General features: G+C 69.6%; 369 protein-coding genes, 4 tRNA genes, 12 pseudogenes and 2 riboswitches (1 of these 387 cut by a window edge). Of the genes and pseudogenes, 175 read left to right on the top strand and 210 right to left on the bottom strand.

Translation table 11 applies throughout. The features are described 5' to 3' along the window. Positions 1 to 109, bottom strand: partial view of a TetR/AcrR family transcriptional regulator gene (locus tag MTAB308_RS11885; RefSeq protein WP_077099602.1) — the beginning only. The gene continues 542 nt to the left of window position 1, outside the view; the window shows 109 of its 651 coding nt (coding positions 1-109); it begins with the start codon at positions 107 to 109; the stop codon falls past the left edge of the window. A gap of 149 nt (positions 110 to 258) precedes the next feature. Here MTAB308_RS11885 and MTAB308_RS11890 point away from each other — a divergent pair, with 149 nt between their 5' ends. Both MTAB308_RS11890 and MTAB308_RS11895 read left to right on the top strand, forming a co-directional pair. Then, entirely contained in the window at positions 259 to 624 is a 366-nt protein-coding gene (locus tag MTAB308_RS11890) for a DUF3060 domain-containing protein (RefSeq protein WP_077099603.1), read from the top strand. Positions 625 to 651: 27 nt separating this feature from the next. Beyond that, positions 652 to 1,134 carry a DUF3060 domain-containing protein gene (locus MTAB308_RS11895; RefSeq protein ID WP_077099604.1) on the top strand — a complete coding sequence of 161 codons (483 nt, stop codon included), beginning with the start codon at positions 652 to 654 and terminating at the stop codon, positions 1,132 to 1,134. Here the strand turns inward: MTAB308_RS11895 and MTAB308_RS11900 are convergent. From MTAB308_RS11900 to MTAB308_RS11950, 12 genes and pseudogenes are all read right to left on the bottom strand, one after another. After that, positions 1,131 to 1,898 carry a crotonase/enoyl-CoA hydratase family protein gene (locus tag MTAB308_RS11900; RefSeq protein ID WP_077099605.1) on the bottom strand — a complete coding sequence of 256 codons (768 nt, stop codon included), beginning with the start codon at positions 1,896 to 1,898 and terminating at the stop codon, positions 1,131 to 1,133. The two genes, MTAB308_RS11895 and MTAB308_RS11900, sit on opposite strands and share 4 nt — an antisense overlap. Continuing rightward, a complete protein-coding gene (locus tag MTAB308_RS11905; protein WP_077099606.1) occupies positions 1,895 to 2,614 on the bottom strand; it encodes a PaaX family transcriptional regulator C-terminal domain-containing protein in 720 nt (239 codons plus the stop codon). Before MTAB308_RS11905 ends, MTAB308_RS11900 begins: the two co-directional genes overlap by 4 nt. 4 nt (positions 2,615 to 2,618) lie before the next feature. After that, entirely contained in the window at positions 2,619 to 3,557 is a 939-nt protein-coding gene (locus MTAB308_RS11910) for a crotonase/enoyl-CoA hydratase family protein (protein ID WP_077099607.1), read from the bottom strand. Between the two features lie 4 nt (positions 3,558 to 3,561). Further along, positions 3,562 to 3,657: pseudogene (locus MTAB308_RS30585) on the bottom strand (hypothetical protein); the annotation flags it as partial. Positions 3,658 to 3,675: 18 nt separating this feature from the next. Beyond that, positions 3,676 to 5,304 carry an acyl-CoA dehydrogenase family protein gene (locus MTAB308_RS11915; RefSeq protein WP_077099608.1) on the bottom strand — a complete coding sequence of 543 codons (1,629 nt, stop codon included), beginning with the start codon at positions 5,302 to 5,304 and terminating at the stop codon, positions 3,676 to 3,678. 47 nt (positions 5,305 to 5,351) lie between these two features. Beyond that, positions 5,352 to 6,188 (bottom strand): extracellular catalytic domain type 1 short-chain-length polyhydroxyalkanoate depolymerase, encoded by an 837-nt coding sequence (locus MTAB308_RS11920; RefSeq protein ID WP_077099609.1) that lies wholly within the window; start codon positions 6,186 to 6,188, stop codon positions 5,352 to 5,354. Between the two features lie 11 nt (positions 6,189 to 6,199). After that, positions 6,200 to 6,955 carry a deoxyribonuclease IV gene (locus MTAB308_RS11925; protein ID WP_077100148.1) on the bottom strand — a complete coding sequence of 252 codons (756 nt, stop codon included), beginning with the start codon at positions 6,953 to 6,955 and terminating at the stop codon, positions 6,200 to 6,202. A gap of 39 nt (positions 6,956 to 6,994) precedes the next feature. Then, the gene (locus MTAB308_RS11930; RefSeq protein ID WP_077099610.1) at positions 6,995 to 9,367 is read right to left on the bottom strand and encodes a winged helix-turn-helix domain-containing protein; all 2,373 of its coding nucleotides are present in this window, start codon (positions 9,365 to 9,367) and stop codon (positions 6,995 to 6,997) included. 263 nt (positions 9,368 to 9,630) lie between these two features. Then, entirely contained in the window at positions 9,631 to 13,581 is a 3,951-nt protein-coding gene (locus MTAB308_RS11935) for a DNA-directed RNA polymerase subunit beta' (RefSeq protein ID WP_077099611.1), read from the bottom strand. A 40-nt stretch (positions 13,582 to 13,621) separates the two neighbouring features. Then, complete coding sequence (rpoB, locus tag MTAB308_RS11940; RefSeq protein ID WP_108637276.1) at positions 13,622 to 17,119, bottom strand: DNA-directed RNA polymerase subunit beta; 3,498 nt, start codon at positions 17,117 to 17,119, stop codon at positions 13,622 to 13,624. Between the two features lie 431 nt (positions 17,120 to 17,550). Next, the gene (locus tag MTAB308_RS11945) at positions 17,551 to 18,561 is read right to left on the bottom strand and encodes an ABC transporter ATP-binding protein (protein WP_066907248.1); all 1,011 of its coding nucleotides are present in this window, start codon (positions 18,559 to 18,561) and stop codon (positions 17,551 to 17,553) included. Positions 18,562 to 18,730: 169 nt separating this feature from the next. After that, positions 18,731 to 20,211, bottom strand: a pseudogene (locus MTAB308_RS11950) (carotenoid oxygenase family protein). Between the two features lie 71 nt (positions 20,212 to 20,282). Here MTAB308_RS11950 and MTAB308_RS11955 point away from each other — a divergent pair. After that, entirely contained in the window at positions 20,283 to 20,969 is a 687-nt protein-coding gene (locus tag MTAB308_RS11955) for a TetR/AcrR family transcriptional regulator (RefSeq protein ID WP_077099613.1), read from the top strand. 49 nt (positions 20,970 to 21,018) lie between these two features. Here MTAB308_RS11955 and rplL read toward each other — a convergent pair whose 3' ends face one another. The 5 genes from rplL to MTAB308_RS11980 form a co-directional block, all read right to left on the bottom strand. Beyond that, entirely contained in the window at positions 21,019 to 21,414 is a 396-nt protein-coding gene (gene rplL / locus MTAB308_RS11960; RefSeq protein WP_068230652.1) for a 50S ribosomal protein L7/L12, read from the bottom strand. 34 nt (positions 21,415 to 21,448) lie between these two features. Next, entirely contained in the window at positions 21,449 to 22,084 is a 636-nt protein-coding gene (gene rplJ, locus MTAB308_RS11965; RefSeq protein WP_077099614.1) for a 50S ribosomal protein L10, read from the bottom strand. Positions 22,085 to 22,328: 244 nt separating this feature from the next. Continuing rightward, a complete protein-coding gene (locus MTAB308_RS11970) occupies positions 22,329 to 23,243 on the bottom strand; it encodes an ROK family protein (RefSeq protein WP_077099615.1) in 915 nt (304 codons plus the stop codon). Next, on the bottom strand, positions 23,243 to 23,860 hold the full coding sequence (locus MTAB308_RS11975; RefSeq protein ID WP_077099616.1) for a DUF7158 domain-containing protein: 618 nt from the start codon (positions 23,858 to 23,860) through the stop codon (positions 23,243 to 23,245). The genes MTAB308_RS11970 and MTAB308_RS11975 overlap by 1 nt, the downstream gene beginning before the upstream one ends. Beyond that, positions 23,857 to 28,032 carry a glycoside hydrolase family 38 N-terminal domain-containing protein gene (locus MTAB308_RS11980; RefSeq protein ID WP_077099617.1) on the bottom strand — a complete coding sequence of 1,392 codons (4,176 nt, stop codon included), beginning with the start codon at positions 28,030 to 28,032 and terminating at the stop codon, positions 23,857 to 23,859. The genes MTAB308_RS11975 and MTAB308_RS11980 overlap by 4 nt, the downstream gene beginning before the upstream one ends. Before the next feature lie 58 nt (positions 28,033 to 28,090). On the opposite strand from MTAB308_RS11980, the gene MTAB308_RS11985 reads away from it, so the two are divergent. The 10 genes from MTAB308_RS11985 (at position 28,091) to MTAB308_RS12030 (ending at position 37,763) form a co-directional block, all read left to right on the top strand. Continuing rightward, positions 28,091 to 28,681, top strand: a complete 591-nt coding sequence (locus MTAB308_RS11985; RefSeq protein ID WP_077099618.1) for a DinB family protein — start codon at positions 28,091 to 28,093, stop codon at positions 28,679 to 28,681. Continuing rightward, entirely contained in the window at positions 28,657 to 29,604 is a 948-nt protein-coding gene (locus tag MTAB308_RS11990) for an alpha/beta fold hydrolase (protein WP_077099619.1), read from the top strand. Before MTAB308_RS11985 ends, MTAB308_RS11990 begins: the two co-directional genes overlap by 25 nt. A 52-nt stretch (positions 29,605 to 29,656) precedes the next feature. Further along, a complete protein-coding gene (locus tag MTAB308_RS11995) occupies positions 29,657 to 31,003 on the top strand; it encodes an ABC1 kinase family protein (RefSeq protein WP_077099620.1) in 1,347 nt (448 codons plus the stop codon). A 10-nt stretch (positions 31,004 to 31,013) separates the two neighbouring features. Further along, on the top strand, positions 31,014 to 31,931 hold the full coding sequence (locus MTAB308_RS12000; RefSeq protein ID WP_077099621.1) for an alpha/beta fold hydrolase: 918 nt from the start codon (positions 31,014 to 31,016) through the stop codon (positions 31,929 to 31,931). A 91-nt stretch (positions 31,932 to 32,022) separates the two neighbouring features. Further along, on the top strand, positions 32,023 to 32,883 hold the full coding sequence (locus MTAB308_RS12005; RefSeq protein WP_077099622.1) for a cyclopropane mycolic acid synthase family methyltransferase: 861 nt from the start codon (positions 32,023 to 32,025) through the stop codon (positions 32,881 to 32,883). An 8-nt stretch (positions 32,884 to 32,891) separates the two neighbouring features. After that, on the top strand, positions 32,892 to 33,755 hold the full coding sequence (mmaA2, locus tag MTAB308_RS12010; RefSeq protein ID WP_077099623.1) for a cyclopropane mycolic acid synthase MmaA2: 864 nt from the start codon (positions 32,892 to 32,894) through the stop codon (positions 33,753 to 33,755). Positions 33,756 to 33,899: 144 nt separating this feature from the next. Beyond that, a complete protein-coding gene (locus MTAB308_RS12015) occupies positions 33,900 to 34,781 on the top strand; it encodes a cyclopropane mycolic acid synthase family methyltransferase (RefSeq protein WP_077100149.1) in 882 nt (293 codons plus the stop codon). Between the two features lie 87 nt (positions 34,782 to 34,868). Next, positions 34,869 to 35,762, top strand: coding sequence for a hydroxymycolate synthase MmaA4 (gene mmaA4 / locus MTAB308_RS12020; protein WP_077099624.1), 894 nt, complete (start codon positions 34,869 to 34,871; stop codon positions 35,760 to 35,762). A gap of 81 nt (positions 35,763 to 35,843) precedes the next feature. Further along, positions 35,844 to 36,542 (top strand): YciI family protein, encoded by a 699-nt coding sequence (locus tag MTAB308_RS12025; protein WP_077100150.1) that lies wholly within the window; start codon positions 35,844 to 35,846, stop codon positions 36,540 to 36,542. Positions 36,543 to 36,545: 3 nt separating this feature from the next. After that, positions 36,546 to 37,763 carry an RNA polymerase sigma factor gene (locus tag MTAB308_RS12030; protein ID WP_077099625.1) on the top strand — a complete coding sequence of 406 codons (1,218 nt, stop codon included), beginning with the start codon at positions 36,546 to 36,548 and terminating at the stop codon, positions 37,761 to 37,763. Between the two features lie 73 nt (positions 37,764 to 37,836). Here the strand turns inward: MTAB308_RS12030 and rplA are convergent, their stop codons facing one another. The 12 genes from rplA to MTAB308_RS12090 all read right to left on the bottom strand — a co-directional run bounded on the left by rplA (position 37,837) and on the right by MTAB308_RS12090 (position 42,951). Beyond that, a complete protein-coding gene (rplA, locus tag MTAB308_RS12035) occupies positions 37,837 to 38,544 on the bottom strand; it encodes a 50S ribosomal protein L1 (RefSeq protein ID WP_066907207.1) in 708 nt (235 codons plus the stop codon). Between the two features lie 68 nt (positions 38,545 to 38,612). Continuing rightward, on the bottom strand, positions 38,613 to 39,041 hold the full coding sequence (gene rplK, locus MTAB308_RS12040; protein WP_066907205.1) for a 50S ribosomal protein L11: 429 nt from the start codon (positions 39,039 to 39,041) through the stop codon (positions 38,613 to 38,615). Between the two features lie 23 nt (positions 39,042 to 39,064). Beyond that, positions 39,065 to 39,871, bottom strand: coding sequence for a transcription termination/antitermination protein NusG (gene nusG / locus MTAB308_RS12045; protein ID WP_077099626.1), 807 nt, complete (start codon positions 39,869 to 39,871; stop codon positions 39,065 to 39,067). Between the two features lie 31 nt (positions 39,872 to 39,902). Beyond that, a complete protein-coding gene (secE, locus tag MTAB308_RS12050) occupies positions 39,903 to 40,373 on the bottom strand; it encodes a preprotein translocase subunit SecE (RefSeq protein ID WP_077099627.1) in 471 nt (156 codons plus the stop codon). Between the two features lie 201 nt (positions 40,374 to 40,574). Then, positions 40,575 to 40,647 (bottom strand) — tRNA-Trp (locus MTAB308_RS12055). Positions 40,648 to 40,791: 144 nt separating this feature from the next. Then, on the bottom strand, positions 40,792 to 41,292 hold the full coding sequence (hadC, locus tag MTAB308_RS12060; protein ID WP_077099628.1) for a (3R)-hydroxyacyl-ACP dehydratase subunit HadC: 501 nt from the start codon (positions 41,290 to 41,292) through the stop codon (positions 40,792 to 40,794). Between the two features lie 3 nt (positions 41,293 to 41,295). After that, positions 41,296 to 41,724 (bottom strand): (3R)-hydroxyacyl-ACP dehydratase subunit HadB, encoded by a 429-nt coding sequence (hadB, locus tag MTAB308_RS12065; protein ID WP_077099629.1) that lies wholly within the window; start codon positions 41,722 to 41,724, stop codon positions 41,296 to 41,298. Continuing rightward, positions 41,711 to 42,190: a (3R)-hydroxyacyl-ACP dehydratase subunit HadA gene (hadA, locus tag MTAB308_RS12070; protein WP_077099630.1), complete on the bottom strand. Its 480-nt coding sequence runs from the start codon at positions 42,188 to 42,190 to the stop codon at positions 41,711 to 41,713. Before hadA ends, hadB begins: the two co-directional genes overlap by 14 nt. A gap of 49 nt (positions 42,191 to 42,239) precedes the next feature. Continuing rightward, a complete protein-coding gene (gene rpmG, locus MTAB308_RS12075) occupies positions 42,240 to 42,407 on the bottom strand; it encodes a 50S ribosomal protein L33 (RefSeq protein ID WP_066907182.1) in 168 nt (55 codons plus the stop codon). 43 nt (positions 42,408 to 42,450) lie between these two features. Next, a tRNA-Met gene (locus tag MTAB308_RS12080) sits at positions 42,451 to 42,524 on the bottom strand. A gap of 52 nt (positions 42,525 to 42,576) precedes the next feature. After that, positions 42,577 to 42,649: transfer RNA gene (locus MTAB308_RS12085), tRNA-Thr, on the bottom strand. A gap of 98 nt (positions 42,650 to 42,747) precedes the next feature. After that, positions 42,748 to 42,951, bottom strand: coding sequence for a type II toxin-antitoxin system VapB family antitoxin (locus MTAB308_RS12090; protein WP_077099631.1), 204 nt, complete (start codon positions 42,949 to 42,951; stop codon positions 42,748 to 42,750). A gap of 117 nt (positions 42,952 to 43,068) precedes the next feature. Here MTAB308_RS12090 and MTAB308_RS12095 point away from each other — a divergent pair, with 117 nt between their 5' ends. From MTAB308_RS12095 to MTAB308_RS12105, 3 genes are all read left to right on the top strand, one after another. Next, complete coding sequence (locus MTAB308_RS12095) at positions 43,069 to 43,782, top strand: MBL fold metallo-hydrolase (protein WP_077099632.1); 714 nt, start codon at positions 43,069 to 43,071, stop codon at positions 43,780 to 43,782. A gap of 99 nt (positions 43,783 to 43,881) precedes the next feature. Further along, complete coding sequence (locus MTAB308_RS12100) at positions 43,882 to 44,715, top strand: hypothetical protein (RefSeq protein ID WP_077099633.1); 834 nt, start codon at positions 43,882 to 43,884, stop codon at positions 44,713 to 44,715. A gap of 21 nt (positions 44,716 to 44,736) precedes the next feature. Further along, positions 44,737 to 45,432: a crotonase/enoyl-CoA hydratase family protein gene (locus MTAB308_RS12105; RefSeq protein ID WP_077099634.1), complete on the top strand. Its 696-nt coding sequence runs from the start codon at positions 44,737 to 44,739 to the stop codon at positions 45,430 to 45,432. A 108-nt stretch (positions 45,433 to 45,540) separates the two neighbouring features. On the opposite strand, the gene cynS is transcribed toward MTAB308_RS12105, so the two are convergent. From cynS to MTAB308_RS12120, 3 genes are all read right to left on the bottom strand, one after another. Next, positions 45,541 to 45,996, bottom strand: coding sequence for a cyanase (gene cynS / locus MTAB308_RS12110; RefSeq protein ID WP_077099635.1), 456 nt, complete (start codon positions 45,994 to 45,996; stop codon positions 45,541 to 45,543). 99 nt (positions 45,997 to 46,095) lie between these two features. Further along, positions 46,096 to 46,791: a class I SAM-dependent methyltransferase gene (locus tag MTAB308_RS12115; protein ID WP_077100151.1), complete on the bottom strand. Its 696-nt coding sequence runs from the start codon at positions 46,789 to 46,791 to the stop codon at positions 46,096 to 46,098. 5 nt (positions 46,792 to 46,796) lie between these two features. After that, complete coding sequence (locus MTAB308_RS12120; protein WP_077099636.1) at positions 46,797 to 47,312, bottom strand: nitroreductase family protein; 516 nt, start codon at positions 47,310 to 47,312, stop codon at positions 46,797 to 46,799. Between the two features lie 103 nt (positions 47,313 to 47,415). Between MTAB308_RS12120 and recC the strand changes: the two genes are divergently transcribed. Genes recC through recD form a run of 3 tightly spaced genes read left to right on the top strand, consistent with a single transcriptional unit; the run spans position 47,416 to position 55,766 of the window. After that, on the top strand, positions 47,416 to 50,697 hold the full coding sequence (gene recC / locus MTAB308_RS12125; RefSeq protein ID WP_077099637.1) for an exodeoxyribonuclease V subunit gamma: 3,282 nt from the start codon (positions 47,416 to 47,418) through the stop codon (positions 50,695 to 50,697). Next, positions 50,698 to 54,036: an exodeoxyribonuclease V subunit beta gene (gene recB / locus MTAB308_RS12130; RefSeq protein ID WP_077099638.1), complete on the top strand. Its 3,339-nt coding sequence runs from the start codon at positions 50,698 to 50,700 to the stop codon at positions 54,034 to 54,036. After that, complete coding sequence (recD, locus tag MTAB308_RS12135) at positions 54,033 to 55,766, top strand: exodeoxyribonuclease V subunit alpha (protein WP_077099639.1); 1,734 nt, start codon at positions 54,033 to 54,035, stop codon at positions 55,764 to 55,766. The genes recB and recD overlap by 4 nt, the downstream gene beginning before the upstream one ends. Positions 55,767 to 55,810: 44 nt before the next feature. Here the strand turns inward: recD and MTAB308_RS12140 are convergent, their stop codons facing one another. Next, positions 55,811 to 56,212 (bottom strand): TA system VapC family ribonuclease toxin, encoded by a 402-nt coding sequence (locus tag MTAB308_RS12140; protein WP_077099640.1) that lies wholly within the window; start codon positions 56,210 to 56,212, stop codon positions 55,811 to 55,813. Further along, positions 56,209 to 56,436, bottom strand: a complete 228-nt coding sequence (locus tag MTAB308_RS12145; protein ID WP_077099641.1) for an antitoxin — start codon at positions 56,434 to 56,436, stop codon at positions 56,209 to 56,211. The genes MTAB308_RS12140 and MTAB308_RS12145 overlap by 4 nt, the downstream gene beginning before the upstream one ends. Positions 56,437 to 56,517: 81 nt before the next feature. On the opposite strand from MTAB308_RS12145, the gene MTAB308_RS12150 reads away from it, so the two are divergent. Beyond that, on the top strand, positions 56,518 to 57,213 hold the full coding sequence (locus MTAB308_RS12150; protein WP_077099642.1) for a TVP38/TMEM64 family protein: 696 nt from the start codon (positions 56,518 to 56,520) through the stop codon (positions 57,211 to 57,213). An 82-nt stretch (positions 57,214 to 57,295) separates the two neighbouring features. Here the strand turns inward: MTAB308_RS12150 and MTAB308_RS12155 are convergent, their stop codons facing one another. Together MTAB308_RS12155 and MTAB308_RS12160 are read right to left on the bottom strand one after the other, a co-directional pair. Continuing rightward, positions 57,296 to 58,243 carry a class I SAM-dependent methyltransferase gene (locus MTAB308_RS12155; protein ID WP_077100152.1) on the bottom strand — a complete coding sequence of 316 codons (948 nt, stop codon included), beginning with the start codon at positions 58,241 to 58,243 and terminating at the stop codon, positions 57,296 to 57,298. 2 nt (positions 58,244 to 58,245) lie between these two features. Further along, positions 58,246 to 59,187: a class I SAM-dependent methyltransferase gene (locus MTAB308_RS12160; protein WP_077099643.1), complete on the bottom strand. Its 942-nt coding sequence runs from the start codon at positions 59,185 to 59,187 to the stop codon at positions 58,246 to 58,248. Between the two features lie 119 nt (positions 59,188 to 59,306). On the opposite strand from MTAB308_RS12160, the gene MTAB308_RS12165 reads away from it, so the two are divergent. Next, a complete protein-coding gene (locus MTAB308_RS12165; RefSeq protein ID WP_077099644.1) occupies positions 59,307 to 61,694 on the top strand; it encodes a lysylphosphatidylglycerol synthase transmembrane domain-containing protein in 2,388 nt (795 codons plus the stop codon). Positions 61,695 to 61,700: 6 nt separating this feature from the next. Here the strand turns inward: MTAB308_RS12165 and MTAB308_RS12170 are convergent, their stop codons facing one another. After that, the gene (locus MTAB308_RS12170) at positions 61,701 to 64,343 is read right to left on the bottom strand and encodes a GH92 family glycosyl hydrolase (RefSeq protein WP_077099645.1); all 2,643 of its coding nucleotides are present in this window, start codon (positions 64,341 to 64,343) and stop codon (positions 61,701 to 61,703) included. A gap of 155 nt (positions 64,344 to 64,498) precedes the next feature. On the opposite strand from MTAB308_RS12170, the gene lpqN reads away from it, so the two are divergent. Both lpqN and MTAB308_RS12180 read left to right on the top strand, forming a co-directional pair. Next, the gene (lpqN, locus tag MTAB308_RS12175; protein WP_077099646.1) at positions 64,499 to 65,167 is read left to right on the top strand and encodes an envelope biogenesis lipoprotein LpqN; all 669 of its coding nucleotides are present in this window, start codon (positions 64,499 to 64,501) and stop codon (positions 65,165 to 65,167) included. A gap of 75 nt (positions 65,168 to 65,242) precedes the next feature. Beyond that, positions 65,243 to 65,728, top strand: coding sequence for a hypothetical protein (locus tag MTAB308_RS12180; RefSeq protein ID WP_077099647.1), 486 nt, complete (start codon positions 65,243 to 65,245; stop codon positions 65,726 to 65,728). Between the two features lie 61 nt (positions 65,729 to 65,789). On the opposite strand, the gene MTAB308_RS12185 is transcribed toward MTAB308_RS12180, so the two are convergent. Then, positions 65,790 to 66,878 carry a galactokinase gene (locus MTAB308_RS12185; protein ID WP_077099648.1) on the bottom strand — a complete coding sequence of 363 codons (1,089 nt, stop codon included), beginning with the start codon at positions 66,876 to 66,878 and terminating at the stop codon, positions 65,790 to 65,792. Further along, positions 66,878 to 67,957, bottom strand: coding sequence for a galactose-1-phosphate uridylyltransferase (galT, locus tag MTAB308_RS12190; protein ID WP_425436251.1), 1,080 nt, complete (start codon positions 67,955 to 67,957; stop codon positions 66,878 to 66,880). Before galT ends, MTAB308_RS12185 begins: the two co-directional genes overlap by 1 nt. A gap of 145 nt (positions 67,958 to 68,102) precedes the next feature. Between galT and MTAB308_RS12195 the strand changes: the two genes are divergently transcribed. Then, positions 68,103 to 70,250, top strand: a complete 2,148-nt coding sequence (locus MTAB308_RS12195; protein WP_077099650.1) for an FUSC family protein — start codon at positions 68,103 to 68,105, stop codon at positions 70,248 to 70,250. Between the two features lie 3 nt (positions 70,251 to 70,253). On the opposite strand, the gene MTAB308_RS12200 is transcribed toward MTAB308_RS12195, so the two are convergent. Next, positions 70,254 to 70,598, bottom strand: a complete 345-nt coding sequence (locus MTAB308_RS12200) for a hypothetical protein (RefSeq protein WP_077099651.1) — start codon at positions 70,596 to 70,598, stop codon at positions 70,254 to 70,256. 63 nt (positions 70,599 to 70,661) lie between these two features. Beyond that, positions 70,662 to 71,033: a hypothetical protein gene (locus MTAB308_RS12205; protein WP_157900943.1), complete on the bottom strand. Its 372-nt coding sequence runs from the start codon at positions 71,031 to 71,033 to the stop codon at positions 70,662 to 70,664. A gap of 109 nt (positions 71,034 to 71,142) precedes the next feature. Here MTAB308_RS12205 and MTAB308_RS12210 point away from each other — a divergent pair, with 109 nt between their 5' ends. The 4 genes from MTAB308_RS12210 (at position 71,143) to MTAB308_RS12225 (ending at position 75,889) form a co-directional block, all read left to right on the top strand. Then, positions 71,143 to 72,393, top strand: coding sequence for a cytochrome P450 (locus MTAB308_RS12210; protein ID WP_077099653.1), 1,251 nt, complete (start codon positions 71,143 to 71,145; stop codon positions 72,391 to 72,393). Between the two features lie 145 nt (positions 72,394 to 72,538). Next, positions 72,539 to 73,717: an FAD-binding domain gene (locus MTAB308_RS12215; RefSeq protein WP_077099654.1), complete on the top strand. Its 1,179-nt coding sequence runs from the start codon at positions 72,539 to 72,541 to the stop codon at positions 73,715 to 73,717. Between the two features lie 46 nt (positions 73,718 to 73,763). Further along, the gene (locus MTAB308_RS12220; RefSeq protein WP_077099655.1) at positions 73,764 to 74,663 is read left to right on the top strand and encodes an NYN domain-containing protein; all 900 of its coding nucleotides are present in this window, start codon (positions 73,764 to 73,766) and stop codon (positions 74,661 to 74,663) included. 23 nt (positions 74,664 to 74,686) lie between these two features. Further along, positions 74,687 to 75,889: an MFS transporter gene (locus tag MTAB308_RS12225; protein ID WP_077099656.1), complete on the top strand. Its 1,203-nt coding sequence runs from the start codon at positions 74,687 to 74,689 to the stop codon at positions 75,887 to 75,889. On the opposite strand, the gene MTAB308_RS12230 is transcribed toward MTAB308_RS12225, so the two are convergent. Further along, a complete protein-coding gene (locus MTAB308_RS12230) occupies positions 75,886 to 77,190 on the bottom strand; it encodes a cytochrome P450 (RefSeq protein ID WP_083746512.1) in 1,305 nt (434 codons plus the stop codon). The two genes, MTAB308_RS12225 and MTAB308_RS12230, sit on opposite strands and share 4 nt — an antisense overlap. A gap of 277 nt (positions 77,191 to 77,467) precedes the next feature. On the opposite strand from MTAB308_RS12230, the gene MTAB308_RS12235 reads away from it, so the two are divergent. From MTAB308_RS12235 to murQ, 3 genes and pseudogenes are all read left to right on the top strand, one after another. Further along, entirely contained in the window at positions 77,468 to 78,697 is a 1,230-nt protein-coding gene (locus tag MTAB308_RS12235) for a cytochrome P450 (RefSeq protein WP_077099658.1), read from the top strand. Positions 78,698 to 78,715: 18 nt separating this feature from the next. After that, a pseudogene (locus MTAB308_RS30590) lies at positions 78,716 to 79,459 on the top strand (BadF/BadG/BcrA/BcrD ATPase family protein); the annotation flags it as partial. 90 nt (positions 79,460 to 79,549) lie between these two features. Beyond that, positions 79,550 to 80,464 carry an N-acetylmuramic acid 6-phosphate etherase gene (murQ, locus tag MTAB308_RS30595; RefSeq protein ID WP_077100153.1) on the top strand — a complete coding sequence of 305 codons (915 nt, stop codon included), beginning with the start codon at positions 79,550 to 79,552 and terminating at the stop codon, positions 80,462 to 80,464. Here murQ and MTAB308_RS12245 read toward each other — a convergent pair. Further along, positions 80,446 to 81,888 (bottom strand): amidase, encoded by a 1,443-nt coding sequence (locus tag MTAB308_RS12245; RefSeq protein WP_077099659.1) that lies wholly within the window; start codon positions 81,886 to 81,888, stop codon positions 80,446 to 80,448. The two genes, murQ and MTAB308_RS12245, sit on opposite strands and share 19 nt — an antisense overlap. 105 nt (positions 81,889 to 81,993) lie before the next feature. Between MTAB308_RS12245 and MTAB308_RS12250 the strand changes: the two genes are divergently transcribed. Further along, entirely contained in the window at positions 81,994 to 83,313 is a 1,320-nt protein-coding gene (locus tag MTAB308_RS12250; RefSeq protein ID WP_425436254.1) for a hypothetical protein, read from the top strand. A 47-nt stretch (positions 83,314 to 83,360) separates the two neighbouring features. Here MTAB308_RS12250 and MTAB308_RS12255 read toward each other — a convergent pair whose 3' ends face one another. Next, on the bottom strand, positions 83,361 to 83,627 hold the full coding sequence (locus tag MTAB308_RS12255; protein ID WP_066907069.1) for an SHOCT domain-containing protein: 267 nt from the start codon (positions 83,625 to 83,627) through the stop codon (positions 83,361 to 83,363). Positions 83,628 to 84,169: 542 nt separating this feature from the next. Between MTAB308_RS12255 and MTAB308_RS12260 the strand changes: the two genes are divergently transcribed. Both MTAB308_RS12260 and MTAB308_RS12270 read left to right on the top strand, forming a co-directional pair. Further along, complete coding sequence (locus MTAB308_RS12260) at positions 84,170 to 84,400, top strand: DUF5134 domain-containing protein (RefSeq protein ID WP_108637277.1); 231 nt, start codon at positions 84,170 to 84,172, stop codon at positions 84,398 to 84,400. A 270-nt stretch (positions 84,401 to 84,670) separates the two neighbouring features. Further along, positions 84,671 to 85,675: a cation diffusion facilitator family transporter gene (locus MTAB308_RS12270; RefSeq protein ID WP_077099662.1), complete on the top strand. Its 1,005-nt coding sequence runs from the start codon at positions 84,671 to 84,673 to the stop codon at positions 85,673 to 85,675. Here MTAB308_RS12270 and MTAB308_RS12275 read toward each other — a convergent pair. Then, positions 85,672 to 86,964 (bottom strand): NRAMP family divalent metal transporter, encoded by a 1,293-nt coding sequence (locus tag MTAB308_RS12275; protein WP_077099663.1) that lies wholly within the window; start codon positions 86,962 to 86,964, stop codon positions 85,672 to 85,674. The two genes, MTAB308_RS12270 and MTAB308_RS12275, sit on opposite strands and share 4 nt — an antisense overlap. A gap of 256 nt (positions 86,965 to 87,220) precedes the next feature. Here MTAB308_RS12275 and MTAB308_RS12280 point away from each other — a divergent pair, with 256 nt between their 5' ends. The 9 genes from MTAB308_RS12280 to MTAB308_RS29785 all read left to right on the top strand — a co-directional run bounded on the left by MTAB308_RS12280 (position 87,221) and on the right by MTAB308_RS29785 (position 98,793). Further along, positions 87,221 to 91,519: an AAA family ATPase gene (locus tag MTAB308_RS12280; protein WP_173842154.1), complete on the top strand. Its 4,299-nt coding sequence runs from the start codon at positions 87,221 to 87,223 to the stop codon at positions 91,517 to 91,519. A gap of 92 nt (positions 91,520 to 91,611) precedes the next feature. Continuing rightward, positions 91,612 to 92,421 (top strand): hypothetical protein, encoded by an 810-nt coding sequence (locus tag MTAB308_RS12285; protein ID WP_245831379.1) that lies wholly within the window; start codon positions 91,612 to 91,614, stop codon positions 92,419 to 92,421. Beyond that, positions 92,390 to 93,595, top strand: coding sequence for a polyprenyl synthetase family protein (locus MTAB308_RS12290; RefSeq protein WP_077099665.1), 1,206 nt, complete (start codon positions 92,390 to 92,392; stop codon positions 93,593 to 93,595). The genes MTAB308_RS12285 and MTAB308_RS12290 overlap by 32 nt, the downstream gene beginning before the upstream one ends. Continuing rightward, entirely contained in the window at positions 93,592 to 94,050 is a 459-nt protein-coding gene (locus tag MTAB308_RS12295) for a hypothetical protein (RefSeq protein ID WP_077099666.1), read from the top strand. Before MTAB308_RS12290 ends, MTAB308_RS12295 begins: the two co-directional genes overlap by 4 nt. After that, positions 94,047 to 94,322 (top strand): hypothetical protein, encoded by a 276-nt coding sequence (locus tag MTAB308_RS12300; RefSeq protein ID WP_077099667.1) that lies wholly within the window; start codon positions 94,047 to 94,049, stop codon positions 94,320 to 94,322. Before MTAB308_RS12295 ends, MTAB308_RS12300 begins: the two co-directional genes overlap by 4 nt. After that, positions 94,319 to 95,341, top strand: a complete 1,023-nt coding sequence (locus MTAB308_RS12305; RefSeq protein WP_077100155.1) for a hypothetical protein — start codon at positions 94,319 to 94,321, stop codon at positions 95,339 to 95,341. Before MTAB308_RS12300 ends, MTAB308_RS12305 begins: the two co-directional genes overlap by 4 nt. Then, positions 95,334 to 95,735, top strand: coding sequence for an SCP-2 sterol transfer family protein (locus MTAB308_RS12310; RefSeq protein ID WP_077099668.1), 402 nt, complete (start codon positions 95,334 to 95,336; stop codon positions 95,733 to 95,735). The genes MTAB308_RS12305 and MTAB308_RS12310 overlap by 8 nt, the downstream gene beginning before the upstream one ends. Continuing rightward, complete coding sequence (locus MTAB308_RS12315; RefSeq protein WP_245831380.1) at positions 95,732 to 97,972, top strand: NAD(P)-binding protein; 2,241 nt, start codon at positions 95,732 to 95,734, stop codon at positions 97,970 to 97,972. Before MTAB308_RS12310 ends, MTAB308_RS12315 begins: the two co-directional genes overlap by 4 nt. Continuing rightward, positions 97,972 to 98,793: a hypothetical protein gene (locus MTAB308_RS29785; protein ID WP_245831381.1), complete on the top strand. Its 822-nt coding sequence runs from the start codon at positions 97,972 to 97,974 to the stop codon at positions 98,791 to 98,793. Before MTAB308_RS12315 ends, MTAB308_RS29785 begins: the two co-directional genes overlap by 1 nt. A gap of 25 nt (positions 98,794 to 98,818) precedes the next feature. Here MTAB308_RS29785 and MTAB308_RS12320 read toward each other — a convergent pair whose 3' ends face one another. The 3 genes from MTAB308_RS12320 to MTAB308_RS12330 form a co-directional block, all read right to left on the bottom strand. Next, entirely contained in the window at positions 98,819 to 99,166 is a 348-nt protein-coding gene (locus MTAB308_RS12320) for a DUF732 domain-containing protein (RefSeq protein ID WP_077099669.1), read from the bottom strand. Positions 99,167 to 99,299: 133 nt separating this feature from the next. Further along, on the bottom strand, positions 99,300 to 99,596 hold the full coding sequence (locus MTAB308_RS12325; RefSeq protein WP_077099670.1) for a hypothetical protein: 297 nt from the start codon (positions 99,594 to 99,596) through the stop codon (positions 99,300 to 99,302). Positions 99,597 to 99,720: 124 nt separating this feature from the next. Next, positions 99,721 to 99,806, bottom strand: a tRNA-Tyr gene (locus tag MTAB308_RS12330). Between the two features lie 69 nt (positions 99,807 to 99,875). Between MTAB308_RS12330 and MTAB308_RS12335 the strand changes: the two genes are divergently transcribed. Together MTAB308_RS12335 and MTAB308_RS12340 are read left to right on the top strand one after the other, a co-directional pair. Beyond that, on the top strand, positions 99,876 to 100,367 hold the full coding sequence (locus MTAB308_RS12335; protein WP_077099671.1) for a YajQ family cyclic di-GMP-binding protein: 492 nt from the start codon (positions 99,876 to 99,878) through the stop codon (positions 100,365 to 100,367). 19 nt (positions 100,368 to 100,386) lie between these two features. Continuing rightward, complete coding sequence (locus MTAB308_RS12340; RefSeq protein WP_077099672.1) at positions 100,387 to 101,874, top strand: flavin-containing monooxygenase; 1,488 nt, start codon at positions 100,387 to 100,389, stop codon at positions 101,872 to 101,874. Here the strand turns inward: MTAB308_RS12340 and MTAB308_RS12345 are convergent. Continuing rightward, positions 101,871 to 103,343, bottom strand: coding sequence for a trypsin-like peptidase domain-containing protein (locus MTAB308_RS12345; protein WP_077099673.1), 1,473 nt, complete (start codon positions 103,341 to 103,343; stop codon positions 101,871 to 101,873). The two genes, MTAB308_RS12340 and MTAB308_RS12345, sit on opposite strands and share 4 nt — an antisense overlap. A gap of 149 nt (positions 103,344 to 103,492) precedes the next feature. Between MTAB308_RS12345 and MTAB308_RS12350 the strand changes: the two genes are divergently transcribed. Next, positions 103,493 to 104,518, top strand: a complete 1,026-nt coding sequence (locus tag MTAB308_RS12350) for an NAD(P)H-dependent glycerol-3-phosphate dehydrogenase (protein ID WP_077099674.1) — start codon at positions 103,493 to 103,495, stop codon at positions 104,516 to 104,518. A gap of 205 nt (positions 104,519 to 104,723) precedes the next feature. After that, positions 104,724 to 106,268, top strand: a complete 1,545-nt coding sequence (locus MTAB308_RS12355; RefSeq protein ID WP_077099675.1) for a SulP family inorganic anion transporter — start codon at positions 104,724 to 104,726, stop codon at positions 106,266 to 106,268. On the opposite strand, the pseudogene MTAB308_RS12360 reads toward MTAB308_RS12355, so the two are convergent. From MTAB308_RS12360 to grcC1, 3 genes and pseudogenes are all read right to left on the bottom strand, one after another. Beyond that, positions 106,265 to 106,620, bottom strand: a pseudogene (locus MTAB308_RS12360) (type II toxin-antitoxin system HicB family antitoxin). The gene MTAB308_RS12355 and the pseudogene MTAB308_RS12360 sit on opposite strands and share 4 nt — an antisense overlap. Before the next feature lie 152 nt (positions 106,621 to 106,772). Beyond that, positions 106,773 to 107,627, bottom strand: a complete 855-nt coding sequence (htpX, locus tag MTAB308_RS12365; protein ID WP_077099676.1) for a zinc metalloprotease HtpX — start codon at positions 107,625 to 107,627, stop codon at positions 106,773 to 106,775. An 82-nt stretch (positions 107,628 to 107,709) separates the two neighbouring features. Continuing rightward, positions 107,710 to 108,726 carry a nonaprenyl/(2E,6E)-farnesyl/geranylgeranyl diphosphat synthase gene (gene grcC1, locus MTAB308_RS12370; protein ID WP_077099677.1) on the bottom strand — a complete coding sequence of 339 codons (1,017 nt, stop codon included), beginning with the start codon at positions 108,724 to 108,726 and terminating at the stop codon, positions 107,710 to 107,712. A 22-nt stretch (positions 108,727 to 108,748) separates the two neighbouring features. Here grcC1 and menJ point away from each other — a divergent pair, with 22 nt between their 5' ends. From menJ to MTAB308_RS12385, 3 genes are all read left to right on the top strand, one after another. Further along, positions 108,749 to 109,978 (top strand): menaquinone reductase, encoded by a 1,230-nt coding sequence (gene menJ, locus MTAB308_RS12375; protein ID WP_077100156.1) that lies wholly within the window; start codon positions 108,749 to 108,751, stop codon positions 109,976 to 109,978. Positions 109,979 to 110,063: 85 nt separating this feature from the next. Further along, positions 110,064 to 110,741 (top strand): class I SAM-dependent methyltransferase, encoded by a 678-nt coding sequence (locus MTAB308_RS12380; RefSeq protein ID WP_077099678.1) that lies wholly within the window; start codon positions 110,064 to 110,066, stop codon positions 110,739 to 110,741. A gap of 25 nt (positions 110,742 to 110,766) precedes the next feature. Next, positions 110,767 to 111,102, top strand: coding sequence for a DUF732 domain-containing protein (locus MTAB308_RS12385; protein WP_077099679.1), 336 nt, complete (start codon positions 110,767 to 110,769; stop codon positions 111,100 to 111,102). Positions 111,103 to 111,118: 16 nt separating this feature from the next. Here MTAB308_RS12385 and MTAB308_RS12390 read toward each other — a convergent pair whose 3' ends face one another. From MTAB308_RS12390 to MTAB308_RS12400, 3 genes are read right to left on the bottom strand one after another with little or no spacing between them, the layout of a single operon-like run. Beyond that, positions 111,119 to 111,808 (bottom strand): demethylmenaquinone methyltransferase, encoded by a 690-nt coding sequence (locus MTAB308_RS12390; RefSeq protein WP_077099680.1) that lies wholly within the window; start codon positions 111,806 to 111,808, stop codon positions 111,119 to 111,121. Between the two features lie 28 nt (positions 111,809 to 111,836). Next, positions 111,837 to 113,141, bottom strand: coding sequence for a DUF1214 domain-containing protein (locus MTAB308_RS12395; protein WP_077099681.1), 1,305 nt, complete (start codon positions 113,139 to 113,141; stop codon positions 111,837 to 111,839). Next, on the bottom strand, positions 113,131 to 114,288 hold the full coding sequence (locus MTAB308_RS12400) for a sulfotransferase family protein (protein WP_077099682.1): 1,158 nt from the start codon (positions 114,286 to 114,288) through the stop codon (positions 113,131 to 113,133). Before MTAB308_RS12400 ends, MTAB308_RS12395 begins: the two co-directional genes overlap by 11 nt. 84 nt (positions 114,289 to 114,372) lie before the next feature. On the opposite strand from MTAB308_RS12400, the gene MTAB308_RS12405 reads away from it, so the two are divergent. Then, complete coding sequence (locus tag MTAB308_RS12405; RefSeq protein ID WP_245831382.1) at positions 114,373 to 114,843, top strand: MarR family winged helix-turn-helix transcriptional regulator; 471 nt, start codon at positions 114,373 to 114,375, stop codon at positions 114,841 to 114,843. A gap of 9 nt (positions 114,844 to 114,852) precedes the next feature. On the opposite strand, the gene MTAB308_RS12410 is transcribed toward MTAB308_RS12405, so the two are convergent. From MTAB308_RS12410 to menD, 3 genes are read right to left on the bottom strand one after another with little or no spacing between them, the layout of a single operon-like run. Next, a complete protein-coding gene (locus MTAB308_RS12410; RefSeq protein ID WP_077099684.1) occupies positions 114,853 to 116,007 on the bottom strand; it encodes a glycosyltransferase family 4 protein in 1,155 nt (384 codons plus the stop codon). Between the two features lie 38 nt (positions 116,008 to 116,045). Continuing rightward, the gene (locus tag MTAB308_RS12415; RefSeq protein ID WP_077099685.1) at positions 116,046 to 116,579 is read right to left on the bottom strand and encodes a DUF3592 domain-containing protein; all 534 of its coding nucleotides are present in this window, start codon (positions 116,577 to 116,579) and stop codon (positions 116,046 to 116,048) included. Between the two features lie 13 nt (positions 116,580 to 116,592). After that, positions 116,593 to 118,230 carry a 2-succinyl-5-enolpyruvyl-6-hydroxy-3-cyclohexene-1-carboxylic-acid synthase gene (gene menD, locus MTAB308_RS12420; protein ID WP_077100157.1) on the bottom strand — a complete coding sequence of 546 codons (1,638 nt, stop codon included), beginning with the start codon at positions 118,228 to 118,230 and terminating at the stop codon, positions 116,593 to 116,595. Positions 118,231 to 118,342: 112 nt separating this feature from the next. Between menD and MTAB308_RS12425 the strand changes: the two genes are divergently transcribed. After that, positions 118,343 to 119,611, top strand: coding sequence for an IS30 family transposase (locus tag MTAB308_RS12425; protein ID WP_077099686.1), 1,269 nt, complete (start codon positions 118,343 to 118,345; stop codon positions 119,609 to 119,611). Positions 119,612 to 119,653: 42 nt separating this feature from the next. Here the strand turns inward: MTAB308_RS12425 and MTAB308_RS12430 are convergent, their stop codons facing one another. The 3 genes from MTAB308_RS12430 to MTAB308_RS12440 are packed head-to-tail and all read right to left on the bottom strand — an operon-like array spanning position 119,654 to position 123,005. After that, positions 119,654 to 120,436, bottom strand: a complete 783-nt coding sequence (locus MTAB308_RS12430) for an alpha/beta fold hydrolase (RefSeq protein WP_077099687.1) — start codon at positions 120,434 to 120,436, stop codon at positions 119,654 to 119,656. Beyond that, positions 120,433 to 121,350 carry an o-succinylbenzoate synthase gene (locus MTAB308_RS12435; RefSeq protein ID WP_245831411.1) on the bottom strand — a complete coding sequence of 306 codons (918 nt, stop codon included), beginning with the start codon at positions 121,348 to 121,350 and terminating at the stop codon, positions 120,433 to 120,435. The genes MTAB308_RS12430 and MTAB308_RS12435 overlap by 4 nt, the downstream gene beginning before the upstream one ends. Positions 121,351 to 121,400: 50 nt before the next feature. Beyond that, positions 121,401 to 123,005: an amidohydrolase gene (locus MTAB308_RS12440; protein ID WP_077099689.1), complete on the bottom strand. Its 1,605-nt coding sequence runs from the start codon at positions 123,003 to 123,005 to the stop codon at positions 121,401 to 121,403. 66 nt (positions 123,006 to 123,071) lie between these two features. On the opposite strand from MTAB308_RS12440, the gene fadD8 reads away from it, so the two are divergent. Next, positions 123,072 to 124,673: a fatty-acid--CoA ligase FadD8 gene (gene fadD8 / locus MTAB308_RS12445; protein ID WP_077099690.1), complete on the top strand. Its 1,602-nt coding sequence runs from the start codon at positions 123,072 to 123,074 to the stop codon at positions 124,671 to 124,673. A gap of 55 nt (positions 124,674 to 124,728) precedes the next feature. Here the strand turns inward: fadD8 and MTAB308_RS12450 are convergent, their stop codons facing one another. Next, positions 124,729 to 125,283, bottom strand: a complete 555-nt coding sequence (locus tag MTAB308_RS12450) for a TetR/AcrR family transcriptional regulator (RefSeq protein WP_077099691.1) — start codon at positions 125,281 to 125,283, stop codon at positions 124,729 to 124,731. 83 nt (positions 125,284 to 125,366) lie between these two features. Here MTAB308_RS12450 and MTAB308_RS12455 point away from each other — a divergent pair, with 83 nt between their 5' ends. The 11 genes from MTAB308_RS12455 to MTAB308_RS12505 all read left to right on the top strand — a co-directional run bounded on the left by MTAB308_RS12455 (position 125,367) and on the right by MTAB308_RS12505 (position 134,197). Continuing rightward, positions 125,367 to 126,254 carry an aldo/keto reductase gene (locus MTAB308_RS12455; RefSeq protein WP_077099692.1) on the top strand — a complete coding sequence of 296 codons (888 nt, stop codon included), beginning with the start codon at positions 125,367 to 125,369 and terminating at the stop codon, positions 126,252 to 126,254. After that, positions 126,229 to 126,720, top strand: a complete 492-nt coding sequence (locus tag MTAB308_RS12460) for a nitroreductase family deazaflavin-dependent oxidoreductase (RefSeq protein WP_077099693.1) — start codon at positions 126,229 to 126,231, stop codon at positions 126,718 to 126,720. Before MTAB308_RS12455 ends, MTAB308_RS12460 begins: the two co-directional genes overlap by 26 nt. Positions 126,721 to 126,740: 20 nt before the next feature. Further along, positions 126,741 to 127,418: a hypothetical protein gene (locus MTAB308_RS12465; protein WP_245831383.1), complete on the top strand. Its 678-nt coding sequence runs from the start codon at positions 126,741 to 126,743 to the stop codon at positions 127,416 to 127,418. Continuing rightward, positions 127,415 to 128,317, top strand: coding sequence for a 1,4-dihydroxy-2-naphthoyl-CoA synthase (locus MTAB308_RS12470; protein WP_077099694.1), 903 nt, complete (start codon positions 127,415 to 127,417; stop codon positions 128,315 to 128,317). The genes MTAB308_RS12465 and MTAB308_RS12470 overlap by 4 nt, the downstream gene beginning before the upstream one ends. Before the next feature lie 32 nt (positions 128,318 to 128,349). After that, positions 128,350 to 129,246 (top strand): SDR family oxidoreductase, encoded by an 897-nt coding sequence (locus tag MTAB308_RS12475; protein ID WP_077099695.1) that lies wholly within the window; start codon positions 128,350 to 128,352, stop codon positions 129,244 to 129,246. Positions 129,247 to 129,282: 36 nt separating this feature from the next. Next, the gene (locus tag MTAB308_RS12480; protein WP_077099696.1) at positions 129,283 to 129,672 is read left to right on the top strand and encodes a VOC family protein; all 390 of its coding nucleotides are present in this window, start codon (positions 129,283 to 129,285) and stop codon (positions 129,670 to 129,672) included. A 113-nt stretch (positions 129,673 to 129,785) separates the two neighbouring features. After that, positions 129,786 to 131,030: an inorganic phosphate transporter gene (locus MTAB308_RS12485; RefSeq protein ID WP_077099697.1), complete on the top strand. Its 1,245-nt coding sequence runs from the start codon at positions 129,786 to 129,788 to the stop codon at positions 131,028 to 131,030. Further along, a complete protein-coding gene (locus tag MTAB308_RS12490; protein ID WP_077099698.1) occupies positions 131,027 to 131,332 on the top strand; it encodes a hypothetical protein in 306 nt (101 codons plus the stop codon). Before MTAB308_RS12485 ends, MTAB308_RS12490 begins: the two co-directional genes overlap by 4 nt. 47 nt (positions 131,333 to 131,379) lie before the next feature. Next, entirely contained in the window at positions 131,380 to 131,682 is a 303-nt protein-coding gene (locus MTAB308_RS12495; RefSeq protein ID WP_077099699.1) for a DUF3349 domain-containing protein, read from the top strand. Between the two features lie 68 nt (positions 131,683 to 131,750). Next, positions 131,751 to 132,833 carry an o-succinylbenzoate--CoA ligase gene (gene menE, locus MTAB308_RS12500; protein WP_245831412.1) on the top strand — a complete coding sequence of 361 codons (1,083 nt, stop codon included), beginning with the start codon at positions 131,751 to 131,753 and terminating at the stop codon, positions 132,831 to 132,833. A gap of 11 nt (positions 132,834 to 132,844) precedes the next feature. Next, the gene (locus tag MTAB308_RS12505) at positions 132,845 to 134,197 is read left to right on the top strand and encodes a hypothetical protein (protein ID WP_077099701.1); all 1,353 of its coding nucleotides are present in this window, start codon (positions 132,845 to 132,847) and stop codon (positions 134,195 to 134,197) included. Positions 134,198 to 134,321: 124 nt separating this feature from the next. Here MTAB308_RS12505 and MTAB308_RS12510 read toward each other — a convergent pair whose 3' ends face one another. Genes MTAB308_RS12510 through MTAB308_RS12520 form a run of 3 tightly spaced genes read right to left on the bottom strand, consistent with a single transcriptional unit; the run spans position 134,322 to position 137,311 of the window. Further along, complete coding sequence (locus tag MTAB308_RS12510; protein WP_077099702.1) at positions 134,322 to 134,993, bottom strand: TIGR04282 family arsenosugar biosynthesis glycosyltransferase; 672 nt, start codon at positions 134,991 to 134,993, stop codon at positions 134,322 to 134,324. Further along, positions 134,990 to 135,646 (bottom strand): glycosyltransferase family 2 protein, encoded by a 657-nt coding sequence (locus MTAB308_RS12515; protein WP_077099703.1) that lies wholly within the window; start codon positions 135,644 to 135,646, stop codon positions 134,990 to 134,992. The genes MTAB308_RS12510 and MTAB308_RS12515 overlap by 4 nt, the downstream gene beginning before the upstream one ends. 15 nt (positions 135,647 to 135,661) lie before the next feature. Beyond that, positions 135,662 to 137,311 carry a DUF7159 family protein gene (locus MTAB308_RS12520; protein WP_077099704.1) on the bottom strand — a complete coding sequence of 550 codons (1,650 nt, stop codon included), beginning with the start codon at positions 137,309 to 137,311 and terminating at the stop codon, positions 135,662 to 135,664. Between the two features lie 330 nt (positions 137,312 to 137,641). Between MTAB308_RS12520 and MTAB308_RS12525 the strand changes: the two genes are divergently transcribed. Further along, positions 137,642 to 139,279: a DUF7937 domain-containing protein gene (locus MTAB308_RS12525; RefSeq protein WP_245831413.1), complete on the top strand. Its 1,638-nt coding sequence runs from the start codon at positions 137,642 to 137,644 to the stop codon at positions 139,277 to 139,279. Between the two features lie 24 nt (positions 139,280 to 139,303). Here the strand turns inward: MTAB308_RS12525 and MTAB308_RS12530 are convergent, their stop codons facing one another. Next, positions 139,304 to 140,344, bottom strand: a complete 1,041-nt coding sequence (locus MTAB308_RS12530; RefSeq protein ID WP_077099706.1) for an NAD-dependent epimerase/dehydratase family protein — start codon at positions 140,342 to 140,344, stop codon at positions 139,304 to 139,306. Between the two features lie 8 nt (positions 140,345 to 140,352). Next, entirely contained in the window at positions 140,353 to 141,147 is a 795-nt protein-coding gene (locus MTAB308_RS12535; RefSeq protein ID WP_077099707.1) for an S-methyl-5'-thioadenosine phosphorylase, read from the bottom strand. Between the two features lie 16 nt (positions 141,148 to 141,163). Between MTAB308_RS12535 and MTAB308_RS12540 the strand changes: the two genes are divergently transcribed. Continuing rightward, positions 141,164 to 142,036 (top strand): 1,4-dihydroxy-2-naphthoate polyprenyltransferase, encoded by an 873-nt coding sequence (locus MTAB308_RS12540; RefSeq protein ID WP_077099708.1) that lies wholly within the window; start codon positions 141,164 to 141,166, stop codon positions 142,034 to 142,036. 135 nt (positions 142,037 to 142,171) lie between these two features. Here MTAB308_RS12540 and MTAB308_RS12545 read toward each other — a convergent pair whose 3' ends face one another. Continuing rightward, a complete protein-coding gene (locus MTAB308_RS12545) occupies positions 142,172 to 142,537 on the bottom strand; it encodes a DUF4229 domain-containing protein (RefSeq protein ID WP_077099709.1) in 366 nt (121 codons plus the stop codon). A gap of 46 nt (positions 142,538 to 142,583) precedes the next feature. Here MTAB308_RS12545 and MTAB308_RS12550 point away from each other — a divergent pair, with 46 nt between their 5' ends. Continuing rightward, positions 142,584 to 142,742: a hypothetical protein gene (locus MTAB308_RS12550; protein ID WP_108637278.1), complete on the top strand. Its 159-nt coding sequence runs from the start codon at positions 142,584 to 142,586 to the stop codon at positions 142,740 to 142,742. A gap of 9 nt (positions 142,743 to 142,751) precedes the next feature. Here the strand turns inward: MTAB308_RS12550 and MTAB308_RS12555 are convergent, their stop codons facing one another. From MTAB308_RS12555 to MTAB308_RS12590, 8 genes are all read right to left on the bottom strand, one after another. Next, the gene (locus tag MTAB308_RS12555) at positions 142,752 to 144,056 is read right to left on the bottom strand and encodes a MinD/ParA family ATP-binding protein (protein WP_077099710.1); all 1,305 of its coding nucleotides are present in this window, start codon (positions 144,054 to 144,056) and stop codon (positions 142,752 to 142,754) included. 45 nt (positions 144,057 to 144,101) lie between these two features. Continuing rightward, positions 144,102 to 145,073 carry a c-type cytochrome biogenesis protein CcsB gene (gene ccsB, locus MTAB308_RS12560; RefSeq protein WP_077099711.1) on the bottom strand — a complete coding sequence of 324 codons (972 nt, stop codon included), beginning with the start codon at positions 145,071 to 145,073 and terminating at the stop codon, positions 144,102 to 144,104. Beyond that, positions 145,070 to 146,629 (bottom strand): cytochrome c biogenesis protein ResB, encoded by a 1,560-nt coding sequence (locus MTAB308_RS12565; protein WP_077100159.1) that lies wholly within the window; start codon positions 146,627 to 146,629, stop codon positions 145,070 to 145,072. The genes ccsB and MTAB308_RS12565 overlap by 4 nt, the downstream gene beginning before the upstream one ends. A gap of 68 nt (positions 146,630 to 146,697) precedes the next feature. After that, positions 146,698 to 147,489 (bottom strand): cytochrome c biogenesis CcdA family protein, encoded by a 792-nt coding sequence (locus MTAB308_RS12570; RefSeq protein WP_077099712.1) that lies wholly within the window; start codon positions 147,487 to 147,489, stop codon positions 146,698 to 146,700. Further along, positions 147,486 to 148,064: a TlpA disulfide reductase family protein gene (locus MTAB308_RS12575; protein WP_425436269.1), complete on the bottom strand. Its 579-nt coding sequence runs from the start codon at positions 148,062 to 148,064 to the stop codon at positions 147,486 to 147,488. The genes MTAB308_RS12570 and MTAB308_RS12575 overlap by 4 nt, the downstream gene beginning before the upstream one ends. 2 nt (positions 148,065 to 148,066) lie before the next feature. Then, positions 148,067 to 148,672, bottom strand: a complete 606-nt coding sequence (locus MTAB308_RS12580; RefSeq protein ID WP_077099714.1) for a histidine phosphatase family protein — start codon at positions 148,670 to 148,672, stop codon at positions 148,067 to 148,069. Continuing rightward, positions 148,672 to 150,021 (bottom strand): glutamate-1-semialdehyde 2,1-aminomutase, encoded by a 1,350-nt coding sequence (hemL, locus tag MTAB308_RS12585; protein ID WP_077099715.1) that lies wholly within the window; start codon positions 150,019 to 150,021, stop codon positions 148,672 to 148,674. The genes MTAB308_RS12580 and hemL overlap by 1 nt, the downstream gene beginning before the upstream one ends. A 60-nt stretch (positions 150,022 to 150,081) precedes the next feature. Continuing rightward, positions 150,082 to 150,423 carry a hypothetical protein gene (locus MTAB308_RS12590; RefSeq protein WP_077099716.1) on the bottom strand — a complete coding sequence of 114 codons (342 nt, stop codon included), beginning with the start codon at positions 150,421 to 150,423 and terminating at the stop codon, positions 150,082 to 150,084. 23 nt (positions 150,424 to 150,446) lie between these two features. On the opposite strand from MTAB308_RS12590, the gene MTAB308_RS12595 reads away from it, so the two are divergent. Together MTAB308_RS12595 and MTAB308_RS12600 are read left to right on the top strand one after the other, a co-directional pair. After that, positions 150,447 to 151,322 carry a hypothetical protein gene (locus MTAB308_RS12595; protein ID WP_077099717.1) on the top strand — a complete coding sequence of 292 codons (876 nt, stop codon included), beginning with the start codon at positions 150,447 to 150,449 and terminating at the stop codon, positions 151,320 to 151,322. Between the two features lie 33 nt (positions 151,323 to 151,355). Continuing rightward, positions 151,356 to 151,751 carry a nitroreductase family deazaflavin-dependent oxidoreductase gene (locus tag MTAB308_RS12600; RefSeq protein WP_077099718.1) on the top strand — a complete coding sequence of 132 codons (396 nt, stop codon included), beginning with the start codon at positions 151,356 to 151,358 and terminating at the stop codon, positions 151,749 to 151,751. Here the strand turns inward: MTAB308_RS12600 and MTAB308_RS12605 are convergent. The 3 genes from MTAB308_RS12605 to MTAB308_RS12615 form a co-directional block, all read right to left on the bottom strand. Next, entirely contained in the window at positions 151,735 to 153,087 is a 1,353-nt protein-coding gene (locus MTAB308_RS12605; protein WP_077099719.1) for an amino acid permease, read from the bottom strand. The two genes, MTAB308_RS12600 and MTAB308_RS12605, sit on opposite strands and share 17 nt — an antisense overlap. A 32-nt stretch (positions 153,088 to 153,119) precedes the next feature. Continuing rightward, entirely contained in the window at positions 153,120 to 153,860 is a 741-nt protein-coding gene (locus MTAB308_RS12610; protein ID WP_083746514.1) for a class I SAM-dependent methyltransferase, read from the bottom strand. 74 nt (positions 153,861 to 153,934) lie between these two features. After that, complete coding sequence (locus MTAB308_RS12615; RefSeq protein ID WP_077099720.1) at positions 153,935 to 155,080, bottom strand: LLM class flavin-dependent oxidoreductase; 1,146 nt, start codon at positions 155,078 to 155,080, stop codon at positions 153,935 to 153,937. Positions 155,081 to 155,279: 199 nt separating this feature from the next. Here MTAB308_RS12615 and MTAB308_RS12620 point away from each other — a divergent pair, with 199 nt between their 5' ends. Further along, positions 155,280 to 156,152, top strand: coding sequence for an alpha/beta hydrolase (locus MTAB308_RS12620; protein WP_245831415.1), 873 nt, complete (start codon positions 155,280 to 155,282; stop codon positions 156,150 to 156,152). Between the two features lie 50 nt (positions 156,153 to 156,202). After that, positions 156,203 to 158,321, top strand: a pseudogene (locus MTAB308_RS12625) (acyltransferase family protein). Positions 158,322 to 158,536: 215 nt separating this feature from the next. Here MTAB308_RS12625 and MTAB308_RS12630 read toward each other — a convergent pair. Both MTAB308_RS12630 and MTAB308_RS12635 read right to left on the bottom strand, forming a co-directional pair. Further along, a complete protein-coding gene (locus MTAB308_RS12630) occupies positions 158,537 to 159,241 on the bottom strand; it encodes an Rv0518 family GDSL lipase (protein WP_077100161.1) in 705 nt (234 codons plus the stop codon). 160 nt (positions 159,242 to 159,401) lie between these two features. Next, positions 159,402 to 160,646 (bottom strand): acyltransferase family protein, encoded by a 1,245-nt coding sequence (locus MTAB308_RS12635; RefSeq protein ID WP_077099722.1) that lies wholly within the window; start codon positions 160,644 to 160,646, stop codon positions 159,402 to 159,404. Between the two features lie 287 nt (positions 160,647 to 160,933). Here MTAB308_RS12635 and MTAB308_RS12640 point away from each other — a divergent pair, with 287 nt between their 5' ends. After that, on the top strand, positions 160,934 to 161,365 hold the full coding sequence (locus MTAB308_RS12640; RefSeq protein ID WP_077099723.1) for an STAS domain-containing protein: 432 nt from the start codon (positions 160,934 to 160,936) through the stop codon (positions 161,363 to 161,365). Here the strand turns inward: MTAB308_RS12640 and MTAB308_RS12645 are convergent. The 7 genes from MTAB308_RS12645 to MTAB308_RS12675 all read right to left on the bottom strand — a co-directional run bounded on the left by MTAB308_RS12645 (position 161,349) and on the right by MTAB308_RS12675 (position 167,637). Continuing rightward, entirely contained in the window at positions 161,349 to 161,615 is a 267-nt protein-coding gene (locus MTAB308_RS12645; RefSeq protein ID WP_077099724.1) for a hypothetical protein, read from the bottom strand. The genes MTAB308_RS12640 and MTAB308_RS12645 overlap by 17 nt on opposite strands. Further along, a complete protein-coding gene (locus tag MTAB308_RS12650) occupies positions 161,612 to 162,124 on the bottom strand; it encodes a DUF3093 family protein (protein ID WP_077100162.1) in 513 nt (170 codons plus the stop codon). The genes MTAB308_RS12645 and MTAB308_RS12650 overlap by 4 nt, the downstream gene beginning before the upstream one ends. Positions 162,125 to 162,141: 17 nt before the next feature. Beyond that, positions 162,142 to 163,122, bottom strand: coding sequence for a porphobilinogen synthase (gene hemB / locus MTAB308_RS12655; RefSeq protein ID WP_077099725.1), 981 nt, complete (start codon positions 163,120 to 163,122; stop codon positions 162,142 to 162,144). 113 nt (positions 163,123 to 163,235) lie between these two features. Then, positions 163,236 to 164,909, bottom strand: coding sequence for a bifunctional uroporphyrinogen-III C-methyltransferase/uroporphyrinogen-III synthase (locus MTAB308_RS12660; protein WP_077099726.1), 1,674 nt, complete (start codon positions 164,907 to 164,909; stop codon positions 163,236 to 163,238). 22 nt (positions 164,910 to 164,931) lie between these two features. Then, entirely contained in the window at positions 164,932 to 165,876 is a 945-nt protein-coding gene (hemC, locus tag MTAB308_RS12665; RefSeq protein ID WP_077100163.1) for a hydroxymethylbilane synthase, read from the bottom strand. Between the two features lie 13 nt (positions 165,877 to 165,889). Next, entirely contained in the window at positions 165,890 to 167,269 is a 1,380-nt protein-coding gene (locus MTAB308_RS12670) for a glutamyl-tRNA reductase (protein WP_077099727.1), read from the bottom strand. 98 nt (positions 167,270 to 167,367) lie between these two features. Continuing rightward, a complete protein-coding gene (locus tag MTAB308_RS12675; RefSeq protein ID WP_077099728.1) occupies positions 167,368 to 167,637 on the bottom strand; it encodes a glutaredoxin family protein in 270 nt (89 codons plus the stop codon). Positions 167,638 to 167,697: 60 nt separating this feature from the next. Here MTAB308_RS12675 and MTAB308_RS12680 point away from each other — a divergent pair, with 60 nt between their 5' ends. From MTAB308_RS12680 to MTAB308_RS12700, 5 genes are all read left to right on the top strand, one after another. Further along, entirely contained in the window at positions 167,698 to 168,009 is a 312-nt protein-coding gene (locus MTAB308_RS12680; RefSeq protein WP_077099729.1) for a WXG100 family type VII secretion target, read from the top strand. Next, positions 168,002 to 168,292 carry a WXG100 family type VII secretion target gene (locus MTAB308_RS12685; RefSeq protein WP_077099730.1) on the top strand — a complete coding sequence of 97 codons (291 nt, stop codon included), beginning with the start codon at positions 168,002 to 168,004 and terminating at the stop codon, positions 168,290 to 168,292. The genes MTAB308_RS12680 and MTAB308_RS12685 overlap by 8 nt, the downstream gene beginning before the upstream one ends. Before the next feature lie 105 nt (positions 168,293 to 168,397). Next, complete coding sequence (locus MTAB308_RS12690; RefSeq protein ID WP_077099731.1) at positions 168,398 to 169,315, top strand: HAD family hydrolase; 918 nt, start codon at positions 168,398 to 168,400, stop codon at positions 169,313 to 169,315. 44 nt (positions 169,316 to 169,359) lie between these two features. Continuing rightward, positions 169,360 to 169,872, top strand: a complete 513-nt coding sequence (locus MTAB308_RS12695; RefSeq protein ID WP_077099732.1) for an FAS1-like dehydratase domain-containing protein — start codon at positions 169,360 to 169,362, stop codon at positions 169,870 to 169,872. 11 nt (positions 169,873 to 169,883) lie between these two features. Next, positions 169,884 to 170,810, top strand: a complete 927-nt coding sequence (locus MTAB308_RS12700) for a cyclopropane mycolic acid synthase family methyltransferase (RefSeq protein WP_077099733.1) — start codon at positions 169,884 to 169,886, stop codon at positions 170,808 to 170,810. A gap of 8 nt (positions 170,811 to 170,818) precedes the next feature. On the opposite strand, the gene MTAB308_RS12705 is transcribed toward MTAB308_RS12700, so the two are convergent. From MTAB308_RS12705 to MTAB308_RS12745, 9 genes are all read right to left on the bottom strand, one after another. Beyond that, on the bottom strand, positions 170,819 to 171,910 hold the full coding sequence (locus tag MTAB308_RS12705; RefSeq protein WP_108637282.1) for a lysophospholipid acyltransferase family protein: 1,092 nt from the start codon (positions 171,908 to 171,910) through the stop codon (positions 170,819 to 170,821). Beyond that, the gene (locus tag MTAB308_RS12710) at positions 171,892 to 173,004 is read right to left on the bottom strand and encodes an SDR family oxidoreductase (RefSeq protein WP_077099734.1); all 1,113 of its coding nucleotides are present in this window, start codon (positions 173,002 to 173,004) and stop codon (positions 171,892 to 171,894) included. The genes MTAB308_RS12705 and MTAB308_RS12710 overlap by 19 nt, the downstream gene beginning before the upstream one ends. Positions 173,005 to 173,076: 72 nt before the next feature. After that, the gene (locus MTAB308_RS12715; protein ID WP_003402602.1) at positions 173,077 to 173,178 is read right to left on the bottom strand and encodes a 30S ribosomal protein bS22; all 102 of its coding nucleotides are present in this window, start codon (positions 173,176 to 173,178) and stop codon (positions 173,077 to 173,079) included. A gap of 97 nt (positions 173,179 to 173,275) precedes the next feature. Then, on the bottom strand, positions 173,276 to 173,533 hold the full coding sequence (locus tag MTAB308_RS12720) for a cell division/environmental response transcriptional regulator (protein ID WP_066966433.1): 258 nt from the start codon (positions 173,531 to 173,533) through the stop codon (positions 173,276 to 173,278). 140 nt (positions 173,534 to 173,673) lie between these two features. Next, complete coding sequence (gene proC / locus MTAB308_RS12725) at positions 173,674 to 174,546, bottom strand: pyrroline-5-carboxylate reductase (protein WP_173842156.1); 873 nt, start codon at positions 174,544 to 174,546, stop codon at positions 173,674 to 173,676. A gap of 27 nt (positions 174,547 to 174,573) precedes the next feature. Beyond that, complete coding sequence (locus MTAB308_RS12730; RefSeq protein WP_077099736.1) at positions 174,574 to 175,425, bottom strand: thioesterase family protein; 852 nt, start codon at positions 175,423 to 175,425, stop codon at positions 174,574 to 174,576. A 33-nt stretch (positions 175,426 to 175,458) separates the two neighbouring features. Further along, positions 175,459 to 176,301 carry a sugar phosphate isomerase/epimerase family protein gene (locus tag MTAB308_RS12735; protein ID WP_077099737.1) on the bottom strand — a complete coding sequence of 281 codons (843 nt, stop codon included), beginning with the start codon at positions 176,299 to 176,301 and terminating at the stop codon, positions 175,459 to 175,461. Positions 176,302 to 176,331: 30 nt separating this feature from the next. Then, positions 176,332 to 177,291, bottom strand: a complete 960-nt coding sequence (locus tag MTAB308_RS12740; RefSeq protein WP_077099738.1) for a hypothetical protein — start codon at positions 177,289 to 177,291, stop codon at positions 176,332 to 176,334. Then, the gene (locus MTAB308_RS12745) at positions 177,288 to 178,304 is read right to left on the bottom strand and encodes a Ppx/GppA family phosphatase (protein ID WP_077099739.1); all 1,017 of its coding nucleotides are present in this window, start codon (positions 178,302 to 178,304) and stop codon (positions 177,288 to 177,290) included. The genes MTAB308_RS12740 and MTAB308_RS12745 overlap by 4 nt, the downstream gene beginning before the upstream one ends. Positions 178,305 to 178,435: 131 nt before the next feature. On the opposite strand from MTAB308_RS12745, the gene MTAB308_RS12750 reads away from it, so the two are divergent. Beyond that, a complete protein-coding gene (locus MTAB308_RS12750; protein ID WP_077099740.1) occupies positions 178,436 to 179,221 on the top strand; it encodes a DUF3109 family protein in 786 nt (261 codons plus the stop codon). A gap of 3 nt (positions 179,222 to 179,224) precedes the next feature. On the opposite strand, the gene MTAB308_RS12755 is transcribed toward MTAB308_RS12750, so the two are convergent. Then, complete coding sequence (locus MTAB308_RS12755) at positions 179,225 to 179,947, bottom strand: FadR/GntR family transcriptional regulator (RefSeq protein ID WP_077099741.1); 723 nt, start codon at positions 179,945 to 179,947, stop codon at positions 179,225 to 179,227. 73 nt (positions 179,948 to 180,020) lie between these two features. Here MTAB308_RS12755 and MTAB308_RS12760 point away from each other — a divergent pair, with 73 nt between their 5' ends. From MTAB308_RS12760 to MTAB308_RS12775, 4 genes are all read left to right on the top strand, one after another. After that, the gene (locus MTAB308_RS12760; RefSeq protein WP_077099742.1) at positions 180,021 to 180,977 is read left to right on the top strand and encodes a hypothetical protein; all 957 of its coding nucleotides are present in this window, start codon (positions 180,021 to 180,023) and stop codon (positions 180,975 to 180,977) included. Then, complete coding sequence (locus MTAB308_RS12765; RefSeq protein ID WP_077099743.1) at positions 180,974 to 181,303, top strand: hypothetical protein; 330 nt, start codon at positions 180,974 to 180,976, stop codon at positions 181,301 to 181,303. Before MTAB308_RS12760 ends, MTAB308_RS12765 begins: the two co-directional genes overlap by 4 nt. Next, positions 181,300 to 183,159 (top strand): GMC family oxidoreductase, encoded by a 1,860-nt coding sequence (locus MTAB308_RS12770; RefSeq protein ID WP_077099744.1) that lies wholly within the window; start codon positions 181,300 to 181,302, stop codon positions 183,157 to 183,159. Before MTAB308_RS12765 ends, MTAB308_RS12770 begins: the two co-directional genes overlap by 4 nt. 97 nt (positions 183,160 to 183,256) lie before the next feature. Beyond that, the gene (locus MTAB308_RS12775; protein ID WP_077099745.1) at positions 183,257 to 183,730 is read left to right on the top strand and encodes an NUDIX hydrolase; all 474 of its coding nucleotides are present in this window, start codon (positions 183,257 to 183,259) and stop codon (positions 183,728 to 183,730) included. Here the strand turns inward: MTAB308_RS12775 and regX are convergent. From regX to MTAB308_RS12805, 6 genes are all read right to left on the bottom strand, one after another. Further along, positions 183,727 to 184,410: a two-component sensory transduction protein RegX gene (gene regX / locus MTAB308_RS12780; RefSeq protein WP_066917713.1), complete on the bottom strand. Its 684-nt coding sequence runs from the start codon at positions 184,408 to 184,410 to the stop codon at positions 183,727 to 183,729. The genes MTAB308_RS12775 and regX overlap by 4 nt on opposite strands. Before the next feature lie 49 nt (positions 184,411 to 184,459). Then, entirely contained in the window at positions 184,460 to 185,674 is a 1,215-nt protein-coding gene (locus MTAB308_RS12785) for a sensor histidine kinase (protein WP_096866241.1), read from the bottom strand. Positions 185,675 to 185,825: 151 nt separating this feature from the next. Next, complete coding sequence (locus MTAB308_RS12790; RefSeq protein ID WP_077099746.1) at positions 185,826 to 186,575, bottom strand: phosphoglyceromutase; 750 nt, start codon at positions 186,573 to 186,575, stop codon at positions 185,826 to 185,828. A 10-nt stretch (positions 186,576 to 186,585) separates the two neighbouring features. Continuing rightward, a complete protein-coding gene (locus MTAB308_RS12795; protein ID WP_077099747.1) occupies positions 186,586 to 187,095 on the bottom strand; it encodes a type III secretion system chaperone family protein in 510 nt (169 codons plus the stop codon). After that, positions 187,092 to 188,432 (bottom strand): D-inositol-3-phosphate glycosyltransferase, encoded by a 1,341-nt coding sequence (gene mshA / locus MTAB308_RS12800; RefSeq protein ID WP_077099748.1) that lies wholly within the window; start codon positions 188,430 to 188,432, stop codon positions 187,092 to 187,094. The genes MTAB308_RS12795 and mshA overlap by 4 nt, the downstream gene beginning before the upstream one ends. A 52-nt stretch (positions 188,433 to 188,484) precedes the next feature. Beyond that, positions 188,485 to 189,795: an ROK family transcriptional regulator gene (locus MTAB308_RS12805; RefSeq protein ID WP_077099749.1), complete on the bottom strand. Its 1,311-nt coding sequence runs from the start codon at positions 189,793 to 189,795 to the stop codon at positions 188,485 to 188,487. 175 nt (positions 189,796 to 189,970) lie between these two features. Here MTAB308_RS12805 and MTAB308_RS12810 point away from each other — a divergent pair, with 175 nt between their 5' ends. Further along, on the top strand, positions 189,971 to 190,720 hold the full coding sequence (locus MTAB308_RS12810) for an SDR family NAD(P)-dependent oxidoreductase (RefSeq protein WP_077099750.1): 750 nt from the start codon (positions 189,971 to 189,973) through the stop codon (positions 190,718 to 190,720). Here MTAB308_RS12810 and MTAB308_RS12815 read toward each other — a convergent pair. Next, positions 190,704 to 192,080 carry a L,D-transpeptidase gene (locus MTAB308_RS12815; protein WP_077099751.1) on the bottom strand — a complete coding sequence of 459 codons (1,377 nt, stop codon included), beginning with the start codon at positions 192,078 to 192,080 and terminating at the stop codon, positions 190,704 to 190,706. The two genes, MTAB308_RS12810 and MTAB308_RS12815, sit on opposite strands and share 17 nt — an antisense overlap. Positions 192,081 to 192,120: 40 nt before the next feature. Beyond that, positions 192,121 to 193,230, bottom strand: a complete 1,110-nt coding sequence (locus MTAB308_RS12820; protein WP_077099752.1) for a UDP-N-acetylmuramate dehydrogenase — start codon at positions 193,228 to 193,230, stop codon at positions 192,121 to 192,123. Positions 193,231 to 193,256: 26 nt separating this feature from the next. Between MTAB308_RS12820 and MTAB308_RS12825 the strand changes: the two genes are divergently transcribed. From MTAB308_RS12825 to MTAB308_RS12835, 3 genes and pseudogenes are all read left to right on the top strand, one after another. Further along, positions 193,257 to 193,781, top strand: a complete 525-nt coding sequence (locus tag MTAB308_RS12825) for a DUF2505 domain-containing protein (RefSeq protein WP_077099753.1) — start codon at positions 193,257 to 193,259, stop codon at positions 193,779 to 193,781. Between the two features lie 10 nt (positions 193,782 to 193,791). Further along, positions 193,792 to 194,634: a carbon-nitrogen hydrolase family protein gene (locus MTAB308_RS12830; protein ID WP_077099754.1), complete on the top strand. Its 843-nt coding sequence runs from the start codon at positions 193,792 to 193,794 to the stop codon at positions 194,632 to 194,634. After that, a pseudogene (locus tag MTAB308_RS12835) lies at positions 194,631 to 195,667 on the top strand (LmeA family phospholipid-binding protein). Before MTAB308_RS12830 ends, MTAB308_RS12835 begins: the two are co-directional and overlap by 4 nt. Before the next feature lie 13 nt (positions 195,668 to 195,680). On the opposite strand, the gene deoC reads toward MTAB308_RS12835, so the two are convergent. The 6 genes and pseudogenes from deoC to MTAB308_RS12865 all read right to left on the bottom strand — a co-directional run bounded on the left by deoC (position 195,681) and on the right by MTAB308_RS12865 (position 199,934). Further along, complete coding sequence (gene deoC / locus MTAB308_RS12840; protein WP_077099755.1) at positions 195,681 to 196,376, bottom strand: deoxyribose-phosphate aldolase; 696 nt, start codon at positions 196,374 to 196,376, stop codon at positions 195,681 to 195,683. After that, entirely contained in the window at positions 196,376 to 196,792 is a 417-nt protein-coding gene (locus MTAB308_RS12845; protein ID WP_077099756.1) for a DUF2599 domain-containing protein, read from the bottom strand. The genes deoC and MTAB308_RS12845 overlap by 1 nt, the downstream gene beginning before the upstream one ends. A 4-nt stretch (positions 196,793 to 196,796) precedes the next feature. Beyond that, on the bottom strand, positions 196,797 to 197,060 hold the full coding sequence (locus MTAB308_RS12850) for a DUF2516 family protein (protein ID WP_082958525.1): 264 nt from the start codon (positions 197,058 to 197,060) through the stop codon (positions 196,797 to 196,799). A 127-nt stretch (positions 197,061 to 197,187) separates the two neighbouring features. Then, on the bottom strand, positions 197,188 to 197,778 hold the full coding sequence (gene hbhA / locus MTAB308_RS12855) for a heparin-binding hemagglutinin HbhA (RefSeq protein ID WP_077100166.1): 591 nt from the start codon (positions 197,776 to 197,778) through the stop codon (positions 197,188 to 197,190). A gap of 290 nt (positions 197,779 to 198,068) precedes the next feature. Continuing rightward, positions 198,069 to 198,507: pseudogene (locus tag MTAB308_RS12860) on the bottom strand (helix-turn-helix domain-containing protein). Between the two features lie 83 nt (positions 198,508 to 198,590). Then, positions 198,591 to 199,934 carry a DUF445 domain-containing protein gene (locus tag MTAB308_RS12865; RefSeq protein ID WP_077099758.1) on the bottom strand — a complete coding sequence of 448 codons (1,344 nt, stop codon included), beginning with the start codon at positions 199,932 to 199,934 and terminating at the stop codon, positions 198,591 to 198,593. Positions 199,935 to 200,067: 133 nt separating this feature from the next. Here MTAB308_RS12865 and MTAB308_RS12870 point away from each other — a divergent pair, with 133 nt between their 5' ends. The 3 genes from MTAB308_RS12870 (at position 200,068) to pcaA (ending at position 202,797) form a co-directional block, all read left to right on the top strand. After that, positions 200,068 to 200,769 (top strand): TetR/AcrR family transcriptional regulator, encoded by a 702-nt coding sequence (locus MTAB308_RS12870; RefSeq protein WP_077099759.1) that lies wholly within the window; start codon positions 200,068 to 200,070, stop codon positions 200,767 to 200,769. A gap of 12 nt (positions 200,770 to 200,781) precedes the next feature. After that, entirely contained in the window at positions 200,782 to 201,792 is a 1,011-nt protein-coding gene (locus MTAB308_RS12875) for a prenyltransferase (RefSeq protein ID WP_077099760.1), read from the top strand. A gap of 141 nt (positions 201,793 to 201,933) precedes the next feature. Continuing rightward, entirely contained in the window at positions 201,934 to 202,797 is an 864-nt protein-coding gene (pcaA, locus tag MTAB308_RS12880; protein ID WP_077099761.1) for a cyclopropane mycolic acid synthase PcaA, read from the top strand. Positions 202,798 to 202,811: 14 nt separating this feature from the next. Here pcaA and MTAB308_RS12885 read toward each other — a convergent pair whose 3' ends face one another. The 4 genes from MTAB308_RS12885 to MTAB308_RS12900 form a co-directional block, all read right to left on the bottom strand. Beyond that, positions 202,812 to 203,672, bottom strand: a complete 861-nt coding sequence (locus MTAB308_RS12885; protein WP_077099762.1) for a cyclopropane mycolic acid synthase family methyltransferase — start codon at positions 203,670 to 203,672, stop codon at positions 202,812 to 202,814. A 79-nt stretch (positions 203,673 to 203,751) separates the two neighbouring features. Further along, a complete protein-coding gene (locus MTAB308_RS12890; protein WP_077099763.1) occupies positions 203,752 to 204,615 on the bottom strand; it encodes a 3-hydroxybutyryl-CoA dehydrogenase in 864 nt (287 codons plus the stop codon). 144 nt (positions 204,616 to 204,759) lie between these two features. After that, entirely contained in the window at positions 204,760 to 206,046 is a 1,287-nt protein-coding gene (gene aceA / locus MTAB308_RS12895; protein WP_077099764.1) for an isocitrate lyase, read from the bottom strand. A 277-nt stretch (positions 206,047 to 206,323) separates the two neighbouring features. Beyond that, a complete protein-coding gene (locus MTAB308_RS12900) occupies positions 206,324 to 207,118 on the bottom strand; it encodes an acyl-[acyl-carrier-protein] thioesterase (protein ID WP_077099765.1) in 795 nt (264 codons plus the stop codon). A gap of 160 nt (positions 207,119 to 207,278) precedes the next feature. Here MTAB308_RS12900 and ramB point away from each other — a divergent pair, with 160 nt between their 5' ends. Both ramB and MTAB308_RS12910 read left to right on the top strand, forming a co-directional pair. After that, positions 207,279 to 208,694, top strand: coding sequence for an acetate metabolism transcriptional regulator RamB (gene ramB / locus MTAB308_RS12905; RefSeq protein ID WP_077099766.1), 1,416 nt, complete (start codon positions 207,279 to 207,281; stop codon positions 208,692 to 208,694). Next, positions 208,691 to 209,251, top strand: a complete 561-nt coding sequence (locus MTAB308_RS12910) for a carboxymuconolactone decarboxylase family protein (RefSeq protein ID WP_077099767.1) — start codon at positions 208,691 to 208,693, stop codon at positions 209,249 to 209,251. Before ramB ends, MTAB308_RS12910 begins: the two co-directional genes overlap by 4 nt. Here the strand turns inward: MTAB308_RS12910 and MTAB308_RS12915 are convergent. From MTAB308_RS12915 to exaC, 6 genes are all read right to left on the bottom strand, one after another. Beyond that, positions 209,248 to 209,523, bottom strand: coding sequence for a hypothetical protein (locus tag MTAB308_RS12915; protein WP_077099768.1), 276 nt, complete (start codon positions 209,521 to 209,523; stop codon positions 209,248 to 209,250). The two genes, MTAB308_RS12910 and MTAB308_RS12915, sit on opposite strands and share 4 nt — an antisense overlap. Before the next feature lie 5 nt (positions 209,524 to 209,528). After that, positions 209,529 to 210,923 carry a dihydrolipoyl dehydrogenase gene (gene lpdA, locus MTAB308_RS12920; RefSeq protein ID WP_077099769.1) on the bottom strand — a complete coding sequence of 465 codons (1,395 nt, stop codon included), beginning with the start codon at positions 210,921 to 210,923 and terminating at the stop codon, positions 209,529 to 209,531. A gap of 109 nt (positions 210,924 to 211,032) precedes the next feature. Then, a complete protein-coding gene (locus MTAB308_RS12925; RefSeq protein WP_077099770.1) occupies positions 211,033 to 211,590 on the bottom strand; it encodes a hypothetical protein in 558 nt (185 codons plus the stop codon). Next, on the bottom strand, positions 211,583 to 211,861 hold the full coding sequence (locus MTAB308_RS12930; RefSeq protein ID WP_077099771.1) for a putative holin: 279 nt from the start codon (positions 211,859 to 211,861) through the stop codon (positions 211,583 to 211,585). Before MTAB308_RS12930 ends, MTAB308_RS12925 begins: the two co-directional genes overlap by 8 nt. 19 nt (positions 211,862 to 211,880) lie before the next feature. Continuing rightward, the gene (locus MTAB308_RS12935; protein ID WP_077099772.1) at positions 211,881 to 212,411 is read right to left on the bottom strand and encodes a DUF779 domain-containing protein; all 531 of its coding nucleotides are present in this window, start codon (positions 212,409 to 212,411) and stop codon (positions 211,881 to 211,883) included. Further along, positions 212,411 to 213,934: an acetaldehyde dehydrogenase ExaC gene (exaC, locus tag MTAB308_RS12940; RefSeq protein WP_077099773.1), complete on the bottom strand. Its 1,524-nt coding sequence runs from the start codon at positions 213,932 to 213,934 to the stop codon at positions 212,411 to 212,413. The genes MTAB308_RS12935 and exaC overlap by 1 nt, the downstream gene beginning before the upstream one ends. Positions 213,935 to 213,993: 59 nt before the next feature. Here exaC and MTAB308_RS12945 point away from each other — a divergent pair, with 59 nt between their 5' ends. Both MTAB308_RS12945 and MTAB308_RS12950 read left to right on the top strand, forming a co-directional pair. Then, positions 213,994 to 216,069, top strand: a complete 2,076-nt coding sequence (locus MTAB308_RS12945) for a prolyl oligopeptidase family serine peptidase (protein ID WP_077099774.1) — start codon at positions 213,994 to 213,996, stop codon at positions 216,067 to 216,069. Between the two features lie 44 nt (positions 216,070 to 216,113). Beyond that, the gene (locus MTAB308_RS12950; RefSeq protein WP_077100167.1) at positions 216,114 to 216,353 is read left to right on the top strand and encodes a hypothetical protein; all 240 of its coding nucleotides are present in this window, start codon (positions 216,114 to 216,116) and stop codon (positions 216,351 to 216,353) included. On the opposite strand, the gene MTAB308_RS12955 is transcribed toward MTAB308_RS12950, so the two are convergent. Next, positions 216,340 to 217,380 (bottom strand): hypothetical protein, encoded by a 1,041-nt coding sequence (locus MTAB308_RS12955; protein ID WP_245831385.1) that lies wholly within the window; start codon positions 217,378 to 217,380, stop codon positions 216,340 to 216,342. The genes MTAB308_RS12950 and MTAB308_RS12955 overlap by 14 nt on opposite strands. A 320-nt stretch (positions 217,381 to 217,700) precedes the next feature. On the opposite strand from MTAB308_RS12955, the gene MTAB308_RS12960 reads away from it, so the two are divergent. The 4 genes from MTAB308_RS12960 (at position 217,701) to MTAB308_RS12975 (ending at position 219,983) form a co-directional block, all read left to right on the top strand. Then, positions 217,701 to 218,012, top strand: coding sequence for a hypothetical protein (locus MTAB308_RS12960; RefSeq protein ID WP_077100168.1), 312 nt, complete (start codon positions 217,701 to 217,703; stop codon positions 218,010 to 218,012). 7 nt (positions 218,013 to 218,019) lie between these two features. Then, entirely contained in the window at positions 218,020 to 218,934 is a 915-nt protein-coding gene (locus tag MTAB308_RS12965) for a crotonase/enoyl-CoA hydratase family protein (RefSeq protein ID WP_077099775.1), read from the top strand. Positions 218,935 to 218,999: 65 nt separating this feature from the next. After that, the gene (locus MTAB308_RS12970; RefSeq protein WP_077099776.1) at positions 219,000 to 219,458 is read left to right on the top strand and encodes a DUF5078 domain-containing protein; all 459 of its coding nucleotides are present in this window, start codon (positions 219,000 to 219,002) and stop codon (positions 219,456 to 219,458) included. Between the two features lie 195 nt (positions 219,459 to 219,653). Further along, the gene (locus MTAB308_RS12975; protein WP_077099777.1) at positions 219,654 to 219,983 is read left to right on the top strand and encodes a hypothetical protein; all 330 of its coding nucleotides are present in this window, start codon (positions 219,654 to 219,656) and stop codon (positions 219,981 to 219,983) included. Positions 219,984 to 219,990: 7 nt separating this feature from the next. Here the strand turns inward: MTAB308_RS12975 and MTAB308_RS12980 are convergent, their stop codons facing one another. The 3 genes from MTAB308_RS12980 to MTAB308_RS12990 all read right to left on the bottom strand — a co-directional run bounded on the left by MTAB308_RS12980 (position 219,991) and on the right by MTAB308_RS12990 (position 224,245). Further along, positions 219,991 to 222,918 carry an MMPL/RND family transporter gene (locus MTAB308_RS12980; RefSeq protein ID WP_077099778.1) on the bottom strand — a complete coding sequence of 976 codons (2,928 nt, stop codon included), beginning with the start codon at positions 222,916 to 222,918 and terminating at the stop codon, positions 219,991 to 219,993. Further along, positions 222,915 to 223,361, bottom strand: coding sequence for an MmpS family transport accessory protein (locus MTAB308_RS12985; protein WP_077100169.1), 447 nt, complete (start codon positions 223,359 to 223,361; stop codon positions 222,915 to 222,917). The genes MTAB308_RS12980 and MTAB308_RS12985 overlap by 4 nt, the downstream gene beginning before the upstream one ends. Before the next feature lie 179 nt (positions 223,362 to 223,540). Then, a complete protein-coding gene (locus tag MTAB308_RS12990; RefSeq protein WP_077099779.1) occupies positions 223,541 to 224,245 on the bottom strand; it encodes a TetR/AcrR family transcriptional regulator in 705 nt (234 codons plus the stop codon). Positions 224,246 to 224,514: 269 nt separating this feature from the next. Between MTAB308_RS12990 and MTAB308_RS12995 the strand changes: the two genes are divergently transcribed. The 6 genes and pseudogenes from MTAB308_RS12995 (at position 224,515) to MTAB308_RS13020 (ending at position 231,664) form a co-directional block, all read left to right on the top strand. Beyond that, positions 224,515 to 224,937 (top strand): MmpS family transport accessory protein, encoded by a 423-nt coding sequence (locus MTAB308_RS12995; protein ID WP_077099780.1) that lies wholly within the window; start codon positions 224,515 to 224,517, stop codon positions 224,935 to 224,937. A 59-nt stretch (positions 224,938 to 224,996) separates the two neighbouring features. Continuing rightward, positions 224,997 to 227,822 carry an MMPL/RND family transporter gene (locus tag MTAB308_RS13000; protein ID WP_077100170.1) on the top strand — a complete coding sequence of 942 codons (2,826 nt, stop codon included), beginning with the start codon at positions 224,997 to 224,999 and terminating at the stop codon, positions 227,820 to 227,822. A gap of 31 nt (positions 227,823 to 227,853) precedes the next feature. Then, on the top strand, positions 227,854 to 229,554 hold the full coding sequence (locus MTAB308_RS13005; protein ID WP_077099781.1) for a cytochrome c biogenesis protein DipZ: 1,701 nt from the start codon (positions 227,854 to 227,856) through the stop codon (positions 229,552 to 229,554). A 45-nt stretch (positions 229,555 to 229,599) separates the two neighbouring features. Further along, entirely contained in the window at positions 229,600 to 230,391 is a 792-nt protein-coding gene (locus MTAB308_RS13010; RefSeq protein ID WP_077099782.1) for a DUF1295 domain-containing protein, read from the top strand. Positions 230,392 to 230,412: 21 nt separating this feature from the next. Beyond that, positions 230,413 to 230,969 (top strand): annotated as a pseudogene (gene sigK, locus MTAB308_RS13015) (ECF RNA polymerase sigma factor SigK). Next, a complete protein-coding gene (locus tag MTAB308_RS13020; protein WP_077099783.1) occupies positions 230,966 to 231,664 on the top strand; it encodes an anti-sigma factor in 699 nt (232 codons plus the stop codon). The pseudogene sigK and the gene MTAB308_RS13020 overlap by 4 nt, the downstream one beginning before the upstream one ends. Here MTAB308_RS13020 and MTAB308_RS13025 read toward each other — a convergent pair. Genes MTAB308_RS13025 through MTAB308_RS13035 form a run of 3 tightly spaced genes read right to left on the bottom strand, consistent with a single transcriptional unit; the run spans position 231,661 to position 233,420 of the window. Further along, complete coding sequence (locus tag MTAB308_RS13025) at positions 231,661 to 232,515, bottom strand: hypothetical protein (RefSeq protein ID WP_077099784.1); 855 nt, start codon at positions 232,513 to 232,515, stop codon at positions 231,661 to 231,663. The two genes, MTAB308_RS13020 and MTAB308_RS13025, sit on opposite strands and share 4 nt — an antisense overlap. Positions 232,516 to 232,525: 10 nt before the next feature. Continuing rightward, on the bottom strand, positions 232,526 to 233,038 hold the full coding sequence (locus MTAB308_RS13030) for a mycothiol transferase (protein ID WP_077099785.1): 513 nt from the start codon (positions 233,036 to 233,038) through the stop codon (positions 232,526 to 232,528). 10 nt (positions 233,039 to 233,048) lie between these two features. Further along, positions 233,049 to 233,420 (bottom strand): VOC family protein, encoded by a 372-nt coding sequence (locus MTAB308_RS13035; RefSeq protein ID WP_077099786.1) that lies wholly within the window; start codon positions 233,418 to 233,420, stop codon positions 233,049 to 233,051. A 47-nt stretch (positions 233,421 to 233,467) separates the two neighbouring features. On the opposite strand from MTAB308_RS13035, the gene MTAB308_RS13040 reads away from it, so the two are divergent. From MTAB308_RS13040 to MTAB308_RS13065, 4 genes are all read left to right on the top strand, one after another. Next, a complete protein-coding gene (locus tag MTAB308_RS13040; protein WP_077099787.1) occupies positions 233,468 to 235,198 on the top strand; it encodes an N-acyl-D-amino-acid deacylase family protein in 1,731 nt (576 codons plus the stop codon). 38 nt (positions 235,199 to 235,236) lie between these two features. Continuing rightward, positions 235,237 to 236,637: a PPE family protein gene (locus MTAB308_RS13045; RefSeq protein WP_077099788.1), complete on the top strand. Its 1,401-nt coding sequence runs from the start codon at positions 235,237 to 235,239 to the stop codon at positions 236,635 to 236,637. Positions 236,638 to 236,984: 347 nt separating this feature from the next. Beyond that, positions 236,985 to 237,374, top strand: a complete 390-nt coding sequence (locus tag MTAB308_RS13060) for a pyridoxamine 5'-phosphate oxidase family protein (protein ID WP_077099790.1) — start codon at positions 236,985 to 236,987, stop codon at positions 237,372 to 237,374. Continuing rightward, entirely contained in the window at positions 237,371 to 237,946 is a 576-nt protein-coding gene (locus MTAB308_RS13065; RefSeq protein WP_077099791.1) for a carboxymuconolactone decarboxylase family protein, read from the top strand. Before MTAB308_RS13060 ends, MTAB308_RS13065 begins: the two co-directional genes overlap by 4 nt. On the opposite strand, the gene MTAB308_RS13070 is transcribed toward MTAB308_RS13065, so the two are convergent. From MTAB308_RS13070 to MTAB308_RS13080, 3 genes are all read right to left on the bottom strand, one after another. Next, positions 237,920 to 238,756, bottom strand: a complete 837-nt coding sequence (locus tag MTAB308_RS13070; RefSeq protein WP_077099792.1) for an SDR family NAD(P)-dependent oxidoreductase — start codon at positions 238,754 to 238,756, stop codon at positions 237,920 to 237,922. The genes MTAB308_RS13065 and MTAB308_RS13070 overlap by 27 nt on opposite strands. Positions 238,757 to 238,895: 139 nt before the next feature. Beyond that, positions 238,896 to 240,521, bottom strand: coding sequence for a chaperonin GroEL (groL, locus tag MTAB308_RS13075; protein ID WP_077099793.1), 1,626 nt, complete (start codon positions 240,519 to 240,521; stop codon positions 238,896 to 238,898). A gap of 190 nt (positions 240,522 to 240,711) precedes the next feature. Next, a complete protein-coding gene (locus MTAB308_RS13080; protein WP_077099794.1) occupies positions 240,712 to 241,278 on the bottom strand; it encodes a TetR/AcrR family transcriptional regulator in 567 nt (188 codons plus the stop codon). A gap of 103 nt (positions 241,279 to 241,381) precedes the next feature. Here MTAB308_RS13080 and MTAB308_RS13085 point away from each other — a divergent pair, with 103 nt between their 5' ends. Then, on the top strand, positions 241,382 to 242,293 hold the full coding sequence (locus MTAB308_RS13085) for an SDR family NAD(P)-dependent oxidoreductase (RefSeq protein ID WP_077099795.1): 912 nt from the start codon (positions 241,382 to 241,384) through the stop codon (positions 242,291 to 242,293). An 18-nt stretch (positions 242,294 to 242,311) separates the two neighbouring features. Further along, positions 242,312 to 242,806 carry a cupin domain-containing protein gene (locus MTAB308_RS13090; RefSeq protein WP_077099796.1) on the top strand — a complete coding sequence of 165 codons (495 nt, stop codon included), beginning with the start codon at positions 242,312 to 242,314 and terminating at the stop codon, positions 242,804 to 242,806. Between the two features lie 244 nt (positions 242,807 to 243,050). On the opposite strand, the gene MTAB308_RS13095 is transcribed toward MTAB308_RS13090, so the two are convergent. Then, entirely contained in the window at positions 243,051 to 244,493 is a 1,443-nt protein-coding gene (locus tag MTAB308_RS13095; RefSeq protein ID WP_077099797.1) for a flavin-containing monooxygenase, read from the bottom strand. Further along, positions 244,493 to 244,972, bottom strand: coding sequence for a VOC family protein (locus tag MTAB308_RS13100; RefSeq protein WP_077099798.1), 480 nt, complete (start codon positions 244,970 to 244,972; stop codon positions 244,493 to 244,495). The genes MTAB308_RS13095 and MTAB308_RS13100 overlap by 1 nt, the downstream gene beginning before the upstream one ends. Positions 244,973 to 245,025: 53 nt before the next feature. Between MTAB308_RS13100 and moeA the strand changes: the two genes are divergently transcribed. From moeA to MTAB308_RS13120, 4 genes are all read left to right on the top strand, one after another. Continuing rightward, positions 245,026 to 246,240 carry a molybdopterin molybdotransferase MoeA gene (gene moeA, locus MTAB308_RS13105; RefSeq protein WP_077099799.1) on the top strand — a complete coding sequence of 405 codons (1,215 nt, stop codon included), beginning with the start codon at positions 245,026 to 245,028 and terminating at the stop codon, positions 246,238 to 246,240. A gap of 109 nt (positions 246,241 to 246,349) precedes the next feature. Continuing rightward, positions 246,350 to 247,072, top strand: a complete 723-nt coding sequence (locus MTAB308_RS13110) for a phosphatidylserine decarboxylase (RefSeq protein ID WP_077099800.1) — start codon at positions 246,350 to 246,352, stop codon at positions 247,070 to 247,072. After that, positions 247,069 to 247,932: a CDP-diacylglycerol--serine O-phosphatidyltransferase gene (gene pssA / locus MTAB308_RS13115; RefSeq protein ID WP_077099801.1), complete on the top strand. Its 864-nt coding sequence runs from the start codon at positions 247,069 to 247,071 to the stop codon at positions 247,930 to 247,932. Before MTAB308_RS13110 ends, pssA begins: the two co-directional genes overlap by 4 nt. Next, positions 247,929 to 250,103, top strand: a complete 2,175-nt coding sequence (locus MTAB308_RS13120; RefSeq protein ID WP_077099802.1) for an AAA family ATPase — start codon at positions 247,929 to 247,931, stop codon at positions 250,101 to 250,103. The genes pssA and MTAB308_RS13120 overlap by 4 nt, the downstream gene beginning before the upstream one ends. On the opposite strand, the gene MTAB308_RS13125 is transcribed toward MTAB308_RS13120, so the two are convergent. Continuing rightward, positions 250,077 to 250,673: a TetR/AcrR family transcriptional regulator gene (locus MTAB308_RS13125; protein ID WP_077099803.1), complete on the bottom strand. Its 597-nt coding sequence runs from the start codon at positions 250,671 to 250,673 to the stop codon at positions 250,077 to 250,079. The two genes, MTAB308_RS13120 and MTAB308_RS13125, sit on opposite strands and share 27 nt — an antisense overlap. 21 nt (positions 250,674 to 250,694) lie before the next feature. Here MTAB308_RS13125 and MTAB308_RS13130 point away from each other — a divergent pair, with 21 nt between their 5' ends. From MTAB308_RS13130 to MTAB308_RS13140, 3 genes are all read left to right on the top strand, one after another. Beyond that, positions 250,695 to 251,471 (top strand): DUF2867 domain-containing protein, encoded by a 777-nt coding sequence (locus tag MTAB308_RS13130; protein WP_077099804.1) that lies wholly within the window; start codon positions 250,695 to 250,697, stop codon positions 251,469 to 251,471. 93 nt (positions 251,472 to 251,564) lie between these two features. Next, positions 251,565 to 252,968 (top strand): MFS transporter, encoded by a 1,404-nt coding sequence (locus MTAB308_RS13135; protein WP_077099805.1) that lies wholly within the window; start codon positions 251,565 to 251,567, stop codon positions 252,966 to 252,968. Between the two features lie 17 nt (positions 252,969 to 252,985). Further along, positions 252,986 to 253,894: an SDR family NAD(P)-dependent oxidoreductase gene (locus MTAB308_RS13140; protein WP_077099806.1), complete on the top strand. Its 909-nt coding sequence runs from the start codon at positions 252,986 to 252,988 to the stop codon at positions 253,892 to 253,894. A gap of 112 nt (positions 253,895 to 254,006) precedes the next feature. Here MTAB308_RS13140 and MTAB308_RS13145 read toward each other — a convergent pair whose 3' ends face one another. The 6 genes from MTAB308_RS13145 to napA are packed head-to-tail and all read right to left on the bottom strand — an operon-like array spanning position 254,007 to position 258,138. Continuing rightward, a complete protein-coding gene (locus MTAB308_RS13145) occupies positions 254,007 to 254,825 on the bottom strand; it encodes an enoyl-CoA hydratase-related protein (protein WP_077099807.1) in 819 nt (272 codons plus the stop codon). 11 nt (positions 254,826 to 254,836) lie between these two features. Further along, the gene (locus tag MTAB308_RS13150) at positions 254,837 to 255,478 is read right to left on the bottom strand and encodes an LON peptidase substrate-binding domain-containing protein (protein ID WP_077099808.1); all 642 of its coding nucleotides are present in this window, start codon (positions 255,476 to 255,478) and stop codon (positions 254,837 to 254,839) included. Then, positions 255,478 to 256,617, bottom strand: coding sequence for a glutamate--cysteine ligase (locus MTAB308_RS13155; RefSeq protein WP_077099809.1), 1,140 nt, complete (start codon positions 256,615 to 256,617; stop codon positions 255,478 to 255,480). Before MTAB308_RS13155 ends, MTAB308_RS13150 begins: the two co-directional genes overlap by 1 nt. Then, complete coding sequence (gene sodC, locus MTAB308_RS13160) at positions 256,598 to 257,290, bottom strand: superoxide dismutase[Cu-Zn] (protein ID WP_077099810.1); 693 nt, start codon at positions 257,288 to 257,290, stop codon at positions 256,598 to 256,600. The genes MTAB308_RS13155 and sodC overlap by 20 nt, the downstream gene beginning before the upstream one ends. Positions 257,291 to 257,337: 47 nt before the next feature. Then, positions 257,338 to 257,811, bottom strand: a complete 474-nt coding sequence (locus MTAB308_RS13165; protein WP_077099811.1) for a LytR C-terminal domain-containing protein — start codon at positions 257,809 to 257,811, stop codon at positions 257,338 to 257,340. 18 nt (positions 257,812 to 257,829) lie between these two features. Beyond that, positions 257,830 to 258,138, bottom strand: a complete 309-nt coding sequence (gene napA / locus MTAB308_RS13170) for a nucleoid-associated protein NapA (protein ID WP_066917645.1) — start codon at positions 258,136 to 258,138, stop codon at positions 257,830 to 257,832. A gap of 265 nt (positions 258,139 to 258,403) precedes the next feature. Between napA and MTAB308_RS13175 the strand changes: the two genes are divergently transcribed. The 5 genes and pseudogenes from MTAB308_RS13175 to MTAB308_RS29790 form a co-directional block, all read left to right on the top strand. Then, positions 258,404 to 258,997, top strand: a complete 594-nt coding sequence (locus MTAB308_RS13175; protein WP_077099812.1) for a peptide deformylase — start codon at positions 258,404 to 258,406, stop codon at positions 258,995 to 258,997. Continuing rightward, positions 258,997 to 259,746 carry a GNAT family N-acetyltransferase, cg3035/Rv0428c family gene (locus tag MTAB308_RS13180; protein ID WP_077099813.1) on the top strand — a complete coding sequence of 250 codons (750 nt, stop codon included), beginning with the start codon at positions 258,997 to 258,999 and terminating at the stop codon, positions 259,744 to 259,746. Before MTAB308_RS13175 ends, MTAB308_RS13180 begins: the two co-directional genes overlap by 1 nt. Positions 259,747 to 259,748: 2 nt before the next feature. Then, positions 259,749 to 260,621 (top strand): exodeoxyribonuclease III, encoded by an 873-nt coding sequence (locus tag MTAB308_RS13185; RefSeq protein ID WP_083746517.1) that lies wholly within the window; start codon positions 259,749 to 259,751, stop codon positions 260,619 to 260,621. Between the two features lie 155 nt (positions 260,622 to 260,776). Further along, positions 260,777 to 261,220, top strand: coding sequence for a hypothetical protein (locus MTAB308_RS13190; RefSeq protein ID WP_077100172.1), 444 nt, complete (start codon positions 260,777 to 260,779; stop codon positions 261,218 to 261,220). A gap of 1,818 nt (positions 261,221 to 263,038) precedes the next feature. Beyond that, a pseudogene (locus MTAB308_RS29790) lies at positions 263,039 to 265,417 on the top strand (cation-translocating P-type ATPase); the annotation flags it as partial. Here the strand turns inward: MTAB308_RS29790 and MTAB308_RS29795 are convergent. Next, the gene (locus tag MTAB308_RS29795) at positions 265,383 to 265,697 is read right to left on the bottom strand and encodes an Rv1535 domain-containing protein (RefSeq protein WP_342744155.1); all 315 of its coding nucleotides are present in this window, start codon (positions 265,695 to 265,697) and stop codon (positions 265,383 to 265,385) included. The pseudogene MTAB308_RS29790 and the gene MTAB308_RS29795 overlap by 35 nt on opposite strands. Before the next feature lie 63 nt (positions 265,698 to 265,760). Here MTAB308_RS29795 and MTAB308_RS13200 point away from each other — a divergent pair, with 63 nt between their 5' ends. Next, the gene (locus MTAB308_RS13200) at positions 265,761 to 266,036 is read left to right on the top strand and encodes a hypothetical protein (protein WP_108637317.1); all 276 of its coding nucleotides are present in this window, start codon (positions 265,761 to 265,763) and stop codon (positions 266,034 to 266,036) included. A 51-nt stretch (positions 266,037 to 266,087) separates the two neighbouring features. Here MTAB308_RS13200 and MTAB308_RS13205 read toward each other — a convergent pair whose 3' ends face one another. From MTAB308_RS13205 to MTAB308_RS13215, 3 genes are read right to left on the bottom strand one after another with little or no spacing between them, the layout of a single operon-like run. Then, positions 266,088 to 269,846 carry an ATP-binding protein gene (locus MTAB308_RS13205; protein ID WP_245831387.1) on the bottom strand — a complete coding sequence of 1,253 codons (3,759 nt, stop codon included), beginning with the start codon at positions 269,844 to 269,846 and terminating at the stop codon, positions 266,088 to 266,090. Positions 269,847 to 269,896: 50 nt separating this feature from the next. Next, complete coding sequence (locus MTAB308_RS13210) at positions 269,897 to 270,259, bottom strand: STAS domain-containing protein (protein WP_077099817.1); 363 nt, start codon at positions 270,257 to 270,259, stop codon at positions 269,897 to 269,899. Between the two features lie 38 nt (positions 270,260 to 270,297). Continuing rightward, entirely contained in the window at positions 270,298 to 270,978 is a 681-nt protein-coding gene (locus tag MTAB308_RS13215) for a PAS and ANTAR domain-containing protein (RefSeq protein WP_077099818.1), read from the bottom strand. Positions 270,979 to 271,046: 68 nt separating this feature from the next. Then, positions 271,047 to 271,156: riboswitch (TPP riboswitch) on the top strand. Between MTAB308_RS13215 and thiC the strand changes: the two genes are divergently transcribed. From thiC to MTAB308_RS13245, 6 genes are all read left to right on the top strand, one after another. Next, a complete protein-coding gene (gene thiC / locus MTAB308_RS13220) occupies positions 271,150 to 272,784 on the top strand; it encodes a phosphomethylpyrimidine synthase ThiC (protein ID WP_077100173.1) in 1,635 nt (544 codons plus the stop codon). Its footprint overlaps the riboswitch before it by 7 nt. An 11-nt stretch (positions 272,785 to 272,795) precedes the next feature. Further along, positions 272,796 to 273,620 (top strand): bifunctional hydroxymethylpyrimidine kinase/phosphomethylpyrimidine kinase, encoded by an 825-nt coding sequence (gene thiD / locus MTAB308_RS13225; protein WP_077100174.1) that lies wholly within the window; start codon positions 272,796 to 272,798, stop codon positions 273,618 to 273,620. Further along, on the top strand, positions 273,617 to 274,234 hold the full coding sequence (locus MTAB308_RS13230; protein ID WP_077099819.1) for an alpha/beta hydrolase family protein: 618 nt from the start codon (positions 273,617 to 273,619) through the stop codon (positions 274,232 to 274,234). The genes thiD and MTAB308_RS13230 overlap by 4 nt, the downstream gene beginning before the upstream one ends. 11 nt (positions 274,235 to 274,245) lie before the next feature. Continuing rightward, positions 274,246 to 274,470, top strand: coding sequence for a hypothetical protein (locus MTAB308_RS13235; protein ID WP_077099820.1), 225 nt, complete (start codon positions 274,246 to 274,248; stop codon positions 274,468 to 274,470). A 49-nt stretch (positions 274,471 to 274,519) separates the two neighbouring features. Continuing rightward, positions 274,520 to 274,957, top strand: coding sequence for a MarR family winged helix-turn-helix transcriptional regulator (locus MTAB308_RS13240; protein ID WP_077099821.1), 438 nt, complete (start codon positions 274,520 to 274,522; stop codon positions 274,955 to 274,957). A 16-nt stretch (positions 274,958 to 274,973) separates the two neighbouring features. Further along, positions 274,974 to 275,843 (top strand): LLM class F420-dependent oxidoreductase, encoded by an 870-nt coding sequence (locus MTAB308_RS13245; protein ID WP_077099822.1) that lies wholly within the window; start codon positions 274,974 to 274,976, stop codon positions 275,841 to 275,843. A gap of 2 nt (positions 275,844 to 275,845) precedes the next feature. On the opposite strand, the gene MTAB308_RS13250 is transcribed toward MTAB308_RS13245, so the two are convergent. The 6 genes from MTAB308_RS13250 to MTAB308_RS13275 all read right to left on the bottom strand — a co-directional run bounded on the left by MTAB308_RS13250 (position 275,846) and on the right by MTAB308_RS13275 (position 282,682). Further along, the gene (locus MTAB308_RS13250; RefSeq protein ID WP_425436270.1) at positions 275,846 to 277,315 is read right to left on the bottom strand and encodes a neutral zinc metallopeptidase; all 1,470 of its coding nucleotides are present in this window, start codon (positions 277,313 to 277,315) and stop codon (positions 275,846 to 275,848) included. A 139-nt stretch (positions 277,316 to 277,454) separates the two neighbouring features. Continuing rightward, positions 277,455 to 278,903, bottom strand: coding sequence for an HNH endonuclease signature motif containing protein (locus MTAB308_RS13255; protein WP_077099823.1), 1,449 nt, complete (start codon positions 278,901 to 278,903; stop codon positions 277,455 to 277,457). 34 nt (positions 278,904 to 278,937) lie between these two features. Continuing rightward, entirely contained in the window at positions 278,938 to 280,407 is a 1,470-nt protein-coding gene (locus MTAB308_RS13260; protein ID WP_077099824.1) for a M28 family peptidase, read from the bottom strand. Continuing rightward, positions 280,404 to 281,903 (bottom strand): M28 family metallopeptidase, encoded by a 1,500-nt coding sequence (locus tag MTAB308_RS13265; protein ID WP_077100176.1) that lies wholly within the window; start codon positions 281,901 to 281,903, stop codon positions 280,404 to 280,406. The genes MTAB308_RS13260 and MTAB308_RS13265 overlap by 4 nt, the downstream gene beginning before the upstream one ends. Before the next feature lie 11 nt (positions 281,904 to 281,914). After that, positions 281,915 to 282,340, bottom strand: coding sequence for a DUF2752 domain-containing protein (locus MTAB308_RS13270; RefSeq protein ID WP_077099825.1), 426 nt, complete (start codon positions 282,338 to 282,340; stop codon positions 281,915 to 281,917). A gap of 12 nt (positions 282,341 to 282,352) precedes the next feature. Beyond that, positions 282,353 to 282,682 carry a CD225/dispanin family protein gene (locus MTAB308_RS13275; RefSeq protein WP_077099826.1) on the bottom strand — a complete coding sequence of 110 codons (330 nt, stop codon included), beginning with the start codon at positions 282,680 to 282,682 and terminating at the stop codon, positions 282,353 to 282,355. Positions 282,683 to 282,996: 314 nt separating this feature from the next. Here MTAB308_RS13275 and MTAB308_RS13280 point away from each other — a divergent pair, with 314 nt between their 5' ends. The 3 genes from MTAB308_RS13280 to MTAB308_RS13290 all read left to right on the top strand — a co-directional run bounded on the left by MTAB308_RS13280 (position 282,997) and on the right by MTAB308_RS13290 (position 284,678). Further along, positions 282,997 to 283,524, top strand: coding sequence for a serine/threonine protein kinase (locus tag MTAB308_RS13280; RefSeq protein ID WP_077099827.1), 528 nt, complete (start codon positions 282,997 to 282,999; stop codon positions 283,522 to 283,524). Positions 283,525 to 283,614: 90 nt separating this feature from the next. After that, a complete protein-coding gene (locus MTAB308_RS13285; RefSeq protein WP_077100177.1) occupies positions 283,615 to 284,139 on the top strand; it encodes a serine/threonine protein kinase in 525 nt (174 codons plus the stop codon). Between the two features lie 11 nt (positions 284,140 to 284,150). Beyond that, positions 284,151 to 284,678, top strand: coding sequence for a serine/threonine protein kinase (locus MTAB308_RS13290; RefSeq protein WP_077100178.1), 528 nt, complete (start codon positions 284,151 to 284,153; stop codon positions 284,676 to 284,678). A gap of 1 nt (position 284,679) precedes the next feature. Here the strand turns inward: MTAB308_RS13290 and MTAB308_RS13295 are convergent, their stop codons facing one another. From MTAB308_RS13295 to thiO, 4 genes are all read right to left on the bottom strand, one after another. Next, positions 284,680 to 285,447, bottom strand: coding sequence for an SGNH/GDSL hydrolase family protein (locus MTAB308_RS13295; RefSeq protein WP_077099828.1), 768 nt, complete (start codon positions 285,445 to 285,447; stop codon positions 284,680 to 284,682). Continuing rightward, complete coding sequence (thiG, locus tag MTAB308_RS13300; protein WP_077099829.1) at positions 285,444 to 286,202, bottom strand: thiazole synthase; 759 nt, start codon at positions 286,200 to 286,202, stop codon at positions 285,444 to 285,446. The genes MTAB308_RS13295 and thiG overlap by 4 nt, the downstream gene beginning before the upstream one ends. After that, a complete protein-coding gene (thiS, locus tag MTAB308_RS13305) occupies positions 286,195 to 286,392 on the bottom strand; it encodes a sulfur carrier protein ThiS (RefSeq protein WP_077099830.1) in 198 nt (65 codons plus the stop codon). The genes thiG and thiS overlap by 8 nt, the downstream gene beginning before the upstream one ends. After that, positions 286,389 to 287,396, bottom strand: a complete 1,008-nt coding sequence (gene thiO, locus MTAB308_RS13310) for a glycine oxidase ThiO (protein WP_077100179.1) — start codon at positions 287,394 to 287,396, stop codon at positions 286,389 to 286,391. The genes thiS and thiO overlap by 4 nt, the downstream gene beginning before the upstream one ends. Further along, positions 287,387 to 287,515, bottom strand: a riboswitch (TPP riboswitch). It overlaps the preceding gene by 10 nt. Before the next feature lie 28 nt (positions 287,516 to 287,543). Between thiO and thiE the strand changes: the two genes are divergently transcribed. Continuing rightward, the gene (gene thiE / locus MTAB308_RS13315; protein WP_077099831.1) at positions 287,544 to 288,215 is read left to right on the top strand and encodes a thiamine phosphate synthase; all 672 of its coding nucleotides are present in this window, start codon (positions 287,544 to 287,546) and stop codon (positions 288,213 to 288,215) included. Here thiE and MTAB308_RS13320 read toward each other — a convergent pair. Then, positions 288,187 to 288,819, bottom strand: coding sequence for an NUDIX hydrolase (locus tag MTAB308_RS13320; protein ID WP_077099832.1), 633 nt, complete (start codon positions 288,817 to 288,819; stop codon positions 288,187 to 288,189). The two genes, thiE and MTAB308_RS13320, sit on opposite strands and share 29 nt — an antisense overlap. Before the next feature lie 134 nt (positions 288,820 to 288,953). On the opposite strand from MTAB308_RS13320, the gene glnX reads away from it, so the two are divergent. The 3 genes from glnX to MTAB308_RS13335 are packed head-to-tail and all read left to right on the top strand — an operon-like array spanning position 288,954 to position 293,505. Then, a complete protein-coding gene (gene glnX / locus MTAB308_RS13325) occupies positions 288,954 to 290,273 on the top strand; it encodes a protein kinase G-activating protein GlnX (protein ID WP_077099833.1) in 1,320 nt (439 codons plus the stop codon). Continuing rightward, positions 290,270 to 291,241, top strand: coding sequence for a glutamate ABC transporter substrate-binding protein (locus MTAB308_RS13330; protein WP_083746519.1), 972 nt, complete (start codon positions 290,270 to 290,272; stop codon positions 291,239 to 291,241). Before glnX ends, MTAB308_RS13330 begins: the two co-directional genes overlap by 4 nt. Then, a complete protein-coding gene (locus tag MTAB308_RS13335) occupies positions 291,241 to 293,505 on the top strand; it encodes a serine/threonine-protein kinase PknG (RefSeq protein WP_077099835.1) in 2,265 nt (754 codons plus the stop codon). The genes MTAB308_RS13330 and MTAB308_RS13335 overlap by 1 nt, the downstream gene beginning before the upstream one ends. A 94-nt stretch (positions 293,506 to 293,599) precedes the next feature. Here MTAB308_RS13335 and MTAB308_RS13340 read toward each other — a convergent pair whose 3' ends face one another. Continuing rightward, positions 293,600 to 294,466, bottom strand: coding sequence for a DUF559 domain-containing protein (locus MTAB308_RS13340; protein WP_077099836.1), 867 nt, complete (start codon positions 294,464 to 294,466; stop codon positions 293,600 to 293,602). A 187-nt stretch (positions 294,467 to 294,653) separates the two neighbouring features. Here MTAB308_RS13340 and MTAB308_RS13345 point away from each other — a divergent pair, with 187 nt between their 5' ends. Together MTAB308_RS13345 and MTAB308_RS13350 are read left to right on the top strand one after the other, a co-directional pair. Beyond that, positions 294,654 to 295,979 (top strand): DUF1800 domain-containing protein, encoded by a 1,326-nt coding sequence (locus tag MTAB308_RS13345; RefSeq protein WP_077099837.1) that lies wholly within the window; start codon positions 294,654 to 294,656, stop codon positions 295,977 to 295,979. A 10-nt stretch (positions 295,980 to 295,989) separates the two neighbouring features. After that, complete coding sequence (locus MTAB308_RS13350) at positions 295,990 to 297,159, top strand: DUF1501 domain-containing protein (protein WP_077099838.1); 1,170 nt, start codon at positions 295,990 to 295,992, stop codon at positions 297,157 to 297,159. On the opposite strand, the gene MTAB308_RS13355 is transcribed toward MTAB308_RS13350, so the two are convergent. From MTAB308_RS13355 to fgd, 3 genes are read right to left on the bottom strand one after another with little or no spacing between them, the layout of a single operon-like run. Then, on the bottom strand, positions 297,148 to 298,302 hold the full coding sequence (locus tag MTAB308_RS13355; protein WP_077099839.1) for an acetate kinase: 1,155 nt from the start codon (positions 298,300 to 298,302) through the stop codon (positions 297,148 to 297,150). The two genes, MTAB308_RS13350 and MTAB308_RS13355, sit on opposite strands and share 12 nt — an antisense overlap. Next, positions 298,292 to 300,388: a phosphate acetyltransferase gene (gene pta, locus MTAB308_RS13360; RefSeq protein ID WP_077099840.1), complete on the bottom strand. Its 2,097-nt coding sequence runs from the start codon at positions 300,386 to 300,388 to the stop codon at positions 298,292 to 298,294. The genes MTAB308_RS13355 and pta overlap by 11 nt, the downstream gene beginning before the upstream one ends. After that, positions 300,381 to 301,391 (bottom strand): glucose-6-phosphate dehydrogenase (coenzyme-F420), encoded by a 1,011-nt coding sequence (gene fgd / locus MTAB308_RS13365; protein WP_077099841.1) that lies wholly within the window; start codon positions 301,389 to 301,391, stop codon positions 300,381 to 300,383. The genes pta and fgd overlap by 8 nt, the downstream gene beginning before the upstream one ends. A 108-nt stretch (positions 301,392 to 301,499) precedes the next feature. Between fgd and MTAB308_RS13370 the strand changes: the two genes are divergently transcribed. Both MTAB308_RS13370 and MTAB308_RS13375 read left to right on the top strand, forming a co-directional pair. After that, positions 301,500 to 302,246: an MBL fold metallo-hydrolase gene (locus MTAB308_RS13370; protein ID WP_245831388.1), complete on the top strand. Its 747-nt coding sequence runs from the start codon at positions 301,500 to 301,502 to the stop codon at positions 302,244 to 302,246. Next, a complete protein-coding gene (locus tag MTAB308_RS13375; protein ID WP_077099843.1) occupies positions 302,243 to 302,719 on the top strand; it encodes an SRPBCC domain-containing protein in 477 nt (158 codons plus the stop codon). Before MTAB308_RS13370 ends, MTAB308_RS13375 begins: the two co-directional genes overlap by 4 nt. On the opposite strand, the gene MTAB308_RS13380 is transcribed toward MTAB308_RS13375, so the two are convergent. Continuing rightward, positions 302,716 to 303,906, bottom strand: a complete 1,191-nt coding sequence (locus MTAB308_RS13380) for an FAD-binding domain (protein ID WP_077099844.1) — start codon at positions 303,904 to 303,906, stop codon at positions 302,716 to 302,718. The genes MTAB308_RS13375 and MTAB308_RS13380 overlap by 4 nt on opposite strands. 111 nt (positions 303,907 to 304,017) lie before the next feature. Between MTAB308_RS13380 and MTAB308_RS13385 the strand changes: the two genes are divergently transcribed. After that, entirely contained in the window at positions 304,018 to 304,458 is a 441-nt protein-coding gene (locus tag MTAB308_RS13385; protein WP_245831389.1) for a SpoIIAA family protein, read from the top strand. Here the strand turns inward: MTAB308_RS13385 and MTAB308_RS13390 are convergent. From MTAB308_RS13390 to MTAB308_RS13420, 7 genes are all read right to left on the bottom strand, one after another. Continuing rightward, positions 304,455 to 305,801, bottom strand: a complete 1,347-nt coding sequence (locus MTAB308_RS13390) for an NtaA/DmoA family FMN-dependent monooxygenase (RefSeq protein ID WP_077099846.1) — start codon at positions 305,799 to 305,801, stop codon at positions 304,455 to 304,457. The two genes, MTAB308_RS13385 and MTAB308_RS13390, sit on opposite strands and share 4 nt — an antisense overlap. After that, complete coding sequence (locus MTAB308_RS13395; protein WP_077099847.1) at positions 305,798 to 306,919, bottom strand: LLM class flavin-dependent oxidoreductase; 1,122 nt, start codon at positions 306,917 to 306,919, stop codon at positions 305,798 to 305,800. Before MTAB308_RS13395 ends, MTAB308_RS13390 begins: the two co-directional genes overlap by 4 nt. Beyond that, entirely contained in the window at positions 306,916 to 308,013 is a 1,098-nt protein-coding gene (locus tag MTAB308_RS13400; RefSeq protein WP_077099848.1) for an LLM class flavin-dependent oxidoreductase, read from the bottom strand. The genes MTAB308_RS13395 and MTAB308_RS13400 overlap by 4 nt, the downstream gene beginning before the upstream one ends. After that, entirely contained in the window at positions 308,010 to 308,498 is a 489-nt protein-coding gene (locus tag MTAB308_RS13405; protein WP_077099849.1) for a GNAT family N-acetyltransferase, read from the bottom strand. The genes MTAB308_RS13400 and MTAB308_RS13405 overlap by 4 nt, the downstream gene beginning before the upstream one ends. A gap of 54 nt (positions 308,499 to 308,552) precedes the next feature. Beyond that, the gene (locus tag MTAB308_RS13410; RefSeq protein ID WP_077099850.1) at positions 308,553 to 309,146 is read right to left on the bottom strand and encodes a fasciclin domain-containing protein; all 594 of its coding nucleotides are present in this window, start codon (positions 309,144 to 309,146) and stop codon (positions 308,553 to 308,555) included. Between the two features lie 142 nt (positions 309,147 to 309,288). Further along, a complete protein-coding gene (locus tag MTAB308_RS13415) occupies positions 309,289 to 310,185 on the bottom strand; it encodes a class I SAM-dependent methyltransferase (RefSeq protein WP_077099851.1) in 897 nt (298 codons plus the stop codon). Between the two features lie 17 nt (positions 310,186 to 310,202). Then, entirely contained in the window at positions 310,203 to 310,583 is a 381-nt protein-coding gene (locus MTAB308_RS13420; RefSeq protein ID WP_077099852.1) for a DUF3054 domain-containing protein, read from the bottom strand. Positions 310,584 to 310,652: 69 nt separating this feature from the next. Between MTAB308_RS13420 and MTAB308_RS13425 the strand changes: the two genes are divergently transcribed. Genes MTAB308_RS13425 through MTAB308_RS13435 form a run of 3 tightly spaced genes read left to right on the top strand, consistent with a single transcriptional unit; the run spans position 310,653 to position 313,227 of the window. Next, positions 310,653 to 311,393, top strand: coding sequence for an SDR family NAD(P)-dependent oxidoreductase (locus MTAB308_RS13425; RefSeq protein ID WP_077099853.1), 741 nt, complete (start codon positions 310,653 to 310,655; stop codon positions 311,391 to 311,393). A 5-nt stretch (positions 311,394 to 311,398) separates the two neighbouring features. Continuing rightward, positions 311,399 to 312,583 carry an acyl-CoA dehydrogenase gene (locus MTAB308_RS13430; protein WP_077099854.1) on the top strand — a complete coding sequence of 395 codons (1,185 nt, stop codon included), beginning with the start codon at positions 311,399 to 311,401 and terminating at the stop codon, positions 312,581 to 312,583. A 32-nt stretch (positions 312,584 to 312,615) separates the two neighbouring features. Beyond that, complete coding sequence (locus MTAB308_RS13435) at positions 312,616 to 313,227, top strand: hypothetical protein (protein ID WP_077099855.1); 612 nt, start codon at positions 312,616 to 312,618, stop codon at positions 313,225 to 313,227. On the opposite strand, the gene MTAB308_RS29280 is transcribed toward MTAB308_RS13435, so the two are convergent. Continuing rightward, the gene (locus MTAB308_RS29280; protein WP_245831390.1) at positions 313,224 to 313,649 is read right to left on the bottom strand and encodes a DUF4190 domain-containing protein; all 426 of its coding nucleotides are present in this window, start codon (positions 313,647 to 313,649) and stop codon (positions 313,224 to 313,226) included. The genes MTAB308_RS13435 and MTAB308_RS29280 overlap by 4 nt on opposite strands. A 90-nt stretch (positions 313,650 to 313,739) precedes the next feature. Next, positions 313,740 to 314,030, bottom strand: coding sequence for a CDGP domain-containing protein (locus MTAB308_RS13445; protein WP_077099857.1), 291 nt, complete (start codon positions 314,028 to 314,030; stop codon positions 313,740 to 313,742). A gap of 91 nt (positions 314,031 to 314,121) precedes the next feature. Between MTAB308_RS13445 and MTAB308_RS13450 the strand changes: the two genes are divergently transcribed. Then, positions 314,122 to 314,373, top strand: coding sequence for a hypothetical protein (locus MTAB308_RS13450; RefSeq protein ID WP_077099858.1), 252 nt, complete (start codon positions 314,122 to 314,124; stop codon positions 314,371 to 314,373). A gap of 83 nt (positions 314,374 to 314,456) precedes the next feature. Further along, positions 314,457 to 315,836, top strand: coding sequence for an NAD(P)/FAD-dependent oxidoreductase (locus MTAB308_RS13455; RefSeq protein ID WP_077099859.1), 1,380 nt, complete (start codon positions 314,457 to 314,459; stop codon positions 315,834 to 315,836). On the opposite strand, the gene MTAB308_RS13460 is transcribed toward MTAB308_RS13455, so the two are convergent. From MTAB308_RS13460 to MTAB308_RS13480, 5 genes are read right to left on the bottom strand one after another with little or no spacing between them, the layout of a single operon-like run. Then, the gene (locus tag MTAB308_RS13460; protein WP_077099860.1) at positions 315,833 to 317,047 is read right to left on the bottom strand and encodes an O-succinylhomoserine sulfhydrylase; all 1,215 of its coding nucleotides are present in this window, start codon (positions 317,045 to 317,047) and stop codon (positions 315,833 to 315,835) included. The genes MTAB308_RS13455 and MTAB308_RS13460 overlap by 4 nt on opposite strands. After that, positions 317,044 to 317,466 (bottom strand): rhodanese-like domain-containing protein, encoded by a 423-nt coding sequence (locus tag MTAB308_RS13465; RefSeq protein ID WP_077099861.1) that lies wholly within the window; start codon positions 317,464 to 317,466, stop codon positions 317,044 to 317,046. Before MTAB308_RS13465 ends, MTAB308_RS13460 begins: the two co-directional genes overlap by 4 nt. Continuing rightward, a complete protein-coding gene (gene purT, locus MTAB308_RS13470) occupies positions 317,463 to 318,656 on the bottom strand; it encodes a formate-dependent phosphoribosylglycinamide formyltransferase (protein WP_077099862.1) in 1,194 nt (397 codons plus the stop codon). Before purT ends, MTAB308_RS13465 begins: the two co-directional genes overlap by 4 nt. Before the next feature lie 29 nt (positions 318,657 to 318,685). Then, positions 318,686 to 319,324: a PaaI family thioesterase gene (locus MTAB308_RS13475; RefSeq protein ID WP_077099863.1), complete on the bottom strand. Its 639-nt coding sequence runs from the start codon at positions 319,322 to 319,324 to the stop codon at positions 318,686 to 318,688. Further along, positions 319,321 to 320,619, bottom strand: a complete 1,299-nt coding sequence (locus MTAB308_RS13480; protein WP_077099864.1) for an adenylosuccinate synthase — start codon at positions 320,617 to 320,619, stop codon at positions 319,321 to 319,323. The genes MTAB308_RS13475 and MTAB308_RS13480 overlap by 4 nt, the downstream gene beginning before the upstream one ends. A gap of 147 nt (positions 320,620 to 320,766) precedes the next feature. Here MTAB308_RS13480 and MTAB308_RS13485 point away from each other — a divergent pair, with 147 nt between their 5' ends. Genes MTAB308_RS13485 through MTAB308_RS13495 form a run of 3 tightly spaced genes read left to right on the top strand, consistent with a single transcriptional unit; the run spans position 320,767 to position 323,108 of the window. Continuing rightward, positions 320,767 to 321,384, top strand: coding sequence for a peptidase M50 (locus MTAB308_RS13485; protein ID WP_083746520.1), 618 nt, complete (start codon positions 320,767 to 320,769; stop codon positions 321,382 to 321,384). A gap of 9 nt (positions 321,385 to 321,393) precedes the next feature. Beyond that, positions 321,394 to 322,170 carry a site-2 protease family protein gene (locus MTAB308_RS13490; protein ID WP_077099866.1) on the top strand — a complete coding sequence of 259 codons (777 nt, stop codon included), beginning with the start codon at positions 321,394 to 321,396 and terminating at the stop codon, positions 322,168 to 322,170. 41 nt (positions 322,171 to 322,211) lie between these two features. After that, positions 322,212 to 323,108, top strand: a complete 897-nt coding sequence (locus MTAB308_RS13495) for a cation diffusion facilitator family transporter (protein ID WP_077099867.1) — start codon at positions 322,212 to 322,214, stop codon at positions 323,106 to 323,108. On the opposite strand, the gene MTAB308_RS13500 is transcribed toward MTAB308_RS13495, so the two are convergent. Continuing rightward, positions 323,102 to 323,518: a DUF3151 domain-containing protein gene (locus MTAB308_RS13500; RefSeq protein WP_077099868.1), complete on the bottom strand. Its 417-nt coding sequence runs from the start codon at positions 323,516 to 323,518 to the stop codon at positions 323,102 to 323,104. The genes MTAB308_RS13495 and MTAB308_RS13500 overlap by 7 nt on opposite strands. A gap of 47 nt (positions 323,519 to 323,565) precedes the next feature. On the opposite strand from MTAB308_RS13500, the gene MTAB308_RS13505 reads away from it, so the two are divergent. Then, the gene (locus tag MTAB308_RS13505; protein ID WP_077099869.1) at positions 323,566 to 324,420 is read left to right on the top strand and encodes an Rv0361 family membrane protein; all 855 of its coding nucleotides are present in this window, start codon (positions 323,566 to 323,568) and stop codon (positions 324,418 to 324,420) included. A gap of 7 nt (positions 324,421 to 324,427) precedes the next feature. Here MTAB308_RS13505 and fbaA read toward each other — a convergent pair whose 3' ends face one another. Continuing rightward, the gene (fbaA, locus tag MTAB308_RS13510; RefSeq protein ID WP_077099870.1) at positions 324,428 to 325,459 is read right to left on the bottom strand and encodes a class II fructose-bisphosphate aldolase; all 1,032 of its coding nucleotides are present in this window, start codon (positions 325,457 to 325,459) and stop codon (positions 324,428 to 324,430) included. 58 nt (positions 325,460 to 325,517) lie between these two features. Here fbaA and MTAB308_RS13515 point away from each other — a divergent pair, with 58 nt between their 5' ends. Next, on the top strand, positions 325,518 to 326,222 hold the full coding sequence (locus tag MTAB308_RS13515) for a DedA family protein (RefSeq protein ID WP_077099871.1): 705 nt from the start codon (positions 325,518 to 325,520) through the stop codon (positions 326,220 to 326,222). Here MTAB308_RS13515 and MTAB308_RS13520 read toward each other — a convergent pair. Further along, positions 326,181 to 328,133 (bottom strand): acetoacetate--CoA ligase, encoded by a 1,953-nt coding sequence (locus MTAB308_RS13520; RefSeq protein WP_077099872.1) that lies wholly within the window; start codon positions 328,131 to 328,133, stop codon positions 326,181 to 326,183. The genes MTAB308_RS13515 and MTAB308_RS13520 overlap by 42 nt on opposite strands. After that, positions 328,130 to 329,251, bottom strand: a complete 1,122-nt coding sequence (locus tag MTAB308_RS13525; RefSeq protein ID WP_077099873.1) for a glycoside hydrolase family 76 protein — start codon at positions 329,249 to 329,251, stop codon at positions 328,130 to 328,132. Before MTAB308_RS13525 ends, MTAB308_RS13520 begins: the two co-directional genes overlap by 4 nt. Before the next feature lie 150 nt (positions 329,252 to 329,401). On the opposite strand from MTAB308_RS13525, the gene MTAB308_RS13530 reads away from it, so the two are divergent. Then, positions 329,402 to 329,875: a (2Fe-2S)-binding protein gene (locus MTAB308_RS13530; RefSeq protein ID WP_077099874.1), complete on the top strand. Its 474-nt coding sequence runs from the start codon at positions 329,402 to 329,404 to the stop codon at positions 329,873 to 329,875. After that, positions 329,868 to 331,979 (top strand): xanthine dehydrogenase family protein molybdopterin-binding subunit, encoded by a 2,112-nt coding sequence (locus MTAB308_RS13535; RefSeq protein ID WP_077099875.1) that lies wholly within the window; start codon positions 329,868 to 329,870, stop codon positions 331,977 to 331,979. The genes MTAB308_RS13530 and MTAB308_RS13535 overlap by 8 nt, the downstream gene beginning before the upstream one ends. On the opposite strand, the gene MTAB308_RS13540 is transcribed toward MTAB308_RS13535, so the two are convergent. From MTAB308_RS13540 to MTAB308_RS13580, 9 genes and pseudogenes are all read right to left on the bottom strand, one after another. After that, positions 331,960 to 333,168, bottom strand: a complete 1,209-nt coding sequence (locus tag MTAB308_RS13540; protein WP_077099876.1) for a vWA domain-containing protein — start codon at positions 333,166 to 333,168, stop codon at positions 331,960 to 331,962. The two genes, MTAB308_RS13535 and MTAB308_RS13540, sit on opposite strands and share 20 nt — an antisense overlap. A gap of 5 nt (positions 333,169 to 333,173) precedes the next feature. Next, on the bottom strand, positions 333,174 to 333,821 hold the full coding sequence (locus tag MTAB308_RS13545) for an SRPBCC family protein (protein WP_077099877.1): 648 nt from the start codon (positions 333,819 to 333,821) through the stop codon (positions 333,174 to 333,176). Between the two features lie 13 nt (positions 333,822 to 333,834). Then, positions 333,835 to 334,716: an AAA family ATPase gene (locus MTAB308_RS13550; protein ID WP_077099878.1), complete on the bottom strand. Its 882-nt coding sequence runs from the start codon at positions 334,714 to 334,716 to the stop codon at positions 333,835 to 333,837. After that, positions 334,713 to 335,288: a nucleotidyltransferase family protein gene (locus tag MTAB308_RS13555; protein ID WP_077099879.1), complete on the bottom strand. Its 576-nt coding sequence runs from the start codon at positions 335,286 to 335,288 to the stop codon at positions 334,713 to 334,715. The genes MTAB308_RS13550 and MTAB308_RS13555 overlap by 4 nt, the downstream gene beginning before the upstream one ends. Before the next feature lie 128 nt (positions 335,289 to 335,416). After that, positions 335,417 to 336,172: pseudogene (locus MTAB308_RS13560) on the bottom strand (XdhC family protein); the annotation flags it as partial. Positions 336,173 to 336,177: 5 nt separating this feature from the next. After that, a complete protein-coding gene (locus MTAB308_RS13565) occupies positions 336,178 to 338,577 on the bottom strand; it encodes an aerobic carbon-monoxide dehydrogenase large subunit (RefSeq protein ID WP_077099880.1) in 2,400 nt (799 codons plus the stop codon). Next, positions 338,574 to 339,053, bottom strand: a complete 480-nt coding sequence (locus tag MTAB308_RS13570) for a (2Fe-2S)-binding protein (RefSeq protein WP_077099881.1) — start codon at positions 339,051 to 339,053, stop codon at positions 338,574 to 338,576. Before MTAB308_RS13570 ends, MTAB308_RS13565 begins: the two co-directional genes overlap by 4 nt. Positions 339,054 to 339,073: 20 nt before the next feature. Then, the gene (locus tag MTAB308_RS13575) at positions 339,074 to 339,949 is read right to left on the bottom strand and encodes an FAD binding domain-containing protein (protein ID WP_077099882.1); all 876 of its coding nucleotides are present in this window, start codon (positions 339,947 to 339,949) and stop codon (positions 339,074 to 339,076) included. Positions 339,950 to 339,980: 31 nt separating this feature from the next. Then, positions 339,981 to 341,150, bottom strand: a complete 1,170-nt coding sequence (locus MTAB308_RS13580; RefSeq protein ID WP_077099883.1) for an XdhC family protein — start codon at positions 341,148 to 341,150, stop codon at positions 339,981 to 339,983. 22 nt (positions 341,151 to 341,172) lie between these two features. On the opposite strand from MTAB308_RS13580, the gene MTAB308_RS13585 reads away from it, so the two are divergent. After that, the gene (locus MTAB308_RS13585; RefSeq protein WP_077099884.1) at positions 341,173 to 342,135 is read left to right on the top strand and encodes a LysR family transcriptional regulator; all 963 of its coding nucleotides are present in this window, start codon (positions 341,173 to 341,175) and stop codon (positions 342,133 to 342,135) included. A gap of 104 nt (positions 342,136 to 342,239) precedes the next feature. Next, on the top strand, positions 342,240 to 342,668 hold the full coding sequence (locus tag MTAB308_RS13590; RefSeq protein WP_077099885.1) for a hypothetical protein: 429 nt from the start codon (positions 342,240 to 342,242) through the stop codon (positions 342,666 to 342,668). Between the two features lie 22 nt (positions 342,669 to 342,690). On the opposite strand, the pseudogene MTAB308_RS13595 reads toward MTAB308_RS13590, so the two are convergent. From MTAB308_RS13595 to ttfA, 5 genes and pseudogenes are all read right to left on the bottom strand, one after another. Further along, positions 342,691 to 343,334: pseudogene (locus MTAB308_RS13595) on the bottom strand (TrmH family RNA methyltransferase). Beyond that, complete coding sequence (locus tag MTAB308_RS13600) at positions 343,331 to 344,227, bottom strand: hypothetical protein (RefSeq protein WP_077099886.1); 897 nt, start codon at positions 344,225 to 344,227, stop codon at positions 343,331 to 343,333. Before MTAB308_RS13600 ends, MTAB308_RS13595 begins: the two are co-directional and overlap by 4 nt. A 12-nt stretch (positions 344,228 to 344,239) precedes the next feature. Continuing rightward, on the bottom strand, positions 344,240 to 344,782 hold the full coding sequence (gene pyrE / locus MTAB308_RS13605; RefSeq protein WP_077099887.1) for an orotate phosphoribosyltransferase: 543 nt from the start codon (positions 344,780 to 344,782) through the stop codon (positions 344,240 to 344,242). Beyond that, the gene (locus tag MTAB308_RS13610; protein ID WP_077099888.1) at positions 344,769 to 345,542 is read right to left on the bottom strand and encodes an SDR family NAD(P)-dependent oxidoreductase; all 774 of its coding nucleotides are present in this window, start codon (positions 345,540 to 345,542) and stop codon (positions 344,769 to 344,771) included. The genes pyrE and MTAB308_RS13610 overlap by 14 nt, the downstream gene beginning before the upstream one ends. A gap of 65 nt (positions 345,543 to 345,607) precedes the next feature. After that, a complete protein-coding gene (ttfA, locus tag MTAB308_RS13615; protein ID WP_077099889.1) occupies positions 345,608 to 346,465 on the bottom strand; it encodes a trehalose monomycolate transport factor TtfA in 858 nt (285 codons plus the stop codon). Positions 346,466 to 346,806: 341 nt separating this feature from the next. On the opposite strand from ttfA, the gene MTAB308_RS13625 reads away from it, so the two are divergent. Continuing rightward, entirely contained in the window at positions 346,807 to 348,075 is a 1,269-nt protein-coding gene (locus MTAB308_RS13625) for an IS30 family transposase (protein WP_077099686.1), read from the top strand. Positions 348,076 to 348,141: 66 nt separating this feature from the next. On the opposite strand, the gene clpB is transcribed toward MTAB308_RS13625, so the two are convergent. Further along, a complete protein-coding gene (gene clpB, locus MTAB308_RS13630; RefSeq protein ID WP_077099890.1) occupies positions 348,142 to 350,688 on the bottom strand; it encodes an ATP-dependent chaperone ClpB in 2,547 nt (848 codons plus the stop codon). A 214-nt stretch (positions 350,689 to 350,902) separates the two neighbouring features. Here clpB and MTAB308_RS13635 point away from each other — a divergent pair, with 214 nt between their 5' ends. Both MTAB308_RS13635 and MTAB308_RS13640 read left to right on the top strand, forming a co-directional pair. After that, positions 350,903 to 352,081 (top strand): FAD-binding oxidoreductase, encoded by a 1,179-nt coding sequence (locus MTAB308_RS13635; RefSeq protein ID WP_077099891.1) that lies wholly within the window; start codon positions 350,903 to 350,905, stop codon positions 352,079 to 352,081. 13 nt (positions 352,082 to 352,094) lie between these two features. Further along, the gene (locus tag MTAB308_RS13640) at positions 352,095 to 352,985 is read left to right on the top strand and encodes an aldose 1-epimerase (RefSeq protein WP_077099892.1); all 891 of its coding nucleotides are present in this window, start codon (positions 352,095 to 352,097) and stop codon (positions 352,983 to 352,985) included. Here MTAB308_RS13640 and MTAB308_RS13645 read toward each other — a convergent pair whose 3' ends face one another. The 5 genes from MTAB308_RS13645 to MTAB308_RS13665 all read right to left on the bottom strand — a co-directional run bounded on the left by MTAB308_RS13645 (position 352,986) and on the right by MTAB308_RS13665 (position 358,314). Continuing rightward, positions 352,986 to 353,387, bottom strand: a complete 402-nt coding sequence (locus MTAB308_RS13645) for a heat shock protein transcriptional repressor HspR (protein WP_077099893.1) — start codon at positions 353,385 to 353,387, stop codon at positions 352,986 to 352,988. Further along, a complete protein-coding gene (gene dnaJ / locus MTAB308_RS13650) occupies positions 353,387 to 354,565 on the bottom strand; it encodes a molecular chaperone DnaJ (protein ID WP_077099894.1) in 1,179 nt (392 codons plus the stop codon). Before dnaJ ends, MTAB308_RS13645 begins: the two co-directional genes overlap by 1 nt. A gap of 56 nt (positions 354,566 to 354,621) precedes the next feature. Continuing rightward, entirely contained in the window at positions 354,622 to 355,272 is a 651-nt protein-coding gene (grpE, locus tag MTAB308_RS13655; RefSeq protein ID WP_077099895.1) for a nucleotide exchange factor GrpE, read from the bottom strand. Further along, entirely contained in the window at positions 355,269 to 357,134 is a 1,866-nt protein-coding gene (gene dnaK / locus MTAB308_RS13660) for a molecular chaperone DnaK (RefSeq protein WP_077099896.1), read from the bottom strand. The genes grpE and dnaK overlap by 4 nt, the downstream gene beginning before the upstream one ends. Before the next feature lie 265 nt (positions 357,135 to 357,399). Next, on the bottom strand, positions 357,400 to 358,314 hold the full coding sequence (locus MTAB308_RS13665) for a LysR family transcriptional regulator (protein ID WP_077100181.1): 915 nt from the start codon (positions 358,312 to 358,314) through the stop codon (positions 357,400 to 357,402). A gap of 126 nt (positions 358,315 to 358,440) precedes the next feature. Between MTAB308_RS13665 and MTAB308_RS13670 the strand changes: the two genes are divergently transcribed. The 3 genes from MTAB308_RS13670 (at position 358,441) to MTAB308_RS13680 (ending at position 362,414) form a co-directional block, all read left to right on the top strand. After that, on the top strand, positions 358,441 to 359,931 hold the full coding sequence (locus MTAB308_RS13670) for an aldehyde dehydrogenase family protein (RefSeq protein WP_077099897.1): 1,491 nt from the start codon (positions 358,441 to 358,443) through the stop codon (positions 359,929 to 359,931). Next, complete coding sequence (locus tag MTAB308_RS13675) at positions 359,931 to 360,881, top strand: amidohydrolase family protein (protein WP_077099898.1); 951 nt, start codon at positions 359,931 to 359,933, stop codon at positions 360,879 to 360,881. Before MTAB308_RS13670 ends, MTAB308_RS13675 begins: the two co-directional genes overlap by 1 nt. An 81-nt stretch (positions 360,882 to 360,962) precedes the next feature. Next, positions 360,963 to 362,414, top strand: a complete 1,452-nt coding sequence (locus MTAB308_RS13680; protein ID WP_077099899.1) for an amino acid permease — start codon at positions 360,963 to 360,965, stop codon at positions 362,412 to 362,414. Here the strand turns inward: MTAB308_RS13680 and MTAB308_RS13685 are convergent. Next, entirely contained in the window at positions 362,393 to 362,941 is a 549-nt protein-coding gene (locus MTAB308_RS13685) for a nucleotidyltransferase family protein (protein WP_077099900.1), read from the bottom strand. The genes MTAB308_RS13680 and MTAB308_RS13685 overlap by 22 nt on opposite strands. Before the next feature lie 52 nt (positions 362,942 to 362,993). Between MTAB308_RS13685 and MTAB308_RS13690 the strand changes: the two genes are divergently transcribed. From MTAB308_RS13690 to MTAB308_RS13705, 4 genes are all read left to right on the top strand, one after another. Then, positions 362,994 to 365,336 (top strand): xanthine dehydrogenase family protein molybdopterin-binding subunit, encoded by a 2,343-nt coding sequence (locus MTAB308_RS13690; RefSeq protein WP_077099901.1) that lies wholly within the window; start codon positions 362,994 to 362,996, stop codon positions 365,334 to 365,336. Further along, entirely contained in the window at positions 365,333 to 366,232 is a 900-nt protein-coding gene (locus MTAB308_RS13695; RefSeq protein WP_077099902.1) for an FAD binding domain-containing protein, read from the top strand. The genes MTAB308_RS13690 and MTAB308_RS13695 overlap by 4 nt, the downstream gene beginning before the upstream one ends. Next, complete coding sequence (locus MTAB308_RS13700) at positions 366,225 to 366,710, top strand: (2Fe-2S)-binding protein (protein ID WP_077099903.1); 486 nt, start codon at positions 366,225 to 366,227, stop codon at positions 366,708 to 366,710. Before MTAB308_RS13695 ends, MTAB308_RS13700 begins: the two co-directional genes overlap by 8 nt. Positions 366,711 to 366,813: 103 nt before the next feature. Next, positions 366,814 to 367,413 carry a hypothetical protein gene (locus tag MTAB308_RS13705; RefSeq protein WP_077099904.1) on the top strand — a complete coding sequence of 200 codons (600 nt, stop codon included), beginning with the start codon at positions 366,814 to 366,816 and terminating at the stop codon, positions 367,411 to 367,413. A 56-nt stretch (positions 367,414 to 367,469) separates the two neighbouring features. Here MTAB308_RS13705 and MTAB308_RS13710 read toward each other — a convergent pair whose 3' ends face one another. Then, positions 367,470 to 367,949: a CAP domain-containing protein gene (locus MTAB308_RS13710; RefSeq protein ID WP_077099905.1), complete on the bottom strand. Its 480-nt coding sequence runs from the start codon at positions 367,947 to 367,949 to the stop codon at positions 367,470 to 367,472. Positions 367,950 to 368,288: 339 nt separating this feature from the next. Here MTAB308_RS13710 and lipY point away from each other — a divergent pair, with 339 nt between their 5' ends. Then, positions 368,289 to 369,887 (top strand): triacylglycerol lipase LipY, encoded by a 1,599-nt coding sequence (gene lipY, locus MTAB308_RS13715; protein ID WP_173842159.1) that lies wholly within the window; start codon positions 368,289 to 368,291, stop codon positions 369,885 to 369,887. Here lipY and MTAB308_RS13720 read toward each other — a convergent pair. Beyond that, a complete protein-coding gene (locus MTAB308_RS13720; RefSeq protein WP_281253100.1) occupies positions 369,884 to 370,210 on the bottom strand; it encodes a WhiB family transcriptional regulator in 327 nt (108 codons plus the stop codon). The genes lipY and MTAB308_RS13720 overlap by 4 nt on opposite strands. 150 nt (positions 370,211 to 370,360) lie before the next feature. On the opposite strand from MTAB308_RS13720, the gene MTAB308_RS13725 reads away from it, so the two are divergent. The 4 genes from MTAB308_RS13725 (at position 370,361) to MTAB308_RS13740 (ending at position 374,639) form a co-directional block, all read left to right on the top strand. Continuing rightward, on the top strand, positions 370,361 to 371,014 hold the full coding sequence (locus MTAB308_RS13725) for a response regulator (protein WP_077099906.1): 654 nt from the start codon (positions 370,361 to 370,363) through the stop codon (positions 371,012 to 371,014). 1 nt (position 371,015) lies between these two features. Beyond that, positions 371,016 to 372,203 carry a sensor histidine kinase gene (locus tag MTAB308_RS13730; RefSeq protein WP_077099907.1) on the top strand — a complete coding sequence of 396 codons (1,188 nt, stop codon included), beginning with the start codon at positions 371,016 to 371,018 and terminating at the stop codon, positions 372,201 to 372,203. Positions 372,204 to 372,259: 56 nt separating this feature from the next. Beyond that, positions 372,260 to 372,832 carry a hypothetical protein gene (locus MTAB308_RS13735; RefSeq protein ID WP_077099908.1) on the top strand — a complete coding sequence of 191 codons (573 nt, stop codon included), beginning with the start codon at positions 372,260 to 372,262 and terminating at the stop codon, positions 372,830 to 372,832. A gap of 154 nt (positions 372,833 to 372,986) precedes the next feature. Further along, positions 372,987 to 374,639, top strand: a complete 1,653-nt coding sequence (locus MTAB308_RS13740; RefSeq protein WP_077099909.1) for an Hsp70 family protein — start codon at positions 372,987 to 372,989, stop codon at positions 374,637 to 374,639. Here the strand turns inward: MTAB308_RS13740 and iniC are convergent. From iniC to MTAB308_RS13755, 3 genes are all read right to left on the bottom strand, one after another. Further along, complete coding sequence (iniC, locus tag MTAB308_RS13745; RefSeq protein ID WP_077099910.1) at positions 374,636 to 376,150, bottom strand: isoniazid-induced dynamin-like GTPase IniC; 1,515 nt, start codon at positions 376,148 to 376,150, stop codon at positions 374,636 to 374,638. The two genes, MTAB308_RS13740 and iniC, sit on opposite strands and share 4 nt — an antisense overlap. Beyond that, entirely contained in the window at positions 376,147 to 377,988 is a 1,842-nt protein-coding gene (locus MTAB308_RS13750) for a dynamin-like GTPase family protein (protein WP_077099911.1), read from the bottom strand. The genes iniC and MTAB308_RS13750 overlap by 4 nt, the downstream gene beginning before the upstream one ends. Before the next feature lie 99 nt (positions 377,989 to 378,087). Continuing rightward, positions 378,088 to 378,609 carry a hypothetical protein gene (locus MTAB308_RS13755; RefSeq protein ID WP_157900944.1) on the bottom strand — a complete coding sequence of 174 codons (522 nt, stop codon included), beginning with the start codon at positions 378,607 to 378,609 and terminating at the stop codon, positions 378,088 to 378,090. Between MTAB308_RS13755 and MTAB308_RS30290 the strand changes: the two genes are divergently transcribed. Beyond that, on the top strand, positions 378,580 to 380,193 hold the full coding sequence (locus MTAB308_RS30290) for a hypothetical protein (RefSeq protein WP_157900945.1): 1,614 nt from the start codon (positions 378,580 to 378,582) through the stop codon (positions 380,191 to 380,193). The genes MTAB308_RS13755 and MTAB308_RS30290 overlap by 30 nt on opposite strands. A gap of 1,245 nt (positions 380,194 to 381,438) precedes the next feature. On the opposite strand, the gene MTAB308_RS13770 is transcribed toward MTAB308_RS30290, so the two are convergent. After that, positions 381,439 to 381,978, bottom strand: coding sequence for an Rv0340 family IniB-related protein (locus MTAB308_RS13770; RefSeq protein ID WP_077100185.1), 540 nt, complete (start codon positions 381,976 to 381,978; stop codon positions 381,439 to 381,441). A 186-nt stretch (positions 381,979 to 382,164) separates the two neighbouring features. Here MTAB308_RS13770 and iniR point away from each other — a divergent pair, with 186 nt between their 5' ends. From iniR to MTAB308_RS13790, 4 genes are all read left to right on the top strand, one after another. After that, positions 382,165 to 384,603 (top strand): isoniazid response ATPase/transcriptional regulator IniR, encoded by a 2,439-nt coding sequence (gene iniR, locus MTAB308_RS13775; RefSeq protein WP_077099912.1) that lies wholly within the window; start codon positions 382,165 to 382,167, stop codon positions 384,601 to 384,603. 100 nt (positions 384,604 to 384,703) lie between these two features. Continuing rightward, positions 384,704 to 387,625 (top strand): heterodisulfide reductase-related iron-sulfur binding cluster, encoded by a 2,922-nt coding sequence (locus MTAB308_RS13780; protein WP_077099913.1) that lies wholly within the window; start codon positions 384,704 to 384,706, stop codon positions 387,623 to 387,625. A 29-nt stretch (positions 387,626 to 387,654) separates the two neighbouring features. Next, positions 387,655 to 388,944, top strand: coding sequence for a pyridoxal phosphate-dependent aminotransferase (locus MTAB308_RS13785; RefSeq protein WP_077099914.1), 1,290 nt, complete (start codon positions 387,655 to 387,657; stop codon positions 388,942 to 388,944). Positions 388,945 to 388,979: 35 nt separating this feature from the next. Beyond that, the gene (locus tag MTAB308_RS13790) at positions 388,980 to 390,260 is read left to right on the top strand and encodes a YibE/F family protein (RefSeq protein WP_077099915.1); all 1,281 of its coding nucleotides are present in this window, start codon (positions 388,980 to 388,982) and stop codon (positions 390,258 to 390,260) included. Here MTAB308_RS13790 and rfbA read toward each other — a convergent pair. The 3 genes and pseudogenes from rfbA to MTAB308_RS13805 all read right to left on the bottom strand — a co-directional run. Beyond that, positions 390,208 to 391,077 carry a glucose-1-phosphate thymidylyltransferase RfbA gene (rfbA, locus tag MTAB308_RS13795; RefSeq protein ID WP_077099916.1) on the bottom strand — a complete coding sequence of 290 codons (870 nt, stop codon included), beginning with the start codon at positions 391,075 to 391,077 and terminating at the stop codon, positions 390,208 to 390,210. The two genes, MTAB308_RS13790 and rfbA, sit on opposite strands and share 53 nt — an antisense overlap. 22 nt (positions 391,078 to 391,099) lie before the next feature. After that, on the bottom strand, positions 391,100 to 391,468 hold the full coding sequence (locus tag MTAB308_RS13800) for a nuclear transport factor 2 family protein (RefSeq protein ID WP_077100186.1): 369 nt from the start codon (positions 391,466 to 391,468) through the stop codon (positions 391,100 to 391,102). A gap of 28 nt (positions 391,469 to 391,496) precedes the next feature. Further along, positions 391,497 to 392,249, bottom strand: a pseudogene (locus MTAB308_RS13805) (maleylpyruvate isomerase family mycothiol-dependent enzyme); the annotation flags it as partial. A 102-nt stretch (positions 392,250 to 392,351) separates the two neighbouring features. On the opposite strand from MTAB308_RS13805, the gene MTAB308_RS13810 reads away from it, so the two are divergent. Beyond that, positions 392,352 to 393,704 (top strand): PE family protein (locus MTAB308_RS13810; RefSeq protein WP_077099917.1); only part of this gene is annotated, 1,353 nt, incomplete at its 3' end.

Consider the following 393,704-nt stretch of genomic DNA (forward strand, 5'->3'; position numbering starts at 1 on the left):
ACGTCAGGGCGCCGTCGACGATGCCTTCGCGGCTCAGCTTGGCCGGCCGGGAGCCCGACTTCCCGGCGCGCTGGCGCCCCGCCGCCGGCGGCGGTTCTGGAGCTGCCATGGCGATCGCCCTTCGAGTGATGCGGGTGGGTTAACTAATGACTCTAGTTGACGATGGGCGGGAAAATGGTGAGCCGATAACCCTGCCGCCGGGCGGGCGGATACACGTAATCTCTTTCCAGGCCGACTCGACGCCGAAGGGGGCTCGCCGTGAAGTGGACAACCGCCGCGGGGCCGCTGGTCACCTGCGCCCTCGTCGTCCTCGCCCCCACGCCGGCCGCGCCGGCCAAGAACGGCGACACCCACGTCATCGGGCAGGGCCTCGAGCAGACGCTGGACTGCAACGATGCGACCCTGATCGTCAACGGCAGCTCGAACGTCGTCAACGCGAAGGGCAACTGCTGGGCTGTGACGGTCATGGGATCGGGCAACACCGTCATCGCCGACTCGGTCACCCACGACATCACGGTGTACGGCTACAACGAGACCGTGTTCTATCACGGCGGCGACCCGATCCTCTGGGACCGCGGGCGCGAACTGGGCATGACCAACCGGCTCCAGCAGGTGCCGGGCTGAGCACCGAATCGAGAGAATCGAGGATCGATGCGCGACCACATCACCGACCGCCCGTCCAGGCTCGCGGCGCTCGCCTTGGCACCGGCGGCCGCGGCGTTAGTGCTGGCTGGTTGCAGTTCCACCGCCAACCCGCCCGGTGGCTCGACCACGACGACGACGAAAAGCAGCACGACGACCACGAGCGCCGCGGCGGGGCCGACGAGCACGGGCGGGGCGAGCACCACGGCGTCCGTCGAGATCGGCAACACGCTGAACTACGGCTCGATGGGAACCACGGCCACCCTCGATTGCGCCGACGGCAAGTCGCTGAACGTGGGCGGCTCCAACAACACGCTGACCGTGACGGGCACCTGCGAGACGGTGACCATCGGCGGCGCGAACAACAAGATCACCCTCGACAAGGTCAACACGCGCATCACCGTGGTGGGACTGAGCAACACCGTCACCTATAAAGACGGTGATCCCAAGGTCGACAACCTCGGCTCGAGCAACTCGATCAGCAAGGGCTAATTCGCCGGCGTGCCATGGCGGCCGGCACCCGCGGCGAACCGCCCGGCCCCTTCCGCGGCCTCCGCGGCGACGCGCGAGATGCTGGCGAATTCGAAGTCGATGGCGTCGGATTCGGCAGTGCCCCACTGGTGCAGCGCCGAGCGCCGGTCCGATCGCAGGCACTGCTGCGGCAGCGCCGCGAGCTGGGCCGCCAGTTCCTCCGCCGCTTGGCGCGCTTGGCCTTTCGGCACGACGCGATTGGCCAGCCCCATCGCCAGCGCCTCGTCGGCCTTGACCCCGCGGCCGGTGAGGATCATGTCCATTGCGCGGCTCTGCCCGATCAGCCGGGGCAGCCGCACGGTGCCGCCGTCGATGAGCGGCACGCCCCAGCGCCGGCAGAACACCCCGAATACGGCGTCCTCCTCGGCAACCCGCAGATCACACCAAACGGCCAACTCCAGGCCCCCGGCGACGGCGTAGCCGCTGACCGCTGCGATTACGGGTTTGGACAGCACCATCCGGGTGGGCCCCATCGGGCCGGGGCCCGTGCGGTGCACGGCGTTGGCGTCGGGCGTGCCGAAGGACTTCAAATCGGCTCCGGCGCAGAACGTTCCGTTGTCGCCCCAGAGCACGGCCACCGACGCGGTGTCGTCGCGGTCGAACTCGTCGAACGCCGCGTAGAGCGCGGCGGCCGTCGGGCCGTTGACGGCATTGCGCGCGCCCGGCCGGTCGAGGATCACCGTCGTCACGGCGCCGTTGCGCTCTACGCGCACTGGATCACTCATGTCACCTCCAACAGGGATGGGTCACGCCGCCGCGCCAGCTCGGTGGCGAAGTCGTGGTAAGCCTCGCGCAGCCGGTCGCCGGGCCAATCGGCGGGCAGCAGTTCGGCGGGCAGCATGGGGTCGGTGAGCACGTGGCGCACGATGCCCGTGGCCGCCACGAAACGGCCGGGAATATCGGAAGCGCCGGCCATCTCGCCGAGCAGCCGGTGTCCGGTTCGGGCCCACCCCGGCAGGTCCCACAGCTCGCCGGCCAGCTCCGCCGGCGCGTCGTCGCGGGCCTTGAGCACGCGCACCCGCCCCGCGACATCGGGATCCAGGTCCAGCCGCAAGTTGTCGGGCCGCATCCACACCCCCTCGCGGAGTTCGCCAAAACGCTTGTCGTGCATGCCTGCTCGCAGCGCCGCCCGGGTGCGCGCATCGCCGCCCACGCTGGTCACGATCAGCACCGACCAGTCGCCCCGCCACGGGCGGGTGCGGGGGTGCATGGCGTCGTCCTGCCGGCGCTGGCGGGCCAGCAATCGATCCGAGAGCCGGTAGCCGTCGGCGGACCGGATCAGATCGCCGGCCCCGACCATCCGGGTCAGCGCCACCCGCAGCGCGGTCTCCTTGATGCCGAAATCGGCTGTCAGCCTGATCAATTCGCCGGCGCTGGCGCACGCCGGGTGCGCGCCGAGCAGCACGCTGAGCACCACCGAGCGGGCGGTCATGTGGGGCAACGGATCACACCCCCGAGGCTTTGCGGCCGTGGTCGCCGAACGGCTCGTCGCGATGCCGCACCGCCTCCCGAAAGCCGTGCTCGACCGCGTCGGCCACGAAGGCGTGCCCCTCGGGCGTGTGCCGCGCGACGCCGTCGAAGACCGTGCTGACCATCCTGCTGGTGGCCACACCCTGTTGCAGCAGGGCCGAATTGAGCGCCAGCTTGACCATGATCAGCTGGTTGACGGGCACCGCCGCGATCCGCTCCACCAGCCGCTCGGTGCGTTCGTCGAGGTCCTGCGGCTCAGGCGCCTCGACGGCCAGGCCCCACTCGGCGGCCTGCGCGCCGGTGATGCAATCGCCGGTGAGCAGCAGGCGTTTGGCGCGCTGATCGCCGAGCCGGTGTGCCCACAGGCCCGCCGCCGGGACGCCCCACACCCGGGTCGGCGGGTAGCCGATCTTGGCGTCGGCCGCGGCGATCACCTGATCGGCGTGCAGCGCGATGTCGGTGCCGCCGGCCACGCAGTAGCCGTGGATCTTCACCACCGTCGGCTTGTCGGCGTGCATCAGGCTGGAGAACCCGCGCACGAAGCGGCTCATCATCTGGTAGTCGACCATCGGGTCCCACGGCTGGTCCGGCAGGTGGTTGGCCGCCTGGGTCTTGCCGTCCAGCACGGTGCCCTGGTACGCGCCCGTCCCGCCGGCCGAGCCGGTGCGATCGGCGTAGGCGCTCAGGTCGAAGCCCGCGCAGAAGCCCTCGCCGCGACCCGACACCAGGATGACGTGCACACCGGGGTCGAGGTCGGCGCGCTCGACCAACGCCGAGAGCTCCAGCGGGGTGTCCGCGACGATCGCGTTGCCCTTCTCGGGCCGGTTGAAGGTGATGCGCGCAACCCGGTCGGTGACCTCGTAGGTCATCGTCTTCAGGTTGTCGAAGTCGACCGGCCTGATCGCGTGAGTCACGCGCGCCGCTCTCCCCCGCAAGCGGGAGGTGCCCCCACCTCATCGCTACGTCCCCCTCGGCGCTCCGCGCCTGGGGGCGCCCCCACTGCATCGTCGCTGGCGTGAGTCATGTTGCGGCTCAGCCCTTTACCAGGGCCCGCTCCAGGATCGGCGCGAGGTCCAGCCCGGTCGGCATGGTGCCGAAGGCCCCGCCCCACCGGCCGTCGAGCCGCGTGGCCAGGAAGGCCTCGGCGACGGCGGGGTGCCCATGCCGCACCAGCAGCGAACCCTGCAGCGCCAGGCAGATGTCCTCGGCGACCTTGCGGGCCCGGTAGGCGATGTTGTCCGGCTCGCCCAGATCCTGGCGCAACCGCTCCACGTGCCCGCCCAGCCGCGGGTCCTGACCGGCCGACTGGGCCAGCTCCGCGAACAGCACCTCGACGCATTCGGGGCGAGTTGCCATGGCGCGCAACGTGTCCAGCGCACCGACGTTGCCGGAGCCCTCCCAGATGCCCATCAGCGGCGCCTCACGGTAGAGGCGCGGCATCCCGGAATCCTCGACGTAGCCGTTGCCGCCCAGGCATTCCAGCGCTTCGGCGGCGTGCGGGGTGGCGCGCTTGCACACCCAGTACTTGCTGGCCGCCAGGCCGATCCGGCGCAGCAGCGCCTCCGTGGCATCACCGCGCACCGCCTTGTCGGTGGCGCCGGCCATCCGCATCGCCACGATCGTGGCCGCCTCGGCCTCCACGGCCAGGTCCGCGAGCACGTTGCGCATCAGGGGCTGATCGATCAGGTAGGCGCCGAACGCCTTTCGGTGCTGCGCGTGGTGGATGGCGCGGGTCAGGCCGGTGCGCATGCTGGTCGCGCTGCCCAGCGTGCAGTCCAGCCGGGTCAGGTTGACCATCTCGATGATGGTCGGCACGCCGCGGCCCTCCTCGCCCACCAACCAGGCGACGGCGCCGTCGTACTCGACCTCGCTGGAGGCGTTGGCGTGGTTGCCGAGCTTGTCCTTGAGCCGCTGCAGGAACATCCGGTTGCGGGTGCCGTCGGGCAGCACCCGCGGCAGCAGGAAGCAGGACAGCCCGCCGGGCGCCTGCGCCAGCACCAGGAAGAGGTCGCACATCGGCGCGGACGTGAACCACTTGTGGCCGGTCAGGCTGTACGTGCCGTCGCCGTTGGGGGTGGCCTGGGTGGTGCCGGCGCGCACGTCGGAGCCGCCCTGCTTCTCGGTCATCGACATGCCGGCGGTGACGCCGGCCTTGGTGGTCGCCAGTTTCAGCTCGGGGTCGTACACGCGACTGGTCAGCAGCGGCTCGTACACCGCGGCAAGTTCGGGGTTGAAGCGCAGCGCCGGAACGACGGCATAGGTCATCGAGATCGGACAGGTGTGTCCGGGCTCGACGTTCCAGACCGACATCTTGGCGGCGCGCACCACGTGCGCGCCCGGCCGCTCGTCGGCCCACGGGGCCGCGTGGACACCGTGGGCGATCGCCGCGCGCATCAGCTCGTGGTAGGCCGGGTCGTACTCCACCTCGTCCACGCGGTGCCCGTACTGGTCGTGGGTGTGCAGCACGGGCCGGTTGCGATCGGCGAGCTCGCCCCACCGCTGGGCTTCGCGGGTGCCGGCGAGCGCCCCGAGCTCGGTCACCTCGTCGACGCCCCACTGCCCGCCCTCGCGGATCAGGGCCTCGACGAGCACGGCGGACGTCGCGGGGTTGTGGTTGTCCAGGGTCGGGACCTGGTTGGTGACGACATGGGTGTCTGGCATGCCACTCATGTTACATTTCTTCGACAGTCGCACAAGAGCTGTAATGGTCAGCGGGCGTGGGCCGCGAAGAATTGCCACAGCGCCTGGCTGGCGAACGGCGGCCACTCGTGTCCGCCCCCGTCGACGGTGACCAGCACGACGGCGCGGCCCCCGGCGCATCCGGCCGTCGACGTCGTCACCGGGCCGCTGGCGGTGGCGGTGGGGGCGCCGCACTGATCGACGTTGCGCCAGAACGCATTCACGTCCGGCACCGACGGGCCGTTGATGACGCTGAAGCCCTGCCCGCCGCCGTACGGCACGAGCCGATCGGTGGTGCCGTGAATCTGCATGACCGACGTCGGGCGCGGGGCCCGGCACGCGTTCAGCTGCGTGCCGGCAACCGGGCCGATCGCGGCGAAAATGTCGGTGGTGCACGCCAGCGTGAAGGACATGATGGCGCCGTTGCTCATGCCGGTGGCATAGACCCTGGCGGGGTCGACGCCCAGGTTCTTGGCGATGTCGGCGACGGCCGCGCGGATGAAGCCGACGTCATCGACGCCGTCCCGTCCGGAACGGCCGCAGCAGGTTTCCCCGTCGACGTTCCACGCCCGGCCGAGGCCATCCGGGTAGGCGACGAGGAACTTGCCCCAATCGGCCAGACCGTCCCATTGGTAATCCCTTTCGACCTGCCTGCCGCTGCCGGAGTAGCCGTGCATCACGACCACCAGCGGAGCCGAGGCGGGCAGGCCGACGGGCTTGTACAACCGGTAGCTGCGGTCGAGGCCCCCGACCTTGAGGTGGTGCAGGCTGGTGCCGTTCACGAAGCCCGCCGGCGGATCGGACCACGACGAGCAACCCGCGACCAGCAGAACCACTGCGACGAGCGCCGCGAGCCGACCGAGCACGGGACGGGAGATCAGCTGCCGGTCTTTTCCCGCAGGAACGCGATGTCGTCCTTGCGGCCCTCGTCGGCGGTTTCGCAGATGACGGGGGCCCCCGCGGCCTTGACGACCGCGGCGAGTAGCTCGGGGTCGATCTGGCCGGTGCCGAAGTTGGCGTGCCGGTCGGCGCCCGAGCCCGCCGCGTCGCGCGAGTCGTTGCAGTGCACCAGGTCGATGCGGCCGGTCAGCGCCTTGATCCGGTCGACCGCGTCGATCAGCTCCTCCCCCGCGGCCCACGCGTGGCAGGTGTCCAGGCAAAAGCCAATGCCCTTGTCCCCGATGCGATCCCACAGCCTGCCGATGGTGTCGAAATAGCGGGCCATCGCGTGGTCGCCGCCGGCGGTGTTCTCCAGGTACACCTGCACATCGGTTTCTAGGTAGTCCAGCGCCTTGACCCAGCGCTCGAAGCCGGCCTCCATGTCGTTGTCGTCGGCGTGACCGCCGTGCACGATCACCGCCGTCGCGTTGATCTCCGAGGCCGCGTCGCAGGTGTCCTGCAGGATCTTGCGCGACGGGATGCGAATGCGGTTGTTCGCCGAGGCCACGTTGATGAGGTACGGCGCGTGGACGTACAGCGGGATGGTCGACGCCTTGAGCGCCTCGGCGTCGTCGCGGGGCTTGGGCTTCTTCCAGCTCTGCGGGTTGCCGAGGAAGAACTGCACCGCGTCGGCGCCGTCGGCCTGCGCGGCGGCCAGGGGGTCGTCCTGGTGGACGTGCGAACCGATGAGCACGGTGGCCATTGTAGTGAGCCGTGCCGACGGGGCCGCCCGCTAACCGAGCCCGGCGTCGACGAGCAGCTGCGGTAGCCCGTGTTGGGCGCACAGGGCGCGGACGGCCGCGATGTGGTCTCGCGCGTCGTGCGCCAGCCCGGCGGCGGTGAGGGTCTCGGCCAACAGCAGGCGCGCGTGCAGGGCCGCCAGCGGCCGGGCGGTCGGGTCGATCCCGCCGAGCAGGGCGCCGGCGCGCCGGCACGCCCGGTCGCGGTCGTCGCCGGCGCGGCTTCGCGAGAGCAGGCGGATGCCGGAGGCCTCGTCCAGCTCGGCGGTGACGGTGGCGATGCCGTTGGAACCATGAAAGACCCGACGCACGGCCCGAAGCCGATCGGCCTCCGGCGAGGTGATCGGCAGCGCCAACCGGACCCGTTCGTGGTTGATGGCGGCCGCCAGCCGCGGCAACCGCAACTTCTCGGCCACCGTCATACCGGCGTCGAGGCGACCGGCCGCCGCATCGCGATGCCCCTGGGCGGCTTTGATTCTGGCGCTGACGGCGTATTGCGCCGCCAGGTAGTCGACGGCGCCGGCTTCGGGTCCGAGCCGGTAGCTCTCCTCGAGAAGATCCGCCGCCTCGGCGAATTCGCCCATCTCGTAGAGCAATTCGCCGAGAAGCGCCCCAGCGTGCCGCGCCGCTTGCGACTCCCGCCCCGCCGCCGCGCCGATTTCGAATGCTTTCCGGAAGCTGCTCAGCGCCCGCGGGATGTCGAGCTGGTGTCGAGCGGCGATCCCCGCCCAGCAGCTGTGGTACCCGGCGGCGACCCCCTCGTCGTAGGGCGCCGCCCACTCCAGGGCCCGATGCGCCGCCTCGAAGTCGAAGCGGTAGATGCCCGCGAACGCCGCGACGGTTGCCGCCGCCTGGGGCAGCACCGGGCGCAGGGTCTTCGGCCTCGATATCACCCGGGCCACCAGATGGGCCAGGCCTTCGACCCGGTCGGCGTTCATTTGGGCCACCGCCCGCAACACGTCGGCCTCCAGGGTCAGATCCGCCCGCGTCGCCTCGGGCAGGTCTGCCGCGGATATGGCGCCGGCGACGCGGTCGAGGGCAGCCTCGATGGCGACGGGGCGCTGCAGCAGAATATTGGCCGCCACCACGGAAAGGTTCAGCCGTGGCCGCGAATTCACCAGTTGCGGGGGCAGCTTGTCGATGATGCCGAGAAAGGTCGTCATGCGCGATCGGTTGACCGATCCAATCGTCCTGTCCCGCTCGACGAGGTCGACCGCCCGCATGGCCTCCCCCGCGGCCAGTGCGTGATCGACGGCGTAACTGAGGTAGCCGTGCTCGGCGAACCAGTCCGAGGCGGTGCGGTGCAGGCGTTTCAGGCGATCGGGATCGTCTCGCTCAAGCCGGCGCCGCAGGAATTCGGCGAACATCTGGTGGTAGCGAAACCACGGTGGGTCATCGTCTATGCGCCGCAGGAACAGGCCGCGTCGCTCGACGTCCTCGAGTACGTCCTGCCCGCCGCGGACCCCGGCCAACGCCGACGCGAGCTCCCCGCAGGTCCGTTCGGTGATCGACGTCGCAAAGAGAAACTCGAGCAATTCGGGCTCCAGCGTGTTGAGGACGTTTTCGGCGAGAAGTTCACCGATCACCTCGTTGTCCCCCGACATTCGGCGCAGCAGGCCGGCGGCGTCCCCATCGCCACGCAGCGACAGCCTCGCCAACTGCAGGGCGGCGGCCCACCCGTCCGTCGAGGCGGTCAAGGCCGCCACGTCGCTATCCGCCAACTGCAGCCCGGCAATGTCCTTCAGCAGCGCTTGCGCCTCGTCGGCATCGAAACGCAGTTTCTCACAATCGATTTCGACCAGTTCGTCACGAAGTCGCAACTTACTCAACGGCAACCGGGCGCGCGACCAGCTGTTCACGATGAATTGCAGGTGATGAGAACCATGGTGGATCAGGAAACGCAGAGCCTCGGTGGTCGCGCTGTGCGATACCCGCTGCCAGTCGTCGATCACCAGCGTGACCGGGGTACCGATCTGGTCGATCTCATCGATCAGCGACGTCAAGACGTAGCGCACCGCCTCCTCCCCGCGGTCTTCAAGGGCCTGCCCCAACGACGCGGCCACGGCGGGATGGACCCGTCGGATCGCCTCGAGCACATGCGCGAGAAACCACACCACGTTGTTGTCATCGTCGTCGACGGTCAACCAGGCCACCGCCACACCGGAGCTGCTCAGTTCCCCTCGCCACTGCTCCACCAGCGTGGTCTTGCCGAACCCCGAGGGCGCATAAACCAGGACCAGGCGTCGACGCCCGGCCGCGCGCAGAACGGCCATCAACTTGTGGCGAGTGACCAACGAGCGCACCGCGACCGGGGGGCGAAATTTCGTCGCCGGTGCCGGCGGCGCCTGTGAAGACAAGTCGCCCATCGATTCTCACCGTCCTTGACGACAGTAAATTCGGTGCGCCTGGAATTGACATGCCACGATACCGCGAATGACCCTGGGCCATCGTGCGATCGGGGCAACGAAAAAGCCCCGGGCCTGCGAAGGGGCCCGGGGCTGTTTCGTGACTAGCCGACTAGCGCCGATTGTCCGACTCCTCAGCGGCGCATAACGCGCCGCATCGTCGTCGAACTAGCGCCGATTGTCCGACTCCTCAGCGGCGCATAACGCGCCGCATCGTCGTCGAACTAGCGGTAGTCGGAGTACCCGTAGTCGTCCAGCGGGACCGCGGCACCGGTGGCCTGGCCGAAGTCCGGGCTGTAGTAGTGATCCTCGTAGGACGGGATCGTGTACGCCGCGGCGCGGGCCTCCTCGGTGGGCTGCACCTGGATGTTGCGGTACCGGTTGATGCCGGTACCGGCCGGGATCAGCTTTCCGATGATCACGTTCTCCTTCAGACCGTTGAGCTTGTCGCTGCGGCAGTTGATCGCCGCATCGGTCAGCACTCGCGTGGTCTCCTGGAACGACGCCGCACTCAGCCACGAGTCGGTGGCGAGGCTCGCCTTGGTGATACCCATCAGCACCGGACGCCCGGCGGCGGGCTCGCCGCCCTCGGCCACCACCCGGCGGTTCTCCGCCTCGAACTCCGCGCGGTCGATCAGCGAGCCGGGCAGGAACTCCGTCGCGCCCGAGTCGATGATGGTGACACGGCGCAGCATCTGGCGAACGATCACCTCGATGTGCTTGTCGTGGATCGACACACCCTGGGCGCGGTAGACCTCCTGGACCTCGCGGACCAGGTGGATCTGCACCTCGCGGGGGCCCTGCACGCGCAGCACCTCGTGCGGGTCGGCCGAGCCTTCCATCAGCTGCTGGCCCACCTCGACGTGGTCGCCGTCGGACAGCACCCGCTCGGAGCCGTCCTCGTGCTTGAACACACGAAGCCGCTGCCGCTTGGAGAGCTTGTCGTAGACGACCTCCTCGCCGCCGTCGTCGGGAACGATGGTGATCTTGTAGAAGCGCTCACCGTCCTCGAGGTGCACCCGCCCGGTGACGTCGGCGATCGGCGCCTTGCCACGCGGCACGCGGGCCTCGAACAGCTCCTGAACCCGGGGCAGACCGCCGGTGATGTCCTCACCGACACCACCCTGGTGGAACGTCCGCATGGTCAGCTGCGTGCCCGGCTCACCGATGGACTGGGCCGCGACGATGCCGACGGCCTCGCCGATGTCGACCAGCTTGCCGGTGGCCATGGAGCGCCCGTAGCAGGTCGCGCACACGCCGGTCCCGGTGGTGCACGTCAGCACCGAGCGCACCTTGACCGACGTGATGCCCGCCGCGAGCAGCGCGTCGATCTCCGGGTCACCCAGGTCCTCGCCGCGCGCCACGACGACGTTGCCGGCCTCGTCGGCCGCGTCGGTGCCCAAAGTCCGCGCGTACGCCGAGGTTTCGATGTACGGGTCGCGGATCAGCGTGCCGTCCGGCTGGCGCTCGGCCAGCTCGACGACGATGCCGCGCTCGGTCTGGCAGTCGTGCTCGCGGACGATGACGTCCTGGCTCACGTCCACCAGACGGCGGGTCAGGTAACCCGAGTCGGCGGTGCGCAACGCTGTGTCCGCCAAGCCCTTTCGGGCGCCGTGGGTGTTGATGAAGTACTCCAGCACGGTCAGGCCCTCACGGAAGGACGACTTGACCGGACGCGGGATGAACTCACCCTTCGGGTTGGTCACCAGACCCTTCATGCCGGCCAGCGTTCGCGTCTGGGTGAAGTTACCCGTGGCGCCCGAGTCGACGATCGTGATGATCGGGTTGTCGGCGGGGTAGTGCTCGCGGAGCGCCTGACCCACCTCGTCGGTGGCTTCCTTCCAGATCTCGACGAGTGCCTCGTTGCGCTCGTCGTGGTTCAAAGCACCACGCTGGAACTGCTTTTCGACCTTGTCCGCGCGCTCCTCGTACTGGTCGAGGATCTCCTTCTTGCGCGGCGGGACCAACACGTCGGCCATCGAGACCGTGACGCCGCTGCGGGTCGCCCAGTAGAAACCGGCGTCCTTGAGCTTGTCGACGGTCTGCGCGACCACGATCATCGGGTAGCGCTCGGCCAGGTCGTTGATGATGGCGGCCTGCACCTTCTTGTGCATCTGCTTGTTCACGAACGGGTAGCCCACCGGCAGCAGCTCGTTGAACAGCACCCGGCCCAGCGTGGTCTCGGCCATCCAGGCATTCCCCGGCTGCCAGCCGTTGGCGCCGAACAGCTCGGCCTCGATCTCGGTCGGCGGACGCAGCTGGGTCAGCCGCACCTTGATCTTGGCGCGCACCGAGAGCAGCCCGCGGTCCGACGCCATGATCGCCTCGGCCGGCGAGGAGTACACGCCGACCTCCGGCTGGTCCTTGGCGGCCGGCGAGTATTCGCCCTTGTCGCCGTCGACCTCGGTGGTCAGGTAGTACAGGCCGGTCACCATGTCCAGTCGCGGCATGGCCAGCGGGCGGCCGGACGCCGGCGACAGGATGTTGTTGGAGGACAGCATCAGGATGCGGGCCTCGGCTTGCGCCTCGGCGCTCAACGGCAGGTGCACGGCCATCTGGTCACCGTCGAAGTCGGCGTTGAAGGCCTCACACACCAGCGGGTGCAGCTGAATCGCCTTGCCCTCCACCAGCATCGGCTCGAAGGCCTGGATGCCCAGCCGGTGCAGGGTGGGTGCGCGGTTCAGCAGCACCGGGTGCTCGGCGATGACCTCCTCGAGCACGTCCCACACCTGGGGACGCTGACGCTCGACCATCCGCTTGGCGCTCTTGATGTTCTGCGCGTGGTTGAGGTCGACGAGCCGCTTCATCACGAACGGCTTGAACAGCTCCAGCGCCATCAGCTTGGGCAGGCCGCACTGGTGCAGCTTGAGCTGCGGGCCGACCACGATGACCGAACGCCCGGAGTAGTCGACGCGCTTACCGAGCAGGTTCTGCCGGAACCGGCCCTGCTTGCCCTTGAGCAGATCCGACAGCGACTTCAGCGGACGGTTGCCCGGCCCGGTGACCGGACGCCCGCGGCGGCCGTTGTCGAACAGCGCGTCCACGGACTCCTGCAGCATCCGCTTCTCGTTGTTGACGATGATCTCGGGCGCGCCGAGGTCGATCAGCCTCTTGAGCCGGTTGTTGCGGTTGATCACGCGGCGGTACAGGTCGTTGAGGTCGCTGGTGGCGAACCGGCCACCGTCGAGCTGCACCATCGGGCGCAGCTCCGGCGGGATGACCGGGACGGCGTCGAGCACCATGCCCATCGGCGAGTTGCCCGACTGCTGGAAGGCAGCGACCACCTTGAGGCGCTTCAGCGCGCGAAGCTTCTTCTGCCCCTTGCCGCTTCGGATCACCTCGCGCAGGTTCTCGGCCTCGGCGTCGATGTCGAAGTTCTCGATCAGCTTCTGGATCGACTCCGCACCCATGGCGCCGGTGAAGTACTCGCCGTAGCGGTCGACGATCTCGCGGTACAGGTTCTCGTCGACGATCAGCTGCTTGGGGGCCAGCTTGGTGAAGGTGTTCCAGATGTCCTCCAGCCGGTCCAGCTCGCGCTGGGCGCGGTCGCGGATCTGGCGCATCTCGCGCTCGCCGCCGTCCCGAACCTTGCGCCGGGCATCGGCCTTGGCGCCCTCGGCCTCCAGCTCGGCCAGGTCGGCCTCCAGCTTCTGTGCCCGGGCCTCCAGCTCGGCGTCGCGCTGGTCCTCAACGCCCTTGCGCTCCACCATCATTTCGGCCTCGAGCGTGGACAGCTCGTTGTGCCGCATCTCGTCGTCGACCGACGTGATCACGTACGCCGCGAAGTAGATGATCTTCTCGAGATCCTTCGGGGCGAGGTCGAGCAGGTACCCCAGCCGCGACGGCACACCCTTGAAGTACCAGATGTGCGTCACCGGAGCGGCCAGCTCGATGTGTCCCATCCGCTCGCGGCGCACCTTGGCGCGGGTCACCTCGACGCCGCAGCGCTCACAGATGATGCCCTTGAAGCGGACGCGCTTGTACTTGCCGCAGTAGCACTCCCAGTCGCGAGTGGGTCCGAAGATCTTCTCGCAGAACAGGCCGTCCTTTTCCGGCTTCAGCGTGCGGTAGTTGATTGTTTCCGGCTTCTTGACCTCGCCATAAGACCATTGCCGGATGTCCTCCGCGGTGGCCAAGCCGATGCGGAGTTCATCGAAGAAGTTGACGTCGAGCACGTAACTCCCTTTCCCCTTGCGGGTTTAGTAACTAAGTTGGTTAAGCCAGGTCCTCAACGGACGCGGATTCGTTGCGGGACAAGTTGATTCCCAAGTTGGCCGCGGCCCGCTCGAGATCCTCGTCCTCGCCCTCGCGCAGCTCGATCGCCGCGCCGTCGCTCGACAGCACCTCGACGTTGAGGCACAGCGACTGCAGCTCCTTGAGCAGCACCTTGAACGACTCGGGGATGCCCGGTTCGGGGATGTTCTCGCCCTTGACGATCGCCTCGTACACCTTGACCCGGCCGACGGTGTCGTCGGACTTGATGGTCAACAGCTCCTGCAGCGTGTACGCGGCCCCGTAGGCCTGCATGGCCCAGCACTCCATCTCCCCGAACCGCTGGCCACCGAACTGCGCCTTACCGCCCAGCGGCTGCTGGGTGATCATCGAGTACGGGCCGGTGGAGCGGGCGTGGATCTTGTCGTCCACCAGGTGGTGAAGCTTCATGATGTACATGAAGCCGACGGTCACCGGGTATGGGAACGGCTCGCCGCTGCGGCCGTCGAACAGCACCGCCTTGCCGTCGCCGTTGACCAGCACCTCGCCGTCGCGGTTGGGCAACGTGGCCGACAGCAGCCCCTGCAGCTCGGCCTCCTGCGCGCCGTCGAACACCGGTGTCGACACGATGGCGTTGGGCTCCGCGTGCAGCAGGTCCTCCGGCAGGTTGGCGGCCCAGTCCGGGACCCCCTTGCCGGTGTCGACCTTCCAGCCGCTGTGCGCGCACCAGCCGAGGTGCGTTTCCAGGATCTGGCCGATGTTCATCCGTCGCGGCACACCGTGGGTGTTCAGGATGATGTCCACCGGCGTGCCGTCCGGCAGGAACGGCATGTCCTCCTGCGCGAGGATCTTGCCGATGACGCCCTTGTTGCCGTGCCGGCCCGCCAGCTTGTCGCCGTCGGAGATCTTGCGCTTCTGGGCCACGTACACCCGGACCAGCTCGTTGACGCCGGCCGGCAGTTCGTCGTCGTCCTCGCGGGAGAACACCCGGATGCCGATGACCTTGCCGGACTCGCCGTGCGGCACCTTCAGCGAGGTGTCGCGGACCTCGCGGGCCTTCTCGCCGAAGATCGCCCGCAGCAGCCGCTCCTCCGGGGTCAGCTCGGTCTCACCCTTCGGGGTGACCTTGCCGACCAGGATGTCGCCGTCGCGGACCTCGGCGCCGATCCGCACGATGCCCCGCTCGTCCAGGTCGGCCAGCACCTCGTCGGAGACGTTCGGGATGTCCCGGGTGATCTCCTCGGCGCCCAGCTTGGTGTCGCGGGCATCGATCTCGTGCTCCTCGATGTGGATCGAGGTGAGCACGTCCTCTTCGACCAGCCGGTTGGAGAGGATGATCGCGTCCTCGTAGTTGTGGCCCTCCCACGGCATGATCGCCACGAGCAGGTTCTTGCCCAACGCCATCTCGCCGTTCTCGGTGCAGGGACCGTCGGCGATGACCTGGCCGGCCTCGACGCGGTCGCCCGCGTCGACGATCGGCGACTGGTTGGCGCACGTGCCGTGGTTGGACCGGGCGAACTTGCGCATCCGGTAGGTGTGCCGGGTGCCGTCGTCGGCCATCACGGTGATGTAGTCGGCGGAGACCTCCTCGATCACCCCGGACTTCTCCGCGACGACGACGTCGCCGGCGTCGATCGCCGCGCGCAGCTCCATCCCGGTGCCCACCAGCGGCGCCTCGCTGCGCACCAGCGGAACCGCCTGGCGCTGCATGTTGGCGCCCATCAGGGCACGGTTGGCGTCGTCGTGCTCGAGGAACGGGATCATGGCCGTGGCCACCGACACCATCTGGCGCGGCGACACGTCCATGTAGTCCACCTCGGACGAGGGCACGTACTCGACCTCGCCCGCCTTGCGGCGAACCAGGACGCGGCCCTCGACGAACCGGCCGTCGGCGTCGATCGGCGAGTTGGCCTGCGCCACCACGTGGCGGTCCTCCTCGTCGGCGGTCAGGTAGACGATCTCGTCGCTGACCACACCGTCGACCACCTTGCGGTACGGCGTCTCGATGAACCCGAACGGGTTGACCCTCGCGTACACCGACAGCGAGCCGATCAGACCGATGTTCGGACCCTCCGGGGTCTCGATCGGGCACATGCGGCCGTAGTGCGACGGGTGCACGTCGCGGACCTCGAGGCCGGCGCGCTCACGGGACAGACCGCCCGGGCCCAGCGCCGACAGGCGGCGCTTGTGGGTCAGGCCCGACAGAGGGTTGTTCTGGTCCATGAACTGCGACAGCTGGCTGGTGCCGAAGAACTCCTTGATCGCGGCGACGACCGGCCGGATGTTGATCAGCGTCTGCGGCGTGATCGCCTCGACGTCCTGCGTGGTCATCCGCTCCCGGACGACGCGCTCCATCCGCGACATGCCGACCCGGATCTGGTTCTGGATCAGCTCGCCGACCGTGCGCAACCGGCGGTTGCCGAAGTGGTCGATGTCGTCGGTCTCCACCGGCACCTCGACGCCGCCGGGGACGGTCATCGTGGCCTGCCCCTCGTGGAGGCGGACCAGGTACTCGATGGTGGCGACGACGTCCTCTTCGGTCAGCGTCGTGGCCGTGATCGGGTCCTTGGTGTTCAGGCCCAGTTTCTTGTTGACCTTGTACCGGCCCACCCGCGCCAGGTCGTAGCGCTTCTCCTTGAAGAACAGGTTCTCCAGCAGGGTCTGCGCGGACTCCTTGGTCGGCGGCTCACCCGGACGCAGCTTGCGGTAGATGTCCAGCAGCGCCTCGTCGGTGCCGGCGGTGTTGTCCTTCTCCAGCGTCGACATCATGATCTCGGAGAACCCGAACCGCTCGGTGATCCGCTCGGCGGTCCAGCCCAGCGCCTTGAGCAGCACGGTGACCGGCTGGCGGCGCTTGCGGTCGATGCGTACGCCGACGGTGTCGCGCTTGTCGACGTCGAACTCCAGCCAGGCGCCCCGGCTCGGGATCACCTTGACGCTGTGCAGCGTCTTCTCGGTGGACTTGTCGATGGTCTCGTCGAAGTACACGCCGGGCGAACGCACCAGCTGGCTGACGACGACGCGCTCGGTCCCGTTGATGATGAAGGTGCCCTTCTCGGTCATCATCGGGAAGTCGCCCATGAACACCGTCTGGCTCTTGATCTCGCCGGTGTTGTTGTTGATGAACTCGGCCGTGACGAACAGCGGGGCCGCGTAGGTCATGTCCTTGTCTTTGCACTCGTCGACCGGCGCCTTGACCTCGTCAAAGCGGGGGTCGGAGAAAGACAGCGACATCGAACCCGAGAAGTCCTCGATCGGCGACAGCTCGTAGAGGACCTCTTCGAGGCCACCCACCGGGCTGGCTTCCCCGCGGCTCGCGGCGGCCTCGCGCCAGTGCGGCGAGCCGATCAACCACTCGAAGGAGTCGGTCTGCACGTCAAGAAGCCCCGGAACCTCGAGCGGTTCGCGGAGCTTGGCGAAGGAAACTCGGTTGGGCGCCCCGGGCACGGAGCCATTCGTGGAACTTTGTTGGCGACGCTTGCTCTGGCGGGAATCTGCCAAGATGCATCCTTCCAGCACCTCGTGCGACTCACGGGAACCGGGAACACCGGCTGCGTTCGCCGCATCAATTTTGTCGGTATGGCCGGCGAACGATCTGCCCAGATCTCACGCGCACAACTAAATAGCTAAGCCGCGGGTGGGGGCTCAGGCTAAGACCACAGTGTCAGGTGGCGGGTGAGGTGGGCAGGAAGTAGCCAGCGCAACGTCCAACAATAGCGCAGGCGCGCGCATTCCTCAACTACCCATGACCATCTGCCCAGGGACATCGGCGCTGGCTGGCAAATCGACTTTCCCGTAGGCACATGCTGCCCAACAGACTGACCCGTTTACGTCCCGTCGTCAAGAGGGCGGAGCGGCAAGTTGCGCCAAGTTATCGCAAATTTCTCAGATGGGTACCGCCGGGTCAGGCCGCCGGGTTTGCGCGCGGCGGGCTAGCCGCCGAACTCGTTCGCCCGGTACTTGTGGGTGCCCTCCAGGTCGTCGAGGATCGCGGCCTGGGCCTTCTTGGGCAGCGTGTGCAGGATTTCGCGCACCCGGGCCTGGCGCCGAGCGACGGCCTTGCGCTCGGGCATCCCCGGCGTCGCGACGATCTGTGGCGGCACGCCCTCGATTTCCTCGACGCCGCCGTCGCGGTGGCCCGCATCGAGCAGCGCCTGCTCTTCGGCCATGGTCGCCTCGTCCTTCTCCTCGGACATGCCGATCGGCCCGATGCGCCGGCCGTTGAGGAACTGCCGCACCACCGGCTCGTCGCTGGTCAGCAGCACCTCCCGCGGGCCGAACATGACCAGCTTGCGGCGGAACAACATGCCCATGTTGTCCGGCACGGTGCGAGCGATGTTGATGTTGTGCGTCACGATCAGGACGGTGGCGTCGATCTGAGCGTTGATGTCGAGAATCAGCTGGCTCAGGTAGGCCGTGCGGACCGGGTCCAGACCCGAGTCGGGCTCGTCGCACAGGATGATCTGCGGGTCCATCACCAGCGCCCGGGCCAGGCTGGCGCGCTTGCGCATACCGCCGGAGATCTCGCCGGGAAACTTCTTCTCGTCGCCGCCCAGGCCCACCAGGGAAAGCTTCTCCATGACGATGTCACGGATCTCGCCTTCCTTCTTCTTGGTGTGCTCGCGCAACGGGAAGGCCGCGTTGTCGAACAGGTTCATCGAGCCGAACAGCGCGCCGTCCTGGAACATCACGCCGAACAGGGTGCGGATCTCGTAGAGCTCCTTGGCCGAGCACTCGAGGATGTCCGTGCCGTCGATCATGATCGAGCCGCGCTCGGGCCGCAGGAGGCCGATGAGGGACTTCAGGAAAACCGATTTGCCGGTACCCGACGGCCCCAGCAGGACGCTGACCTCGCCGCTGGGGATATCCAACGACACGTCTTCCCAAATCCTCGAGGGACCGAAGGACTTGGTCAGTCCCCTCACCTCGATAGCGACGCCCATGGGAAATCCTTCCGTCGACGCTTGTGCCCGCCACCTGCCCTTTTCTGTGGCATGAGTCACTGTAGCGCACGCTCGTGGGACCGCATCAGGGTTGGACAGCACCGCCGGCAAAAATTGGCCGACCTGATATCGGAGCCCGCGTCGCCGGTGGGCGTTATTGACGCGGGTGTTAGCCAGCCGGCGCCCAGTTGCCGTGGAAACCCATCGGCACCCGCTGGGGCAGATGCACGGTAGCCACCGATTCGAGGGTCTGCGCGTCCAGCAGCACCAGCTGGCCTTCGTCGCGGTCGCGGTGGTAGGCGTAGCCCATCAGGATGCCGTCGTCTTCGGCCCGGCCCGCCGGGTTCGGCACGAATGACATCTCGCCGAGCGAAAGGGCGGGATCGAGCGCCGCGACCTGCCGCGACCCGGTCGCGTAGTCGTGCTTGTACAGCCCCGGCTGGGCGCCCTGGAAGGACGCACCGATGGTGTAGCCGTAGCGGTGCCGCCCGCCCAGCACGGCCTCGTTGATCCGCGGGAATTCCTGGGGCCGGTCGTCGCGGCATTCGGTGGTGACGGCGCCGGTCGCCAGGTTGACGGTCCAGCGGTCCAGCATGGGCGGGGCCTCGCCGGGGCCGCGCCGGTCGCGGTCGAACATCCGCGCGTAGCGCACCACGTCGAGCACCAAAACCTCTGCGCCGTCCCGCATTTCGGAATAGGCGTTGAGCGGGTGGTAGACGTAGCAGGGTTCGATGTCGAACCAGCGGATGTCCTTGTTGTCGCCCTCGCGCGGCATCACCCCGATGCGCGCCGGGTAGTTCGGGTTCCAGGCGTACGGCATCCGGTCGGAGTGCTTCGGGTCGCGGTTCATCCTCGCGTTGATCGGGCCCGGCACCCGGACGCGTCCGACCAGCGACTGCATCACCAGCCGCGCCGGCGCCGACAGCCAGCGCGGCATGTTCACCGGCAGCGCCTGCGCGGCGTCGAACGTCACCGGCAGGTCGTAGATGACCACATATTTGTCGGTCAGCGAGAAGTCGTGCATCATCGGCGACCCGGACACCTCGATGTCGACGGTGCGGCGGGCCCGCCCCCGGGTGTCGATCACCGAGTACTGCACGGTGCGCCCGCGGGCGAACGAGTAGGACACCGCGTGCAGCTCGCCGGTGCGCGGGTCGCGGTGCGGTGAGCGGTGTAGCCACCGGCCAGGGTCCCGTCGAAGTCGCACGTTCCGACGGTGTCGAGCTCCTCGGTCAGCTCGTAGTTGGCGACGCCGCCCTCGACGAGCGCCAGGGTCCGTCCGGCGTGCGTCAGCACGTTGGTGTTGGCTCCCAGCGAGAGCATGCCCGCCCGCGGGTCGAGCCGGGCCGGGGTCGGCTCGCCGAGGCCGGCGCACACCGACAGGCTGCGCACCCAGCGATTGCGGTACCAGTTGGCCTTGCCGTCGCGCAGCGCCACCCCGTGCACCATGCCGTCGCCGCTGAACCAGTGATAGGTGGCCGGGTCGACTTCCTCGGCCGGGTTCGGTCCGTTGCGCAGATACCGCCCGTCGAGGTGCTCCGGGATGTGCCCGGTGACCTCCAGATCGGTCGCGGTCACCTCGGCGCCCACCGGCGCCAGGAAGCCCTCGAGATACGGATTCCGGGATGGGGCGGTTTGCACGGATGTCACTGCTAAGCTCCTATAACATTGTTATTTCGCTGTTATGAGAACAGTACGCCGGTGATGGGAAGATGACAAGGATGACTTCGGAGACCCAGCGCAGCGTGCGTGACGAGATGCTGCACGCCGCCGTCGGCCTGCTCGACGAGCACGGGCCGGACGCGCTGCAGACGCGCAGGGTGGCCGGCGCCGCGGGAACCTCGACGATGGCGCTGTACACCCACTTCGGCGGGATGCGGGGCCTGATCGCCGGGGTCGCCGAGGAGGGCCTGCGGCAGTTCGACGCCGCGCTGACGGTCCCCCAGACCGACGACCCGGTCGCCGACCTGTTCGCCGTCGGCGCCGCCTACCGGCGCTACGCCATCGAGCGTCCGCACATGTACCGGCTGATGTTCGGCAGCACCAGCGCGCACGGCATCAACGCGCCCGCGGGCAACGTCCTGACGCTGACGGTCGCCGAGATCGAGCAGCGCATCCCCAGCTTCGCGCACGTGGTGCGCGCGGTGCAGCGGTCCATCCGCGCGGGACGCATCACCGTCGGCTTCGCCGCCGACGGTGCGACCGACGAAGCGATAGTGGCCACAGCCGCCCAGTTCTGGGCGTTGGTGCACGGGTTCGTGATGCTCGAACTGGCCGGTTTCTACGGCGAGGACGGCGCGGCCGTCGCGCCGGTGCTTGGCTCGCTGACTTCGAATTTCCTTGTGGCTCTGGGGGATTCACTCGAGCGCGTGCGAGCCTCGCAGCGCGCGGCCTTCGGCCTCCGTTGAGCGCACGAAACCCCCGGAAGGGCGCTTCCGGGGGTTTCGCGAAGTAGTGCTACTTGACGGTGACGGTGGCGCCGGCGGCCTCGAGCTTGGCCTTGGCGTCGTCGGCCGCCTCCTTGGCAACCTTCTCCAGCAGCGGCTTGGGCGCGCCGTCGACCAGGTCCTTGGCCTCCTTGAGGCCCAGGCCGGAGACGATCTCGCGGACCACCTTGATGACGCCGATCTTCTTGTCACCGGCGGCCTCGAGAATGACGTCGAACTCCGACTGCTCCTCGGCGGCCTCGGCGGGCGCGCCACCGGCGGCCGGACCACCGGCGGCGGCGACGGCGACCGGCGCGGCCGCGGTGACCTCGAAGGTCTCCTCGAACTTCTTGACGAAGTCCGAGAGCTCCAACAGGGTCATTTCCTTGAAAGCGTCGAGCAGGTCGTCGGCAGTCATCTTTGCCATGGGTATTGGGTCCTTCCTGGTTTCGGGTTGGGGGTTATTCGGCTGAAGCCGGTGTCTGCGACGATTCCGTCGTTTCAGCCGGTGCCTCGGGGGTTTCTTCGGCGGGTGCCACCGGTGCTTCTGCGACCGGAGCGGCGGGCTCCGGCGCCGAAGCCTCGGCGGGCTTCTTCTCCTGCAGGGCGGCCAAGAGGCGGGCCATCTGCGAGGTCGGGGCGGCGAACAGGCCGGCCGCCTTGGCGAGGTTGCCCTTCATCGCGCCGGCCAGCTTGGCCAGCAGCACCTCGCGGGACTCCAGGTCCGCGATGCGCTCGACCTCGGAGACCGTCAGCGGGTGGCCATCCATGTAGCCGCCCTTGATGACCAGGGCCTTGTTGTCCTTGGCGAAGGTCTTGATGGCCTTGGCGGCGTCGACCGGCTCGCCGCTGACGAACGCGATGGCCGTCGGGCCGGCGAACAGCTCGTCGAGACCCTCGATGCCGGCGTCGGCGGCCGCCCGCTTGATCAGGGTGTTCTTGGCCACCGTGTAGGTGGCCGATCCCGCCAGCGACCGGCGCAGCTCGGCGAGGTTCGCCACCGTCAGACCTCGGTACTCGGTGATCAGGGTGGCCGTCGAGTCCTTGAACTGCTCCGCGATGTCTGCGACGGCGGTGGCCTTGTCAGCCCTGGCCATGCATACCTCCTGTCAGTGAAAGTCTTCCGCGATTCACCGGAGGAACGCCTAAGAACGAAGTACGCCCCGGCGCAGGAAGCGGCCGGGGCGTGAAAACGCGCCGGCGTGCGCCGGCGTGCGCCTCGTCCTCCTGCGTGGGCCGCCGGGATGTTCCCGGACCTTCAACCGATTGCTCGGTGACCGACGGTCTTCGGTGGATCGCCACCACAATAGCGTGACCCGCCGCGGGCAGCCAAAACGCGGCCTAGCCGAGACCCGCCAGCCGGGCCGCGCCGACCAGGCCGGCCTCGCCACCCAGCGCGGCGGGAACCACCCGCAGCGTGGCCAGGAAGTCCAGCCCGGCGTAATCGGCCAGCGCGGCGCGCAACGGGTCGAAGAGCACGCCGCCGGACTTGGCGACGCCGCCGCCGATGACGACGAGGTCGAGGTCGCACACCGCCCCGACCGACGCGATCATCGCCGCCAGCGCGGTGGCGCCGCGGCGAAAAGCCCGCACCGCCGGCGCGTCCCCGGCCGCCGCCGCGGCGGCCAGTTCCCGGGCGCCGGCGCCCGCCGGTGCCGACCAGCCGTTGTCGCGCGCCCAGCGCACCATCCACGGTCCGGACGCGACGGTCTCGACGCAGCCGCGCCCCCCGCACGCGCAGGGCCGGCCGTCCTGCTCGACCACCACGTGGCCGACGTGGCCGGCGTTGCCGGTGCGCCCGGTATACGGGACGCCGCCGAGGATCAATCCCCCGCCCACGCCGGTGGACACCACCATGCCGAGCATGAAGCGCGCGCCGCGGCCCGCGCCGAGCCAATGCTCACCCAGCGCCATGCAGACGCCGTCGCCGCCGAGCCGGACCGGCACGCCCGGCACCTCGGCCGCGACCCGGTCGCGCAGCGGGAAGCCGCGCCAGGACCGGATGTTGACGGGGCTGACGCTCCCGCCGGGCAGGTCGATCGGGCCGGCCGAAGCGATGCCCACCGCCGTGACGGGGCCGTCGGCGACGCGCACGGCGTCGGCGATGGTCGCGGCGACCGCGGCCCAGACCCCCTCCGCGTCGCCGCCGGCGGGGGTGGGCCGGATGGCGGTGTGGACCAGCCCACCGCCGGGATCGGCCAGGCCGGCGGCGATCTTGGTGCCGCCGATGTCGAGGCAGAGCGTGAGCGCGGCCATCAGTGGCGATGGGTGTTGTCGGGCTGGCGCGGGTCGCCCGGGTGTTCGTAGCCGGGCGCGAGCCGCACCAGCGCGGCCCGGCGCGCGTCCAGCCACACCCGGAAGCCGCGCCGCCGCGCGGCGCCCCGCAGGTGGTCGGCGATCGCCGGGCGCACCTGGGCCAGCGGCGGGCCGGTGCGCGGGGGCGCCCGCCAGCCGTCGGGGCCGGGGCGCGGCGCGGCGAAGCGCAGCGGGTTGCGGGCGTGGTAGTCCGCCACGTCGTCGTCGCCGATCCGCACCGCGGCGGTGACGTCGGCGAACAGCGCCCGCGCCCGCGGATCCGCCAGCACCGCGGCGGCCACGCTGCCGATCTCCAGCCGGGCGGTCGTATCGGGCAGCAGCTCGGCCTGGGCCGGCGCGTCCCGCGCGGTCAGGCCGCGCGCGGCCGCCTCGACGGCGACCACGCGCTCGGTCACGATCACCTGGGTGAGCCAGCGCCGCAGCTGCCGGCCCTCGGCGGTGCCGGCGGCCGGCAGCGCCGCCGCGCGCCGTCCGCGCCGCAGCCGCGCCTCGGCCGCGTCGACCTCGTCGACGGACACCGGGTAACCGGCCACGCTCGCCACCAGCCCCTCGCTCATGTCACGGTCACCCGGACCGCAGGCGTATAGACCAGCCGGCCCGCGCAGCCGACCCGGACCAGGGCCCACCACTGGCCGGGGTCCTGCCACGGCGGCGGCGCCAGGTCGAAGCCGAGCTCGACCGTGCCGCAGGCGGGCAGCGCCGCGCCGAGCGCGCCGGGGCCGATCCACTCCCAGGTGCCCCACGGGCTGATCAGGTGCGCCTCGAGCGCCAGCTCGGCACGGGCGTGGGTGCCCACCCTCACGGCCAGCCGGGCCGTCCCACCCGCCGCGACCTCGACGTCGGCCGGACCGTCGACGAGGTAGAGCAACTCGGAGCTACCGCACGCGCCGACCTCCACCGCGCACACGTCCTCGACCACCTGGCACCAGGCCGCCGGGACGCCGTCGCCCGCGAGGCGGAGCTGGGCGCGGACCGGGTACAGCCCGGGCCGCGCCCCCGCCGGGATCGACACCACCACCTCGGCCTCGCGGTGATCGCCGGCGCACAGGCCAAATGGCAGCTCGGCCGGTGCGGCCGACCAGCCGTCGGGACACACCACCGTCACCGCGCCGTCCAGCGCGGCATCGCTGCAATCGCTGACCACGCTGAGCCGCAACGCCACCTCGCCACCCGGCGCGGCCGGCACCCGCTGCGGGTGCAGGTGCGCGACGGCGGGCAGCCCCCCGAGCGGCGCGGGACCGCGGTTGTGCAGCCAGTAACGCGCGTATAGCGGCTGCGCGGCCTCGGCGTCCGGGGCCAGCCGCGCGGACCCCGCCAAAACCCCTGACGTGGAGGGCATTTCGAGGCGGGCCAGCACGGTGGCGACCTGATAGCCGTGCAGGTCGATCGACCCCGCGCGCCCGTGCGGCCGTTCCAGCAGGTCGGCGAACCGCAGCCCGCGCACCGCGCCGAGCCCGGACCCGATGGCGACGCGGGCGCGGTTTCCGGTGGTTTCCACCAACCGCAGCGCCACCGTGGCGGGGTCGACGGGCCGGGCGCTGCCGGCGGTCAGTGGGTTGCCGGCCGCCTTGAGCGCCGTCAGCTGCGCCGCGCCGGCGGGCTCGACGTGCAGCAGCGACCCGGAGCTGGCCAGCTCGCCGCGCCGACCCGCCGGGGCCACGGCGAGCAGCGGGTGACCGAATTGGGCTGCGCGGGTTGGGATCTCGGCCTCGCGCCAGTCGCCGTCGCCGGCGATGAGCGCGTAGTCGAAGGCGTGGGTCCAGTGCTGGAGTTGAAAGTTGGATCCGTCGGGCGCGGTGCGGCGCGGCTCGTCGATCCAGGTGCCCGACGGCCAGCCGGTGCAGGAGCGCATCAAGGCGGTGTGCAGGGTGCCGTCGGGTTCGACGGCGAAGCTGGGCACCCCGCGGTTGAGCAGCGCGACGGTGCGGGATTCGAAGCGGCCCATGCCCGACGGCGCCCGCTGCTGGACCACGATCTCGGCGTCCGCCAGCTCCTCGATCACCGACCCGATCGCCGCGGTCAGGCCGTGCTGGTCGCGGCCGTCGATCACCAGGACCGGCAGCGCCCGCGGCGCCCGCAGGTCCGCGTCGGGCACCCACGCGGCCTCCAACGGGGCCTCGGCCGGCACCCAGACGCGGGCCCGGCCGGTCTCCGCCAGCTGGCGCTCGAGTTCGGCGGTGTACTCCGGATCCGCTTGCGCCAGAACGGCTTTGGCAAAGGAGTTGCGGGCCGGCCCGCCGAGCGCGATCCGGACGTCGGGCAGGTTGGAGTCGACGCCGAGGCAGCCGTAGCGCGGCTTGTCGGCGCCGCTGCAGGTGGCCGTGACGCCGGCGCGGACCAGGGCGACCATCAGCTCGCGCGCCAACGGCCCCGACGCCGCGTCGGCCGGCGTCACCACCTCGGCCACCGACACGGCCCGCGCTGTGTTATCCGCGGCGCCACCGGCGCAAACCCGGACCGCCGACGACAGGCCGAACCAGCCATACGCCGGGTTGTCCAGCGTCCACGGGTGTTGTGCGGTGTCCACGGAGCGGGACCCGTCGTGCAGCAGCGCGAAGCCCCGCCCGACGACGGCGTCGCCGACCTCGCTGACCGGCATGGCGCCCGGCACCGGGCACGGCCAGCGCAGCCGCAACAGCCGGTCCTCCCCGGTGAATTCGTCGATGGCGGTCCGGCAGTCCAGCCGCGCCACCCCGTGCCACAGGGTCAGCGTCTGGGTGTAGCGCAGCAGGCCGCCGAGGCGCCCGTGCACGACCAGCCGCTGACCGAGCGGACCGCGATAGGCCCGCACCCGCGCCGGCGATTCCGACGAGCAGAGCACCGGCCCGCTGGGCAGCAGGTGCCACGGCCCCTCCCCCTGCTGCGGGTGCGACGGGTATTCCTCGTAGAGCGCGAGCTCGTTGCCCACCCGGCCGTCGGCGATCAGCTGCCGGTCGTCGCGCACCAGGGACGCGACTCCCCCGCCGCGTCGCGGGTCGGCCTCCAGCCGGTAGTGCTCGTTGGCGATCGCCGCGCCGGGCATCGGTTCCCAGCCGCTCGCCGCCGCAGCCTCGGCGGCCGGGACCAGCCGGTAGGCCCGCCAGCCCAGCGAGGGCACGTCGGGCGCCAGCCAGGTGACCGAGCGCCCGTCGTGCTCGACGTGCGCGGGCAGCTCGGTGCCGTCGGGATCGAGCACCCGCACCCCGGCGCCCGGCGGCGCGTCGAGGCGGGCGGTCACGATATCGGTGCGCCGGTGCGCCAGCGGATTCCACACGACCACGTCGCCCCCGATCGCGCCGGACAGCAGCGCCAGCGACGTGTCGCGGGCGGCGCGGCCCAGCTCCCACGCGTCGCGCCAGCCGGTCAGCAGGTCCAGGTAGACCTGGTCGGACTCCGAGCCGGTGATGGCGTCGTGGTGCGCGCCGTAGGCCAGCTGCACCCACGCCTTGGCGAGGGCGGCCTGCGGGTACTCGGCGCCGGTCAGCAGCGCGGCGAACACGGCGAAACGCTCGGCCTGCAGCACGGCGTTCTCGGCGGCCCGGTTGGCCTGCTTGGTGTCGATGTACGACACGTCCTTGCCGGTGTAGATCGGGTTCATGTCGCGGGTCTGCGGCGACGGCTCGCGACCGCGCTGCGCCAGTTCCGCGCGCACTGCAGCGAAAAACTCCCGCGGCAGCGCGCACACGAAGCGCGGCCAGGTGTACCGCGCGCCCCAGTCGCGGTGGATCGCGGTCACCCATTGGTTCGGCGGCGTGTAATCGGTCCCGACGGGCAGCAGCACGTTGCGGGTCAGGGCCACCTTCTTGAGCCGTTGGAAGAGCGCATAGGTGGCGCCCTCGGCCTCGGCGAGCGACGCCGAGGAGTCCATCCCCCAGCCCGCCCCGTAGTGCGCGGGCATGTAGTGGGTGAGCAGGCCGCGGCCCGACGGCGCGATCCACTCGAACTCGCTGCAGAACTGCATGCGGTCCACGTCGCCGCCCGGACCCCACTGGTGGTGCGGGCCGCGGGCCCACGAGCTCGACGTCAGGCCCGCGTCGGCGGCGAACCCCGGGAATTGCGGGTCGTGGCCGAACACGTCCAGCTGCCACGCGGTGGCCGGGTCGGCACCGAGCACGTGGCGCTGAAAGCCGTTGCCGTGCACCAGGTTTCGGATGGTCGTCTCCGGGCCGGTGAGGTTGGTGTTCGGTTCGTTGTAGGTGCCGCCCATCACCTCGACGCGGCCCTCGGCGAGGAACCGGCGCAGGTCGGCGCGGTCCTCGGGGTGGGTGTCCCAGTACGGCTTGAGGTAGTCGACCTCCGCCAGCACGAACTTGTATTCGGGCTCGCGGCGGGCCAGCTCCAGGTGGGCGTGGACCAGTTCGAAGGCGTTGGTCTGGCGCCCGGGCGGGTCCTCGGCCCACTCGCTGGTGTAGGCGCCCTGGGTGTTCCACCAGACCGGGTCGTAGTGGAAGTGACTGACCATGAACATGGTCCACCCGGGCTCGGCGATGGTGAACTCGAATTCGGTGGTGGCGCCACCGGCGTGCACCCGCGCCGCCCGGCGCTGCCCGACGGCCGGGCCGACGACCGTGACCGGCACCTCGACGGCACCCGCTCCGGGCTGGGCCGTCGCCGCGCCGCTCAGGCCGTCGCCGTCGATGCGGATCGAGGTCGGCGCGACGCAGCCCGTCAGGCCGACGCGCGCGAGCTGCAGCGGCGCGTCCGGCGGCCCGGCGAAAAGCTCGGTCGAGTCCGCCGAAATCACCTGCATCCCCGCACCTTACGGCGCGAGGCGCCGCGGTGGAGGCATCTGGACCTAGGATCTGGTCATGCCCGCCCTCGCCCCGCCCGTCGCCGACGAGCGCCACGCCCTGCGTGAATTCATGGCGTTCCACCAAAGCGCATATTTCGCCGTCTCTTACGGCCTCACCGACGAACAGGCCCGGTCGACGCCGTCGGTCAGCGCGCTGTCGGTCGGCGGGCTGATCAAGCACGCCACCGCCATGCAACGCAACTGGATGGCACGCGTCGCGGCCGCGCCGGACCTGCCCCCCAAGGACCCCCGGCCCTTCGACGAGATCGCCAAGGAGTTCGGCGACCAACACGTGATGCGGCCCGGCGAGACGTTGGCCGGCCTGCTGAAAGCCTTCGAGACCCAAAACGCCGAATCGCTGCGCTTGGTCGACACCGCCGACCTCGACGCCGCGGTGCCCGTTCCGCAGGACATCCCCTGGTTCCCCAAGAACCAGAAGGCCTGGTCGGTGCGCTGGGTCATCCTGCACGTCATCAACGAGCTGGCCCGCCACGCCGGACACGCCGACATCGTCCGGGAAACCATCGACGGCGCCACCATGTACGAGTTGATCGCCGCGCTGGAGAACTGGCAGATCGAAGGATGGGTCCAGCCCTGGAAGAAATAGCGCAGATCCGCAGCGGGATCGCGCGCCGCGAGACCCCGCACGGCCCCGTCGAGCTCTACTACGAGGACCTCGGCGACCCGGCCGCGCCGCCCGCGCTGCTCATCATGGGGCTGGGCGCCCAGCTGCCCATGTGGCCCGACGGGTTCTGCGCGCGCCTCGTCGACGCCGGGTACCGCGTCATCCGGTTCGACCACCGCGACACCGGGCTGTCGGCCAAGATGCACGGGCTGCGGGCCCGGGGCCCGGTGTATCGGCGGGTCGGGCGCTATCTGCTGGGCAGGCCCAGTCGCGTGCCCTACACCCTGGTCGACATGACCGGGGACGTGGTGGCGTTGCTGGACCGCCTGGGCATCGACCGGGCCCACGTGGTCGGCGCGTCGCTGGGCGGCATGATCGCGCAGATCCTGGCCGCCACCGCGCCGCACCGGGTGGCGTCGCTGGGCGTGATCATGTCGACCACCGGCAAGCCGTTCTCCGCGCTGCCGGCCTGGCGCGTCATCAGGCTGGCGTTCGATCCGCCGGCTTCCGACGCCTCCGCCGAGGAGAAACTGGACTTCGAGGTGCGCAACGTCGCGGTGTTCAACGGCCCGAATTTCCTGCCGCCCGACGACGAGCTGCGGGCGCGGGTGCGCCGGCTCGCGGACCGGTGCAGCTACCCGCCGGGCATGCTGCGCCAGTTCGACGCGGTGCTGGGCACCGGCAGCCTGCTCGGGTACGCCAAGGCGATCACCGCCCCGACCGTGGTGCTGCACGGTTCGGCCGACCCGATGGTCCGCCCGCGCAACGGGCGCGCCGTCGCCGCCGCCATCCCCGGCGCGCGATTCGTCGTGGTGGACGGGATGGGACACGATCTTCCGGAACCCGTCTGGCGGCCGATCGTCGAGACCCTCACCGAGCACTTCGCGCTCGCCCGGGCCCGGTGAGCGCGCTCACGGCAATTGGGACTTGACAGCCCCGATTTGGCAGACTGCTGGGATGACTACTACCAAACACCGCGAGGTGGCCAAGCTCGACCGGGTGCCGCTGCCGGTCGAAGCGGCCCGGGTAGCAGCCACCGGTTGGCAGGTCACCCGCGCCGCCGCCCGCATCATCAGCAAGCTGCCCGGCAAGGGGCCGTGGCAGCAGAAGGCGATCAAGGAGCTCCCGAACACGTTCGCCGACCTGGGCCCGACCTACGTGAAGTTCGGGCAGATCATCGCGTCCAGCCCCGGCGCGTTCGGCGAATCGCTGTCCCGCGAATTCCGCGGGCTGCTCGACCGGGTGCCGCCCGCCGACCCCAAAGAGGTGCACAAGCTCCTCGTCGAGGACCTCGGCGGCGACCCCGCCGACCTGTTCGCCGAGTGGGACGAGACGCCCTTCGCTTCGGCGTCCATCGCGCAGGTGCACTACGCCACCCTGCACACCGGCGAGGAGGTCGTCGTCAAGATCCAGCGTCCCGGCATCCGGCGCCGGGTCGCCGCCGACCTGCAGATCCTCAAGCGCTTCGCCCAGGCCGTCGAGCTGGCCAAGCTGGGCCGCCGCCTGTCGGCGCAGGACGTGGTCGCCGACTTCTCCGACAACCTGGCCGAGGAGCTGGACTTCCGCCTCGAGGCGCAGTCGATGGACGCGTGGGTCTCGCACCTGCACGCGTCCCCGCTCGGCAAGAACATCCGGGTGCCGCAGGTGCACTGGGACTTCACCTCCGAGCGCGTGCTGACCATGGAGCGGGTGCACGGCATCCGCATCGATGACGTCAAGGCCATCCGCCAGGCCGGCTTCGACGGCACCGAGCTGGTCAAGGCGCTGCTGTTCTCGCTGTTCGAGGGCGGGCTGCGGCACGGGCTGTTCCACGGCGACCTGCACGCCGGCAACCTCTACGTCGACGACGCGGGGCGCATCGTCTTCTTCGACTTCGGCATCATGGGCCGCATCGACCCGCGCACCCGCTGGCTGCTGCGCGAGCTGGTGTACGCGCTGCTGGTCAAGAAGGACCACGCCTCGGCCGGCAAGATCGTGGTCCTGATGGGCGCCGTCGGCACCATGAAGCCCGAGGCGCAGGCCGCCAAGGACCTGGAGCGCTTCGCCACCCCGCTGACCATGCAGACGCTCGGCGACATGTCCTACGCGGACATCGGGCGCCAGCTGTCGGCGCTCGCCGACGCCTACGACGTCAAGCTGCCCCGCGAGCTGGTGCTGATCGGCAAGCAGTTCCTCTATGTCGAGCGGTACATGAAGCTGCTGGCGCCGAAGTGGCAGATGATGTCCGACCCGCAGCTGACGGGGTACTTCGCCAACTTCATGGTCGAGGTCAGCCGCGAGCATCAGAGCGACGTGGAGGTCTAGGGGCGGCCCGATGGAAATCCGCACCGGCTTTGCCAACTCGAGAGCCATATCGGGCGAGGTGAAGCTGTATTACGAGGACATGGGCGAGGTAGGGCACCCGCCCGTCCTGCTGATCATGGGGCTGGGCGCCCAGCTGCTGCTGTGGCGGACGGCGTTCTGCGAGAAGCTCGTCGCCCAGGGCCTGCGCGTCATCCGCTACGACAATCGCGATGTCGGCCTGTCCAGCAAGACGCCGAGGGCGGGCGCCGGCCAACCCCTGATCCCGCGGCTGCTCCGGTTCTGGTTCGGGCTGCGCAGCGAGGCGGCCTACGCGCTGGAAGACCTGGCCGACGACGCCGCGGCCGTGCTGGATCAGCTGGGCATCGAGCGCGCCCACATCGTCGGGGCATCGATGGGCGGCATGATCGCGCAGGTCTTCGCGGCCCGATTCGCCGAGCGGACCAAGAGCCTGGCGGTCATCTTCTCCAGCAACAATCGCCCGTTCCTGCCGCCCCCCGCCCCGCGGGCCCTGCTGGCGGTCCTCAAAGGCCCGCCGCCCGGTTCTCCCCGCGAGGCGATCGTCGACAACGTGGTGCGCGTCACCAGGATCACCGGCAGCCCGCGCTACCAGCCGCCGGAGGAGCAGGTCCGGGCCGAGGCGATCGAGGGTTACGAACGCAGCTACTATCCCTGGGGTGTCGCGCGGCACTTCAGCGCGATCATGGCCAGCGGCAGCCTGCTCGGCTACAACCGGCGGACTGTCGCACCGACCGTCGTGCTGCACGGCCGGGCCGACAAACTGATGCGTCCATCGGGCGGACGCGCGGTCGCACGCGCCATCGACGGCGCTCGACTATTCTTGTTCGACGGCATGGGCCACGACCTGCCTCAGCAACTATGGGACCGGTTGATCAGCGTGCTGACTAGCAACTTCGCCGAGGCCAGCTGAGGGCAGCGTCGGACGGCTTTCGGCACTGTCCAGTGAATTTCACGGACACCATTACTGCGTTGTACGGTTGGCGTTGGGAGGATCTCGAACAATGGCGGAACTGAAACCGTATTACGAAGAGTCGCAGTCGACATACGACATCTCCGACGACTTCTTCGGCTTGTTCCTGGACCCCAACATGGTCTACACGTGCGCCTACTTCGAGCGCGACGACATGACGCTGGAAGAGGCACAACTCGCCAAGGTGGATCTGGCGCTGGACAAGCTGAACCTCCAACCGGGAATGACGGTGCTCGACGTCGGCTGCGGATGGGGCGGGGCGCTGGTGCGCGCCGTCGAGCAGTACGACGTCAACGTCATCGGAATCACCCTGAGCCGCAACCACTATGAGCGCAGCAAGGCCAGGCTTGCCGCGATCCCGACCACTCGGCAGGCCGAGGCTCGGCTGCAGGGCTGGGAAGAATTCGACGAGAAGGTGGATCGCATCGTCACCTTCGAGGCGTTCGACGCCTTCAAAAAGGAGCGCTGGCCCCTCTTCTTCGAACGCGCCTACGACATACTGCCCGCCGACGGCCGGATGCTCTTGCACAGCATATTCACCTATCCGCAGACGTACTGGCGGGACCACGGCATCACGGTGACGATGAGTGATCTGCGGTTCTTTCGCTTTCTCGGAACGGAAATCTTCCCCGGCGGCTCGATGTGCGGCGAAGCCGATATCGTCGACAATTCGAAGGCGGCCGGGTTCTCGCTCGAGAAGGTCCAATACCTGCAGCAGCATTACGTCCGCACTCTGGACATGTGGGCGGCCAACCTGCAGGCCAATCGCGACCGCGCCATCGCCATCCAATCCGAAGAGGTCTACGACCGCTACATGCGCTATCTGACCGGCTGCGCGAACCTCTTCCGGAAGGGCATCTCCAACGTCGCCCAGTACACCCTCACCAAGTGAGGTGATCCATGGCCAAGGACCTGACGCCGCACTTCGAGGACGTGCAAGCGCACTACGACCTGTCCGACGACTTCTTCCGGTTGTTCCTGGACCCCACGCAGACCTACAGCTGCGCCTACTTCGAGCGCGACGACATGACGCTGGAAGAGGCGCAGCTCGCCAAGATCGACCTGGCGCTGGGCAAGTTGGGCTTGCGGCCCGGCATGACGCTGCTCGACGTCGGCTGCGGCTGGGGTGCCACGATGCGGCGGGCGGTTGAAACCTACGACGTCAACGTCGTCGGCCTGACGCTGTCGAAGAACCAGGCCGCCCACGTGCAGAAGGCGTTCGACGAGATGGAAAGCCCGCGCGGCAAGCGGGTGCTGCTGGCCGGCTGGGAAGAGTTCGACGAGCCCGTCGACCGCATCGTCTCGATCGGCGCGTTCGAGCACTTCGGCCACGATCGCTATGACGACTTCTTCGCGCTGGCCCACCGAATACTGCCCGCTGACGGCGTGATGCTGCTGCACACGATCACCGGGCTGACGGGACCGCAGTGCATCGAGCGGGGCATCCCGCTGACATTCGAGATGGCCCGCTTCATCAAGTTCATCGTCACCGAGATCTTCCCGGGCGGCCGGTTGCCGTCGATCGAGATGGTGCAGGAACGTTCGGCGAACGCGGGTTTCAGACTGAGCCGCCGGCAGTCGCTGCAGCCGCACTACGCCCGGACCCTTGACCTGTGGGCGGAGGCCCTGCAGGCGCACCGGGACGAGGCCATCGCGATCCAATCCGACGAGGTCTACGAGCGGTACATGAAGTACCTGACCGGCTGCGCGAACGCGTTCCGGACCGGCTATATCGACGTCAATCAGTTCACCCTGGAGAAATAGCCGTGGTGCGCGTCACACTGGGAAAACGAACCGATCGAGAAACCCTGGGGCGCGCGAGTTCAAACACGGGGGATGGGGCCGGCGCGGTGTAGGGTGCCGGGCAACGGCATCGAGCCAAGGTGCTGTCCCAGCGGGGAGGACATGATGCTCGAGAACCGGGTGGGGGCCACGCTCAAGCGGTCCAACCTCGACAATGTCCAGGCGCACTACGACCTGTCGAACGAATTCTTCGCGTTGTTCGTGGACCCGACGCGCACCTACAGCTGCGCGTACTTCCCGCACGAGGGCATGACGTTGCACGAGGCGCAGCTCGCCAAGCTCGACCTGTCGCTGGACAAGCTGGGGCTGCGGCCGGGGATGACCTTGCTCGACGTGGGCTGCGGGTGGGGCTCGATGATGAGGCGCGCCGTCGAGCGCTACGACGTGAATGTCGTCGGGCTGACCCTGTCGAAGAATCAGCACGCCTACTGCCAGCAGGTGCTCGACGGGATCGACAGCGACCGCTCGCGGCGGGTGCTGCTGCGCGACTGGGCCGAGTTCGACGAGCAGGTGGACCGCATCATCGTCATCGAGGCTTTGGAGCACTTCGGTTTTCACCGCTACGACGATTTCTTCAAATTCACCTACAACGCCCTGCCTGACGACGGCGTCATGATGCTGCACTCGATCACCGGGCTGCACGTCAGCCAGGTGCTGGAGCGCGGCCTCCCGATGACGATGGAGCTGGCGAAATTCATGAGGTTCATCGTCACCGACATCTTCCCCGGCGGCCGGCTGCCGACCATCGAGACCGTCGAGGAGCAGTCGGCGAAGGTCGGTTTCAAGGTGACCCGCCGCCAGTCGCTGCAGCAGGACTTCGCCAAGACCCTGGACTTCTGGGTCGAGGCCCTCGAGGCGCGCAGGGACCAGGCCGTCGCCATCCAGTCCGAAGAGATCTACGAGATGTACATGAAGTACCTGACCGGTTGCGCGAAGGTGTTCCGCACGGGTTACGTCGACTGCAACCAGTTCACGCTGGAGAAATGACCTTCGGTATCGTTGCGCGTCAGATGACGCCACTGCGCATACCTGCGTGACCGGCGGTGAACCTCATTCCAGGAGATCAAGGCGAGAATGGCTGAGCAACCGACCGGCCCGACCAAGACGCGGACCCGCTCCGAAGACATCCAGGCCCACTACGACGTCTCGGACGACTTCTTCGCCCTGTTCCAGGACCCGACTCGCATCTACAGCTGCGCCTACTTCGAGCCGCCGGACATCACGCTCGAGGAAGCCCAGATCGCCAAGGTCGACCTGAACCTCGACAAACTGGATCTCAAGCCTGGGATGACGCTGCTGGACATCGGCTGCGGCTGGGGCTCCACCATGAAGCGCGCCGTCGAGCGCTACGACGTCAACGTCATCGGGTTGACCCTGTCCAAAAACCAGTACGCCCGCTGTGAGCAGGTCCTGGGCGAGCTCGCCACCAACCGCTGCCGTGAGGTGCGCCTGCAGGGCTGGGAGGATTTCAACGAGCCCGTCGACCGGATCGTGTCGATCGAGGCCTTCGAGCACTTCGGCCACGAGAACTACGACGACTTCTTCAAGCGGTGTTTCGACATCATGCCCGACGACGGCCGGATGACCATTCAGAGCAGCGTCAGCTATCACCCTTACAACATGGCCGCCCGCGGCAAGAAACTGACCTTCGAGACGGTCCGCTTCATCAAGTTCATCATCACCGAAATCTTCCCGGGGGGTCGCCTGCCGTCCACCGAGATGATGATCGAACACGGCGAGAAGGCGGGTTTTGTCGTGCCCGAACCGCTTTCGCTGCGGCCGCACTACATCAAGACGCTGCACATCTGGGGCGACACCCTGCAGTCCAACAAGGAGAAGGCCATCGAGGTCACCTCCGAAGAGGTCTACGAGCGGTACATGAAATACCTGCGGGGCTGCGAGCACTACTTCGCCGACGAGATGCTCGACTGCAGCCTGGTGACCTACCTCAAGCCCGGCGCCGTCTAACCGTCGGATCGGGGCTGCGCCGTTCGTCGAGTAGGTAGAGAGTGGAACACAGGGTTTCGCTCACAACCGGAGGTGACGAACATGCAGTACTTCGCGCTGTTGATCAGTCAAGAGCAAGACCGCACGCCCGATGACGCCGCCGCCGCGATGGCGGAATGGGAGAGGTTCCACGCCAAGGCCGGCTCCGCGATCAAATCCGGAGATGCGCTGGCTCCAGCCGCCGCCGCGGTGGTCATCACCGGCGGCCCGGACGCGCCGATGGTCACCGACGGGCCCTTCGCCGAGTCCGCCGAGGTGGCCTGCGGCTACTACGTGTTCGAAGCGGAAAACCTCGACGAGGCGCTGGCACTGGCCCGCGACGTCCCGCTTGCCGCGTTCGGGGCCGTGGAAGTGTGGCCCACCGTCCACTCGGTCGAGCTGTCCCGCAAGCTCACCGGTGACGACTGGCTCGCGCTGCTGCTGGAACCGGCCGACTCCGCACACACACCCGGCACACCGGAGTGGGAGGCGGTGGCGGCGAAGCACGCTGATCTCCGCGCAGCCGCGGGCGACCACATCATCGGCGGTGCTGCGTTGCACGACAGGTCCACGGCGACGACGGTGCGGGTGCGCAACGGCGAGGTGCTGATCACCGACGGGCCCTACGTCGAGGGCGCCGAAATTGCCACGGGGATCTACCTGCTCAGCGCCGCCGACCGCGACGAGGCCGTCAAGATCGCATCGATGATCCCCGCCTCGACGGTGCAGGTGCGGCAACTGGCAGGGGTCTCGGCCCGGTAGCGCATGACCAACCTGGACGGCGTCTTCCGCAGGGAATGGGGACCCGCCGTCGCCGCGCTCGCGCGATGGTCGGGTGACCTCACGATCGCGGAGGACGCCGTCCAGGAAGCCTGCGCCGAGGCGCTGCGCGCCTGGCCGCGCGACGGGGTGCCGGACAGCCCCGGCGGTTGGCTGGTCACCGTGGCGCGCAACCGCGCCCGCGATCGGCTGCGCCGCGAATCGGTGCGTCCCGGGAAGGAATTGGCGGCGGTGATGGACGACATTGTGGCGCGCACCGACGGCACCGACCCGCATCCGGTTCGCGACGACGAGCTGCGGATGATGTTCACCTGCGCGCACCCTGCGCTGGACCGGCAGTCGCAACTGGCGCTCACGCTGCGGTTGGTGTCGGGGCTGACCGTCGGCGAGATCGCCCGCGCGTTGCTGCAGAGCGAGGCGGCCATCGGTCAGCGAATCACGCGCGCCAAGAACAAGGTTCGGCACGCGAACATCCCGCTGCGGGTGCCGCCCGCGGAGTTGCTCGCCGAGCGCACGCCGCACGTGCTCGGTTGCATCTATTCGGTGTTCACCGAGGGGTATTGGTCGACGGCAGGCCCGTCGGCGATACGGGACGAACTGTGCGACGAGGGGGTCCGGTTGGCCGGGGAGTTGTGCTCGCTGATGCCGCAGGAGCGGGAGGCGCACGCGTTGGCCGCCCTTGTGCTGCTGCACGATTCGCGACGAGCGACCCGGGTCGACGCCGCCGGGGCGCTGGTGCCCCTCGACGAGCAGGACCGTCGCCGGTGGGACCGCGGGCGCATTGCCCGCGGGCTGGACCGATTGCGGCAGGCCCAGGGATCGACGGGCCCGTACCTGCCGCAGGCGGTGATCGCCGCACTGCACGCGACGGCGCAGTCCTGGGAGCAGACGGACTGGGTCAGCATCTGCGCGGCCTACGACCGGCTGCTGCAGATCACCGACTCGCCGGTGGTGCGCGCCAACCGCGCGCTTGCGGTCGGTTTCCGCGACGGGCCCGAAGCCGGTCTGGCCGCCCTGGACCGGGCCGCGGATGACCCGCGGCTGGGCCATTCGAATCTCGTCGCGACGGTGCGCGCCGATCTGCTCCGGCGCGCCGGGCGGTACGCCGAAGCCGCGCGATGGTACCGAACGGCGTTGCAGGGCAACGGCTCCGAGCCGGGCCGCGACTTCTTGCGGCGGCGCATCGCCGAGTGCGGCGGATGACGCAACGGCCGAGCGTCGACTTGTTGCGGCGATTACCCGGGATCACCAAAAGTCGACGTTCGACGTTCGACGCTCAGGCCTCGGCGAAGTTGCGGGTGACGGCCGGGTCCACCGGGATGCCGGGGCCCGTGGTCGTCGACACGGTGATCTTCTTCAGGTAGCGGCCCTTCGACGACGACGGCTTGAGCCGCAGCACCTCGTCGATCGCGGCGCCATAGTTCTCCGCCAGGCTCTTCTCGTCGAACGACGCCTTGCCAATGACGAAGTGCAGGTTGGCCTGCTTGTCCACGCGGAAGTTGATCTTGCCGCCCTTGATGTCGGACACGGCCTTGGCGACGTCGGGGGTGACGGTGCCGGTCTTGGGGTTCGGCATCAGGCCGCGCGGGCCCAGGATGCGGGCGATGCGACCGACCTTGGCCATCTGGTCGGGGGTGGCGATCGCCGCATCGAAGTCCAGGAACCCGCCCTGGATCTTCTCGATCAGGTCGTCGCTGCCGACGATGTCGGCGCCGGCGGCCTGCGCCTGCTCGGCCTTGTCACCCACGGCGAACACCGCGACCCGGGCCGTCTTACCGGTGCCGTGCGGCAGGTTGACCGTGCCGCGGACCATCTGGTCGGCCTTCCGCGGGTCGACGCCGAGCCGGATCGCCACCTCGACGGTCGCGTCCTGCTTGGACGACGACGTCTCCTTGGCGAGCTTGGCCGCCTGCAGCGGGGTGTACAGGTTGCTGCGGTCCACCTTCTCGGCGGCCGCGCGGTATACCTTGCTGTTCTTGCTCATTGATTCATCCAATCCGATGTTGGGTCGTGGTTGGCGGGCCGAAGCTGGCCCTCCCACGGCTTGACTTGCTACTCGACGGTGATGCCCATCGACCGGGCGGTCCCGGCGATGATCTTGGCGGCGGCGTCGATGTCGTTGGCGTTGAGGTCGGCCTTCTTGGTCTCGGCGATCTCCTTGACCTGATCCCAGCTGACCTTGGCGACCTTGGTCTTGTGCGGCTCCGCCGAGCCCTTGCCGACGCCGGCCGCCTTGAGGAGCAGCTTGGCGGCGGGCGGCGTCTTGAGCGCGAAGGTGAAGCTGCGGTCCTCGTAGACCGTGATCTCCACCGGGATGACGTTGCCACGCTGGTTCTCCGTGGCGGCGTTGTACGCCTTGCAGAACTCCATGATGTTGACGCCGTGCTGGCCGAGCGCCGGCCCAACCGGCGGGGCGGGGTTGGCCTGCCCGGCCTGGATCTGGAGCTTGATCAGCCCAACGACTTTCTTCTTCGGGGCCATGAGATGTTGCGGTTCCTTCCTTGCTAAATCTTGGAGACTTGGCTAAACGTCAGCTCGACGGGCGTTTCGCGGCCGAAGATCGACACCAGCACCTTGAGCTTCTGCTGTTCGGCGTTGACCTCGTTGATGGTGGCCGGCAACGTCGCGAACGGCCCATCCATGACGGTGACCGATTCGCCGACCTCGTAATCGACCTCGATGACGGGACGTTCCAGGCCGCCCGCCTCGGCGACGGCAGCGGTGCTGGCCGCGCCCTTCGCGGCCTTCTTCGCCGCGCCCCGCGGCAGCAGGAACTTCACCACGTCGTCGAGCGCCAGGGCCGAGGGGCGGGAGGTCGCGCCGACGAACCCGGTGACTCCCGGGGTGTTGCGCACCGCGGCCCACGAGTCGTCGGTGAGGTCCATGCGCACCAGGATGTAGCCGGGCAGCACCTTGCGGTTGACCTGCTTGCGCTGGCCGTTCTTGATCTCGGTGACCTCTTCGGTGGGCACCTCGACCTGGAAGATGTAGTCGCCGACGTCCAGGTTCTGCACGCGCGTTTCCAGGTTGGCTTTCACCTTGTTCTCGTATCCCGCGTACGAGTGGATGACGTACCAGTCCCCGGGCTTGCTGCGCAGCTCCGCCTTGAGCGCGGCGGCGGGGTCGACCTCCTCGGCCGGCTCGGCCGGTTCCGCCTGCTCAGGGTTCTCGTTGGCCTCTGCGGTCTCGGCGGAGGCTTCAGTGGCTTCGGTCGCGTCAGTGGCCTCAGTGTTCTCTGGGGTCTCTGGGGTCTCGGCGACCTGCACGTCGACCGCGTCACCCGCAGACGTGTCGCCGTCGAAGGTAGTCACGGTTTTCAGTCCTCTCTGTCAATCTCAGGGCTCAGCCGAACACCAGCAGCACGAGCTTGGCCAGGCCGAAATCCGCCAGGCCGACCAGCGCCACCATGAAGGCGAGAAACGCCAACACCACCGAGGTGTAGGTGAGCATTTGCTTGCGGTTCGGCCAGATCACCTTCCGCATCTCCGCAACGACCTGCTTGAGGTAGTTGTAGACGAACACGAACGGATTGGCCGAACGGTCGCCGGGCCTCCGCGGCTGCTTCGAGGCCTTCGCCTTCTTGGCCGTCCGGCGCTTCTTGGCCTTGTCTTCCTTGGAGTCCTCGACTTCGTCCGTCGACACGTCGACGTCGTCGGCGTCGGTCGCGCGCTGCCGCGACCGCTTGCCGGTCGGCCGTTGCGGCCGCGCCGCAGCCTTGGTCACCAGGGCCGTCCGACCGCCGCTGTCGCGGCTCTCCTCGGTGTCGCCGCCGTCGCGTGCGGCGTCGTTGGCAGCGTCGCCCTCGTCGCTCACCGCATGCTCCTTTGTTTGCTATATCCCGCGGGCCGTCCCACGTGATGGGGCACCTTGTTCCAGTGTCCACCATGGCACGGCCTCGCCGTCATGTCCGACTCCTCCTCAGGCCGTTCCGGCCTGCATCGTCGTCGGACGGCCGTCATGTCCGACTCCTCCTCAGGCCGTTCCGGCCTGCATCGTGGTCGGACCGGCCGTCAGCAGGGGCGACAGGACTTGAACCTGCAACCTGCGGTTTTGGAGACCGCTGCTCTGCCAGTTGAGCTACGCCCCTTCGCGGTTGGCAGGCCAACCTGCGCTTACCTGCCGGGGCTTACATGACACGCGCGCTCCCCGAATGCTCGAATCCCGGAAAGCGCGCTGATGCTGGGAAAACCCCGAGGTCCGAGTGTACATCGGTGCGGGAGCCAGATACTAATTACGCGGTTCTGACGACCTGTCCGGTTTCCTTGTCCCATCTGAGCTGGATGGAATCGTCACCCTCGTGGCCCATCAGGGTGGTGTAGGCCTCCAACAAGACCTCGCCACGCTCGTTGGTGCAGGTGTTCTTGGTGACGACGATGTCGGCGCCAAAACGCTCGTTCACAGATTCGATGTCCATACGGCCGAAGAGCTTGTCGCCGACCAGCACCGGTTTGATGTAGTGAAACTGCTGGTCGACCTGGACGATCTGCATGGTTTCCATGCCCACGTCGACATTTCGGAAGAAATCGTCCTGGATGATCTTCGCGAAGATCGACACGAACGTTAGCGGCGCAATGAGGCTGTCGTAGCCCAATTCGGCGGCGGCTAACTCGTCGAAGCAGGCCGGATCGTCGCACTTGATCGCCCGCGCGAAGGCGCGAACCTGCTCGCGGCCAACCTCGAAGTAGTCCGGGTACTTCCAGCTCATCCCGCGGACGTCGGTTTTGAGCGCCATCAGCTACGCCAGCTTGGCCGAGGCGATGGCCCGACCGAAGATCTTCTTGCCGCCGGTGGTCGCCGTAAGAGCGATCGTCACCGACTTGCTCTCCGGGTCGACCGACTTCACCCGGCCGCTGAACACCAGCTCCGCGCCCTTGCCGTCGTTGGGCACCGGCACCACGGCGGTGAATCGCACGTTGTACTCGGTCACAGCGCCCGGGTCGCCGACCCACGAGGTGACGTAGCCGCCGCCCAGCCCCATGGTCAGCATGCCGTGGGCGATCGCGGTGTCCAGCCCGACGATCTTGGCGATCTCGTCGTCCCAGTGGATCGGGTTCAAGTCGCCGGAGACCCCCGCGTAGTTCACCAGATCCTGACGGGTCAGGGGGTAGACCTTCTCCGGCAGCCTGTCTCCCACCTTGACCGAACTGAACTCACGCAGTGGCATCTGAAAATCCCTTTCCGCCATCCTCACCGGCACGGCCCGCCAGGGTCGTGTAGGTCTCCTGCACGACGTCACCGGCCTCGTCGGTGATGATGTTCTTCGTCACGATGATCTGGGTGCCGTGCGACTCGCGCATCGAATCCAGCCACACGTCGCAGTACAGCTTGTCTCCCGCGACGATCGGCTTGGTGAACTTCAGCACCTGGTCGACCTGGACGATCTTCGCGTCCTCCACGGCGATGTTGGCGTGCTTGAAGAACGCCGACTGCGCCCGGTAACCGAACACGCAGATGAACGTCAGCGGGGCCGGCAGGCCCTTGTAGCCCAGCTCGGCCGCGGCGTCCTCCTCGAAAAACCAGGTGTCGTCGTTTTGCACCGCCACCGCGTATTCGCGGATCTTCTCCCGCTCCACCTCGTAATGATCGGGATAGCGGTAGTGCATCCCGACGATATTCGCGCTCAACGACACGGCTGTAGAACCTACCTAGTCACTCTCAATAGACGCTGACCGACGGCGCCTAGCGTGTCTCGCGGTGTGGCTGGTGCTTGCCGCAGTTCGGGCAGAACTTCTTCAGCTCCATCCGGTCGGGGTCGTTGCGGCGGTTCTTCTTGGTGATGTAGTTACGGTGCTTGCACACCTCACATGCCAAGGTGATCTTTGGCCGCACGTCGGTACTGGAAGCCATGTCCGTTCTCTCTGCTCTGTAGAAAAGTCACAATGTTCTGTTGTAGCGATGGCCGGACTCGAACCGGCGACCTAACGATTATGAGTCGTTCGCTCTAACCGACTGAGCTACATCGCCTCTGGGCCACCCCGTTGAGGGTATTCCGCCGCTGCCAGCTCGGCATCCGCCGAGCCCCCTAACGGAATCGAACCGTTGACCTTTTCCTTACCATGGAAACGCTCTACCGACTGAGCTAAGGGGGCCGTTCACCCAAGCGGCAGTCGTGCCGCGGGCCTAAAAGAGGTTACAGCCTGGCGCGCAACGTCACCAAACCACGGACCGGTGCGGGGCGGCTCCTCGGCTAGCTTCCGTCGTGGCGCAGTTGCCACGCGCTGAGATCGCTGAACTCGTCGTACTCGTCGTCTTGCTCATCCCCCGGGTCCGACTCACCGAGCAACGTGCGCAACGCGAGATGGACGGCCTCGCGCGTATCAGCCAGATGGAACCGACGAATCGCCTCTTGGACCAGATCGTCGTCGATTTCGATCTCGACCCTCTTCTTCATGCGCCAACAATACCCATTAGGCAGGGGCTCAATCGCCGGCGACGAGCGCGTGCCGGCAAAGCCTCTTCGACGGGTAGCCCCCAGCGACGAGCCTCCGGCAAGCCCTAGTCTGGTCGGGTGTCAGAGGACCGGCTGTACTTCCGTCAACTCCTATCTGGTCGCGATTTCGCCGCGGGCGACATGTTCGCGACGCAGATGCGCAACTTCGCCTACCTGATCGGGGACCGGCAGACCGGGGACTGCCTGGTGGTCGACCCCGCCTACGCCGCCGGCGATCTGCTCGACGCGCTCGAGAGCGACGGCATGCACCTGTCCGGGGTCCTGGTGACCCACCACCACCCCGACCACGTGGGCGGTTCGATGATGGGCTTCCAGCTCAAGGGCCTGGCCGAGCTGCTGGAGCGGGCACCCGTTCCCGTGCACGTGAACACGCATGAGGCCCTTTGGGTTTCGCGGGTCACCGGGATCGGCCTCGGGGACCTCACCGCGCACGAGGGCCACGACAAGGTCAGCGTCGGGGACATCGAGATCGAGCTGCTGCACACCCCGGGGCACACGCCCGGCAGCCAGTGCTTCCTGCTCGGGGACCGCCTGGTCGCCGGTGACACGCTGTTTCTCGACGGCTGCGGACGCACCGACTTTCCCGGCGGCGACTCCGATGAGATGTATCGCAGCCTGCAGCGGCTCGCCACCCTGCCGGGTGACCCGACGGTGTTTCCCGGGCACTGGTATTCGGCCGAGCCCAGCGCGTCGTTGTCGGAGGTCAAGCGCTCGAACTACGTGTACCGCGCGGCAAATCTCGATCAGTGGCGAATGTTGATGGGCGGCTGAGCCGGCCATTGCGGATTGAGTGCGCCGATCGGTTCCCGGATCGGCACTGCCCGCCGGACGCCTTTACTATCGGTCCAGCGAAAGAAAGGGTGGGTCGAAATGGGGTGGATCCAGGGCGCCTGGCAGGGGGTCACCCGGGTGGGGTCCGGCACCTGGTTGGCGTGGGCGGCATGGGCGGCGATTTTGCTGGGTGTCGTCGCGCTGGTCTTCATCAGCCGGCAGCTCAAACTCAACCGCCGGTTGGCCGCCGAGCGGACGCGGCCCCAGGTGGCGATGTTCATGGAACCCCATCCCGCCGACTGGCACGTGATCGAACTCGTCGTCCGGAATTTCGGTCAGACGGCCGCGTATGACATCCGGTTCGCCTTTCCCAGCCCTCTGACCGTGGCCGAATACGAAAACGCCGCCGACGGCTATGCCGACGTCGTCGAGCTGCAGCTGCCCCGCGAATTGCCGGTGCTCGCGCCCGGCCAGGAATGGCGCATGGTGTGGGATTCGGCGCTCGACCGCGCCGAGATCGGAACGGGCATCGCGTCGCGCTTCGCCGGCTCGGTGATCTATTACGACCGGCCCGACAAGCCGCGCGGCTGGCGGTTCTGGGAGGCCGAGCGGCCGATGCTGCAGACCAGCGTGGTGCTGGACTGGGACGCGCTGCCGCCGGTTCAGCGCATCGAGTTGATGACCACCCACGACCTGGCGAAGCGGGAAAAGCAGAAGCTCGAGCTGCTGCGTGGGCTGCTGACCTACTTCCACTACGCGAGCAAGGAAACGCGTCCCGACGTGTTCCGCAGCGAGATCGAACGCATCAACGGCGCGGTGCAGGAGACGCAGGAGCGCTGGCGCACGCGACTGCTCGACCAGCCCACCGACGTCAGCCTGCGCTGGGGCAACGCGGAAGCCGATCTGGCCAAGCACCGCAGCCAGCACGTCTGACCCAGGTCTAAGGAGCAACCCATGAGCGGTCCGGTGCAGTACAGCCAGAAGGACTCCATCGCGGTCATCCGGATGGACGACGGCAAGGTCAACGCGCTAGGCCCGGCGATGCAGCAGGCCCTGGGCGAGGCGATTGACCGGGCCGACAGCGACAACGCCGGGGCGCTGGTGATCACCGGCAACGAGCGGGTGTTCAGCGGCGGGGTCGACCTGAAGATCCTGACGTCCGGCGAGGCGCAGCCGGCGATCGACATGCTCAGGGGCGGCTTCGAGCTGGCGTATCGGCTGTTGTCGCATCCCAAGCCGGTGGTGATGGCCTGCACCGGCCACGCCATCGCGATGGGCGCGTTTTTGTTGTCGTCCGGCGACCACCGGGTGGCCGCCCACGCCTACAACATTCAGGCCAACGAGGTGGCGATCGGCATGGTCATCCCGTACGCGGCCCTCGAGATCATGAAGCTGCGCCTGACGCAGTCGGCCTACCAGCAGGCCGTCGGGCTGGCCAAGACGTTCTTCGGTGAAACCGCGCTGGCCGCAGGCTTTGTCGACGAGATCGTGTTGCCCGAGATGGTGGTCGACCGCGCCGAAGAGGCCGCGCGCGAATTCGCCGGCCTGCACCGGCACGCCCACGCCGCAACCAAGCTGCGCGCCCGGGCCGACGCGCTGAAGGCCATCCGCGCCGGAATCGACGGCCTGGAGGCCGAGTTCGGGCTCTGACAGCGCGAACGCGGTGACCGGGAAAACACCTGGCCACCGCGTTGCTCGCCTCCTCGCGGCCAGTGTGGCACGGACGCGGCGCGCCGTCACTTCACCTTTGCGGGGTGATCACCCGTCTGCCGAGACCCATTGGTAGGGCAGGAACTTCCCGTCGAACGTCACCACGACCCGGTCGCCCGACGAATGCGGCTTCTTCTGCAGGTCGACGCTGAAGTTGATCGCGCTCATGATGCCGTCGCCGAACTGCTCGTGGATCACTTCCTTGATGGCACCGCCGTACACCTGCAGCGCCTCGTAGAAGCGGTAGATGGTCGGGTCGGTCGGCACCGCGGTGGGCAGGCCGCCGCGCATCGGCGGCGCCGCCAGCACGGGCACCGCCGACTCGTCGAGGCCGAGCATCCGCACGAGAACCTTGCCGAGGTCGGCGGGTATGGGGTGCTGGCCGAGCAAGGCCGACGTGGTCCACAGCACCGGCCTGTCGATCGCGTCGGCCAGCTCCTGCCAGGTCAGCCCCTTCGCCAGCCGCGCGACGACGATCCGTTCGGTGAGTTCGTTTCTCGACATGTCATCAGCATCGCACCGCTGAACGGTGGCCGCAGGGCGTGGCCGTCACCCCGGTTTCGCCGCGGTGACCAGGCGCGTCGAAATCCACGGTCCGCCGTATCACATGCGCCATCCGAGGTTGCGGCGCTTGACGTTTCGCCATCCCAACTCGCGCAGCCGCGCGGCGTGCTGACGGGTCTCCCAGAGGTCGGCGATGGCGAGCCGACCGCCCGGGCGCAACACGCGAACCGCTTCGTCCAGCGCCTGGCGGCGGCCGGCGCGGGTCGGGATGTTGTGGATCGCCAGGTTGCTGACGACGACGTCCACGCTTTCGTCGGGCAGCGGCAGGGCCGTCATGTCGGCGGTGCGCACCTCGACGCGGTCCGCGACGCCCTCCAGCGCCGCATTGGCCAACGTGGCCTCCCGCGAGTTGTCGGTCTGGTCCGCATGCCACAGGTCGACGCCCGTCGCGCGACCCCTGGGCAGCCGCTTGGCGGCCGCGAGCAACACCGCACCGCGCCCACAGCCGAGGTCGAGCACCGTTTCGTCGCCGCGCAGCCGCAGCCCGTCGAGCACCCGGTCCCACACCACGAACTTGCCCGACCGCGTCGCGTAGACGTAGGACGCCAGCGCCGCGAGCAGGGCGACGGCCCAGCCCCCGGTCACCGCCGCCGTCACCCTGCGGCCGCGCGCCCGGCTGATGCCCGCCCACACCGCCAGGCCGACGGCCTGGGCCACGACGCCGATCGCCTGCCCGCGCGCCGAGATGGTCTTGAACGAGCCGTCGATTCCGTAGTCGCCGCGGTGATCGTGCACGCCGCTCACCACCGCCCGCGGTGCACGACCTCGGCATAAGGCCGTCGATCCGGCTTGCGGATCGGCACGAGCGGACGGTCGGCGGGATAGCCGATGCCCAGCAGGAACGCCACCTGGTGATCCTCGGGCACACCGAGGATGGCGCGCGCCTTGTCCTGATCCCCCACCGACGAGTGGCCGGTGCCGATGCCCAGGTCGGTGGCGGCGATCATCATCGCCATCGTGGCCTGCCCGACGTCGTAGTTGTCGGTGACCAGCCTGCGCTCGTCCGGTGGCACCGGCACCACGATCGCGATCGCTGCGGCGGCCGTGGCGATGTGCCCGGCGCCCCGCCAGACCGTGGACAACTCCTGCAGCTGGGCCGGATCGGTGACGATCACGAAGTCCCACGGCTGCCGGTTTTTCGCCGACGGCGCCCGCCAGCCCGCCTCGGCGATGCGGTCCAGGTCGGATTCCGGCACCGGCTCCGGCTTGTATTGCCGCACATTGCGCCGCGCGCAGATCGCGTCCCAAGCTTCCATCCCGATTCCTCTCGTTCCTGCCTCATGCTGCCACCACCGACGAACGGCATGTCGGCGCACAATCATCCCGCCCGTCGGTGCGGCGTTCTATGGTGGCAGCGCAATGGCCCTCCATCTCCACCGTGCCGAACGCACCGACTCACTCGCCGACGGTCTCGGCGCCCTGTTGGCCGACCCGCCGGCCGACCCGTTGGCCGAGGAGCTGGTGCTGGTCCCGGCGCGCGGCGTGGAACGCTGGCTCAGCCAGCGGCTGTCGCACGCGCTGGGGTGCCGGCCCGGCGCCGGGGACGGGGTGTGCGCGGGGGTCGCGTTCCGCAGCCCGGCCTCGCTGATCGCCGAGATCACCGGCACCCTCGATGACGATCCGTGGTCACCCGAGGCGATGACGTGGCCGCTGTTGGAGGCCATCGACGCCAGTCTGGACGAACCGTGGTGCCGAACGCTCGCAACGCATTTGGGCCACTTCGACACGGGCGAGGAGGCGGAGCTGCGCCGGGCCCGGCGGTATGCCACCGCACGCCGGCTGGCGGGCCTGTTCGCCTCCTACGCGCGCCAGCGTCCGCAACTGCTCAGCGACTGGTTGGCCGGCGATGCCGGAGACCTCGACCCCGACCTGCGCTGGCAGCCGGAGCTGTGGCGGGCGCTCGTCGAGCGGGTCGACGCCGACCCCCCGCACGTCCGCCACGACAAGACGGTCGCGCGGTTGCGGCAGGGGCCCAGCGACCTGCCGGCGCGGCTGTCGCTGTTCGGGCACACCCGGCTGGCCTCCACCGACGTGCAGCTGCTCGGCGCGCTGGCCAGCCACCACGATCTGCACCTGTGGCTGCCGCACCCCAGCGACGAGCTCTGGCACGCGCTGGCCGGCGCCCACGGCACCATCCCCCGCCGAAGGGACGTCAGCCACCGGGACGTCTTCCACCCGTTGCTGGCGACGCTGGGAAGGGACCTTCGCGAGCTGCAGCGCAGCCTCCCCACGGATCCGCGAACCGACGAGTATCTTCCCGGCCGGACGCGCCCCGACACGCTGCTCGGCTGGCTGCAATCCGACATCGCCGCCAATGCCGTTCGGCCACAAGGGCGCAACCTCGCCGCGGATGACCGTTCCGTCCAGATACACAGCTGCCACGGCCCGGCCCGGCAGGTCGATGTGCTGCGCGAGGTGCTGCTCGGCCTCCTGCAGGACGACCCGACGCTTCAGCCGCGCGACATCCTGGTGATGTGTCCGGACATCGAGACCTATGCCCCGCTGATCGTCGCGGATTTCGGGCTCGGCGACGTGGTGCACGGCGCGCACCCCGCGCACCGGCTGAGGGTGCGCCTCGCGGACCGGTCGCCGACCCAGACCAATCCCCTGCTCGGCCTGGGCGCGCAGTTGCTGGCGCTGGCCGGCGGCAGGGTGAGGGCCAGCGAGGTGCTCAACCTCGCCGAGGCCGCGCCGGTGCGCGCCCGCTTCGGCTTCACCGACGACGACCTGGAGGCCATCACCCGTTGGGTCCGGCAGGCGAACATCCGGTGGGGTTTCGACCAGGAGCATCGGCGGCCGTACCACGTCGACTTCGTGCACAACACTTGGCGTTTCGGCATCGACCGCGTGCTGGCCGGAGTCGCGATGTCCGAGGATTCGCATGCCTGGATCGAGTCCACACTGCCGCTCGACGACGTCAGCAGCAACCGCGTCCAGTTGGCGGGCCAGTTCGCCGAATTCGTCGACCGGCTGCAGCGCGTGGTCGACTCGCTCAGCGGGGCGCGGCCGCTGCGGCGGTGGCTGGCGGCCCTGACCGACGGCATCGCCCTGCTGGCGCACGTCGACGATGCGGACCTGTGGCAAACCAGCCAGCTGCACCGCGAATGCGCGCGGGTATTGGCCGACGCCGGCCCGCGGGCCGACACCTCGCTGCAGCTGCCCGACATCCGGGCGCTGCTCGACCGGCACCTCGCCGGGCGCCCGACGCGGGCCAACTTCCGCACCGGCACGCTGACCGTGTGCACCATGGTGCCGATGCGTTCGGTGCCGCACCGGGTGGTCTGCCTCGTCGGGCTGGACGACGGCGTGTTTCCGCGCCTGGGTGTCGTGGACGGTGACGACGCGCTGGCCCGGGACCCGATGACCGGTGAACGCGATATCCGTTCCGAGGACCGGCAATTGCTGCTGGACGCCATCGGCGCGGCCACCGAGCACCTGGTGATCACCTACACCGGCGCCAACGAGTATTCCGGCCAGCCGCGCCCGCCCGCCGTGCCGCTGGCCGAACTGCTCGACACCCTCGAGATGACCGTGCCGAGCGAAAGGCGGGGCCAGATCCGCGAGCGCGTCGTCGTCCAGCATCCGTTGCAGCCGTTCGACATTCGCAACGTCATCCCCGGACGGCTGGTGCCGGAGGTTCCGTTCACCTTCGACCCCACGGCGCTGCGGGCGGCGCGGGCCGCGACGGGTAAACGCGGCGAGGCGGCCCCGTTCATCTCCGGACCGCTGCCGCCACCGCGCGCCGACGACGTGATCCTCGCCGACCTCGTCGGCTTCTTCAAGGACCCGGTGAAGGGCTTCTTCCGTGCGCTGGACTTCACGCTGCCGCGGGACGTCGACGGCGTGCAGGACGCCATGCCGGTCGACATCAACAGCCTGGAGGAGCGGACGGTCGGCGACCGCATGCTCGGCGACATCCTGCTCGGGATGACGCCGGACGACGCGCGGCAGGCCGAGTGGCGCCGGGGCACGCTGCCGCCGGGCCAACTGGGCTGGCGCAAGGCGGCCGAGGTTCGCGACCAGGCCGCGCTGCTGGCGGCCGCCGCCCAGCAGCACCGGCGGGCGGAGGCCCGGGCGTACGACGTCGACATCGATCTGGGCTCCGGTCGACGGCTCGCGGGTACGGTGTCGCCGGTGTACGGGGAGCGGCTGGTGTCGGTGACCTATTCCAAGCTGGATGGCAAGCACCTGCTCGAGTCGTGGATTCCGTTGCTGGCGTTGATCGCTCACGACCCGGCCGGCGACTGGTCGGCGGTGTGCATCGGCCGCCGCAAGCGGGGCACCGGCCCGCGGGTGGAGGGGCTGGGGCGGCCAAGCGATGACGCCGCCGGGATATTGCGCGATCTGGTGGCGATCTACGACGCGGGGCGCCGGGAGCCGATTCCGTTGCCCATCAGGACGTCCTACGCCTGGGCGGCCGCACGCCACTGCGGCGACGACCCGGAGCGCGAGGCGGAATATCGGTGGAAGTGGGAGGACGAGGAGCCGGCGCACGTGCGGGCCTGGGGCAGGAAGGCGCGACTGGCCGACCTCATGCAGCCGCTGCGACCGGGCGAGGAATGCGACGGCGAGGACCACCGGCTCGGCGCCTACGCCGCCCGGCTGTGGCTGCCGATGCTGCGCGCCGAGCGGAGGCCCTAGATGAGCCCGGTGACCGAGCGCTTCGACCTGCTGGGTGCGCTGCCCGCCCGGCGTTCCACCACCGTGCTGGAGGCCAGCGCCGGCACGGGCAAGACGTTCGCGCTCGCCGGCCTCGTGACCCGCTACCTCGCCGAGGGCGAGGCGACGCTCGACCAGATGCTGCTCATCACGTTCGGCCGGGCCGCCAGCCAGGAGCTGCGGGAGCGCGTCCGCTGCCAAATCGTCGAGGCGGTTGCCGCTTTCAATGATTTCTCGGATTCCGCGGACCCTTCGGCGGCCGGCGACAACGAGCTGGTGGCCTACCTGCTGGACGCCGACGAGCAGGAGCGCGACCTGCGCAAGCAGCGGCTCCGCGATGCGCTGGCCGGTTTCGACGCGGCGACGATCGCCACCACCCACCAGTTCTGCCAACTGGTGTTGCGCTCGCTCGGCGTGGCCGGCGACACGGCGGGCGGTGTCACGCTGCTGGAGAGCCTCGATGAGTTGGTCGTGGAGATCGTCGATGACCTGTACCTCGCCCACTTCGGACAGGAACGCGAAGACCCGGTGTTGGTGTATCGCGACGCGCTGCGGCTGGCGCGCGAGGTGGCCAACAACCCCTCCGCGCAGCTGCGCCCCCGCGACCCCGAACCCGGTTCGCGGGCCGCGGTCTGCGTCGGCTTCGCGGAAGAGGTTCTCGCCGAGCTGAATACGCGCAAGCGCCGGCTGGGCGTCCTGGGCTACGACGACCTGCTGATCCGGCTCGCCGACGCGCTGGCCACCGACGAATCCCCGGCCCGGATCCGAATGCACCGGCGCTGGCCCATCGTGATGGTCGACGAGTTCCAAGACACCGACCCGGTGCAATGGAAGGTCATCGACCGCGCGTTCAGCGGGCGCTCCACCGTCGTCCTGATCGGCGATCCGAAGCAGGCGATCTACGCGTTCCGCGGCGGCGACATCGTGACGTATCTGCAGGCGGCCCAGGCGGCGGGTGAGAAGAAGACGTTGGGCATCAACTGGCGCAGCGATTCCGCGCTCGTCGAGCGGCTGCAGGAGGTCTTGCGCGGTGCGCAGCTCGGCGACCCCACGATCGTGGTCAACGACGTCGACGCCTACCACCGGGGGCATCGGCTGGCCGGCGCGCCGCGAAACGATCCCTTCCGGTTGCGCGTGGTGCCGCGAAAGGCCTTGGGGCGCAGGGGTCTGGCGAACATGCCGATCGACGAGTTGCGCGAGCACATCGGCGCCGACCTGGCCGCCGACATCCGCGCACTGCTGGCCAGCGGCGCGACGTTCGGCGGCGAGCCGCTGCGGGCCCGCGACGTCGCCGTCATCGTGGAGAGGCACGAGGATGCCGCCGCTTGCTTCAGGGCGCTCTGCGACGCCGGCGTCCCGGCGGTCTACACCGGCAACACCGACGTGTTCGCCTCGGAGGCCGCCGCGGACTGGCTTTGTCTGCTGGAGGCGTTCGACCAACCACACCGTCCGGGCATGGTGCGCGCCGCGGCGGCGACCATGTTCTTCGGTGAGACCGCGGCATCGCTGGCCGCCGGCGGCGATACGCTGACCGACCGGGTCGCGGAAACGTTGCGGGAATGGGCGGGCCACGCGCGGGAACGGGGGGTTGCCGCCATCTTGGAGGCCGCGCAATTGCGGGGCATGGGCGACCGCCTGCTCTCCACCCAGGGCGGCGAGCGGCACATGACCGACCTGGCGCACGTCACGCAGTTGCTGCAGGACGTCGCGCACCGCGACCGGTACGGTCTGCCGGCACTTCGCGACTGGCTGCGCAGGCAACGCGACGAGCGCAGCGGCGCACCCGAACGCAACCGGCGACTGGACAGCGACGCGGCCGCCGTGCAGATCATGACGGTCTACGTGAGCAAGGGCCTGCAGTACCCGATCGTGTATCTGCCGTTCGCATTCAACCGCAGCGTCCAGAAACGCGACATCGTGCTGTTCCATGACGGCCAGGTGCGCTGCCTGCACGTCGGCGGCAACGACAGCCCCGACTTCCCCACGGTTGAAACGCTGGGCCGCAGGGAGGATGCCGGCGACGCCAGCCGGTTGACGTATGTCGCGCTGACGAGGGCGCAGACGCAGGTGGTGGCGTGGTGGTCGCCGGCCTACTACGAGCCCAACGGCGGCCTGTCCCGGTTGCTGCGCGGCCGTCGGCCCGGCGAGTCCCTGGTACCCGACGAATGCGAACCGGCCAGGATCTCCGACGAGGACGCGATGGCCCGGTTCCGCGAGTGGGAGGCGTTGGGCGGCCCGGTGATCGAGGAGTCGGTGGTGGTCGCGGCCCCCGCGCTGGGGCCGGCGCCGGTGCCGACGGGGATCGGCAGCCGCCATTTTCACCGCGGCATCGACACCGGCTGGCGGCGCACCTCCTATTCCGGTCTCATCCGGGCGGCGGAGACCTCCGCGGCCACCGGGGTGAGCAGCGAGCCCGAGGTCACCGAGCTCGACGACGAGGCCGGCGATATCGCGTTGAGCCAGGCCGCATCCGGGCCGGACGTGCCATCCCCGATGGCGGACCTGCCCATGGGCGCGAAGTTCGGCACGCTGGTGCACGCCGTGCTGGAGACCGCCGACCCCTTGGCGTCCGACCTGGCCGCCGAGCTTGCGGCACAGATCCGGAAGCACTCGGTATGGTGGCCGGTCGCCGTGGCGCCGGAGGTGCTGGCGGAGGCCATGGTGCCGCTGCACGACACCCCGCTGGGCCCGCTGGCCGACGGTTTGACGCTGCGACAGATCGGGCTGCCGGATCGGCTGCGGGAACTCGACTTTGAGTTCCCCCTGGCCGGCGGCGATCGTCGCTCCGCCGCGCCCGAGCTTCGGCTGGCGGACGTGGGGACGCTGCTGCGCCGGCACCTGCCGACCGATGACGCGCTGGCGCCGTATGCCGATCGGCTGGCGGGCCACGCGCTCGGCGGGCAGCCGTTGCGCGGATACCTCACCGGCTCGGTCGATGCCGTCCTGCGCGTCCCCGACGGTGCGGGGCGTCGCTATCTGGTGGTGGATTACAAGACCAACTGGCTCGGCGATCCCGAGCGGCCCCTGACGTCCGCCGACTACGACCGGGGGCGGCTGGCCGAGGCGATGCTGCATTCGGATTATCCGCTGCAGGCGCTGCTGTATTGCGTTGTGCTGCATCGGTTCTTGCGGTGGCGGGTCCCAGGCTACGACCCGGCCCGGCACCTCGGCGGTGTCCTCTACCTGTTCGTGCGCGGGATGTGCGGCGCCGAGACACCGGTGATCGACGGGCACCCGTCGGGGGTGTTCAGCTGGCGGCCGCCCGCGTCGCTGGTTGCGGCGTTGTCGGACCTGCTCGATGACCCGAGGGCCGTCGCGTGACGGTCGAGGCGATCGGCGCCGCGGGGAGGCTGCGGGAATTCGGCGCCGCCGGCATCTTCGAGGCGGCGGACGTCCATGTGGCGCAGCGGCTTACGGCGCTCGCCGGCGAGCCGGATGAGCGGGTGGCGCTGGCGATCGCCCTGGCGGTGCGCGCGCTGCGCGGCGGCTCGGTGTGCGTGGACCTGCGGATGGTGGGGGCTCAGATCGGCATCGCCGGCCTGCCGTGGCCCGAGGCCGAGGAATGGATGGCCGCGGTGCGGGCGAGTCGGTTGCTCGGGTCACCGCCGGTGCTGCGGCTGTTCGGTGACCTGTTGTACCTGGACCGGTACTGGCTCGAGGAAGAGCAGGTGTGCGCGGACCTGCTCGCGCTGTCCGTGCCGGCGGCGACGGGTCGGACGCCGCCGTTGCAGCGCCTTTTCCCGCCGGGCTATGAAGAACAGCGCGCTGCCGCCGAAATCGCGCTGTCGCAAGCGGTTACGGTGCTCACCGGTGGACCCGGCACCGGCAAGACCACCACGGTGGCGCGGCTGCTGGGGCTGCTGGCCGAGCGGGCCGAGCTCAGCGGCGCTCAGCGGCCGCAGATCGCCCTGGCCGCACCGACCGGCAAGGCCGCGGCGCGGCTGGCCGAGGCCGTCGCCGCCGAGGTCGGGAACCTGGACGCGGTGGACCGGGCGCGGCTGGCCGGCCTGCAAGCGACGACGCTGCACCGGCTGCTGGGCTCCAGGCCGGATACCTCCGTGCGGTTCAGACACAATCGCGGCAATCGGCTGCCGCACGACGTCATCGTCGTCGACGAGACGTCGATGGTGTCGCTGACGATGATGGCGCGGCTGCTGGAGGCGGTGCGGCCGGACACCCGGCTGATCCTGGTGGGCGACCCCGACCAGCTGGCCTCGGTGGAAGCCGGCGCCGTGCTGGCGGATTTGGTCGAAGGGTTGACCGCTCGTCACGACGTGCGGGTCGCCGCCCTGCGCACGCCGCACCGGTTCGGCGAATCGATTGGCGCACTGGCCGAAGCGATCCGCATCGGCGACGCGGACCGCGTGCTGGCCCTGCTGCGCGCCGGCGGTGAGCATATCGAGTGGGTGGACTCCGACGGACCCACCGACCGGCTGCGTGGGGTGTTGACCGGGCACGCGTTGCGGGTGCGGGAGGCCGCGGTGCTCGGCGCGGCCGAGGTGGCCTTGGCGACGCTCGACGAGCACCGCCTGCTGTGCGCGCACCGGCGCGGGCCGTACGGGGTGTCGCAGTGGAACCGGCAGGTGGAGCGCTGGCTCTCCGAGGAGACGGGTCAGCCGGTGTTCTCTGATTGGTACGTCGGTCGGCCGCTGCTGGTGACGGCCAACGACTACGGGCTCAAGGTCTACAACGGTGACACCGGGGTCGTCGTCGCCGGCCCGGACGGATCACAAGACGCCTTGCGGGCGGTGATCGCCGGCGCCACGGAAACCCTGGATTTCGCGACGAGCCGCCTCAGCGATATCGAGACGATGCACGCGATGACGATCCACAAGAGCCAGGGCAGCCAGGCGGCCGAGGTGACGGTCCTTATGCCGCCGGAGGATTCGCGGTTGCTGACCCGCGAGCTGTTCTACACCGCGGTGACCCGGGCCAAGGTGAAGGTGCGGGTGGTCGGCGCGGAGGCGTCGGTGCGCGCCGCGATCGAGCGGCGGGCGGTGCGGGCGAGCGGGCTGCGGCAGCGGTTGCAGCCCGCAGTGGCCGCAACGTGAGTGCGCAACGCCGATCGCACACCGGCCAATGCGGCCACCGGACGTCAGGTTCTCGTGGGAACGAGGATGGCGACATCGCGGTGTAGGTGCGCCAAGCCGCCTTCGAACGTAGCCAACTGCCCGTTGTGACCTCGCGCGAGCTGGGCAAGGTAGGCATCCGTCACCTGTCGGTGACCGACCACGCCATTAAGGTCCACACCGGCGAAAGACACGCTATCGGGCCAAAACTCGTGGCGGTCGGCCTCCGCGACGGCGCTGACCACCGCCCGGGCCAAGGCCGCGGATTGCCCCATCCGCACCAGAAATCGGACAAGGCTTCCCTGGGTGATCGGGCACGTCGCAAATTTGGCCTCCGATGCCGACAGCCACCCCACCGCGCAGTCATGGTGCACATGCTCGGCGACGACCAGTGCGATGAGCATGTTCGCGTCGAGCAGCGCCGTCACTCCTCATCCTCCAACGATCGGACGTCCTCCGATGTGACGACCGTCCCGACACGCACCAGCGGCAACCCGGTCCTGCGGTCTCTGGAGATCGGGGCGGTGCTACCCGCGCCAAGACCGCGTCGCATGAGGTCGGCTACCGTCTCGCTCAGCGTCCGGTGGGTGTCCCGTGCGATCGCGGACGCCTGTTTATGCAGGTCGTCGGGGAGATCGATGGTGGTGCGCACACCCCATCCTATCATCGGTGCATCATGATGCATTGATGCGCCGGCGGCGGTCACGACGGGTACGGAAGAATCGCGGTCACCATGACCGACGGCGACGGCTCGGCACCGACCTCCCGGCGGCGCCACATCGCGCGGCTCGCGGTGTTCGCCGCCTTCCTGGCCGCGATGTTCTACCTGGTGGCCGTCGCACGGGTGATCGACATCGAGGTGGTGCGGCGCGCGGTCGCGGCGACCGGTCCGGCGGCGCCGCTGACGTACGTCGTGGTGTCGGCCGTCCTGGGCGCGCTGTTCGTGCCCGGCTCGATCCTGGCCGCCGGCAGCGGAATGCTGTTCGGTCCCCTGCTGGGCGTGTTCGTGACGCTGGGTGCGACGGTCGGCACCGCTATGGTTGCCAGCCGCGTCGGGCGCCGCGCCGGCCGGGACAGCGGGCGGGCCCTGCTGGGGACGCAACGCGCCGACCGCATCGACGGGCTGGTCCAACAGCGCGGACTGTGGGCGGTCGTGGGGCAGCGGTTCGTCCCCGGCATCTCCGATGCGCTGGCCTCCTATACGTTTGGGGCATTCGGAGTCCCGTTGTGGCAGATGGCCATTGGCTCCCTCATCGGTTCGGCGCCGCGGGCGTTCGCCTACACGGCGCTCGGCGCCTCGATCGGGCATCTGTCGTCGCCGCTGGCGTATGCCGCGATCGCGGTGTGGTGCGTGAGCGCCATCGTCGGCGCGTTCGCGGCGCGGCGCGGATACCGACATTGGCGCGGGCACGCCAGCGGCAGGCGCTGAGGGTTCAGCCCGGTCGTATGCCTAGCGGTTGCGAGCTTTCAAGCCGTTTCTCGAGGCAGCCGCGCGCTCGGTGCAGACGCGGCTAGCTCCCGCTGCGCTGCGCGGCCACGAACAGGTTCCCCGGGACCTGGTCCTCGACCTCTTTCGGCGCCCCGCGGCCGTAGCCGGCCATCAGCTCGTCGGACGGCGTCACCGTCACGTCCCAGCCGTGGCGGCGAAACCAGGCGCCGACGTCCTCGCGCTCCTCGAAGTACCACAACTCGTCGGTGCGCGGGATCTCGCGGCCGGGGTCCACCTTGGCCGTCAGTGCGCGAATGCGCTCCATCCGCTCGCGCCGCCTGGCGCGAAACCCGGGGTCGAGGAACTTCGGACCCAGCGCCTCCACTGCGACCCGGCTGCCGGGCGCGGTGAGCTCCTGGACGCGTTCGAACAGTAGCTCCTGGGCCACGGCAGGCAGATAGGGCATCAGCCCCTCCGCCGACCAGACGCTGGGCGCCGACGGGTCAAATCCCGCCCGCCGCAACGCCTCCGGCCAGTCCTGCCGCAGGTCGACCGCGACCGCGACCCGGTTGCAGGCGGGCTGGGCGCCGTGCTCGGTCAGCGTCGACAGCTTGAACTCCAGCACCCTGGGCTGGTCCAGCTCGTAGACCGTGGTGCCGTCGGGCCAGGGCAGCCGCCAGGATCGCGCGTCCAGCCCCGCCGCCAGAATCACCGCCTGGCGGATGCCGGCCTTTGTCGCGTCGAGGAAGAACTGGTCGAAAAACGCCGTCCGCGAAGCCATGTAGCCGACCATCGCCCTCATCTGCAGCGGCAGCGAGGGTTCGGCCTCGATCAGCTCGGGCGGCAGCGCAGGAGCCGAGTGCCAGTTCCACACCCCGTCGCCGACCGCGTCGAGGAAGACCTGGGCGAACGGGTCGGAGATCAACGGGTTCTCGCTGCGGGTTTCGGCCGCCCGCGCCGAGGCGACGCCCAACGCCGTGGCGCCCACGCTTTCGGTGATCTCCCAAGTGTCGTTGTCGGTTCGGGCCACGGTCACTCCTTCTCGGCGGCCACGAAAAGCGTCTTGGGGGCGGCGTCCTCGACGCCCTGCGGGGGCTTGCGGTCGTAACTGGCCATCAACTCCTCGGCCGGCGTCACCGTGACGTCCCACCCGTGCCGGGCCAACCAATCCCCGACGTCCTCGCGCTCCTCGAAGTACCACAGGTCGTGGACGTCGGGGATGTCGCGATCCGGCTGGAGCTTGGCCATCAGGTCGCGCACCCGCTGCATGTCCGCACGCCGCTTTTCGATGGCGGCCTCGTCGAGGAAGTCGGGGCCGGGGGCCTCCACCGCGATCCGGCTGCCCGCGGCGCCGAGCGCATCGACGCGCTCGAACAGCAACTCCTGGGCGGCCGCCGGCAGGAACGGCAGCAGACCCTCGGCCGACCAGGCGCTCGGCAGCGAGGCGTCAAAACCGGCCTCGCGCAACGCGGCCGGCCAGTCGTGGCGCAGGTCGATCGGGACGTGCACCAGGTTGCACGTCGGCAGCGCGCCGTTGTCCCGCAGCGTCGAGGACTTGAATTCCAGCACCCGAGGTTGGTCGAGTTCGTACACCGTCGTGCCGTCGGGCCAGGGCAGCCGCCACGCCCGCGAGTCCAGGCCGGCCGCCAGGATCACCACCTGCGACGCGCCCGCGCGCGTCGCGTCGAGAAAGAACCGATCGAAAAACGACGTCCGGGCGGCCATGTAGTCGACCATTCCCTGCATCCGCGGCTTGAGGTCGGGTTCGGCCTCGGCGATCTCGGCGGGCAGGTCCGGCGCCGCGAACCAGTTCCACATGCCCTCGCCCGCGGCGTCGAGGAAGACCCGCGCGAAAGGATCGCTGATCAGCGGATTTTCGCTCTCGGTCTCCGCCGCCCGGGCCGCGGCGACGCCCAGTGCCGTGGCGCCCACGCTCTCGGTGATCTCCCAGGTGTCGTTGTCGGTTCTGGCCACCTCATGTCCTCCAATTCGCTAGCACGACTACCTACCCGACCGTACGCGCGCCGGATGTGAGGACGCTGTCCGCCGAGTTCATCCACCCTGGCCCGGAAGTATCCGGTTAAGGTCTCGACATGCGAGTTGACGGGCGCGACATCAGCGTTTCGGGCAACTTGCTGCAACCGCTGACCCGGCGGACCAACGACATCCTGCGACTCGCCGCGTCGGTGGTCTTCTTCGCGATCGTGATCGCGGGTTCGCTGATCACCCGGCCGCAGTGGCTCGCGCTGGAGCGGTCGATATCGGAGATCGTCGGCGTGTTGACCCCCACCCAGTCGGATCTCGTGTACCTGGTGTACGGCATCGCGATCCTGGCGCTGCCGTTCGCCATCCTCATCGGTCTGGTCGCCGGGCGGCAATGGAAGCTGCTCGGCGCCTATGCGGCCGCCGGTCTCATCGCGGTCCTTTCGCTCTCCATCGGCGGCAACGGCATCTCGGCACCCCGCTGGCATTTCGACCTGACGGACCGGCCGCAGACCGCGCTGGCGCAGATCCTCGACGACCCACGGTGGATCGCGATGCTCGCCGCGGTCCTGACCGTGTCGGGTCCCTGGCTGCCCGCGCGCTGGCGGCACTGGTGGTGGACGCTGCTGCTGGCCTTCGTGCCGATCCACCTCTTCGTCAGTGCGATCGTCCCGGCGCGCTCCCTGTTGGGGCTGGCGGTCGGCTGGTTCGTCGGCGCGCTGGTGGTCCTGGTGGTCGGCACTCCGGCCCTCGAGGTGCCGCTGGAAGGCACGGTGCGCGCGCTGGCCAAGCGGGGATGCGTGGTCTCGCGACTGCAAGTCGTGCAGCCCGCCGGACCCGGCCCGCTGGTCCTGTCTGCCGCGTGCGAGGACTCCGGTGCGGACCCCGAATCGGCCCTGATCGAGTTGTACGGCCCGCATCAGCGCAGCGGCGGCGCCCTGCTTCAGGTTTGGCGGAAACTGCGGCTGCGGGCCAGGGAAACCGCGCCGCTGGTGGCGTCGATGCGCCGCGCCGTCGAGCACCGGGCGCTGCTGGCCATCGCCGTCAGCGACGTGGGCCTCGCCAACACGTCGACGATCGCCGTCGCCAGCCTCGACCGGGGCTGGATGCTGTACGCGCACAAGCCCGTTCGAGGGATTCCGCTCGACCAATGCGCGAAGACGACCCCCGTTGACCGGGCCTGGAAGTCGCTGCGAGAGCTCAACGACCACCAGATCTCCCACGGTGACCTGCGTGCCCGGGAGATCACGGTCGACGGCGGCACCGTGCTGTTCGGCGGGTTCGGCAACGCCGAGTACGGGGCCACCGAAACCCAGCTCCAATCCGATATCGCCCAACTGCTGGTGACGACGTCGGCGCTGTACGACGCGAAGTCCGCGGTGGCCGCCGCGATCGACGCATTTGGCGAGGACACCGTGCTGAGCGCTTCGCGCCGGCTCACCAAATCGGCGGTGCCCAAAAACATCCGGCGGTCGGTCACCGGCTCTGGCGCCGTGATCTCCGGCGCCCGTGCTGAGGTGAAACGGCAGACCGGTGCGGACCAGATCAAAACCGAGACGATCACCCGGTTCACCCGACGGCAGGTCATTCAGTTGGTGCTGCTCGTCGCGCTGGTCTATGTCGCCTACCCGTTCATCAGCACCGTGCCGACGTTCGTTTCCCAAGTGAGCAAGGCGAACTGGTGGTGGGCGTTGCTGGGCTTGGCGGTATCGGCACTGACATACGTGGGCGCGGCGGCCGCGTTGTGGGCGAGCGCCGACGAGTCGGTGGTCTTCTGGAAGCTGTCAATCGCTCAGGTGGCCAACACCTTTGCCGCAACCACGACGCCCGCCGGCGTCGGAGGACTGGCGCTCAGTACGCGGTACCTGCAGAAGGGTGGAGGGCTGTCCCCCGTGCGCGCCACCACCGCGGTGGCGCTGCAGCAGGTGGTGCAGGTGATCATGCACCTGGTGTTGCTGATCTTGTTCAGCACGGTCGCGGGTGCGTCGATGGACCTCTCGCACTACGTTCCCAGCGCCACGGTGCTGTACCTGATCGCGGGCGTGGCGCTGGGCATCGTCGGTACCTTCCTGCTGGTGCCGAGGCTGCGGCGCTGGCTGGCGACGGATCTGCGCCCGCGGCTCAAGGAGGTGATCGGCGACCTCGCCGAGGTTGCCCGCGAACCGAAACGATTGGGGCTGATCGTACTCGGTTGCGCCGGAACGACTCTCGGTGCCGCACTCGCGCTGTGGACCAGCGTGGAAGCCTTCGGCGGGGGTGCGACGTTTGTCACGTGCACCGTGGTGACGATGGTCGGCGGGACGCTGGCGTCGGCGGCCCCGACGCCCGGCGGTGTGGGCGCGGTGGAGGCGGCGCTGATCGGTGGCCTGGCCGCCTTCGGCGTACCCGCGGCCACCGGCGTGCCGTCGGTGCTGCTGTATCGCGTGCTCACCTGCTGGCTACCGGTATTCGTCGGCTGGCCGGTGATGCGATGGTTGACCGAGAACGAGATGATCTGACCGCGGTCACGGTTCCTCGGGCTCGGCCCTAACGACGACGAAAACGACTGACTTCCTGGCGGTTTCGCCGACCGTGGTGGTGAGGAACACCGCGTAATACTCCTCGGGCACCGACTGCGCCACCGTGATCGCGACGTCGACCGAGGCCGATCCGTCGGCGCCGAATTGTCCCGACGCCGGCGCCACGGTGATCCCGGGATCGGAGGAACTACCGATGATGCCGTAGCCGCCGGCGCCGTCGATCATCCGTTGCGCGTCGAATTTCACGGTTCCGGTGTGCCCCGGTTGGAGCCGCAGGATGGGTTGCGGCGCGTTGACGGTCACCGCCGAACTTCCCGCACCGAACGACGGCGGCGCGGAGGACTCGGCGGTGCCCCAGACCTTGTTGGGGTAGGCGGCGAGGGAGAACGCGACCTCGCCGCCGGCGCGGATGATCGACTCCGGCAGCCAGGTGCGATCGGTGGCCCGCCCGTCGACGCTCAGACCGCCGACGTATTTCAGGTGGCGGGGCCCCGACGCGCCCGGGGCGGACATCCGAATGAATTTCCCGCCGGGAAGGGCGATGACGATCCGATCGAACAGCGGCGCGGACACCGTCAGGATCGGCGTTGCCGGCGTGCTCGGGTACAGGCCCAGGGCGGCCCAGACGTACCAGCTGGACATCGCCCCGAGGTCGTCGTTGCCCGGCTCGCCGTCGGGCTTCGGCCCGAACAGCCCGCGCACCCGGTCGACGGTGAGCTGGGTCTTCCACGGTTGGCCGACGTAGTTGTACAGCCAGGGCACCCCGAATCCCGGCTCGTTGCCGGCCCACAGGTAGGGCGCGTCCGGGCCGACGTTGAGCTTCGTGGTGAAACGGTCGAGCCGGTCGGCCACCGCCGCGCGGCCGCCGAGCGCGGTCACCAGGCCGGCGACGTTATGCGGCACCCACCACACGTATTGCTCGGCGTTTCCCTCGTCGTATCCGTCCTGGCCGAAAAGCGAAGGGGACAAGAAGAACCCGGGTCCCTCGCGGAAGAATCCCATCGCGCCGCGGGGCGCGACGAAATCGGTGCTGGGATTGAACAGGTTCTGCCAATACTGCGCCCGGGTCTGGAATCTGGCCGCGGTCGCGGCGTCGCCGAGCGCGTCGGCGAAGCGGGAAATCGCGAAGTCGTCGACCGACCACTCCAGCGTGATGGACGCGTCGACGATCTTGTCGCCGCTTCGGAAGTCCGGCGTGTGCGGCGCGTACCCCAGCGCCAGGTAGGTGGCGATGCCGGGCCGCTCCACGTAGCCGCCCCGGCCGACCCCACCCTTGGTCGCCCCGTCGACCATGTAGCGCAGCGCGGTCTGGACGTCAAAGTCCTTGCCCCCGTAGGCGTAGAGGTTCACGATGAGCGGGACCACGCTATCGCCGCTCATCTCGCCGGTCGCCGAATTGGCCAGCGCCCAACGGGGAAACGAGCCGCTCTGCTCGGCGTCGTTCACCAGCGACTGCGCCATGTCGCCGGCCCGCTTGGGAAAGAGCAGTCCCTGCAGGGCGGCCAGGCTCCGGTAGGTGTCCCAGTCCGAGAAGTTCGCGTACTGAGTGCGCCCGTTTTCCACCCGGTGGATCACGCTGTCGAATCCGATGTAGCGCCCGTCGGCGTCGTTGAAGGTGTTGGGGTGCAACAGGGAGTGGTACAGCGACGTGTAGAAGGTATCCACGCTGCCGACGTTGCGGCCCGCCACCTCGATACACGACAACGTGGCGTTCCACTCGGCTGCCGCGGCGGCGCGCACGGCGTCGAAACTCCTCCCGCCCTCGGCCTCCAGGTTCGCGCGCGCCCCGTCGATGCCGACGTAGGAGATCGCCGTGCGCACCTCGACCGCCGAGCCGGCGGGGAACTCCACGTACCCCCCGCTGTAGGGCGACGCCGCACCGCGGGCGCCGGGGTACACCGAATAGCCGTCCCAGGAGCCGTAGGACGTGAACGGCCGGCTGAACTTCATCGCGAAGTACACCGTGTAGGTGTTCGGTTTATCGCAAAATCCTCCGCTGGTCGCCCATCCGGTGATCGTGGTGTTGTCCTCGATCTGGATGCTCGCGCGCGAATTTCCCGCCAGCGAAGCGCCGGAACGGACGTGTAGCAGGGCGGGCCGACCGTTGTGCGGGTAACGGAACCGGCCGACGCCGGTGCGCGTGGTCGCGGTCAGTTCCGCGGTCACGCCGGTGTGTGGGAACCGCACGGTGTAAAAGCCCGGCGCTCCTTGCTCGCTGTCGTCGTGCGCGATCTCTTCCCAGGCGTTCCATGGCTGCCCGCCGATCGGCGTGGTGGTCGGCAGCATCGAGATGTCACCGAACGCGGCGCAGCCCACCGAGGCGTGGGTCATGCTGAAGCCGGTCGAGCGCGGGTTGTCGTAGTTGTAGCCGGCGTAGTTGCCGACGGTGTCCGGCGAGTACTGCACCATCCCGAACGGCACCGTGGCGCCGGGGAAGTTGTTGATCTCCCCCACCGTCTCGCCGCCCGTCCCGGTCCCGATGAGCGTGTCGACGTGGGCGACGGGGTTGGTGACCAGCTGCGGCTCTCCGTCGTAGGCAATCGGCGGGGCCGCCGCGATGAAGGTCAGCAAGACGGCAGTCGCAGCGAGCAACGCGATGAGGGCCCTGCGGGGGGCACGTGATCGCATAGCTGTCTCTTACTGCATCACCGCCTCGTTGCGGTGCGTTTCGCGCGTGCCGGTAGGTCTCAATTTTGGCTAGCAACTTTTGGGCCCCGACTTCGGCTAGTCTCATTCAGCGTGGCTGGCGCTGGTGTCGGCCCAAAATTCGGGAGATTTGATCGATGAAACAGTTGACCGCAGCAACCATTACCGTCGCGCTGAGTGTCGCGCTCGTGGCATGCGGCTCCAGCAACAAGTCATCGCCGTCGACATCGACATCGACATCCACGTCGACCTCGACCACAACTTCGAAAACCTCCGCGACGCCGAGCGCGCAGGGCGGCCCGACGATCGCCGACTACGTCCGCGACAACCACATCACGGAGACTCCCATCCACCACGGCGATCCCGGCCCCAACGTCGATCTGCCGGTGCCCGCGGGTTGGCAGATCAACCAGAACTCGGGCACGTCCTACGGCGGCATAGTGCTGTCGCAGCCGGCGAACCCGTCCGATCCACCCACCGTCTCGGCGCTCTACTCGAAACTCACCGGTGACGTCGACCCGGCGAAGATCATCCAGTACGCCCCCAACGAGCTGATCGGCCTCCCCGGCTACCAGGGCAGCGGTAACGGCAAGGCCTCCACGCTCGCCGGATTCCAGGCCTGGCAGCTGGGCGGCACCTACCAACGGGACGGCAAGACGCGCGCCGTCGCCCAGAAGACGGTGGTGATTCCCAGCCAGGGTGCGGTGTACGTGCTGCAGCTCAACGCCGACTCGCTGGAAAGCGACCAGGGTCCGTTGATGGACGCCACCAACATCATCGACGACCAGACGACCATCACCCCCTGACCACTGACCGCCTTTCGGGGCGTCGCGGCCGCGAATCGTTGCGCCGCGGCGCCCCGTTGGCCTTACGGTGTTGACATGGCAGAACAGTCGCATGCGATAGACGCCGGGCACCCCCCGTCGGCACTACTGCGTCTCGTCAACCCCGTCCTGGGTTTCCTGCTGCGCACCCCGCTTGCCGGGCCCGCGCGCAAGCAGCTGATGGTGTTGAGCTTCACCGGCCGAAAGACGGGGCGGCCGTACACGATTCCCTTGAGCGCTCACCTGATCGACGGCGAGCTTTATGCGCTGACGGGCGCCTCGTGGAAGCAGAACTTCCGCAACGGCGCGCCGGCGCAGGTGGTCTACGACGGCAAGACGACGGCCATGCGCGGTGAGCTCATCCGCGACCGCGAAATCGTCTCCGGCCTGTACCACCGCTGCGCCGAGTCCTATGGACTGCAGCGCGCACAGCGGATGATCGGATTGAAATTTCGCGACCCGCGCATACCGTCCCGCGAGGAGTTCGCGGAGGCCGTCGACCGGATGCACCTTGCGGCGGTCCGGTTGACTCCGGGTGGCTAGCGCCCCGGCGCGCGCACGCGTGCGCTGAGCAACGCGCCGGCGGCCTGGGGAAATTGCCGACTCATCCGGGGCCGGCGCCGGCGGCGGCACGGGTTCGGGTGACGACCGGCCGCGGATGTCCCGCGCTCAGCAGCGTCCGTCGCAGCGTCTGCGCGACGGCGTCCGCCCGGGTGTCGGGCACGAGCGCGATGACACAGCCGCCGAATCCGCCGCCGGTCATCCGGGCGCCGAAAGCCCCCGCCCGCACCGCGGTGTCGGCGATCAGGTCGATATGTTCGGTGGTGATATCGAAGTCGTCGCGCATGGAGACATGCGAGGCGGTCAAGATGCGGCCGGCTTCAACGAAGTCCGAATCACCGATTGCCGCAACGAAATCCAAAACCCTGCCGTTCTCGTTGAGCACGTGGCGGGCACGGCGGGCATCGATCGGGTTGTGGATCGCGTCCAACTCCGCGCGCCCGCGATCCCAGACGTCACGCAACGATGACGCCCCCAGGGCGGCGGCGGCTCGCTCGCACGACGCGCGCCGGGCCGCATACTCGCCGCCGACGTGGCGGTGGGGCGCCCGGGAGTCGATCAACAGCAGCACCACACCGTGCCCGTCGGGATCGAAGGTCACCGGGGCGACGGTGAGGTCGCGAAAGTCGATCAGCAGCGCGTTCGACGGCTGCCCGAAAAGCGAGGCCAGCTGGTCAAGCAAACCCGTTGGGGCGCCGACATACTCGTTCTCGGCGCGCTGGGCCAGCCGCGCCTGCTCGATGCGGTCCATCTCGACGCCCGCGGCCGAGGCGATCGCACCCAGCACCGCGCACTGAAGCGCCGCCGAGGACGACAGCCCGGACCCCATTTCCACGTCGCTGGTGATCGACATCGCGCCGCCCGGCACCGGGTGACCCGCCTGGCGCAGCGCCCACACCACCCCGGCCACGTAGGCGGCCCAGTCGGTCACCTGCCCGGGAGCGGTGGCCAGTGGAAACCGCACCGCGCCGTCCGCGCGCAGGCTGCCCACCGTGATGGTGTCGCCCCCGTCGGGGGTGAAGGTCACCACGGTGCGCTGCGGCAGCGCGATCGGCAACGCGAACCCGAGGTTGTAGTCGGTGTGCTCACCGATCAGGTTGACCCGCCCGGGAGCGGCGTAGCGGACCGTCATCAAAGCTCCCGCAACCGCTGCGCCACGGCTTCGGGGGTGACGTCGCTGATGAACGCGTCCATCGCCGATTCGGAGGCCGCCAGGTACTTGAGCTTGGTCGCGCTGCGCCGGATCGACATCAACTCGATGTGGAAGTAGCCGTCGTCCTGGGCTGGCGTGTCGGCGAACTGGTGCAGCGCCGAAATATACGGCAGCGGGCAAGGATACATCCGGTCGAACCGCCCCAGCACGTCGAGGTAGACCCGCACCAACCCGTCGCGCTCGTCGTCGTCGAGTTCGACAAGGTTGTGCACGAACCTGTTCGGGTAGATGTGCACCTCGACCGGCCAGCGCGCCGCGAACGGCACGAACGCCGTGAACAGCTCGGTGCGCGCGACGATGCGAGCGCCGTCGGCGGCCTCGCGCGCCAGCAGGTCGGCAAAGAGGTTGGCGCCGTGGCACCTGCGGTGTTCGCGGGCCTGCGCCAGCATGGTCGCCGTGCGCGGCGTCAGGAACGGATAGCCGTAGATCTGACCGTGCGGATGGGTCAGCGTCACCCCGATCTCCTCGCCGCGGTTTTCGAAGCAGAACACCTGCTCGACGCCCGGGGTGGCCATCAGCTCGGCGGTGCGGTGCCGCCACGCCTCGACGACCAGCCGGGCATGCGCCTGTTGCAACGCCGCGAACGACCCGGTGTGGTCGCTGGAAAAACAGATCACCTCGCAGCGGCCACGCGCGGGAGCGGACACGAACCCGGCATCGGGGGGCAGCGACACCGGCTGTCCGGCGCCCGAGAGGCTGGGGAACCGGTTTTCGAACACGACGACGTCGTAGTCCGGGGCCGGCACCTCACTGGTCAGTCCGGTCGGGCCGGGACACAGCGGGCACTGGTCGGCGGGGGGCTTGTAGGTGCGGTCCTGGCGCAGCGCAGCGACGATCACCCACTGCCCCGTCGACCGGTCGAAACGCAACTGCGACCGGTCCGGGTCACGCGGCGGCAGCGGCCTGCGGTCTTCGACCGGCGCCGGGCGGTGGCCCGGCAGCGCGAAAAACAGGAGGTCACGGCCGTCGGCCAGCTTTGCCCGCGTCGGCGCTGTCACGACGTCGAACACTAGCTTGGCCGGTGCGGCGCCGTTCGGGTAACCATGGGGTGTCCCGCAGACGAGAGGTCAGGAGATCACCGTTCTCTACGAAAGAGCCCGAAACTGGTGGATCGGGTCGGATCCCGGCCTGCTGCGGCTCCGGATGGCGACGCGGACGACGGCCGCGCTGGGCTGTTCGCTGCTGATCATGTACCTGGTGACCAGGGCGGCGGGGCAGCCCCTGACGGTCGCCCTGCTCGGCGTCGTCATCACCATGGTCGCGTCGCGATCCGTCAACGAGCCCGACCTCCGCCAACAACGCATCACTATGGCGCTGCTGCCGCTGCCCGCCGCGCTGTCCATCACCGCCGCCGCGCTGCTCGCCCCGTACGCTATCCCCAGCGACGTCGTCTTCGTCGCCATCGTCTTCACCGCGGTGTACATCCGCCGCTTCGGCGCCCGCGGCAGGGCGCTGGGCATGGTCGCGTTCATGTCGTATTTCTTCACTTTGTATCTGCGAGCGCGGATTTCGGAGTTGCCCTGGTTGATCGGGGCCGTGGTGGTCGGAACGCTGTGCACGTACGTGATGAGTACCTACGTTTTGCCCGACCGGCCCGAACGCGTGCTGCGGGCCACCGTTCGGGCGCTGCGGGCCCGGATGGCCATCGTCGTCGACACCACCGCCGAGGCGGTGGGTACCGGCCGCCTCGACGAACGGCGTCGCCGCCGCATGCGCGCCCGCACCATCCGGCTCAACGAGACCGCCCTGATGGTGCAGGGTCAGATCGAGGACAAGGCCGACCCCGCCATGCTGTGGCCCGGGGTCAGCAGCGAACAGCTGGCCCCCTGGCTGTTCGACGCCGAGCTGGCCATCGAATGGGTCGCCACCGCGGGCCGGCGGGCGGCCGCGCTGTCCGCCGACTTGCCGCCGGCCACCCGCGCCGAACTGGTCGCGGCGCTCACCCAGCTCGCGCGGGCGATGCGCACGGCGGAGGCCGGCGGCCTGCGTCGGGCGGCGGACCGGGCGCAACGGATCCTCGACCGGCAGAGCCCCACGGCCGCGCGGGACGACGACCCGGGCGAGGCCGCCGTACGCCGCCTCGCCCTGGCGATCGTCAACGCCGCGTCGGCGACCGCGGAGGTCCGGGCGATCGTCGAAGGCGCCGCCGCCGGGAAAGCCGGCGCCCTGCGGGACGACGAGAGCGTGCCGCCGCCCGCGCCGGAAGCCCCGGCCCCGGACGCCGCCGAGGAGGGGCTACGGCCGACTACCCGCCAAGCCATCCAGGTGAGCGTCGCCGCATCGCTGGCCATCGTCGCCGGTGAGCTGGTGTCGCCGGCGCGCTGGTATTGGGCCGTGATTGCGGCGTTCGTGATCTTCGCGGGCACGAACTCCTGGGGCGAAACCCTGACCAAGGGTTGGCAGCGGCTGCTGGGCACCATCCTGGGCGTGCCCTGCGGCGTGCTGGTGGCCACGCTGTTCGCCGGGGACACGAGGGCCGCGCTGGTCGCGATCTTCGTGTGCCTGTTCTGCGCCTTCTACTTCATGACCGTCACCTACAGCCTGATGACGTTCTGGATCACCACGATGCTGGCGCTGCTGTACGGGCTGCTGGGCCAATTCTCGTTCGGCGTGCTGATGCTGCGCATCGAAGAAACCGCGATCGGTGCCGTCATCGGTGTGACCGTGGCAATCCTGGTGCTGCCCACCAACACTCGGACCACCATCCGGAACGACACCCGCACCTTCCTGACGGCATTGTCGGCGCTGATCGAGATCTCCACGGCCACCATGTTCGGCGAGGAGCAGACCGCGAGCCCGACCGAGCAGGCACGCCAGCTCGACCGGGCGCTGCAGCAGTTCCGGATCAGCGCCAAGCCGCTGTTGGCCGGGGTCGCCGGGTTCGCCGGGCGGCGAAGCATCCGGCGCGGCCTGCGGATATTCGCCGCGTGCGATCGTTACGGGCGAAGCTTGGCGCGCAGCGCCGAGCAGTACCAGGACGCGGCCGGCTCCTCGCCGGAGCTGGCCGACGCGTTCATGGCGGCCGCCGCGCAGACGCAGCGGAACATCGAGGCGCTGGTTGCGGCCATCGGCGGTGCACACGCGCCGACGATCGTGTCGGTGACCGACGACCTCGACACCGCCGAGACCCTGGCCCGGCAGCAGGACGGCGAGGGCGCACCGCGCCCCGACACCCGGCGGTTCCTCACCGCGGTGCACGCGCTTCGCCAGATCGAGCGGGCCATCACCACTGCGGCCACCGACCTTGGCGCCCGCGACAACCCGAACGTGCCCAGCCCGGTCGCGAGTTGAACCTCACGACGCCGCCCGCATTTTCCCGAGGATGTCGGCCAGCCTGATGACCGCCAGCGTCAGCATCCCTTGCACCTCGGGCTTTTGCTCGGGAGGAAGGTCGTTGACCTCACCTTGCACCCTGGTGGCCTGCTGCTGCAGTGCCGCTAGCCGCTCGTTTCGCTGCGCCGGGTTGAGACCGTTCCACTGGTCGTCCAGCTCGGAGGTCTGCCGTAGCAGCTCCTGCACGTCCGACTTGGCGTCGGAGGGCGGGGCGGCCGGTGGCTGCAGCGGGTGGAAGTGGCCCGGCGCGGGCTGCGCGGTCACCTCGGCGTGGGCGGGGGTCCCCGCCAGGATCGCGACGCCCAACAGGCCTGCCCCAATGATCGCCGCGATTCTCCTCGGAACGCATCGCATTTGGTGTTCTCCGTGCTAGGGCGCGAACGCGCAGATGAACCCGAGCACCCGCTCGCACTCCTCCCGGGTGCGGAAGACGGGCGGTGGCGGCGGCGGCGGGGGTCCCTCGACGATGTTGTCGGGGCAACCGCCGTAATACCCGGGCGGGCACTGCTCGTGGTAGACGTGGCACACGTTCAAGTCCCACCCCGTAGCCCTCAACCCTGGCCACACGTAATCGCCCGGGCACCAGCGCATCCCGGGGCCGTGGTAGCACCCCGTCCGTGACGAACAGTGGTCATCGTCTGCGTGGGCGGTCGCGGTGACCGGCCCCGCACCGGCCGCCGCAACCCCGCCCGCGAGCACGGCACCCGCGACAACCCACCTGAGGGCGTCGGTGGTGTACATGCACTCACGTTGCCGCACAACGCTTGGCGGATTTTCGCCGATTTCTTGCGAAATTCTTGCGTTCGCCGGATAACCGTGACGTCGGTGCGCGCGCGGCTACCATCTCCGCATGGGCACTCCGAACCTCCCGCCGGGGTTCGACTTCACCGACCCCGACATCTACGCCGACCGGCTTCCGGTGCAGGAGTTGGCCGAGCTGCGCGCGAGGGCCCCGATCTGGTGGAACGAGCAGCCGCCCGGTCAGGGCGGGTTCGGCGACGGCGGCTATTGGGTGGTGACCAAGCACCGCGACATCCGCGAGGTTTCGCTGCGCAGCGACGTCTTCTCGTCGGCCGCGAAGTCGGTCGTGCCGCGCTACCGGGAAGACGTGGCGGCCGGGCAGATCGAGGCGGGCCGCGCGTCGATGATCATGATGGACGATCCCGAACACAGCCGGCTGCGCAAGATCGTCTCGCGCGCCTTCACGCCGCGCGCGATCGAGCGGCTGCGCGCCGACCTCAGCGAGCGCGCGGGGCGCATCGCCGCCGAGGCCGCGGCGGCCGGATCGGGCGACTTCGTCCGCCAGGTGGCCTGCGAGCTGCCCCTGCAGGCCATCGCACGCCTGCTCGGGGTGCCGGAGGAGGACCACGAGAAGCTGTTCGACTGGTCCAACAAGATGATCGGCGGCGACGACCCGGAGTTCGCCGAATACGATTCCCTGACGGCCGCGGGCGAGTTGATGTGGTACGCAATGCAATTGGCGGCCCGCAAGGCCGAAGCTCCGGGGGACGACATCGTCACCACGCTCGTCCAGGCCGACGCCGACGGCCAGCGCCTGTCCGACGCCGAGTTCGGCATGTTCGTGGTCACGCTGGGCATCGCGGGCAACGAGACGACGCGCAACTCCATCACGCAGGGGATGATCGCCTTCGCCGATCACCCGGAGCAATGGGAGCTGTTCAAGGCGCGCCGACCCAAGACCGCGGCCGACGAGATCATCCGCTGGGCCACCCCGATCACCGCGTTTCAGCGCACCGCGCTGGAGGACACCGAGCTCGGCGGTGTGCGAATTCGGGAGGGCCAGCGGTTGGTGCTGTTCTACCGCTTGGCCAATTTCGACGAAGAGGTCTTCGACCTGCCGTACACGTTCGACATCTTGCGCTGCCCCAACCCGCACCTCGGTTTTGGCGGCACGGGCGCGCATTACTGCATCGGCGCCAACCTGGCGCGCATGACGATCGACCTGATGTTCAACGCGATCGCCGACCACCTGCCCGATTTGGCCGCGACCGGTGAGCCGGAGCGGCTGCGATCGTCGTTCATCAACGGCATCAAGCACTGGCAGGTCGACTACCAAGGCGGCTGCCAGGTACCGCATTAGCCCGCGCCGGCCGCGCAGGCACGCGCCCGGCCAACCCATGCCGGCCGGAGAGCCGCACATATGCATCGTGCATCTACCCAAGTGCCGAAAAGGACCGCGAAGGGCTGGACGCCGCATGGCAGTGGGTGCCAACGTAGAAGCCGCCATGAGGATTGCCATCAGCGGTGCCGGCGTGGCGGGGGCCGCGCTTGCCCACTGGCTGCATCGCACGGGCCACACTCCGACGGTGATCGAGCAGGCGCCCAGATTCCGCACCGGCGGCTACATGATCGACTTCTGGGGCGTCGGCTACCAGGTGGCCAAACGCATGGGCATCGAAGACCGGGTCCGCGCCGCCGGATACGAGATCCAGCGGCTGCACTCCGTCGGCTCCCGGGGCGAGGTCAAGGCGGAGGTGGACACCGAGGTCTTTCGCCGCATGGCCGGTGACGAGTTCACCAGCCTGCCGCGCGGCGACCTGGCCGCCGCGATCTACGCCACGATCGAGGACAAGGTCGAAACGATCTTCGGTGACAGCATCGCCGCCCTCGACGAGCACGACGACGGTGTCCGGCTCGCCTTCGACAAGGGCGCGCCGCGCGATTTCGACTTGGTCATCGGCGCCGACGGGCTGCACTCCAACGTGCGCCGGCTCGCCTTCGGGCCGGAGCGGGATTACGAGCACTACCTCGGCTGCAAGGTCGCGGCCTGCGTGGTCGACGGCTACCGGCCCCGCGACGAGTTGGTCTACGTCATGTACGCCACCCCGGGGCGCCAACTGGCACGTTGCGCCCTGCGCGACGACCGCACCATGTTCCTGTTCATCTTTCGCGCGCCGAACGACCGCACCGCCGAGTCGCCAAAGGACCAGCTGCGCAACGAGTTCCGTGACGTCGGATGGGAAGCCCGGGAGATCCTGGCCACGCTCGACGACGGCCCGTCCGGTGTCCAAGACCTGTACTTCGACGTCGTCAGCCAGATCCGCATGGAGCGCTGGTCACGTGGCCGGACGCTGCTGATCGGCGATGCGGCCGCGTGCATTTCGCTGCTGGGCGGCGAGGGCACCGGTCTGGCGATGACCGAGGCCTACGTGCTGGCCGGCGAACTGGCGCGGGCCGGCGGCGACCACCGCCGGGCCTTCGATGCCTACGAGGCGCGCCTGCGTCCCTTCATCAAGGCCAAGCAATCCGGTGCGGAGAAAAACATTCCGTTCTTCGCGACGAGGACCCGCTTGGGCCTGTGGTTCCGGATCGTGGCGCTGCGCACCATGAACTTCGGTCCCCTGGCAAGGCTTTTCGCCCGCACCGTAATCGACGACTTCGAGCTCCCCGACTACGGCATATAGCCGGGGCGCTGTTCTTTGCATCCCGGCGTCGGACAAGATTGAGGGCATGACCGAACCAGGCGCTGCCCGTGTGGCGGTCTACCTCGACTTCGACAACATCGTGATCTCGCGGTACGACCAGGTGAATGGGCGTAACTCGTTCCAGCGGGACAAGGCCATCGGACTCGAGAAGCATCCCGAACGGCGGGCCCGCGCCACCGTCGACGTCGGGGCGATCATCGACTTCGCATCCTCGTTCGGGACGCTGGTGCTCACCCGCGCCTACGCGGACTGGTCGGCGGACGTCAATGCGGGGTATCGCGGACAGCTGGTCGCCCGCGCGGTCGACCTGGTGCAACTGTTCCCGGCGGCGGCCTACGGCAAGAACGGCGCCGACATCCGCCTGGCCGTCGACGCGGTCGAGGACATGTTCCGGCTGCCCGATCTCACCCACGTGGTGGTCGTGGCGGGCGACTCCGACTACATCCCGCTGGCGCAGCGCTGTAAGCGGCTCGGCCGGTACGTGGTGGGCATCGGGGTGGCCGGCTCGTCGAGCCGGGCGCTGGCGGCCGCCTGCGACGACTTCGTCATCTACGATGCGCTGCCGGGAGTCCCGGTGCTCGAGTCCGCACCGCCGACGGCCGACGCCGACGCCGACGCCGAGCCGAGGCGGCGGGCCGGGCGCACCAAGCCGGACAAGCGCGAGGAGCCGGAGGAGGCACCCGACCCCCAGGTCACCGCGACTGCGCTGCTGACGCGCGCGCTGCAGATCGGTCTCGAGAAGGACGACGTCGACTGGCTGCACAACTCGGCGGTGAAGGCGCAGATGAAGCGGATGGACCCGTCCTTCAGCGAGAAGTCGTTGGGTTTCAAGTCATTCAGCGATTTCCTGCGGTCGCGGTCGGACGTCGTCGAATTGGACGAGAGCTCGACGACCCGGATGGTGCGGCTGCGCGCAGCGGACTGAGCGTCTCCCCTACGCTGACGACCGTGACACAGGAAGTCCTCCGGCCGGGGCGCTCGTGGCCCCCTTGGCTCACCCGCAACGTTCGGGTGCTCTCCGGGGTCTCGTTCCTGCAGGACACCGCCAGTGAGCTGTTGTATCCGCTGTTGCCGATCTACCTCACGGCCGTGCTGGGCGCGCCCGCGTCCGTGGTGGGAGCGGTCGAGGGGGTGGCCGAGGGCGCGGCCTCGCTGACCAAGCTCGCCTCGGGCCCGCTGGGTGACAGATTCCAGCGGCGCCCGCTGATCGCCGCCGGTTACGGCATGGCGGCGCTCGGCAAGGTGATCATCGCGGTGGCCGCGGCGTGGCCGGGCGTGCTGGCGGGGCGCGTCGTGGACCGGCTCGGCAAGGGCATCCGGGGCGCGCCGCGCGACGCGCTGCTGGTCGACGATGTGGACGAGGCTTTGCGCGGCCGGGCTTTCGGCTTCCACCGCGCGATGGACACGTTGGGCGCCGTCGTTGGTCCGCTGCTCGGGCTGGCGGGCTACGAGCTGCTCGACCACCGAATCCCGCCGCTGCTGTATGTCGCGATCGTGCCGGCAGTGCTGAGCGTGGCACTGGTTTTTTTGGTGCGCGAGCGCGGCCGTCACGGCCCGCGGCCGCAGCGGCAGTCCCTGTGGGCCGGCGCGCGCGCGTTGCCGCGGCCGTACTGGCGGGTGACCGCACTGCTCGTGGCCTTCAGCGTGGTGAATTTTCCCGACGCGCTGTTGCTGTTGCGGCTCAACGAGATTGGCTTCTCGGTCGCTCAGGTGATTCTCGCGTACGTCGGATACAACGCGGTGTACGCCCTGTCCAGCTACCCGGCCGGGTCGCTCGCCGACCGCGTCGGCCGACCGGCCTTGTTCGGGATCGGCCTGGCGTTCTTCGCGATCGGCTACACCGGGCTGGGGCTGACCACCGACATCGTGACGGCCTGGCTGCTGATCGGCGCGTACGGTTTGTTCACCGGGTGCACCGACGGCGTCGGGAAGGCTTGGATTTCCGGGCTGGTCGGCCGGGAGCATCAGGCCAGCGCGCAGGGCGTTTTCCAGGCCGGCACCGGCCTGGCCGTCCTGGTGGCGGGGTTGTGGGCGGGCTTCCTGTGGGGTCCGAACGGCCAACTGCCGCTGCTCATTTCGGGAATTGCGGGCGGCGTGTTCGCGGTCTTGCTGATCGGCTCACTGCTGGTCCGTGGTGCTCGACACGGCTAACCGCCCGCGGCCGCCCGGTGGCTCGTGGTCGCCGTTGCGACGTCTCGCGTCGCCGCCACGGTGATGCGCGCGCCGCGGCGCGGCACCAGGATGACGTGCTTGAGCTTCTGCCGTTCGCCGGTCGCGGTGGTGGTGCTCAGCTCGACCCGGCGCAGGATCTCGCGCAACACCACGCGCATCTCGACCATGGCGAACCCGGCCCCGAGGCAGCGTCGGTTGCCGCCGCCGAACGGAAACCACGTCGCCGGGCCCAGCGTGGCGCCCACCATCCGATCCGGGTCGAACCGGTCGGCATCGGGATACACGGCGTCGCTGCCGTGCACGAGCACCATGCCGGGCGCCACCAAGACCCCGGCCGGCAGGCGGTAGCCGGCCAACTCGACGGGCTCGGTGAGCACGCGGCCCACGTCGAACACCGGCGGCCGGACCCGCAACGTCTCCTTCGCCACCGCGTCGAGATACTCGTCGCCGGCCGGGTCGCCCGCCGCACTGGTTTCGGCCGCCCGCACCGCCTTGGCCAACACGTCCGGGTGGCGGGTCAGCCGTTCCAGCGCCCAGGACAGTCCGGTGGCGGTGGTGTCGTGCCCGGCCACCAACAGCGTGATGAGCTGATCGCGCAGTTCGCGGTCGGACATTTCGCCGTCGCGCACCAGCATCGCCAGCACGGCGGTGCTGGTGGCCAGATTTGGGTCGGCACGACGGTCGGCGATTTCCGCGTAGAGCAGGCGGTCGGCCGCCGCGATTCGACGCCGCAGTCCCCGCCACGGCCAGTGGCGCAGCAGCTTCGGGTTCACCAGCGCGGCCGTCGCCCACGGACCGACCTTGAGCAATCGCGGCATGACCTCACGCAGCGCGGCGAGCCGGGCCGGGTCCGTGGCGCCGATGACCGTCCGCAGAATCACCTCGAGCGTGATCTCGGACATCTTGGGCAGCGCCGCGAAGCGTCTGCCCACCGGCCACCCGGCGATGTTCTCCGCGGCGATCTCGGCCATCAGCCCGGCTTGGCGCGCGACCGCCTCTCGATGGAAGGGCGCCGACATCAGGCGACGCCGCTCGGCATGCGCGCGGTCGTCGATCACCAATATCGAGGTGTCGCCGAGCAACCCGCTCAATAGCGAATTCGCTTCGCCGGCATGGAAGACGCGCGGGTCACCGGCGAACACCGTCTTGATATCGGCGGGATCGGCCAAATACACCAGGGTGCCGATCGACGCGATCCGGAGCGTGAAAATGCTGCCGTAGCGGCGTGCACAGGCGGCCACAAACCGCGGACCCCCGCGCAAGCTCAACGCCGCCTGCATCCACCCGGGAAGCCGGGGCCCGGGCGGAAGCGCGGTGGGCGTGGCTGTGGCCTGCAAACGTTCGATGCCCCAATTCTACGGCCGGACGCGGTCGCGGCGAATCCCGCGCGCGTTGGTCGATGCGATCGCCGCGGCAATGAGTCGCCCGCAAGGCCGTCGCCCGAGTGGCTGAACATTTTTGCGTATATGTATGGCGAGAATGCGTAGCGAGCCCGACATCGTTGACAGTCACCGAGCCTGGCCATACGGTGTGTGAAAGTTGTCGCGAGGAGAGGTCATGACCGTCGGTGCCGCTCCCACAAGCGTTTTCGATGCCGATCTGCCGACGCTGGAGTACGCCGCCGAGGAAACCCCCGCCGCGGTCTATCCCCGGCTGCAAGCGGCGCAACGGCAGGCTCCCGTCGCGATGGGGCCGTTCGGCCCCGAGGTGCTGTCCTACCGCCTGGTGCGTTCCGTGCTGCGCGACCCCCGGTTCCAGATCCCGCCCGGACTGAACATGCTCAGCCAGGGCATCAGTTCGGGCCCGCTGTGGGACAAGGTGGTCAACAGCCTGTTGTGCATGGAGGGCGACACCCACCAGCGGGTGCGCGGCCTGGCCTCGAAGGCGTTCACGCCGCGGGCGACGCTGCGCCTGCACGACACCATGGTCGCCGTGATGAACGAACTGGTCGATCAGATCGCGGCCGCGGGCCGCTGCGACGTCGTCACCGACCTGGCCCGCCCCTACCCGGTCCCGATCATCTGCGCGTTGCTGGGCGCGCCACGCGAGGATTGGCAACGGTTTTCCGCGTGGGCGGACGACGTCTTCAAGGCCTTCAGCTTCACCGTCGACCTCCGCGACGTCGAGCCGGTCGTGATGCACGCCTGGGGCGAACTCGACGACTACGTCGACGACATGATCGCCCGGCGCCGCCACAGCCTCACCGACGACCTGCTGTCCGACCTGATTCGCGCCGAGGACGACGGCGATCGGCTCAGCGCCTCCGAACTGCGCATGATGGCGGGCGGCCTGCTGCTGGCCGGCACGGACACCACCCGCAACCAGGTGGCCGCGTCGGTGCATGTCCTCTGCGAGCACCCGGAGCAATGGGGATTGCTCAAGGAGCAGCCCGAGCTGGCGATGCGCGCCGTCGAGGAGACCATGCGCCACTCGCCGATCGCGTGCGGGACCCTTCGCCTGCTGGCCGAGGACGCCGAACTCGACGGCTACCTTTTCCCCGCCGGCACGACCGTCTTGGTGAATACCGCCGCGGCCAACCGTGATCCGTCGGTCTACGACGACCCCGACCGCGTCGACATCACGCGCGACGGGGCGCCCCCGATCCTGACCTTCGGCGGCGGCGTGCACTACTGCCTGGGCGCCAACCTCGCCCGGCGCGAGATCGCCGAAGCGCTGAACGTCATCGCGAGCCGGCTGTTGAATCCGCGCACCGCCGGACCGGTTCCGTGGAAGCCGATGGTGAGCCTGAGCGGCCCGACGAGCCTGCCCATCGAGTTCGACACGTAGCCGCCCACGCGGCGGGTGATGAAGGATGGTGCGGTGATCCTCGCCGTCGACCTCGGCAAGACGTCCTGCCGGGCCGCGGCGGGCGGCCGGCGGGCCGAGGGGCCGGGCGCGCCGGGGCTGACGACGCCCGGCGGCGTGCGCGCCGCGGAGGCGGCGATCCTGGCCGCGGCTGGCGAATTGACGCGCGAGCTGGGCCCGGTCGATGAGGTGATCGTTGGCGCCGCCGGGGCGCTGGCGGCGCCGGACGCGGCGCGCGAGCTGGGCAATGCTCTGCTGGCCGCGCTGCGCGCCGAGCGCGTCGCGGTGACCAGCGACGCCGTTACCGCGCATGCGGGCGCGCTGGGCGGGCGGCCGGGGATCGTGCTGATCGCGGGCACCGGCGTCGTCGCGCTCGCCCTCGGCGCGGACGGCGCGCTGCGGACCGCCGACGGCTGGGGCCCGTGGCTCGGCGACGAGGGCGGCGGTGCGTGGATCGGCGCCGCGGGGTTGCGTGCGGCGCTGCGCGCCCGCGACGGCCGCGGCCCGTCCACCACGCTGCTCGACGCCGCCCGCGCGCGCTTCGGCGCGCCGGCCACCTGGCCCGCGCAACTCAACTCCGCCGCCGCGCTCGCATCCTTCGCGCCCGACGTGCTCGCCGCGACCGGCGACGCCGCGGCCCGGGCGATCGTGGACGCCGCCGCCGCCGCGCTCGCCGCGACCGCTCGCGCGGCCGGGGACGGCCCGGTGGCGATGGTCGGCGGGCTGGCCGGAGTCGAGGCGCTGCGCGAGCGGCTCGACCTCGTCCCGGCCGCCGGCGATGCGCTGGACGGCGCGCTGCGGCTGGGGGCGATCCACGAGCCGCACGTGATCCGCGTGCGCGCCGGCCCGCAAGCCCTTGCCCCGCACGGCCTCGACGCGCTAGCCACCGAGGCCTCCCGACCGGACCTGGACGATCTGGACGCGCGGCCGATCGGCGAGGTGGTCGCGCTGCTCGTCGCCGCCGAGGGCGAGGCGCACCGCGCGGTGGTCGCGGCGGTTCCGCGGATCGCGGCGGCGGCCGAGGCGATCGCCGCGCGGCTCGAGCGGGGCGGCCGCCTGTTCTACGCCGGCGCCGGCACGCCCGGGCGCCTCGGCGTTCTCGACGCGGCCGAGTGTGCGCCGACGTTCGGCACCGACCGCGTGCGCGGCGTGATCGCCGGCGGCGCGGCGGCGCTGACCGAGGCCATCGAGGGGGCCGAAGACCGGTTCGACCCAACCGATCTCGCCGACCTGGCCGCCGCGGACGCGCTCGTCGGGATCACGGCGTCGGGCCGCACACCGTACGTGCTCGGCGCGCTCCAGCACGCCCGGGCGGTGGGCGCGCTGACCGTCGCGATCGTCAACAACCCGGGCAGCGAGGCGTCTGCCGACGTGGTGATCGAGTTGCTGACCGGGCCGGAGGTGCTCGCCGGCTCCACCCGGCTGACGGCCGGGACCGCCCAGAAGGTCGTGCTCAACGCGCTCTCGACGAGCGCGATGATCGCGCTCGGCCGGGCCTACGGGCCGCGCATGGTCGACGTGCGCGCGACCAACGCGAAGCTGCGCCGCCGCGCGGTGCGGATCGTCCGCGACGCGGCCGGCGTCGACGAACAGGCCGCGGCCGGCGCGCTGGCCGCCGCGGGCGGTCACGCCAAGACCGCCATCGTCGCGCTGCTCGCGGGCGTCGACGCGGCCGAGGCCGCCGTGCGGCTCGACCGGGCGCGCGGACACGTGCGGGCCGCGCTGCGGCCTCAGCGCAGCGGGGGCTGAACCGACGACCACGGATGGGCCGATTCCAGTTGCGCGGCAACGCGAATGAGCACGTCCTCGCGCCCGTACGCGGCGACGAGCTGAACCCCGATGGGCAGACCGTCGGCGCTGCGGTGCAGGGGCAGGCTGATCGCCGGCTGCCCACTCATGTTGAACGGCGGGGTGAACACGGCGAACCGCCCGGCGCGGCGCATCGGCGCGTTCGGGTCGCCGGGATCGTTCTCGAATTCCGTGAGCGGCAGCGGCGGTTCGGCCAGGGTCGGCGTGAGCAGCAAATCCCAGCCGTCGGCCCACCACCCCTGCAGCTCCCGGCGGAAGGCCCATCCCGCCGCCTGGGCCGCCGCGTAGTCGAGGGCCGCCAGCCGCTTCGCGTGCCGGACGAGCGCCCAGTTCACCGGCTCGAGGTCGTCCTCCGTCAGCTCCCGTCCGAGCGTCTCGCCGAACCCGCGGGCCGCCATCGCCGTCTGCGTCGCCCACATCGCCATGAACCTGGGGGTCAGCGACGTGTCGGCGAGGCACGCCGGCCAGGCCGGCTCGACGGCATGGCCGAGCCCCTCCAGCATCGAGGCCGCGGCGCGCGCCGCCGCGGCGCAGTCGCCGTGCAGGAAGTCGCCGCGCGGGTGCACGTCGAGCAGCCCGATGCGCAACCGGCCAGGATCGGCGCCGACCTCCTCGGTGTAGGGCCGCCGCGGCGCCGGCGCGATGACGGAGTCGCCGACACCGGGGCCGCGGACGGCGTCGAGCAGTCGTGCCGTGTCGCGCACCGTGCGGCTGACGCCCAGTTCGACCCCCAGCCCGGACTCGGAGCGGGCCGGGCCGACCGTGATCCTGCCCTGGCTGGGCTTGAGCCCCACCAGCCCGCAGCACGACGCCGGGATCCTGATGCTGCCGCCGCCGTCCGAGGCGTTGGCGAACGGGACCATGCCGGCGGCGACCGCGGCGGCGGCGCCGCCGCTGGACCCGCCCGGCGTGCGATCGAGCGCCCACGGGTTGCGGGTGGCTCCCCAGGCCACCGGTTGGGTGGTGGGCAGGGTGCCCAGCTCGGGGCTGTTGGTCCGCCCGGCGATCACCAGGCCGGCCGCCTTGAATCGAGCGACCAGCGTCGTGTCGGCGGTGTCGCGGATGGCCGCCTGTTTCAGCGCGACGTTGCCGTTGGACAGGGTCTGACCGGCGAAGCTCGTATAGAGGTCCTTGAGCAGGAACGGGACGCCGCGAAACGGGCCGTCGGGCAGGTCGGGGCCGGCCGCCACGGATCGGGCGTGGTCGAACCACTCGATGACGACCGCGTTCAGCGCCGGGTTGGACCGCTCGATCCGCTCGATCGCCGCCTCGAGCAGTTCACCGGGTGTGACCTCGCCCTTGGCCACCAGCTCCGCCTGGTCGGTGGCGTCCATCCAGCGGATCTCTTCGGCAAGGCTGCTCATGGCTGATGTGTACCACGTGTGACCAATACCCCTGGACACAAGTCGCGGTCGGCCCCGGCCCCCCCTACGCTCGTTGGTTACACGAACTTAACGGGGGTTTTGTCGATGGGTGGGTGGACGGGGCTGACTGTGTCCACACTCAGGTTTGCCCTGATCGCGCCGGCCGTCTGCGTCGTCGTCGCATCCTGTTCGGAAACCGTGGGTCCACCCGCCGCCACCCCGACAACCACGATGTCCACCGCCAGGACGACCGCCCCGTCGGCCGCCGCGCCGCCCCCGGTGACCGGGCCCCTGGAGAAGGACTGGAAAAGCTACGGCGGAACGGCGTTCTTCGGTTGTCCCGAGAAGTTCTCCCAGAGCAAATCCGTGTTGGAGGACATCCGGCCCAAGGTTTTCGATACGAAGACCGGGCAGTACGTGGCGCCCGGCGCCCCGGCGCTCCCCGCCGGCGAGGACGTCACCGGCGGCATCTGCGCGCTCGCGGGGACGGCCGACGACATGAGGGTCGTCTATGTGCTGACCACCGCCGCCAAGACCACCGCCTACCTCTTCGATCTGAAGACCAGTCAACCGCTGGTGTCCAAAGAGCTGCAGCCGCCGACCCCCGAGCTGAAGCTGACCGCGCCGAACGAATGGGGCCTGGCCGCGACGGCCTCCGGCGTGGCGTGGGTGAACGCCTTCACCGACGGCCACGGCGCCGCGTCGCCACCGCGGACCGTCATCCTTTCCGCCGCCGACCTTTCGATGATGTGGAACGACCCGCAGCCGGGCCGCGTGTGGCAGGACGTGCTGGCGTTTCAACGCAACACCGATCCCGCCAAGGCGTCGGGGGCCGAACTGCGCCGACCGAGCGGTGAACCGATCTACCAGGACAACGACATTTCGTCCGTCGACGGCGAATTGTCCGATGGGCCGGACAAATTGGTGAAGATCACGCACCAGGATTCGTCCAACCCCCCCGTGGTCTCGACGATGTTCTATGACCTGAACGCCAAGGCCCTCATCAAAGTCGGTGATATCGACCGGATTTCGGGCGGCGGGCTGGCCGCCACCCTGTCGGACGGGAAGTTGTTCGTCGATGGCCGCAACTCGGGCAATTCGCAGTTCGGGTTCGGGGTATGGAACCTGCGAACGCAGCAGTGGGACCTGCTGAAGACGCGCGAGGACGCGACGAAGATGTCGATCGCCAAATTGGCTTTCTTCGAAAACCACCTCTACATCACCAATGTCGGCAATACGTTCGCCGTCCTCGCCCTGCCCGGCACCGAACCGATCTCGACGATGTGGTCCGTCCGTCCGTTCGCGCGGATATCGGGCTGGACGCTGGTCTGCCGCGGCGAGAATGCCGCGAACTTGAACGGGGACTGTAAGGACATCGTCATGGTGCAGGACCAGGACGGCCACTTTCCCGGCCCCTGGTTCTGAACTTCGAGGCCGACGCGGGTCCCGTAAAGAAACCGGACGCACAGACCCTACGGGCGTGCGTGATCGCGCAGCACCGCCAACCGGTGGCGATATTCCGTCTCGTCGATCTCACCCCGGGCGAAGCGTGCGGCGAGCACCTGCTCCGGCGTGACGGACGGCGTTGCGGCCGGGGGAATTCGGTAACCGCGGCGATCCCCCGTCGTGTACACGACGAGCGCAACGATGCCGGCGATCAACAGCACCCAGAACAGCACCATGCCGATGCCCATCCCCCATCCCCACCAACCCATGTTGTGGCCGTACCAGAACATCATCGCGTGTACCTCCCATAGGATCCGAACGCTATTCGTTGACTGCTAATTTCACGCGTTACCGGACGCGCAGTCAGGGGCCGATCGGCACGCGCGTCGGGGACCTTCGACCCTCGATCCCAGGTTCCCAATCGCCGGCGGACCCGCGGCATCCTCAACCGCCAGACGGTTGCCGTTAGTACCCTACGGGGGTATGGTTCCATGCATGAATGATACTCACATCCGCCATTGCAAGTCCACCAGCTGTGGCTGCGGCGACTCCGGATGCATCCAAGCAGCCGGCTGCGCGTGCGGTCACCCCGATTGCACGTGCAACGACTGATCGCCCTCTCGGCCGGGGCCTCGACACGAGCGTCGAGGCCTCGGCCGATTTCATGGACTCACCGCGCCACTAAGCATTACTTCCAACAGAGGTGACGCCGCCCCGAAATGTTCAGCGTTTGAGGGCATTACGCGAAAGCCTGTACGGATGATCAGTCGATCGAACCAAAAGGCGCCATGTGTCGTCCGCCGCACTGGCCACGGATACGCTTGGGACGTAAACGATGCCGGCACACGAGATGTCGGCAACTGGATCCGGAACGGAGTGGATCACCGCGGTGAACTGGATCGCGACCCTCGGATTCGGACTCGTGGCCCTGTGCTGGGCCTGCCTTTACGTCGCCGAGCGCCGAATCAACGCCGTGCCGCAAACCGGGCAGCTCGCGCGCCTGTTACCGCTCTATCAGATGTGCACCGCCGCCGGTACGGCCGTGATGTTCGGCGCGGTGCTGTAGCGTGCGCCGCGGACCTGGCCGCGAAGTCAGCGCTCGGTGTCGCTATTGCTCTTGTCGCCGTTGGGTTGGCCGCGACCGCCGGCGCCGACCCCAACGCATTCGGTGTCCTCAGCTGTTCCTGCCGGCCGCTCCCAGGCATCAGTCCTGGCGGCCACGACCCGATCGACGAGGGAATCCGGGAGGGCGTCGGTGATGTGCTATCGCGCTCGCGTGGGCCGGACAAGTAACCTATTATCTGCGTATGCACGCAGATAAGCCAGTAGCGTCGGGATGAGTGCGGATAGCGGGCATGGTCACGTTCACGAACATCCACACGGGATTCGCGGCGTCCTGACGCACCTGCTGGTCCCGCACAGCCACGATGCCGCCGACAGCGTCGACACCGCTCTGGAATCCAACGCCATCGGCATCCGGGCGGTCAAGGTCAGCCTCGTCGGGCTGGGCGCAACCGCGGCCGTACAGGTCGTGATCGCCGTCGTCTCGGGATCGATCGCCCTGGCCGCCGACACCATCCACAACTTCTCGGACGCCCTGACCGCGGTCCCGCTGTGGATCGCGTTCGCGGTGGGCAACCGCCCGGCGACCCGGCGCTACACCTACGGCTACGGGCGCGCCGAAGACATCGCCGGCCTGTTCGTCATCGCCATGATCGCGCTGTCGGCGATCATCGCGAGCTACGAAGCCGTCGTGCGGCTGATCCACCCCGTCACCATCGAGCATGTCGGCTGGGTCGCCGGCGCCGGTGTGATCGGCTTTTTGGGCAACGAACTCGTCGCGGCCTACCGGATCCGCATCGGCCGCCGCATCGGATCGGCCGCCCTGGTCGCCGATGGTCTGCACGCCCGCACCGACGGATTCACCTCACTGGCAGTGCTTTTCGGAGCCATCGGCGTCGCTTTCGGCTATCCGTTGGCCGACCCCATCGTCGGCCTGGTCATCACGGTGGCGATCATGGCGGTGCTGGGCCGCGCCGTGCGCGACATCTTCCGCCGGCTGATGGACGCGGTGGACCCCGGACTCGTCGACGTCGCCGAAGCGGCGCTGGCCGCCAGGCCCGGCGTCCGCAGCGTGCGCAGCGTGCGGATGCGCTGGATCGGTCACCGCCTGCACGCCGACGCCGAACTCGACATCGATCCCGCCACCAGCCTCGAGGACGCCCACCGCATCGCTCACGACGCCGAACACCAACTCACTCACGCGGTGCCGAGGCTCGACAGCGCGCTCGTCCACGCCTATCCGGCGCACAGCGGTGCGCCGCCGGGAGATCCCGCCTAGGTCCAGCCGAGTGCCTGCGGCACCATGTAGAGCCCGAAGCCCATCACCACGAGGCAGAGCGCCCGGGCGACGTATTTGCGAAGTCCGCACATGCGCCACTCCTCGGGCAGCGCGCGCGCTTCCAGGGCCAGCAGCAGGCCCAGCACGATGGGCAGCAGCAGCGCGTTCATCACCTCGACGTCGACGGCGAGGTTGACCAGGTCGACGCTCGCCAGCACGAGCACGGCGCCGATCACGTGTGCTAGCCCGTAGGTGATGTAGAACTTGGCGGTGGCCCGGTTGGGCCGCTCGTTGAGGGTGTGCTTCCACCCGAAAACCTCCGAGAGTCCCCACGCCCCGGCCAGCGACGACACGATCGCGGCGACCAGCGCCGCGCCGAGCATGCCCAGCCCGAACAGGACGGTGCCGCCGACCCGGCCCAGGTACGGCGTCAGCGCGTTGGCGATGTCGCCGACGGTGTTCAGCGCGCCCTCGCCGCCGTGGGCTCCGATGGTCGAGGCCACGGTGACGACGACCGAGATCATGATCAGCTGGGTCAGCACGGCGCCGGCGGCGGTGTCGTGCCGGGCCTCGCGGATGGTGGCGACCGACAAATGCTTGTCGACGACGGCGCCCTGTTGGTAGAAGACCATCCAGGGCATGATGACCGCGCCGACGTTGGCCGCGACCAGCAACAGATACGACGAATTGCCCAGCGGCATCGACTTAAGGCCCTCCACAAGGGCTTTCGGCTCGGGACGCGCCATCAACATGGCGACCAGGAAGGCCAGTTCGGCCGAACCGATGACCAGGCCGATCCGTTCCACGCGCCGGTAGCTGCCGGTCAGCGCCAGCGCCAGCAACGCGGCCGTCGCCACCGGAATGCTCACCCACCGCGAGACGCCGAACAGGTCGCCCACCCCGGCGACGCCGGCGAACTCGGTGAGCAACGCACCGATCGCCGAGGCGAACAGTGTGAACGCCGAGATCCACGCCCAGAAGCGGCCGAACTGTTCCCGGATTAGCGCGCCGTGCCCCTTCTTGGTGACGATGCCCAGCCGCACCGTCATCTCCTGCACGACATACAGGATCGGCATCAAGATCAACTGCGGTAGCACCATCCGGTAGCCCCACTGCGCGCCGGACTGCGACGCGGTGATCAGCGAGCCCGCGTCGGTATCGGCCAACATCACCACCAGGCCGGGGCCCCACACGGTCAGCAGGCCCCACCGCAGCCACCGACCGCGACGGGACGCCGATACGGACGACTCGTCCGACGCGTCCGCGACCGGTGCGGTTGTTTCGGTCACGCTCGACAGGCTCCTTCGTGCGACAGCGGTGGACAACAAACTAAGCCTCGCCTAACTAGCGGTCGTCACCGACCCCGGCTTTCCTCGCGGGAACTCACTTGTCCCGGAGTTCCGTACTTTTTTGTAGACAACCTCCGACAACACGCCGACGGGATCAGCAAAGAGTTTTGCGGCGGGCGGCCCGGTCACTACTATGATTCGACAACCCCAGCAAAGGGACACCGAGGATGCAGATGAGCTCCACGTGACCGCACCGGTGCTCGACATCGACGGCCGCATGGTCGACCGACAGCCGGAACTCACTGAACTCCGCGCCGCGGTGGACACCGCGGGACGCACCGGCGGCGGGTGTGTCCTGCTCAGCGGGGTGCCGGGAGTTGGCAAGTCGACGCTCGTCCAGGCCTTCGGCGCCGAGGTGTCCGCGCGCGACTGCGTGTTTGCCTTCGGACGGTGCCGCGACGGCGCGCCCGCGCCCTACTCGGCGGTGGGAGATGCGCTCGGCTCGCTCGTCCGCACCATGGAGGCCACCGGGCCGGCCGAACGTGACCAGTGGCGCGCCGACATCGTCGGCGGGATGTCTTCGATCGCCGGCATCCTCGGGGAGCTCGTGCCCGACCTGGCTCGACTGCTCGGCACGTCCTCGCAGGTGCAAGAACTCGATGCGGCGGATTCTCGCCGGCGCCTGCACCGCGCCGTCGTCCGGCTGCTGTCCGATACCGCGACCTATCGGCCCGTGGTGCTGGCGATCGACGACCTGCAATGGGCCGATCGCGACACGCTGCTGCTGATGTCGGAAATCTTGACGGTGTCGCTCCGCAACGTCTTGGTACTGGGCGCTCATCGGGCGGGTGAATTCGACGCGGGCTCAGCGGGTTTCACCGCCGCGAGCCCGCGCAGCATCGAACTCAAACCGCTATCCCTGGACGATGTCGAGGAGCTCCTCGCCGCGGTAGCCGGTCAGGGTGTGGAGCTGGGCGACGTGGCCGCCGAATTCCAGCATCGGACCGGGGGCAATCCCCTCCAGGTTCGTCAGCTGCTGTACCGCGCGCAACGCGAAGGGGCGCTCACCCCGGTCGGCGCCGGCGGGCGTCCCAGTTGGGACCTGCGGGTCCTGGCGTCGATGGAGGTCACCGCCACGGCCGCCGAGTTCCTCGGCCGCTATCTCGAGCAGCTGCGCCCGAGCGATCGCGCGGTGCTGCGCTCGCTGTCGTGCATGGGCGGCGAGTTCGACCTCGACGACGCCACGGCGGCGGCCGCGCAGCCGCCCGACGTGGTGGCCCAGGCGCTCTGGGCCTGCCTTGAGCTTCGTCTGCTCGAGGCCATTGACAGCAGCGGCAGGCGGATCACGAACGCGATCAGTCGCGACGCCCGCTACCGCTTCAGCCACGACCGGGTGGTTGAGGTGGCCCGGGACGGCTTGTCCGAGGACGCCAAACGCGAGGCACACCTGCGGATCGGACGGCGGCTAATCGACCAGGGGGACGAACGGTTATTTGACGCCGCGCGCCACGTCGGCATCGGCGGACGGGGGCTCGCCGACGACGCCGAGCGCGTCCGGTTCGTCGAGGTGCTGCGGCGCGCCGCGCGAAAGGCGAAGGCGCAGGCCTCTTTCCCGTTGGCGCTCGAGTATTGCCGGAACGCTTTGGATCTGCTCGGCCCCCAGCGTTGGTCCACTCACGGTGCCATGACCCGCGAGCTTCAGCTCGACGCCGCGGAAGCCGCGCTGCTGGTCGGTGACGTGGCGGCGCTACATGCGCTGCTCGACGAGGCCGAGCAGGTGCCCCACGAGCCATCCGATCATGCCCGGCTCGCGTACCTCCGAGTCAAGGGGCGGGTCGCGGAAAACCGTCTGCAGGAGGCGCTCGAGATCGGGCTGCGGGCGCTCGACGAACTGGGTGAACCGCTGCCGGCGGACGCGGGCAAGCCTCGAATGGCAAAAGCGCTCGTCCGGATGCGGCTGACAATGCGCCGCTGGAACAACGAGCGGCTGCTTGCGCTGCCGCAGTGCGATGACCAGCGCGTCATCGCACTGCACCGGATTCTTGCCGAGCTATGCAATATGGCGGTCCGAGTCCGGCCCAACCTCTTGCCCTTGCTCGTGCGAAAGCAGCTCGATCTCACGCTGGCCCACGGCCACACACCGTCCTCGCCGCTGGTCATCGCCGGTTACGGGATCGTCCTGGTCCTGCTCGGTGACCATGAGGGCGGCCAGCGCTTCGGCGAGGTGGCCATGCTGCTTGCGGAGCGCCCGGAATTCCGCGAGGCCCGGCCACAGACGGTGTTCATGCACCTGGACTACATCCACCACTGGCGCCACCCGCTGCGCAACGGCCTGGGCGAGCTTCGCGACGCCGTCGAGGAGGCACTCGACCAAGGCGACCAGGAAAACGCCGGGCTTCTGGTCGCGGTCCTGCTTTCCCAGTCATTCTGGGCCGGCCGTCCGCTCCCTGAGATCGACGCCCTCGCCAGCTCCCTGATCCCCCACATCCGTTCCCAGCCGGTTCCCGGCGCCCTTTGCCAGGCAATGCAGCAGCTTTGCCTTAATCTGATGGGCCGCAGCGCCGATCCCTTCCTCCTCGCCGGCGAGAGCGGCTACGACGAGCGAGAAGTCCTGCCGGCGGCCCGCAGCGAGGGCGACGAGGTAGCCCTGGGCGCGGCCGCGACCATGAAGCAAGGCCTGCACTTCTGGTGCGGCGACTATGCGGGCACGGTCGCCGCCACGCCGGAGGCAATCGAGCACATCGGCGGCATGGCCGGCACCGCGGTCTCACAACTCATCTACCTGATCGGCGCTCTTAGCATGATCCGACAGGCGCCGCGAGACCGCTCGACCGTCCGGTTCGTGCGCCAGACTCTCGCATCGCATCGCAAGTGGGCCGCCGACGCGCCGGAGAATTACGCGGCGTCGCACGCGCTGCTCCAGGGGGCATGGGCGCGAGCGCGCGGGCAGCAGGCCAAAGCGGAACGCTACCTGCACGAGGCGATCGAACTCGCCGAGCAAAGCCAGCTGCCGATGATCACCGCGTACGCCCACGAGGAGGCCGCGGCCCTGTATGGCGACACCGGGCGGGCGCGGCTCCGGGAACACATGCTGCGGTCGGCGTACCAGCGCTGGCTGACTTTGGGTTTCGCGGTACGTACCGACTGGCTCGCGCGCGAGCACCCCTGGCTGCTGAGGCGCGATCTTACGAAAGGTTCGGCAGGGATCGACCCGGTCGGCGCCCACCAACTTCTGCGCGCGCTGTCGGGGGCGCGGACCTCGGATGCCCTGGCCAACATCATTTTGGGCTCCGTCGCCGACACGACCGGTGCGGGCCGCGTCCTGTTCCTCACCGGCGACACGGAGAACCTGGCCGTCCGGGCCATCCACGATCACGGCGACATATCGATCGTGGACGGGCCATGGACCGAGGTGGCCTATGACAGGGACATCGTGCGCCGCGCCATCGACGGCGGCTCCCCGGTCATCGCCGCCGCCGACCGTCGGGCAGCGACTCCGACGCTGCTAGTCGTTCCGATCACGTTGCACGACACAGCAATCGGCGTGATTTACGCCGAGCGGGACGAGCCGGACGGCAACTTCGGCGCCGACCACGAGGATGCCGTCGCGTTCCTATGCGCCCAGGCGGCCGCGCCCCTGTGGAGCTTCCAGCTCGAGGAGCGACTGCGGGCCGCCGACGAATATCGACAGTCCCTCATGGACGTGCAATCGAGATTCGTGCCGAACGAACTGCTGCGCATCCTCGACATCGACGACCTCCGCCGCGTCCGCAGCGGCTACCGCGTCGAACGCGAGATGACCGTGCTCATCAGCGATATCCGCGGCTACACCACCATGCTCGAGGACATGAACGTCACCGAGGCGAGCAACTTGGCGATGGGCTTTCTGCGAGCCGTCGAGCTCCCGATCGTCAGCTACAACGGCATGATCCAAGACGTGCGCGGCGACGAGATCGTCGCCGTCTTCGACTCGGAGGCCGATGCGGTCCGGGCAGGGTTGGGAATGCTGCGCTCCTTGACCGAGCATAACCGGGAGCGCAGGGCGCTCGGCTCCGAGGAGCTACGGGCGGGCATCGGCATCAACACCGGCGCGGTGGGAGTCGGGCTCGTCGGCGGCGTGAACCGCATGGTGCTCACCATTATTGGCGATGCGGTGAACCTGGCCGCCCGCGTCGAAAGCACCAACAAGCGCTACGGCTCCGCTTTGCTCATCTCCGATCGCACGTATAAGCGCCTCGCCCATTCGGAGCAGTTCGACGTCCGTCGCATGGAACGCGTGATGGTGGTCAACCGCCGGCGACCGGTGACGATTTATGAGGTCTACGACGAGGATTCGGCTGAACTTCGCGCCGCGAAGCGCGCGGCGCAGCCCGCGTACGACGAGGCCTTCGCGCTGTTCGACGCGGGCGATGTCGACGGAGCGCGGACCGCCTTCGAACGATGCCGCGACTTGCTGCCCGAGGACCCCGTTGCACCGTTGCATATAGCGCACTGCGACGCAATGGCGCGCGGTGAGATGTCCCCCGGCCAGGAAATAGCCCTGCTGAATAAGTAACGCACTACTCGACTTTAAAAAACCGCATAAAAGTGCTGTTCGATTACCGGTGTTGTCTGCCATGATTTGCTCGACACAGGAGGGTCACACCCATGGTGTACTTCAGCGCTGAGCACTTGGCCCTAGCCAACCAGGCCCTTCGCGAGACATTCGGGCAGTGCAGCATTGCCTGGCAGGCCATTCCGCATTGGGACACCGGCGACCCCGGTCAGATCAATGTCGCCAATGGCCTGATGGGTGCGTCGGCAGGCTTTCTATCCCTCGCACCGCCTCCGTCTCCGCCTCCGCCGCCCACGGCCCTGCTGACCGTCGCGGAGGCGATTGCGCCGACCCCCGATGCGTTGCTAACCGGAGTGATGGCAGCGACCGAGACCCTGGCCAACAACTTTGACACCGATGTCCTCAATGCCTGCTATAAGGCCCCGACAGCCCCAAATCTCGTCCCCATCCCGGCCAGCGCCGGTACTAACCCCCAAGACCTGCAAAAGGCGCTGATCAACTCCCGGGTGCTCGTCGAAAACACCGGGTACCGGGCGCCGTCCTGTCTGATCACCAACACAGTGGGGCTCTTGTACCTCAACCAGTTAGCCAACGGCTATTACAACATCCTTCAGCAGACGCTCGCTGCGGCAAACATCAACTCGCTCTACCGATTCGATATCGACGGCGGTAGCACGCAGAAGAAGGCCCGGATGGTCCTCATCGGCCGTCGCCGGCGGATCGCTCAAGGCGCGGCGCCGGAGGCATCACCCGGTGAGGAGCCGGTAGACCTAGCATGCAGTGTCCTCCCCAGCCTGGAGGTCGACGGAGAAACCAGCTCGGGCGGGATCCAGCTCTCCCCCCGGATCCGTTACGCGACAAGGATCACCGATGCTACAGGCCTCGTCGCCCTCAAAGAGTGAGTCGCGCGACGGCGGTACGAACCCGATAGCCTGTAACCCGCTCGACGACTACCTCGCCCTGTGCAAAGACGCCTGCGACGGCGAGATAGACCGGCTGTACGGCGCGGATGCGCGCGGGTCCAACGGCCTCTACGACCTGATCCTCGACTACCCGATGCGCGGCGGGAAGGCGCTTCGGCCGGCGCTGAGCATCGCCACCTGCCTCGGTCTCGGCGGCCATCTTGAGGCGATACTGCCGACTGCCGCGACACTCGAGCTCTACCACAACGCGTTCCTCATCCACGACGACATCGAAGACGAATCCTGGTGGCGGCGCGGCAAACCCACGCTGCACATCGACCACGGCGTACCGATCGCCGTCAACGTCGGCGACGCCATGCTGTCGCTCTCGCTACAGCCGCTGCTGGACAACGTCGAGCGCGTCGGGCTCGGGCCCGCCCTGCGGATCCTGCGCGCCGTCGCCAAGATGACCCGCCTGACCGTCGACGGCCAGGCGCTGGAGCTCGAGTGGGTCCGGTCCAACACCTGGTGGCTCGGTGATGCCGACTACCTCAAGATGGTGGAACTCAAGACCAGCTGGTACTCGTTCATCACACCCCTGCAGGCCGGCGCGATCGCGGCCGGCGCCGGACCCGAACGGTTGGCGCCATTGGAGGCGCTCGGCCGGCACCTGGGAGCGGCCTTCCAGATCACCGACGACCTGCTGAACTTGCGGGCAGACCCCGAGGAGTACGGCAAGGAGATCGGTGGCGACCTCTGGGAGGGCAAGCGAACCCTGATGCTGTTGCACACCTTGCGGAGTGCCGATCCGACGGACCGCGATCGCGCCGTGCAGCTTCTCGCCAAGCGCCGCCCGAGCACGGACGGCGAGTTAGGGCTGACCCAGCTGCTGGACCGGCTTACCGCCCACGGTCAGTTGTCCCAACCCGGTAGGGCCGAGATCGAGGCTCGGCTAAAGGGACACCACCCCTCGGAATCCAAGACGCTCAACGACATTCGATGGCTCTACGAATTGATGCACCGTGTCGGCTCGCTGAAGCACGCGCGGGAGATCGCAGCGCAGCAGGCCCGCGAGGCGGCCATCGTGCTTGCCGGGCTCGACTGGCTGCCGTGCAGCCGGCACCGCGACGCGCTGGCCGCCCTCGTGGACTATGTACACGGGCGGACCCGATGAACCCCGAAAGCCTGCTCGGGATGCTGGCCGAGCTCGAGCGGATCCGCGAGCTCACTCTCGACCTCGTCGAACAACAGGCCCCGCGGTTGCAGCCGCCCCCGCCGGACGAGGCCGGCGAGATGGAGCGCACGGTGTTCGACCTGCTCCTTGGGGCGCGCCGTGCGGTCCTCGGCAATCCCGCGGCCGCCCGACGGCTGCACGATTTACTCGTCGCCGAGGGCCGCCGCTACGCAGACACACCCCGCGGGGCGCGGCTGCGCGACGCGTTGGCGGCCTCGGAAGCGGTGGAGAACCTCCGCCGCGTCTGGGAGATGGTGAGCCTCAACGTTCTCGGCGGTCCGGCCGGGCCCGACGCCGTCCCCGATGCCTGGGCGGATCTAATGGCCGACGCCGTCATCGGTCGCGGCCTCGACGATTCCATTCTGGATCGCCTACGCCCCGAGGGGTTCGCATGACGCTCACCGATCCTCGCGAAGCGCTCGCAGACCAGAGCGATTTCATCGGCTATCTGGTTGGCCTTACCGGCGTCGCCCGGGTCGTGCGCGGCCTGGCCGCAGACAGCGAGGACCGGGCTGCGCACCCCCGCGACGCAGACGACTTCGTGCATCTCCTGCTCGGGTTTGCCAGCCTCGGTGCCGCGATCGAGCGATTCGCCGGTTCGACCGTTGCCCAGCAGAATTCGACTGCCGCGCCGCCCGCGGGCCCGACCACGCGGTGGCTCCGATGAGCGCGCTCCTCGCCCGCAGCGACTTCTTCCGCGCCCCGGTGCTGGCCACCGCCCGGCCCGCGGGTTTCAAGGAGTGGCAGCACTTCGTGGTGCAGGGGCTTGGCGTGCGGCTCTTGATCAACTTCAGCCTCAACAATGAAGTGCTTGCAGGGGACGAAGTCCGGCTTGCGCCACGCGTCATCGTGATCGCTCACGACGAGAACTGGACCGGTGCCATCGAGCGGTTCGACGGGCGCGCTCTGAACGTCTCGGCCGATCTGGGCGAACTGACCATCGGCGGCAACCGGATGACCATCACGCCCGACGGCTATCGCGTAGCAATCGACCTGCCCGACAACGGCATTCGGGGCGAATTGCACTTCACCTCGGCAAGCCGGCCATTCGTGGTCCGCAACGAACCGGCGGGTGCAGGCCGCGTCAGTTGGCTGTTCGTACCGAGGCTGCGTGCCGACGGATGGCTACGCATCGGCGACCGAGAGCACCGGGTGGATAACGACCTGGCCTATCACGACCACAACTGGGGCCGGTTCCGGTGGGGCGACGACTTTGGTTGGACGTGGGGCACCATTTTGCCGACCAGACCAGGGGACCCGTGGTCGATGGTATCCGTGCACATTACCGACCGGAGGCGACTGCGCTCTCTGTCCCGATCGCTCTACGTGTGGCACCACGATGAGCCCGCCGCGATATTCCGGCATGCGGCAGTGCAGGCGCGCACGCACGGCCTGCTCGACCGCGCGGCCGACTGCACCTTGCCGCCCCCGATGCGGCTGCTGCTGGGCGGCGAGGTACCGGGGGTGCCCGAGCGGATCGAGATCACCGCGACGCGAGCGGGCGACAAGGTGCACGCCGAGTTCCGCTCGCGTTCTTATGCCCGTCTGGCCCAACCGAGCGAGGTACGCCTCGACCGATCGACCGTGCTCTGTGAAGCCGACGGTGCCGTCCGGGCGAGCGGCACGGTGAATGGCGAGGACTTCGACTTCGTCGGCACCGGTGTATTCGAGTTCCTTCATGGCTGAACGGGTTTCGTCGCTATTGCGGCGTTCGGTCGAGCACCTGGAGGACGAGGTGCCCGAAAGTTACCGATTACTGGTCGCCGAGATCGGGCCGATGGTGGCCCAACTCGACGTCGACGGCGAGGTGTTTTCGCTGCGCGGCGGTGAGCGACTCCAGGTGTCCGACGGTGCGGCGCAGACCCCCTCCGTCCGGATCGTCACCTCGCGAACCGGCATTCTCGATCTCCTCGATGCCAGGGTGGGGCTTGACGAGGCCGTGGAGGCGGGCACGGTTTCGGTTCAAGGGTCCCTCGATGACGTCCAGCGTGCGCATGACTCGCTGATGGCGTACGTGCACGCCACAGTCCGGGCGTCCACGCAGCCCGGGCTGCTGTCCGCACTGCGGGAGGGCGCATGAGCGAGCAGATCTGCGCGCCGGCATCCTGCGCACGACGTCCCACCGTGGCCGTCCTCGGGGCGGGCATCGCGGGCCTCACCGCCGCGCAGGAACTGGTGGAACGCGGTTTCGCGGTCACGGTGTACGAGGCGCGGCAGGACGAGCGCAACGGCTTGGGACCCGAGCCGGCCGGCACCTACCCGCCGGTGAAGCTCGGCGGCCTCGCCGCGTCTCAGTATTCGACGGTGGGCGCGGAGGGCGGAAGCCAAGCAGAGCTGCGCCCCTTCCCCGGCCGTCGCGGCCGGCCACTCGCCCCCGGACGAGCGGTTGCGGGCGAACATGGCTTCCGCTTCTTTCCGGCGTACTACTTACATACCTGGGACATGTTCCAGCGCATCCCGGTCTACCAACACAACGGGAAGGCCGGCTGGACACCAACTTCTCGCACCGTTTACGACAACGTCCGGCGGGTGATCACCCAGGGCATGACGGTTGCCGGCAAGCCCTCACTCGTCTTTCCCCGCGAACTCCCCCGCAGTCCTGCCGAGTTTCTCGGCATCCTCAGTCAGATAGCCGGATTGGGCTTCACCGCCGGGGATCTCGCAACCTTCCAAAGCCGGGTGCTCCGCTACCTCGTGACCAGCCCCTTGCGACGCGCTAGGGAATTGGAGAACCTGTCCGCCTACGACTTCTTCGTCGGGTACGACAGCGCGACCGGGAGCAGGCAATTCTCCTATTCGCCGGATTTCGACGCGCTCCTGCGCAAGATGCCGCGGGTCCTGGCCGCTTTCGACTCGCGTTGGGGGGACGCACGGACCAACATCACCACTTATCTTCAGCTGTACCTCAACATGGACCGCCACGACGACAAGGCCGACGGCGTGCTCAACGGTCCCACCACCGAGGCGTGGTTCGACAACTGGTACCACCACCTCGTCGCGCTTGGTGTACATTTCGTGCGCGGTGCGGCGAGTCGCCTCGATCCTTTGCCCTTCGACCCGAGCCAGCCGCCCCATCTCCGACCCCGGGTGCAGATCACGTTCGCCGACAGTACGCGCGTGACTCCGGATTACACCGTCGTCGCCGTCGACGCCCCCGCAGCCGAATACATCACCTCCCCGCTGCGCGCGGCGGGCACCGGCGGCACCGTGGGCAGGCTCGACGGATTCACTACGCTTGCTCCCCCACCTGACGGTCCGCTGCAACCCATCTCGACCCGTAGCCAGCAGCGACGGAATCCCTACGACATGGATGAGCTCGGACGGGTGCCCTGGGATCGGTTCCAAACGCTGTGCGGCATCCAGTACTACTTCGACACGGAATTCCAGCTCCTCCGAGGACACATGCTCTACGCCGGCACCGACTGGGCGCTGTCTTCGATCAATCAGCATGGATTCTGGGAGAAGCAACCGATTCTGGACCGCGACGGGCACGTCGCGGTGCTCTCCGTCGACGTCGGGGATTTCAATAATCCCTCCCGGCACCTGGGCAAGGCCGCCCGCGACTGCAGTCCTGATGAAATCGCCGCGGAAGTGTGGCGGCAGATCGTCGCCGCCCTCACGGGCAACGACGAATCCCTTGCGGCGGAAACCATGCCGTGGCCCGCGTGGTACGCGCTCGATCGCGGCCTCAAGATGGCCGCCGGACCCGGCCAGGGCCAGGGCCGCATGGTGCAAAACGAAACGCCCTACCTCGTTCCCGTCGTCGGGGACTGGACCAACAGGCCCAGCAGCGACCCGTGGAACCCGCACGGGACGTCCTGGAGTAGCGCACCACCCGAGGATTGGTGGCTCGAAGACCTCGAGCTGCGGAACGTCTGGCAAGCCCGCCACGGCGGCTACCAGGTGCATAACAATTCCGTGGTCTTCGCCGGCACCTGGAATAAGACGTTCACCCGGATGACGTCGATGGAGGCCGCGTGCGAGTCGGCCCGGCACGCCGTCAACGCCATCCTCGACCATTACATCTGGGTGGCATCAGGCGGCCTCGACCGCCGGCAGAAGACCACGCTGGACTGGGAGTTTCCTTTCGGCTTCCTCGACCAGGGGCTGTCGAGCCCGATTCGTATGCCGACGCCGGCCGGTGACTACTGCTACGTGTTCGACATCGAAAACCGCGAGCCGGCCGACACCCGTTTACTGCGTATGTTGGACTCGAAATTTTGTGAGCAGTCGCTGCCCCATCCCCTGGACGCCCCGGCCGCGCTTGCACTCGGCGCCCTCAACTCACTTGTCCCCCCACCCGCTGGAGGTAGGTAATGTTCACGCCCGCAATGGATTACAACCAGCAGTTGCTCGCCTATTTGCAGACGTTGCGACAGCTTCTGGACCAGTGGATGGCCGCGATGCCCCCGCCGCCGTTCATGGCGCCGGGAGGTCAGTTCATGCCGCCCACGCCGCCCGCGCCCCCGTCCACCGCGTCCGCGCCACCGACGCCGCCTGCGCCGGCCGGTTACGCCCAACAGCTGTTCGGCTATCTCCAGGCGTGGCGGCAGTACCTCGAGCAGATGGCGGGCACCGGGCCGCAGGCACCGCAGCCGTCGACCGGTGCGACGGACCACCGCCGCGGCAACGACGGTGGGACCGGTCCGCTCGGCAACGGCCCGGGGGGCGGCAACGGCCCGGGAAGCGGCAACGCCCCGCGGAGCGGTGCGAGCCGGGGATCCGACGCCACCCCGCCGCCACCACTGGTGCTGAACTTGCCGCCCAGCAACGCGGGCGGCACCCAGCTCACCGGCACAACGCCCGGCCAGACCATCCCATCGCTGGTCGACTTACCGCCGACCACCTATACCGTGAGCCAAATCTCAGGCCCGGGCTTCGACCGCGGGGGGACCTTCGGCCACACGCCAACCGAACCGGAGGTGCTGCATGCGCCGGGCAACTATTTCGGGACCGAAGCCGCCCTGCCCCCGCGTGCGCCGGCGCGACTACCCGCTCCGCAGCCCCCGTCCGGAGTCACCGCGGCGGGTACGGCATTTCAAAGCGCAATAGACCGCCTCGATACCACCGCCGTGCGGGAGGTCGCGCCCAAATCGCTTTTCTCCACTCCCGGCGCGGAGACGGCTCACGACCGTTGAGGGAAGTCGGTAAAACGCCGCCCGCTCAGCAGTGAGTGCCCCAGCACTGGAAGGTGGGGCAATAGGACGAATGCGCCAAGCTCACCATGGAGTGGACGTCTCCGAACGTAACGTTTCTCGGGTCCAAGGTGGCGTGGATGTTCTGGGCGATCTGGTCATACGTCCAACCCGACATGATGTCGTCGCAGATGAGGCGCCCCGTGGCGGTCAGGGCCTCGTCGTGATCCGGCGGCCAGGTGAAGCCGGCGGCGTGCAGTTGGGCAAGGAATACGTCATCGGCGGGATCGGCCGTCGCAATCGCGGCGCTCGAAACCAAGGCGGCGCCGGCCATGACGGGAATGGTGAGCATGGCCAGCCAACGAGGTGAGGGCATTCTGATGCGCTTCCTTTCTTCTTGGCGTTGATGACGCCGTCGGTCCGAACCGGGCCTAAGAAGAATAGAGAATGCCAGGGAAAAAGCAGCTTATGGAAAGCTGAACAGTCGGAATTTCGGAATCGTCGGACCGTTATGCGGCGCGCGGGCCACGCCACGTCGGGCCCGCCGAAGTCGTTTTCAGGTCGCGTTGGGCGATCGACTCCGGCCGAAGACGGGCGACCGGGGCCAGCGCCGCGTCGTGTCGCCCCAACCGGCGCTCAACCCGGTGGTAGATCCACGAGGTCGCGGCCAGGATTGCGAAGACGACGGCCAAGACCGCCAAGGCCTCCCCGAAGGCGATCACCATGATGATGCCGGCGAAGATCCAGAACGCGACGGCCTCCGCGTCGTGGATGTCGCGGTGTGCGCCGAGGGTGATGTGCCGCATGTCTGCCTCCCGAGGGAGTTGGGGTTATTGCCGCTAACAACGCCGGCGCGGCGCCAGAGCTGCCCGAATTGCGGCGATGGTGACCCATTTCACGGCGCGGAGCGCCAAAATGACGACTGATCCTTGGTGGCAGGTACAGGATTCGAACCTGTGTAGGCGTAAGCCGACGGATTTACAGTCCGCTCCCATTGGCCGCTCGGGCAACCTGCCGCCAGACAGGTTACAACGAACGGGTAGACAAGGCACAAACGGCTAGCACCGGAGGAAGGGACGGATCGGATGGCTGACTCATCGTTCGACATCGTCAGCAAGGTGGACCGCCAGGAGGTCGACAACGCGCTCAATCAGGCGGCCAAGGAGCTGTCGACGCGGTTCGACTTTCGCGGCACCGACACCAAGATCGCGTGGAAGGGCGACGAGGCCATCGAACTGACCTCGTCCACCGAGGAGCGCGTCAAGGCGGCCGTCGACGTCTTCAAGGAGAAGCTGATCCGCCGCGACATCTCGATGAAGGCCTTCGACGCGGGCGAGCCGCAACCCTCCGGCAAGACCTACAAGGTCACCGGCACCCTCAAGCAGGGCATCAGCAGCGAGAACGCCAAGAAGATCACCAAGCTCATCCGCGACGAGGGGCCCAAGAACGTCAAGACCCAGATCCAGGGCGACGAGGTCCGCGTCACCAGCAAGAAACGCGACGACCTGCAGGCCGTGATCGCGATGCTGAAGCAGGCCGACCTGGACGTGGCCCTGCAATTCGTCAATTACCGGTAGCGGGAAGCGAGGTTCTTCGATGACGGTGACTCCGCAGCAGGACGACCGCTTCGACGTCATCATCGTCGGCGCGGGCATCTCCGGCATCGACGCGGCCTACCGGATCGCCGAGCGCAACCCGGGCCTGACCTACACCATCCTGGAGCGGCGCGCGCAGATCGGCGGCACGTGGGACCTGTTCCGCTACCCCGGCGTTCGCTCCGACAGCAGCATCTTCACGCTGTCATTTCCGTTCGAGCCGTGGACCCGGAAGGAGGGAGTGGCCGACGGCGGGCACATCCGCGAGTACCTGACCGCCACCGCGCGCAAGTACGGTATCGACCGCCACATCCGCTTCAACAGCCATGTGCGGTCGGCGGATTGGGACTCGTCCACCGATACCTGGACGGTCACCGTCGAGCAAGACGGCGGCGAGAAGCGCTACCGCGGGCGGTTCCTGTTCTTCGCCAGCGGCTACTACAACTACGACGAGGGCTATACCCCCGACTTCCCCGGCATCGACCGCTTCGCGGGCGCCGTCGTGCATCCCCAGCACTGGCCCGAGGATTTGGACTACACCGGCAAGAGGATCGTCGTGATCGGCAGCGGCGCCACGGCCGTCACGCTGATCCCGTCGCTGGCGGAACGCGCCGAAAAGGTGACGATGCTGCAGCGCTCGCCGACGTATCTGATCTCGGCGTCCAAGTACGGCAAGGTCGCCGCCGTGGCCCGGATGCTGTTGCCCCGCAACGCCGCTCACCTGGTGATCCGGACGTACAGCGCGCTGACCGAGGCGGTGTTCTTCTTCCTGTCCCGCAAGGCACCGGGTTTCGTCAAGTGGCTGCTGCGGCGCAAGGCGATCAAGAAGCTGCCCGCCGGCTACGACGTCGACGTCCACTTCAAGCCGCGGTACAACCCGTGGGACCAGCGGATGTGCCTGATCCCCGATGCCGATCTCTACAACGCCGTCAGCGGCGGTCGCGCCGAGGTGGTCACCGACCGCATCGAGGGCTTCGACGCCACCGGCATCGCGCTCGAATCGGGCAAGCACCTCGACGCCGACATCATCGTCACCGCGACCGGCCTGCAGCTGCAGGCGCTGGGCGGGGCCACCATCAGCATGGACGGTGTCGCGATCGATCACCGCGACCGCTTCGTCTACAAGGCCCACATGCTCGAGGACGTGCCCAACCTGTTCTGGTGCGTCGGTTACACGAACGCGTCGTGGACGCTGCGCGCCGACATCACCGCGCGGGCGACGGCAAAACTGCTGGCGCACATGGCCGCCCACGGCTACACGCATGCCTACCCGCACCTGGGCAACGAGCCGATGGACGTCAAGCCGTCCTGGGACATCCAGGCCAACTACGTCAAGCGGTCGGTGCAAGCGCTGCCCAAGTCCGGCACCAAGCGGCCGTGGAATGTGCGGCAGAACTATCTCGCCGATGCCCTCGATTACCGGTTCGACCGGATCGAGGAGGCGATGGTGTTCGGCCGGGCGGCCGACCGCGCACCGCTGGCGGGTTAGCGGTTGGCTCCCTGAGCGGATTCGTCACCAAGTATCGCTTTGCCGCAGCTCGGACAGAACTTTTCCGCGGGGTGGTGTTCGGCTCCGCAACCCGAACAGAAATGGGGTTCCGCCGGCGCGTGTGTCGGTGCCACGCCGATGAGCCGGGCAGCACCGATTTTGATGCCCCGTGCAGAAACCCGTTTCTCGGTGCCGGGACGCTTGCCCGAAATCAGCTGCAACCCCGGCGCATTTGCCGAGGTGTCGAGGTGCCAACGGTTTCGCACCACCATGAAGGTCAGACCGGCGGCGGCGGCGAGCACCAGAGCGACGCTACCGGTGATGTACCACAGCAGGTGCGCGCCGCTGAGCACCGAGAAATCGCCGTGCTGCTGGCGCAGGTTGGCCGCGCTGGTCCGGAGATCTACCAGCCCGGGGTAGTCGGGTGACATCGACAGGGTCTGGTCGAAGTCGTCGATCGCCTCGCTGTATTGGCCGGCGTAGTAATGCTTGAGCCCTTTGCGGTAGTACAGGTCGGCGGGTCCCAACGCCGCCTTGACGCCCTTGCTCGCCAAGATCGCCGCCAGCCCGTCGGCCGGCGCCACGAAGTTGAACGGTTGCGGTTCGCCGAGGGGGGCGAAGCTGTTCACGCCGATCACCTTGCCGTCGAGCGCGACCGTCGGGCCGCCGCTCATGCCCTCGGACACCGGGGCATCGATCTCATACTCCGCGGCCGACCCCATCGTCGACTTCTTGCTGACCTTGCCGCTCTTGTTGGTCGGGTCCAGCGACGGGCCGGTGACGTTCTCGGTGCTCTGCGAAAAGCCCACCGCAAGAACCGGGGTGCCGATGCTGACGTCGGCGTCGGCGGCCAGCTCCGACGACGGCAGGTTGTGCTTGTCCACCTTGAGAAGCGCGACGTCGCCCTTGCCGAGCGGCCGGAAATCCACGACGTTGGCCGCGACCTTGCCCGCGATCGTGGTGCCGGTGCCGTACGTCAGCGCGAGGCTGACTTCCGGGCCCCGGTCGGCGGTGTTGCCCTCGACCTTCGCGTTCTTTTGCAGCCATTCCAGCGCCGCGGCCGGAGTCCGCCCTTCGGGCGCGTCGGGGAACTGCGTCATGTATTCCTTGGCCGCCCGTTTGAGTATCAGCAGCTTGGCGGTGTCCGGATCGACGCAATGACCCGCAGTGGCCACCCAACCGTCGGGATTGATGACGAACGCGGTGCAGGCCCAGACCGCGATGAACGGCATGGTGGTCCCCGGGCCGAACTGAGACAGGATCTGGCCGTCGGGCAGCCGGACCGCGCCATAACTCTGGCCGGCGAGATACATGACGGCCGGCCGTATCATCGCCGCCGCCTTTTCCTCCGGGTTGGCCTGCGGGCGACCGCCGTCGGCGGCCGCGACGCCCGGGGAACCGACCGACACCGCGAGAGCAGCCGCGGCCAGCGACGCGAATACGCGGCCCCGTCGAGCGTGTCCGGGCATGAAACCTCCCTCGTGGCAGACCTGTACTTGTGACGATCCGGCAGATCCGGCCGGGGAGGTAGGGACCGAAGTCACCTGCCCTGAGGCCGTTGGGTTGGACTGAGGTGAACTGCTTCTAAATCTCGGATGTCGGCAATACGCTGGTCGCCATGGCAGCTGACAAGCGCGAACCCCGGGTCGTTGTCCTCGGTGGAGGTTCCTGGGGAACCACCGTGGCCTCCATCTGCGCGCGGCGCGGACCGACGTTGCAATGGGTGCGCTCAGAGGCGACCGCCAAGGACATCAACGAGGACCACCGCAACAGCCGCTATCTCGGCAACGACGTCATCCTGAGCGACACCTTGCGCGCCACCACCGACTTCGCGGAAGCGGCCAACTGCGCCGACGTCGTGGTCATGGGCGTGCCCTCGCATGGCTTCCGTGGCGTGCTGACCGAGCTGGCCCGCGAGCTGCGGCCGTGGGTTCCGGTGGTGTCGCTGGTCAAGGGCCTCGAGCAGGGCACCAACATGCGGATGTCGCAGATCATCGAGGAGGTGCTGCCGGGTCACCCGGCGGGCATCCTGGCCGGCCCCAACATCGCGCGCGAGGTGGGCGAGGGCTACGCGGCCGCGGCCGTGCTGGCCATGCCCGACCAACACCTGGCGACCCGGCTGTCGGGTTTGTTCCGGACCCGGCGCTTCCGCGTGTACACCACTGACGATGTCGTCGGCGTCGAGATGGCCGGCGCGCTGAAGAACGTCTACGCCATTTCGGTCGGGATGGGCTACTCGCTGGGCATCGGGGAGAACACCCGCGCCCTGGTGATCGCGCGCGCGTTGCGGGAGATGACGAAGCTCGGCGTGGCGATGGGCGGTGATCCGGACACCTTCCCCGGGCTGGCCGGCCTCGGTGACCTGATCGTGACCTGCACCAGCCAGCGCAGCCGCAACCGGCACGTCGGGGAGCAACTGGGTGCCGGCAAGCCGATCGACGAGATCATCTCGTCGATGAACCAGGTCGCCGAGGGCGTCAAGGCCGCCAGCGTGATCATGGAGTTCGCCAATGAGTTTGGCCTGAATATGCCGATTGCCCGCGAGGTGGACGCCGTGATCAATCACGGCTCGACCGTCGAGGAGGCCTACCGCGGCCTGATGGTCGAGGTTCCCGGGCACGAGGTGCACGGCTCGGGGTTCTGAAGCAACCAAACAACTCGTAACGATAATATTTGCATTCGATATGGGGCAGGCCCGTTGGCTTGACCTGCGGTTTGACGGCCCCCTACCGTCGAACGAGGTAGCCAGGCTGTTGCCGGCCGATTGGCGCGGTCGTAATTGATTGTGCGCCAATGAGCTACGCCGACGTAGCGAAGTCCCCGCTCACACCTAACGACGGAAGCGACCGATGCAAAACATCGAACAGCTCGGCGATCAACAAATTCTTCAGGCCCGCAACGAATCACGGCGGGACTGGATCAGATCGGTTGTCCGCCACGACCTGCCGTCTTCACTCGTGGTGTTCCTGGTCGCATTGCCGTTATCGCTGGGAATCGCGATCGCGTCGAACGCGCCCGTGCTCGCGGGTCTGATCGCCGCGATTGTCGGTGGCGTCATCGCCGGAGCCATCGGCGGATCGCCGTTGCAGGTCAGTGGTCCGGCGGCCGGCCTGACCGTCGTGGTCGCCGATCTCATCTCCGACTTCGGTTGGGGGGTAACGTGTTTGATCACCGCTTTGGCGGGCGTGCTGCAAGTCTTGTTGGGACTCAGCCGTATTGCGCGGGCGGCGCTGGCGATCTCACCGGTCGTCGTGCATGCCATGCTGGCCGGCATCGGGATCACGATCGCGCTGCAACAGGCGCACGTATTGCTGGGCGGGAAATCCAAAAGCTCGGCCTGGCACAACCTCATCGGCCTGCCGGGGCAGATCATCGACTCGCACCGGCCCGGCGTGCTGCTGGGCGCGCTGGTGATCGCCATCCTGGTGGCCTGGCGCTGGGTACCGGCCCGGTTGCGCTTCGTCCCGGGTCCGCTGGTCGCCATCGTCGCGGTGACGATCATCTCGTTGGTCTTGCCGTTCCACGTGCGCCGGATCGAGATCGACTCGTCGCCGCTCAACGCGCTGCGCCTGCCCGACCTCCCGCACGGCAACTGGGGCGCGGTGGCGATCGGGGTCATCACCATCACCCTGATCGCCAGCGTCGAAAGCCTGCTGTCGGCGGTGTCGGTCGATAGGATGCACAACGGCCCGCGCACCGATTTCAACCGCGAGTTGATCGGGCAGGGCACCGCCAACATCGTGTCGGGGACCATCGGCGGGCTGCCGATCACCGGTGTAATCGTGCGCAGCTCGACCAATGTCAACGCGGGCGCCCGGTCGCGCGCCTCGTCGATCATGCACGGTTTCTGGATCCTGCTGTTCACGGTGCCCTTCGCGGAGCTGGTCGAGGAGATCCCGACCGCGGCGCTGGCCGGGCTGCTGATCGTCATCGGCATTCAGCTGCTGAAGCCGGCGCACATCGAAACGGCAACGAAGCACGGGGATCTCGCCGTCTACATCGTGACCGCGGTCAGCGTCGTCTTCCTCAACCTGCTGCACGGCGTGCTGATCGGCCTCGCCCTGGCCATCGCGTTAACCGGATGGCGGGTGATCTGGGCCAGAGTCGAGGCCAGACCGGTCGGGCAGGATTGGCAGGTGCTGATCGAGGGGCCGGCGTGTACCTTCCTGGCCCTGCCGCGGCTGACGCGCGTGCTGGCGTCCGTCCCGGCCGGAACGATTGTGACGGTTGACCTTTCGGTGAACTACCTCGATCACGCCGCGCATCAGGCGATCGGGGACTGGCAGCGCCAGTTCGAGGCCACCGGTGGCACGGTCGTGATCCGGGGCGTGCTCGAGACGGGGCACTTCGCGGCTAGGGCGCGCGGAACCGTCGACGATCGACGTGCGGCCTAATCGAAGCCGGACAGCCCGAAGGTGTCGCTCGGCGAGCGGCCGCTGAGCTTCTGAACGATCCACTGGTTCATCGAAACCCCCTGTTCGACGGCCTCCAGAGCGAGGCGGGCATGCAGCTCCGGGGATGTTCTGACGCTGAACGTTCCGCTGTAGCCGCGTTCGGAAAGCGGTGTGGGACGGAGTCTCCGCAGGCGCGCAGGCTCTCCAGATGTTCGATGAGCGCCTCCTCGACGGCGGCGACGGCCTGTGGCGCGGTCGGCGCCTCGCGCCTCAGGTAAGGCAGCTCGACGCACACACCTACGTACCCGTGGTAATGGCGCGACCATTCGGCGCGGAAGGTGTAATGACCCACGCGCGATGTGATACCGCATGCGCTATCGAATTCGCGAGTCACTCATCCCCAAGACGAGCCGGGCTCTCGAGAAGAGATGACTTGCCCCGAATTCGGTAGCACATGCGCTACCACGTTGCGCTGCGGGCAGCCGGGCCCGGTTCATCGGCCGATCAGCCGCGCGCCATCGCCTCCAGCCGGCGGATGCGGTCCTCGATCGGCGGGTGCGTGGAGAACAGCGAACCGATCCGCTCGCCCGCGCGGAACGGGTTGGCGATCATCAGGTGCGCCTGGCTGGCCAGCTGCGGCTCCGGGGGCAGCGGCGCGAGCTGAACCCCGCCGGAGATCTTTCGCAGCGCCGACGCCAGGGCCAGCGGGTCACCCGTCAGCACGGCACCCGACTCGTCCGCCTGGTACTCGCGGGACCGGGACACGGCCAGCCGGACCACCGTCGCGGCGATCGGGCCCAGCAACGAAACCAGCAGCATCGCAAAGGGGTTGCCGCCGTCTCGGTTTCCCCCGCCGAAGAACATCGCCATGTAGGACAAGGCGGTGATCACCGACGCCATCGCGCCGGCGATGCAGGAGATCAGGATGTCGCGGTTGTAGACGTGCGAAAGCTCGTGGCCCAGCACGGCGCGCAACTCGCGCTCGTCGAGGAGCCCCAAGATGCCGGTGGTGCAGCACACCGCCGCATTGCGCGGGTTGCGCCCGGTGGCGAACGCGTTGGGCGCGTTCGTGTCGCTGATGTACAGCCGCGGCATCGGCTGGTGCGCCGAGGTGGCCAGCTCGCGCACGATCCGATACATCACCGGCGCCTGCAGCTCGGAAACCGGCTGCGCGTGCATGGCCCGCAGCGCCAGCTTGTCGCTGTTGAAGTAGGTGTAGGCGTTCATGCCGATGGCGAACAGCACGGCCAGCCACATCGCCGTCCTGCCGAACAACGAGCCGACAAACACGATCAACGCGGACATACCGACCAACAGGGCGAAGGTCTTCAGCCAGTTGGCCTGCGGATGCCAGGTCATCAGTGTCCTCCTTGGAGCGTTACCTCATCGCTCATTGAACGCTTGAAACGGCGGTGGAGGTTCCGCCGGGTCCGTGGCACCGTCAACCGTGCCGGCTCACCGTGTAGTCGATCAGCGTCTCCATCGCGCGCCGGCCCGGGACCTCGGGCAATAAGGCCAGCTCCTGGCGCGCCCGCGCCGCATACTGCGCCAGGAAATCCTTGGCCTTGGCCATCCCGGGTGACGCACGCAACAGCGTCAACGCCTCGGCCACCGCCGCGTCGTCGGTGACGGGCCCGGACAGCAGCTCGCGCAGCCGCGCCGCCTCGGGCCCCGGCTCCCGCAGCGCGTAAACCATCGGCAGGGTGTGCACCCCTTCGCGGACATCGGTCCCGGGCAACTTGCCGGACTCGTGCGAGTCGCTGTCGATGTCGATGATGTCGTCGGAAATCTGGAACGCGGTGCCCACGATGCCGCCCAGGCGGCTCAGCCGCTCCACCTGCTCGCCGTCGGCGCCGGAGAACATCGCCCCGAACCGGCCCGCCGCCGAGATCAGGCACGCCGTCTTCTCGTACACCACCTTCAGGTAGTGCTCGACCGGATCCGCGCCCTCGGCCCCCTCCCTCAAGCCCCGGGTTTCGCGCATCTGGCCGGTCACCAGCTGCGCGAACGTCTCGGCGATGAGCCGCACCGCCTCCGGCCCGAGCCGCGACACCAACCGCGACGCCGTCGCGAACAGGTAGTCACCGGCGAGGATCGCGACGCTGTTGCCCCAGCGCACGTTGGCGGTGGGCGTGCCGCGGCGGACCTCCGCCTCGTCCATCACGTCGTCGTGGTAGAGCGTGGCCAGGTGCACCAACTCGATGACGGCGCCGGCGATCGTCACCTCCCCCGCGTCCGGGTCGGGCCCGATCTGCGCGGACAACACGGTGAACAGCGGCCGGAACCGCTTGCCGCCGGCCTTGAACAGATACGTCAGCGAATCGGTCATCACCTCGTCGGCGCCGCGCAGCTCGTCGTCCATGAGCTGCTCGATTCGGCCGACTCCCACGCGCACGGTCTCGGCGAAAACGGCATCCCCGAAGTCAATGCCGGCCACCACCGTCTCCGGAGTCCTCACCCGACCAAACATACTGGTGAGCATGGAGACGAGAGATATCGGCGCCGACCTGGTGGTGGTGGGCGCCGGACCCGCGGGTTCGGCGGCGGCCGCCTGGGCCGCCCGCGCCGGTCGCGACGTCCTGGTCATCGACTCCGCCGGCTTCCCCCGCGACAAACCGTGCGGGGACGGGCTGACCCCGCGCGCCGTCGCCGAGCTCGAACGGCTGGGGCTGGGCGACTGGCTCGACACGCGCATCCGGCACCGCGGGCTGCGGATGAGCGGATTCGGCGGCGAGGTCCAGATCGACTGGCCGGGCCCGTCATTCCCCTCGACCAGCAGCGCGGTGGCCCGCTTCGAGCTGGACGACCGCATCCGCAAATGCGCGGAGGACTCCGGGGCCCGGATGCTGCTCGGGACCAAAGTGGTTGGCGCGCATCACGACTCGTCGCGACGCGTGGTGTCGCTGACGTTGGCCGACGGCACCGAGGTGCGGTGTGGCCGGTTGATCGTCGCCGACGGGGCCCGCTCGTCGCTGGGCCGCAAGCTGGGCCGGCGCTGGCATCAGGAAACGGTGTACGGCGTGGCCGCGCGCGGCTATCTGACCACCCCCCGGGCCGACGACCCCTGGCTGACCTCGCACCTGGAGTTGCGCTCCCCCGACGGCGCCGTGCTGCCGGGCTACGGCTGGATCTTCCCGCTGGGCAACGGCGAGGTGAACATCGGCGTCGGGGCGTTGTCGACGTCGAAGCGGCCGGCGGACCTGGCGCTGCGACCGCTGATCTCCTACTACACGGACCTGCGCCGCGACGAGTGGGGCTTTTCCGGCGAGCCGCGGGCGGTGTCGTCGGCGCTGCTGCCGATGGGCGGCGCGGTCTCCGGGGTGGCCGGCCCCAACTGGATGCTGATCGGCGACGCCGCGGCCTGCGTCAACCCGCTCAACGGCGAGGGCATCGACTACGGCCTGGAGACCGGGCGGCTGGCCGCCGAACTGCTCGACTGCCGCGACCTGTCGCGCGTGTGGCCCTCGCTGCTGCAGGAGCACTACGGCCGCGGCTTTTCGGTCGCGCGCCGGCTGGCCTTGCTGCTGACCTTTCAGCGGTTTCTGCCCACGACGGGCCCCGTCGCGATGCGCTCGGCGCGGCTGATGACGATCGCCGTGCGGGTGATGGCCAACCTGGTCACCGACGACGACGCCGACTGGGTGGCGCGGGCCTGGCGGGGCGGCGGGCGCTTCTCGCGGCTGATCGACCGCCGAACGCCGTTCAGCTGAGCCAAGTTTGCGCAGGCGGGTGGCGGCTTCCGCGCACTATATCAATCTTCTTGACATATATCAGAGCCGTTGATATATCTAGGGCATGACTCAACCAGTTGATTTCGAATTCGAATCCGCCTACCGCGGCGAATCCGCGCAGTTCGGCGAGGGCACGCGCCCGCCCTGGAGCATCGGCGCCCCCCAGCCGGAGCTGGCCGCCCTGATCGAGCAGGGCAAGTTCCACGGCGACGTCCTCGACGTGGGCTGCGGCGAAGCCGCGATCTCGCTGACCCTCGCCGAGCGGGGGGTCACCACGGTGGGGCTCGATCTCTCCCCCACCGCGATCGACCTGGCCCGGCGCGAGGCCGAGAAGCGGGGCCTGACCAACGCCACCTTCGAAGTGGCCGACATCAGCTCGTTCACCGGCTATGACGGCCGGTTCTCCACGATCGTCGACTCGACGCTTTTCCACTCGATCCCGGTCGAGGCTCGCGAGGGCTACCAGCAATCGATCGTGCGCGCCGCGGCGCCCGGTGCCTCCTACTACGCCCTGGTCTTCGACAAGGCCGCGGTGCCCGAGGGCCCGATCAACGCGGTCACCGCGGGCGAACTGCGCGCGGTGGTGTCCAAGTACTGGGTCGTCGACGAGATCAGGCCCGCGCGCATCTACGCCAAGCTGCCCGACAGTTTTCCCGGCTCGCCGTGGGTCGACGTCCGCGACGAGCCCAACGGCCTCAAGTCGGTCGGCGCCTGGCTGCTATCCGCGCACCTGGGCGTGTAAAACAACCGGGTGTATAGTCCGGCTAATGAAGGCTTCGAGGCTGGCTTCTCTGATCGCCATGGCGGGCGCCGCCGTCGCACTGGCGGCGCCCGCGCAGGCCGACGATTACGACTACGTGTTCAAGCAGACCGTCAACCATTTCGGCGTGTACGGCCCGCAGGACCAACTGGCGTGGCTGGGCAAGATCAGCTGTGACCGGATCGGCAGGGGCGTGGACGGCGACCCGTACAAGTCGGCGAATTTCATCCAGCACAACCTGGCGCTGGGCACCACCCAGGGCCAGGCGTTCCAGTTCCTGGGCGCCGCGATCGACCACTACTGTCCCGACCAGGTCGGTTTCATCCAACGCGCGGGCCACTAAGCCCACCTGGGCCCGACTAGGCCGGCTTGTATCCGGCGTGCAGCGCCACGATGCCCCCGGTCAGATTGCGCCAGCGCACCGCCGACCACCCGGCCGCTGAAATCCGGTGCGCCAGCGCGGGCTGGTCGGGCCAGGCCCTGATCGACTCCGCGAGGTAGACGTAGGCGTCCGGGTTGGAGGACACCGCCCGCGCCACCCGCGGCAGGGCCCGCATCAGGTATTCCTTGTAAACGGTCGCGAACAGCGCGTTGGTGGGCGTGGAAAATTCGCACACCACCAGCCGCCCGCCCGGCCGGGTGACACGGAACATCTCGCGCAGCGCCGCCCGCTGGTCGGCGACGTTGCGCAACCCGAAGCTGATCGTGACCGCGTCGAACACGGCGTCGGCAAAGGGCAGCTTGGTGGCGTCCCCGGCGACTTTCGGCACGTCCCGACCGGCGCCGGCCGCCAGCATCCCGACCGAAAAATCGGCGGCCACACACCATGCCCCGGACCTGCGCAGCTCCACGGTGGAGACCGCGGTGCCCGCGGCCAGGTCCAGCACTTTCTGACCGGGCCCGATGCGCAGCGCCGAGCGGGTGGCTCGCCGCCAATACCGGTCCTGGCCCAGCGAGAGGACGGTGTTGGTCACGTCATACCGGCGGGCGACGCCGTCGAACATCGACGCGACGTCCCGGGGATTCTTGTCCAACGCCGCGCGACTCACGACGTCGACGCTACCCGGGCGGGATCGGTCAGTATTGCCGGTAACGCCGTTGGACGTGTTCTTGGCGCACCCTGATCTGCGCTCGGCGCTCCGCGGCGGACACGACGCGGGTGGCCGCGGGGAGGTGTTCGCGCACGGCGGCAAGCGCCACCTTGGTGACCGAGGCCTTCGGCAATTCGGGCGGGGGCGTGGAGTAGGTCCACCGCAGGGCCAGGAAACCACCCGGGTGGCCGGCGGTGTCGAGCCAGTTCGGCACCCCGGGATCGCTCCCGGCGACGACGTAGCGGATGGTCCCGTCGGGATCCGATTCGGACTGAAATCCGTTGAGGCTGCTGGTGTGGTTGGCGTAGTCGAGCGACTCGCCCCACAGGTTGGACAGGTGAAAGCCCATGTAAGCGGGCGGCACCGGCACGTCGACTTCGACCAGGAGCGCTTCGTCCTCGGCGAGGTCGTAGACGCCACCCGAGTACACGTTGGTGCTCTGCCCGCCGCCCATCGCGAGGTTGGCCAATGCCGGCTCGTTCAGGTCGTTGCGCGGCATGAGGGTGAGCCCGTCGCCGTTCTTGTCGCCGTGCGCCTCGAGCACCAGGTCATAAAACTGGTTCCAGAACGTCATCTGGTTTTCGACGATGCTTCCGACGCGCCGGACGTCGCGCGCCACGGCACCGGGGTCGAGCCGCGCGGGCTGGGCGCCCTCCTTGCCGATCTGCACGATGTGCAGGTCGGGCGATGCCTCGTGCTCCCAGTCGTGAAAGAGCATGCGGGCGATCAGGTATCGCGCCGAGGCGGTCCCGTCGGCCGTCGACGTGGCGACGAAGTTTCCCGAGTGATCGGCGGGCCGCCGCGGCGCCAGCAGGATCTCGAACCGGCCGTCGTCGTCGACGAGCAGATCCGAGAGGTCCAACGACCCGGTGATGACGCGCCCACCGGGAGCGAGCTCGGCGAGGCTGCCGGTGTCGCCGGCGTAGAGGCTGTGGGCTTCAAAGATGATGTACTGCGGCGCTTTCGGAACCAGCCGGCCGCGGATCCGGTAGCTCTTGGCGCCGTCGATGGAGGCCGAGAGGTACAGCGCGTCGGCGTTGTCGATGGTGGCTTTGTCCACGGGTTGGATGGCGCGCCGGAAGTAAGGGAAATCGGGATCTTCGCACAGGCCGCGCTCGATCGCGCTGAACACGAAGCCCAACAGGTAGCGGTACCCATCCGCCAGGCTTTGGTCGGTGACCGGCGGGGCGTGCAGATCGGTGGAGTCGACGGCGTCGCGGGCCCGGGTCAGGGCGTCGAGCATGTCGGCCCAGGCGCCCCGCAGGGCGAGTTGGCTTGACTCAGTGGACATGTGCGCCCTCTCCTTCGATATCCCACCGGTATTGCTCGAACAGCTCGGCCAGTCGCGTGTGGATCTCCCGCGGGTCGAGCCCGAACTCCTCGAGGCTGTAGCGGTGGGCCGACTCGTGCCCGTTGCCGGCTCCGGCCGCCGCGAACGCCTTGGCGGCCACCGGCCCCAGCTCGAGCCCCAGTTCGCCGTAGATCCGGCGCATCGTCGCCTCGGGGTGCGCCACCAGCTCGCGATAGTCGACGACGGCCGATCGGACCTCGGGGTGGGCGGCCAGAACGTCGAGCGGGCGCAGGTACGCGTCGAACGACTGATCGGCGAGAACGCGCAGCGATTTCGCGATCAGGTGCTCGTCGCGACCGCGCAGATCCCACTCGTTCTTCAACAGCTTGAGCAGGCTCGGAATGGTCTCATCGGGATTGCGAAGGGGGACAATGAACCTCGCGTCGGGAAACGTCTCGATCAGGGCTTCGACGCGCCCGCAGAAGGTGGGGTTCTTGCTCAGGTGCGTCCCGCCGCCGTTCAGCGCGATCTGCCGCCGGACGCATTCGGAGTAGAAGGCCATCACCCGCCGGCGCTTGCGGTCCGGCCACTGATCCACGTGGTAGAAGTCCAGCTCGCCCATGAAGGGAAACATGACGATCCAGAAGCCGGAGCACAGCGACCAGGTCAGAAAGAAGTCGTCTTCCTCCGGGACGAAGAAGCCGGTCTTGTGCATGTCGTCGGTCGGCGCGAACCGCTGCTCCTCGATCGCATCGAGGCGGCGGCGCAGGCGCCCGCCGAAAACCGCGGCGTCGAGCCGAAACAGCAGGCGCAGCAGGCGTTTTTGCAGCAGCGACGGGAAGAACAGCTCATACATCAGCGCGTAGCTGAACTGCGGATCGGCGGCCATCAGCCGGTGCAGATACGTGGTGCCACTGCGCGCATGGCCGACGCAGAACGTCGGCGCCGTCACCCGGGTGCGCCGCAGCGACCCGAACAGGAGCGGGTCGAGCGCGAAGCACGCCGCATGGACGGCCGCGACGCCGGGCACGCCGACCAGGAATGCGACATAGCGAATCCACGGCTTCGACGCCGGTGGGTCGCGACGTAACAGCCGCAGCATCGTCCGATAGTTGGCCCAGTCGAAGTAGAACGACGCAGCGCGCATGACCTCTCCCTCAGTCAGGCCAGAGGGGGCCAAACTATCCACTTTTATTTGACTATGTCAAGCGAATCCGGATACCGTGCCCGTGTGACGGCGGCGCGCAAGCTGGATTCGGTGGACTCGATCAGCGCCACCCTCGCGCGAGTGGTGCGGCTGAGCGCGAGCCGCGCGGCGTTCGCGCGGCAGGCCTCGGCCGCCAATACCGAACTGTCGCAGCCGTCCTACCTTCTGCTGCGCGTCTTGATCGACCAAGGACCACTGTCGATGGGGCAGCTGGCGCGGCTGGCCCACATGGACGTCGGTATGGCCACCCGGCGCGTGCGCGCCCTCGCCGACGCCGGACTCGTCGTGCGGCGCAGCGACCCCAACGACGGAAGGGTCTCGGTCGTCGACGCCACGGCGCAGGGCCGGCACGCCGCCGGCGTGCTCCACGAGGTCCGGCGCGATCATCTGGCGCGCGCGCTTTCCGGCTGGTCGAGCGACGAGCTCCGGCAATTCGATCGGCTCTTGACCAAGTTCCTCAGCGACACGACCGGGACACCGATCGACCACACCTAAGGCGCCCGCTCACTCCCCCTGCGCGTAGCGCTTGGCGAACATTCGCCGCCGCGAAAGGGGCGACAGCACGGCCTCGTAGTGGCCGAGCAGCTCGTCGCAGATGACCGGCCAGCTGCGGCCGAGCACGCTGCGCCGGGCGGCGGGAGCGTAGCGGTGCCGCTCGGCGAGCAGGTGCGCCACCGCTTCGGGCAGCCGCGCCTCGAACTCGTTGACGTCCAACAGCAGTCCGGTGCGGTACGGGGCCACCAGGTCACGCGGGCCGCCGGCGTCGGGGGCGATCACCGGCAGCCCCGATGCCAGCGCCTCCTGCACGACTTGGCAAAACGTCTCGTGCTCACCGGGATGCACGAAGACGTCCATGCTGGCATAGGCAGCGGCGAGCTCCTCGCCGTACAGCGCTCCGGTGAAAACCGCTCTGGGCATTGCCGATTGCAGTTTGCGTTGATCGACGCCGTCGCCGACGATGACCAGCTGCACGGAATCGTCGGCGGTCAGCGCGATCAGCCGCTCGACGTGCTTCTCCGGCGCGAGCCGGCCCACGAACCCGACGATCGGCTTGCCGGCCGGCGACCACCGCCGCCTGAGCTCCTCGCTGCGGGCCGACGGCGCGAACCGCAGCACGTCGACCCCGCGCGCCCACCGATGTACCCGCGGGAACCGATGGGAGACAAGCGACTCCATCGTCACGCTGGACGGCGCCAGGGTGCGGTCGGCCAGGCTGTGCAGGTGGCGAAACCACGCCCACGCCGCGCGTGTGGTCATCGGAATGCCGTAGCTCGCCGCGAAGCCCGGGACGTCGGTTTGATACACCGCAACCGTCGGCACCCCTAGCCAGCGCGCCGCTTTCACGCCGCCGTAGCCCAGCAACGCCGGCGACGCCAGATGCACCACGTCGGGGTCGAATCCGCGCAGCACGCCCACCAGTCGGGGCATCGGGAGCCCGAGCGGCAGCGTGGTCACCTTGGGGAACATCCGCGACGGCACCCGATGCACCCGGATGCCGTCGTGAACCCGATCCGCCCGGGGCTGGCCCGGCGGGTTGTCGGGGGCGATGACGAGGGCTTCGTGCCCGGTGCGACGCAGATGCTCGAGGACGCGCAGCACGGAGTTGCTGACACCGTTGACATTGGGGAGGAAGGATTCGGCGACGATGGCTACGCGCACAACATCACCATCTCAGCGTCGGCTGTCGGAAAGGTTGCCTACGGGCATACGTCGTGCGAAATCTGCTGGTCGGGCGCCTTGGCGCGGCGGTCCAGCCACCTGTCCAGCAGCGCCAGGCCCGCCAGCGCCACCGCCGCGGCCAGCCAGGCCACCACCGCGATGGATCCCGCCGGAATGATCGCCAGCCCCGCGTTGCGGTGCTGCACCCGGACCAGGTTCGGGTCGTTCTTGTTGTATTCGACGTAAATCCGCATCCCCGTCGCCAACTCCGACGGATACAGCACGCCCAGTTCGGGGCGGTAGGTGACGCGGTCGGGCGTGACGAATTCGATGGTGGAGCGCCGCGGCCCGGCGCTGAGCACCTCGGCCTGCGCCACGCCCATGTGGTGTCGAATCGCAAGATCGTTGCGCCACGCGCCGGCCACCAGCAGCACCGACTGCAACGTGACCAGCCCCGCCAGGATCAACACCGCAATCCGCATCCACCGCAACGCAATCCGGGCCCGGGTCGATGGCGGCTCATCGCTGCGGCCATGAATCAATATGCGCAGCAACACTTTCGGTGACGTCACGGTGCTGGACGTCTCATAAGGCGGCCTTGATGGCCGCGTGCAGCTGGCGCAGCGAGGAGCGGTCCGCCTTGACCTCCAGCACGCGCATGCCGATCCCCGGTTCGTCGAACGCCGCGCCCAGCTCGTCGACCTCGATCTGCCGGCTGTCCACGTGGTACGCGCGGCACAGGGCTCCGACGTCGACGTCGTGCGGGGTGCCGAAGATCCGCGAGGACACATCGGAGAACCTCGGATCGCCCTGCTCGAGCAGTTCGAAGATGCCGCCGCCGTTGTCGTTGGACACGACGATCGTCAGCCGCTGCGGTGTCGGTTCGGTGGGGCCGATCAGCAGCCCGGAGCTGTCGTGCACGAACGTCAGGTCGCCGATCAGCGCGACGGTGCGGCCCTCGTGGGCCAGGGCGGCGCCGATGGCGGTGGACACGGTGCCGTCGATGCCGGCCACCCCGCGGTTGGAGCGGACCGTGATCTGTCCGCGATGCCTCGCGGACCCGAGACCGACCAGCGCGGCATCGCGAACGGGGTTGGAGGCCCCCAGCACCAGCTGGTCGCCCGGCCGCAGCGCGTCGGCCACGGCCGCGGCGACGTGCAGCCCGGTGGTCAGCGGGTGCACCGCCAGCTGGCCGCGCACCGCGGAGATCGCGTGGCGGTTCATTTCCGCGCAGCGGTGCAGCCACGCGGGGTGGGGCGTCCCGGTGGTGACCGCGCGCGTGCCGGTGGCCTGCGAGTTGCCCGAGACGTCGGGCCACCGGGGTCCGGTGGTCAGCGCGTACACCGGCACCTTCGGGTCGGCCAGCAGCGCCGAGACCGGCCGGTGCAGCGTCGGGCGGCCGAGCATGATCACCTGCTTGGGCCGCAGCAGCGGCAGCGCGAGGGGGTGCAGCGGGTTGGCCGGGGCGGGTGCCGTCGGCTCCGCGACGGTGGGCAGCTGCTCCAGGTTGGGCTGGGCGCCCGCGCCGTGCCCTGCGATGACGACCGTGTCGGGCGTCAGGTCGATGTCCAGCGGCTGGTCGAAGCTGACCGGCGGCGTGTAGGTCCACGGCTTGCCGCCGGGGCGGCCCGGCGGGGTCGCGGCACCGTGCGGTGCGGGATCGGGCACCAACGGTTCGCGCAGCGGGATGTCGAACTGCACGGGGCCGGCGTTGGCGGTGCGAGATCCCGTCGCGGCCGCCAGGACGCGGCAGGTGGCCGATCGCCAGGTGGCGTTGAGCGAATCCAGCCGCTCGGGTGCGTCCTCGGCCAGGCCCAGGCTGATGGTGGCGCGGACCTGGGTGCCGAAGTAGCCCAGCTGCTCCATGGTCTGATTGGCCCCGGTGCCCAGCAGCTCGTAGGGCCGGTTGGCCGACAGCACGATCAGCGGCACCCGCGCGTAGTTGGCCTCGACCACCGCCGGGCCGAGGTTGGCCACGGCGGTCCCCGAGGTCATCGCGATGCACACGGGCGCGCCGGCACTGATCGCCAGCCCGATCGCCAGGTAGCCGGCGGTGCGCTCATCGATGCGGACGTGCAGCCGGATGCGGCCGGACCGGTCGGCGTCCTGTAGCGCGAAGGCCAGCGGCGCGTTCCGTGACCCCGGGCACAACACGACGTCGCGGACGCCGCCGCGAATCAGCTCGTCGACGACGACGCGGGCCTGTGTCGTCGAGGGGTTCACCACTACAGCGTGTCACAACCCGCTGGCCGGCCGCCGAACGTGGAGTCGTTGCGGCAACTCGCCCCTTAGCTTCAAGGGATGGATGCAACACATCTGATTGAGGAGTGTTGCTGTGCCGCGTCCGCCGTTGAGGTTTGTTGTCCGTCAGTTCTGGGCTCACATCGGTAATGGCTGTAGTGCCGCGGAGGCCGGTGTCGCCGTCGGCGTGTCGGAACGTTCTGGCTATGGCTGGTTTGCTGATGCTGGCGGCGTGAAACCACGGCTATGTGAACCGAAAAGCGTTGGCCCGCGGCCGAGGCTGACCTTCGAAGACCGGGTCGAGATCGAAATTGGTGTCAGGACGAACGAATCGTTGCACTCGATCGGCAACCGGCTGGGCCGGCCGGCGTCGACGATCAAACGCGAGATCGACGCCAACGGGGTGGACAACAGCTACGACGGGCGCAAATCCGGTTATCGGCGCAAGGAAGCCTTCGGGGCGCGCCAGAGCGGCAAAACCGCGCACGTTCAGTATCGGGCCCTCAGGGCCCAAGCACGCTCCGATGAACGTGCCCGGCGTCCCAAGCAGAGCACGCTGGCGGCAAATGACCGATTGCGTCAGGAGGTGCAGACTCGGTTAGACGACTTCCATAGTCCCGGCCAGATCGCGGTGGGGCTGCGGCGGGATTTTCCTGACGATGCGGAGATGTGGGTGTCACACGAAGCCATCTATCAGGCGATTTACGTGCAAGGCCGCGGCCACTTGCGCCGCGATATCCACCGCTGCCTGCGCACCGGGCGGGCGTTGCGCAAACCGCGCAGCATCCCCGGTGAGCGCCGGGGTCGTATCCCCAACATGGTCAACATCAGCGAGCGTCCACCGGAGGTGGCCGACCGCGCGGTGCCTGGCCACTGGGAAGGCGACCTCATGTTGGGCAGCACCGAATCGGGCTCGGCGATCGGCACCCTCGTCGAGCGCAGCACCCGATTCGTCATGCTGTTGCACCTGCCCGACAACCACGGCGCGCTGGCCGTCCAGGACGCGATCGTGGCCAAGATGGCCCAGCTGCCGGCGATGCTGCGCCGCACGTTGACCTGGGACCAAGGCAAGGAAATGGCCAACCACATCGCCATCGCCGCAGCCACCGACTTGGATATCTACTTTTGTGATCCGCACTCCCCGTGGCAGCGCGGCAGCAACGAAAACACCAACGGGCTACTGCGCCAGTGGTTTGCTAAAGGCACTGACCTGTCGGTGTTTCCGGCCGACTATCTGGACTACGTCGCGGCCAAACTCAACAATCGGCCACGCCAAACACTGGACTGGAAAACCCCCGCCGAAGCCCTCGACGAACTACTGTCCAACCCGACCAAACCACCCACTGTTGCATCCATCGCCTGAAAGCGCCCCCCGATTTCGCGCAACGAGTCGACGCTGGGGGGTTCAGGCGCCGGCGAAGAACTGCAGCGCCGCGGCGTTGACGGCCTCGGGCCGCTCCAGGAAACCGAGATGTCCGGCGTCGGGTATCTGCAGGTACCGGCCGTTGGGCATCGCGTCGGCGACCTCCCGGCCCAGGTAGGGCGGCGTCACGATGTCCTCGGAGAAGCCGAGCACCAGCACCGGCGCGGCGATGCTGCGATAGGCGGCCAGCCGGTTGGTCTGCGGGGAGACATACATCTGGGCGCGCAGGCCCGGGGTCTGCTTGACCGGCCAGGTGGTGAACATCGCGATCCAGTCGGCCACGGCCGCCTCGTCGTTGATCGTCTTGCGCGAAAAGCTTTCCAGCAGCCGGTTTCTCGCGTCGAGCCCCGGCGGCAGCTGAACCCCGGAGGCGTGCAGCTCGACCTCGGCTTCGTGGAAGAACTGGCGGGCGCGGTCCAGGCGGCCGCGGGTGGCCATCAGCACCGCCGAGCGGACCAGCTCGGGCCGCGACACCATGAGCTCCTGCGCGATGAACGCGCCCATGGAGACCCCGACCAGCCGCGCCGGGCCGGCGTCCAGCGACTCGATCAGCGCGGCGGTGTCGGCAACCATCGTTTGCGTCGTGAAGCCCTCGGCGTTTTCCGTCTCGCCGACCCCGCGATTGTCGAAGGTGATGCAGCGGTACCCGGCGGCCAGGAACGCCGGGACCTGATGGGGGTGCCAGGTGCGCCCGGCGCCGCCGCGGCCGGCGATGAAAACGACGGGCTCACCGGACCCGCGGTCGTCGTATGCCAGGTTGATCACCCGGACGACGGTACAAGGAGCGGATGGCAGGCCTTGATCCGGTCGATCCACCACTGCCGCCGCTCGGGCGGCGCGGCCAGCGCCCGCAGCCGCGCCGGGTCGGGCGTCACCGGCCCGACCGCCAGGCAGCCGTCGATCGGCGCGGCGACGTCCACCACGTCGGCCGAGAACAGCCCACCGGTGCCCAGCCCGCAGGCATGGCGCAGCTGCGGCAGGGCCGCCGCGGCGGTCAGGCCATGGCTGATGCCGACCGCCGAGTCCAGCGCGCTGGAGACCACCACCGGGATGTCGATCTGGGCGGCGATCGCGAGCAGGGCGCAAACCCCGCCCAGCGGGGCGACTTTGAGCACGGCGATGTCGGCGGCGTGGGCGCGGACCACCGCGAGCGGGTCGTCGGCCTTGCGGATGCTTTCGTCGGCCGCGATCGGCACGTCGATCCGCGCGCGCAACGCGGCGAGTTCGTCGACGCTCGCGCAGGGCTGTTCGAGGTACTCCAGCGGGCCGTCGGCGGTCAGGGCGGCCGCGGCCCGCGCCGCCTGCTCGACGGTCCAGCCGCCGTTGGCGTCCACCCGCACCGTCGGCACGAGTGCGCGCACGGCGTTGACCCGCGCCACGTCGTCGGCCAGCGTCTGGCCCGGCTCGGCGACCTTCACCTTGGCCGTGCCGGCCCCCGGGAACCGCGACAGCACCTCGCTCACCCGGGCGGCGGGCACGGCCGGCACGGTCGCGTTGATGGGGACGCGCTGGCGCAGGACGGGCGGCCGCGGCCGGTAGGCACCCTCGACGGCGGCGGCGAGCCAGTGCGCGGCCTCGGGCGGCGCGTATTCCAGGAAGGCGCCGAACTCGCCCCAACCCGCGGGGCCCTCGATCAGCGCGACCTCGCGGGTGGTGATGCCGCGGAAGCGCACCCGCATCGGCAGCGCCACCACATGCAGGCGCTCCAGCAGCTCGGATAAAGGCGGCCTCACTGGCCGTGAACCTGGTGGCCCGCCAGAAACGTCGCGCGCACCTCGAGGTCGGCGATCCGCTCCGGCGGGACGGTCCGGGGATCGGCCGAGAGCACCACCAGGTCCGCATACTTGCCGACCTCCAGCGAGCCGATCACGTCGTCGGAGAACAGCTGCCAGGCGGCGTCGAGGGTCTGCGCGCGGATCGCCTGGTCTACGGTCAGCCGCTCCTCGGGCGCCAGCACCCGGCCGCTGGGCGCCGTGCGCGTGACGGCCACGCTGATGTTGCGCAGCGGCTCCTCGGGCGTGACCGGCGGGTCGTTGTGCAACGAGATCCGCATGCCGGTGGCCACCGCGGAACCCGCCGGCATCCAACGGGATCCGCGCTCGGGCCCGAACAGGCCGTCGACGAGGACGTCGCCCCAGTAGTGGATCTGGTCCACGAAGATGCTGCAGGTGACGCCGAGGTCGGCGGCCCGTTGGAGTTGCTCGGGCCGGATGGCGCCGACGTGCTCGAGGCGCAGCCGGTGGTCGGGGCGCGGATGGCGCTGGAGCGCTTCGTCGTAGACGTCCAGGATGGTGTCCACGCCGGCGTCGCCCTGCACGTGGCAGGCCATCGGCCAGCCCAGCGGGAAATAGGCGTTGACGATCTCGGCCAGCTGCTCGCGGGTGTAGTTGGCGTGGCCGCAGGAACCGGGCGGCACGCCGATGGCGCGGGTGGCCTCGGTGTCCAGATACGGGAACGACAACGCGATGTTGCCGACCCACGGTGAGCCGTCCACCCAGATCTTGATGCCGACCTGGCGCAGCATGTCATCGCCCTGACCGGGGGTGGCGTCGGTGTGCATCTGCGGGTTGGAGATCTCGTAGGTGCGCAACCGGACCGTCAGGTCGTCGCGCACTTGCTCGACCAGCGGCAAAAACGCCGGGTCGAAGGCCATCTCCGAGCAGGTGGTCAACCCCGCGCGGTTGAGCCGGGCGCACTCGGCGCGCAGCATCGCCGGGTAGTCGCCGGGCGCGATGGCCCCGGCGAGCAGCGGAAACACCGCGCCGATCTCCTCGGCCGTGCCGTCGAGGTCCCCGTCGGCGTCGCGGCCGTAGCTGGCGCCCTTGGGGTCGGGGGTGTCGCGGGTCAGCCCGTTGAGCCGTGCGGCTTGCGAGTTGAAGAAGGCCTTGTGCCCGGAGTTGTGGATGATCACCAGCGGCCCGTCCGGCGCGACGTCGTCGAGCCAGGCCAGCGTGGGGTCGGGAAGCCCGTTCTGCAGCAGCGGATCCCAGCCGTTGAGGTAGGCGCCGGCGGCTCCCCGCTTTCCGGCCTCGCGGCGGATCGCCGCGACCACGTCGTCGGGGCCGGGCAGCGTGACCGGGCGGATATCGACGATCCGGTCCGACAGTGCCATGGCCTCCATCAGCGGATGCCCGTGCGCCTCAACGAATCCCGGCATGACGCAGCCGTCGCCGACGTCGATGGACCGGGTGTTCGGGCCGATGAGGCCGGCTACGTCCGAGCGGGTGCCGACGGCGACGATGCGGCCGTCGGCCACGGCGAGCGCCTCGGCCGTGGGGCGCGCCTCGTCGACGGTCAGCACGGTCCCGGTGATGACGAGATCGGCGGCGGCCATAGGCAGCGATCGTAGTGGTAGCAGGGTCCGGCTGACCGGAATTGCAACACGTTCTAGTCTTGCCCCATGAGTGACGATCTGCTGCGCTACCCGACCCATAACGGCCACATGCTGGTGGGCGCGCTCAAGCGCCACAAGAACAAGCCGGTGCTCTTCCTGGGCGACACCACGCTGACCGGCGGTCAGATGGCCGACAAGATCAGCCAGTACATCCAGGCGTTCGAGGCGCTGGGCGCGGGCACGGGCGTGGCCGTCGGGCTGCTGTCGCTGAACCGCCCCGAGGTGCTGATGATCATCGGCGCCGGGCAGACCCAGGGCTACCGGCGCACCGCGCTGCACCCGCTCGGGTCGCTGGACGACCACGCCTATGTGCTGACCGACGCCGGCATCAGCTCGCTGATCATCGACCCCAACCCGATGTTCGTCGAACGCGCGCTGGGGCTGCTGGAGAAGGTGCCGTCGCTCAAGCAGATCCTGACCATCGGCCCGGTGCCCGAGGCGTTGAGCGGTGTGGCGGTGGATCTGTCGGCCGAGGCGGCGAAGTACGACCCGCAGCCGCTGACCGCCAAGGAGCTGCCGCCCGATCAGGTGATCGGCCTGACCTACACCGGCGGCACCACCGGCAAACCCAAGGGCGTGATGGGCACCGCGCAGTCCATCTCGACCATGACGATGATCCAGCTGGCCGAATGGGACTGGCCGGAGGAGCCACGGTTTTTGATGATCACGCCGCTGTCGCATGCCGGGGCGGCGTATTTCCTGCCCACGCTGGTCAAGGGCGGCCAGATGTACGTGCTGCCCAAGTTCGACCCCGCCGAAGTGCTGAAAACCATTGAGGAGAAGCGGATTACGGCGACGTTCCTGGTGCCGTCGATGCTGTACGCGCTGATGGACCACCCGGATTCGCACACCCGCGACCTCTCGTCGCTGGAGACCGTGTATTACGGCGCGTCGGCGATCAACCCGGTGCGGCTGGCCGAGGCGATCAGCCGATTCGGCAAGATCTTCGCCCAGAACTACGGGCAGTCCGAGGCGCCGATGGCCATCACCTACCTGTCCAAGAAGGATCACGACGAGAAGCGCCTCACCTCCTGCGGGCGCCCCACGCTGTTCGCCCGCGTGGCGCTGCTGGGCGAGGACGACAAGCCGGTGCCGCAGGGCGAGCCTGGCGAGATCTGCGTCAGCGGGCCGCTGCTGGCCGGCGGGTACTGGAACCTGCCCGACGAGACGGCCAAGACGTTCAAGGACGGCTGGCTGCGCACCGGCGACATGGCCCGCGAGGACGAGGACGGCTTCTACTACATCGTCGACCGGGTCAAGGACATGATCGTCACCGGCGGCTTCAACGTGTTCCCCCGCGAGGTCGAGGACGTCGTGGCCGAGCACGCGGCCGTCGCGCAGGTGTGCGTCGTGGGCGCCCCGGACGAGAAGTGGGGCGAGGCCGTCACCGCGGTGGTGGTGCTGCGCGCCGACGCGCCGCGCGACGGCGCCGCGATCGAGGCCATGACCGCCGAGATCCAGGCCGCGGTCAAGGAGCGCAAGGGGTCGGTGCAGTCACCCAAGCGGGTGGTGGTCGTCGACTCGTTGCCGCTGACCGGCCTCGGCAAGCCGGACAAGAAGTCGGTGCGGGCGCAGTTCTGGGAGGGCGCCGGCCGCGCGGTCGGCTAGTTGTGCCCCGAGCGTGACGTTGCGGTCACGTTCGAGGCCCAGCGTGACTGTGCTGTCACGTTCGGGCCGCGATGCCGGCCACCAAGAGGTCCAGCAGGCGGCCCGTCTGCTCCGGCGAACCGCTGACCATGAAGATGCCGATCAGGCTGGACACCACGTCGTCGGCCTGCACATCGGGGCGCAAACTGCCGTCGTCGGCGCCGGCTCGCAGCAGGCTGTCGACGGCGCCGACGATGCTGTCGCGCGTTTGGCTGGGCTGCATCGCACCGGAGTCGAAGATCGCGTGCAACGACTCGGCCATCTCGCGCTTGGCGGCCACGAAGCTTGCGTAGCGGTCCATCCAGCGCCGCAGGGCGGTCCTGGGCGGATGCCGCTCGAGCAGCTGTTCGGCCGCCGCGGCCACCTCGGCGAGCTCGGCGCGGTAGATCGCCTCGACGAGGGCCTCCCGGTTCGGGAAATGGCGGTAAAGCGTGCCGATCCCGACGCCGGCGTCCCGGGCGATCGACTCCAGCGACACCGGCCGCCCCTGCGCGCCGGCGAACGCCGCGGTGGCCACCTCGAGTAGCTTTTCGCGGTTGCGGCGCGCGTCGGACCGGCTCGGCTCGGCCAAAGCGGAGGATCCTCCGTTTCTGTTACGCTCCAGGCAAGCGGAGGGTCCTCCGCATCATTGCCAGTGTGTCAGACGGGAGCACCATGACAACCTTCCCCACCGTGGACCGCATCGGCTACGGCGCGATGCAGCTGTTCGACGCCACACCGCAGGACGCGGCCGGCGTGCTGCGGCGCGCGGTCGAGCTTGGCGTCAACCACATCGACACCGCGTCGTTCTACGGCCCCGGCGAGGTGAACCGCCGAATCCGGGCGGCGCTGGCCCCCTACCCGGACGACCTCGTCATCGTCAGCAAGGTCGGTGCGCGCTACACGGGTGGAGAACCCATCCCGCTGGCCGCCGCGCAGAAGCCCGCGGAGCTGCGCGCCGCGGTCGAAGACGACCTGCGCCAGCTCGGCCTGGACCGCGTTCCGGTGGTCAACCTGCGACGCATGGACCTCGGCCCCGGCATCGCCGCCGAGGGTGACCAGAGCGTGGACGTCGACGACCAGCTCGCCGAGATGATCGCGCTGCGCGACGAGGGCAAGATCGGCGCGATCGGCATCAGCGCCGTCCCCCTTGACGTGGTGCGGCGCGCGTTGCCCGCGGGGATCGTCTGCGTGCAGAACGCCTACAGCGTGCTGGACCGCTCGCAGGAGGCCACCCTGGACCTGTGCAGGTCCGAGGGCATCGCTTGGGTGCCCTACTTCCCGCTGGGTTCGTCGTTCCCGGGCTTTGCGAAGGTCGCCGACCAGCCGGTGGTGGCCGAGATCGCCGGCGCACTCGGCGTCACGGGCGCCCAGGTCGGCCTGGCCTGGCTGCTGGCGCACGCGCCGAACACGTTGCTGATTCCGGGCACGCGATCCGTTGGGCACCTCGAGGAAAACCTGGGCGCGGCGCACGTCACCCTGGACGCCGAAGCGCTGGAAAAGCTGGACGCCCTCGGCACGACGGAGGCCCAGCCCCATGGTGTGGAGGCGTTTGGGAGGTAACGTCGCTGCCGTGGGCAGTGACAAACGGGTCCGGCCGCCGTGGTGGCTGAAGCCGGCCAACAAGGTCTTCATCCAGATGTCGCGGCTCGGAATGAGTTTCGGCGGCGAGAGCCCCGTCGTGCTGACGGTCAAGGGGCGCAAGTCCGGACGGGACCGCTCGACGCCGGTGACCCCGATGACCGTCGACGGGAAACAGTTCGTCGTCGCCGGGTTTCCCGGTGCCGACTGGGTGGCCAACGCGCGGGCCGCCGAGCGGGCGACCCTCGCCCGCGGCCGCCACGTCCGCACGGTGCGGATGGTGGAGCTCTCACCCGACGACGCCCGGCCGATTCTGCGGGCCTTCCCGACCGAGGTGCCCACCGGTGTCGGGTTCATGAAGCGGGCGGGACTGATCACCGACGGCCGGCCCGAGGAATTCGAAGCGCTGGCGGGCCGCTGCGCGGTGTTCCGACTGGACCCGGTGTAGTGCGGCGTGTAGCGCTTGCGGTGACGCTGCTCGTGGCCGCCTGCCTGTGCGGGCCCGCGCCGCGGTCGTCGGCCACGACGGGCTGCGCGCCCGGCGGCACGCCCGCCCCGGCCGGCGCGGCCGAGCGGAAGGTCGGCGATCTGGACTGGGACGGCCAGCCGGACACGTTGTGGGTCGGGCAGTTTCGCGACGACTCGGGCCGCACCGCCCGGGTCGTCGGCGTCACGACGGCCAGCGGCGCCAATTCCGACGTGCAGGTGCCGTCGGCTAGCCCAATCCCCTTGACCGCCTTGGCAATCGATGCCCAGCAGGACGGGCAGCACCAGATCATCGTCAGCGACGGCCGCGGCGCGCACCTGTACGTGTTCGCCGACTGCCGGTTACAGACCGTCTCCGACAACCAGGGCGCACCGTTCCTGTTCGACCTGCAGGACCTGCGTGGCAACGGCACCGGAATCGGATGTGGCAACCTCGGCCCGCCGATGCCCGGCCGTCATCTCGTCGGGTTGCGGGCATCGGATCAGGACGGCCAGTGGACGGTGCGCCGCACCGAGATCGACCTCAACGGCACGCTGGCTACCATCGGACAATCCGACACCCTGACGGCCTCCTCGGCGCAGGACCCCGCCGTGGTTTCCGCGCAGACCATCAGCTGCGGCGACCTCACCATCAGCAAGGACGGAGTTCGACAGCCTTGAGTGCCAACCCCTTTGATGCGCAAGCCTGGCGGCCCGTCGACGGGTTCGGCGACCTGACCGACATCACCTATCACCGCCACGTCGACGACCCCACCGTGCGGGTGGCGTTCAACCGCCCCGAGGTGCGCAACGCGTTTCGGCCCCACACCGTCGACGAGCTGTACCGAGCGCTGGATCACGCGCGGATGTCGCCCGACGTGGGGGTGGTGCTGCTGACCGGCAACGGCCCGTCGCCCAAGGACGGCGGCTGGGCGTTTTGCTCCGGCGGCGATCAGCGCATCCGCGGGCGGGCCGGCTATCAGTACGCCAGCGGGGAAACCGCGGACACCGTCGATGCCGCGCGCGCCGGGCGGCTGCACATCCTCGAGGTGCAGCGGCTGATCCGGTTCATGCCCAAGGTGGTGATCTGTTTGGTCAACGGGTGGGCCGCCGGAGGCGGCCACAGCCTGCACGTGGTGTGCGATCTCACCCTGGCCAGCCGTGAGCATGCGCGCTTCAAGCAGACCGACGCCGACGTCGGCAGCTTCGACGGCGGTTACGGAAGCGCGTATTTGGCCCGGCAGGTGGGCCAGAAGTTCGCCCGCGAGATCTTCTTTTTGGGGCGGGAGTACACCGCCGAGCAGATGCACCGCATGGGTGCGGTCAACGAGGTCGTGGCGCACGCCGAACTCGAGCGGGCCGGCGTGCAATGGGCGGCCGGGATCAACGCGAAATCCCCTCAGGCGCAACGCATGCTGAAGTTCGCGTTCAACCTGCTCGACGACGGGCTGGTGGGCCAGCAGCTGTTCGCCGGGGAGGCCACGAGGCTGGCGTACATGACCGACGAGGCGGTGGAGGGCCGCGACGCGTTCCTCGAGAAGAGGCCGCCGGACTGGACGCCGTTCCCGCGCTACTTCTGAGTGCCCGTCGGGCGCCCGCCTAGACTCACCCCGTGAGCAAGAGTCCCCTCGGCAGGTTCCGAGACCAGCTGGTGCTGGCGACCATGCGACCGCCCGCGTCGCCGCAGATCCTGGTCAACCGGCCCGCGATGAAGCCGGTCGACCTCGACGGCAAGCGGATCCTGCTGACCGGGGCGTCGTCGGGCATCGGCGAGGCCGGGGCCCAGCAGCTGGCCCGCGAAGGCGCGACGGTGGTCGTGGTCGCCCGCCGCCAGGACCTGCTCGACTCCGTGGCGGACCGGATCACCAGGGAAGGCGGGGCCGCGATCTCGATCCCGTGCGACATCTCGGACATGGGCGCCGTCGACGCGCTGGTGGCCGATGTCCAGAAGCGCCTCGGCGGCGTCGACATCCTGATCAACAACGCCGGCCGGTCCATCCGCCGGCCGCTGGCCGACTCGCTGGAACGCTGGCACGACGTCGAGCGGACCATGGTGCTCAACTACTACGCGCCGCTGCGGCTGATCCGCGGGCTGGCGCCCGGGATGCTCGAGCGCGGCGACGGCCACATCATCAACGTCTCGACGTGGGGCGTGCTGTCGGAGGCGTCGCCGCTGTTCTCCGTCTACAACGCGTCGAAGGCCGCGCTGTCGACGGTGAGCCGGGTCGTCGAAACCGAGTGGGGCCGCAGGGGCGTGCACTCCACGACGCTGTACTACCCGCTGGTGGCCACGCCGATGATCGCGCCGACGAAGGCCTACGACGGCATGCCCGCGCTGACGTCGCAGGAGGCCGCCGAGTGGATGGTCACCGCGGCGCGCACCCGGCCGGTGCGGATCGCGCCCCGGATGGCGATCGCGGCCAAGGCGCTGGACACGTTCGGGCCCCGGTGGGTTAACACCCTCATGCAGCGGCAGAGCATCCAGCCCAACCGTGAAGCCGGTACTTGAGCCGAAACCCGCCGACGACGTGATAGACACGACGCTATGGAGATCCTCGCCAGCCGGATGCTGCTCCGGCCGGCGGACTATCAACGGTCGCTGAGCTTCTACCGCGACGAGATCGGGCTGGCGATTGCCCGCGAATACGGGGCGGGCACCGTGTTTTTTGCGGGCCAGTCTTTGCTGGAGCTGGCCGGGTACGGCTCCCCCGACCATTCCCGAGGTCCCTTTCCCGGCGCCCTGTGGCTGCAGGTCCGCGACGTCGCCGCGACCCAGGCCGAGCTGCAGGGCCGGGGGGTCCCGATCGCCCGCGAGGCGCGCCGCGAACCGTGGGGCCTGCGCGAGATGCACGTGACCGACCCGGACGGCATCACGTTGATTTTCGTCGAGGTCCCGGGGGATCACCCGCTGCGCCGCGACACCCGCGGGGATTGAGGGAACGGCAGGTTAACTAACGGCTAACATCTGACGACAAGTCAAGGTACACCTGCATTTTGGCCACCCCACCATTCGACAATTTAAGCCCCCTACTACGAGAATCAGGCGCTGTGAACATCGATTTGTTCCTCCTCATAATTGTCGTAATCACGGCACTCGCTTTCGATTTCACCAACGGCTTTCACGACACCGGCAACGCGATGGCGACGTCCATTGCCAGCGGCGCGCTCGCGCCGAAGGCGGCCGTCGCGCTGTCGGCGGTGCTGAACCTGGTGGGCGCGTTCATGTCGACGGCGGTCGCGGCCACGATCGCCAAGGGCCTCATCGACGGGCACATCGTGACGCTGGAATTGGTGTTTGCCGGCCTGGTGGGCGGGATCGTCTGGAACCTGCTGACCTGGCTCCTGGGCATCCCCTCGAGTTCGTCGCACGCGCTGATCGGCGGCATCGTCGGCGCCACGCTCGCCGCGGTGGGCGCGCACGGGGTGATCTGGAAGGGCCTGGTGTCCAAGGTCCTCATCCCGGCCGTCGTCGCGGCGATCCTGGCCATCCTGGTCGGGGCGATCGCGACCTGGCTGGTGTACCGGATCACCCGCGGCATCCCGACCAAGCGCACCGAGTCCGGGTTCCGGTACGGCCAGTGGGGCTCGGCGTCGCTGGTCTCCCTGGCGCACGGCACCGGCGACGCGCAAAAGACGATGGGCATCATCTTCCTGGGGCTGATGTCCTACGGCGCGGTCAGCAAGACCGACGCGGCGCCGCCGCTGTGGGTGATCGTTTGTTGCGCCCTGGCCATGGCGGCGGGCACCTACCTGGGCGGCTGGCGCATCATCCGCACCCTGGGCAAGGGTCTGGTCGAGATCAAGTCGCCACAAGGCATGGCCGCCGAATCGTCCTCGGCCGCAGTCATTCTGCTGTCGACCCACTTCGGCTACGCGCTGTCGACCACTCAGGTCTGCACCGGTTCGGTGCTGGGCAGCGGGCTGGGCAAGCCCGGCGGCGAGGTGCGCTGGGGCGTGGCCGGCCGGATGGCCGTCGCGTGGCTGATCACGCTGCCGTCGGCCGGCTTGGTCGGCGCGATCACCTACTGGACCGTGCACCTCATCGGCGGGTACCCCGGCGCGATCATCGGCTTCGGGCTGCTGGTCGCCGTGTCCGCGGTCATCTACATCCGGTCGCGGCGGGTCAAGGTCGACCACAAGAACGTCAACGCCGAATGGGAGGGCAGCCTCACCGCCGGCCTGGACGGCTCCGACGAACAGCCGCCCTCCGATACCAAGCCCAAGGTCGGCACCGGGGCCTCGCCCCGGTCCGGCTCGGACGACGACACGGTGATCGCGGGGAACCCCTCATGAGCCACTTCGGCGACTGGTTCAACTACCAGGCCTCCCTGAAGATCCTGCTCTTCAGCATGCTGGCCGGCGCGGCGCTGCCGGGGGTCTTCGCCCTCGGGTTGCGGTTGCACGCCATCGGCGGCGGACAGGTCAGCATCGACGGCGGCTCACCGCACAAGAATCCCGCGCTGCTGGCGATGGCGTGGGTGATCTACGCGGTGGTGGTCGCGGTGATCGCCTTCGCGCTGCTCTACATCTCCCGCGACTTCGTCGCGCACCAGATCGGGCAGCCTTTCCTCGGGGCCAAGCCGCCCCACAAGTAGCATCGAATCGTCCACCCAGCCGGGGCCCCACGGGGAGGGATTGCGAAGTGAACGGATTCCTGAGTTCGATCGTCTCGTGGCTGCGCGCTGGGTACCCGGAGGGCGTCCCGCCGACCGACACCTTCGCCGTGCTGGCGCTGCTGACCCGCCGGTTGAGCAACGACGAGGCCGTGGCCGTGGCCTGCGAGCTGATGGAGCGTGGCGAGTTCGACCACATCGACATCGGTGTGGCGATCACGCAGATCACCGACGAGTTGCCGGCGCCGGAAGACGTCGAGCGGGTGCGGGAGCGATTGGCCGCCCAGGGCTGGCCGTTTGACGAGGCCCGGGACGCCGAGGACCCCGCATAGCCCTCCTGGGTGCGCTCGGCGTCCCATCGGGTTGCGCCGCCGCGGTGCTGTTGCCCGCCCTGGAACGGGTGCTGGACGGCCGCGATCCCGCGCTGGTCGCGCTGCCGCCCGGCGACGACGGCACGCCGCGCGCCCTGCGAGTGGGCGAGCCGATCGACGACGACGTGGCCCTGGTGGTGACGACGTCGGGAACCACCGGTGCGCCCAAGGGCGCGCTGCTGACCGCCGCCGCGCTGACGGCCAGCGCCGCCGCCACTCACCACCGCCTCGGCGGTCCGGGCGCCTGGTTGCTGGCCCTGCCGCCCCACCACATCGCGGGCCTGCAGGTGCTGGTGCGCAGCGCGCTGGCCGGCTCGACACCGGTCGAGCTGGACGTCGCCGCCGGCTTCGATGTCAGCGAATTGCCCGGTGCGGTAAGGCGATTGGGCCCCGGCCGGCGCTACACCTCGCTGGTCGCCGCGCAGCTGGCCAAGGCGCTGGCCGACCCGGCGGCCGCGGCCGCGCTCGCCGAACTGGACGCCGTGCTGCTGGGCGGCGGGCCGGCGCCCCGACCGGTCCTGGACGCCGCCGCGGCGGCGGGCATCGCGGTGGTCCGCACCTACGGGATGAGCGAGACCGCGGGCGGCTGCGTCTACGACGGTGTCCCGCTGGACGGGGTGCTGGTCCGGGTTCGCGGCGACGGCCGCATCGTCATCGGCGGCCCGACGCTGGCCAAGGGCTACCGCAACCCGGTCGACCCCGACCCGTTCGCCGAGCCGGGCTGGTTCCGCACCGACGACCTGGGCGCCCTCGACGAGGGCGGGACGCTGACCGTGCTGGGCCGCGCCGACGACGCGATCAGTACGGGCGGGTTGACCGTGCTGCCGGGCCCGGTCGAGGCCGCGCTGTGCACCCACCCCGCGGTCGGCGACTGCGCGGTGTTCGGTCTGCCCGACGACCGGCTGGGGCAGCGGGTGGTCGCCGCGATCGTCGTGCGAGACGGCAGCGCCGCGCCGACGTTGCGGGCGCTGCGAACCCACCTGGCGCGCACGTTGGACGCCACCGCCGCGCCACGCGAGCTGCACGTCGTCGAGGCGCTGCCGCGCCGCGGCATCGGCAAGGTGGACCGGGCTGCGCTGGTGCGCCGGTTCGCCGGCGCGGGCGATCAATAGGCTGATCGATCGTGAGGGTCGCGCGACGGGAGTTGGCAGCCGTCGCGGTCGGGGCGCTCCTGGTGACGGCGGCGTTCGTGCTGCCGCGCCTGCACTGGGGCGTGCGGCCGCGGCTGGACGTGGGCCAGGAGCGGTTCGGCACCCACGCCGGGGCCTCGCCGATCTTCGGGGCGTGGGAGCCCCACGCCAGCTGGGGTACCGGGCCCGCGATTCTGATCGCCGTGGCCGCGGTCGTGTGGGGACCCGCTGTGGCGCAACGCCTTTCGTGGCGGGCGCTGACGCTGGGCACGTGGGGCACCGCCTGCGCGTGGGCGTTTGCGCTGGCGATGATCGACGGCTGGCAGCGTGGCTTCGCCGGGCGATTGACCACCCGCGACGAGTACCTGTCGCAGGTGCCGACGATCACCGACATCCCGGCCGCCGTCCGCTCGTTCTCGAGCCGCATCGTCGACTACCAACCGAACTCGTGGACCACCCACGTCTCGGGCCACCCGCCGGGCGCGCTCCTGACGTTCGTGTGGCTGGATCGGATCGGGCTGCACGGCGGCGCCTGGGCGGGGCTGCTGTGCCTGCTGGCGGGTTCCAGCGCGGCGGCGGCCGTGGTGGTCGCCGTACGCGCGCTCGCCGACGAACCAACGGCCCGGCTGGCCGCGCCGTTCGTCGCGGTCGCGCCGACGGCGATCTGGGTCGCCGTCTCGGCCGACGGATACTTCGCCGGGGTCGCGGCCTGGGGCCTGGCGCTGTTGGCCGTGGCGGTACACCGCCGCGTCCGGTTCCCCGCGCTCGTCGCGGCGGGGGCCGGCCTGCTGCTCGGCTGGAGTGTTTTCCTCAGCTACGGCCTGGCGCTGCTGGGCCTGCCGGCCTTGGCCGTGCTGGTTTCGGCGTCCGATTGGCGCGCGGTGCTGCGCGCGCTGGGCCCCGCGGCGCTGAGCTCGCTGGCGGTGGCGGTGGCGTTCGCCGTGGCGGGGTTCTATTGGTTCGACGGCTATACCCTTGCGCAGCAACGCTATTGGCAGGGGATCGCCAAGGACCGGCCATTCCAGTACTGGAGCTGGGCCAACCTGGCGTGCGTGGTGTGCGCGATCGGGCTGGGCACCGTCGCCGGGATCGCCCGGCTGTTCGACCGGGCCGCCGTCCGGCGCCGTTCCGGTCTGTCCCTGGTGCTGCTGGCGACGCTGGCCGCCATCGTCTTCGCCGACCTGAGCATGCTGAGCAAGGCCGAGGTCGAACGGATCTGGCTGCCGTTCACCATCTGGCTCACCGCGGCGCCGGCGCTGCTGCCGGTCCGGTCACACCGGCTGTGGCTGGCGGTCAACGCCATTGGCGCCCTGCTGGTGAACACCGTCATCGTCACCAACTGGTAGCGCGTGCACCGGCGGCTACGAGTGTGCCGTCAGGGATTTCAGTGTGCGCTGACGGCCGGATTCGGCCCATTTCTCAGCCCTGGAAGCACACGCAAAGCCCAGGATGCACACGACAAGCTTTGGCTCAGAGCCCCGCCGCGCGGGTGACCCGCGCAAAGCGGCTCGCCGGCCGGCAGGCGTCGCGGACCACGGCGATGTCGTCGACGACGTCGACGTCGGCCAGTTGCTGCACCTCCGTCACGTCAATCCCGTTGTCGCGCAAAGCCTTCAGCGTAAGCTCGCCGGTATCGGGCCGCGACATCGGCACGGCGCGCAGGCATTCGGCCATCGCCGGCACCCCCACCCCGAGCGCCCACCAGCCGCCGTCGTCGGCCAAGCCCAGGATCGCCGGCGCGTCCAGCAGCCGGCCCGCGCAGTCGGCCAACAGCTCGGCGGTGACCTGCGGGGTGTCCATCCCGATCTGCAGGACGGGAAGCCCCCCGGAGCGCGAGCCCGAATCGGCGTGGGCGTTGGCGAGCCGGTCGGCAAAGTCGTTGCCGCGCTGCGAGATCACGGTGAAGGACTCGAGCCGTTGCCGGAGTTCGGCGGCGCGGGCCGCGGCATCCAGATCGCCGGTGAGGGCAACCACCCGCGCCACGACCGGCGCGGCGGCCACCGCGTCCAGCGTGTCCAGCAGCGCGGCGGCGGCGATGTCGGCGGCGACGCGGTCCCCGACCGTCGCCGCGAGCCGCGTCTTGGCCCGTCCGGGCTCCGGCGCCTTGGCGACCACCAGCACGGTCACCGCCAGGGCGGTCACGAAATCACCTTCCAGAAGTCCAGGATCGCGGTGACGCTGCCCCGCAGCGAACCGCTCACCTTCGACTTGCCGCCGGTGCGCGGGCCGTAGCTGACGTCGAGCTCGACCACGCGCCAGCCGGCGGCAGCCGCCCGGACCAACAGTTCCAGCGGGTAGCCCGAACGCCGATCGGCGACACCGAGATTCAGCAGCGCCTCCCGGCGAGCGACCCGCATCGGCGCGATGTCGTGCACCGGCAGCCCGTGGCGGGTGCGCAGCCGCCAACTCATCACGACGGTCCCGACCCGGGCGACCCACGGCCAGTGCAGGCCGGGCACCGGTCGGCGCCGGCCGATCACCAGGTCGGCGCCCCGGTCGAGCGCGTCCACCAGCCGCGGCAGGTCACCGGGGTCCATCGAGCCGTCGGCGTCGATGACCGCGACGATCGGGGTGGTCGCGGCGACGACGCCCGCGTGCACCGCGGCGCCATACCCCGGCCGCGGTTCGGCGACCACCCGGGCGCCGTGCCGGGCCGCCACCGCCGCGGTGCCGTCGGTGCTGTTGTTGTCCACCACCAGCGCCCGATAACCCGCCGGGATCGCCGTCAGCACCCCCGGCAGCGACTCTTCCTCGTTGAGACACGGCAGCACGACCGTGACCGCGTCCTGGGGCATCGGCTCAGGCCACGATCAGTGCTGCGCATGGGGCAGCAGCGGTTTCACCGGCTGCTGCGGGGTCACCGGCTGTTGCGTGTGCGGCTGCGTCGGAACCGTTTGCGTTTGCGTGTGCGGCGCCTGCGTCGTCGCCGGCGGCGCCTGGGTGGTGGTGTGCGGCGCCTGAGTGGTCGTCGGCTGCGTCGTCGTCACGTGCGGCTGGGTGGTCGTCGGCTGGGTGGTCGTCGGCTGGGTGGTGGTCGTCGGCTGCGTCGTGGTCGTCGGCTGCGTCGTCGTGGTCGGCTGGGTCGTGGTGGTCGGCTGGGTTGTCGTCGTGCTCGGCCCCAGCGTTGTCGTCAGCGGCGTCGTGGTCGTGATCGGCGGCGTGTAGGGCGGATAGGGGTTGTACGGGGGGCGCCAGCCCGGGTAGGGAACGATGATCGGCACCGGGATCGGCACCGCCGGATTCGGATTCGGCACGAAACCGGGCACGCCCGGCGCCGGATTGACGGGGGCGGGGCCACCGCCGCCGGGCGACGCCAGCTGCGGCGGGATGTAGCCGTTGGAGTCCGGGATGATGCCGCCCTGGAAGCCGGCATTGGGCTGATCGGGCGGCGGCGCCGGCACCGGGGCCTGCTGCTGCGTCGGCAGCAGCGGCATGAACTTGCCGGGGGCGGCGTTCTGGTGGCCCACCACGGGCTGCTGGCTCGCCGTCGGCCGAACCGCGATGGCCACGGCGGCGGCCAGCGACGCGAACCCGATGACCGCGAAGGCGATCACGGCATTGCCGAGCACCAGGGACCGCCTGCTCAACGGCACCCGGCCGGTCGCGCCTTCGTCTTCACCGAAGTCTTCGGCGTCGTCGTATTCGGGCCCGAACTCGTCCACCCCGAGCGGCTCGCCCTCGCCGGCCATCGAGTACGCCAGCTGCGGCTCCTCGGCGGCCGCCCCGGCGGCGGGCGCAAAGGCCGTCTCGTCCCCGGTGAGCCCGGCCGCTGGGGCCATCGCGGTGGCGTCGCCGGCCGGCGCCCCCGCCAGCGGCACGGCGGCCAGCGCCGCGCCGCGCGCGAGCGCGAAGGTGGGATCCTCGGGGATCTCCACCCGCACCGTCGACGCGTCGCGGAGCTGATCGGCGACCCCGGCCAGGTTCGAGGATGCGCCGACGAGATACAGCTCGGTCGGGGCGCCGGGCTGGTCGGTGAGCCGGGCCATCATCGTGTCAAGGGCGGCGGTGGTTTCCGGGCCCGACGCGCCGGCCAGGGGCTGCGTCGCCAGCATGGTCGGCGGCGCGTCGGGGTCGCCGTGCGGGTCCACGACCGAGAGCGTCGCCGTCTCGTCGCCGACCACGAGCACACCGCCGGCGCGCCCGGCCGCGCGCATCAGCGCCGTCACCGCCTGCGACTCCGAGAGCACCGCGACGTTGGGGACGCCTGAATCTTCCAGCGCCCGGCGCAGCTGGTCGGCTTGGGCGACGTCGGGCCAGCACAGCCGGGTGGCGACCAGGCGGTGGTTCTCGTCGGCCAGCAGCCGACTCGTCCCGGCCACGGTCTGGGTCAGCGTCTCGACCGGGTGGTCGGCCAGGTCGACGACGGATTGGTCGAGCACGTCGGAACCTTGCGCGCCCGACCCGACAAGCGCCAGGCGGGCAACGGGACCCGTGACCGCGACCCCCAAAACGACGTCCATCCAGGCTCTCCTTCGGCTGGCTACCCCACAACCAGCATGTCCCGGCATCATTACACTGCGATACCGTCGGCAGTAACAGTCATTCGGGCGACAAGTTCGCCTGTGAGCGCAGCGTAACCGGGTTGGCAAACCGCAAGGGTCACCGTGGAACCGCACACGTTCTCGGCACTGCCGCGTCGTCCGAACGGAGATTATGTTTCCAAGTAAGCAACGAAGTCGTCGCGGCAGGGGGTTCCCCCGCCCCGCACACCGCGTTGCGCCGCAAGTGACCGTCCTCGACCCCCGGGGGGAACCGTGAGTCAGACCGGCGACGACGCCCCGACCGGCCCCATCCGCGGGCAACTCCAGCCGCCCCCGGGGCGTCGCCCGCCCGAACCCGGCGGCGTTCGGGAGCCCACGCGGCAGCGGAACATCGCCGGCGACCTGGTCGCGGCCGCGTTGCTCGTCACCGCGCTGCTATTGCCGTGGAATTTGTATTTCGGCATGGCAATCCCGGGCAGCAGCAAGCCCCTGCTGGCGGTGCTGTTCGTCGCGACCCTGCTGGCCCTCCTTTCGATCGCCCTGGCCGGTTCCTGGAGGTCGTCGAGCGCGAAATTCAACGCCGCGCTGGCCGGGCGGCTTCGGCTGGCGCTCAACTCCCCCTACGCGCTGCTGGTCCTCGGGTTCGTCGCGTTCGACGTGTACGAGACGGTCCGCTTCGGCGGCACCGTGAACGTCCCCGGCGGCGTCGGGCCCGGGGCGTGGGTGGGCATCGCCGGGGCCCTGCTGAGCGCGCGACCGGTGGTCCGGGCCGCGGACGACGGGGGCGACAACGGCAGGTCCGTCCGCATCATCGGCTACGCGTCGATGGTGGGCGCGGCGCTGAGCTTCGCCTTCAACCTGTTCTGGCGGGTGCGCTACGCGCTGCAGAGCGCGGGCGGTTCGGATTTCGGCAAGCAGAACATCGCGGTCATCGCGACCGCGGTGGTGTACGGCGTGGTGGCGTTGATCGCCGTCGTGGTCGGGTCGCGGTGGCTGCTGCGCAGCACGAGGGCCTCGCGGCTGGCCACGGTGGCGCTCGGGGTGTCGACGCTGGTCGCCGGGATCCTCGTATGGATCCTGCCGGCGGGCCGGGACATCGACGCGTTCCACGGCATCGCGCAGAACACGTCGACGGCGGGGGTCGGGTTTGAGGGCTACCTGGCGTGGGCGGCCGCCGCGGCGATTTTCGCGCCGCCCGCCCTGTTGGCCCGGCGGAATCCCTCGGCGAAGGAGGAGAACGCGTGGCGCGCGGCGGCCCGAAATGGCTTGCTGCTCATCATCGTATGGTGCCTGGGGTCGATGGCCATGCGGATCACCGACCTCGCCGTCGGCGTGGCCCTGAACTACCCCTTCTCGCGCTACGACAGCATGGTGCTGGCCGCGTTCGACCTGACCACCGCCCTGCTGGCGGTGTGGCTGCGGATCAACCTCGGCAATGACGCGGTGTCCGCCCGGCTGATCTCGTCGCTGTGCGGGCTGGTCGCCACCCTGAGCATCACGCGCGTCGTCGTGGGCGTCGCGCTGGCGCCGCGCTTCGAGGAGTCGCCCAACGCGCCCGCGCCGAACCCGGTGTACGGCAACAACCTTGCCCAACAGATCACCAGCACCTTCGACGTCGCGCTGTGCGTGCTGGCCCTGTGCATCCTGGCCGCGGCGGTCATCACCGGGCAGCTCGGTGCGCGGCGGGTGCGACGCCGGCGGCGCCGTCCCACCCACACGCGCGGCGGCCCGGCGGGCACCCATCCGGGCCCGGCCGCGCCGACCACGCGCATCCCCGTCGGGCATGCGGCCCCGCCGTCGGCGGCGGCGACCACGCGCATTCCAACCGGCGGGGCGGCGCCGCAGCTGGCCGGTTCGCCGCGGATCTTCCGTGGGGACGACTCCGCGACGCGGCAGATCCCCGTGCAGAAGCCGCGGATCTTCCGGCCCCCGCAGGATCCGCGGTAGAGCTTCGTCGCGATCGCCAATCGCCTATCGCAAAGGCGCGTAAGCGAACTCGCGCAATCCCGCCAACGGGTCGACGGCCGCCCGGAACCCCAGCACCTCGGCGGCGCGGGCGGGATCGGCGACGATGTGGCGCACGTCCCCGCTGCGGTATTGCCCGCTGATCACGGGGGACACCGAACCGTCCCGGGCGTCGCACAGCGCGGTGGCGACCTCCAGGATCGAGATCGGCCGCCCCGAGCAGACATTGAACGCCGAGAAGCCGCCGGCGTCCGCGGACACCGACGACATTGCGGCGAGGTTGGCGGCGGCCACGTCGTCGACGTGCACGAAATCGCGCATCTGACCGCCGTCCTCGAAAACCCTTGGCGGCTCGCCCTTTTCCAGTGACGAGCGAAAGATCGCGGCCACGCCGGAATACGGTGTGTCGCGCGGCATCCCGGGGCCGTAGACGTTGTGGTAGCGCAGCGCCACCACAGAGCCGCCCGTCGCCTCCGCCCACGCCAGGGCGTAATGCTCCTGCGCGGTCTTGCTGGCCGCGTACAGGCTGCGCGGGCGCAGTGCGGCATCCTCGCTGACCAACCGCCACGTCGCGTCGAGTCCGCAAACCGGACAGCGGTTTTCGAAGATCCCGGCGTCGAGGTCGGCGCGCCGCCGCGGCGGCGGGTCGACGAGGCCGTGCTTCGGGCAGGCGTACTGGCCCGGGCCGTAGACCACCATCGACGACGCCAGCACCAAACGGCGCACCCCCGCGGCGAACATCCGCGCCAGCAACACCGTGGTCGCGAAGTCGTTGTGGCCGCCGTAGGCCGGCGCGTCGGCGGCGTCGACGCCGGCGCCCACCATCGCCGCCTGGTGACAGACGAGGTCCACGCCGTCCAACAGCGGGGCCAGCGCGTCGCCGTCGCGGACATCCACCCGCCGGCATCCCTGCGGCAGCACCGCATTCGGGCCGTGCGCGGCCGGCAGCAGGACGTCGACGGCAACCACGTCGTGACCGGCCGCCCGCAGCGCCGCGTCCACCCGCGACCCGATGAAGCCGGCCGCGCCGGTCAACAGAACCCTCATGGCACCCCTTACGGCAATTCCACCGGCAGGGTGACGCCGGTGTGCGGCTGGCAGTGGGTGCAGGTGTGCTCGACGGCGACGCGGTGGATCGCCGCGCGCACCAGCTCCTTGAAAATCCCCATGTTTCTTTCGAACTGGGCGAACACGTCGACGGCCTTCACCCCCTCGCCGGCCGCGATCCCGGCGTCCAGGTCGGTGACCAAAGCGATTGCCGCGTAGCATATTTCGAGTTCGCGCGCCAGCACCGCCTCCGGGTAGCCGGTCATGTTGACCAGGCTGAACCCGGCCGAGGCGAACCACCGGCTTTCGGCCCGGGTGGAAAAGCGCGGCCCCTGGATCACCACCATGGTGCCGCCGTCGACCACGTCGGGCAGGCCGGTGGCCGCGGCCCGCAGGGTCGGGCAGTACGGGTCGGCGAAGTCGACGTGGACGGCACCCGAGTCGAAGTAGGTGTCGGCCCGGCCGCTGGTGCGATCCACCAGCTGGTCGGGCACCACCACCGCGCCCGGGCCGTTGCCGGGGTCCAGGCTGCCGACCGCGCACGGGCCGAAGACCCGCCGGGCGCCGAGCCTGCGCAGCGCCCACATGTTCGCCCGGTACGGCACGGTGTGCGCCGAGAACTGGTGGGTCGCGCCGTGCCGGGGCAGGAAGGCGACCTCGTGGTCGCCGATGGCACCCACCGTGACCGGGGCGCTGGGCGGGCCGTAGGGCGTGTCGACGTCGATGGTGCGGACGGACGATTCGAAGAACGTGTAGAAGCCGCTGCCGCCGATGACTCCGAGCATCCGCTCATTGTGGTGCATAGGGCAGGATGCCCTGGTGGCCAGTTTCGCGCAGTGGGTCGCCGGTGCCCGGCCCCGGACGCTGCCCAACGCGGTGGCGCCCGTGGTGGCGGGCACGGGCGCCGCGGCGTGGCTGGGATCCGCGGTGTGGTGGAAGGCGCTGCTGGCGCTGGCCGTCGCGCTGGCGCTGATCGTCGGCGTCAACTACGCCAACGACTACTCCGACGGGATCCGCGGCACCGACGACGACCGGGCCGGGCCGGTGCGGCTGGTGGGCTCGCGGCTGGCGACCCCGCGCTCGGTGCTGGCCGCGGCCGTCACCAGCCTGGCGGTCGGCGCGGCGGCGGGGCTGGCCCTGGCGCTGCTGAGCGCGCCCTGGCTGATCGCGGTCGGCGCGGCCTGCATCGCCGGGGCGTGGCTGTACACCGGCGGATCAAAACCCTACGGCTACGCGGGGTTTGGCGAGATCGCGGTGTTCGTGTTCTTTGGACTGGTCGCCGTGCTGGGCACCGAATACACGCAGGCGCTGCGGGTGGACTGGGTCGGGCTGGTGCTGGCGGTGTCGATCGGGGCGCTGTCGGCGTCGGTGCTGGTGGCCAACAACCTGCGCGACATCCCCACCGACGCGCAGTCGCGGAAGATGACCCTGGCGGTGCGGCTGGGCGACGGGCGCACCCGCGTCCTCTACCAGGGGCTGCTGGCCACCGCCGGGCTGCTGACCCTGGTGCTCGTGGCGGCGACCCCGTGGTGCGCCGTGGGGCTGGTGGCCACGCCGCTGGCGCTGCGCGCGCTCGCGCCGGTGCGCTCCGGCCGCGGCGGGCGTGACCTGATTCCGGTGCTGCGGGACACCGGGCTGGCGATGGTGGTGTGGGCCGCCGCGGTGGCGGCCGCGCTGGCGCTGGCGCATTGACCCTTTGGTCAGGCGGCTTCGAGTGTGCGTTCGGGGTTTCGGGTGTGCACTGGCGGTCGGATCCGGGCGATTTTTCCGCCCTCGGCGCACCCTCAACGCCCCGAACGCACACGAGAAGCGGCGCCGCGCGGCGAGCTAGGCCTCGGGGGCGTCGGGCTCGTGGTCCGGTGCGGTTTCCCCCCGCAGCCGGGCATGCAGCTGTTCGCGTTCCCGGCGCCGGCGTTCGCCGCTGATCGCCAGCCCAGCGGTGGCGCGCCGGCGCAGCGGGGCGAACAGCCAGATGCCCAGGGGCATCGCGATGATCAGAGCGAACAGCACCGCCACCACGACGGGGAACTGGGTGACCCCCAGCCACCGCGCGACCCCGTAGATGACGCCGCTCAGCGCGGCGACGAGCAGCAGCCGCGCCGCCGCGTAGAGGAAGACGTCGACGACTGTGCTGGTCCGCGGATGCCCGCGTGTCGGCTCCCCAGTGCTGTTGTCGCTAGGCCCTTCTGACACAGCTCGAGCCTACGGCGCGGGTATATTCGCTCAAAGGAGGTGTTGAGTGCTCTACCTGCTGCTCGTCCTGATCCTGGGGACGCTGATCTACGTTGGCTGGCGCGCCGCGCGGTCACAGGCCCACCGCCCCAAGACGCGCGTCATCGGACCCGACGACGATCCGGACTTTTTGCGGCGGCTAGGTCACGGGGACAAACCCCTCTAGAACCCCCCGCTATGCGACTCCCGGGTTGCGCTGATCTCCGGGAAACCCATCGGCGACGACGGCCGCCAGCTCGGCGAGCGCCTCGCGGGTGCCCCGCCGCAACCGTTCCAGCTCGATCTCGGCGCCCTCTTCCAGGTGCGGGTCGAAGGGGATCAGCCGCACGGCGCGGCAGCGGCGCGAGAAGTGATCGATCACCTTGTTCATGTCGACCTTGCCGGTGCGTGGCCGCACGGCGTTGATGACCGCGATCGAGTTGCGGACGAGGTCCTGATGGCCGTGGGCGTCCAGCCAGTCCAGGGTCGCCGAGGCGCTGCGCGCGCCGTCGATGGACCCCGAGGCGACCACGAGCAACACGTCGGCCTTGTCCAGCACCGACGACATCACCGAGTGCAGCAGCCCGGGGCCGCAGTCGGTGAGCACCAGGCCGTAGAACCGCTCCAAAATGTCCAGCACGCGCGCGTAGTCGTCGGCGCTGAAGGCCTCGGAGACGGCCGGGTCGGTTTCCGACGCCAGCACCTCCAGCCCGCTCGGGCCCTTCGAGGTGTAGCGGCGCACGTCGCTGTAGCGCTCGATGGTCCCGGCGTCGTGCAGCAGCTGACGTACCGTCGCCGCCGTCTCCAGCGGGATCTTCTGGCTCAGGGTGCCGCGGTCGGGGTTGGCGTCGACGGCCACCACCCGGTCGCCGCGGATGGAGGCGAACGTCGACCCCAGCGTCGCGGTGATCGTGGTCTTGCCGACGCCGCCCTTCAGCGACAGCAGCGCCACCCGGTAGCAACCCCGCAGCGGCCGATTGACCTGCGCCACCAGGTTGTTGTGCCGCTGGGCGCGCGGGCTCTCGCCCAGGTTGATCAGGTGACCGGACAGGTCGTAGACCAACCGGCGCCAGCCCTCCGAGGGCGGCGGCTTGACCGGCCGCAACAGCATGCCGGTCGACAGCTCCGGGTAGGGCGTGTGCGGCAGGTGCTCGGGCCGGTACGGGGGCGCCTGGGCCTCCGGGACTTCAGAGGCTGGCGCCTGAGATGGCCCGTTGTAGTACGCGCCGTAGGCGGTCGGGTCGACGCGCGGGATGCCCGTGACCGGTGTGGAATCCCAGGGCGGCATCCCGCCGCGGGCGGGCGCGGGCCCCGCCGCGGTGGACGGCGCCGTCTCCCGCCTCTCGGCCGGGGGGACCCGCCGCTCGGTGCGGAACCCGGCGAAGGCGCGGGTCGGCGCTTCGCCCGAGTCCGCCGGCGGTTCACTGGATTGCTGCGCCGGGGGCAACTCCGTGGTCTGCGGCTCGGGCGCCCCCACGCCCGTCGTTGGATGGTCGGACACCCTGCACTCCCCCTTGTTGCGATTACTGAGGTCGGTGGCTCACTGTCACCCCACGCCCGCATACGAATGCAGGCCCACGGTCACCAGGTTAACGAAGAACAAGTTGAAGACCATGGCGACGAACCCCACGACGTTGATCCACGCCGCCTTGCGGTCCCGCCATCCCGCCGTCGACCTGGCATGCAGATAGGCGGCGTACAACACCCACGCGATGAAGGAGACCGTCTCCTTGGGATCCCAGCCCCAGTACCTGCCCCAGGCTTCCTCGGCCCAGATGGCGCCGAAGATGACCCCGAAACCGAAGACCGGGAACGCGAAGATCGTGGTGCGGTAGGCGACGCGGTCCAGGGTCTGGGCGTCGGGCAGGCGCTGCACCATCCGCGCCAGCGCGCCATCGGCCTGCGGGTCGCCGAGCCGCGACGTGCGCAGCAGGAACAGGATGCTGGAGATGCCGGCGACCATGAACACGCCGGAACCCAGGCTGACCACCGACACGTGGATGGGCAGCCAGTAGGACTGCAACGCGGGCATCACCGGCGCGGCGTTGGTGTAGAGCCAGCGTCCGGAAACCGTGAGCAGGATCAGCACCGGCACCAGCAGGAACACCCACAGCGGGCGGTACTGCGGGCGGCGCAACACGATCGCGCCGGCGATCAGGCCGCAGCAGCAGGTCAGGTTGATGAACTCGTACATGTTGCCCCACGGCACCCGCAGGGTCGCCAGGCCGCGCAGCACGATGCAGACCAGCAGTAGACCGATGCCGAGGTAGACCACCGCCAGCCCGGCCCGCCCGACGCGCTCGTCGAACGGGCGCGCCTCGGTGTCCTCCACGATGCCGGGCACGGCGCTGTCGGCGGCCACCGAGCCGGCCAGCACGCGCCGGTCCACGCGGCGGCTGCCGGCGTAGGCCAGCTCGAAAGCCAGCAGCATCATGGCGACCACCAGCGCCACCACCGCCGAGGTGAACGCCCAGTCGGAGTAACGCGCCAGCGCGATGTTGACGTGCAGGGTGTTCATGTGACGTCCACCTGAGAGCTCCTTCTGGACGCGGCGGTGTCGGGCTCGCCCAGCCCGCCCAGCACCTGCCCGGTCAACCGCTCGAACTCGTCGCCCCACCCGGAGTTGTCGGTGCGCGCCAGCCCGCCCAGTTCGACGTTCACCGTACCGGCCCCCGGAGTGAGCCTGACCCACACCCGGCGGCGGCGCAGCAGCAGCGACACCAGCAGCCCCGCCATCATCGTGGCGGCGAAGACCAGCACCCAGGTCTGGCCCGGGTCGTGGGAGACCTGCAGGTTGACGAACGGCACGGCCCCGTCGAAGCGCACGACCGTGCCGGCGGCCGGGCCCTGGTCGAGCCGGATCTCCTGGCCGGCGCGCAGGTTGACCCGCTTCTCCTTGGTCAGCCGGCCCTGTTCGATCAGCCGGGGATCCAGCGAGAACAACGACTGGGGCCGCCCGGTGTCCAGGCCGGTGTCGCCGCGGTAGATGTCGACGGCCACCGCGGGGGCGTTCAGCGCCGGGAAGCGCGACGACAGCAGCGTCCCGTCGAGTTGCTCGGTGGGCGCCAGCAGGCCCTGGATCGCGATCTCGTGCTGGCGGCGTTCGGCCGCGTTCGGATAGCTGCCGGCGGGCGGGTCGATGCGCGCCACACCGGAGCTGAGCAGGGTCTGCGGGTTGTCGGGCCGCCATTGCACGGTCGACGTGCGCGTCCGGCCGTCGGGGAAGGTCACGGTGAAGGTGGGCGCGTAGCCGTGGCCCTGCAGGTACACCCGGTCGCCGCCCACCCGCAGCGGGTGGTTGACCTCCAGCAGGTAGTGCCGCCAGCTGTTGGCCGCCAGGTCGCGGCCGCTCTGGTAGTCGATGTCGGCGGCGAACGAGGTGGCCTGTCCCGACGGCAGGTAGTGCGCCTGAAAGTCGTTGACCCGGATGCAGATCGGGTGCAGCGACGTGCCGTCGACGGTGTTGCCGGCGCGGAAGGAGTCGAACGCCGCCGGCGAGGCCGAGCAGAAGCCGGGGCCGCCGTCGGCGATGACGATGACGTTGCCCTCGTAGCCGAAGAGCTTGCCGACGGCCACGGCGACCAGCAGGCCCAGCAACGAGAAGTGGAAGACGATGTTGCCGAACTCGCGCAGGTAGCCCTTTTCCGCCGAGACCTCGACGACCTCGCCGTCATGCCGGATGGCCGTGCGCCAGCCGCGCAATCGTCCGACGATCGTGTTGGCCAGGGCGTTGAGGTCCGCGGGGTCGCCGGCGACCTGGGCGCCGGCGTGCTTGGGCAGCCGGGCCAGGTTGCGCGGGGCCGGCACCGGGGTGGCGCGCAGGCTGCGGGCGTGCTCGATCATGCGCGGGGTCAGGCAGCCGACCAGCGAGACGAACAGCAGCACGTAGATGGCGGTGAACCAGAAGCTGGAGAACACGTCGAAGGCCTGCACCCGGTTCAGCCAGGGTCCGATCACGCGATGGGTGGCCAGGTACTCGTCGACCTTGCCGGCGTTGAGGCTGCGCTGCGGCAGCAGCGCGCCGGGGATCGCGCCCAGCGCGAGCAGGAACAGCAGCACCAGCGCGGTACCCATCGAGGTCAGCGCCCGCCAGGTGTTGCGGGCCCGCGCGCCCAGTGCCGCGAGCAGCTCTACGGGTGCGCTCAAATCGGGAGCCTCACGTCGGACACGAACGCGTCGCGCAGCCAGGAGATGAAGTCGTTCCACACCCCGGTCACCAGCAGGGCGCCGACGGCGATCAGCAGCGCGCCGCCGAAGATCTGGATGGCCCGGGTGTGCCGCCGCAGCCAGCCCAGCGCCCCCACCGCCCCCGCCGAGCCGAACGCCAGCAGCACGAACGGGATGCCCAGCCCCAGGCAGTAGGCGATCACCAGCGCGACGCCGCGCGCGACGTTCGCGCCGTCGGTGGCCGAGGCCACGGTGATCACCCCGGTCAGCGTCGGCCCCAGGCACGGCGTCCAGCCGAGCGCGAACACCGCGCCGAGCACGGGCGCCCCCGCGACCGTCGTCAGCTGCCGCGGGCTGAACCGGGCCTGGCGCTGCAGGGCCGGGATCAGGCCCACGAACACCAGCCCCATCACGATGGTCAGCACGCCTCCGGCCCGTTGCAGCGCCAACTGGTTGGTGATCAGGGTGGTGGTCATGCCGAGGACGGCGACGGTGCCGAGCACGAACACCGTGGTGAACCCGGCGACGAAGAGCGCCGCCGACCCGGCGACCCGCCACCGGGCGGAACTCGCGGGGCGCCAAAAGGCGTGGTGCGCACCGGGCGGCGGCTCTTCGTCCACCCCGACGACCGCGGCCAGATAGGACAGGTAACCCGGCACCAGCGGCACCACGCACGGCGAGGCGAACGACACCAGCCCCGCCAGCAGGCACGCCCCCAGCGCCAACAGCAGCGGCCCCGCGGCGGCGACCTCGGTGAAGCCGCTCACTCTCGCGCCACCCGCTCGACGACGGGCCGCAGGTCGGCGGCGAGCAGCTCGCGCAGGAACACCGCAGCGACCCGGTGCTGACGGTCCAGCACCAGCGTGGACGGGATCACGGTGGTGGGGTACTTGCCGCCGAACGCGATCAGGGTGCGCATCGCCGGGTCGTAGAGGGACGGGTAGCTCACGTGGTGATCGTCGACGAAGTCGAGCGCGGCCTGGCGATTGTTGTCCCGGACGTCGATGCCCAAAAACGACACCCCGCTCGCCCGGGTGGCGTCATACACCTGCTGCAGCTGGCTGACCTCGGCGCGGCAGGGCCCGCACCACTGCCCCCAGACGTTGATGACGACGACCTGCCCGGCGAAGTCGTCGAGCGATCGCGTGTGCGCCGGATCGGCCAGGTCGGGACCCGACAGCGGCCCCGGGCGCCCGCGGCTGGCGGGCGGGTCGTAATAGATGTCGGTTTTGCCGCCGGGCGAGACGAACTCGAAGGTGCCGCCCTGGGCCACGGCGTCGCGGCCGGAGCAGCCGGCAAGGAGGGTCGTCACCACGACCCCGGCCACCGCCAGCCGCCACATCGTCATGGCGCGGGTTGGAAGTACTCGATGTCGACCAGCCGGTCGCCGTCATAGATCAAGGTGGTGATCGAGCACAACCCGCATTCGCGCCGCCGCGGGTCGTGCCAGAGCCGCTTGCCGCTCAGGTGCAGCCGCAGCGTCCACACCGGCAGTTGGTGGCTGACGCACACCGCCTCCTGGCCGGCGGCGCGGGCGCGGGCCTTGTCGACGGCGGTCGTCATCCGGCTCGCGATGTCGGCGTAGGGCTCGCCCCACGTGGGGGTGAACGGGTTGCGCAGCTGCCACCAGAACCGCGGGTCGCGCCACGCGCCGTCGCCGGGGCCGACGCGGCGGCCCTCGAAGAAGTTGGCCGATTCGATCAGGTCGGGGTCGGTGTCGACGGCCAGGTCGTGCTTGGCGGCGATGGGCGCGGCCGTCTCCTGGGCGCGCTGCAGCGGGGAGGCGACGACGGCGACGATGTCGCGGCCCGCGAGCGCCTCGGCGACCGCGTCCGCCTGGGCCCTGCCCTTGTCGGACAGGCGAAATCCGGGCAACCGCCCGTACAGGACGCCGCTGGGGTTGTGCACCTCGCCGTGGCGCACCACGTGGACCCTGGTTTCCTCGGCCATCAGGGCTTGTCTTCCCGGGCGGCGGCGGCGCGGCGGGCCGCATCGGGCAGCGCCCCGGCGATCCGGTCGAACGCGGTGTCGTCCAGGGCGGTCGAGACGAACCACGCCTCGAAGGCGCTGCACGGCGGGTACACGCCCGCGTCCAGCAGGGCGTGAAAGAACGGCGGGTAGCGCCACGTCTGGCTCGCGCGCGCCGAGGCGAAGTCGGTCACCGGCGTTTCGGCGAAGAACACGCTGAGCATGTTGCCGCCGCGTGGGATCCGGTGTGGCACACCGGCTTTCGTCAACGCCTCGGACAGCAGCCCGGCCAGGCGGTCGGCGTTGGCGTCCAGCGCCGCGTAGGCCGCATCGTCGGCGGCGCGCAGCGTGGCCAGCCCGGCGGCCATCGCCACCGGGTTGCCCGACAGCGTGCCGGCCTGATACACCGGCCCCAGCGGCGCCAGCCGCTCCATCACCTCGGCCCGCCCGCCGAACGCGGCGGCCGGCAGCCCACCGCTCATCACCTTGCCGAAGGTGAACAGGTCGGCGGCGACGGGATCGATCCCGTACCAACCACTCCGGCTGACGCGGAAGCCCGTCATCACCTCGTCGACGATCAGCAGCGCACCGTGCTCGGCGGTGATCGCGCGCAGCGCGGCGTTGTAGCCCGGCGCGGGCGGGACGACGCCCATGTTGCCGGGGCTGGCTTCGGTGATCACCGCGGCGATCTGGTCGCCGAAGTTCGCGAACGTCTGGCGCACGGCCTCGATGTCGTTGTAGGGCAACACGATCGTGTCCGCGGCGGCCGCACCGGTGACGCCCGGCGAGGACGGCAGGCCCAGGGTCGCCACGCCGGAGCCCGCATCGGCGAGCAACGCGTCGACGTGGCCGTGGTAGCAGCCGGAGAACTTGACGATCTTGGCCCGGCCGGTGAACCCGCGGGCCAGCCGGACGGCGCTCATGGTGGCCTCGGTGCCGGAGTTCACCAGCCGGATCCGATCGACCGGGCCCACCCGCGCGATGATCTCGGCGGCGAGCTCGCTCTCCGCCGGCGTCGGCGCCCCGAACGACAGACCGGACGCGGCGGCCGTGGCGACGGCGTCGACGACGGCCGGGTGGGCGTGGCCCAGGATCATCGGCCCCCAGGAGCAGACCAGGTCGACGTAGCGGTTGCCGTCGGCGTCGGTGAGCCAGCACCCGCGCGCCTCGGTGATGAACCGCGGCGTGCCCCCCACCGCCGTGAACGCGCGCACCGGGGAGTTCACCCCGCCCGGAATCACCGCGCAGGCGTCCTCGAACAACTTCGCCGACGCCGCGGTGACCCCGGTCGCGGCCGGGGCGGGCGCGGTCGCCTGGTCACTGCTACCCATGCCGACCAGTGTCCCAGCCTCCGCGAATCGTTCAACTACAGGGTGTAGCAGATGTGGGTGTCAGGCGTCCTGCTGGTCGGCTTGCTGGGCGGCCCGCAGGTCACGCCGCGCCGCATCGCGCTCCCTTTCGGCCGCGCGGCGGTGGGCGGCGACGTCCCCGCGGCCCTCCGCGACCGCGAGCTCGTGAATTTCGGCGGCCCGTTCGTGGGCGGCGCCGGCCGCGTAGTGCCGGTACACCGCGCGTTGATGTGCGGCCTGGTCCCGTTCGCGGGCGCGGACGGCGTGCTCGGCGGCCCGCTTGACGTCTTGCTCCGTAACGGCCTGCCGGGCGGTGAGTTCCGCGCCCCGGCGCAACAGCTCCTGCGCCCGCTGGGCGGCCTCCTCACCCGGTGAAACGGACATGAAGTGACACTACGCTTGCGCGGGTGACACGTCCGACGGCCGTCGACGCCGCCTCGGCGAGGGTCGCCGCGGTCCGCGACGACCCACCCGGCCGGCTGGCGCTGATGCGAAAGCTCTACGAAGTCCCCGCCGACGCCGACCGCGGCCATCTGCCGTATCGGCAGGCGGCTGCGGCCTTCATGCGATGGCAGCTGCGACGCGGGCTGCTCAACCCGGTCGACGGGCCGGCCCCGGGCAGCCCCTGGTGGCGCGCGGTGAACGAGCGCCTGCTTCGGGACGGGTGGGAAGCCCGCGCCCTGGCCTTCGGCCATGCCGGCGCCCCCAGCGCTCGCGGGGTCGCCGCGTCGCTCGAGTTCATCCGGCAGCCGTCCGCCCCGCGGTGGTATCGCGCGCACAACATCAGCGTCGTCAGCGCCTACCTCGACCACCACCACCTCGCGTCCGGCGAGTCCCGCGTCGAACGCTTCTTCATCAACCTGGTGCTGATGCGCGTTCTCTACGCCCACGCACTGGTCGCAGCGCCCCGGCTCGCGCTCGGCTGGCTGAGCTTCGCCGGTCGGCCGCTCGGCGACCCGCGCCTGGGCATGACCGGCATATTCCTATCGCTCTCCCGGGTCCTCCCCGACCGCTATCCGCTCGGAGACGACCTCACGCCGTACCTACGGGCCGAACACGGAATGGCGCACCTGCTCGATGTGGGGGTCATCTCGCCGCGACTCGAACTGCTCTACGACTGGTCCGCTCGCGACCTCGCGATACCGGGTCTGCGAGCGCTCCTGGACGACCAAACCCCTTGCTACGCATGGCCGGCGCAGGACCGGCAGCCGTGGCGTCCGCCCCCGTCCCGGGCGGCGCGGCTGGCGCGCAGGGTGATGCCCGCAACGCGCCCTACGCCTTGATGTCGGGCCGGGTGGGCGAGTTGGATGGAAGGCATGGAACTTCCGCAGGGGCTCGCACGGTTCAATCGGCACGTCACCAATCCCGTCCAGCGGCTGTGGGCGGGCTGGGCACCGACGTTCTGCATCCTCGAACACGTGGGACGGCGCTCCGGAAAGCCGTACCGCACACCGGTAACCGTGTTCAGCGCCGAGGTCGACGGCAAACCCGGGGTGGCGATCCTGCTGACCTACGGCCCGGACCGCGACTGGCTGAAGAACCTCACCGCGGCCGGGGGCGGGCGGATGCGCCGCTACGGCAAGACCTTCGGCGTCGCCGACCCGCGGGTGGTCAGCAAGGCCGACGCGGCGGCCCACGTCGCACGCCGATGGCGGCCAATCTTCGCGAGGCTGCCCTTCGAGCAGGCCGTGTTGCTCAGCAAGACCGACTGACGCGGCCTCGAGCCCGGGCGATGAAGTAAAGCCCGATCACCACCGCCCACGACAGCAGGCTGAGCCACAACTGGCTGCGCGCGGAGCGGTCGAACGCCATCTGCACGAGCACGGCGGAGATTCCGGCGAGGGTGAGGATCGACAGCACCGGGAAGAACCACATCTTGACCCGCAGCGTTTCCTCGGGTGTGCGCCTGCGCAGGATGATCTGCGAGAGCGCGATCAACCAGTACACGAACAAGATGACGGCGCCCGACGAGTTGAGCAGGAAGAGAAACACCGAGCCGGGCGCCAGCCACGCCATGACGACGCAACCGAACCCGACCGCCGACGAGCACAGGATGGCCAGGTGGGGTACCCCGCGCCGGCTGAGCGTGACCAGCCGGGCCGGGGCCTCGTGCCGGTCGGCGAGCACGAAGAGCATCCGCGACGCCGTGTACAGCCCCGAGTTCAGGCAGGACAGCACCGCGGTGAGCACCACGGCATTCATCACCTGATCCGCCCCGCGCAGCCCCATGTGCTTGAGCGCGGCGACGTACGGCGAGGCGCCCGGTTCGACCGAATTCCACGGCTGGATCACCACGAGCAGAAACACCGAACCCACGAAGAAGATCCCGATGCGCGCGACGACCGACCTCGTCGCGCGCTGGACGGCAAGTTCGGGATCACGGCTTTCGGCGGCGGCGACGGTGACGATCTCCGCGCCGACCATGGAGAAGATCACCACGACGATGGCCGCGAAGACCGCGCCGACGCCCTTGGGGAAGAAGCCGCCGTGTGAGGTCAGGTTGGAGAAATCCGCGTGACGGCCCGGCCACAGGCCCAGCGCGAAGAGTGAACCGACGGCGAGAAAGACGGCGATCGTGGCGACTTTGATTCCGGCGAACCAGAATTCGAATTCGCCGAACGACGACACCGAGAACAGGTTCGTCGCGGTCATCAGCACCATCAGGCACAGCGAGAGCAGCCACAGCGGCGCATGGAACCAGTAACCCAGGACCTTGCCCCCGGCGACGGCCTCGAACCCGACCACGATCACCCAGAAGTACCAATACAGCCAGGCCACCGAAAACCCCGCCCAGCCGCCGAGAGCCCGCGCCGCGTAATCGGCGAACGACCCCGTCGACGGGTTGGCGGCCGCCATCTCACCGAGCATCCGCATCACCAGGACGATCAGCAGGCCGCACAGCGCGTACGTCAGGAACGCGGCGGGCCCGGTGTCCTTGATCACGACGCCGGAGCCGACGAACAGGCCGGCGCCGATCACCCCGCCGAGGGCGATCATGCTGAGCTGCCGCTGCGACAGTCCTTGGCGCAGTTGGGTGGTGCCGGTCACTGGTGAGCCCTCCCGGCGCCGTGGCGACGCAGTCAGTCCAGGCGGGTGGCCACCACGGACCACACCGGAAGGTGCACGCGATGGTCGTCCAGCAGCGGGTCGATCACGCTCATCCGGTGCACCAGTGGCCGCATGCGGTGCAGGATCTCACCCTGTTGCTCGGACGCCATCTTCTTCATGGCTTCGAAGGTCTCCGGGAGCAGGCGGGCCTGATAGGTGGTGACGCCCAGGTAGTCGATGCGCCATCCGCTGTCACCGAGCACCTGCTGGAAGTTCTCGGCCGGCACGGCCGTCCACTGCAGGCCGTTGACGTTGTGCGGGCTGAACTCGAACATGTACAGCCGCGCCCCGGGTGTGGTCGCGCGGTGCAGTGCCTGCGCATACCGCATCTGGGTGGCCCCGTCGTTCAAGAAAACGTGATAGAACGCGCTGTCCACCACCGTGTCGAAGCGGCCCTCGAACCCTTCCAGCCTGGTGGCATCGGCCACCCGGAAGTCGACCTGCACTCCGGCCCGTTCGGCGTTCCGTTTCGCCAGCTCGATGGCGGAGGGGGAATCGTCGATCCCGGTGGCCGAATACCCTTGCGCCGCATAGTGAATCGCGTGATAGCCGGGGCCGGTGCCCGGGTCGAGCACCTGGCCCCGGATCCCGCCGTAGGCCACCAACTGCTGGACAGCCGGCTGCGGGCCGCCGATGTCCCAGGGAATCCGCCCGTCGGTGTGTTCCGCCTCGCCGTACAACGGCTCGAAACCGGCAACGTTGGCGTCAGTCATTGACTCAGCCTAACGAGGAACGCGATCGTCCACCCGAAAGTCGGCCCAAAGATACGAGTCGCTGTCGCGGACGGCTAATGCGCGGACGCGATCGCGAACGGCGTCGCCGGTGCCGGTTGGGCCTGGCGGTTGGGATGCTGCCACAGGCCTTTTCGCTCGAGCAGCGGCAGCACGCCCTCACCGAACCAGTAGGCCTCCTCCAGGTGCGGGTAGCCCGACAGGATGAAGTGGCTGATGCCCAGCCGCGAGTACTCGACCAGCCGCTCGGCCACCTCGGCGTGCGAACCGACCAGCGCGGTCCCCGCGCCGCCGCGCACCAGGCCGACCCCGGCCCACAGGTTGGGGCCGACCACGAGCCGGGCGCTGTCGCCGCCGTGCAGCTTCAGCATGCGGCGCTGGCCCTCCGATTCGCTGCGCGCCAGGCTGGCCTGCACCCGCTCCACATCGGCGGGGGCGACGGCCGCGAGCAACCGGTCGGCCTCGGCCCACGCCTGTTCGGAGGTGTCGCGGCTGATCACGTGAATCCGCAAGCCGTACTGCAGGATCCGCCCCGCATCGACGGCCAGCCCGCGGACCCAGTCGAGTTTCTTGGCGACGTCGGCCGGCGGCTCGCCCCAGGTGAGGTAGACGTCGGAGTAGTTGGCCGCCACCGGCCCGGCGGCCGCCGACGAACCGCCGAAGAACACCGCGGGCGTCGGGTCGGGCGGGTTGTTCAGCTGCGCGCCCTCGATGCGGATGTGGTCTCCGGCGAAGGTCACCGGCTCCCGCGACGTCCACAGCTGGCGCACCACATGCAGGAACTCGGCGGTGCGGGCGTACCGCGACTCCTTGTCCAGGAAATCCCCGTAGGCCCGTTGCTCGTGCGGCTCCCCGCCGGTGACGACGTTGAGCAGCAGCCGCCCGCCCGAGTGCCGCTGGAACGTTCCGGCCATCTGCGCGGCCAGGGTGGGGCTGAGCAACCCGGGCCGGAACGCGACGAGGAACTTCAGCGTCTCGGTGCCCTCGATCAGCGTCGCCGTCGTCAACCACGCGTCCTCACACCACAATCCGGTCGGTGTGAGCACGGCCTCGAAGCCGTTGTCCTCGGCGGCCGCGCAAATCTGGTGCAGGTAGCGCAGACTCGCGGGCCGGTCGCCGTGCATCGCCGTGCCGTGCCCGCCCGCGACGAGGTTCCGCGAATCCCCGTATGTCGGCAAAAACCAATGAAACGCCAGACTCATGCACCCTCCCTTGTGGGCCCCTCATCGACCAAAGCTGCATCGTCCGGGAGATCGGCGGAGCGCGCGAGGGTTGAAACCTTCGAGATTGCATCCCGGCCGTCGGCGCGAAAGTCACCTCCATGTGACCGACAGATCACGCCAGATCACACAATGCTTCCAATACGGCGTGGCTCGGCAGGTGACGCGCGCTTCGCACGGCATCATTGCGATCATGCCTGACCTGACACGCCGGGCGGTGCTCCGGATGGGTGCCGGTGCCAGCCTGGGAGCCGCTGGCGTGTTCGCCTTAGGCGCCCTGCTGGACCCGATCGCCTCGCACGCGGCCCCCGCGCCGTTCGAGCCGTCGGCGGCCGGCAGCACCCTGCCGAACAGGTTGACCGGCTCCTTCGTCTCCGCGGCCCGCGGCGGTGTCAAGACCAACTGGGTGATCGCCCTGCCGCCGGGGCAGAAGGCCGAGGCCGGGTCGCTGCGCCCGGTCATCGCGCTGCACGGCAAGGACGGCGACGCGAACATGATGCTCGACTGCGGTGTGGAAAAGGCGCTGGCCCAACTGGTCAAGGAGGGCAAGCCGCCGTTCGCGGTGGTGGGCGTCGACGGCGGCAGCAACAGCTACTGGCACCGCAGGGCCTCCGGCGAGGACCCCGGCGCGATGGTGCTCGACGAGCTGTTGCCCCTGCTGTCGTCGATGGGTTTCGACACCACCCGGGTGGGCTTTTTGGGGTGGTCGATGGGCGGCTACGGGGCGCTGCACCTGGGCGCCAAGCTGGGCCCGTCGCGCACGGCCGGGATCTGCGCGATCAGCCCGGCGCTGTACACCTCCTTCACGGCCAGCGAGGCCGGGGCGTTCGACAGCTACGACGACTGGGTGCAGAACAGCGTGGTGGGCCTGCCGGCGCTCAACGCGATCCCGCTACGCGTGGACTGCGGCACCTTCGACCGCTTCTATTTCGCCACAAGGCAATTCGTCAGCCAACTGAAGACTCCGCCGGCGGGCAGCTTCTCCCTGGGCGGACACGACATCGGCTACTGGCGAACGCAACTGCCGGGCGAGCTGGCCTGGATGGCGACCTAACCACGCAGATGACAGTCCGGCAGGAGGAACTCGCCAGCGGCCCACGTCGAGTGGAGCGGCGAACTTCCCGGAAGGGATTTCGCCCGGACATCGAGGGCCTGCGCGCGATCGCGGTCATCGCGGTCGTGCTGTACCACGCCGGCCTACCGGGCTTCGCCGGCGGCTTCATCGGTGTGGACGTCTTCTTCGTCATCTCCGGCTTCCTCATCACCGGGCTGCTGTGGCGCGAGGCCACCGCCACCAACACCGTCCGCCTGGGCCGCTTCTACGGCGCACGGGCCCGGCGCCTGCTGCCGGCCGCGACCACGGTCGGCGTCGTCACCGCCGCCGTCGCGGCCGTCGTGCTGCCCCCGCTGCAGGCGCGCAGCGTCTTCGTGGACGGCATCGCCAGCGCCCTGTATGTGGGCAATTACCGGTTCGCCACGCAGGGCACCGACTACCTGGCGGCCGACGCCCCCTCGCCGTTCCAGCACTACTGGTCGCTGGGCGTGGAGGAGCAGTTCTACCTGGTGTGGCCGCTGCTCATCATCGGTACGGCGTGGGCGCTCGGGCGGGTGCGCCCCGGGGCCACGGCGGGGGCCGGACCGTATGCGGCGGTCCTGGCGGTGGTGGCGGCCGCGTCGCTGGCCGCGGACATGGTGTGGACCCGCACGTCGCCCGCCTGGGCGTTCTTCTCGCTGCCCACCCGGGCGTGGGAACTGGCGGCCGGTGGCCTGGTGGCCCTGTCGATTCGGCACTGGCGCAGGCTGCCCCTGCTGCCCGCGGCGATCGTCGGATGGGGTGGCCTGGGTTTGATCGTTCTCACCTGCACCCAGCTGGGTCCCGCCACCCCCTACCCCGGCACCGCGGCACTGCTGCCGGTGCTGGGCACCGCGCTGGTGATCGGCGCGGGCGGGGTGACCGGCGGCCTGGGCGTCGGCCGCGTGCTGTGCCGGCCGGCGATGCGGGCGATCGGGCGCGTGTCGTACTCGTGGTACCTGTGGCACTGGCCGGTCCTGCTGCTCATGCCGCAGCTCCTGGGGGAGCCGGCGGGGCTGCCGGCCAGGCTCAGCGCCACCGCCGTGTCCGGCGGGCTCGCGGTGATCACACTGCACCTGGTGGAAAACCCCGGCCGGTTCGCGGCGGCGCTGCGCCGATCGGTGAGGGCCAGCCTGGCGGCGGCCGCCGCCGCCAGCGCGGCCGCGGCCTGCGCGTGCGTGCTGCTGCTGGCGCTGACCCCGTCGCCCGTCGGCCACGGGGTGGCGGCCCCGAAGGCCAACATCGTCGCGCTGCCACCGGCGAACGTTCCCGCCCTCAGCGCCCAGGAGGCGACGGTCCGCGCGGCCTTCGCGCAGGTGCGCGAGGCGGTCGCGGCGTCGGCCGGCCTGCGCGCCGTCCCGTCCAACCTGGACCCGCCGCTCGCCCAGGCGCCGGCCGACAAGGCGCCCGTGTTCGTCAACGGCTGCGTGCGCTCGTGGCGCGATGTCGGTCAAAGCGAGTGCGCGACGGGCGATGCCGCCTCGCCGACGACGGTGGCCCTGGTCGGCGACTCGCACGCCGCCATGTGGGAAACCGGCGTTCCGGCGGGTCGCCGAGGAGCGGCGTTGGCGGCTGGAGACGCTGGCCAAGGTGACCTGCCCGCTGCAGGAACTTCCCATCCGCAGCCCGTATCTGGGCCGCGAGTACACGGAGTGCGAACAGTGGCGCGCCCAGATCGTGGACCGGCTGAAGGCCGAGCGCCCGCGGCTGGTGGTGCTCGACATGAGCCGGCGCTACGGCGCGGATTTCGGTTTCGCCTCCTACGACCCCGCGTGGATCGACACGCTGGGCCGCACCGTGGCGGCGCTGCGGAGCAGCGGCGCCGCCGTCCTGGTCCTGGGGCCGGCGCCGGACCCACACGGATCGGTGCCCGCCTGCTTGTCGGCGCATCTCGACGACGCCACCGCGTGCGCGCCGACGCGGTCGGCGGCGCTCGACGGCGGTGGTATCGGCGCCGAGCGGGCGGCGACCGCCGGCGGCGGTGGGCAGTACGCCGACCTGACCGACCTGTTCTGCACCCCCGACCGCTGCCCGGTCATCGTCGGCAACACCCTGGTTTTTCGCGACGACAACCACGTGACGACCGAGTACGCGCAACTGCTGGCACCCGTCATGGGTGCGCTGACGGACCGCGCGCTGGCGGGTGGGTGACGCGCAATGAACTTCTCGCCGGAGACGAACGTCATATCAGTGAAAGGTGTTTGGAGGTTGTGAGATGACTCCGCTGCTGCTGATCTGCATTGCGGCCATCGCGCCCGTCGCGGGCGTTGGCCTGATGCAGTTGCAAACGCGCCTGGAGCAATGGGATTACGAGCGCCACGCGGAAGACTAGCCTAAAGCCCTTGCGCGCCTGAGGCTTCGGTTTGTCACCGAGACAACTGCATGCCGATCAACGGCGCGATCTTGTCCGCCAGATACTGATGCCCCGCGTCGTTGGGGTGCACGCCGTCCGGGCCGATCAGATCGGGCCTGTCGACGAACCAGCGGTCGCCGAGCGGATCGACGAACGCCGCCCCGGCCTCCCGGGCGGCCGCGTTGAGCACGTCGCGGATCCGCAGGATCGACTCGGGCACGTCGGCGGTCGGCCACGGCGGGCCGATCACCAAAAACCTCGCGGACGGCGCGAACCTGCGCGCCAAGTTGAAGGCGTCGCGGGCCTTTTCGCCGACCAGCGCGGGATCCACGCCCTGGTCGTTGCGTGAGCCGAAGAACACCACCAGCGCGTCGCCGGGCCTGACGGCCCTGGCGGTCAGATCCTCGAAGATGCTGCCGTGGTCGCCGGGCACACCGTAGCCCGCCCTTCCCTCGGCCGCCACGTCGGCGGCGATCCGCACGCCCCGCTGGGCGAGCGCATGCCAGGCCAGCGCGGTCCACGAGTTCGGTCCGAGGCCGCCCTCGTCGGTGCCGGTGGTGTACGAGTCGCCGACGACGGCGACGTGGTTGAGGCGCGAATCCACGGTCAGCGGTTCATAGGGCCGCGCCCGCACCGGGTGCGGCGGAGCCCCCAAGACGCCACAGACCGGGCCCAGCGCCACGGCGAGGCCGACGATGAGCGTGGTCAGACGGCTCACAAGTGCCTCCCCCGGAAACTGCATCGCTACGCGCCGCATCCAAGTCAACGGAATCGTACGGGGAAAACGGCGCGAACTGGCGTCACATCGCGGCTAGCCGCTCCGGCCATGGTATTCGACGGATCCCGGGCCCCGCACCAGCCGCTCGGCGAGGCGAACGTCACACCGCGCGGGCCGAAACCGCTTCCAGCCCACCGTCGATCGGGTGCAGCTTGGTGCCCGCCGGCTCCCCGTCCGCGGTCTTCTGGTCGGCGGGTCGGATGTTGACCATGCGGCGCATCCAGCGGCGGGCGGGCTCCTCGACGAAGTGGTACATCAGGGCCGAAAGACCGACGGCGATCGCGAGCAGCCCGATGATGTTCCATTTCCACGGGTTGTCCTGCTCCCATGGCGTGAGCTCGAACTGGGTCACGGCCCATCCCCACGACGTGTGCACCAGCTCATGAACCATGTACAGGCAGAACGAGATTTGCCCGCCGTAAACCATTGCCCGCGTGGACAGCACCCGTGGCAGGCTGCCCACGCCGATGGCCAGGGTTATCACGAGCGGAACGAACAGCGCGTCGACCACCCCGCCGCTGTCGTTCTCCACGATTCCGGATATCGGGTGCGCGTGAAACCAGTACAGGACACCCACCATGGCGGCCAACAGCAGCAGGGAGGTGTACCCCGCGACGCGGCGGCCGCGATCGGTCAACCGCAGCCTGCGCACGGCGGCGCAGGCCAGGGCGCCGGCGGTGAACTGCGTGACGATTCGCGGCAGCCAGCTCCACGGCGTGTAGAAGTGGCCACTGGTCAGCAGCATCACCACGGGCGGCAACGACGCCGCGAACGCCAGCAACATCAGGCTGCGCGCCCTGGTCGCCTGCTTCATCCGCAGGATCACCAGCACCAGGACGCCGAACAGCAGGTAGGCGAGCCATTCGGCGCTGATCGACCAGGCCGGACCGTCCCAGCTCGAGTCGTCGAAGAACGGCACGAACCACAGCTGCACCAACAGGATCTGGCGCACGTAGCTGATCGCGGTGAGCTGACCGGCGTCGGGCGACGGCACGTGGCCGACGTGCAGGGTGAAGATCACCCACAGCGCGGCCAGGTGCAGGGTGACCAGGTACACCGGCCACACCCTGGCCAGCCGCAGCCACAGGAAGTGCAGGGTGGCGCGCGTCGACCACGAGCGGCCCATCCGGTCAAGGTAGTTCCATGTCAGCACGAATCCGCTGAGGATGAAAAAGAGGTCGACGCCCTGGGCCCCGCAGTTGAGCACCGGTGCGAGGGCGTCGCGCAAGTCCGGAGAAACGTCGCTCAGCATCGGCCGGAAGTGAAACAGCACCACCCACACCGCGGCGACGATGCGGAGTCCCGTCAGGGCCTTGATCTCTCCCCGGATCTCTGCGCCGCGCACGATGCTCTTTCCGTCTGGACTCACGTTTCGTATCCGATTGGTCCGGCTGACCGGGCGATCACGAGCCCCCCGACTGGCAACCGGCAGCCCACGAAGCCTAGCAGCGAAAGGCGCGCGACGACGTGATGGGCCGTGGCGCGCCACCGGGGTAACCGGCCGCGACGTTGCTTGAACCGGCGCCAAACCCCCCGAAATTCGCTTCTTAGCAAAGAGTTAGAGGCGGCTGTCGGTCTCCTTACTTTTGGCGGGCACCTTTAGGTAACAGGTTCGAAGGGAATGGGGAGCTCATGACAGTCACCACCGTCGCGACTCGGCGCGGCTACGGCACCTTCGAATGCGATGGTGCTCAGATCCGCGCCCACTGCCGTCATCTGGCGACCGTGGTGACCATCCGGGGCGACATCAACGCCGCCAATGTCGAGCGGGTCAGCGAATACCTCTGGCGTTTCACCCTGGGGAGCAACCCGGTGGTGCTCGACCTGAGCGACGTGAACCACTTTGCTGCGGCGGGCGTCTCGCTCGTGCGGCGGCTCGACGAGGATTGCCGCGCCGCCGGCGTGGAGTGGACCTTGGTCGCCGGCCCCGCGGTGCTGGCGCTGCTGGGGGGCGACGGCGAGCTTCCGGTCGCGCGCTCGGTGCGCGAGGCGCTCCGCAACCTGGCCGAAGCCATCGTGAGCCGCCGTCAGCTCGTGTTGCCGCTGATCAAGAAGACGGCGTAACTTTCCCGGTGCCCCGGGCCCGTAACAGCCGGGCGATCCCGACCACCGCGAGCACTCCGGCGGCCGTCACCAGCACCAACGTCAGCAACAGCAGCTGAGGGTTGTACACCAGCGACGTGGTGACGGGCTGCCCGTCGGCGATCGGCGCGACACTGACCGTGTGGCGCGCGTGCACCCAGCTGACGCCCCCGCCCACCAGCGCGGCACACGCCAGGGCCAGCTCCACCAACGCCCGGTACCGTGCCATCACGAAAACGGCCCGCCGTCGAAATCCTCGTCGGCGACGTCGGAGCCGGCGGGCTCCACCCGCTCCTGGACCAGCGGGGTCAGCGCCGCCCGAAGGTGACGATGGCGACGTGCCCAGGCCTGGGCGGTGCGGTCGCCGGTGAGCTTCAGACCGATGCCTATCCGGTGGCGGGGCACGCCGGCCAGTTCTCCGAGCGCCCGCGACGACTGCCATTTCGCCAGCTCCTTGCCGGACGCCTGGTGGTGCTGAGGCTCGGGATACACCTTGAGGATTTCGCGCACTAGGATGGTTTCGGTGCCCTGGCGCAGGGCGTCTTCGGTGAGCTCGACCGAGACGTGGATCCGCGCCGCCTTCACCTGCAACGCGACGAACGCCGACACCAGGACCAGGAAGATGGCCGGGACGACGAGCGACACCGGGGCCCCGCTCCAGATCTCGATCAGGACCATGGCCACCGCCGACGCCGGGCCCAGCGCCACCCACCACCAGCTGGCGCCGGGCTCGTAGAACAACGGCTTCGGTTCGGCTGTCACGACAGCCAGCCTGCCGCATCCGCGGCCCAATAGGTGAGCACGATGTCGGCCCCGGCGCGCCGGATGCTCGTCAGCGACTCCAGCGCGGCGGCGCGCTCGTCGATCCAGTTGTTGGCGGCCGCGGCGCAAATCATCGCGTACTCCCCGGACACCTGGTACGCGGCGACCGGCACCGGCGAGACCTCCGCCGCGGCCGCCAGCACATCGAGGTAACCCAATGCGGGCTTGACCATCACGATGTCGGCGCCTTCGTCCAGGTCCAGCCGGACCTCGCGCAGCGCCTCCCGGAAGTTGCCGGGCTCCTGCTGGTAGGTGCGCCGGTCTCCGGACAGGCTCGAGCTCACCGCTTCGCGGAACGGACCGTAGAACGCCGAGGCGAACTTCGCGGCGTAGGCCAGGATCACCACGTCGGCGTAACCGGCCGCGTCCAGGCCGTCACGGATCGCGGCCACCTGGCCGTCCATCATGCCGCTCGGCCCCACCACGTGGGCGCCCGATTCCGCCTGCGCCACAGCCAGTTTGACGTAGCGGGCCAGGGTGGCGTCGTTGTCCACCCGGCCCCGGGCGTCCAGGACCCCGCAATGCCCGTGGTCGGTGAACTCGTCCAGGCAGGTGTCGGCCATCAGCACCGTGGCGTCGCCGAGATCCTTGGCCAGGTCGCGCAGCGCGACGTTGAGGATGCCGTCGGGATCGGTGCCGGCCGAGCCGGTCGAGTCCTTGTCCTGCTCGCGGGGCACGCCGAACAGCATCACCCCGCCGACCCCCGCGGCGACGGCCCCTTCGGCGGCCCGCCGCAGCGACTCCCGGCTGTGCTGAACGACGTTGGGCATGGATGGGATCGGCCGCGGTTCGTCGATTCCGTCGGCGACGAACATCGGCAGCACCAAATGCCTTGGCTCCAAAGACGTCTGCGCGACCAGGCGACGCAACGCCGGGGTGGAGCGGAGCCGGCGCGGACGCTGCCGCGGGTAACTCATGCTCGTCCGTCGCCGCGAGCGTGCGCGAAATGCCGGCCCCGACGGCGTGTCGTCGTACAGACACGCACGCCCGCAAGCGGGTGCTGCCCCCGGCTCGCCCGCGCGGCAATCACTTAGCGCCTGCGGCTCTTCTTGCGCGGCGGTGGCAGCGCCCCCTCGGCGCGCAGCCGCGCGGCGTGCTCGGCCAAGGCGTCGACCAGCGGGCCGACGGCGGCGGTGTCGGGCTGCACGTCCACCCGCAGGCCGAATTCCGCGGCGGTCTCGGCGGTCTTGGGGCCGATGCAGGCGATGATCGTGCGCGCGTGCGGCTTGCCGGCGATGCCGACCAGGTTGCGCACCGTCGAGCTGGAGGTGAAGCACACCGCGTCGAAGCCGCCCGTCTTGATCATCTCGCGGGTGGCCGCAGGCGGCGGCGCGGCGCGCACGGTCCGGTAGGCGGTGACGTCCTCGATCTCCCAGCCGCGCTCGCGCAGCCCCTCGGCCAGCGTCTCGGTGGCGATGTCGGCCCGCGGCAGCAGGACCCGGTTGACCGGGTCGAAAATGCTGTCGTAGGGCGGGAAGTCGTCGAGCAGACCCAGCGAGGACTGCTCGCCGGCCGGCACCAGCTCGGGGCTGATCCCGAAGGCGCGGACCCGGTCGGCCGTCGACTCGCCGACGCAGGCGATCTTCACCCCGGAGAACGCGCGGGCGTCCAGGCCGAACTCGCCGAACTTCTCCCACACCGCGCGCACCGCGTTGGTGGAGGTGAACACCACCCACTGGAAGCGGCCGTCGACCAGGCCCTTGACGGCCCGCTCCATCTGGGCGGGGCTGCGCGGGGGCTCGACGGCGATGGTCGGCACCTCGATCGGCAGCGCGCCGTAGGACGTCAGCCGCTCGCTCATCTCGCCCGCCTGATCCTTGGTGCGGGGCACCAACACCGTCCAGCCGTACAGCGCGCGGCTCTCCCACCAGTTCAGCTTCGCCCGGCTGGCGACCGTCTTGCCGATGGTCACCACCAGCGGCCCGGTCATGGGACCGGCCGGGTCGTTGCCGCCCAGCAGGGCCGGATCGGTCAGGCCGTGCAGCGTGGTCTCGACCGAGCGCTGCTGGCAGGTGGTGCCCTGCGCGGTCACCACGCAGGGGGTGCTCTCGGCCAGCTCGTGCTCGATCAGGGCGCGGGCCGCGTCGGCCAGGTGCGAGGCGGTGGCCTGCAGGATCAGCGGGCCGGGAGCCGCCGCCAAAGCGTCCCAATCCACCTGTGGGTCGCGGACGTCGGCGACCGTGTGCGACGAGCCCAGCGGCAACCCCGCGTAGGTCGGGACGGCGCTGGTAGCGGCCAGCCCGGGCACGATCTCGATATGCAGGTGGCTGCGCACGACGGCGGTCACCTCGGTGATCACCGCGTCCAGCGTGAGCGGGTCGCCGGCCACCAGCCGCACCACGTCGGCCCCCGAACGGGCCTCGGCGACAAGGGTTTTGGCGACCTCGGCGGGCTCGCCCAGCGCCGGGCGGACGTCGGGGCCACCGGAGATCACCGCCGGTGCGGCCTGGGCCCGATCTTCCCCGGCCCCAGGGCCATTGCCGTCGGCGTTGCCGTCCGGGCCGGCCGGCGCGGGGCCGGAGACCGGCGGCAGGTCCTTGCCGATCAGCGCGAGCACGGGTTCGGGCACGTCGGGGTCGGTGAACACCAGGGCGGCGTTGGCCAGCACCGTGGCCGCCCGTGTGGTCAACAGTCCCGGGTCCCCGGGGCCCGAGCCCACGAACGTGATGTGGCCCGGCCTCGGCTTACGCCCTCGCGTCGTCATTGTCGCTCCCAAGTGACTCTCTTCAGTTTCCTCGCGCGGGGTCTTGCCGCGCTCCCCCAATCAGCTCTCCGGCCCCCAGCTCGAGCAGCTCGGCGGCGACCGAGAGCCCCAGCTCCCGTGCCCGACCGGGCGTGCCGATGCCGGACGCGCGGATCACGTCGGACCCGTCCAGCGCCGCCACGCAGCCGCGCAGCGACAGCTCTTCGAAGACCCGCCCCTCCTCATCGATGGACTCGACCACCTCGGCGATCGCACCCACCGGTGCCGAGCAACCGGCCTCCAGTTCGGCCAGCAGAGCTCGCTCCGCGGTGACCGCCGCACGCGTGTCGGCGTCGTCCAACTCGGCCAACACCGCCGCCAACTCGGCACCGGCGCGGCACTCGACGGCGAGCGCGCCCTGAGCCGGTGCTGGCAACATTTGCACCGGCTCTAGCGTCTCGGTGACATCGTCGAGGCGGCCCAGCCGGGCGAGACCGGCCCTGGCCACCACGATCGCGTCAAGATCACCACTGCTTACCCTGTTCAACCTGGTATCTAGGTTGCCTCGTAGGGGGCGGATTTCCAAACCGAGACCCAATGCTCTAAGCTGTGCGGCCCTCCGCGGCGATGAGGTGCCCACCAGCGAACCCGCCGGCAATTCCCCCAGCACCAGCCCGTCGCGGGCGACCAGCGCGTCCCGGGGGTCGTTGCGCGGCGGTATCGCGGCGATGGTGAACCGCGGGTCGTCGGCCGTCGGCAAATCCTTGTGCGAGTGCACCGCGGCGTCGACGCGGCCATCGTCGATGGCCTCGCGCAAGGCGGTGGTGAAGGCGCCCACGCCCAGGGTCTGGATGGGCGCCGACGACCGGTCGCCGGCCGTGCTGATGGTCACCAACTCGGCCGGATGGCCGTTGGCGATCAAGGCGTCTCTGACGACACCGGCCTGGGTGGTGGCCAACAGGCTGCCCCGGGTGCCTATCCGGATCACGTGCGCCAATCGGCTACTCGCCGGACTGTTGAGGCGGGCCGCCGTCGAATCCGCTTGATACCGTGGGCAATTCGCTGGCACCGACGGCGGCTACGGAGTCTATGGCGGTCTGGTCAAGTTCGAAGAGTTCGCGCAGCGCCTCGGCGTAACTGTCGCCGCCCGGCGCGCTGGCGAGCTGCTTGATCCGCACGGTGGGCGCGTGCAGCAGCTTGTCCACCACGCGGCGCACGGTGCGCGCCACCTCCTCGCGGTGGGCGCTTTCCAGGCCGGGCAGCCGGTTGTCGAGGCGCAGCAGCTCGGCCTCGACGACGTCGGCGGCCCGCTGGCGCAGCGCCGTGACCGTCGGGGTCACCTCGGCCATCCGCTGCCCCGCCAGGTAGGTGGCGACCTCGGCCGCCACGATGTGGCGCGCGGCGTCGACGTCAGCGGCCGCCGCGTGGGCCGACGGCTCGCGTTGCACGCGGTCCACGTCGACGACCCAAACCCCGGGCAGCCCGGCGACCGCCGGGTCGACGTCGCGCGGCATGCCCAGGTCGCAGATGACCAGCGGGTGGGCGGCCTCGTCGCGGCGGGCCGCGGCCAGCGCGTGATGCACGTCGGCCAGCGAGACCACCGGGCTGACCGCGCCGGTGCAGCTGACCACGACGTCGGCGTCCGCCAGCGCGTCGGCCAGCCGATCCAGGGTGAGCGCTTCCGCCCGCACGCCGGATTCGCGGATCTTGCGGGCCAGCCGCTGCGCGCGGGACGCCGAACGGTTGACCACCGTGACGCGTTCGATGCCGGCCCGGCTCAGGTGCGCCGAGGACAGCGCGCCCATCGCCCCGGCCCCGATGACCACGGCGGTCTTGCCCGCCAGCCCGCCCAGCCTGCGCTCGGCCATGCCCAGGGCGACCGACACCACCGAGGCGCCGGCGGCGTCGATGGCGGTTTCGGAGTGCACCCGCTTGCCCACCGACAGCGCCCGCTGGGCCAGCTCGTGCAGCACCCGGCCGACGGTGCGGTTGGCCTCGGCGGCCCCGTAGGCGCGGCGGACCTGGCCCAGCACCTGCTGCTCGCCGATCACCGCCGAATCCAGGCCGCTGGCCACCGCGAACAGGTGCTCGACGGCGGCCTCGCTGTACCGCACGTAGGCGTACTTGGTCAGGTCGCCCATCGACATCCCGGAGTGTTCCGACAGCACCTGCCCGACCACCGCCAACCCGCCGTGGAACGCGTCGACGACGGCGTAGACCTCGACCCGGTTGCACGTCGAGAGCACCATCGCCTCGGTCACCAGCGGCGACTGCAACACCCGATCGACGATTTTGACCTGATCGGATTCGTCGATGCTGAGTTGTTCCAGGACGGAGACCGGCGCACTGCGGTGCGAAACCCCGAAGAGCAGGACGCTCACGGCAGCATCACCTGGCCAGCTCCCTTGCTTCCCCAGTAACTGAACTGCTGTCCACGGTAATCGTTAATCAGCTGGGCTACCAAATAACTGGTCTCCCGCTACCGGGCGAGGTCGGCGCGCAGCCGCGGCTCGTCCACCTCCCAGTAACTGTGCTCCCGGCCGTCCAGCAGCACCACCGGGAGGCGATCGCCGAACTCGGCCCGCAGTCCCGGGTCGCCCCCCGCCGCGGCGGCGTCGACGTCGGTGGTGGCCAGCTCGAAGCCCAGCTCGTCGGCCAGTTCGACCAGCCGGGCGTGCACCCGCGCGCAGATCGTGCAGCCGTCGCGGGTCAGCAGCTCCACCCGCCGTCGGCGTGGGCCCTGCGTCATGGCGACCAGTGTGGCACCGGGTGAATTGTGGGGCCACGCCGCGGCGGTTAGGTTGCCGCTGTGGCTGCCGAGGACACGGTGCAGGTCGACCCGCTGGCGATGCGGGGCTTCGCCGAGGCGCTGTCGGGTCGCGCCGAGGAGCTGCGGGGTCAGTTCGCGCAACTCAACGCCCAGGTCGCCGACATGCTGGGCGGCTGGCGCGGGGCGTCGGGAAGCGCCTACGCCTCCGCGTGGGAGCTGTGGCACCGCGGCGCCGGCGAGGTAGAGGTGGGCCTGTCGTTGTTGGCGCGGTTGGTAGGCCGGGCCGGCGGGCTCTACCAGGACAACGAGGCGGCGTCCGCACACGCCCTGCAAGGGGTGCACCGTGGCTGAGGCGTTTCGGGTGGATCCGCAGGCGCTGGCCGATGCGGTGCAACGGATGTCGGAGTTTGCGCGCTACGCCGAAGGGATGCTGGCCGAAATCGATTCTCTGGTAGGCAATGTGCACTCCACATGGACGGGAAGCGGCGCGGCGGCCCACGCCGAGGCGCATCGGCACTGGGCCCGCGGTGAGGCGATGATGCGCGAGGCCTTGGCCCAATTGCGGGCGGCCGGCGAGACGGCCCACGGCAACTACACCGGCGCCATGGCAACGAATTTGGCGATGTGGCCCTGACCTGACGCTTCAGGCGCGCAAACCGCCCCGGACATCCGCCGGATAGGGTTGATAGCGGTCATCCCACGGACTACCGGGCGGCACGGCGAGCTAGGAGGTTGGGCCTTGGTTTCATCGGCTTCCTCTGAGTCGGGCGGCGCGGACGCCACCGGCCGCGCCGACCTGGACGCGCTGGTAGACAACGCGAGCGCCGAACGTGCGCTGGAGGATCTGCAGGCCAGCGCCCCCGAAGAAGGTCGCCCGCAGCCACCGATCGACCTGACCGCGGCGGCGTTCTTCGACGTGGACAACACCCTGGTGCAGGGCTCCTCGGCGGTGCACTTCGGGCGCGGGCTGGCCGCGCGCAACTACTTCACGTATCGCGACGTGCTCGGATTCATCTACGCCCAGGCCAAGTTCCAGCTGCTGGGCACGGAGAACAGCGACGACGTCGCCGCGGGCCGGCGCAAGGCGCTCGCCTTCATCGAGGGCCGCTCGGTCGAGCAGCTGGTGGCGTTGGGCGAGGAGATCTACGACGAGATCATCGCCGACAAGATCTGGGCCGGCACTCGCGCGCTGACGCAGATGCACCTCGACGCCGGCCAGCAGGTGTGGCTGATCACCGCCACGCCGTATGAGCTCGCGGCGACGATCGCGCGGCGGCTCGGTCTGACCGGCGCGCTGGGGACGGTCGCCGAATCGGTCGACGGCGTTTTCACGGGCAGGCTGGTCGGTGAGATCCTTCACGGCCCGGGCAAGGCCCACGCCGTGCGCTCGCTGGCGATCCGCGAGGGCCTCAACCTCAAGCGCTGCACCGCCTATTCCGACAGCTACAACGACGTGCCCATGCTGTCGCTGGTCGGCACGGCGGTCGCCATCAACCCCGACGCGCGGCTGCGGGCCCTGGCCCGCGAACGAGGTTGGGAAATCCGCGACTTCCGCACCGCCCGCAAGGCCGCGCGGATCGGAGTGCCGTCAGCCCTGGCCCTGGGCGCGGCCGGTGGCGCGCTGGCGGCACTGGCGTCGCGGCGGCAATCGCGCTGATAGGCTGCGCCGCTGAGACGTATTCGAGCGGGGAGCACAGCGGCATGACAATCCCAGAATCGGCCCAAGACCTCATCGGCAGCCACTACCGGGCGCCGGATTATTTCCAGGTCGGGCGCGAAAAGATTCGGGAGTTCGCGCAGGCGATCAAAGACGAACACCCGACGCACTACAGCGAGGCCGACGCCGCCGCCGCCGGCTATCCCGGGCTCGTGGCGCCGCTGACCTTCTTGGCCATCGCCGGGCGGCGCGTGCAATTGGAGATTTTCACCAAGTTCAACATCCCGATCAACATCGCCCGGATCATGCACCGCGACCAGAAATTCCTGTATCACCGCCCGATCCTCGCCCACGATAGGCTGTACTTCGACACTTATTTAGACTCGGTGATCGAATCCCACGGCGCGGTGATCGTTGAGATCCGCAGCGAAGTCACCGACGCCGAGGGCGAGCCGGTCGTCACCAGTGTCGTTACGATGCTGGGGGAAGCCGCACACCAGGACGCAGGCGCTGAAGAAACCGTCGCCGCGGTCGCATCCATATCAGCCGGAAAGTAGGGGCGATTCCAATGTCACAGAGCGAATCGGGTGGCACCCAGCTGAAGCCGCCGGTCGAGGCAGTCCGATCCCATTACGACAAGTCGAACGAGTTTTTCAAGCTGTGGCTGGACCCGTCGATGACCTACAGCTGCGGCTACTTCGACGAAAATCCGGATCCGCAAAATCTGACTAAGACGCTGGAAGAGGCCCAGTACGCCAAGCGCAAGCTCGCCCTGGACAAGCTCAACCTCGAGCCGGGCATGACGCTGCTCGACATCGGCTCCGGCTGGGGATCGACCATGCGCCACGCCGTCGAGGAATACGACGTGAACGTCATCGGCCTGACGCTGAGCGAGAACCAGTACGCCCACTGTGTGGCCGAGTTCGACAAGATGGACAGCCCCCGCAGCAAAGAGGTGCGGATCCAGGGCTGGGAGGAATTCCCCGACGACGAGCGGATCGACCGCATCGTGTCGCTGGGCGCGTTCGAGCACTTCGCCGACGGAGCCGGCGACGCCGGCTACGAGCGGTACGGCGTCTTCTTCAAGAAGTTCTACAACTTGCTGCCCGACGACGGCCGGATGCTGTTGCACAGCATCGTGGTGCCCACCGCCGAGGAGGGCAAGGCTATGGGCCTGAAGACCACGATGAGCCTGCTGCGGTTCATCAGCTTCATCCTCAAGGAGATCTACCCGGGCGGTAGGTTGCCTCAGGTCGAGCAGGTCGACCGGTACTCCACCGAGGCCGGTTTCACGATCGAGCGCCATCACTTCATCGGCAAGAACTACGTTCCGACGCTGACGGCCTGGGCGGACGCGCTCGAGGCGCACAAGGACGAGGCGATCGCCCTCAAGGGCCAGGAGACCTACGACATCTACCTGCGCTACCTGCGGGGCTGCTCGGACCTGTTCCGCGACGGCTACACGAACGTGTGCCAGTTCACCATGGTCAAGTAGCGAAAAGCTCAGCCGAAGAAGATGTTTCGGCGGCCGGCCAGCAGGCGATACAGCGTCTGCTGGATCGTTTCGCGCACCTGATCGGTCAGCTCGAAGGTGACCATCGGGTCCTCGGCGTCGGACGCGGCGTAGTCGTTCGTGTAGATCGGCTCACCGAATGCGATGCGCCACTTCGACGGCAACGGCACCAGGCCCGCGGGCCCGGCCAGCGGGAACAGCGGGGTGACCGGGAAGTACGGCAACCCGAACAGCCGCGCCAGCAGCTTGACGTCGGTGAGCATCGGGTAGATCTCTTCGGAGCCGACGATCGAGCACGGGACGATCGGGGCCTTGGTACGCAGCGCAGCCGTGACGAAGCCGCCGCGCCCGAACCGCTGCAACCGGTAGCGGTCCTCGAACCGCTTGCCCAGCCCCTTGTAGCCCTCCGGGAACACGGCGGTGAGCTCGCCGGCGGCCAGCAGGCGATGCGCGTCCGTCGTGCAGGCCATGGTGTGGCCCGCCTTGCGGGCGGCTTCGCCGACCACGGGCAGGTCGAACACCATGTCGGCGGCCAGCAGCCGCAGGTCGCGCTGCGCCGGATGCTCGTCGTGCACCGCCACCGACAGCATCAGCCCATCGAACGGCAGCACCCCGGCGTGGTTGGCCACCACCAACGCGGCGCCGTCGCTCGGCAGGTTCTCGATGCCGCTGACCTCGACCCGGAACCACGACCGGAAAAAGAAGCGCAGCAAAGGCCGAACGATCGCGCTGTTGAAGTGCGGATCGAAGCCGAACTCGTCGACGGTGTAGTCGCCCATGAACCGCTGGCGCACGAAGCCCGCGACGGCGGCGACCTTCTGCGCGAGATCGTTGAGAGGCGCTTCGGCCGTGGATGTCGCACCGGCGGCGCGGCGGTGTTCGTCGATTTCGCGAACGACCGCGGCGATCTGTTCGGCCGACGCCCGACCGTTCGGATCCGACAGCAAGGAGGGATGTTGACGGGACGACTCAGCCCGCTGATCGGCTCTGCGCCGCGCCGCTACCCGACCCCGATTTGTATGCAGTGGAATGACGTTCGCTCTGGTTTCGCCAGCCACGATACCTACCTGCCCCCACCCCATGGAATTGCATTTCGGCTTCCCCAGCGCTGCGCTAAAGCTATGGCGCGACCCTCCAGGGAGCGTACCCGATCAGGGTGGATTATGGGAGTCAGGCCACGGCCGCGGACGTAGTCGTCGAACGCCTCCGCGGTCGTCCATTTCGGCTGGTAGCCGAGCTCCGTTCGCATCCTGGTGGTGTCCATGACGCGGCCGTAACTCAAATACTCAAACTGATCGCGAGTGATTTCGGTGTAGCGGTTAGCCCGTCTCAGCGAATCCAGCGCCCACACGCCAAAACCGGGCACCGGCACCGGGATTCGGCCCGCCCGCCGGATCGCCTGCGACAGCATGATGATGCCGTCGGCGCCGATGTTGAAGGTGCCGGCCTTGCCCGCCATCGCCGCGCGCTCCAGGGCGCCCAACGCGTCCTGCTCGTGCAACAGCTGCAATCGCGCGTCGCGGCCGAACATGGTCGGGACCAACGGCCCGGCCAGGTAGCGCGACAGCGAGGTGTCCATCGCCGGGCCGATCATGTTGGCCAGCCTCAGAATCGTCACCGCGATATCGGGGCGCCGCCGCCCCAACCCGCGCACGTAACCCTCGATGTCGAGGCTGTCCTTCGCGAAACCGTCGCGAAAGGGCCGCCGGCTGCTGCTGTCCTCGGTGAACATGACGGGATCGTGCGCGCTCGACCCGTACACCTCGGAGGTCGACTTGAGGATGACGCGGCGCACCGTAGGCGCCTTCTGACAGGCCGCGAAAAGTTGCATCGCGCCCATCACGTTGATTTCCTTCAACGCCGCGCTGCCACCGGATCGCGGCGCGTACGACGCCGCCGCGGCGTGCACCACCGTGTCGACTTCGCCGTTGCGAATCACCTTGGCAATGAAGGGATTCCGAATGTCGGCGCGGACGAACTCGGCGCGCCCCATGCGGCGCAGCATGTCCTTGCTGGGGGCGATCGCGTCCACCGCGATGACCCCCTTGATCAGGGGGTTCTGCGCGAGCCGGGCAGTCAGGTAGCCGCCCAGAAACCGGCACGCACCGGTGACGAGCACGACCTTGGGGTAGTGCACGGTGCCGGTTCCGGCGCCTTCCCCGCTCGACTGATCCACCCAAACAGCCTAACGGGCGGGCGAGACGGCGGCGTTACGGCGACACGGCCGTCGGCTGGGCTTACTTGGGCTTTACTTGCCAAGTTTTCTGCGCTGCACCCGGGTGCGACGCAGCAGCTTGCGGTGCTTCTTCTTCGACATGCGCTTGCGCCGCTTCTTGATTACTGAACCCATGAACTCCGCTATCTGACCGGTGACCTGCTCCTACTTGACCCGGACACTTTACCCGGCGGGCAGCGTGGAACACCAAACCGGCGGTGCGGGGAGCGGGTCAGCCCGCGTCGAAGTACGACGTCTCCAGCATGTCGTGGACGGCTTTGGCGTGCACCCGGAAGGACCGCCCAACCCGGACCGCCGGCAGCTCGCCGTTGTGCACCAACCGGTAGACCGTCATCTTGGAGACCCGCATCAGCGCTGCCACCTCCGCGACGGTCAGAAATTGTGTCCTGGCCTGCTGGCCATCGCCGGAACCGGAGTCCCGCCCCTTACCAGCGGAATCTCGTGCCGATGGCCCGTTCGTAGACGTCATCGCAACCCAATCGTGTCAGGCCCGCGCAATGCCAGCGGCTTCCCCTCCGCCGGCACCCACACGTGCATACAAAGAGGAGAATAGCGGGACTAGTGGGGTTAATGGTACTGGTGAGGGACAATCAGTCCGGAAATCATGAATTATTCCGATGTAATTCTTAGCTGCTCAGAGCGCCTTTTTGCGGCCTGAACGGCCGCGTCGACGGCCACCCGCAATCCCCCTCGCTCCAGTTCGCGCAGCGCAGCGGCGGTGGTGCCGCCGGGCGACGTGACCGTCGCGCGCAGCTGCGCCGCCGTGGCGTCCGCGCGCGCGCCCAGCGCCTCCGGCTCGGCCGATCGATCGGAATCCATGCGCTCGAGCAGCATCGCCGCCGAGCCGGCCATCGTCTGCGCCGTCAGGTCGGTGGCGACCGAGCGGCTCAGCCCGGCCGCAACGCCGGCGTCGACCAGGGCCTCGACCATCAAGAAGAAGTACGCCGGACCGGACCCCGACAGCGCGGTCACGGCGTCCATCTGGGATTCGGGCACCCTCAGCACGCCGCCGACGGAGTCGAACAGGGCCGAGACCTCTTCCAGCTGTGGTTCGGTCACGAAGCGGCCCTTGGCCAGAGCGGTCACCCCCGCGCCCACCAACGCCGCGGCGTTGGGCATCGCCCGGACCACCGGCGTGCCGGCCGGCAGCCTGGATTCGAAGTAGCCGATCGTGATGCCCGCCGCGACGGTGACGAAAACCTGCTCGGCGCTGTCGGTCTCGGCCGCGGCGGCCGCCCGGGCCAGCTCCCCCATCACGGTCTCGACGTCGGCCGGCTTCACCGCCACCACGACGAAAGTCGCGTTGTCCACCGCGTCGCTCACCGATGCCAGGCGCACCGAATAGGTCTCGGCCAGGTACTCGGCGCGCTCCCGCATCCGTTCGGCCACCACCAGGTCTTTGACCTGCCGGCCCGCGCGCAGCAGGCCCGACAGCAATGCCTCGCCGATGCTGCCGCCGCCGATGATCGCGATTCTTGCCATGGCGGAAAGCATTCCAGACAGCGCCCGCTAGCGGGCGGCGGGCACCATCGCCAGCTGCCGGGCCTGCACCACCAGGCGGCCGAGGCGGTCGACGACGATGTGGTCCTCATCGAACCAGTCGTGCCCGATCTCCATGCAGGTCGCGATGATCCGCAGCCAGCCGTCGGCGGGCAGGGCGCGCAGGAAGGCCGTCAGCTGGACGGTGGGTGCCCAGCCGGTGCGGTCCACGGCGAAGGTGACCGGCGCCGACAGGTCGCCGCACATGAGCGCGAACAGCGCGTCGGGAGCCACGCCGCGGGGGCGCGCCCACATCTGGATCATGGGCGGGTGGCCGTCGCGGGGGCGCATCGTCGACAGCAGCGGCCGCACGTCGCATCCCTCGCCCAGATGCACCAGTCCGGCCAGGGGGTGGCCGGGCCCGATGGGCTCGACGTGCTCAGGCGGTTCGGGCGCCATCAGTTCCAGCACCGGGTTCGCCGACAGCAGCGGTGCGGCCGCGGCGCCGGAGGCGGCACAAGGGGCGTAGTGCTCCGGTTGCCCGAGGTTGATCACGGCGTGCACGGCGGTGCGCTCGCCCTGCACGAGCTCGACGTCGACGACGCTGATCCGGCGGCCGCGCTTGCGAAAAGAGGTCAGTAGCCGCATCGGCCCCGGATCCGGCGCCGACAGAAAGCTGGCCGACACTGTGACCGGTTCCAAAACCGGCTCGGGTCCGCCCGGCTGCCCGCCGCCCGCGGTGCGGGCGGCGTTGGCGCACAGCGCCAGCATCGCGCCGCCGTGCACCTTCGGCCCGATGGTCCAGCGCTTGTCGAGCTCGCCCTCGAATACGCCCGGGCCGACCTCCCGCAGGGTCATTGCGGTGGTGAATAACGCCGTCAAGGTTCTCCCGAGTTCTTCTGGGTTGCGGGCAGGTCAGCGCAGCAGGTGCGTGCGGGCGAACTGCAACGACTCGGTGAGCATGCTTTCGCGCTCACTGGCGCTGCGCGCGCTCGACGTGGACACCTCCAAGATCACGTGGCCGGAGAAGCGGCCACCGGCCAGCATCTGGCACACCTCGGCGGTGGGCTGGGTGCCGCGCCCGGGCACCAGGTGCTCGTCGGCGGGCAGGCCGCTGCCGTCACACAGGTGCAGGTGGGTCAGGCCCCCGCCCATCCGCTCGGCCATGTCCAGGGCGTCGGAGCCCGCGGTCGACGTGTGGGACAGATCCAGCGTGTAGTTCGCGTGGTTGCCGTCCAGCGGGTCGTAGGACGGCGCGAACGCCGAGATCGCCGGGCCCGGTCCGCCGCCCCGCCTGCGCATGCGTTCCCGGGACTGGCCCGCGCCGAAGAACCGGTCGGCGCGGAACGGGAACATGTTCTCGACGGCGACCTTCACGTCGCTGGACGCCTCCAAGGCGGCGACCTGGTCGCTGAACCCCTCCGCATAGCGGCGTTGCCAGCGAAACGGCGGATGCACCACGACGGTCTGCGCGTCGAGCTGTTCGGCGGCCCGCACGCTGCGGTCCAGCTTGAGGATCGGGTTGGCGCCCCACACCCGCTGCGAGATCAGCAGGCAGGGCGCGTGCACGGACAGCACCGGGACGCGATAGCGGCGGGACAGCGTCTTGACGGCGCCGATGTCTTGGCTGACCGACTCGCTCCACACCATCAGCTCCACGCCGTCGTAGCCGAGCCTGTCCGCGTACTCGAACGCGGCCTCGGCCCGCAACGGGTACACCGAGGCCGTCGACAGGCCGACTTTGATTGCGGGGCGCAATGGTCTGGGTGGGTTCTGAGAGGGATCCGGCTAGCCCGACTGTAACGACAGGGCCAGCGGCCCCAGGGTGATCAACGCGCCCACCGCGACGGCGATCAGCGTGCTGGCGATGTCCTCGGTTTTGCGCACCACGCGCACCCCCACCACCAAGCCGAGGATGACCAGCACCGAGAGCACCAGTGCCACGATGCTGTTCCAGCGCCACAGCTCGTCGAACGCGACGAACAGCCCGGCCCCGAACGCGACCGCCAGGATCGACTGGAACACGATCAGGCAGCCGCGCCACAGCGCCCCGAGCCGGCCGGGGGCCTCGTGCGGCACCTCGCCGGCGCGCTCGGCCGCGACGCCGAGGTGGTCGTCGTCGATTTTTTCCTCATCCGCCGACGGCGCCGCGCCGCGCCGCCGGGCCACCTCGTCGGCGAGCGTCTGCCCGCCGAACAGCGTGGAATCCGAGTGCAGGAAGGAGCGCACGAAGGCGGAGTCCTCGGACGCGGGTTCGGCTTCGCGCACCTCGGAGTCCGTCACGTCGACCGGGATGTCGGCGTAGTGGTCCAGCGGGTCGGGGCTCATGTCCTCGGCGCCGGGCTGGGCGGCGTCGGCGGGGGCGCCGGCGTGCGGCAGGGGCCTTGGGTAGGCGCTGCGCTCCGGGCCGGACAAACGCTGGGGTTGGGGCGGTGACGTGGGCCAGCGCGGCTCGGGCTCGGCCCAGTACGCGGACGTGGGCCGGTCCTCGCGGGCCTCCTCGGGGGCCGGCTCGGCGGCCTGCACCGTCCCGTGGGCCGCCGTTTCGGTGATGCCGTGGTCGTCGTCGCGGATGACCGGAATCTCACCGGTGAGCTCGGCGACCGTGACCGCGTCGCTGTCGCCACGCCGACGGCGCCGCCGCCGGGTGACCGCCGGGGCGCCGATCGTTCCGTTCCTGGCCAGCAGTTCGGCCACCGAGATCGGCCGGGTGCCGGGGCTCTCGGTCTCGGAGTGTGGTCCGGTCATGATTTGTCGCCTCTCGATCGGTTCGCGTTCCGATCAGCTTTCTGACCTCCAGCATCGCGCACCGAGCTCCCGAAGAGCGCCGTTCCATCGGCTTCGCTGTCGAGTTTGCGCAAGATGAGACCTTCCCGTAACGCCCACGGGCAGATATCCACGGCTTCGATCGACAGCGCTCGCATGCTTGCCTCGGCCACCAGGGCACCCGCCACGATCTGCGGTGCCCGCTCGGCGCTCACTCCTTCCAGTTCGGCCCGGTCAGCGGTGGTCATCCTAGAGATGAAAGCTATGAGTTGCCTGAGCCCGTTTTCGGTCAGCGTCCTCTTGACCCGGGGTCCCGCCGCCGAGGGCGCGGCACCGGTGAGCCGTGCCAGCGACCGGAACGTCTTCGACGTGGCGACCGCGAGGTCGGGGGCGCCGGCTTCCAGGACCGCCACGGCCGATTCCGCCAGCTCGGCGTCCAGCCAGTCGCGCAGCATCGCCACCCGGCGCCGCCCGGGCGGGTCGTCCGGCAGCCATTCGCGGGTCAGCCGCCCCGCACCCAGCGGCAACGACAACGCGACCTCGGGCTCCTCGTCGACGCCGCTGGACAATTCCAGCGAGCCGCCGCCGATGTCGAGGTTGATGATGCGCCCGGCACTCCACCCGTACCACCGGCGCACCGCGAGGAAGGTCAGCCGCGACTCGTCGACCCCGGTCAGCACCTGCAGTTCGACGCCGGCCTCTTTGCGCACCCGGGACAACACGTCGTCGGAGTTCTCGGCGTCGCGGACCGCCGAGGTGGCGAAGGCCATCAGCTCCTTGCACCCGGAGCTGTCCGCGATCTTGGCGAACTCGTTGATCGTCGACACCAACTTGTCGGCGCCGCGCTTGGTGATTTTCCCGGAGCTGTCGATCGACTCGGAGAGCCGCAGTGTGGCCTTCGTCGAACTCATCGGCGTCGGGTGCCCACCGCGGTGGGCATCGACCACCAACAGGTGGACCGTGTTGCTACCCACGTCGAGCACGCCTAACCGCACAGGAAACAACCTAGCCGGGTGACGATGCGCGCCGCGCAGCGGCGAGGGGGAAAGGCCGGCAGTCGACGCGAGCCGGAGTCCTCTCGCGTCAAAGTGCCGGGCAAGCGAAATCGTGGTCTAACGTTGGCGACGTGGCGGATTCACACCCGGAACCGGGTCAGGAGGTCGAGTTGGACTTCGCCCGCGAGTGGGTGGAGTTCTACGACCCGGACAACCCCGAGCACCTGATCGCGGCCGACCTGACCTGGCTGCTCTCACGCTGGACCTGCGTCTTCGGCACTCCGGCCTGCCGCGGCACGGTCGAGGGCCGCCCGGACGACGGGTGCTGCTCGCACGGCGCGTTTCTGTCCGACGACGACGACCGCGCTCGGCTCGACGACGCGGTCAAGACGTTGACCGACGAGGACTGGCAGTTCCGGGATAAAGGCTTGGGCCGCAAGGGTTACCTGGAGCTCGACGAGCATGACGGCCAACCGCAATACCGCACACGCAAGCACAAGGACGCCTGCATCTTCCTCAACCGGCCCGGCTTTGCCGGCGGCATCGGGTGTGCGTTGCACACCAAGGCCCTCCAGCTGGGCGTACCGCCGCTGACCATGAAACCCGATGTCTGCTGGCAGCTGCCGATCCGGCGCAGCCAGGAGTGGGTGACCCGGCCCGACGGCACCGAGATACTCAAGACCTGGGTCACCGAATTCGATCGCCGCGGCTGGGGTTCCGGCGGCGCGGACCTGCACTGGTATTGCACCGGCGATCCGGCCGCGCACGTCGGCGCCAAGCAGGTCTGGGAGAGCATGGCCGACGAGCTGACCGAATTGCTCGGCGCCAAGGCCTACGCGGAGCTGGCGGCAATGTGCAAGCGGCGCAGCAAGTTAGGGCTCATCGCCGTGCACCCGGCCACCCGGGTTGCCGAGTAGCGTTCAGCCGGCTTGGGTTTTCTTGTAGGACAACACCATCCGCAAGGCGCTGGCGTTGAGGTAGTCCTCGACAGCGGCGGCGGCCGCCTCCGCGTCGCGCGCCAGCACGGCGTCGGTGATCGCCCGCAGGTCGGCCACCACCGGCGCGGCGTCGTCGTAGGCCCCGGTGAGTTCGTGCTCCCGCCCGCCGAACGCGTGCTCGACCCAGCGATACAGCAACCCCAGCGCGCGGTTGCGGGTGCCGTGAATGAGCACCCGGAAGTAGGCGAGGTCGGCGGCCTGGCGTGCCGCCGAGCCGTCGGCCTCGCCCACCGCCGCCAGCGCCGCGCGCAACGACTCGGCGTCCTCGGGCGTGCTGCGCAGGGCCGCCAGCCGGCCGATCAAGGGGCCCAGCGCCGCCCGGATCTCCAGCAGTTCGGCCAGGAAGTCGGGGCCGAGCTTGCGCACCAGCGCCTCGACGACGGCGGGATGCGTGAGCGCCTCGGGGTCGCGCACCACGTTGCCGCTGCCATGGCGGGCCTCGATGAGGCCCATCTGCTGCAGGCGGGCCAGCCCTTGGCGCAGCGACGTGCGGTTGACACCGAGATGCTCGGCCAACTCCCGCTCGGGCGGCAGCGTCGACCCGGGCGGAAAGGCGCCGTCGAGGATGGCGTCGGCGATCGACGCGGCGATCTGTTCGTCGACCCGTTGGCGGTCCGGCGGCTGCAACGCACTTGACTGGTTCATTGGCTCAACCAATATAGTGGACCGATCGGGCACGGCGCGGCCATCGCGCAGCCGTGTCCAACCGGAGGAGCACATGGACGACGAGCTGCGATCGGCCTCCGCCCCGCGCTGGCGCGGGAAGGCCGGCCGCCTGGAGGTCTGGTACGCCACCCTGTCGGATCCGCTGACCCGCGCCGGGCTGTGGATCCACTGCGAGACGGTGGCCCCCGAGCACGCCGCCGACTCCCCCTACGCGCACGGCTGGGCGACGTGGTTCGCGCCCGACGGCCCGCCCCGCACCGAGCGGTTCGGCCCCGAGCCCACCGGCCCGGCGTCGGGATCCGCCTGGTTCGATGCGGCGGGGGTGCGGGCGGCGCCGGAAAAGCTGGCCGGGCGCGCCGGATCGTTGGCGTGGGACCTGTCCTGGAAGGACGCCGGCAGGCCGCTGTGGACGTTCCCCCGGGCGGCGTGGGAGCGCGAGCTGCTGCCGGGCGCCCAGGTGGTCATCGCGCCCACCGCCGATTTCGCCGGCTCGCTGAGCGTCGCGGATGGCGCGGTTCGCATCGACGGCTGGCGCGGCGGGGTCGCTCACATCTACGGGCACGGCAACGCCAAGCGCTGGGCATGGGTCCGCGCCGACCTCGGCGACGGCGATGTCATGGAAGTCGTTGCGGCGGTCTCCAATAGGCCGGGCCTGCGCCGGCTGGCGCCGATGGCGTTCGTGCGGTTCCGCATCGACGGGAAGGATTGGCCCGCAAGCCCTTTCCCGTCGCTGCGGATGAAAACGACGCTGGGCCTGCGGCACTGGCAGCTGGAGGGCGGCATCGGCGGTCGCCGGGTGCTCATCCGGGTCGACCAGCCACCGGAGCGGTGCGTGAGCCTCGGATACACCGACCCCGACGGCGGCCGCGCGGTGTGCACCAACACCGAACAGGCCGACGTCCACGTCGACATCGACGACCGGCACTGGTCGGTGCTGGGAACCGGGCACGCCGAGGTCGGTCTGCGCGGCGCCGACGCACCCGACATCAACGAAAGGATCCTGTCGTGAGCTTCGTCCTCGACCCACCGCTGCTGTTCGCCGCCGGAGTGCTGATCGAGCGCCGGGTGCCCGCGGACCGGCGGGACCTCGCCGAGGCCGCCACGCTCGGTGTCTTCTTCGGCGGTTCGTTCGGGCTCTACAACAACGTGCCCGGCCTCGGCGTGCTGTGGCGGCCCTTCCGCGCCGCCAATGGGCGCGACTTCATGTGGAACAGCGGCGTTTTCGGTGTCGACACCGTGGCGGCGGGCCCGCGGCTGCACGCCGCGGCGGGCGCAATCCTCGCGACCTATCCGTTCTTCATCAAACTGGGACGCCGGCTCGGACGCCGCGGATGAGCCGTCTCGCCGCGTCGTTCGGCGCCGCGCTGCTGCCCGAGGAGTGCGGCGGCCCGGCGCCGGCCCAGCTCGCCGCCCGCGTCGACCGCTACCTGAAGCGGCTGCCCCCGACGTCGCGGGTGGCGATGCGGGCCGGGTTGCTCTCGGTGGCCGCGGCGAGCTACCTCACGACCGGCCGGTCACTGCCGCGGCTCGACCCCGGCGGGCGGGAGCGGGTGCTGCGGCGGGTCGCCGCGCTCGGCCCCGACGCCGCCGCGGCCGTCGAAGCCGTGAAGGCGATCGTGTTGCTGGCGAACGGGGCCGACGCCTATGCGCCGGAACTGCTTTCGCGTGCGCAACAACAGGACACGGCGCGCCCGGATGCACCCCTGACCATCACGGCATCGGCGGAGTGCGGCTCGGTCGTCACCGCCGACGCGGTCGTCGTGGGGTCCGGCGCCGGCGGGGCCATGGTGGCGCGCACGCTGGCGCGGGCCGGCCTGGACGTCGTCGTGATCGAGGAGGGCCGGCGCTGGACGGTCGGGGAATTCCGCAGCACCCACCCGATCGACCGCTACGCCGGGTTGTACCGCGGGGCCGGGGCCACCGTTGCGCTGGGGCGCCCGTCGGTGGTGCTGCCCATCGGTCGAGCGGTCGGAGGCACCACCGTGGTGAACTCCGGCACTTGCTACCGGCCGCCGCCCGCGGTGATGCGGCGCTGGCGTGACGACTTCGGCCTTCGGCTGGCCGATCCGGATCGACTGAACGAGCGCCTCGACGACGTCGAACGCACCCTGCGGGTGGCGCCGGTCCCGCTGGAGATCATGGGGCGCAACGGGCGGCTGCTGCTCGACGCCGCGGCGACGCTGGGCTGGCGGGCGGCGCCCATCCCGCGCAACGCGCCGGGCTGCGGGGGTTGCTGCCAGTGCGCGATCGGCTGCCCGCGCAACGCCAAGTTCGGCGTGCACCTCAACGCGTTGCCGCAGGCGTGCGCGGCGGGGGCGCGGATCATCTCAGAGGCCCGCGTCGAGCGCGTGCTGCACCGGCAAGGGCGCGCTCGCGGGGTGCGCGCCCGCCGGCCCGACGGCACCGCGCTCGACGTCCTTGCGGACACGGTCGTCGTCGCCGCCGGCGCCACCGAGACGCCGGGGCTGTTGCGGCGCAGCGGTTTTGGCGCGCACCCGCGCCTCGGCCGAAACCTCGCGCTGCACCCGGCGACGATGCTGGCCGGTCGGTTCGACGACGACGTGGTCGCCTGGCACGGCGTGCTGCAAAGCGCGGCCGTGCACGAGTTCCACGAGTCGGACGGCGTGCTGATCGAAGCGACCTCCACGCCGCCGGGGATGGGGTCGATGGTCTTGCCCGGCTACGGCGCCGAGCTGCTCGGGTGGCTCGACCGCGCGCACCGGGTCGCGACGTTCGGCGCCATGGTGGCCGACCGCGGCGTCGGCTCGGTGTCCTCGGTCCGCGGCGAGACGCTGGTGCGGTACAACATCGCGCGAGCCGACGTCGCCAAGCTGCGGGTCGCGATCGAGGCCATGGGCCGGCTGCTGTTCGCCGCCGGCGCCGTCGAGGTGCTCACCGGTTTACCCGACGCGACGACGGTGACGTCACAGCCCGCGCTGCGGGACGCGCTGAGCCGAAGCGACGCGAGAAGCCTGCACCTGGCCGCCTTCCACCCCTCGGGCACCGCGGCCGCCGGCGCCGACGAGCAGCTTTGTCCCGTCGACGAAACCGGGCGGCTGCGCGGCGCCGACGGCGTATGGGTCGCCGACGCGTCGATCCTGCCCAGCTGCCCGGAGGTGAACCCGCAGTTGTCGATCATGGCCATGGCGCTCGGCGTGGCCGACGAGATCGTCGGCGCCCGCGCGAGTTGAGTGTGAATCCCGGGCGTTGAGTGTGAATCCCCGCCGCGACACGCCGGTGGGGGTGACCCTCAGTGCACACTCAACGCCCGCGATTCACACTCGATGCGTGCCGATCCCCGACTTCATCGTTGAGCTTCGTCGCGCCGTTGGCACCGCGCCGTTATGGCTGCCCGGCGTCACGGCGGTCACGATCCGCGACCGAAAAGTATTGCTGGTCAGGCGCGCGGATAACGGCGCCTGGACGGCGGTGACAGGGATCGTCGAGCCTGGGGAGAACCCGGCGGATTGTGCGGCCCGCGAAGTGAGCGAAGAAACCGGAGTCTGCGCGCGGGCCACTCGCCTGGCGTGGGTGCACGTGACCCGCCCGGCCGTACACGCCAACGGCGACCAAGCCCAGTATCTGGATCATGTGTTCCGCATGCAGTGGCTCTCGGGCGAGCCCTTCGCGGCCGACGACGAGTGCACCGCGGCGGGGTGGTTCGACCTCGACCGGCTGCCGCCGATGACGGCGGACATGCGCCGGCGTATCACGTTGAGCGACACCGACGACGAGCGGACCGTCTTCGATACGAACTCTTAGCCCTCGAGCTTGTAGCCCAATCCCCGCACCGTCACCAGGTGCACCGGGTTGGCCGGGTCCGCCTCGATCTTGGACCGCAGCCGCTTGACGTGAACGTCGAGCGTCTTGGTGTCACCGACGTAATCGGCACCCCAGACCCGGTCGATCAGCTGCCCGCGGGTCAGCACCCGCCCGCTGTTGCGCATCAGGTATTCGAGCAGGTCGAATTCCTTGAGCGGCAACGTGATCGTGTCGCCGTTGACCGAGACGACGTGGCGTTCGACGTCCATCCGGACCGGCCCGGACTCCAGCACGCCGTCGCTGATCTCGGAGTCGTCGTCGCCGCCCCGGCGCAGCACCGCGCGGATGCGCGCGATCAACTCGCGCGCCGAATAGGGCTTCGTGACATAGTCGTCCGCGCCCAGCTCGAGGCCGACAACCTTGTCGATTTCGCTGTCGCGCGCGGTCACCATGATCACCGGCACGCTGGAGCGGGCGCGCAACTGCTTGCACACGTCGGTGCCCGACATGCCAGGCAGCATCAGGTCGAGTAGCACGATGTCCGCGCCGGCGCGATCGAACTCGGCAAGCGCCGCGGGGCCGTCGGTCATCACCGTGGCCTCAAAGCCTTCCTTGCGCAACAGGAATGCCAGCGGATCGGCCAGCGACTCCTCGTCCTCCACGATCAAGACACTGGTCATGCGCGCAACTCCTCCTCATCGCGATGCTCTGCATCGTCGTAAGCGCGGGTCATCTACTTAGTTCTTCCTCTCGTTGTGACCTGTTGGGCCGCACCTCACGGCCCAGCGGTTGCTCGGGTTCCTCGTCCTTGTAGGCCGGAATGGACAGGGTGAACGTCGACCCGGTGCCCGGCTTGCTCCACACGCCGATGCTGCCGTTGTGGTTGGCCGCAACGTGTTTGACGATGGCCAGGCCCAACCCGCTGCCGCCGGTGGCCCGCGAACGCGCCTTGTCGCCGCGGAAGAATCGCTCGAAGACCCGCTCCTGGTCTTCCAGGGGAATGCCGATGCCGCGGTCGGTCACGGCGATCTCGATGTTGTCACCCCGGCGGCGGCGGCTGATCGAAACCGGCGATCCCGGAGGCGAATAGGCGATCGCGTTGGACACCAGGTTGGCCAGCGCGGTCACCAGCAGCGTTTCGTCGCCCAGCACCCGCAGGCCGCTGGGCGCGTCGGTGCGGACCTCGATGTCGGCGTTGTCGGCCGCCACCTTGTGGCGCGCAATCGCCTCGGACACAACGGTGTCCACCTCGACCTCGGTCACGTTGGGCAACGGATCGGCACCCTGCAGCCGGGACAGCTCGATCAGCTCGGCGACCATGTCCCCCAGCCGGTTGGCCTCGACGAGAACCTTTTCGGCGAAGCGGCGGACGGTTTCGGAATCATCGGCCGAGGCCAGCAGCGCCTCGGCCAGCAGGGCCATGGCCCCCACCGGGGTCTTGAGCTCGTGGCTGACGTTGGCCACGAAATCGCGCCGGGTCGCCTCCATCCGGGCGTAGTCGGACTGGTCGTGGACGAAGACCACCGCGAACCGGCGGTCCTCTTCGCTGAGCAGGCGCGCCTGCCCGTGCACCGACAGCCCGGAGCGCCCCGGTCCGCGCTTCGGCGGCCGCAGATCGAACTCGACGTCGACGCCGGTGAGCGCCTGCTGCGCGGCCTGCCAGGCCTGGTTGTCGAGCTGGCGATCGCGCACCAGGCCCAATTCCTTGGCCCGCTCGTTGAGGTAGACGACGTCGCGGTGGGAGTCCACCACCGCGGCCCCCAGCGGCATCAGCGCCACGATGCGCTGCAGCATCTGCGCGACGGTGATCCCCGTCCATTCGGTGGAGGATTGCTGGCGGCGTTCGACCGCCCGCGGCGCCAGCCGGGCCCCGACCGCAACCCCTGCGGCCAGCGCCAGCACTGCCAAGACCCCGGCCAGCAACAGCGCCGAGAACACAGTCACATACAAAATCCTACAAATCTGGTGAACGCTGCCCTAGCGGAGCGAGGCCAAAATCGGACAAGTCACACCTTACGCAACAGGTGTTCCGCTCCCGTTCACTCGATGTTTGGCGAACAGGCCTTTAAACCCGCGTCCGGGCCTGCGAACCCGGTCAGGCCCTTCCCTGGCCGGCAACCGCTGCGGCGCCCGCCGCGGCCGCCTCCGGGTCGAGGTAGGTACCGCCCGGCAGCACCGGCCGCAGGTCGGCATCAAGGTCGTAGCGCAGCGGGACGCCGGTCGGGATGTTGAGCCCCACGACCTCGTCGTCGGACATCCCGTCCAGGTACTTGACCAGGGCCCGCAGCGAGTTGCCGTGCGCGACGATCAGCACCGCCTTGCCGGCCCGCAGGTCCGGGACGATGACGTCGGTGAAGTACGGCAGGAAACGCACCACCACATCGGCCAGGCATTCGGTCAGCGGGCCACCGCCGATGTTGGCGTAGCGAGGGTCGGTGTCCTGGCTGAATTCGCTGCCGCGCTCGATCGGCGGGGGCGGCGTGTCGTAGCTGCGCCGCCAAGCCATGAACTGTTCCTCGCCGTAGCGCTGCTTGGTTTCGGCCTTGTTGAGACCCTGCAGGGCGCCGTAGTGGCGTTCGTTGAGCCTCCAGCTGCGCCGCACCGGGATCCACAGCCGGTCGGCGGTGTCCAGCGCCAGGTGCGCGGTGGTGATCGCCCGCCGCAGCAACGAGGTGTAGAGCACGTCGGGCAACAGGGCGTGTTCGGTGAGCAGCTCGCCGCTGCGCACCGCCTCGGCCCGGCCCCTCTCGGTCAAGTCGACGTCCACCCACCCGGTGAACTGGTTGCTTGCGTTCCATTCGCTCTCGCCGTGGCGCAGCAGCACCAGCGTGGCCGTGTCTTCCATGTCGGCTAGCTTATTCGTCGTCTTCGTCGATCAGGTGGGCGAACGCCTGCAGGTTCTTCAGCGACTCCCCGCGAGACACCCGCCACTCCCACTCTTTCTGGATCGACGAACGAAAACCCAACTCCAGCAAGGTATTAAAGTCGGAGTCCACCGCCTCGAGCACCTGCCCGAGCACCCGGTCGATCTCGTCGGCGTCGACCGACGCCAGCGACATGCGGCCCACCAGGTAGATGTCGCCGACGTTGTCCAGCGTGTACGCCACCCCGTACAGCCGGCGATTGCGCCTGAGCAAAAACCGGTAGACGCCCTCGTGGTTCTCGTCGGGCTTGCGGCACACGAACGCCTCCACGCGCACCGAATGCTCGCCGATGGTCAGGATGGTGTTGGTCTTGAGCTTGCGCTCACCGGGCAGTTCCACCACGAGGCCCGGCAGCCCGCCGTGGGCCCCGGGGAATTCCGAATAGGTCAGCCCGCTGGCCCGCAGCGTGTGCTCGATCACGGCCTGCACGGTCGCATTCACGCGCCCACCCCGCGACGGGTGGTCCAGCGGCGCGGCTTGCGCATCGCGGCGCGGTCCGGTTTCGCGCCGTACCGGCGCTGCCGCAGGGCGGTGAAGTCGCCGATCGCGCGCCGATAGCTGGCCAGCAGCGCGTCGGTGGTGTTGTCCCAGGAGAAGGTGGCCGCGTGCGCGGCGGCCGCGCGGCTCATCGCGTCGGCCCGCGCCGCGTCGAGCCGCAGCAGCCGATCCAGGGCATCGGCCCAGTCGCCGACGTCATGCCCGGCCACCAGGGTGCCGGAGATCCCGTCGCGCACCGCCACCGGCAGACCGCCGACCGACGCGGCCACCACGGGGGTGCCGCAGGCCTGCGCCTCGATGGCGACGAGCCCGAAAGACTCCGAATAACTGGGCACCGCAACAAGATTGGCCGCCTGAAACAGGGTGGCCAGGTCCGGGCGGGACTGCGGCGGCAGGAACGTCACCCGGTCGGCGATGCCGAGATCGTCGGCCAGCCTGACCAATCCGTCCGGCGAGGCCAGGCCGCTGCCCGACGGGCCGCCGGCCACCACGACCCGCAGCCCGGGGAGTTTGGCCGCCGCGCGCAGCACGATGTCGGGGGCCTTCAGCGGCTGGATCCGCCCGACGAAGGCCACCAGGTCGCCGTCCAGCGGCAGCCCCAGCGCGGCCCGGGCCGCCCGGCGATCGCCCGGGCGGAACACGTCCAGGTCCACCCCGGGGTGGACCACATCGATCCGCCCAGGATCGGCGTGGTGGATCGAAATCAGTTGCCTGGCTTCGTCATCGGTGTTGACGATCAGCCGGTCCGCCTCGTCGACGACCTGCTGCTCCCCCACGGTGCGCAGCGGCGGCTCGGGCGCGTCCCCGTCGGCCAGGGCCGCGTTTTTCACCGCCGCGAGCGTGTGGGCGGTGTGCACCAACGGCACCGCCCAGCGGTCCCGGGCCAGCCAGCCGACCTGCCCGGACAACCAGTAGTGGGAATGCACGATGTCGTAGTGCCCCGGTTCGTGTGACGCCTCGGCGCGCAGCACCGCGGCCGCGAACGCGCACAGCTGCGTCGGCAGGTCGTATTTGTCCAGGCCCTCGAAGGGCCCCGCCACCACGTTGCGGACCAGCACGCCCGGCGCCACGTGAGCCACCGGCGGATCCGCCGACGCGGTGGCCCGGGTGAAGATCTCCACCTCGATGCCACGCCGCGCCAGGTGCAACGCCGTTTGCAGCACGTAGACGTTCATGCCCCCGGCGTCGCCGGTTCCCGGCTGGGCCAAAGGCGAGGTGTGCACCGCCAGGACCGCAACCCGGCGCGGGTCGCTGCGCCGGAGGACGTCGTCGTGCCGCACTCCTTCATCTTTACAGGACGGGCCGCGACCCGGCCGAAGGACGCCGTTCGCGCTAAGCGGACGACTCGTCGGCGGCGACCTCCCGCAGCCGGGACTGCAGCGCCCCGGCCCGCCGCATCGCGGCCAGCGGGTCCGCGTACAGGCCGCCCAGCGACACCGTCCCGGCCCCGGCCTCCTGGACCCGGTTGCCGAACGCGGTGACGCGGATATCGCGCGGGGGCAGCACCGAGCGGCCGGCGAACGCCTCCTCCACCTGGCCCATCGCCTCGGGGTACTCGGTGAAAGCCTGGCCGCCGACCACCAGCTCGTCGGGGTTGAGCATGTCGCGCAGCAACGCGACCGCCTCGCCGAGCACCCGGGCCCGCTCGGCCAGCAGGTCCTTCGCCGGCTGATTGCCCGACCGCGCCAGCCGCAGCAGGTCGGTCATCGCGGTGGTGGCCCCGGCGATGCGGGTCGCCGGTGGGACGTCGGGCAGGATCTTCAGGCGCCGCGCGGCGGCCAGCACCGCCTCGTCGCTGACGGTGGACTCCAGCTGGCCGGTGCCGCCGAGCAGCTCGGAGTGGGCGGGCAGCGCCGCGATGGTGCCCGGCCCGCTCGTGGGGCAGTGCACCCGCCCGCCGATCACCAGCGCATAGCCCACGGTCTCGCGGGCGTAGACGTACAGGCTCGTCGGCGAACTCGGCGCGAACCGCCGCAGGCCGAGCAGCAGCTCGGCGCCCGCCATCGCGTCGACGTGCGAGGCCACCGACAACGGCAGGCCCAGCGCGTCGGCCAGCACGGGGCCGACGGGCGCCTGCCGCCACCCGAGGCGGGGGGGGTCGACGAGGCCGGTGGCGCCGTCGACGGTGCCGCCGATCGCCACCCCGACCCAAAGCGGGCGGCGCCGGTGCCAGCGTTGCAGGTACTTCGAGGCGCTCTCGGCCAGCGACGCCAGCGCCGGCCCGGCGGGCGACAGCGGCGTCGGGGTCTCGACGGTGTCCAGCGTGCGGCCGAACAGGTCGGTGGCCACGATGCTGGTGGTGCGCGCGCCGACGTGGATGCCCAGCGTCACGAACGGTTCGTGGTTGATCTCCACCGGCACCCGCGGGCGCCCGATGGCCCCGGAAACGGCCAGGTCAGCGCGTTCCCGCAGCAGGCCCGCGTCCAGCAGGGCGATGACCTGGCGGTTCACCGTGGCGATGCTCAGGGAGGTGACGGCCGCGATGACGTCGCGGCCCACGGGGCCGCGCAGCCGGACGGCCCGGAAGACGGACGCCGCCGCCGAGTCCGAGATATGTAAGGCCGGCGGCAGGATCTGGCGGTGCATCCGCGGGTGGCCTTTGCGGCTAAGGGAATGGTGGCTACGGGTAAGGGTAGTGCGCATGGGTGTCCTTTTGTGCGAGTTCCTGATGGCCGGCTTCGGCCACACCTGAAAGTCAGGAGCGGCAAAGTGCGCGGCAACAACACGCACCCGCCGCGCACAGACACGCGGCGGTGTTGTTGATCAGGGCGCCAAGGAGCACCCCGAGAATTTAGCACGTTCACTAGAGTTGTTCCGTGTGAATGCAGCTCGGGGGCATCAACGGGTCGCGGTGGTTACCGGTGCCAGTTCGGGCATCGGTGAAGCGACCGCGAAAACCCTTGCGGCGCAGGGGTTCCACGTGGTCGCGGTGGCCCGCCGAGCGGACCGGCTCACGGCGCTGGCCGACGAGATCGGCGGCACCGCAATTGTGGCCGACGTCACAGACGACGGTGCGGTGGACGCGCTGGCCGCCGAATTGAGCCGGGTCGATGTATTGGTCAACAACGCCGGTGGCGCCTGGGGGCTGGAATCCGTCGCCGACGCCGACCTCGGGCACTGGCAATGGATGTGGGAGACCAACGTGCTGGGCACGCTGCGGGTCACCCGGGCACTGCTGCCCAAGCTGATCGATTCCGGTGACGGCCTCATCGTCACGGTCACCTCGGTCGCGGCCATGGAGACCTACGACGGCGGCGCCGGCTACACCGCGGCCAAGCACGCGCAGGGCGCGCTGCACCGCACGCTGCGCGGTGAGCTACTGGGAAAACCCGTGCGGCTCACCGAGATTGCGCCGGGGGCGGTCGAAACCGAGTTTTCGCTGGTGCGTTTCGACGGCGACCAACGGCGCGCGGACGCCGTCTACAGCGGGCTCACGCCGTTGGTGGCGGCAGACGTCGCCGAGGTGATCGGGTTCGTCGCCTCGCGGCCGTCCCACGTGGACCTGGACCTGATCGTCATCAAGCCGCGCGACCAGGCCAGCGCGACGCGGTTCAACCGCCGGGGCTAGGCGATGTCGTCGTCGTGGTGGTGGTGGTGGGCGTGCCCGACAGCGTGGGCGCGTTCGACGGGGTGACCGGCGCGGTGACCGGAATCTGGGTGGCCGGCGGGTGCGCCGTCGGAGGCGGCAGCGCCGACATCGCCACCCAGGTGTCCCAGTCGACGGCCCAGTCCCAGATGTCGCCGTCGGAGTAGGACAGCTGGATCGAGCTCCCGGTGACCTCGACCGGGTCGCCGTAGATCGCGGTGCGGTAGTACTGCTCGGCGTCGGACGTCGACAGGTTGATGCAGCCGTTGGTGACGTTGCTGTTGCCCTGCGCGCCGGAGCTGGCCGGGTTGGCGTGGATGAACTCCCCGTTGTTCGAGATCCGCACCGCCCAGCGCTCGTGGGCGTTGGTGTAGCCGGCTGCCGGGTTGGACATGTAGAAGTCGGCGTACTTTTCGGTGACCACGTGGACGCCGTTGCGGGTGACGTTGCGCGCCTTGTCGGCCTCCCCGTAGCTGCAGGGGAAGTCCATGATGACGCCGGCGTCGGTGACGACCTGGATGCGGTGCGAGGTGACCTCGGCCTTCACCACCTGCCGGCGACCGATCTGGATGTGCAACGAGATGTCGTCGGCACCGAAGGCGCCGTCGCCGAACGGCCGCCCGTAGAGCTTGGCGTCGACGTTCACGGTGGTACCGGCCGGGTAGTACTCGCGGGTGCGGTAGTGCACGCGCGCACCCTGCGCCTCGTCGGGCAGCCAGGCCCAGCTGCCCTCGACGGGCGGGTCGGTGGTGACGGTGAGCGCCTTCTCCACCGACGCCTTGTCGCTGATCGGGGAATCGAACTGGATGATGATCGGCGCGGCCACGCCGACGGTCTGGCCGTCGGCCAGCTGGAACGCCCCACTGATCTTCTTGCTCGGCGACACGGTGGTGAACTTGCCGCTCACCGGGACCGCCTTGCCGTTGTGGCCGACGGCCGAGCCGCTCCACGTGTAGGTGGAGTCGTAGCCCAGCGGCTCGGTGGTGGTGTAGACGGTGCGGTCCTGATTGAAGGCACCGGCGACCACCTTGCCCGACGAGTTAGTCAACGTCACCTTCTGGAACCAGCCGTCGGTCACCTGGACGCTGATCGGGGCGATCGGCACCACATCGGCGGCGGCCGGGGTATCCAGGGCCGGCGCGAACTTCAGCTGCGGCGCCGGCGGCTCCTTCTTCTCGGCCTGTTTGTTGGCCGCGGTGCCGGCGCAGGCGGCCAATACGCTGGGGGCAAACACGCCGAGTCCCAGGGCCGCCAGGGCCAAGCGCCGGTTGACCGGCGGAGGGGAACTGGATGTGCTCACGACAATTAAAGATACCGTGAGAGAAGACCCCCACCCCGCCATGACAATTCGGGCCCGGCGCCCGGATTCACGCGATTTGCGGCTACAGCCTGCAACCGACCAGGACAGGCTCCGGCTCCAGTGTGATACCAAACACAGCGCGGACTCCGTCACGTACCGCCCGGGCCAGCGCGATTACGTCCCCGGCGGTGGCGCCTCCGCGGTTGGTCAGCGCGAGCGCGTGCTTGGTCGACAGCCGGCACGGCGCTTCGGGGCCGCCCGGATCCGGCTCCGGATACCCCTTGCCGAAGCCCGCCCGCTCCACCAGCCACCCCGCCGCCAGCTTGACGCCGTCCGGCGCCGGGTAGTGCGGAACCGGTCCCTGGACACCATCGGCCAGCCGCTCGTAGGCCTCCGGGGAGACCACCGGGTTGGTGAAGAACGAACCCACGCTCCAGGTGTCGTGGTCTGAAGCGTCGAGCACCATGCCCTTGCGGCGCCGCAGCCTCAGCACCGCCTCGCGGACGGCCTTCGGCTCGGCGCGCTCGCCGCTGGTCGCGTTCAGCGCGGCGGTCAGCTCGCCGTAGCGCAACGGCGCGCTGCGGCCCGAGGGGTCCAGCGCGAACTCGACTTCCAGTACCACCCAAGGGATTTCGCGCCCCGCGTGGGAGGCCCGCTTGAAGGCGCTGGTGCGGTAACCGAAGCCCAGCTCGCCGGCCGGCACCCAGCGCGCCTCGCCGCGGTCGCGATCCAGCACCCGAACCCGGGTGATGGTGTCGGACACCTCCGCCCCGTAGGCCCCGACGTTCTGCACCGGCGTGGCCCCGGCCGACCCGGGGATGCCGGACAGGCATTCCAGCCCGCCCAACCCGCGCTCGATGGCCGTGACCACCACGTCGTCCCAGACGGCGCCCGCCTCGGCGCGGACCACGTCGCCGTCGACGGTGATGGCGGCGTTGGCGAGGCGCACCGCGGTCAGGTCGGCCACCCCGTCGCCGACCACGAGGTTGGAGCCGCCGGCAAACACCAGCACCGGCCCGCCGCCGGATTCGGTGTCCAGCTGCCGGAGCACGGCAACGACCTGTTCGGTGCTGGTGCAGGTGATCAGGCGCCGCACGACGGGCCCGAGCCGCAACGTGGTCAACGGTGCCAGCGGCGCCGCCTCATCGACGCGCGCGCCGGCGAACAGCGCACCGGCACCGCTCGATTTCATGGGCCGTAACGGTAGCCTGGCCAGCTATGCCGCATTCATTCGAGTTGTCGGCCGACTACGAGGAGAGCGTCGAAGAGGTCCATCGCGCCTTCTACGAGGAGGGGTACTGGCGGGCCAGGCTGGCCGACATTGAGGTCGACGAAGCGCGGCTGGAGTCGATGCGGGTCGGCGGCGAGTCCGGGCAGGACGGCTCCGTCGAGGTGGTCACGCTGCAGGTGGTGCGCAGCCACAACCTGCACGCCGTCGTCAAGCAGCTGCACCGGGGCGACATCTGCATCAGACGCAAGGAGACGTGGGGGCCCCTCGTCGACGGCACCGCCACGGGCTCGATCGTGGTCACGATCCTGGACACCCCGGTCCACGTGTCGGGCCCGGGAGAGCTGTCGCCGATCGCCGGCTCCGGCGGCGCCCGGCTGACTTCCCGGATCACCGTCCAGGTGCGGGTCCCCATCATCGGCGGCAAGGTGGAGAGGCTCATCGGCGCCCAGCTGGACGAGCTGGTGAGCCGGGAAAAACGCCTGACCACCGAGTGGATCGCCAACAACGCCTAGGCTGGCGCCCATGCGAATCGCCTTGGCGCAGATCCTCAGCGGCAGCGATCCGGCCGCGAACCTGCGGCTGGTGCGCGAGTACACGCGCGGGGCCGCCGACGCGGGCGCCGCGCTGGTGGTCTTCCCGGAGGCGACCATGTGCCGTTTCGGCGTCCCGCTGGCACCGGTCGCCGAGCCGGTCGACGGGCCCTGGGCGGACGGGGTGCGCGGGATCGCGACGGAGGCCGGGATCACCGTGATCGCCGGCATGTTCACCCCCGCCGGCGACGGGCGGGTGACGAACACGCTCATCGTGGCCGGCCCCGGCGCGCCCAACCGGCCGGACACCCATTACGACAAGATCCACCTCTACGACGCCTTCGGCTTCACCGAGTCGCGCACCGTCGCGCCCGGCCACGAGCCGGTGGTGGTCGACATCGACGGGGTCCGGGTGGGATTGAGCGTTTGCTACGACATCCGCTTTCCGGCGCTCTACACCGAGTTGGCCGCGCGCGGTGCGCAGCTGATGGTCGTTTGCGCGTCCTGGGGCTCGGGACCGGGCAAGCTCGAGCAGTGGACGCTCCTGGCCCGGGCCCGGGCGCTGGATTCGATGAGCTACGTCGCGGCCGTCGGCCAGGCTGACCCCGGCGAGACCCTGACAAAGTCGGGGTCCGCTTCGGGCGCACCGACGGGCGTCGGCGGCAGCCTGGTGGTCTCGCCGCTGGGCGGGGTGGTCGCCGCCGCCGGCGAAAACCCGCAGCTCATCGTGGCCGACATCGACGTCGACGAGGTGGCCAAGGCCCGCGAAACCATTGCGGTGCTGCAAAACCGCTCCGACTTTGCTCGGATGGATAGGGCAGAATCGGTTGGGTGACGAACCCACAAGGCCCCCAGGGACCACCAAACGAGGGCCCTTCGACCTGGGCCCGTCCCGGCAACCATCCATTCGGCCAGCCCCCGACCGAGCGCCCCACCGAGCGGATCAGCACGGGCGGACCGGCCCAGGCTCCGCCGCCCGTGGCTCCCAGTCAGCAGAGCGCCCAGACCGAGCAGTTGGGTGTCGCCAACCCCAACCCGCCGCGTCCTGGCTACGCCCCATCCCGCCCGCGGGACCGACGGAAAAGCTGGCCACCCCGAACGAAGAGCCGGCACCGGTGAAAAGAAAACGACGCTTCCTTCGCGACCCGCTGTCCATCCTGTTGATCTGCATCATCGTGTTCGCGCTGCTCATCGCGGGACTGGTCGGGGGCGAGCTGTACGTCCGTCACGTGGCGGACACCAAGGTGGCCCAGGCGGTGGCGTGCGAGGTGAAGGACCAGGCCACCGCCTCCTTCGGCGTGACGCCGCTGATGCTGTGGCAGCAGATGACCAAGCACTACACCAACATCTCGGTGCAGACCGCCGGCAACAACATTCGCGACGCCAAGGGCATGAAGCTCAACCTCAACATCCGCGACGTCCGGCTGCAGTCGAGCGCCAACTCGAAGGGCACCATCGGCTCGCTGGACGCCACCATCAGCTGGACCAGTGATGGCATCAAGCAGTCGGTGCAGAACGCGATCCCGGTGCTGGGTCCCTTCGTCACCAACAGCGTGACCACTCACCCGGCCGACGGCACGATCGAGTTGAAGGGCATGCTCGACAACATCACGGCCAAGCCGGTGGTGTCCGGCACCGGGCTGCAACTGCAGATCGTCAGCTTCAACGCGCTCGGCTTCACCATGCCGAAGGAGTCGGTGCAGTCGACGCTGGACGACTTCACCGCGCAGTTCACCAAGAACTATCCGCTCGGCATCCACGCCGACAGCGTGCAGGTCACCGATACCGGTGTGACAAGCCACTTTTCGACGCAGAACGCCAGCATCCCGAACGACAACAGCAACGACCCCTGCTTTGCCAACCTCTGAGCCCCTACGGGTGCTAGCGGTCCCCGCCGAGCCCGTCGAGCACGGCACGGCTTCCCGATAGTCCGAGCCGGGTCGCGCCGGCGTCCACCATCGCAAGGGCGTCGGCGGCGGTGCGGATGCCGCCGCTGGCCTTGACGCCCATCCGCCCGCCGACGGCCTCGGCCATCAGGGCGACGGCCTGAACCGACGCCCCGCCCGCGGGATGAAACCCGGTCGAGGTTTTGACGAAGTCGGCACCGGCGTCCTCGGCGGCGAGGCACACGTCGGTGAGCGTGCGCCCGCCGGCCCGGCCCAGCAGCACCGCGGACTCCACGATGACTTTGAGCACGGCCCGGGGTGCCGCGGCCCGCACCGCCTCGATGTCGGAACGCACGGCGAGGATCTCGCCGGCCAGCGCGGCGCCGACGTCGATGACCATGTCGACCTCGCCGGCACCGCACGCCACGGCCCGCGCGGCCTCGTGCGCCTTGACCTCCGACACGTGCTTGCCCGACGGGAAACCCACCACGGCCGCCACCGGCATCGCGGCGCCGGCCTCTAGCGCCTTGAGGGCGGCCGGCACCATCGACGGCGAGACGCACACCGCGTACACACCCAGCTCGGCGGCCTCGGCGACCAGCGCCGCCACGTCGGCGCGGGTGGCCTCGGGTTTGAGCAGGGTGTGGTCGATCAGGGCCGCCAGCTGGGCCCGCGTGGGTTGCCCCGCCATCAGAACGCTGCTTCGGGGCCGCCGGGGTTGCATCCGGTGGCCATCATGTCCGCGTCGTCGACCACCGGGCGCCAGGGCTCCAGGTTCCAGCTGGTCTTGCCCGGTTGCACCAGCTCGGCGAACTGCCAATGGCACACGAACTGCGCGCGCATTCCGGCGGTGTCGGCGTCCGGCGACAGCGCGAGCACCTCGGCCCAGGCCTCGTCCGCGTCCGCCGCGACGAAGGGCCGCCCGGCGGCCATCCGGCCCGATGGTGTCGGAAAGACACGCAGGCTGGGCAGGCCCCGCCAGTGCGCCCACTGGGTGTGGTCGATGAAAGGAGGCGCGGGGGTGGCGTCGGCCCGAGCGGGGCTCGCCACCGGCAGCGGGGTCAGCAGGGCGACCACCACCGCCGGCGCGGCCAGCAGGGCTCTCATGCCGCTAGCGCGACTTACCCTGTATCTCAAGCAGTTTGGGCCGCACGTCGACCAGGTAGACCCCGGCCGCGCAGGCGGCGATCGCCATCCCGAGCACGCCGAAAACGAAACTCAGCAGCGATGTCAGCAGCACGGCCAAGCCGAGAATCACCAACCACACCGGCTTGGTCAGCTTGTCTGCGGCGGTATAGGCGTCGGGTCGCTGCAGCGCCGCGTGCACAAACGCGTACACCGCCGTCAGCGCGACGGCGATCTGCAGGGCGAACATGACGATGGTCACGGCGTGGGTCACCCATCAAGGGTATGCGGGCGGCCCGTGAAACGTCGACTCCGAGTCGCCCCGGGGGGCAACTCGGAGTCGAGTGTCGTGCACCGAGCATCAGCTCGGCGCCGGATTACTTCTGGGTGACCTTCTTGGCGGACGCCTTCTTGGCCGGGGCCTTCTTGGCCGCCGCCTTCTTCACGGGCGCCTTCTTGGCCGGGGCCTTCTTGGCCGGGGCCTTCTTGGGCAGGTCGATGCCGACCAGCTTGGCCGCCCGCTCACCGACCGCGCGGGTCTGCGATGCGACGGTGCCGAGCGCCTCCTGGGTCAGCTCGACGGCCTGGTCCACGTAGCCCTCGGCGCGCGCCGACGCGTCCTCGAAGGGCCGCTGGCTGCGCAGCCGCTCCAGGGCGGACTCGCCACGCTCGACCAGCTCGTTGTACCGGCTGGTGGCGGCCTCCAGGTAGCCCTCGGCGGCCTTGCGCAGCTCGTCGGAGGTGAACCGCTCGCGCAGCTCGGTGAACTGCTCGGGCAGGTCCTCCTGAAGCTTCGACAGGCGCGCGCGGCGCTCCTCGACCCGGCTGCGGGTCTCGCTGCGGGTCTCCTCGGCACGCTCACGGATGCTGGCGATCAGGTCGTTGACGGTGGCCAGGGCCAGGTCGGCGGCGCCCAGCGCCGCCAGCAACGGGGCCCGCAGGTCCTCGACGTTCGGGTTTTCAGCCATGGTGTTTCCTTTCATGATTTGTTTTGTTATCGGGGTTACTGATTGCTATTGAGCTTTGATGTGTAAAGGAAGGGCAAGCGTCGGCGTCCTCGGTCGGAGAGGACTAGTCAAGACCCGCGTATTGACGTGGCACTCAACTTGCCGGGGGAACCTCCTGGTTGATCGGGTCGGCTGATCGAGTTCGCATCGCGGTCAGGCGCCCAAGGTCCGGTCATCAAACCCCTTCCCCTGGGTAACCGTGCGGCCCGGCAGATATACGTCAGGCGGCCACGGGCGCGATACGAAAGCCCTTAGTCGGCGGCTGGCCGGCGTAGCGGGCGATCACTCGTCGCTGTCGGATTCGCTCGGACACTCCTCGAAAATCGATTCGTTCTGCTGGGTGAACGACGCGTAGATCTCCAGCAGGATCTGCTTCTGACGCTCGGTGATCGACGTGTCGGTGATGATGGCGTCGCGCACCTGACTTTTATCGCTGGGCTCGAGGATCCCGGCCCGCACGTAGAGCACCTCGGCCGAAACCCGCAACGCCTTCGCGATCTGGCTCAGGACGTCGGCGGACGGCTTCCGCAATCCGCGCTCCACCTGGCTCAGGTAAGGGTTGCTGACACCCGACCGCTCGGCGAGTTGGCGCACCGAGACCTGCGCGTTCTCCCGCAGGTCCCGGATGAAGCTGCCGATGTCGGAAGCCGCGGTGGTCACCTTGGCGGAGAGCTTCTCCTCCGACGGCATCGCGCACTCCCTGGGTTGGGCCTCATCCTTACGCGCCCAGAGTACGGCCAAGTGCTTGCTATTGCAAGCACTTGTTAGCACCCCTAGAAAAGCAGCTGCGCGACGGCGTAGATGATCAGCCCCGCCAGGGACCCCACGACGGTGCCGTTGATCCGAATGAATTGCAGGTCGCGCCCCACGTGCAGCTCGATGCGCCGGCTGGCCTCCTCGGCGTCCCAGCGCTCGATCGTGTCGGTGATGATCGCGGTGATCTCCACCCCGTACTGAGAGACCAGGTGCTGGGCCGCCCGCACGATCCAGTTGTCGACCTTGTCGCGCAGATCGGCGTCGTCCCGCAACGACTCCCCGATCCGGACCACCGTTTCGGCGATGCGCGTGCGCAGGGTGCTCGACGGGTCGTCGACGCCCTCGAGCACCAGCCGTTTGAGCGTGCGCCACGCCGTCGCCGCGGCGTCGGCGAGCTCGTCGCGCGCCATCAGCTGTTCCTTGACCGCCTCGGCGCGCGCGATGGTCTCCGCGTCGTTCTGCAGGTCGTCGGCGAACTCGAACAGGAAGCGCGTCGCCGAACGGCGCAGCTCGTGGTCGGGGTTGCGGCGGACCTTGTCGGTGAAGTCCATCAGCTCGCGGTGGATTCGGTCCCCGACGAGATGGTCGATGAAGCGGGGCGACCAGCTCGGCGAGTCCCGCTCGACCACCCGCTGGATGACCTCTCCGGCGTTCAGCGACCACTGGAACGCCCGGTCGGCCAGGAGCTGGATGAGGGCCTCCTGGCGGTTCTCGGCCAGCAGGGTCGACAGCACGCGGCCCACCGGCGGACCCCATTGCGGTTCGGCGAGGCGGCGCACGATCATCCGGTCGATCACCTGCTGGACGTCCTCGTCACGCAGCAGCTCCACGAGCACCCGCAGCACCGTCGCCGTCTCGCTCGCCACCCGCGCGGCGTGCGCGGACTCCGAGAGCCATTTGCCGAGCCGGCTGGGCACCTGGGCGTCCCGCAGCTTCGTCTCGACGACCGGCGGCGACAGGAAGTTCTCCCGCACGAAGGTCCCCAGGCCCTCGCCGAGCTGGTCCTTCTTGCGCTTGATGATCGCGGTGTGGGGGATCGGAATGCCCAGCGGGTGCTTGAACAGCGCGGTGACCGCGAACCAGTCGGCCAGCGCACCCACCATGCCGGCCTCCGCGGCCGCCCCGACGTAACCGACCCAGGCCGCCGTGGTGGCGTGGGCCTGCGCCCACCGACAGGCGAGGAACAAACCGGTGGCGCCCACCAGGAAACTGAGCGCGACCAATTTCATCCGGCGCAGCGCCACGCGCCTTTCGGAGTCGGCCTCCGGATCGGCCCCGGCAAACGATTCGGCCAGGGACGGTCGCGCCGCCGGCGGCGGGGCTGACGCCTCGCCCGGGTCTGAGGCTCTGTGTGCCACCACACCATCATGTATTGCCGCGCGCAGTTAGTGTTACTGCCCTGCTTGCGGCCCCCGCGCTTACGCAGCCTATGCGGCAAAACCGACCCCGCACGCCGTAGTATCGGGGGCGTCTGATGAGTGGGAAGCGGCGAGAGTGGCAGAGCGGATCCCGGCTGTGACCGTGAAGACGGATGGCCGCAAGCGACGCTGGCACCAACACAAGGTGGAGCGGCGCAACGAGCTGGTCGATGGCACGATCGTGGCGATCCGCCGGCACGGCCGCTTTTTGAGCATGGACGAAATCGCCGCCGAGATCGGCGTGTCCAAAACGGTGCTGTACCGCTACTTCGTCGACAAGAACGACCTGACGACCGCGGTGCTGATGCGGTTCGCGCAGTCGACGCTGATCCCGAACATGGCGGGCGCGCTGACCTCCAACCTGGACGGCTTCGACCTGACCCGCGAGATCATCCGCGTCTATGTCGAAACCGTCGCGGACGAACCGGAGCCGTATCGCTTCGTGATGGCCAACAGCTCGCCGACCAAGAGCAAGGTGATCGCGGACTCGGAGCGAATCATCGCCCGCATGCTCGCGATGATGCTGCGCCGCCGCATGCAGGAGGCCGGGATGGACACCGGGGGGGTGGAAACGTGGTCCTACATCATGGTCGGCGGCGTGCAGCTGGCCACCCACTCCTGGATCTCCGACCCGCGAATGAGCGCCGACGAGCTGATCGACTACCTGACCATGCTGAGCTGGAGCGCGATCTGCGGGATCGTCGAGGCCGGCGGGTCACTGGAGAAGTTCCGTGGGCAGCCGCATCCCTCGCCGATCGTGCCGCCGCGAGAACCATGAGGTGGTGCCCGGATGCCTGACGTGAGCGTGGGCTCACGGCTGCGGTCGTGGGCCTACGCGCTGCGCACCACCAACCCGCCCCCCGACGGGCCGGTCGACGCCGTCACGCGTTGGCTGGTGGTCACCCGGGCGGCGGTGCTGCCGATGACCCTGGTCTCCGGCCTGGTCGCGGCCCTGCTAGCGGTCGGCAAACCCGGGCTGGACTGGCGCTGGCTGGCGCTGGCCGTGGTCGGCATCACGCTGGCGCACACCGCCAACAACCTGATGAACGACCTCTACGACACCCGGGTCGGCACCGACAGCGCCACCTACCCGCGCGCCCTGTACGCCCCCCACCCGGTGCTGTCCGGGCTCGTCAGCCGCCGCACGCTGGGGCTGGCGATCCTGCTCGTGAACCTCGCCGACCTGGCGATCCTCGTCACACTGACGTGGGCACGCGGCTGGCCCGTGGCCGGCTTCGCGCTGGCCGGCTTCGCCCTCAGCGTCGCCTATACCGCGCCGCCGCTGCGGCTGAAGAAGCGCGGCCTCGGCGAACCCGACGTCTTCGTCGTGTGGGGTCCGCTGATGGTGTGCGGCACCTACTACTCCGCGGTGGGCCGGGTGGGCTGGGACGTGGTGCTGGCCTCGCTGCCCTACGGCCTGTTGTGCACGACGGTGCTGATGGGCAAGCACATCGACAAGATCCCCTACGACGCACCGCTGGGCATCCGGACGCTGCCCGTGCTGCTCGGCGAGGCGCGCGCCCGGTCGGTCACGCTCGGAATGATGGTCGGCTTCTACGTGCTGGTGGCGGTGGCCGTCGCGGCGCGGGCGATGCCCTGGCCCGCGCTCGTCGTCGCGCTGGCCTTGCCCCGGCTGGCGAAGGTGTGGCCGTATTTCCGCCGACCAAGGCCCGACGAGCCGCCGCCGCAGTTTCCGGTGTGGCCGCTGTGGTACGCCGCGCTGGCCTGGGTGCACGTGCGCCAGGCCGGCGCGCTGCTGGTGGTGGGGCTGGCGGCGGGCGCCGTGTTGCGCGTCTTGTGACCGGGATGTGACGCAGAGCCGACCGTTGAAATGCGACTTGGACAGCCTTAACGGCTAGCATGCATGGGATGCATCGGGGGTGAACCCGGCGCTCGGGCGCAAGGAAGCCTGGACCCGAGATACAGAAAGGCCTAATTCCTCATGTCTGTGCAGCTCACGCCGCATTTCGGGAACGTGCAAGCGCACTACGATCTCTCCGACGACTTCTTCCGGCTTTTCCTGGACCCCACCCAGACCTACAGCTGCGCCTACTTCGAGCGCGACGACATGACGCTCGAGGAAGCCCAGATCGCCAAGATCGACCTGTCGCTGGGGAAGCTCGGGCTCGAGCCGGGAATGACGCTGCTCGACGTCGGCTGCGGCTGGGGCGCCACCATGCGCCGCGCCCTCGAGAAGTACGACGTCAACGTCGTCGGCCTGACGCTGTCGGAGAACCAGGCCGACCACGTGCAGAAGATGTTCGACGAGATGGACACGAAACGCTCGGCGCGGGTGCTGCTGGAGGGCTGGGAGAAGTTCGACGAGCCGGTCGACCGCATCGTCTCCATCGGCGCCTTCGAACACTTCGGCCGCCAGCGCTGGGGCCACTTCTTCAAGATGGCCTACCGGGTGCTGCCGGCCGACGGCGTCATGATGCTGCACACCATCACACGCCCGACCTTCAAAGAGGCCAGGGCGCAGGGTAACCCGCTGACCCACGAAGTCGTTCACTTCACCCAGTTCATCCTGGCCGAGATCTTCCCGGGCGGCTGGCTGCCCACGATCCCGTCGGTCGAGGAGCACGCGGAGGAGGCCGGCTTCAAGCTCACGCGCATCCAGTCGCTGCGGCTGCACTACGCGAGGACCCTGGAAACGTGGGCCACCGCGCTCGAGGCCAACAGGGACCAGGCGATCGCCATCCAGTCGGAAGAGGTCTACGACCGCTACATGAAGTACCTGACGGGATGCGCCAAGCTGTTCCGCCAGGGCTATACCGACGTCAACCAGTTCACGTGTGAGAAGTAACCGAGCAGGGGTCGCTACTTCGCCAGCGTGAACTGGCCGACGTTGCTGATGCCTTTGAGGAAGAAGTTCTCGCACCCGGTCAGATAGTGCATATAGCGGTCGTAGACCTCTTGGGACTGGATGGCGATCGCCTTTTCCCGGTTGGCCTCTAAATTGGCCGCCCAGATATTCAGCGTGCGCGCGTAGTGCTCGCGCAACAATTGCACCTTTTCGATGGTAAATCCGGCCGCCGGGGCCAACTCCGCGATGTCTTCCTCCGCCGGCAACTGCCCGCCCGGGAAAATTTCCGTATAGATGAAGCGCGTGAATCGAATGTCGCGCATGGTCAGCGAGATGCCGCGCTCATGCATCTGTTTTTGCGAGTGCCCGAGAATCGTGTGCAGCAACATTCGGCCGTCGTCGGGAAGAATGTCGTAGGCGCGTTCGAAAAATGCGGGCCAACGTTCCGCCTTGAACGCTTCGAAGGCGCCGATGGTGACGACCCGATCGACTTTGTCGTCGAACTCCTCCCAACCCTGCAGTCGAATCTCGATGTTGCGCTCGGTCGGGATCCCGGCCAACCGGGCCTTGCTGTACTCGAACTGGTTGCGGCTGAGGGTGATTCCGATGACATTGACGTCAAACTTCTCGACCGCCCGTTGTAGCGCTCCGCCCCACCCGCAGCCGATGTCGAGCAACGTCATCCCGGGTTCGAGGTTGAGTTTGCCCAGCGCGAGGTCGAATTTGGCGTTCTGCGCCTCCTCGAGGGTCATGTCGTCGCGCTCGAAGTAGGCGCACGTGTAGCCCATCGTCGAATCTAGGAAGAGTGCGAAAAATTCGTCGGAAACGTCATAAATAGATTGCGACTCTTCGTAATACGGCCTCAACGCGGTCATGGATGCCCGATATCCTCTCGTTTGTTGAACGCGAGGATAATATCGGATTAGTTCAACGCCTGCCAGTTGATCCCGTCATTTAGTACGAGTAAAAACCCTGGCCCGACTTTTTGCCCAGCCGGCCCGCTTCGACCATGCGCAGCAGCAACGGCGGCGGGCCGTATTGCGGTTCTTTGAATTCCTCGAACATTTTGTCCGCGATCAGCTTGAGCGTGTCCAGGCCGACGAGGTCGGACAGCCGCAGCGGGCCCATCGGGTGCGACAACCCGGCGACCACGGCCTTGTCGACGTCCTCGACGCTGGCAAACCCGGCCTCCACCATCCGGATCGCCGACAGCAAATAGGGCACCAGCAGCGCGTTCACCACGAAACCGGAGCGGTCGGAGCAGCGCACCACCTGCTTGCCCAGCACCGCGCCGGCGAACTCCTCGGTGCGCGCGGCGGCGGCCTCGTCGGTGACCAGGGTGCACACCAGCTCGACCAGTGGCAGCACCGGGACCGGATTGAAGAAGTGCAGGCCCAGCACGCGTTGCGGGTTCTTGGTGGCCGCGGCGATCTTCATGATCGGGATGCTCGAGGTGTTGGACGCCAGGACCGCGTCGGGATCGGTGACCACCCGGTCCAGGTCGGCGAACACCTGCGCCTTGACCGCGTCGTCCTCGATGATGGCCTCGATCACCAGCTGCCGGTCGGCCAGGTCCTTCATGTCGGTGGTGAAGGTGAGCTTGCTCAGCGCGCGGTCGCGCTCGCGTTCGGTCACCTTGCCGGCGCTGACGCCGCGCTCCAGCGACTTCACGATGCGGTTGCGTCCCGCCGTGATCAGCGGCTCGGTGGTCTCGAACACGGTCACGTCGACGCCGGCGCGGACGGCGACCTCGGCGATGCCGGAGCCCATCTGCCCGGCACCGACAACTCCCACGCGCTGGATCGCTGCGTCACTCACTGTCTTCGTCTCCCGAGTCGTATTGTCGTGCACCGCAATAGGCCCCGCCCAGGTTGGCTGGGCGGGGCCTATGCTACTTCAGCTTCTCGCCGGCACGCCGAGCGTGTAATCGGTGCACGGTCGGCGCGGCCAGGCCGCAGCGGATCAGTGGAACTGACCCTCTTCGGTCGAACCGGTCAGAGCGGTGGTCGACGAGGTGGGGTCGACCGTGGTGGCGATCCGGTCGAAGTAACCGGCGCCGACCTCGCGCTGGTGCTTGGTCGCGGTGTAGCCACGCTCCTCGGCGGCGAACTCGCGCTCCTGCAACTCGACATAGGCGCTCATCTGGTTGCGGGCGTAGCCGTAGGCCAGGTCGAACATCGAGTAGTTCAGCGCGTGGAAGCCGGCCAGCGTGATGAACTGGAACTTGAATCCCATTGCGGCAAGCTCCTTTTGGAACTTCGCGATGGTTCCGTCGTCCAGGTGCTTACGCCAGTTGAACGACGGCGAGCAGTTGTACGCCAGCATCTGGTCGGGGTACTCCGCCTTGACCGACTCGGAGAACTTGCGCGCCAGCTCGAGGTCCGGGGTGCCGGTCTCCATCCAGATCAGGTCGGCGAACGGGGCGTAGGCCTTGGCCCGCGCGATGCAGGGCTCGATGCCGTTCTTGGTCCGGTAGAAGCCTTCGCGGGTGCGCTCGCCGGTGATGAACGGCTGGTCACGCTCGTCGACGTCGGACGTGATGAGCGTGGCGGCCTCGGCGTCGGTGCGCGCGATCACCACGGTCGGGACGCCGCAGACGTCGGCGGCCAGGCGGGCCGAGGTGAGCGTGCGGATGTGCTGCTGGGTCGGGATCAGCACCTTGCCGCCCAGGTGACCGCACTTCTTCTCCGAGGCCAGCTGGTCCTCCCAGTGCGAACCCGCGACGCCGGCGGCGATCATGGCCTTCTGCAGTTCGAAGACGTTGAGCGCGCCACCGAAGCCGGCCTCGCCGTCGGCGACGATCGGCGCCAGCCAGTTCTCCACGGACCGGTCGCCCTCGACCTTGGCGATCTGGTCGGCGCGCAGCAGCGCGTTGTTGATCCGGCGGACCACCTGCGGCACCGAGTTGGCCGGGTACAGGCTCTGGTCGGGGTAGGTGTGGCCGGACAGGTTGGCGTCACCGGCGACCTGCCACCCGGACAGGTAGATGGCCTTGAGGCCGGCGCGCACCTGCTGGACGGCCTGGTTGCCGGTGAGCGCACCGAGCGCGTTGACCCACTCCAGGTCGTGCAGCTCTTCCCACAGCACCTCCGCGCCGCGGCGGGCCAGCGTGTTTTCCTCGACGACGGTGCCTTGCAGCGCGACGACGTCCTCGGCGGTGTAGGTGCGCGTGATGCCCTTCCACCGCGGGTTGGTGTCCCAGTCGTGCTGGATCTGCTCGGCGCTCTTGGGGGTGCCAACGACAGACATTGGGCTTACTCCTTAACGGTTCTTTGCTAATCGCTAAACGTCCACGCCAACCGCCGCCGGGCGGTAGCTAGGGGCTCAACTTCACTGGCGTGCTAACTCGAAGATGGCACAGCTTGTTCCCGCAGGTCCAGCCGTTTCATTTGCCAATTTCGGCCACGACTCCGCTCGATTTTGCAAATCTTGTGAAGATGAACGCAAACTTAACCGTTTCAGAAGCTACCCGTCAGTAACCCTATCCACGCAGGTCAGACGGGAAATCGACCGGTCGGAGGTTTGCCTAGAGAGCGAAGATGGCGGCGACGGCTTTCGTCTCGTCGCCGACGGCATATGTGAGCGTTGTAACAGGCCGATCGGCCAGGCCGGGACCGAACTGCTCCGTCGAGCCGGCCGGGTGGACGTGCGAGATGATCTCCAGCTTGTCGCCGAGCGCGACCGGCGCCTCGTGCTCGATCGTGGTGCGCAGCGGCCCCTGCAACAGCTCGGGGTGCGCCGCCAGGTAGTCCTCGATCACGCTCCAGTACACCGAGTTGTTCATGTGGTCGAACAGGTCGATGTCGGTCACCCGCACGGGGAACTCGTGGATCTCGGTGGCGTCGTCGCGGCTGCCGGGCTTCAGGTAGCCCTTCCACTTCAAACGATTGACGGTGGTCGTCTTGTGCAGGCCCGCCAGGAAGTCGTCGGCGATGCGCGACGGCATCTGGGTTTCCCGGTTGATGTTGATCCAGAACGCCTCGGATTCGATCAGGCCGCCCTTGCGCCCGTCGATGCGAACCCGCATCTCGCACCACCGGTTCGAGGTGCCCGAACACCAGCGCCGGCACCGCAGCATGTCCTGGAACTCGATCGGGCGGATCAGGTCCACCATCGTGCGCCGCACGATCCACAGCGGGTGGGTTTCCTCGAAGCCCATCTCCCGGAGCTGGTCCTGGCCGATGTCCTGGATGTGCCTGCACGCGGCGTCCAGGCGCAGCCGGCCGGTGCGGTCGATGTCGCCCACCCGCAACGGCCAGTCGCGTCCGAATACGTCGGGATGGCCGTCGGGCACCGGCATCATTATTTTGTCCAGGCTCACGGCTTGTCTCCCCGTTCCCTCCGTGTCGGTATCCCAGGTTAACCCCGGCCCCCGCTGCGAATGATGCCAAATCGCGTCTTCCAAACGCCAATCGTGACCGATCGCGCCGCCCTGCCAACTCTGCGAACCGCCCCTTCGCAGCGCCCGGTACCCTTCTGGGGTGGCCAAAACCTTCGTCGGCTCCCGCGTTCGCCAGCTCCGCAACGAGCGCGGTTTTTCTCAAGCGGCGCTCGCCCAGATGCTGGAGATCTCGCCGAGCTATCTCAACCAGATCGAGCACGACGTCCGCCCCCTGACGGTGGCCGTGCTGCTCCGCATCACCGAGGTGTTCGGGGTGGACGCCACCTTCTTCGCCTCGCAGGACGACACCCGGCTGGTCGCCGAGCTGCGCGAGGTGACCATGGACCGCGACCTGGACATCGACGTCGAGCCCACCGAGGTGGCCGAGATGGTCAGCGCTCATCCCGCCCTGGCCCGCGCCGTGGTCAACCTGCACCGGCGCTACCGGATCACCACCGCGCAGCTGGCCGCAGCCACCGAGGAGCGCTACTCCGACGGCAGCGGCAGCGGGTCGATCACCATGCCCCACGAAGAGGTGCGCGACTACTTCTACCAACGCCAGAACTACCTGCACGAGCTGGACACCGCCGCCGAGGACCTCACCATCAAGATGCGCCTGCACCACGGCGACCTCGCCCGCGAATTGACCCGCCGGCTCACCGAGGTGCACGGCGTGCACATCACCCGGCGCATCGACCTCGGCGACACCGTCCTGCACCGCTTCGACCCCCACAGCAAGACGCTGGAGATCAGCAACCACCTCTCCTCGGGTCAGCAGGTGTTCAAGCTGGCCGCCGAACTGGCCTACCTCGAGTTCGGCGACCTGATCGACAGCCTGGTCGCCGAGGGCAAGTTCACCAGCGACGAGTCGCACACCCTGGCCCGGCTGGGGCTGGCCAATTACTTCGCCGCGGCCGCGGTGCTGCCCTACCGCCAGTTCCACGACGTCGCCGAGAACTTCCGCTACGACGTCGAGCGGTTGTCGTCGTTCTACTCGGTCAGTTACGAGACCATCGCGCACCGGCTTTCGACGTTGCAACGGCCGACGATGCGCGGGGTGCCGTTCTCGTTCGTCCGGGTGGACCGTGCCGGCAACATGTCAAAACGCCAGTCCGCCACCGGCTTTCACTTCTCCTCCAGCGGAGGGACGTGCCCGTTGTGGAACGTGTACGAAACGTTCGCCAACCCGGGAAAGATCCTGGTGCAGATCGCCCAGATGCCCGACGGGCGCAACTACATGTGGGTGGCCCGCACCGTGGAGCGCCGCGCCGCGCGGTATGGTCAGCCCGGTAAAACCTTCGCGATCGGGCTGGGCTGCGAGCTCCGCCACGCTCATCGGCTCGTCTACTCGGAAGGACTCGACTTGTCCGGGGATATCGCCACACCGATCGGCGCGGGCTGCCGCACCTGCGAACGCGACAACTGCCCCCAGCGGGCGTTCCCGGCCCTGGGGCGCGCACTCGATCTCGACGAGCACCGCAGCACCGTGTCGCCGTACCTGGTGAAGCAAGCGTGACCGGGACTCAGGGCGGCCGCATCCCGTCGGGCCGGTTCCGCGAACTGGGGCCGATCAACTGGGTGATGGCGAAGGCCGCCGCGCGCAGGATGCGGGTTCCGGAGATGCACTTGTTCACCACCCTGGGCCAGCGCCGGGCGCTGTTCTGGACCTGGTCGATGTACAGCGGGCGGCTGCTGCGGGGCCGGCTGCCGGCCGTCGACACCGAGTTGGTGATCCTGCGGGTCGCGCACGTGCGCGGTTGCGAATACGAGCTGCAGCACCATCGCGGGATGGCGCGAAATCAGGGCCTGAACGACGATTTGCAGGCCGCGATTTTCGCCTGGCCCGAGACGCTGGACCGGGTCGAGGCGCGCCTGACCGTGCGGCAGCAGGCGCTGCTGGCGGCCACCGACGAGTTCCTGACGCAGCGCACCGTCACCGACGACACCTGGCGGCAGCTGGCGACGCACCTGGATCGGCGTCAGCTCATCGAATTCTGCTTGCTGGCAAGCCAATACGACGGCCTGGCCGCGACCATGTCGGCGCTGGCCATCCCGTTGGACAGGCCAAGCTAGAAGTAGACGTCGGCCAGCACGGCCAGCGTCAGCGTCACCGGCAGCAGGGGCAGGCCGAATCCGAAGCCCGACCAGGCGTACTTTTTGCGCCGGCGCTGCAGCGACGCCCACAGGGTGGCGCAGACCGCCAGCGCGAGCGAAAGCAGCAATACCGTCGGCGCCCACTGGCCTACCGCCGCGTTGTCGTCGGCGATCGAAAAGGCCACCAGCCACAGGACATAACCGGTGGCGATGCCGCCGATGACGCCAATTACGGTGTCGCTGCGAATCATTGACGTCAGAAGTTGATCATATGGCCGGTCAAGCCGTGGAAGCATTCCTGCAGCGCCTCCGACATGGTCGGGTGGGTGTGCACGTTGCGGGCCAGCTCGGTGGCGGTCAGGTCCCACTTCTGCGCCAGCGTCAGCTCGGGCAACAGCTCGGACACGTCGTGGCCGATCAGGTGCCCGCCCAGCAGCTCGCCATACTTGCCGTCGGCGACCAGCTTGACGAAACCGCTGGGGTCGCCCAGGCCGTGGGCCTTGCCGTTGGCGGTGAACGGGAACTTGGCCACCACGACGTCGTAGCCCTCCTCGCGGGCCTGCTCCTCGGTGAGCCCGAAGCTGGCGACCTGCGGCTGGCAGAACGTCGCGCGCGGCAGCATGCGGTAGTCGCCGAGGGCCATAGTCTCCGCGCCGGCGATGGTTTCGGCCGCCACCACGCCCATGGCCTCGGCGACATGGGCCAGCATCAGCCGCCCGGTGACGTCGCCGATCGCGTAGATGTGGTCGACGTTGGTGCGCATGTAGTCGGTGATGCCGATCGCCTTGCGCTCGGTCAGCGCTACCCCTGCCGCCTCCAGCCCGTAGCCTTCGACGTTGGGCGCAAACCCGATGGCCTGCAACACTTTCGCGGCCTTGAGCTCCTCGGCGTTACCGTCCTTGCTGACCGCCACCGTCACCTCGGCGCCGTTGTCGTTGATGGACTCGACCTTGGTTCCGGTGAGGATCTTGATGCCCAGCTTCTTGAACTGTTTCTCGATCTCCTTGGAGACCTCGGCGTCCTCGTTGGGCAGCGCTCGCGGCAGGAACTCCACGATGGTCACGTCGACCCCGTAGTTCTTCAGCACGTAGCCGAACTCCATGCCGATCGCCCCGGCCCCGGCGATGATGATCGACTCCGGCAGCTCCCGGGACAGGATCTGTTCCTCATAGGTCACCACGTTCGCCGACAGCGACGTCCCCGGAACCAGCCGGGTGCTGCTGCCGGTGGCGATGATGACGTTGTCGAACGTGACGGTATCGGTGCCCCCGTCGTTGAGATCGACGGACAGCGTGTGGGGGTCGGTGAACCTGCCGTACCCGTGGATCTCGGTGATCTTGTTCTTCTTCATCAGGAAGTGCACGCCGGCGACGCGGCCCTCGGCCACCTTGCGGCTGCGGTCGAAGGCGATGCCGTAATCGAACGTCGCCTCGCCGCCGATCCCAAAGGTCTTGGCCTCTTTGGTGAAGATGTGGGCGAGCTCGGCGTTGCGCAGCAACGCCTTGGACGGAATGCAGCCGACGTTGAGGCAGACCCCGCCCCAGTACTTCGACTCGACGATTGCGGTGTTCAGGCCCAGCTGCGCGGCGCGAATGGCCGCGACGTATCCGCCGGGGCCGGCACCGAGGACGACGACGTCATAGTGAGTCACGAGCCCTACCCTAGTGGGGCCCACCGCCCTCTGGGACGCCGAGTGTGGGCCCTGAGCATGCGAACTGCCCCGAATTCGTCCCCAGGCCCCACGCTCGCGGGCCGGGGGCCTAGTACGGGATCACGCCGATCAGGCAGTGGCCCGTGCGCTCGCAGAAGTAGTAGCCGTACAGGGGCGCGGCGGCCGCGACGGACGCGAACGGCCCCGACATCACCGCGAGCGACAGCGCCGAGAGCAGAGCCCTGCCCTGCGCCATCGCCAACATCACGCCCCCCACCGCGCACGCCACCACGTACACCAGGACCGCGAACGCCGTGGCCGTCTTGTCGACCGAGTGATACCACCAGTAGAACAGCCCGAGCCCCACCACGGCCGACACCATCCACACGCCGAGCAGCACCAGGACCAGCTGCCACCACTTCAGGTACAGGTAACGACCGGGAACGGTGACCGGCTGCACCGGCACGCCGCCCGCTTCGCCCTCGGCGGCCTCGACCGCCGCGGACGTCTCGGGCTCGGCCGGCCGCTCGGGTGCCTTCGGCGCAGGCTGCGCGCCGGTGTCGTCCTCGTCGTCGAAGTTCGGGACGAACGACTGGGTGCCGGTGTCGTCCTCGTCGTCGAAGTTCGGGACGAACGACTGCGTGCCGGTGTCCTCGTCGTCAGCCACCGGAGGCCACCTGCAGGGCGACGAGGGCACCGAACCAGCCCGGCGCGAGCGACAGGATGAACGCGCCCACCATGGTGACCCAGCGCCGCCCGGAGAACAGGACCGTCAGCAGCCCGCTCACGGTGGGGATCCCGAGCACCAGCGCGATCACGACGTCGGGGCGCACCCTGGCATGCACCAGCACGGTGAGCGCGACACCGGTCAACATCCCGACCGCGCAGCCGATCAGCATGGCGCCGGCCAGCACCCAAGGACGCGGAAGCGGGATCACGCTGACGAGGTTAGCGCGGTCATCGACCGCCGGGCCCGCACGTTTCCGGCGCGGCCGGGCCGTCGAGGGCCACCACCGGGCCGCGCTCCGACGGTCGCTCGCCGCGCTCGTAGGCGGCCCCGGTGATGACCCCCGCGCCCCGCAGCGCGGCGTTCTCGTCGTCGGTGAAGACGCGCCCGCGGCTGAGAAACCGCACGCCCTCCGGCGCCTCGAGGCTGAAGCCGCCGCCGCGTCCCGGCACCACGTCGATGACGAGCTGGGTGTGCTTCCAGGCCTCGTACTGCGGGCCCGAAATCCACACCGGCACCCCGTCCCCGACGTCGAGGACGCCGAGCAGCACGTCGCGGTCGCCGACCAGGAAGTCGCCACTCGGGTAGCACATCGGCGACGACCCGTCGCAGCAGCCGCCGGATTGGTGGAACATCAGCGCGCCGTGGCGCTCCTGCAGCCGCGCCAGCAGCTGCGCGGCGGCGGGGGTGATGACGGCACCCGCGACCCCGTGGCGCCGCCGCTCGCCGCTATGACGCCGCGCATCGTCGCCGGGGCGCATCAGAAGAACCCTTGCGCCTTCTCGGAGTAGGACACCAGCAGGTTCTTGGTCTGCTGATAGTGGTCGAGCATCATCTTGTGGTTCTCCCGGCCGATGCCGGACTGCTTGTAGCCACCGAACGCGGCGTGCGCGGGATAGGCGTGGTAGCAGTTGACCCACACCCGGCCGGCCTGGATGTCGCGCCCGGCCCGGTAGGCGGTGTTGCCGTCGCGGCTCCACACCCCCGCGCCCAGGCCGTAGAGCGTGTCGTTGGCGATCGATATCGCGTCGTCGTAGTCGGAGAACGACGTCACCGCCACCACCGGACCGAAGATCTCCTCCTGGAAGATGCGCATCTTGTTGTTGCCCGCGAAGATCGTCGGCTGCATGTAGTAGCCGCCGGACAGGTCGCCGCCCAACTCGGCGCGCTCCCCGCCGGTGATGATCTTGGCGCCCTCGCCCTTGCCGATTTCGATGTAGGACAGGATCTTTTCCAGCTGGTCGTTGGACGCTTGCGAGCCCAGCATCGTCTGGATGTCCAGCGGGTCGCCCTGCCGCACCGCCTTCGTGCGGATCGCGGCCAGCTCCAGGAACTCGTCGTAGATGTCGGCCTGGATCAGGCTGCGCGACGGGCAGGTGCACACCTCGCCCTGATTGAGGGCGAACATGGTGAAGCCCTCCAGCGCCTTGTCCTGGAAGTCGTCGGCCCGGGCCAGCACGTCGGAGAAGAACACGTTGGGGCTCTTGCCGCCGAGCTCCAGGGTCACCGGGATCAGGTTCTGCGAGGCGTACTGCATGATGAGCCGCCCGGTGGTGGTCTCCCCGGTGAACGCGATCTTGGCGATCCGGTTGCTCGACGCCAGCGGCTTGCCGGCCTCGGCGCCAAACCCGTTGACGACGTTGACAACTCCCGCCGGCACCAGATCGCCGATCAGCGACATCAGATAGAGCACCGACGCCGGGGTCTGCTCGGCGGGCTTGAGCACCACCGCGTTGCCGGCCGCCAGCGCGGGCGCCATCTTCCAGGCGGCCATCAGGATCGGGAAGTTCCACGGGATGATCTGCCCGACCACCCCGAGCGGCTCGTGGAAGTGATACGCGACGGTGTCCTCGTCGACCTGCGACAGCGAACCCTCCTGCGCGCGGATCGCCGCGGCGAAGTAGCGGAAATGGTCGGCGGCCAGCGGGATGTCGGCGGCCAGCGCCTCGCGGACCGGCTTGCCGTTGTCCCAGACCTCGGCCACCGCCAGCGCGGCCTTGTTCTCCTCGATCCGGTCGGCGATCTTGTTCAGGATGGCCGCCCGCTCGGCCGGCGCGGTCTTGCCCCACGCCGGGGCCGCCGCGTGCGCGGCGTCGAGCGCCTTGTCGACGTCGGCCTCGTCGGAGCGGGGCACCTCGCAGAACGTCTGGCCGGTCACCGGCGTCGGGTTTTCGAAATAGCGGCCGCCCACCGGCGCGACCCACTGGCCGCCGATGAAGTTCCCGTACCGGGATTCGTACGACATCAACGCCCCGGCGGACCCCGGACGTGCGAAAACAGTCATCTGCCCGTCTCCTCGTTTCGACCTTGTGTAATACACCTCACACTACCGCCGGGGCCAGAATGGCTCCCATGACGCCTGAAGACCCCTACCTGTGGCTCGAGGACATCACCGCCGACGAGGCGCTGGACTGGGTGCGGGCGCATAACGAGCCCACCCTGGCGACGTTTGGCGACGCGGAGTTCGACGGGATGCGCGCCGAGGCGCTCGAGGTGCTCGACACCGACGCCCGGATTCCGTATGTGGTGCGCCGCGGCGAGCACCTCTACAACTTCTGGCGCGATGCCGCCAACCCGCGGGGGCTGTGGCGGCGCACCACGCTGGACAGTTACCGCACGGACTCCCCGGAGTGGGATGTGCTCATCGACGTGGACGAGCTCGGTCGAACCGACAACACGAATTGGGTGTGGGCGGGCGCCGGCGTCATCGAACCCGACCACACCCGCGGCCTGATCCGCCTGTCCCGCGGAGGCTCGGACGCTTCCATCGTGCGCGAATTCGACATGGCCACACGCGAATTCGTCGCCGACGGCTTCCAGCTGCCCGAGGCGAAGTCGCAGATCGCCTGGGCCGATCCGGACACCGTCCTGGTCGGCACCGACTTCGGCGCCGACTCCCTCACCGACTCCGGCTACCCGCGCGTCATCAAGCGATGGCGCCGGGGCACCCCATTGACCGACGCCGAGCTCGTCTTCGAGGGCGCCCGCTCCGACGTCAGCGTCTCCGCGGCCGCGGACCGCACGCCCGGCTTCGAGCGAACCTTTCTGGGCCGGGCGCTCGACTTCTGGAACGAGGAGCTCTACGAGCTGCGCGGCGCGGAGCTGATCCGCATCGACGCGCCCACCGACGCGACCCTGTCGATTCACCGCGAGTGGATCCTCATCGAGCTGCGCACCGATTGGTACACCGGCAGCGCGACCTTCACCGCGGGTTCGCTGCTGGCCGCCGACTACGACGAATTCCTCGACGGCACAGCCGAACTGACCGTGGTGTTCGAGCCGGACGAGCACACGGCACTGAACCACTACGCCTGGACCAAGGACCGCCTGCTGATCGTCACGCTGGCCGACGTGGCCAGCCGCGTGGAGATCGTCACGCCGCCTGCGCGTGACGACCCGCAGCGCCCGGCTCCGCCGCGCTTGCGCTCGTCACGCGCCGGGTGGCGGCGCGAACCCGTCGCGGGCATCCCGGCCGCGACCAACACCGTCGTCGTCGCCGCCGACGACACCGGCGACGAATTCTTCCTCGATTCCAGCGGATTCGTCACGCCCTCCCGGCTGTTGCGCGGCGCCGGCGGCAAGCGGCTCGAGCCGATCAAATCCGCCCCGGCGTTCTTCGACGCCGAAAAGCTCTCGGTGGCCCAGCATTTCGTCGCATCGACCGACGGTACGGCGATCCCGTACTTCGTCGTGCGGCGCGCCGATACCGACGGCCCGGGCCCCACCCTGCTGAGCGGCTACGGCGGTTTCGAGACCGCCAACACACCGGCCTACAGCGGCGTGCTGGGCCGGCTGTGGCTGGCGCGCGGCGGCACTTACGTGCTGGCCAACATTCGCGGCGGCGGCGAGTACGGGCCCGGCTGGCACACCCAGGCGATGCGCGAGAACCGGCACAAGGTCGCCGAGGACTTCGCCGCGGTGGCAACCGATCTGGTGGACCGCGGCATCACGACCGTCGACCGGCTGGGCGCGCGGGGCGGCAGCAACGGCGGGCTGCTGATGGGCGTCATGCTCACCCAGTACCCGGAAAAGTTCGGCGCGCTGGTCTGCGACGTGCCGCTGCTGGACATGAAGCGCTACCACCTGCTGCTGGCCGGGGCGTCGTGGATGGCCGAGTACGGCGACCCGGACAACCCCGACGACTGGGCGTTCATCTCCGAATACTCGCCATACCAGAACGTTTCGGCGACGCGGCGCTACCCGCCCGTGCTGATGACCACGTCCACCCGCGACGACCGGGTCCATCCGGGCCACGCCCGCAAGATGACGGCCGCCCTGCAGGCCGCCGGCCATGAGGTCTGGTACTACGAGAACATCGAGGGCGGCCACGCCGGCGCGGCCGACAACGAACAGATCGCGTTCAAGTCGGCGCTCAGCTACTCGTTCCTCTGGCGGATGCTCGCGGGATCAAGCCGTTAAGCTCGATGGTGATGTAGCGAAAGTTGTCGAGGAAGGCGCGGATCATGAGAGCACCGAGGTTCATCGGCTTGGCGGCCTTGACGGCGATTGCCCCCATCGCGGTCCTCCTCGGAAGCCCGGCGCACGCCGATACCGATCTCGGGAAGCCATGCGCTCCGGAAGGCGCGAAGGTGTGGGGCAACCCCGGCCCCATCTACTGCGCGCGCCAGGCGGACGGGCAAACGCAATGGGTGTCGATTCCCGTCGACGCAATGTGCGTGGCGTTCTGCGTCAATCACCCCTAGGGTCTGCGGCGGTCAGGTCGGCGCGCCGTCTCGGACGACTGATCGTCCACGCGATCAGGCCCGCTCCTACCACCAGGCCCGTATAGCTCAGGGCCGAGGGCCACCACGGGGCGGCCGGTGGCGAGGGTTCCTTGAGGGCCGTCAGAGCGACCAGGAAGCTGCCATTGTCGGTCGGCCCGGCCCCCGGCAACGACTGGGTCCTGGTGACCCTGATCTGCGCGGCGCTGCTGGAATCGTTCACCTGACCCCAGGCCAGCGTGGAGTCGTCGAGCAGGAAGGTGTCCTGGCTGCCCGCGGGTTGGCTCTCGTCGTGGCCCACCACCTCCACCTGGCCGACTTCCACCGTCTGGTTGTCGGCGGCGACGAGGGCGGAGACGTGTTCGTAGACGTCCGGGGGCGTCGGCGCGGTGTACGTGGGCGGCGGCGGGCCGTCCGAGCCCGCCGGCGGGATCGAGGCCCCGCCGTAGAAGCTGCCCGACGCCACGTGGCTGTCACCGACCGCGGTGAACGGGACCAGGCCAACGGTGGCGGCATCCAGCACGATCCGGCCGCCGGCCGGCACGAACGCCTCCCGATAGGCGCCGTCGTAGAAGTAGCGGAACGTCATCGCCTCACTGAGCGGGTTGTACAGAACCGGGCGGTGGTTGTCGTCGTAGTCGACGTAGTCCCAATGGCGGGGGCGAACCAGTTCCTGGTTGTCGGCCTTGATCAGGTCAACGTTGCCGCGGTGGGCGTCGACCACGTTCTGCACTTGCTGATGGAAGTCGTACACCCGGCTGGGCGGCTCGAGCGGACTGGCGGGGTTGATCCGCGTCACCGCTGCGGCCTTGGCCTCCGCGACCGCCTGCGGTGGCGCATCGAGCCCCTTCGGCGGCGTCACCACCGCAGCGTTTCGCGTCGCCCCGTGCGCCGAGGTGAGCTTCGGGGTCTGCACCGCGATCGTGGTGGGGGGCGGCGGGCTTGGCGGAATGACCTGCGGCGTATGCACCGGCGGCGGGAGCTCCGGTGGCGCCTCCAGAGTGGGCACCGAGACCCGGCTCGGGCCGGCTCTTATACACATCTGACGCCGCCGACTGATACGCCTCCACGTAGACCAGACAGTTCTGGCAGGACACCGGGTTTGCCCCGGCGCCGGCACACGGAGCCGCCTGCGCCACACCGGATGCGGCGGCGAGCACCGAGAACGGGGCGACGGCGAGCACGGTGGCCGCCGTCGCGATAACGCTCACCCCGCTCACTGGCCGACCTTCCCACACCCCACCTGATTGGAAATGCTAGCCCCAGCCTCCGGTCGGCGGGGACCCCGACTGTCCTTGCCGGGCCTTGATCGGCCCTAAGATCGTCGACGTGTCAGCGACCGAACGTATCGAAGTCACCTTGCTGGCGACCGGTTTGATCTTCATCGTGGCCGGGGCGGCGCAGGCGCGCTTCCGCTTCATCGCCGACCGCCGTCCCGGCCGGCGGTTCTACTGGGCCACCTCGATCATCGGCATCGTCTCTTTCGCCGCCGGGGTGGGCAAATTCTGGCCCAACGCCGTCGCCGTCGCGGCCATCTTTTCGGCGGTGGTCATCTTCTCGGCGTATCTGACGACGCCCTATCTCAAAATCGGCGGACGAATCTATGCGTCGTCGCCGGAAAATCGTCAGCCCGATCCGTGAGGAAACTATGCCGACTCCCGATTTCCAGACCCTGCTCTACACGACGTCCGGCCCGGTCGCCACGATCACGCTGAACCGCCCGGAGCAGCTCAACACGATCGTCCCGCCCATGCCCGACGAGATCGAGGCGGCCATCGGGCTGGCCGAGCGGGACCACGAGATCAAGGTGATCGTGCTGCGCGGCGCCGGCCGCGCGTTCTCCGGCGGCTACGACTTCGGCGGCGGTTTCCAGCACTGGGGCGAGGCCATGATGTCCGACGGCCGATGGGACCCCGGCAAGGATTTCGCGATGGTCACCGCCCGCGAGACCGGCCCGACCCAGAAATTCATGGCCATCTGGCGCGCATCCAAACCGGTGATCGCGCAGGTGCACGGCTGGTGCGTCGGCGGGGCGAGCGATTACGCGCTCTGCGCCGACCTCGTGATCGCGAGCGAGGACGCCGTGATCGGCACCCCCTACAGCAGGATGTGGGGGGCCTACCTGACCGGCATGTGGCTCTACCGGCTGAGCCTGGCCAAGGTCAAGTGGCACTCGCTGACCGGCCGGCCCCTGACCGGCGTGCAGGCCGCCGAGGTCGAGTTGATCAACGAGGCGGTGCCGTTCGCGCGTTTGGAGGCCCGCGTCGCCGAGGTCGCCGCGGAACTGGCGAGGATCCCGTTGTCGCAGCTGCGGGCGCAGAAGCTGATCGTCAACCAGGCCTACGAGAACATGGGCCTGGCGTCCACCCAGGTGCTGGGCGGCATCCTCGACGGCCTGATGCGCAACACCCCCGACGCGCTCGATTTCATCAAGACCGCACAGACGCAGGGGGTGCGGGCGGCGGTCGAGCGGCGCGACGGCCCGTTCGGCGATTACAGCCAGGCACCGCCGGAGCTGCGGCCGGATCCCGGCCATGTCATCGTGCCTGATCGGGATGGATAGTGAGACGGACTACGAATATGCCCCCGGGCCCCCACGGGGGCCCTGAAAGTGTTACGGTAACGACTATGTCTCGGCTGAGTTCCGCCCTGCGTGCGGGCGTCCTTTTTGTTGCTTTCCTGGTAGCCCTGAGTATCGCGGCTGCGACCTTCCCCAAGACGGCTGCGGCCGATTCCACGGAGGACTTCCCGGTGCCCCGCCGGCAGATCGCCACCACCTGCGACGCCGAGCAGTACCTGGCGGCCGTCAGGGACACCAGTCCGGTGTACTACCAGCGGTACATGATCGACTTCAACAACCACCCGAACCTGCAGCAGGCGACCATCGATAAAGCGCACTGGTTCTACTCGCTGTCGCCGGAGGAGCGCAGGAACTACTCCGAAAATTTCTACAATGGCGATCCGCTGACCTTCGCCTGGGTCAACCACATGAAGATCTTCTTCAACAACAAGGGCGTTGTCGCCAAGGCCACCGACGTGTGCAACCAATACCCGCCCGGCGACATGTCGGTATGGAACTGGTCCTAGATCCACTCTGGTCTTTATTCGCGCGCGAGTTTAAACTCGGCGACTGTCGGGAATCGCTTTTTTCCCCGTAGTTCGGGGACAAATCAATAGTTCCTGACTGGCATTCCGCTCATGCGGACGCCAGTCCGTGCGACCAGAGTCAACCAGGACTTAGATCATGCTCATGCCGGGATCCTGCGCCCCAGCGAGGACGCGATGAGCGTCGTCGACCCCCAGTCCGACGCGCTCGCGGCCCTCGACTGGCTTGAGATCACCTGCCAGTCCGAGGCCGGGTGCACGAACAGGGCGACGCACATCGTGTACCGGCATGCCGTGGACCAGTGCAACCGGCCGAACCTCGACCCGTCCGGAAACGTCGTCGAGATCCTGTGCATCGGTTGCGTGCGCCGGCTCAAGGCCCAGGTGCTGCAGCAGGTCGATCGGATCAACCGCTGCCCGGGCGGCTACTGCCTGACCTGTGGGGCGCCGGTGCACAAGCTCAGCGACGTCATGCGCAAGATGGTGCAGCTGCGCACGTACGCCTGACCCCGGATCAGTAGTGCGGGGCGCTCGTCTGGAGCCGATCCGTGTCCGCCGTATCTTCCCTCGGTAGCAGCAGGGCGCGAACCAGAGGCCGGGGTCCATATGGCCGCAGCATCTGACTGGCGGGACGAGTCCGTACCTGCTGCGGCCACCAGAACCAACGTCCCAACAGGGCGGCGACGGACGGCATCATGAACGAGCGCACGATCAACGTGTCGAACAACAAACCCAGGGCGATGGTGGTGCCGACCTGCCCGGTGACCTTGAGATCGCTGAAAACGAACGACGCCATCGTGGCCGCGAACACCAGGCCCGCGGATGTCACCACCCCACCCGTGCCGGCCATCGAGCGGATGATCCCGGTCCTCAACCCGGCACCGATCTCCTCCTTGAATCGGGAGACCAGCAGCAGGTTGTAGTCGGATCCTACGGCGAGCAACAAAATGACGGACATCGCCAGCACCATCCAGTGCAGTTTGAAGCCGAGGATGTCCTGCCACATGAGCACGGAGAGCCCGAACGAGGCGCCCAACGAAATCAGCACCGTGCCAACGATTGTCACCGCTGCGACCATGCTTCGCGTGATGATCAGCATGATGATCAGAATCAGGCTGGCGGCGGCGATTCCCGCGATCATCAGGTCGTACTTGGCCCCGTCGCGCATGTCCTTGTAGACGGCGGCGGTGCCGGCGAGGGAGATCCTGGCGCCCTCGAGCGGGGTTCCCTTGATCGCTTCCTTCGCCGCGTTCCTGATCGGATCGACGTGTGAAATGCCTTCGACGCTGGCCGGATCCCCATCGTGGGAGATGATGAAGCGGGCCGCGTGACCGTCGGGTGACAGGAACATCTTCAGGCCCCGCTTGAAATCGGGATTGTCGAAGACCTCGGGCGGTATGTAGAACGAATCGTCGTTGCGGGACGCGTCGAACGCCTGGCCCATCGCCGTCGAGTTCTGGCTCATCACGTCCATCTGGTCATACAGCGACGACATCGAGCTGTGCATGGTCAGCATCATCTGCTTCATCGTCTGCATGGTCGCGATCATCGGCGGCATCTGCGCCAGCATCTGCGGCATCAGGGCGTCCAGCTGAGCTATGTCATTCGACAGATAGGTGAATTTTTCGGTGATCTGATCCAGGCCGTCGAGCGCGTCGAAGATGGAATGCAGCGCCCAGCAGACGGGAACGTCGAAGCAGTGCCTCTCCCAGTAGAAGACGCTGCGGATCGGCCGGAAGAAGTCATCGAAATTGGCGATATTGTCGCGCAATGTGTTTGTGACATCGAGCATTTCGTGGGTGAGGCCGTCCATGTGATGCGTGACGGCGGCCATCTTCGACGTGATGTCGTACATGCGCTGCATCGTGTCGATGGACTGCTGCATGGCATCGGCCTGCTTGAGCATGTCCGCCATCCGCTGGTGCATGTACTGCTGGTTCTCGACCTGCGTCGTGTTCTGCATGCTGATCTGGAACGGAATCGACGTGTGCTCGATCGGCTTTCCGAGCGGCCTGGTGATGGCCTGCACGCGCGCGATGCCCGGAATGTGGAAGATGCCCTTGGCGATTCGGTCTATCACCAACATGTCCGCTGGGTTCCGCATGTCGTGATCGGTCTCGACCATCAACAGTTCCGGGTTCATCCGCGCCGAGGGAAAGTGCCGTTCCGCGGCGTCGTATCCGACGTTCGCGGGGACGCTCGGCGGCAGATACAGCCGGTTGTCGTAGTTCGTTTGATAGCCGGGCAGGGCCAGCAGGCCGATGAGGGCGATAGCGACCGACACCGCGAGGATCGGGCCGGGCCAGCGGACGATAGCGGTGCCCACGCGCCGCCACCCCCGAGTTCGCATCTTGCGCTTGGGATCGAACAGACCGAAGCGACTGCCCACCGTCAGCACGGCCGGGCCGAGGGTGAGCGCGGCGAACACGGCGACGAGCATTCCGATCGCGCACGGCACACCGAGCGACTGGAAATACGGAAGCCGGGTGAAGCTCAGGCAATACATCGCACCGGCGATGGTCAGGCCGGAACCCAGCACCACGTGCGCGGTCCCGTGGAACATGGTGTAGAAGGCCTGGTCTCGGTCCTCGCCGAGGGACCGCGCCTCTTGATAGCGGCCGAGCACGAAGATCGCATAGTCCGTCCCCGCCGCGATGGCCAGCAGCACAAGGATGTTCACCGCGAAAGTGGACAGCCCGATGATGTTGTTATGAGCGAACAAAGCGACGAACTGGCGGGCCGCGAACAGCTCGATGATCACCATCAGCAGAGTGATGAACACGGTGACAATCGAGCGGTACACCCATAGCAGCATCAGGATGATCACCACGAAGGTGATCATCGTGACCTTTTGGACGCTCTTGTCGCCTGCCGTGGTCTGATCGGCGGTCAACGCCGCCGCGCCCGTGACATAGGCCTTGACCCCGGGTGGGGCAGGCACGCTGTTCACGATCTTGCGGACCGCCTCGATGGACTCGTTGGCGAGGCTCTCGCCCTGATTACCGGCGAGATACACCTGCACGTATGCGGCCTTGCCGTCGGTGCTTTGCGAACCAGCGGCGGTCAGCGGATCGCCCCAGAAGTCCTGAACGTGCTGGACGTGCTTCGTGTCAGCCTCGAGTTTGCGGACGATCGTGTCGTAGAAGTGGTGGGCGTCGTCGCCCAGCGGTTTGTCGCCCTCCAGCACGATCATGGCCGCGCTGTCGCTGTTGAATTCGTTGAACACCTTGCCGACGCGCTTCATCGCCTGCATGGATGCCGCGCTTTGGGGGCTCATGGACACCTGATGTTGCTTCGCCACTTTGTCCAGGGGCGGCAGGAAGACGCTGAGCACGACGACAAGTCCCACCCAGGCCAGAACGATCAGCGGCGCGAGCCTATGCACCGAACGCGCGAAGATCGGCATGTGGGGCAGGCCCGCGGCCTTGTTGTCGATCGTCATGCGGACTTCACTATGCAGAAAGTCTGCGCACGCACTCCGTTGCTGGACCTTTCATCCTTGACGACGTCGTTGACGACGATGCGGCAGCCGATCTGGTCGCTGTCGCCCTGCGCGACCACGTTGACGCTCACCGAGGGAAGCGTGGTGATGACCGAAAGCGTCCAGGGCAGAGGCACATTGCTTGCTTTCTGGGGCTGGGCGTTGATGTCCAGGTAGTTGATGTTGGCCGTCGTCCCGGGAGGTCCGTAGACCTCGTACACCACGTGCTTGGGATTGAACGGCTTGATGTCGTCGGCCATCCCGCTGGTGATCGGGTGATCGCCATGGACACCGAAGATGCCGCGGAGCCGGTAGACGCAGAAGCCGGCTACGGCGACCACGGCAACGATGACCAGCACGATCCAGAATTTCTTCGCCGCGGCTGTGATCGGGATCTTCGGCATCAGCCGACGCTCCGCCGACCGGGCGTCCGGCCGGCCGCGCCGCGACTCCACCTCCGGCGAATCCGCTTGCTGCCGTTGCCCTCCCGCCCGGTAATCGGGCTGCTCACGGCGGCCCGGGCCCACCCGCACGTCTTGTTTGGCCTCGTTCTCGGCAGCTCCAGTTCGCCAAGCCATGGCGCTCACGCCTCCCTGGTTGGTCGTGGGGATTCGGAAACGAGGCCGATGCAGGTGGCCGTCAGCACCCGGGTAAGTGCCGACGCGAATTCGATGTTCCACTCCGGCGGGAGGGCATCCGGCTCCTCGGCGTAGGCGTCGGTGAGCTGCTCCGGCGGGTTGGCGATGTGCCAGAAGGCCGAGGCCAGCGAGTAGGCGGCGATCAAGGTGTCGAAGGCGCCGGACCGGCCCAGCACGGGCAGGGCGCGTTCGATCGCGTCGGCGAGCGAGATGGCCGCGACGGCGATGCTGCGCCGGATCTCGACGACCCGCTCGATCTCCACCTCGTGCTCGAGATGCAGGTGCAGGTTGGCCAGCAGGTCGCAGAACAGGGGGTCGGCCACCAGTCCGCTGGCCAGCGTCTCGGCCACCCGCGCCGGCGACATCGGGCCCGGCTCGGCAAGTTCGGCGCACACCGCGTTCGACCACCGCGCCCACCCCTCGGCGGCGAGGTGCAGCAGCACCTCCTTGTGGGAGGTGAAGTAGCGCCGCACCGCCGAGTAGTGAATTCCGGCACGACTGGCGACGGCGGTCAAGGTCACCGACGCCACGCCGGTCTCGACGGCCAGCGATCGCGCGGCCTCGACGAGCGCCGCCGCCCGCTGGCGCTTGTTCTCCTCCGTGCGGGCGCGCTGGAACGCAGGTTGCGCCATCGGCAGAGGGTAACGCACATCACGTGATTTGTATAACGCACATCACGTGATTTGCGCGCTCCCCCCGGAGCGGCCGTTTTCGGCGTTACGCACGTGATATGCGTTACACTCCAGGGCGCGAGGGGAAGGAGTCAATGGTCCCGCAAAGGCCATAACCGGCCATGCTTTACTTAGGTAAGCCTTGGCTGCGCTGGTGCCCCGGGATCGGGGTGCCGGGCGCACGGGCGCAGCGCGGCGATCCGCCCACAGAACTGCCCAACCGCTGAAAGGGATTCCAGATTTTCAAGGTGCTGTCCCGAACGTGGATCCCACTGGTCATCTTGGCGGTGCTAGTGATCGGTGGTTTCATCGTGTACCGCGTGCACGGCTACTTCGGCTCGGAAAAGCGCGAATCGTATGCCGACAGCAACCTGCAAAACCCCAAGCCGTTCAACCCGAAACGGATCGCCTACGAGGTGTTCGGCCCGCCCGGGACGACCGCGGACATCAGCTACTTCGACGTCAACGGCGACCCCCAGCGCGTCGACGGCGCGCCGTTGCCATGGTCGCTGCGCATCAGCACCGACAAGGCCGCGGTGATGGGAAACCTCACGGCGCGTGCCAGCGGAGATAGCGTCGGCTGCCGCATCACGGTGGACGACGTGGTCAAAGCCGAGCGAATCTCCAACGAGGTCCACGCCTTCACCTTCTGTGTGGTGAAGTCCGCGTGATCACCAAATTCGCCGAATTCACGGGCGACACCCATACCGGGCGGCCGGCCATCGCGCGCATGATCCACACCTTCGCGGTGCCGATCATCCTGTTCTGGGTGGGCGTCGCCATCGCCCTGAGCCTGTTCGTCCCGTCGCTGGAAGTGGTCGGGCAGGAGCGGTCGGTGTCGTTGAGCCCAAGGGACGCACCGTCATTCGTGGCGATGAAACAGATCGGCCATGCCTTCAACGAGGGCGAGACCGACAGCTCGGCGATGATCGTGCTGGAGGGTAATCAGCCCCTCGGCGACGACGCCCACAGGTACTACGACACCGTGATCCGCAAGTTGCGCGACGACAGGGCGCACGTGCTGAGCATCCAGGACTTCTGGGGCGATCCGCTCACGGCGGCGGGCGCGCAGAGCAACGACGGCAAGGCCGTAACCGTGCAGGTCAATCTCGCCGGTAATCAGGGCGAGCCGCTGGCCAACGAATCCGTCGAATCCGTCCGCAACATCGTGAACAGCGTGCCCGCGCCGCCCGGGGTCAAGGCGTACGTGACCGGGGTCTCGGCGATGGCCGCGGACCTGCACCACAGCGGCGACAAGTCCATGGTCAGGATCACGCTGACGACGGTCGCGGTGATCCTCATCGTGTTGCTGTTCGTCTACCGGTCGATCCTCACCGTGATCCTGTTGCTGATCACGGTGGGCTTCGAATTGACCGCGGCGCGCGGAGCCGTCGCCGTGATCGGCCACTTCGGGCTCATCGGGCTTTCCACCTTCGCGGTGTCCCTGCTGACGTCGCTGGCGATCGCGGCCGGGACGGACTACGGCATCTTCATCATCGGTCGCTATCAGGAGGCCCGCCACGCCGGCGAAGACAGGGAATCGGCCTTCTACACGATGTACCGCGGGACGGCCCATGTCATCCTGGGCTCCGGCCTGACGATCGCCGGGGCGATGTTCTGCCTCAGCTTCGCGCGGATGCCGTACTTCCAGACGCTCGGTATTCCGTGCGCGGTGGGGATGCTGCTCGCGGTGGTGGTCGCGCTGACGCTGGGGCCGGCGGTGCTGACCGTCGGCAGCCGGTTCGGCGTGTTCGATCCCAAGCGCAAGCTCGGGGTGCGGGGCTGGCGCCGGGTCGGTACCGCGGTGGTCCGCTGGCCGCTGCCGATTCTGGCCGTCACGTGCGCCGTCGCCCTCGTCGGTCTGCTGACCCTGCCCGGCTACCGGGCCAACTACAACGACCGCGAGTACCTGCCCGCATCCATCCCCGCCAACGCCGGCCTGACGGCCGCGGACCGCCACTTCTCCCAGGCCCGGATGAAACCGGAGATCCTGATGATCCAGACGAACCACGACATGCGTAATCCGACCGACTTCTTGGTCCTGGACAGGTTGGCCAAGGGCATCTTTCGGGTCCCGGGCATTTCGCGCGTCCAGGCGATCACCCGGCCCGACGGCACGACGATGGACCACACGTCGATTCCGTTCCAGCTGAGCATGCAGAACGCCGCTCAGACGCAGACCATGAAATACCAGCGCGACCAGATGGACAACATGGTCAAGCAGGCCGACGAGATGACCAAGACGATCGCCAACATGCAGCGGATGTATGACCTGATGACCCAGCTCGTCGCCACCACCCACCGCATGGTCGGCGACACCGAAGAGATGCAGCAGATCACCAACGAGCTACGGGACCGCATCGCTGACTTCGACGATTTCTGGCGGCCCATCCGCAGCTATTTCTATTGGGAGAAGCACTGTTTCGACATTCCGATCTGCTGGTCGATTCGCCAGATATTCGACGCACTGGACGGCGTTGATCAGATCACCGACAAGCTCAACACGCTCGTCGGCGACATCAAGGACCTCGATCGGCTGATGCCGCAGATGGTCGCCCAGTTCCCGCCGATGATCCAGACCATGGAGAACATGCGAACCATGATGCTGGACATGCACAGCACCATGTCCGGGATCTTCGCCCAGATGGACGAGATGAGCGACAACGCGACGGCCATGGGCCACGCCTTCGACGCCTCCAAGAACGACGACTCGTTCTATCTGCCGCCAGAAGTGTTCAAAAACAAAGACTTTCAGCGCGCCATGAAGAACTTCCTGTCCCCCGATGGACACGCGGCGCGCATGATCATCCTGCACCGCGGCGATCCCGCATCGGCCGAGGGCATCGCGAGCATCGACAAGATCCGCACCGCGGCCGAGGAGTCGCTCAAGGGAACCCCGTTGGAGGACGCGAAGATCTACGTGGCCGGAACGGGGGCCGTCTTCAAGGACATCTCCGAGGGAGCCAAATGGGACCTGGTGATCGCCGGGATTTCCTCGCTGTGCCTGATTTTCATCATCATGCTGATCCTGACCCGCGCGCTGGTCGCCGCCGCGGTCATCGTGGGTACGGTGGCGGTTTCTTTGGGCGCTTCGTTCGGGCTGTCGGTGCTCGTCTGGCAGCACATCCTCGGCATCGAATTGCACTGGATGGTGCTGGCGATGTCCGTCATCGTCTTGTTGGCCGTGGGGTCCGACTACAACCTGCTGTTGGTCTCCCGGTTCAAGCAGGAAATTCATGCCGGCCTGAATACGGGCATCATCCGTTCGATGGGCGGCACCGGCAAGGTGGTGACCAACGCGGGCCTGGTGTTCGCGTTCACGATGGCGTCCATGGTCGTCAGCGACGTGCGGATCGTCGGACAGGTGGGCACCACCATCGGGCTGGGCCTGCTGTTCGACACGCTGGTCGTGCGCGCGTTCATGACGCCGTCCATCGCCGCCCTGCTGGGGCGCTGGTTCTGGTGGCCGATCCGGGTGCGCTCCCGCCCGGCCAGGGTGGCGCCGCGACCGGTCGAACCCCACCGGCCGGATCGGTCCATGGCGTACAGCGATTAGTCCGTCGGCCCGTTAGCTCCGAATAGCTGCCATGGCAACGATCGCGCTCATCGGCTTCCTCGGCGGCCTTATCACCGGCATCTCGCCGTGCATCCTGCCGGTGCTGCCGGTGGTGTTCTTCTCCGGCGTGGACACCGCCCGCGCGGCCCGGCCATATTTGGTGATCGCCGGCCTGGTCTGCAGCTTCGGCGTGGTCACCCTGGCCGGTTCGGCCCTGCTCTCGGCGCTGCACCTGCCGCAGGACGCGATCCGGTGGGCCGCCCTGGTCACGCTGACCCTCATCGGCCTCGGGCTGATCTTTCCGCCCCTGCAGCATGTGATCGAACGGCCATTCGCCCGCATCCCGCAGCGTGAAATGGGTTCTCCCCGCTCGGGTTTCGGGCTCGGCCTGACGCTGGGGGCGCTGTACGTGCCTTGCGCGGGACCGGTGCTGGCCGCCATCGTCGTCGCCGGCGGGACGGCGCGCATCGGCCCGCCCATCCTGGTTTTGACCGCGACGTTCGCGGTGGGTGCCGCCCTGCCGCTGCTGGTGTTCGCCCTGGCCGGGCGGCGCATCGCCGAGCGCGTCGCGGCCTTCCGCCGGCGGCAGCGCGCGATCCAGGTCGCCGGCGGGATCACCATGATCCTGCTGGCCGTGGCGCTGGTCTTCAACCTGCCGGCCGTGCTGCAGCGCGCCGTCCCCGACTACACCGAGGCGCTCCAAAATGCCACGCAGAAAGGCATCGGCGCCAACACCATTCGGCAGAAGCTGAACGCCAGCGGCACCACCCGCGGGCAGCTGGCCGACTGCACGGGTGATTTCGGCGGCGGTGCCGCCCACCTGCAGCAGTGCGGCCCCGCGCCGGCGATCACCGGGATCACCGGGTGGCTCAACACCCCCGGCGGCGCCCCGATCGACCTGGCGTCGCTGCGGGGCAAGGTGGTCCTGGTCGACTTCTGGGCGTACTCCTGCATCAACTGCCAGCGCGCCATCCCGCACGTGGTCGATTGGTACAACCGGTATCACGACGACGGCTTCGTCGCCATCGGGGTGCACACCCCGGAGTACGCGTTCGAGCGGGTCCCCGCCAACGTCGCCAGCGGCGCCGCCGCGCTGCACATCGGCTATCCCGTCGCGCTGGACAACGACTACTCGACATGGAACAGCTACCAGAACCTGTACTGGCCCGCCGAGTACCTCATCGACGCCAACGGGACGGTGCGCCACACCAAGTTCGGCGAGGGGGACTACGACGGCACGGAAAGGCTGATCCGCGAATTGCTCACTGACGCCAACCCGGACGTCAAGCTGCCCGGCGCCGGCGGCGCGGTCGATGCCACCCCGCACACCCCGCTCACCCCCGAGACCTACCTGGGCGCGGGCAAGGCCGTCAACTACGGCGGCGGGGGCGAATACAAGTCCGGCACATCCACATTCGCCTATCCGGCGACGCTGCCCGACGACCGGTTCGCCCTGCGCGGCCGGTGGACCGTCGACGACCAGGGCGCCACGGCCGACAGCGACGACGCCGCCCTCCGGCTGAACTACACGGCCAAGGACGTCTACGTCGTCGTCGGCGGCACCGGCACCATCACCGTGACCAGGGGCGGCCGGACGACCGCGACGGCCATCGGCGGCCCCCCCACCCTGCATCAGATCGCGGGCGGCGACCCCGGGAACGCCGCGCACCGCGATCAGCTCGACATGCAGGTCGGCAAGGGCCTGCAAGTGTTTTCGTTCACATTCGGCTGACCAGTCCATGTCGTCGGCGGCTTCGAATCACTCATGGTGGACGCAATGAATCTGGTGAATCTCCTGCAGGTCTCCGCCGCCTCGGCGCTGGCGCTCGTCGTGGTCCACACGGTCACGTTCGTGATCGCCAGGCGGGTCGGGCGCTACAACGTCGTCGACGTGGCCTGGGGCGTGGGCTTCGTGGCCATCGCCGCCGTCGCAGCGGCGCTGGGCGGGGGGGACGCGACCCGGCGACGGCTGCTGCTTGCGCTCGTGGCCATCTGGGGGCTGCGGCTGGCCTGGCACATCGGGCGCAAGACGGCCGGCAAGGGCGAGGATCCCCGGTATGCCGCCCTGCTGCGCGGTGCGACGGTCGCCCAGGTGGTGCGGAAAGTCTTTGTGCTGCAGGCCTTTATCGGCTGGTTCGTGTCAATTCCGCTGCAGCTGTCGGCGGTTACCGGGCCCACGCCTGCCGCGCTGACCGCGGTCACGGTGGTGGGGCTGACCGGGTGGCTGGTGGGCTTCGCCTTCGAAGCCGTGGGCGATCGGCAGCTGCGAACCTTCAAGGCCGATCCGGCGAATCGCGGTGTCGTGCTGGACCGGGGCCTGTGGGCGTGGACGCGCCACCCCAACTACTTCGGCGACGCGGCGGTGTGGTGGGGAGTCTGGCTGATCACCCTCAACGGCTGGTGGGCCGTGGCCACGGTCGGCTCGCCATTGCTCATGACCTATTTCCTGATGTATGTCAGCGGTGCGCGACTGACCGAGAAGCTGATGGCCGGCCGTCCCGGCTTCGACGAATACCGGCAACGGACAGCGTTTTTCTTCCCCCGGCCTCCTCGATCGGCAGCGCGATGAAGCGCGATAGGCTACCGCTCGATGAGCAACGAGCTCGACGCCCTGCTGCGCCAGGTCGCGCGCGGGGACAGCGCCGCCTTCGCCACGGTCTACGACCTCACCAAAGCCCGAGTGTATGGACTGGTGACGCGGGTGGTGCGTGACCCGGGCTACAGCGAGGAAACCACCCAGGAGGTCTATCTCGAGGTGTGGCGCACGGCGGCGCAGTACGACCCGGCGAGGGGGCGGCCCTGGCCTGGCTGCTGACCATGGCGCACCGGCGGGCCGTCGACCGGGTGCGCGCCGAGCAGGCGGGCAGCAGACGCGAATCCCGCTACGGCGCGACCAGCGCCGAAACCGCCGGCACGACAGCGCACGATCCGGTAGCCGACTCGGCGATCGCCGGCGACGAGCGTCGCCGCGTGACCCAATGTCTGGAGGGGCTCAGCGCTGCGCAGCGGCAGTGCATCGAGCTGGCCTACTACCAGGGGCTGACGTACAGCGAGGTGTCGCAGCGACTGGCGGCCAACCTGTCCACGATCAAATCCCGCATCCGCGACGCGCTGCGCGGCCTGCGCAACTGCCTGGACGTGCCATGACCGAGCCGACCGATTTCGAAGTGCTCGAGCTCGCCACGCCGTATGCCCTGCATGCCTTGTCGGACGGGGAACGCGCCGAGGTCGAGCGGCGGGTCGCCGCCGCGCCGGCTCCGGTGGCGGCGGCCTTCGACGACGAGGTCCGCGCCGTCCGGGAGACGATGGCGGTCGTCTCGGCGGCGACCGCGGCCGAGCCACCGGCGCACCTGCGGGCGACCATGCTGGCCGCCGCGGCACCGGACAACGTGCGTAAAATAGCCTGGCGCAGAACGGTTTTCGCTTCCGCGGCGGCCGCCGTCGTGGTGGGTGCGGCGGCGTTCGGCGTCGGGGTGCTGATGCATTCGCCGGCGAAGCCGTCGATGGCCGAGCAGGTCCTGGCGGCCCCGGACGTCCAGACGGTCTCGCGTCCCCTGGCCAACGGGACCGCCACGGTGATGTTCTCCCGCGACCGCAACGCGGCCGTGCTGGTGATGAACAACGTGCCGCCGCCATCGCCGGGCACCGTGTATCAGATGTGGTTGATCGGGACCAACGGCCCCACCTCCGCGGGCACCATGGGCGCCGCGGCCGTGTTGCCCTCGACGAAAGACACCCTCACCAACATCGGATCCTCGACGGCGCTCGCGTTCACCGTCGAACCGGGCAACGGATCGTCGCGCCCGACCACCCCGATCCTGGCCGAGCTGCCCCTGAGTTAGGCCTTCTTCGTGAGGCCGCCCAGGATCGCGACCAGCACGCCCAGCCCCACCAGCGCGGCGCCCGCGACCAGCGTCACGTCGAGCCAGTGCCGCAGGCCTGCCTCGGCGTGGGCGACCATCACCTCGGCGACCTGGCGGATGTCCCCGGTGGTGCGGTTGAGCGCGTCGCCGACGTAGCGGCGACCCGCCTCGATGCCCGCCCATCCCGCCGCGCCGACCAGCAGCGCCGCGATCCCGAGGCTGGCCAGGGCCTTGCCGCGCCGCCGCGCGGCCGCCAGCGTCAGCAGCCCGAACAGGCCGCTCAGGGCCGCCGCGCCGGCGCTGACCCACGGGCCCCAGGCCGCCAGCCGGCTCAGCCTGCCCTCCCGCAGCGACGGTGGCATCGACACCGCGACCGGGACGGTCAGGTCCGCGGGCACCGCGACGTTGTGGCTGCTCAGCACCTGCCGGAACGAGTCGTCGTTGAGCATCGGGGCCACGTCGATGACCCACTGATCGCCGTTCTGGCCCGGCCGCGGGTCGGTGAACAACCAGGCGTGGGCGGCCCGGTTCGCCCGGGCGAACAGCGGCGGGAACTCACGCCCCGCGGTGAAGGCGTTGGCGACGTCGCGCACCCGCGCGCTGTCCACCGGGTAGCGGCCGGCGCCCTGCTCGGCGATGAGCGCCATCGCCCGCGTGGTGAGTTCGCCCGCCATCGCCGACTGCAGGGCGGGGTCGCCCGCGGCCTGCTGCGCGAGGGCGGCGTAGCCGTCCTCGCTGACGACGTTGCGCTGCGCCCAGGCCGCGGGAATCGCGACGGCCAGCGCAACCGTGGTGGCCAGCCACAAGGCAACGGTGGCCGCGAATCGCACGCCTTAGAACCTACTGAATCCCCCGCACGTACGCGGCCTGGCCGAGGTGCTGGGCGCAGTCGTCGATGATGCTCACCAGCCGCGCGCTGGCCGTCACGGGCGGGTCCCAGTTGGTGTCGACGACGCGGCCCAGCTCGTCGGCCGTCACGCTGGCGATGTATTCGAGGGTCAGCTTGTGCACCGCGTGGTAGTAGCCGGACAGCAGCTCGGCGGGGGCCTTCACCTTCGCCACCTCGTCGGGGCCGTGCCCGTACCCGGTGTCGTTGCGCGGCAGGTCCAACCCGAACCGATCCACCCACCCGTCGCGGGTCCACACCTGCTCCACACCGGCCACCTGGGCAAGCTGGATGTCCTGCACTCGCGCGCTGTGCCAGATCAGCCAGGCGATGCTGTTGGCGTTGGGGGCCGGGCGGTAGTTGGACACTTCGTCGGTCAGCCCGTCGGCGAGCTCGTCGACGTGTTCGATCAACCGGGTGAACGCGTCGCGAAGCAGTTCCTGAGTTGCAGCGTCAGCGTCGGCCATGTCACCGACATTACGGCCCCCCGTGCCACACCGCCTCGACGTTGTTGCCGTCGGGATCGCGGACGAAGGCCCCGAAATACCCGGGGTGATATTCGGGCCAGAGCCGCGGCACGTGCAACGACGCGGCGCCCAGCCGCACGGCCGTCTCGTGAAAGGCGCGCACCGCGCCTTCGTCGGCGGCCTCGAAGGCCAGGTGCACCTCGCGGGCGGGACCCATGCCCGACCCATCCGCGATCCAGAATGACGGTTTGCCGTCGCGGCCGTACCCGATGGCGCGGCCGAAATCCATTTGCCGCGAAAAACCCAGCACTCCCAGCACGTTGTCGTAAAAATTCTGCGATTTCGGATAATCGGCGCAATTGATTCCGATGTGGTCGATCACGGAAGTGATCCTGGCACGACACACCGGCGCGGTCGTAGATTATTTAGATGACCTACGACCTGATCATCCGCAATGGCACCATCGTCGACGGGCTGGGGGGTGAGCCGTACGTCGGCGACGTCGCGGTGCGAGACGGCGTGATCGAGTCGGTCGGCTCCGTCAACGGGGACGGCGCACGCCGGGAGATCGACGCCACGGGGCTGCTGGTCACGCCCGGATTCGTCGACCTGCACACCCACTACGACGGCCAGGCCATCTGGTCGGAGCGCCTGACGCCCTCGTCGGCGCATGGCGTGACCACGGTGGTGGTGGGCAACTGCGGCGTCGGCTTCGCCCCTTGCCGCCAGTCCGATCACGACGTGCTCGTGGACGTCATGGCCGGCGTCGAGGACATACCCGGCGTCGTCATGACCGACGGCCTGCCCTGGACCTGGGAAACCTTCCCGGAATACATGGACGCGCTGGAGGCGGGCAAACGCGACATCGACGTGGCGGCCTACCTGCCCCACTCGCCGCTGCGGGTGTACGTGATGGGCCAGCGCGGCGCCGACCGCGAGCCCGCCACCCCCGAGGACCTCGCCGAGATGCGGGCGCTGGCCAAGGAGGCGATCGAGGTGGGCGCGCTGGGCTTCGCGTCGTCGCGGCTGACGATCCACAAGACCGAAAGCGGGTCGCCGATACCGAGTTACGACGCCGCCCGCGAGGAGATCGAGGAGATCGCCAAAGGTGTCGTGGACGCCGGCGGCGGGCTGCTGCAATTCGTGCCGGACATTCCCGCCGGCGGCTACCAGCCGGTCCTGCAAACCGTGTTCGATGTGGCCGAGGACTTGGACCTGCCGGTCACGTTCACCCTGGTCGTCGCCAACTCCGGGGACCCGACGTGGGAGGACGCCATCACGATGATCGAGAAGGCCAACGCGGCGGGCGGCGACATCACCGCGCAGCTGCTGCCGCGCCCGATCGGGCTGATCATCGGGCTGCAGCTCAGCGCCAACCCGTTCGTGCTGTACCCCAGCTACCGCGAGATCGCGCACCTGCCACTGGAAGAGCGCGTGGCCGAGATGCGCAAGCCCGAGGTCCGCGCCCGGATCCTGGCCGACAAGCCCGGCGTCGGTCACCCGATCCTGTACGTGGCGCAGATGTGGGACTGGATCTACCCGCTGGGCGACGAGCCGAACTACGAGCCGGACCCGTCGACCAGCATCGGGGCCCGCGCCCGGGCCCGCGGGGTGAATCCGATGGAGGAGGCCTACGACCGGCTGCTCGACGACGACGGCCGCGCCATGCTGTTGGTCGCGACCAGCAATCTGCAGAACAACTCGCTGGACACCGTGGGTAAGTTGCTGCACCGCGACGACGTGGTGCTCGGGCTCGGCGATGGCGGCGCCCACTACGGGATGATCTGCGACGCCAGCTACTCGACGTACTTCCTGGCGCACTGGGCGCGGGATCGCAGGTCCGGCAGGTTCACCGTGGCCGAGGCCGTGCGCGAGCTCACCTCCGTGCCCGCGCGGGTGGCCGGGCTGGGCGACCGCGGCCGCATCGCCGCCGGATACAAGGCCGACCTCAACGTCATCGACCACGGCGCCCTGCGGCTGCACAAGCCGGTGATCCGTCACGATCTGCCCGCCGGCGGGCGCCGCCTGGATCAGACCGCCGAAGGATATGTGACAACGATCGTTTCCGGGGTAATAATTGCTGAAAATGGCGTTCCGACCGAGGCGCGTCCAGGCAAGTTGGTCCGCGGGCGAAAGCCCATGCCAGTACCTGGTCGATAACGCCACGAAGGGCGGCCCTTCCCAGTTAAGTTGGGTCAGTGACGAGCCCGCATTTTGCGTGGTTGCCGCCTGAAATCAACTCGGCACTAATTTTTGCCGGGCCGGGTGCGGCGCCGCTGCTTGCTGCGGCCGAAGCCTGGGATGGGTTGGCCGAGGATCTGGCGTCGTCAGCGTCGTCGTTCTTTTCGGTGACGTCCGATCTGGCCAACGGTTCGTGGCAGGGCGCGTCGGCGGCGGCGATGATGGCCGTCGCGACCCAGTACGTGGGCTGGCTGAGCGCGGCCGCGGCCCAGGCCGAGGCGGCATCGAGCCAGGCCGCGGCCATCGCGGCCGCCTTCGAATCCGCGGTGGCGGCCACCGTGCAGCCCGCGGTGGTGGCCGCCAACCGCGCCCTGGTGAAGGCGTTGGCATCGACGAACTGGTTCGGCTTCAACGTCCCGGCGATCATGGACACGGAGGCCGCCTACGAGGCGATGTGGGCGGCCGACGTGGCCGCGATGTTCGGTTACCACGCCGACGCGTCGGCGGCGGCCGCGCAATTGGCGCCCTGGCAACAGGTCCTGCAAAAGCTTGGATTCACCTTCAACAACGGCAAAATTGGTTTCGGTCCAATTTCGATGGGCAATTCCAACGTCGGTTTCGGAAACAGCGGCAACTTAAATGTCGGCTCCGGAAATTCGGGGAACAACAACCTGGGCTTGGGGAACCTCGGTAATAACAACTTTGGCTTTGGTAACAGTGGTAACAACGACTTCGGGATCGGGCTGACCGGCAACAATCAGATCGGCTTCGGCGGCTTCAACTCCGGCACCGGCAACATCGGGTTCTTCAACTCAGGCAGCAATAACATCGGCTTCTTCAACTCCGGCACCGGAAACTTCGGCGTCGGAAACTCGGGCGTGTCCAACACCGGCCTCTTGAACTCGGGTGCGGTCAACGCGGGCTTTTTCAACAGCGGCAACGCCAACACGGGCATTTTCATGGACGGCGCGGCCGCCCACGGCGCCCAGGATGCGGCTGTGCTCAACTCCGGCAACTACATGACGGGCGGCGTCGGGGCGGCCAACCTCAGCTCGAGCCTGCTCAACTCGGCCGCGACCACCGGCGGCCTCAACGCGAGCCTGTCGAACGCGGCGATGCTCAACCCGGCCAGCGCGGCCATGGCGGCCCCGGGCGACACGAGCGCCCTGGTCGGCGGCATTCAATCGGGCGGCGCGAACGCCGTCGCCGGTGCCGCGGCCGGCCCCACCCCCACCCCGCCGGCCCTGCGGACCACGACGGCCCCCGCGGGTTTCTTCGCCACCAGCGGCGCGGAGGAGGGCGTGCGGAACCTGGCCGCGCGGGAGTCGGGCATACCCAACTCGAACTTCTTCAACAAGGGCGACCGCCCGCCCGGCCTGCCCGAGCCGGGCATCGGCGACCCGGTCATCCCCGACTAGCCCAACGGTGGCAACCCGCTGCGCCCGGCTCCGCCGCGCTTGCGATCGCCACTGGCCCCACGGTGCCGACCCGCTGCGCCCGGCTACGCCGCGCTCGCGATCGCCACTGGCCCCACGGTGCCGACCCGCTGCGCCCGGCTGCGCCGCGCTCGCGATCGCCACTGGCCCCACGGTGGCGACCCGCTGCGCCCGGCTACGCCGCGCTTGCGATCGCCACTGGCCCCACGGTGGCAACCCGCTGCGCCCGGCTACGCCGCGCTTGCGATCGCCACTGGCCCCACGGTGGCAACCCGCTGCGCCCGGCTACGCCGCGCTTGCGATCGCCACGAGCGGCCTAGTCTGAACGCATGCGCACCAAGAAGAAGGTGGACCTTGAGCGGCTCGCCGCCGCGCTCCCGGACTTTCCGTTTGCATACCTGATCACGGTCGGCGACGACCATCGACCCCACACGGTGACCGTCGAGCCGCGAATGGACGAGGCCACTCTCGACGTCGGCCTCATCGGCGGGCGCACGCGGGAGAATCTGGCCCGGCGCGGCGAAGTCACCCTCCTGTGGCCCCCGCGCGAGCCCGGCGGCTACTCGCTGATCGTCGACGGCAGGGCCGAAGTGACAGACGCGCCCGGCGAGACCGTCCGCTTGGGCGTCGTGCCGGAGCGCGCGCTGCTGCACCGCGAAGCCGACTCCCCCAGCGCCGCCAAAGGGTGCCTGCACGACTGCGTGGTGTTCTCGCTGTGAGCCGCGTCGCGCCACTCGCCCCGCCGTGGAGCGAGGAAGACGCCACCGGCATCAACAGCTGGGGTCACCCGGACCGCACCTACGAGCCGCTGCTTCTGGTGCGTTGCCTGCAACGCCATCCGGCGCTCGCGAGCCGGCTGCGCAAGCTCGGCGAATCACTCTATGTCGCAGCGCTTTTGCCGCCGCGGACCCGCACCATCGCCATCCTGCGCACCTGCGCACTGGTCGGCTGCCGGTACGAGTGGGGCGGGCAGGCGGCGTTCTGGGGCCCGATCGCGGGCGTCAGCGACGACGAGTGCGACGCCCTGGTCACGGGCGGCGCGGACGACCCGCGGTGGAGCCCGGCCGAGCGGACGCTGATCGAGGCGGTGGACGAACTGGAACGCACCGGCTCGTGGTCGGAGCCGACCTGGGCGGCGCTCGGGCGCGACCTGGACGACGAGCAGCGGATCGAACTGCTGACCGCCGTCGGCTGGTACCGCACGATCTGCACGCTGTGCAACGCGCTCGCGCTGCCGGTGGAAGGTTGGATGCGGCGCTGGCCCTCAGCGGGCCGACCGGTCCCCGCCTAAGTCCCTTTTCAGGCCCGGATGCTGGTTCTTCAGCAGCGGCAACAGCACCCGTCGCGGCAGGAACTGGAACAGCCGCGTGGACAGCTGGCTCGGCAGCCCGGCGATCACCGTGCCGCGGTCGTGCTCCAGCGCGTCGACCCCGACGCGCGCCACGTCGCGCGACGGCATCCACAGGAACTTCGGGAACGCGTCGGCAAAGGTCCGCTCATCCATCCCCGCGTTTTTCAGGAACTCGGTGCGCACCGGGCCCGGGCACAGCAGCGCGACGGTGACGCCGGTGCCGGCCAGCTCGCCGCGCACCCCCTCGGTGTAGGTCCTCACGAACGCCTTGGTGGCGGCGTAGCCGGCTTGCCCCGGGAAGGGGTGGTAGCCCGCGGTGGATCCGAGGTTGAGGATGGCGCCGCGTCCGCGCGGCACCATCTGCTGCACGGCCCGGGTGGTGAGGTCGATGACGGCCTCGACGTTGACCCGCACCTGGGCGATCTCGTCGTCGACTCGCGTTTTCGTCACCGACCCGATGGTGCCGATGCCGGCGTTGTTGACCAGGACGTCGACGGTCAACCCGCGGCGCTCGACCTCGTCGAGGAGGCCGGCGCGGGCCGCCGCGTCGGCGACATCGCAGGCGATCACCTCGACGCGCACGACGCCGGCGAGTTCGTCGGCCAGCTCGCGCAGCCGGTCTTCGCGGCGGGCGACGAGCGTGACGCCGTGGCCGCGGCCGGCCAGCTCCCGGGCGATGTCGGCGCCGATGCCCGACGACGCCCCGGTCACGACGGCGGTACCGGTGGGTGAGGGAGTCGGGAGGGCCACGCGGTTAAACGTACAAGGCGGCCCTGCGCGCCGAACGTGAAGCCAGGGCGGAGGAATCGCCGAAATCCCGCCCTGAGCTCACGCTCGGCGCACGAAAAAGCCCGGCCTGCAACGCAGACCGGGCTTTCTCATTGACTTGCTAGAAGTCCATACCGCCCATGCCACCGGTCGGGTCGCCCGCGGGAGCGGCCGCCTTCTCCGGCTTGTCGGCGACGACGGCCTCGGTCGTCAGGAACAGCGCCGCGATGGACGCCGCGTTCTGCAGCGCCGAGCGGGTCACCTTGACCGGGTCGGCAACGCCGGCCTTGAGCAGGTCCTCGTACTCACCGGAGGCGGCGTTCAGGCCGGTTCCGGCGGGCGAGTTGCGGACCTTCTCGGCGACAACGCCGGGCTCCAGCCCGGAGTTGAAGGCGATCTGCTTCAGCGGAGCCTCCAGCGCCACCTTGACGATGTTGGCGCCGGTGGCCTCGTCGCCGGTGAGCTTCAGCTCGTCCAGCGTCGGAGCCGCTTGCAGCAGGGCCACGCCGCCACCGGCGACGATGCCCTCCTCGACGGCGGCCTTGGCGTTGCGCACCGCGTCCTCGATGCGGTGCTTGCGCTCCTTGAGCTCCACCTCGGTGGCGGCGCCGGCCTTGATCACCGCAACACCGCCGGCCAGCTTGGCCAGGCGCTCCTGCAGCTTCTCGCGGTCGTAGTCGGAGTCGCTGTTCTCGATCTCCTGGCGGATCTGGGCCACCCGCCCGGCGATGGCGTCGGTGTCACCGGCGCCCTCGACGATGGTGGTCTCGTCCTTGGTGACGACGACCTTGCGGGCCTTGCCGAGCAGCGCGACGTCGGCGCTCTCCAGCGACAGGCCGACCTCCTCGCTGATCACCTGGCCGCCGGTTAGGATCGCCATGTCCTGCAGCATCGCCTTGCGGCGGTCGCCGAAGCCGGGGGCCTTGACCGCCACCGACTTGAAGGTGCCGCGGATCTTGTTGACGACCAGGGTGCTCAGAGCCTCGCCCTCGACGTCCTCGGCGATGATCAGCAGCGGCTTGCCGGCCTGGATGACCTTCTCCAGCAGCGGCAGCAGGTCCTTGACGGTCGACACCTTGGAGCTGACCAGCAGGATGAAGGGGTCTTCCAGGACCGCTTCCTGACGCTCGGCGTCGGTGACGAAGTAGCCCGAGATGTAGCCCTTGTCGAACCGCATGCCCTCGGTGAGCTCCAGCTGCAGGCCGAAGGTGTTGGACTCCTCGACGGTGATGACGCCCTCGTTGCCGACCTTGTCCATCGCCTCGGCGATCAGGTCACCGATCGACTGGTCGCCCGCGGAGATCGCGGCGGTGGCGGCGATCTGCTCCTTGGTCTCGACGTCCTTGGCCGACTTCAGCAGGGTCTCGGTGACCTTCTCGACGGCCTTCTCGATGCCGCGCTTGAGCGCCAGCGGGTTGGCGCCCGCGGCTACGTTGCGCAGGCCCTCCTTGACCAACGCCTGGGCCAGCACCGTGGCCGTCGTGGTGCCGTCACCGGCGACGTCGTCGGTCTTCTTGGCGACTTCCTTGACCAGCTCGGCGCCGATCTTCTCGTAGGGGTCCTCCAGCTCGATCTCCTTGGCGATGGACACACCATCGTTGGTGATCGTGGGGGCACCCCACTTCTTCTCCAGGACGACGTTGCGGCCCTTGGGGCCCAACGTCACCTTTACCGCGTCGGCGAGGGCGTTCAGCCCGCGCTCGAGGCCGCGACGGGCCTCTTCGTCGTACGCAATTGTCTTGGCCATTGCGAAGTGATTCCTCCGGATTGGGGATGACACGTCCTGGCCGGGTGCAGTGCCCGCGACGGACGGCGCAGCTGACGTCGTCGGGCGACGACACAGCCGAGCCTCACCGTCCCGACCTAGCACTCGCTGGTCGCGAGTGCCAACGTCATTCTTAGCACTCGCCCATGCCGAGTGCAAGAACGGCCCCCGGTTATCGCCCAGCGCGTAAACCGTCGATGACGACGTCGGTCACCCGCTCGGCCAGCGCCGAGTCGTGGGCCTGCATCGCCTGGCATCCGACCAGGATGGTCTTCAGATCGCGCATGTCGATGTCGCGCCGGGCGGTGCCCGCTTCCTGCGCGGCGCTCAGCAGCTCGCCGAGCAAGGCCTTGAACGCGTCCTCGGCCTCGGGCGCGGCGCAGGCGATGTCGATCCCCAGCCCGGCCAGCGCGTCGACCAGGCCGCGATCCGTCGCGCCCCATTGCAGCACCATCGAGCGCAGGAAACTGAAGAGCGCCTCGCCCGGCCCGGCGGAGGCGAGCAGGGCCCGCCCGTCGTCGACGAGGTGCCTCATCCGGTCTTCGGTGACCGCCTGGAACAGCGCCTCCTTCGTCGGGAAGTGCCGATACACGGTGCCGGCGCCGACCCCGGCGCGCCGGGCGATCTCGTCGATGGGCACCGCCAGCCCCTCGGCCGCGAAGGTCTCGTAGGCGACGTCCAGCACGCGCGCGCGGTTGCGCGCCGCGTCGGCGCGCAGCGGGCGGGCGGGTTGCGCCATCTGTTCACCACCTAGGAGTTGACAAAGCGGGGCGCGCGTTCCGTATAGTGGGCAACAACCGGAGCGCTCGCCCCGTTTACTCTACTAGTTCGAGGAGCCAGCCATGGCCAAGTGGACCACCGCGGACATTCCCGACCAGACCGGTCGCGTCGCCGTCATCACCGGAGCCAACACCGGCCTCGGCTACGAGACCGCGCTGGCGCTCGCCGACCACGGCGCCCACGTGGTGCTGGCGGTGCGCAACCTGGACAAGGGCAAGGACGCCGCGGCCCGGATCACCGCGCACAGCCCCCACGCCGACGTCGCGCTGCAGGAGCTGGACCTGACGTCGCTGGAGTCCATTCGCGCCGCGGCCGAGCAGCTGCGCTCCGCGCACGACCGCATCGACCTGCTGATCAACAACGCGGGCGTGATGTGGACGCCGAAGTCCACCACCAAGGACGGCTTCGAGCTGCAATTCGGCACCAACCACCTCGGCCACTTCGCCTTCACCGGGCTGCTGCTGGACCGGCTGCTGCCGGTCGCCGGCTCCAGGGTCGTGACCGTCAGCAGCATGGGCCACCGCATCCGCGCCGACATCCACTTCGACGACCTGCAGTGGGAACGCGGCTACAGCCGCGTGGGCGCCTACGGGCAGTCCAAGCTCGCCAACCTGTTGTTCACCTACGAACTGCAGCGCCGGCTCGCGCCACACGGAACGACGATCGCCGCGGCCGCGCACCCCGGCGGTTCGCGGACCGAGCTCGTCCGCAACCTGCCCGCGCCGGTCCTGCGCTTCGCGTCCGCGCTGATGCCGCTGTTCCAGGGCCCGGACATGGGCGCCCTGCCGACGCTGCGCGCCGCGACCGACCCCGGCGTGCTCGGCGGCCAGTACTACGGCCCCGACGGGTTCGCCGAGCAGCGCGGCTACCCGAAACTCGTTGCGTCCAGCGAGAAGTCGCACGACGTCGCGACGCAGCGCCGGCTGTGGGCGGTCTCCGAGGAGCTCACCGGGGTGGCCTATCCCGTCGACTGACGGGGTAACACTAAAGGCATGTCCCTCGCCGTTCCGCCCTATCCACCGCCCCGCTACACCAAGGACGAGCCGGAGGTCAGCGCCTGGCTCAAGCGCGCCGACGAGCCGGCCGACTACGAAACCTTCGGGACCCGGTACCACTATTTGGCCAACCAGCGGGCCACCGGCGGCGACTACGGCCTGTACCGCGTCGACATCGCCCCGGCCGGCGGCGGCCCGCCGGCCCACTTCCACCGGGCCATGTCCGAGGCGTTTTTCGTCCTGTCCGGGACGATGAAGCTCTACGAGGGCAACGAGTGGGTCGACGGGCATCCCGGCGATTTCCTCTACGTGCCGCCCGGCGGGGTGCACGGCTTCCGCAACGAGGCCGACGAACCGGCGTCGGTCCTGATGCTGTTCGCCCCCGGGGCGCCGCGGGAGGCCTACTTCGAGGGCTTCGCCGCGCTGGCCGACATGACCGATGACCAACGCCGGGAGTGGTTCATCCGCCACGATAACTACTGGGTGCAGTAGTCGGTTAACGGTGCGCGAACTTTCGGTGCTGCGCACCGATACCCGGCGCGGGTGCGACGTAGTGTGTGGCCGTGCAGGTGAGGTCGAAGCGCGCGGCGGCATGGTTGCGGATGAAGGTCGAGACGGCGTACAGCGCCCCCGTCAGGACCGCCGAGCGGGTCAAGCGGCCGAGGCGGCCCAGCCTCAGGCGCGTCCCGACCGCATCCGCCAGAGTCCGCGGGCGCCGGCTCAGGCCCCCGACCAGTCACCGGTCGAAGCGGTAGTCGCCGTCGACCAGTTCGCGGGTGCGTTCGTAGAACCTCCGGCCGCTGTACGGCAACTGCGTGACGACCTTGCCGCTGGGATGCCGGAAGTAGTTGTTGCAGGCGAGCCACACCTTGCCCGCCATGGCGGCCTGAATCTCGTCGTTGTAGCGACGCTGCGCGTCCGCGGTGACCTCGATCGTGCGCGCGCCGCGGTCGCCCATCACGTCGAGGATGCGGCGGACGAACGTGGTCTGCGCCTCGTGGATGTACAGAATCGAGTTGACGCCGTTGGTGTTTGGGCCGTAGAGCGTGAAGAAGTTCGGATACCCGGCGATCAGCGTGCCGAGGTAGGCTTCGGCGCCACGGCTCCACTCGTCGCGTAGGTGGCGGCCGCCGGTCCCGTACACGTCGATGCTCGCCAGGTAGTCGGCGGCCTGGAAACCGGTGCCGTAGATGACGGTGTCGACGCGGTGTTCGACGCCGTCGGCGGTGCGCACCCCGCGCTCGGTCAGCTCGGCGATCGCGGTCGTTTCCAGGGCCACGTTCGGCAACGCGAAAGTGGGATACCACTCGCGCGACATCAACGGCCGCTTGCAGCCGGCGGGATAGTCGGGCGTCAGCTTCGCGCGCAGCTCGGGGTCGGTCACCTTGCGCCTCAGGTAGCTGCGCGCGAGCTCGGTGGCCTCGCGCGTCTGCGCGGCGTCGACGTCGAAGCTCGACGATTCGTAGGCGTCGAAGGCCTCGTCGCGCAGCTTGCGCGCCATCTCGGGGTGGCGCTCGAACTCCTCGTGCTGTTCGGGCGTGAACGGGAAGTCGAAGCGCGGGGCGATCCAGATCGGGGTCCGCTGAAACACCGTGAGGTGCGCGGTCTTTGGTGCGATCGCGGGCACGTACTGGATGGCGCTGGCGCCCGTGCCGATGGACGCGACCCGCTCTCCGGCGGTCGACTTGCTGTGATCCCAACGCGCCGAATGGAATTGGCGCCCTCGAAATCGATGTGCGCCGCGTATTTCCGGAACGTGCGGCACGTCGAGCATCCCGACGGCGCTCACCACGACGTCGAAGTCGTGCTGGGCGCCGTCGCCGGTGGTCAGCGTCCACCGCCGCCGCTCGTCCGACCACCGCACCGTGGCGATCGCGGTGTGGGGCCGCAGGTGCGGACCCAGCCCGTGGTCGGCGGCGACCTTTTCCAGATACGCCAGGATCTCGGGCTGGTTCGCGTAGGTCTTGCTCCACCGCGGATTGGGCGCAAACGAAAACGAGTACAGGTGCGACGGCACGTCGCAGGCCGCGCCCGGGAAGGTGTTGTGCCGCCAGGTCCCGCCGAACCCGTCCGCGCGGTCGAAGATGGTGAAGTCGTAGCCGCCCTGCGCCAGCTGGATGCCCATCGCGATGCCCCCGGCACCGGCGCCGATGATCCCTACCGTCGTTTTTCGGGGCATCACGCCCCGAACTGCGCGAAGTACGGTCGCTCGGGCCGGCTCTTCTCCACGAGGATGAACACCACGCCCCACGGATCGACGAACCAGGTGGTGCGGACCCGTGCGACGTCCGCGATCCCGCTGACCAAGAACCGCACTCCCTTGCTCTCCAGTTCGGCGCGGGTGGCGTCGAGGTCCTCACAGATCAGCCCGACGTGCGACAGCCCGTGATCGGTCAGGGCCCGCTCGGCGTCGCCGCTGCCGTCGACGTTGAGGTATTCGATCACCTCGAGCACCCGGTCACCGTCGTCACCGAAGCCGACGATGGCCGCCTTCATGCTCGGGTCGGACACCAGCTCGCCCATGTCCTCGCGAATGGCATTACCGCTCATGACGTAGGGCGGCGAGAGCACACGCAGGCCCAATACGTCGCGGTAGAACGCCACCGCCGCCTCGCAATCCGGAACGCACACCCCGGCGTGGGCCAACCCGGTAATCACGTTCTCAACCTTACGTCCGCGATGCGCCGATCGGGGAGGCCGATAATGGCCGGGTGCGGTCAGTCGAAGAGCATCAGCGAGTCGTAGCGGAGATGATCCGCGCCCGCCCGTCGGTCGCGGTTGCGCTGGCACAGGCCCAGGGTTTGGTGTTGGCCGACGACGTGGTCGCCCGGTTGGCGCTGCCGGTCTTCGACAACTCCGCGATGGACGGCTACGCGGTGCGCGCCGAGGACGTTGCGGACGCCACCCCGGAACGCCCGGTGGTGTTGGAAGTCGCCGAGGACATCCCGGCCGGGCGCACCGACGAGCTGACGCTGCAACCGAACACCGCGCACCGGATCATGACGGGCGCGCCGGTGCCGGCCGGGACGACGGCCGTCGTGCCGGTCGAGGACACCGACGGCGGCGCGGAATCGGTGGCGATCCACCGGCCGCGCCCGGTCGGCGCGCACATCCGCCGGGCGGGCGAGGACGTCGCCCCGGGCACCACCGTGCTGCGCAAGGGTCAGGTGGTGACTCCGGCGGTGCTCGGGCTGGCGGCGGCGCTGGGAATGCCGGAACTGCCGGTGATTCCGCGCCAACGGGTGTTGGTGATGTCCACCGGTTCGGAGCTGGTGTCGCCGGGGGAGCCGCTGCTGCCCGGGCAGATCTACGAGTCCAACTCGATCATGCTGGCCGGCGCCGTCCGTGACGCCGGCGCCGAGGTGGTCGCCGTCGCGACCGCCGAGGACGATGTCGCGCAGTTCAGTTCGATCCTCGACCGCTACGCCGCCGACGCCGACCTGATCATCACCAGCGGCGGCGTCAGCGCAGGCGCCTACGAGGTCGTCAAGGACGCGTTCGGCCGCGACGGGGACCAGGGGGTGGAGTTCGTCAAGGTGGCGATGCAGCCCGGGATGCCGCAAGGCATCGGGCGGGTGGCCGGCGCGACGATCGTCACCCTGCCCGGCAATCCGGTCAGCGCGCTGGTGTCCTTCGAGGTCTTCATCCGCCCCGCGCTGCGCCGGGCGATGGGCCTGCCGGATCCGGAGCGACCGCACCGCCCGGCGGTGCTCGCCGAATCGCTGACATCGCCGCGCGGCAAGCGCCAGTTCCGGCGCGCCCTCCTGAACCGCTCCAAAGACGGGGTCGGCACCGTCACCAGCTACGGCCCGCCGGCGTCCCACCACTTGCGGTGGCTGGCGTCGGCCAACGGGCTGCTGGACATCCCCGAAGACGTCGTCGAGGTGTCCGAAGGAACCGAGCTGCAGGTCTGGGACCTGAGCTGAGGCTGGTCGAAGGCGCGGCCGCAGCGGATCGCGATGCCGGCGGCGGCGACCATCACCCGCGTCCGCGGCGGCGTACCCGGCCGCCCTCGAGGCTCCGTAAGATGGCCGCGTGGCAAGACGCCCCCGCACCGTGGGCCCCACCGCCGAGGACCCGGCCTTCAGCCCGCAACACGCCCTCGAGTTGGTGCGCTCCGCCGTTCCACCCGTTCACCCGGCCGGCCGACCGTTCGTCGCCGCCGGCCTGGCGACCGCCCTTGTCGGACGCAACCACCGATGGGTGCGACGGGCGGGCCTGCTGGCCGCCGCCGCCTGCGCGGGGTTCTTCCGGCACCCCAAGCGGGTGCCGCCCACCCGGCCGGGCGCGATCGTGGCGCCCGCCGACGGCGAGATCTGCGTGATCGACTCGGCGGCCCCGCCCGCCGAGTTGAGCATGGGCGACACCCCGCTGCCGCGGGTCAGCATCTTCCTGTCGCTGCTGGACGCCCACGTGCAGCGGGCCCCGGTGAGCGGCGCGGTGATCGCGGTGCAGCACCGGCCGGGCCGGTTCGGGTCGGCCGACCTGGCCGCGGCCAGCACCGAGAACGAACGCACCAGCCTGCGGATCCGGACCGACACCGGCGCCGACGTCGTGGCCGTGCAGATCGCGGGACTGCTGGCGCGCCGCATCGTCTGCGACGCCCACGTCGGGGACAAGCTGACGGTCGGTGAAACCTACGGCCTGATCCGGTTCGGCTCGCGGCTGGACACCTACCTGCCGCCCGGGACGGAACCGCTGGTCAAGGTCGGCCAGCGCGCCGTCGGCGGCGAGACCGTGTTGGCCGAGCTGCCATGACCGACAAGCCCCGCGGCAGGCGCACGGTGAACCTGCAGATCCTGCCCAGCGCGATGACGGTGCTGTCCATCTGCGCCGGGCTGACCTCCATCCGGTTTGCCCTTCTGCACCAGCCGGTGCCCGCGATGGCCCTGATCGTCGCCGCCGCCATCCTGGACGGGCTCGACGGCCGGGTGGCCCGCATGCTCGACGCCCAGTCGCGGATGGGCGCGGAGATCGACTCGCTGGCCGACGCGGTGAATTTCGGGGTGACGCCCGCGCTGGTGCTCTACGTGTCGATGCTGTCGCGGTGGCCGATCGGCTGGGTGGTGGTGCTGCTGTATGCGGTGTGCGTCGTGTTGCGGCTGGCGCGCTACAACGCGCTGGCCGACGACGGTACACAGCCGGCCCATGCGCACGAATTCTTCGTCGGGATGCCGGCGCCCGCGGGCGCGGTCTCGATGATCGGCCTGATGGGGCTCAAGCTGCAGTTCGGTGAGGGCTGGTGGACCTCGGTGTGGTTCCTGTGCATCTGGGTGACCGGGACGTCGATGCTGATGGTCAGCGGGATCCCCATGAAAAAGATGCACGCCGTGCGGGTGCCGCCGAACTACGCCACCGCGGTGCTGCTGGTGCTGGTGGTCTTCGCCGCCGCCGCGGTGTTGCAACCCTTCATCACGATCTGGGTGATCATCATCGCCTACCTGTGCCACGTCCCGTTCGCCGTCCGCAACAAGCGCTGGCTGGACAGGCATCCGGAGGTGTGGGGCGACCAGCCCAAGCAGCAGCGCGCCGTGCGGCGCGCAAACCGCCGGGCGCAGCCGAGGGGCCGGTCGATGACGCGGTTGGGGCTGCGGAAGCCGAGCGGGCGCCTGCGATGATCCCGGCCTCCGGCGAGGGCCGTCAGCTCACCCTCACCGCGCGGCTGAACACCTCCGCCGTCGACTCGCGCCGCGGCGTCGTCCGGCTGCATCCGAATGCCGTTGCCGCCCTTGGCATCCGGGAATGGGACGCGGTGTCGCTCACCGGATCGCGGACGACGGCGGCGGTCGTCGGCCTGGCCGGCCCGGACACGCCGGTCGGCATCGTGCTGCTCGATGACGTGACGCTGTCCAACGCCGGGCTGCGGGAGGGCACCGCGGTGATCGTCGGCGCGGTCGTCGTCTACGGTGCGCGCTCGGTGACGCTGTCCGGCTCGTCGATGGCCGTCAACTCCATCACGCCGGTCACGCTGCGCCAGGCGCTGCTGGGCAAGGTGATGACCGTCGGCGACGCCGTGTCGCTGCTGCCCCGCGATCTGGGGCCGGGGACCTCGACGTCGGCCGCCACCCGAGCGCTGGCCGCCTCGGTCGGGATCAGCTGGACCTCGGAGCTGTTGACCGTCACCGGCGCCGATCCCGAGGGCCCGGTCAGCGTGCAGCCGAACTCGTTGGTCAGCTGGGGAACCGGGGCCCCGGCCGGGATTCCCGGATCGCACCAACAACTGAGCACCGGCACCCCGGAGATCCTCATCGAGGAACTCAAGGGCTCGCAGCCGCAGGCCGCCAAACTCGCCGAATGGCTCAAGCTCTCGCTCGACGAACCGCACCTGCTCAAGAGCCTGGGCGCCGGCACCAACCTCGGGGTGCTGGTGTCGGGCCCGGCCGGCGTCGGCAAGGTGACGCTGGTGCGCGCGGTGTCCGACGGGCGCAGGCTGATCGAGCTCGACGGGCCCGAGGTGGGCGCGCTGGCCGCCGACGATCGGCTGAAAGCGGTTGCCGCGGCGGTGCACAAGGTTCGCGACGGCGGCGGGGTGCTGCTGATCGCCGACGTCGACGCGCTGTTGCCCGCCACCGCCGAGCCGGTGGCCGCCCTGATCCTGGGCGAGCTGCGCACCGCGGTCGCCACCGGTGGCGTCGCGCTGATCGCCACCTCGGCACAGCCGGACCAGCTCGACGCAAGGATGCGCGCGCCCGACCTGTGCGACCGCGAGCTGGGCCTGGCGCTGCCCGACGGCGGCACCCGCAAGGCGCTGCTGGAGGCGCTGCTCAAGCCGGTGCCCACCGGCGATCTGCAGCTCGACGAGATCGCAGCGCGCACACCGGGTTTCGTCGTCGCCGACCTCGCCGCCCTGGTGCGCGAGGCCGCGCTGCGGGCAGCGTCGCGGGCCAGCGCCGACGGCCAACCGCCCAAGCTGAGCCAGGACGACCTCGTCGGCGCGCTGACCGTCATCCGGCCGCTGTCCCGTTCGGCCAGTGCGGAATTGACCGTCGGGAACGTCACGCTCGCCGACGTGGGCGACATGGCCGAGGCCAGGCAGGCGCTGACCGAAGCGGTGCTGTGGCCGCTGCAGCATCCCGACACGTTCGCCCGGCTGGGCGTCGACCCGCCGCGGGGGGTGCTGCTGTACGGCCCGCCCGGGTGCGGCAAGACGTTCGTGGTCCGCGCCCTGGCCAGCACCGGCCAACTGTCCGTGCACGCCGTCAAGGGCTCCGAGCTGATGGACAAGTGGGTGGGCAGCTCGGAAAAGGCGGTGCGCGAACTGTTTCGGCGGGCCCGGGACTCGGCGCCGTCGCTGGTTTTCCTCGACGAGGTGGACGCGCTGGCGCCCCGGCGGGGGCAAAGCTTCGACTCCGGTGTGACCGACCGGGTGGTGGCCGCGCTGCTGACCGAGCTGGACGGGATCGACCCGCTGCGCGATGTCGTGGTACTGGGCGCCACCAACCGGCCCGACCTGATCGACCCCGCCCTGCTGCGGCCCGGCCGGCTGGAGCGGCTCGTGTTCGTCGAGCCGCCCGACGCCGCGGCCCGCGGCGAAATCCTGCGCACCGCAGGCAAATCCATTCCACTGAGCGACGACGTCGACCTCGACGAGGTGGCCGCCGGCCTCGACGGCTACAGCGCCGCCGACTGCGTGGCCCTGCTGCGGGAGGCCGCCCTGGGCGCCATGCGGCGATCCATCGACGCCTCCCACGTGACGGCCGCCGACCTCGCGGCGGCCCGCAAGACCGTGCGCCCGTCGCTGGATCCCGCGCAGGTGGACGCGTTACGCGCGTTCGCGAAAACTCTCTAACACTGCCCGAACCGACGCCGCGACGTCGGCCTCCAGCCATTTCGGCATCGGCTCGTCGTGCGCATGGCGCCGCACCACCGCATACGGCAGATCGGCGACCGCCCGCGCGACGGCATCGACCGATCGTCTGTCCCCGCGCCCGTACAGCTGCCGCGCCAGGGCCGCGACGCGCGCGCTCAGCGGCGCGTTCATGGCGGCGAGCGTCTCCCGGAACGCCGCGTCCGGCTCGCCGTCGAGCAGGTCGCCCGGTCGGATCGTCAGCAACAGCCGGGCATCGTCGGGAAGGTCGCGCGCGAAACCGATGCCCGCCACGGCCATCGCCACCGCGGTGTCGGCGGGGGTAGCGCCGTCGGCGGCCAGCGCCCGCGCCTGAAAGCGTTCCAGTGCCCGCAGCCACGCCGCCGTCAGGATGCCGTCGCGATTGCCGAACCGGTGATACAGCGTGCCCGCGGGCGCGCCGCTCGCCTTGGAGATCGCCGCGACGCTCGCGGCGCGCGGCCCGCCGTCGAGCACGAGCGCGCGGGCTGCGTCGAGGATCACATCGGTTTCGTGCTTCCGCGGTGGCGCCATGATCTAGTACATTCCTTCTATATGGAACGATTACCCTATATCGATGAGCATGCCATAACCGTCGACGCGAATCGCGAAGACACGTGGTCGGCGCTGCTGCGGGTGATGTGCCGCGACCCGCACGACCCCTCGACCGTCCCGGCCGGGTTCGTGTTGGACGAGGCGACCGCTCCCGAGCGGTTCGCGCTGAAGGGCCGCCACCCGTTCGCGATCTATCGCTGGGTGTTCGAGGTGGAGGCCGAGTCGGCGCGCCGCACCCGGCTGCGCGCGCTGACGTGGGCGGCGTTCCCCGGCCTCCACGGCAAGGCCTATCGCGCCCTCGTCATCGGCACCGGCGGTCACCGCGTCGCGGTGCGGTGGACGCTGCAGCGCATCGCGGTGGCGGCGACCGGAGCCGATTACACCGACGTCTTCGAAGCGCCGATGGCTCAGGGTGATTCGCGCACCGCCGAGCAAGCCTTCCGCGACGCCGTGGGCGATCGGCCGGCCGCGGGCGGGAGGTGGGTGCTCTGGATTCACCGCCACGTCCTGAGGCTTCGGCTGGGCCCGTATTCCTCGCCCCAGCACATCATCGGTTGGCCGATCACGCGCTCGGATCGCGACGAGGTCGTGCTGACGACGGGCGGTCCGCTGCTGCGCGGCGAGCTGACGCTGCGCCGCCGGGACGGCCGGGCCACGCTCACCACCCGCGTGCGCTACGGCCACAAGATCGCCGCCCGAACGGTCTGGGCCGTGATCGGACCGCTGCATCGGGACGTGGCGCCGCAACTGGTGAAACGCATTGCGGCACACGCGTGAACCGTGTCGCTCGTTCGTTCGTGACCACGTAGCTGTAACCCGGTCGCCTACCTAACAGCATGGAGAAGAGTCCATGAACGACGAGTCGCCGCGATGATCACGGCCGCGCAGACCACGCGCGTCATGACGGTGGCGATCCTGGTGTCGACGGTCGTCTTCCTCGACGGCACGGTGGTGAATCTGGCTCTGCCGGCCACCGCGCGCGAGCTGGGCGGGGGCATGTGCTCGCAGCAATGGGTCGTCGACGGCTACCTGTTGGCCGTGGCGGCCATGGTGCTGCCGGGCGGCGCCATCTCCGATCTGTTCGGTCGCATCCCGGTGCTGCGCTTCGGCCTGGCGGCCTTTGGGGCGGGTTCGGTGCTGGCGGCCACCGCGGGCACCCCGGCGACGCTGATCGCCGGGCGCCTCGTCCAGGGGTTGGGCGGCGCGTTTTTGGTGCCCGGCTCGCTGGCACTGATCAACTCGTCGTTCGACCCCCCCGACCGGCCCGCGGCGATCGGGTCGTGGACCGCCTGGACCAGCACCGCCTTCGCGGTGGGACCGCTGCTGGGCGGGCTGGCCGTGGACTTCCTGAGCTGGCGCTGGATCTACGTCTTGTCGGCGATCCCGATGGCCATCGGTTTCGCGCTGACGTTTTCGCTGCACCGGACGCCCGCGCCCGCCGATCGCGCCCGGGTCGACGTCGCGGGCGCGGCACTGTCGGCGGTCGGACTGGCCGCCACGGTGTACGCGCTGATCGAGCAGGGCCGCCGGGGCTGGGGCGATCCCCTGGTCCGGGCGGCGCTGGCGGTGGGGATCGCGGCCCTGCTGGCGTTCGTGGCGTGGCAGCGTCGCACCCCGCACCCGATGCTGCCGCTCAGCCTGTTCGCGACCCGCAATTTCGCCGGGGCCAACATGGTCACCGCGTTCGTCTACGGCGGCATCACGATGGGCTCGTTGGCCCTCGGCCTGTACCTGCAAGAGGTCGCGGGGTATTCGGCCACCGCCGCGGGCCTGACGACCCTGCCCAGCCCGATCATGTCCTTCGTGTTCGCCCGCGGCGTCGGCGGATTGGCCGCCCGGCTCGGGCACCGGGTCTTCCTGATCGTCGGTCCGGCGCTGGCCGGGGCGGGGCTGCTGCTGATCCGCCCCACCGCGCACGGATTTCACCTCATCTCCGACGTGCTGCCGGGCAGGATGCTCTTGGCCGTCGGCATGGTCCTGGCCATCACGCCGCTGACCGCGGTCAGCTTGTCCGCCGTCAAGTCCGCGCACAGCGGCATCGCCGCCGCGATCCAGAACGCAACGGGGCGCACCTCCGCGCTGATCGCCGTGGCCTGCGTGGGACTGATCACCGCCAACCGGCTGACCGACGCCAGCTTCACCCGGCTGCTTCAGGTCAGTGCGGCATTGTTCTTCGTGGGCGCCGTCATCGGTGGCCTCGGCATCAAAAACGCGGTCGCACCGGCGCAGCCCGCTGCCGACACGATGACGTTGGAGCTCCACCCCGCGCGGTAGCGCTACTGTCATCGACCATGACGCAACGCCCCACCGCCCTGCAGGTCGTCGAGGGAATCGACCTGTCGGGCAAGACGTGTGTGATCACGGGCGCCTCCTCCGGCTTGGGCCGCGAGTCGGCGCGGGCGCTGGCCGCCGCCGGCGCGCACGTCGTTCTGACGGCACGCGACCCCGACGCCCTGGCGCACACGGCCCAGTGGATAGCGGGCGAGGCGCCCGGCGCCCGGATCTCGGCGGTGCCGCTGGACCTCACCGCGCTGGCCGGCGTTCGCGCCGCGGCGAGCGCGATCGGCGACATCGCACCGGTGATCGACGTCCTGATGAACAACGCCGGCGTCATGTTCACGCCGTTCGGCCGGACCCGCGACGGTTTCGAAACCCAGATCGGCACAAACCATTTCGGGCACTTCGAGCTCACCCGCCTGCTCGTCGCGCAACTGGCCGCCGCGGGAAGCGCGCGCATCATCGCCCTGTCGTCGGGAGGCCACGTCATGGGTGACGTCGACTTCGACGACCCCAACTGGGAAAGCAGGGAATACGACAAGTTCGTCGCATACGGCGCGTCCAAGACCGCGAACATCCTCCACATCGTCGAGGCGGACCGGCGGCTGCGGGGGTCGGGAATCCGCGCCTACGCCGTGCACCCGGGCACCGTGGCAACGTCACTGGGGCGCTACATGTCCCGCGCAGACTTCGCCCGGCTGCGCGAGCTGACCGCCGCCCGCGCCGGCGCCCTCGACCTCGTCACGCCCGAGCAAGGCGCGGCCACCCAGGTGTGGGCCGCGGTCAGCCCGGAGCTGGCAGGCAGGGGCGCCCTGTACCTGGAAGACTGCCGGATCAGCGACGCGGTCGCGCCCTACGCGCGCGACGAGCAGCGTGCGGCCGACTGGTGGATCATCTCCAAAAAGTGTTGTGACAGAGCATGATTCGAGTGCGCTCGCAGGCATTCGAGTGCGCGCGCCGGGCGGCATCATGACCGAAATCGCGCCGTGGGTTCACAGTCAAGTGCGTCAACGCACGCTCGGCAACCCGAGCGAGTCACGGCTCCGGCAGCTCCCGCCAATCCGCCGACAGCCGCGAGCTGAACCGCGGCGGCCGGCGATCCAGGAACGCGCTGACCCCCTCGCGGGCATCGGCGGTGCCCATCACGCGCTGGTGCAGCTGGGTTTCCAGCGAAGCGACCTGCCGCGGGGTGTAGTCGTTGATCGCGCTGTCCCACAGCAGCCGCTTGCACAGCGCCGCCGACATCGGGGCCACGTGGGCCGCGATGTCGCGGGCCATCTCGCGCGCGTGCTCGAGCACCCGCTCGGCCGGCAGCGCCCGATTCGCGACGCCGAGGGCCACCGCCTCGGCGCCGGTGAAGGTGCGGCCCGTGAGCAGCAGCTCGGCGGCCACCCCCAGCGTGGCCAGATGCGTCAGGGTCCAGTGCGACGCGCAGTCGGGGATCACCCCCCGGCGCACTTGCACCACACCGTATTTGGCGTCTTCGGCGACGATGCGGATGTCGGCCTGCAGCGCGATCGTCAGGCCGATGCCGATCGCGTGGCCGTTGAGGGCGGCGATCACCGGCTTGCGCAACTCGAACGCGGCCGGGTCGATCGGCGACGCCGAAAAGCCGCTGTCGTCCGCCGGGGACTCGAACGGCGAGATGTTGCCCGAGAAGTCCGCTCCCACGCAGAAGGCGCGGCCCGCCCCGGTCACCACGAGGGCGCGAACGGCGTCGTCGCCGTCGCACTCCCGGTAGGCCCGGCTCAGCAGCCGGCCCATGTCGGCGGTGTAGGCGTTGAGATGGTCGGGGCGATTCAGCGTCAGCACCGCCACGCCCTCGCTGATGTCGACAGTCACGTCGGCGCTCATCACGTTGCCCCCTATTCGGACAGCTGGAACTCCACCATGTCGGCAAGCGCGTCCACGGCATCGTCGAGCGCCGCGAATCGATCGGCGGCCGACGGCGCCGACAGCACGCTGTAGCGGTCGGCCGTGCCGATCGGGATGCGGGACGCCAACGCGAACAGCCGTTGCCCGGCATCGCCCTCAACGCGACCCAGGAGCTCTTCGCGCTCGGGCAGCCGGGCATCGCGGACCGCGGCTATCCGCTCGAACAACGCCATCACGCGGTCCTCGATCTCGACCAGCTGCGCGGCGGTCACCGGCTCCCCCGGCTCGTCGGGCCACACGGTCACCGTCGCGCGCGGATACGGATCGTCGGGCAGCCACTCGCGCACCCGGATCCGCTCGCCGGTCCGGCAGCGCAACGCGTATCGGCCCGCACCGAGGTCGGCGTGTTCGGCGATCCGGGACAGCACGCCGACGTCGCATCGCGCATCGCCGCCGCCGACCTCGCGGCCCCGCGCGATCAGCACGACGCCGAACGGTTCGCCGTCGTCCAGGCAGCGCCGCACCAGCGCCGCGTAGCGGGGCTCGAAGATGCGCAACGGCAGCTCCTCGCCGGGCAGCAGCGCCGACTCGAGCGGGAACATCGCCCGCTCAACGGGTTCGGTGCCGGCCATCAGATGTCCAGCTCCGCCACCAGCGCGTCGACGACCGCGCGCAGGTCGCCGTCGTGTTCCTCGGCCACCCGCCGCTGGCGCTGGTAAGACGCGCCGTGGGCCGCGATGTCGGCCACCGCGCGCAGCTCGTCGGCGCACTGCAGCGACTTCGCGACCGGCTCCAGCCGGGTCAGCACGTCGTCGAGGTCGTCGGTAACCAGCCGCTCGTTGCTTTCGGCGTCCAGGATGATCACCGCGTCCAGGCCGTAACGGGCGGCGCGCCACTTGTTCTCCTGCACGTGCCAGGGCGGCATGGTGGGCAGGGTCTCGCCCGCGTCGAGCCTGCGGTCGAGGTCGACGACCAGGCAATGCGTCAACGCGACCAGCGCCCCGAGCTCGCGCAGGTTGGACACGCCGTCGCAGACCCGCACCTCGAGGGTGCCCAGGTGCGGCGAAGGCCTGATGTCCCAACGAATTTCGTCCATGTGGTCGATGATGCCGGTCTTCTTCTGGTCGTGCACGAAACCCTCGAACTCCGACCACCGCTGAAAGTGAAACGGCAACCCGGCGGTCGGCAGTTGCTGAAACATCATGGCGCGGTTGCTGGCGTATCCGGTGTCCTCACCGCCCCACCACGGCGACGACGCCGACAGCGCCAGCAGGTGCGGGTAGTACTTGAGCAGTGAGGTCATGATCGGCATCACCTTGTTCGCCGAGGAGATCCCGACGTGGACGTGCACCCCCCAGATCATCATCTGGCGGCCCCACCACTGGGTGCGTTTGATCAGCTCGGCGTAGCGCGGGGCGTCGGTCAGCTTCTGGGCGGACCACCGGGCGAACGGATGGGTGCCCGCGCAGAACAGCTCCATGCCGCGGTCCCGGACCACCCGGCGGGCCGGGCGCAGCGTCTCGCCCAGGTCTTCCATCGCTTGCGCGGTGCAGTCACAGATGCCGCTGACCACCTCGACGGTGTTGCGCAGCAATTCCTTGTGCACGCGCGGGTTTTCGCCGATCTCGGCGATGACCGCGGTGGCCTCGTTGCTCAGGTCGCGGGTCTGCGCGTCGACGAGCGCGAACTCCCACTCCACCCCGATCGTCGGGCGTGGCGAGGGTGCGAAATCGATGCGGGTTCGAGACCTGCTAGCCGGCGCCGATGACACCGCACGCCACCCGCTTGCCGGCGTCACCGGTCGTCATCGTCATCTGGTCGGGGCCCGGCGTTCCGTTGGTTTGGCTGTAGCGCTCCGGCGGAATGTTGGCGAAGTTGTCGGCGCCGGCGTGAATGACAATCGCCGTCTTCTCGCCGGACGTCAGGTCCTCCATGGCGAACGCGTCCGTGGTGGTGACCAGCATGCCCACGCCGTCCTTGCGGACCTGAAGCGACGTCAGGTCGCCGCTGGCCGGCTCGGCGGAATGCCCGGGCGCCTGGAAGTGGCCGCCGGCGGACAGGAAGTCGCCGGGCGCGCCGCCGGTCGGGGCCGTCGAATTCGGCTCGCACTTGCCCACCTTGTGGATGTGCACCCCGTGAAAGCCGGGCGCGAGGTGCCCCGGGCCGGACGTCGCGATGGTGATGGTGGCGTAGCCGTTGCTGAAATCGAACTTTGCGGTCGCGACCTGGATGCCGTCGGGCGTCTTCAGCTGGGTGGTCAGGCTCTGCCCCGCCGGCTGCTGCTCGGCGCCGTCGGTGCCCGAGGTGGGCGACGGCGCGCTCGCTCCGGTCCAGATCGCCGGCGTGGTGCCGGGGACCGTCGACGCGTGCTGGGGCGACGAGCACGCACTTACCAATGCGATTGCGGACACGGCGGCGGCAGCGGCATTGCGGTGCTTGGGCATAGCGGAAGCCTAGCCCGACGGTCCGCGAAATTGGAGCAGCGCCAACGTCAGCCCGTCACGAGCACGATGACGCCGGGCGGCTGGGCGCTCAGCGCCGGAATCCGCGGCTGGACGGGCGCTCCCAGGTTTTTCCCCACCGCGTCGGCGGTGGCGTGCTCACCGTCGGCGTCGGTGTAGTAGACGGTGGTGGCCGTCACGTCCGACAGCGGCAGGTTGCCGACGTCGGTCACCTTGAAACCGGCGGCCGTGAGCTGATCCTTGGTGCGCGCGGCGACGCCCTCTTTGTTGGAGATGTTGTAGATGCGAACCTCGGCCTGGTTCGCCGGTGCGCTGCTGGTGGTCGCCGACGAGCTGACGCTGCTGGTCGCGCTGGACACGGCCGACGCCGAGTCGTCGTCGGACTTCCCCGAGGAACTCAGCGCCTGCCAGCCGAGCAGCAGGAAGATGACGCCCAGGAACAGCAGCACCATCACCATGGCCCGGAGGGGCAGCCCCGTGGAATCGGGAACGCGCTCTTTCATCGAGCCCACTGTAGCGAGTTAGGTCACCTCGAAGCCGAGGCGGCGGGCGGCCCGCGCCTTTTGCCGGCTGGCGCGCAGCCGTCGCAGCCGCTTCACCAGCATCGGGTCGGCGGCCAGCGCCTCGGGTCGATCGACTAACGCGTTGAGCACCTGGTAGTAGCGCGTCGCCGACATCGAGAACAACTCCTTGATGGCGTCTTCCTTGACCCCGGCGTACTTCCACCACTGGCGTTCGAACGCCAGGATGTCGTGTTCACGGCGGGTGAGGCCATCGGCGATGTCAGCGTCGTCCCCCGATCGATTTGCCCGCGCCATGGCGCTGTCCATATCGCTTCCCCTGGACCCTTCCGGCGATGCTCAACGGGTTTCGAATGACTCATATATAGGGGCGTGTTTCGGCGAATATTGAACCACGCCGCGAACCCTCAAGCCGTAATGCAGACCCGCGAGTCGGCCGATTGGCCGCGATTCGCCCCGGCTCCCCCGCCCCGCATCATCGACCCGATCGCCCGCCTCTCCCCCGCAAGCGGGGGGACCCCCACCTCACGCCGCCTTGCGGCGTGCATCGTCGACCCGCCTAAGCTTTCCGACCATGGCAGTCGTACCCATCCGGATCGTGGGAGATCCCATCCTGCACACCCCGACGGCGCCGGTGCCCGTCGGCGCCGACGGTTCGCTGCCGGCCGACCTGCCCGAGCTGATCGCCACCATGTACGACACCATGGACGCCGCGCACGGCGTCGGCCTGGCCGCCAACCAGATCGGACACGGGCTGCGGCTCTTCGTCTACGACTGCGCCGAAGACCGCGGCCTGACCGACCGCCAGCGCGGTGTCGTCATCAACCCGGTGCTGGAAACCTCCGACATCCCCGAGACCATGCCCGACCCGGGCACCGACGAAGAGGGCTGCCTGTCCGTCCCGGGCGAGTCGTTCCCCACCGGCCGCGCGAAGTGGGCGCGGGTCACCGGGCTCGACGCCGACGGCAACCCGGTGACCATCGAGGGCACCGGCCTGTTCGCGAGGATGCTGCAGCACGAAACCGGCCACCTGGACGGCTTCCTCTACCTGGACCGCCTCATCGGCCGCTACGCCCGCAGCGCGAAACGGGCCGTGAAGTCACACGGCTGGGGCGTTCCGGGGCTGTCGTGGCTACCGGGCGAAGGGCCGGACCCGTTCGGTCACTGATGGTTTCGTGGCCCGACCTGGGAACCCGGGTGACGGTTCGCTACCGGCGCCCCGCCGGGTCGGTCCCGCCGCTGACCGATGCCGTCGGCCACCTGCTGGCCCTCGATCCGGTGGTGCGGGTGCGGACCAAAACGGGCGCGGTGGTCGAGTTCGCGCCCGCCGACGTGGTCGCGCTGCGTGCGCTGACCGACGCGCCGGTGCGCACCTCCGCCATCCGGGCGCTCGAGCACGCGGCCGCCGCGGCGCGGCCCGGCGACGAACACGCCTGGCTGGACGGCTGGCTGCTGCGCTCCGGGCGGGGGGCCGGCCCGGCCGCCAATTCGGCCATGCCACTGGATATCTCGGCCCGGCCCGCCGCGATCCCCGAGATCGTGACCTGGTATGAGCGTCGTGGCCTGACGCCGCGGCTGGCCATCCCGGAGCGTTTGCTGGCGCTGCCGCCCGGGACGGCGGCCGAACACACGGAGCAAATCCTGGTATGCGACCTCGCGGGCGTGCCGCCCGGGCCACCCGACGGCGGCACCTGGCGCGCGGCGGTCACCGAGGCGCCCGACGGCACCCGGTGGGTGGGGCTGGCGGCGGCGCCGCGCGAGGAGGCGTTGGCCTGGGGTGCGAGCCGCGGGGCCACCCGCGCCTACGTGGAGCTCGACGACCGGGACACCGACGCGATCGCCCTCGCCGCGTCCCTCGGCTTCCGACTGCACCACCGTCGCCGCTACATCCGGGCGCGGCCACTGGATACCGTCTAGCCATGGCTGACGGAACGGTTGATGGCGGCGACACACTGCGCCCGGCTTCGCCGCGCTTGCGGTCGCCGCTTCGGCTGGCCACCTGGAACGTCAATTCGATTCGCACCCGCCTGGACCGCGTCCTGGACTGGCTGGGCCGGGCCGGCGTCGACGTCCTGGCCATGCAGGAGACCAAGTGCTCCGACAGCCAGTTCCCCACCCTGCCGTTCTTCGAACTCGGCTACGAGGTCGCACACGTCGGCTTCAATCAGTGGAACGGCGTGGCCATCGCCTCTCGCGTCGGCATCGACGACGTGCAGGTCGGCTTCGAAGGCCAGCCCACCTGGAGCGGCAAGCCCGAGGTGGCCGCCACGGCCGAGGCGCGCGCGCTGGGCGCCACCTGCGGCGGCATCCGGGTGTGGAGCCTCTACGTGCCCAACGGCCGCGCCGTGGGCGATCCGCACTACGCCTACAAGCTGAATTGGCTTGCCGCGCTGCGCGATACGGCGGCCGGCTGGCTCCGCGACGATCCCGCGGCCCCGATCGCCCTGGTCGGCGACTGGAACATCGCCCCGACGGACGAAGACGTGTGGAGCACCGAGTTCTACGCCGGCGCCACGCACGTCTCCCCGCCGGAGCGCCGCGCGTTCGAGGCCATCGTCGATGCGCAATTCACCGACGTGGTAAGGCCATTCGCCCCGGGCCCGGCGGTCTACACTTACTGGGACTACACCCAGCTGAGGTTTCCGAAGAACCGGGGCATGCGAATCGACTTCATCCTCGCCTCGCCGGCGCTGGCCGGCCGCGTCACCGGCGCGCAGATCGTCCGGGACGAACGCAAGGGCAAGGCGCCCAGCGATCATGCGCCGGTGCTGATCGATGTGAGGAGCATTTGAGCCCGGTCTGAAGTTTCTCGTTGTACGCGCGTTTGCAACGTGGCAGGCTTTCGCTATCGAGCACGAATTCGTTGTTGCTGTTAACTTTGCGTTCAACGGGTACACAGGTAGCCGCGCGGTTCCCAGCGAGAGCGACTAGATACCAAGGAGTGATCATGGGTGTCGTCGGCGGTGCAGTCCGCAACGTGGGCAAAACCGTGGGTCGCGCGGCGGACGCGACCACCGCGGCAGCGGGCGCTGTCGGCGGCGCCGCGGTCAATGGAATCGTCGGCGGCGTAACGGGAGCCGCGGAGGGGATCAAGCGCGGAATCAGCAGCGGCAGCCATTCGACGCCGGCCGCGGCGTTGGCCCTGGGCGCGATCGGCGTCGCCGGTCTGGTCGAGTGGCCGGTGTTGCTGGCCGTCGGCGGCGGCGCCCTGTTGCTGCACCGGATGCAGCGCAAGCCCGACGGCCCGGCCTCGCCGAAGGCCAACCTCAAGCCGGTGCCCTCCGAACCCGCGCCGAAGAAGGTCACGCCGGCGAAGGCCGCCGGCAAGCCCGCGGCCAAGAAGGCCGCCGGGCGGCGTGCCGGTGCCGCCGAGTTGCGCAGCACCAACTGAGAACCGTTTGAGCCGCCCTTGAGCATTGTCACGTCGTTACAGCGATCGACGCCGCTGCGGGCGCTCACCGGACTGGCTCAAGAGGTCCTGGACATCGCGGCGATTCCGCTGCGCGAGGGCGCCCGGGCGCTCACCGGCGACCTGCCCCACGAAACGCTGAGCCGGCGCTGCTGGCGGGGCGAGAGCCGCGCCTGGATCGAGGTGCGCGGCCTGGAGGAGGGGGACCCGGGTGAGCTCGGAGTCGCCGTGCTCGACGCGGTCCTGGGGCACCCCGGCGTGACCTCGGCCAGCCTGAACCACCCGTTGTCGCGCGTCGTCGTCACCCTCGACGGCGATACCTCGCTGCGCGACCTTTGCCGCGTCATCGATGACGCCGAAAAGCGTTGCCGCACAACGAACAAGGCGTCGTCGACCACCCTTCCCGGCGACGGCGTGGTGGCGGCGACCCGGGCCGTGACGCTGGCCGCCAACGCCGCGGGCCTGGGCGTCGCGTTGGCCGGCCGGGCGCTGCGCTGGCCGCGGTTGCCGATCGGCGTCCAGGCGCCCATCGTGGCGCTGGACTACCAGCCCTGGCTGCGGCGCATGCTCGAGGACCGCATCGGCGGGCCCGCGACGGACACGGCGCTGACGCTGGCCATGGCGGCGGCGGAAACCGTCACGCTGGCCCCGGCGTCGCTGTCGGTCGGCCTGCTGATGCAGTCGCTCAAGGCCGCCGAATGCCGCGCCGAGGCCGCGGCGTGGCGCAGGCACGAACCCGAGCTGGCCCGCTACGCCGACCAACCGCCCGGCGACGCGTCGCCGCCGAGGCCGCCCCGCGCCCGAATCGTGGAGCGCAACGCCGGCCGTTTCGCGCTCGTCCAGGCGCTCGGCGCCGGGCTGGTGGGCGCCACCACCCGCAACCTGAACATGGCCGCCACCGCGGTGCTGGTGACCGCCCCCAAGGCCAGCCGCACCACGCCGGAGGCGTTCGCGGCGGCGCTCGGACGCGGATTGGCCGACCACCACGCGGTGCTGTCGTTGCGGCCCGACGCGCTGCGCCGCCTGGACCGGGTCGACGCGATCGTCATCGACCCCCGCGTGTTGTGCACCACCGGGCTGCGGGTGGCGCGCATCCGCGGCGCGGGCGAGCTCGAGCTGTCCGCCGCGTGGGACCGCGCGCAGCGGGTGCTGGAGCGCAACGGGCACCGGCCGGGCTGGCACCGGGTGCCCGGGGCGTCGGCCGGCGAACCGGGCTCGGCGGTCGAGGCGCTGTTCCGCCCCGGCCACGACCCGTTGGCGTCGGCCGTGGTCGCCGAGGCGCACCGCACGGGAGCCGAGCTGGTCTCGGTCGACGTCGATTTGCTGGGCGAATTGCGGCCCGCGTTCGACGACTTGAAACCCGTGCAGGGCGGGGGCTCCATCGACGACGCCCTGGCCCGCGCGGTGGCGGAGCTACAGCGGGCGGGTCGCACCGTGGCCGTGCTGTCAGCGCTTGGCGCGCAGGCGATTTCGGCGGCCGATGTGGCCCTGGGCGTGCTGCCGCAGCCCGGCGCGGGCCCGCCGGCGTGGTGCGCCGATCTGCTGCTGCCCGATCTCGCCGCCGCGTGGCGGGTGCTGCACGCGCTTCCGGCGGCCAAGGCCGCCACCCAGCGCGGCGCCGGGATCTCGGCCGGCGCGACGGCCATGGGCTCGCTGCTGATGATCCCCGGCATCCGCGGCCTGGGCCCCGGGCCGGTGACCACCGGCGCGGCGGCGGGCGCGCTGTCCGGGTACCTGTTGGCGCGCGGGACCATGGCCGCGGACCTGCCGCGGCCGGCGTCCGCACACGAATGGCACGCGATGTCGGTCGATCAGGTGCGCAGGGCGTTGCCACCCCCCGACGCGGAGGCGGACGCCCGGCCCGCGGGCTGGGCCGACGCGCCCCCGAACGCGGTCTGGCAGCTGCTCAAGGCCGTCCGCGCCGAGCTGACCGACCCGCTGACCCCGGTGCTGGCGCTCGGCTCGGCGGCCAGCGCGGTGCTCGGTTCGCCCGTCGACGCCGTCCTGGTCTTCTCGGTGCTGACCGGCAACTCCATCCTGGCGGCCAGCCAGCGGCTGCGCGCCGAGAACCGCTTGAACCGCCTGCTCGAGCAGCAGATCCCGCCGGCCAGGAAGGTCGGGACCGGTCCCGACGGGGAGCGGGTGTACACCGACGTCATCGCGGCGCAGTTGCGCCCCGGCGACGTCATCGAGATCCGGACGCACGAGGTGGTGCCCGCCGACGCCCGGATCGTCGAGGAGGTCGACGTCGAGGTCGACGAGTCGACCCTCACCGGCGAGTCGCTGTCGGTGGAGAAGCAGGTCGACGCCACACCGGGCGCCGACCTCGCCGAGCGCCGCTGCATGCTGTACGCCGGGACCACCGTGGTGGCCGGCACCGCGGTCGCCGTGGTGACCGCGGTGGGGGCCGACACCCAGGAACGCCGGGCCGCCGAGCTGGTGTCCGGCGACCTGTCGTCGGACATCGGCCTGCAGCACCAGCTCAGCCAGCTCACGAACCGGGCCTTCCCCGTCAGCCTGGCCGGCGGCGCGCTGGTGGGCGGCCTGGGATTATTGCGCGGAACCGCCCTGCGCCAGGCGGTGGCCAGCGGCATCGCCATCGCCGTGGCGGCGGTGCCCGAGGGCATGCCGCTGGTGGCGACGCTGGCGCAGTCGGCGTCGGCGCGGCGGCTGACCAAGTTCGGCGCGCTGGTGCGCGTGCCGCGCTCGGTGGAGGCGCTCGGCCGCATCGACGTGGTCTGCTTCGACAAGACCGGAACGCTCAGCGAGAACCGCCTGCGGGTGGCGCAGGTCCGCCCTGCGCCGGGGCGCTCTCCCGAGGAGGTGCTGCGCGACGCCGCGCACGCCGCGCCGGCCGCCAACGGCAACCCGCAGGTGCACGCCACCGACGTCGCCATCGTCGAGGCGGCCAGGCGTTCGCTCAACGGCTCCACGCCGGACCCCGAATCCACTGGAATTTCAGCCCACCTGCCCTTCCGCTCCGGGCGGTCGTTCTCGGCCTCCATCACCGGCACCGAGCTGACCGTCAAGGGCGCGCCCGAGGTGGTGCTGGCCGCCTGCGACGACGTAGACAAGAGCGTCGAGGAAACGGTGTCCGAGCTGGCCACCGGCGGCCTGCGGGTGATCGCGGTGGCGCGGCGCCGGCTGACGCCGCAACAGGCCCGGGCCATTCAGGAAGATCCCGACGACATCGCGGAATTCTGCCGCGACGGGCTGACGCTGACGGGGTTCCTCGGCCTGTCCGACACCCCGCGCGCCGAGGCGGTCGGGCTGCTCGCGAACCTGCGCGACCAGGGGGTGGGCGTCAAGCTGATCACCGGCGACCACCCGATCACCGCCCTGGCCATCGCCCGGGAGCTGGGCCTGGCGGTGACCGACGAGCAGGTGATCAGCGGTGCCGAATGGGACTCGCTGTCCCGCAAGGACCAGGCGCGGGTCGTGACGGACCGGGTGATCTTCGCCCGGATGACGCCCGAGAACAAGGTGCAGGTCGTGCAGACGCTCGAGGCGGCCGGCGTGCTGTGCGCGATGGTCGGCGACGGCTCCAACGACGCCGCCGCCATCCGCGCCGCCACCGTCGGCATCGGGGTGGTGTCGGGCGGCAGCGACCCGGCCCACATGGCGGCCGACGTCGTCCTGGTCGACGCCCGGATCGAGGCGCTGGTGGAGGCGATCGCGGAGGGCCGCCAACTGTGGCAGCGGGTGCAGGCGGCCGTGTCGGTGCTGCTCGGCGGCAACGCCGGGGAGGTGCTGTTCGCCGTGATCGGCAGCGCGATCACCGGTACGTCGCCGCTGAACACCCGGCAGCTGCTGCTGGTGAACATGATGACCGACGCGCTGCCGGCCGCGGCCCTTGCGGTCAGCGAGCCGAGCGGCCCGGTCGATTCGGGTCTGCGCGGCCCGGATCAGCCCGCGCTGTGGCGCGCCGTGGCGATCCGCGGGGTCACCACGGCCGCCGCGACGACCGCGGCGTGGGCGATGGCGAGCGTCACCGGCCGCCCGCAGCGGGCGTCCACCGTGGCGCTCGTCGCGCTGGTGGGTGCCGAGCTGGGGCAGACGTTGCTGGATTCGCGGGCCCCGCTGGTGGTGCTGACGGCGGTGGGCTCGCTGGGGGCGATGGGAACGCTGATCAGCATCCCGGTGGTCAGCCAGTTGCTCGGCTGCACACCGCTGGGTCCGGTCGGCTGGGGACAGGCCCTGGGCGCCGCCGCTGGAGCGACCGTCGCGGTGGCCGTTCTGACCCGTGTTGCGGAAGGTTGGGGCACGCGGCTCCAGCCGGGCACACTGCCACCCGGACCTGACGCGCCCGCGACGAGGGGCGAACCGCCCGATCGGAATGCCGAATCTCCACGACCCCGACCCGCCAGAGCAGCGCATAAAGTTCAACCAGGGGCACCTTCAGCACCGAGGCAATCGACGAAACTAGCGGATCGCCCCCGAGGTCGGTCATCGTCGACATAGGTCCGACGTTGGCCTCGCGACCCGGCGGGGCGGCAAACCCTTAGTTACTGGAAGGCAAATGATGGCCGAAAAGAAGACGCGCAGGGGGACCTCGCAGCGCGACGCGGTCCAGAAGATCCGCGAGGGCGAAACCTTCGTGGTGAACGTGCCGGTGGTGGGGCAGGTCGAGATTCCACGCCCGGAACAATTGGCCTATTACGGCGGCCTGGCCGCGCTGGCCGCGTTCGAGCTCATCGACTGGCCCGTCGCCCTGGTCATCGCCGCCGGGCACGTCTTGGCGAGCAACCACCACAACAAGCTCCTCGAGGAGCTCGGCGAGGCGATAGAAGAGGCCTGAGCCGTTGGTGGCGACCCGCTACGCCCGGTTGTTGCGATCGCCACGGGTCGCTCAGGCCCCGGCGACCGCGCGGTCGAACCGCAGGGTTACCCGGGTGCCTCCCGGGGACCGTATGGTGTCGACGCCGTCGGCCAGCCCACCGATCAGCGTCAGCCCGCGGCCGCGGCGCCTGTTGCGCAGGCTGGCCGACGAATCACCGACCCAGCGCCCGCTGTCGCTGACGGTCACCGCGACCGTGTCCTCGTGCAGGAAGGCCTCGACGGTGACGGTCTTGCGGGGCTGGCTGTGGCTGCCGTGCTCGATCGCATTGGTCACCGCTTCCCCGGTCGCCAGCAGGATGTCCTCCTCGCGGCCCGGATCGACGGCGATGCTGTCCAACCAGCCCCGCAGTTGCCTACGCGCGATGGGGATCTGCGCCGGCGCGGCCGGCAGCACCGTGGCGAAGCTGCGCGCGGCCGCGTGGCTCGGGCGCAGCGCCAGCACCACGACGTCGTCGCGATAGCCCGTCGGCGGTGTCATCCGCGCCAGCAACTCGGTGCAGACCGAATCGACCGGCAGCCCGGCGCACCCGGCGGCCGCGGCCTTCAGCCGGGCGAAGCCGTCGTCGAGGGTCTCGCCCGCCCGCTCGATCAGCCCGTCGGTGTACAGCAGGATCATGCTGCCCGGTGTCAGCTCGGCCGTCGCGGTGGCGCCGGCCGGGTGGGCATCCTCGACCGCGACCGGGGGACGGCGGCCCGACTCGAGGAAGACCGGATCGCCGTCGGCGGGGACGAGCAACGGATAGGGATGCCCGGCGCAGCTGTAGCTGACGGTGGCGCCCCCGGAGCCGGCCCCGGTGGCCTCGGTATCGATGAGCGCGTAGGCCACCGTCGCGCAGCGGGCGCCGCTGACGCTGGCCGCGTACCTGTCCAGCGCGGCCAGCACCGCGAGCGGCTCGGCGGCGGTGAGCGCCGAGGCGGCCACCGCGGCGCGCAGCCTGCTCATCACGATCGCCGCGGCCAGGCCGTGCCCGACGACGTCGCCGACCGAGATCCCGATCAGGCCGGCGCGCCCGAGCGGGGTGACCGAGTACCAGTCGCCGCCGACCCGCATCGCTTCGCCGGCCGGCTGGTAGACCGCCGCCACCACCGCGGCGGTCGAGCTGCGATCCAGGTCGAGCAGATGCTCCTGGAAGTCGACCGCGATTCGGTGTTCTCGCGCCATGACCCGGACCCGGTCCAGCGCCGAGGCGGTCAGCTCGGCCACCCGGCCGAACGTTTCGAGCTCGCCGGAGTCGAACTGCCGCGGCGTGGGCCACAGCAGCAGCAGCGCACCGATGACGCGACCGGTGTTGTCCCGCAAGGGATGCGCGACGCAGGCGCGCACGCTGGCGGCGGTGTCGCGCACGGCGTGCTGGTAGCGCGGGGGCAGGTCGAAGGTGTCGGGGACGACCATCGGCTCGCCTCCGCTGATGACGTCGGCCCCGATCAACGGCGAGTCCAGCGCGGCCACGTGGTAGCGATCCCGCACCTCCACGGGCAGATCGCCGGCGTACTCGAAACGGATGTGGTGCTCCCCGTCGAGCGCCCCGATCGTCACCGCGGCGGGATCGCCCGCCCCCGGTGGGTGGCCGGTCAACGCGTCCAGAATGCCGGCCACCGAGTCGGTGGCCTGCAGGGCGGCGTCGAGGTGCGCCAGGTCGAGCTGCGCCTCGCGCCGCTGGCGGTCGCGCTCGCGGGCGACCGCCGCCAACCGCGACGCCACCCGGTCGACCAGCTCCTGGGAGCGGAACGGCTTGGGCAGGTAGTCGTCGGCCCCGCCCGCGAAGCCTTCGTCGATGGCCTCCGCGCCGGCCCGGGCCGACAGCATGAGGACGGGCGTGGCGGCCAGCGCCGGGTCCGCGCGGATCGCCGCGACCAGGTCGAAGCCGCTGAGGCCCGGCATCATGACGTCCGTCACGATCGCGTCCGGGTGCAGCTCTTTGGTGAGCGCCAGGGCCGACTCGCCGTCGGCGACCAGGACGGTCTCCCAGTGGGCGGACAGCACGCGGTCCAGGTGCGCGCGCATGTCCGCGTTGTCGTCGGCGATCAGCACCAATTGGCGGGCGCCGTCGGCGTCCGGGTGTGTGGCCGCCGCCAGCCACTGACCCGCCTCGACCACGTACGGATTGCTCTCGTCCGGCATGGCGGCCGGGGATTGGTCGGTCGCCGCGCCCCCGATGGACCGCGGCAGCCGGATGGTGACCGTCGTTCCGCGATCCAGTTCGCTGTCGATCTCCACCGTCCCGCGTTGCAGTTCGACGAGCCCGCGCACCAGCGCCAGCCCGATTCCGGTGCCCTCGACGCTGCGCCCGCGCATGTTCTCGGCCCGGTAGAAGCGTTCGAACAGGCGGCCCAGGTCCTCGGGCGCGATGCCGACTCCCGTGTCGCGCATCGTGATCCGGCAGTCCGCGGCTTCGGCACGCACCTCGACCGAAATGGAGCCCCTCAGGGTGTATTTGACGGCGTTGGACAGCAGGTTGAGGACGATCGTTTCCCACATGCCCGGATCGACGTCGGCCAGCGCGGGCTCGCAGTCCAGAACCAGATCCAACCCCGCCCGCTGGCACAACTCTGTGAACGAGGAGGCGATGTGCTCGGTGAGCGCGCCGACGTCGGTGCACACCAGCTTCGCGTTCGCCCGGCCCGCTTCGATGCGGGAGAAATCGAGCAGCGAGTCGACGAGGCGCAGCAGGCGGCGCGCATTGCGTCCCGCGACGCTCAGCCGATCCGCCAGCACGCTCTCCGGCGGCGCATCGGCCAGCGCGTCGTCGAGCGGCCCGAGCAAAAGCGTGAGGGGCGTGCGGAATTCGTGGCTGACGTTGGTGAGAAACGCCGTCTTGGCCCGATCCAGCTCGGCGAGCGCGTCCGCTCGCTGCCGCTGCTGCTGGTAGGAGACCGCGGACGCCAGCGCAGACGACAGCTGGTCGGCGAGCAGCTGGCAAAAGCCGCGGTACATCGAATCAAGCGGGCGCCGCGGGCTGGCCCCGATCACCAACGCCGCGGTCTTGGCGTCCTCACCCAACGGCAACACCAGGGCTTCCCGCGGGGCGTACTCGCCGAGAACGCCTGCGATGCCGGGGATCACGTCTTCCAGCCGGTCGATGAGGTGTGCGGTCGTCCGCGAACGTGGCGCCGTGCCCGGGCCCGTCAGCTCCGCCAGCGAGCGCGGCAGCAGCTCCCGGATCGAGTGCGTCGCTCCGCTCAGTGCGCCGTCGAGGTACACGGCGATGAACGGTAGGTCCAAGGGTTGCGCGCCGCACACCGAAACGGCGCCTTCTACGGCGTCGTCGATACCGTGGGATTCCATCACAGCGCTGGCCACCGCATTGACCAGGTGGAGGCGACGCTCGCTCAACACCCGCTCGGTGGTTTCCCGGACGGCGCAGAAGATTCCGTAAACGTCTCCGCCGCTGCCGATCAGCGGGCTGTAGCTGAACGTGAAGTACCGCTCCTCGAGCTGGTCGCCGGTCAGCAGCGGCAACATCAAGTCGTCGGACCAGGTCGCTACGCCGGTGTCGATGACGCTGTTGAGCATCGGCTGAATCTGTCCCCAGATCTCCCACCACACCTGTTCCGCGGGGCGCCCCAGGGCGGCCGGATGCTTGTTGCCCAGGATCTGCGCGTAGGCGTCGTTGTACATCAGGAACAGGTCCGCCGGCCCCAGCCACAGCACGATGGGAAACCGCGACGTCAAGGCGACCGCGACGGCCACCCGCGCCTCGGCCGACCATTCGTCCGGCGTCCCCAGGGGATGGTTCGCCCAGTCGAACTCGGCGAATCGGCGACCCATCTCGCCGCCTAAGGCGGCCGCGGCCGCCAGATCAGCCGGCAGGCCAGGGTTCATTGCCGGCGGTTGCGCTGCAACGCATCGGCCAGCGTCGGAGAGATGTCGAGGATGCGGTCCAGCTCGGTCACCTGGATCGGGCGGAGCACGTGGTCGTGATCGGCCACCAGACGGACCGACGTACCGGCCGCCTTGCCTTCCTCGTGGCACTCGAGCACCGCGTTCAACGCCGCGCTTCCGAAGAAATTGACCGACTGCAAATCGACGATCACCAGCCGCTCCGGGTGCGTCGCGGCGACCTGGAGGGCGGCGGTTAGGTGGGTGGCGAGCTCGCCCACGTTGCTGGAGTCGATATCACCCTTGACGCGCACGACTACCGCATCCCCATTGGCCTCGTGGCCGACCGCCAACACTTCCATGCCCTTCCCCGACTTCGTGCGTTCGCATACAGCGCTGGTTACCCAGCGGGCTCGTCGGGAATCCTTTCGTGCACCGTCAGCAGCAAATGGTCGAACTGATTTTGCGCGGCGGGCGCCGGGGCCATCAGCGTCGTCACTTCGTTCAGCAGTTGCTTCGCCAACGAGCGCAGCTTCACATTGGTCTCCTGCGAACGCCACTGCAGCACGCGAAAGGCTTGCTCGGCGCTGACCCGATAGACATACATCAGCACTCCCTTGGCCTGCTCGATGGCCGCACGATTCTCGAACAGGTCGGGCAGGGCGGCGTCGAGCACCTCTTGCCGGGCCTCGTCGAAGGTGTCGGTCAGATCGATGTAATAGCCGGAGGTGCCCACCACCGCGCCGGAGTCGTCCAGCATCCGGTCGGCCACCACGATCGCATCGTGCACGTTGCCCGCGGTGTCCAGGAACCGGTGCCGGCTGGAAAACGATTCCGCCGACTGCAGCGCGTAGTCGAGCACCTCCTGGACGTGCGCGCGGTCTTCGGGATGCTTGTGCGATAGCAGCAGTTTCGTCGTCGGCTCCACGGCCCCCGGTTCGTAGCCGTGCATCCTGGCGACCTCGTCGGACCATTCCCAACGTTGACCGACGAACCAGAACCGGAAGGCGCCGACGTTCAAATGCCGGGCGGCCGCCTCGAATGCGCTGGTCGGCTGCTCGTGGTTGCCCGCGGGTTGCACGTTTGCATCCTGCCATCCGGTGGGTATCCCGGGCTACCGCTTGAGGGGGTAACGTCGCGTGCGGACCATCCACAAGACGCGGGAGCGCACGCCGAGTGCGCTGAGAGGACGGCTGGGGCCGTCGACCGTACGAACCTGACCGGGTAATGCCGGCGTAGGGAGATGACAAACATGACCGTCACCGTCGAGCCGTCCGTCACCACCGGCCCCATCGCGGGCAGCAGCAAGGCCTACCGCGAGCTGGACGGGGTGCCCGGCGCGCGCGTCCCGTTCCGGCGGGTCAACCTGTCGACCGGAGACCACTTCGACCTGTATGACACGTCCGGGCCCTACACCGATCCCGACGCGGTGATCGACCTGGCGGCCGGCCTGCCGCCGCGGCCCGGGGTGGTGCGCGACCGCGGAACGCAGCTGCAGCGCGCCCGCGCCGGCGAGATCACCGCCGAGATGGCGTACATCGCCGCCCGCGAGGAGCTGCCCGCCGAACTGGTGCGCGACGAGGTCGCCCGCGGCCGGGCGGTGATCCCGGCCAACCACAACCATCCCGAGAGCGAGCCGATGATCATCGGCAAGGCGTTCGCGGTCAAGGTCAACGCCAACATCGGCAACTCGGCGGTGACGTCGTCGATCGCCGAGGAGGTCGACAAGATGGTGTGGGCCACCCGCTGGGGTGCCGACACCATCATGGACCTGTCCACCGGCAAGAACATCCACGAAACCCGCGAATGGATCCTGCGCAACTCCCCGGTGCCGGTCGGCACGGTGCCGATCTATCAGGCGCTGGAGAAGGTGAAGGGCGACCCGACGGAACTGACGTGGGAGATCTACCGCGACACCGTGATCGAGCAGTGCGAGCAGGGCGTGGACTACATGACCGTGCACGCCGGCGTGCTGCTGCGGTACGTGCCGCTGACCGCCAAGCGGGTCACCGGCATCGTGTCGCGCGGCGGGTCGATCATGGCCGCCTGGTGCCTGGCGCATCACCGGGAGTCGTTCCTCTACACCAACTTCGAGGAACTCTGCGACATCTTCGCACGCTACGACGTCACCTTCTCACTCGGCGACGGGCTGCGCCCCGGCTCGATCGCCGACGCCAACGACGCCGCGCAGTTCGCCGAGCTGCGCACCCTGGGCGAGCTGACCAAGATCGCGAAAGCCCATGGCGCACAGGTGATGATCGAGGGCCCCGGGCACATCCCGATGCACAAGATCGTCGAGAATGTCCGGCTGGAAGAGGAGCTGTGCGAGGAGGCCCCGTTCTACACACTGGGCCCGCTGGCCACCGACATCGCGCCGGCCTACGACCACATCACCTCGGCGATCGGCGCGGCCATCATCGCCCAGGCCGGCACCGCGATGCTGTGCTACGTCACCCCGAAGGAACACCTCGGGCTGCCGGACCGCAAGGACGTCAAGGACGGGGTGATCGCCTACAAGATCGCCGCCCACTCGGCCGACCTGGCCAAGGGGCACCCCCGCGCCCAGCAGCGCGACGACGCGTTGAGCACGGCGCGCTTCGAGTTCCGCTGGAACGACCAGTTCGCGCTGTCGCTGGATCCCGACACGGCGCGGGAATACCACGACGAGACCCTGCCGGCCGAACCCGCCAAGACCGCACACTTCTGCTCGATGTGCGGGCCGAAGTTCTGCTCGATGCGAATCACGCAGGATGTGCGCGACTTTGCCGCCAAGCACGGGCTCGAGACCGAAGAGGACATCGAGGCCATGATGAGCGAGGGTATGGCCGAGAAGTCGCGCGAGTTCGCCGAGCACGGCAACCGGGTGTACCTGCCGATCACGCAGTGAGTGACCCGCGCTTGAGCCTGCCGCTTCCGCCGCCGGGCACCGCGCCGCTGCGCGTGCTGACCATCGCCGGATCGGACTCGGGGGGCGGCGCGGGCATCCAGGCCGACATGCGCACCATGGCGCTGCTCGGCGTGCACGCCTGCGTCGCGGTCACCGCGGTCACCATCCAGAACACCCTGGGCGTCAGCGGGTTTCACGAGGTGCCCGGCGACGTGGTGGCCGCCCAGATCGAGGCCGTGGTCGCCGACATCGGCATCCACGCCGCCAAGACCGGGATGCTGGCGTCGTCGGACATCATCGCGGCGGTGGCCGCCGCCTGGCGCCGGCTGGGTCTGACGGTCCCGCTTGTCGTCGACCCGGTCTGCGCGTCCATGCACGGCGACGCCCTGCTGGCGCCGTCCGCGCTGGATTCGCTTCGCGGCCAACTGTTTCCGCTGGCGGCGCTGGTGACACCGAACCTGGACGAGGTGCGGCTGCTCGTCGATATCGACGTCGTCGACCCGGCATCGCAGCGCGCGGCGGCCAAGGCGCTGCACGCGCTCGGGCCGCGATGGGTGTTGGTCAAGGGCGGTCACCTGCGGTCGTCGGACCGCAGCTGTGACCTGCTCTATGACGGCGCGGACTTCCACGAGTTCGACTCGGAACGTTTGCCCACCGGCAACGACCACGGCGGCGGTGACACGCTCGCGAGCGCGGTCGCCTGCGCGCTGGCACACGGCTTCACGATGCCGGACGCGGTCGGCTTCGGAAAGCGTTGGGTCACCGAATGTTTGCGCGCCTCCTATCCCCTGGGCCATGGGCACGGCCCCGTCTCGCCCCTGTTCAGGCTCGCATGAGCCTGGACCAAATCGCCGGTGTGGCACACGAACCCGGGGGATCCCCCACCGGTGTCGTTGTCCTTACCCACGGCGCCGGTGGCGACCGGGATTCACTATTGCTGCGACAGGTTTGCGACGAATGGGCGCGCCGCGGCTGGCTCGCCGTGCGATACAACCTGCCGTACCGCCGGCGCCGGCCCAAGGGTCCGCCGTCCGGTTCGGCGGCCGGCGACCGCGCCGGCATCGTCGAGGCGATCACGGTGTGCCGCGGCCTGTCCGGCGGCCCGCTGATCGCCGGCGGGCATTCCTACGGCGGCCGGCAAGCCTCCATGGTGGTCGCCTCCGGGGAGATCGGGGTGGACCTGCTTGCCCTGTTCTCCTACCCGGTGCACCCGCCGGGCAAGCCCGAGCGGCCGCGCACCGAGCACCTGCCCGACATCCGCGTGCCCACCGTGTTCACCCACGGAACGTCGGATCCATTCGGCACGCCGGGAGAGCTGCGCGAGGCCGCGGCGCTGATCGCCGCGCCGACCGAGGTCGTCGAGATCACCGGCGCGCGCCACGATCTGCGCTCGAAGACCCTCGACGTGCCGGCGCTGGCGGTCGACGCGGCGCTGCGGCTGCTTGCCTGAAGGGATCGCCCATGTTGGAAAAGCTTCGCCGAGTGCTCGAGTACCGACTCAGCATCGCCCAGCTGATGGCGATCGGGATCATCCTCGGCACCCCCTACCTGCTGGTGGGCACCATCTGGTCGACGACCCACACCGAGCATCTGCACCAGATGCAGGGCGTCGACCTGGCGGTGTCCTTCCTCGGGTCGATCGTGTCGTGGCCGGTGCTGCTCTTCGCCAACGTCTGCATGACCTGATAGACAGTTAAGACTGGACAGTTTCAACTGTCTAATCTAGGCTGGGGTCATGGACGGCATCGGAGACTCCGCCGTGGTGGCCGCCCGCGATCTGCGGGTGTTGTTCAGCCGGTTGCGACGCCGGTTGCGAAGCCTCGGGGTCGACGACGACCTGACGCCGTCCCAGACCGCGGTGCTCACCCGCCTCTGGAAAGAGGGAGCGTCGTCGGCCAGCGCCCTGGCCGGTGCCGAGCGGGTGCGTCCGCAGTCGATGGCCACCATCGTGGCCGCGCTCGAGCAACGCGGGCTCATCGCGCGCGCTCCCGACCCCGAAGACGGCCGGCGCCAGGTGGTTTCGTTGACCGCCGCGGGCCGGAGGCGCGCCGAGAGCGATCGTCAAGTGCGCGAGGAGTGGCTGGCACGCGCCATCCAGGAGCGGTATTCCGAGCGGGAACGCCGCACCATTCTCGATGCGCTATCGCTGCTCGAGCGTCTGACCGAGTCATGAGAGGGGAATCGCTGCAATGGAATTGGGTGTGCACTTCATCGATTTTCTGCCGGGGAATCCGGCAAGCCTAGGCCCGACGCTGGCCGACGCGGCCAAGGCCGCCGAGCAGGGCGGCGCCGCGCTGTTCACGCTCGCCGACCACTTCTTCCAGATGGAAAACGTCGGGCGAGCGGAGGATCCGTTCCTGGAAGGCTACACGTCGCTGGGCTTTCTGGCCGGACAGACCTCGACCATCGAGCTGGCCCTGCTGGTCACCGGGGTCACCTATCGCCATCCCGGCGTGCTCGCGAAAACGGTTACCACACTGGACGTGCTGTCGCAGGGTCGGTCGATGCTGGGCCTCGGCGCGGCATGGTACGACCGCGAACACATCGCGCTCGGGATTCCGTACCCGCCGCTGCGCGAGCGGTTCGAAATGGTGGAGGAGACGCTACAGATCTGCCGGCAGATGTGGAGCGACGACGCCGGGCCGTACCACGGCAAGCACTACCAGCTGGCCGAGACGATCTGTGTGCCGCAACCGATTCGGCGGCCGCCGATCCTGATCGGGGGTGACGGCGAGAAGAAGACGCTGCGGCTGGTGGCGCAGTACGCCGACATCTGGAACAGCACGACGAGCGATGTCGACCAACTCGCGCACAAGGTCGAGGTCCTCAACCGGCACTGCGAAGCGGTGGGCAGGGATCCGCGCGAGATCCGCAAGACGGTCGGCCTTTTCGTCGATCCCTTTGCGGACACCGCAGGGTTCCTCAAGACGGTGCAACGCTGCGCCGAGTTGGGCATCGGAATGATCAACCTCGGCCCCTTTCCCGGAAACCCCGACCCTGTCGGTTTCATCCGCCGCCTCGGCGACGAGGTGGTTCCCAGGATTGCCGAAATCGCCTGAGCCTAGCCCGGGTACCGCGAATAGCAGGCGTCCATGTTGCCTGTGACGCCGCCGCGGAAGGCGTCGATCCGGGTGAACCCGGCCGGGACGCTGACGCCGTCCGCGTCGCTGGCGACCAGGTGGTTGGTGAGCAGGCCGGAGACGGCCTCGTCGAGGTCGCCGGCGGTCAGCACCAGCTGCTTCTGGGAGGGCAGTTCGATCGGTTCGGCCATCTTGCGGTGCACGACACCGGTCAGGCAGGCGGTGCGCAGTGCGGTCCAGGGGCTCTGCATGGCCAGCCCGCGATCGTGTTGCACGGCCAACGCGTACCTCGACATCACCATCGACAGGGCGGTGTCGTCGCCCTGCGGCAGCGTGCGTTCACTCTCGGCGGCCACCTGACCCGCCTTCGCCAGTCCGGGGAGGTCGACCGCGATGGTGTTGGTGGCCGGGCAGTAGGACGCCGGCGGGCTGGGCCTGGCGTCCGGGCAACCGGCGGGTTGATAGGACAGCGTCGGCGGATTCTTCGGGGAGAAGATCTTTCCCAGCAGCTCCATGAGCGTCGATAGGGTGTCTTCGTTGATGGGGACCTCTCCGGTCTCCGGGTCCCCGCTGTTGTCGAGCCGCAGGGCGGTCGGCAGGTCGCCGCGGCGCTGCTCGATCTCCTGTTTGTTGATGCGCGCGCACGCCGAGGCGCCATCGATGAAGCCCATCTGGAACGCGCTGATCCGATCCAGGGCCGACCCGTGCTCGTCGTCGTTTTGGGTGTCGGCGTCCATGACCGGGTCGCGGGTGGTGATGATGCCGGCCAGCACGTGGTCGAGCCCGTCGGCGGTGCTCAGCGTGAAGCGGGGCGATTTCCCGTCGGCCACCCAATACAGGTAGACCCCGGCGAAGCAATCGGCCTGCTGCTCGCGAACGATGGTCGGGTCTTTTCTCGTCACGAGTTTGGCCATCTGCTGCAAGGCGTGCCCGAATTCGTGCGCCAGCACGCCGTTGACGGACATGTCGCCGAAATAGCGCTGCGCGACGGCCATGAACACCTTGCGATCCCAGGCGATCAAGTTGCAGCGGGCGGTGAAGAAGGCGTTGACGAGCTTATAGGTGTCGTTAAAACAAACGATGGGGCTGCGCGGATCCTCGGAGTCGTAGGACACCATCTTCTCGACCGGAACGAAAGTCCCTTTCAGCGATTCGCTGTAGACCGACTTCCAGTACTCCTCGATGTCGTTGATCGAGAGCAACGACAGCTTGTCGATCGGCCCGTTGTCGGTGTTGAGCACCTTGCCGGTGGGGCTCGGCGCGTTCGACCGGATTCCGCTGGGCCCGTTGGTCGCCGGCAGGCCGCCCACCCGGAACGGATCGTTGAGCATCGACAGAGCGCGCCCGTCGACGAAGGTGGTGCACCCGGCCACCACCAGTACCGCCCCGGCGCAGGCGACTGCCGCCTTCAGACGTCGACTCGGCCCGCGCTTGTCCATGAACGACCTCATCCCGACCGGGCTGCACGGCAGCATCAAAGGGACCTCATTCTAAATCCCCTGGCAAACTCTGACAGCAGAAATGTAGGTTGGGTTACCCCTTGCGAAACGTCAACGGGCGGGAGGGTATTCGGGACGCGAATGCCGGTGCCTAAAAGGGCGGCGGTTCGTCCTCGTCGGGTGGTGCCGGCGGGGGCAGGGCGCCTTGGGTGGCTCGCCGCGTTTGGCGGTTGTGCCGGCGTTCGGCGGCGATACGGGTGGCACGGTCTTGGGCGCGGGTGCGGGCGCGCAGTGGCATCATCGCCGTTGGTTCGGCGCAGCGATCGGTTGTCGCCGCTGATGTCGGCGGGTCGCCGGTGGGCGCACACAGGCTCGGGAACAGCAGCGCGCTGCCCGGGGTGGTGATGTAGGTGTGCCCGTCGGGTAGGCGCCAGATGACGGTTCCATCAGGCAGCTGTTCGTCGTGCCAGCTCCAGAACGTCTTGAGCAAATGGTGAAGCCGGCACAAACATTTCAGGTTCGACGGGTGCGTGGCGCCGCCGTCGGCGTAGGGGATCGTATGGTCGAGATCGCACTGGACGGCCGGCCGCTCGCAGCCCGGGGCGCGGCAGGTCAGATCCCGGCACCGCACGAACTCGGCCAGCTTGGCCGAGGGGCGATAACCCGGCTCGGGCGCCCCGTTCGGCGCGCTCACCGGGACCAGGCGCGCCGAGCGGGCCAGGTCGGCGATCAGCTCGGCCGGGATGAGGCCCTCAACCCCGGGCAGGATGCCCGGGTTGGAGCCGCTGCCCTCGACGGCGCCTTGGTCGGCGACCACATGGATGACCACATTGCTTGCCGGCGCGGGTTCGCCCGCCATGGGGCACCGGTCCGCTCCGCAGCCACACACCAGCCGCGCGGCCCCGGCCGCCAGCGCCGCGAGCGCATCGGCGCGGCGCTGCCTTTGGGTGCGCGGATCGGCGTCGCACACGCTGCCCGCCAACTCATCAAGCCGGCGGTCCAGCGCCTGCCCGACGGGGGCAAACAACCTGCCCTCCATCCACGCCATCCCCGAAGAATCCGCGACCAGATCGACGTAACGGTCCTCTACGGCCTTGGCCGCGCGCCGCAGCGCGTCGCAATCAGCCCTGGCCACCACCCGGTCCACCGCGGCCGCCAGCCCAGCGCGGGTCAGCGACGGACGCCGCGACACCAGCACCGCCACCCGGGCATCCACCTTGGCCAACACGTCAGGGTCGGTGATCAGATCGGTGCGAAACACAATCGTCTGGAACGCCCGATAATCGATGTCGCCCGCCGCGAACGCCTTGCCCACCTGCGGCAGCCGCTCGCGCAGCGCCATCGCATAACGCAAATACCCGTGCGCCCTGGCCACGCTGCAGCTCAGCGCGGCTCCCACCTGCGCGGCCACCGCTTCCCACGCGTCGGCGGCCCAATCGGGCCGCTCGCCGGAATCGCGGCAACGCAGCACCAACAACTCACCGACGGCCGCCAACCGCTGCGCGGCCGCCCGAGCCTCGGCCCGACCCGCGTCACGCACCCGATCCAGCAACGCCGCCGACTCCGGCGTGGACTGCGACGCCAATGCGTATTCGAACATACATTCGATATTACCCGGGTGGGCCGACAACCAGCTAAGGCACTCGCGTGCGGTGCCGCTTGTCGTGCGGCGGCACGCCGTTGACGCCGCCGATCGACTCCGCGTAGGTGCCCACCGCGAACGCCACGCCAGAACCCATGATCGCCAACGCTTCCCGGTTGACAGCGTCGACGGTGTCGCGCGGGCCCTGGAAGTTGGGGTCGAACGGGACGCCGGCCTGGCCGCCCCACAGTCGCGCCTGCACGGTCGTTTTCGGCTGCGAGGCGCCGGTGGTCATGCCGCCGATCGGCACGCCCGCGACCATGAAGGGGTGGTAGTCGGTCCTGGTGCCCAGCGGCATGTCGGCGGGCCGCTTCCCGGCCAGGTTCAGGTAACCGCCAAGCGTGCGCTCGATGCCGGCGGAACCGTCGGGCACATCGCCGAAGGCGATCCCGGGCGAGGGCGGACCGGACTGGTCGCCGTCGTCGGTGAAGAAGCCGGCGTTCGGCGATCCGAGCACGGTGAAGTCCAGATACATCGCGATGTCGTTGAGTTGGCTGCCGTCCATGCCGAACACGTAGTCGGTAACGCCGTTGAGCCCGTCCTCGTCGGCTCCCCAGAACACGAACCGCACAGCGTTGTTCACGGGAGCCAACGGGCCCAGCTGCAGCGCCGTCTCCAGCACGGCGGCCACGCCGGTCCCGTTGTCGTTGATGCCCGGACCATCACGCGGGCCGTCGAGATGCGCGCCAACCACGATCGCCTCGTGCGGCGAGCCGGTTTGGGTCTGCGCCAGCACGTTTCGCGAGCTGACCTTGATGTTCTCGGCGTCCAGCACCAGGCGTATCGGCGCGGTCTCGCGCTCCAGCGCGGGGGCGCCGTAAGCACCGACGACGGCGACCGGGACGGTCAGTTGCTTGAAATGCCCGGGCACGAAGAGGCCTGGCGGAGCCCCCTGCCCGCTGGGCGCGCTGAGCACGATGAGCGCCGCCGCGCCCTTGGCCAGCGCGCTGTTCTGCTTGTCGACCACCGAGCAGCCCGAGTCGTCGACGACCGCGATCGCCCCTTTGGGCACCGCGGCCGGGTAATCGCCGACGGCGCAGCCGGACGGTCGCGTCGGGTGGACCGGCGTCCCGGTGAGTCCGCCGGGGGGCGTCCGGACCAGCAGCGACGCCTGGTCGACCTGGTAGGTGCGGCCGGCCACCGTGAGCGCGGGCTTACCGGGCGAGACGTTGTACAGCCGGTCGAACTGCGGGGTGGATACGTTGAAACCCCTGTCCCGCAATGCCTTTGCCACGTAATCAACGCTGGCGTCATAGCCGGGCGTGCCGTCCGCGCGATTTCCGCGGTTGGCGTTGGCCACGTTCTGCAGCGCGCGCAGGTGGGTGACCAGCCGGTCCGCGGTGACCTTCTGAGCCAGTCCGCGAGCGAGGTCGGGCGCCGCCGCCGGCGGTGCGGGGCGCGGCGAAGCGCATGCCGCCACCAGCCCCATCACGATGAGCGCGGCGGCCAGCGGGCGCATCATGGCTTGGCGAGCACGTGACGCGTGCGATCCGCCAGCGCCGCAACGCCGTTGCGGCCGCCGAGGTCCTGCGCGTACAGGGCCACCGCGTAGGCGACACCGGCGCCGTTGATGCCCAGCGACGTGCGGTCGATGTGGTCGAGGGTGTCGGTTTTCTGGTGATAGTTGGGATCGAACGGCTGGTCGGCGGCCCCGCCCCACAGCTTGGCCTGCTCGGCGGACTTCTTCAGCTCCGCACCCGAGAACAGGCCGCCCGCCGGGATACCGGCCAGCGTGAATCCGTCGTAATCCGAACGGCCGTCGAACGAGGTGTCCTGGGCGGTCTTGCCGGCCGACTTCAGGTAGGCGACCAGCGTGCGCTCAATGCCGGCCGAGCCCTCCGGCACCACCGGCTGGCCGCGCGCGTCCATCGGCAGCGACTGGTCCCCGTCATAGGTGAAGTAACCGGGGTTGGGCGACGCGAGCATGTCGAAGTTCAGGTACAGCGCAATGTCTTTGAGCCCGTCGAGGTTCAGCGACTCCACGTAGTTGCGCGAGCCGATCAGTCCGAGCTCCTCGGCGCCCCAGAAGCCGAACCGCACCGCGTTGTGCACCTGCGGCGAATTCCCCAGCTGCACCGCGGTTTCCAGGACGGCGGCCACGCCGGACCCGTTGTCGTTGATGCCGGGCCCCTCGGGCACGCTGTCCAGGTGCGCGCCCGCCATCACCACGTCGGTGGCGGACCCGGTCTTGGTCTGCGCAATCACGTTGCGGGCCTTGAAGGTTTGTACGCTCGCGTTGAGCGTGATCGTGGTCGGCCCCGGCTGTGCGCGCAGCTGGAACCCGATGGACTTGGTGACGCTCAGCACCGGGATCTTCACCTCGGTGTCGGCCCCGAGGGTGCCGCCCATCTGTTGCTCGTCGACGTTGTCGGCGACGATCATCGCGACGGCACCGCGCTGCGCGGCGGAGTTCTCCTTCTGGGCAAACGGGCAGGTGCCGCGGTCCACCAGCACCACGGCGCCCTGCGCCCGCAGCCCATCGAAATCGGAGGGCTTGCAGCCCGGGTCGTCGCCCGGGGGTACCGGCACCAGTGGCCCGCTCACCCCGTCGGGCGGGGTGCCGAGGCTGAACTCCAACGCGCGGGACTCGACGGCCGCCCCGCCGACCGTCAACGCCGGCTTGTCGCCGTGGAATACCCGGGCCGAGAACTCGGGCGTCTGCACGTCGAAACCGCTGTTGCGCAACGTGTTAACCACATACTCGACGCTGGCCTCGTAGCCCGGGGTGCCCACGGCGCGGGTGCCGTTGTTGGCGTTGGCGATGTCCTGGAGTTTCGACAGGTGCGCCATCATCGCGTCCGCCGTGACCTTGTCGTGCAAGGCCGTGGCGAACTGGGCCGCGGCCGGGTTGGCGCTAGCCTGCTCCGAGTCGGCGCAGCGATGCGAGCAGCCGGCCAGGGAGGCGGTCAGGGCGAGGACGCCAAGCACCGCCGGGATCGTCCGCGATTTTTTTACCATCGCGCCCAAGGTTAGACATACAGCGCGGTGAATGGCGCAAAAGGAATGTTGCGGACCACGAACCAAACCGCCACCAGGACCAGCGTCAGCATCGCGGCCCAGCGCTGGTGCTGCCAGCCCCTGACCCGCCGGCCGGTCACCCGGCCGTAGGTCCACGCCCCATACGCCCACACCAGCAGCACCAGGGCCACCAAGCCCAGCGCGTTGAACCGGGCCGCCGCCGCCACGTTGCCGTGCATCAGCGAATACAACATCCGCGCGCTGCCGCATCCCGGGCAGTCGATGCCCAGCAGGGCCTTGGTGGGACACACCGGCAGCGGTCCGCCCGGCGTGGTGGGATCGCCCACCCAGGTGGCGGCGCACACCAACGTCGCCGACGCGGCCACCAGGAGCGGCGCCCCGAGGGCGGACCGCACCGGCCGTTGGCGCGTTACCACGAGCGTCCGCGCTTAGAACATCGCGGAAATCATGGCCGCGCTGGTGTTGTCCGCGTTCGTACTGACCGCCACCGTGTAGATGATGGCGACGACAACCCAGACGACCCAGATGATGACCGACCAGATGACCCACTTGCGGGCGCTGGCGGCGGCCGCCTGCGCCTCCGCGTGCAAACCCTGCGCCCACATCCCGTTAACCTGGGCGGCCTTCACGATCGCGACGATCCCGGTGATGGGAAAGCAGAATATCGTCGCCAAAATCGCCCACACCAAGTAGTTATTCGGCGCTTGCCCGGCGGGCTGTTGCGGCGGGTATCCCGGTGGCGGTGGTGGCTGTGTCATGGATTCTCCAGTCGCGGGGAGTTAGCTGGCGTGAAGCGGTGCCTACCCTACCCGAGCAGTGCCGGGACGGCACCACCTCGGCGAAATTCGTTGTTTGCGTGAACGGCGCGCGCGGCGCGAATGCGCCGGACGGACACGAAATAGGCTGGCCGTGAACCGCTTTGCCGCGCGGGCCGGACCGGCCGGCCGTGGGCGAAAAGATGCCCAAACAGACAATTTCCAGCGGAATGTGTTGCATGGACAGGACATAGCCCTACGATCCCTTTAGCGGAAGCATTGTTTCCGGTGGGCGACGCAACCGTTAGGAGCCAAGGATGCCTCATCTCAGCAAGGCGCTGCGAGCCGCGACGGTCGCAGCGCTCGCGGGCGGCCTCGCGTTGGCCGGGGCCGCCCTGGCGGCGGCGGACCCCGCCAACACCGGCAACTCTGCGGACATCAACACGCTGGCCGCCTCGCTGTCCAAGGGCTACGGCCTGAACAACTGCACGGCCGGGAACATCAACGCCGGCGAACTGGCGGTGCTCACCTGCGGGCAAAACCCCGACCCCAGCGGCCCGGTTCAGGCAAGGTACCTGCTGCTGAACAACGCCGACAGCCTGGCCGGCTCGTTCAAGACGAGCATCAAGGACGACGTGCTGACGGCCTGCGGGGACAGCGGCCCGTCGCCCACGACCTGGCACCAGGGCAGTAACAACGCCAACTCGGGATCGGTGGCGTGCGGCACCTACCAGAATGCCGCCGAGGTCATCTGGACCACGGATTCCAAGAACGTGCTGAGCCTCATCCGCGGATCCAACTCCGACGTCGCGGCGCTCTACCAGTGGTGGCGCGCGAACGGCTGACATTAACCATTGGGCCGCAACATTTTTCGCGGGATCGGCCCGAAAGATGCTCGGGTTCCTTGATTTTCCCCCACAATGAAGGAGTTCAGAATGTCCCCTCTCACCAACGCGCTGCGGGCCGTGACGGCTTTGGCGCTCATGGGCGGTTCCGCCCTCGTCGGGGCGGTCACGGCGACCGCTGACCCCGGCACCGGCAGCTCGGCTGACATCAACACCCTGGCCGGTTCGCTGTCCAAGGGCTACGGCCTCAACAATTGCCAACCGGCGCAGTTGTCGGGTCCCGTTCTGGCCGAGCTCGATTGCGGGCAAAATCCCGATTCCAGCGGACCGGCCGCCGGGGTCTACCAACTCTTCAACAACAGCAGCGATTTGGCCGCCGCGTTCACCTCTGGCATCAACGGCGTATCGCTGAGCGCGTGCGGCGACAACGGTCAGTCGCCGGGCACGTGGCACCAGGGCAGTTCGGGTGCGACGGCGGGTCAGGTGGCGTGCGGAACCTACAAGAACGCCGCGGTCATCACCTGGACCACCGACGCCAAGAACGTGTTGAGCCACATCCGGGCGTCCAACACCGATGTCAACGCGCTGTACCAGTGGTGGCGCACCAACGGCTAAGGAGTCAGATGGTGTCTCGCCTCACCACCGCGCTGTGCCGGGCGTCGGTGGCCGCAGCGCTCGTCGGCGGCTTCGCGCTCGCCGGTGCCGCCACGTCGGCCGCGGACCCGAACACCGGCAGCGCGTCGGACGTCAACACCCTGGCCGGGTCGCTGTCCAAGGGCTACGGCCTCAACAATTGCAAATCGCAACCCCTGACGGAAAAGGGTGAAATCGCCGAGCTGCAGTGCGGGGAAAGCCCCGACTCCAGCGGACCGGCCGCCGCCCAATACGGCCTGTTCGCCAGCGGCGCCGATGCGGCCGCCACGTTCGCCAACGCCGTCAAAGACGGAACCATGACCGCATGCGGGAGCGACATCGCTCAATCGCCCGGGTCGTGGTCGCAAAACGGACAGACCGGTGGAAAGCTGGCGTGCGAAACCCACCAGAACCTCGCGGCGGTCACCTGGACCACCGACAGCAAAAACCTGGTGGGCCAAATCATCGGGCGCAACGGTGACGTCAACGCGCTCTACCAGTGGTGGCGCGCCAACGGCTGATCTACAGTTGCGCGGCAACCAAATCCGCGACCGCGCGCATCCCGGCGCCGTTGGGGTGCAGCGGGGCCGGCCGGCCCGGTAGCGGGACACCGTATCGCGCGGGCGTCGTGGTCCACGGTTCGGCCGACCACGCGTGGTGGGGTCGGCTGGCCTCCGCGGCGCCGACGATCTCGCATCCGGTCGCGGCGGCCGCGTCGGCCGTGACGCGCTCGAGCGTCGCGGCCACGTGCCGGCCCAGGTCGGCATCCGCTTGCGGCAGCGGCGGGGCCGGCGCGCCCTCGGGCGGCAGGATCGTCAGGTAGTCGACGAAGAGCACCCGGGCGCGCGGGGCGCCCCGGCGCAACGCGGTGCCCACCGCACACAGCGAATCGAAAACGTCGGCCAGCGCCCGATCGCGCGTGTCGCGGTCCAGCAGTTCGGAAATGCGCCCGCCGAGCAGCGGCAGTCCGCGGACCGCCCGTGGCAGCGCGGCGGCCATCAACAGCGGCACGTAGCCGACGTCGTTGCCGCCGATGGTCACCGTGACCACGCTCTCCGAGCCGTCCAGCGCGGCGATCTGCGGCGGCCTGCCGTGCTGGCGTTCGGAGAGCACGTGGGCGGTGGTGGCGCCGGAGAAGGTGACGTCGACCAGTTCGAGGTCCAGCCGTTCGGCGACCAGGTGCGCATAGTTGCGGGCCGATCGGCCCGACCACCGCGGCGCCCCCGCCGCACGGGGCCGGATGCCGGGGCCGGCGGCCATCGAACTGCCCAGCGCGACATAGCGCTTCATCGCTCGGGGCTGGACGCCTGCGCCCAGAACCGCTTCGGGATCCGCCCGGCGCGCCGCGCCAGATGCCCGGCGGTGACGGCGGCGGCCATCGCCGCGGCCATGGCCGGCGGGTCGGCGGCGCGGGTCACCGCGGTGGCCAAAAGAACCGCATCGCAACCCAATTCCATCGCCAGCGCGGCATCGCTGGCGGTGCCGATGCCCGCATCGAGCACCACCGGGACGCCGGCCCGCGCGACGATCATCTCGATGTTGTGCGGGTTGGTGATGCCCAGGCCGGTGCCGATCGGGGCGCCCAGCGGCATCACCGCCGCGCAGCCGACGTCTTCCAGGCGACGGGCCAGCGCCGGGTCGTCGTTGGTGTAGGGCAAGACGACGAACCCGTCGTCGACCAGTTGCTCTGCTGCCCGGACCAACTCGACCGCGTCGGGCAGCAGCGTGCGCTCGTCGGCGATCACCTCGAGCTTGACCCAGTTGGTGTTCAGCGCCTCGCGGGCCAGCTGCGCGGTGAGCACCGCCTCGGCGGCGCCGCGGCACCCCGCGGTGTTGGGCAGCGGCGTGATGCCCAGCCGGTTGAGCAGGTCCAGCAGCCCCGTCCCGCTCTCGGTGTCCACCCGCCGGATCGCGACGGTCGTCAGCTCGGTCCCCGACGCGATCAGCGCCTCCTCGAGCACGGCCAGGTTCGTCGCTCCCCCGGTCCCCATGATGAGCCGCGAGGCGAAGCTGCGATCGGCGATCGCCAGTTTGGAATCAGCCACCTTGCACCGCCGTCACCACCTCGAGTCGGGCACCGTCGAATAGCGTTGTGGCCCACTGCGAACGCGGCAACACCGTCAGGTCCATCGCCACCGCGATGCCCCGGTCGGGAAAGCCCAGCGACTCCAGCAACGCGGCGACGGTGGTCCGTTCGTCGACCTCGACCCGTTGCTCGTTGACCGTGACGATCATGCGCGGGCTCCGACCGGGAGGAGTTCGGACACAATCTGTTCGGCGGTCCACGGCGCCAGCAGGAACCCGGATCGGCCGTGGCCGGCGGCGACAAGGGTGCGCGCGTCCAGGCGTTGCACGAGGGGCAGGTTGTCGGGCGTCATCGGGCGCAGCCCGGCCGCGCACTCGGCCAGTTCGTACTCCCCCAGCGCCGGCAGCACCGCGCACGCGTCGTCGAGCAGGTCACGCACCCCCGACACCACCGGCGCGGTGTCGCGCCCGTGCTCGTATTGGGTGGCGCCGACGACCACCCCGTCCGGGCGCGGCACCAGGTATACCTGGCGTCCGTGCACGCGGGCGCGAATCACCCTGCCCAGCAACGGCATACATCCCTTTCGCCAGCGCAGCCGCAGCACCTCGCCCTTGACCGGTCGCACCGGCAGGCCGGGCCACAGCGTGGACGCGTCGATGCCGTTGGCGATCACCACCGCGTCGGCCTCCACACGCGCGAGGTCGCTCACCGGCCCGGCCCACCGCACCCCCAGGCGCTCGCATGCCGCGCTCAGCGCGTCCAGCACCGCGCGGTTGTCCACGGCCAGCTCGGTAGGCGCCCGGAAACCATGCCGGATGCCCTGGGCCAGCAGGGGTTCCACGTCGCGCGCGGCCGACTCCCAGACCACCGCGTGCCCCTGCTGCGACAACCAGTCGGCGACGGTGCGCAGGTCCGCGACGTCGGCCCGGTCCACGGCCACCACCAGCGACTCGCGGGCGGTGACCACCCCCGGCGGCAGCCCGTCCAGATAGCCGCCCTCGCGCCACAGCCGCAGCGATTCCAGGCCCAGCCGCAACAACCGCTCCTCGCCCGGCCAGCCCTCACTGTGCGGGGCGAGCATGCCGCCCGCGACCCACGACGCGCCCGCGTCGCCGGTGCGATGCACCCGCACCGACCAGCCGGCCTGCGCGGCCCGGCGCGCCACCGACAACCCGATGACCCCGTTGCCCACCACGGCGAGTGAATGTGGCATCTGCTGCTCCCTTCGCCGGCATGACCCGGATCAGGTGTGACGGTAAGGGCAGGTCCAGTTGTTCTGGCTGTGCCCACTCTCAGCCCCGCCGGTAACCCGGGGCTCCCGTGCTCTACGGGGTCCACGCTAGCGCGATACCGTCGCGCTGTGCACCAACCGGCTGCCCGTCTCGCCGCGGCGAGGCTGTACCTGTGTACCGACGCCCGCCGCGAGCTGGGCGACCTGGCCGACTTCGTCGACGCCGCCCTGGCCGGCGGGGTGGACATCGTCCAGCTGCGCGACAAGGGGTCGGCCGGTGAGCGGCGGTTCGGTCCGCTCGAGGCGCGCGACGAGCTCGCCGCGTGCGAGATCCTCGCCGAGGCGGCCCGCCGCCACGGCGCCCTGTTCGCGGTCAACGACCGCGCCGACATCGCCCGCGCGTCCGGCGCCGACGTGCTGCACCTGGGCCAACGCGACCTGCCGCTGGGCGTGGCGCGCGAGATCGTCGGGCCGGACACGATCATCGGGCTGTCCAGCCACGACCCCGACCAGGCGGCGGCGGCCGCCGCGTCCGGGGCCGACTACTTCTGCGTCGGGCCGTGCTGGCCGACCCCGACGAAGCCGGGTCGCCCCGCCCCGGGCCTGGGATTGGTGCAAGCGGCCGCCGCGCTGGCCACCGACACGCCGTGGTTCGCGATCGGCGGCATCGACGCCGAGCGGCTGCCCGACGTGCTCGACGCCGGCGCGCGGCGCATCGTGGTGGTGCGGGCCATCACCGCGGCCGCCGACCCGCGTGCGGCCGCCGAACGGCTCAGGTCGGCGCTTGCAGCAGCGAGCTGACCCGGCGGCTCAGCTGCGACGGCTCCTGGTCGGCCTCACCCGGCATGCACCACACGAAGACCCCGGCCTCGATTTCGAGCGTGCGCGGCAGGTGTCGGCGCCGTTCGTCGCCGCGCTCCAGCGGCACCAACGCCGGCGCGGTGCGCAGCCGCTGCCAGCTCGCCGCGAAACCGGGATGCAGCGGCAGGTTGGCCACCTCGCTCTCGGCGACCCAGCGCATTTCGGCGCTTTCCCGGTTGGGCACGGTCTGCAGCAACTCGCCCGCATCGGCGACGACGGTGGTGTAGCTCCAGCGGGTGCCGCCGATGCCCGAAACCTCGGCGGTGACGACCGTGGCCCGGACCGAGACCAGGTCGGCCGGCAGGCCGGCCTCCTCGTGCGCCTCGCGGACCGCGGTTTGCTCGGGGGTCTCGTGGCTGTCGCGGGCGCCGCCGGGCAAACCCCACGTGCCGCCCTGGTGGCTCCACACCGCCCGATGCTGCAGCAGCACGGCGGGCGTACCGTCGGGCCCGGGGGCGCGCAACAAGAGGCCGGCCGCGCCGTAGCGGCCCCAGTAATGGGCGCCGCTGTCGGATACCACCCATCCGTCACCGTCGCCGTGCACGAGATCAGGATATGCAGGCGATCCGCCCGGTCAATCGGGTCGCCTCCCCCCATCCGGGCGAACATTCTCTTAGAATTCGCTTATTCGGGTTCGTGCGGCGAAATTTGGGGCCGAAAGATGAGGGCTGAGCAGACGTGACGGTTGAGCTGGCGCACCCGTCGACCGAGCCGAAGGGGTCGCGGTCGCCGGCCGAACCGGCCCACCCCCGCTGGTGGTTCATCTCCACCACGCCGGGGCGGATCCTGACCATCGGGATCGTGCTCGCCGCGCTCGGCGTCTCCAGCGCCTTCGCCACCTCGACGACGATCAACCACCGCCAGCAAGTGCTATCCACGGTGCTCAACCACACCGAGCCCCTGTCGTTCGCCGCCGGACGGCTCTACACGACGCTGTCGGTGGCCGACGCGGCGGCGGCAACCGCGTTCATCGCGCAGGCCGAGCCGCGGCCGGTCCGGCAACGCTACGAGCAGGCCATCACCGACGCCGCGGTGGCCGTGACCCGGGCGTCGAGCGGGCTGACCGACGAACCGCTGGTGCAGTTGCTGGGCCGGCTCAACGCCGAATTGGCGGTCTACACCGGGCTGATCGAAATCGCGCGGACCAACAACCGGGAGGGCAACCCGGTCGGGTCGTCGTACCTGTCGGAGGCCTCGGGGCTGATGCAGTCGAGGATCCTGCCGGACGCCGCGCAGCTGTACCAGGCGACGTCGGAGCGGGTGGACAGCGAGACCACGGCCTCCACGCATTTCCCGGCCCCCGTGATCCTCGTCGTCGCCAGCACGGTGGTGTTCGGCGCGTTCTCCCATCGCTGGCTGGCCCGGCGCACCAGGCGCCGGATCAACCCGGGCCTGGTGGTGGGCGCCCTGGGTATCCTCGTCATGGTGGTATGGGTCGGGACCGCGCTAACCATCTCGACGACCGCGAGTCGTAGCGCCAAGGACACCGCCGCGGAATCGCTCAGGACGGTGACCAACGTCGCCATCACCGCGCAGCAGGCGCGGGCCGACGAGACGCTGTCGCTGATCCGCCGCGGCGACGAAGAGATGCGCAAGCAGTCGTTCTACGACCGCATCGAGTCCATGCACTCCCAGCTCGAGCAGTACCTGTCGCGCAGCGACGCCGTCGACAAGCCCGACCTGCAGGGCGCCGATCAGCTGCTGCTGCGCTGGCGGCAGGCGAACGACAGGATCAACTCCTACATCTCGGTGGGCAACTACCGGGCGGCCACCCAGGTCGCGCTGGGCAGCGGCGAGGACGACTCGACCCCGGCCTTCGACAAGCTCGAGGACGAGTTGGGCAAGGCCATGGACCAGAGCCGCACCCACCTGCGCAACGACGTGCTCAACGCGCGCAGCGGGCTGTCGGGCGCCCAGGTGGGCGGCGTCGTGCTCAGCCTCGGCGCCGCGATCGCCGTCGCGCTGGGCCTGTGGCCCCGGCTGAAGGAGTATCGATGATGGCGCGCCTGCGCGCCTGTCTCGGGGCATTCGCCGCGGCCGTCACGCTGGCGGGCTGCGGCCACACCGAAACGCTGACCGTGGCCACCGTGCCGACGCTGCCGCCGCCCACGCCGGTCGGCATGGAGCAGCTGCCGCCGCAGCCGCCGGTGCCGCCCGACGACCCCAGCCAGGGCTGCAACGCGACGGCCAGCCTGCGGCCGTTCGGGACCAAGGCCGAGGCCGACGCCGCCGTCGCCGACATCCGCGCCCGCGGCAGGCTGATCGTCGGGCTCGACATCGGCAGCAACCTGTTCAGCTTCCGCGACCCGATCACCGGCGAAATCACCGGCTTCGACGTCGACATCGCCGGCGAGATCGCGCGCGACATCTTCGGCGCGCCCTCGCACGTCGAGTACCGGATCCTGTCGGCCGACGAGCGCGTCACCGCGCTGCAGCGCTCGGAGGTCGACGTCGTGGTCAAGACCATGACCATCACCTGCGATCGGCGCAAGCTGGTCAACTTCTCCACCGTCTACCTCGACGCCAACCAGCGCATCCTGGCCCCGCGGGACTCGCCGATCGCCAAGGTGGCCGACCTGTCCGGCAAGCGCGTCTGCGTGGCCCGGGGCACCACGTCGCTGCACCGGATCCAGCAGATCGACCCGCCGCCGGTCGTGGTGTCGGTGGTGAACTGGGCCGACTGCCTGGTGGCCATGCAGCAGCGGGAGATCGACGCCGTCAGCACCGACGACTCGATCCTGGCCGGGCTGGTGGAGGAGGACCCCTACCTGCACATCGTGGGGCCGAACATGGCCACCCAGCCCTACGGCATCGGCGTCAACCTGAACAACACCGGCCTGGTCCGGTTCGTCAACGGCACGCTGGAACGCATCCGCCGCGACGGCACGTGGAACACGTTGTACCGCAAGTGGTTGACGGTTCTCGGCCCCGCGCCCGCCCCGCCGGCGCCGAGGTACGTGGACTGATGGCCGAGACCCACTACGAGGATTCCGAAGACCAGCCGCCCGAGGCGCAGACCGGCTCCCAGGCGCTTTCGGAGGGGGTGTCGCGGCCGCAGGCCACCCAGGCCCTGTTCCGTCCCGACTTCGACGACGATGACGACGACTTCCTCGTCCCCGGGATCGACACCGACGTGCCGGAACGGATGACGGTGGCCACGCGGGTGCTCCCGCCGACGCGGCAGCTCGGCGGTGGCCTGGTCGAGATCCCGCGGGTGCGGGACATCGATCCGCTCGAGGCCCTGATGACCAACCCGGTGGTGCCCGAGTCCAAGCGCTTCTGCTGGAACTGCGGGAAGCCGGTCGGCCGGTCGAGCGCCGAGAGCAAGGGCGAGTCGGAGGGCTGGTGTCCGTCCTGCGGCAGCCCGTATTCGTTCCTGCCGCAACTGAATCCGGGAGACATCGTCGCCGGGCAGTACGAGGTCAAGGGCTGCATCGCGCACGGCGGGCTGGGCTGGGTCTACCTCGCGCTCGACCACAACGTCAACGACCGCCCGGTGGTGCTCAAGGGCTTGGTGCATTCCGGTGACGCCGAGGCGCAGGCCATCGCCATGGCCGAGCGCCAGTTCCTGGCCGAGGTGGTTCACCCGCAGATCGTGCAGATCTTCAACTTCGTCGAGCACACGGACGCCCACGGGGCCCCGGTCGGCTACATCGTCATGGAGTACATCGGCGGCCAGTCGCTCAAGCGGGCCCTCAAGGACGGCAAATCCGAGAAGCTGCCCGTCGCCGAGGCGATCGCCTACCTGCTGGAGATCCTGCCCGCGCTGACCTACCTGCACTCCATCGGCCTGGTCTACAACGACCTGAAGCCGGAGAACATCATGCTCACCGAGGAGCAACTCAAGCTCATCGACCTGGGCGCGGTGTCGCGGATCAATTCGTTCGGATACCTTTACGGCACACCGGGTTTCCAGGCGCCGGAGATCGTGCGGACCGGCCCGACGATCGCCACCGACATCTACACGGTGGGGCGCACGCTGGCGGCGCTGACGCTGAACCTGCGCACCCGCAACGGCCGCTATGTGGACGGCCTCCCGGACGACGATCCGGTGCTGAAGAACTACGACTCGTTCGGCCGGCTGCTGCGCCGCGCCACCGATCCGGATCCGCGCCGCCGGTTCTCCACCGCCGACGAGATGTCCGCCCAATTGATGGGCGTGCTGCGCGAGGTGGTCGCCCAGGACACCGGGATACCGAGACCCGGTCTGTCGACGGTCTTTTCGCCGAGCCGCTCGACGTTCGGGGTGGACCTGCTCGTCGCGCACACCGACGTGTACCTGGACGGGCAGGTGCACTCGGAGAGGCTGACCGCCCGGGAGATCGTGACCGCGCTGCCGGTGCCACTGGTCGACCCGGCCGACGTCGCGGCGCCCGTGCTGCAGGCGACGGTGCTGTCCCAGCCGGTGCAGACGCTGGACTCGTTGCGCGCGGCCCGCCACGGCTCGCTGGACGCCGACGGCATCGAGGTGGCCGAATCGATCGAGCTGCCGCTGATGGAGGTCCGCGCGCTGCTGGACCTCGGCGACGTGGCCAAGGCCACCCGCAAGCTCGACGACCTTGCCGAGCGGGTCGGCTGGCGATGGCGGTTGGTCTGGTACCGGGCCGTGGCCGAGCTGCTCACCGGCGACTACGACTCCGCCACAAAGCATTTCACCGAGGTGCTGGACACCTTCCCCGGCGAGCTCGCCCCCAAGCTGGCGCTGGCCGCCACGGCCGAGCTCGCCGGCAACACCGACGACCACAAGTTCTACCAAACCGTGTGGAAGACCAACGACGGGGTGATCTCCGCGGCTTTCGGCCTCGCCAGATCCCTGTCGGCCGAAGGCGATCGCGAGGCCGCGGTGAGCACCCTGGACGAAGTGCCGCCCACCTCAAGGCATTTCACCACCGCGCGGCTGACCAGCGCGGTGACGCTGATGTCCGGCCGGTCGGCGGCCGAAATCACCGAGGAGCAGATCCGCGACGCGGCCCGCCGCGTGGAGGCGCTGCCGCCGACCGAACCGCGCGTGCTGCAGATCCGCGCCCTGGTGCTCGGCGGCGCGATGGACTGGCTGCAGGACAACGAGGCCAGCACCAACCACATCCTCGGCTTCCCGTTTACCGAGCACGGCCTGCGGCTGGGTGTCGAAGCGTCGTTGCGCAGCCTGGCCCGCGTCGCGCCCACGCAACGGCACCGCTACACGCTGGTGGACATGGCGAACAGGGTGCGTCCGACGAGCACGTTCTGATGTGCGCCGCGTGTGCGTCCAGGGCTTTGCGTGTGCGTCCAGGGCTTTGCGTGTGCGTCCAGGGCGGGAAAATCGCCCAGATCCCGCCGCCAGCTCACGCCCGAAGCCCCCAGCGCACACTCGACTCCTCTAACGCGGAGCGGACCCGGTGGATGATGTTGGCGGGGCGGTCCTCGGCGACGACCCGAACGATGATCCACCCCATTTGCTCGAGCATCTGGGTGCGCCGAATGTCTTTGACGAATTGCCGTCGGTCGGTTCGATGCTGATCGCCGTCGTATTCGACCGCGACCATCTGCTCCCCCCAGCCGAGATCGAGATACGCGATGGGGATCCCGTCGACACCGAGCACCGGGACCTGGGTCTGCGGACGCGGAAGCCCTGCATCAATCAGCAGCAGGCGCAGGTAGCTCTCCCTCGGAGACGCGGCTCCGGGGTCGACCAGTTCCAGCGCGGCCTCCAGTCGCCGCAGGCCGGGCGAGTACGGGTGGCGCTTCGCGATGCCCAGCACGTCGTCGACCTTGAAACCCGTTGCCCGCGCGAGCGCGTCCAGCCGGACGACCGCCGAGCGGATGGCCCCGCGCCGGCCGATGTCGAAGGCCGTCCGCTCGGGTGTGGTCACGGTGCGCCCGTCCATGACCTGCGTCTCGCCTTCGAGCAGGGCATCGCGCCGCGTCAGCACGCCGCGAGGCGGACGGGCGTTGGCGTGATTGACCTCGATCGGAACATCGTCGGGAATCCACTGGGACTTGTGCAACGCCGCGGCGGCCGCGCCTACGATCGTCGCCCTCCGCCCCGACCACAGCCACGCGGCGAAAATCCGCCTCTCCAGTGACAGCTGGGCGTCGCGCGACACGTACACGTTCGGGAAGACGGCACGATAGCGTGTCCGCAGTTGATGGCGGCTCAACGCACCCGACGCCAATGCCTCGCTGCCGATAAACGGTTCCCCCGGTTCCATGCCGGAACGGTCGCACGCCGATCACAGTCCGCGTCCCCCGCCATCCACAGGCCAGTCGAGTGTGAACTGGCGGCGTTGCGTGTGCGCTCAGGGCGGGAAAATCGCGGAAATCCCGCCACCAGTTCACGCGCAAAGCCGTGGGTACACACACAGCGAAAACATAGGTTCGTGTCGCACAGTTATAGCCATGCCGGGGGAGTCGACACGGTGGATCAGCACCGCCCGCGGGCTGCGTCGGGCCGGGTTCGGGGTGAGCGGACCCGAGGTCGACGCGGCCGTGGCCCGGGACTGGCCGAGCCACGTCGACGCCATGCTGAGCACCAACCCCGACGCGGACCCGGGCGCGATCGCCACCCCGATGCCCTCCCTGGAGGCACCGCGAGCCCCCGGCAAGGGCGCGACGCCGGCGGCGCGCAAGCAATACAACGGTCAGCTTTCCGAGCAACAGCGCGTGCTGTTCGACTGGTGGCTGAGCCGCATGGTCAGCGTTGGCCAGCCGATCCACGAGAAGTTGACGTTGTTGTGGCACAACCACTTTGCTACCTCCGCGCAGAAGGTGCGGGTGGCGGCGTACATGGCCGCGCAGAACCAGAAGCTGCGCGCCGGAGCGCTGGGCGACTTCCGCGCGCTGGCCTACGCGATGCTGACCGACGCCGCGATGTTGCGCTGGCTGGACGGCCAGACCAATACGGCCAAGGCCCCCAACGAGAACCTCGCCCGTGAATTCATGGAGCTGTTCGCGCTCGGCCACGGCAACGGCTACACCGAGGACGACGTGCGCGCCGGCGCGCGGGCCCTGACGGGATGGGAGATCGGCGCCAACGGACAAACGGCGGTGCTCCCCAAACGCCATGACCCGGGCACCAAGACGTTGTTCGGCCGGACCCAGAACTTCGACGCCGCCGGATTTTGCGACGCGGTGCTGAGCCAGCCCAAGTCGGCGGAGTACGTCGCGGGGCGCTTGTGGCAGCAAGTGGCTTCGGACGACCCGCCCTCGGCGCAGGCGCTCGGTCGCCTGGTCGCCGCGTACGGCCCGCGACGCGACCTGCGGGCGCTGACCCGGGCGATCCTCACCGACGACGAATTCACCTCGGGCCCAGGCGCCCGAAACAGCAGAGTCAACACTCCCGTCGAATGGCTGGTCGGCGTGATGCGTGCGCTGCGCGTGCCGCCGGCGACGCCCGCGCACCGCAAACTCGCCGAGGCGACGCTGCGCGGGCTGGGGCAGCGGCCGTTCTACCCACCGAGCGTCGGCGGATGGCCGCGCGGCCAGGTGTGGCTGTCCACCGCGAGCGCGCAGACCCGGCTTCGCGCCGCGACCCGGCTGGCTCAGGTCGGCGACCTGTCGGGCGTCGAAAGCGCCGCCCCGGGCGACCGCATCGACGCCGTCGGCTACCTGATCGGGGTGGGGGCCTGGTCGGATCGCACCGCCGATGCGCTGCAGCCCCTGGTGCGCAGACCGCCCCAGTTGGTCGCCGCCGCCGTCAACTCTCCCGAATACCTGACCTCCTGAGGGACAGCCGATGCCCGAGATCAACCGCCGCAAATTCCTGATCGCCAGCGCGGGCGCCGGCGCGGCCGGCCTGCTGTCGACGGCGGTGGCGGTCGACTGGCCCGACCTCATGCGCGCCGCGCGGGACCGCCCGCTGCCCGACGGTGCCGGCGTGCTGGTGATCGCCACGCTCTACGGCGGCAACGACGGTATCAACACGCTGATCCCCTACGGCGACAACGCGTATCACGACGCGCGGCCCGAGCTCGCCTACGCGCCGGGTGAGGTTATCCACCTCGACGAGCGGCTGGGGCTCAACCCGGCGATGAAGGGTCTGGCCCAGCTGTGGAACCAGCGCCAACTCGCCATCGTCCGCGGCGTCGGCTATCCCAAGCCCGACCACAGCCACTTCCGGTCCATGGACATCTGGCAGACGGCGTCGCCCTCCGAGCCCGTCTCGACCGGCTGGATCGGCCGCTGGCTCGACGCCACCGGCGACGATCCCCTGCGCGCGGTCAACATCGGGCCCGTCCTGCCGCCGCTGGCCGTCGGCGAAAAACGCACCGCGGCGGCGCTGTCCCCCGCGCAGGTCCCGGCCGGGGACGGCCTCGACGCGATCATGGGGGCGCTCGGCGCCGACGACCCCGACGACACCCCGGCGATGGCGGCGGTCTGCGAGGCCTATCGCGCGGCGCGGACCGTCAGCAAGACATTCGATTCGGTAAAACCCGCTGTCCACCAGGCTAATTCGCTGTCCGCCCAGCTGAGCGCCGTGGCAGAGGCGGTGAAGGCCCGGGTGCCGACGCGGGTGTACACGGTGCAACTGGGCGGTTTCGACACCCACGCCGGTGAACGCAATACGCAGCAACGCCTGCTGCAGACGTTCGACCAGGCGGTCACCGCCTTCCTGCAACAGGTGGGGGGTGCGAACGTGGTCGTGATGGCGTACTCGGAGTTCGGGCGCCGGGTGCACGCCAACGCCTCGCAAGGCACCGCCGGCCCCGTCTTCGTCGCGGGCACGCGCGTAAAAGGCGGCTTTTACGGCGAACAGCCCAGCCTCACCGACCTCGACAACGGGGATCTGAAGTACACCACCGACTTTCGCGATGTCTACCACGAGCTGCTGACACGGACCGTGGGGGCCGACCCCATCCCGTCGGTGGGACCGGGACGAAACGGCCTGGGATTCCTAAGCGCCTAACGCGCCGATGCAGTCGCGGGCGATGGCCAGCTCTTCGTTGGTCGGTATCACCAGCACCACGATGGGGGATCCGTCGGCGGATATCTGCCGCGCGCCCCGGCCCCCGCTGAGGTTGCGGCGCTGGTCGAGCACGATGCCCAGCTCCTCCAGGCCGGCCACGGCGTCGCGGCGCACGGCCGGATCATTCTCACCGATCCCGGCGGTGAAGCTGATGACGTCGGTGTGCCCCAGCACCGCCAGGTAGGCGCCGATGTACTTGCGTAACCGGTGAATGAACACGCTGTAGGCCAACTGCGCTGCGCCGTCGCCCGATTCGATCATCTCCCGCAGCCTTCGGAAGTCACGCTCGCCGGACAGGCCCAGCACCCCGGACCGCTCGTTGAGCATGGTCTCGACGTCGTCAACGCCCATGTCTGCCCGGTGCCATAGGTAGCTGACGATGCTCGGGTCGATGTCACCGCTGCGGGTGCCCATGACCAGGCCCTCCAGCGGCGTCAGGCCCATGGACGTGTCGATCGGCCGGGTACCGGCGATCGCGGACGCCGAGGAGCCGTTACCCAGATGCAGCACAATCTGTTTCAGGCCGCCGGCCGGCCGGTCCAGGAAGGCGGCGGCCTGCTCGCTGACGTAACGGTGCGACGTGCCATGAAATCCGTAGCGCCGGATCTGCCAACGCTCGGCCACCTGACGGTCGATCGCGTAGGTCGCCGCCGCGGGCGGCATGTCGTGGAAGAACGCCGTGTCGAACACCGCCACGTGGGGCACATCGGGCAGCAGCGTGCGCGCCACCTCGATTCCCTTGAGCGCGGGCGGATTGTGCAGCGGCGCCAACTCGGACAGCTTCTCGAGGGCGGCTATGCGCGCGTCGTCCATCAGCGTCGGCCGATAGAACTCGTTGCCGCCGTGCACTACCCGGTGCCCGACCGCGACGAGCCCACACGTCCGCAGGTCGATGCCGTCCCGCGCCAATTCTTCGAACGCGCGGCGCAGCGCCGCGTCGTGGTCGGGTACCGACGACGCGTCCTCCCCGATCCGCTCGATGTGGCCGGAAGCCTGCGCTTCGCCCGAATCCGGCTCGACCAGTTGGTATTTCAGGGACGACGAGCCGGAGTTGATCACCAGCACGAGGCGGTTACCGGCCATGGACACCTTGCGCCTGGATCGCGGTGATGGCAACGGTGTTCACGATGTCCTCGACAGTAGCGCCGCGGGAAAGGTCGTTGACCGGTTTGCGCAGCCCTTGCAGCACCGGGCCGATCGCGATCGCCCCGGCGCTGCGCTGCACCGCCTTGTAGGTGTTGTTGCCGGTGTTGAGGTCGGGGAAGATCAGGACGGTGGCGCGCCCGGCCACCGGAGAACCGCGCAGCTTGGTGGCGGCGACGGACGGCTCGATGGCGGCGTCGTACTGAATCGGACCCTCGACCAGTAGCTTCGGATCGCGTTGCCGCACTAAATCCGTTGCTTTCCTGACCTTTTCGACGTCGGCGCCCGCACCGGAATCACCCGTAGAGTAGGACAGCATGGCCACTCGCGGGTCGATGCCGAAGTGTGCGGCGGTGCGCGCGGAACTGATCGCGATGTCGGCGAGCTGCTCGGACGTGGGATTCGGGATGATCGCGCAGTCCCCGTATACCAGCACCCGGTCGGGCAGGCACATGAAGAAGACGCTCGAGACGGTGGACACATCGGGAACGGTCTTGATGATCTCGAAGGCGGGCCGAACGGTGTGCGCCGTGGTGTGGGCGGCGCCAGAGACCATGCCGTCGACCGTGCCGTTGTGGACCAGCATGGTGCCGAAATACGTGCCGTCGCACATGATCTCGCGGGCATGCTCGACGGTGATCCCCTTCGCCTTCCGAAGCTCGGCGTACTGTTCGGCGAACTTCTCACGCAGCTCGCTGCTCAGCGGATCGATCAGCGTTGCGCCGTCCAGGTTCACGCCGAGCTCTGACGAACGGTGCCGGATCTGGGCTTCGTCGCCCAGGATGGTCAGGTCGGCGACGCCGCGCTGCAGCAGGCGACCGGCCGACTTGAGGATGCGGTCGTCGTCACCCTCGGGAAGAACGATGTGCTTGCGATCCGCGCGGGCGCGCAGCCGCAGCTGGTAGGTGAACATTTGCGGGGTGATGACAGTCGGGATCGAAATAGCAAGCTGCGTCAAAAGATCCGCGATATTGACGTGGCGGTCCATCAGCTCGAGCGCGGTGTCGATCTTGCGCTGCGACATCGCGGTGACCCGGCCGCGCGCCGAGGCGGCCGCGCTGGCGGTGTCGTAGGTGCCCAGCGCGGTGGCGATGATGGGCAGGCGCAGCCGCAGGCCGCTCACCAGGGCCGCGATCGAGGGATGCAGTTCGAACCCGCCGTTGAGCACCAGGCACGACAGCGAGGGAAACCCCTCCGCCGCATGGGCACTGGCGACGGCGAGCACCACGTCGGAGCGGTCTCCGGGTGTGATCACCGCCATGCCGTCGCTCAGCCGCTCCAGCACGTGGTCGGCGGTCATCCCGGCGACCAGCACGGCCATCACCTCGCGTTCCCGCAGCGACGCCTCACCGCTGACCGGCGTCCCTCCCACGGCCGCCTCCAGTTCGGCCACCGTGGGCGCCGACAGCAGCGGTTCCTCGGGCAGGACGTAGCTGCGCAGCGAGGACGGACGCAACGCCTCCCCCACCTTTTGTTGGATGTCGGCCAGCTTCGCCGGATCGCAGCGGTTGGCCACCACCGCCGCGGTGTGGGCGTGCTGGGCGTTCAACTCGGCCAGACACACCTCGACGACGCCGGCCACCTCCGTCGGGGCCCGGCCTTTGCCGCTGACGGCCAGCAGCACCGGCGCGCCGAGGTTCGCCGCGATCCGCGCGTTGACCGAGAGCTCGGCGGGCCGGGTGACGTCGGTGTAGTCGCTGCCGACGATCACCACCACGTCGCAGGCCTGCGCCATCGCGTGATAGGAGTCGACGATGGCGGCGATCGCGGCGTCGGTGTCGGCGTGCAGCTGCTGGTAGGTCACGCCCACGCACTGGTCGTAGGACAACCCCGCGCTGGTGTGTTCCAGCAGCAGCTCCAGGATGTAGTCGCGCCCTTTGCCGTCGGGAGCACGGGTGATCGGGCGGAACACACCGACCCTGGCGACCGTGGCGGTCAGCCGGTGCAGCAGCCCCAGCGCGATCGTGGACTTGCCGGTCTCGGGCTCGGGAGCGGCAATGTAGATCGCTGAGGGTGGTTCAGGCAAGTCGCCGCAGCCTGGGCGCCAGGTCCTTTTCGAAGAGCTCCAGGAACCGGCGCTGGTCGTGGCCGGGCGCGTGGAACACCAGGTGGTTGAGGCCCCAGTCGACGTAGGCCCTGACCTTTTCGACGGCCTCGTCGGGATCCGACGCCACGATCCAGCGCTTGGCGACCTGCTCGATCGGCAGCGCGTCGGCGGCCTTCTCCATCTCGATCGGGTCGTCGATGCTGTGCTTCTGCTCGGCGGTCAGCGACAGCGGCGCCCAGAACCGGGTGTTCTCCAGCGCCAGGTCGGGGTCCGGGTCGTAGGAGATCTTGATCTCGATCATCTTGTCGATGTCGTCGACGTTGCGCTCGGCGGCGGCCGCGCCCTCCTGCACCGCCGGCATCAGCTTGTCCTTGTAGAGCTCCTCACCCTTGCCGGAGGTGCAGATGAACCCATCACCGGCGCGTCCCGCGTACTTGGCCACCGCCGGGCCGCCGGCCGCGACGTAGATGGGCACGCCGCCCTCGGGCACGTCGTAGATCGAGGCGCCCTTGAGCCGGTAGTACTCGCCGTCGAAGTCGACGCGGTCGCCGCGCCACAGCTCGCGCATCAACCGGACCGACTCGCGCAGCCGGGCGAACCGCTCCTTGAACTCCGGCCAGTCGCCCTCGTAGCCGGTGGCGATCTCGTTCAGCGCCTCACCTGTGCCGACCCCGAGGAAGATCCGGTTCGGGTACAGGCAGGCCATGGTGGCGAAGGCCTGCGCGATGACCGCGGGGTTGTAGCGGAAGGTCGGGGTGAGCACCGAAGTGCCCAGCACGATCCGCTTGGTGCGTTCGCCCACGGCGGTCATCCAGGCCAGCGAGAACGGGGCGTGCCCGCCCTCGTGCCGCCACGGCTGGAAGTGGTCGCTGACGGTTGCGCTGTCCATGCCGTGACCTTCGGCGGCGACAGCCAGTTCGACGAGCTCGCGAGGTGCGAATTGTTCAGCGGACGCTTTGTATCCGAGTTTCAGTTCAGCCACGGCTTATTTCTACTCCTATATCGATGGTCGCGACCTGTCGCCCAGCTGCGCGGGGGTACCCCGGCGCCCGGCTTCGCCGCGCTTGCGATCGCTCCTATGCTCACTTGCGTGGCACCGGCACCGACCCTTGTTCAGGTCAGCGACAGCGTGTACCTCGCCCAGGGCCACGCCGTTAACTGGACCCTGGTCGTCGACGGCACCGGCGTGCTGCTCATCGACGCCGGCTATCCCGGCGATCGCGCGGACGTGCTGGCCTCGCTGGCCCAGCTGGGCTACGGCGCGGGCGACGTGCGCGCCATCCTGCTGACGCACGCGCACATCGACCACCTGGGCTCGGCGATCTGGTTCGCCCGCCAGCACGGCACCCCGGTGTATTGCCACGCCGACGAGGTGGGCCACGCCAAGCGGGAGTACCTGGAGCAGGTCTCGATTTTCGATGTGGCACTGCGTATTTGGCGTCCGCGGTGGGCGGTGTGGGGCACGCACGTGGTGCGCAACGGCGGGCTGATCCGCGACGGCATCCCGTCGACGCGGCCGCTGACCGCCGAGGTGGCCGCGGGCCTGCCCGGCAACCCGACGGCCATCGCCACGCCGGGACACACCGGCGGGCACTGCTCGTATGTCGTCGACGGCGTGCTGGCCAGCGGCGACGCGCTGATCACCGGCCACCCGCTGCTGCGTCGCGGCGGGCCCCAGCTGCTGCCGGCGGTGTTCAGCCACGACCAGCAGAACTGCCTGCGCAGCCTGGGCGCGCTGGCCTCGCTGGACACCGAGATCCTGCTGCCCGGTCACGGCGAGGTGTGGCGCGGCCCGATCCGCGAAGCGACGGATGCGGCGCTGCGGCGGGCGCAATGACGCAGACCCGCGTCGCCCGGCGCATCCGGGCCTCGCCGGCGGCGGTGTACCGCGCGCTGGTCGACGCGGATGCGGTTGCGGCGTGGCGGGTCCCCGACGGCATGAGCGCGGTCGTGCACGAATTCGACGCCCGCGCCGGGGGCCGGTTCCGGGTTTCGCTGACGTACGAATCGGCCGACCGACTGGGAAAGACCGCCGCGGCCACCGACACCTACCACGGTCGGTTCGTCGAGCTGGTGCCCGACGAGCGGGTGGTCGAGGAGCTGGAGTTCGAGACGGCCGATCCGGCCTTCGCCGGCGCGATGCGGGTGACTACGACGCTCGCCGGCGCCGACGGCGGCACCGATGTGGCGATGCTGCACCAAGGCGTCCCTCCGGGAGTCTCCCCGCAGGACAACGAGCTCGGCACGCGCATGGCCCTGGACAAGCTGGCGGCGCTGGTGGAGTCCCGCTCGGCATCGGCGATTACCTAGCGCTGAGCGGCGTACTCGGGCAACGCGATATCGTCTCCGAATTCACGCCCGATGACCCAATCGGCCACCTTCGGGATGTCCAGCAGCCTGGACGCCGTGTTGCGGGTCCACAATCCGAGCGCCGTTTTTGGCGCGAACATCGAGGCGAACGCGCGCGCCGACCGCTGCCTGGCCTCGACGATCGGACGCAGCCGGCGTTCATAGCGGCGAAACGCCTCGGGGTGATCGGCACCCGCGCGGCTGAGTTCGCCGGCCAGCACGTAGGCCTGCACCATCGCCAGACCCGTCCCCTCCCCCGCCAACAGCGAGACGGCGGCCGCGGCATCGCCGACGAGCGCTACCCGCCCCTGCGACCAGCGGTCCATGACGATTTGGCTCACGCGATCGAAGTAGACCTCCGGGGCGCCGTCCAGTGCGCGGAGGATCTCGGGGCATTCCCATCCGGCGTCGCCGAAGACCTCCTTCAGGGTTGTCCTGACCTCCGATAAGTCCTGCGGGTCGGGGCCGCTCAGGTGGTCGGCGGTGAAAACGAAGAGAAACAAAGTCTTTTCGCCGCGCATCGCGAACCGCGCGAGCATTCGTCCGGGTGTCGTGTACGCGAGGTAGACGCACTCGTCGCGCGGCCGATAGCCCTCGGCTTCGAAGGCGGCCACTCGGTAGCCCAGGTCGGCCTCGAATGTCGATTCCGGGCCGAACACCAAGCCACGCACGGGCGAATGGATGCCATCGGCGCCGACGACCAGGTCGAACGGGCGTGACTGGGCGCGCTCGAACGTGACCCGGACCCCCGCGTCGTCTTGCGTGATGGCCGAAACGCTTTCACCGAACAGGGTTTCGACGTGGTCGTCGATCGAGCGGTGGATCATGGCCGCCAGATCACTGCGCGGGATGGTGACGAAGCGGCCATCGAGGTTGCGCCGGAACAACTCCGCCGAAAAGCCCCCCACCTTCCGCGAATCCCGGTCCACGAGTCGCAGCTCCTGCACCGCGTATCCGGCGGCGTGCAATTGGGACGTAAGCCCCATGCGTTCGGCGACGGTGTACCCGCCACCCCAGAAATCCACGACATAGCCGCCGGTGCGCAGCCGCGGCGCCTTTTCTATCAGGGTCGGCTCGTGGCCGTAGCGCCAAAGCCAGTACCCGAGCGTCGGGCCGGCGATGCCGGCTCCGACGATGGCGATCTTCATGCGCACACCCCTTTCCACTAGGGCCCATTTAATATAAAATAGTGCAATAGTTGCTCTAGGCAATAGATTTCCCTAGTGGAGAGAGCCGTTGTGCTGAAACAACTTACGGGCATGCCCGCCGGGATTCAGGCCCTGGAAGCGGTGGGCACCGTCACGGCGGCCGATTACGACCGGGTCTTTGCGCCCCTGGTCGATCGGGCGCGACGAACGGGCAGCCGGATGCGGCTGCTCTACCAGTTCGGCCCGGGCTTCCGGCGCATCACCCCGGGGGCGCTGTGGGCCGATGCCCGGCTCGGCGTGACCTACGTGCGGTTGCTCGACGGCTGCGCCGTGGTGAGTGACCTCGGCTGGATTCGGGCGCCGTCCCGCAGCATCGGCGCGTGGATGCCCTGCCCGGTGCGGGTGTATGGGGACAACGAACGCGATCACGCAGTCGCGTGGCTGACCTCGCTGCCAGACGGCGCCGGCGCCTCTGCCCGTGACATGGCCAAGGCATACATAGGCGGAGTGGGCGCCGCGATGGGAACCCTCGCCAGGCTGGTCGTCTCCTAGCGGCCCTGGCCCGCCGCGCTGACCTCGCTGAGCCCCAGGTGATCCCGCAGCGTTTCGCCGGCGTACTCGGTGCGGAACGCGCCGCGCTCCTGCAGCAGCGGCACCACCCGGTCGACGAACTCGTCCAGCCCGTGCGGGGTCAGGTGCGGCACCAGGATGAACCCGTCGCAGGCGTCGGCCTGGACGTAGGTGTCGATCTCCTCGGCGATGTGTGCCGGGGTTCCCACGAACTGCTGCCGGCTGGTGACGGCGATGATCAGCTCGCGGATGGACAGGTTCTCGGCTGCGGCACGCTCACGGAAGCGGCGGGCGACCTCGATCGGATCGCCGTGCCGGACCCGCCCCTGGGTGATGTCGCTGTCGGTCGCCGGATCGACCTCGGGTAGGGGCCCATCCGGGTCGTAGCCCGACAGGTCGCGGCCCCAGACCTGCTCGAGCATCGCGATCGCCGTCGCGCCGCTGACCTGTTGATAGCGGATGTGGCGCGCCCGGTCCTGCGCTTCGGCATCGGTGTCACCGATGACGAACGTCGCCGCGGGAAAGACCTTGAGCCGGTTGGGATCCCGACCATACGAGGCGGCGCGGCCCTTGACGTCGGCGTAGTAGCGCTGGCCGTCCTCCAGCGATGAGTGCAGGGTGAACAAGGCGTCGGCGTTGCGGGCGCCGAACGCGCGGCCGTCGGCGGAGTCACCGGCCTGCAGCAATATCGGGTGTCCCTGCGGGCCGGCGGGCAGCGTCGCGAACCCGCGCACGTCGAACTGCGGACCGCGGTGTGCGACGCTGCGGATCCGGTCGGGATCGACGTAGACCCCGGCGTCGACGTCGGCCAGCACGGCGTCGGCCGCCCAGCTGTCCCAGAATTGGCGGGCCACGGTGAGGAATTCCTCGGCGCGCGTATACCGATCGGCGTGGTCCAGAAAGCCGCCGCGGCGGAAGTTGGCGCCGGTGAAGGCGTCCGACGAGGTCACCATGTTCCAGCCCGCGCGGCCCCCGGACAGGTGGTCGAGCGTCGCGAATTGCCGTGCCACTTCGAAGGGTTCGTTGAAGGTGGTGTTGATGGTGCCGGTCAGACCGATGCGGTCGGTGACGCCCGCGAGCGCTGCCAGCACGGTGAAGGTGTCCGGCCGGCCCACCACGTCCAGGTCGTAGATGCGGTCGCGGTGCTCCCGCAGTCGCAGCCCCTCGGCCAGGAAGAAGAAGTCGAACAATCCCCGTTCGGCGGTGCGGGCCAGGTGCACGAAAGACTCGAATTCGATCTGACTTCCGGCGGTGGGGTCGGTCCATACCGTGGTGTTGTTGACGCCCGGGAAATGCGCGGCCAAATGAATCGGTTTGCGGCTCATCCGGTTAACCCCCACCGCTTGGCGATCAGTTCGTGCGAGCGCAACCGGTCGGCGTGCCCGTAGGTGACCGAGGTGATGACGAGTTCGTCGGCGCCGGTGGCGCGCTGCAGCGTCTCCAACCGCTCGGCGACCTCATCGGGATCGCCGACGAATTGCGTTGCCACCCGGTCGATCACGACGGCCAGCTGCTCGTCGGTCAGCGGGACGCACTCGTCGGGGTCGGGATAGGGGACGGCGCCGCCGCCGGCCCGGATCGAATACACCCAATGGCCGTAGCTGGAGGCCAGGTGTTTGGCGGTGGCGGAGTCGTCGGCGACCACGATGTCGGCCGACACCACCACGTAGGGCCGCGGCAGCGCCGCCGACGGGACGAACGCGTCCCGGTAGGCGTCGATGGCGTCCAGCGCCGTCGCCGGGGTGAGGTGATAGCTGGCCACGAACGGCAGCCCCCGCGCGCCGGCGACCTGGGCACTGCGCCCCTTGCTGCTGCCGAATATCCACGGCGTCAGGGCAGCGCCTTCTCCGGGCACGGCATGCACGTCGAACCCGTCGACTTCGTAGGTTCCGGCCAGCATCGCCATGATGTCCCCGAGCTGTTCGGCGAAGTCGGGCGCGACGGCCTCGGGTTGCTGCAGGATCGCCTGGGTCGCCTGCACTCGGCCGCTGCCCAGCAACTTGCGCAGATCGAACGGCGGCGGGATGACGACGCCGTCGACCTCGCGCCATTCCCGGGACGGTTCGGGCCTGGGGGGTTTCGGGGATCGCGGCTTGGTGATCCGCCGCTGGGCCGAGCGGCCCAGGCCCAAATCGATGCGGCCCGGATAGAACGCGTCGAGCATGCCGAAGCTCTCCACCACCGCGGCGGCGGTGGTGTGACTGAGCTGCACGGCGGCCGAGCCCACCCGAATCGTGTTGGTAGCGGCCGCGATCTGCCCGATCAGAACCGCCGGTGCCGCGCTGGCGACGGCGACGAAATGATGTTCGGCGGTCCAGAACCGGCGATAGCCCCACCGCTCGGCGTGCTGGGCGAGCTCGACGGTGTTGCGCAACGCCGTCGCCACATCGTCGCCGGAGCTGATCGGGGCGAGGTCCAGGACCGACAGCGGCACCGCCGTCATCGGTGCACCGCCGCGTAGCGGTTGGGCGCCACGGGCAGGCCCAGCCGGGCCCGTAGGGTTTCGCCGGGACGGTAGGCGGTGCGGAAGCGCCGGGCTCGCTGCAGCAGCGGCACCACCTCGTCGACGATCACCGGCAGGTCGGTGCCGTTGACGGCGGGCCGCAGCCGCGCGCCGTCGAGGCCCAGCCGCTGCCAGCCCAGGATCATGTCGACCAATTCCGTTGCGCTGCCCGCGAAGACGAGGGCATCCGACCGGAAATCGTCCTGGCCGTGGAACGAAACGACCACGTCCGCAAGCACTTTGAGGTGAGCGCCGCCCGCCGCGCGCACCTCGCCGAGGATGCTGCGCACCGAGGCGTCGTCGGTGGGCGTGATGAACACGACGTCGGCGCCGGCCGCGGCGAACTCGTAGGCGGGCCCGACGTGCGCCAGCGCGGCCACCACCGGCTGGCCCTGCGGCGGCCGCGGCGTGATCGACGGGCCCTTGACGGAGAAGAACTTTCCGGTGAAGTCGATGTAGTGCAGCTTGTCGACGTCGACGTAGCGCCCGGTGCTCACGTCACGGATGATTGCGTCGTCCTCCCAGCTGTCCCACAACCGGCGCACCACCTCGACGTACTCGACGGCCTCCTCAAAAAGGGGAATTCCGGAGACGTCGCGGCGCCCGAACAGGGCCGCCTCATGGGCGGTGGCGCTCACTCGCGGCTGCCAGCCCGCCCGGCCGTGCGACACGAAGTCCAGGGTCGCAATGGATTTGGAGACATGGAAGGGCTCGGTGTGGGTAACCGTAGCCACGGGGATCAGCCCGATGTGTCGGGTCGCGGGGGCGATGCGGGCCGCGACCAGGACGGCGTCGGCGCGGCCGGTCAGCCGATCCGGATGAATCCGGGAGCTTCGGCCGATCTGCGGCATCAAGGAGTCGTCGATGGTCAAAAAATCCAGCAGCCCGCGCTCGGCGGTGGCCGCCAACCCGGCCCAGTAACGGCCGTCCAGCACCGACGGCGCATCGGGGTCCGAGGCGAGGGTGGCTTGCCACGCCTGCGGGTGCCACCCGTATCCGTCGAGCGCGACGCCCAGATGGAACTGACCGCTCATTGCAGCCACTTCTCGAAGGCGATCGGAAGGAACGGCCCCCAGTCCGGCAGCGGATCGGGGGCGATGCGGGTGTAGCCCGTCGCGTCGTAGAGCGCCGCGGCCTCGGGTTGCCGATTGCCGGTGATCAGGTACAGCCGCCGGTACCCGCGGGCGGCGGTCTCCGCCTCCAGCGCCGCCAGCAGCGCCCGGGCGTAGCCGCGGCGCCGATGCGCGCTGTCGGTCCAGATCCGCTTGAGCTCGGCGGTGTCGGCGTCGTACCGCCGAAACGCCCCGCCGGTGACGGGGGCGCCGTTCACCACCCCGATGAGCAGGCCGCCGTCGGGCGCCGCCAGCTCGTCCGCCGGCACCGGCAACCAGGCCAGGTGCGCGTCCGGCGTCCCGCCGTATCGCTGCGCGTACTCGACGGCCAGCTCGGCCAGCAGCGGCTGCGCCAACGCGTCTTCGTGCGTGGCAGCGACGAACCGGAGCCGGGTGGTGGGCGTCACGTATTCATCTAACGTTTCCGACGCGCGCCCATTCCACCCGGCGGCGGGTCCGCTCTACTGGCCGGGGGGCATCAGCACCGTGTCGATCATGTACACCGTCGCGTTGGACGTGCGCACGCCGCCGCAGACCAGGCCCGCGTTGTTCACCCTCAGGTCATTGCCCTGACCGGCCACGGTGAGGGGCGCGCCCTGCAGGGTCGGGTGGATGCCGGCAACCACAGCCGGGCTGAGCTGCCCCTGTACGACGTGGTACGTCAGGATGCTGGACAGCAGCTGCGCGTCCGTCTTCAACTTGTCGATGGTCCCCGCCGGCAGCTTGTCGAACGCCGCGTTGGTGGGCGCGAACACCGTGTACTGGCCGTTGTTGAGGGTCGAGACCAGGTTCACGTTCGGATTCAGCTTCCCCGACAGCGCCGAGTTCAGCGTGGTCAACATCGGGTTGTTCGACGCCGCCGTCGCCACCGGGTCGCGCGACATCCCCAGCACTGACCCGGGCCCGCTCGGGTTCTGCTTGGCGTAGTCCGCGCAGCCCGCGCCGATCAGATCACCCGCGTTGTCGGCGAGCGCGGGGCCCGCCGTGGGGCACGCCACGACGGCGATCGCCGCGAGGCCCGCCGCGGCAATTGTTTTCGCACGAGTTCTCATCATTTCGACTCCTTCGTCTTCTGACGGCCGTGGGCGCCGTCTTCGCCGTGAACACAAGTCATTCGGAGCGGCCTCGGGCATGGATGGAATTTAAGTAACTGAATCTTTAATCAGCTTAATGAGCTAGCCTGGCGCGCGACGAGGGCTAACCGCGCGTGGCCGTGACGTACCCGGGGACCAGGTCCACGTCTTCCGGGCTGCCGCGCCACAATTCGGCCAACCCCAGGCCGGTGAACAGCTCGACGACGTTGCGCACCTCGGTCTCCCAGCCGTGCGCCGCCAGATAGTCGGGGACATAACGGTATTCGCCCGGGTACATCAGGCTGGCCAGGTCGACGTCCAGGCCGTGTCGGCGCCACGAGTCGACGAACGCCTGCCGCGCCGCCTGCCGCGCCGGGGTCCAGGTGGCCATGTGGTCCGCGGTGAAGCGGCTGCCGGGCGCGCTCGCCCGGGTGACGTCTTGCAACAACCGGTGCTGGGCGTCGGGCGGCAGGTAGCCGACGAGCAGCTGCTCGGCGACCCACACCGTGGGCGCGGCGGCGTCGAAGCCGGCCCGGCGCAGCGCGGCCGGCCAATCCTGGCGGAGGTCGACGCCGATCGCGCGGCGGTGCGTCGTCGGTCGGGCGTCCAACCCCCGCAGCACTTCGGATTTGAAATCGAGGACCTCGGGACGATCGATCTCGTACACCGTCGTCCCCCGCGGCCACCACAGCCGGTAGGGCCGGGTGTCCAGGCCCGACCCCAGGATCACCACCTGGCGGATGCCCGCCCTGCCCGCGTCGGCGAGAAATTCGTCAGAGAACTTGCCGTAGGCCGCCTGCACGTGGATGAGCCCGGTCGTGACCGGATTGCCGCCGCCGTCCGCGGCATACCGCTCGTCGTCGATCACCCGGATGAAGTAGTCCACCCCCGCGGCGCGCACCAATCGGTCCGCGAAGGGGTCGTCGAGGAGCCCCTTGTTGGTGGCGACGGCGCGGACGACCGCGTCGAAGGTGGTGGCCAAGCCGTCGCCGGTGGCCGGATTCCAGCTGGCGCCTGGCATGGTCTTCTCGGGTCCGCTCAGCGGTCGACGTGGCGCCGAAGGGCCAGTCCGGCGACCGCCCGCCACCCGAGCAACAGCACCGCGGTGACCGACGCGGCGACGACCACGAAACTCGCCGCCACGCCCGCCGAACTGGCTTTGCGCAACAGCATGCCGACCACGACGGTGCACAGCCAGACGATCACCCCGGTGGGGGCCACCGCGGTGGGCCGCCGCCAGGCGCGGGACACCAGCCACCCGATGACGGTTCCGGAAAGAAACGGCCAGGCCGTCGTCGCGACGCCGCCGAGGTTGAGCCCTTCGTCGTGGCTGCGGCGGCCGACGGCGCAGAACACCAGCACCGCGATGACGTCTCCGGCAAGGGAAGCGAGCCAGGCCAGCGACTGGAGCCGAAGCATGCCGCGAGACTACCGGGCGAGCTGGGCATCCTTGACCCCGCGGCCGCGGTGAACCTACATTCGGCACCGATGAATACCCGGGGCAGGCTCGCGGTCGTGACCGGCGCAGGGTCGGGCATCGGCAGGGCGGTGGCCCTGGCTTTCGCCGCGCAGGGCGACCGGGTCGTCGCCGCCGACATCGACGAGGCGGCCGCGGGAGCCACCGCCGAGGAACAGCCCGAGCTGATCACCGCGCTGCCGGTCGATGTCGCCGACCCGGCCCGGGTCGAGGTGTTGCGGAATAGGACCCATGCCGAGGTGGGCGTGCCCACCATCGTGGTCAACGCCGCCGGGTGGGACCGAACCGACCAATTCCTCAACGCCACACCGGAATTCGCGGCCAAGGTGGTGGCGATCAACTACCTCGGCCCGGTGCACGTCTGCGGCGCGTTCCTGCCGGGGATGATCGATGCGCGGGCGGGCGGCCGCGTCGTCAACCTGGCCAGCGACGCCGGCCGGGTCGGCAGCGCGGGCGAGAGCATCTACGCCGGCGCCAAGGGCGGCGTCATCGCGCTCACCAAGTCGCTGGCCCGCGAAATGGCCCGCCACCAGATCACGGTGAACTGCGTGTGCCCGGGACCGACTGACACACCGCTGTTCCACGCGCAACCGGAAAAACTGAAAGAAGCGCTGGTCAAGGCGATCCCGTTTCGCCGGCTGGCCCGGCCGGAGGAGGTCGCCGCGCCGGTGCTGTTCTTCGCGTCCGACGCCGCATCATTCATCACCGGACAGGTGATCAGTGTCAGCGGCGGCCTGACGATGGCAGGCTGACTCCTATGAGCACCGATGCACCCCCCGCCTTCGACCGCGACGACCCCCTGGGCCTGGACGCCTCCCTGTCCGGCGACGAGCTCGCGGTGCGCGACACCGTGCGGAAGTTCTGCGCCGAGCACGTCACCCCCTACGTCGGAGAGTGGTTCGAGATCGGCGACCTGCCGGTGCGCCAGCTCGCCAAGCAGTTCGGCGCGCTCGGCCTGCTCGGCATGCATCTGCACGGTTACGGCTGCGGCGGGGCCTCCGCGGTGCACTACGGCCTGGCCTGCACGGAGCTCGAGGCCGCCGACTCCGGCATTCGCTCGATGGTGTCCGTGCAGGGGTCGCTGGCGATGTTCGCGATCTGGAAGTTCGGATCGGAGGAACAGAAGCAGCAGTGGCTGCCCGGCATGGCCGCCGGCGAACTGCTCGGCTGCTTCGGGCTGACCGAGCCCGACGTGGGCTCGGATCCCGCCGCGATGAAAACGCGGGCGCGACAGGATGGTTCGGATTGGGTGATCAACGGCCGCAAGCTGTGGATCACCAATGGCTCGGTCGCCGACGTGGCGATCGTGTGGGCCGCCACCGACGACGGGATTCGAGGCTTTTTGGTGCCCACCAAAACTCCCGGCTTCACCGCCAACACGATTCACCACAAGCTGTCGCTGCGGGCCTCGATCACCAGCGAGCTGGTGCTCGACGACGTGCGGGTGCCCGCCGACGCGATGCTGCCCGAGGCCAGGGGATTGCGCGGGCCCCTGTCGTGCCTGTCGGAGGCGCGCTACGGGATCATCTGGGGGTCGATGGGCGCGGCGCGCTCGGCGTGGCAGGCCGCGCTCGATTACGCCACGCAGCGCACCCAGTTCGGCCGGCCGATCGCCGGATTCCAGCTGACCCAGGCCAAACTCGTCGACATGGCCGTCGAGCTGCATAAGGGGCAGCTGCTGTCGCTGCACCTCGGTCGCCTCAAGGACGGCGTCGGGCTGCGCCCCGAACAGGTCAGCTTCGGCAAGCTCAACAACACCCGCGAGGCGATCAAGATCTGCCGGACCGCCCGAACCATCTTGGGCGGCAACGGGATATCGCTGGAATACCCGGTGATCCGGCACATGGTCAACCTGGAATCGGTGCTGACCTACGAGGGCACGCCGGAGATGCACCAGCTCGTCCTCGGCCAGGCCTTCACCGGCAGCGACGCCTTCCGCTGATGGCGGCCTCTACACACTCGGGGAGTCAGCGCATGAAATCTGTGGCCTATCGGATCGGTGTCCTGGCCGCCGCGTGCGGGCTTTGGTGTGCACCCGCCGCGAGCGCCGACCCGGTCACCCTGCCGCCGATGACGTCGGGCGGCGGCGGGCCGATCATCGGCGGCGGCAACAACTCCGGGATCGCGCAGCAGCTGATCGGCCTCGGCAATCCGAACGTCCAAGAGGTCGACGGCACGGACGCGGCCCAGTTCATCAACGCCGCGGCGGCGGTCAGCAACCCGCAACTGGCGGCCCCCTTCGGGCTGCTCAAGCGCGCGCTGGCATGCCAGACCAACAACGCGGGGTTCGGCGCGCGCGCCTACCGGCGAAACGACGGGCAATGGGGAGGCGCGATGCTGGTCGCCGCCAAGAGCGCCACCCCGGACATCGACGCGCTGAGCGCGTGCGCCAAGACCAACTGGCGCCGACCCACCCTCGGCAGCGACACGGCGATGTGCAACAGCAGCTGGACGACGCCCAATTCGTTCGACAGCCGCCGCAGCAATGCCGAGGCCTATTACGTCTTCCTCGCTGGCACGGCCGACGACTTCTGCACCGCGCTCAACGCCAAGTACAAGACCAACGCCGCCGCGTGGCCGTTCTAAACCGGTTGCAACTGAGCGACTCTCACCACGGCCGGCGCACCCGAATCCGTGCTCGGGGAGTGTGGCAACAGGGCCGCGACGGTCCATAGCGCGATGCCGCCGACGAGCACGATGGCGCCGATGACTATGCCGGCGATCGCCATGCCACGGCCCTTCTGGCCGGTTCTCTTGATCTGGGACAGCGCGACGAAGCCGAAGATGATGCCCAGGAAGGCCCCGATGAACATGCAGACCCAGCCGAACAGTGAGCACACCAACGACGCGACGGCGAAACCGTTCGTGCCGACCATCTGTGGGGGCGGGTAGCCGGGCGGCGGCGGGTAGCCGACCGGCGGCGGGTAACCGTAACCGCCCGCGGGGGGCGGCGGATAGCCATAACCCCCCGGCGGCGGGGGTGGGTAGCCAGGCGGTTGGTCCGTCACAGGGCCTCCTACATCGAGAGGCAACACTCTACTCCGCGTTTTGCCTGCTAGAAGCGCGCTGGATGGGGCCCCCGTCGGGCGCGTTCCGGCTCAGCCGTCGATGTGTGTCGGCGGGTCGGCGAAGCCGAGATCCGGCGGGCGCTGATCGGGGCCCATCACATCGCAGCGCCTTTCGGGCACCAGGTAGGAACTGGCGCCGTGCGGAACCAACTGGGGAGCCGCCACGCAGCGTTGCCAGGTCCCGTCGGGCTGGATGGGTCCATCACACTTGCTCAGCACCGGCCCCCCGTACAGGCAGCCGGCGCCGGCCGGCGGCGCTGCGGCGATCAGCCCCCCGGCCGTCAGCAGGGCCGCCAACCCTCCGACGATGCCGCGCTTCATGGTTGCCTCCCGTCACATGGGGCGTCGCACTGACGCTACCGCCTGCGCGGCCCTGCGATCCAGGTCACCGCCGGGCTAGCATGGATCCGTTATGAGGGCTGTCGTCATCGCGGTCTGCGCCGCGATCGTGTCGGTGTTTCTCAGCGCCCCGGCGGTGGCGCACGCGGACCCGTGCGTCAACGGCACCGTCCGGCCCGGCCCGGGTGCCGCCACCCTCCTGTGTCAGGACCGCGGGTGGTTGCTGGTCATCCCGAAGGGGGCCGGCGGTTATGGCCCGGATCAGCCGCTGCCACCCACATGTGCGACGTTCCCTGACAAGTACATGTGCCCGACCGAACAGTGAGGCGCTCGCCGCTCGAGTCTCGCTGCCCCTGACAACATAGGCTGGACGGGCGCTGCGGAGACTACGAACGCAAAGGGGTAGGTATGTCGCGCCATCGCGTGGTGATCATCGGTAGCGGGTTCGGGGGTCTGAACGCGGCCCGGTCACTCAAGCGGGCCGATGTCGACATCACCCTGATCTCGAAGACGACCACTCACCTGTTCCAGCCGTTGCTGTACCAGGTGGCCACCGGGATCTTGTCCGAAGGCGACGTCGCCCCGACCACCCGACTCATCCTGCGCAAGCAGAAGAACGTCCGCGTGCTGTGGGGTGAGGTCAGCGCGATCGACCTGAAGGCGAAGACGGTCACCTCGCACCTGATGGGCATGCAGACGGTGACGCCCTACGACAGCCTCATCGTGGCCGCCGGGGCCCAGCAGTCCTATTTCGGCCACGACGAGTACGCCGCCTTCGCGCCCGGCATGAAGAGCATCGACGACGCCCTGGAGCTGCGGGGCCGCATCCTGGGCGCGTTCGAGGCCGCCGAGGTCGCCACCGATCCCGCCGAACGCAAACGCCGGCTCACCTTCGTGGTGGTCGGGGCGGGCCCGACGGGTGTCGAGCTGGCCGGCGAGATCGTCCAGCTGGCCGAGCGCACCCTGGCCGGGGCGTTCCGGACCATCACGCCCAGCGAGTGCCGCGTCATCCTGCTCGACGCGGCGTCGGCGGTGCTGCCGCCGATGGGCGAAAAGCTCGGCCTCAAAGCCCAACGGCGGCTGGAAAAGATGGATGTCGAGATCCAGCTCAACGCGATGGTGACCGCCGTGGACTACATGGGCATCACGGTCAAGGACAACGACGGCACCGAACGCCGCATCGAGTGCGCATGCAAGGTCTGGGCCGCGGGCGTGGCCGCCAGCCCGCTCGGCGCGATGATCGCCGCGCAGTCCGACGGGACCGAAACTGACCGCGCCGGACGGGTGATCGTCGAGCCCGACCTCACCGTCAAGGGTCACCCGTACGTCTTCGTCGTCGGCGATCTGATGTCCGTGCCCGGCGTGCCGGGGATGGCCCAGGGCGCGATCCAGGGGGCGCACTACGCCACCACGCTGATCAAGCAGGCGGTGAAGGGCCACGACGATCCGGCCAACCGCAAGCCGTTCGCGTACTTCGACAAGGGCAGCATGGCGCTGATCTCGCGGTACAGCGCCGTCGCCAAGGTCGGCAAGCTGGAGTTCGGCGGCTTCATCGCCTGGCTGGCCTGGCTGCTTCTGCACCTGCTGTACCTGGTCGGCTTCCGCAACCGCATCGCCGCCATGTTTTCCTGGGGGATCTCCTTCCTGGGCCGCACCCGCGGCCAGATGGCCATCACCAGCCAGATGATGTACGCCCGGCCGGTGGTGGACTGGGTGGAGCGGCAGGCGCAAGAGGGGACGCTGGCGGCGGCCGAACGCATCGAAGCGGCCGAGAAGCAAGCAGGCTAACTCAGGGCCTGGTCGATATCGGCGATCAGGTCGTCGGTGCCCTCCAGCCCGACTGAGATGCGGACCACGTTGTCGCCCAGCCCGATCGCGGCGCGACCCTCCGGCCCCATCGCGCGGTGGGTGGTGGTCGCCGGATGAGTCACCAGCGATTTGGCGTCGCCGAGGTTGTTGGAGATGTCGATCAGCCGCATCTTGTCCAGCACCTCGAAAGCCCGCTTTTTGGCGGCACTTTCGGGGCAGTCGAGCGCGAAGGTGATCACCGTGCCGCCGCCGGCCATCTGGCGCTTGGCCAGGTCGTACTGCGGATGCGACGGCAGGAACGGGTAGCGCACCCAGCTCACCGCCGGGTGGGTTTCCAGGAATTCGGCGATCCGGTGCGCCGAGGAATTGCCGTGCTCGATCCGAACGGCCAGGGTCTCAAGACCTTTCAGCAGCACCCAGGCGTTGAACGCGCTCATCGCCGGCCCGGTGTGGCGCATCAGCTTCTGCACCGGGCCGTCGATGTACTCCTTGTCGCCGAGGATGGCGCCGCCCAACACGCGACCCTGACCGTCGATGTGTTTGGTGGCCGAATACACCACCACGTCGACGCCCAGCGGAAAGCCCTGCTGCAGCAGCGGCGTGGCAAAGACGTTGTCCAGCACCACCTTTGCGCCCGCGGCGTGGGCGAGCTCGGTCACCGCGGCGATGTCGACCAGGGACTGCATCGGGTTCGACGGTGTCTCGAAGAACACCGCCGCGGTGGGAACCGACAGCGCCTCCTCCCACTGCGCGAGGTCGTCGCCGTCGACGAAAACCGTTTCCACACCCCAGCGCGGCAGGATCTCGTTGCACACCACGAAGCACGAGCCGAACAGGCTGCGCGCCGCGACCAGCCGGTCGCCGGCGGCCAGCAGCGCGCCCAGCGAGGTGAACACCGCGGCCATGCCGCTCGCGGTGGCGAACGCCGCGGGCGCCCCCTCGATCAGGCGCAACCGCTCCTCGAACATCGTCACCGTGGGATTGCCATAGCGGGAGTACACGAAATGGTCCAGCTCGCCGGTGAACGACTGCTCCGCGACCGCCGCCGAGGAGTAGACATAGCCGGACGTCAGGAACATCGCCTCGGCGGTCTCCTCGAAGCCGGATCTCAGGAGGCCGCCGCGCACGCCGAGGGTGGCCTGGCTGACGCCGTCGGGCAACGCCTTGGGCGTGCGGACCGAATCGCTCATCCCTGCTTCCAGGGCAATCCCACCGCGCGCCAACCGCTTTCACCGCGATGGCCGTCGGCGCCGAGTTGGCCTTCGAAACCGTCCAGCACGTTGTAGGCCGGCGTGATACCCAGCTGCGTGGACACCTCGGCCGCGCCGATGGAGCGATTGCCCGAGCGGCACAAGAAGATCACCGGCCGCTCCTGATCGGCCGATGCCGGCGGGACGTGTTGGTTCAGCTCGTCGGCGAAGTTCGCATTGGGCGTCCCGTCGCCCGTCACCCACTCGATGTACACCACGTCGCGGCCCAGGCTGGACAGGTCGGGCACCCCGACGAAGCGCCATTCGGCGTCGGTGCGGACGTCGACCAGCACGGCGTTGGGGTTGTCGCTGAGTAGCTTCCACGCCTGAAGGGGCGTGATGTCTCCTGCGTAGCTCATCCGCGTGAGTCTCGCACAGTCAGCGCGTTCGCCACCTGTCGGGCACGCTCGCGCGCGGCCGACACGTCCGGCGCGGTGGCCAGTGCCACGCCGAGCGCGGCGGACCGCCGTTGCGGGGCGAACATGCGGAGATCGCTTTCCGGCACCCGGAGTGCTCCGTTCAGTGCGTCGACGGTCGGAGACCCGCCGTCGTGGCCCGCCTCGATCAGATGGGCGGCGGCCGGCGACATCATCATGGTGTCCACCGGCAGGCCCAGGATGGCCCGGGCGTGCAGTTCGAACGCCGAAAGCCGCTGGCTGCGCAGGGTCACCCAGACGCTCTGGGGCGGGTGCGCGGTGACGTCGGCGAAGTACACCTCATCGCCCTTGATCATCAACTCGACACCGAAGACGCCGCGCCCGCCCAGCGACTTGATGATTCGCGCGGCGATCGACTTGGCCGCGTCCACCGCGGCGTCGCTCATCTGCTGGGGCTGCCACGATTCCAGGACGGCGCCGTCGGCGTCCCGATGGCCGATCGGTGAGCAGAATTCGAGCACCGGACCGTTCGGGCCCTCTTTGCGCACCGCGAGCAGGGTGACGTCGAAGTCGACGTCGACGACCCTCTCGGCCATCACCCGCCCCGCCGGGCCGCCCACCGCACGCTGCCAGGCCGGCTCGATGTCGTCGGGCCCGGAGACCACCGAGTGCCCCCGCCCGGACACCGGCTTGACCAACAACGGATACCCGGCGTGCGCGGCCACGGCCTGCAGTTCGCTGACCGATCCGACGAACCAGAACGGCGCGGTGGGCAGCCCCAACTCGTCGGCCGCCAGCCGGCGCAGGGCCTCGCGATCGGCGGTGAGCCGCACGGCGCGGGCGTTCGGCACCAGCTCGGTGCGGTCGTGATCGGGACCGGCGGACAGCGCCTCGAGGGCGGCGACGGCGACCGCGTCGGTGGCCGACACCACGAACTCCGGCTGGTGCTGTTGAATCGCCCTCGACAGCTCGCCGGCGTCGGTCAGCGCGATGCGATCATCCTCCGCCGCGATCACCCGCGCGCCGAGGTGCCGCAGCGCGATCGCCAGTTCACGGCTGAGCTCACCGGTACCGAGCAGCATCACCTTCGGCCTGCCGTCGGCCTGGGCCTGCGGGGGCACCGCGAGGGCCGTCGTCTTGTCGTCTCGTCCGTCGGTGAAGCCGTCAGTCACCGCTCAAGGATAGGTCGGTTGCGCAGAAGCTATGGCTGACCGGGGAGCAGCCGCACCATCAGGCCGTTGGCCTCGGCCAACACCGTGTCGTCGCCGTCGACCAATTCCGCCGCCACGAACGCCTTGCGGCCCTCGGCCGTGGTGACGCGCCCGCGCACCGCCAGCGGCGCGTCGATCGGGGTGACCTTCCGGTAGTCGACATGCAGGAAGGCCGTGCGGCTGATCGGCCGCCCCGCGGCGTGGGAAATCATGCCGAACATGTGGTCAAACAGCAGCGGCAGCACCCCGCCGTGCACGGCGTGATTGCCGCCGACGTGAAACCGGCCGAAGTACCCGGTCATTTCGACGCCGTCCGGGGAGTACCGCGTCAACGTCCAGGGCGGCAGCAGCAGGCTGCCCATGCCGGGCAGGTCGGGCGTTCGCCCGGCCGGCGCCTGGCCCTCCTCGGCCTGGAACGGGCGCAGGACCTCGACCAGGGCCGCGGCGCGGTCGGCCGCGTCGTCCCAGACGTCTTCGGCGGGGTTCGCCGACACGGCCAGGTCCTGCAGGGCCCGCATCGCCGCGACGAACCGGCCGAACCCCGGGCCGGGGCTGGCCGGGCCGTATTCGGGAAAGCCGCCGTGGTGTTCGTATTCGGGGTCGAGTTCTTTGGGGTCCGGCTCGGTCACGGGCGGGCCGCCAGGACGTCGCGGCGCACGATCGTCTGATCGCGCCCGGGACCGACGCCGATGCACGAAACATGAGCTCCGGCAAGTTCTTCCAGCCGCAACACGTAGTCACGCGCCTTGGCCGGCAGGTCGCCGAACTCCCGGGCGTCCGAGATGTCCTCCCACCAGCCGGGCAATTCCTCGAAGATGGGTTCGGCGCGGTGCAGGTCGCTCTGGGTCATCGGCATGTCGTGCGTGCGCTCCCCGTCGATCCGGTAGCCCACGCACACCGGCACCGTCTCCAGGCTGGAGAGCACGTCGAGCTTGGTCAGGAAGAAGTCGGTGATGCCGTTGACCCGGGTGGCGTAGCGGGCGACGACGGCGTCGAACCAGCCGCAGCGGCGGCGCCGCCCGGTGGTGACACCGAATTCACCGCCCGTCTTGGACAGGTATTCGCCGTTCTCGTCGAACAACTCGGTGGGGAACGGCCCCGAGCCCACCCGGGTGGTGTAGGCCTTGAGGATTCCCAACACGGCGGTGATCCGGTTCGGGCCGATCCCCGACCCCACGCACGCGCCGCCCGCCGTCGGGTTCGACGACGTCACGTAGGGATAGGTGCCGTGGTCGACGTCGAGCAGCGTGCCCTGGGAGCCCTCCAGCAACACCGTCTCCCCACCCTCCAGCGCGGTGTTGAGCAGCCGCCGGGTGTCGCGGATGCGGTGGCGGAAGCCCTCCGCCTGTTCCAGCAGGGCCTCGACGATCTGGTGCGGGTCCAGCGCCTTGCGGTTGTAGATCTTGACCAGGATCTGGTTCTTCAGTTCCAGCGCGGCCTCGACCTTGTGGGTCAGCAGCTCCGGGTCGAGCACGTCGGCGACCCGGATCCCCATGCGGGCGATCTTGTCCTGATAGCACGGGCCGATGCCGCGGCCGGTGGTGCCGATCTTCTTGCTGCCCATGTAGCGCTCGGTGACCTTGTCGATGGCGACGTGGTAGGGCAACAGCAGGTGCGCGTCGGCGGAGATCAGCAGCTTGGTGGTGTCGACGCCGCGGTCCTCGAGGCCCTTGAGCTCGTCGAGCAGCACCCCGGGATCCACCACCACGCCGTTGCCGATCACGTTGGTGACGCCGGGCGTCAGCACCCCCGACGGGATCAGGTGCAGCGCGAAATTCTCGCCGCTGGGCAGGACGACCGTGTGCCCGGCGTTGTTGCCGCCCTGATAGCGCACCACCCACTGCACGCGCCCGCCGAGCAGGTCGGTGGCCTTACCTTTGCCCTCGTCGCCCCACTGGGCGCCGATGAGGACGATTGCCGGCATGCCTTGCTCCCGCCTAATCCCACGCGTTTACGCCTGCTTATTGTGGTCCAGCCGGTGACCCACCCTAGCCTGGCGACGATGCGGGCCGCCTGCGGCCAGCTGAGGAGCCGGGCAAATCAGCTTAAGCCAGGAGCTTGCGAGGAACGCATGAATAACGTGGGGGTGTTGGTGTTCGGCGATCGGCGGGTGCCCGGGCCGCTGACCGGCCTGCCGCTGCACCCGGCCGATATCGACGCCGCGATCGGGCCCTACCGGCGGCTGGCGGTCGTCGGCGCCGACGCCGACCTGGCCGCGGTGCTGACCGGGTTGCTGCGCGCCGACCGGCTCGACGTCGAGGTGGCCTACGTGCCGCCACATCGCACCCGGGCCACCCGGATCCACGGCCTGCCGGCCGGACGGCGCGCGGCGCGTCGCGCCCGGGCCGGCTCGGCGCACCGGGTGACCCTGATCCGCGACGAGACCGGATCGGTGGTCGTCGGCCGGGCCGGCTGGGTCCCCGCCGACGGCGCGCGGGTGCTCCGCGGCGAGGCGGTCGTCGACGACGCCAGGCTGTTCGACGGCGAGGTCGCCGCCGTGCGCATCGAGCCGACGCCGGGCATGCCGGGCCTGCGGGCCTCGATACGCAGGGGCCGGTGGGTGGCGGGCCGCGCGGCCCAGCTGGGCAGCACCGGCGTCACGGTCGTGCGCGACGGGGTCGCGGCGCCGCGCGTGGTGCGCCGGTCGACGTTCTACCGCAACGTCGAAGGCTGGCTTGTGGTCCGGTAATTTTTCAGCGTGAGCTTCCCCGCGCGGCAACACGAATCCGTGCGGCCCAGCCCGATCTTTTTGGGCCTGGTCGCGTTGACGGCGACCGGCGGCGTGCTGGCCTGGCTGGCCGGATCGAGCGTGCGACCGCTGTCCTACGCCGGGGTCTTCATCTTCGTGATCGCGGGCTGGTTGGTGTCGCTGTGCCTGCACGAATTCGGGCACGCGGTGACCGCCTGGCGCTTCGGCGATCACGACGTCGCGGTCCGCGGCTATCTGACGCTGGATCCGCGCCGGTACAGCCACCCCGCGCTCTCGCTCGTGCTGCCGATGGTGGTGATCCTGCTGGGCGGCATCGGGCTGCCGGGCGCCGCGGTCTACGTGCGGACCTGGTTCATGACCCCGGCTCGACGCACCCTGGTCAGCCTGGCGGGCCCGGCGGCCAACCTGGTGCTGGCGGTCCTGCTGCTGGCGCTGACCCGGCTGCTTTACGACCCGGCCCACGCGGTGCTGTGGGCGGGGGTGGCGTTCCTGGGATTCCTTCAGCTGACCGCGGTGCTGCTGAACCTGCTGCCCGTTCCGGGCCTAGACGGCTACGACGCGCTGGAACCGCACCTGAGCCCGGAGACACAGCGCGCGCTGGCCCCCGCCAAACAGTGGGGCTTTTTCGTCCTGATTTTCCTGCTGCTGGCGGGCAGCTCGTGGTTCTTCGCGCTGGTGCTCTGGCTGTTCGACTTCTCCGGCGTGCCGCACTGGCTGGTGTCGGCCGGCAACCAGCTGACCCGGTTCTGGAGCCGCTGGGTCTAACGGTTGCCATATATGCGTCTTCGCGCATATATTGCTGGGCTATGGGCGCCGGCCACGATCACACCCCCGCCGAGGGCGACTCGTCGCGGATGATCCCGCGCATGATCGCCGCCGCGGCGATCCTGGCGGCGTTCTTCCTCGTCGAGTTGACCACCTCGCTGCTGATCAACTCGATCGCGCTGCTGGCCGACGCCGGGCACATGCTGACCGACGTCGTCGCGGTGTTCATGGGGCTGGCCGCGGTGACCCTGGCCCGCCGCGGCAGCTCGTCGCCCGCGCGCACCTATGGGTGGCATCGGGCGGAGGTGTTCACCGCGGTCGCCAACGCCGGGCTGCTGGTCGGGGTCTCGCTGTTCATCCTCTGGGAGGCGATCCAGCGGCTTCAGGACACCCCGGCGGTCCCGGGCGTGCCGATGATCGTGGTCGCGCTGGCCGGCCTGCTGGCCAACCTGGTGGTCGCGCTGCTGCTGCGGTCGCATTCGGCGCAGAGCCTGGCGGTCAAGGGCGCCTACATGGAGGTGGTCGCCGACAGCGTCGGCAGCCTGGGTGTGCTGATCGCCGGCGTGGTCACCGTGACGACGCGCTGGCCGTACGCCGACGTGGTGGTCGCGGTGTTGGTGGCGCTGTGGGTGCTGCCCCGGGCCATCTCGCTGGCCCGCGACGCGCTGCGGATCCTCTCCGAGGCGTCGCCGACCCACATCGACGTGGAGGAACTGCGCGGCGCGCTCGGTGCGGTCGACGGCGTGACCGAGGTGCACGACCTGCACGTGTGGACGCTCTCGCCCGGCAAGGACATGTGCACCGCGCACCTGACCAGCGACGGCGACTCGGCCCGGGTGCTGCGCGACGCGCGCGCGGTGCTGTCGCAGCGCGGGCTGGACCACGCGACCGTCCAGATCGAGTGCCCGGGCGGCGCCGACTGCTCCGAGAGTTACTGAAGCCCCAGCGCCGCGCGGGCCGCCGGGTCGCAGTCGTCGAGCAGGTCCAGGCAGCGCTGGTATTCGTCGGTCTCGCCGATGGCGTCGGCGGCCTTCGCCAGCGCCGCCACGCAACGCAGGAAGCCCCGGTTGGGCTCGTGCGCATACGGCACCGGCCCGAAGCCCTTCCAGCCGTTGCGCCGCAGCTGGTCCAGGCCGCGGTGATAACCGGTGCGGGCGTAGGCGTAGGCGGTGACGGCCTTGTCTTCCGCCAGCGCCTCCTCCGCGAGCGCCGCCCAGGCCACCGACGCCGACGGGTGCGCGGCGGCGACGGAGCTGGGATTTTCGTTGGCGAGCAGCTCCGCCTCGGCATCGCTGTCGCCGGGCAGCAGGATCGGATCGGGTCCGAGAAGATCTCCCATCGACGTCATGGTGTCTATTTTGCCGTCCCACCGGTGCGGGTCGCTAAGCTCCTTGCATGCCCAATCCACCCGAACCCGACCGCGGCGGCACGCCGAGGCGGCCCGGGTTCGATCCACGCGAATCGCGCAACGAGCCGGGCGCCGAGGCGCCCGGCGGCGAGGGGGCCGAGGGCCAGCCGATGGTGCCCAACGACCCCGAGACCGAGACCGTGGTCATCAACAAACCCGATCAGGGCGACGATCCCGACGCGGATCCGGACGGGGCGCAACGCGAACGCCGTTTCACCGCACCGGGATTCGATGCGAAAGAAACCCAGGTCATCGCCACTTCGGCCGAGCCCGCCACGGAGGTGTTCGCGTCGTCGCCGGCGCCCGAGGGCCCGCCGCCGCAGCCCGGCGCTCCCCCGAAGGCCGCTGTGCCGCAATCCATTCCGCCCCGCTTGGGGGCCAAGCTGCGGACGACGCGGCAATTCAACTGGGGCTGGGTGCTGGCGTTGGTGGTGGTCGTGCTGGCGCTGGCGGCGATCGCGATCCTGGGCACGGTGCTGCTCACCCGTAGCAAGCACTCGAAAGTCTCGGAGGAAGACCAGGTTCGGCACACCATCCAGCAGTACGACGTCGCGGTGCAACGCGGCGACCTGACCGCGCTGCGCACCATCACGTGCGGGAACGCCCGCGACGGGTATGTCGATTACGACGAACACGCCTGGCAGGAGACCTACCAGCGGGTGTCGGCGGCCAAGCAGTATCCCGTGATCGCCAGCATCGACCAGGTCGTCGTCAACGGCCAGCACGCCGAGGCGAACATCACCACGTTCATGGCCTACGACCCATCGCTGCGTTCGACGCGCAGCCTCGACCTGCAATACCGCGACGACCACTGGAAGATCTGCCAATCTCCCAGCGGCTAGCGTCTGCTCAGCCCAGCGACTTCCCGGCGCAGTGCAGGTCGTTGCAGGCCTCCACGACCCGCTGGGTCATGCCGGTCTCGGCCGTCTTGAGGTACGTGCGCGGGTCGTAGGCCTTCTTGACGCCCACCTCGCCGTCGACCTTGAGCACGCCGTCGTAGTTGGTGAACATGTGACCGGCGATCGGGCGGGTGAACGCGTACTGGGTGTCGGTGTCGACGTTCATCTTCACCACCCCGTAGCGCAGCGCCTCCTCGATCTCGGACTTCAGCGAGCCCGAGCCGCCGTGGAACACGAAGTCGAACGGCTTGGATCCGTCCGGCAGGCCCAATTTGGCCGACGCCACCTGCTGCCCCTGGGCCAGGATGTCGGGGCGCAGCTTGACGTTGCCGGGCTTGTAGACGCCGTGCACGTTGCCGAACGTCGCCGCCAGCAGGTACTTGCCATGCTCGCCGTGGCCCAGCGCGTCGACCGTCTTCTCGAAGTCTTCGGGTGTGGTGTAGAGCTTGTCGTTGATCTCGTTGGCGACGCCGTCCTCCTCGCCGCCCACCACACCGATCTCGATCTCCAGGACGATCTTGGCCGACGCCGCCTCCTTGAGCAGCTCCTGCGCGATGACCAGGTTCTCGTCGATCGGCACCGCAGAGCCGTCCCACATGTGGGACTGGAACAGGGGATCGCCGCCCGCGCTCACCCGTTGCGCCGAGATCGCGAGCAACGGGCGCACGTAGCTGTCGAGTTTGTCCTTGGGGCAGTGGTCGGTGTGCAGCGCGACGTTGATCGGGTATTTCGCCGCGACGACGCGGGTGAATTCGGCCAGCGCGACGGCGCCGGTGACCATGTCCTTGACCCCGAGGCCGGACGCGAACTCCGCACCGCCGGTGGAGAATTGGATGATGCCGTCACTGCCGGCGTCGGCGAAGCCTTTGATCGCGGCGTTGACGGTTTCCGAGGACGTGCAGTTGATGGCCGGGAAGGCGTAGGAGTTCTCCTTTGCCCGGCCCAGCATCTCGGCGTAGATCTCGGGGCTTGCGATGGGCATGGGCTCCTCCTGGCGACTGGGCCCATCCAGTATCGCAACAAAGGTATGTTGAAGCATCGTGAGCACCACCGTGACGGCCTTGCCGGACATCCTGGACCCGATGTACTGGCTGGGCGCCAATGGCGTCTTCGGATCGGCGGTGCTGCCCGGCATCCTGGTCATCGTCTTTATCGAGACCGGGCTGCTGTTTCCGCTGCTCCCGGGCGAATCGCTGCTGTTCACCGGCGGGCTGCTGGCCGCGCACCCCAACCCGCCCGCGAGCATCTGGGTGCTGGCACCGTCCGTCGCGCTGGTCGCGATCCTGGGCGATCAGACGGGGTACTTCATCGGGCGGCGGATCGGTCCGGCGCTGTTCAAGAAGGAGGACTCCCGCTTCTTCAAGAAGCACTACGTGACGGAATCCCACGCGTTCTTCGAGAAGTACGGGCCCTGGGCGGTCATCCTGGCCCGGTTCGCCCCGTTCGTGCGGACGTTTGTCCCGCCGGTGGCCGGGGTGTCGTACATGCGCTACCCGGTGTTCCTCGGGTTCGACATCGTCGGCGGCATCCTCTGGGGCGGCGGTGTGACGCTGGCGGGCTACTTCCTGGGCACCGTGCCGTTCGTGCACCAGAACCTGGAAAAGATCATCCTGGGCATCCTGTTCGTGTCGCTGATCCCGGCGTTCATCGCCGCCTGGCGCGCCTATCGGGGCCGCCGCCGCGCGGCCGGCGAAGAGACCGACTCAGGACACCCGACTTCTGCGGTACGCAACGAAAGCGCCTAGCAGGTCCGGCCTGTCGATCGAACTCTGCTGCACGGCCTCGTCCGGCGCGGCCCCGAGCAGGATGCGCTTGATCGGGATCTCCAGCCGCTTGCCGGTCAGCGTCCGCGGTATGCCCGGGACGTCCAGGATGTCGTCGGGCACGTGTCGCGGCGAGGCATGCTGGCGGATCTCGGCGACGATGTTGGACCGCAGCGCGTCGTCGAACTCCACGCCGTCCGCCAGGTGCACGAAAAGCGGCATCCAGTAGCCGCCGTCGTCCAGCTCGACGCCGACCACCAGGCAGTCCTGCACCTCCGGCATGCGTTCGACCGCCGTGTAGATCTCCGCGCTGCCCATCCGAACGCCCATGCGATTCAGGGTGGCGTCCGAACGGCCGTGTACGACAACCGATCCGCGGTCGCTGATGGTGATCCAGTCCCCGTGGCACCACACGCCCGGGTACTTGTCGAAGTAGGCGGCGCGATAGCGGCTGCCGTCGTCGTCGTTCCAGAAGGACACGGGCATGGACGGCATCGGCTTGGTCACCACCAGCTCGCCCTCTTCCCCGATGACGGGGTGGCCCTCGCCCTTCCAGGCCTCGATGGCCGCGCCGAGGCACAGGCACGACAGCTCGCCGGCGACCACGGGCAGGATCGAGCAACCGCCGATGAAGGCCGTGCACACGTCGGTGCCGCCGCTCATCGAGATCACCGGAACACCGCGGCCGAGTCCCTGTTGGACCCAACGAAATCCGGACGCCGGCAGCGGTGACCCGGTAGATCCCACCGCGCGCAGGCCATCGAGGGGGTACGACGCACCCGGCGTCAATTCCTTTTTGGCACAGGCCAATAGGTAGCCCGCCCCGGCGCCGAGCACCGTGACGCCGGCGTCGGCGGCGACGCGCCACAGGCCGTCGGTGCCCGGATGCGTTGGGCTGCCGTCGTACAGCACGATCGTGGCGTCGACCAGCAGGCCGGACACCAGCAGGTTCCACATCATCCAGCTGGTCGACGAGTACCACAGGAAGCGGTCGCCGGGGTACAGCTCGAATTGCAGCGTCAGGTACTTCAGGTGCTCCAGCACGACGCCGCCGTGACCGTGCACGATGCCCTTCGGCTTCCCGGTGGTTCCCGACGAGAACATCACCCACAGCGGGTGGGCGAACGGGACCGGCGTGATGTCAAGGGCGGCGTGCGCCTGCACGGCCGTGGCCCACGCCACGGTGTCGCCGTCGATGTCGAGCCCGAGCCGCGGCACCACCACGGTGGCCTTCAGCGTCGGCATCGCGTGCCGGATCGTGGCCAGCTCCGCGCGCCGATCGATCCGCTTGCCCGCGTACACCGAGCCGTCGGTGGCCACCAGCACGGCCGGCTCCACCTGACCCAGCCGGGCGATCACGCCGTCGACCGACACGTCCTGGTTGCACACCGCCCAGATCGCGCCCACGCTGGCCGCGGCTAGCGCCGCGACGACGGCCTCGGCGACGTTGGGCAGGTAACCGACGACGGCGTCGCCGGGCGCGACGCCGAGGTTGCGCAGGTAGGTCGCGAACGCCGCCGTCTCGCGCTGCAGCCTCGCCCAGGACCACTCGGTGGATCCGTCCTCGCCGACGGCGATCAGCGCCGGGCGCTCGTCGGTGGCGTGGCGGAAGATCTCGGTGGCGTAGTTGAGCGTGGCGCCCGGGAACCACTCGGCGCCGGGCATGGAACGCTCGCCCAGCACCGCGCGGGGCGGGCTGTCCGCCTTGATGTCGAAGTAGGTCCAGACGGCGTCCCAGAACCAGTCGATGTCGTCCACCGACTTTGCCCACAGGCCTTGGTAGTCGGCATATTCGCCGCGGCCGGTCTCGGCCAGCCAGGTGATGAAGCGGGTGAGGTTGGCGCCGGCAAGCGTGGCCTCGTCGGGGATCCAGCCGCCGCTGAGTTCGCTCATGTCTCGCTCACGGCGGTGACGTTACAGGCGGCCTCCATCAGCATCCAGCCCGATAGCTGAACCGACAGATCGCGCTCGGCGATCTCGGAGGCCTCGACCGCGCCCTCGACGAATTGCGCCTCTTCGCCACCCGCCTTGGGCAGCTCGGCGTCGCGGTCCCAGAACGCGCCGAACAGCGGCAGACCGTCCAGCGTTTGCCGGTAGTCCCAGGCCGATTTCGCCGACGACAGCACGATGGTGCGGGCGGTGTCGCGGGCCACCGCGTCGTCGGCGGAGTCGCCCGGCAGGGCGGTGGCGACCAGCGCGAGGTAGCGGGCGGTGATGCCGCCGAAGAGGCCGCCGTCCCCGCCGCCGGCGCCGCGCAGCACGCCCGACGGCGCCATCTGCTCGCTGACCGCCGCCACCAGCCGATGCACCCGGGCCTGATGCCGGGCCCTGGCTTCGGCGCCGGTGCGCGCGGCCAGCTCGGTCTCCAGGCCCAGCACGACGCCCTGGCAGTAGGTGTACTGCGCGCGCACCAGCGAGCCGTCCTTGATGCCGTCGAACACCAGGTGCGTGTCGGGATCGATCAGGGTGCGGTCGATCCAGTCGCTGATCTGGTCGGCCCGCTGCAGGTGCTCGCCGTAGCGGGCGAGGAAGGTTCCCGCGGGCCCATTGGCCGGGGCGTTGAAGAACTTGTCCTGCTTGCGCCACGGGATGCCGCCGCCGTCGGCGGGTGCCCACGCCTTGACGAATTGGTCGGCCAGCTTGGGCAGCGCGCGATGGCGCTCGACGCCGGCCAGCCGGGCCGCGCGTTCCAGCGCCAGCGCCAGCCACGCCATGTCGTCGTAGTAGCTGTTGGTCCAGCGCAGGTTGTTGCGCAGCCGGTGTGAGCGGACCTGGCGGTTGATCATCGTGTGCCGGTGCGGTTGCGGATCGCGCAGCTGCGCGTCGACCAGGCAATCCAGCAGGTGCGCCTGCCACCAGTAGTGCCAGGTGCCGAACAGCCGGTCGCGCCGCGTCGCCGGCCAGGCCACGACCCCCAGCTGGGTTCCCGGCAGCGCCCACAGCCGCTTCAGGTGTCGCTGCGCGACAGCGGCTTCGGAGCTGGCCGCCCGGTTGGCCCATCGCTGATCCATACCGCTCGATCCTGCCCTAGCGCGGTGTCGGTCGAGCGTGCGGTCTCGGCGTCGCGGGTGCGCCCAGGGCGGGAAAATCGCCGACATCCCGCCGTCCCGGCACACCCGACGCCGCAGGCGCACACTCGCCGCCGGAGGATGCTGGAGCCCATGGGAGATCTGACCGTTAACGGGCGACACCACAAGGTCGACGCCGAGGACGACACACCGCTGCTGTACGTGCTGCGCAACCACCTGGGCTTGAAGGGGACCCGGTTCGGTTGCGGGGTGGGGTTGTGCGGGGCGTGTTTCGTGCTGGCCGACGGCCGTCCGGTGTACTCCTGCGACACCCCGTTGTGGTCGGTGGCCGGCAAGTCGATCCGCACCGTCGAGGGCCTGGGCGACGACGGGCGGCCGCACCCGGTGGCGCGCGCCCTGGTGGCCGGGCAGGCGGCGCAATGCGGGTACTGCATGTCCGGGATCGTGGTGGCCGCGGCGGCCCTGCTGGCCGACAATCCCGACCCGACGGACGCGGAGGTGCGCGCCGCCCTGGACCCCAACCTGTGTCGGTGCGGCTCGCACAATCGGGTGGTCGCCGCGGTGCTGAGCGCCGGCGCCGAAATGCGGGGTTCCGCCGATGCCTGACCTGCCGGAGTCGCTGGCCTCCAATCCCGTTCTGGGCGAATGGGTTCGGATCGGCTCGGACGGCGTCGTCGAGGTGCGCTCGGGCAAGGTGGAGCTGGGTCAGGGCGTGTTGACGGCGCTGGCGCAGATCGCCGCCGAGGAGCTCGACGTGGACGTCGCGCGCGTGCGGATGATCGCCGCGGCGACCGACCGCAGCCCCGACGAGGGCTTCACCGCCGGCAGCCGGTCGATCCAGCAGTCGGGGGCGGCGCTGCGTCAGGTGTGCGCCGAGGCACGGGCGATCTATCTCGACGCGGCGGCGGCCAAGCTGTCCGTCGCGCCCGAGGAGTTGGACGTCGTCGACGGCGAGTTCGGTGGCCCGCACGGCTTGGCCACCAGCTATTGGGAACTCGCGGACGATTCGCTGTTGGACCGCGCGGCGACCGGCGAAGCGACGCCCAAGCCCGAGGCGGACTACGCGGTCGTCGGCACCGACGTCGCCCGGCTGGACCTGCCCGACAAGCTGACCGGGCGGCCGCGCTACCTGCACGACCTCGTTTTGGACGGGCAGCTGTACGGCCGCGTCGTTCGCCCGCGGTCGCGCGGGGCGCACCTGCGCGGCCTCGACACCGCCCCGACCCTGGCGCTGCCGGGCGTGGTCACCGTCGTGCGCGACGGCGAGTTCCTGGGCGTAATCGCCGAACGGGAGGAGGTCGCGGTGCGCGCGGCCGAGCGGCTGCGCGGCGACGCCACCTGGGACCGGCGGCCGACCCTGCCCGACGAGGACGACCTGCCGGGATTTCTCCTGTCGGCGGCGGCCGAGACGTCGGAGCTGGCGTCCAAAGGGACTGGGGCCGTGGGCGGTTCGACGCGGTCGCATTCGGCCCGCTACCACCGCCCGTACCTGGCGCACGCCTCGATCGGCCCGTCGGCCGCGGTGGCGCTCGCCCACCCCGACGGCCGACTGGAAATCTGGTCACACAGCCAGGGCGTCCACGTGTTGCGGCGCGAACTGGCCGCGGCGCTGGGCCTGCCGGTCGATTCGGTGGTGGCGCGCCACGTCGAGGGGGCCGGGTGCTATGGGCACAACGGCGCCGATGACGCCGCCATGGACGCCGCGGTGCTGGCGCGGGCGGTACCGGGGCGGCCGGTCCACCTGGTCTGGTCGCGCGGCGACGAATTGGCTTGGGCGCCTTTCGGTCCCGCCGCGGTCGTCGAGGTCGCCGCCGACTGCGGCGACGACGGCGCCGTCGTCGACTGGCGCCACGAGATCTGGAGCGGCAGCTACATGGGCCGCCCGGGCACGACGCCGACCTCGGCGTTTCTGGCGGCCAGCGAGCGCGCCGGTGGCGAGCCGATCCGCGCCGGCGGCGAGCCGCCGGTCGAATGGGGCGGCGGCACCGGCCGCAACGCCGTACCCGGCTACGACTTTCCGTCCTATCGGGTGATCAACCACCTGCTGACCGAGATGCCGCTGCGCACCTCGGCGCTGCGTTCGCTGGGGGCGTTCATCAATGTCTTTGCGGCGGAGTCGTTCATGGACGAGTTGGCGGTGGCCGCGGGCCGCGATCCTGTCGAGTTCCGGTTGGCGCACCTGTCCGACCAGCGCGGGCGCGCGGTGTTGCGGGCGGCGGCGGAGCGCGCCGGCTGGGGGAAACGGGCGCGAGCGGAGTCCGTCGGTCACGGCATCGGGTATGCGCGCTACAAGAATTCGGCGGCCTACTGCGCGGTCATCGCGGAGATCGAGGCGGTTGACGGGGTGCGGGTGCGCCGGCTGGTCATCGCGGTGGATGCCGGGCTGGTCATCAATCCCGACGGCGCGGCCAACCAGATCGAGGGCGGCGCCGTGCAGGCCACCAGCTGGACCGTCAAGGAGCGAGTCCGCTTCGACGACTTCAACGTCACCAGCGAAACCTGGGAGACGTACCCGATCCTGCGGTTCTCCGAGGTGCCGACGGTCGACGTCGAATTCCTTGCGGGACAGGGTAATCCACCGTTGGGCATCGGCGAGTGCGCCCAGGGTCCGACGGCCGCCGCGATCGCCAATGCCGTGTACGACGCGCTCGGCGTCCGGGTGCGCTCGTTACCGCTGACGCCCGAGCAACTCATCGCCGCGATGGATTAGCCAGCGCGTCCAGCAGTTCGCGCAGGCCGGTCAGCGAGTGCGCGGGCAAAAACAGGTCACAATACGGCAGGGCGGCTGCCATGGCACCGGCCAGCGGTTCGAAATCCCCCCGCGCCGCACGGGGATTGAGCCACACGAGGGTTGCGGCGCGGCGACGCAGCCGTTCCATGGCGTTCGCGAGCACATCAGGCGGATCGGCGTCCCAGCCGTCAGAGGCGATGATCACCACCGCCCCGCGCAGCCCGTTGCCGTGGGGTGGGGCCAGCAAGGCGCCCAGGCTGCGGCCGATGAACGTGCCGCCGTAGCGGTCCGTGACCTTCGCGTTGGCTTTCTGCAACGCCACCTCGGCCGAGCGGTGCGACAGCACCGACGTGAGCCGGGTCAGCGACGTCGAGAACGCGAAGACCTCCGGTCGCAGGCCGTGTCGGCGCAGCGCGGCGGCCCGCATCAGATGCAGATAGACCGCCGCGTACGGCTGCATCGAGCGGCTCACGTCGCAAGCCAGGACCACCCGGCGGGGCCGGCGGCGGGGCCGCGTGCGCGCCAATTGCATTGATTCCCAGCCGGTTTCGCGTGCGGCGCGCATTGTGGCGCGCAGGTCGATGCGCTCGCCGCCCGCGCTGGGCTCAAACCGCATGCTGCGCCGCCGCGGCCAGCGCGCGACGGTGGCCTCCAGCCAGGAGCCGAGCAGGCGGAGGTCTTGCGCGTCGAAGCGGTCGAACGGCTCGTCGGCGCGCGCGGCGATCCGGCTGGGCAGCAGATCGGGCAGCAGGACGCTCGTGTCCTCGAAAGCGTCGCGGACGGTGGACGCGCGGGTGGCCCAGGGCAGTCGTTGCGCGCCCGCGTTCGACGGGCCCCCGGTGGGGCGCAGTGTGCCGGCCGCGGGCGTCTTCGGGCCGGGCAGGGGCAGGGCGGGCTCGGTGCGCATCGCGCCGTCGGGCCGAGCGGCGCCGAACGCCGCCTCGAAGACCGCGTCGAAGGCGCCGAGGTCTTCCACCCGGTTGACCAAGGTCAGCCGCGCCGCCCAATACAGCGCCGACGTGGTGTCCGGCACCAGCCGTCGCAGCGCCTGCACGAAGCCGGCCTGGCCGTTGGCGGACACCTGCACCCCCGCGCCGCGCAGGCGCGCCACCAGGGCGGCCGCGAACGCCGCCAGGTCGACGCCGCGCAACAGCAGTGGGGTGCCCACGGACGCTAGCGCCTCCGGCGCAGCACCCAGATCAGCACCAGCACGGCGAGCACCGCGGCCGCGGCCGCGCCGTACTTCTTGAGCTGGTCGCCGCCGGCCAGGTCGAGCAGGTCAATGGGTTCGGGCTCGGCGGCCGCGTGGCGCGGTCCGGCGGCGGATTCGGTCGTTGTCGGGGCCGGGCCCGCCGCGGCGCCTGACGTCTGCCCGTTCTTGGCGGCCAGCTCGGCCTCCAGCGATTCGACGAACTGGCCCAGCAGCTTCTCCGAAACCTGTTGCAGCATGCCGCTGCCGAACTGGGCCAGCTTGCCGACGATCTTCAGATCGGTGTCGACGGTGACGCTGGTCCGGCCGCCGTCCTCGTGCAGCTGGGCGGTGACCGTGGCGGCCGCGTTGCCGGTGCCCCGCGATTCCTTGCCGTTGCCGTCGATGACCGCCCGGTGCTGGTCGCGGTCCAGCTCCACGAAGCGCACCTTGCCGCTGAACTCGCTGGTCACCGGTCCGACCTTGACCTTGACCTTGCCGAGGTAGTCGTCGCCCTCGTGACCGGTCAGCTGCGCTCCGGGCATCAGCGGGATCACCTGCTCCAGGTCGCACAACACGTCCCAGGCCTGCTCGATGGGCGCGCTGACGGTGAACTGGTTGGCGATCTTCATGCGGTGAGTCCTCTCAGGTACGGCTGTATTCGGTAAACGCGTCGCGAATCAGAGTACGGTCGTCCGGCGTCTTGGCCAGCGCCCCCAGGCTGGTCAGTGCCGACGCATCGGTATGTTCGGAGACCAGGTCGGCGACGCCGAGCGACACCAGCGCCGCGACCCAGTCGATCGTCTCGGCGACGCCGGGCGGCTTGTCCAGGTCGAGATCGCGGACGCGACCGACGAACTGCGTGGCGTGCTCGATCAGCGGCGCCGTCGCGCCGGGCACCGTCCGGCGGACGATCGCGGCGGCCCGGGCGGGCTCGGGGTAGTCGATCCAGTGATACAGGCAGCGGCGGCGGAGCGCGTCGTGCAGGTCGCGGCTGCGGTTGGAAGTCAGCACCGCGATCGGCGGCCGCTCGGCGACGAAGGTACCGAGCTCGGGCACGGTGACCGCGGATTCCCCCAGGAATTCGAGCAGCAACGCCTCGAATTCGTCGTCCGCGCGGTCGATTTCGTCGATGAGCAGCACCGGTGGGGCCGGGCCGCGATGCCGCACACACCGCAGGATGGGCCGATCGACCAGATACGTCTCGGTGTAGAGGTCCCCTTCTTCGATCCCGGTACCGCGGGCCTCGGCCAGCCTGATGGACAGCAGCTGGCGTTGGTAGTTCCAGTCGTACAGCGCCTCGCTGGCGGTCAGCCCCTCGTAGCACTGCAGCCGCACCAGCTCGGTGTCCAGCACCGCGGCGAGGGTCTTCGCCGCCGCGGTCTTGCCGACCCCCGGCTCGCCTTCCAGCAGCAGCGGGCGGCCGAGCGTGACCGCCAGGTAGATCGCCGACGCCGTTCCCGTGTCGAGCAGGTAGTCGTGTGCGTCGAAGCGGGCGACGACGTCGTCGACGTGGCTGAACGTCATGACGTCACCAGCCGGCGGTAGTCCTCCCACGTGTCGACGTCGAGCGGGATCCGACCGTCGACCGCGAGCTCGCGCACCTGGCGCCGGCCCGATTCCACGATCTTCCACACCGCCTTGTCGCCGTGCAGTTCGCGCAACTCCCCGAACACGCTGCGGCCCAACCAGAACGGGTGCCCGATGCCGTCGTCGTAGCGACACACCGCGATGTCGGCGCCCGGCCCCTCGTCGATCATTCGCCGGAGCGTGGCCGGCTGTACGCCGGGCTGATCGCCCAGCATGAGCACGATCCCGTCCGCCCGCGGATCCACCCGGTCCAGTGCGGCGCGTAGCGAGGCCGCGCATCCGGTGCCGGCATCGGAGGCCGTCACGACGTCGATTCCGCCCAGCGGCACCGTGTCACGCACCGCGTGCGCCGCGCCGCCGAGGGTGACGATGAGCTGGTCGAACCCAGCGCCGCGGGCGGTCGCCAGGGTGGCGCCCAGCAGGGTCGTATCCCGGTACGGCAGAAGCTGTTTGGGGGTGCCGAGCCTGCGCGAGCTGCCGGCCGCCAGCACGACGCCGGTGACCCTCATGCGCCAGCTTTCGCGGCGGCGAACGCCGCGCGGCAGCCCGGGCCGCAGAACCAGTAATCCGCGCCGGCCACCCGCAGGTGCTCGGTGCCGGGCCCGATGGTCACCGTCATGCCGCACACCGGATCGACCGCCCCGGCGGGGGGCTGCGGCGCGGCGGAGCGGCGCAGGTCGCCGTCGCGGATGCCGGCGACCAGCTCGGCGGCGATGGAGACCGCGATCTCCGCGGGGGTCTTGGCCCCGATGGCAAGCCCGACCGGGGTGTGCACCCGCGCCCGCTCGGCGTCGGAAAGGTCGAGTTGACCGAGGATGGCCGCGCCGCGGACCTTGCTGGCCACCAGGCCGACGTAACCGGCGCCGTGATCCAGCGCCGCACGGATCATTTCGGCTTCGGGTCCGCCGTGGCTGGCGATCACCACCGCCGTGGCACTTCCCACGGAGCCGACGTCGGCACCGCGGCGGACGTCGTAGCCGAGCACCCCGCACAGCTGGGCAAGGGCCTCGGCGATCGGGGTGGCGCCGTGGATCTCGATCAGGGGCGCCGGCAGTTGCGGGGTCAAGAAAATCTCCAGCGACCCGCCGGACAGGCACGGGTTGACGACGACGCAGGCGCCGGGCGCCTCGGGAAAGTGCACGTCGCCGTCGGGAAGCACCCGCAGCAACACGCTTTCGCCCGCCTGCAGCGCGCCCAGCGCCGCCTTGCGGACGGAGTTCTGCGCGCACTGGCCGCCGACAAAGCCCTCGATGGTGCCGTCCGCCAACAGGATTGCCTCGTCGCCCGCGTAGGACGAGGTGGGCGGCTGGGCACGCACCACCGTCGCGTGCACGAACGGCGTCCGTGCCGCCAACAGCTGCTGGGCCCGCTCACTGATCGTCGTCTGCCTGATCGCGCTCAAATCGGTGGCCTCGCCCTCCCCTGCATCGCCTCCCAGACCCGCGACGGCGTCAGCGGCATGTCGGCGTGCCGAACCCCGAACGGCGCCAACGCATCCACGACCGCGTTCACCACGGCGGGTGGCGACCCGACCGTGGCCGATTCGCCGATGCCCTTCGCGCCGATCGGGTGGTGCGGCGACGGCGTCACGGTGAAACCGGTTTCCAGGTGGGGCACCTCCATGGCGGTCGGGATCAGGTAGTCCATCAGCGACCCGCCCAGGCAGTTGCCCTCTTCGTCGAACGCGATCATCTCCATCAACGCCATCCCGATCCCGTCGACGATGCCGCCGTGCACCTGGCCCTCGATGATCATCGGATTGATCCGCGTGCCGCAGTCGTCGACGGCCAGGAAGCGCCGCACCTTGACCACCGCGGTGCCCGGGTCCACGTCCACCACACAGAAGTAGGCGCCGTAGGGATAGGTGAGATTCGATGGGTTGTAGCAGACCTCGGCGTCCAACCCGCCCTCGATGCCCTCGGGCAGATCGCCGGCGCCGTGCGCGCGCATCGCGATGTCCTGGATCGTCACCGACGCCGACGGGTCGCCCTTGACGTGGAAGGAGCCCTTCTCCCACTCGAGGTCGGCGACCGAAACCTCGAGCATGCCCGAGGCGATGATCTTCGCCTTGTCGCGCACCTTGCGGGCCACCAGCGCCGCCGCCCCGCCCGACACCGGGGTGGACCGGCTGCCGTAGGTGCCCAGCCCGAACGGCGTCTGATCGGTGTCGCCGTGCACCACCTCGATGTCGTCGGGCGGGATGCCCAGCTCCTCGGCGACGATCTGCGCGAACGTCGTCTCGTGGCCCTGGCCCTGGCTCTGAACCGACAGGCGCACAACGGCTTTGCCGGTCGGGTGCACGCGCAGCTCGCAGCCGTCGGCCATGCCGAGGCCGAGGATGTCCATGTCCTTGCGCGGGCCGGCGCCGACGGCCTCGGTGAAGAACGCCATCCCGATGCCCATCAGCTCCCCGCGCTCGCGCCTGGCTTTCTGCTCGGCGCGCAGCGCGTCGTAGCCGATCATGTCCATGGCCTTGCGCATGGTGGCCTCGTAGTCACCCGAGTCGTACGTCCAGCCGGTCTTGCTCTGGTACGGGAATTGCTCGGGCCGCAACAGGTTTCGCAGCCGCAGCTCGGCCGGGTCCATCTTGAGCTCGAAGGCCAGGCAGTCCACCAGCCGCTCGACGAAGTACACCGCCTCGGTGATCCGGAACGAGCACGCGTAGGCCACCCCGCCGGGCGCCTTGTTGGTGTACACGGCGGTCATGTGGCAGTAGGCGGCCTCGAGGTCGTAGCTGCCGGTGAACACCCCGAAGAAGCCGGCCGGGTATTTCGTCGGGGCGGCCTGGCCGTTGAACGCGCCGTGGTCGGCCAGCACGTTGGACCGGATCGCCAGGATCTTGCCGTCGCCCCGGGCGGCGATCTCGCCGACCATGATGTAGTCGCGGGCGAAGCTGGTGGACGTCAGGTTCTCGCTGCGGTCCTCCATCCATTTCACCGGCTTGCCCAGCAGCAGCGAGCCGACGATCGCGCAGACGTAGCCGGGGTAGATCGGCACCTTGTTGCCGAAGCCGCCGCCGATGTCGGGCGAGATCACCCGGATCTTGTGCTCGGGCAGGCCGGCGACCAACGCGTACAGGGTGCGGTGCGCGTGCGGCGCCTGCGAGGTGGTCCACAGCGTCAACTTGCCGGTGACCGGGTCCAAATCGGCCACCGCGCCACAGGTTTCCATCGGCGCGGGGTGCACCCGGGGGTACACGATCTCCTGCTTGACGACGACGTCGGCGCGCGCGAACGCCGCCTCGGTGGCGGCGGCGTCGCCGGTCTCCCAGTCGAAGATGTGGTTGTCGGTCTTGCCGTCGAGGTCGGTGCGGATCACCGGCGCCGCAGATTCGAGCGCCTTGCGCACGTCGACGACGGGGTCCAGCGGGTCGTAGTCGACGTCGATCAGCTCCAGCGCGTCGCGGGCCGAATACCGGTCCTCGGCGACGACGAACGCCACCTCCTGGCCCTGGAAGCGCACCTTGTCGGTGGCCAGCACGGCCTGCACGTCGTTGGACAGCGTCGGCATCCACGCCAGGCCCTTCTCGGCCAGGTCGGCGCCCGTCACCACCGCCTTGACCTTCGGATGTGCAAGGGCCGCAGTCACATCGATGCTCGCGATGCGGGCGTGCGCGTACGGCGAACGCAGGATCGCCAGGTGCAGCATGCCCGGCAGCGCGACGTCGTCGACGTAGGTGCCGCGCCCGCGAATGAAACGCGGGTCCTCCTTGCGCAGCATCCGGCCGTGACCGCACGGCTTTTGGTCGTTGTCCGCCGTGTCTTCGGGTGAGGGCGGCCGCGACTCGATGGTGGTCATGATCCGGCCTCCACGGGAGCCGCGTGGGACGCCGCCCACTGGATGGAACGCACGATCGTGGTGTATCCGGTGCACCGGCAGATCTGCCCGGAGATCGCCTCCCGGATCGTTTCCTCGTCGGGATTGGGGTCGCGGTCCAGCAGCGCGCGGGCGGTGATCATCATGCCCGGTGTGCAGAAGCCGCATTGCAGCCCGTGGCAGCGCATGAACCCTTCCTGAACGGGGTCGAGCTGGCCGTCGACCGCGAGCCCTTCGACGGTCCGGACGCTGTGGCCCGACGCCATCACGGCCAGCATCGTGCACGACTTCACCGGTACGCCGTCCACGTCGACCACGCACGTCCCGCAGTTGCTGGTGTCGCAGCCCCAGTGGGTTCCGGTGAGCCGCAACTGATCCCGCAGGAAATGCACGAGCAGCGTCCGGGGTTCGACCTCGGCGGTCACCTGCTCGCCGTTGACGGTCATGTTCACCTGCATCGGCTTGTTCCTTTCCCGGCTCACGCCGTTCTGCCCACCCGCTGCGCTGCGGTGCGCAGCGTGCGGATGGTCAGTTCGGAGGCGAGGTGCCGCTTGTAGTCCGCGGTGCCGCGCACGTCGGTCACCGGATCGCAGGCCGCCGCCGCGCGCCGGCCCGCCTCGGCGAAGGTCTCCTCGGTGGCCGGCCGGCCGGCCAGCGCCGCCGCCAGCTCGGCCAGCGCGCGCGGGTCCGGGTTGACCGCCGTCAGGCCCACGCGCGCGGCCACGATTTCGGTGCCGTCCAGCGTGATGGCCGCCCCGGCCGCCGTGACCGCCCAGTCCCCCACGCGCCGCTCCACCTTGGCGTAGGCGCTGGAGGTGTTGATCCGCACCGGGATTCGGGCCTCGACCAGGATCTCGTTGTGCGCCAGGGTGGTCTCGTAGGGCCCGGCGACGAACTCGTCGATCGGTATTTCGCGTTCACCCGAGGGCCCGCGGGCCAGGCACACCGCGTTCAGCACGCTGCACACCGTCACCAGGTCCTCGGCCGGATCCGCCTGGCACAGCGAACCGCCCAGGGTGCCGCGGTTGCGGACCACCGGGTCGGCGATCACCCGCTCGGCGTCCCGGAAGATCGGGCACACGGCGGCCAGGGTGTCGGACTCCAGGATCTCGCGGTGGCGGGTCATGGCGCCGACGCGCACCAGGGTCGGATCGGTGATCACGTAGCCGAGCTCGGGTGCCAGGTCGTTGATGTCGACGAGGTACTCCGGGTTGGCGATGCGCAGCTTCATCATGGGCAGCAGGCTGTGCCCGCCCGCGATCACCCGCGCCCCCTCCCCCAGCCGATCCAGCAGCCCGACGGCGTGGTCGACGCTGGTTGCGCGTTCGTATTCGAAGGGTCCCGGTACTTGCATTGCTGCAGTGTCAGCCGCGCTGACATGGGCGTCAATAGCGAGTTAAGTAATCCCTGAACTCGCCCTCTACCTGCGGGTCGGGCGCGTCGTGGTGGATGCGACCGGTGGTCTCGGTCAGCGGGCGACCCCCACCGCCCCAGCGCTTGGCGATGATGTCGGCGGCGATCGACACCGCGGTCTCCTCCGGCGTGCGGGCGCCGAGATCCAGCCCGATGGGGCTGGACAGCCGGTCCAGCTCGGCGTCGGTCAGCCCCGCGGCGCGCAGCCGGCTCATCCGGTCGTCGTGGGTGCGGCGCGATCCCATCGCGCCGACGTAGCCGACGCGGGGCAGCCCCAGCGCCACCTGCAGCACGGGCACGTCGAACTTCGGGTCGTGGGTGAGCACGCAGATCACCGTGTTCTCGTCGATGGTGCCCGCCTGCGCCTGGGCGGCGAGGTAGCGGTGGGGCCAGTCGACGACGACCTGTTCGGCGGTCGGGAAGCGCACCGGCGTGGCGAAGACCTCGCGGGCGTCGCAGACGGTGACCCGGTAGCCCAGGAACGAGCCCTGTTGCGCCAGGGCGGCCGCGAAGTCGATGGCGCCGAACACCAGCATCCGCGGGCGCGGCGCGAAGCTGGACACGAACACCTCCATGCCGTCGCCGAGTCGCTGCCCGTCGGGCCCGTACTTGAGGACCTCGCTGCGGCCCACCGCCAGCAGCCCGCGCGCGTCGTCGGCGACCGCCGCGTCGGCGCGCGCCGAGCCCAGCGATCCCGCGACCGCCTCGGGCCGGACCACAACCCGGCGCCCCACCCATCGCGCGTCCGGGTGGCCGATGACGGTCGCGATCGCGACGGGACGGTTCTCGCCGATGTCGTCGGCGACGGCGCCGAACTCGGGGAACGTCGCCCGCGAGATCGGCTCGACGAACACGTCGATGACGCCGCCGCACGTCAGCCCGACGGCGAACGCGTCGCCATCGCTGACCCCATAGCGCTCCAGCCGCGGGATGCCCGTCTTCGCCACCTCGGTCGCGGCGTCATACACCGCGCCCTCCACGCAGCCACCCGACACCGAGCCGGCCACCGTGCCGTCGGGCGCCACCACCATCGAGGCCCCCGACGGCCGCGGCGCCGACCGAAAGGTCCGGACCACCGTCCCGAGCCCAGCTGTGTCGCCGGCACGCCAGATCGACACCAGCTGGGCAAGCACGTCACGCACTCTCTCAAAGTAGGCTCATGGCGTGACTCCGGCTCAACTTAGGGCCTATTCGGCGGTGGTCCGCCTGGGTTCGGTGCGGGCCGCCGCGGCGGAGCTGGGTGTTTCCGACGCGGGCATCTCGATGCTGGTGGCCTCCCTGCGCAAGGAGCTCGACGACCCCCTGTTCACCAGGACGGGCGCGGGGCTGGCGTTCACGCCCGGTGGGCTGCGCCTGGCCAGCCGCGCGGTCGAAATCCTCGGGCTGCAGCAACAAACCGCGATCGAGGTCACCGAGGCCGCCCACGGGCGCCGGCTGCTGCGCATCGCCGCGTCCACGGCGTTCGCCGAACACGCCGCGCCCGGCCTTATCGAGCTGTTCTCGTCGCGGGCCAACGACCTGTCGGTGGAGCTGAGCGTGCACCCGATCAGCCGGTTCCGCGACCTGATCTGCTCGCGCGCCGTCGACATCGCGATCGGTCCGGTGAGCGAGGGTTCGATCGCGCCCGACGACACGATCTTCGTACGCCCCTTCCTCAAATATCAGATCATCGCCGTCGTGGCGCCGAACAGCCCACTGGCGGTGGGGATTCCGGCACCGGCGCTGCTGCGTCAGCAACAATGGATGCTCGGCCCGTCGGCGGGCAGCGTCGATGGTGAGATCGCAAACATGTTGCGCGCCTTGGCCATTCCGGAGTCTCAGCAGCGGATCTTCCAAAGCGACGCCGCCGCGCTCGAGGAGGTGCAGCGGGTCGGCGGCGTCAGCTTGACGATCGGTTTCGCCGTCGCGAAGGATCTGGCGGCGGGGCGGTTGGCCCACGTGTCCGGGCCCGGCCTGGACCGGTCCGGCGAGTGGGGCGCGGCGACGCTGGCGCCCTCGGTGCGCCAGCCGGCCGTGTCGGAGCTGGTCCGCTTCATCACCACCCCGAGGTGCACCCAGGCGATGATCCGCGGCTCCGGCGTGGGGGTCACGCGGTTCCGCCCGAAAGTGCATGTGACGTGGAGTTGAGGGCCCTGTTGAGTGTGAAACGTGGGTGACGACGCGCCGACGAGGTTCGCCGCTGGTTCACACTTGAGGTCAGGGATTCACACTCGACTCGGCGAGAGGCAGCCATGACGCTTCCCGACGACCCCGCGAGCTGGCGCGAGGTCGCCGACCAGCTCACCCCGGAGCAGGCCGCGGGGTTTGAACTCCAGGAGCGGTCCGGCGACGACCCGGCCACCCTGCGGGCGATGGCCGACACGCTGGCGAACGCGAACGCGGGCGAGGTCACGTCGGGACAGATCCCCGCACCGCCCGACGCGACGCGCATCTACGGCTGGCAGGCCAACGGCGACCGGACGTGGCGCGAATTCGACGGCCGCACAACGCGTGTCGGCGAGGCCGTCATCCGCGTGGTCGGCCGTCAGTTCGGCGACGGCACCTGCGAGCGATGGATCAGTCTGTCGGCCACCCATGACGAAGAATTTCAGGCGGAGCAGGCCCGCGAGCTGGCGGCCGCGCTGGAGGCGGTGGCCGAGGAGGCCGAGCGGTTGGGCTAGCCGCCGGAACACCCACGGCCGCTCACCAGGCCTGCGACAGATCGGCGTGCTGGCGGATCCAGGCGTGCATCGCGATCCCGGCGGCCACCCCGGCGTTGATGCTGCGCGTGGAGCCGAACTGCGCGATCGACACCGTGAGCGCCGCGCCGGCCCGGATGTCGTCGGTGATGCCCGGGCCCTCCTGACCGAACACCAGCAGGCAGTCCCGCGGCAGCGCCGTCTCCTCGAGCCGCTGGGCGCCGGGGACGTTGTCCACGGCGACCACGGTCAGGCCGGCGGTCGCGGCGAAGTCCAGCAGCTCGGCGGTGCTGTCGTGGTGGCACAGCCGTTGATAGCGGTCGGTCACCATGGCGCCGCGGCGATTCCAGCGCCGCCGCCCGACGATGTGCACGGTGTGCACCGCGAAGGCGTTGGCGGTGCGCACCACCGAGCCGATGTTGGCGTCGTGGCCGAAGTTCTCGATCGCCACGTGCAGCGGGTGGCGGCGCCGGTCGATGTCGGCGATGACCGCTTCCCGGGTCCAGTACCGGTAGGCGTCGACGACGTTGCGGGTGTCGCCGTCGCGCAACAGGTTCGGGTCGTAGCGCGGGTCGTCGGGGGGTCGCCCGGCCAGGGCCCGACGCCGCCTGGCGTCGTTCCCCATTCGGTGGGCCCGGGTCCGCTCATCGCTGCGTCCACACCCCGGCGTGCGTGCCGTCGACCGCCACCGTCGCGTACAGCAGCGCCTCGTTGATCTCGCCCTGGGTGCACAGCGACGCGTTGACATGGACCGAATCCAGCGACGCGTCGGGCAGGATCAGCACCGACGACCCGTACGTCGCGCAGGCCGGGTTCAAGCCGCGGCCGGGCAGCGTCGGCGAGGCGAGCAGCATCAGCGGTCCGCCGCGCTTCGCGGAGTCGTCGCGATACCGGTCCGCGACGGCGTCGGCCTCGAGGCCCAGCAGCATGAAGCCGTTGCCGTTGAACGCGGCCGGGTCGCCGAGCTGAGCCTTGGTCACCGGGGCGCCGTCGGCGCGCCACGCCGACAGGCTGACGGTCTTGACCACCAGCCCGGTGTCGTTGCGGTTCGTCGGCGGCAGGCCGACCGGAAACGCCGCCGGGTAGGCCGCCGAGCTGTTCGGGATGCGGTCGCGCGGCGAATAGCCGTACACGCCCCGCACCTGGCTCCGATCCTTCAGCGGCCCAAGGCAAACCGTGCCGGTGAGCCGGTCCGGCGGCGCCGAGAGCACGTGCTGGATGTCGTGCACGGTGGCCATGGCGTCGTCGCAGCTGCCCAAACCGGTGGCCTCCATCGGGTGCGCCAGCGCGCCGTAGAGCCCGAAGCGGATATCCTCGGGTTTGGCGTGCGGTGCCTTCGGATCCGTCGGCGCGGCGTCCACGTCGACCAGCACGTAGTCGCCGTCCCAGCGCAGGTTCGACACCGCCATGTTCCAGCCCAGCAGCGCCAGCGACTCGCCGAGCCGCGTGCCCTGCGCGCCGTAGGGCCGCACGGGCCGATTGGAGCCCGAACACCCCACCAGGCAGGCGGCGATGACGAGCAACGCGATGAAACTGCGCATACCGCCCGGGGCCTAGCCCAGCCCCAGATCCGCCAGGCCCAGCAGGCTGCGGTACGAACAACCCTCGGCCTCGATGGCCTCGGCCGCGCCGGTGGCCCGGTCCACCACGGTGGCCACGCCGATCACCTCGCCGCCGGCTTCCTGAACCGCGCGCACGGCCGTCAGCGCCGAGTTGCCCGTCGTGCTGGTGTCCTCCACCACCAGGGCCCGTCGCCCGGTGACCTCGGAGCCCTCGATCAGGCGTTGCAGCCCATGGGTTTTCGCCGACTTGCGCACCACGAACGCGTCGATCGGACGCCCGGGCGCGTGCATGATGGCCGTCGCGACGGGATCGGCGCCCAGGGTCAGGCCGCCGACGACGGCGTAGTCCCAGTCGGCGGTGAGGTCGCGCATCAGCGCGCCGATCAGCGCGGAGGCCCGGTGGTGCAGGGTGGCGCGGCGCAGGTCGACGTAGTAGTCGGCCTCCTTCCCCGACGACAGCGTCACCCGGCCGTGCACCACCGACAGCCGTCGCACCAGCTCGGCCAGCTCCGCGCGCGGGTCAGGTTCGCCCACGGCCGCCCCCTACTCGCCGGGTCGCGGCCCGGGCCAGCCCGCGCGGGATCATCCGCCCGGCGGTGACGATCGCCTTGTACTGCAGGCCCGGAACGCTGATCACCTTGCCGCCGGCAATGTCGGCCAGGCTCTTGGTGACGACGTCGTCGACCTCGAGCCACAGGAACGACGGCAGCTTGGCCATCTCGATGCCAGCCCTGGTGTGGAACTCGGTGCGCACGTATCCCGGGCACACGGCGTGCACCCCGACGCCGGTGCCCTGCAGGCCGACGGCCAGGCCCTCGCTGAACGAGATCACCCACGCCTTGGATGCCGAATAGGTCGACCCGCGGCCCGGCACCAGCCCGGCAACGCTGGCGATGTTGATGACGGTGCCGGCGCCGGCGTCGAGCATGGGCGGCAGCGCGGCGCGGGTGAGGTGCATGACCGCGGTGACGTTGACGTCGAGCTGCGACTGCAACAGCGCGGGGTCGATGGTCCAGAAGTCGCCCGAGGTGCCGAAGCCGGCGTTGTTCACCAACACCTGGACCCCGGCGGCCAGGCGGTCGCAGACCTTGCCCCGGTCGGCGGGATCGGCCAGGTCCGCGGGCAGGATCTCGACGCCGCCGGCCTCGCCCTCGAGCTCGCCCGCCAGCCGGGTCAGCCGGTCGACGTCCCGGGCCACCAGGACCAGGTCGTAGCCGTCGCGTGCGTAGCGTCGCGCGTAGCCGGCGCCGATCCCGGACGTAGGCCCGGTGATCAGGGCTACGGGGCGAGGCATGAGCGACAGTGTAATGACGGGGAGCTAGCGATTATGGGGGCGTCCCCGGACCGCCCCGCGCGCTGTCAGCGCTGGTAGTTGGAGGCCTGATGGCCGTTGCGGCCGGCGGGCGGCGGGCGGCGGAGGGATTCCGTGCGAGCCTCCTCCCGCCGCAGCGGCTCGGGGTCGCGGCGGGCCGCGTCACCGAGCAGCCCGGACACGTCCTGCCCGGCGCGCCGGGCCGGCAACTCCGCGCGAGCCGCGGGCGCCAGGGGGCGGCCGGGCGCCGCATTGCGAAGTCCCGCAGGCGGTCCCGCCTCGGCCGGGGCCTCCTGGGGCACCGGCGGCAGCACCCGCAGCAGGTCGTTGAACTGGCGTACCGTGCGCAGCCCCTCGTCCCATTGGGTGCGCGTGCTGGCGATCGGCATCGCGACCAGCGTCCAGTTCTGCTCGTTCCACATGATCTCGGCGCAGTCGGGAGCGGTGTGCGCGAACGTGACCATGCGGCGGTCACAGGCCCGCCGGGCGGCGTCGAGGTTGGTGGAGTACACCATCCGCGGGCCGATGGCGCCCAGCAGCCAAATGTCGCTCTCCCGAGGCTCTTTGAGCCCTTTGAGCCGCAGGTCCACCACGACGTTGGTGCCCACCTTGCGGTGCAGCGCGATCACGGTGGCGACTTCCTCGAGGTCGAAGATGTACACCGCCTCGCCGCGGATCTGGCCCAGCACGACGTTGTGGGCGGGGACGTCGCCGACCGTAGAGATCACGCCGCGCTTCCAGCGCTTGAGGATGTCGGATGATTCCCGCTCGTAGTCGAAGCCGTGCGAGCGCGCCCACGACTTGCGGCGCCTGCTACGGCCGCGGCGTCGATCGATGTCGACGTACAGCAGCACGCCCGCACCGACAAAGCACAGTGCGGACAGCGTGAACCAAAGGGGGACCATCCCACACAGGGTATCTGCTGTTTGGCCGGAACACAGAATCCGGCCAGGTCACAACCCCATCACAGCTCGTGGCGATCGCGAGGGCGGCGAAGCCGGCCGAAGCGGGTCGCCACCATCGGCCTCGTGGCGATCGCAAGGGCGGCGAAGCCGGCCGAAGCGGGTCGCCACCATCGGCCTCGTGGCGATCGCGCGGGCGGCGAAGCCGGCCGAAGCGGGTCGCCACCATCGGGCTCGTGGCGAGGCCGAGTGTGCGCTGACGGCTTTGAGTGTGAGCGTGCGGCGGGTTTTCAGCGCTTAGCTTCAAGGGATGGATGCAACACATCTGATTGAGGAGTGTTGCTGTGCCGCGTCCGCCGTTGAGGTTTGTTGTCCGTCAGTTCTGGGCTCACATCGGTAATGGCTGTAGTGCCGCGGAGGCCGGTGTCGCCGTCGGCGTGTCGGAACGTTCTGGCTATGGCTGGTTTGCTGATGCTGGCGGCGTGAAACCACGGCTATGTGAACCGAAAAGCGTTGGCCCGCGGCCGAGGCTGACCTTCGAAGACCGGGTCGAGATCGAAATTGGTGTCAGGACGAACGAATCGTTGCACTCGATCGGCAACCGGCTGGGCCGGCCGGCGTCGACGATCAAACGCGAGATCGACGCCAACGGGGTGGACAACAGCTACGACGGGCGCAAATCCGGTTATCGGCGCAAGGAAGCCTTCGGGGCGCGCCAGAGCGGCAAAACCGCGCACGTTCAGTATCGGGCCCTCAGGGCCCAAGCACGCTCCGATGAACGTGCCCGGCGTCCCAAGCAGAGCACGCTGGCGGCAAATGACCGATTGCGTCAGGAGGTGCAGACTCGGTTAGACGACTTCCATAGTCCCGGCCAGATCGCGGTGGGGCTGCGGCGGGATTTTCCTGACGATGCGGAGATGTGGGTGTCACACGAAGCCATCTATCAGGCGATTTACGTGCAAGGCCGCGGCCACTTGCGCCGCGATATCCACCGCTGCCTGCGCACCGGGCGGGCGTTGCGCAAACCGCGCAGCATCCCCGGTGAGCGCCGGGGTCGTATCCCCAACATGGTCAACATCAGCGAGCGTCCACCGGAGGTGGCCGACCGCGCGGTGCCTGGCCACTGGGAAGGCGACCTCATGTTGGGCAGCACCGAATCGGGCTCGGCGATCGGCACCCTCGTCGAGCGCAGCACCCGATTCGTCATGCTGTTGCACCTGCCCGACAACCACGGCGCGCTGGCCGTCCAGGACGCGATCGTGGCCAAGATGGCCCAGCTGCCGGCGATGCTGCGCCGCACGTTGACCTGGGACCAAGGCAAGGAAATGGCCAACCACATCGCCATCGCCGCAGCCACCGACTTGGATATCTACTTTTGTGATCCGCACTCCCCGTGGCAGCGCGGCAGCAACGAAAACACCAACGGGCTACTGCGCCAGTGGTTTGCTAAAGGCACTGACCTGTCGGTGTTTCCGGCCGACTATCTGGACTACGTCGCGGCCAAACTCAACAATCGGCCACGCCAAACACTGGACTGGAAAACCCCCGCCGAAGCCCTCGACGAACTACTGTCCAACCCGACCAAACCACCCACTGTTGCATCCATCGCCTGAAAGCGCCGCGGATTTCCCGCCCTGCACGCACACTCAAAGCCCAGGCTTCACACTCGAACCGGCAAATTAGCCCAGAACCAGCGAGTCGCCGTCCGGGCTGACGTTGACGGGCACCACGTCCCCGTCGTGCACGTCGCCGGCCAGCAGCATCTTGGCGAGCTGGTCGCCGATGGCCTGCTGGACGAGCCGGCGCAGCGGCCGGGCCCCGTAGACCGGGTCGAAGCCGCGCTGCGCCAGCCAGCGCTTGGCCGGCAGCGACACCTCGAGCTGCAGCCGCCGCTGCGCCAGCCGCTTGGCCAGCTGCTCGAGCTGGATGTCGACGATCTCCACCAACTCCTCGGGATTGAGGCCCTCGAAGATCAGCACGTCGTCGAGGCGGTTGATGAACTCCGGCTTGAACGCCGAGCGCACCGCCGCCATCACCTGCTCCTCGTTGCCGCCCGACCCGAGGTTGGACGTCAGGATGAGGATGGTGTTGCGGAAGTCGACCGTGCGGCCCTGCCCGTCGGTGAGCCGGCCCTCGTCGAGCACCTGCAGCAGCACGTCGAAGACGTCCGGGTGCGCCTTTTCGATCTCGTCGAACAGCACCACGGTGTAGGGGCGCCGGCGCACTGCCTCGGTCAGCTGACCGCCCTGGTCGTAACCGATGTAGCCGGGCGGCGCGCCCACCAGCCGGGCGACCGAGTGCTTCTCGCCGTACTCGCTCATGTCGATGCGCACCATGGCGCGGTCGTCGTCGAACAGGAAGTCGGCCAGCGCCTTGGCCAGCTCGGTCTTGCCGACGCCGGTGGGACCCAGGAACATGAACGAACCCGTGGGCCGGTTGGGGTCGGCGACCCCGGCGCGGCTGCGGCGCACGGCGTCGGACACCGCCTGCACGGCCTTGCGCTGGCCGACGACGCGCTTGCCCAGCTCGTCTTCCATCCGCAGCAACTTGGCGGTCTCGCCCTCGAGCATCCGCCCGGCCGGGATGCCGGTCCACGCCGACACCACCTCGGCGATGTCGTCGGGCCCGACCTCCTCCTTGAGCATCACGTTGTCGCGGGCCTCGGCCTGCGGCAGCGCGGCGTCGAGCTTCTTTTCCACCTCGGGGATGCGCCCGTAGCGCAGCTCGGCGGCTTTGGCCAGGTCACCGTCACGCTCGGCGCGCTCGGACTCCCCGCGCAGCGTCTCCAGCTGCTCCTTCAGCTCGCGGACGACGTCGATCGCGCTCTTCTCGTTATGCCACCGGGTGGTCAGCTCGGCCAGCTTCTCCTTCTGGTCGGCCAGCTCGGCGCGCAACTTCTCCAGGCGCTCCTTGGACGCCTCGTCCTCTTCCTTCTCCAGCGCCATCTCCTCGATCTCGAGGCGGCGCACCAGGCGCTCGACCTCGTCGATCTCGACGGGCCGCGAGTCGATCTCCATCTTCAGCCGGCTGGCGGCCTCGTCGACGAGGTCGATGGCCTTGTCCGGCAGGAACCGCGCGGTGATGTAGCGGTCGGAGAGGGTGGCCGCGGCCACCAGCGCGGAGTCGGTGATGCGCACGCCGTGGTGCACCTCGTAGCGGTCCTTCAGGCCGCGCAGGATGCCGACGGTGTCCTCCACCGACGGCTCGCCGACGAACACCTGCTGGAAGCGGCGCTCCAGCGCGGCGTCCTTCTCGATGTACTTGCGGTACTCGTCGAGCGTGGTGGCGCCGACCAGGCGCAGCTCGCCGCGGGCCAGCATCGGCTTGATCATGTTGCCGGCGTCCATCGCGCCCTCACCGGTCGCGCCGGCGCCGACGATGGTGTGCAGCTCGTCGATGAACGTGATGATCTGCCCCGCGGAGTTCTTGATGTCGTCGAGCACGGCCTTGAGCCGTTCCTCGAATTCGCCGCGGTACTTGGCGCCGGCCACCATCGACCCGAGGTCCAGCGCGACGACGGTCTTGTCGCGCAGGCTCTCCGGGACGTCGCCGGCCACGATGCGCTGGGCCAGGCCCTCGACGATCGCGGTCTTGCCGACGCCGGGCTCACCGATGAGCACCGGGTTGTTCTTGGTGCGACGGGACAGCACCTGCACGACGCGGCGAATCTCGTTGTCGCGGCCGATGACCGGGTCGAGTTTGCCCTCGCGGGCCCGACCGGTCAGGTCGGTGGAGTACTTTTCCAGCGCCTGGTAGGTGGCCTCCGGGTCGGCGCTGGTGACCCGCGCGCTGCCGCGGACCTTGACGAATGCCTCCCGCAGTGCCTGCGGCGACGCGCCATGGCCGGTCAGCAGCTTGGCGACATCGGAGTCGCCCGTGGCCAGACCGACCATCAGGTGCTCGGTCGAGACGAACTCGTCATCCATCTCGGTGGCCAACTGCTGGGCGGTGGTGATGGCGGCCAGCGATTCGCGTGACAGCTGGGGTTGCGAGCTGGCGCCGCTGGCCTGGGGCAGCTGATCCAAAATCCGCTGCGCTTCGGTGCGGATGGTGGCGGGCTCGACGCCGACGGCCTCCAGCAGCGGCGCGGCGATCCCGTCGTTCTGCGTCAGCAGCGCCAACAGCAGGTGGGCGGGCCTGATCTCAGGGTTGCCCGCGGCCGAGGCCGCCTGCAGGGCCGACGTCAGGGCCGCCTGCGTTTTGGTAGTCGGGTTGAAAGAGTCCACGAACTGTCTCCCTTCGAGGTCCAGAAAGGGGGTAGGTAAAAATGCTTGTCCGGTTGTTCAACGCCGTCAAGGTTGAGTCTGTTCCGCTCAACTCTAGTGGATCTGCGCAGCCCCTGGATAGAGGCTTTAGTCGCCGTCCCGCCCGTCCCGGGCGAGGGCCCGGCCCTTCTCGTGCTTTAGCTGCAGCTACGCGGCGAGCTTAGAATCGGGGCCCGTGAGCCTCGAGGACCGGGATGCGTTGCGGCTGCTGCGCGACGCCTTCGCGCCGCAGGACCCGGGCCCCCCGGAAACCAATGAACTGGTCCACCGGTTTTATACCCACTGGTTCGCCCTCGACGTGTCGGTGCGCGATCTGTTCCCGCCCGAAATGGACGCGCAGCGAGCCGCCTTCGCGCACGCGTTGCACTGGGTCTACGGGGAACTGGTCGAGCAGCGCGCCGCCGAGCCGGTGGCGTTTCTCGCCCAGCTCGGCCGTGATCACCGCAAATTCGGGGTGCTGCCCAGCCACTACGACTCGCTGCGGCGTGCGCTGTACGCCACGCTGCGGACCCACCTCGGCGAGGCATGGACCGACGCCGTCGAGGAGGCCGCCAACCAGTCGCTCAACCTGATCACCGGGGTGATGAGCGGCGCCGCCGACGCCGACGAGGGACCCGCGTGGTGGGACGGCACGGTCATCGAGCACATGCGGGTCTCCCGCGACCTGGCGGTTGTTCGGCTGCAACTCGACCGCCCGATGGACTATTACCCGGGCCAGTACGTCAACGCCCACGTTCCGCAGTGCCCGCGGCGGTGGCGCTATCTGTCCCCGACGATCCCGGCCGACCCGGGCGGCGGGATCGAGTTTCACGTCCGCCAGGTGCCCGGCGGCCTGGTCAGCACCGCGGTCGTCAACGAAACGCGGCCCGGCGATCGGTGGCGGCTGTCCAGTCCGCACGGCGGCCTGCGGGTCGACCGCGACGGCGGCGACGTGCTGATGGTCGCCGGCAGCACCGGCCTGGCGCCGCTGCGGGCGCTCATCATGGACCTGAGCCGCTACGCGGTGAACCCCCGGGTGCACCTTTTCTTCGGCGCCCGCTACCGCTGCGAGCTCTACGACCTGCCCACGCTGTGGCAGGTCGCGCAGCACAATCCGTGGCTGTCGGTCACGCCGGTCTCGGAATACGGCCGCGACCCGTCGTGGGCCGCCGATTACCCCGACCCCACGCCGCCACGCGGGCTGCACGTACACCAGAGGGGCCGCCTGCCCGACCTCGTGACCAAGTACGGCGGCTGGGGCGACCGGCAGATCCTGATCTGCGGCGGACCCGACATGGTCCGCGCCACCAAGGCCGCCCTGATCGCCAAAGGCGCACCGCCCGAACGTATCCAGCACGATCCCCTGTCCAGGTGAGCCGAGGTAAGCCATGCAGATCGTCACCCTGACCGACCCGCGCTCGCCGGTGGCCGCGCAGTTCGTGCCCGAGGCGGGCATGATCGGCACCTCGTTGACCGACTCCGGCACCGAACTCCTCGGCCAGCGGCGCGGCCTGGAAGGCTATCTGGCGGCGGGCAAGACGATGGGAATCCCGATCCTGTATCCCTGGGCGAATCGGTTGGGCGGCAACACCTATACCGCGGAGAGCGCGACGGTGACGCTCGCGCCCGGCGAAAACGGCGTGCGCGCCGACCCCAACGGGTTGCCCATCCACGGCACCCTGGCCGCCTATCCCGGCTGGCGGGTCACGGCGCAGTCCGAGAACGAGTTGAGCGCCGAGGTCGATTTCGGCGCCGACCCGAAGTTGCTGGCCAGCTTTCCCTATCCACACGTGCTCGCGGTGACGGTGCGGCTGGCCGAACGGGCGCTGACCGTCGGGACCACGATCACCGCGACCGGCGACACTTCGGTTCCGCTGTGCTTCGGTTTTCATCCCTACCTGCGCCTGCCCGGCGTGCCGCGCGGCGAGTGGGTCATCGAGACGCCGCCGTTGCGGCACGTGTTGCTGGACGACAGGGGGCTGCCCACCGGCGAATCGGAACCACGGCCCGCAAGGGAAGAAGCGTTGGGCGACAAGGCCTTTGACGATGCCTACGACGAGGTCGCCGACGGCGTGGTGTTCGCGGTGTCCGGCGGCGGCCGCCGCCTGGAGGTGCACTTCGAGCGGGGCTATCCGGCGGCGCAGATCTTCGCGCCGCTCGCCGAAGAGGTGGTGTGCTTCGAGCCGATGACCGCGCCTACCGACGCGCTGCGTCGCGGCGGCTACCGGTGCGCGCGCCCGGGCGAGCCGGCGTTCGCGGTGTTCTCGATCCGCGTCTGATCAGGCGCGGCTTCCGCCCTTACGCGGCTGCCACACCACCACGGCGGTGCTCTTGGGCGCCACGACGAGGTCGCGGCGCTGGCCGGCGCGCACCTGCGCCAGCTCCTCGGTCAGCTCCTTCACGCGCGCCTGCAGGGCCTCCACGTGGTTGGTCAGCTCGATGATGCGCTTGATGCCGGCCAGGTTGACGCCCTCGTCCTGCGACAGCCGCTGCACCTCGCGCAGCAGGTTGACGTCGTGTTCCGAATAGCGGCGCCCCCCACCGGAAGTCCGCCTCGGGCTGACCAGCCCGAGGCGGTCATAGGTGCGCAGCGTCTGCGCGTGCATGCCGGCCAGTTCGGCTGCCACCGAGATCAGGAAGGTACGTGCCTCCTCCTTGCGGTTCCTCGAGCCTCTGGCCATCAGCGGTTACCCGCCCATCCGGCGCGCGGATTGAAACCACTGGACCGCTCGGCCGCCGCGTAGGCCTCCAGCGCCTCCTGCGCGGCGCCCTCCACGTTCGGCGGCACGGCCACCTTGACGGTGACGAGTAGATCGCCGTTGCCCCCGCCACGCTTGGGCACGCCGCGTCCGCGCACCCGCAGGATGCGGCCGTCGGCGGTGCCCTTGGGCACCCGGACGCCGACCTTGCCGTCCAGTGTGGGAACCGAAAGCGTTGAGCCCAAAGCCAACTCGGAGAAACTCACGGGCACGGTCACGGTGAGGTCGTCGCCGTCGCGGCCGAACACCTTGTCCGGTCGCACGTGCACCGTCACGTACAGGTCACCCGACGGCGCCCCGCGCAACCCGGCCTCGCCCTGCCCGGGCAACCGGATCCGCTGACCGTCCTCGACGCCGGGCGGGATCCGCACGTTGATGGTGCGGGTCCGGGTGGTCACCCCGGTGCCTTTGCACTCGTCGCAGGGGTGCTCGATGATCGAGCCACTGCCCCGGCAATCGGTGCAGGGTTCGGAGAACCCGAACGCCCCCTGGTTGCGGTTGATCACCCCGGAGCCGTTGCAGCTGGGGCACACCTTCGGGCTGGTGCCCGGGCGCGCGCCGCTGCCGTGGCAGTTGGTGCACGGCGCCGGGCTGGTCAGCCGCAGCGGCATCGCCACGCCCTTGGCGGCCTCGACGAAGTCGAGTTCGGTCTCGGTTTCCAGGTCGTTGCCGCGTCGCGGCCGGCTGGGGCGGGGACCGGCGCCGCGGCCGAACAGGCCGCCGAACAGGTCACCGATGTTGGCGCCGCCGCTTCGGCCGGCGGCGTCGAACAGATCGCTGAGGTTGAACTCGGCGCCATCGCCGCCGACGTTGAAGCTAAAGCCGCTGCCACCGTCGAACCGGCGCCCGCCGAACCCGCCGCCGGCGAACAGGCGGCGGGTTTCGTCGTACTCCTTGCGCTTGGCCGGATCCGACAGGACGTTGTGCGCCTCCGACACCGCCTTGAATCGCTCACCGGCGGCGGGGTTGTCGGGATTCGCGTCGGGATGCAGGTCGCGCGCTAGCTTGCGGTAGGCGCGCTTGATCTCTTCCGGGCTGGCGTCAGAGGAGACGCCCAGCTCCTTATAGAAGTCCTTTTCGACCCACTCGCGCTGGGCCATACCGCGTCACCCCCTTTCACCTTTCTCTATGGATTTGTCGTATGTGATTTTTATGCCTAGTCACCCGCGGTGTCGGCGTTATCGCCCGTGTCGGGTTGTCGGGTTTCGGCCGGATCGCCGGCGGGCGCCTCGCCGCCGTCGCCCGCGACCGTGTCCACGACCCCCACCAGCGCGTGCCGCAGCACCTGGTCGCCCAGCTTGTAGCCCTGGCGCATGACGGTGCCGATCACCGGCTTGGAGCCGTCGGCGCCGTCGCCCTCGTGCTGGACGGCCTCGTGCAGCACCGGGTCGAAGTCCTCGCCCTCCTCGCCGAACGCCGTCAGGCCGAGACCGGTCAGCGCGCTGTCCAGCTTGTCGGCCACCGACTTCAGCGGGCCGGATTCCAGGTCGCCGTGCTTGCGCGCCCGATCGAGATCGTCGAGCACGCCCAGCAATTGGCTGACGACGGCGGCCTTGGCCCGGTCCGCGGCGGCCTGCTGGTCGCGCAGCGCCCTTTTGCGGTAGTTGGTGAAGTCGGCCTGCACCCGTTGCAGATCGGCCGTCAGCTCGGCGATCTTGTCGGCGCTCTCACCCTTGCCGGCCGGCGCCGTCCCTCCCGGCGCCCCGCTTGGTTCGGGGCCGGGAGGGACGTGCCGTACTTCGCCGGTCTCGGGATCGATCCGCCGCTTGTCGGTGACCGTCACCTGTTCCGGGTTGCCCTCGCTCACTTGGCCTCCCGGTCGTCGTCGACCACCTCCGCGTCCACGACGTCATCGGCCGAGCCGCCCTGGTGACCGCCAGCTTCGGCACCGCCGGCATCGCCGCCGGCGGCCTGGGTGGCCTCGTAGATCGCCTGGCCGAGCGCCTGGGACTCCTGGCCCAGCTTTTCCATCGCCGCCTTGATCGCGGAGATGTCGGTGCCGCCCAGCGCCGACTTGGCCTCGGCCACCGCGGCGTCCACCTTGTTCAGCGTGTCCTCGGGGACCTTCGAACCGCCCTCGGCCTCCCGCTGTTCGGCGACGAACTTCTCCGTCTGGTAGACCAGCGTCTCGGCCTGGTTGCGGATGTCGGCCTCCTCGCGGCGCTGGCGGTCCTCCTCGGCGTGCGCCTCCGCGTCCTTGATCATCCGGTCGATCTCCTCCTTGGACAGGCCGGAGCCCTCCTGGATCTTGATCGTGTTTTCCTTGCCGGTGCCCTTGTCCTTGGCCGTGACGTGCACGATGCCGTTGGCGTCGATGTCGAAGGTGACCTCGATCTGGGGCACGCCGCGCGGAGCCGGCGGGATGCCGGTCAGCTCGAAGGAGCCGAGCAGCTTGTTGTGCGAGGCGATCTCGCGCTCACCCTGGTAGACCTGGATCTGCACCGACGGCTGGTTGTCGTCGGCCGTGGTGAAGGTCTCCGACCGCTTGGTCGGGATCGTGGTGTTGCGCTCGATAAGCTTGGTCATCACGCCACCCTTGGTCTCGATACCGAGACTCAGCGGCGTAACATCAAGCAGCAGAACGTCTTTCACCTCACCCTTGAGCACGCCGGCCTGCAGAGCCGCGCCCACCGCGACCACCTCGTCGGGGTTGACGCCCTTGTTGGGCTCCTTGCCGCCGGTGAGTTCCTTGACCAGCTCGGTCACCGCGGGCATCCGGGTGGAACCACCCACGAGCACCACGTGGTCGATGTCGGACACCGAAATGCCGGCGTCCGAGATGACCGACTTGAACGGCTGACGGGTGCGGTCCAGCAGATCCTGTGTGATGCGCTGGAATTCGGCGCGGGTCAGCTGCTCGTCGAGGAACAGCGGGTTCTTGTCCGCGTCGACGGTGATGTAGGGCAGGTTGATCGAGGTGCTCTGCGAACTCGAGAGCTCGATCTTGGCCTTCTCGGCCGCCTCACGCAGCCGCTGCATGGCCATCTTGTCCTTGGTCAGGTCGATGCCGCTGGTGCCCTTGAACTTGTCGACCAGCCACTCGACCACCCGGTCGTCCCAGTCGTCGCCACCGAGGTGGTTGTCACCGCTGGTGGCGCGGACCTCGACGACGCCCTCGCCGATCTCGAGCAGCGACACGTCGAACGTGCCGCCGCCCAGGTCGAAGACCAGGATGGTCTGTTCCTTCTCGCCCTTGTCCAGGCCGTAGGCCAACGCCGCGGCGGTCGGCTCGTTGACGATCCGCAGCACGTTGAGGCCGGCGATCTGGCCGGCTTCCTTGGTCGCCTGACGCTGGGCGTCGTTGAAGTAGGCGGGCACCGTGATGACCGCGTCGGTGATGTCCTCACCGAGGTACGCCTCCGCGTCGCGCTTCAGCTTCATCAACACGCGGGCGCTGATCTCCTGCGCGGTGTACTTCTTGCCGTCGATCTCGATGGACCAATCGGTGCCCATGTGCCGCTTGACCGACCGCACCGTGCGGTCGACGTTGGTCACCGCCTGGTTCTTGGCGGGCTGGCCTACCAGCACTTCACCGTTGCGTGCGAACGCGACGATGGACGGAGTCGTCCGCGAGCCCTCGGAGTTGGCGACGACAACGGGGTCACCGCCCTCGAGAACTGCGACGACGGAGTTGGTGGTCCCGAGGTCGATGCCGACCGCACGAGCCATAGTGATTCCTCCTGATTGTGTAGAGCATTTCTGGTGCCACTATGCTGAGTGAACCCGGCTCAAGACTGCCCTTCCGGGCTCCCTGGTGTCAACCCAGGATTGAGCCTGATTCACTCAACTTGTCGATGATGCTAACGGCGGGCTGCGGCGTCTTGTTCCCGGGGGTGTCCACCAATTGCGCGCTGGGTGTGCGGTGTGGGCTTCGGGTGTGCGCTGAGGGCGGAAAAACGCGCCGAATCGCGCCCTACGCTCACACGCACCGCCGTCACGGCACAGGCGGCGCCTCTTCCTCCGGGATCATCTCCTCGATCAGTGAAAACACCGCGCGGGTGGCCGCGCTGGCCGGGCGGAGCGCCGACATCGCGACGTACAGGCGCCAGCAGATGTCGTGGTCGGAGATCCGGACCGTCGCCAGACCGGAATCGCCGATCTCGTCGAGGATGAACCGGCTGAGAAATCCGATCCCCAGGCCGTTGCGGATGTGGCTCGCGGTGGTGCCGATATCGGCGACCTCGAGCGCGACCATGCGCGGCACCCCCGCGGTGGCGAAGGCGCGGTCGACCACCGCCCGGTTGCCGTATCCCGGCGGCCCGTCGACGAACGACATCCCGGCCAGCTCGGCCAGGGGCACCGATTCCCGCCCCGCCAGCGGGTGACTCACCGGGACGACCAACAGCAGCTCGAACGCGGCGACAAGGCGGGTGTGCAGGTCGGCCGGCGGCCCGTCGGGCAAGACGAGCAGGGCAACGTCGAGGTTGCCGTCGCGCAGTTGCTGCGCCAGGCCCGCGGAGCCGGCCCGGGCGAAGCGGACCTGGACCAACACGTCGGGATGCCGGGCGTACAGGTCCGCCAGCAGCGACGGCAGGTCGATGTTGTTGATCGACATCAGCGTCCCGAGCCGGACGGTGCCGCGGACGGCCCCGACCGTGGCGACGACGGCCTCCTTGGCCGCGCGGGCTGCCTCGATGGTCGCGCGGGCGTGGGGTGCCAGCTCCCGTCCCGCCGGGGTGAGCGTCACCCCCGCCGAGCCGCGAACGAACAGTTCCGCGCCGAGCTCCCGTTCGAGCGCCTTGATGGTCGCCGACACCCCGGATTGGACAACGTGCAGCCTCTTGGCGGCGCGGGTGAAGCTGAGCGTGTCCGCGACGGCCAGAAAATAGTCCAACTGGCGAAGCTCCACCCAGCAATTATCACCGCCGATGATGGCCACCATCAGAAATTTTCGTTGGCGCCCGACGGTTGGGGCAATTTAGCGTTCGCAATTGGCTCGCGTCGATCCAATCCCCCCAACCGGACGGTGCGCTTTATGAATGTGCAAGCTCCCAGTCTCAGAAGGACTCGGACCCGCTGGTCCTCGGCGTCCACCGACGACCAATTCGTCGTGGAGAACCCGGCAACGGGCCAGACGGTCGCCGTCGTCCAGGGGGCCGGGCCCGAAGAGGTGGACCAGGCCGTCCGCCGCGCCCACGCCGCCCACCTGAACTGGAAACAGCGCCCGGCCCGCGAACGCGGCCGCTACCTGCGGCAGGTCGCCGACGTCCTCCGCGCCCACGCCGACGAGATCGCCGCCCTGGAGACCCTGGAGATGGGCAAGCCGATCACCCAGGCGCGCAATTTCGACGTGCAGGCCGCGATCGCGATCTTCGAGTACTTCGGCGGCTTGGTGGAGGCGCTGCCCAGCCAGGCCCGCGACTACGGCCCGGTGCTGGACGTGACCACCCTGGAGCCGTACGGGGTGATCGCATGCATCGTGCCGTTCAACTGGCCGCCCATCCACACCGCCGGGAAGGTCGCGCCGGCACTGGCCGTCGGCAACGCCGTCGTGCTCAAGCCACCGGAGCAGACGCCGTCGGTGGTGTTGCGCATGGTTGAACTGATCCAGTCGGTCCTGCCGGACGGTGTCGTGCAGGCCGTCCCCGGCAAGGGTGAGGTGGGCGCCGCGCTGGCCGGGCACCGGATGGTGGGCAAGGTTTCCTTCACCGGGTCGCCGCGCACGGGCGCGGCGGTGCTGCGGACCGCGGCGGGCAACCTGACCCCGGCGCTGATGGAACTCGGCGGCAAGAACCCGCTGGTGGTCTTCGACGACGCCGACCAGCACGAGGCGCTGCTGGCCGCCGTCGACGGCGGCTTTTTCAACCAGGGCGAGGCCTGCACCGCGGCATCGCGAATCCTGGTGCAGGAGAGCGTGTATGCGGAGTTCGAGGCCAAGTTGTGCGCCGCGGTGAGCCGGCTGAGGGTGGGCGACGGCGCCGACCCCAACACCGACGTCGGGCCGCTGGTCACCCGCAAACAGCAAAAGCAGGTCCTGGACTACCTGCGGATCGGCGTGGCCGAAGGCGCCCGCATCGCGGCCCAGGCGCCGCTGCCCGACGATCCCCGGCTGGCCGACGGCTTCTACGTTCCGCCGACCGTGCTGACCGACGTGACCCCCGCCATGCGGGTCGCCCGCGACGAGATCTTCGGCCCGGTGGTCACCCTGATGCCGTTCACCGACGAGGACGAGGCGGTGCGCATCGCCAACGCCACGCCCTTCGGCCTCGTTGCGGCGGTGTTCACCCGGGACGGCGACCGCGCGCTGCGGGTGAGCCGGCGGATCCGGGCCGGCGCCGTCTTCGTCAACAACTATCACCGCATTGCGATCGGCACCGGGTTCGGCGGGGTCGGCCACAGCGGCTTCGGGCGCGAGCACGCCCGGGAGACGCTGGCCGAGTACGGCTACACCAAGACGATTCGGCTGGCCGCCAATCGCGACGAGCTGTCCTACTGGAGCGCCGCGGCCAGGGTGCTGGCGGGCTGATGCGGACGATAGCCCTCGAAGAGCACTACGCCACAACCGAATTCCTGGCCGGGCCGGGCCGCTGGCTCGCGTCGCGCGCCGGCATCGTCGAACCGATCAGCGATCTCGGCGACGGCCGCATCGCGGCGATGGACGATGCGGGCGTCGACGTGGCGGTGCTGTCGCTGGCCGCACCGGGCGTCGAACAGCTGGAGGGCCCGGAGGCCGTGCGGCTCGCCCGCGAGTGCAACGACGAGCTCGTCGCGGCGTGCGGGCGGTACCCGGATCGGCTGGCCGGCTTCGCCGCGCTGCCCATCAGCGCGCCCGAGGCGGCCGCCGAGGAACTGGAGCGGGTGGTGCGCCAGCACGGCTTCGTCGGCGCCGCGATCAACGGGCACAGCCGGGGGCGCTACCTGGACGACCGGTTCTTCGATCCGGTCCTGTCGCGGGCGGCCGACCTGCGCGTCCCGATCTATTTGCACCCGACCATCCCGCCGCCGGCCGTCATCGAATCGAGCTACGCGGGGTTTTCGACGGAGGTCACGTTCGCGCTCGCCACGGTGGGCTGGGGGTGGCACATCAACACCGCCACGCACGTGCTGCGCCTGATCCTCGGTGGCGTGTTCGACCGCTACCCCGACCTGCAATTGATCATCGGGCACATGGGGGAAGCGACGTCGTTCATGTTGCCGCGGTTCGACGCGACGCTGAAACCGGACCTGACCGGACTGCGTCACCCGGTCAGCACCTATCTGCGGCACAACGTGAACTACACCTTCGCCAACTTCAACGACGAGGCGACCTACGCCAACCTGGTCGCGCACGTCGGCCTTGAGCGAGTGTGCTTTTCGGCCGATTACCCATTCGGGTCGATGCAGGCCGCCCGCGAGTTCCTCGACGGCCTGGCGCTCGCCGACGACGATCGGGCGCTCATCAGCCACGGCAACGCCGAACGGTTGCTGCGCCTGTAGATCCCGGTTTCCTACCGGCGAGCGGGTGCTGCATCCATGGGATAGCCTGAGCTGTCCCGCAGCCACCACGGCAGGAGCTCGATGGCAGAGCCAGACACCGCCGCCACGCGGCTCGCGCGCGAAGACGAGGGCTACCACAAGAGCCTCAAAAACCGCCAGATCCAGATGATCGCCCTGGGCGGCGCCATCGGAACCGGCCTCTTCCTCGGTGCCGGCGGGCGGCTCGCCTCGGCTGGACCGGGGCTGTTTGTGGTCTACGGAGTCTGCGGCATCTTCGTGTTCCTGATCCTGCGCGCGCTCGGCGAGCTGGTGCTGCACCGCCCGTCGACGGGATCGTTCGTGTCGTACTCCCGCGAATTCTTCGGCGAGAAGCTGGCTTTCGTCGCCGGCTGGATGTACGTCCTGAACTGGTCGATGACGGGGATCGTGGACACCACCGCGATCGCGCACTACTGCCACTACTGGAACGCCTTCCACGCCATCCCGCAGTGGACCATCGCGTTGTTCGCGCTGCTGCTGGTGCTCTCGATGAACCTGATCTCGGTCAAGGCCTTCGGTGAGCTGGAGTTCTGGGCCTCGTTGATCAAGGTGCTGGCGCTGGTGACCTTCCTCGTCGTCGGCGCGGTCTTTCTGATCGGGCGCTTCAAGATCGACGGTCACGACACCGGCACGGGGCTGTGGAGCACCCACGGCGGGCTGGTGCCGACCGGTGTGCTGCCGCTGGTGCTCGTCACCTCCGGCGTGGTGTTCGCCTACGCCGCCATCGAACTCGTCGGCATCGCGGCCGGGGAAACCGCCGACCCGGAGAAGGTCATGCCGCGCGCGATCAACTCGGTGGTGTTCCGCATCGCGGTCTTCTACATCGGGTCCACCATCCTGCTGGGCCTGCTGCTGCCCTATACCGCCTATAAGGCCAACGTCAGCCCGTTCGTGACGTTCTTCTCCAAGGCCGGCGTCAGCGGGGCGGGCAGCGTGATGAACGTGGTGGTGCTGACCGCCGCGCTGTCGAGCCTGAACGCGGGCCTTTACTCCACGGGCCGCATCCTGCGGTCGATGGCGATCAACGGCAGCGGCCCGAAGTTCACCGCGCCGATGTCGAAGCGGGGCGTGCCGTACCGCGGGATCTTGCTCACCAGCGCGGTGGGGTTGTTGGGCATCGTGCTCAACGCCGTCAAGCCGAGCCAGGCGTTCGAAATCGTGCTGCACATCGCGGCCATCGGCATCGTGTTCGCCTGGGGGACGATCGTGGCGAGCCAGCTGCAGTTCTACCGGCTGGCAAAGGCCGGGAGGGTGCAACGCCCGAAGTTCCGGATGCCGCTGTCGCCGTACAGCGGCTATCTCACCCTGGCCTTCCTGGCCGGCGTCGTGATCCTGATGTTCTTCGACAAGGTGCAGGGCCCGTACCTGATCGGGGCGACGGTTTTCGGCGTCCCCGCGCTCGTCGGGGGCTGGTTCCTGGTCCGCCATCGGGTCAGCGCCGCCGCCCAAGACGACGTGCCGGCCGCACCGGCTCAGGATTCGTCGATGTCCTGACCGCCGGCGAGGTGACCGCACTCGACGTTCTCCACGTCCGACCTGCCGCCCAGGTAGGCCCCCGCGCCGCGATCCCCCTTCAGCCGCTCCAGCACCGCCGGCCAGTGCCGGCGCGCGATGACCACCGGGTGTCCGGGCCGCCCGCCGAAGTACGCGCGCGCCAGGCCGCTGGGGGACGACGCCGCGCGGGCCAGGACCCGTGCCACCACGGCGGGCCCGACGTCCGGGGTGTCGATGACGTGCAGCACCGCGTAGTCCGCCTGCGTGCGGTCGGCCTCCGCGAGCCCGGCGCGCACCGACGCACTCAGCCCGTCGCTCCAGTCCGGCGCGACGACCGCGGTGACCCCGGGCGGGGCCGTAACGTCCGCCGCCCCCAGGACCAGCACGACGCCGGCGCACCCGCCGCCTTGCAGTGCCCGAATCGCGGCGTCCAGCCAGCCCTCGACCAGCACCTTCGGCTTTCCGTAGCGCCGTCCCGCGCCCGCGGCGAGCAAGACACCGACGGCTATCGACTGTGATAACGCCACTCTCCTATGATGGCATCGTGGTTCTCATCAGGCGACAACCGGATGGAGCGCAATGACTCAGGACGTGCAGGGGGCGACGACCACGACCCCGGCTCCTCGCTACGCCGGCACCCGCGTCCAACGGGTGGAAGACGGGCGGCTGCTGACCGGCCGTGGCGGCTTCGTCGACGACGTCGTGCGGCCCGGCATGCTGCACGCCTGCTTCGTGCGCAGCCCGTTCGCGCGGGCAACGATCAACGGCATCGACGCCTCGGCGGCGCTGGCGCTGCCTGGGGTGCGCGCGGTGTTCACCGCGGCCGACCTCAACCCCGATGTGAAGGAGGCGTGGCACGCCGTCGCGGGCAAGGACGTCCCGGACACCCCGCGCCCGCCGTTGGCCGAGGGCGAGGCGAAGTTTGTCGGTGACCCGGTCGCCCTGATCGTCGCCGAGAGCCGTTACGTCGCCGAGGACGCGCTGGAGCTGGTCGACGTCGACTACGAGCCGCTGCCCGCGATCACCGACTTCACCCGGGCGCAGTCCTCCGAGGTGCTGGTGCACGAGGCCTACCCGAACAACGTCGCGGGCGGGATGGGCGGCGCGCCGCCCGACGAAGAGACGTTCGCGTCGGCGGCATGCGTCGTGAACGAGAACGTCTACCAACAGATTTACGCGCCGGTGCCGATCGAGACCCGGGGGCTGGTCGTCGAGTGGTCCGCGGCCTCCGAGGAGCTCACCCTGTGGGCGTCCACGCAGACCCCGCACGAGCTGCGGGCCTTTTGCGCGCGGTTGTTAGGCATTGCGGCGCAACGGGTTCGGGTCATCATGCGCGACACCGGCGGCGGTTTCGGTCAGAAGGTCGTCCCGATGCGCGAGGACATGTGCATCATGCTGGCCGCCCGCAAGGTGCCCGCGGCGCTCAAGTGGATCGAGGACCGGCGCGAGAATTTGATGTCCGCCGGCCAGGCACGCCACGTCGACGGCACCGGCCGGATGGCATTCGACGACGGCGGCAACATCCTGGCCGCCGACATCGACTTCGTCCAGGACATCGGCGCCTATCCGACGCCCTACCCGGTGCTGACCACGGCGGCCATCGGCATGTTCTTCCCGGGCCCCTACCGGGTTCCCAAGGCCAGCTTCAACTACAAGACGGTCTTCACCAACACCAGCGGCCTGGCCGCCTACCGCGGGCCGTGGCAGTACGAGACGCTGGCGCGCGAAATCCTGCTCGACATCGCCGCGCGCAAGATGAACCTCGACCCGGTCGAGCTGCGCCGTCGCAACCTGTTGCGCCGCGACGAGATGCCGTACTTCAATCCCAACGGCATGCCGTATGACCACGTCGCCCCGAGCGAGACGTTCGAGCAGGCGGTGAAAATCCTTGACCACGAAGGGTTTCGCAAGGAGCAGCGCGAGGCGCTGGCGCAGGGCCGCTATCTGGGCCTGGGATTCTCGGCCTACATCGAGCCGACCGGGGCGGCGACGGGCCACCTGGCCACCGAGGGTTGCACCATGCGGATGGAGCCGACCGGCAAGATCAACGTCTACGTAAACGGCGGCTCGAGCGGAAACAGCCTGGAAACCACCGTGATTCAGCTGACCGCCGACGCGCTGGGCGCCGACATCGACGACGTCGCCACCATCCAGGGCGACACCGCGATCACGCCGTACGGCGCGGGGACGCAGGGCAGCCGCAGCGGCCCGATGACCGCCGGGGCCGTCGCGGAGGCCGGAGCGATCCTGCGCAACAAGCTCGTGGCGCTGGCGGCCCACCACCTGAAGGTGGCCGAAACCGAAGTGGTGCTGGCGCATTCGGCCGCGTCGGTGCGCGACGACCCGTCCAAGCAGGTGAGCTTCGGCGAGCTGGCCTACGTCGCGTATTACTCGCCGCAGGCGCTGCCGCCCGGGATGTCGCCGGAACTGGAGGCCAGCGCCCGCTACGTCGCCAAGGCGCCCATCCTGTGGTCCAACGCCACCCACGCCTGCACCTGCGAGGTGGACGTGGCCACCGGCAAGGTCACGCTGCTGCGCTACATCGTCAGCGAGGACGTCGGGCCGATGATCAACCCGGCGATCGTGGAGGGCCAGATCGCCGGCGGCACGGTGCAGGGCATCGGCGGCGCGCTCATGGAGGACCTCGCCTACGACGACGACGGCAACCCGCTGGCAACGACTTTCGTCGACTACCTGCTGCCGACGGCCACCGAGGTCCCGCCGATCGAATTCGGCCACGTCGAGATCCCCGGGCCCGGGCCCGGCGGCTACAAGGGCGCCGGCGAGGGCGGGGCCATCGGATCGGTGCCCGCGGTGATCAACGCCATCAACGACGCCCTCGCCCCGCTGGGCGTGACGATCACCCGGTTGCCCGCCAGCCCGGCCTCGATCGCGGCGCTGCTGAGCGAGGCGGCCCGATGAAACCCGCCTCGTTCGATTACCACCGCCCCGACACCATCGACGACGCCGTTGCCCTGCTGTCCGAGCTGGGCGACGACGCGAAGATCATCGCCGGCGGCCAGAGCCTGGTTCCCATGCTGGCGATGCGGCTGGCCTACTTCGACCACCTCATCGACATCTCCCGGCTGGGCGAGCTGCGGGGCATCGAACGCAGGGGCCACGAGCTGTGGATCGGCGCGGGCACCACGGAGGCCACGGTGGGCGCCGACGACCAAGTGCGCCAAGCGGTTCCGTTGCTCACCCGGGCCACGCCGTTCGTCGGGCACTTCCAGATCCGCAACCGCGGCACCCTGGGCGGGTCGATCGCCCACGCCGACGCCGCGGGCGAATACCCGGCGGCCGCGCTGGCGCTGGACGCGGTGATGGAGGTGCTGTCGCCGCGCGGGCGGCGGGAGATCGCCGCCGCCGACTTCTTCGCCGGCCTGTGGGAAACCACGATGGAGCCCGACGAGGTGCTGACCGGTGTGAGATTCCCGGTGTGGAACGGCCGGTCGGGCTTCTCGGTGCGCGAATTCGCCCGCCGGCACGGCGATTTCGCGATCGCCGGCGCGCTGGTCGCCGTCCAGCTCGACGACGCCGACCGGGTGTCCCGCTGCGGGATCGGGCTGCTGGGTCTGGGCTCCACGGTCAGGCGCGCGCCGGCGGCCGAGGCCGCGGTCGTCGGGATGCCGGTCGGCGAGCTGGTCGCCGAGGAGATCGGCCGGGCGGCGATGACGGGCCTCGACGATGTCCCGACCGACCTGCAGGGGTCGGCGTCGTACCGCACCCAGGTGGGCGCCACCATGGTCGCGCGCGCGTGGCGCGAGGGCGTTCATGAAGCCATCGACGAAGCACCCGCGGGAGCAGCCAATGCATGAGCAACCGATCCGGTTGTCGGTGAACGGGACTGACCTCACCGACAGCGTCGAACCTCGCATGACGCTGGCGGACTTCCTGCGCGACAAGTGCGGGCTTACCGGCACCCACCTCGGCTGCGAGCACGGGGCGTGCGGCGCCTGCACGGTCCTCGTGGACGGCGATGCGGTCCGGTCGTGCCTGATGTTCGCCGTCCAGGCCGACGGCCTGGAGGTGACGACCGTCGAGGGCATCGCGTCGCCGGACGGCACCCTGTCCCCCGTGCAGTCGGCGCTGCGTGAGTGCCACGGGCTGCAATGCGGCTTCTGCACGCCGGGTTTCGTCACGTCACTGACGGCGTTGCTGCGTGATAACCCGAATCCCACCGACGACGAGATCCGCGAGGGCCTGTCCGGCAACTTCTGCCGCTGCACGGGTTACCAGGGCATCGTCGCGGCCGCGCATCGGGCCGCCGAGCTCGGCTCGGTCACGCACCGATAAACCTGCGCCATCGGCTCTGCATCGATAGGGCCCGCCTTGCAGTAACTTTCGCCGGTTCTTGCGTACTCTGAGCGCTGAATCTGAGAATCTTCGGGAGCGGCGGGTGCAGTTATCGCAGAAAGCGCGGCGGAGTCTGGCCGGGGGCTCGCTGCTGCTGGTCCCCCTGCTGGCCGGTCCCACATTGATTAACGGCTGCACCTCCACCATCGAGGGCAAGCCGGTGGCCGCGCCGGGAGCCGGGCCCGTCGAACCCACCTTCCCCACCCCGCGACCGAGCGTCACGACGCCGGCCCCCAGCGCCACCGCGGCCCCACCGCCGGGCCCGACCGGTCCGGCGGCCCCGACCACGCCTCCGGTGGGCGCCATCCCGCTCCCGCCGGACCACAACGGCTACGTCTTCATCGAGACCAAGTCCGGCGTCACGCGCTGCCAGATCAACAAGGACACCGTCGGCTGCGAGGCGCCGTTCACCAACTCCCCGCTGCAGGACGGCGAGCACGCCAACGGCGTGAGCATCAGCTCCGGCGGCAACGTTCAGTGGGTGCTGGGCAACCTGGGCGCCATCCCGACGGTCACCATCGACTACAAGACCTACGCTGCGCAGGGCTGGACGATCAACGCGACCGAAGAAGGCACCCGCTTCACCAACGACCACACCGGCCACGGCATGTTCGTCAGCGTCGAAAAGGTCAACACGTTCTGAGCGGCTGAAAGCTGTGGTCAGCGGGTCACATGGCCGCGTCGAGGCGGGCGTGGACCTCAAGGACCAGCGAAGTCACCGACTGCGGTCATCTTGTTGCCATCCGAGGCGGTGGCGAAACCGGCTGCGGTGAATGCGCAGTTCAAGATGATCGCTCGGTGCGGAGGACTTTCCATCCACTGGTCGACCGCTACGCTCGGCGTCGCAGCGGGTCCTGTGCCCCAGTACACGATCTCACCGGTGTAGTTGGCGCTGGTGTAGCCCGCCTCCGCGATACGCGCCTGCGGTGAAGAGCCGTCCGAGCCGACATGGCCGCCCACACCGTTCTTCAGCATGTCGTTGGCGTGCCGTTGCGCTGCCGCCGTCAACCGCGGGTCGTCGCGGATCGCCCCGCATGTCTGGCGAATCCGGTTGACGCCGCTGTAGACCGCGGTCCCCGAATCGTCCGCGCGCGCAGCACAATCAGTAGTTGAGCAGAGAGCCGTGATGAAGACAGGGCACATCGAGAAGGCGGCGACGATCTTGATCTTTTTCGCCATGTTGCCTCTGCCCACGCGCTCGATCCTGCTGTTCAGCAAACAAAGGCTACCCGCTTTCGACCATAAAAAATCAGGAAAGATGTGGTTTGTTAAGTGGACACGTCGAGACGACAGTTGCGGCCGTGTCGGGTCCACACACGCCGCCGGAAAGCGGGTGCGCTGCCGACACGTGCGGGCGATGTCACGAGGACATGCCGCTCTGAGCGCCTGAAAGCGCAGGACTGGATTTGGTCAGCGGTGGGTATCCCATCGCCACCCGCGGGTTCCTGACCGCGAGCGGAATTCGGACTGTACGTTGCTGCAGTGGGGTTTGATCAACGGTGATCGAGGGGAGCAATGATGAACTTTTCGGTGTTTCCGCCCGAGCTCAATTCGCTGCTGCTGCTCGATGGACCGGGCCCGGGGCCGATGCTGGAGGCGGCGGCGGCCTGGGACGGAATTCGCAGTGAGCTGAGCGCGGCCGCCAACGCATTCAGCTCCGTCACCTCGGATCTGGCCGGCCAGGCCTGGCAGGGCCCCTCGTCGGCCTCCATGACCAACGCGGCCGCCGGATATGTGGACTGGCTGGGCGGGGCGGCGGCGCAGGCCGAAGAGTCGGCGGCCCAAGCGCGGGCGGCGGCCAGTGCCTACGAGGCCGCGCTCGCGACGATCGTGGATCCGGGATCGATCACGGCCAACCGCGGCCAGCTGGTGTCGCTGGTGATCTCGAACCTGTTCGGACAAAACGCCCCCGCCATCGCGGCCGCCGAGGCCGAATACGAGCGGATGTGGGCGCAGGATGTCGCCGCGATGGGCGGGTATCACGCCAGCGCGTCGGCGACGGTTGCGCAGCTGGGCAACTGGGAACTGGCGCTGGAAAATCTGCCCGGCGAATTCGCCCAAGCCCTCGAGGGCGGCTTCAACAACCTGGCCAACACGGTCGTCGGCACGATCTTCGGCGCGCCGGCCGCGCCGCCCTTCTCGGCAACGCAGACGGGGACTTTCACCGGCGGGCCCTCGCTGATAACCAGATTCGAGGAAGCCGCGCTGTACCCGGTCAAACCGTTCCTGGCCTTCTCCGGACTGCAGAACTACATCGAGTCGCCGAGTTCCCCCCTCCTGCAGCTGTTTACCGGCAACAATCCGCTCCTGGGGATAGGTCTCAGCAACACCCCGCCAAAGTTGTTGCCGTTGTTGCTCGGAGAGTCGGTGCAGCACACCACGTACAACGGGATGCCCGTCGTGCAGATCACGCCGGCTCATCCCAACGGCGACTACGTGGTCGCCATCCACGGCGGCGCGTTCATTTTCGCGCCGTCGATCTTCCACTGGCTCGACTACACCGTGATGGCCTACCAGACCGGCGCGACCATCGAGGTGCCGATCTACCCGTTGCTGCAGCAGGGCGGCACCGCCGGCACGGTGGTGCCCAATATGGCCGGCTTCATCAACTCGCAGATCACCGCGCACGGGGCGCCGCACGTCAGCGTGATCGGTGACTCCGCGGGCGGCAACCTCGCGCTGGCGGCCGAGGAGTACACCCTGACGCAGAACCCGCTTGCCCCCGTGCCGTCGTCGATGGTCCTGCTGTCCCCGTGGCTGGACGTCACGTTCAGCAACCCGAACATCGCGTTCGTCCAGGATCCGCTGCTTCCGGTGGGGCCCGGCCAAGTGATCGGCAGGGAGTGGGCGGCCGGCCTTTCCGTGACCGATCCGAGGGTGAGCCCGCTGTATGCGTCGCCGTCTGTTCTCAGCAAACTTCCACCGACGTACGTCTACTCGGGCAACCTCGATTCACTCTCGCCCGACGTGCTCGTCCTCCAGCAGGAGGCCGCTACGGCGGGCGCCCCCTTCAGCTTCGTGTTGGCCAACGGCCAGATCCACGACTGGATCATCCTCACCGTGGACGGTCCGCAGTACTGGCCGCAGATCGACCAGGAGCTCGGGCTGACCGCCTAGCCCGTCCTGCGGCGCTTGCGCCGACCGGCGAGCAACTCGGACCAGGAGCCCACCTCGGGATGCTGCTTGAGCAACGCCCGTCGCTGGCGCTCGGTCATGCCGCCCCACACGCCGAATTCCATCTGGTTGTCGAGCGCGTCGGCGAGACACTCGGCGACGACCGGGCAGTGCCGGCAAATGGCGGCGGCTTTCCGCTGCGCGGCTCCGCGGACGAAGAGCTCTTCGGGATCGGTGGTGCGACACAGCGCCTTGGACACCCATTCGAGGCGGGCCTCGGGCACCCTGACGACGGAAACGGTGGTTACATCCCTGATGTTGGACACGTCGATCCTTCTGCCGGGTTCCACCCCCGGGCAATGACTATCCCGGGGCGGCCCACCGCTGTCTGTCCGCCGACCGGTCGGAGCGGGGGATGAATCGCGCGTCCCCCGATTGGGGGAAACCGCGGCAACCTCTGTGTGACACTGAGCGGCATGGTCGGCCGGGCAACGACCGAGAAAGTGCGGGTGGTCGTCGGCGACGATCACCCGCTGTTCCGCGATGGGGTGGTGCGCGCGTTGACGTCCAGCGGCGAAGTGGACGTCGTCGCCGAAGCCGACGACGGCATCGCCGCCCTGGCGCTGATCAAGACCCACCTGCCGCACGTCGCCCTGCTCGATTACCGGATGCCCGGAATGGACGGTGCCAAGGTCGCCGCCGCGGTGCGGTCTGATGACCTGCCGACGCGGGTGTTGCTGCTATCGGCGCACGACGAGTCGGAGATCGTCTTTCACGCCCTGGCGGAGGGCGCCGCCGGGTTCCTGCCCAAGGAATCGACGAAAGCCGAGATCGTGCGGGGCGTGCTGGACTGCGCTCAGGGTCGAGACGTCGTCCCGCCGGCCCTTGCCGCCGGCCTCGCGGGCGAGATCCGCCGCCGCGGCGAGGCCCCGGCACCGGCGCTCAGCACCCGCGAGCGCGAGGTGCTGAACCTGATCGCCCAGGGTTACACCATCCCCGCGATCGCCGCGGAACTGTACCTGGCGCCGTCCACGATCAAGACCCACGCGCAACGGCTGTACGAGAAACTCGGCGTCAACGATCGCGCCGCGGCCGTCGCGGCCGCGATGCGGCGCGGGCTGCTCGAATAGCATGGCCCGCCCGCTGGCTCGAATGGTCGACTTCGTGGCGGCCGAGCCCGTCCGCTTGTCGGCGTTCCTGCGCCTGCCGCTGATCGGCCTGATCGTCTTGTTGGTCTCGGTGTGGGAGGTCGAGCACTGGCTGCCGTTGGCCTACGCGGTGATCCTCGGGACCTATAGCGTCGCCGCGCTGGTGTGGGTGGTGGTGGTGCTGCGCGGCCCGGTGCCGACGTGGGCCGGCTGGGCGTCGACGGGTATCGACGTGCTAACTGTGGTGGCGCTGTGCGTGGTGTCGGGCGGCGCCACCGTGGCGTTGCTGCCGGTGTTCTTCCTGCTGCCCATTTCGGTGGCGTTCCAGGATCGTCCGGCGCTGGCCGCCGCCGTGGGGATCTGCACCGCCGTCGGGTATCTCGGAGTGTGGATCGTCTACTCCAAGCGCGACGACACGGTCGAGCTGCCGAGCGTGGTGTACACCCATTTCGGTTTGCTGCTGTGGCTGGCGGCCGCGATGACGGCCCTGTGTTATTTCCTGACCCGCGCCGCGGCGCGCGTGGCGGCACTGCTCGAGATGCGCCGCACGCTCGTGTCGGAGGCGATGCGCGCCGACGAGCGCAACGCCCGCGCACTGGCCGAGCACCTGCACGACGGGCCGCTGCAGGATCTGCTGGCGGCGAAGCTCGAACTCGACGAAGTCCGCGAACGGCATGCCGACCCCGGACTCGACGCGGCGTACCAAGCGATACAGGAGACGGCGACCCGGCTGCGCAGCACCGTCACCTCGCTACATCCCCAGGTGCTCACCGAAGTCGGTCTCACCGCCGCGCTGCGCGAGCTGATACGGGCCTACGAGCTCCGCGGGAGCTTCGCCGTCGAGGCCGATCTCGAAGAGGTCGACCGGCCGCGGTCGCAGTCCCTGTTGTACCGGGCGGCCCGCGAACTGCTCGCCAACGCCTACAAGCACGCGCAGGCCGGCACCGTGCGGGTGCGCCTCGCCCGGGCCGGCGACGCCATCACGCTCAGCGTCGTCGACGACGGAGTGGGTCTCGATCCGGCCCTGCTGGATCGATGCGTGGCCGACGGGCACATCGGACTGGCGTCGCTGGCGGTTCGCGTCGAGGCGATGGGCGGATCGATGAAGCTCACGTCGGCGGTCGGTGGTGGGACGCGGGCCTCGGTGACCGCCCCGGCCGGCGCCGACTGAACACGCCGCGCCGGTGCTGAGCTGGCCGGAGAGGCGGGGTCAGTACCATCGGTGCCGTGGCACCCAACGGCCCACCGGACGACTTCCACAATCAGCGGACGCAGTTTGCGAACTATGGCGGCCCGGGCGGCCCCCCGAGGCCGGGCGGATCACCGCCGCCCACGGACCTCCCGCCGGATCAGCCGGAGGCACCCGACGCACCCGACGCACCCGAGGCGCTCGATGCGTTCGATCAGGAACCCGAGCCCACGCCTTGGTATCGGCGGCCGCTGGGGGTCATCGCGTGGGTGATCGCGGTCGCGGTCCTGCTCGCGCTGATCGTCTACGGGCTCATGCAGCTGATTCAGGGCGACCAGGGCACCAGCCACACCCCGAGCACCACGAGCAGCACCACCCCGACGACCGCGACGACCACCGAGTCGTCCGCGCCGCCCACCACCACCGAGTCGTCCGCCCCACCGCCCACCAGCAGCGCGGTCGAGCCGCCGGCCCAGCAGCCCACCCAGCAGCAGACGCGCCAGCCGAACCAACCGCAGCCGACGCATCGGCACCATCTGCCGTCGCTGCCGTCCGTGATCACCATTCCCGAGGTCCCGACGGTGATCACGCTGCCGCCCGGCATCGGCTGATTGCCTGTCCGGCTCGGGTCGTCGAGCCCGTAATTCTGGCGGGCTGCACTCGCACTTTGTCTGCAGATTTACCTGATCGACGCTTTCCCGCGGCGGCCGTCGCCGCCCCGCGATCGCGCCGCGCTCATAGACTCGCTGCCATGGGGTGTGCGATATGAGCGAGTCGCTCGGGTTGTCGATAGGGGCAGCCAACCTGGTTGCGGCCCGCGAGGGCGGTGCCCCGGTGGTCCGCAGTGCCGTGTTGACGCTGTTCGAGCACCGGCCGACCGAAATCGGCCTGCCGGAAGAAAACCCGAACCTGACCGAATCCGGGCTGGTGCTGCGCGGGTTCGTCGAGCGGGTCGGCGACCGGGCGCCGTTGGTGGCGGCGGACGGGACGAAGTACCTCGGTGAGGTGCTGACGGTCGAAGCGATCGAAGCCATGGCGCGCACGGTCGGCTACGGAACACCGGTCACCATCGCGGTCCCGGCCTATTGGTCCGAGGCGCAGACCACCGCGCTGCGCGAGGAATTCTTCGCCCAGCGGGATCTGACGCGCGGCGGGGTGGCGCCGGCCCTGGTTTCCGACGCCACGGCCGCCCTGGCGGCGCTGCGCGCCAGGCCGGGGTTTCCGGCCCAGGGCGTCGTCGCCCTGTGCGACTTCGGCGCCAGCGGCACCAGCGTCACTCTGATCGATGCCGGAGCGAACCTTCAGCAGATCGGTCCGTCGGTGCGCAACACCGACTTCTCCGGCGACGCAGTCGATCAACTCATCCTCGATTACGTGCGCGCGGGCGCCTCCGACGCCACCAGCGCCGACCTGGCCAGCACCGCGCGGATCGGCTCGCAGTCCCGGCTGCTCGCCGCGTGCCGTCGCGCCAAGGAGCAGCTGTCGACTGCCACCGCGGCCACGGTCGGGGCGGGTTCCGGCGGCGAGGTCCGGCTTTCCCGCGCCGAGTTCGAGCAACTCATCTCGCCACCGCTGGACCGATTCGTCAGCACCCTGGAAGACACCCTGCAGCGCAACGGGATTCAGCGATCCAGCCTGGCGGCCGTGGCGGCCGTCGGCGGGGGAGCGGCCATCCCGCTGATCGGCACTCGCCTCTCCGAGCGCCTGCAGGCGCCGGTCCACACCGCGCCGCAGCCCGCGTTCAGCGCCGCCATCGGCGCGGCGTCGCTCGGCGCCCTGCAGGCGGGGGCGGGCACAGCGACCGCGGCGAGCCGCGTCGTCGAGAATCCGACCGAATTGGTGGAGACCGCCCGGGTCGCCGAGGGCGCCAGTCCCGTGGCGTGGTCGCAGGACGACGACGGCGCCGAGCCTGTCCCGTATGCGGGACCCGACATGACTGGCGAATATGGCAGGGAATCAACGGGATCCGGCGATGCCGACAGCGCCCGTTACGCCACCGTGCCCGCTTCGCTGCCGTGGTACAAGCGCACGGCGCTGGTATTGAGCGTCGTCGGCGCGGCCGCGGCCGTGCTTCTTGCGGTCGTGTTGGCGCTGACCCTGGGCCGCGACAAGACGAGCCCCGTCAACACCACCCCGCCCAACCAACCGGCGCCGCCGCTGACGTCGCAAACAGAGACGATCACGGCGCCGAACGGCACCACCACCGTCACGGTGATCCCGCCCCCACCGCAGCCGTCCGACACGACGACAAGCCAGGCGCCCACTACGACGACGCCGGCGCCCACCACCACCAGCGCCGCGCCCACCACCACCAGCGCCGCGCCCACCACCACGTCGTCGGCGCCGACGACCACCGCGGCGCCGACGACCACCCGGGAAAGACCGACTCACCCCGGGCTGCCCTTTCCCCCGCGCTAGCCGGGCCGGACGTCGGACGCGTCGAATCCGCGCGCGGCGAAATCCGCCACCATCGCCTCGGCGCTGCGCACCGCGGCGCGACAGGCCCTGGTGGTGAACGGATCATTCAGGGGATGCTCGGCCCGGCGGCGCCACCGCTGGGCCGCGGCGAAGGCGGCACGCGGGCCCTCGTGCCCGTACACATCGCCGGGGCTCAGGCCCAGCCTGCTGGCGGGGTCGGTGCCCGACCCGCCGATCACGCGGCGCAGCGAAACGATTTCGTCCTCGTTCAATGTCGTTGGACGGCAAGATAATTGGCTGAGCAACCGAAGTTCCTCGAAGGCGTGGGTGTCGGCCAGCAGCGGGTCGATGTCGGCGATGATGTACGGCGTGGCCACGATGGGAAACACCTCGACGAATCGGCGCAACGACACCAGCGCGGTGTGCGCCTTGAGCATGTCGGAGCGTTGCGCGAATTGCTGATCGATGACCCGCCGCAGCGCCACCAGCCCGCTGCGTTCCAGAAGTTCGTCGGCCAAACCCGCCGCGTTGGTCACCCCGGCCGCCAGCACCGCGATCGATATCCGGATGCCGAACATGCCGAACCGGTCGAGCAATTGCGCGCGCGTGCCGGCGTCCACCGGCAGTGGGCTGTCGACCCGCACGAAGCGATCGACGCTGAGCATGGCCTTGTTGAGCGTGGCGCTGTCGACGCCGGCGAGCTTTTGCAGCGCGACGAACTCGCTCTGGCGCAGCGTGCGCGCGGTCAGCGCGAGCAGCCCAGACACCGGCACCACCGCTTGGCAGATGCCGGTCTGATTCATCTCACGGGTGAACCGCTGCGCGACGTCGGCCGCCGAAAGCATCGCGTCGATGCGGCCCGCGCCGATCTCGTCGGCGCGCGACGCCACACCGATGATGCCCAGGGCTCCCGCCGAACCACCCACGAGGTGACCGATCTGCTTGAGCAGCGCCACATCTGCGGCGTTGAGGGTGCGCAACAGGAACACCACCGCATCGACCCGCGGCACCCCGTCCGGGGGGATCAGCAGCTGCAGCGTGCGCTCCGAGGCATCGCGCGTGAGCGACGACGTCCCCGGGGTGTCGATGATGGTCGCGCTGGCCAGCTCTTCCGCGGGCCATTCGACGTCCAGGTCGGCCACATCGGCGGGGTTGAGCGCGCGGAAGTCGAACGTCAGGCCGGCGCTGCGGTTGATCGGGACATTCGAGCGCCGTCCTCTCCAATGATTGGCGGTGACCTTCGGCGTCGGGCCGTGCCGAAACCACGTCACGATCCGGGTGGCTTCGGTGGCGTCCGTCGGTGCGATGTCCTCCCCCACCAAAGCGTTGACGAGAGTGGACTTTCCGGCCTTCAGCGTTCCGGCCAGCGCGATGCGGATGGGTTCGTTCAGGCGCCCGCCGATGCGCTCCAGTTCGTAGAAGACCTCCGGACGATGCCGATACGCGGGCTCGCCCCGGTAGGCCTGGATTGTTCCGCCGAGAATCGCGCGGACTTGATCGCTCGTGCTCACGACCGTCCCGCGGTCACCGGGGGGGTCAACTTGTCCACGTTGTCGAGGACCTGCTCCAGGATGTTCAACTGCCGCTCCAGCTCACGAACATTATTGTCGCGCTCGGCTTCCTCGAGGTGCGCCGCGGTGATGGTGGCTTGCAGCGATTCGTTGAGCGAACGGGTGACCTCGTCGCCGATGTCACGGTAGTGGTCGCGCAGCGTGCGGTGGATCGCTTTGAGCCGGTCGCGGGATTCCTTGCCGACCACGAACGACACGTCATCGACGAAGCGCCGGACGTTGGTCTTCGCCTCGGCGCGCGCCCGCAACAGCCGGTGCTCCCGGTCCTCCTTGTAGGCCATCCGGCCCAACAGCAGACCCGCACCCAGCGACAGCGGGTTGAACAGGCCCAGGCCGGCCACCGACGACAGCATGCCGATCATCACCACGCCGCCATAGGAACCCCGCAGGCCGGTGACGACCTTCTGCCCCTTACCGGCGGGCTTGGACTCCAGTTCCGCCAGCGACTTGAGCCGGCCGAAATCGCCACCCATCAGCCGCCCGGTCAGTTCCGGGGACAGCACCGAGTCCAGCCCCGCATCGGCGAACGAGCGCGCCACCTCGTCGGCCAGGGCCTCGGCTCGTCGATAGGCCCACACGAAGTTGTCCCCGACGGCGGTGGCGACCGCATTCTCGGTGTCGGTGCCGATCTCGGCCCAGTGCCGGGTCGGGTCGCACGAATCTATCTGGCGCTCAATGTCTTCGGTGAGGGCCCGGAAGCGGGCCCGCATGTCATGGTCGACGTCGGCATACAGGTCGGTGAATCCGTCGTTGAGCACCTGCTGCCACAGCGCCGATTGGTTGAGCGCATCCTGCGCTTGCCGCTTGCGGCGCTCCAAGTCGTCGGCGAGCCGGTCGCGGAGGTCCGGATCGTCGACCACCGCCAGCTCGGATCCCACCGACATCGCCAAATGCTGCGCAGCAGAACGGATCTCGTAGAGGACCTGATCCCGCACCCGGTCCGTCTGGCGGGAAAGCACCTTTTCGCTGAGAAATTTGATGATCGATGGGAAATTGGACTCGTCGTTGAGTTCTTTGTCGTTGAGTGCCACAGCGTGGCTGCGCAACAGCGACGAGACCGGCAGGATCGGGATCGCCACGCCCGCGCGCTGCAGGTGCCCGGCGTTGGCGTTGACGATGTCGCGCCAATGCGGGTACAGGTCGGTCTTGGTCGCCGCCAATACCGCGACGGGGCAGATCTGATGCGCCTGGCTGATGAACCGCATCTCCGGCTCGGTCAACTCCTGGCTGGTGTCGCTGACCATCAACAGGGCGTCGGCATCGGGCAGCAACCCGAGCGTCGCCGACAGGTGCCGCTGCCCGTGGCCGCCCACGCCGGGGGTGTCGACGAACACCAGGCCGCCCTGCAGCAGCGGGCTGGGCGCGCCGATCTCCACGCGCAGCACCTCGCGGTTGCCGGCTTGCGGCGCGTGGCGCAGGTCGGTGTTGAGGTCATCCACGGGAATCTCGATGGACGCGGGTTCGCCGTTGGGCCCCGCAGCCACGACCAGGCGGGCCGACGGCGGGTCGCCATAGCCGACGACGGTGATCACCACGGTGGCCTCGTCGTCGCCGACCCGCGCCACGGGCAGATTCAGCAGCGAGTTGAGCAGCTGGCTCTTGCCCTGTTTGAGCTGCCCGGCGATGACCACGCGGATTCGCGGGTCGAGAATGCGCTCGCGGGCCCGGGTCAGCCGCTGCGCGAGGTCGCCGCGGTCGTTGAGTTCGGCAATGGCGATGGTGTGGTCGATCAATTCGACGATGACGTTGACCCGCCGGGGGTCGTCGGGTTGTGTCACCGTGCTGCCCCACTTTCTCGCTGATGCACTGAGATCACGGTATGCGTGAGGCGGCGGAGACCCAACAAGGTCCCCGCCGCCGTGACGCGTCCGGGATCACTAGCCGTGCGGCCCGACCGGATGGGCGCTTGGTGCCGGGTGCGGGGCAGGCGCCGGAGCGTGTACCGGTGCCGGCTCGTGCGGTGTGCCCTCGAACACCGACGGGCTGTGCGGCGCCGGGGCCGGCGAGTGTTCCACCGGGGCCGGCGTGTGCTGCACCGGAGCCGGCGTGTGCTGCACCGGGGCGGGCGAGTGGTCGACCGGAGCCGGCGAATGTGCCGGCTGCTGGATCACCGGGGTGCCGGTGCCGCCTTGGCTGACCGGGCCACCGCCGCCCGGGCTTTGGATCACCGAGCCGGGGTTCGACGGGGGCGTCGCGTGGCCTCCGGCGGCGCCGCCAGCACCGCCGCCGCCCTGAATGACCGGGCCCTGGCCACCCGGTGCGACCGGGCTGTGTTGGGCCGGAACTCCACCTGAGGTGACCGGGCCACCACCGGCGTTGACGGGGGCGCCGGCGCCGAGCGAGGCACCTTCCTGGCCGAGGATCTGCCCGTGGGCACCAGCGCCAGGGCCACCGGCCACGCCGCCGCCGGCCCCGCCCGTCGTGACACCGCCGACCCCACCGCCGGGGTGGTCGCCGCCGGGCACGCCGCCTCCGGTCATGCCGCCTTCGGCGCCACCGGTGATGCCGCCTCCGACCGCACCTCCAGGGTGGCTGCCTGCGATTCCGGCCGCGGCAGTGCCGCCGGCGCCGGCCTGGCCGCCCACACCCGCCCCGCCGGAGACGGACGGCGTCGCCATTTGGGGCGTCGCGTGGCCGCCCAGGGACGCGCTGTCGCCGCTCAAAACAGCGCCGCCGCGTTCCCCTCCGATGCCCAGGCCCGCTCCGCCCGCGGCGCTGGCACCGGCCTGACCGCCTACGCCGACGCCGCCCAATGGGCCGGAAACATGGGGCGTGGCAGCGCCGTTCAGCGCGGCGCCTTCGCTGGCGATCAACCCGGCTTGACCGCTCGCGCCGCCGACGAGGGCCGTGTTGGCAGCGCCGCCGGCCAGGCCGCCACCACCGCCGGCACCGGCCAGACCACCGCCTGCCGCGAGGCCGCCGCCGGCGCCCAAGCTTGCCTGGCTGGCAAGTCCGGCTTGCGCTCCCAAACCCGCCTGGCCGCCAAGCCCGCCGGCAACCGCACCACCAAAGCCGCCAGCAGCCTGGCCACCCGCACCAAATCCACCGCCCGAGGCAAGGCCGCCTTGGCCGGCGAGTCCGGCTTGGGCGCCCACACCCGCCTCGGCGCCCAAACCAGCCTGACCTCCAGCGCCCAGGCCAAATCCACCGCCACCGCCGACCCCGGCTTGACCGCCGGCACCGAATCCGCCGCCGACCTGGCCGGCAACACCGCCACCGGCTTGGCCACCGACACCGCCGCTCAATCCACCGCCCGCTTGGCCGGTGAAGCCGCCACCTGCTCGGGCGCCCAAGCCCGCCACGCCGCCTACTCCTGCCCCAGCGCCAAGGCCGGCACCCCCGGAGGCCGCGGCACCGCCAGCCACTCCGGCGCCACCGCCGAAGCCGGCGTCGCCAGCCAGACCCACACCCCCGCGAAGACCGGCACCGCCGGCAAGACCCGCACCACCGGCAAGACCCGCACCCCCAGCAAGACCCGCACCACCGCCGAAGCCGGCACCACCAGCCAGACCCGCACCCCCGCGAAGACCGGCACCACCGGCAAGACCCGCACCACCGGCGAGACCCGCACCACCAGCCAGACCCGCACCACCGGCAAGACCCGCACCACCAGCCAGACCCGCACCACCAGCCAGACCCGCACCACCGGCAAGACCCGCACCACCAGCCAGACCCGCACCACCGGCGAGACCCGCACCACCGCCGAAGCCGGCGTCGCCAGCCAGACCCACACCGCCGCGAAGACCGGCACCACCGGCAAGACCCGCACCACCACCGAAGCCGGCTTCACCGGCCAGACCCGCGCGAGCGCCGAGTCCGGCCTCGCCGCCCAGGCCAGCCTCGCCGGCAAGTCCCACGCCCCCGCCAAATCCGGCGCGAGCGCCCGCAGCCGCACCAAGTCCGAGGCCCAAGCCACCACCGAAACCCGCCTGGCCGCCCAGACCAAGACCAGCTTGGGCGCCGACTCCAGCCCCCAACCCTAGGCCCAAGCCGGCACCGACCTCTGCGCCGAGGCCGGCCTGGCCGCCTGCGGCGAAACCCGTCTGGCCCCCCAGACCGGCCCCGAACCCGAGGCTCAAGCCGGCATTGATCTCAGCACCCAAACCAGCTCCACCCCCGACGCCAAGGCCCAAGCCCGCGCCAATATCGGCACCGACGCCAGCGCCGAGCCCGCCGCCGATAAGGCCCCCGGGACCGAAGCCACCCGCGCCTGGACCAACTCCGGCCCAGCCAGGAGCGCAACCGGTCCCGAAACCGGGCCGGAACTCACCCCATCGAGGCCCGACGTCACCCCATCGAGGCCCGTCACCCCAACCAGGCCGGGGGTCGCCCCAACGAGGTCCGCCGTCGCCCCAACGGGGCCCGTCGCCCCAACCAGGCCGGGGGTCACCCCAACCAGGTCCACCGTCGCCCCAGCCGGGCCGGAAGCCGCCCCAACCGGGTCCGAACTCACCCGTGCCAGGCCCGAAAGCACCCCAACCGGGCTGCCAACCGAACCCGGCACCGCCATACCCGCCGTCGACGCCATTCCACAGCCCGGCGTCGACCGAATTGACCAACCCCGCGCCGAGGCCGCCCACGATCGCGCCGCCGTCGCCGAGGACGGCATCCGCGCCATACAGCGCAGGCGCAACGGCGTCGCCGACCAACGCGGCGCCGTCCTCGGCAACAGTCGGCACAAGGCCCGCATATCCCCCGTAGCCGGGGTCGTAGCCCGCATAGCCGGGGTCATAACCCGAATAGGCGGGGGCGTAGCCGTACTGGTCGGTCAGGACTTGCTGCACGCCGCCGACCGGGTCGGCACCGAGGTCCACCCCGGGCAAAGCGTTGGCCGCCGCCAGTGCGAACTGTTCGGGCGACGCGTTGACCCCGGCGAGGGTCATCGCCTGCTCGGGACCATTGAGGAAGGCTTGCGCCGCGTCGGGACTGGTGAACAGGCCCATGATGTATCGGATCAGCGCGTCCATGATCGGTTCCCTTCACGTTCTTCTGAAGCCGCTCGCCGGGGGCGACCGGCATTTCGATATACACGCTATGGATTTCTCCCTGGTCTGGAATCGGGGTCTGAGCCCCCGGCTGCACCAGCACCCATAGGGATCGACCGAGCCAGCCCGTTAGGGGATTAGGGGGACGTGCCGCGGTTTCGGCATCACGGCGAAGCTGCCCATTTCAGCGCAGCATTTGGGCAGCTCAACGGCATAAACTGCCGGTTAGTCGGCGAAGGAAAGTCAGCCGTGGATCCCGAAGCCGTGGTGATCATCCACGGTGGGGTGCGGGTGAGCGTCGGGGTGGTCCCAGGCGCCCAGATCGTCTGCTGGGAAGACACCGTGATCGACCGCGCCATCGGGTGCATCAAAGCCCGCGAGCAGCACCGATGGCTCATGCGGATCGATCCCGGCAGGAGGCGTATCGGCGGGCGCGACGACGGGGGCGGGGGCTGCCGGTTGGCTGATCACCCCGGGTGCCGGGCCATGCTGCTCCACCACCCCGATTGGGGCGTGCGGCGTGAAAGCGTCGAGGGCGGCCGCCGCTGCGCCGCTCGCCCAAACGTTGCCGGGTTCGACGACAGGCGTTCCCGCAGCGGAAGCGGCAGGATGGCCCATCGACAGCGAGTCGGACACCATTGGAATCAAGTTATTCACGTCCGCGCTGGTCACGCCCGTAAGGTGGGCATCCGCGATCGCGTGCGCGGGATCGGCGGCGTAGCGTGCGGCGGCGTCTGGATCGCGCACCAGCGAGATCACAAAATCCAGTAACGAGTTTGCCAACACACACCTCCTCGTCACCCAGGACCGACGCCACAGGACAGGCCCCGCCGGATACGACGATCGTATCGGCCGGAACACCGAGCGTGATCGGTGCGAAACCCGCCTCTCGTACGGCACTATTAGGGGATGCCCCATTAGGGGAAATTACTGCGGTTGCGGGCCGCCTGGCGGGAAAGGGGTAGCGCGATGGGCGACGCCCCTGGGGACATGCCGGCGAAGGCGCGCGATGCGATTGAGGCCCTGGTCGACGATCCCTCGGCGCCGGCCAGGCTGCTGATCAGCGGCGGGATCGGTACCGGAAAGAGCACCGCTCTCGCGGCCGCACGGGAGAATCTGCGCAATGCCGGCCTGACGGTGCTGGCACGCCCGCCCCGCGCCACCGACCCGCCGGACACGGCACTGGTCGTCGACGATGCGCACTTGCTGACCGACGACGCGCTGGCGGCCCTCACGCAACGCTTGGCAGACGGCGCGACGGTGGTGGTGGCCGCCGAACCCCAGGAACGCCTGCAGGACCTGACGCTGGCCATCGAGCGGGACGGCCGACGCGTGTCCCTCGGTCCGCTGCCGGTCGCCGAAGAGCTGCTCGAGTCCACCGCGGGAATTCCGTTCCTGTTGCGCGCGGTGGCCGACGGGGCCAAGCCGGCGGCGCGGGCGGCCAAGTTCGCGCTGATCGACCGGTTGCGCCAAGTCGACGAGCTCACCCTGGACACCCTCCTCATCATGTCGCTGGCCCAGGAAGTGGGGGCCACGGATGTGGCCGCAGCGCTGGGCATTTCGGCGACACAGGCGCGCCAGCTCGTCGATCGGGCGCGCGCCGGCGGCCTCGTCGAGCCGTCGCACACGCCAGGATTCCTGCGGCTGGTTCATGGCGCGGTCGCCCATCTCATCGGCAATGCGCACCACCAAGAGGTCGAGACCGCGCTCGCGCGCTCGCAGCTCGACCTGGCGACGGTGTCGACGGACTTCGCGCTCCGACTCGCCGAGCACGGCCTCAAAGACGATCGACTGGCGGCCCTGCTGGGTCGGCGGGCCGCCGCGTCGCGGGGTGATTTCGTTCACGCGGCGAGGCTGTACCGCGCGGCGGTCGACGCCGGCGCCGACGGGTTGGCGTCCCGGGCCGTCGACGCGCTGGCGCGCGCCGGGGATTGCACCGCCGCGGCGGCCTTGGCCGACGGCCTGCTGGGTTCGCCAGATTCCGCCGAACGCGCGGCGGCGGTTCGCGTCGCCGCCAGCGTCGCGGTCCTCGACGGCAACGCGGGCCAGGCGGCCGAACTGTTCCGCTGGCTCGGGCCCCACCCCGACGCCGTCGTCGGCGCCGCCGCGGCGATCGCGCTCACCGCGACGGGCGATCTCGCCGCGGCGCGCGTAGCGCTATGCCCCCAAGACGCCGGTCCGCCGACCATGGCCGCACGCGGCGCGCGCAGCCTCGCAGAGGGGTTGCTGCTGACCATCGACCATCCGTATCCGGCGGCGATGGCGAAGCTGGGCCAGGCCATCGGGGCCGAACCGTCGATGACCGAAGTCCTGCCGGACAGCCCCGCCGCGCTGGTCGCCTTGGCGGCGATCCATGGCGGCGATCCGGTCCGCGCGCGCAGCGTCATCGGCCGCGCGACCGGCGCCGCGGTCGGCCCGATGTTCCAGCGGCGGCACGCGTTGCTGTCGGGCTGGATCAAGATGCAGGAGGGGCAGCTGACCGCGGCCGGCGCGGACGTCTCGGCCGTCGGTTCGGCCGGGCTGCACCGCCGCGACGCGTTGTGGGTGGGCGCACTGCAGACGGCCATCGCGCGGCGCAGCGGCGACGCGGGTGCCCTGCACCAGCATTGGTACGCCGCCATCGAGGTGCTCGCGGAGTGCTCCGTCGACCTGTTCAACCTGCTGCCATTGGGCGAATTGTGGGTGGCCGCCGCCCGGCTGCGCCGGGTTGACCGGCTGCGGCACTCGCTGGACCAAGCTTTCGGGCTACTGGAATCGCTGGGCAACCCGCCGTTGTGGTCGGCGCCGATGCATTGGGCCGGGGTCCACGCGGGAATCCTGGCCAACTCGCCGGAGTCGGTCGCGCCGCACGCGCAGGCCCTCGGCGCGGCAGCCGGCGACAGCACCTTCGCGCGTGCGCTTTCCGGCGCCGGCCGAACGTGGCTGCGAGTCCTGGCCGATCAGGTCGACACCGACGAGGTCACCGTGGCCGCGCGGGCCTTGTCGAACGCCGGGCTGACCTCCGACGCCACCCGGCTCGCCGGTCAGGCCGCGCTGCAAGCACCCGACGGGCGGGTGTCCGGGGCGATGCTGCAACTGGCCCGGGACCTCAAGCTGGGCGCCGGTGAGGGCGAGCTGCCGCCCACCGAGCCGGCAGCGGCCGCCCGCTCCGCGCCGCATCACCCCGCGGCGGGCTCGGCGCTGTCCGATCGCGAACGCGAAGTCGCCGAGCTTCTGCTGCTGGGAATGCCCTACCGCGACATCGGTGGCCGGCTGTTCATCTCGGCGAAGACGGTCGAGCACCACGTCGCACGGATCCGGCGTCGGCTCGGCGCAGGCTCCCGTTCGGAGATGCTGTCGATGCTGCGCGCCATGCTGGCCCCGGAGGACCCAATCGCAGGCCAACGCGACCCGCGAGCGGCAAGTTAGGGCAGCCTTTCTCGCATCGAAAGCCGCGTAGATGCAACTATGAGCAGGGCCAATCGGGAAACGGACCAGGCTAAGTAACTATGCATCGGGGAGAGTTTTTGTGACCACGCAGATGCTCATCAGACTGATCGTGGGCATGGGCATGACGTTGCTCGTGCTCGCCTTCGCCGCGCGGCGGGTCCTTTTCTTATTCAGGCTGGTTACTTCCGGCAAACCGGCCCCGGGGCACACCGACCACGTCGGCAGGCGGCTCTGGACCGAGATCGCCGAGGTCTTCGGGCAGCGCCGGCTGCTGAAGTGGTCCATTCCCGGGCTGGCGCACTTCTTCACCATGTGGGGCTTCTTTATCCTGCTGACGGTCTACATCGAGGCCTACGGGCTGCTGTTCCAGGACAACTTCCACATTCCGATCATCGGGCGCTGGGACGCGCTGGGCTTCCTGCAGGACTTCTTCGCCACCGCCGTCTTCCTCGGCATCACCACATTCGCGATCATCCGGTTGACGCGCAGCCCGCGTGAGATCGGCCGCTCGTCGAGGTTTTACGGCTCGCACACCGGCGGCGCCTGGCTGGTGCTGTTGATGATCTTCAACGTCATCTGGACGTACGTCCTGGTCCGCGGGTCCGCGGTCAACAACGGCACGCTCCCCTACGGCAAGGGGGCCTTCCTGTCGCAGCTGTTCGGTGCCATCCTGCGCCCGCTCGGCCAGCCGGCCAACGAGATCATCGAGACGACGGCCCTGCTGCTGCACATCGCGGTCATGCTGGCGTTTTTGATCATCGTGCTGCACTCCAAGCACCTGCACATCTTCACGGCGCCCATCAACGTCATCTTCAAGCGGCTGCCCGACGGGCTGGGCCCGCTGCTGCCGATCGAGGCCGACGGCAAGCCGATCGACTTCGAAAACCCGCCCGACGACGCGGAATTCGGGCGCGGCAAGATCGAGGACTTCAGCTGGAAGGGGATGCTCGACTTCGCCACCTGCACCGAATGCGGGCGTTGCCAGTCGCAGTGTCCGGCCTGGAACACCGGAAAGCCGTTGTCGCCCAAGCTCGTCATCATGGACCTGCGCGACCACTGGATGGCCAAGGCCCCCTACATCCTCGGCGCCAAGGAGACACCCGCCGAGAACACGCCGGAGGGCGGGATCGGCGAGGAACTGTCCGGCGAGAAGCACGCCGAGGAGCACCACGTCCCCGAATCGGGCTTCGGCCGCGTGATGGGCTCGGGACCGGCGCAGGCCACCCGCCCGCTGGTCGGCACCGAAGAGCAGGGCGGCGTCATCGACCCCGACGTGTTGTGGTCCTGTGTGACCTGCGGGGCCTGCGTCGAGCAGTGCCCGGTGGACATCGAACACATCGATCACATCGTCGACATGCGCCGCTACCAGGTGATGATGGAGTCGGAGTTCCCCTCCGAGCTGTCGGTGCTGTTCAAAAACCTCGAGACCAAAGGCAACCCGTGGGGGCAGAACGCCTCCGACCGGACCAACTGGATCGACGAGGTCGACTTCGACGTCCCGGTGTACGGCGAGGACGTCGACAGCTTCGACGGCTTCGAGTACCTGTTCTGGGTGGGCTGTGCGGGCGCCTACGACGACAAGGCGAAGAAGACCACCAAGGCCGTCGCCGAGTTGCTCGCCGTCGCCGGCGTGAAGTACCTGGTGCTGGGCACCGGCGAGTCCTGCAACGGCGACTCCGCGCGCCGGTCGGGCAACGAGTTCCTGTTCCAGCAGCTGGCCGCCCAGGCCGTCGAAACCCTGGACGGGGTCTTCGAGGGCGTGGAGACAGTCGACCGCAAGATCGTGGTGACCTGCCCGCACTGCTTCAACACCCTCGGTAAGGAATACCGGCAGCTGGGCTCCAACTACACCGTGCTGCACCACACCCAGCTGCTCAACCGCCTGGTGCGCGACAAGAAGCTGGTGCCGGTCACGCCCGTCTCGCAGGACATCACCTATCACGACCCCTGCTACCTGGGCCGGCACAACAAGGTGTACGAGGCGCCCCGGGAGTTGATCGGCGCCGCGGGGGCCAACCTCACCGAGATGCCGCGCCACGCCGAGCGCAGCTTCTGCTGCGGCGCCGGGGGGGCCCGCATGTGGATGGAAGAGCACATCGGCAAGCGGATCAACCACGAACGCGTCGACGAAGCGCTGGCCACCAACGCCGCCACGATCGCCACCGGCTGCCCGTTCTGCCGGGTGATGGTCACCGACGGCGTCAACGACCGGCAGGAGGAAGCCGGCCGGAGCGGTGTCGAGGTGCTCGACGTGGCCCAGATCCTGCTGGGGTCGCTCGAGTACGACAAGGCGACCCTGCCCGAAAAGGGCACGGCCGCAAAGGAAGCCGAGAAGCGGGCGTCCGAAAAGCCCAAGGCCGAGGCCGCGACCGCGACCGCGCCTGCCGAAGCGCCGGCCAAGGCCGAGGAGCCGGAGCCCGAGCCCGAGCCCGCCAAGGCCGCCGAGCCGGCGAAGTCCACGGAGCCGGCGAAGGCCGCCCCTGCCAAGGGGTTGGGTATCGCCGGCGGCGCCAAGCGACCCGGCGCCAAGAAGGCGGCGCCCGCGGCGGCACCGGCCACCGAGGCCAAAGCCGCCACGCCCGAGGCCCCCGCCGCCCCCGCCGCACCTGTCAAGGGGCTGGGTATCGCCGGCGGCGCCAAGCGACCCGGCGCCAAGAAGGCCGCGCCCGCGGCCGCCGCCAAGGCGACCGAAGCGCCCGCCGAGGCCCAAGCCGCAGAGGCCGCCGCAGCTGAGGAACCCAAAGCACCGGCCGCGCCGGTCAAGGGACTGGGCATCGCCGCCGGCGCCAAGCGACCCGGCGCCAAGAAGGCGGCACCGGCAGCCCCCGCGGCTGCGGAAAAGCCGGAACCAAGCGAGGCGCAGGCCGCCGAGCAACCCGAGGCGAAAGCCGAGCCCAAGCCGGAGCCTTCCGCGGAGTCCGACGGGGACGCAGCAAAGCCCGCGGCGCCGGTGAAGGGGCTGGGCATCGCGCGCGGCGCTCGCCCGCCGGGGAAACGTTGATCACAAATTGATGCTGTCAGCAAATTTCGCTGGACATCGATGGCACCATAGGTGACGTGACTACCCACCAGCTGCCCGTGCACGCCGTCGGCCATCACCGGCAGCGGACCTTCGCGCAGTCGTCCAAGCTCCAGGACGTCCTGTACGAGATCCGCGGCCCGGTGCACCAGCACGCCGCGCGGCTGGAGGCCGAGGGACACCGCATCCTCAAGCTCAACATCGGCAACCCGGCGCCGTTCGGCTTCGAGGCACCCGACGTGATCATGCGCGACATGATCCAGGCCCTGCCGTACGCCCAGGGCTACTCGGATTCGCAGGGCATCCTGCCCGCCCGGCGCGCGGTGGTCACCCGCTACGAGTTGGTCGAGGGCTTCCCCCGGTTCGACGTCGACGACGTGTACCTGGGCAACGGGTGCTCCGAGCTGATCACGATGACACTGCAGGCCCTGCTCGACAACGGCGATCAGGTGCTGATCCCGGCGCCGGACTACCCGCTGTGGACGGCGTCGACGTCGCTGGCCGGGGGCACCCCCGTGCATTACCTGTGCGACGAGACGCAGGGCTGGCAGCCCAACATCGCCGACCTGGAATCCAAGATCACCGAACGCACCAAGGCGCTGGTCGTGATCAATCCCAACAACCCGACCGGCGCGGTCTACAGTCGCGAAATCCTCACCCAGATGGTCGAATTGGCGCGCAAGCATCAACTGCTCCTGCTCGCCGACGAGATCTACGACAAGATCCTCTACGACGACGCCAAGCACATCAACGTGGCCTCGCTCGCACCCGACATGCTGTGCCTGACCTTCAACGGCCTGTCGAAGGCCTACCGGGTCGCCGGCTACCGCGCCGGCTGGCTGGCCATCACCGGCCCCAAGGACCACGCCAGCAGCTTCATCGAGGGAATCAGCCTGCTGGCCAACATGCGATTGTGCCCGAACGTCCCGGCGCAGCACGCCATCCAGGTCGCCCTCGGCGGCCATCAGAGCATCGAGGACCTGGTCCTTCCCGGCGGCCGGCTGCTCGAGCAGCGCGACGTCGCCTGGACCAAACTCAACGAGATCCCGGGCGTGTCCTGCGTCAAGCCCGAGGGCGCGCTCTACGCGTTTCCCCGATTGGACCCCGAGGTCTACGACGTCGCCGACGACGAGCAACTGGTCCTCGAGCTGCTGTTGTCCGAGAAGATCCTGGTGACCCAGGGCACCGGATTCAATTGGCCGGAGCCCGATCACCTGCGCATCGTGACGCTGCCGTGGTCCCGCGACCTCGCGGCGGCGATCGAGCGGCTGGGCAACTTCCTGACGAGTTATCGGCAGTAAGCAAGCTCGCAGCGGGGACCTCTACCCTCGACCGGGTGACCCACTCGCACTCGCACAGCTTGTCCGGGGGCCCGTCTCCGCTGGGCCCGGCGCCCGCCAAGATCGTCGTTGGGCTGCTGGTCGCCATCGGTGTGGCCGTGATCGCGGGTGCGGTGTTGCTCTGGCCGAGTCGCCAGCACGTCGACATCCCGATGCCCTTTCAGAACGCCGCCGGCGGCGCCGTGAGCACTCAGCGAGGGCACGTCCTGTCCAGCGCCCTGGCCGACTGCGGCAGCGCGTCCGCGGGTCAGGTGCTCACCACGGCGCCGGAACCGGCGGCCCCCGGCGCGGGGCGGTGCACGCAGACGCTGATGGCCATCGATTCCGGGCCCAACGCCGGCGCGAAGACGCTGCTGGAGTCGTCGCCGGGGCCGGGGCAGCCGCACTTCGCGCCGGGTGATCGCGTCCGGCTCGTCCGGCAGGTCGACGAACAGGGCACGACCAGCTACGCCTTCTACGACTTCGAGCGCGGCTGGCAGCTGGTTGCCCTTGCCGTCGCGTTTGCGGTGGTGATCGTCGCGGTGGCCCGCTGGCGCGGGCTGCTCGCGCTGGTCGGCATCGTGGTCGCATTTCTGGTGCTGGTGGCGTTCCTGCTGCCCGCGCTGCGCGACGGCGCACCGGCCGTCCCGGTCGCGCTGGTGGCGTCCGCGGCCATCCTTTACGCGGTGATCTACCTTGCCCACGGGGTCAACCTGCGCACCAGCGCCGCGCTGCTGGGCACCCTGTCCGCGTTGCTGCTGGCAGCCGGATTATCTTGGGCCGCAGTCGATCTGGCGCATCTCACCGGCCTGTCGGACGATCAGAACGGCCAGGTTTCGGCATATCTGGGCAACGTGTCGATCAGCGGACTGCTCCTCGTCGGGTTCATCATCGGGTCGCTGGGTGTGCTCAACGACGTCACCGTGACCCAGGCGTCGACGGTGTTCGAGCTCGCCCACCTCGGGGGCTCGCGGCGGGCGGTTTTCTTGGGCGCCATCCGGGTGGGCCGCGACCACATCGCCAGCACGGTCTACACGCTGGTGCTGGCCTACGCCGGCACGTCGCTGCCGTTGCTGCTGTTGTTCAGCGTCTCCAACCGCTCCCTGACTGACGTGCTGACCAGCGAGAGCGTGGCCATCGAGCTCGCCCGCTCCGCGGTGGGCGGCATCGCGCTGGCGCTGTCGGTGCCGTTGACGACGGGGATCGCCGCGGTGCTGGCCAAACCCGCTTCGGGGCCCGACCAGGTCAGCGCCGCTGCTCCAACAGCCCCAGCAGGTAGTCGCCGTAACCCGACTTGACCAGGGTCCGGGCCCGTTCGGCCAGCTCCTCGTCGGTGATCCAGCCCTGCAGCCACGCGATTTCCTCGGGAACGCTGACCTTGAGTCCCTGGCGACGTTCCAGCGTGCGGACGTAGTCGCTGGCGTCCAATAGCGAGTCGAAGGTGCCCGTGTCCAGCCACGCCGTCCCACGGGCCATCACCTCGACCGACAGCCGGCCCCGGTTGAGGTAGATCTGGTTGACCTCGGTGATCTCGTATTCACCGCGCGGCGACTTCTTCAAGTTCTTGGCGATCTCGATCACGTCGTTGTCGTAGAAGTACAGGCCCGGCACCGCGTATTGCGACTTCGGCGTGGCTGGCTTCTCCTCCAGCGACAGCGCCATGCCGTCCTCGGAGAACTCGACGACGCCGTAGGCCGACGGGTTGGCCACCCAGTAAGCGAAAATTGCTCCGCCGCTTATGCTTTGGAAGCGGCTCAGGCTGGTGCCCAGGCCCGGGCCGTAGAAGATGTTGTCGCCCAACACCAGAGCCGCCGAATCGTTGCCCAGGTGGTTTTCACCGAGCACGAAAGCCTGTGCCAGGCCTTCGGGTTGGGCCTGCTGGATGTAGCTGAGGTTGATGCCGAATTGCGAACCGTCACCGAGGAGTCGCTGAAAGCCGGCCGCGTCGTGGGGCGTCGTGATGATCAGGATGTCGCGTATGCCGGCCATCATCAGCGTGGACAGCGGGTAGTACACCATCGGTTTGTCATAGACCGGCAGCAACTGCTTGCTGATGCCGATGGTGATCGGGTGCAGGCGGGTGCCCGATCCGCCGGCCAGGATGATCCCGCGCATGAGTGCCTCTCCTATTCGGCCGCTAGTTGACGAGGTCGGCCTCGGTGACTTCGGTGGCCGCCAGCGCGGCGGCCAGACTGTCGTGCCGGAACACCGCGGTGACGTGATCGCGGACCACCCGGAACGCCGACGCGGCATTGGTGACGCCCCCGTCCGGGGTGCTGACCTTCTGTTCGACGACCACGACGCCGTCGTGCACGTACATCCGGCCGAGCTCTGCCGTCCCTCGCTGGGAATCGGCCCACCTGCGCAGCGCCTCGTGGCCCTGGGCGGCCCCGTGGGGGTCGCCAATTTCGATGTCTTCGCTGGAAAGCGCCTCCAACGTCTCCATATCGAAGGCGTTGAGGGCGTCGTGCCACGCCAGAACGGTGGCGATCTCCGATGTGGTCATGGTCAGCAAGGTACCGTGTCCACCCGAGTTATAAGGGCGTACGGTCCAGCCATTTTTGCCACACGGCGTCATCGCCGAACAGTTGGATACCGGTGTCGGCCACCGGGACCCGGCGAACGATCGCCAGCAGCAACTCGGTGGCGCCGCCGCGCAGCGCCGCGCTGCCCTTGCCATGGTCGTGCGACCAGGTGATGCCGCCGTCGTCCACGCGCATCGTCCATTCGCCGGCGTCACCCAGTCCGGGATCGGTGGCGTGCAGGTGCAGGGTGTCGCCGTCCTCGAGGGGCAGCGCCGCCCCCTCGCTTCCGGCCTGAATCGCAACCCGCTCAAGCCATTCCGTGATCGCGTCGGCCGCGATTTCCGCGTCGAGCGTGAACTCGCGGCCGGTCGCGAGGGCGGCGTCGGCGCGGTGCACCGCCGTCTCGTGCAGCCGCCGCCGGACCCACCAGTTCGCCGGGCGTGTCCCGAGGAACGTCCACACCGGCGTTTCCACGCCCGACAATTCGACGGCGTCGACCAGCCGCTGCGCGCCGCCCTGCAGCCAGGAGATCGCGTCGGCGGGATCCGGTGGCGGCTTGCCGCCTGCCACGGTCCGCGGGTCGAGGTACTGGTCGAGCCGGTCGTGCACGATCTGCGCCGCCCAGCGGTCGCCGCGCCCGACATGGCGTAGCAGCTGGGTGAGCGTCCAGCCCGGGCACGTCGGCACCGGCGCCGACTCGTCGACGTCGCGGAAAAGCTCGGCAAACGCGCGGTTCTCGTCGAGGAACGCGGCGGCATAGTCCCCCCGGTCAGGCTACCCGCCGGTCCGGAGCCGTTGATCCACTGCGCCGACCCCGCGGTAGCGATAACGTCCGTCCTAGGACCTGACGAAAGGTGTGGGGGAATGTCATTCGTGCTCACGGCACCCGAGGCGCTGGGGGCGGCGGCTTCGGACTTGGCCGGCATCGGTTCCACGCTCAGCGCCGCCCAGGCGGCCGCGGCGGCCTCGACGACACGGGTGCTGGCCGCGGGCGCCGACGATGTGTCGGTGGCGGTCGCCTCGCTGTTTTCCAGCCACGCGCTGGACTTTCACGCGCTGGGCGCCCGGGCCGCGGCGTTGCACGACCACTTCGTGCAGACCTTGAGCGCGGGCGGGGCCTCGTACGCCACCGCGGAGACCGCCAACGTCCAGCAAACCCTGGTGAACGCGATGAACGCGCCGACGGAGGCGCTGTTCGGGCGCCCGCTGATCGGCAACGGCGCCAACGGGGCCCCGGGCACCGGGGCCAACGGCGGGGACGCCGGCATCCTGATCGGCAACGGCGGGGCCGGTGGTTCAGGCGGCGCCGGCCACCCCAACGGCGGCAACGGCGGGGCCGCCGGCTTGCTCGGCGCCGCCGGCGCGGGCGGCGCCGGCTGGTCGGGTGCCACTCCCGGCCACGGCGGTAACGGCGGGGCCGGCGCGCTCTTCGGAGCCGGCGGTGCCGGCGGCGCGGGTGGGTTCTCTACTACCGCCGCCCCCGGCGGGAACGGCGGCGCCGGCGGCAACGGCGGGATCTTCGGCGCCGGGGGAGCCGGCGGCGCGGGCGGGCTGTCGACGAGCGGCTCCGGCGGCAACGGCGGAGCCGGCGGCAACGGCGGGCTGTTCAGCATCGCCAGCAACGGCGGGATCGGCGGACCCACGCAGCCCACCGGCGGCGCCGGCGGCGCCGGTGGCACGGGCGCCATCGACGGCGGCAACGGCGGCGTCGGCGGCAACGGCGGGCTCCTCGGCGCCGGCGGGGTCGGCGGCGCCGGCGCCGACGGCCTCGGCGGCAGCGGCGGTTTTGGCGGCGACGGCGGCAACGGCACGGTGTGGGGGAACGGCGGCGCCGGCGGCCACGGCGGCACCGGCTCCACGGGTAACGGCGGCGCCGGCGGCCACGGGGGCGCCGGCGGCAGGTTCGAAGGGTCCGCGGGAGCCGGCGGTGACGGCGGAACCGGCGCTATCAACGGCGGCGCCGGCGGAGCCGGCGGCACCACCAGGGGCATCTCCGGCAACGGCGGCGCCGGGGGCGACGGCGGCACCGGCGTCACGGGAAGCGGAGGGGCCGGCGGCCACGGCGGCAACTCCGGCCCCCTTCAGGGCACCGCCGGGCGCGGCGGCAACGGCGGCACCGGTGGCGGCGGCTCCGGCGGGGACGGCGGCAGCGGCGGCAACGCCGGCGGGCTGTCCGGCAGCGGCGGCGCCGGAGGGGCCGGCGGAGCGGGCGCTACC

The sequence above is a fragment of the Mycobacterium terramassiliense genome (assembly GCF_900157385.1).
Classification (GTDB): Bacteria; Actinomycetota; Actinomycetes; order Mycobacteriales; family Mycobacteriaceae; genus Mycobacterium; species Mycobacterium terramassiliense.

Coding starts and splice junctions, on each gene's coding strand:
- MTAB308_RS11895 (WP_077099604.1), top strand. CDS start 652: ATGCGCGACCACATCACCGACCGCCCGTCCAGGCTCGCGGCGCTCGCC.
- MTAB308_RS11900 (WP_077099605.1), bottom strand. CDS start 1,898: ATGAGTGATCCAGTGCGCGTAGAGCGCAACGGCGCCGTGACGACGGTG.
- MTAB308_RS11915 (WP_077099608.1), bottom strand. CDS start 5,304: ATGCCAGACACCCATGTCGTCACCAACCAGGTCCCGACCCTGGACAAC.
- MTAB308_RS11930 (WP_077099610.1), bottom strand. CDS start 9,367: ATGGGCGACTTGTCTTCACAGGCGCCGCCGGCACCGGCGACGAAATTT.
- MTAB308_RS11945 (WP_066907248.1), bottom strand. CDS start 18,561: ATGGGCGTCGCTATCGAGGTGAGGGGACTGACCAAGTCCTTCGGTCCC.
- MTAB308_RS11955 (WP_077099613.1), top strand. CDS start 20,283: ATGACTTCGGAGACCCAGCGCAGCGTGCGTGACGAGATGCTGCACGCC.
- rplL (WP_068230652.1), bottom strand. CDS start 21,414: ATGGCAAAGATGACTGCCGACGACCTGCTCGACGCTTTCAAGGAAATG.
- rplJ (WP_077099614.1), bottom strand. CDS start 22,084: ATGGCCAGGGCTGACAAGGCCACCGCCGTCGCAGACATCGCGGAGCAG.
- MTAB308_RS11970 (WP_077099615.1), bottom strand. CDS start 23,243: ATGGCCGCGCTCACGCTCTGCCTCGACATCGGCGGCACCAAGATCGCC.
- MTAB308_RS11975 (WP_077099616.1), bottom strand. CDS start 23,860: ATGAGCGAGGGGCTGGTGGCGAGCGTGGCCGGTTACCCGGTGTCCGTC.
- MTAB308_RS11980 (WP_077099617.1), bottom strand. CDS start 28,032: ATGCAGGTGATTTCGGCGGACTCGACCGAGCTTTTCGCCGGGCCGCCG.
- MTAB308_RS11985 (WP_077099618.1), top strand. CDS start 28,091: ATGCCCGCCCTCGCCCCGCCCGTCGCCGACGAGCGCCACGCCCTGCGT.
- MTAB308_RS11990 (WP_077099619.1), top strand. CDS start 28,657: ATGGGTCCAGCCCTGGAAGAAATAGCGCAGATCCGCAGCGGGATCGCG.
- MTAB308_RS11995 (WP_077099620.1), top strand. CDS start 29,657: ATGACTACTACCAAACACCGCGAGGTGGCCAAGCTCGACCGGGTGCCG.
- MTAB308_RS12000 (WP_077099621.1), top strand. CDS start 31,014: ATGGAAATCCGCACCGGCTTTGCCAACTCGAGAGCCATATCGGGCGAG.
- MTAB308_RS12005 (WP_077099622.1), top strand. CDS start 32,023: ATGGCGGAACTGAAACCGTATTACGAAGAGTCGCAGTCGACATACGAC.
- mmaA2 (WP_077099623.1), top strand. CDS start 32,892: ATGGCCAAGGACCTGACGCCGCACTTCGAGGACGTGCAAGCGCACTAC.
- MTAB308_RS12015 (WP_077100149.1), top strand. CDS start 33,900: ATGCTCGAGAACCGGGTGGGGGCCACGCTCAAGCGGTCCAACCTCGAC.
- mmaA4 (WP_077099624.1), top strand. CDS start 34,869: ATGGCTGAGCAACCGACCGGCCCGACCAAGACGCGGACCCGCTCCGAA.
- MTAB308_RS12025 (WP_077100150.1), top strand. CDS start 35,844: ATGCAGTACTTCGCGCTGTTGATCAGTCAAGAGCAAGACCGCACGCCC.
- MTAB308_RS12030 (WP_077099625.1), top strand. CDS start 36,546: ATGACCAACCTGGACGGCGTCTTCCGCAGGGAATGGGGACCCGCCGTC.
- rplA (WP_066907207.1), bottom strand. CDS start 38,544: ATGAGCAAGAACAGCAAGGTATACCGCGCGGCCGCCGAGAAGGTGGAC.
- rplK (WP_066907205.1), bottom strand. CDS start 39,041: ATGGCCCCGAAGAAGAAAGTCGTTGGGCTGATCAAGCTCCAGATCCAG.
- hadC (WP_077099628.1), bottom strand. CDS start 41,292: ATGGCGCTCAAAACCGACGTCCGCGGGATGAGCTGGAAGTACCCGGAC.
- hadB (WP_077099629.1), bottom strand. CDS start 41,724: ATGCCACTGCGTGAGTTCAGTTCGGTCAAGGTGGGAGACAGGCTGCCG.
- rpmG (WP_066907182.1), bottom strand. CDS start 42,407: ATGGCTTCCAGTACCGACGTGCGGCCAAAGATCACCTTGGCATGTGAG.
- MTAB308_RS12090 (WP_077099631.1), bottom strand. CDS start 42,951: ATGAAGAAGAGGGTCGAGATCGAAATCGACGACGATCTGGTCCAAGAG.
- MTAB308_RS12100 (WP_077099633.1), top strand. CDS start 43,882: ATGGGGTGGATCCAGGGCGCCTGGCAGGGGGTCACCCGGGTGGGGTCC.
- MTAB308_RS12105 (WP_077099634.1), top strand. CDS start 44,737: ATGAGCGGTCCGGTGCAGTACAGCCAGAAGGACTCCATCGCGGTCATC.
- cynS (WP_077099635.1), bottom strand. CDS start 45,996: ATGTCGAGAAACGAACTCACCGAACGGATCGTCGTCGCGCGGCTGGCG.
- MTAB308_RS12120 (WP_077099636.1), bottom strand. CDS start 47,312: ATGGAAGCTTGGGACGCGATCTGCGCGCGGCGCAATGTGCGGCAATAC.
- recC (WP_077099637.1), top strand. CDS start 47,416: ATGGCCCTCCATCTCCACCGTGCCGAACGCACCGACTCACTCGCCGAC.
- recB (WP_077099638.1), top strand. CDS start 50,698: ATGAGCCCGGTGACCGAGCGCTTCGACCTGCTGGGTGCGCTGCCCGCC.
- MTAB308_RS12150 (WP_077099642.1), top strand. CDS start 56,518: ATGACCGACGGCGACGGCTCGGCACCGACCTCCCGGCGGCGCCACATC.
- MTAB308_RS12165 (WP_077099644.1), top strand. CDS start 59,307: ATGCGAGTTGACGGGCGCGACATCAGCGTTTCGGGCAACTTGCTGCAA.
- MTAB308_RS12170 (WP_077099645.1), bottom strand. CDS start 64,343: ATGCGATCACGTGCCCCCCGCAGGGCCCTCATCGCGTTGCTCGCTGCG.
- lpqN (WP_077099646.1), top strand. CDS start 64,499: ATGAAACAGTTGACCGCAGCAACCATTACCGTCGCGCTGAGTGTCGCG.
- MTAB308_RS12180 (WP_077099647.1), top strand. CDS start 65,243: ATGGCAGAACAGTCGCATGCGATAGACGCCGGGCACCCCCCGTCGGCA.
- MTAB308_RS12185 (WP_077099648.1), bottom strand. CDS start 66,878: ATGACGGTCCGCTACGCCGCTCCCGGGCGGGTCAACCTGATCGGTGAG.
- MTAB308_RS12195 (WP_077099650.1), top strand. CDS start 68,103: ATGGCGACGCGGACGACGGCCGCGCTGGGCTGTTCGCTGCTGATCATG.
- MTAB308_RS12205 (WP_157900943.1), bottom strand. CDS start 71,033: ATGTACACCACCGACGCCCTCAGGTGGGTTGTCGCGGGTGCCGTGCTC.
- MTAB308_RS12210 (WP_077099653.1), top strand. CDS start 71,143: ATGGGCACTCCGAACCTCCCGCCGGGGTTCGACTTCACCGACCCCGAC.
- MTAB308_RS12215 (WP_077099654.1), top strand. CDS start 72,539: ATGAGGATTGCCATCAGCGGTGCCGGCGTGGCGGGGGCCGCGCTTGCC.
- MTAB308_RS12220 (WP_077099655.1), top strand. CDS start 73,764: ATGACCGAACCAGGCGCTGCCCGTGTGGCGGTCTACCTCGACTTCGAC.
- MTAB308_RS12230 (WP_083746512.1), bottom strand. CDS start 77,190: ATGCAGGCGGCGTTGAGCTTGCGCGGGGGTCCGCGGTTTGTGGCCGCC.
- MTAB308_RS12235 (WP_077099658.1), top strand. CDS start 77,468: ATGACCGTCGGTGCCGCTCCCACAAGCGTTTTCGATGCCGATCTGCCG.
- MTAB308_RS12245 (WP_077099659.1), bottom strand. CDS start 81,888: ATGAGCAGCCTTGCCGAAGAGATCCGCTGGATGGACGCCACCGACCAG.
- MTAB308_RS12250 (WP_425436254.1), top strand. CDS start 81,994: ATGGGTGGGTGGACGGGGCTGACTGTGTCCACACTCAGGTTTGCCCTG.
- MTAB308_RS12255 (WP_066907069.1), bottom strand. CDS start 83,627: ATGATGTTCTGGTACGGCCACAACATGGGTTGGTGGGGATGGGGGATG.
- MTAB308_RS12260 (WP_108637277.1), top strand. CDS start 84,170: ATGCCGGCACACGAGATGTCGGCAACTGGATCCGGAACGGAGTGGATC.
- MTAB308_RS12270 (WP_077099662.1), top strand. CDS start 84,671: ATGAGTGCGGATAGCGGGCATGGTCACGTTCACGAACATCCACACGGG.
- MTAB308_RS12285 (WP_245831379.1), top strand. CDS start 91,612: ATGGTGTACTTCAGCGCTGAGCACTTGGCCCTAGCCAACCAGGCCCTT.
- MTAB308_RS12290 (WP_077099665.1), top strand. CDS start 92,390: ATGCTACAGGCCTCGTCGCCCTCAAAGAGTGAGTCGCGCGACGGCGGT.
- MTAB308_RS12295 (WP_077099666.1), top strand. CDS start 93,592: ATGAACCCCGAAAGCCTGCTCGGGATGCTGGCCGAGCTCGAGCGGATC.
- MTAB308_RS12300 (WP_077099667.1), top strand. CDS start 94,047: ATGACGCTCACCGATCCTCGCGAAGCGCTCGCAGACCAGAGCGATTTC.
- MTAB308_RS12305 (WP_077100155.1), top strand. CDS start 94,319: ATGAGCGCGCTCCTCGCCCGCAGCGACTTCTTCCGCGCCCCGGTGCTG.
- MTAB308_RS12310 (WP_077099668.1), top strand. CDS start 95,334: ATGGCTGAACGGGTTTCGTCGCTATTGCGGCGTTCGGTCGAGCACCTG.
- MTAB308_RS12315 (WP_245831380.1), top strand. CDS start 95,732: ATGAGCGAGCAGATCTGCGCGCCGGCATCCTGCGCACGACGTCCCACC.
- MTAB308_RS29785 (WP_245831381.1), top strand. CDS start 97,972: ATGTTCACGCCCGCAATGGATTACAACCAGCAGTTGCTCGCCTATTTG.
- MTAB308_RS12320 (WP_077099669.1), bottom strand. CDS start 99,166: ATGCCCTCACCTCGTTGGCTGGCCATGCTCACCATTCCCGTCATGGCC.
- MTAB308_RS12325 (WP_077099670.1), bottom strand. CDS start 99,596: ATGCGGCACATCACCCTCGGCGCACACCGCGACATCCACGACGCGGAG.
- MTAB308_RS12335 (WP_077099671.1), top strand. CDS start 99,876: ATGGCTGACTCATCGTTCGACATCGTCAGCAAGGTGGACCGCCAGGAG.
- MTAB308_RS12340 (WP_077099672.1), top strand. CDS start 100,387: ATGACGGTGACTCCGCAGCAGGACGACCGCTTCGACGTCATCATCGTC.
- MTAB308_RS12345 (WP_077099673.1), bottom strand. CDS start 103,343: ATGCCCGGACACGCTCGACGGGGCCGCGTATTCGCGTCGCTGGCCGCG.
- MTAB308_RS12350 (WP_077099674.1), top strand. CDS start 103,493: ATGGCAGCTGACAAGCGCGAACCCCGGGTCGTTGTCCTCGGTGGAGGT.
- MTAB308_RS12355 (WP_077099675.1), top strand. CDS start 104,724: ATGCAAAACATCGAACAGCTCGGCGATCAACAAATTCTTCAGGCCCGC.
- htpX (WP_077099676.1), bottom strand. CDS start 107,627: ATGACCTGGCATCCGCAGGCCAACTGGCTGAAGACCTTCGCCCTGTTG.
- menJ (WP_077100156.1), top strand. CDS start 108,749: ATGGAGACGAGAGATATCGGCGCCGACCTGGTGGTGGTGGGCGCCGGA.
- MTAB308_RS12380 (WP_077099678.1), top strand. CDS start 110,064: ATGACTCAACCAGTTGATTTCGAATTCGAATCCGCCTACCGCGGCGAA.
- MTAB308_RS12385 (WP_077099679.1), top strand. CDS start 110,767: ATGAAGGCTTCGAGGCTGGCTTCTCTGATCGCCATGGCGGGCGCCGCC.
- MTAB308_RS12395 (WP_077099681.1), bottom strand. CDS start 113,141: ATGTCCACTGAGTCAAGCCAACTCGCCCTGCGGGGCGCCTGGGCCGAC.
- MTAB308_RS12400 (WP_077099682.1), bottom strand. CDS start 114,288: ATGCGCGCTGCGTCGTTCTACTTCGACTGGGCCAACTATCGGACGATG.
- MTAB308_RS12435 (WP_245831411.1), bottom strand. CDS start 121,350: ATGCGGGTGCGCTTCCGCGGCATCACCACCCGCGAGGTCGCGCTGATC.
- MTAB308_RS12440 (WP_077099689.1), bottom strand. CDS start 123,005: ATGGCCGCCGCCGATCTCGTCATCACCGGGACCGTGCTGACCGTCGAC.
- fadD8 (WP_077099690.1), top strand. CDS start 123,072: ATGAGTGACGATCTGCTGCGCTACCCGACCCATAACGGCCACATGCTG.
- MTAB308_RS12455 (WP_077099692.1), top strand. CDS start 125,367: ATGACAACCTTCCCCACCGTGGACCGCATCGGCTACGGCGCGATGCAG.
- MTAB308_RS12460 (WP_077099693.1), top strand. CDS start 126,229: ATGGTGTGGAGGCGTTTGGGAGGTAACGTCGCTGCCGTGGGCAGTGAC.
- MTAB308_RS12480 (WP_077099696.1), top strand. CDS start 129,283: ATGGAGATCCTCGCCAGCCGGATGCTGCTCCGGCCGGCGGACTATCAA.
- MTAB308_RS12490 (WP_077099698.1), top strand. CDS start 131,027: ATGAGCCACTTCGGCGACTGGTTCAACTACCAGGCCTCCCTGAAGATC.
- MTAB308_RS12515 (WP_077099703.1), bottom strand. CDS start 135,646: ATGCCCCAGGACGCGGTCACGGTCGTGCTGCCGTGTCTCAACGAGGAA.
- MTAB308_RS12520 (WP_077099704.1), bottom strand. CDS start 137,311: ATGGACGTCGTTTTGGGGGTCGCGGTCACGGGTCCCGTTGCCCGCCTG.
- MTAB308_RS12530 (WP_077099706.1), bottom strand. CDS start 140,344: ATGAGGGTTCTGTTGACCGGCGCGGCCGGCTTCATCGGGTCGCGGGTG.
- MTAB308_RS12535 (WP_077099707.1), bottom strand. CDS start 141,147: ATGCACCACAATGAGCGGATGCTCGGAGTCATCGGCGGCAGCGGCTTC.
- ccsB (WP_077099711.1), bottom strand. CDS start 145,073: ATGAACACCCTGCACGTCAACATCGCGCTGGCGCGTTACTCCGACTGG.
- MTAB308_RS12565 (WP_077100159.1), bottom strand. CDS start 146,629: ATGGGTACCGCGCTGGTGCTGCTGTTCCTGCTCGCGCTGGGCGCGATC.
- MTAB308_RS12575 (WP_425436269.1), bottom strand. CDS start 148,064: ATGTGGCGGCTGGCGGTGGCCGGGGTCGTGGTGACGACCCTCCTTGCC.
- MTAB308_RS12580 (WP_077099714.1), bottom strand. CDS start 148,672: ATGGCCGAGGAAACCAGGGTCCACGTGGTGCGCCACGGCGAGGTGCAC.
- hemL (WP_077099715.1), bottom strand. CDS start 150,021: ATGGGTAGCAGTGACCAGGCGACCGCGCCCGCCCCGGCCGCGACCGGG.
- MTAB308_RS12590 (WP_077099716.1), bottom strand. CDS start 150,423: ATGTCCGTTTCACCGGGTGAGGAGGCCGCCCAGCGGGCGCAGGAGCTG.
- MTAB308_RS12600 (WP_077099718.1), top strand. CDS start 151,356: ATGGAACTTCCGCAGGGGCTCGCACGGTTCAATCGGCACGTCACCAAT.
- MTAB308_RS12610 (WP_083746514.1), bottom strand. CDS start 153,860: ATGACTGACGCCAACGTTGCCGGTTTCGAGCCGTTGTACGGCGAGGCG.
- MTAB308_RS12615 (WP_077099720.1), bottom strand. CDS start 155,080: ATGAGTCTGGCGTTTCATTGGTTTTTGCCGACATACGGGGATTCGCGG.
- MTAB308_RS12640 (WP_077099723.1), top strand. CDS start 160,934: ATGACAGTCACCACCGTCGCGACTCGGCGCGGCTACGGCACCTTCGAA.
- hemB (WP_077099725.1), bottom strand. CDS start 163,122: ATGAGTTACCCGCGGCAGCGTCCGCGCCGGCTCCGCTCCACCCCGGCG.
- MTAB308_RS12660 (WP_077099726.1), bottom strand. CDS start 164,909: ATGACGACGCGAGGGCGTAAGCCGAGGCCGGGCCACATCACGTTCGTG.
- MTAB308_RS12675 (WP_077099728.1), bottom strand. CDS start 167,637: ATGACGCAGGGCCCACGCCGACGGCGGGTGGAGCTGCTGACCCGCGAC.
- MTAB308_RS12695 (WP_077099732.1), top strand. CDS start 169,360: ATGACAATCCCAGAATCGGCCCAAGACCTCATCGGCAGCCACTACCGG.
- MTAB308_RS12700 (WP_077099733.1), top strand. CDS start 169,884: ATGTCACAGAGCGAATCGGGTGGCACCCAGCTGAAGCCGCCGGTCGAG.
- MTAB308_RS12705 (WP_108637282.1), bottom strand. CDS start 171,910: ATGGGGTGGGGGCAGGTAGGTATCGTGGCTGGCGAAACCAGAGCGAAC.
- MTAB308_RS12715 (WP_003402602.1), bottom strand. CDS start 173,178: ATGGGTTCAGTAATCAAGAAGCGGCGCAAGCGCATGTCGAAGAAGAAG.
- MTAB308_RS12720 (WP_066966433.1), bottom strand. CDS start 173,533: ATGACGTCTACGAACGGGCCATCGGCACGAGATTCCGCTGGTAAGGGG.
- proC (WP_173842156.1), bottom strand. CDS start 174,546: ATGGCAAGAATCGCGATCATCGGCGGCGGCAGCATCGGCGAGGCATTG.
- MTAB308_RS12740 (WP_077099738.1), bottom strand. CDS start 177,291: ATGACCGGACCACACTCCGAGACCGAGAGCCCCGGCACCCGGCCGATC.
- MTAB308_RS12755 (WP_077099741.1), bottom strand. CDS start 179,947: ATGAACCAGTCAAGTGCGTTGCAGCCGCCGGACCGCCAACGGGTCGAC.
- MTAB308_RS12760 (WP_077099742.1), top strand. CDS start 180,021: ATGGACGACGAGCTGCGATCGGCCTCCGCCCCGCGCTGGCGCGGGAAG.
- MTAB308_RS12770 (WP_077099744.1), top strand. CDS start 181,300: ATGAGCCGTCTCGCCGCGTCGTTCGGCGCCGCGCTGCTGCCCGAGGAG.
- regX (WP_066917713.1), bottom strand. CDS start 184,410: ATGACCAGTGTCTTGATCGTGGAGGACGAGGAGTCGCTGGCCGATCCG.
- MTAB308_RS12790 (WP_077099746.1), bottom strand. CDS start 186,575: ATGGAAGACACGGCCACGCTGGTGCTGCTGCGCCACGGCGAGAGCGAA.
- MTAB308_RS12805 (WP_077099749.1), bottom strand. CDS start 189,795: ATGCGCACTACCCTTACCCGTAGCCACCATTCCCTTAGCCGCAAAGGC.
- MTAB308_RS12815 (WP_077099751.1), bottom strand. CDS start 192,080: ATGGCGGGGTGGGGGTCTTCTCTCACGGTATCTTTAATTGTCGTGAGC.
- MTAB308_RS12820 (WP_077099752.1), bottom strand. CDS start 193,230: ATGAAATCGAGCGGTGCCGGTGCGCTGTTCGCCGGCGCGCGCGTCGAT.
- MTAB308_RS12825 (WP_077099753.1), top strand. CDS start 193,257: ATGCCGCATTCATTCGAGTTGTCGGCCGACTACGAGGAGAGCGTCGAA.
- MTAB308_RS12830 (WP_077099754.1), top strand. CDS start 193,792: ATGCGAATCGCCTTGGCGCAGATCCTCAGCGGCAGCGATCCGGCCGCG.
- deoC (WP_077099755.1), bottom strand. CDS start 196,376: ATGGCGGGGCAACCCACGCGGGCCCAGCTGGCGGCCCTGATCGACCAC.
- MTAB308_RS12845 (WP_077099756.1), bottom strand. CDS start 196,792: ATGAGAGCCCTGCTGGCCGCGCCGGCGGTGGTGGTCGCCCTGCTGACC.
- MTAB308_RS12850 (WP_082958525.1), bottom strand. CDS start 197,060: ATGTTCGCCCTGCAGATCGCCGTCGCGCTGACGGCGGTGTACGCGTTT.
- hbhA (WP_077100166.1), bottom strand. CDS start 197,778: ATGGCTGAAAACCCGAACGTCGAGGACCTGCGGGCCCCGTTGCTGGCG.
- MTAB308_RS12875 (WP_077099760.1), top strand. CDS start 200,782: ATGCCTGACGTGAGCGTGGGCTCACGGCTGCGGTCGTGGGCCTACGCG.
- pcaA (WP_077099761.1), top strand. CDS start 201,934: ATGTCTGTGCAGCTCACGCCGCATTTCGGGAACGTGCAAGCGCACTAC.
- MTAB308_RS12885 (WP_077099762.1), bottom strand. CDS start 203,672: ATGACCGCGTTGAGGCCGTATTACGAAGAGTCGCAATCTATTTATGAC.
- aceA (WP_077099764.1), bottom strand. CDS start 206,046: ATGTCTGTCGTTGGCACCCCCAAGAGCGCCGAGCAGATCCAGCACGAC.
- MTAB308_RS12915 (WP_077099768.1), bottom strand. CDS start 209,523: ATGATTCGCAGCGACACCGTAATTGGCGTCATCGGCGGCATCGCCACC.
- MTAB308_RS12935 (WP_077099772.1), bottom strand. CDS start 212,411: ATGCGCCCCGGCGACGATGCGCGGCGTCATAGCGGCGAGCGGCGGCGC.
- exaC (WP_077099773.1), bottom strand. CDS start 213,934: ATGACTGTTTTCGCACGTCCGGGGTCCGCCGGGGCGTTGATGTCGTAC.
- MTAB308_RS12945 (WP_077099774.1), top strand. CDS start 213,994: ATGGCTCCCATGACGCCTGAAGACCCCTACCTGTGGCTCGAGGACATC.
- MTAB308_RS12950 (WP_077100167.1), top strand. CDS start 216,114: ATGAGAGCACCGAGGTTCATCGGCTTGGCGGCCTTGACGGCGATTGCC.
- MTAB308_RS12965 (WP_077099775.1), top strand. CDS start 218,020: ATGCCGACTCCCGATTTCCAGACCCTGCTCTACACGACGTCCGGCCCG.
- MTAB308_RS12970 (WP_077099776.1), top strand. CDS start 219,000: ATGTCTCGGCTGAGTTCCGCCCTGCGTGCGGGCGTCCTTTTTGTTGCT.
- MTAB308_RS12975 (WP_077099777.1), top strand. CDS start 219,654: ATGAGCGTCGTCGACCCCCAGTCCGACGCGCTCGCGGCCCTCGACTGG.
- MTAB308_RS12980 (WP_077099778.1), bottom strand. CDS start 222,918: ATGACGATCGACAACAAGGCCGCGGGCCTGCCCCACATGCCGATCTTC.
- MTAB308_RS12985 (WP_077100169.1), bottom strand. CDS start 223,361: ATGCCGAAGATCCCGATCACAGCCGCGGCGAAGAAATTCTGGATCGTG.
- MTAB308_RS13000 (WP_077100170.1), top strand. CDS start 224,997: ATGATCCACACCTTCGCGGTGCCGATCATCCTGTTCTGGGTGGGCGTC.
- MTAB308_RS13005 (WP_077099781.1), top strand. CDS start 227,854: ATGGCAACGATCGCGCTCATCGGCTTCCTCGGCGGCCTTATCACCGGC.
- MTAB308_RS13010 (WP_077099782.1), top strand. CDS start 229,600: ATGAATCTGGTGAATCTCCTGCAGGTCTCCGCCGCCTCGGCGCTGGCG.
- MTAB308_RS13020 (WP_077099783.1), top strand. CDS start 230,966: ATGACCGAGCCGACCGATTTCGAAGTGCTCGAGCTCGCCACGCCGTAT.
- MTAB308_RS13030 (WP_077099785.1), bottom strand. CDS start 233,038: ATGGCCGACGCTGACGCTGCAACTCAGGAACTGCTTCGCGACGCGTTC.
- MTAB308_RS13040 (WP_077099787.1), top strand. CDS start 233,468: ATGACCTACGACCTGATCATCCGCAATGGCACCATCGTCGACGGGCTG.
- MTAB308_RS13060 (WP_077099790.1), top strand. CDS start 236,985: ATGCGCACCAAGAAGAAGGTGGACCTTGAGCGGCTCGCCGCCGCGCTC.
- groL (WP_077099793.1), bottom strand. CDS start 240,521: ATGGCCAAGACAATTGCGTACGACGAAGAGGCCCGTCGCGGCCTCGAG.
- MTAB308_RS13080 (WP_077099794.1), bottom strand. CDS start 241,278: ATGGCGCAACCCGCCCGCCCGCTGCGCGCCGACGCGGCGCGCAACCGC.
- MTAB308_RS13085 (WP_077099795.1), top strand. CDS start 241,382: ATGGCCAAGTGGACCACCGCGGACATTCCCGACCAGACCGGTCGCGTC.
- MTAB308_RS13090 (WP_077099796.1), top strand. CDS start 242,312: ATGTCCCTCGCCGTTCCGCCCTATCCACCGCCCCGCTACACCAAGGAC.
- MTAB308_RS13095 (WP_077099797.1), bottom strand. CDS start 244,493: ATGCCCCGAAAAACGACGGTAGGGATCATCGGCGCCGGTGCCGGGGGC.
- pssA (WP_077099801.1), top strand. CDS start 247,069: ATGACCGACAAGCCCCGCGGCAGGCGCACGGTGAACCTGCAGATCCTG.
- MTAB308_RS13120 (WP_077099802.1), top strand. CDS start 247,929: ATGATCCCGGCCTCCGGCGAGGGCCGTCAGCTCACCCTCACCGCGCGG.
- MTAB308_RS13125 (WP_077099803.1), bottom strand. CDS start 250,673: ATGGCGCCACCGCGGAAGCACGAAACCGATGTGATCCTCGACGCAGCC.
- MTAB308_RS13130 (WP_077099804.1), top strand. CDS start 250,695: ATGGAACGATTACCCTATATCGATGAGCATGCCATAACCGTCGACGCG.
- MTAB308_RS13135 (WP_077099805.1), top strand. CDS start 251,565: ATGATCACGGCCGCGCAGACCACGCGCGTCATGACGGTGGCGATCCTG.
- MTAB308_RS13140 (WP_077099806.1), top strand. CDS start 252,986: ATGACGCAACGCCCCACCGCCCTGCAGGTCGTCGAGGGAATCGACCTG.
- MTAB308_RS13145 (WP_077099807.1), bottom strand. CDS start 254,825: ATGAGCGCCGACGTGACTGTCGACATCAGCGAGGGCGTGGCGGTGCTG.
- MTAB308_RS13150 (WP_077099808.1), bottom strand. CDS start 255,478: ATGGCCGGCACCGAACCCGTTGAGCGGGCGATGTTCCCGCTCGAGTCG.
- sodC (WP_077099810.1), bottom strand. CDS start 257,290: ATGCCCAAGCACCGCAATGCCGCTGCCGCCGCCGTGTCCGCAATCGCA.
- MTAB308_RS13165 (WP_077099811.1), bottom strand. CDS start 257,811: ATGAAAGAGCGCGTTCCCGATTCCACGGGGCTGCCCCTCCGGGCCATG.
- napA (WP_066917645.1), bottom strand. CDS start 258,138: ATGGACAGCGCCATGGCGCGGGCAAATCGATCGGGGGACGACGCTGAC.
- MTAB308_RS13175 (WP_077099812.1), top strand. CDS start 258,404: ATGGCAGTCGTACCCATCCGGATCGTGGGAGATCCCATCCTGCACACC.
- MTAB308_RS13180 (WP_077099813.1), top strand. CDS start 258,997: ATGGTTTCGTGGCCCGACCTGGGAACCCGGGTGACGGTTCGCTACCGG.
- MTAB308_RS13185 (WP_083746517.1), top strand. CDS start 259,749: ATGGCTGACGGAACGGTTGATGGCGGCGACACACTGCGCCCGGCTTCG.
- MTAB308_RS13190 (WP_077100172.1), top strand. CDS start 260,777: ATGGGTGTCGTCGGCGGTGCAGTCCGCAACGTGGGCAAAACCGTGGGT.
- MTAB308_RS29795 (WP_342744155.1), bottom strand. CDS start 265,697: ATGTCGACGATGACCGACCTCGGGGGCGATCCGCTAGTTTCGTCGATT.
- MTAB308_RS13200 (WP_108637317.1), top strand. CDS start 265,761: ATGGCCGAAAAGAAGACGCGCAGGGGGACCTCGCAGCGCGACGCGGTC.
- MTAB308_RS13205 (WP_245831387.1), bottom strand. CDS start 269,846: ATGGGTCGCCGATTCGCCGAGTTCGACTGGGCGAACCATCCCCTGGGG.
- MTAB308_RS13210 (WP_077099817.1), bottom strand. CDS start 270,259: ATGGAAGTGTTGGCGGTCGGCCACGAGGCCAATGGGGATGCGGTAGTC.
- thiC (WP_077100173.1), top strand. CDS start 271,150: ATGACCGTCACCGTCGAGCCGTCCGTCACCACCGGCCCCATCGCGGGC.
- MTAB308_RS13230 (WP_077099819.1), top strand. CDS start 273,617: ATGAGCCTGGACCAAATCGCCGGTGTGGCACACGAACCCGGGGGATCC.
- MTAB308_RS13235 (WP_077099820.1), top strand. CDS start 274,246: ATGTTGGAAAAGCTTCGCCGAGTGCTCGAGTACCGACTCAGCATCGCC.
- MTAB308_RS13240 (WP_077099821.1), top strand. CDS start 274,520: ATGGACGGCATCGGAGACTCCGCCGTGGTGGCCGCCCGCGATCTGCGG.
- MTAB308_RS13245 (WP_077099822.1), top strand. CDS start 274,974: ATGGAATTGGGTGTGCACTTCATCGATTTTCTGCCGGGGAATCCGGCA.
- MTAB308_RS13250 (WP_425436270.1), bottom strand. CDS start 277,315: ATGAGGTCGTTCATGGACAAGCGCGGGCCGAGTCGACGTCTGAAGGCG.
- MTAB308_RS13255 (WP_077099823.1), bottom strand. CDS start 278,903: ATGTTCGAATACGCATTGGCGTCGCAGTCCACGCCGGAGTCGGCGGCG.
- MTAB308_RS13260 (WP_077099824.1), bottom strand. CDS start 280,407: ATGATGCGCCCGCTGGCCGCCGCGCTCATCGTGATGGGGCTGGTGGCG.
- MTAB308_RS13265 (WP_077100176.1), bottom strand. CDS start 281,903: ATGGTAAAAAAATCGCGGACGATCCCGGCGGTGCTTGGCGTCCTCGCC.
- MTAB308_RS13275 (WP_077099826.1), bottom strand. CDS start 282,682: ATGACACAGCCACCACCGCCACCGGGATACCCGCCGCAACAGCCCGCC.
- MTAB308_RS13280 (WP_077099827.1), top strand. CDS start 282,997: ATGCCTCATCTCAGCAAGGCGCTGCGAGCCGCGACGGTCGCAGCGCTC.
- MTAB308_RS13285 (WP_077100177.1), top strand. CDS start 283,615: ATGTCCCCTCTCACCAACGCGCTGCGGGCCGTGACGGCTTTGGCGCTC.
- MTAB308_RS13295 (WP_077099828.1), bottom strand. CDS start 285,447: ATGAAGCGCTATGTCGCGCTGGGCAGTTCGATGGCCGCCGGCCCCGGC.
- thiS (WP_077099830.1), bottom strand. CDS start 286,392: ATGATCGTCACGGTCAACGAGCAACGGGTCGAGGTCGACGAACGGACC.
- thiO (WP_077100179.1), bottom strand. CDS start 287,396: ATGCCACATTCACTCGCCGTGGTGGGCAACGGGGTCATCGGGTTGTCG.
- MTAB308_RS13330 (WP_083746519.1), top strand. CDS start 290,270: ATGATGGCGCGCCTGCGCGCCTGTCTCGGGGCATTCGCCGCGGCCGTC.
- MTAB308_RS13335 (WP_077099835.1), top strand. CDS start 291,241: ATGGCCGAGACCCACTACGAGGATTCCGAAGACCAGCCGCCCGAGGCG.
- MTAB308_RS13340 (WP_077099836.1), bottom strand. CDS start 294,466: ATGGAACCGGGGGAACCGTTTATCGGCAGCGAGGCATTGGCGTCGGGT.
- MTAB308_RS13345 (WP_077099837.1), top strand. CDS start 294,654: ATGCCGGGGGAGTCGACACGGTGGATCAGCACCGCCCGCGGGCTGCGT.
- MTAB308_RS13350 (WP_077099838.1), top strand. CDS start 295,990: ATGCCCGAGATCAACCGCCGCAAATTCCTGATCGCCAGCGCGGGCGCC.
- MTAB308_RS13355 (WP_077099839.1), bottom strand. CDS start 298,302: ATGGCCGGTAACCGCCTCGTGCTGGTGATCAACTCCGGCTCGTCGTCC.
- MTAB308_RS13375 (WP_077099843.1), top strand. CDS start 302,243: ATGACGCAGACCCGCGTCGCCCGGCGCATCCGGGCCTCGCCGGCGGCG.
- MTAB308_RS13380 (WP_077099844.1), bottom strand. CDS start 303,906: ATGAAGATCGCCATCGTCGGAGCCGGCATCGCCGGCCCGACGCTCGGG.
- MTAB308_RS13385 (WP_245831389.1), top strand. CDS start 304,018: ATGCCCGCCGGGATTCAGGCCCTGGAAGCGGTGGGCACCGTCACGGCG.
- MTAB308_RS13390 (WP_077099846.1), bottom strand. CDS start 305,801: ATGAGCCGCAAACCGATTCATTTGGCCGCGCATTTCCCGGGCGTCAAC.
- MTAB308_RS13395 (WP_077099847.1), bottom strand. CDS start 306,919: ATGACGGCGGTGCCGCTGTCGGTCCTGGACCTCGCCCCGATCAGCTCC.
- MTAB308_RS13400 (WP_077099848.1), bottom strand. CDS start 308,013: ATGAGCGGTCAGTTCCATCTGGGCGTCGCGCTCGACGGATACGGGTGG.
- MTAB308_RS13410 (WP_077099850.1), bottom strand. CDS start 309,146: ATGATGAGAACTCGTGCGAAAACAATTGCCGCGGCGGGCCTCGCGGCG.
- MTAB308_RS13415 (WP_077099851.1), bottom strand. CDS start 310,185: ATGCCAGGCGCCAGCTGGAATCCGGCCACCGGCGACGGCTTGGCCACC.
- MTAB308_RS13420 (WP_077099852.1), bottom strand. CDS start 310,583: ATGCTTCGGCTCCAGTCGCTGGCCTGGCTCGCTTCCCTTGCCGGAGAC.
- MTAB308_RS13425 (WP_077099853.1), top strand. CDS start 310,653: ATGAATACCCGGGGCAGGCTCGCGGTCGTGACCGGCGCAGGGTCGGGC.
- MTAB308_RS13430 (WP_077099854.1), top strand. CDS start 311,399: ATGAGCACCGATGCACCCCCCGCCTTCGACCGCGACGACCCCCTGGGC.
- MTAB308_RS13435 (WP_077099855.1), top strand. CDS start 312,616: ATGAAATCTGTGGCCTATCGGATCGGTGTCCTGGCCGCCGCGTGCGGG.
- MTAB308_RS13445 (WP_077099857.1), bottom strand. CDS start 314,030: ATGAAGCGCGGCATCGTCGGAGGGTTGGCGGCCCTGCTGACGGCCGGG.
- MTAB308_RS13450 (WP_077099858.1), top strand. CDS start 314,122: ATGAGGGCTGTCGTCATCGCGGTCTGCGCCGCGATCGTGTCGGTGTTT.
- MTAB308_RS13455 (WP_077099859.1), top strand. CDS start 314,457: ATGTCGCGCCATCGCGTGGTGATCATCGGTAGCGGGTTCGGGGGTCTG.
- MTAB308_RS13460 (WP_077099860.1), bottom strand. CDS start 317,047: ATGAGCGATTCGGTCCGCACGCCCAAGGCGTTGCCCGACGGCGTCAGC.
- MTAB308_RS13465 (WP_077099861.1), bottom strand. CDS start 317,466: ATGAGCTACGCAGGAGACATCACGCCCCTTCAGGCGTGGAAGCTACTC.
- MTAB308_RS13480 (WP_077099864.1), bottom strand. CDS start 320,619: ATGCCGGCAATCGTCCTCATCGGCGCCCAGTGGGGCGACGAGGGCAAA.
- MTAB308_RS13485 (WP_083746520.1), top strand. CDS start 320,767: ATGAATAACGTGGGGGTGTTGGTGTTCGGCGATCGGCGGGTGCCCGGG.
- MTAB308_RS13495 (WP_077099867.1), top strand. CDS start 322,212: ATGGGCGCCGGCCACGATCACACCCCCGCCGAGGGCGACTCGTCGCGG.
- MTAB308_RS13500 (WP_077099868.1), bottom strand. CDS start 323,518: ATGACGTCGATGGGAGATCTTCTCGGACCCGATCCGATCCTGCTGCCC.
- MTAB308_RS13505 (WP_077099869.1), top strand. CDS start 323,566: ATGCCCAATCCACCCGAACCCGACCGCGGCGGCACGCCGAGGCGGCCC.
- fbaA (WP_077099870.1), bottom strand. CDS start 325,459: ATGCCCATCGCAAGCCCCGAGATCTACGCCGAGATGCTGGGCCGGGCA.
- MTAB308_RS13520 (WP_077099872.1), bottom strand. CDS start 328,133: ATGAGCGAACTCAGCGGCGGCTGGATCCCCGACGAGGCCACGCTTGCC.
- MTAB308_RS13525 (WP_077099873.1), bottom strand. CDS start 329,251: ATGGATCAGCGATGGGCCAACCGGGCGGCCAGCTCCGAAGCCGCTGTC.
- MTAB308_RS13530 (WP_077099874.1), top strand. CDS start 329,402: ATGGGAGATCTGACCGTTAACGGGCGACACCACAAGGTCGACGCCGAG.
- MTAB308_RS13535 (WP_077099875.1), top strand. CDS start 329,868: ATGCCTGACCTGCCGGAGTCGCTGGCCTCCAATCCCGTTCTGGGCGAA.
- MTAB308_RS13545 (WP_077099877.1), bottom strand. CDS start 333,821: ATGAAGATCGCCAACCAGTTCACCGTCAGCGCGCCCATCGAGCAGGCC.
- MTAB308_RS13550 (WP_077099878.1), bottom strand. CDS start 334,716: ATGACGTTCAGCCACGTCGACGACGTCGTCGCCCGCTTCGACGCACAC.
- MTAB308_RS13555 (WP_077099879.1), bottom strand. CDS start 335,288: ATGAGGGTCACCGGCGTCGTGCTGGCGGCCGGCAGCTCGCGCAGGCTC.
- MTAB308_RS13565 (WP_077099880.1), bottom strand. CDS start 338,577: ATGACCACCATCGAGTCGCGGCCGCCCTCACCCGAAGACACGGCGGAC.
- MTAB308_RS13570 (WP_077099881.1), bottom strand. CDS start 339,053: ATGCAGGTGAACATGACCGTCAACGGCGAGCAGGTGACCGCCGAGGTC.
- MTAB308_RS13575 (WP_077099882.1), bottom strand. CDS start 339,949: ATGCAAGTACCGGGACCCTTCGAATACGAACGCGCAACCAGCGTCGAC.
- MTAB308_RS13590 (WP_077099885.1), top strand. CDS start 342,240: ATGACGCTTCCCGACGACCCCGCGAGCTGGCGCGAGGTCGCCGACCAG.
- MTAB308_RS13600 (WP_077099886.1), bottom strand. CDS start 344,227: ATGCGCAGTTTCATCGCGTTGCTCGTCATCGCCGCCTGCCTGGTGGGG.
- MTAB308_RS13610 (WP_077099888.1), bottom strand. CDS start 345,542: ATGCCTCGCCCCGTAGCCCTGATCACCGGGCCTACGTCCGGGATCGGC.
- ttfA (WP_077099889.1), bottom strand. CDS start 346,465: ATGGTCCCCCTTTGGTTCACGCTGTCCGCACTGTGCTTTGTCGGTGCG.
- MTAB308_RS13640 (WP_077099892.1), top strand. CDS start 352,095: ATGCAGATCGTCACCCTGACCGACCCGCGCTCGCCGGTGGCCGCGCAG.
- MTAB308_RS13645 (WP_077099893.1), bottom strand. CDS start 353,387: ATGGCCAGAGGCTCGAGGAACCGCAAGGAGGAGGCACGTACCTTCCTG.
- dnaJ (WP_077099894.1), bottom strand. CDS start 354,565: ATGGCCCAGCGCGAGTGGGTCGAAAAGGACTTCTATAAGGAGCTGGGC.
- dnaK (WP_077099896.1), bottom strand. CDS start 357,134: ATGGCTCGTGCGGTCGGCATCGACCTCGGGACCACCAACTCCGTCGTC.
- MTAB308_RS13670 (WP_077099897.1), top strand. CDS start 358,441: ATGAATGTGCAAGCTCCCAGTCTCAGAAGGACTCGGACCCGCTGGTCC.
- MTAB308_RS13675 (WP_077099898.1), top strand. CDS start 359,931: ATGCGGACGATAGCCCTCGAAGAGCACTACGCCACAACCGAATTCCTG.
- MTAB308_RS13680 (WP_077099899.1), top strand. CDS start 360,963: ATGGCAGAGCCAGACACCGCCGCCACGCGGCTCGCGCGCGAAGACGAG.
- MTAB308_RS13690 (WP_077099901.1), top strand. CDS start 362,994: ATGACTCAGGACGTGCAGGGGGCGACGACCACGACCCCGGCTCCTCGC.
- MTAB308_RS13695 (WP_077099902.1), top strand. CDS start 365,333: ATGAAACCCGCCTCGTTCGATTACCACCGCCCCGACACCATCGACGAC.
- MTAB308_RS13700 (WP_077099903.1), top strand. CDS start 366,225: ATGCATGAGCAACCGATCCGGTTGTCGGTGAACGGGACTGACCTCACC.
- MTAB308_RS13710 (WP_077099905.1), bottom strand. CDS start 367,949: ATGGCGAAAAAGATCAAGATCGTCGCCGCCTTCTCGATGTGCCCTGTC.
- lipY (WP_173842159.1), top strand. CDS start 368,289: ATGAACTTTTCGGTGTTTCCGCCCGAGCTCAATTCGCTGCTGCTGCTC.
- MTAB308_RS13725 (WP_077099906.1), top strand. CDS start 370,361: ATGGTCGGCCGGGCAACGACCGAGAAAGTGCGGGTGGTCGTCGGCGAC.
- MTAB308_RS13730 (WP_077099907.1), top strand. CDS start 371,016: ATGGCCCGCCCGCTGGCTCGAATGGTCGACTTCGTGGCGGCCGAGCCC.
- MTAB308_RS13740 (WP_077099909.1), top strand. CDS start 372,987: ATGAGCGAGTCGCTCGGGTTGTCGATAGGGGCAGCCAACCTGGTTGCG.
- iniR (WP_077099912.1), top strand. CDS start 382,165: ATGGGCGACGCCCCTGGGGACATGCCGGCGAAGGCGCGCGATGCGATT.
- rfbA (WP_077099916.1), bottom strand. CDS start 391,077: ATGCGCGGGATCATCCTGGCCGGCGGATCGGGCACCCGCCTGCACCCG.
- MTAB308_RS13800 (WP_077100186.1), bottom strand. CDS start 391,468: ATGACCACATCGGAGATCGCCACCGTTCTGGCGTGGCACGACGCCCTC.